Source organism: Planktotalea sp., assembly GCF_018607995.1.
In the GTDB taxonomy this organism is placed as follows: Bacteria; Pseudomonadota; Alphaproteobacteria; order Rhodobacterales; family Rhodobacteraceae; genus Planktotalea.
In genome coordinates this window covers 56,681-410,512 of record NZ_JABBAL010000023.1, presented here as the reverse complement: position 1 = coordinate 410,512, position 353,832 = coordinate 56,681, and the positions used below count along the sequence as shown (strand labels likewise).

Below are 353,832 nucleotides of genomic sequence, written 5' to 3'. Positions count from 1 at the left end.
TGCTTCCTTCCGGATCTGACCAGGTTGGCGAGGCACTCGCCCGCGCCAACCTCTCCCGTTTCATATACGATTGCCCTGCGCGCATTGCAAGACTTGAACCTGCCACCGCATCGGACATAGCGTGCGCCAAAGTTTTGAGGAGTGCAGGCATGAAATTAGCAGAAACAGTGACATTTGGCGGCTCTGGTCTGGAGCGCGTCGCGCAGTTTCGTGGTGATACCCCCGAGATGGCGGCATATTTGAGCGATCCAACGTCGGAGGCGATTGTGTTCTGGCGCGGCAAGCCTCTGATTCGGCGTGGAGATTGGGACGCCCTCGCACGCATCCCGATGAGCGATGCTGTGTTCGAAGGGCGCGCATCAGATGCGATTTTTCTAGGAATTGACGAGGGGCATGCCGTCTTTGCGCATGATCTGTCGGATTGGAGCCCTGAGGGCGTTGATGAAACGGCGATGAACATGTTTCTTGACCCGACCGAACAGCAGCACCCTGATTTGCCTGAAACAGATGTCTTCGCGGAATTGCGCAGTAATATGACACGGCTGACGGCGCGTGATGCGGAACTTGCCGCTTCTGCACGCGCTGTCTTTTCTTGGCATTCGAGTCACAGGTTTTGTTCCAAATGCGGTGCTGAGAGCCAGATGAGCATGTCAGGTTGGCAACGTGATTGCGGCACATGTGGGACTAAGCATTTCCCGCGCACTGATCCTGTGGTGATCATGCTGATCACGCGAGGTAATTCGGTGCTGATGGGGCGTTCGCCTGGTTGGCCCGAGGGGATGTATTCGCTGCTGGCGGGATTTGTGGAGCCGGGCGAAACGCTGGAAGCTGCAGTACGGCGGGAAGTCTTTGAGGAGGCGGGGATCAAGGTTGGGCAGGTCGATTATCTTGCCAGCCAACCATGGCCATTTCCCAACTCGCTGATGTTTGGCTGTCATGGCGAGGCGCTGAATGATGAGATCACCATTGATCCCGTTGAGATCGACGATGCGATCTGGGTAAGCCGAGAAGAGATGATGCTGACTTTTGCGGGTGAGAACCCCAAAATGCTGCCCGCGCGCAAAGGGGCAATCGCGCATTTCATTCTTGAGCATTGGCTGAGCGATAGACTTAAATAACTTTCTTAGGTTACAGATTCCCAAAAATAGTAGAAACTCAAAGCGGTCAGGCTCATGAAGTTTTCAACAAAAGAAGATATCGAAGCGCCGATTGTGGATGTTTTCGCATGGTTTTAGGACTTTGATCAGTTTGAGCGATCTGCTTTGCGGCGCGGCGCAGAGGTGCGCAGAACTAATTCGCTGAAACGTCACGGGACAGGCATGGCCTGGCCCCCCGTATTCAATTTTCGCGGCAAAAACCGTAAGATCGAAGCGGATTTGATCGACTATGAACCCTGTGACGGCTAAGAGGTTGAGTTGCAAAGCAACGACGTGACCGCCTATGCGACGCAGGAGTTGATGCCGTTATCCAAGAGCCGTACGCGAGCGTCCTTCGCGATTGAGCTGCAACCCGAAAGCCTATCTTGCCTTACGATAGTGCAAGCTATGCGGCTTGGAAAATCACGTTTGGAAAAGCGTTTCGCAAGCGAGCGGTTGATTTCGCGCTTATGATTGAACGCCAGTATAAATCTAAGAACAGCACTTAATCTGTGGCACACGCACGTTCTGGCGCACGCGGATAGGTACCTAGGATCGTGATCTCGCTGGTGAAATAGCTGAGCTCGTCTAGCGCTCGTTTGACGTTTTCATCCTCTGGATGGCCTTCAATGTCAGCGTAAAATTGCGTCGCTGTGAAGTGCCCATCCACCATGTAGCTTTCCAGCTTGGTCATATTGACCCCATTGGTCGCAAAACCACCCATCGCCTTGTAAAGTGCCGCGGGCAGGTTGCGCACGCGAAAGATAAAGCTGGTCAACATGCCCGTATCGCCGCGCTTAGAAAGATCACAGTCGCGCGACATTACTAAAAAGCGGGTGGTGTTATGCCCGTGATCTTCGATGTTCTTGGCAAGCACGTTTAGGCCGTAAATCTGCGCTGCGAATTCGCTCGCAAGTACGCCGCTGTTCATATCACTGTTTTTGACCAGTTCTGCCGCGGCACCCGCGCTATCGACGGCAGATTCGGGGTGAATGTTGTGTTTGTTCAAAAATGCGGCCGCTTGTGGGAGCAAAACCGTGTGTGCGCGAACTTTTTTGATGTTTGAAAGCGCAGTACCCGGCATCGCCATGAGACTGATGCGTACGCGCGTGAAGGCCTCGCCTACGATGTGCAAATCGGAACTGGGCAACAAACGATGACTGTCGGCCACACGTCCATAGGTCGAGTTTTCAACTGGAAGCATCGCAAATTCAGCGTCTTTGGAGTTTACGGCGTTGATCACATCCTCGAACGTGCGGCAGGGCAGCGGTTCCATATTAGGGTAATTCTGTGCGCAAGCTTCGTGGGAATAGGCCCCAAGTTCGCCTTGAAATGCGATCTTTTTGGTCATGGGTGCGTATCCTCTTAAATTGTGTCTAAAAAACTGTCCAACTCGGGCGTTTCGCCGCGGGTTCTACACCTTGCCTTAGTCTCATGAAAGCCATAGATGTCCGCGCAACGATATCCAATAGGACAAGACACATGTTTGACACCATGACATTAACCAAAATCCTTGGCGCTGGTTGCGGTGCATTGCTGTTGTTCCTGATGGGCAGCTGGGCCGCAGAAGAACTGTATCACATGGGTGGTGGTCACGGCGAGGGCGAGCACCTAGCAGGATATGTGATTGAAGTTGAAAGCGCTGACGAAGTTGAAGAAGTCGAAGAGGTCAACATCGTTGAACTGATCGCTGCTGCAGACATCGGCAAGGGCGAGAAAGTCTTTGGCAAGTGCAAAGCTTGCCACAAGCTGGAAGACGGCGCAAACGGCACCGGTCCGCACCTATTCAACACTGTGAACCGTGACAAAGGATCCATTGAAGGGTTCGGCTACTCCACGACGCTCGCCCAAATGGAAGGCAACTGGGGTTACGAAGAGCTGAACGCGTTCCTGACCAACCCAAAAGGCTACGTTAATGGCACCAAGATGAGCTTTTCCGGCCTGAAAAAAGACTCGGATCGCGCGAACTTGATTGCCTACCTTGAGACCATCAAATAGCGTAGATTGCTACTTTGAATATCCTAAAAGCCGTCCAGCCAACCGCTTGGGCGGCTTTTTCTTTGGGGTTGCTTGATTTTGCGCCAGCGCACACTCTCTTCACAACCAGTCCATTCATTCAACGCTTGAATGTGATGGGTGCAGCGCTTTAGCTATGTTAGATAGAAAATAAGCGTAAACGCGACAGTTATTGGGAGACAACGATGGCAGGTAAATTTCCAAAAAGCGAAATCACCTTGAAGCGCCGCGATCTGATGCTTGGCATGGCCGCTGGCGGTGCTGGTGTAGCGATGGGCTTGCCGCAAGTGGCATTGGCGCAAAGCGGATCTGAAGAGATCATCAGAAGTCATGGATATTCCTTTTTCGGAGATTTGCAGTATCCACAGAATTTCACCCATTTCGATTATGTGAACCCTGACGCGCCGAAGGGTGGAGAAATTTCCCTCTCCACGCGCGGCACGTTTGACGGCATGAACCGCTATGCGAGCAAGGGCCGCCCCGGCCAGTATTCGGGTTTGATCTCGGAAGCGATGTTCAGCCGCGCGCCTTTTGATACTGCGGTTCCGGCAGATTCTATAACAGATGCGTATTGTCACCTTGCCGAAGCGGTAGAGTATCCTGCGACCAAAGAATGGTGCGTCTTTCACCTGCGTCCGGAAGCGAAATTCTCCGATGGGCGCCAGTTGACCGCACATGATGCTGCGTTCACGCACAATTTGTTCCTAGAGCAGGGCATTCGCAGCTACGCGCGTTCTGTTAAGCAACGCATTTCGGGTGTTGAAGTGATCGATGATCAAACGCTGAAATACACATTTGTTGACGGTATTTCACGCCGCTCCCTGATAAGCCAAGTTGGTGGATCACCTGTGTTTTCCAAAGACTGGTATGAAGAGACTGGCGAGCGTCTTGATGAGCCGTCTTTGCTCACGCAGCTTGGCTCTGGCCCTTATGTGGTTGAAGATTTCGAGATCAACCGTTTCATCATTTACAAGCGCAACCCGGATTATTGGGGCTGGCACTTGCCCGTGAACATCGGGCGTCATAATTTTGATCGCGTGCGTGTAGAATATTTCGGCGATCAGACCGCCGAATTTGAGGCTTTCAAGGCTGGCGAGTACACGTTCCGTCAAGAAACAAGCACTAAACAGTGGGCGACGGGATATGATTTCCCGGGCGTCGAAAAGGGTTATATCAAGCGCGAGCAGTTGCCGAACGGCAATCCGCCAACGCCCTCTGGCTTCGTGTTCAACATGCTGCGCGAACCGTTCACGGACCTGCGTGTGCGCGAAGCGTTGAGTCTTGCGTATAATTTTGAATGGGTCTCTTCGTCTTTGCAGTTTGGCCTGACGAAACAGCGCAATTCCTTTGTTGAGAATTCGGCGCTAGAGGCCAAAGGCGTGCCCGAAGGGTTGGAGCGTACATTCCTAGAAAGCCTTGGTGATCTTGTGCCAGATGAGGTGATGAACGGCGAAGCTGTGATGGCGCATACCTCCAACGGTGATACAGTTTCTGATCGGCGCAATCAGCGTAAGGCGCTGAAATTGCTGAAAGACGCGGGCTGGTTTGTTAATGATGATGGCAAGTTCGTTGATGCCGATGGAAAGTTGATTGAATTCAAAATTATGCTGTCCTCCAGTACGGGTGACACCGTTGAAGCGATCATAACGACCTACGTCCAGACCCTGAATAAATGGGGCATCAGCGCGGATATGGAGAAGATTGATTCTGCGCAATATGCGTCGCGCTATTACGACAAAGACTGGGACATGATGTACTTCCGCAACCAGCCTTTCTTGGCGGCAGGAACGGGCCTCAAGCAGGCGTATGGCTCAGAAACGGCTGTGGTGTCTTCCTATAATCCACAGTCACTGCAAAGCCCGTTGGTGGATGCGATCATTGATGGCTCGCTTGAAACCACATCGCGGGAAGAAGAAGAGGCAGCGTTGCGCGCGCTCGATCGAGTGTTGCGGTATTTGCGCATTCAAATCCATTCTGGTTATGTGGGTAAGCATTGGGTTGCGTCCTATGACATGTATGAGCACCCAGAAAATCTGCCGCCCCTTGCGCTGGGTGTGCTCGATTTTTGGTGGTATAACAAAGAGAAGCATGAAGCGCTGAAAGCTTCTGGCGCTTTGAGGTAAATCGCTTTGGGCGCTTATATTTTTCGACGGCTATTGCTGATCATACCGACGTTGTTCGGGATTATGATTGTCAATTTCACGCTAGTTCAGTTCGTTCCCGGTGGTCCTGTTGAACAGGTCCTCGCCCAAATGCAGGGTGGGGGTGACGTGTTTGAGGGCTTTTCCGGCGGGGGCAATGATGTTGCGGAAGAAACCTTCGGATCTGACAGTGACTATGTCGGTGCGCGTGGGCTGCCTAAAGAATTTATTGAAGAGTTAGAGAAAGAATTCGGTTTTGATAAGCCGCCGCTCGAGCGGTTTTTGAACATGCTCTGGAATTACATGCGGCTTGATTTCGGCGAGAGTTATTTCCGTTCTATCAGCGTTGTGGATTTGGTGCTCGAAAAGATGCCTGTTTCGATCACGCTGGGGCTGTGGTCGACGATTATTGCGTATCTGGTCTCGATTCCGTTGGGCATTCGCAAGGCGGTTCATGACGGCACGAGCTTTGACACATGGACCTCTGCGATGATCATCGTGGCCTATGCAATCCCTGGATTTTTGTTCGCCATTCTGCTGCTCGTGTTATTTGCGGGTGGTTCTTACTGGCAGATTTTCCCGCTAAGGGGACTGACCTCTGAAGGGTTTGGGAACCTTAGTCCAATTGGCAAAGTGCTCGATTATCTTTGGCACATCGCTTTGCCGGTGCTCGCTTCTACCATTTCTGCCTTTGCGACGTTGACCTTACTGACCAAGAACAGCTTTCTCGATGAGATCAAAAAGCACTATGTGATGACCGCGCGCGCGAAAGGGCTGAGCGAAAGCCGCGTGCTCTATGGGCATGTGTTTCGCAATGCTATGCTGATTGTGATCGCGGGTTTTCCGGCTGTTTTTATCTCTGTGTTCTTTAGTGGATCACTGATTATCGAGACGATTTTCTCGCTCGATGGCTTGGGTCGACTTGGCTTTGAGGCGGCGGTTGCGCGGGATTATCCAGTGATTTTTGGCACGCTGTTTATCTTCGGCCTCATCGGTTTGATTGTTAGTATCTTGAGCGATTTGATGTATGTGCTTGTCGATCCTCGCATCGACTTTGAAAAGCGGGAGGGCTGATCGCATGGCTCTGTCCCCGCTCAATCAACGCCGATGGCGTAACTTCAAAAACAACCGGCGCGCGCTGTGGTCATTGATCATCTTCTCGGTGTTATTTGGGCTAAGCCTGTTTGCGGAATTCATCGCCAACGACAAACCCATCGCGGTCAGCTATCGCGGCGAGTTGAGCATGCCCGTGTTCAATTTTTACCCCGAAACAGCCTTTGGTGGAGATTTCGAAACCGAAGCGGTTTACCGCGATATTGAAGTGCAATGTTTGATCAAATCAGGCGGTTTGGAAAAGTGCTGGGACGATCCCGAGTGGGTGGTAGACGCCATTGAGGCAGGCACGTTAGAGGGCGTAGATTTCTCCAAAGGGTGGATGCTTTGGCCCATGATTCCGTATGCTTACGACACAACAGTTGATCGTCCTGGTGCTGCGCCGCTCGCACCCAACGGCGAAAATTTACTGGGTACGGATGACACGAAGCGTGACGTGCTTGCGCGTGTGATCTACGGGTTCCGATTGTCGATCTTGTTCACATTGATTGTCACTTCACTGGCCAGCGTGATCGGCATTGCGGCGGGTGCGTTGCAGGGCTACTTCGGGGGTTGGGTTGACTTGATTTTCCAACGCGTCATCGAGATTTGGAGCGCGGTCCCCTCGCTTTACATTATCATTATCATGTTTGCGATTTTGGGACGTAGTTTTTGGCTTCTCGTATTCCTTATGGTTCTTTTCGGATGGATGGCATTGGTTGGAGTAGTACGCGCTGAGTTTTTGCGTGCTCGAAACCTAGAATATGTACGCGCGGCGAAAGCCTTGGGCGTCAGCAACACAGTGATCATGTTCCGCCATATGTTGCCAAACGCGATGGTCGCAACCGTCACCATGTTGCCCTTTATCGTAACCGGCACGATTAGCGCGTTAGCAGGCCTCGATTTTCTTGGGTTCGGATTACCTTCCTCGTCGCCTTCACTGGGGGAGATGACATTGCAGGCCAAGCAGAATTTGCAAGCGCCCTGGCTCGCCTTCACCGCGTTTACTGTGTTTGCCGTAATGCTGTCGCTTCTCGTCTTCATCTTTGAGGGCGTGCGCGATGCGTTTGATCCAAGAAAGACCTTCTCATGAGCGCCCTTTTGACGGTCAAAGACCTCACAGTTGCCTTTCGCCAAGATGGTCAACTAAGCGAGGCCGTGCGTGGCGTCAGCTTCACTGTGGATCGTGGTGAAACCGTTGCGTTGGTTGGTGAAAGCGGGTCGGGAAAATCCGTCACAGCGCTGAGTTCTGTGTCGTTGTTGGGCTCAAGCGCGGTGACAGGCGGGTCGATCACCTATGAGGGCCAAGAGATGGTAGGCGCTGACGAAGCCCTGTTGCGCAAAGTGCGCGGCAACGACATTAGTTTTATTTTTCAGGAGCCGATGACCTCTCTTAACCCATTGCATACATTGGAAAAACAACTTGGTGAGTCGCTGGCTTTGCACCAAGGCGTGGTTGGAGACGCGGCGCGTGGCCGGATCTTATCGCTACTGGATGAGGTCGGAATTCGCAATCCTGAGAGCCGTTTGAATTCTTATCCGCATCAATTGTCTGGTGGGCAAAGACAGCGCGTTATGATCGCGATGGCTTTGGCGAATGATCCCGATCTATTAATTGCGGATGAGCCGACGACAGCGCTTGACGTGACGATCCAAGCGCAGATCCTAGAGCTTCTGGCAGGCCTGAAAAAGCACAAAAACATGGGTTTGCTGTTCATCACTCACGATCTTGGAATTGTACGCAGCATTGCTGATAAAGTTTGCGTTATGAAGGCGGGTGAGATCGTCGAGGCGGGTCCAACGGATGAGGTATTTAACAATCCTAAACACGAATACACCAAGATTTTACTGAATGCGCATTCGGTAGGTACCCCTAATCCTGTCCCGGCTGGCGCTAAGGAAATTGCCAACACTAAAAATTTAAAAATCTGGTTTCCTATTCAACAAGGTCTGTTGAAGAAGGCTGTTGGCCACGTCAAAGCCGTGAACGATGCGACACTGTCTGTGCGCGCGGGTGAAACCCTTGGTATTGTTGGGGAAAGTGGATCTGGTAAGACGACGTTGGCGCTTGCGATGATGCGTTTGATTGCCTCTGAGGGTAGTTTGAATTTTGCGGGCGAAGACACACGCGCATGGTCTACTCGTCAGTTGAGAGCTGCGCGCAAGGACATGCAGATCGTCTTTCAGGATCCTTTTGGATCTTTGTCACCGCGCATGACCGCAGAGCAGATCATCGCCGAAGGGCTTGGCGTGCACGGAACAGATGGCGCAAAAACGCCCCGTGATATGGTGGCGGACATCATGAGCGAAGTGGGGCTAGATCCAAAGACTATGGACCGCTATCCACATGAGTTCTCCGGTGGCCAACGTCAAAGGATCGCGATTGCACGTGCGATGATACTGCGACCCAAATTGGTAGTTTTGGACGAACCGACCAGTGCGTTGGACATGACGGTGCAGGTGCAGATCGTGGAATTGCTGCGCGGTTTGCAGCAAAAATACGGACTGGCCTATCTGTTCATCAGCCATGATTTGAACGTTGTGCGGGCGATGTCGCATAAGGTTTTGGTAATGAAACAAGGCGATGTCGTCGAGATAGGCGAGAGTGAAGCGCTGTTTAATGCGCCGCAACATGAATATACGCAGGCGCTTCTAAGTGCGGCGCTGGATCATCGCGCGAGCACGTAGAAACGCCCAAAGCTGGATGCCGTGGGTGGTCAATTAGCGGCGTTTTGTTAACTTTTGACAGCAATAGGCTGGCCCGACACGGCAGGTACCTTGGCTGCAATTCTTGGCAATTTGCGGCGCCAGAGAGACAATCGGATCAATCATTGTGCGGCTAATTTGCGGGGGTTTTCGGAGTACAATAATGCGGTTCGCACCAGTGTGCAAGCATGTCCCAACGCGGTTTGGGATAGCGGTCTTGGTAGGAGGCGCGGATAAAGCTGTCTGCGAGTATGTTCAACATTTTCTTCTCCCTCATTCATTTCATGCTCTGAATATTTGTTGAAACGAGGAAAAATGCGAGTCATGAAGAATTTCAATATGTAAGCTGAGGTTTCATATTAATTGGCTAGATATCCCGTCCTTATCTGTGCTTCGCGCGTTTCATGCCTATGCGGAAAGTGTGGGTCGATGCCGCGCGCGGGCGCTACCCTCAGCGTGTCTCATGCGGCGATTAGCTAGCAGACCAGAAATCTCGAGAGCTTTCTCAACGTGCCTCTATTGGATCGCACCGCGAGGCAACCGCTGTTGACGGAGGAAGGCCTTGCGCTTGCCAAAGTGTTAAGCTCCAGTTTTGAAGTGATCAGCGCACAAAAGATGCAGAGCGCCCTTTGGTTGTTTCCACTACGCCGAGTTTCGTGGCGAACTGGTTGGTGCCAAGACTTGCGGAGTTTCACGCGAAACATCCCGAGTTGAATGTGGTGATTGATCTAAACTCGGACATGAGCGCGTTGGGACCGACTGGCGCGGACCTTGCAATCCGGTTTGGACAAGGGGAATGGGATGGGCTGGACGTGCAGCTGTTCGTTCAAACACTGCGCTTTGCGGTCGCATCGCCAGCGTTCATTTGTGACGATTGCCCAACATCCCCGGCAGGTCTTGCGCGGTTCCGGATCTTGCAGGAAGTCGGAACCTCTGAAAGTTTGCTGTGGCTGGCCAAGCAAGGTGTGTGCGATGCGGGGCAGAGCGGGGTGACGGTTTTGCTGGGCAATTTGACCCTGAACGCTGAGCGTATGGGGCAGGGGATTGCCGTAACCGCAGGTGTTTGGGTGAGAACTGATATCAAAAACGGGCGCTTGGTCAAATTGTTTGAAGATGAGGAAGACTTTGGCTACTATTGTGACGCGCGCTGGCGTGCACCGCGCGTCGCCAAAGACGTTTCTAAAGTGGTTTAGATTGCAGCTCTAAGAGCTGGGCCCGATCATAGAGCACTGCACATTGCGTGCGGCAAGTCTGCGACAGGCCAGATCAGCACGTTCACGAGAAAGGCCAATGAAATTAGCATCATAGCCAGTTTTGCGTTCCGTCACAGAGCGACGAGCACCGTCAAGTGCGTTCATCTCGGCGAGGGCGGTTTTCAGCAAAACGCGCTCTGCTTTGTAACGGTTGGGATAGAGGCCGATGTTGATGCCCCAATGCTGCCCACCTGACGTCGAAACGCGCGTGACGACTTGCTGCTTGGGTTTCACACTCGGCTCTGGTTTGGGTTGCGTGAGAGAAGCGAGAAGCAATGCTTTTGGTCGTGCTGTGGGCTTTGGCGAACTTAAAACAGCCGCTGTCGAGGCGCGCGTGACTTGCCCGTTTGAGGCGCTGTTGACTTGGGCTTCCCCCAAGGCCTGACGCACATCATCCTTCAAAGACACAAGGACCGACGCAGTTTCTGGACGCAAGGACCGTGCTTTGGGTCGCAGGCTTTTCTTAACAGCGCGCACAACGCGGATGGTTTTCGCAGTCGCGCGCGAACCGCCATAGGCGGGTTTCGCGGGCTTTCGCAACGCCACGCGAGAGGGCGCACGCTTGAAACCCATGTCGAGCAATTCAGCCACCCGCGCATTGCGTGTCGCGGTGGATCTGCCGCCGAAAACAGTCGCGATAATCCGTTCCTGACCGCGCTCTGCGGAGGCTACAAGATTGAAACCAGCGGCGCGCGTGTACCCAGTCTTAATTCCGTCTGCGCCCTTGTAATTGCTTAGCAAGCGCCGGTTGGTGTTAGGAACAGTTTTCACGCCCGCATCTGTCGATTTGCGCGAAAATAAATTGTAGTAGTCAGGGTAGTCATAAAGCAGATGGCGCCCCAGCTTGGACATGTCGCGCGCTGTTGAGAGGTGGCCCTTTTCTGTCAGACCATGAGCATTTTTGAAGGTGGTCTTGGACATGCCAAGAGATTTTGCAGTGCGGGTCATACGCCGCGCGAAGGCTGCTTCAGAACCCTCAAGGATTTCGCCAATGGCCGTCGCTGCATCGTTTGCAGATTTCACTGCCGCTGCGCGAATGAGGTAGCGAAATTTGATCTTTTGGCCGGAACGCAGTCCAAGTTTAGAGGGTTGCTCCGCCGCAGCATTGGCAGAAATTTTCACTGTAGTGTCGAGAGTAATCTCTCCATTTTCAATGGCTTGGAAGGCGACATAGAGCGTCATCATCTTGGTTAGCGATGCTGGATGCAAGCGCGTATCAGCGTTGCGCGCATGCAGAACCTCGCCAGAGCGCGCGTCCATAACATAAGCCGCATAAGGGGCCGCAGATACGCTTAGCGGAAGCGCAACCACCAACCAAAGAAGTGAGATGACCAATAGCCCTAAACGGGCCGGCGATGTGTGCCGTACCTTCACGATTTCTGCCTTTTTCTGCCTCAACGCCGCCGATTTTTTGGCTGGCCTGTTTTTTAGATTCCTGCATAACACATAAGTTTCGATTAATAAAGTATTCAAAACAATGGAATTTATCGATTTTCTTCTTCTTGAAATAGCAACATATAGCGGTTGAACGCCAAGCAACCCCAAGACAAGCGATTGTGTCAAGAAAGTGTTCTTGCGCTGCTTTTTCCCTCGCTCTTCGCTTTTCGCTTAGAAGAATTTGAACGATTCAGCTCTTTGCTTATGTGCTCCGCTCTTTTCTATTCGGGTATTGGGGTTATATAGAGATGGAATATCCGAGAATCCGAGAACAGCCGCACCGATGACGTTTCAGCCCATTAAAGCTTCTGGCAATTTTAACGATGACACTGATGAAAGTGTCATCGTAGAGATGCGTCCGAAGACGCGTAAACCTCCGCTATACAAGATACTGTTATTGAACGATGATTACACTCCGATGGAGTTTGTCGTCCTCATTCTAGAACGCTTCTTTGGCCTCAATCACGCGCAATCTTTTGAGATTATGCTGACTGTCCATAAAAAGGGTGTCGCGGTTGTAGGTGTGTTCAGCCATGAAATTGCGGAGACCAAGGTTGGCCAAGTGATGGATTTCGCACGGCGTCACCAACATCCTTTGCAATGCACGATGGAAAAAGAATAGCATTGTTATGAAGCATGCGCGTCTGGATCTTGCGCGTCGCGCTGAGCTTTTGCCGGCGATTGACGGTACGATTGCAGTGTTTGGGCCTATTTCACTTGAGCGCTTGAGTGGGCTCAACAAGGGCGATCTGCGTTGTGTCAGTGACATGTTTACTGTGAACAAAGCGCTTAAATCGGCGGATATTTCGGTCACACGCGCGATAGATGAAACATGTGCACATGCCTTGGTTTTGCTCCCGCGCTCCAAATCAGAGATCTGGCAATTGATCAGTGCTGCGATCGCGGCCGCACCGGAGGGTTGGATCATCGTGGATGGTCAGAAAACTGACGGCATAGAAAGCGTTGCAAAACAGATTACCCGCTTAGTGTCGGGGGTTGAGAGTTATTCTAAAGGTCACGGAAAGACGCTTTGGTTCAAAAGTGGTAACGCACAAGATTTTCTGCAACCCGTTGTCACAGAAGAGAAAAATAAGGGCGGATATTTGACATCGCCAGGTGTGTTTTCCGCAGATGATATCGATACCGCTTCCGAAATGTTGATGAAACATATCCCGACGGGCCTGTCCGGGGATGTCGCCGATCTCGGTGCAGGGTGGGGCTATCTTTCTGATCGGGCTCTGTCTGAACATCCGTCAATTGAGACCTTACATTTAGTTGAGGACAATGCCGCAGCTTTGGAATGCGCGCGCGCAAACGTTGAAGATCCGCGCGCTGAATTTCATTGGGCGGATGCTTTGAATTGGCGTCCAAGCAAGCTTTTGGATGCGATAATCATGAACCCGCCGTTTCACACCTCCCGCATCGCAGAGCCACAGATTGGTATCAGCTTTGTCCGTGCCGCGGCACGCTTATTGCGCCCTGGGGGCAAGCTGTTTTTGGTGGCCAACGCGCATTTGCCATATGAACCAACGATAGAGCAAAGTTTTGACAAATATGATTTGCTCGCGCGAACAAATCGTTTCAAAGTCGTCTGCGCGACGCGCGGGCGCGCTAAGCTTGGATAATACCGAAAAATTAACCATTTGCGCGGAGAGTGACGATGTCTTTTTCAATTGATGGAAAAACCGCAATTGTGACGGGTGCTGCCAACGGGATTGGTCTTGCAATCGCGCGTCATTTTGCTGACCAAGGTGCAAATGTCATGTTTGCGGATATGGATGACAGCCGCCTGGTTAGTGAATTAGGCGATCAAAGTGAAGACGGCAATATCCGCTATTTTTCTGGTGATCTGCGCGAAAAACTGACTGTCGCAAACTTGCTATCTGCGACGATTGACGCGTTTGATTCAGTGGATGTTCTGGTGAATGGGTCACGTCAGATCTTACAAACTGATCCACTTGATGCTGATGATGATTCGATGAACGTGCTGCTACAGCAAAATTTAATGACCAGTTTTCGCCTGTCCCAATTGGTTGCACGACGGATGATAAAACAATTCGAGGGTCGCGAAGAGGGATCGGCCGGATCAATCATTAACCTTTCTTGCATCGCCGCACGCCGCGCACGTCCAGAACTCTTGGCTTATTCGGTTTCAACTGCAGCGCTCGACCAATTAACACGGTCGATGGCGGTGGGACTGGCCGACTCCCGAATTCGGGTGAACGCCGTCGCTTTCGGATCTGTGATGAGCGCCAGTTTAAAAGAGACCCTGCGCGACTCCCAAGAATATCGCGAGACAATCGAAGACAACACACCGCTTGGTCGAATTGCTGCGCCCCATGAATTGGCGGAAGCGGTGCAATATTTGGCTTCGGATGGCTCAGGATTTATGACTGGCCAAATCTTAACGCTTGATGGTGGTCGTACATTGCTTGACCCGGTGCACGCTCCGGCACATTAATAGAAAAACGAGTGAGTTACCGAGGAGAGCACGACATGACATCTGAAATGCAAGCTGAAAAAGCGCAGGCAGCTCAGTGGTTTAAGACTTTGCGCGACGACATCGTCTCGGCTTTTCAATCCTTGGAAGACAGCCATTCAGTCGGCCTTATGAATGATAAACCAGCGGGCGCGTTTGAGGTGACTAAAACCACACGGCACTCAGATGATGGGACAGACGCAGGCGGCGGCGAAATGAGCGTGATGCGCGGTGGTCGGGTTTTTGAGAAGGTGGGCGTTAATATATCCACGGTTTTCGGAACTCTTGCCCCACGCGCGCAGGCGGCGATGGCCGCACGAAAAGGGATAGCGGGGATGGCGGAAGACCCAAGGTTTTGGGCGTCCGGGATTTCCCTTGTTGCTCACATGCAGAACCCGCACTGCCCTGCTGTCCATATGAACACGCGCATGTTTTGGACGCCACATGCATGGTGGTTCGGAGGTGGATCAGATCTTAACCCTTGTCTTGAGTATGAAGAAGATACGGCGCATTTTCATAACACTCAAAAGGTTTTTCTCGATCCACACGGGATTGAGCATTATCCCGCATTGAAAGCTTGGGCTGATGAATATTTCTTCATCCCCCATCGCGGTCGAGCGCGTGGTGTAGGTGGGATTTTCATGGATGATCGTTGCACGGGTAATTGGGACGCCGACTTTAAACTGACGCAAGATATTGGCCGTGCATTTTTGCCCGCCTACCAACCTTTGATCGAGAAACGGCGCGTTGATGATTGGAGTGAGGCTGATAAGGACGCGCAATTGGTGCATCGTGGACTCTATGCAGAGTACAATCTTGTTTACGATCGCGGTACGAAATTCGGACTTGAGACTGGTCATGATGCCAATGCAGTGTTGATGAGCCTGCCACCTTTGGCCAAGTGGGTTTAAGCATTCCGCTGAATTTTGCGTTGCACTAGTAATAGCTTTGAACGAGCTCGCTTGCGATCAGGATCCAGCCATCTGCGACAACAAAAAATACCAGTTTGAAGGGTAGTGATACGATCGCGGGCGGCACCAGCATCATGCCCATCGACATCAAAATGGCGGCAACGATTAATTCGATGATTAAGAATAATAAGAACAACAAAAAGCTAACCTGAAATGCATGTGCGATCTCGGAGAGCATTAAGCTTGGAACCAATCTTGCCATTGGTGACACGATCCTAGTGCCCACTGGCGCGCGTATCCCAGTGGATGGCGTGTTAATCAGCACTTCGGCTTTGATTGAAGGCGCCTTTCTACCTGGTGAATCCGCTGCGGTAGAGATACTTGAGGACGCGCTTTTTCTGGCGGGTGAAATCAATGTGGCTTCCCCGTTGCCCATGTGCGCTAGTGCAGTTGGCGACAATACCATCCTGCGCCGCATGGCAAGAATGGTTGAAACCGCAGAGAACAGCCTCAACAGTTACACGGCGTTGGCTGACAAAGAGGCGCAGATCTATGCCCCTACCGTGCATTTATTGGCGCTCCTGGCCTTCGTAGGCTGGGTCGCGGCAGATGGCGGCATTCGCCACGCTTTGAACGTCGCAATTGTGGTGCTGATCATCACATGCGCTTGCGCGCTTGGTCTTGCGGTGCCCGCGGTTTCGACGGCGGCAATCAGTCGATTGTTCAGCATGGGCTACCTCGTGAAACACGCAACCGCGTTAGAGTGTTTGGCCGACGTCAGCTGCGTTGTCTTTGACAAGACAGGCACGTTGAGTCAGCCCTCGGTGACTTTGCCAGAGGGTATCACACCTAAAGAAAAAGCCGTTGCTAAGGCGTTAGCGCAGGCTTCTAACCATCCGCTGTCGCACGCTTTGGTTGACGCATTAAGTGGTGTGCGTGCGATACCGATCTGCGAGATTACTGAAGTTGTGGGACGTAGTGTCATCAGCAAGTGGAAAGGCATGACTGTGCGCCTTGGCCGTGGGGCTTGGCTCGGTACTGACATTGATGACCTGGGTCTTCAGTTCGGCGATGCGCAGCCTCTCCAGACCCAAGCGAGCAAAACCCCGCGAACAGGAGTGTGTTCTGTGGTGCGAGGCCTCGCGCAGCCTTTTGAGATTGTTACGAGAGACGCGATTGCGCCTGCGACGCGCTTTGCCAATTACCTAGGCTTGCCCTCAACTGCAAATGTGCGCCCAGTAGAAAAGCTACGTTAACTTGAGCAGCTACGCGAAAAGTCAGAACGCGTTTTGATGGTTGGGGATGGTTTGAATGATACTGCCACACTTGCGGCGGCGCATGCTTCTATTGCGCCGGCTTCTGCTCTTGATGCGTCACGTTCTGCGTCCTATATTGTGATCTTGAAAGATAGCTTTGAAGAGCTGCCTTTGCTGATGAGAATCGCAGGCCTTGCGCGCAGCCTGTCCCAGCAAAACTTTGCAACCGCCACGATCTATAATGGAATTTTAATTCGGATTGCGCTTGCGGGGTATGCGACGCCACTGGCCGCGGCTTTGGCAATGTTGATCTCTTCCATCACAGTTTTTTTGAATTCCCAACGCATTAGGTTGGTCCAATGAACGGTCTTGTTATTATCATTCCTGTCTCGCTTATCCTTGGTGGTGTTGGCCTTGCCGCCTTCATATGGACGGTGCGCAGCAATGAATATGACGATGAACAGGGCAATGCCGCGCGCATTTTATTGGACGACTGAAATTAGCAGGTTGAAAAGTTTGCGCGAAAACTTCGCTCAACAGTTGTCAACTTCACTATACACCCATAAAGATATCGCATGGCTATTACTCTTCCTTCTCCGACTTCACCGCTGAAAATCGGCACGCGTGGTTCTCCTTTGGCATTGGCACAAGCCTATGAAACTCGTCGTCGTTTGTCGATCGCATTCGATCTTCCTGAAGAGGCGTTCGTGATCAAAGTGATCAAAACGACGGGGGACAAGATCCTTGATCGTCCTTTGAAAGAGATTGGTGGCAAGGGCCTTTTCACCCGCGAGATTGAAGATGATATGCTCAGCGGCGCGATTGATATTGCGGTGCACTCGATGAAAGATATGCCTGTTTTACAGCCTGAGGGACTGGTGCTTGATACCTATTTGCCGCGTGAAGATGTGCGCGATGCTTTCGTCTCTGCTGGTCATGAACGTTTGGCTGCTCTGCCTTCTGGTGCGGTTGTCGGAACCTCGTCTTTGCGTCGTCGCGCGCAACTGTTGAACTATCGCCCTGATCTGAATGTGGTGGAATTTCGCGGCAATGTGCAGACCCGTTTGAAAAAGCTAGAAGACAAGGTTGCGGATTGCACATTCCTTGCAATGGCGGGACTGCGCCGCTTGGGCATGGCCCATGTTGTGAAAAGCGCAATTGAAACCGACGAAATGCTGCCCGCCGTTGCGCAAGGCGCAATCGGGATTGAGCGTCGTATCAACGACACAAACGCGGCCGATATGTTGGCTGCGATCCACGACACCCAAACGGGGCAGCGACTTGCGGTAGAGCGCGCGTTCCTCGCGGCGTTGGACGGATCTTGTGAGACGCCAATTGCGGGTCTTGCAGAACTCGACGGCAGCAATATGCGTTTCCGTGGTCAAGTTCTTCGTCCTGATGGATCTGAAAGCATCGGTGATGATGTCAGTGGCACCATTGAAGATGGCGTTGCCATGGGCGAAGCAATGGCTGCAAAATTGCTGACTGAAGCGGGCGAAGGCTTTTTTGAGTGGCGCAGCTAAGCCGATCTACTTGGGCAAAACCTTACCCGGGTTCATGATGTTATTCGGATCGAGTGCTGCTTTGATCGCTTTCATCGCGGCAATCGACACAGGATCTTTGCGCCGCGCCATGGAGCGCAATTTACTCACGCCAATCCCGTGCTCCGCAGAAAAACTTCCACCAAGCTTGAGGGTTTCATCCTCCACTGCTTCAGTGATCGCGTCGTGTACTTCGGGATCCTGACTTTTGCCCCACACGGAATAATGGACGTTGCCATCGCCCAAGTGGGACACGATCATTGCTTTTGCACCCGCATCGAGTGTCGGCAAACGTTTCTCCATCGCCTCGCAAAATGCTGAGACCTTTTCTAGGGGCACTGCAATGTCGTGGTTGATCAAGGGTCTATGGACCAGGACCACTTCTGCTGCCGCTTCGCGTCTTTCCCACATTGCGCGTCTTTGCGCCTCGTTTTGCGCGACTGTTGCATCGAGAATTGCACCATCCTCAAACAAGTTGGCAAGGATCTCTTCAAGTTCTGCAACCAAGGGGATTTGGCCAGATGCGTCGGGGTTGGACTTGGCGGCAATGGTCGTTCCAACCTCGACCATTATGTTCACGTCATAGGGGGTGTCAAACGGTTCACGCGCACTTTCCGTGATTTCTAGGTGACGTTCAACATAGGCGCGCGGCATATATTCAAACGCTTCGACACAGCCACCTGTGGCATCTTGCAATTGATTAAGCAGTTGCAGTCCTTCGCCAATAGCCGGGACCGCAACCATGGCGGTTGCGTAGGCTTTGGGCTTTGGCGACAGTTTCAAAACAGCTTTCGTGATGATTCCAAGCGTGCCTTCCGCCCCAATAACCAAGTGTTTGAGGTTATAGCCCGAATTGTCTTTTCGCAGCTCTGACATCAGATCAGCGATTTCGCCATTGGGCAACACCACCTCGACGCCAAGCACAAGATCACGCGTGTTGCCGTAGCGTACAACGTTGGAGCCACCTGCATTCGTCGCCATACAGCCACCGATCAGACAGCTTCCACGCGCGCCAAAGGTCAGCGGAAAGACCAGATCTTCTGCATCTGCAGCACTATGAATATCGGCCAGAATGACGCCTGCATCGACGATCGCTATCCGTGCGTCTTTGCGGATGTCGTGAATGCGGTTCATGCGCTCCATCGAGATCATGATGTGACCCTGACCCGATGCGCCGCCTGCTAGGCCCGTGTTGCCGCTGACTGGAACGATTGGTGTTTTGGTCGCGTTGCCAAGCTTGACCACCTCGGCCACTTCTTGGGTGGTAGCTGGACGCACAACGGCGATGGGATCAGATTTGTATTGGCCCATCCAATCCTGCCCCCAGCGCGCGATATCGTCCCCCGTAAGAACGTGATTTTTTCCAACAATGGCGCTGAGTTGCTCGATCATGTTGTGTGCTCTCCTTGGGTCAATACGGTTCTATTGTGCGTTCAGTTTTGAGTTACGGCGTCAGTGCTGTCAACGCCGCACGTAGAGCTGTTTCATCCCTTAAAGCCAATCGCACAGGAAGCGTAATGACCTGTTGGCGAAAGGTGGGCGGCAAACGCACAGCGTCTTTTTCAGTGGTAACAAGTTGCGCGTCGTTCAGCAGCGCATCATGTTCCAAGCGTTTCATCAGTGCAGGTGTCAGCGTTTGATGATCGCTCAAGGCTTCCGCTTTGATGATCTTAGCGCCTAGCCCTTTCAGGGTTGCGAAGAACTTCTCGGGATGACCGATCCCCGCAAATGCGATGCAGGGCATGCCCTCAAACTCTATTCCGGTTTGAAGCGGCTCAAGATGCCCGCGAAGTCTTGGCATATCTAGTGGGTTTGCGAGATCAAAGCTTGCTTGCGCGCGCTTCGACCCGATGGAGAGCAGGAGATCAGCGCGTTTCAATCCCGCTGAGACAGGTTCACGCAAGGGCCCTGCGGGCAAGCACCGCGCGTTTCCAAAGCCCTTTTCAGCATCGACCACAACAATTGATAGCGCCTTTTTCACTGACGGATTCTGGAACCCATCATCCATCAAGACATGGCTGGCGCCCGCGTCATATGCGGCTTTAATGCCTGCGCTGCGATCTTTTGCGACCCAAGTTGGCGCGAAGGCAGAGAGCAATAAAGGCTCGTCACCGACGTCACTTGCATCGTTACTGGTCTGCACCAAGTGTGGCCCAACATGTTTGCCGCCGTATCCCCGCGAGACGATGTGCGGAATTGCTCCCATCGATAAAAGCATCTGAGCCAGCGCAATCGTTGTGGGTGTTTTGCCCGTGCCGCCTGCATTCAAATTGCCGATGCAAATGACTGGAATTGGGGCGATGCAGCTTGGGGAAGTGTTGACGCGGCGTGCGGTTAACCACGCATAAAGCGTTCCCAGTGGTGCCAAGACCTTGGCGCGCCAATCAGGGCTGTCTGATGGTGTGAACCAAAAATCAGGTGCTTTCATTACATGCTTTCCAGAGTGTCGAGATGCATTTGAATGTCCTCAATCACAGCGTCCGTTGCCTCGGCACCATCGGAAATTGTGACCCATGCGGCGTGCGCCATCAGCGCAGATTGATCTGCGGCTAGTAGGTTTTCGACAGCTTGCGTCAAACCTTGCACATCTTTGATGATACGTGCGGCTCCGCTCGCAGCAAGGCGTGAATAGCTGTCGGTGTGTCGCCCAATGTTTGGCCCGTAAATGATCGCGGAACCGAGGCTTGCCGGGATATATGGATCGCACCCTTTGTAGTTTGATTTTAAAGAACTGCCTAAGAAAGTGAGCGGTGCGACTCGATACCAAAGCCCCATTTCCTCGGGCTCTTCCACAAGGATCACTTGTGTGCTTTCGTCGATTGGATCGCCGTCTTCCCAATGACACACGCGCCAGCCTTGTGATTTTAGCACTGAGCGGGCTTCGATACTAACTGGGAAAGACGCCGCGACAAGAACAAGGGCAAGACGGTGGTTAACCTTTACCAACGCGCGATGTGCTTTCAGGACGTCCTTGAGCTCATCTTCTTGGATATGCGCAGCAAGCCAAACTGGCCGACCATTCAGGTCTATCGACACGTCGTCAAAAACGCTTTCATTGACGGTTGGTGGCATCACCGCGACCTGTAGGACCCCTTGAATTTCGACCTTTTGTCGCGCACCATCCATTTTACGCAACGCGCGATATGCGGCTTTGTCACTGGCACCGAGAGTATCAAAAGCCGCAAGAGTTTCTCGCGAAAGCGACGGCAGCCATCGCCAAATGGCTTGGTCCAACAAGTCTTCTTGTGCCGACACAAGTTTCATACTCAAGCTGTTTGCCTTGGCTTGAGCGATCAAAGCAGGGCGTAGTTCGCCGCCAAACCAAAGGCAAAGCGAAGGGGTCCAGTGCTCCAGAAAGCGTTTCGCGGTTTCGCTCGTGTCTACAGGCAAGGCAAAGCAATAAGTGCCTTTGCCGTTCACGAAACGTGGCGCTTTGTCGATGTAGGTGGTTAATAAGGTGCAAGGGCCACGAATTTGGCGCAGCCGTTCCACGAGATGTATCAGCGCTCGCGCAGATGTGTCGTCATGAACAACACCCCAGATCAAAGGGCCCTCTGGCCTTTCGGGGTAGGGATCTGTTTGGGGCAGGGTTGTGGTTCGCACCAGCGCTTTGTAGGCCGTCAGGCTGAGCGAACTCATCAAAATTCTACCTTAATTCTTCTGTCGCGGAGGATTCTGTGCACTCATTACGCAAGCGGTGCAGATGCGCGATGTAGTAGCGCATATGGGCGCTATCTACCGTGCGCTGGGCTTCCCCTTTCCACGCGTTGTAAGCGGCATCGTAGCCTGGAAAAATCCCGACAATGTGCAAGTCGTCCACATCTTTAAAGACGTTTTTCGTCGGATCGACGAGTTCGCCACCAAACACCAGATGAAGTCGTTTTTCCATGGCCCAGTCCATATTCTATTGGGCTTAGGGTATCTATAGTTGTGCTGGCGTCAAGTCTCGGCCAACTCGGAGAGAATTGCGCTGTGCATCGCCTTGCCAGAAGCGACAACTCCGTTTAGGCGCGGATCTGTCCCATTGAAAGCAAGCGGGGCACCTGTTTTATCGGTTATCCTTCCACCTGCTTCCGACACGATCAAAGCGCCAGCCGCGATGTCCCATTCCCAACTGGGACGTAGCGTCAGCATCCCATCGAACCGACCTTGCGCGACAAGCGACAACCGATAGGCAAGCGAGGGACGATGATGGCGGGTAAATGCAGGGGGTGTATCCGCTTTCCAGTGCTTTGCATCAAGGCTTGGTTTCGTCGCGAGGATCTGCGATCCGCTGAAATCAGCTTGAGTGGACGTTGCAAGCGTTGTGCCATTCATCTGCGCGCCGCTTCCAAGTTCAGCCGTAAATATCATATCGCGCATCGGAAGGAGTACGACGGCAGCGGTAACTTTACCGCGCCGCGCGATGGCGAGCGAATGCGCCCAAGTATTTGATCCAACAATGAAACTGCGTGTGCCATCAATGGGATCAATAATAAATACATGTTCGCTGCTTTGGCGCTCTGTGGAATCCGCGGATTCTTCGCTTAGCCATCCATAGTCAGGGCGCGCTTTGCGCAAATCTCTTTCAAGCTGTTCGTTCACAGCCAGATCAGCTTCGGTTACAGGACCAGCGTCATCCGCTTTGTCCCACCTCTTAAGATCTTTTTGAAAGAAGCTTTTCGCAATCTCGCCAGAGGCTTTCGCCGCATCGATCAACAGCGTTAGATCAGTTCCCCGCAAGGGTCATCCCCTCAACCAACAACGATGGCACAACGCGAGACAAATGCGTGCGAGCATCATTGGCCGGCGTCATGCGCAGCAACATATCGCGTAGATTGCCCGCGATTGTGCATTCGTTAACGGGGTGGCTAATCTCTCCGTTCTCAATCCAAAAACCGGCTGCGCCGCGTGAATAATCACCCGTTGTCGCGTTGATGGTGGAGCCGATCATCGACGTCACAAGCAACCCAGTGCCCATGTCGCGCAAGAGCGCATCTCGGCTTTGCGCGCCTTGGGTCAGTTCAATATTCCAGTTGCTCGGCGTGGGCGGCGCAGACGTGCCGCGGGCCGCATTCGCGGTTGAGGCCATTCCAAGTTTTCGCGCATTGGCCTGATCTAGCGTCCAGCCTGTAAGCATACCATTCTCAACGATAGCCCGTTTTTGGGTTGCGAGACCTTCCGCATCAAACAAGCGTGATCCGGGGATACGCGTGCGGTGCGGATCTTCGATGACGCTTAGGTGCTCTGGCAATACCTGCGTATCAAGCGCGTCACGCAACCATGATGATCCACGCGCAATCGAGGCACCATTGATGGCAGCCAAAAAATGCCCGATCAAGGTTGAAGAAATGCGCTCATCAAAGAGAACCGGAAAGCTGCCTGTTGGCGGTTTTGTTGCACCAATGCGGGCGAGAGCACGTTCAGCAGCATTTGTGCCTATCTCAGTGGCAGCGCGCAAATCAGCCTGAAAAATGCGACTGTCGCCGTCATAATCACGCTCCATTTCAGCACCTGTTCCTGCAATCGCGACGCAAGAGGTGGCGCGATCTGTACGCTGATAACCACCCGTAAATCCGTTCGTGGCACTGATGTGGATTTCACGGGAGCTGTACCCGCCGCTCGCTGATTGAACTTGACTGATGCCGGTATGCTCAAGCGCTGCGGTCTCTGCGCGCTTCGCATCGTTCTGCAAATCCGCTGGATCAGGCTCTGGTGTGGGGTCGAACAATTCCAACCCGTCTGCATCACGTACGTCTGATAATGACGCTGGATCAGCCAAGCCTGCATATGGATCTTCCGGAGCTTCTTTTGCCATCGCGATGGCGCGCTCACACATCGCATCTATGGTGCTTTGCGATGTGTCAGACGAGGACACGCAGGCTTGTCTTTGACCAACAAACACGCGCAATCCAATGTCGACCCCTTCGGATCGTTCCGCCTGTTCCAAAACGCCATTGCGTACGTCAATTGACAGCGCGGTCCCTTTAACGGCCACGGCGTCTGCGTCGTTTGCGCCCGCTTTTTTTGCGCTAAGCAAAAGGGCGTGTGTGAGTTCTTCTAAATTTTGGGACATCGAGCCTCCGAAACCTGCTTGCACAGGAGGTAGCCCGCGCAGCCCTCTCTTACAAGGTTACACAAGAAAGGCCGCGTTGTGAAACGCGGCCTTTCTTGTTAGAATCTGACCTAATCTATTGGATGCGCTGGCCATTCGCGAGGATGTGACCCTCTTCATTGATCTCGATCTTCGTCGTGAGAGAGTCTTCGCCCTCACCAGGGCGCGTAAACAGACCCATCATCATGCGCGCTCCCATGGCTTGCTCTTGCGGCAAAAGGCCCATTTGAACCAGCTTGTTCATCAACTCATTTCCGCCGACGAGAGCGACATCAACGCCGCCTGTGGGCTTAGGAAATCCGTCAAAGCTTTCTAGATCGTTGTAATCAAGGGTGAAATCACCCGTACCTGACAGCTTTGCGCCCGCCGCGGAAACAAGCAAATTGCGCAGGGTGATCGCGGTTAATTCAGCAGGCATCGCGTCACCCGTTTCGACGGCTGCCATCTGCTCTGGATCAAAGAAATCGAACAGCATCTTCGCCTTGCCCACGAGATCCAAAGAAATTATCACGGGATCGCGCGGCAGAACATTGCCCGCATCCAGCATGGACCAAAGGTCATCAGAGGTCACAAAATCAGCGAGCGTGAGACCAAAAGCAAAATCACTTGGCGTGTCGGTTTTTGCAACTGGGATCAGCAAGTTGAACGCAATTTCACCAAGACCTGCAACGACGGGCAGCGGGATTTCAGCACTATTCAAATTGAAGTTCACGCCTATGCTTGATCCGGTATATTCAAGGAGATCCTTGTTCATCTTCACGGCAATCGTCGCGGTTTTAGCGCCGCTCGACCCGTTCATCGTGTAGCCAACATCGGTGAATGAAAACGTTGTCTGAGAGCCCGTGTAGCTGATGTCACCATCCACTGCGAAGCCGTCAGCCAGTGCGTTTGCGACGTTCTTCGGGTCCATGCTCGCAGGTAAAAAGGAGTCGATCGAAAAGCTAAATGACGCCATTTCACCGTTGAAATTCACGCCGTCATCGCTGCTTGGATCTTTGAAGGTAACCGCGTACGTCGTCGCGCCAAGCGCCATGTTTTGCGCGATTTTACGCAAGGCTCCTGGTACCATCACGGATTGGCCACTTAGGTTTTGTGAAGTGAATGACACGTTCAACGCGCCCTCTGGCATTGTTTCACCTTCAACAGCCAGCTCATTTAGGACGATGCCTATCTGGTCTGCCGTGTAGTCGTAGATCACTTTGCTTGGATCACCGCTGGCGCGCATGTTCATGTTTCGCATGGTGTAATCGAGCGAGCCTTTGACCGCCTCGCCCTCGGGACCCGCCGCCTCGAAGAACACAGGCATCACTTCAGGAAAGACGAGGTTAACCGTTCCATCACCATTCTCGACAAAATCGACTTTGCCTAAATTCATTGCAAACTCGCCCTGACCCTCTGGCATGGGCACAGACATTTTCAAACCGTTGATCGATAGGGTATTGCCGGACATCGTTTCTTGTCCTTCAACTGCGTAGCCAAAGCCGGCCATGTAGGACTGCCAATCGGTCCATATGTCCTTGGCGCTAACATCTGCAGAGGCGGAGGTCGCAAAAAAAACAAGCGAAGTGGTGCTGAAAATAGCAGAGCGAAGCGTCATAATTTTAGTCCTTAAAGGCATAATTTGCCTTGCAGATTTGACCGAGCTTGGGGCAACGTCAAGACGGAGCGCTGTTTGCTGAGTTATACGGCGATAATCCCCCGAATGGTAAGGACAGGCTTATGTCAAAGATTTCAGGAAAAACTGCGATAATTACCGGTGCGAGCCGTGGGATTGGCGAAGCGACGGCGCGTTTGTTTGCCGATCAAGGGGTCAATGTTGTGCTTTTGGCGCGCAGCGGGTCGCAGATTGAAGTGATTGCAAAAGACATCGGCAGTGCGGCGCTCGCGGTCCTTTGTGATGTGAGCAATTATGCGGAAATGGAGGCGGCCGTTGCCCAAGCCCATGCACATTTTGGCAGCGTTGACATTTTGATTAACAATGCAGGTGTGATCGAGCCGATTTCACGCCTCTCTGACGTGGACCCGATTGCGTGGGCACGTGCTATAGACATCAACCTTACGGGAGTTTTCAATGGGATGCGGGCGGTCTTGCCGCATATGCAGAGGGCTAAGGCGGGGACAATTTTGACGGTCAGCTCTGGCGCGGCGCAAAATCCGATTGAAGGATGGTCGCACTATTGTAGCTCTAAAGCGGGTGCCGCAATGTTGACGGGCTGCGCGCATATTGAAAACGCGGAGTTTGGCGTTCGCTGCATGGGTCTTTCGCCGGGTACAGTCGCCACGCAAATGCAACGCGACATTAAGAAATCTGGGATCAATCCTGTCAGTAAGTTGGACTGGGAGATCCACATTCCCGCAGATTGGCCCGCGCGCACGCTCTTTTGGATGTGCGGTGCGGATGCGGATGATTGGCTAGGTCAGGAAATTTCGCTGCGCAACGCAGATATTCGGACGCGGGTTGGTCTAGAATGATCGATCTTTCAAAAGCCAATGGACTTTGGACTGTCACGATCAATCGACCGGATAAAGCCAATTCATTGACCTCGGATATGCTGCAGGAACTTACAAAAATCGCATCCTCTGCACAGGACGCACGTGCGCTCGTCTTGACTGGCACGGGTCGTGTGTTCAGCGCGGGCGCTGATCTGGAGGAAGCCAAGGCAGGTTTGGCGCTATCCCCAGTTTGGGAAGAACTGTCTGCCGCAATTGTTGCGCTGCCGTGCCTAACGATTGCTGCGCTGAATGGAACTCTCGCGGGCGGCGCGATGGGCATGGCATTGGCCTGCGATCTGCGTTTGGCCGTGCCGAGCGCGAAGTTTTTCTATCCCGTAATGAAGCTTGGCTTTTTGCCGCAGCCTTCGGATCCTGCGCGTTTGCGTGCGCTGGTCGGACCTGCGCGTACAAAACTGATCCTCATGGGTGGTCAAAAAATCACCGCAGAGGCTGCGTTACAATTCGGTCTGATTGATCAAGTATGTGAACCAGATGCGCTTCTTGAAACGGCGCGGGGCATCGCTACGGATTGCATCGCAGCAGATCCCGAGCTGGTGGCGCAGATCAAAAACATGTGCAGTTTCTAGTGGTCGCTTGTGTGATGCGCGTCAGTTGCCTTGTCGCGCGATATCGGTAACAAGAACACCGTTCACAACATCGCCTAGAACCGAAACCGCGGCTTGCTTTAAAGCCTTGCGCATACGGATCAGACTTTCCGTGGTTGCAAAAGCCACGTCAAAGCCGCCAAGGCTTGCGTGATCAAACAGCGCTTGCAGAAACGTATCGCGAAGTTTTGATGTGGGAGCGCTAAAGTTGACAGCTCATGCTTCCGATCAATGTGTCGAAAGCTTATTCTAGCTCTTATTTTCGACACACATTGAACACTTTCGTCAACGTTTCGTCTTGGTTGAACGCCAGAAAACTATTGAAGCAACACCTCATTTTTGGTGCTTTTATAATTACGTTTGCCCTATTTAGTCAGGTATCTCGCCGATATTTTTGCCTTTAAGGTGAGCGTTGTGAGTTGAACCATCCACTTTTCCCCGCCTCAACTGTCATTGATTCGGAAACAATTGAGAGGTTGCGCAAGATTGTTTTGTTCATCTGCGTCTTTGGGAATTATTTGGCCTGCCAATCCAAGAATATTGCCACATTTAAGGTCCATGCGGTTCGAGACGGACTCTTTTGTGAATTTGAAGTGCCAAATCAACTTTGATGGCTCTTCAGAGCCTGCAAAAAATTTGAAAAAAACCTTCATTTGACGCTAGGGAAGCCATAAAATTCCTCCCGAAACTCAAAGGATGTCGTCCTAATAGCGAATCAGTTGGCCCCGTTTGGGCGCTGCATTTAGCATCATTCGAAAATACGTTTCGCTTTTTAAGTGAGCCACATTCCCAAAACAGCTCTTGGCATTTCTCATGTCAAAGCGCGTCTTCGAAGGCTTATGACGAGCCCAAGGGTCAAAACGACAAGTGCGATGATGCTCCCTATCGTCAGGCCCTCGCCCAAGATCAACAGTCCCAAAAGTGCGCCGCCACCTGGAACTGCAGCCAAAATAAAGGCTGTATTGCCATTTCCGATCGTGCGCGACGCGTGGGCGACAAACAGCAGGCCAATAAGATTGGGCACAAAACCTTGGTAAATCGCTTGCAACAAAAACGGTGCCATTGGCGCAGTCCCTATACTTGAGGGAAGCCAAAGCGCCCAAATAGGCATATAAAGCGCCGCATTCACGATTGTGCCGCAAAATATAATTTGCATCGCACCCAACTGCCAACGCTCTGCTAAGATCATGTAGAGCGAGAAAAACAAAGCGCCGATAAGGAAGAAGAGATCACCGATCCAAACATCAGCACCGCTGTCGCTATTTGCATTCCACGCCAAAATAATTGTGGACACGAGAATGAGCAGCCCGCCGAACACCTGCTTTTTGCTTGGGAAGAGGCGCATAAGGGCGATGCTCAACAAAACGCTGAAGATGGGCAGCACGCCATTCATAAAGATGCCCCCATGCGCGGCAGGCGCATAGATGAATCCAGCAAAGACAAACAGGATGTAGACCGGCCCTAGCACAAATGAGAGCACAGCAATCTGAATCAACCGAAGTCCGCGCCAGGGTTTGTAATAAAGACAAAGCGGTCCCGCGATTAGCGTGGCTAAACCATAACGCAGCGCGGCAAGATCATAGATCGTCAAACCACTGTCATTAGCAAGCCTGCTTACAATCAGCCAAAACGACCACACCAGCACAATGCACCAGGCCGCAGCATAGCCCGTTACGTGAGGAGAAAAACGGATGCGCATATCGGTTCGGATCTAGCTTTTGCTGGGAAGTTAATGGTGCCGCAGGGGAGAATTGAACTCCCGACCTCGTCATTACCAATGACGCGCTCTACCACTGAGCTACAACGGCGCCGTGTGGGCGGCTGATTAGACCCAATTTTGCACTCGTGCAAGCGTAATCTGGACGCTGTCAACTGCCTAGGTTACAGAAGGCAGATGAACGATCGGAATGACCCCAAAAAGCAAAGCACCAAGCCGAATTCCCGCGAGGATCGGCTCAAAGCGGCGTTGAAAGCGAATTTAGGGCGGCGTAAAGCGCAAGCAAAAACGCGCACGAAAGCACAGATAGAGCAAACGTCCAAGGGCGATACATAAAGAGTAGGCAGGCACATGGATTCAATTCTGGTCAAAGCTAATGGCGCATTGAACGGGCAAATCCCGATTGCGGGTGCGAAGAATACCGTTCTCAAACTCATGTGCGCTGTTCTTTTGACGGAAGAACCTTTGACGCTCACGAATGTCCCACGCCTTGCGGATATTGGAACGCTGAGCGACGTTCTTGAATCGCTCGGTTGCGAGATTGCGCAACTTTCCAATGGTCGTGTGCTGGCGCTGAATGCGACTGAACTCACCTCTCATAAAGCTGACTATGATCTGGTGCGCAAACTGCGTGCATCGTTCAACGTACTTGGCCCCATGCTGGCTCGTGCGGGCGAGGCGATTGTGTCCATGCCCGGTGGCTGCGCGATTGGCGCGCGCGCGGTGGATATGCATCTTGATGCATTGGAGCGTTTGGGCGCGAACATTGAACTGAAGGACGGCTATGTCCACGCGACTGCGCCAAATGGCTTGAAAGGTGCAGAAATTCCGCTGCGCTTCGCGTCTGTTGGTGCGACTGAAAACGCGATGATGGCTGCGTGTCTGGCCAAAGGCACGACCGTGATCAAAAACGCTGCGCGAGAGCCTGACACGAAAGCGCTCGCCGATTGCTTGATTGCAATGGGCGCACAGATCGAGGGCGCAGGCACCGACATGATCACCATTCAAGGCGTCGAAAAACTGTACGGCGTAACCCAAGCTGTCATTCCAGATCGCATCGAAATGGGCACGTTTATGATCGCTCCGATGATCGCGGGCGGTTCTGTCGAGTTGCTGGGTGGTCGTATGGATTTAATCCCGTCTTTCGCAGAAAAGATGGAAGATGCAGGCGCAATTCTGGAAGAAACCAAGCACGGTTTGAAGGTCACCAATCCTGGCAATGGCATTAAGTCAGTTAATGTCATAACCGAACCTTTCCCGGGATTTCCAACCGACCTTCAGGCGCAATTCATGGCAATGATGTGCTTTGCGGATGGTGTTAGCGTACTTAACGAAACCATTTTTGAGAACCGCTTTATGCACGCGCCCGAACTGCTGCGCATGGGAGCTAATGTGGAAGTGCAGGGCGGCACAGCGACTGTCACGGGGGTTGAGAAGATGAACGGTGCTCAAGTGATGGCGACAGACCTTCGTGCCTCGGTCTCCTTGATCCTTGCTGGACTTCGCGCGGAAGGCGAAACACAGGTAAACCGCGTCTACCACCTTGATCGCGGTTATGAACGCATCGAGCAAAAGCTCAGCGCTGTTGGCGCAACCATCGAACGGGTTCAAGGATCATGAGCGAAGACGCACGCTTTGAAGACGGTGGTGAAGCGCCGCTTAATATCGGTGCCCTTGATGGCGATGACCTCAAGGTGATTTCCGCGTTGATACAGGATGGCGTTTTTCCGGCTAATGAAATGCACTTTGCCCGCAAGGACCGCCGTTTCGCGATTCTACTCAACCGATTCCGTTGGGAAGAGGGTAGCAAAAGTACGCCCGAACGGGTGCAATCAGTTCTCAACGTGTCTGAGGTGAACAACGTGTCCAGCCAAGGAATTGATCGCAACAATGCAGATATGATCCTGTCGGTTTTGAGTGTGGAGTTTGAAGAAACCAAAGCACCCTCTGGCAATGTGACGCTGACGCTTGCAGGTGACGGTGCTATCCGACTGGACGTCGAAGCGCTTGATGTGGCATTGAAGGATGTCACGCGCCCCTATGTGGCACCTTCGAAAAAAGCGCCCACCCACGATTGATTAAAGCGACGGAAATTTGCGCGCCTTTCATATCATCTCGTATAAGATAAAATGGGATTTGATACGATGCACCGCCTTTTGATACCTCTGACCTTCCTATCGCTTCTCCTTTCCGGCGCGATCTTTGGTTTTTCTACGCTTGAATCTGCTCTACGATGTGGGGGTTAAACATACTTGATGCTAATTCTGCCATCGCGGCGATGAATGCGATGAATATATCTGTGCGCAATGGCGTTTTCATGCATGTGTTCTTCGGCATGCCTGTGGTTTTACTCATCACCGCGCTGGTTGCGTTTCTCTTAAAACAACGCAAAGTCGCAGCACTGTCGGGTTTTGCTGGTTTCATCTATATCGCTGGCGCATTTATTCCGACCGTAAATATCAACGTCCCAATGAACATCGCGCTGGAAGTCTATTCAGAACCGCTCCCATCGAAGAGGCAGATGCGATCTGGGCCGAATATTCGCCACGCTGGCAGTTTTGGAACACATTCCGCACAATTGTCGCTGTGGTTTCGTTTCTGCTCGTTGGTCTTGCGCTCACCACACTGCCGCGCCGCAGCTAAGCACCCTTGAGGCTCCCCATGTCGCGCGCTAAGTCAAGGCGCAGACATGAGGGATGCCAATGCCGCAATTTCTAAGTACAACTGACGCCGACTTTGAAACCCGCTTCACGGCGGTTCTAAACGCGAAACGTGAAGATAGCCCTGATGTGGATGCGATTGTTGCAGACATAATTGCAGACGTGCGCACACGCGGTGATGCGGCTTTGATTGATCTCACTTCCAAGTTTGATCACATGGATTTGACCCCAAATACGCTCGCCTTCTCGCTAGATGAAATCGAAGCCGCCTGCGCGTCAGTTTCCGATGCAGAACGTGCTGCACTCGAACTCGCGGCAGCGCGCATTCGTGCATATCACGAACGTCAAATGCCCGAGGATGCGAGCTGGACAGATGAGGCAGGTGCCACGCTTGGCTGGCGCTGGACGCCTGTTTCTGCGGCGGGTCTTTATGTGCCGGGGGGCCTCGCCTCTTACCCATCCTCGGTGTTGATGAACGCGATCCCTGCTAAGGTTGCAGGTGTAGAACGCCTCGCCATCGTTGTACCCACGCCAGGTGGCGTCGCGAACCCTGCGGTTCTGCTGGCCGCGCGTATCGCGGGTGTTGATGAAATTTACCGTATTGGTGGAGCGCAAGCGATTGCAGCACTCGCCTATGGAACCGACACGATCAAACCCGTCGATAAAATCACAGGGCCTGGCAACGCTTTTGTCGCGGCGGCCAAGCGTCGTGTGTTTGGCAAAGTAGGTATTGATATGATCGCGGGTCCCTCTGAAATCCTCGTGATTGCGGACAAAGACAACGATCCCGACTGGATCGCGCTTGATCTGCTTAGCCAAGCAGAACACGACGAAAGTGCGCAATCGCTGTTGATCACGGACGATGCTGGTTTTGGTCAAGCAGTGGCGCGGGCGGTTGAGGAACGTCTTGAAACGCTTGAACGTCACGCCATCGCTGGGGCGTCATGGCGGCAATATGGCGCTGTAATCACTGTGAAAAAACTTGATGAAGCCGCAGAATTGTCCAATCGCATCGCACCAGAACATCTGGAACTCTGCGTGGCAGACCCTGACGCACTCAGCGTCAAATGTGTGCACGCAGGCGCAATCTTTCTTGGCCAATGGACGCCCGAAGCGATTGGCGACTACATCGGCGGCCCGAACCATGTTCTTCCAACTGCACGCTCTGCGCGGTTCTCGTCGGGACTGTCTGTTATGGACTTTGTAAAGCGCACGACGCTTGCGCGCATGTCGTCCGAATCCTTGCGCGCGATCGGCCCAGCTGCTGAAATCCTCGCAACATCTGAAAGCCTAGAGGCACATGGACTATCCGTGACTGCCCGTTTGCAAAAATTGAATGAGTAACAGTCCAATGTCCTGCATTACCAGTATCGAAATTGACGACCGCAATCTGCCCGCGCCCACACATGAGATCGAGCAAGAGCGCAAGGTCGCGGTCTTTGACCTACTTGAGGATAACACCTTCACGCTGCCTGCACACGATGATCGCGACACGCCAGCGGGGCCCTATGATCTAACGCTCGCGATCCGCGAAAAGCGGCTGGTGTTTGATATTAAGACTGAAGCAAAAGAACCCGCAGCGGAGTTCCATCTCTCCCTGGGTCCATTTCGCCAAGTAGTCAAAGATTACTTCCAAATTTGCGAGAGCTATTTCTCCGCGGTGAAAAACCTGCCTCCCAGCCAAATCGAAGCCATCGACATGGCACGGCGCGGGATTCACATGGAGGGCAGCCGCATTTTGCAAGAACGCCTAGAGGGTAAGGCAGAGATCGACATCGACACAGCCCGCCGACTGTTCACCCTCATCTGCGTTTTGCATTTTGGGGGATAGAGTGCTCAAACAGCTTCCCCAATCGGTGCTTTTTTGCTGTGATCACAACGCTGTACGCTCGCCGATGGCGGAAGGGATCATGAAGAAATTATACGGGCACGAGACCTATGTGCAATCTGTTGGCGTTTATAATGATTTGGAAATCGACGGATTTTCAATCGCTGTTTGCGCAGAAATGGGCGTCGAATTACAACGACATCGCTCACGTTCTTTCGATGAGATGGAGCAGTTTGGCGATGATCTCAGCTCTTTCGATTTGATCGTTGCGCTCTCACCCGCCAGCCAACGTCGCGCATTGGAATTGACCCGTATTTTTCATCTTGAGGTCGAATATTGGCCGACCATGGACCCGACTGGATTAGGTAAAACGCGTGAGGCTAAGTTGGATGCCTACCGCCAGTCGCGTGAACAGATAATTCAACAACTCAAAGGGAAATGGGGCGCGCCGAACTAGTCCGTTTCCGCCAAGGCAATCATCAAACGCACCAACGTTGCCATAGGTGTCGTGCCAGCGCTGTCGTCATCATCTGGCAGTTCTTGCAGGACAATTAGCGACGCATAGCAAATGCGCGGTAGGTCCGGGTTAGCCATGTCCATCGCGCTAAATATGTCTTGCAAATAAGCTAGTCTCGTTTTGTCCACGCGGGCCAAAGCGGCGGCAACATTCTTATCAGCATGCGCCCATGCTTGGATCGCAGGCTCCGTACCGACACCGCCATAGTCTTCCTGCGGGGTCGTCGCTAGTTGCAAAAGCGCGCGTAGTTTTGCGGCAGGCGTTGGGATCGGATCAAGGGCCGCTATGATATCTTGGGTCGCTTTTTCTTCCCAATGGCTCAGCATCTGTTCTTGAAACGCTGGCACGTATTTGAAGTGCCAATAGAAGGATCCCTTGGTGGTCCCTAAGTCCCGCGCGAGGGGTTCTGCTTTCAACGCTTGTGGGCCTTTCGTCGTCAAAGCGCGAAATCCGGCGGCGATCCAATCGGTCTGTGACAATCTGCTCATACCGTTACATACGCTAGCTTATTGACAGGTTTAAGCGCGCTTTAGATACGCTTGCGTATGGAAAATCAAAAGCCGAACATAGCAATTTGGAGTGCAGCCGGTTTTATGGGCCTTACGACAGTGGTTCACCTGTTTGCCGGGCCGCCTGAAATTATGAGTCCAATTCTTCAGGCGAATTTGCGTCCTGTTATCAGAGCGATAGCGATGGTGGTCTGGCATGTGGCCAAGCTCTTGCTGGCGCTCATGACATTTGGCATCGCCTATTTCACAAAATTCCGAAACGCGGGGCTATCGCTCTTTATCATTTTGATTCAACTCAGTTTTGCAGGACTTTTTCTGTGGTACAACATCACGCTGTTCAGCGTGCTATTCGCGCTGCCCCAATGGACTGTCTTTCTGATCGTCCCTGTATTGATGGATTATGCACAGCTTAAAGACGCGTAACAACAGCTAAGCACCGCGCACCCAAAAACGCGCACAATTGGGTTGTGGCCAAGATCAGCCTCCATGCGCCGCTCCCCGGCGGAGGCACCCGCGCTGGGGCGAACTTCGACGATTTTCTTGAGTTGTCCCATCGCGCCCATGTCGATGTTGTAGGTGATAGAGCGATCAGTGACGTGCGCCACCGTTTGGCTGCCTTTGGCGTCTTTACCATCAAAATGAAAACCGGAACCGACGCCGCTTGAGGGGCCAAAGAGCGTGATTTTAAGGTTCTCGTAAGACGCCTTATAGGGTTTAATCTATTGATATCCTTCGTTAGACGCGAACAACGCGATCACGTCACTTGGGCTCGCATCAACCTGTGCAGAGCGCGTAACGGTCACTTCACGTGGCAAAAGTTGTATGGCCAGTAAGGTCACTGCAATCACGCCCGCACCGATTGCGGCTGTTGTTAGAATATTCATTTTTAGTCTCCTCATGTATGCAAAGCAAAAGCGCTTTCATGAGGATGACGAATAAAGATCGGCCCAATCGACAGTCAGTGAATTTCGAAAAATTTTTTCGAAAAAAGAAAAACCCTCATCACGAAGATGTCGAGGGCTGTTCAAACTATAGGTGCTCAGCGCGTGCTACCCGAGAAGACGACGCGCGATAACCTGAGCTTGAATTTCGGCAGCACCCTCAAAAATATTTAGGATCCGCGCGTCACATAGAATGCGCGAGATCTTGTATTCCAGCGCAAAACCATTGCCGCCATGGATCTGCAATGCATTGTCTGCTGCCGTCCAAGCAACACGCGCACCCAGCAATTTCGCCATGCCAGCCTCAAGATCGCAACGACGACCTTCATCCTTTTCGCGTGCAGAAAAATAGGTGAGCTGACGCGCTACCATGATTTCCACCGCCATCATCGCCAGTTTGCTAGACACACGTGGAAAATTGATCAGACTTTTACCAAATTGCCTACGATCCTCCGCATATTGCATCCCAATATCGAGCGCGGATTGCGCTACACCAATCGCACGCGCCGCTGTTTGAATGCGTGCGCTCTCAAAGGTTTCCATAAGCTGTTTGAAACCTTTGCCCTCTTCACCGCCAAGCAGGTTCTCAACCTTCACGTGGAAACCATCAAACGCGAGTTCATATTCTTTCATACCGCGATAGCCGAGCACTTCGATTTCTCCGCCGGTCATGCCTTCCGTCGGGAATGGGTTCTCTTCGGTGCCGGGCTTTTTTTCGGCCAAGAACATCGACAGGCCTTTGTAATTGTCCGTTTCAGGGTCTGTGCGTGCGAGTAACGTCATGATCTGCGTGCGCGTCGCATGGGTGATCCACGTCTTGTTGCCCGTGATTTTATAGTCGCCGTTGTCATCCTTCACGGCGCGCGTGCGCAGGGCACCAAGGTCAGAGCCTGTGTTCGGTTCCGTAAACACAGCCGTTGGCAAAGTATCGGCAGAGGCCAGTTGCGGAAGCCATTTCTGTTTTTGCTCTTCTGTGCCGCCTGCGATTATCAACTCCGCTGCGATCTCAGAACGCGTACCGAGCGAACCGACACCGATATATCCGCGCGACAATTCCTCCGAGACAACGCACATAGACGCTTTCGATAGCCCGAACCCTCCGTATTCCTCTGGAATGGTCAGACCAAATACGCCCATCTCCGCCAATTCGTCGATGACCTCCATCGGGATCAATTCATCCTTGAGGTGCCATTCGTGCGCGTGCGGCTCTATCTTTTCGACAGAGTAACGACGGAACTGATCGCGGATCATTTCCAGCTCTTCATCGAGCCCGGAGGTGCCATACATCGTGGCACCCTTTTGCTCTTGCATCAGTCCAACCAAACGCGTGCGCGCGGCTTGTGTGTTGCCGCCTTGCGTCAAAGTCCTCACCGAGGCGTCCATCATAGCACGCACATCTTCCTGCTCAAGGCCGAGATCTTGCAATCGCAGAATCTCTCCCTGATTCATCGGAATGCCGCCATAGATCTGCCAGAGGTACTCACCAAAAGTGATCTGAAGCAGCAGTTGCTCCAGCTCGTTGAAGCCACCTTCCGCCTGTTGACGCTCGGCCCAGCCTTGCATCTGACGTAGACTTTCTACATAGGTCGCGAGCCACGCTAAACCATGACTAGCCGTTTGATTTTCTTCAATAAGTCTTCCAGAAATACGATCATTTTCTGACACCGTTGCGCGCAGTTTCTTGCGTGCGATGTCAAAGATCGCCTCAACAGGGTCAAGCGCTGCTTTGGTTAATTGCAAAAGATTGGGCAAAATTACGGTGGCTGTCAAAGTCATGTCTTGTCCATCACGCGGCATCGGGCATCTCCTGAAAAGCGGTTACCCCGGAATAATCCTTTCGCAATTGCAGCGCAACTTAAATGCGCACGAAGATCGATAATTGTTTTTATATTACGCATTGATCCTCTTGCGCCGCGCGCTACGCCAGGGCTCGCGGTGGCATGCTTGCCCTGATATGTCACTTCTATGGACGCTATTCTTTCGATTCTAACGCTGCCTTTGTTTATCATGACGCTTTTCATCGCCTTTTTCGCAGGTGTGATCAAAGGCATTGTTGGCTTTGCGATGCCGACCATTTTGCTCTCTGGCATCAGCACCTTCACCGCGCCCGATCTCGCGCTTGCAGCACTGTTGCTGCCGACGCTCGTGACCAACGCGATGCAGATCTTTCGCTATGGTATTCGCGATGTATGGCAAACGATCAAACGCTTCAAAGTGTTCCTTGGCGTTGGTGCATTTATGATGTTTGGCGCGGCGCAATTGGTGCCTTTGCTGCCCGCACGCACGCTTTTGTTGATCATCGGTATTGCGATCACGGGTTTCGCAATTTGGCAGTTGTCTGGTCGCGCGCCTAAACCGGGCGCGTACGGCCAAAGCAAAGGCCTCGACGTGGGGATCGGTGCGTTTGCGGGCCTGATTGGTGGCGTGTCTGGGATGTGGGGGCCGCCGACTGTCGCGTATCTGACGATGATTGGCACTGAAAAAAAACAGCAAATGTTAGCCCAAGGCGTGATCTACGGTCTTGGTGCGGTGCTGCTGGTTATTGGTCATACGAAGTCGGGCATTTTGAACAGTGCGACTTTGCCGCTGTCGATGTCGCTTTTGCCAACAGCGATCCTTGGGATGTGGCTTGGCGGTAGAATTTCCGATCAATTCGATCAGGCGATGTTTCGAAAAATGACCTTGCTGATCTTGATCATCGGTGGATTAAACCTGCTGCGGCGTGGCATGTTTGGTTAGTCCTAACGTCCGCCCGAGAAGACTTGCAGCAACTGATGTGGCGCGATGCGCGCAAGACGTTGCGCGGGCCAAGCGGCTGCAATGATCGCTGCTAGTAAAGCAATGGCCGAGAGTACGAGATAGGATTTCGGGAACAGGAACATCGGTAATTGCCACCCGAAGGCCGCAACATTGACCACTGCCAGTAACACCCAAGATAGCGCAAGCCCCAAGGGCACGGCCAAGCAAGTGACAACCGCCGCCAACACGACGGAGCGGATCAATTCCAACCGCCCGAGCTGCGCGCGGGTTACCCCCAACGCCCAAATTGGTGCGAGCTGTGGCAGGCGCATCTGGGCAAGCGTCAGAAGGCTCATCATTATGGAAAATCCTGCGACGCTGAGCGTCAGAATGTTCAGCGCGCCGGTTACTGTAAACGTCTGCTCGAATATTCCGAGCGAGAGCGCTTTGATACGCGCTTGATTGACCATCGCGTCAGCAGGAAGACCTAGATCTTCGCGCAAAATCTTTGAGACGCGCACAATGTTTTCAGGCGCGATACGCAATCCAAAGCGCACGGGTTCGATGTTAGGATAGAGTATTGCGAACGCCTCCATACCAATGATCATCTGCGGCGCAGGGTTGCCGTAATCGGAATACACGCCAACGATCGTCTGGTTCTGTGCTCCCTCAACGCGATCTCTGACGGCCAGTTCGGACCGCAACGCAAACTGTTCGTTGATCAGCGCGGTGTCCGGCTCTTGCAATCTGTCCCAAACGTTATCAGCGGCTTCGAGCAGCGGCCAGTGATCGCGGTACGTGCTGTGATCCGTCACGCCATAAACCTCGGCATGTTGTCCGCCAAGCTCGATCTTCGCACTCACTATAGGCAGAAAAGTGGTCACTTCATCGGCAAGCAAGCGACGCATATCGCTGGCCTGCTCAGCACGGTCCAAAGTTACATAGAGCTCGGACACGAGCCGTTGATCAAGCCATCCGGTAAAGGTCAAACGAAAGCTCGACACCATCGTGTTGACCCCAACATTTGTAGCAATGGCGAGCAAAAGCGCCATAAGCGCCATTGACAAACCCGGCACTTGACTGCGTGAGTCTGCCCAAAACCACTGGGGCAGGGCTCGTTTTGTGGCACGCTCGAGCAAGGCCAAGCAGCGATCCAATATCAGCGGCAGCAAGAATGCGGCCCCTATCAGCAAACATCCCAAAAGCACAAATCCCTGCACGAGGCTCGAGGCACGTGTGGTTAGAACAGCGGCACCCCCCAGCAAGATGCATCCCAATAAACCCAAATAGATCATGACTTTCCGCGAGGCCTGCGCCCATGCCTGCGGTGTGCCCGCCTCCATCAAGGGCAAGCGCGCGAGGCGCAAGAATGTACCGATGCTGGCGATCAACGTCCCCCCGATGGCCATGCTAAGCCCCGACATCCACCACGATGCGCGGATCTGTAATGTGCCAGCGACCTCCGCGCCGTAAAGCCCGCGCAGGGTGGCTGCAACGTCCGGCAAAAGAGTGGCGGCGATGAGGTAGCCTAGCATGATCCCAAAGACACCCGCGAGTGTGGCGAAGATCAACAGTTCTGCGGCGAGGAGCGTGATGAGGAGGCGCAGCGACACACCCAATGCGCGAAGCGTGCGAAACATGGTGCGGCGTTGCTCGAAGGCGAGGCCGATAGCGCCGTAGACGATGAACAGTCCGACCGCAAATGACAAAAGGCCAAATGCGGTAAGGTTCATGTGGAAGCTGTCAGTCAACCTTGCGATATCATCGTTGCCGGAAGGTGCGTTCACATATTGTAAATGCGGTGTGACGTCTTCCAGTATGCCTGGGTCTTGCGCGTTGTTTCCCAGCACAATCAGCCGATCCAATGTGTCGCCACCTTCTGCAAGCATTGCGACGGAACCGATGTCCGCAATGGCGGTGCCTGCGGCAAGATTGGGTGCAATCTTGAATCCCCAGCCAAGCGCCTCGATCACTTTGGTACTGTCTTCAGACACCAACGCGAACCCCGATTGTGAGAAGAATTGATCCATCGGCAAGGTTTGTATGTCAAAAAATCCAGGCAGGTTCGGCGTAGTGAGTGGCTCTACACCAAGCAGTCGCACCGTCTCACCATCCAATTCCAGCCTGTGTTCGATCTGTGGTGTCACCAGCCAGCCTAATCGGCGCAAAGCGACATAATCCGCGACACTCATATTCTCATCCGCGCGGGCGACGATCTGGTCAGACTGGCCCTGTGCGACTTGTGCCGCTGCAGCGCCGTAACTTGCACGGGCTTCCGAATTGATTGCCTGAACACCGGACCAAAGCGCTGTGGCCAAGGCCAATCCCATAAGCAACGTAAACAGTTGCAAGGGCGCGTGCCGCCAATGAGACAATAGCGCACGCAGGGCTGTGCCCGCTTGCGTCACGCGATTTTGCCACTTCGCAGGGTCAATTGTCGATCCAGCGCGCTTGCATGGGTGGCTGAATGGGTGACCATCAATAGGGCCGTGTTCGTCTCGCGGGTTATCTCGAGCAACAGCGTCAAAACTGTTTGCGCGGTTTCTTCATCAAGGTTTCCCGTAGGTTCATCCGCCAAAATTAACGCAGGCTTCGCCGCGAGGGCACGCGCAATAGCGATGCGTTGTTGTTGGCCGCCTGACAGGGCTTCGGGATATTTCTCCAAATGCGCGCTCAACCCCATGCGAGTGGCAAGTTTTGCGCACCAATCTGCATCATAACGCCCTGAGAGATGCGCTTGAAACGAGATATTAGCATCTATTCGAAGGCTTGGGATCAGGTTGAACTGTTGGAAAATAATCCCGACAAGCTGTCGCCGTAACTCTGCACGCTTCGTGTCGCTGGGGTTTGACATGATCTGATTGTTGACCGCAATCTCACCGTGATCCGGGACGTCTAGGCCTGCGATTAGATGCAAGAGCGTGCTTTTGCCCGAGCCGGATTCCCCCATTAGTGCAAGGCTTTGGCCAGCTTCCAGCGCTAAACACACCCCGCGTAGTACATCCGTCTGCAGATCAGCGGTCCCATATCCCTTATGGATGTCTTGCGCGTTGAGGATCATGCGTGCTCTCCGAGTGATTTGTGGTACTAAATAGCGGCCAGGAGGTGCTTTCAAGCAAAGCTCTGCCACTTGGGCAGGCTTTCGTTTACGAAGCTTAAGAATTTCTCTAGAAATGCCGCTAAATATTTTGCTGTTTCTAGGCGTGGATTGACGGTTGAAGAAGTTTATTACTCTTGTAACAGCGTGTAGTCTTTTGACGGCCTGTGGCGGCCCGCTCGCGAAAGTGGATAAACTCTCGTCGGTCGAGCTTGCAGACGACACACAAAGCGTCGCGGCCTTGCCTGATCCCACTGAGAGCACAACGCAAGGCGGGCTGTTTTCCGGCCTGTTCAACCGTGATCCAAAGCCTGAACCTGCGACCCTATCAGAGACCGACGCAGCGGTAAGCGCTGCGTTTGGTGTAGATACGACGGCAAGCGTAGCACTAAAAACCACGACAGTTGTCGCTTTTGCCGAACCAAAACTACGTGGGCTGTTCGGGTTTTTACGCGCGAAAGAAGAAAATCAACCGGCTGTCGATGTGGCCACATTGGCAGCGCCAGAAAGAGCGACCGCCCAAATCCTCGACGACAACGTGGAAACGGCGCTTGCTGCAGCGCCTGAAAATCAAGCAGTAATCACCGAGGCCGTGCCAGAGGCTGTCGAAAAACCACGTCGTGGATTGTTCGGCCTTTTGGCAGGCGCGCGTGCCAGCGACAAAGCAGCTCCTGCGGAGCCGGTCGTGCAAACCGCGTCTCTTGGCGCGGTTATCGCGCCTAGATCGGCAGATCCGCTTTCGACCCCGCTTCGCAAAAATAACCGCAAGCACAAAGGCCCTAACTCTGAGATCGTGGCTTTTGGAACGCGGCTCCCCTCGGGTGCTGTGGCACGTGTGTGTGACCTGCTCGGTGGACGCCTTGGTAAACAGGTTGAAAAATTTCCCGCGCGTGGTCGCGGCTATAAGCTGATAGACAATAATCCCGGCTCCAGCGCGCCGCGCCCCTTCTATGTGACCGGGTTTGATGATAATTGTGCACGTACTTTCACGGCTCCTTTGGCTCTGTTTGGCAGTCCCACGATGCACGAACAATTGCGCTATGGTCTGCTAAGCAAAGCGCAACCCTACAGTCTGACAGACCAGGCGTATGAGGGGATCAAACGCTCCGTATGTGGTGTTGGTAAAAACAAAGCCTGTGGTGCAAAGATCAACAAGGTGAAAAAAACACTTTGTTCATTTCGACTTATGACCGCATTGGCAGCAACGCGAGCTGGTCGAATATCTTGCTCCACGACGGTTGGGTCGTTGCAGCAGATCGCAAAAGTTAAAATAAAGACCTAGGGCCCTGACCCTAGTAATGCGGAGGCCGTTCGTCACCGAGCACAATGCCGCCGCCACCCTGACTGTCACGCTCCCCTTCACGCTGCATCAGCATTTGAACGCGGTGCATCAACACTGCGATCTCGCGTTCTTGACGCGCAATCACATCGGACAACTCATCGGTTGTTTTCAACAACTCGGCTGCCTTTTCTTCAAGGGCTTGGATACGGATCTCACTCATAGGGTGCGGCTAACACGGCGCAGCGCGCTGCGCAATTCGCGCGTACCTGTTGCCCCCTGTGACCTTGGAAGGTAAAGGGCAGACATCTAGCCAGTGAGAAAGAGACCCATGGCCAAAGTGAAAAAAGCCCCCCGTCCCAAGGCGCAAGCGCCGAAAGGATTTCGCGACTACTTCGGCGCGGAAGTGACCGAGCGCGCAGAGATGCTGCAAAAGATCGCGGGTGTGTATCATCGCTATGGGTTTGATGCTTTGGAAAGTTCCGCTGTCGAGACGGTCGAGGCGTTGGGCAAGTTCCTGCCCGACGTAGATCGCCCGAATGAAGGAGTGTTCGCGTGGCAAGAGTATGAGACAGCAGATTGGCTCGCCTTGCGCTACGATCTGACCGCCCCTTTGGCGCGTGTTTATGCGCAGAACCGCAATGAATTGCCGACGCCCTATCGCCGCTATGCGATGGGTCCTGTGTGGCGCAATGAAAAGCCGGGTCCGGGGCGGTATCGTCAGTTTTATCAATGCGATGCGGACACGGTCGGGGCTGGCTCTGTTGCGGCGGATGCCGAAATCTGCGCGATGCTAAGCGACACGTTGGAAGTCGTCGGGATCGAGCGTGGCGACTACATTGTGCGCGTCAACAACCGCAAGGTTTTGAACGGCGTCATGGAAGTCTGCGGCATTGCGGGTGATGATAAAGCGGACGAACGCGGCATTGTCTTACGCGCGATTGATAAGCTCGATCGCCTCGGCGAAAACGGCGTGCGCGCGCTGCTGGGCGAGGGTCGCAAAGACGAAAGTGGCGATTACACCAAAGGTGCTGGGCTTAGCGATGCGCAAGCTGACATCGTCATGGGCTTCATGTCCGCCAAACGCGATAGCGGCGCAGCTACAGCGGCACGTCTCAGCGAATTGGTTGCCGGCTCCAAAGTTGGCGAAGAGGGTGTTAACGAATTGCTAACAATCGCAGAGTTGTTGGAGGCACAGGGTTACGGCCCTGACCGGATCGAGATTGATCCGTCAGTCGTGCGTGGCCTTGGCTACTACACTGGCCCCGTGTTTGAAGCCGAACTCACTTTCGAAATTCAGGACGAAAAAGGGCGTCCGCGCAACTTCGGTTCTGTTGCAGGTGGCGGTCGCTATGATGATCTGGTGAAGCGTTTCACCGGCCAGAAAGTCCCCGCAACGGGCGTGTCCATCGGCGTTGATCGCTTGCTCGCCGCCCTTCGCATGAAGGGTCACGTTGAGAGTCACGCGGTGGGTCCTGTGGTGGTCACTGTCATGGATAAGGCGCGTATGGCGGATTATCAACGCATGGTGTCCGAGCTGCGAAAGGTTGGTATCCGCGCCGAAGTGTACCTTGGTAATCCCAAGAATTTCGGCAACCAACTCAAGTACGCGGATAAACGCAATTCGCCCATCGCGATCATTGAGGGTGGTGATGAGAAAGAAAAGGGCGTCATTCAAATCAAAGATCTGATCCTTGGGGCCAAGATTGCCGAAAGCGCGACGCTGGAAGAATGGAAAGATCGCCCCGGTCAATACGAAGTGCCGCGCGGCGATTTGGTTGCGAAGGTGCGCGAAATTCTGGAAAGCCAAGAATAATGACTCGCGTTAGTACTCTTGCGACGCAGTTACGCGCGCATTTCGAACAGCTTGGCGCTTTACCTGTTGAGACCTCGATCTTGCAGCCAGCGGGTACGTTGCTTGACCTCTACGGCGAGGATATTCGCGGGCGGGCCTACATCACATCCGACGCGCTCCGCGGGGAGCAAATGTTGCGACCTGATTTCACGGTTCCTGTCGTGCAGATGCATATGGAAGCGGGGGCAGATCCCGCGCGCTACACATATGCGGGCACCGTGTTTCGTCGCCAAGACGATGATGAGAGCCGCCCGAACGAATACACGCAAGTCGGCTATGAGGTGTTTGACCGCGCAGAACCGATTTCTGCCGATGCCGAAGTATTTGCATTGATCGCGCAGGCTTTGAGCGCGGCCCCAGTGAAGGCTGCTACGGGTGACATAGGGATTTTAGTCGCCGCTGTGTCAGCGCTTGAAACATCTGAAGCACGCAAGGGAGCTTTGCTGCGTCACATCTGGCGGCCACAGAAGTTTCGCTCATTGCTCGAACAGTATTCGACACCAAGTGTTGCGCGCGAAGCTTTGGCTTTGGAAAATCCGTTTGAAAATGCGGGTCCAGAGATTGGTTTGCGTCGTACATCTGATGTGCAGGACCGATTGGATGAGCTTCGCGTAGACGCGCAAATTACTCCGATCCCCAAGGCTGTTGTAGACTTGTTGGATGCGCTTTTGAACGTCCGCGCGATGCTTCCTTTGGCGGTGCCGCAATTGAGGGGTCTCGCGGTTGAGATGCCAGCGATTGGACCTGCGGTTGAACGTTTGAGGTCGCGAATGATCGCGTTGAAGACACGCGGAGTTGATGTCGAGAAAATCGAGTTCGCGACGAGCTATGGTCGTAGCTTGATGGAATATTACGACGGCTTTGTCTTTGGCTTTTACGCAGAAACACGAACAGATCTACCGCCTATCGCGACCGGTGGACGCTATGATGCGCTGACCAAGCAACTGGGCCAAGGCGCTGAAATTCCAGCGGTGGGCGGCGTCATTCGTCCTGATCTACTTTTGGACTTGGTGGGCGCAGCATGACGATCAAGCTTGGGGTGCCGTCCAAAGGCCGTTTGATGGAAAAAACGTTTGAGTGGTTTGGCGAACGCGGTGTTGAATTGTCGCGCACAGGATCGGATCGCGAATATGCGGGTGCCGTGCGCGGAGTAGACGGTGTCGAATTGGTGCTGCTGTCCGCGGGTGAAATCCCTCGTGAACTGGCGGCAGGGCGCATTCTTTTGGGAGTGACGGGCACGGATTTGATCCGCGAAAAGCTCAGCAATTGGGAGCAAAGGGTCGAAGAGCTAGCGCTTTTGGGCTTCGGTCATGCGGATCTGATCATCGCTGTGCCAGACTTTTGGGTTGATGTACGTACGCTGGATGATCTTGACGCTGCCGCTGCGAAGTTTCGCGCGACAAACAACTTTAGATTGAGAATTGCTACGAAATATCACCGTTTGATCCGTGAGTATTTGCGCCAAAATGGAGTTGCGGATTACCAATTGGTGGATAGTCAGGGCGCGACTGAAGGAACTGTGAAGAACGAAACGGCAGAGGCGGTGGCGGATATTACATCCACAGGCGAAACTTTGCGTGCGAACCATTTGAGGTTGCTTGACGACGGCCCTGCTTTACGTTCTCAAGCGACATTGTTCAAAGCTCTAAATGTTAACCTCAGTGACGCTGAGCGTAAGAACTTGGCGGAATTGTTAACCACCTTAAAGCTCACCTGACCCCAATTTCGGCAAGTGCTGCACTAAGTTCGGCGGGCATTGGCTCTTCGTGCATGCGGTCTTCTGGAAGATCCGCGGGAGCATCTTCAGGCTTGAGATACCGCCAGCCTTGAAAGGGGCGCTTAAGCGCATGTTGCGTGCGAATGAGGCCGGGTTTCATAACAATTGCGCAGCGACGAATGCCATCGTCGCTGATCACTTCATCAAACCGCAAAATTTGTTGGCGTGCTTGGATTACACCCTTGATTACCCAATAGATCGAACCACCTCGCATGATTTCAAGCGCGCGCTTGGGCCACATGCGGGTGACGTGACGGTTCAAACCGTCATTCGCAGCCGCGCGCATTTGCTGCCACGCGTCCAATCTTTCAACTGATTCTGTGCCGACGCTCAGTTTAATAAGGTTAATATGCTTGTTCACAGAAAATTCCCACCTTTGACGCAACATATGGTATGTGAACTATGAGCGACATCAAGGCGTAGTATTTGCATGATGTGCCGAAAAGTTCATTGCCGCCTATTGAACACATCCTTAATAGGCTATCTTACACCTCTGCACATCAAAGGAATCGTCACATGAACCGTTTTGCCGCGCCTATCGCTGAACAGATTTGGGATATGAAGTATCGCTTCAAGGAAGCGGACGGCACGCCGATAGACGCAACGGTTGAGGATTCCTGGGGTCGCATCGCCAAAGACCTCGCGAAAGTGGAAAAAGACCCGGAGCACTGGGAAGAGCAATTTTATGCGGCTTTGGAGGATTTCAAATATCTTCCAGCGGGGCGCATCACCGCCGGTGCAGGCACTGCGCGCAATGTGACCTTGTTCAACTGCTTCGTAATGGGCACGATTCCCGATTCCATGGGTGGTATTTTCGAGATGCTGAAAGAGGCCGCTTTGACGATGCAGCAGGGCGGCGGCATTGGCTACGATTTCTCTACGATCCGTCCCAAGGGCGCAGATGTTAAGGGTGTGGCCGCAGATGCCTCTGGTCCGTTAAGCTTTATGGATGTGTGGGATGCGATGTGTCGCACGATCATGAGTGCTGGTTCGCGTCGTGGTGCGATGATGGCGACAATGCGGTGCGATCACCCTGATATCGAAGATTTCATCACAGCGAAATCCGACGCCGCGCGTTTGCGTATGTTCAATGTGTCTGTGCTAATCACTGATCCCTTCATGGAAGCGGTGAAGGCGGATGCAGAGTGGGAATTGAAGTTCGACGGTGAAGTTTACCGAACGGTCCGCGCACTAGAGTTGTGGAACAAGATCATGCAGGGCACCTATGATTATGCCGAGCCCGGCGTAATTTTCATCGACCGTATCAACAAAGCCAACAACCTGGGCTATTGTGAAACGATTGCGGCGACGAACCCGTGCGGGGAGCAACCTTTGCCACCTTATGGTGCGTGTTTGCTCGGCTCGATTAACCTTGCGCGCCTCGTGCCTAACCCGTTTGAAGCGGACGCTGCTTTGGATGTGTCTGCGTTGAACGAGCTGGTCGCGACGGCTGTGCGTATGATGGACAATGTGGTTGATGCGTCCAAATTCCCGCTGGATGCGCAGGCGCGTGAAGCTGCTGCGAAACGCCGAATTGGTCTGGGTGTCACCGGTTTGGCGGATGCACTTTTGATGGTCGGACAACGCTATGGTTCCGAGGAAGCGGCGCGTCAAACGGATCAATGGTTGCACGCAATTGCGCGCGCCGCATATCTGGCGTCGGTCGATTTGGCGAAAGAAAAAGGCGCGTTCCCCTTGTTTGACGCTGAGGCTTATTTGGCCAGTGGAGCGATGCAGGACATGGATGAGGACGTGCGCGACGCGATCCGCGAGCATGGTATTCGCAATGCTTTGCTGACCTCGATTGCGCCGACGGGGACGATCAGCCTTTATGCTGGCAACGTGTCGTCGGGTATCGAGCCTGTGTTTGCATACGCCTACACGCGCAAGGTTTTGCAGAAAGACGGCTCGCGTACAGAAGAGGAAGTCGTTGATTACGCTGTGCAAATGTGGCGCGACAAGTTTGGTGATAAGGAACTGCCAGACTACTTTGTGAATGCGCAAACACTTGCGCCTTTGGATCACGTGCGCATGCAAGCGGCGGCGCAGAAATGGGTCGATAGCTCCATCTCCAAGACAATTAACTGCCCTGAAGACATTGCATTCGACGATTTCAAAGAGGTCTACATGGAAGCGTGGGATAGTGGCTGTAAGGGCTGCACAACCTATCGCCCGAACGATGTGACTGGGTCCGTTTTGAGCGTCTCTGAAGACAACAAAGACGCGCCAGAAGTCATTGCCAACACGGACGCGGAACCCATGCGCCCGCACGGCGATGTGGTCTATATGTCCGAACCTTTGGATCGTCCGCAATCATTGGAAGGCGCGACGTACAAGTTAAAATGGCCTGACAGTGAGCATGCGATTTACTTGACTGTTAACGATGTGATCGAAGGCGGTCGTCGCCGTCCGTTTGAGGTGTTCATCAACTCCAAGAACATGGAGCATTTTGCTTGGACAGTTGCGCTCACGCGGATGATGTCGGCGGTGTTCCGCCGTGGCGGCGACGTGTCGTTTGTTGTGGAAGAGTTGAAAGCGGTCTTTGATCCGCGCGGTGGTGCGTGGGTTGGTGGCAAGTATATTCCATCCATCCTTGCGGCACTTGGCGGTGTCTTGGAACAGCATTTGATCCAGATCGGTTTCCTCGAGGGGGAGGGCATGGGCCTTAAGAGCGATCCGAAAGCTGAGGTCGTTAGCATGCCGCAGAACCGCGGCAAGGCCTGCCCGAGCTGCGGTCAATTTGATCTGCGCATGGTCGAGGGATGCATGACTTGCGGCAGCTGTGGCCACAGCAAGTGCGGCTAAGCCAATGACACTGGGTGCGATCGCAAGCGCTTGCTTTAAGATCGCCACAAAACAATCGGCGTGTGCCGAGTGCAGATGAGATTGTCGCGCTCTAACAGCAAGTTTGGTAGAACAGGGCGCGCATAACTACGCGCCCTGTTCTGTTATTGCGCGGCGATGAGGCCCATGCTTTCAAGCTTCAAAAGAACCTGATGCGCGCAATTGTCTACTTCAACGTTTTCAGTTTCAACGCTGAGTTCAGGGTTTGCAGGCACATCATAAGGGTCTGAAATACCTGTAAACTCTTTGATCTTGCCTTCGCGTGCGAGCTTATAAAGACCTTTGCGATCCCGTTTTTCGCATTCCTCAATCGACGTTGCTACGTGGATTTCGACGAAGGCACCAAAGTCCTCCACATCCTCACGCACAGCACGACGGGTCGTCGCATATGGCGCGATGGGCGCGCAGATGGCGATGCCGCCATTCTTGGTGATTTCAGAGGCCACATAGCCGATGCGGCGGATGTTCAGATCGCGGTGTTCTTTGCTAAAGCCCAGTTCGGAACTGAGATTCTTACGCACGATGTCACCATCCAAAAGCGTCACAGGTCGGCCACCCATTTCCATCAGTTTCACCATCAAAGCATTCGCAATTGTGGATTTGCCGGAGCCGGAGAAGCCGGTGAAGAAGACGGTAAAACCTCGCTTGGAACGCGGTGGTTTCGTGCGGCGCAATTCTTTGACGACCTCAGGGAAAGAGAACCACTCTGGAATCTCGAGGCCCTCGGACAAGCGGCGACGAAGTTCCGTGCCGGAGATGTTGAGGATTGTGACCTTGTCCTTGTCTTTGATCTCGTCAATAGCTTCGTATTGCGCGCGCTCTGCGATCCAAACCATGTGTTTGAAATCAACCATTTTGCAGCCAATTTCGGATTGGTTGGCGCGGTAGAGGTCTTGGGCGTCGTAGGGCCCGTAGAAATCTTCGCCTGCGGAGTTTTTGCCGGGGCCAGCGTGGTCGCGGCCCACGATAAAGTGCGTGCAGCCGTGATTTGCGCGGATCAGACCATGCCAAACTGCTTCACGCGGACCAGCCATACGCATAGCGAGGTTCAGCAAAGACATTGAGGTTGTGGAGCTTGGGTATTTATCAAGAACCGCCTCGTAGCAACGCACGCGGGTGAAGTGATCCACATCGCCCGGCTTGGTCATGCCAACAACAGGGTGGATCAACAGGTTTGCTTGCGCTTCTTTCGCCGCGCGGAAGGTGAGTTCCTGATGCGCGCGATGCAGTGGATTACGCGTTTGGAAGGCAACAACCTTGCGCCAACCCATTTTACGGAAGTACGCACGCAACTCGTTTGGTGTGTCACGGCGACCGCGGAAATCGTAGTGAACCGGCTGTTGAATGCCTGTGACGGGGCCGCCTAAATAGATTTTACCTGCTTGATTATTAAGGTAATTCACCGCCGGATGGGCGTCATCGTCGGCACCGAAAACCTTAATCGCCTCGTTAGATTTATTCGGCTCCCAACGGTCTGTAACTGTCATCGTGCCTAGAATAACGCCTTCTTGATCACGAAGTGCGATGTCTTGGCCAAGCTCGATGGTCTGTGCGAAATCCTCAGACACGTCCAAAGTGATTGGCATTGGCCAAAGCGCGCCATCTGCGAGGCGCATGTTTTCGAGGACACCGTCATAGTCTGCCTCGGACATGAAGCCTTTGAGCGGGTTGAAGCCGCCGTTCATCAACAGTTCCAGATCGCAAATCTGACGCGGGGACATATCATGCGAGGTAAGGTCTGCGGCTTCGACCTTCAGCTTTTGCGCTGACTCGTAGCTGACATAAAGTTCGGAGATTGGAGCAAGATTATTTTGCATCAGTTTGGTCCTGTGTTTGAAAGGTTCTAGTCCGCTTGTGGCACCTGTTAGTTCGGCGTGAAGTGCGTCGTATTCTGCGAATTTGCGGGTAAGGAATTGATCGGTAAGGCGCACCTTTTCGGCCGCGCCACGAAACGTTACTTCGTAAGAGACGCGCTGGCGTTTGTCGGTGCTGTTGCGCTCACCAATCTTGATGAAGCCTTTGTCAGCCGTAGCACGCAAAAGCGTGTTGAGCCGACCTAGGGAGATGCCAAGCGCACTGGCAATCACGCGCTGCGATGCGTCTGGCGTCAAATCAAGCTGACGCAAGAAGCGGAAGAGTTGATCCTCTTCTTGAGGCTGCGATTTGATTTCAGTAGCGTACATGGTTGTCTTCTAAATGTTTGTTCATTTTTGAACAATCTTTAAATCTGACATTTCAAACTTTCGCTCAAGTGTTCATAATATGGCGTGTTTGAACGTGACCAATGCACAACGAAAAACACGCCTCCGGTTGAGAGGCGCGTTGCAATATTTCAAAATTTCAGATGTTTAACCGTCGTTTTCAGCTAGCCAGCGCTCTGCTTCCAAGGCGGCCATACAGCCCATGCCAGCGGAGGTTACGGCTTGTCGATACTTGTGATCCGTCAAATCACCTGCCGCGAACACACCTGGGATTGAGGTTGCCGTGCTGTCGGGTTGGGTCACAACGTAGCCGCCCATGTGGGTGTCGAGCACGTCTTTGACCAATTCGTTCGCGGGTGCGTGGCCGATGGCGATGAACACGCCTTTGCAGGGCAGATCGGTGATTTCGCCTGTTTTCGTGTGCTTCACTTTCACGCCTTCTACGCCGAGCGGAGCATCGGTACCGTAGACTTCTTCGATTTCATGGAACCAGAGCGTTTCGATCTTCGGGTTCTTCAATAAACGATCTTCAAGAATTTTTTCGGAACGCAATTCATCACGGCGATGTACTAGCGTCACTTTGGAGGCGAAGTTGGTTAAGAACAGCGCCTCTTCAACGGCCGTGTTCCCGCCACCTACGACGACGATTTCCATGCCGCGATAGAAGAAGCCGTCACATGTTGCGCAAGCGGACACGCCGAACCCTTTGAATTTCTCCTCAGACGGAAGGCCAAGCCATTTCGCGCGCGCACCTGTCGTGAGGATCACAGCATCGCATGTATAAAGCGTGCCGCTGTCGCTATTAGCTTTGAACGGGCGTTCAGACAGATCGAGATCAGAGATGATGTCACTGACGATTTCACAGCCCATTGCTTTGGCGTGGGCTTCCATACGGACCATCAAATCAGGGCCTTGGACCTCTGTATCGCCGGGCCAGTTTTCAACTTCCGTGGTTGTTGTTAGCTGTCCACCGGGCTCGATCCCTTGCACGAGTAAAGGGTTCAACATCGCGCGACTCGCGTAAACGCCTGCGGTATAGCCAGCAGGGCCAGACCCAATGATAAGTACTTTAGAATGACGGGTTTCGGCCATGTGATCGGTGTCCTATCCTGAATTTCGCACTCCCTATACCGTGGAATCGGGGCCGCTAAAAGCGCCAAGCGCTCCAATCACGGATTTGCGAGCATGCGGACCAGTTATTACGGTTCAGATAATTTTGTTGCGCAAACGCGAAATATTATTGCGTATCTGTGGGCGGCTAGAGTATATTGGCAAAGTTATTTTAGGGGACACTGATGGCTGGTACGCGACTTGATCCGATTGATCGCAAAATTCTTGCGGAATTGCAGACTGATGGTCGCATGACCAATGTTGAATTGGCGAAACGCGTTGGAATCTCCGCTCCGCCTTGTTTGCGTCGTGTGCGCACGCTTGAAGAAGCGGGCTATATCAAAGGCTATCACGCGGAGGTTGATGCGCGCGAACTTGGGTTTGAGGTACAAGTCTTCGCGATGGTCGGGCTGCAAAGCCAAGCCGAGGCCGATTTAAGCGCGTTTGAAGAGCAGTGCCGCAGTTGGCCGCTTGTGCGGGAATGTCATATGCTCAACGGCGAAGTGGATTTCGTGCTGAAATGCGTCGCACCCGATCTGAGCTCTTTCCAGAGCTTTCTCACATCGCAATTGCTGACCACCGAAAACGTGGGCAGCGTGAAAACGTCGCTCGTCATTCGCGGTGCAAAAGACGAGCCCGGGGTTCCGTTTGATGTGCTTGAAGAGCGCTTAAGCAAGTCAGAATGATCTAATTGCGCGTCAGACTTTCGAGCGTGTCTTTTGACATGCGCGGGTAAGCCAACGCGCCGAAATCTTCGAATCTAGCAATGTCTGGAAAGAGCGACAGAAAGAGCGAGCGCATGTTGTCGCCTAGCAAGTCCTCGACACCTTTGCCGGGATGATATGTCGCAACCGCGCGTCCATTAGCATAGACCGCCGCGTGTTTTGCGGTGCGAATATGGAACAAGCGCACAGGGCTTGGGGGTGAGAGCAAGAAGGCGGAGAAACCGTCTTCCAGATCGCGTACAGGTGTCAAAACAGCGCCGACCCCTATCTTTTCTTTCAGCGCAGGTGAGCTTTGCAGCAAACGCGCGTTCTGACCCAAAAGTAGATCACCAAGCGCGCCGGATTAAGAATAGCCATCCGCAACCAAGCGAATAAGGCCTTTGAGAGAGGAGGTTGGAAGGGCTTGGGCTGGCACAAAACTAGTGGAGCCGATCCAAGTGACAGGCATCGGATCGCCATCGACCGTATCCACTAGATCGCCGGGATAAAGGTCTTCGATGGCAACAGGCCCCATTGGTGTGGAGATCAAGGCCCCACGTGCAAAGGCCGAACAAGTTGCTTCAAACAGACCAGTAGCGGGCGCAAGGTAATGAGAGGTGCGCGCGTTGCCACAAGGACGGGGCGTTGCGATCTCAAATTTGCGCATGAGAGGCTGGGTGCGCTGAGACCGCTCTTGGGAAGGAGCAATCAGATCCGTTTTGACCGGAAGGGAATATGTGTTTTCGGACCGCAAAGCGGGAGAGAGCTGGTTAGCCATGAAAATACCAATCGAGGTATGTCACAACCGCGTCGGCCCCCACCGACAACGACGACCGGACAAGTCGTTAAATCTGAATTTTGGATGTCATGCCCTGAGAGCGTCTGTCAAGACTTGGGTTAATTTTGTCATTTTTCTACACCAATCTTACTTGTTACGCGCTGACTGTTTCGCCAGAAAAAGGCAAAGCTGCCACAATGTTGCCCAGAAGCGGGCTCGTTACACACCAACAGGGCCGAATCACAGCGCTGTTATCGGCCTCAAAGGGATACCTTGGAATTTAGGTTAGGCTGATTTGCGATCCGTTTTCTCACCTGCGCGCTTAGCAATGAACGCTGCACGACGTGCACCGCGCTCAAAAGGGAGTGCCGGGATGTCAGATTTTGTTGTTTTCACAACCGATGCAATAAAGCGTGCCTTGGGTTTCATATCGAATACTGCCTGATACTTGTTTTTGTTTACGTCTCAGGAACAGTGATGCCGCCCGATTGGGGCGGCAAAGTGGCGGGCTTTGGGTCGATTTGGGTTAATAGCGGGGAAACCCCATGATTGTTCACAAACGGATACAGGAGATCAGGCGCCCGTAGTCTGCTTCTTTATGATGCGTCGTGCGACGGTACGAGTAAAAGCGCGCTGCATCTTGGTATGTGCAGTGTCCGATCCATTCCGCAGAGCCAACACCCGCTTCGCGCAGCATGTGCAGGCCAAAGCTGGGAAGGTCGAATTGCATGCGATCCTCTTGGCCATTTGCAAAGAAGCGCGAAAAACTGTGATCTTGCGCGATGAAGTCTTCAAAGAACTCTGGACCGACTTCATAAGCGGCTTGTGAAATGCAGGGCCCGATTGCGGCTGAGATGTTGTCGCGTTTGGCCCCGAGCTTTTCCATAGCGGCGACCGTGTTGGAGAGAACCCCTCCAAGCGCGCCTTTCCAACCTGCATGTGCTGCGCCGATGATGCTGGCCACTGGGTCCAAAAATAGTACCGGTTGACAATCCGCGGTGAGGATACCCAGTGCGATGCCTTTTTGATTGGTTACCATCGCATCGGCTTTCGGGCGCTCGGTCGTTGGCGCGTCAATGACGGCGACATCGGCGCTGTGATATTGGTGCACGCCCACAAGTGCGAGCGGCTGTACCCCCATTGTTTCGGCGACACGAGCACGATTGCTGACAACAGCCTGCTCATCATCATTGGAGCCGACACCGCAATTCAAACCCTCATAGATCCCGCTTGATACACCACCTTTGCGTGTGAAAAATCCATGCTGCACATGGCTAAGAATGTCAGCTTTGAGGTTCTCAATAGTCATACTTCATATCCTGCGGGTGGATGTGTGCCTTTTGGAAAGAACGCGAGGGCTTTGAATATCGTTCCCATTTCATCGGGATGGGTCAAGCGGCGATGCGCGGCGATGTGGTGCTCCAAGGCTGTGCCGCCTAAGGATTTCGCCAAGGCTTGCGCACGATCTGTGATGCCAAGACGTTCCAGAAAGACGCCTTGCGGTGTTAGGCGGGAATGCGTGCAAGGCATATCGGTGATCAACACTTCAAAGTCGACATGGGAGGTCAGATCGCTTTGCCCAGGTTTGTGCAAGGCGGGTACTTTTTCATGAGCGTGGACCGCTTGCAAAGTGTCCCCAAGCGAGCGCCAATCGCCGTAGTCGAAGACCAGCGCTGTGCCACCATTTGTCTCTATCCGCTCCGCGAGGGCTCGCATGATTAGCGGGGCTTGAGCGCAGAGTTCAACGAGATCGCCGTCTTTCGTATCGTTCAAGCGATGATCCAAAGCGGTGAGCGGGGCAGGCGCGCTTAGCCCAAAGGCGAGCGCGTCATTGTCAAGGCCAATTTGGCGTTCGCGCCATCCCTCACCGTCGCGGACCATCTGGCGAATTGGGAGTGCGTCGAAGAACTCATTCGCAATTGCGTATAGCGGAAGATCGCTGGGGAGCTGGTCAACATGGTCGTGCCAGATTGAGGTATGCGCTGACAAAGTTGCTGCCTGAACCTCGCGTAGTTTTGGGGAGGCCTCAATAAGATGTATCTCGCAGGCTTGCTCGAAACTGGGCACTGCCTTGGCCGTGCGCAATATATCGGCCATCAAGGTGCCGCGCCCGGGTCCGAGTTCTGCCAAAGCGATTCGTGCGGGTTGGCCCTGATCCATCCAGACTTGAGCAAGCGTGAGGCCGATCAATTCGCCAAACATCTGGCTGATCTCCGGCGCTGTGATGAAATCACCGCCTGTGCCAAAAGGATCGCGCGTGCTGTAATAGCCGTGCTCGGGATGGAGCAAGCATGTGCTCATATACTCCGCCACGCTCATCGGTCCTTGCGTGGCGATTTGGCTCTTAAGTATCTGCTCTAGTGGGGTCATGCTTTGCGGGCGCGTAGAATAAACCAGATCCCGATCAGGATCATTGGGATCGACAAGAGTTGGCCCATGGTAAAGCCGTAGCCGCCCGTTTGCAGCACAAGGCCCAGCGGGTTTTCAAGGGTGATGAATTGTGCATCCGGTTGGCGCACGAATTCAACAAGGAAACGCCCAATGCCGTAGCCCGCAAAAAAGGTGCCCATGATGATGCCCGGTTTCTTTAGCGCATCGCGCCGCCAGACGAGCCAAAGGATGAAGGTACCTAACAGAAGGCCCTCTAGGATAGCTTCGTAAAGTTGTGAAGGATGGCGTGCGCAGATGTCGATGACAGGACCACAGGCTTGGGCGGCGCGATCTGGGAAGATAACGCCCCAAGGTAGATCTGTTGGTCTGCCCCAAAGCTCTGAATTGATGAAATTAGACACGCGGCCAAGGAAAAGCGCCGGGGTGACGGCCAGTGCCATCATGTCTGCTGTGTGTAATTTGGAAATGCCTGTGCGCGCGCAGAAATACAGACCCGCAGCGATCACACCCAGTAGACCGCCGTGGAAAGACATGCCACCTTGCCAGATCATCAACCCTTCGAGCGGATGAGCGAGATAATAAGCGGGCTGATAGAATACCACATAGCCAACACGGCCACCCACTATGACGCCTAGAATGACTGAGGTCAGCAAGTCTTCGACCTGCGCAGGCGTCAAGGGAGATGTGTTGTCGGGCCAAAGCCTTGCGGCTTTGACGGCCATCAGAGCCAAGCGCCAGCCGATGAGAATACCAATAATATAGGCCATCGCGTACCAACGCAGCGCAAAATCAAAGCCGAACAGCTCGATCGAAAAGATCTCTGGTGAGATCGGCGGAAACTGGATCGCTGCGCGCATGGTGTTTGCCTCTTGCGTGGATGCGCCGAGTTGACGCCTTGTGGCCTGCTGCTTTCAAGCCCATATAAAGGTCAAATGGCGCGATGGAGGCAAATATGCAAACTCGAAACAAAGTTCTGGACGATATTTCGCAACTTATGACCAACGCAATGGGCGTGGCGCAGGGTGCAAAGACCGAAGCAGAGACCGCGATGAAATCCTTGATGGATCGCTGGTTGGCGGATCGTGATTTTGTGACACGCGAAGAATTTGATGCGGTGCGTGCGATGGCGCAAAAGGCACGCGAAGAGAACGATGCGCTTAAGGCGCGCTTGGATGCAATGGACGCTGCCTCTAAGTAGGCGTTTCTAGCACTACAGCTCATGAACGACCTGCTGCATTTTGTGGCGGGTCTTTTTTTGTCCACAGCTTATTGAGGTTATCCCCAAGTTATAGCTTTACAGGTTGATGCAACACCCTCACGATATGTGGTAGGAACAGACCAAGCTTTCACAAGATGCATTGGTGCAGACCAGATTTAGGGGCGTAGCATGGCTAATCTCGAACACAATATCGAAGACGACATTCACCCGATTGATCTGGTGGAGCATCTTGCAGAGCATCACGCATGGGAATTTGACCGCATTCACGATGATCAAATCGCGATGTCGGTGGAAGGTCAGTGGCGAAACTATTCGATCACGCTGGCGTGGTCCGCCTATGATGAAACCCTACGTATGATCTGCACGTTTGAGATGGAGCCACCCAAAGCAATGCTGCCGAAGCTTTATGAAGCGTTGAACGCGATCAATGATCGCTGCTGGGCGGGGGCTTATACATATTGGGAAGATCAGCAGTTGATGGTCTACCGCTATGGTTTGGTTTTGGCAGGCGGTCAGGTGGCGGGACCGGATCAGATTGACACGATGATCAGCGCGGCGGTGACTAGTGCGGAACGTTATTATCCAGCGTTGCAATTGGTTGTGTGGGGGGATCGCAGCGTGAAAGACGCGCTCGAAGTCGCCATTGCGGAGGCCTACGGGCGCGCGTAACACTTTCCCCTAAAGGTAGTTTCGGGGGATCACATGACACTAGAGACAGTAAACGCACGCGGCATGGTTTTGCTGGGTTGTGGCAAAATGGGCTCCGCCATGTTGGCGGGATGGCTGGCGCGTGGTGTGCCTGCAGGATCGGTTTGGGTGCAAGATCCGTATCCGTCAGAGTGGCTGATTGGCACGGGTGTCCATATTAATGAGGGGTTTCCCGAAGCTCCGGCCGTTGTGCTGATCGCTGTCAAGCCGCAGATGATGGGCGAAGCCTTGCCCGCGTTGGCAGCCTTGCCGAATGCAGGGGTCGTGTTCTTGTCCGTCGCGGCGGGGGTTTCGATTGCAGCTTATGAAGCAGCGCTGGGCAATGATGCGAGCATAGTGCGCGCCATGCCCAACACACCTGCAGCCGTGGCCAAGGGGATCACGGCAATCATCGGCAATGGCAATTCATCCAGTGCGGATTTGGATTTGGCTGAAGCTTTGTTAAGCGCTGTGGGACAAGTTGTGCGCCTTGAAAGCGAGTCTCAAATGGATGCAGTCACAGGTGTCTCCGGCTCTGGCCCGGCCTATGTGTTTTACATGATCGACGCGCTGGCAGCAGCGGGAGTGGCGCAAGGATTGCCCGCAGATTTGTCGATGCAACTGGCGAAAGCGACGGTTGCGGGTGCAGGGGTGTTGGCGCAAGTCGCCGATGAAGCCCCAGAGCAACTGCGCATCAACGTGACCTCGCCTAATGGTACGACGCAAGCAGGGCTAGAGGTGTTGATGGGGTCTCAAGCGTTGATGCCTTTGATCGCGGCGACCGTGAAAGCGGCGACCGATCGCTCGAAGGAATTGGGTAATGGCTGAGATAAGTTTCGACGATTTCATGCAGGTCGATATTCGCGTGGGCCGCGTTATCCATGCAGAACCTTACCCCGAAGCGCGCAAACCGGCAATCAAGATGCAGGTGGATTTCGGGGGTGATTTGGGTGTGAAGAAAAGTTCGGCTCAGGTGACGACACATTATAGCCCAGAGGGCTTGATCGGACGACAGGTTATGGCTGTGGTGAATTTTCCACCGCGTCAGATTGGTAAGTTTATGAGCGAAGTCTTGGTGCTTGGCGTGCCGGACGCCAACGGTGAAGTGGTGCTAATTGCACCGGATCATGATGTGCCGATGGGAGTGAGATTGTTTTGATGAAATTGTTGATCACGCGGCCTTTGCCCGCACCGGCTGTCGATGCTGCGCGAAAGGTTTTTGATGTGGACTTGCGCGACAACACAGCTGTAATGAATGCAGATGAGTTGCGTGCTTCCTTGCGGGACTACGATGTCGTTTTGCCGACCTTGGGTGACATGTATTCGGCTGATATTTTTGCGGATGTACCTGAAGCACGGGCCAAAATGTTGGCGAATTTCGGTGTGGGCTTCAATCATATCGATACGGATGCGGCGCGCTCCGCTGGGATCGAGGTGACCAATACGCCGGGTGCCGTAACGGATGCGACCGCTGATATTGCGATGACTTTGATGCTGATGAGCGCACGGCGTGCGGGCGAAGGCGAACGCACGGTGCGCGCAAATGCTTGGGAAGGATGGCACCCGACCCAAATGCTTGGGCTGCATTTGAGCGGCAAACATGTGGGTATAGTTGGGATGGGGCGCATTGGCCAAGCTATCGCGCGGCGCTGTCATTTCGGTTTTGGGATGACGGTGAGCTACTTCAATCGGTCGCGCAAAGTGATGGATTTCGCGGCGACACAGGTGGAAACACTTGTTGCATTGGCTGCGCAGGTCGATGTTCTTGTGGTGGCCGTGCCGGGTGGCTCGACTGCTCATTTGATTAATGCGGAGATCTTGAATGCGATGCAATCGCATGCGCATTTGATCAACATCGCGCGTGGGGAAGTGGTGGAAGAGGTCGCTTTGATCGCAGCTTTGCAGGCAGGCGACATTGCGGGTGCAGGGCTGGACGTGTACGAATTTGAACCCGAAGTTCCGGATGCTTTGAAAGCTATGGAAAACGTCACACTACTGCCGCATCTTGGAACCGCGACACTAGAAGTACGCACAAGTATGGGGCTGATGGCGGTGGAGAACGCGGTGGCTTTTGCAAAAGGCGAGGCGCTGCCAAATCCGGTCTAGCTGCCCGTCGCTTCGCGCCAATGACGGCGGCAAAGGGAGACGTAGACCTCATTGCCGCCAATCTGCACTTGCTCACCTTCGGTCAAGGCGCGGCCTGTGTCGTCTTGACGAATAACCATCGTCGCCTTCTTTCCGCAGTGACAAATCGTACGTACTTCGCGCATCTCATCGCTGAGCGCGAGCAGGGCTGCGGAACCTGGGAAGAGTTTCCCCCTGAAATCAACGCGCAATCCGTAGCACATGATAGGGACCTTTAGATCATCGACAGCACGGGTGAGCTGCCACACGTGATCTTCGGTCAAAAATTGTGCTTCATCGACAAAGATGCAGGCGCAGGGGCTGTCGTTCAGGCGTGCTTCGATCTTGGCAAACAGATCATCTTCTACATCAAATGTATCCGCTTCTTTACCGATGCCGATTCGGCTCGCGATTCGGCCATCCCCTGCACGATTGTCGAAACGCGCGGTGAGCAAATACACTTTCATCGCATTTTCGATGTAATTGTGCGCGGCCTGAAGCAGCACAGTAGATTTGCCCGCGTTCATCGTTGAATAGTGGAAATACAGTTTTGCCATGTTCAGGATTTTGGCGATGAATTTGCGCGCTGGCAAGGTGAAGATGAAGATGAACGCGCCAAAAAAAAGGGCGTAACAATCAAAAAATCTGATCGTTACGCCCGATACTCTTACCCGAGCTAGAGATGCACCATGGCAGAAAGAGTGCTAAAACGCCTTCCCTAGCGAAACGCCCCTACACAAGGGTTATTAGCTACTCACACGATCCGAAGATTTTCGGAATGGTTTACAAATCTCACATTACCGCGAAAGGATTAACGGGAATGTTTTTGGGAACTTCCCCGTAAATGCACTTGGGGACTTTGAGGGTAGACGTATGGCCGGTGTAGGCAGTTATCTTAAGAAGCATACCGAAGCGTTAGTGAAGGACGTGGGTATCGAACCTGCGTGCGAATTGACAGGTAAGTCCAAGGCGACGTTCGGGCGTTATTATTCCGATAATGAAGAGCATTCGGATAGCTTTATGCCAGTAGATGCACTCGCGGCTTTGGAAGAAGCGGCCTTTTATCCGCATATCACAGCGGCTTTGGCGGAGCTTAAAGGGATTTCCTTATCCTTTGATGAACGCCGCAAGAATTCAGATGACAAAGGTGGCGTCAATCAGGACGTTACTGCCCTGAGCCAACGTTTTGCGATGCTGATGGCGGAGTACAATATCTCCATCGAAGACGGGGTGATAACGATGAATGAAGCGAAGCGCTTGTTGAAAGAGACGGTCGCGATCCAGCAGGTCCTTATCGATATGAAGCTGCATCTTGAGGATGAGCACATTTAACGCGTCTTTAAGAATTGAATAAGGAAAAGCCCCGACGCGATGTTCGGGGCTTTTTTTGTTGTCGGTCAGTAAACGTCTTAGACGAAGAACTGTGCACCGTTCGCGGAGATCGTGGAGCCGTTGATGAAACCCGAGCCGTCGGACGCTAGGAAAGCGACGCAACGCGCAATTTCTTCTGGCTCACCAAGGCGGCCTGCAGGGATCTGGCTGATGATGCTGTCGCGGACTTTCTCAGGAACGGCCATAACCATTTCTGTTGCGATATAGCCCGGGCAGATTGCGTTGGCTGTGATGCCTGCGCGCGCGCCTTCTTGTGCAAGGGATTTCACGATGCCCAAGTCGCCAGCCTTCGTTGCCGCATAGTTAACTTGTGCGAACTGACCTTTTTGACCGTTGATCGAGGAAATCACAATGACGCGGCCAAACTTGTTCTCACGCATGGAAGGCCAGATTGGGTGAACCGTGTTGAACACACCTGTTAGGTTGGTGTCGATGACTTGGTTCCACATCTCTGGAGTCATTTTGTGGAAAGGGGCGTCTTTTGTGATGCCCGCGTTTGCCACAACAACTTCGATCGCGCCTAGGTCTGCTGTTACCTGAGCAATGCCCGCGGCACTTTCTTCATAGCTGGCGACGTTCCACTTATAGGTTTTGATGCCTGTTTCAGCGGTGAAAGCTGCTGCGGCTTCATCGTTTCCGGCGTATGTGGCTGCGACCGTAAAACCATCAGCCTGTAGTTTTTTCGAAATGGCCGCGCCGATGCCGCGTGATCCGCCTGTGACGAGTGCAACTCTTCCCATGATGTAGTCTCCAATTCATATTTGCGTCGGTAATCTTGTTACCCAACGACATTCAGTTTTAGCAATAATGTTTCGTGAAGAAATGTGGGTTGGAGGTGAAGGGCACTGCGTTGCGCCCTTCACCTCCAAATTTATAAGCGCTCGAGGCACATAGCGACGCCCATGCCGCCACCGATGCAAAGCGTTGCGAGACCTTTCTTCGCGTCCCGGCGCTTCATTTCGAATAGGAGCGTGTTGAGAATACGCGCTCCGGATGCGCCGATTGGGTGACCAATCGCGATTGCACCGCCGTTGACGTTAACGACTTCGGGGTTCCAGCCCATGTCTTTGTTCACTGCACATGCCTGCGCTGCAAACGCTTCGTTCGCTTCGACAAGGTCGAGTTCCTCGGCCTTCCAGCCAGCTTTTTCCAGCGCTTTGCGGGACGCGTGGATCGGGCCAACGCCCATGATGGATGGGTCTAAACCCGCAGTCGCGTAAGATGCGATGCGTGCGAGTGGCTCGATGCCGCGCTTATCTGCTTCCTCAGCCGTCATCAAAAGTGCGCCAGCTGCGCCATCGTTCAAGCCGGATGCGTTTGCTGCAGTGACAGAGCCATCTTTGATAAACGCAGGCCGCATCTTCGCCATGGCCTCAAGGTTTGCGCCGTGACGGATGTATTCGTCTTGATCGACGATGATGTCGCCCTTGCGCGTCTTAACCACGAAAGGAACGATTTCGTCAGCGAACTTGCCCGCATTCTGAGCCGCTTCTGCTTTGTTTTGGGACGCGACAGCGAATGCATCCTGCATGTCGCGGCTGATCTGCCATTGCTCAGCAACGTTTTCAGCGGTTTGACCCATGTGATAACCGTTGAAGGCATCCCAAAGACCGTCGCGAATCATGCTATCGATGTACTTCATATCACCCATTTTGTGACCCGCGCGCAGATGCGCAACATGGGGGCTAAGGGACATGTTCTCTTGACCGCCTGCAGCGACAATAGACGCATCTCCAAGTTGAATGTGTTGTGCGGCGAGTGCAATGGCACGAAGGCCGGAGCCGCAAACCTGGTTAATGGACCAAGCGGAAGATTCGATTGGTAGACCCGCGTTCACATGTGCTTGACGCGCAGGGTTTTGACCCTGACCGGCTGTCAGGACTTGGCCGAGGATTGTCTCAGATACGTCAGCGGCATCGATGCCCGCGCGCTCGACAAGGCCTTTCAGCATTGTGGCACCAAGATCATGTGCAGGCGTGTTAGCGAAAGATCCCGTAAAGCTGCCAACGGCAGTACGGGCGGCGGATGCGATTACGATATTTGTCATTTGATCCCTTTGTGCTCAGACGTGGTGAGGCCAGCTTAGCATAAATTGCGCGCAACCCCATGTGGAGATGGTGCGCGATTCTGCTCAGGTCAGCATTCCGTTAGGTCAATAGCGTGAGCGGGCATTATCTGTAAACGGACAGGGTGTCTCAGTCAAAGATATCGGGACTGGGTTGCATGGGGTGCATGGCTCGCGCGAGATCAGGCTCTGGCTTGCAAGCCGTTGTTCGTTTCGCCCCAAGGGGGGCGCACTGTGGGTGCACCGAAGTAATACCCTTGCAAGCAGTCGATCCCGTTCTGGGCCAGAAATTCCGCGTCCTGCACGTTCTCGACAAATTCTGCGACAGTGAACATGTCAAAATGCTGAGCAACCGAGACAAGCGCCTGCACAAGCACTTGGTTGTCTGGATCATTCGAAATGCCACGGATAAACTGGCCATCAATCTTGATCATATCAAAGTAGAAGTCGCGCAAATACCTGAACGAGGTGTAGCCAGCCCCAAAGTCATTAAGCGCAAAGCAAACGCCGCGTTCTTGCAGTTCTGCCATGAAGGAGATCACCAGCTCCGGTACAAGCATGGCGGATGTTTCGGTTATCTCCATGATCAAGCGTTCGTCCAATGTGGGGTCCGTGCGCAAATTACGTTCTAGCACCTTTTTCCAGCGCCCGTAGCCGATGGAGCGAGCAGACATGTTAACAGACAGGCGAAGCGTTGGATTTTTGCTCAGCGCGCGCATACCCTTTTCAAGGGCAAGGCAATCGATGATGCGTCCCATTTCGGTTTCTTCAATAACGTTAATAAATTCGCGCGCAGGGATGATACGTCCAGTTTCATCCAGCACGCGAATGAGGCCGTCGTAAAACGCTACACCACCCGTTGAAGCCATGACAGGCTGATAAGCCAGCATAACCTGCTTATGGTCCAATGCAGTACGCACCATATCCAAAGCCGAGCGATCACGCTGGCTCACCGCCGCTGAAAGCGGATCGCCATTGCTCTGAGGATCAATCCTGTTGCGTTTGCGCTCAGACGCCATGGCCGCTCTCCTTGGGTTCGACGACTGATAGGCTCGAATCTCTTACCAGTAGTTTAACATTCCTATTTTGTTCCAAGTTTATTAGAACATTAGATGAATCAAGATTGAGGGTATGGTGATGAGCGAAATTTGCGGCTGGGCGGATTCAGAAGAAATTTACATTCATTACCATGACACAGATTGGGGTGTGCCTGAATATGACAGCCGCGCGCTTTGGGAGAAGCTAATCTTGGATGGGTTTCAAGCGGGTCTTAGTTGGATAACGATCCTCAAGAAGCGCGAGAATTTTCGCGAAGCGTTCGCAGGTTTCGATCCTAATATTGTAGCAGGTTGGGGCGACGCAGATATCGAGCGTTTACTGCAAAATCCTGGGATTATCCGCCATCACGGCAAGATAGCGGCCACCATCACCAACGCGCGCGTGTGGCAAAGCATCGAGCAAGAGCAAGGCTTTGATCGCTATCTTTGGGACTATGTTGGGGGCAGTCCGATTCAGAATGAATGGACCACCTTGGCAGAGGTGCCCGCCTTTACCAATCTCTCTACGCAGGTGTCTAAAGACCTTAAGAAACGCGGGTTCAAGTTCTGTGGCCCTACAATCGTTTATGCCTTCATGCAGGCGGTTGGCATGATCAATGACCATCTTGTGACGTGTCCACGGCACGCGGCCTGTAAAAAGCTGGTGCGCTAGCCCTCAGGGCTGTTGACTCGTCCATACCCCCTCTATATGCGCGCCGTTATTGGTGTTGGTGGCCCTCGTAAGGGGATGCCTGTCGGGACCGTTCTGCTTTTACTTCACGTGCAGGATTGTTCAAAGGACAGCACCTTTCAAAATTGAAACTTGAAAGGATCCAGATTGTGACTAAGCGTACATCTGCCAAATATAAAATTGACCGCCGTATGGGCGAAAACATCTGGGGTCGTCCGAAGTCCCCAGTGAATCGTCGTGAATATGGCCCCGGCCAGCACGGTCAGCGTCGTAAAGCCAAAGTATCCGACTTTGGTCTTCAGCTGCGTGCAAAGCAGAAATTGAAAGGCTACTACGGCGATTTGACCGAGAAGCAGTTCAAGAAAATCTTTAAAGAAGCGGATCGTGTTAAAGGCGATACGGGCGAGAACCTGGTTGGCTTGCTGGAGCGCCGTCTCGACGCGGTTGTGTACCGTGCGAAGTTCGTTCCAACAATTTTCGCTGCACGCCAGTTCGTGAACCACGGCCACGTCCGTGTGAACGGCAAGAAAGTGAACATCGCATCCTACCGCGTCAAAGAAGGCGACGTTGTAGAGGTTCGCGATCGTTCCAAGCAGATGGCTGCGATCCTTGAAGCGGTTCAGCTTCCAGAGCGTGACGTGCCTGACTACATGGAAGTTGATCACTCCAAGCTAACGGCGACATTCACACGCACACCAGGTTTGTCCGATGTACCTTATCCGGTGCTGATGGAACCAAATCTCGTCATCGAATATTACGCACAGAACTAAGGTTCTTCGCGATAGAATTAGGGAGGCCCGCACATGTTGCGGGCCTTTTGCGTTTGGGGGGGTATTTTGGATGCGGCTTTGCATATGTGCTGCCGCAATCATTGTCAGAGCCTCTTTTTGATGACCGCTAAGCGGAGGAAGTCCCCGTTGAGCAGGTACCATTGCTGGGCATTTCTTATTCAATGAGCAAGCCAATCTTGAAAATATTAGAGGGACCTTCTCCAACCCAAGACGGCACATCTCAGGCTGCCACGGCAGGGCTGAGCTCAGTCTTTTCCGCTGCAAGTAACGCGGCAGATTTATTCCCACACGGCATCGAAGGTCTTCTTCAAATACTGCATTTCCGCAACCAAATAGCTAAGGCTGTAAGCCGACGAAGTCATTGGTTTGGTGGCAGAATGTTTAACAAATTTTCAGGCGAGAACTCTGATTACATTCCAATATCAGGAACTCATCTTCGGCAAACTCTTTCCATTGTAAATATCGACACACCGAATTTTATTTTTGCTTCTGGTAAGTATCTACTGCGTCTGGATATCTCGGAAGAAGTTGCCAACGTTCTTTCGGAAAAGCGCGGCTTGTGACAATGCCAACTCAGCAACAACATATCGGTCGGTTTGGGCTCGAGGCGGACGTACGTGCGCAGATCTGCTCTGTAAAGAATTGCTGTGTCTGGCGATCTTAGCAATTGAGGCGAGCACAGCCACCTTTCATGCTAGCCTTCCCGTCCCTGCAAAGATAAAACGCCCATAAGGAGACCGCTTATGAGCAAGATCAAACCCCGCGCAGGCATTATGGACATGCCGCTCTATCAGGGCGGCGCTGCGCATGTGGAGGGGGTGAGCAATGTGGTTAAGCTGTCCTCTAATGAGAACCCGTTTGGACCGTCCCCTACGGCTGTGAAAGCCTATGAGGCGGGTGCACGCTCTTTGCATCGATATCCGTCTGCGGATCATGCCGAATTGCGCAATGCGATTGCCGAGGTCCATGATCTGGATGCAGAGCGGATCATTTGTGGTGCCGGTTCTGACGAGATCATAGCGTTTCTGTGCCAGTGTTATTGTGGCAAAGGTGACGAGGTCATCCACACAGAACACGGCTTTGCGATGTACGCGATTTCTGCGCGTGCTGCGGGTGGAAAGCCTGTTGAAGTGAAAGAACAAAGTCGCATCACGGATGTGGATGCGATCCTTGCGGCTTGCACGAAAAAGACGAAGCTCGTGTTTATCGCCAATCCCAACAATCCCACAGGCACTATGATTGCTCTTTCCGAGATCGAGCGTTTGGCCGCGGGTATCCCCGAACAAGCGATCCTCGTTCTGGATGGGGCTTATGCGGAATATGTTGAGGGTTATGATGGTGGCGCGGCCTTGGTTGAGGCACGTGAAAATGTTGTGATGACGCGGACGTTCTCTAAGATTTACGGCCTTGGTGCACTGCGTGTCGGCTGGGGTTATGCTCCGAAAGCGATCATTGATGTGCTGAACCGCGTGCGTGGGCCGTTTAATGTGAATGATGCAGCTTTGCGCGCGGCTTTGGCCGCCGTGCAAGATCAAGTCTATGTGACGCAATGCCGTGAAGCGAATGCGAAATGGCGCGACTGGCTGGCACATGCGTTGGCCGCACATGGGGTCCCGTCTGATGTGAGCCTAGCGAACTTCATACTCGCGCGATTTGGCAGTGAGGAAGAAGCGGAAACCTGTGACACATACTTGCAAAGTCAGGGTCTGATTGTGCGTCGTGTTAAGGGCTATAAACTGCCAAATGCATTGCGCATAACGGTTGGGGATGAAGCCTCGTGTCGCCAAGTGGCTCATGCGGTGGGGCAGTTTAAAGGCGGTGCTCGATGAGCCAGCTATATGAGCGTGTCGCGTTGATAGGGCTTGGCTTGATTGCGTCTTCTTTGTTTTGGGCGATGAGACGTGATGGTTTGGCAGGCGAAGTCGTGGGCTACGCGCGCTCAAGCGAGACGCGGGAGACGGCGCGTGAGATAGGTCTGTGCGATCGTATTTATGACACCGCCGTAGAGGCTGTTGAGGGTGCCGATCTTGTTATTTTGTGCGTGCCTGTAGGGGCAATGGATAGTGTGGCGCGTGAGATTGCGCCAGCTTTGAAGCAGGGTGCGACTGTCACGGACGTTGGGTCGGTGAAGCGTGCTATCGTCGATGCCGTCGCGCCACATATTCCCGAAGGCGTTCATTTTGTCCCTTCGCATCCGCTTGCAGGGACGGAGCATTCTGGCCCGCGTTCTGGCTTCGCGGAGCTTTTTGAAGATCGTTGGTTTCTAATTGTTCCTGTTGAGGGAAACAACGCAAACGCCGTTGATCGTATTGAGACGCTTTGGCAAGCGATGGGATCTAAGACCGCGCGTATGGATGCGGATCATCATGATCTGGTATTGGCCGTGACCTCCCATGCGCCACATTTGATCGCTTACACAATGGTCGGGGTTGCGGATGACCTCAGCCGCGTGACGGATAGCGAAGTCATCAACTATTCGGCGGCGGGTTTTCGCGACTTTACCCGCATCGCAGCGTCCGACCCTACCATGTGGCGCGATGTGTTCTTAAACAACAAAGACGCCACGTTGGAAATTTTGGGGCGCTTCACGGAAGAGCTCTTTGCATTGCAACGCGCAATCCGCACGGAGGATGGTGATATGTTGCATGACTATTTCACCCGCACGCGCGCGATCCGGCGCGGTATTGTTGAGGCCGGGCAAGATACAGATGCCCCGAATTTTGGACGATCGAAGTCATGAAGCGATCGATTGCTGTGCTGTTTGTCGGGTGTTTGGCTCTGCCTGCGGCCGCGATTGCACCCGATGCAACGATGCGTCCTTTGGCGCGGGGTGAAGTGGCCGCCCCGGTTTTGACGCGGCCTAAATTGCGCCCTTCTGTCAAAGCATTGGAGTCTTTGAAAGCAGCGCTCCCGCATCGGCCCAAGTTACGGCCAGTGTCCGAGCAGGAAGAGGCGATGGGGCGTGACGTGCAGATTAATCTGGCCTCTGCGGCGGTGAGTTTGCCGAATTCTTTGTATCCCGTGACGCGGCCCAAGGGTTTGGCAGAAAAGGTTATGGGAGAGCGCCGCAAAGCCAAGCGCGCCCGCGCGAAGGGGGCCGTGTGTGGTGATCCTGCCATTCAAGGGGATGTGGTTGGTGCTGTGCCTGGCCGTATTCGTGGTTGTGGCGTGAAAAATGCAGTGAAGGTGCGATCCGTGTCGGGTGTGGTTTTGAGCCAATCCTCGATCATGGATTGCGGGACTGCAAAGGCCTTGAAAAAGTGGGTTGAAAAGGGTGTTAAGCGTGCGCTGGGCAATCGTGGTGGCGGTGTGAAGTCCTTGCGGGTCGCCGCGCATTACGCGTGCCGCACGCGCAACAACAAAAAGAGTGCGAAGATTTCAGAGCACGGTAAGGGCCGCGCGATTGATGTGTCCGGGATCAAGCTAAAGAATGATGAAGTGATTACCGTGCTGAAGGGATGGCGCTCTACGAAGAATGGGCCAGCTTTGAAGCGGATGCACAAGGCGGCTTGTGGCCCGTTTGGCACGGTTTTGGGACCGAATGCGGATCGCTACCATCAGGATCATTTCCATTTTGACACGGCGCGTCATCGCTCTGGAAGTTATTGTCGATAAGTCTTGTTTCGAATTGGCTTTGCCAATCCGAAAGGCAGGAGGACTAGTAACCCAGCCCCCCCCCAAGATATTTTGGAAATAGGAAGAGCAGAGTGTTAGTCGCGAAGCTCTTCGGGTTGAACGCCCCACAGGGATTGTTTCGGGGCCCAGCCTTTGTAGCCGGATGATGACAAGCGGCACCATTCGGGGCCACATTTGCCAAGGCGCGCAATGACACCGAGTTCTAGGCGCGCCACCACAGGTGTAGCCGGATCTGCGCGTTGATAAAGCGCGAGCATATCTCGTTCGATTAGCACATAACGTGTGCCCGAGAGTAGGGAATAGTGCACCCAGCCGCCCACACCATCACGGTCTCGCACACGGCGCCAATGACCGTGTTCCGCGGTGATTTCGAGGGGCATATCGCGACGTTTAAACACCCAATCAATGCGATGGGTCAGTGAGGGCCCACGGCGTACGTTGCCTTCGCTCGCCTTGAGGGAGACGAAGCGCGGCAGGGGCAGATTGGTCACTGCACCGCGCTCTGACGCGCTGGCAGTCGTGGCGACGAGGGCAAGTAGGCCAGCCCGCAAAAGCGTTGCAATTGGTTTCATTTCTGAGCCCGTGTTTTCACTGCGTAATATTATTGCGTCTAAGTTCTTGTGGCGACCGACGCTTTTAGGCACTCTGCACCTCTACGGATCGCTTGAAAAGACGCAAGGAGTGCAAGATGCCATCAGAACGCTTGAGTGTTGTCGTGACGCGACGCCTACCCGATGCAGTGGAAACGCGGATCAAAGAGCTGTTTGATGTGACATTACGCGATGATGACACGCCAATGACGCGCGCTGAATTGGCGGATGCGATGAAAATCGCCGATATTCTGGTGCCGACAGTAACGGACGAAATCGATGCGGGTTTGCTGGCGCAGGCTGGGCCGCGTTTGAAGTTGATCGCGAACTATGGTGCCGGGGTTGATCACATTGATGTTGCGACTGCGCGCCAAAGAGGTGTGCTCGTATCCAACACGCCGGGCGTTTTGACGGATGATACGGCTGACATGACGATGGCGCTTTTGCTGGCGGTGACGCGGCGTATCCCAGAGGGGCTCAACGTGATGCAATCCGGTGCGTGGGAAGGCTGGGCCCCAACTGCATTGCTCGGTGGTCGCGTCGGTGGACGTCGCCTAGGGATCTTAGGCATGGGTCGTATCGGGCAAGCGGTGGCTCAGCGTGCGCGTGCGTTCGGGATGCAAATTCATTATCATAATCGTCGCCGTTTGCGCGCTGAGGTCGAAGACAGCTTGGAGGCGACCTATTGGGAGAGCCTTGATCAGATGGTCGCGCGTATGGACGTGATTTCTGTGAATTGCCCTCATACTCCTACGACTTTCCATTTGCTCAATGCGCGTCGCCTTAAGTTGATGAAGCCAAGCGCGGTTTTGGTGAACACCTCGCGCGGTGAAGTGATTGACGAAAACGCGATGACGCGGATGGTGAAAGCGGGCGAAATTGCGGGCGCGGGTCTTGATGTCTATGAGCATGGATCGGAAGTGAACCCGCATTTGCAAGGCTTGCCGAACGTTGTTCTGTTGCCGCATATGGGATCGGCCACGCAGGAAGGTCGCTTGGAAATGGGCGAGAAAGTTATCATTAATATTAAGACATTTGCGGATGGGCATCGCCCGCCGGATCAGGTTGTGCCGGGCATGTTGTAAAGCGAATTAGGGGAGATGAGAGTATGCGCCAAAGGTTGATATCAACGGGATTGGCGCTGCTCGCGCCTTTTGTTTTGCACGCTCAGGAGGCCGCAGATGCAGTGCAGCCAGAGACCACGATTTCGCTTAATGCCAAGTTGGCAGGAACGCCTGTCGAGGCACAGGATTGGATGATTGTTGCGGCCAATCCTTTGGCATCGCAAGCGGGGGCCAGAGTGCTCGCTCGCGGCGGCACAGCGGCGGATGCGATGATCGCGGTGCAGGCCGTTTTAGGCTTGGTAGAGCCGCAAAGTTCGGGTCTTGGCGGCGGTGCTTTTTTGGTTTGGTATGATCGGGAAAGCGATGCAGTGACCACGTTAGATGGTCGCGAAACAGCTCCTTCTGAAGCGACGCCACGTTTGTTTCAGGACGACACAGGTGCGCCCTTGAAGTTCTGGGATGCCGTTGTTGGCGGCCGTTCTGTCGGGGTGCCTGGCACGCCTGCGTTGATGGAACGCGCGCATCAAAAGTGGGGCAATCAGAAATGGGATACGCTGTTTGAAGATGGCATCGCTTTGGCTGCTGGAGGCTTCAAAGTGTCGGAGCGTTTGGCAGGGATGATTGCGCGCGATTCAGATCGCTTGGTGCGCTTTGGGGGTGCAGCTGCCTATTTCTATCCTTTGGGCGAACCTTTGAAAGAGGGCAAAGTTCTGCGCAATCCCGATTATGCAGAGACGCTGCGGGATCTAGCGCAGAACCGGACTGTGAATTTTTACAATGGTGATATTGCCCGCGATATTGTGCGCACTGTGCGCAACACCAGCGGCAATCCCGGTGTTTTGAACTTGGCCGATATGCGCGGCTATGTGGTGAAAGAGCGTGCTTCTGTTTGCGTCACGTACCGCGCGCATGAGGTCTGCGGAATGGGGCCGCCGTCGTCTGGGGCTTTGACGGTTGGGCAAATCTTGGGAATGCTGGATGGGTATGACTTAAGTGCCCTTGGCGCAGAAAACCCGCAAAGCTGGCGCTTGATCGGGGATGCGTCGCGGCTCGCTTTTGCGGATCGTGGGCGCTACATGGCGGATAGTGATTTCGTGCCTGTGCCGGTCAAAGGGTTGGTTGATCCCGAGTATTTAAGCCTGCGCGCCGAGGCGCTTGATGGTGGCCCTGCGCTTGGCTCTGTTAGTGCGGGAATGCCCGCATTTGATCATGCGATGATGTGGGCCGATGACCAGAGTATTGAGCTGCCCTCGACTTCGCATATCTCGATTGTCGATAGCTATGGCAATGCGCTGAGCATGACCACGACTATTGAGAACGCGTTTGGGTCGCGCCTTATGGTAGGTGGATTTTTGTTGAACAATGAGCTGACGGATTTCTCCTTTCGCACCCATAAGGATGGCGTTCTGATCGCCAATGCTGTCGCGCCGGGCAAACGGCCACGCTCTTCTATGGCACCGACGATTGTCTTGAAAGACGGCAAGCCTGTGCTGGTCGTGGGAAGTCCGGGTGGTAGCAGGATCATTGGCTATGTTGCAAAGATGATTATCGCGCATCTCGATTGGGGCATGGATGTGCAAGCGGCTGTTTCACTGGGTCATGCTGTGAACCGATTTGGTACATATGATCTGGAAGCCGGTAGCGCGATGGAGGCGATGGGGCCAGAACTGGAAGCGCTTGGCTATGAGATTAAAGTGCGTGATCTGAATTCTGGTTTGCATGCGATTTCGATTGGCGAAAGCTTGTTAGGTGGGGCTGATCCGCGCCGAGAAGGCGTCGCTTTGGGTGAGTAGAGCGCAGGAAAATTTGAGTTTATCAGTAAGATGAAGCCGGGTAATTCGCTTCGAAATTGACGTGTGACCTTGTTGCGAGCCATTCGCAATACTATGTCGATGATATGAACAGACGAACTTTTACAGCTTCGATCGCTGCTTTGTTTGCGGCACCCGCAATGCCTGCTGCTGGGTCGCTTGCGCCTGTGAGTGCTGCGCCAACCGCTGCCTCGCACTATGCCAATGCCAAGCTTTTGGCGCGGGCGCATAACCGTTGTTCGCCTGCGATGTTGCAACGATTGTTGCGTGTGGACAGTGCCATTGCGACGGAATTGAACGGTATGTTGCTTAAGCGTGGGGTCATATCCACGGTCGGTGCGCAGGGTGTCTCAATGGCAACCGCACCGCTCAATAGGTATTGCATTACGAATGAAGCGATGCGCGCGTCGAATTTTGCGCAAAAGGTCAAAGAGACGAAAGCGAAGTTGGATCGTATTTCCGAAACGTTAAATGCTCCTGAGCAAGAGGGTGCGTCAGAGGTAAGGTCTGAACCTGAAACATCGCGTGCCTCTACGCATCAAAGGTGATTGATGTTGAGACGTTAAGCCATTTGAAGGCCCCGCGCTGAGCAAAATGTTGCCGCACTCCCAATATAGCCCTTAGGGGAATTTTGAGCGGAGCATGGATATGCCGAATTATTTCTTGATCGGATTTTTGGACTTTTGGCTTGTGTGGGTCTTGGCCTTGATGCGCAATTGCAAGCGAGCCGTGCGGATAAGCCGGTGCTTGAGTTCGGTATGAGTGGCTATATAAATTCGATCAGCGCGCGCATTACCCAAGCTAAAGCCGAAAAGACGGCTGCGGTGAATGAAAAATTCGTGTCTCGGCATGGAAAAAACCCACAAGAAATTTCTTGCCTGAAGCGCCCGAAGGCTGGCAACGTCGCGGCTTTGATGAAGGCGACAACACCTCGATTGTGCCCAATTTTAATAGGTCCTTAAGGGGTGGTGATTGGAGCGAAACCGACAATTACCTCGCCAAAGCACGCAAAGATACGAGTGGGGTTAGTGCGAGTCCGACGCCCAAAGGCGTTAGAAACATGATGAAGGGCCAAAGTGCGGACGAATTTATAGAAGATGTTGCGACCCGCTCTTGGCTGTATGAGCGAGGCGAAGAGACGGTTTTCATCGAGATGCGTCTGAAACTAGCTTCAAATCAGAAGTCCATGGCAGGTCTTGCGAAGGCTGAAATGAACTCTGTGGTTTCTAAAATGAACCAGCCTGCAAAGTTATTTGGCTATTCGGTCATAAGCGGCGTTGGCTTTGTTGAATTGCGTGGGCAGAGCAACATGGTTGTGAGCACGGACCTTGCGACGCACTATCGGATCATTCGTGCCAAAATCGGCCTTGATGAGGAAGTGCAACTGCGCGTCCATGCGAATGCGTCACAGGCGTCTACCTGCGAAATTTTGCATGCGATTGATTTTGAAAGCATGAACAATCTGCTCTCCATGCCGATGCCGTATATCCGAAACGGACATCAAATCCCGATCAATGTCACAGAGCAAGACGTCGTGAATGCGATGTCGATGCTTTATGCCGAGGCGCGCGTTTTGTTGACCTTGCAGCGCGGCTTTGCGATTCGCGATATGTTTGTGTCGAGAGCGCCGAAAATTCAAATTGGCGAGAAAAATGGCCAACCTGTTTTTGCGCCGATCGGGTCGGGCAACACTGAAGATCTTAGAACAGTGATCCAAGAAAGCTATCGCAACTCGATGCTGCTTGTCGCCAATGGTGGCAGTTACGAAAGCGGTAAATCAAGTTTGACCTATAATATTCAAGATGCGCCATAGGTCATTTTGGCCAAACCGACTGCTGAACAAGTGCGCGAGTTGGGCACCATGTCCTTAGCGTTGCAGCAGGAAGTGGAAGAGGCGCGCGCGTCGCTTGGGATCACCGGTTTGCCGTCTTTGTCGAACGCATCTACCGGGCGTGAGCGGAGTAAACCGCAAGCTGCAAAGCAAGAGGAGCCGAAGATCCGTGTGAACCGTTTAAGCGGGGGGGCCAAATCAAACCGCCGTAAAAGCAACGGTTGCGGTGGTGTTTCGTTTTGCAGGGTCGATAACTGACGCTTATCTCACCAAAAGTCGTAAACTTGCAGTTTTAAGTCGGCTGGACATCGCGCAACGTGCGCGTATTTGGCACAACTCCTGCAATTACCGTTCTTTTGGAGTCGCGGCACATGAAAACAAATGTCAAAGCTTTGGTTGTCGGCGGGGGTGCCGTCGGAACTTCGATTGCCTATCACTTGGCCAAAGCGGGCTGGGACGATGTCATGCTCTTGGAGCGTGACGAATTAACATCTGGTTCCACGTGGCATGCTGCTGGCTTGTTACCCTTGTTCAATATGAGCTTCGCAACAACGCATATTCATCAGTATTCGGTCGATTTCTATAAAGAGCTTGAGGCCGAAACAGGGCTGAACGCCGGTTTCGCTGTCGTTGGTAACTTGCGCATGGCGCAGACCAAAGAGCGTATGGACGAGTATATGGTCTATGCCTCAACCGCTGAAACTTGTGGTGTGCCGTATGAATTTCTGACACCTGACGAGATCAAAGCGCGTTGGCCTTTGATCAACACAGAGACGCTTGAGGGCGCGCTTTATCATGCGACGGACGGCTACATTAACCCTGCCGATGTGACGATGGCGATGGCCAAGGGCGCGCGTCAACGCGGGGTTGAGATTGTTCGTCGTTTGCAATCGGACAGCTTTGAATGGACGGGCACGCATTGGAATGTGAACTGTTCCAAGATGATCGAAAAGGGGGGCAACCTGATTGCCTCTGACGAGCAAGTTGTGATTACGGCGGAACATGTTGTGACCGCCTCTGGCAACCACGCGCAGCGCACGGCAAAAATGCTGGGGATCAAGATCCCTGCGATTCCCGTTGAGCACCAGTTTATCGTGACGGACGTTGATCCTTCGCTTCAGGCTTGGCGCGCGGGAGGGAACCCAGAGCATCCTGTTATCCGCGATGCGGACGCGCAGAGCTATGTGCGTGAAGAACGCGGCGGTTGGATTCTTGGCGTCTATGAGAAGAACGCTCCGGCGGTGTTTGAACACGGTGTGCCGGATAGTTTCCGCGCGGACCTCTTCCCGCTCGACCTGGATCGGATCGAAGATCAATACATGTCAATGATTCACCGTATGCCGTCTTGCGAGGAGAGCGGTCTCAAGGATGATTTCAACGGTCCAATTTGCTACACGCCTGATGGCAATCCATTGGTCGGACCAGCGCCGGGCTTGCGCAATATGTGGCTGGCTGAGGGCTTTTCCTTTGGCATCACGGCGGCGGGTGGCACCGGCTATTACCTCGCGCAGATGATGGTCGAGGGGGAGGCAAAGATCGACATGGCCTCGCTCGATCCCAAGCGCTACGGCGATTGGATGACCACGGAATTCGCAGCGCGCAAGAACGAAGAATGCTACGATCACGTCTATGTATTGCACCACCCTGACGAAGAGCGCCCTGCGTGTCGTCCGCTACGTACAGCACCTGCATATGATCGCCAAAAGGCACGCGGCGCACAGTTCGGGTTTGTGAATGGGTGGGAGCGTCCAAACTACTATGGGCCTTTGGATGCACCTGATAATTTTGACCATGATGGGCGTTCTTTCCGTCGTGGCGCGTGGTGGGATCATGCGGTTGAGGAAGCCAAAGCAATCCGTGAAGGCGTTGGTCTAATTGATGCAACCGCGTTCACCAAACACGTGGTTAAAGGACCGGGTGCGACGGCGTTTCTTGATTGGTTCACATGTAACAAGCTGCCAAAGATTGGTCGCATTAACCTGACCTATGCGCTGACTGCGGCGGGAACGACGCGCACGGAATATACGATCGTGCGCAATGGTGAAGACAACTATTATCTCGTCTCTGCGGGTGCGTGGACCGCGTATGATGCTGATTTCTTGCGCAAATCTGCTGAAGATAAGGCGCGCGAATTTGGCTATATTGAGATCCAAGATGTGACCACGCAATGGGGCGTCTTCGCGATTGCAGGGCCGAAGTCGCGTGATGTGCTGAATGCTGTGATCAAGGACGCTGACCCTGCGACTGCGCTTAGCAACAAGCGATTCCCATGGCTGTCTGCGCGTCAGATCGAGCTTGGCATGTGCCCCGTGAATGCGATCCGTGTTGCTTACACAGGCGAGCTGGGCTGGGAGTTGCATCATCCGATGGAAATGCAGAACTACCTATTCGATCTGCTTGAAAAAGCGGGTGAACCGCATGGGATGAAGCTGGTTGGCGCGCGTGCGCAAAACTGGTTGCGTCAGGAGAAATCCTATCGCGCGTTTGGCAATGAGCTTGGCCGAGATGCGACACCTGCGGAAGCAGATTTGCCGCGTTTTATTGATCTGAGCAAAGAGTTCAACGGCAAAGTAGAAATGGAAGCGCTTGGTGTGCGGTCCAAATGTGTGACGCTGTTGATTGATGGACCGAGCGATGCGGATCCATGGGGCCGAGAGGCGCTGTATGATGTGGACACCAAGGTCGGACGTTTGACCTCTGGCGGATATTCTGTGGCGTTCACCAAGTCTATCGGCATGGGCTATGTATCACCTGAACTGGCTGTGGTTGGTCAAAAGTTGAAGGTCAAAATGCTGAACCAGCTTTGGGATGCAGAGATCGTTGAGGACAGCCCATATGATCCGAAAAACACAACGATCCGCGTCGACGGGTAACGCCGACTTGAAATTTCTAAAAGTTTGAAAGGGTGGCTTAGGCCGCCCTTTTTTCATGCGACACTTTAGCAATTGCCACCGCGCTGTGATTTCGTAAACATTCTATATCGTTAGGGAGCGAGATGTCCCTAAGAAACCTTCACAGGCTCAACGCGAAAATTCTTAGAATTTTCATTCTGCTGCACTTTGCCAATCATTCAGTTCTACTACTGGGGCGCGAAAGCCACCTCGCTTTGATGGAGACGCTTCGCCAATTTTACAGGCTTGGTTTTGTTGAATATCCGTTGGTTGCGTTGTTTGCAGCGCAGATCATTTTGGGCGTTTCCCTAATCCTGAAACGCGGCAAGCCAAAGGGGTCTTGGGCTTGGGCGCAGGTGATTTCAGGCGGCTACATCGTTTTGTTCCTGCTTCAGCATCTTGGTGCGATTGTCATGGCGCGGATCAGCTATAACTTTGAAACAACGACCTATTTCGCGGCAGGTGTGGTCAGCGGTTTACCTTATGGCTTGTACTTTTTCCGTACTATCTGCTCGGAATTGTTGCAGTTTTTACCCATATCGTCACAGCTGCACGGTTTGCAATTTGGCCCGCCCCCGCACACGTTTTGCACAAAGCACTGCCCCTCATTGGTGTAGTCTTTGGTCTGTCGGTCGTAACTGCGCTTTGATATGGCGTCACGGATGAGTTGCCGAAGCCCTACCAAGAGTATCTTGCTAAATCGTTCGGCGATTAACGCACGGCGTGGGCTTTGCGCCATTGTTTCCACTGCGCTTCCGAGCCGTTGAAGCAATCGAGGTCGACTTCTTTTTCGATCCCGTCAAGAACTCCAGTCGCTGTGTATTGCCAGAACTGCCAACCTTTGACGCCGTAGCGCTTTTCCACGTGCTGAGCGGTGGAGCGGAGCCAGAGGTCGCGCTTCAAGCGTGCAACATCGTTGCGTTCCCAGAAATCAGGAGCGGTGTAAACGACGACGCGGGTTTGGTAATGACGCTCGACAATTTTGATAAACCGATTGGCTACGCGACGGACCTCGGCCGCAGGCGGGCGCAACGTGCAGGTTGGTGAAAATGGGTTCCATTCCAGATCCAGCACAGGTGGCATGCCACCACGCAGGCGCGGGACGTTTTTGATGAAATTCTTGGCCTGCGTGTCAGGATCGGTGCAGAAGTAGTAGAAATGATAGGCCCCAACAGGCACGCGCGCACGTTTGGCCGCGCGCCAGTTCCGTTTGAATTCGGGATCAAGTAAATCACCGCCCTCGGTCGCCTTTAGCCACGCGAATTTGATGCCTTGGCGACGTATCTGTTTCCAATTCATCTCGCCCTGAAAGCGCGCAGCGTCGATGCCGTGGACGGGAAACGTTGACGGACCGCCACGACCGAAATTAACGGGATCGCGATCTTTGAATTTGGAGCGTGCGAGCAATAAGGATGGCGCGAAGAGCATCGGCAAGCTCGCCAAACCCGCGAGCGTGGCGCGGCGGGTCAAAGTCATAAGGTTACTCCGGTTTACTAAATACGAGGCTCAAATTATTTGCGGGCATTTCAAGAATTTGTGCGGCGTCAAGTCCGGCTGTTTGCGCCCAGTCGATCACATCGAAATCACCTTTATACCCAATCTCAGCGTCTGTGTTGATCAAGCTTTCATGAAAACGCTCATCGCCCTCGGACGTCAACTCACCCCCGCGCATGAACGGCCCATAGAGCAAGAACACGCCGCCCGGCGCGAGCGCTTTGGCGACTTCGTTTATCACGGTGCGCGCTTCGACTTCGCTGATGAGGTGCAGCAAATTGACGAGCACGATCACATCAAGGGGGCCAGTGGACGTGCTCCACCCTGCTTGGGTTGCGTCCAAGCGCACGGGGAGTGTCAGGTTATCCAACTGTGCTTCGCTCACGTAGATCCCGATGGATGCAAGGCGCGCGTTGTCGATGTCCGTGGGCACCCAAGTGAGGGCAGGACAGGCTTTGGCGAAAGCCACGCAGTGTTGGCCTGTGCCGCTGGCCAGTTCGACCGCGTGGCCTTGTTTGGGGGCGACATCACGTAGGACTTGGCTGATCAAATCCATGTTGTTGCTCGCAGAAGGCGCGACCAAGCGGCCATCCTGCATTTGCTCTGCGATACTGGCGGTCGGGGGGAGGTGTCGAGTCATGCGTACACTTTCAAACGGCTCTATCTTGGCGCGAGAGTGGCATGCATGCGTGCTCATGAAAAGGGGGATCAGGACTGGTTGACAGGCATGCGCAGGGTTGTGATGGCGCGACCCAAGAAATGGCTGGAGGCGAGGCAATTGATTGCGACGAAGCCTGTGAGGAACACAGCTGTTTGGGTAAGGGCGGGCATCGTGGCGCCGAGAAACCTGTTCACAAACCCTGTGGCAAAGACGATCATCATCGCGGTTATGGTGGCCCATTCGCCTTTGACTTGTGCAAACTGCTCGTAGCGCGCCACGATCCAGCCGTGTTGGAGTCGCATGCCAATTGCGATCCCTGAGGCATATGTCACGGCAGCGAAAGTCCAGAGCCATATTGGCGGCGCAAGCGAGGTGATATTGCGCAGGGTTAGAAGGCCCAACAGTGGCAGCGAATAGATCAACAAGATTGGCACGCTGCGGTTCTTGCTGGCGCGCAGGCCGACGATGAAGAGCACTATGAACAGTGGGAGGACCCAGATTGGGACGTTTGAAATAAATGTTGCCATCGTGATGTTCCTTCTGCGTTGTGATAGTCGAAATTTAAGCGAGCATTTAAGCAGCGTTCAATCCAAGCTTCGTATGATGCGGATGCAATGCGTCGCGTGCGAGTGTCCGCATCTTGCGAAGCGCGAGATGCTGGGCGGCTTGGCAGTTTTAGTCCAAGTGCATATGTTCGTGGCAATGAGTGACGCGCACAAAGATATCATCGGGCTTTATCATCGCCACGCGAATGCCTGGATCCAGCGGCGCAGCACGCAATTGTTCGAGCAAAGTTGGCTTGATCGTTTCTTAAGCGTAGCAGTGAAAGATGCGACGCTCCTTGACGTTGGTTGCGGCGCAGGCGCACCGTTTGCGCAGTATTTATCGTAGAAGTGTTCCGAGCTGACGGCGGTAGATGCTTCACCTGAATTGATCGAGATTGCGCGTTTGAATGTTCCTGAAGCGGCATTTCATGTGGACGATATGCGTCTGCTTGATTTGGATGAGACGTTTGATGGGATTGTGGCGTGGAACAGTGCGTTTCATCTCACGGCTCAGGATCAACGCAAGATATTTGCGATTTATCGCAAGCACGCACGACCAAGAGCCGCGCTGATGTTTACCTCTGGGGTAAGTTGTGGCGAAGCCTTAGGTGAATTTGAGGGTGAGGCGCTTTATCATGCCAGCCTAGATCCAGATGAATATCGGGCTTTGCTCGCGGAGAATGGATTTAAAGTGATTGAGCATGTCATTGAGGATCCAACATGTAGCGGGCATACGGTTTGGCTCGCGCAATTTGCGCCTTAGAAACGAAAAGGCCCCACTCATTTCTGAGTGAGGCCTCGATACCTTAACCAATAAAAATCAGTTCGGAATGTCGCCTGTGATGCCTTCAACGTAGAAGGACATGCCAGCCAATGTGCCGTCATCTGCTGTTTCACCTTCAGCCAACCATGCAGAACCGTCCTGCTTGTTAATCGGGCCTGTGAACGCGTGGTAGCTACCATCGCCCAAAGCTGCGACCATTGCCAGTGCTTCTGCTTTCACATCTGCAGGAACTGCGTCGGAGATTTCACCGATAGCAACCATGCCAGCGCCGATACCATCCCATGTAGATGTGCTTGCCCATGTGCCGTCCATGACCGCTTGAGTACGTGCGATGTAGTAGGGTGCCCAATCGTCGATGATGGAGGAGACGCGCGGGAATGGTCCGAACTCTGCCATGTCTGACGCCTGACCGAATGTAACGACGTTGCCAGCGGCTTCCGCGGCGGCCTGAGGAGCGGTGGAATCTGTGTGCTGCAAGATTACGTCTGCGCCTTGCTCGATCAGCGCTTGGGCTGCGTCTGCTTCTTTTGCAGGATCAAACCACGTGTAGGCCCAAACGATAGAGAACTCTACGTCAGGGTTCACGCGCTTGGCGTGGATATACGCGGAGTTGATGCCGCGAATAACTTCTGGGATCGGGAAGGACGCAATGTAGCCAACTTTGTTGGTTTTCGTCATCTTGCCTGCGATGTGGCCCTGAACTGCGCGGCCTTCATAGAAACGTGCAGAGTAAACAGACACGTTGTCGGCTTGCTTGTAGCCTGTCGCGTGCTCGAATTTCACGTCTGGGAATTTCTTCGCTACGTTGATCGTAGGGTCCATGTACCCGAACGAGGTCGTGAAGATCAGATCCGCGCCAGAGAGCGCCATTTGTGACATCACGCGTTCTGCGTCTGCACCTTCAGGAACGCTTTCCTGAAAGACTGTTTCGACCTTATCGCCGAATTCCGCTTCAACTGCGAGACGGCCTTTGTTGTGCTCATATGTCCAGCCGCCGTCGCCAACTGGGCCAACGAAAACAAAGCCAACTTTGGTTTTTGCGTGACCGTCTGCGAAAGCAGATCCTGTCATTGCCAATGCTACAGCTGTCGCCGTCGCGAGAAGTGTTCTGCGGTTCATAGAATGCATCCCCCTGTGGATGTTGTGTTCTGCCGCTCTTAACGAGAGGCGTGGAAAATTTTGCCCAATGCGGCAGGAGCACCATGATTCCCGCGCGCAGAGATTATTACAAGCACAGCGATAGTTATCAGATAGGGCGACATCGACAAGACCTCGATGGGAACCTTGGCCCCCGCAGCTTGTAGATTCAGCTGTAAAACAGTGACTCCGCCGAAAAGATAGGCACCTATCAGGATGCGCCAAGGCTTCCAGCTGGCGAACACCACGATGGCTAACGCAATCCAACCTGCACCCGCGGTCATCCCTTCAGTCCATTGCGGCACGCGCACAAGGCTGATGTAGGCCCCTGCAAGTCCCGCGCATGCGCCGCCAAACAGGATCGCCATAATCCGTATGCGCACGACTTTATACCCAAGCGCATGCGCCGCGTCGTGGCTTTCACCAACAGCGCGCAGGATCAGTCCCGCACGGGTGAATTTCAAAACGGCCCATGTCAGGGCGACTAGAACAACAGACAGGTAGACCATCGGATCGTGCGAAAACAGCATCGGGCCAACGATTGGAAGATCGGAAAGAAAAGGAAGCTCCATCTTTTGCAAGGTTGGCGATTTGATGCCCTCGTAAGGCTTGCCGATAAGGGAGCTTAGACCAAGCCCAACAAGCGTAAGACCCAGGCCCGTCGCAACTTGGTTTGAGAGCAGATATTGCGTGAGAATGCCAAAAGCGAGCGACAGCAAAGCCCCGCAAAACGCTGCGAACATAAAGCCCAGAACGGGCGAGCCTGTGTTGACACCAATCGCAAATCCACAGATCGCACCTGTGATCATCATGCCCTCAACGCCAAGGTTCAGAACGCCTGACTTTTCGACAACAAGTTCGCCAAGCGCGGCCAGTAGAATGGGCGTCGCTGAGACCATAAGCGACGCGACCAACAAGACGGGGTTGATGGAGGAAAGATCCATTAGAAACTCACGTGCAAAAGGTGGATGAACAACGCAGTAAAGCCAGCACTGAGCAGCATAACAAGCACATGTTTTGTGGACGGGCGATGTAATCTGTCGGTGATTTTCTTAATCCAAGCGAACCGCGTCAGGCCAAACGAAACAACACTAACGGCAAGCAAAACAACAACGATATGAGCACCAACAAACACTGCAGTAGCCCAGCTGAAGGCGTTCGCTTCACCTGTCAAAAAGCCGTGTAGCATCATCAACATCATTGCACCCATAAAGGTGCCCATCAGCAGTTGCATCTTAAGATTATGAATCATGCGACGTGTCCTTGGCCAATTCTTACGCGGAAATTGATGAACACATCTGTGGCCAACAAGAAGAACAACAGCATGCCTTGGAACAGTTGGATCGCCGCCGATGGAATACCAAGCATGAGCGATGCGAGTTCACCGCCGATGTAGGTAAGCGCCATGAGTAAACCTGCGAAGAGGATGCCAATGGGGTGCAAGCGACCCAAGAACGCGACGATGATCGCAGTGAAACCATAGCCCGAATTGAAGTCGATGGTGATTTGACCCGCAGGGCCAGACACCTCGAACATGCCCGCCATGCCGGCAAGCGCCCCCGCAAGGCCAAGGCAAAGAAATACGATGTGCGTCGTGTTAACCCCCGCAAAACGCGCCGCGCGTGGGGCCTCCCCAGTCAGGCGTATTTGAAAGCCGAACATGTGGCGAGATAGCAAAACGTAAGCAAAGATAACCGCTATAAAAGCGCTCAAGACACCCCAATGCATGCCCGTACCTTGGAAAATTTCAAGGTTCGCGGCTGCTGGGTATTGCTGCAAATTGCGACTGCCCGGGAAGCCCATGCCATCAGGGTTCTTCAACAAACCTGAAGACACAGAGGCCAGCAGGTTCTCTGCAACATAGACCAACATCAAGGACACAAGGATCTCATTGGTGCCAAAGCGGACCTTAAGGACCGCTGGGATCATCGCCCAGGCCCAACCCCCAAGCGCACCTGTGAGAATCATCAACGGGAAGATCAAAAAGCTTTCCGACGGGTAGAACGCCAATCCCATGCCCGCGCCACAAATGGCACCCATGATGTATTGCCCTTCCGCACCAATGTTCCAAATGCCCGCCTTGAAGCCGAGGGACAGCCCAATCGCGATCAAGATCAAAGGGCCTGCTTTCACCAGCAGTTGCGGACGTGAATAGGCGGCGAACTGTTCGCTGAACAAAGGATCCCAAAAGATAGTGCGGATCGCTTCAAAAGGATCGCTGCCAAGGGCTGCAAACATGATGCCACCGACAATCATCGTCATAATGACGGCAAGGAAAGGGGTGGCAAAGGTCCAGAACTGGCTTGGCTGCGCGCGTTTCTCGAGGCGGATCATGCGGTGCCCTCGACGCCGGAATGCACACCGCCCATCATCAATCCGATCTCTTCAACGCTTAGGCCCTGCACAGGGCGAATGGCGGACAAGCGGCCTTCATTCAAGGCGACGAAGTGATTTGATATTTCCATGAGTTCGTCCAAATCCTGAGAGATCACGATGAGTGCGGCCCCCTTTGCAGCAAGATCCATCAGTGATTGACGGATGGCTGCAGCTGCGGCGGCGTCAACGCCCCAAGTGGGCTGGTTCACGATAAGTACGTCAGGGTCTTGTAAGACCTCTCGTCCGATTACGAACTTCTGCAAGTTCCCTCCAGACAAGGAGCGCGCGGCGTTGGCAGGCCCGGGTGTGCGCACGTCGAAGGCCTCGATCACCTCTTGCGCGTAGTCTTTTGCTTTGCCCCAATTCAAAAAGCCAGAGCGCATCATATCCTTGCGCACTGCCGCTGAGAGCAATGCATTTTCAGTAAGGCTCATATCAGGCACGGCCGCGTGCCCCAGACGTTCTTCTGGCGCAGCCAACACACCCAAGGCACGCCTTTGTTGAGGGCCAAGTTTGCTAATGTCGCGCCCACGCAGGCCAACGGCATCCTTGCTCGACACTTCACCTGACAACGCCCCAAGTAATTCGTCCTGACCGTTGCCAGCCACGCCACCGATTCCGAGGATCTCGCCTGCGCGGACCTCAAAATTTACGTCCTTCAGTGCGGTCCCAAACTCGCTTGGCGCGGGCAGCGACAGGTTTTGCACGTTCAGCAAAACGTCTCCAAAGTTGCCAGCAACACGTTCGGGCACATGCAGCGTCTCGCCAACCATCATCTCCGCGAGCTCTTTCGCGCTGGTGTCAGCGGGCGTGCAGGTCGCAACCTTCTTACCCAAACGCAAGATTGTGGCTGTGTCACAGAGGCTGCGAATTTCCTCAAGCTTGTGCGAGATATAGAGGATCGCCGTGCCTTCGGATTTCAGCTGACGCAGGGTCTTGAACAGGATTTCCACCTCTTGCGGCGTCAGCACCGAGGTAGGTTCATCCATGATCAGTAATTTCGGATTTTGCAAAAGGCAGCGAATGATTTCAACACGTTGCCGCTCTCCCGCCGAGAGATCACCGACTCGCATGTAGGGGTCCAGCGGCAAGCCATATTGATGGGAGACCTCTTTGATCTTCGCCGCTAAGTCACGCTGTCTGGGGGCGTTTTCCATTCCCAGTGCGATGTTCTCTGCTACATTGAGCGCCTCAAACAGAGAGAAATGTTGAAAGACCATCGCAACGCCGGACTGACGCGCAGCACTCGGCGCAGGGGGCGCAAAAGGCGCGTCATTCAATGCCATGCTGCCCGTATCTGGTTTCACTAAGCCATAGATCATCTTGACCAGCGTCGACTTGCCAGCCCCGTTTTCACCCAGCAATGCATGCACTTCACCCGCAAAAATATCAAAAGAGACATCGCTATTGGCGACAACGCCGGGATAGGCTTTGGTCAAACCTGTGAGACGTAGCAAAGGTTGTGTCACGCGAAGCTCCTTTGTGTTTGGGCGAGCGTATTTGAGACCCTCAATAAAGAGGCTGTGACCCCAACCGCAATAGCCTGCGGGTGTTTGCCAAGTGCTGGGTCGCCAATCGGGCAAGTTATGCGTGAAATTTGCGCATCTGTGTGGCCGAGCGTGTTCAAACGTTTGCGAAACCGCGCCCATTTGCTTTTGGACCCGATCAACCCTGCAAAAGCAAAGTCGTGGCCCAGAAGTTGGTGACAGAGTTCAAGATCAAGCGCATGCGAATAGGTGAGGATGACATGTTCTGCATCTGGGGGTGCGTGCGTGACAAGCTGTGCGGGGGAATGGGTTGGGATGTGTATGACAGTGTCGGAGATGGTGTCGGGGAAGCGAGCCGTGTTTGTATCGACCCAAGTGATCGCGAAGTCTGGCATCGGCGACAGCGTGTGCACCAAAGCGCGCCCCACGTGACCAGCGCCCCAAATCCAAAGCTTGCGATGTGCGCGATGCTCAGGTTCAATGAACCATCCTTGGCAAAGTTGTGAATCGGGTGATTGCCTAGCATTGCTTGCTTCAGTCAGTATTTTCTGCACGCGGAGCGGTGGGGTTGTAGATCCATCGACGGCGCGGGCAACTATGCCATCCGTACTCTCGGGGAGGATTGAGGCATCGAAAACCTCCGTCACAATTTGAACCGCACCACCGCAACATTGGCCCATTTCAGGACCAAGCGCATGCTGGGACAGTTTTGTGCCTTCAACTTGCAACGCCCTTTTCGCCAGCTCAAATTCCAGAACTCCGCCACCAATGGTTCCGCTTTGCCCGCCTTGCCACACAAGCATGGCAGCGCCGACTTCACGCGGGGACGACCCTTTCACATCCGCGATCACGACACGGGCTACGCGCCCATGTTTCGCAACAGCGTCACGCAAGGTGTTGAGGTTAAACCCCATGGCGCACCTGCTCGATGGTCTTCAAAATTCGCTCTGGCGTTGCGGGCGCATCCAGGGAAGGATAACCTGTTCCACAGGCCCCAATCGCATCGGAAATTGCCATGAGCGCGGAAATGCCATGCATGAACGGCGGTTCACCCACAGCTTTGGAACGGTAAATCGTCGCTTCAGGGTTACGGCCACTCCAAAGCGAGACATTGAAAATATCCGGCCGATCCGAACAAGCAGGGATCTTGTAGGTAGAAGGCGCATGAGTGCGCAAACGGCCTGTGTCGTCCCAGATTAGCTCTTCCATGGTCAGCCAACCCGCGCCTTGGACATAGCCGCCCTCAACCTGCCCGATGTCGAGAGCAGGGTTCAAGGACGCGCCTGCATCATGCAATATGTCAGTGCGCAAAATACGGTTTTCCCCCGTGAGCGTGTCAATCACGACCTCGCTGACTGAGGTACCATAGGCGAAGTAAAAAAACGGCCTCCCGTCGCCTTTGATACGATCCCACGCGACCTTGGGCGTTTTGTAAAAGCCTGTGGCAGATAGGGGAATCCGGTTTTGATAGGCAAGGGCTGCAACTTCGGCAAAGCTGTAATCGTGATCAGTCACATGAACTCGACTATTTTCAAACGTGATGCTATCGATATCAACCCCATGATGCTCTGCCAGAAACGCGCTCAAACGGGCGCGGATCTTGTCGCACGCATCTTTCACGGCCATTCCGTTTAGGTCAGACCCAGATGAGGCAGCCGTCGCTGATGTGTTGGGCACTTTGCCTGTGTCCGTCGCAGTGATTTTGACGTCACTTACGTCAATCCCGAAGCGCGTTGCTGCGACTTGCGCAATTTTCTGGAATAGACCTTGGCCCATCTCTGTGCCGCCGTGGTTCATATGAACGGAGCCGTCAGAATAGACATGCACCAACGCACCAGCTTGATTAAGGTGGGTCAGAGTAAATGAAATCCCAAACTTCACAGGTGTCAGCGCGATCCCTTTCTTCAAGATCGGGTTGGCTGCGTTCCACTTTGCAATCTCCGCGCGCCGCGCTTCATAATCCGATGACAGCGCCAAAGCATCGGTCATCTCGTGCAAGATGAAATCCTCCACCTCCATCCCATAAGGCGTGGTTTGGGGCTTCATCTTGCCTTTTAGACTTCCACCGGAGGCTCCCGCACTTTCAGGCAGCATATCCGCATAATAATTCATGCGCCGCACGACCAAAGGATCTTTCCCAAGCGCATGGGCCACATGATCCAAAACCCGCTCGATCCCAAGCATGCCTTGGGGACCACCAAACCCACGATAGGCGGTTGCGCTTTGCGTGTTGGTTTTTAAGCGATGGCTCTCAATGCGCGCGTTGTCCAGCAGATAGGCATTGTCCGAATGCAACATTGCACGATCTGCGACTGGCAGTGACAGATCCTGTGCCCAGCCACAGCGTGTGTACTGCATAAAATCCACGCCTGAAATCCGGCCCTCATCGTCAAATCCGACCTCATAAGAAATGCGAAAATCATGGCGTTTTCCGGTGATCGCCATATCGTCGTCGCGATCATAGCGCATCTTGCAAGGCCGACCCGTTGCACGCGCTGCGATCGCACATGCGACGGCCAAGGCGTTGCCCTGACTTTCCTTACCGCCAAATCCTCCGCCCATGCGGCGCACTTCAACGCGCACCGCATTCATTGGCGTGCCCAAAGCCTCTGCCACTTTATGTTGGATTTCAGTGGGGTGCTGGGTCGAGCTGTGCACAAGCATATCGCCACCCTCTTGCGGCAGGGCAAGCGCGGCTTGGCTTTCGAGGTAGAAATGCTCTTGGCCGCCCATATCGATGACACCGCTGACTTTGTTTGGAGCCGATGCGATTGCGCCTGCGGCATCCCCCTTTTGATAAATGCGAGGGCCTTGTTCAAAACGGCTATTAGCTTTCAAAGCGTCATTAATCGTCAGGAGTGCGGGTTTTTCAGCATAAGTCATCTTGCCCAAACGCGCAGCCTTGCGGGCGAGTAGGTGAGACGTGGCAACGACTAAAAAAATTGGCTGCCCGACGTAGTGCACAGTGCCTTTGGCAAGCAAAGGTTCGTCATGCGCGGACGGGCTAACATCATTGTCAAAAGGCAACTCATCAGCGGTGAGGACGGCGATGACACCGGCGGCGTGTCGCACTTCGGAAAGATCAACGCCTGTGATCTCACCATGTGCAATCTCGCTTTGCCCGAAGGCCAGAGATAGGGTTCCCGAGGGCGTTGGGATGTCGTCCACGTAGCGCGCGGCACCTGTGACATGCAGTTTTGCGGCGTCATGGGGCAGGGGTTTTGCAACGCTCATGCTGTGACCTCCAGAACCGAGGTCTCAACACCAGACAACTCAGAAAAGTAGCGCCGTAACATGTTTTGTGCGCTTTGCATTCGGTAGCCGGCGGAGGCGCGCATGTCGGACAAAGGGGTGAAATCATCAGCCATCGCGGCGACGGCTTGGTCAATGTGCTTTTGATCCCAAGGTTGCCCGACCAGCGCCTTTTCGGCCTTTGCAGCCCTCATCGGAATTCCTGCCATACCGCCAAATGCGATGCGTGCAGAGATGACTTTGTCATCCACAACCTTAACGTTGAAACACCCGCAGACCGCGGAAATATCCTGATCAAAGCGTTTTGAGAGCTTGTAACAACGCAGCGCAACAGCGGATTTGGGGATCGTCACCGCCTCGACAAACTCACCGGCTACGCGGTCCTGTTTGCCGTAGCTTAGAAAAAAATTCTCGATCGCGAGGTCGCGTTGTGTATCGCCTTTACGCAGGTGAAGCGTCGCCCCAAGCGCGATCAACGCTGGCGGATTATCCCCAATGGGAGAGCCGTTGGCGATATTGCCGCCAATGGTCGCCGCTTGGCGCACCTGCTCAGAACCGTAGCGCCGGATCAGCTCCGCATAGGAGGGATGATAGATCGATAGGGTCTCATAGAGCCACGCCATCGTGACACCCGCACCAATGCGAATAGTGTCACCCGACAGATCAAACCGTTGCAAATCAACGCAACGGTTCAGAAAGATCGGCATTTCCAGATCGCGCAGTTGCTTGGTTACCCAAAGCCCGACGTCCGTAGCGCCTGCGATAAGGGTGGTGTTTGGGTTTGCCTCGTATAGCTCTGCGAGTAAGTCGACAGTTTCAGGCGCACTGACCAGAGAGGACGTGTCGCCTTGCAAGCCCTCATCATCAACAGACAACCAATCAGGTGCGTCTTGATCTTGGGCCGCTTCAGCCGCGCGTATGATTGGGGCGTACCCCGTGCATCGGCATAGATTGCCCGCAAGAATAACATCGTGATCCGTGCGACCCGCAGTATGTGCGGCGACCATAGAACTGATGAACCCCGGCGTGCAAAAGCCGCATTGAGAGCCGTGGTTCTCAACCATCGCATCTTGAACAGGATGAAGCGTTCCATCGGGGCCAGCAAACCCTTCGACCGTGCGCACCGCTTTGCCGTGCAACTGTGGCAGAAACAGGATGCACGCATTGAGAGCTTTTGCGCCAGACCTATCCGTGACCATCACGCTACATGCGCCGCAATCGCCCTCATTACAGCCCTCTTTGGTTCCCGTCAGGCTGCGCGTTTCGCGCAGCCAATCAAGCAGAGTTACCGTCGGATTTGCCTCGGGTAGCTCCACCGTCTCTCCGTTTAGAAGAAACTTGATGCTCATGATATGTGCCCGCCGCGGTACCCTGCCCAAAGATGTGCACTGCTTCGATGCGGCGTAGAAACGATGCGGGCGATTAATCTTATCTTTGGCACGATTGAGCAAACTGGCAAGAGTTTTTTTTGTGTTTGGTGCTTTAGCGATTTTCTTGGCCGCGCAGCCCGCGTAAAGTATGGCATGACAAAAGCTCCTCGATTCATTCACCTGCGCGCTCATACGGAATACTCGCTGCTTGAGGGGGCTTTACGGCTGAAAAAACTACCCGATTTGTGCAAATCCATGGACATGCCAGCGGTGGCTGTCACGGACACTAACAACTTATTTGCAGCGCTCGAATTTTCGGTCGGCGCGTCAGGCGCAGGGGTGCAACCCATCATTGGTTGCCAAGTCGATATCACCTATCTCGTTGCGCAACCGGGAGAACGTGCTAAGGCTCCTGCGCCGCTCGTACTGTTGGCGCAGAATGAGGTTGGTTACGAGAACCTGATGAAGCTCAACAGTTGTCTCTACATCGGCAATGACGGGCAATTGCCACAGGTGAGCCTTGATGATCTAGATACGTTGAATGCGGGTCTTATCTGTCTCAGTGGTGGTCCTGAGGGGGCGATTGGCAAGCTGTTACAAGGCGGTCAGCGCCCTGCGGCAGAGGCGCTGATGGATCGTTTGCATGGCGCATTTGGGGATCGCTTGTATGTTGAGCTTCAACGCCATCCCGAAAACGGTGGCCTCCCTGAAGCAGAGCGTTTGACAGAGCGCGGATTTGTCGAAATGGCATATGCCAAGAGCTTGCCCTTGGTCGCGACCAACGACGTGTATTTCCCGAAGTCTTCGATGTATGAGGCCCATGATGCGCTGATTTGCATCGCGGATGGGGCCTATGTGGATCAACAAGATCCGCGTCGTAAGCTGACTGCACAACATTATTTCAAATCCCAAGAGGAAATGTTCACCCTATTTGCGGACCTACCTGAGGCGATTGAAAACACCATCGAAATCGCCAAACGCTGCGCGTTTCAGGCCTATCGCCGTGATCCAATCTTGCCTAAATTTGCGGATGACGAGGTCGCTGAGTTACGTCGCATTGCCAACGAGGGCTTGCAAAAGCGCCTCGCGGTGATCCCGCATTCGGTCACAGTGGAAGAGTATCAAGAACGGCTCGATTTCGAACTGGATATTATCGAGGGTATGGGTTTCCCGGGCTACTTTCTGATCGTTGCCGACTTTATCCAATGGGCCAAGGACAATGGCATTCCCGTCGGTCCTGGTCGTGGTTCCGGTGCGGGGTCGCTCGTGGCTTATGCGCTAACAGTGACTGACCTTGATCCTTTGCGGTATTCGCTGCTGTTCGAGCGGTTCTTGAACCCTGAACGTGTCTCCATGCCGGATTTTGATATCGACTTCTGCATGGATCGCCGTGAGGAGGTGATCCACTACGTTCAAGAGAAATATGGCCGTGATAAAGTAGGGCAGATCATCACCTTTGGTGCTTTGCTCTCGAAAGCTGCTGTGCGCGATATTGGCCGTGTTTTGCAGATGCCTTATGGGCAGGTGGATCGCCTGAGCAAGATGATCCCCGTTGAGGGTGTGAAACCTGTTTCCATCGAAAAAGCCTTGGCCGATGAGCCTCGCTTGCGCGAAGAGGCGCGCAATGAAGAGGTGGTGAAACGCTTGCTGGATTATGGGCAGCAAGTGGAAGGTCTGCTTAGAAACGCCTCGACCCACGCGGCGGGTGTTGTGATTGGCGACCGTCCTTTGGACGCGCTCGTGCCGCTCTATCAAGACCCACGCTCTGACATGCCTGCGACACAGTTCAATATGAAATGGGTCGAGCAGGCCGGCCTAGTTAAATTCGACTTTCTTGGTTTGAAAACCCTGACGGTTATTCAAAACGCGATGGAGCAGGTTACAGCAGGAGGACGTCAGCTCCATATCGCAGCGGATGGCACGGAATTGTATACGCCAGCGGCTGGCACGGTTGATGATATCAACGCGATCCCTCTGGATGATGAAAAGAGCTATAAACTCTACGCATCTGCTAAAACGGTGGCGGTGTTTCAGGTGGAAAGCTCGGGGATGATGGACGCCCTCAAGCGGATGAAGCCGACCTGTATTGAGGACATTGTTGCCCTTGTTGCTTTGTATCGTCCGGGCCCGATGGAGAATATCCCCACCTATTGCGAGGTGAAGAACGGGCTTAAAGAACGCGAGTCTGTGCATCCCTTGATTGACCACATCCTTGAGGAAACCCAAGGCATTATTGTTTACCAAGAACAGGTGATGCAGATCGCGCAGGTCATGGCGGGTTATTCACTTGGTGGCGCTGATTTGCTGCGCCGTGCGATGGGTAAAAAGATCGCCGAAGAGATGGCAAAGGAACGTCCCAAATTCGAGAAAGGCGCGAAAGAAAACGGCGTGCCAGCCAAGAAAGCGTCGGAAGTCTTCGACCTTTTGGAAAAGTTCGCCAACTATGGTTTCAACAAGAGCCACGCGGCGGCCTATGCTGTGGTCAGCTATCAAACGGCTTGGCTGAAAGCTAACCACCCGGTTGAATTTATGGCCGGCGTGATGAACTGCGATATCCATCTTACGGACAAGCTCGCGGTCTATTTTGAAGAGGTCAAAAAGGGCCTTGATCTGCCATGGGTGCCGCCTTGTGTGAACCGTTCCGATGCGACGTTTAAGGTCGCGCAGGGCGAGTTGGTCTATGCGCTGGGCGCGTTGAAAAACGTGGGTGTTGAGGCGATGAAGCTGGTCGTTGAGGGTCGTGGTGATAAGCCGTTCAGCACGATTTATGATCTTGCGCGGCGGGTCGATTTAAAGCGCGTGGGCAAACGTCCCTTGGAAATGCTTGCGCGCTCGGGCGCGTTCGATCAGCTTGATCCGAACCGTCGGCGTGTGTTTGATAGTCTTGATGGCTTGGTAAATTATTCGCAGGCGATTTTTGAGCAGAAGAACTCCAATCAGGTGTCATTGTTTGGTGAGGCGGGGGCAGATTTGCCTGAACCGCGCCTGAGCCCTGTGTCGGATTGGATGCCTGCGGAGCGGTTGAACGAAGAGTTTCGCGCAGTTGGTTTTTATATGTCGGGCCATCCGCTAGACGACTATATGGCTCCCTTAAAGCGTAAGGGTGTGATGACGTTGGACGAGGTCACAGCTAAGGCTGAAAACGGGGCATTGGTTGCGAAACTTGCGGGTGTTGTGGCGGGTCGCCAAGAGCGTAAATCGGCGCGTGGCAATCGTTTTGCCTTTGCGCAACTGAGCGACACGAGCGGAGCCTATGAGGTGACTTTGTTCTCCGACACGTTGGATAAATGCCGTGAGTTTTTGGAGACAGGGGCGAAGGTTGTTGTGACGGTTGAAGCGAATATGGAGAGCGATCAGTTAAAGCTTCTTGGTCGATCCGTTGCGCCGATTGACGTGGTAGTTGCAGATGCTGGCCAGACCAGCTTGCGAATTTTCGTCGAAAATTTAGGTGCCGTCGAGAACATTGCATCTGTGTTGACCCGTGCGCAGGAAACAGTGAAGCAAGGCGCGCGTGGACCTGTTCTGTTATGTTTGCTCGATAGCGGATTGCCGGGCGAGGTCGAGGTCGATTTGGGGCGCGAATTTCCAGTGAATCCGCAGATTAAAGGCGCACTCAAGAGCCTTGATGGGGTCATGCAGGTTGAAGAGGTTTGATGCGCGATTTTTCTAGAAAAATCAGATGCCTCCGGCGGGGATATTCTTAGACATGGGAAGATTAATGTGGCGCGCGGTTTAGCGCGGTTTCGGCCAGCTCGGGCAGGCCAGTTTTCTGGTAAACGTCGGCGAGCATCCGATTGAGTGGCACGCCGTCGGGGTCAAAAGTGCGCCGCATTTCAAGGACTTGTTGCGCTTGCGCGAGACGGTCTGTTTGCATCAACGCATCAAGATGGACTTGTTCGAATAAATCGCGCTGTGCGTGGCTGCCGCCGATTTCAGCCATACGTGGTAAGGAAAAGCCCAGCTGTTTTACCGTTGTTTCAAAATCCCCGCGCGTGTAGGCGAGCAGCCCTTCGCACGCAGGTAGCGCCACGTTTTGCCAAACCTCTTGGTCAAAACCCGGCGCGCTCGCCTTTTGTTTGATCGCGCTGATTAACGTATCAGCCATCGGGTTGTCCGAGCGTCCAAGCGCGTAGAGGTATTGCATGGTGAGGAAAGGTAGTGTTGTATCCGCGCCGCGTTGCGCGATGTGATCCGCCACATCTGCCCAGCGATCGCCTACGTCTATGCCTGCAAGCTCCATCCGCGCGAGCAAGGATGCCGCGCCGATTTGATCTTGGGCGAAGTTCTTCTCCAACCCCCACACATGGATGTCATAGGCAGCAAGCACGTCGTCGTGCTGACCCATGGAGATGTAAAACAGCGCTAGATGCCACCAATTGTGGCTGTACATAAAGCTGTTGAGACCCTCCCAACGCGGAGCCATCTCCTCCATGAATTTAGCGCCTTCAACCACGCGCCCTTCGCTTAGCATCACATGGGCAATCGCGTGATGTGCCCATGCATCTTTTGGCTCAATCTCTATAGCGTGGCGCGCGCTGGCTTCGGCTTGAGCGAGTTGATGACACTGCTCATACCCAAATGCGATCATACCATGGACGTAGGGTTCATGCGCCGCATCAGGCAGAGCTTTGAGGCAAGTGCGCAGCATGGCAGGGGCGTCGCCTGCATTGAAGTGCAAGTATTGGGCAAGTTTGATGATCACCAGATCGCGTGGGTACTGATCGCTATGAGCTTCGCACATCTGCATGGTTTCAGGCACATCACCCGACGCCCATGTCGCGGCGATCATCAGGGTGGAGCGTTCGCGCGGGTTTGAGGTTTGCGCCGCTTTAGCGCGTGCGATGTAGGGTGCGGCCTTATCAGCGGCGACGGGTGCTTCAAGGAACATCCAAAGCATTCCCGCATATGCGTTGGCAAGCGCATTGTTCTTGGCATTATCCGCAGTTTCGAGGATGTTTGCGGCCTTGGGTTGATAGGCCAAGAAGCCATGCACGAAGTCATCGAGGCCTTGCACGGTGTCAGGATCACACGCGGACATTTCGTTTCTGAAGCGATCAGTGTGCATATGTGTGCTCCTTCAAAAAGGGCGCAAGGTGCGCCAGAACCGCAGCGGATGCATCCCAATGGATGGAATGACCTGCTTGCGCGATTGTCTCGACGCGAACTTGGCGGATTTCTGAAAGCAGGTCTAGGGCTTCGTCATGGGGCACGATCAGATCGTTTTGAGCGAGAAGCGCGAGGGTCGGTGCGGTGGTGCGCCTTGTCAGATCAAGCGGTCTGTAGCGTTTCAGTGTGTCAATTTGATGCTGCATCGCGTTCAGGCTCTGCGCATGTGGGTAGGCAAGGCTGGCGACAACTGCGCCCTCAACTTGCTCGGGGGTGTCGAAAAAACTGTGATGGAACAGCCAAGGAAACAGGCTGCGCAGCCACAGACCTTCGGGACCATGTGCGCGAATATCGCAAAAGCTTTGGAACAGATGCCAAGAGCGGGGCAAGTTCATGGGAGCACTGCATAATAGAGTGAGCGATTGGATGCGGTCCGGTGCGAGAACCGCAAGCTCTACCGCGATGTAGCCGCCCATCGAATGGCCGATGATATGCGCGCGGGCTAGGTTCAGATGGTCCATTAGCGCAAGAATATCTGTAGCGTTTTGTTCGGGTGAGGTGGGTGCGGTGGATGGCACGGTGCGACCCGTTGTGCGATTGTCGGGGCGAATAACAGTGTAGTTTTCAGCGAGTGGTGCGATCAAAGGACCCCAGCTTGCGCTATCACTGAGCATGCCTGCGATCAGAATGATCGGCAGGCCGGAACCTTCGATTTCATAGTGCAGCGTGATGTCGGATAGCTTTAGGTTCGGCATACTTCAGCTCGCATTTTTTTCGCGCCATGTGGGCAGCAGATTGCCTTTCGCAGGCGTCGCCTCATAAATTGCACGGGCGATTGCGCGGGCAACGCAGAGCGAAGCGGCGTGGCCTATCATTGCAATGTCAAGATCGGGTGCGCTTAGCTCCTTTGCACTCGTCGTTGTGCTGAAGATCAGATCACCGTCCATGGGTGTGTGTGCTGGCATGCAGGCCCGCCCGATCCCGTCGTGGGCGGCGATGGCCATGCGTTTGCACTGCGCTTTGCTGAGCTTTGCGTCCGTCGCAACGATACCGATGGTTGTGTTTGCGTGGCGCATCATTGCGGTGATCTTGTCGGATTTCATATCGCGCCCAAGGCCGGATCGTGGATCGGGGCCAAGGCCACCGAACTCGCCTTCAATCTCAAAAGGGGCGGCCCAAAAGTGGCGACCACCGGGTGTTGTGACTGCGCCAATGGGATTGGCAATCATCAGCGCACCGACTGTAATGCCATTGTCGAGGACCAGCGACGCAGACCCTGCGCCCCCCATCAAAGACGCACTCATCGCGCCGAGGCCTGCACCAACGGAACCGAGAGTGAAATCAGCTTTTGAGCTCTCAAGCGCTGCTTCACCAAGCTTAGGGTAGGGGCTTTGTTGCCAATCTTTGTTGCCACCATTGATCAGATCGAAAATGATCGCAGCAGGTACGATTGGCACACGCGCCGTGTGTACGGGAAAGCCACGACCCTGACGGCGCAGTCCTTGAACCACGCCGCTGGCCGCATCAAGGCCAAACGCGGAGCCACCCGACAGCACGAATGCATTCACACCCGGCGCGGATTTGTCGGGATCAAGCAGATCCGTTTCGCGACTGCCCGGTGCACCGCCCATCACGTGTACGGAGGACGTGAGTGGGCTATCGGCGGTCAAAATCGTGGTGCCGGATTTGAGGTTTGGGTCCTGTGCGTGGCCGACTTTGAGACCTTGCACATCCGTTATCAAATTTAGGGGGCCTGGTTGCATAGCGCGGGTGCCTTCGGCGAGAGTTTAAGGGGCAAGATGAAGAGGTGCCTAAATACAGCGGCCACCGTCAACTTCCATGCAAACGCCGGTGATCATGCTGGCCTCGTCAGAGCAGAGATAGCATGCGGCATTGCCCATGTCTTCGGGGGTGGAAAAGCGGCCAATTGGGATGGTCGCGAGGAATTGCGCGCGCCGTTCTGGTGTGTCTTCGCCCATGAAAGAGGCCAGCAGGGGGGTTTCGCCGGCCACGGGGTTCAATGCATTGACCCTTATACCGAAGGGGGCAAGTTCAACGGCCATGGTTTTTGTGGCGGTGTTCATCCAGCCTTTGGATGCATTGTACCAGTTTAGATTGGGGCGCGGGCTGACTCCTGCGGTGGAGGCAACGTTCAAGATCGCACCGGATTTTCGGGTCTTCATATGTGTATTGAACGCGTGCGCGATGAGATAGACAGATTTGCAGTTCACAGCGAAGACGCGGTCGAAATCCGGCTCGGAAATCGTCTCCATCGGGGCAGGCAAATGGGTGACGCCTGCGTTATTCACGATGATATCCACGTGGCCCATTTCTTTCATTGCAAGGTCTGCCATCGCTTGCACGCTGGCCCCGTCAGCGACATCGACCGTACAAGGCACGCCGTCGATTTCCATGGCAATCGTTTGCGCAGCCCCTGCGTTGATATCAGCAACGAGAACTTTTGCACCTTCGGCTGCAAATTTGCGCGCGATGCCAGCGCCAAAGCCAGAGCCTGCACCTGTCACGATGGCGGTTTTATTGAGTAGACGCATGGTAATCTCCTTTTTTGGGACGTTCGCGCCACATCACGTAGAGCGCGGCGAGTGCGCCTAAAACACCGCCGAAATAACTGGCCTCATGCATGACTGCTGCGCGTAAGAAGCCTTCTGGATCGGAGAACGCATCGACGTTTGGCAGGTAACCTACGAGGTTATTGATGTCAGCGATATGGTCAAACGCGAGGCCGATGAAGGCGCCGATGGCAGCGATGGAAGTGGCAATCCAGATCGATTTGAGACCAGCATAGAAATAACGCCGCCGACCTGCTTGCGTGAACAAGCCAAGTGTGAACGCCGGCAGGCCCATGAGTAGACCCATCCACCAAGTCGCCAGCGCACCAACAACGCCCGCCCCTATGCGATTTTGCAAAACCGGATCAATCGCAAATTGTGCAAATTTGACGTCGTAAAAATAGCTCGCCCCAATCCCAAAGCTGATTTTATTGTGCAAAATACCAAAGATTGCAGCGGCGAACATGGCGCAAAAACACAGGAATATGAAGACCGCGAGCCTAGCCATGTTTGGCGGCCACCGTCTTGAGGGTTGAGAAGCCGTAGAGGGCTTCGAAGCCTTTTTCCCGGCCATGGCCGGATTTTCCGACACCACCGAAAGGAAGTTCGACACCACCACCCGCACCATAATTGTTGATGAAGACTTGGCCAGATTTCAACGCTTTGGCAAGGCGCATTTGGCACGCGCCATTCTCTGTCCAGACGCTTGCCACAAGGCCAAAGTCCGTGCCGTTGGCGATTGCGACGGCCTCTTCTTCATCTTTGAAAGGGATGACAATTTGGACGGGGCCGAAGATTTCTTTTTGTGCGAGAGGATGGTTGGCATCGCTGCATAAAAGCAGATGTGGCGCGACATACGCGCCTTGTTTCGGGGCATCCTCAGCGATCTGGCCAGTAGCTGCGATTTGCAGATCTTGGCCCCACGCCAGAAACCCTGTGACGATCTCTTTTTGGCGCGCGGATATCAATGGCCCAAGATTGAGATCATCCATTGCAGGACCTACGGTGAGGGCAGTGTAACGCTCTGACATTGCTGCGACGACTTCCGCGTAACGGCTTTCCTGCACAAGGATGCGCGAAGAAGCAGAGCAGGTTTGACCTGCGTTCTGGATGCCCGCGTTGACAAGAAAAGGCAGCGCGTCGTCTAGATTTGCGTCCTCAAACACCAATTGCGGGGATTTGCCACCAAGTTCCAGCGTGACGGGGACAACATTCGTGCCTGCGGCTTGCTGAACAAGTGCACCTGTCGCGACGGAGCCGGTGAACGAAATGTGCTGCACATCTTTATGTGATGAGAGCGCTGCACCCGCTTCTGCGCCAAGACCTGGGACAACGTTTAAAGCGCCATCTGGTAGACCAGCAGTGCACGCAATTTCGGCGAACATCAATGCGGTGAGGCAGGCTTCCTCCGCGGGTTTCAGCACGGCGGCGTTGCCCATGGCTAGCGCAGCGCCAACAGATCTGCCGATGATCTGCATCGGGTAGTTCCAAGGCACGATGTGGCCCGTCACCCCATGTGGCTCTCGCAACGTGTAGACGGTGTAGCCATCGAGATAAGGGATCGTTTCACCGTGGATCTTGTCCGCCGCGCTACCATAGAATTCCATGTAGCGCGCAAGCGCAATGGCGTCCGCGCGCGCTTGAGTTAGGGGTTTGCCAACATCGCGCGCCTCAAGTTCGGCCAGAAGATCAACGTGTTCCAGAACCAGCTGGCCGATGCGCGTCAAGATTCGCCCCCGCTCCAGCGCTGTTTTGTTGCCCCATTCGCCGTTCAAGGCGTTCTGAGCCGCCTCTATAGCCGTATTAATATCGCGGCTTTGGCCGCGCGCGATCTGGGTCAGTTCGCTGCCGTCTGAGGGGTCAATCAGCGCGAGCGTTTGACCATCGAGCGGTGCTTGCCATTTGCCATTGATCAAGCAATGCGCTGGGTTGAAGGGCAGATCAGGAAGAGACATCGGCAAGCGCTTTCACATCAGGAAGGGTCGGGGCGGCTTTGATAAGGCTCGCAGTATAGGGGTGACGTGGGTTGGTGAAAACTTGTTCGGTTTCACCATCCTCAACAATCTCGCCGTCTTTCATCACCAACACGCGATCAGTAATCGTACGCACGACAGAGAGGTCGTGACTGATGAACAGATAACTGAGATCATGGGTCCGTGTCAGTTCAGCGATGAGATCAAGGATTTGTGCGCGGATCGACACGTCTAGTGCGCTGACAGCTTCATCGAAAATGATCAGTTCGGGGTTAATGATCAAAGCGCGCGCGATTGCGATGCGTTGGCGCTGTCCGCCCGAGAATGCGTGGATGTATTTGTTTGCATCAGTAGGGTGCAAACCAACGGCGGTCAGCAATTGCGAAATGCGGTTCTCGCGCTCTTGCCCGCGGGGTGGATTGGGCAGCAAATGAAAGGGTTCCGTGATGATGCGCGCGACTTTATGGCGTGGGTTGAAGCTGCCGTAGGGATCTTGGAACACCACCTGCAGGCCAGAGCGCAACGCCGCTGGCATGTCGGGGGCAACCTTTTGATTTAACGCCGTTATGCTGCCCCCTTGAAGTGGCTCAAGCCCAAGGATCGCGCGGGTCAAGGTGGACTTACCGCACCCGCTTTCTCCAACGAGGCCTATGCGTTCACCTTTGCGCAAAGTGAAGCTAACCGCGTTGACTGCGCGTGTGTAGGTGCGTGGAGCGAATAATTCCGTGCGGGGTTTCGGGTAATCGCGGATCGCGTCTTTAACAATCAAAAGCGCATCTTTCGGCGTGTTTTCGGGCAGTGCCACCTGATGGGCGGAAGCCGCGAATAGCGCCTTGGTATAGTCGTGCTGCATATTGGCAAACAACGCCTTGGTCGCACCTGTTTCTACCACCTCACCGTAGCGCATCACAACGATGCGTTCGGCCATGGCGGACACAACAGCGAGGTCATGGGTGATCATCAAAAGCCCCATGCCAAAGTCCTGCACAAGATCTTTCAGCAGGTCGAGGATTTGTGCTTGGGTCGTCACATCAAGCGCGGTCGTTGGTTCATCGGCGATCAACAAGCGCGGGCGTAAAGCGATGGCCATCGCGATCACAACGCGCTGACGTTGCCCGCCAGAGAGCTGATGTGGAAAACGCGCCAGGCTGTATTTTTCAGGGGGTAAGCCGACGCGCGCAAGGGTTTCCTCTGCACGCTGGCGCGCCTGTTCGTGGGAGCTGTCTGTATGGAGCAGGATGGTTTCCATGACCTGATCGCCAATGCTCATCAACGGGTTCAGTGCTGTCATGGGTTCTTGAAAAACCATACCGATATCATTGCCGCGCAGCGCACACATGTCGCCGTCGGGTGCATTCAGCAGCTCTTTGCCATCAAGTTTGATCGAACCTGTTGTCTGAGTTCCCCGTGGCAAAAGTTGCATTACTGAAAACGCGGTAAGCGATTTACCAGAGCCGCTTTCACCCGTGATCGCCACGATCGCCCCTTGGGCGACGCCGAGACTGACATCCTTTAGGATGGGTGCTCCATGAATGGATAAAGAGAGGTCTTTGATCGTGAGTAAGCTCATGTGCGCTCCACTCTGATGCGTGGATCCAGCAGGTCGCGTAGGCCATCGCCCATAAGGTTAAGGCCAAGGACAGTGAGAATTATTGCCCCGCCGGGAATGAGCGCGAGATGTGGTGCAAAGCTGACCATTGTTTGCGCATCGGCCAGCATACGTCCCCAGCTTGGCAGCGGTGGTTGCGCGCCAAGGCCGACGTAGGAAAGACCCGCTTCTGCGAGGATGCCGAGGGAGAACTGGATCGTGCCCTGAACGATCAACAGGTTGGTGACGTTGGGCAGGATATGTTCCATCGAAATACGCGCGTTGCCCTTGCCAGAAGCACGCGCGGCCATGATGAACTCGCGCTGCCATAGGGGGAGTGCTGCGCTGCGAGTGAGCCGCGCGAACACGGGGATATTAAAGATGCCAATCGCGATGATGGCATTGATCGCGCCGGGGCCGAATACAGCAGTGATTAGGATCGCGATAACGAGGGAGGGGAACGCAAAAACCAAATCATTACCGCGCATGATGACCTCATCAAGTAGGCTTCCCTGACGCGCGGCGGCGGCGAGGCCAAGCGGCACGCCAACGCCCATTCCGATGCCAACGGCAACCAACGCCACCGCAATCGAGGTGCGTGCGCCGACCATGATCATCGAGAAAATATCGCGGCCAAAATGATCGGTACCAAGCCAGTTGGTGCCGTTTGGGGTTTGCAATTTCGAGGGGATATTCATCTCAGTCACATCAAACGGCGTCCAGATGAAGCTGATGAGCGCGGCGGCGATAAAAAGCGTGCTCAGCGCTGCGCCAATGACAAGATTGCGCGAGGTTTTCATGTGCGCGACCTCAAGCGCGGATCGACCCATGCATATGCGAGATCAACGATGAAGTTCACCAAAATGACCGCGAATACCAAAAGCATCACGACGCTTTCCACCACGATCAGATCGCGTTGGGAAATGGATTGAAAGACCAACCGTCCAAGACCGGGAAGATAAAAAACCTGCTCAATAATGATCGAGCCTGCAAGCAGGAAAGAAAACTGTAAACCAATGATTGTGAGCACAGGAATAAGCGCGTTGCGCAGCGCATGTCGCCAAAGCGCTTGTTGGGGTGTGAGGCCTTTGGCGCGGGCGGTGCGGATGAAATCCTCGTTGAGGATATCAAGCAAGGAGGAACGCATCACGCGCGCAAGGATCGCCGCTTGGGGGAGCGCGAGGGCGATTGCGGGAAGCGTCAAGGCTTTGAGGCCAGTGAACAGGCCGTCCTCCCAACCTGGAAAACCACCTGCGGAGAACCAACGCAGGTTGATCGCGAAAACCAGAACCAACATCATCGCGAACCAGAAATTCGGGATCGCGACGCCAAGCTGTGTGGCCCCCATGATGCTGACATCGCCAAGACCACCACGTCGCGAGGCTGCATAGATGCCCGCTGGAAAAGCGATCAAGGTGGAGAGCGCGAGCGCGTATATCGCCAACGGCAGCGATACCCAAAGCCGATCTTGCACCATATCCGCAACGGGCGTTCGATAGGTATAGGACGTGCCAAAATCGCCCTGAAGCATCCCGAAAGTCCACGACAGATAGCGCTCCAGCTTGCTTTGGTTCAGGCCAAGTTCCTCGCGCAGTGCATTCAGCGTGTCTTCTTGTGCATTGATGCCAAGCATAAAGGACGCAGGATCACCCGGCGCGACCTCAATCACCAGAAAAATGACGAGGCTGGCGATGACCAAGCTGATCGCAAGCGACAGCAAGCGTTTGAGAGAGTAGCGCAGCATTTTTCTACGCTAGGCGAGAGGGGACGAAGGGTCCAGAGGGCTTGTCGTGGCGCGACGGTGTTGTATGTGGTGGGACATGTTGCATCGCCCGCTTTTTATCGGCTCAGAAATCTATCGTGGTTCGTCCTATGGCCCTGCGCATCCCTTGCGCGTGCCGCGTGTGTCGACGGTGATGGACCTTGCCCGCGCGTTGAATTGGCTGCCTGATGCGCAATATGTGACCTCTCCGCGCGCCAAGCCAAGGGCGCTGTGGTCGTTTCATACCCCTGAATATATCTCTGCCCTTGCACGGGCAGAGCGGCGTGGCGCTGTCAGCGATCCGGAGCGTGCGCAGTTCCAGCTTGGCACGCATGCTAACCCCGTGTTTGGCGAAATGTTTCGCCGCCCTGCGACGGGTGCAGGTGGTGTGATCTTGGCAGGCGAATTGCTAAAAGATGGTGGCATCGTTCATGTACCGGGTGGGGGCACGCATCATGGCATGCCAGATCGCGCTAACGGGTTTTGCTATTTGAATGACCCCGTGCTGGCAATCAAATCGCTGCAACACCATGGCGCGACGCGCGTCCTTTACCTTGATATCGATGCGCATCATCCGGATGGGGTCGAGGTCGGATTTCGCGGCGATCCTGATGTGCGAATGATCTCTGTACACGAGGAAAAGCGTTGGCCGTTCACGGGCGATTTTATGGACAGTGCGGGGGGTAGCGCGTTCAACCTGCCCGCCCCGCGCGGGCTGAACGACACCGAGATGCGCGTGATCCTAGAGGAATTGATCCTGCCTTTGATCACGGATTTCGAACCTGATGCTATTGTTCTGCAATGCGGCTCTGATGCGCTGGATGAGGATCCGCTTTCGCGGCTTTCGCTGTCCAATAATGCGCATGCCGCTGTCGTGCGCGCTGCTATGGAGATGACATCGACGTTGATGGTGCTGGGTGGTGGTGGCTATAACCCTTGGAGCGTGGGTCGCTGTTGGACGCGGATTTGGGGCGTGCTGAACGGGTTTGATGCACCTGAAATTCTGGACGCAGAAGCCGAGAATTTCCTGAGAGATCTGCGGTTCGAGGGGAACTCGCGTGGCCGTAATCCGCCGGAGACTTGGTTCAAGACGCTTGCCGATACACCACGAGAAGGCGATGTGCGCGATGAAGTACGCACGCGCATTGGAATACTGCGCGCGCGTATTTAGAACGACGTCGAATTTTCTGGAAAATTCGGACTACCGCTTAATCCGACCAGCTGACCCCTGTAAGGTCGGTCGCTTGTGTGGGTGCGTTCTCCCAAAGGCCTTGAACCTTCGCATCCGCGACTGTCGGGAAGGCCAATTGGAACAAATACCCGTTCACATAGTCCTGTGAAATCGTCGTTTGCGCCTGTGCGATCATATCCGTGCGCATCGACGGATCCGCTGTCGCATTCAACTTTTTCATCAGCGCCTGAAACTCCGGATTGTCGTACTGGAAGTAGTAATCAGGACGCGCATAGATGCCGATGTCGAAAGGTTCCGTGTGGCTGACAATCGTAAGGCCAAAATCCTTGCCGCGAAACACAGTTTCAAGCCATTGCGCCCATTCGACGTTGATAATCTCGGCTTTGATACCGACTTCCGCCAGCTGCGCGGCAATGATCTCACCGCCACGACGGGCGTATGAGGGGGGTGGCAAGTGCAAGGTTGTCTCAAATCCGTCAGCCATGCCTGCTTCGGCCAACAACGCTTTTGCCTTTGCTGGGTCGTGTGTGGAACTTGCAGTCAGATCTACATAGTCAGGATTGTGCGGCGCGAAATGCGTACCAATCGGGGTACCGTAACCAAACATCGCGCCATCAATGATCGCTTGACGATCAATCGCGTGGGCCACAGCTTGGCGGACTTTCACGTTGTCAAAAGGCGGCATCTTATTGTTGGTGGAGAGGATCGTTTCACCCTCGGAACTGCCCACGAGCACTTGGAAACGTGGGTCTGCTTCGAACTGCGGCAGATTCTCTGGCGCGGGAAAGCCCGCGAATACATCGACGTCTTGCGCCATTACAGCTGCGAAGGCGGCAGTCGGATCGGAGATAAACTTGAACGTCGCCGCTTCTAGCGCGGGGGCGTCGCCCCAATAGGCATTATTGCGCGCAAGTTCGATCTTGTCGCCCTGCACCCAGTTCACAAATTTGAACGCGCCTGTGCCGATTGGCATTTGCTTGATGTTCTCGATGCTCTCAGGTGCGACGATCACCGCATCCCCCCAAGCGAGGTTAAACAGCATGGAACCGTTGGCTTCTGCCAACGTCAGTTTCACAGTCATCGGGTCCATCACGATTACGTCTGTGATGCCCGCATAGAGCGCCTTTTGTGCGTTTGTGCTGTCCTCAGCACGCGCACGGTCAAGTGAGAATTTCACATCCTCCGCATCCATTGCGGAGCCGTCATGGAAGGTTGCGCCGTCGCGCAACTTGAATGTGTAGCTTAGGCCGTCGTCCGAGATCTCCCAGCTTTCGGCAAGACCCGCAACGACAGATCCGTCTGCCATAAACCGCGTCAGGCCTTCAAAGACGTTGGAATAGAGCACGCTGTCAATCGCGCCAGCTGCAGCAGATGTTGGGTCCAGATGCGGCGGCTCAAGTTGCAAGGCAACCGTGATATCAGATTTCGCGAAAGCGGCGCCAGCCAACAAAGCAGCGGCGCTTGCGCTTAGCAAAAGGGTGCGGAAATTGGTCATATTCTGTCTCCCGAAGATTGATTAGCGACGACGTTAGCCATTTCAATTGGAGCTGGCTAGGGAGGATTGCGGAGAATTCGGGGCTTGCAAGCGCTGCTTTGACTTCGTACTGCGCTGCTTTTGGATCATGCAGGGTGTTGATATGGGGCAGCAAGATGCAGTTTTAGCCATCGACTTTGGTACGTCTAACTCGGCCGTTGGGGTGTTTGAGAACGGCAAAATCCGGCTCATCGAGCTTGAGAGCGGCGAGCAAACGCTGCCCACTGCGCTGTTCTTTGATTTTGAAGAAAAGCAAATCGCTTTTGGGTCCGCGGCGGAACAGGCCCTGTTCGAAGGTGCTTGGGGGCGCTATGTGCGCGCGCTCAAATCACTGCTTGGCACGCCGCTTATCCGTGAAAGCAGCACGTTTCTAGGCAAACGGATGATTTACATCGACATCGTCGCACGTTTTTTGTCCGAGATGAAGCACCGCACAGAGGCGCAGACAGGGAAAAGCTACACGCGCGCTCTCTCTGGTCGGCCCGTTAAGTTTCACGGCGATTTCAAACGTGACGCCCAAGCGCTTGCGGACCTGACTGAATGCTACCAGATCGCCGGCTTCCGAGACGTCCATTTCATGAATGAACCGGAGGCTGCGGCGCGCGCGCAGGCCGATGTTTTGCAGCCCAATGATCTTGGTCTTGTCATAGATATTGGCGGCGGTACGTCGGATTTCACGCTGTTTCGCAGTAAAGGGAATGGTGCGATTGAGATTGTCCAAAGCGAGGGTCTGCGCCTTGGCGGCACAGATTTCGATCGCCTGCTCAGCTTTGATCATGTGATGCCTTTGATGGGACGTGGCAGCCGAATTCGCCATGCGTTTGGCAAGGAAACGCATCTTGCACCGAATGGCATCTTTGCGGATCTCGCGACGTGGCAGAAAATTCCGTTCCTTTACGCGCCTGATACGCGCCGTGCGGCAGAGGATCTGCTGCAATATGCGATGGAACCAGTCAAACTCAAACGCCTTGCGCGCGTGTTGGAGGATGAGCGCGGCCACGATCTTGCCTTCGCCATTGAAGCGGCAAAGATAAGGTTGAACACGAAACCACTCGCAAGCGTAGACATTAACCTTGATCCTTTGGAAAAGGGGCTGAGCGCGCCGCTTTATGCGCTCGCGCTTGCCCACTCGCTTCGTGCGTCAGCCGAGCAAATCGCGCAGACAGCACTACATTGCATCGCCCAAACAGATCATGCGCCCGATAACGTCACGCATCTTATTTTCGTGGGCGGATCCAGCTTAATGCAAGCGGTACAAACTGCAACCGCCAACGCATTTCCAAACGCAAAAATCCATCACGGTGCGGCGCTCACGGGCATCATCGAAGGTCTCACACTCGCCACGCAAGACCTATGATCAAACCTCACCATTCAAAAGTTGCGCTAGTGTATGCGCCATGACCTTTGCGCTCTCGACCATATCTTCAACCCCGACATATTCGTCAGGTTTATGCGCCAGTTCCAGAATGCCGGGACCATATGCGATGCAGTTCTTTAGCTTCCCAATCCGGTCAATGTGCTTTTGATCATAGGTTCCGGGCGACGCGACATAGCGCACTTTCTTGCCCATCACTGCCTCAATCGCGCGGGCAACGGTTTGCACAACTGGCGCTTCTTTATCGGTCATGGAGGGGGCGACATGGTTCAATTCGCGCATCGCATATTCAAAATTGGGCCGCGTCACGCGCAAGTCTTCTAGAAGGTTTTTCACCTCACCGCTGACACCATCATAGTTTTCCTCCGCCAAATAGCGACGATCAATGACGATGCGGCAGCTGTCAGGAACGCAGTGCGAAGGGAGAGCAGTGCTATCTTCTGCCTGCTCATTCTGCCCGCCATGGATCGAGTTAATGTTCATTGTCGACTGGCGTGCACCCTCTGGGATCACCGGCATTTCTGTGTGGCGCGCGGCCATCGCGGGATAAAGCGTATCTTCGAATTTATCGAGCACCGCCCCCATGTGGCGAACCGCGCAGTCCCCTAAGAACGGCATGCAACCATGGGCGATTTCACCGAATGTTTCGATCTCAGCCCACCAACCACCGCGATGACCAAGGCAGATTGAATCTACGCCGAGAGGTTCAGGAATAATCACATGCTGCACGCGGTTCGGATCGTAAAACCCCTTTTCTGCTAGATAAGCAACGCCGCCATAGCCGCCTGATTCCTCATCCGCGGTCCCGCTGATTTCTATCGCGCCCGCGTAGTCGGGGCATTCCTCTACGAAGGCTTCCGCTGCGATAATCGAGGCGGCGAGACCGCCTTTCATGTCGCAGGCTCCCCGCCCATAGATTTTGCCGTCGCTCAATTCCCCTCCAAACGGATCAAAGGTCCAGCCTGCGCCGACCTCCACCACGTCGATATGAGAGTTGAAATGGACACATTCACCCGGGCGTTTGCCTTCACGGCGGCACACAACGTTCCAGCGTGGATATTTCGTGCAATCGCCGGGCGCACCCTCTGCGCGCACCATTGCCATTGTGAACCCACTTCGCGCCAAGCGCTCGCCCAAGAATGTGCAGATCTCGCGGTAGTTTTCACCGGGGGGATTGAGCGTTGGAATGCGGATCAAGTCCTGCGTGAGCGCGATCAGATCGTCGCGTTTGTCTTCAATGCGTTTGGCCAGCCGCGTCTGTAAATCGCTCATGTCGCTCTCCTGTTTGCGGTTCAAAGTGACGTGGCGAACGCCCTCTTGCAAGACCTACGCGCGCATGTCACCAAGGCGATGTTCTCAGGGCAGGGTGAAAGTCCCTACCGGCGGTGATAGCCCGCGAGCGCTAGTGAGCCTAAGGCGGATCATTGGGACAGCAGATTTGGTGGAATTCCAGAGCCGACGGTGAAAGTCCGGATGAAAGAGAGCGGTTTGCATGTCCTTCGGGGCAGGTAGGCTAAAGCGATGCTCTGGGACTTTTGTGACGTCTAAAACAAAGGTTCCAAAATGACGAAACTACTTAAAATTGCGTTTATCAAAGCGCGTTGGCACAGCGAGATCGTGGATCAAGCTCTTGTTGGCTTCGAGGCGGATATGGACAGCGTTGATGCGACTGTTCAGATCACACCCTTCGATGTGCCGGGGGCGTTTGAAATGCCGCTTTTAGCGAAAAAACTGGGGGCATCAGGGGAATTTGATGCCGTTGTTTGTGCGGCTCTGGTCGTTGATGGCGGGATCTATCGCCATGATTTTGTGGCTGCTGCCGTGGTAAATGGACTGATGGAGGCGCAGATGAGCACGGGTGCGCCAACTTTCTCAGTCTCTCTCACGCCGCATCATTTTCAGCCAAGCGCAGAGCACATCGGCTTTTATACCGATCACTTTGTCAAAAAAGGCGCAGAGGCTGCACAAGCGGTGCGCGTAACGTTAGAGCACTACGCTTAACGAAGACGAAACAGCGGGGCGGGTCCAATAGGGATCGGCCCCAGTTTCATCTGGCCTTGATCCAGCGTCAAAGGCAGATCAAGCGTGTTGCGATTGCCAGACAGGCCTGACAGCAATGATAATCCTTGCTCAAACGGTCGCACCAGTTGCGTCGGGATTGCGCCTGTCGCGGCACTTACCGCCAAGATATCGCGCCAGTTCTGCGCCTTTATCGTGATTTGACCCGTCGCACGCCCTGTGGTGTCCACATCAAACGCACCTGCGAGACGTAGTTCTAGCTGGCCCCACTTCGCCTCGATCAATTTCACAGTAATGCGCTTGGGTTGCGGACGCGCGCTTTGCAAAGCGTTCAAATCCCAGGGCGCATCAAAGGCGGCGGTGACATCGACGCGTGCGAACTCAAGCGTTTTGGGCAGTATACCCGCCTCAAGACGTATCCCCCTTGGCTCAGGCAATAAAACGTCCTTCAGGTTCACCCCGAAATGATAGGCGTTTTGCGCGGCAGGAATCAATTCTATCGCCATCGAGGCCTTTGCAGTCCCGAAGGTTTCACCGTTGTCCATTTGAAGCGTCACAGCATCAGTCGTGTAATTTGCCTTTTCCAAAGCAAGCGATGTGTTTTTCTTCACAATCAAAGAGGCACGCATGTCGTCGCTTGTGATCTCCGCCTTGCCGAATGGGCTGCTGACGCTTTGTTCCTTTGGCCAGACGGCGATCAGGTGCTCCGGCTTATAGCTGAGCGCAAAAATTTGCAGAAAAGGCGCGAAATAAGCGACGCCCGTATCAGGATCAGCCAAAGAAATCCCAGTTAAGGTCGTGTCAAAGCGACTTGGGAAACCACGTGTTTCGATGCTCTCGACGTCCGCTACCCAGCCCTCTGTGCGGCGGTCTTCGAACCAGCGCTCAAAGCCTGCAGTGGCTCCGTTCGACCCGACAAACCAATAGCCCGCATAAAGCGCAGCAGCGGCGATAATCACAAATAGCAGTCGTTTCATGGCTTTTCCTTAAGGCTTGGCTCGTATCTAAGGCAGGCATCAGAAAAGGACCAGTACGATGACGATGTGGGTGTTTGGCTACGGCTCTCTTTTGTGGGATCCGGGCTTTGGGGTGGACGCGCAGCATGTAGGCGTTATGCACGGTTATGCGCGCAGTTTTTGTATGCGCTCGATCCATCATCGCGGCACGTCTGAACATCCAGGGCTAGTGCTCGCGCTGGATGAAATGAAAGACGCGCACTGTAAAGGCGTTGCTTTGCGCGTGAAAGCGGGCGCAGAGGTGGAAACGCTGGCATATTTGCGTGAACGCGAGTTGATCTCGTCGGCCTATCTAGAGAAAACTCTCGATGTGTATCTTAACACAGGTGAGGTGATCGAGGCGGTGACATACGTGATCGATCCAGACCATGTGCAATACTGTCATCTCGATTTGGAAGAGCAAGCGCAGGTAATTGCGCGCGCCGTCGGGGACCGCGGACCGAACACGGACTATCTGCACAATACTGCGGGTCATCTTGTGGAATTGGGCATCGAAGACACGGATCTGAACTGGCTCTCAGAGCGCGTAAAAGCGCTGTGCTCATAACTCTTGGCTTAAGGGTTCAATCTGAGTAGAATGTTTTCCAATAAGAAACGTGTCAGGAGCAGTCCCCTTGGACAAGCCAGACCGCGAGGTGCGCGCGCAGTTTTCTCAGCCTATTCGACAGATCCTGTCGATGCTGATTGTTATAGGTCTTGTCGGGGCTGGTGCATTTGTCGCGCTGCCGCGCGTGCTGCCTGTATTTTTAGCCAATCCATGGTTGAACGGATTCATCCTGTTTGTGTTCTTCATCGGTGTCATGGCCTGTTTTTATCAGGTTGGACAATTGATCAATTCTGTCCGCTGGTTAGAAGCGTTTGCCTCAGAGAACCGCGAAGATCCGAGCATTAAAGCGCCGCAATTGTTGGCTCCTCTCGCGACTTTGTTGCGCTCGCGCGGGGCGCGAATGCAGATCTCTTCCAGCTCGACGCGCTCAATCTTGGATTCAGTCGCGACGCGGGTTGATGAAGCCCGCGAAATTACGCGATATCTTGTTAATTTGCTGATTTTCTTAGGACTTCTTGGAACGTTTTATGGCCTTGCGACCACCGTTCCTGCCATTGTTGATACTATCCGCAACCTGAGCGCAGCGGAAGGCGAGACGGGCGCAGACGTGTTCAAACGCCTGCAATCAGGGCTTGAGGCGCAAATGGGTGGCATGGGTGTTGCGTTTGGTTCGTCGCTTTTGGGACTGGCGGGATCGCTTGTTGTTGGCCTGTTGGAATTATTCGCTGGGCACGGTCAAAACCGTTTTTACCGTGAACTCGAAGAGTGGCTCTCAAGTATCACGCGCCTCGGATTTTCGACAGGCGACGGCGAAGGCAGCGTTGAAAATTCTGTGATGGGTGCGGTTGTCGATCACATGGCCGAGCAGATGGAAGCGCTGCAGTTCATGTTCACGCAAAGCGACGTGAGCCGCTCCATGGTGGACGACAAACTTGGTGCGTTAACCGATGCGATTTCAAGCATGACCGAACGAATGGAAGCCACGGGCACGGCCACAGATGCGCTCATTCGTGTTGCCGAAGGACAGGAGCAGTTGATCGCTAAACTTGATGGTGGCGTGCTTGGCGGTGGCGAGGGGATCGATGCGGAAAGCCGGATGCGATTGCGCTCGATGGATGTGCAACTGTTGAAAATCCTCGAAGAAATGTCAGCGGGTCGTGCTGAAACCATGGCAGAACTGCGCAGCGATATCGGCGCTTTGGGGCGTTTATTGACGCAACCGCGCAAAGCGCCAGCCGGGGCGGCGAAAGCACGTGCAACGCGCATGCGTGATGGCGGCTAATGGCACTCTCGCGGCGAACAGGTCAGAGGTTCCAAGGCTCTATCTGGCCCGGTTTTGTCGACGCGATGACCGGCCTTTTACTGGTTTTGATGTTCGTGCTCACCATGTTCATGGTGATGCAATTCGTGCTGCGCGAGACGATCACGGGCCAAGAAAGCGAGTTGGACGATCTTGGCCAAGAAATCGCAGCCCTCGCGCAAGCGCTTGGTTTGGAACGTGATCGCAGCGAGCGTTTGGAAAACGACCTTGGCACTTTGAACGCCACCCTTGATGACGCAACAACGCGGGCCGAAGCGCAATCCGCGTTGATCGCATCTTTGCAGCAAGAGCGCGCAGATCAAGATAGCGCGCTATCGGCGGCGCAGGCCCAAATAACCAGTTTTGAAGCGCAAGTCGCATCGCTTTTGTCGCAACGTAATGACGCTTTGGGCAGTGTTGCGGCTTTGGAGCAGGCGCAAGCAGAGTTGTTGAGCGAGAAAGAAGCGCTTGATCTTGCTCTCGCAACTGCGCGCTCTGAGATTGATGAACAGGTTGAAGCGGCGCGTTTGGCGGCTGCGCAACGCGAGGCTATGGATGCGTTGATTGCGGATTTACGTGCTCAGGGCGAAGACAAAGACGCGGTGATCGGCGCGCGCGCCTTAGAACTGGCAGAGTTGCAAGAGGCCTTGAGCGCAGAGGAAGAAGCACGTTTGCTTGAGGCGGAAGCCGCAAAGGCTCTGCGCGCGCGACTTGAAACTGCGGATGCCGAATTGATGGCGATGACCCTTACGCTTGAAGCGGAACGCAAAGCTGCGGAAGACACACTGACGCTATTGGCGGCTGCGCGCTCTGCGAGCGAAGACTTGACGGCGCAATTGGCGGCGGCTGTCAGTTCCGGTCAGGATACGGATGCGGCGAAGGCAGCGGTCGAGAAAGAGCTGACGCAAGTCCTCGCACAGCTTGCATTGGCGCGCTCTGATTTGGACGCTGCGCGCAAAAAACAGGAATTGACAGAGGCAATCAAACTCACCGCTGAGGAAGAAGCGGCGGAACGGATTGCCTCGCTCAGGGCTGCACAGGCCGTGGCGGAAGCGCTGCTGACTGAAACGAACGCGAAACTTGAGACTGTGACCGCCACGAGTACGCAGACCAATTCCGCCTTAACAAGTGCAGAAGGGCAATTGGCCGAAACGCGCGCGCAACTGAGCCAAACCACACACCAGCTGAGCAAGGCAGAGGCCGAACTGGCGGAGATCGTATCGGTGCAGGAAAAATCAGCAGAAATCATCGCGGCGCTGACCTCGGAACTGGCGCGCACACGTGATGATCTTGCGCTGGCAGAAGCGAATTTGATCGTAGCAATGGACGATAGTGAGATAGAGCAAACGTTGGCCGCCGCTTTAGCTGCGCGCACCGCTGTAGAGCTTGAGCGCGAAGAGGTTCAGCGCCAGTTGGCGGCAGCATTGGCGGCGAAACTTGAAGCGGAACAACAAGCTGAAACGCGTCTGGATGATGCAACGCAGCAGGCGGTTTTGCTGGCGGCGGCGCGCGATGAATTAGCGCAAGAACAAGAACGAACCTCGCAAGCGCAACTGCAAACAGAGGCGCTAAACCAACAAGTCGCAGCGCTCCGCGCGCAATTGGGCAGCCTGCAAGCCATTCTGGATGAAGCTAAAATTCAAGACGATGCGTCCCAAGTCCAGCTTCAAAACCTCGGGTCCGAGCTAAATGCAGCACTCGCGCGGGTCGCTGCAGAGGAACGCAAAAGGCGGGAGTTGGAAGAGGCCGAGCGCAAAAGGCTGGAGGTTGAAGCGCTGGCTTTGCAGGAACAAACCAAAGATTTGGAGCGCTATCGTTCAGAGTTCTTTGGTCGTTTGAGGGACGTTCTTGGCCGCCAAGATGGTGTTCGTATTGAGGGCGATCGTTTCGTTTTCTCATCCGAGGTTTTGTTCCCGCCTGGACGTGCTGCGTTATCGCCTGAAGGGCGCGGTGAAGTAGCTAAAGTTGCCTCGATTTTGGGTGCGGTCGCCGATGACATTCCCGACGGCATCGATTGGATCATTCGTGTGGACGGTCACACAGACAATGTCCCCCTGTCCGGTCTGGGTGAGTTTGCAGACAATTGGGAGCTTAGCCAAGCGCGGGCTTTGTCGGTCGTGAAATATATGGTGAATTTCCTAGGCATCCCGCCGACACGTTTAGCGGCGAACGGGTTTGGTCAGTTTCAACCTGTGAACCTTGAAGGTAGCGATGAAGCGCGCGCACAGAACCGTCGTATCGAGTTGAAATTTACCGAAAAATAGTGGCAGTTAGTACGCGAAGTGACATGCGCAAAGCGATTGGCGATGATTTTCCTTTGCGTGTGAGTATGATCTGTCCTCTATATTCTCCGAGCGGCCAACCTTCTTGAGGTGCGCGTTTACCAAAGGCACGGCGCGTACTTTTCTTCGGTTGTTTCAGCAAGATGCGATGGTGAAACGCCTCGCCAAGAGGACCTGTTGCGCTAAAGTCCAGAATATCGCCGTGCTGGCTAAAGCCGGCTTCGACATAAACGACGAGAGGTTGATCTGGCTTTGAATTTGTCAACCGTGCAGCACCTGAAACGGTGTCTTGAAACTTTGGCACTGCGTTAGAAAAGCCGGCTAAGCGCAGAATTGTGGCGTGATACTCTGGCGGGTTAAGCCAGAGCGTCGGGCCTGGTTCCGTCGCGCATTGATCGTTCGTTTCAGCTCGGAACGGGTCGAGTTGCGTGCCGTTTTTTTAATACCGAAATGTACATGGGGATGGGCCGTGCGGCCGGATAGCCCTACTTTTCCAATGGGTTGGCCGCGTTCCACGGTATCACCTATTGAGACGTTGATTGAGCCACGTTTCAAATGGCAATAGGTGGTCTGGTAACCGTCTGCATGCGCCAGAATAACGGCATTTCCGCACGCATTTTGGGAGGTCACACCTCTTTGCAAACGATCATCGGGCATGCTGTCGCGGAGCCGGAAAACGCGACCGGGCGCAGCGGCCAAAACGTCTACGCCCTGCTCGACAGAGGCAAAATCAATCAGCGCAAAATCGGTTCCTGTGTGACCATCACGTGTGTTCAGGCCGCATCTATGGTCTTGGGATGTCTTCTCAAAAGGATTGGTGTCCACGTAGTCTTCGATGAAGCAATCCGCGCCCAACGTGCAGTCAATCGGTTGCGAAAACCGCAACCCCGGGCCGCAAGTGGGGATGCGGCGCAGGCAATGAGTGCGAAGGTCCGAAGCATTACTCAGCAGTAAGCAGCGGTGGTTTTTTACCAGACAAGCGCGGTTTGTCAGGGCCTTCGGTCTTAAGCGAGATTTTCCCGTCTTTGACACCAACCTTGACGACGCCGCCTTTGGCGAGCTTACCAAACAGCAGTTCTTCTGCGAGCGGCTTTTTGATATGCTCTTGGATCACACGGCCCAACGGACGCGCACCCATCTTACTGTCGTAGCCTTTATCCGCTATCCACTCAGTTGCTGCTTTGGACAGTTCGAAGGTCACATTACGGTCCATCAGTTGCGCTTCAAGTTGGAGCACGAACTTTTCGACCACTTGCATGATAACCTTTTTCGGCAATGCACCGAAGCTGATGATCGCATCAAGACGGTTGCGGAACTCTGGCGTGAATGTGCGCTCGACCGCGGCGGTGTCTTCACCCTCGCGTGCGGAACGGCCAAAGCCCAAAGCTTCCTTCGCTTGCTCGGCGGCACCAGCATTCGATGTCATGATCAACACCACATTGCGGAAATCAACCGCGCGGCCATTGTGATCCGTGAGTTTACCGTGATCCATTACTTGCAACAGAATGTTGAACACATCGGGATGAGCTTTTTCGATCTCGTCCAGCAAAAGAACGCAGTGGGGATGTTGATCCACGCCATCTGTCAAAAGGCCACCTTGATCGAACCCGACATAGCCGGGAGGGGCACCGATGAGACGCGAAACTGCATGTTTTTCCATGTACTCGGACATATCAAAGCGTAACATCTCAACACCAAGCGTATCCGCAAGCTGCTTGGCCACTTCGGTTTTACCCACGCCAGTTGGACCAGCGAAGAGGTAGTTACCGATGGGCTTTTCAGGCTCACGAAGGCCCGCACGCGCGAGTTTGATTGCAGAGCTGAGTGCTTCGATCGCATTATCCTGACCGAAGACGACGCGCTTAAGGCTCGCCTCCAAGTCCTTAAGCACCTCTGCATCGCTCTTGGAAACGCTTTTCGGTGGGATGCGGGCGATCTTGGCGACGACGGCTTCGATCTCCTTAGCACCCAGCGTTTTGCGACGTTTGCTCTCCACAACCAAACGTTGTGCGGCACCTGCTTCGTCGATCACATCGATGGCTTTGTCAGGCAGCTTGCGGTCATTGATATAGCGCGCGGCCAGTTCAACGGCGGTCTTGATCGCATCGGCGGTGTATTTGACGGAGTGATGATCCTCAAAATAAGGTTTCAGGCCTTTGAGGATTTTGATTGAATCTTCGACAGAAGGTTCATTCACGTCGATCTTTTGGAACCGACGGCTGAGCGCGCGGTCTTTCTCAAAGTGCTGACGGAACTCCTTATACGTGGTCGACCCCATGGTACGCAGTTTACCGCCCTGAAGCGCGGGCTTCAAAAGGTTGGACGCATCCATTGCACCGCCAGACGTTGCACCAGCGCCGATCACCGTGTGAATCTCGTCAATAAACAAGACGCTGTCGGGGTGTTCTTCAATCTCGGACACAACCGCTTTGAGACGTTCCTCAAAATCACCGCGATAGCGTGTGCCCGCCAGCAATGCGCCCATGTCGAGCGAGAAGATCGTCGTTTGCGATAGGACTTCAGGTGTTTCGCCTTGCACAATCTTACGTGCGAGACCCTCAGCAATTGCCGTTTTGCCAACGCCCGGATCACCCACCAAAAGCGGGTTGTTCTTGCGACGACGGCATAGAACCTGAATGCAACGCTCCACTTCGCTGTCGCGACCGATCAGCGGATCAACATCGCCTTTTGCGGCCTTTACATTAAGGTCCACACAGTATTTCGAGAGAGCACTTTCTTTTTTCTCTTCGCCCTCCATCGCTGCGGCAGCACCGTCTTCATCCATCTCTCCAGATCCGGTCACAGGGCGAGAATCGCCAAACGCAGGGTCTTTGGCAACGCCGTGGGCGATGTAGTTCACCGCATCATAGCGCGTCATGTCTTGTTCTTGCAGGAAATAGGCGGCGTTGCTTTCGCGTTCCGCAAACATCGCTACCAAAACATTTGCACCTGTCACTTCAGAGCGGCCAGAGCTTTGCACATGGATTGCGGCGCGTTGGATTACGCGCTGGAAGGCTGCTGTTGGAACTGCCTCTGACCCTTCGATGTCAGTGATCAGATTGCTGAGATCATCGTCGATGAAACCTACTAATGTTTGGCGCAGCTCTTCTGTGTCGACGGAGCAGGCTTTCATCACGCGCTTTGCATCGGGTTCATCGACAAGCGCGAGCAACAGATGCTCTAGTGTCGCGAATTCATGGCGGCGCGCATTTGCAAGCGCCAGCGCAGCATGGATTGCCTGCTCAAGGGTTGTCGAAAATGATGGCACGGGCGTGCTCCTTTTCTTGGACCCTGCTCGGGGATGCCGAAGCTCTGGGCCATCTGTCTTGAAGTTTGGTCGATATCTGACCAGCTTCAAGCGAATTCTGACTTTTCTCGATCAACTTTGATGTGACTGGCACGTATTAAGGATGATTGAGACGAATAGTCTTGATTTAGGGCCGGCTTAAAATTTGTCACGGCGTTTTCGAATTTCGGTGAAGACATCCACCGGTGCGGCGTTTGGCATACCTAGATGCACTGCGATTTCGGGAACGTGGGCGCGCAGGAATGGATTTGTCGCGCGTTCACGTTTGAGGGATGAGGGCACAGTCGGCGATCCTGCCGCACGCGCCAATTTCGTGGCTTCACGTCTAGAGATAAGCGCCGCGTTCTCGGGTTCAATAGTCAGGGCAAATCTAGCATTGGTCGATGTGTACTCGTGACCAGAATAAAGAATGGTGTCGTCCGGCAGCGCATTAAGCTTTGCTAGGCTCTCAAACATCTGAGCGGGCGTGCCCTCAAACAAGCGGCCACAACCGAGGGTCATCAAGCTATCAGCGGTAAACACGGCATCAAGATCGGGCATGTGAAATGCGATATGGCCAAGCGTGTGACCGGAAACGTCGATGATATGAGTCTGCGTGCCTAGGACATCGATGATGTCACCTTCGTTCACAGCCTTTGACAACTTTGGTAGGCGATGTTCATCGGCTGTTGCGCCGATAACACTCAAGCGTTCGCGCCCTGTGAGACCATCAAGCCCCTCCACATGATCCCAATGATGATGGGTCAGTAGCACAGTGCTCAATTCCCAGCCCTTGGTTTTAAGCATATCATTGATTGGCGCAGCCTCTGGGACATCGACAATTGCCGCTTCGCCTGTGTCTAGATTTCCGATCAGAAATGCATAGTTGTCCTCAAGGCAGGGGATCGTCACGATTTCATAAGGCATGGCAAATTGGCTCCGGCTCACTATGATGCAAGTTAAGCTTGGCTGATCGAGAGAGGGGCTGCAATGCATCTTGATGTGCAGGACCTACGAAATTTCTATTATCGCTCCGCTTTGGGGCGTGCGGCGCAACGCGCTGTGCGCGATCGCGTGGTCAAACTTTGGCCGGAAGCGAAAGGGCAAACCGTTGCGGGCTTTGGCTTTGCTGTGCCTTTGTTGCGACCCTACCTCAAGGATGCGCGCCGTGTACTGGCCTTGATGCCTGGACCTCAGGGGGTGATCCAGTGGCCTGCGGGTCTGCCTAATGTGTCTGTGCTGTGTGAAGAAATGCTGTGGCCGATTGAAACGGGACGTGTGGATCGTCTGATTGTGATGCACGGGTTGGAGACCTCGGAGAATCCGACTGCTGTTTTAAATGAATGTTGGCGCGTTTTAGGGCCTGGGGGGCATGCGTTGTTTATCGTGCCTAACCGTGCGGGATTGTGGTCGAGAAGTGATGCGACGCCATTTGGTTTCGGGCGGCCTTACACGATCACCCAACTTGAAGCGCAACTGAAACGTCACGGATTTCTGCCTGAGCGCCACGCGGCAGCGCTTTATCAACCACCAAGCGCTAAGCGCGCGTGGATGAAGTCCGGTAGGGTGTTGGAACGGATGGGTGGCAAAATCCCAGCAATATTCCCATCGGGCGTATTGATGGTTGAGGCATCCAAGCGTGTGCATGCGCCACTTGGATTAGGGACGCGGCTACGTGTGCCAAGTCCGATGGACGTGTTGAGCCCTAAGCCCGCGCCAGAAACGGCGGTAGGATTGCGCAGCGAGCGTTGATGAGCGTTAAGCTCTCTGAAGGAATCATGTAAAGTCACGGGATCCTTCAATTTTTGTCAGTGATTTGCCTGCGCATCTCGTCGCACTTGCGTCGAAGCCCTAAAAACAAGGGATTATGCGTTCACGCAATTATATCAAGATATGTTGCGATGCGGCAAACCCTCTGCTACATCGGCCCAGAATTTCACGCACCAACGGGAGTTGGAGCTCCATCGCTCTCGACCTGATCCTTCAATTTCAGGAAAAAGAGCCAGAATATCGAAAGGGTGGACGTGTCCGAAACAGCTTCGATTTCTTCAGGTATCGCTGCGCGCTATGCTTCGGCAGTTTTCGATCTTGCCAAAGACGGCAGGGCCATCGCAAAACTCGAAACTAATGTAGACGATTTAGCAGCGGCGCTCGATGCCAGCGCTGAGATGCGCGATCTGATTTCTTCGCCGGTGTATTCCCGCGATGTTCAGGGCGAGGCGATCAATGCGATCTCCAAAAAAATGAAGTTGCAGCCAATCATGGCAAACACGCTGAGCCTTATGGCCTCCAAGCGTCGTTTGTTCGTTTTGCCGCAACTTGTGTCCCAACTGCGTGATCTGATCGCACAGGACAAAGGCGAAGTGACGGCGGAAGTTACCTCCGCAACTGCAATGACCAAGGCGCAGTCAGATAAACTGGCGAAAACGCTGAAGGCCAATGTAGGCAAAGACGTTATTATCAAAGCGACCGTTGATGAATCCCTCATCGGCGGTCTTGTCGTTAAAGTTGGCTCGAAGATGATCGACACGTCGATCCGCTCCAAGCTCAATTCCCTCCAGAATGCAATGAAAGAGGTCGGATAAATGGGTATCCAAGCTGCAGAAATTTCTGCGATCCTTAAGGACCAGATTAAGAACTTCGGCAAAGACGCTGAAGTGGCCGAGGTTGGCCGCGTATTGTCCGTCGGTGACGGTATTGCGCGTGTTCACGGTCTGGACAATGTTCAGGCCGGTGAAATGGTCGAATTCCCTGGCGGTATTCAGGGCATGGCCTTGAACCTCGAAGCGGACAACGTTGGTGTTGTTATCTTCGGTTCTGACCGTGACATTAAAGAGGGTGACACTGTCAAGCGCACCAACTCTATCGTTGACGTTCCAGTCGGTGACGAGCTGCTTGGTCGCGTTGTTGATGGTCTTGGTAACCCGCTTGACGGCAAAGGCCCGATCAAAACAACCAAGCGTGTTGTTGCGGAAGTCAAAGCGCCGGGCATTATCCCACGTAAATCCGTTCACGAGCCGATGGCAACTGGCCTGAAGTCCGTTGACGCGATGATCCCAATTGGTCGTGGCCAGCGAGAGCTGATCATTGGTGACCGTCAGACAGGCAAAACTGCCGTTGCTCTGGACGCGATCCTGAACCAAAAATCCTACAACGAAGCTGCTGGCGACAACGAGAACAAGAAATTGTACTGCGTCTACGTTGCGATCGGCCAAAAGCGTTCCACAGTGGCGCAGTTGGTTAAGAAGCTCGAAGAGAGCGGCGCGATGGAATATTCCATCGTTGTTGCAGCAACCGCGTCCGAGCCTGCACCTTTGCAGTTCCTCGCACCTTATGCTGCGACATCCATGGCGGAGCACTTCCGCGACAATGGTCGTCACGCTTTGATCATCTATGATGACCTTTCCAAGCAAGCGGTTGCGTATCGTCAAATGTCCTTGCTTCTTCGCCGCCCACCAGGCCGTGAAGCGTATCCAGGCGACGTTTTCTATCTTCACTCCCGTTTGCTTGAGCGTTCCGCGAAGCTGAACGAAGACAACGGTTCGGGTTCTTTGACGGCTCTGCCGATCATTGAAACACAGGGCGGTGACGTTTCTGCGTTTATTCCGACAAACGTGATTTCGATTACAGACGGTCAGATCTTCTTGGAAACAGAATTGTTCTTCCAAGGTATCCGCCCAGCTGTGAACACAGGTCTGTCTGTTTCTCGTGTTGGCTCTTCCGCGCAGACAAAGGCGATGTCCTCTGTTGCTGGTCCGGTTAAGCTTTCCCTTGCTCAGTATCGCGAAATGGCGGCGTTTGCTCAGTTCGGTTCTGATCTCGACGCGGCGACGCAGCAGTTGCTGAACCGTGGTGCGCGTTTGACCGAGTTGATGAAGCAGCCACAGTATTCACCACTTACAAACGCTGAAATCGTTTGCGTGATTTATGCTGGTACGAACGGCTTCCTCGACAAGATCGAAGTGTCTGACGTTGGTCGTTATGAGGCGGGCATGCTCGCACATATGCGTTCCAAGCACGCAGCGATTTTGGACGAAATCACCAACAAAGATCAGAAGATCAAAGGTGAGATTGCCGACAAACTTAGCGCAGCACTTACCGAATTCGCTTCTGATTTTGCGTAAGGGGATCAATTAGATGGCAAATCTTAAAGATCTCAAAAATCGGATCGAGAGTGTGAAAAACACACGCAAGATCACGAAAGCCATGCAAATGGTTGCCGCGGCGAAACTTCGCCGCGCGCAGGAAGCTGCCGAGCAGTCACGCCCATACACAGAGCGTTTTAATGCTGTGATGGCAGGGCTGGCAGCCTCTGTTGGTGGATCTGACTCTGCGCCTAAACTGCTTAGCGGGAGCGGCAAAGATGATGTGCATCTGTTGGTCATCATGACGTCCGAGCGTGGCCTTTGCGGTGGTTTTAATACCAACATCGCCAAGAAAGCCCGTGCGCACGCAGATAGCCTTCTCGCGAACGGTAAGACGGTCAAGATTTTGACTGTCGGCAAGAAAGGCCGCGAGAGCCTCAAGCGTGACTTTGGTCAGTACTATGTAGGCCACGTCGATCTGTCTGACGTAAAACGCCTTGGTTATTCAAACGCACAAGACATCGCATCCGATGTTCTGACGCGTTTCGATGCCGAAGAGTTTGATGTTGCGACGCTCTTCTACGCGAAGTTCCAGAACGTCGTCACTCAAATCCCGACAGCGCAGCAGATTATTCCTGCCGCGTTCGAAGCGGAAGAGGGTGCCGAAGCAGCAACGCTTTATGACTATGAACCAAGCGAAGAGGCCATCTTGGCTGACTTGCTGCCGCGCGGTGTCGCCACAGCGATTTTCTCAGCTCTGCTGGAAAACGCGGCGTCCGAGCAAGGTTCACGTATGTCTGCGATGGACAACGCAACACGCAACGCGGGTGACATGATCGACAAGCTGACGATCCAGTACAACCGTTCCCGTCAGGCCGTCATCACCAACGAGCTGATTGAAATCATTTCGGGCGCGGAAGCGCTCTAAAATATCGGAGTTTACGACATGGCAAATGCAGTCGGAAAAATTACTCAGGTCATCGGCGCCGTCGTTGACGTGCAGTTCGAAGACAATCTACCAGAGATTTTAAACGCTCTGGAAACACAAAACCAAGGCAAAACACTTGTTCTCGAGGTTGCTCAGCACCTCGGCGAGAACACAGTGCGCACCATTGCGATGGACGGCTCTGAAGGTCTGGTTCGTGGTCAAGAAGTGACCAACACTGGCAACCAGATTTCTGTTCCCGTTGGTACGGCTACACTTGGCCGTATCATGAACGTCACAGGCGACCCGGTTGACGAGCAGGGCCCAGTCGACGCCGAAGCACGCCGCCCAATTCACGGCGATGCGCCAACGTTTGAGCAGCAGTCCACAGCAACAGAAATCCTCGTCACAGGCATCAAGGTTATCGACCTTCTCGCGCCTTACACGAAGGGCGGTAAAATTGGTCTCTTCGGTGGTGCGGGTGTTGGTAAAACAGTTCTCATCATGGAACTCATCAACAACATTGCGAAGGTGCACTCCGGTGTTTCCGTGTTCGCGGGTGTTGGCGAGCGTACACGTGAAGGCAACGACCTTTACCACGAGATGATCGAATCCGGCGTTATCGTTCCTGATAACTTGCCTGACTCCAAGATTGCTCTGGTTTACGGTCAGATGAACGAGCCTCCCGGTGCGCGTATGCGTGTTGCTTTGACTGGTTTGACACTGGCCGAGCAGTTCCGCGATGACACAGGTACAGACGTTCTGTTCTTCGTTGATAACATCTTCCGCTTTACACAAGCCGGTTCGGAGGTTTCCGCCCTTCTTGGTCGTATTCCTTCCGCTGTTGGCTATCAGCCAACATTGGCGACCGACATGGGCGCGATGCAGGAACGTATTTCTTCCACTAAGAACGGTTCCATTACATCGGTTCAAGCGGTTTACGTCCCAGCGGACGACCTTACTGACCCGGCTCCAGCGACATCCTTTGCGCACCTCGATGCGACAACGGTTCTGGATCGTTCGATCTCTGAGAAAGGCATCTATCCGGCTGTTGACCCACTTGGTTCCACATCCCGTTTGCTTGATCCACTGATCATCGGTGACGAGCACTACAAGGTTGCGACAGACGTTCAGCAGGTTCTTCAGCGCTACAAATCGCTTCAGGACATCATTGCCATTCTCGGCATGGACGAACTGTCTGAAGAGGACAAACTGGCTGTTGCGCGTGCGCGAAAGCTTGAGCGTTTCTTGTCCCAGCCGTTCGACGTTGCGAAGGTCTTTACAGGTTCTGACGGTGTTCAGGTCCCAATGGAAGACACAATCGCGTCGTTCAAAGCGGTTGTCGCAGGCGAGTACGATCACCTTCCAGAGGGCGCCTTCTACATGGTTGGCGGCATCGACGAAGTGATCGCCAAAGCCGAGAAAATGGCCGCAGACGCAGCTTAATCGTTGATTTGGTCGTTGCTGGGCTCGCTCAGCACCACCTACAAAGGAGACGAACATGGCGGATACATTGCAATTCGATCTGGTTTCCCCAGAGCGCAGCCTCGCATCCATGCAGGTGAGCGAAGTGCAAATTCCAGGCTCTGACGGTGACATGACAGCTATGGCTGATCACGCACCAACGATCACAACACTACGCCCCGGTGTTTTGAAAGTGAGCGGCCCAGCGGGTGACGCAGAGTATGTGGTAACCGGCGGTTTCGCAGAGATCGGTGATGGCGGTATTTCCGTTCTGGCCGAGCGTGCGATTGCGAAAGTAGACATGGATCAAGCGACGCTTAAAGGCATGCTGGACGCAGCGACAGATGCGTTTGCGAAAGCGCAAGATGCAAAGAGTGAAGGCGTAGATGATGCAGCCAAAGCTCTAGCAGATGTTGTTGCAATTGGTGACGCGCTTGGTATCAGCGTTAACTAAATAATCGCTGATTTTAGAATTTGGGCCCTTCCGTCATTTCGGGAGGGCTTTCTTATTGCCTAAGCGTTCGAGGCTTGCCAAATTACTGGCATCATTCGATGTTACCAATTATTAGAATAAATCCGTTCATTTACGTGAAAGCCACACGAAACGCATTCGTAGTCATCTCTTTGGAATAGACCAAGGCGAACACATCATGTTCTCTGATTACGAGAATGATGGTAAGATGTGGTCGGGTAGCGACACGCGACAGCGCAAGAAAACCATAGTGTTTTCAGAACCATTCGAAGCGGCATCTTCTGTGCATGTGCTGATGTCGCTGATGGATTTGGACAAAGACACTAATATGCGATCGGACGTGTTGGCCAAGAATATCTCTACCACTGGCTTCGAACTGATTTTTCGCACACGGGGCGATACTCGCGTTGCGCGCGTGCGTTTGTCATGGATCGCGATGGGTGGATTGCGCGATGACGAAGAATGGGATGTTGAGTAACGCGTGCGCCCTTAGTCTAACTTGAGATTTTCGATGCTGGTCAATTCAGGTTCTCCATCACGCGCGCCACTGCCTGCGGCGATCCTCAGACGGTTATCATAGACACAGCAATTAGTGCCATGACACGCGGGATTGTGCGACGGGCCTACTGACCATTTGCCAAAAATGGCATCAAAGATCTGCATCCCTACGAACGCCTCGCTTCGCCGCCGACATAGTGAATTTTTGTCGAAAACCCTCGTACCACGCAGCAGCAGTCGGGATTGGCAGGGGTTCTTTGTGGACCATCCAGTGCCCTGTCTTAAAGTCATAGACATCAACATCTGCGAGCGCTGCAAAGAACAGTGCTTTGTAATCCGTCCATTATGTCGACCGGTTTCACGCCTGCCAAAGAAGTAAAGCTTGTCAGCAACAATCGCAGACGGCGCATGGTCGTGTTTGTTTGGCGCATCTGGTAGGATCTACCATTCTCTTGTTTCTGGGTTCAAGCGATCAAACCAAGCCTGTGTGCCCTAGTGATGCCCGTCCACGACACCAACGGAAAAGTAAATCCAGCCATCACTATGCATCACACAGCCAGACGCACCATGACGCGCGCCTTTGGGATGCTTGGCACCTCTGACCATGTGTCCGTTGCTGGTTTGCAGATGTAGACATAGTCTAACGGCGTCTCACGCGGTAACACGCCTGTCATGGTACCGAGCAACCAAAGCTCGTCCCTGGCGCGCACGGGCTGGAAGTGATGGATCTCCATTGGGAGAGGGTAGGCATGACTCCACGTGTTCGTCGCAGGATCAAAGATGTCTACGGCCTAGATGCGTAGCCCGCCGAATAAATAGAATTTGCGATCAAACTCCGCAAAACCGTTTTCGTGGCGGCAATGAGGGCTACCGGTGCAGCTATGTATTTCCCAAGTTTGCATCGCACAGCCCTTTGAGCGTTCTAAACTGAATAGAGCCCTTCGTAGATTGGGCCAAGCGTGTCCACGTCGAACAAGGATGATACGGACGTGCCGTTCCAGATATTCAGCGTCGCTTGGGCAAACATTGGCGCCGTCGGAACGATCCGAATATTTGGTGCGCCAAGCACAGGCTCGGTCGCTTCAATCGTGTCGGTGATCACCAAGGACTTCATCACGGAGTTTGTGACACGTTCGACCGCAGGACCGCTTAGGACGCCGTGCGTGATATAGGAATGCACTTCCTTCGCACCATTCTCTAGCAACACTTCCGCTGCTTTGCACAACGTGCCAGCAGTGTCGCAAATGTCGTCGACGATGATGCAAGTTTTGCCTTCCACATTACCGATGATTGTCATCTCAGCGATTTCGCCGGGCTTTTCACGGCGCTTGTCGACAATAGACAAAGGCGCGTTGATCCGCTTGGCCAATTCACGTGCGCGTGCCACGCCGCCCACATCGGGTGACACGATCATCACGTCATCCATCTGATCCTTGAAATGCGTCATGATATCGAGTGCGAAGATCGGAGAGGCGTAGAGGTTATCGACGGGAATATCGAAGAAGCCTTGAATTTGAGCCGCATGCAGATCCATTGTGAGGATACGCTCGACACCCGCCTCGACTAGCATATTGGCCACTAGCTTTGCAGTGATGGGTGTGCGCGCTTTCGTGCGGCGATCCTGACGGGCGTAGCCGAAGTATGGAATTACGGCCGTGATTCGCTGAGCAGATGAGCGACGCAGCGCGTCCGACATGATCAGCAATTCCATCAGATTGTCGTTGGCAGGGTTGGAGGTCGGTTGAATGATGAAGACATCCTCTCCGCGCACGTTGTCATACATTTCAACGAAGATTTCACCGTCGTTAAAGCGTTCAACACGCGCATCGACAAGGTCGACACTCATCCCGCGGTGCATCGACATGCGGCGGGCGATCGCGGTTGCGAGCGGCTTGTTTGCATTACCAGAAATGAGCTTGGGATCGGTGAGATTGGGCATTAATTTGGTCCTTGGCAGCCAGCTCGCGGTTAGGGTCAGCAGAGGAGAATCGCGAGGTTGAATACGACTTAACACGAGGATACCGTTCGGCAAAGCAGTCAGCCCTTGGAGAGACCTCAGATGCCACATATCGACTACTATTTTTCGACGCTTTCGCCCTATGCCTATCTTGCTGGCACCCGTCTTGAAGAGATTGCTGCGAAACATGGCAAGAGCGTGAATTATAAACCGCTCGACCTGCCGGCGCTTTTCATGCGCACGGGTGGGCAATTGCCGAAAGATCGTCATCCGAACAAGATAAGCTACCGTGCGCAGGAATTGCCACGCCAAGCAAAGAAGGCGATGTTGCCTTTGAACATGGAGCCTGCTCATTGGCCGATGAACGCCGCACCGTCGTGCTATGCGATTATTGCTGCCAGCAAAGAGGGCGGCGGTGATATGGGCAAGTTGATGCAGGCCTTTGGACGTTCAATCTGGGTGGATGACAAAGATGTGTCGCAAGACGAGGTTGTGCGCGCGTGTTTGGTTGAAGCGGGATTTGATGCGTCAATCGCTGATAAGGACATGCTAAGTTCTGCGGAAACCTACGCCGCGAACTTGGAAGATGCGATGAACGCGGGCGCTTTCGGCGCGCCATTTTATGTCACCGACGATGATCAACGGTTCTGGGGGCAGGATCGTTTGGACGATCTGGACGCCTACCTGTCTGGCGATCTCTAAACCGTGGTTAAGCGTGTTCTTGCAGGACATCCCAGCAACCTAAGCAGTTATGGCTTTGGCCCGCGGAAGGGTCTTTTGCTGCATTGCTCGCTTGGTCATGGCGGTGCGTACACAAAGATGGGTGCAGCCCTTGGTGGTACACTGAGCCTGACCGGGTTTGATCAGCCGGGCCATGGGCGCGCGGCAGATTGGGGCTATGACGGTGATCTGCAAGATCGCGTGACTGATATGGCTTTGGATCTTTTAAGCGAACCGATGGATGTGATCGGGCATAGCTTTGGTGGGACCGTCGCGCTGCGTTTGGTGGTGGAGCGGCCTGAAATGGTGCGCAGTTTAGCTCTTATAGAACCAGTCATGATGGCAGTTGCCAAGCGAGACAACCCGATGGCCATGGAGCGTTTAATGGGCGTGATGAGCGGGTTTTATCGAGCTTTAGCGGATGGCGAGCACGCTAAGGCGGCGCAGATGTTCACGAAACTTTATGGCGATGGGCGCCCGTGGGAGAGCCTGCCAGAAGAAGGCCAAAACGCAATTATCAAGCGTATTCCTTTGATCGGTGCAGGTTCGCGCGCAGTGAACGAAGACCCATATGATTTGCTTGGCACGCACAAGCTCGAGGCGATCAAAGCACCCACGCTGATCATTGATGGTGGCCAGGGGGAGGCGGCGATGAACAGTGTGTGCGATGGCTTGGCGCGTAGAATTCCTAATGCGACGCGCGTGTGCATCCCGGGTGGTGGTCACATGGTTCCCTTAACAAAACCAGAGGCCGTGGCGCGTGAAGTTTTACAGATGATTAGCCAACAGCAAGGGCGATGAATTGATCAATCTGCGGTTCAGAAATCGACCAATCACAGACGAAACGGCACAAAAGTTGCTCGTTCGGGTCATCTCCCTCTAAGTCACCATCCATGAGATAATAGACAGCCCCACCATCGTGCAAACGTCTGTGCGTCGCGCGAGGCATTTTCGCGAACACCATGTTTGCCTCGGGCTCTACAAGGAATTCAGTTCCTGCCAGATCGCGCAATCCAGTCGTGAGACGCGTCATATTCGCATTGGCTTTGCGTGCACTCATGAGCCAAAGATCGTCAGTGAGATAAGCTTCCATCTGGGCTGCGAGATAGCGAACCTTTGAGAAAAGATGCGCCCCGCGTTTGCGGCGCAGCTCAAATTCCCAAGAGGTCTTGGGATCAAAGAACACAACCGCCTCAACACCCATCAATCCATTTTTGGTTCCGCCAAAGCTGACAGCATCAATGCCAAGTTTCCACGTCATCTCTGCCGCTGAACAGCCCAAAGTGGCCAAAGCATTGGCGAAACGTGCCCCATCAAGATGCACAGGCAGGTCAAACTCCTTGGCAACGGAAACCAGCTCTTTCAGCTCATCAAGCGTGTGAACAGATCCTTTTTCAGCCACTTGCGTGATCGACACTGCCCCGCGTTGCGGGCCATGAACACCGCGTGTTCCTTCATTGGCGATTGCTTGACGCAAGTCGTCGGGCGACATTTTGTCGACATCACAGCGCACTACCGTCAGTTTTGCGCCGCCGGAAAAGAACTCTGGTGCTGCGCATTCATCTTCATGGATATGCGCAACGCTTGAACAAAAGACAGTCTCAAATGGTTGGCACATGCAGGCCAGAGCCAAGGAATTCGCTGCTGTGCCCGTGGATACCAAATGCACCATCGCATCCGGTGCCTCGAAAATACCGCGCAGTTGTTCACGCACACGACCCATGCCATCATCCGCGCCATACGGCATTGCGTAGCCTTGGTTTGCCGCGGCAAGCGCAGCTAAAACTTCGGGATGCACGGGGCCTGCGTTATCAGAGGCGAAAAACATTAGAGTGGCTCCTCGATGACATGTTCTTCCCAATCATCTTCATCAATTTCAAATTCCGGGACTGTTTTATCTTTAACCGAGACCCCAGCCGCGTGCACGCTATTCGCGTGGCCGCTAATCAGGGGATGCCAATCTTTAAGTGGGCGACCCTCATGGACAAGGCGATACGCGCAGGTCTGCGGCATCCAATAAAGATGCTCGGGAATATTGCTGGCCGTCAGCACGATACATTCAGGAATGAACTGATGGCGAATGTCATATTGCGCGCAAAGACAGGTGCTATCATCCAGTAAGCGACAAGCGATGTTGGTTAGAACAACCTCGCCACTGTCCTCATCCTCTAGCTTGTTGAGGCAGCATTTCCCGCAGCCATCACAGAGCGCTTCCCATTCATCTTGGGACATCTGCGCCATGGTTTTGCGTTCCCAAAAGCGTTTGGACAGCCCTTTGGCTGCGATCAGATCATCGCTCATAAAGCGGTCAAAATCGCGCGGGATTTGGCGCTATCCGCATCCATTTGCGTGATCAAAGCATCCAAGCCATCAAACTTCTCTTCAGGGCGCAAATAGTCGACCAAGGCCACAGACAGGGTGGCACCGTAAAGATCGCCCGTGAAGTCGAACAGAAACGTCTCAAGGTTCGGGCGATTGATGCCAAACATTGGCCTCACCCCCATAGAAGCAACGCCATGATATTTGCCCACATGCGGGCCATCTTGAACCTCGACCAGAACGGCATAAACGCCAAAGCGGGGCGGATGCAGACCTTCAATGGACATGTTGGCTGTGGGATAGCCTAACTCGCGGCCGCGTTGTTCACCACCGATGACTATGCCCTCGATCCTGTGCCAATGGCCCAGCATGTCCGCCGCGTCGCGGGGTTTGCCTTTTGCCAAAGCCTGACGAATGCTGGTGGAAGACACTTGGCCTTGCGTGCCTTCAATTAACCCTGCGATTGTGACGCCAAAACCGAGTTTCTCGCCAAATCCCTGTAAGTCCGCCGCCTTGCCCGCGCGATTCTTGCCGAAACAAAAATCAGCCCCGACCACGACGTGTCGCAGACCCAAACCCTCATGAATGACGCGAGTGGCGAAATCCTCTGGGGACAAAGCCGCAAGGGCCGCATTGAAGTTCAGCTGATATAGGCGTTCCACTCCGATTTTGGCCAATTCAGTTGCTTTTGCAGGCGGCGACATCAATCGGAACGGATCTGCGTTTGGGGCAAAATATTGTCGCGGATGCGGATCAAAGGTCAGTACGCCACAAGGGGCACCAGCTTTTTCACCAGCTTTGCGTGCGATATCAATCACTGCGCGGTGGCCGAGGTGCACGCCGTCAAAATTGCCAATCGCAGCGCTCGCGCCACGATCTTGGTCATTCACATATGTATAGTCACGGATAATTCGCATAACTGTTGGCGTAGCCCGCCTTTTGGGGCGTTGCAAGCTGCGATGCGGATCAGTCGAACTTGCGGCTTGGCGCGAGAACAGTCGCCTCGCCGATTAGCACTTTTTTGCCATCGACCATGCAGCGACAATTCAGCTTAACACGGCGTTTTGCATGCTCGATGTCGATCACTTCGACTTCTGCGTGCACCATATCGCCGGGGCGGACAGGTGCGAGGAACTTGAGGCTTTGGCCCATATAGACGGTGCCATGGCCAGGCAGTTGTTCACCGATCACAGCAGAGATCAGACCAGCCGTCAGCATGCCATGCGCGATGCGACCCTCGAATATTGTGTCGTTGGCATACTCATCATCGAGATGCACGGGATTGCGATCTGTTGAGACTTCCGCAAACAGCTCAATATCGCGATCCGTGACGACCTTTCGCAGATGGCGGACCATGCCCATTTCAATGTCTTCAATGCAGATCGTTCCGCGGGGCAAGTTGTCCAACATAAGACCCTCCAAAGGCTTGCAAAGTAATAAATAGACCCAAATACGGGTCTTCTTGAAACTTTATTACTTTGCAAATGCAGCATCTGGCAAGTGGAAAGTGTTATCGAAGATAACCAATCGCGAACGTTGGGGCCGACATTTGCTCAGAAAGATAGCTTTCAAGCACAGATGCGTTTGGATCAGTGCCTGTTTGCGTTTCTTCGCGCGCCAAACCGCCGGTTATGAACAGAGAATCGATATCTTCGCCTATTGCCCCAGCGATATCGGTTAGAACTCCATCACCAATCGCAAGAATACGGTCATCCGCAATCGGTTTCTCCAGTGCACTGAGGCGACGACGTGCAAGGTCATAGATTGGTGGATGCGGCTTGCCAAAATATAGACTCTCGCCACCCATTTCAGTGTAAAGCGCGGCAAGCGCTCCGGCACACCATTCACGTGTCTCACCACGATCCACAACGATATCGGGGTTCGCGCAGAGCAATTTCAGGCCATATTGCTTTGCCAAAAGAAAGTCGGGCCGCATCACATCCAGATCGGCCATCGGATCAAAAGGTCCTGCACAGACGATGCCTTCGGCTTCATCGAGCGGGACTTGCGTGATATCGACAGGGTTTTCCAGAATGTCCAAAGGTCGGAAAAAATCCTGATCGCGCCGCTCGCCGATGAAATAAACTTTTTTGCCAACTGCACCGCGATACATCGCAGATCGCGCAGAATCGCCAGATGTAGCGATCGTGTCCCAGGCATCCTCAGGTACACCAAAATGCACCAATTGTTTTTCAACGCCGACACGCGGTCGCGGGGAATTGGTGACAAGCACAACTTTACCACCGCTCTGACGGTATGCTTGTAAGGCTTGGACAGCGTCAGGCAACGCTTTGATACCATCATGCACACAGCCCCACAGGTCCACGAAAAGCGCGTCATATTGATGGGAAATTTCGGCAAGATTGGAAACGATGCGGGTCATTGTGCGGGCCTCAAAAACAAGTTCACTGTCTTGCTACAGGACTGCACGCAAAACAGCACCCCGTCTTTGGCCCAAAAATACCTCCGCTGGAGGCAAACCAAAAAATAAAGTGCGCGCCCCTCGAGGCGCACTTAATAAGATCAGACTTTGAGCTTTGGGATGATTTGCTTTTTACGGCTTACAACGCCTGCGAGAACGACTGTGTCGGATGTTGTGTCCGCGTCAAAGGATTTTGTCGCAACGGTTTTCACCAGATCGTTTGGCACCAACAGCGTGCTTTGTTCGTTCAGGATATCGACCACGAACAAGAGAACTTGATCTACGCCGTCTTCCGACGCAACGGTTGTCATTGTCGCCATCAAGCTGTCTTTGCGATCCAAAACTGTTGCGGGCGATGTGGTTTCAAGCACGGAGACACGGAATTTGGTGCCGTCCACTTCGTATTCTTTCGAATCCATGCGCAAAAGCTCTGCATCGGAAAAACTCGACACATCCGACTTGGCGGCGAACATTTCAGCGGCGTATGACGCAATATCAATGCCGAGATCGGCGGCGAGTTTTTCGGCAACCGCTTTGTCATGTGCTGTCGTGGTCGGGCTACGGAATTCCAAAGTGTCGGATAGGATGCACGTCAGTGCCGCCCCTTTGATGGCTTCTGGCATCTTGGCGGCATCGTCACCCATCAAGTTGTGCATGATCGTCGCTGTGCAGGCCAAAGGTTTGATCGTGATGTCGATAGGGCCTTTGGTTTTCAATCCCCCCACCAAAGCGTGGTGATCGATGATCGCTTGCACGTCCGCATCGTTGATTGAGGCGGGCAATTCCGCAGGGTTGTTCGTGTCGACAACAACGCAAGGCGCGCCGGCTTCAACGTCTGCGATGATCGCTGGTTTTTGCAGGTCCCAACGCTCTAGCATGAAAGCGGCTTCGGTGTTCGGCTCGCCCAGAAGCTTCGCCTCGGCGGGCATGCCCTTGATCTCGGACATATACCAGGCCCAAATGAGGGGAGATCCTGTACTATCCGTGTCTGGGGATTTGTGGCCGAAAACCTGTACTTTCATGTCGCTATTCCTGCATCATCTGTATGTTTGCGCGTCTTATAGCAGGCGCTATTTCTTTGTCACCCGTGCCAAATTGGCTCAGATCGTTTGACCATACTCGCCAACTAGCGGCTCTGTTCGAATCACCGCATCAAGATCGGTAAAGATCGCGCGCATTTCTTAATCGCTTTCGGTGCTCTCACAGACGACGACTAAATTCGGGGTGTTCGAGCTCGCGCGCACCAAGCCCAAAGACCTGTTGTCCAAGATCACGCGCGCGCCGTTGACGGTAACGATTTGTTTGATTGCGCGTCCCGCAAGGGGTTCGGCCGCGTTGTGTTTGGCGCACAACTTCGCAACGATGCGATCAAGCACGGCATATTTCTCTTCATCCGCGCAATATGGCGACATCGTCGGAGTTGCATATTTAACTGGCAGTACCTTGCGCAGGTCGGACATCGTCATGTCGGGATTGCGGTCCATCAATTTGCAAATCTCGACCGCTACGCGCATGCCGCAATCGTATCCGCGTCCGACTGGTTATGCCAAAAAGTAGTACCCCGATTTCTCAAAACCCACGAGCGTACCCAGTTTTTTAAAACCGCGTTTCATATGGCTGTGGCCGCTTTTCTGATAATCCGCCGTTAAGCCGTTTGCCTGCAAAACAGGATCCGCCGCACAAAGCCCTGTGGATTTCACATCTGCCACGAAGATGGCATTAGGGTGAATCTTACTCAGATCGCGGGCCACGATGACGCCGACCTTTTGCGGGTCATTTTGAAATCCCCAACGAGGTCATCAAGATAAGCCTTGCGCACGCCGTCTACGAATTCATATCCGCCACTTTTGGCGGGCTGCCACTTACTATTGAGGACGAGATTGCGTAGCTCGCTCATCTCGCCTGGGCCGTGTGTCAAAGGACGCTCGAACCCCATTTTAACGCCGATCCATCCGTTCGGATTGTGGCTGGCCGTGATCATTGCAACCGCAGGCGCGTTCAGATGAAGCTGCGCGAAATAGGCCATTGGTGAAACCGCAGGACCAATGTCTTTTACGTGTATGCCAGCCTGCATCAAGCCGAGGATCAGCGTGTTTTTCATTGACAAGGAATGTTAGCGGTAGTCATTGCCAACAGCGATCACAGGCTCGATCCCGCATCGCTGCATTTGCGTGCCAAGCCCTAACCCAAGTGCCGTGATCCCCGGCAAATTAATATCGTCTGGATATTTCCAACGGGCATCATATTCGCGAAAGCCAGTTGGCTTGATCATCGCATCGCGTAAGAATTCCCATGTGTTTGGGGTGACGCTTGGAGCAAGCTTGCGCATGATACGCTTCTCTTAAATCTCTGCGGGATTGGCTTTCGCAACTGCGTCCAGCTTCATCAATGTGTTCAAAATTTTTGGCATCTGGTCCAAATAAATCATGTTAGGCCCATCACAGGGGGCATTATCAGGGTCCTGATGCGTTTCCATAAACACCGCTGCAACGCCGACAGCGACTGCCGCGCGCGCCATCACAGGCGCGAATTCACGCTGTCCACCAGATGATTTTCCGCGACCACCGGGTTGCTGCACGGAATGGGTCGCATCCATCACCACCGGATAGCCAGTTTGTGCCATTTGGGGCAGGCCGCGCATGTCTGCCACCAAGGTGTTGTACCCAAAAGACGTGCCTCGTTCTGTTAGCATGATGCGTTTGTTACCTGTGCTTTCGAGCTTAGCAACGATGTTGGGCATTTCCCAAGGGGCCAGAAACTGGCCCTTTTTGACGTTGATCACAGCGCCTGTATTACCCGCGGCCAAAAGCATGTCGGTTTGACGGCAAAGGAACGCAGGGATTTGCAACACGTCAACCGCATCCGCGGCAAGGGGGCATTGTACTTCATTATGAACGTCCGTTAAAATCGGCACGCCCATCGTCTTGCGGAGATCACTTAGAACTTTCAGGCCTTGATCTATCCCCAACCCACGTTCACCCGAAAGGGAGGTGCGGTTGGCTTTGTCATAAGACGCTTTGAATATATATTGCGCACCGACCGCATCGCAGGCTTCTTTCATTTTGCCTGCAATCATTTGCGCGTGATCTGCGCTTTCCAATTGGCATGGGCCCGCGATGATCGTCAGGGGCGCAGTGTTGCCGACGGACAAGCCGCCGATATCGAGAGTTTTCATATTAGGATGATACCTGTTCGCGAAGGATCGACGCTGTAAGCGAGATCATAAGGTAGATGCCGGCAAAAACGAGAAACGCCAAAATAGTGTTCTCGAACTTGCGCGGATATGATGGGTCTTGGCTTGGCAACGGCTCCATACTTTGGGTGAGGTAGCGCGCTTGCGATGCGGCTTTGCGGCGGGTCTGCTCCAATTGCTCCAATTGCTCCAATTGCTCCAAGACAGAGGCCAGAAGCATATCGCGTGTCGCCATTTCCGCCTGTGCTAGCTGGATCTGAGCCGCTAATTTAGCTAATGGATTTTTACCCTGCGACGCATTTGTCATCTGATCGTTCAAGCGATCCAACAGCGCGTGGAAACGACTCAAATCGCCTTGTGCACCCACAATTTTGGCCCGGTTTGAGCGGTTATTGTCGAGCAATGCGGCGAGTTGCAGCGCAAAGGTGAACCGTGCGCGCATACCTGATGAATAGATACCTAGCGGTTGATCAAAGTACTCACCCAACCCACACAGCCAGCGACAGAACGCTTCGACATAGTCGGGATCAAGCCCATAAAGCCGCGCGATATAGCGCGAATTTTCCATGGCTGTGTGTTTGGTGATCACACCACCCATAAAGCCAAGCGGGAAAGAGATCTTACAGTCACGCCGAATTTCGCCTTTATCGGGCTTTTCCAGGCCGGCCAGCATGTTCACGAGGGTCGTTTTCCCTGTGCCGTTAGGCGCAAGATTGCCGATGGGGCGGCCAAGCTCCACGCGAAACAATATGCGATCAAGGATCACCTTGCGCTGCGTTCCCGCCCAAAAGGACTTGCTGACGTTCTCGAACTCTAACATTTTCCTATCCGGCCTGCCGTACCACTACTTCATATAGGGTGTCTTAAGCATTCTTTATGTGCCGATATTGTCGACGGTATGTCACATCATGTATAATTGTTTCAATGCTTGAGGGTAATTGGGAGCGATTTGTAAGGGAATTTAGCCAAATTTTTCCGAGTTGGACGGATATTGGTGCGCATAGGGTGGTGAAACTGCGGTCATAGGGCTTGTTGTGACGGCGTGTCCCTCTAAATTGCGCACCGATGAAATTGCTTCTTCAAGATATCGCAAAATGTCAGTTATGCGCGGATAGCTTTGCGAAAACTGCGACCCATCATGCCCCGCGCCCTGTGCTTTGGGTTTCTGCGAATGGCGTAAAACCGCGCATTTTGATTGCGGGCCAAGCGCCGGGTGCGCGTGTTCATGAAAGCGGTCGCCCCTTTACGGATCCCTCTGGAGATCGGTTGCGTGACTGGCTTGGGCTGGATGAAGCCACGTTTTATGATCGAAGCAAGCTTGCTATCGCCCCCATGGCCTTCTGTTTCCCGGGCTACAACGCAAAAGGCTGCGAACTCCCGCCCCCTGCGATTTGCGCGAAATCTTGGCGCGGCCCTTTGATGGATGCTCTTGGGCCAGTGCCACTGACGCTGTTGATCGGGGGCTATGCGATGAAATGGCACTTGGGCGGTGCGCCCAAAGTCACGCAAACAGTCATGGAGTGGCAAAGCCACGCGCCGTCGGTTTTTCCCTTGCCGCATCCTTCATGGCGCAATACCGCATGGCTGAAGAAAAATCCGTGGTTTGAAGTGGACTTACTGCCCGTGCTGCGTGCACGCGTTCGAGAGGTGTTAAGATGAGCGAAGAAACAAGCTTGGACATCGCACATGCTGCGATGGAGGACGCACCCAATGACGACGCCGCGCGTCTAAGGTTTTATGAGCGGTTGGCGGACAATGAGTTGTTTCTTTTGCTTACCAAAGAAGCTGACGGTGATCAGATCAATCCAGAGATTTTTGATCTTGGTGATGCCAGTTTCGTTCTCGTGTTTGATCGCATCGAACGTCTTGCACAATTCGTCGGTAAGCCTGCACCCTATGCGGCACTTTCTGGCCGGATTGTCGCGCGAATACTCGCTGGGCAGGGGATTGGCCTTGGGATCAATCTGGAAGTCGCATCATCGCAAATGTTGATCCCGCCAGAAGCGGTGAGTTGGCTTTGTGATACGTTGGATCATCGTCCTGATGAGGTGGAAGAAATGCCGCAAGAGTTTTATGCGCCCAAGGGTTTACCCGAAGAACTCCTCACTGCGCTCGACGCTAAATTAGCGAGTGCTGCGGGTCTCGCAAGCAACGCTTATCTCGTCGCTGTCCACTATGAAGGTGGGCGTCAGGGGCATTTGTTAGGCTTAGTCGGTGCGCTTGAGGGTGCGGAAACTGCGCTCGCGACTGCGGCTGGCGAGGCTTTGACGTTCTCAGGAATTGAAGCAGGCAGCATTGATGTTGGCTTCTTTAAGACCAGCGACCCGATGGCGGCTGCGATGGCTAAGGTTGGCCTGCGATTTGAGTTACCAAAGGCCGAGGTGCGCGAACAGGTTGTGCGCGCCGCGCCAGGCTCTGATCCCAACAAACCGCCGAAGCTTCACTAATACCCGACGCTGCGATCCACGAGGTGCAAGAACGGCTCGCCCGCTTCGCCGCGCCGCACATTTTCTGCGACGCATTGGCTGGCGGTCCATGTGCGCGTCTCAGACGCGATATGTGGTGTGACGGTCACGTTTGGATGGGTCCAATATGAGTGATCCTGTGGTAAAGGCTCGATGCGAAACACATCCAGAGTGGCGTGCCCCACTTGGCCCGTGTCCAGCGCTGCAAGCAGAGCATCATCGTCAATCAAAGGTCCGCGGCCGGGATTAATGATGGTAGCACCTTTGGCCAACCAGCCAAGGCTTTCACCGTTCATAACATTTTCGGTGGCGGGGGTGTCCGGCAGTAACAGAACCACTATTTCCACGCCGTTTAGCGCGGTTTTCAAGCCTGCATTACCGCTGTAACAGGCTACGCCTTCAATGTCTTTTTGCTTGCGACTCCAACCGCTTACGGGAAACCCGATCTGCGTCAGCATCTGCGCGCAAGCCGTGCCCAAAGCCCCTAGACCCAAGATCGTAACGGACCGTTGCTCGGCCAAAGGTGGCGCGCCCCCGGGCCAATTGCGATCAGGATTGAAGATATGCGCATCCATGCCAAGGTGGTGGCGCATTACGTGTCCTGTCACCCACTCGATCATGCCTTGGGTTAGCCCATGGTCCACCATCCGAGCGAGCGGCGCTTTCAAGGTTTTATTTGGGGCGACGGTTTCGACACCGGCCCATAGGTTTAAGACCACCTTCAGTTTAGGAAAAACTGAAAAATCCTGCACGCTCGAATTAGGGGCGTAGACGATATACTCGACATCTTCATTTAGCAGATCTGTGCCGAGGTTAGCATCAACACCCGCCTCTTTAAGTGCTCTGGTCAAAGGCGCTTGATATTCAGTCCAGCGCTCTTCCTTCGCGGCGAATAAAACCTGCGTCACCATCAACGTGGCCTATGTACATGCGCGCTTTGGACAAGGCCAAAACCGATTAATAAAATCAACATTGCAGAGCCTCCATAGCTCACCAAAGGAAGGGGGACGCCAACTACTGGGGCGAGTCCCATGACCATTGACATATTCACTGCAAAGAACAGGAAGAATGTGGCCGCGATACCCAACGTGACAAGCGCTGCAAAGCGGTTCTTGTTGTTGATCGCGGAGACCACGCAAAACAGAATGATTAGCAAATACAACAGCAAGAGGGAGAAGGCCCCGATAAAGCCGAACTCTTCAGCGAGGGTCGTGAAAATGAAGTCTGTGTGCTTTTCAGGCAAGAAGTTTAGCCGCGATTGCGTGCCTTGCATAAAGCCACGTCCCGTCCAGCCACCCGATCCCAATGCAATCTTACTTTGGGTGATATGATACCCCGCGCCCAAGGGGTCGCTGGCGGGGTTCAAGAAGGTGTCGATACGGCGGAACTGATAGTCCTTCAACAACTGCCAATCCTCGCCTCGACTTTGAAAGACTGCTGCGACAAGCCCGATCCCGCTGGTGACGACAGCCGCAAAATAAGCCCAATGCACGCCTGCTATAAACATCAGTAAGCCCCCGCCAGAAATCAGCAATAGAGCGGTGCCAAGGTCGGGTTGGCGCAAAACCAACATGGTTGGCAACAAGATGATCAGCACCGGAATGGCGACCCATTGTGGTTTCGATGTGCGCGCAAGCGGCAGCCAGTCGTAATAGGCAGCGAGCAGCATCACCAAAGCGATCTTCATCAACTCGGAGGGCTGCAAGCGCATGAATCCAAGGTTAATCCAGCGTTGCGCGCCCATTCCGACAGCTCCGAAAAATTCAACGTAGAGCAACAAGATGATCGACACGCCATAAGCGACGCCCGCGATATTGCGCCAGAACCAAATGGGCACCATCGCGACGATCAGCATTAAGGTAAAACCCAGCAAGAAACGTTTGATTTGCGGTTCCGCCCAAGGGCTAAACGATCCACCTGCAACCGAATAGAGCATCAAAAACCCGATGCCTGCGACAGTGGTGACGAGAACGATCAATGCCCAGTTCAGATGCCAGAACTTGGAAAATCCGGTTGGTACGGATTTGACCGTATATTCAAGATAACTCATGCGCGGCCATTTCCGTCACTGGCACTTTCGCTGATCAAATCACGCAATCGTTTCTGCTGTGCCCGCACACGCCCGCGATCTTTGTTTGGATAGGCAGCCAAAGGAGGATCTTCACCGTAGAGGGCTTGCAAGGTGACATCACGTGCGATGGGTGCCGCTGCGGTCGATCCGCCACCACCGTGTTCGACGACAACGGCCACAGCAATCTCTGGATTATCGAAAGGCGCGAAGTTCACAAACAATCCGTGATCGCGACGCTCCCAAGGGAGATCGGCGTTGTGCGTCACGCCACGCGCGCGCTCTGCGGCGGAAATGTTGCGCACTTGGCTAGTTCCGGTTTTTCCCGCCATTCGAAACGTATCTTCTATGATGCGACTGCCATAAGCCGTACCGCGACGGTTGTTAGACACTTCATACATTGCCTTACGGATCTTGCGCAGATTGTTTTTGTTGATATCTAGCTTTGCGCCCAAGCCGCTGGGCTGCGAAACGCCATCAACTGTTTTTATCAAACGTGGCTTTATATCGCGACCCGTCGCAAGACGCGCTGTCATTACAGCCAGTTGCAAAGGCGAAGACAGAACAAAGCCCTGCCCGATAGAGGCGTTGACTGTGTCGCCGATAACCCATTCTTTGCCGCGCGCACGCATCTTCCAATCTTTTGTCGGCGCAAGGCCAGAGGCGACGGCTGACATGGGTATATCGTGTTTTTCACCGAGTCCAAGCTTGCGCGCCATCGCGGAAATATTTTCGATGCCAACTTTAAGGGCAAGGTCGTAGTAATAGACATCACAGCTTTCGCGCAAAGACAGCTCGAGATTCATGTGACCATGGCCTGCGCGTTTCCAACAGTGGAATTTGCGATCACTTATTTCCAAATGGCCGGGACAATGCACGGTGTCTCCCGCGGTGATCAAGCCTGCTTCCAACGCGGCAAGCGCTGTCACCATTTTGAAAGTGGATCCCGGGGGATAGGCATCTTGCACCGTTTTAGAGGCAAGAGGGCGATGATCATTGTCGCGCAGGAACGCATAGTCTGCAACGGATATACCGCGGACGAATTTGTTGGGATCATAGGTCGGGGAAGAGGCTATCGACAAAAGATCACCGCGCTTAAGATCCATAACGACAACGGATGCGCTTTCCTCGCCAAGGCGTGCTCGCACATAGTCTTGCAGCTTGTGATCGACAGTCAATTGTACGTTTGCACCGGATTGGCCTTCACGACGATCAAGTTCACGCATGACGCGACCGATAGAATTCACTTCGACGCGCTTTGCGCCCGCTTTGCCCCGCAGCAGGTCTTCGTATTTTGCTTCTACGCCGACTTTGCCGATCTGAAATCTCGGAATACGCAAGAGCTGATCAGGATCTTCAATGCGCTCTAAATCACGTTGACTAACAGGGCCGACATATCCTGCGACATGCGCAAATGCTGATCCAAGTGGGTAGCGACGTGACAGGCCAACCTCAGGCGTGACACCTGGCAAAGCGGGGGCGTTTGCGGCGACGCGCGACAGTTCTTCCCACGAAATGCGATCTGCGATTGTTACAGGTAAGAACGGCGCACTGCGGTTCATTTCTGTCAATGCGCGGTTCAACTCATCATCGTCTAGCTCGACCAATGTCGAGAGCCGCCCGATCACAGTATTCACGTCGCCTGCATCTTCGCGCACCATAGTGATGCGATAGCTCGGTTCGTTTTCGGCAATCACAGCGCCATTTCGATCAAACAATTGGCCGCGCGCAGGGGGAATCAATCGAATGTTGATTCTGTTTTCATCCGCCAAAAGGCGAAATTCATCCGCTTGCTCGACTTGCATATAGCGCATACGCGCACCCAAAATTCCGACAAAACCCATTTGCGCGGTAGCGACGATCAAGCCACGGCGTGTGACTTTCGCGGCGCTTTGCGTCGTTTCAGTGGCTGAACGTCTCATAACCTATGTCCCAATGCATCGACTTCGCCGGGGGCTGGTCTGCGCACATTGAATAGGAAATGCGAAATCATCACGACGAGTGGATATAAGGCTATGGTCATTACGAGCTGAATCAAGACCAAACTCAGCGAGGGCGCTGGAATAAAGAAGATTGCGAGGAAGAGCCGCTCCGCAAAGATGATGGTGATCATCACGCCTGCGACGCTCATCCATTCAACGAGATAGGGCATATCGCGGTTTGCAACTGATCTTGCGCGCAGGGTTTCTGCACCAACAACGATGAGACCCGCGAGCAGTCCGGGGGGGCGTTGAAACAGAAAATCAGCCAGCAGAATGATGAAGCCGACAGAAACGGCGGGTACATACTCCGGTCGCCGCATCGCCCATGCGAAGGTGAAGGCCATCAAAAAGTCAGGTGCGAACCATCGCGAGGGGCTGGTCGCTAAGGGCAAAAGATGCAGAAAGATGATGAAGAAGGAGAGGCCTATGTAGAGGCTTCGCATCACCCAAACACGGGCAGGGCGCTGTTCAGCCATCGCTTGCCTCGCTCGTTTGCTCAGGGGCGGGTGTTTCGGGATTTGAAGGAAGAGCCTCTGGCCGGATTAGCCTGCCGGTGTCTTCAATCCGCTCCGCGCCGTAATTGCGTAGGACCCGCAAGAATTCCAACCGTTCATAGTCCGCAGACAGGCGTACGCGTAAACGTCCACCGGGATCTTTTGCGACTTGGCCAATCAGCAAACCTGCGGGAAAAACACCACCATCACCAGAGGATACGACACGATCCCCTGGGCGAACCAGATCAGGGTTTTCCAAGAAATCAACGGGTGGAGAACGCGTATTATCACCTACAACAATCGTGTTTTGACCCGAAGGTTGAATGACTGCTGGAATGCGGCTTGTGGTGTCTGTGAGCAAAATTACCCGCGAAGCGCGTTCACCAACACCTGAGATCCGTCCGACAAGGCCAAGCCCATCCATCGTCGCCCAACCATCAAGCACGCCATCGCGACGACCTACATTTAGTAAAACGGATTGGCGAAAGGGTGATCCGCTATCGGCAACAACCACGCCCGTCACATGGGTCAGGCGCGGATCAAGTCGGACCGAGTTCAAATCAAGTAGGCGCGCATTCTCTTGTTCAAGCTGAAGCGCGGCCTCTTTCCAGCTTTTCATTTGCTGGAGCTCACGGCGCAATTCTTGGTTCTGTCGATAGATCCGCTGGTAGCTTTGAAAGTCCCGCACAAGATTGATGGTGCCCGTGACAGGTACCATGGCCCAGTCAAAATTAGGAACAACCCGGTCAATCACGGCAAGGCGAAAGCGCTCGACACGCGGGCTGTCGATACGCCAGACCATGAAGATGGCAAAGAGGCACAAGAACACGACTCCCAAAAGCAATCGCTTGAGGGGGGCGGTGAAATCTTCACTTTGTGCGCGGTCTTTGGCCAAGGCGTTCTCCGCTGAACGGGCTTAAGCGCCCTTGCGTTTCACGATGCCGAAATTAGCTGTCGTAATCAATCGCGTGGCGTAGCTGTTTTTCGTATTCCAGCGCTTTACCCGTTCCAAGCGCCACACAGTTCAGGCTTTCATCCGCGATAGATATGGCAAGTCCTGTTTGTTCGCGCAGGGCGAGATCGAGATCACCCAGCAAGGCACCACCACCGGTGAGCATCACGCCACGATCAACAATGTCCGCGGCCAAGTCGGGGGGCGTGGCTTCAAGCGCAGTCATCACTGCTTCGCAAATTTGCTGAACAGGTTCTGCAAGTGCTTCTGCGATCTGCGCTTGAGAAATTTCTGTTTCTTTAGGCACACCATTGAGCAAATCGCGTCCGCGAATTTGCATCGACGCGCCACGTCCGTCATCTGGCATGCGTGCTGTACCGATCGAGGTCTTGATGCGTTCAGCCGTGCTTTCACCGACAAGCAAGTTCTGTTGGCGGCGCAAATAGCTGATGATCGCCTCGTCCATACGGTCCCCACCCACACGTACAGAACGAGCATAAACAATGTCGCCAAGGGACAGAACCGCGACCTCGGTTGTACCACCACCGATATCAACAACCATGTTACCCGTCGGATCCGTGATCGGCATGCCAGCGCCAATCGCGGCTGCAATTGGTTCTGCGATTAGACCCGCGCGACGAGAACCAGCGGAAAGAACCGACTGACGAATAGCACGTTTTTCAACGGGTGTTGCGCCATGTGGCACACAGACGATGATTTTCGGTTTTGAAAACGTAGAGCGTTTGTGAACCTTGCGAATGAAATGTTTAATCATTTCTTCGGCTGTATCAAAATCCGCAATCACACCTTCGCGCATCGGGCGAATTGCCTCGATAGAACCAGGTGTTCGGCCAAGCATAAGTTTCGCATCTTCTCCCACGGCGAGGACTTTTTTGACACCATCTTTGATGTGATAGGCAACCACGGAAGGCTCTGACAGAACAACGCCTTTGCCTTTGACGTAGACCAGCGTGTTCGCTGTACCTAAGTCAATCGCCATGTCTGACGTGAAGAGGCCAGAAAGTTTGTCCCAAAATGCCATGTGCTGTGGTCCTGCTCAGAATAGAAATAGGTTCCGCGACTCTCTCGAGGCCAAGATGATGTTCTTATAGGCGTTTTTACGCGAGGGAAAAGGGGGGGTGGGGGATGCATAGGCGCGAAACCGCCCCAGTCTCGTGAAGGCGGTTTCGTTAGGCCCAAGCCTTTGTTTTCGCTTTTATACCAAACTCAGGAAACATCCTTATAACTGACACCTTTGGTGTCATAGCCGACGTCTGTCTGTTCGCGGCGCATCAAAAGACGGTTCAATGCGCTGATATAGGCTTTTGCAGAGGCCACGACTGTATCCGTGTCAGCGGATTGTCCTGTCACCGTGCGACCCTCTTCTTCCAAACGCACCGACACTGTAGCTTGCGCGTCTGTACCTTCTGTCACTGCGTGCACTTGGTAGAGTTGCAAACGCGCCTCATGGGCGAACAAGGCTTTAACAGCATTGAACGTCGCATCTACGGGGCCGTCGCCTGTTGCGGTTGTGGATTTTTCGACGCCATCCACCAACATGCGCATCACCGCTTCCTGCGGGCCATCCGTGCCACAGACGACGCACAAGGAGGTCAATTTTAAACGCTCGCTTTCTGGATCGGACGCGGTGTTCATTAAAGCGACCAGATCGTCGTCAAAGATTTCTTTCTTGCGATCCGCCAGTTCTTTGAAGCGTACAAAGACGTCTTTCAACTGGTTGTCGCCCAGCTCGAACCCTAAATTTTCCAGTTTAGAACGCAAAGCGGCACGGCCGGAATGCTTGCCCATGACAATGTTGGTTTCGGTCAAGCCAACGTCCTCAGGGCGCATGATTTCAAAGGTTTCCGAGTTTTTCAGCATGCCATCTTGGTGGATACCACTTTCATGGGCAAAGGCATTCTTGCCAACAATCGCTTTGTTGAATTGAACTGCGAAGCCGGACACTGCCGCGACGCGGCGTGAGATGTTCATGATCTTTGTGGTGTCGATCCCCGTGCGGTAAGGCATGATATCGCCGCGCACTTTCAGAGCCATGACGACTTCTTCCAGCGCCGTGTTGCCCGCGCGTTCGCCTAATCCGTTAATCGTGCATTCGATCTGACGCGCACCGCCTTCGACGGCCGCCAAAGAGTTCGCTGTCGCCATGCCAAGGTCGTTATGACAATGGGTCGCGAAGATGATCTCATCTGCACCGGGGACATTGTTGACCAACATGCGGATCAAATCCGCGCTCTCGGTTGGGGCTGTATAGCCCACAGTGTCAGGGATGTTGATGGTCGTCGCACCCGCCTTGATCGCGATTTCAACGACGCGGCAGAGGTAATCCTCCTCTGTGCGGGTCGCATCCATTGGCGACCATTGCACATTGTCACACAGATTGCGCGCGTGGCTTACGGTGTCGTGGATGCGCACGGCCATTTCGTCCATGGTAAGGTTTGGAATGGCACGGTGCAGCTCGGATGTGCCGATAAACGTGTGTATACGGGGTTTTTTAGCATGTTTCACCGCCTCCCAGCAGCGATCAATATCGCCGAAGTTGGCGCGGGCTAATCCACAGATCACAGAATCGCGGGCGTTCTTGGCAATCTCGGATACGGCGCGAAAATCACCCTCGGACGCGATTGGAAAACCCGCCTCGATGATATCAACGCCCATATCGTCGAGCAGACCCGCGATCTCCAGCTTTTCTTCGTGGCTCATCGTCGCGCCGGGGCTTTGTTCGCCGTCGCGCAATGTAGTGTCGAAGATTACGACGCGATCTTTATCAGTATTGCTCATGGTTTGTCTCATTTTCATACGCCTTGCATCTGCAAGGGCCTAATAACCGGAAATTCTATGTAAAGTGGCGCTGACTGTCCTCCTCTGAGCGCTCGCGCCGACCGGCACGCTCAGAGGCAGCTAAGAAGCAGTAGGCCAAGCAGAGACTCAGCGCGGGGGCGCTGTGCGTCGATCTGGATATGGCCATTCATGTTCATAAAGATCGTTATACCGCGAATTTGGTTAAGGAAAACCCCCTTTTGGATTGACGAGTTGTTTGTGCGGCTTAGCTGAACGGCATGAAATGGAAAAACGCATTGATCATCGGAGCGTCAGGCGGCATAGGCGCGGCTTTGTCGGAGGCTCTAGGCGCGCGCAGAACGCATGTGTCGGGCCTGTCGCGAAGTGTGGACGGGTTTGATATTACCGACGAGGCATCGGTGGCGCGTATTTTGGGAAATTTGGAACAAACCTTTGATCTGATTATCGTTGCGAGTGGTGCATTAGAGATTAAAGGTGCCGTGCCCGAGAAATCCTTGAAGCATATAAGTGCACAAGCCATGGCCGATCAGTTCGCAGTGAACGCGATTGGCCCAGCGCTGGTTTTGCGACATGCATCGCGTTTGATGGATCGTGCCCAACCCGCGCAGTTCGCTGTGCTGTCGGCGCGGGTTGGTTCCATCGGGGACAATCGCTTGGGGGGATGGTATGCCTACCGCGCCGCCAAAGCCGCGGTGAACCAAATTGTGCACACCGCTGCGATTGAGCTGGCGCGCACGCACAAGCAGCTCGCTTGCGTCGCGTTACATCCCGGCACGGTTCAAACGCCGTTCACGGAGAAGTACGTAGCACGTCATGCGACGGTTCCGGCATCTCAGGCAGCAGAAAATCTGTTGTCTGTATTGGCGAGTTTAGATGCCACTCAAACTGGCAAGTTCTTTGACTGGTCTGGTGCAGAGGTGTCGTGGTGAGGTTGGTTCTTATACTCGGGGATCAGCTTAGTCTTGATCTTGCATCTTTGCGCGCTGCCGACAAAGAGCACGATATCATTGTCATGGCAGAGGTCGCGTCTGAGGCGACATATGTACGCCATCATCCCAAGAAAATTGCTTTTATTTTCAGCTCGATGCGCAAGTTTGCGGCCGCGTTGAAAACCGATGGCTGGAAGGTTTTATACAGCCAGTTGGACGACACACAAAACGCGGGTAGCATTCCGGCGGAACTTTTACGCCGCGCACAAGAGAGCGGTGCGAAAGAGGTGATCGCAACGCGGCCCGGCGAATGGCGTTTGATTGAGGCGTTAGAAGGCACGCCCTTGCAGGTGTACTTGCTTGAGGATGATCGCTTTCTTGCAACACACGCCGAATTTGAGGCATGGGCCGAGGGGCGCAAAGCCCTTCGGATGGAATATTTCTATCGTGATATGCGTCGCAAGACGGGCCTATTGATGGAAGATGGCAAACCTGCCCAAGGCCAATGGAATTTTGATCACGACAACCGTAAAGCTGCACCTAAGGATGTAAGTTATTCTGGTCCTCTCTCGTTTGAGCCTGATGCGATCACCAAAGATGTGCTTGATCTTGTTGCGGCCAGTTTTGGCGACCACTTTGGCACGCTTGAGAACTTCAATTTTGCGACCACGCGCGCAGAAGCGCTACAGGCTTTAGAGCATTTCATCACCCATGCTTTGCTGCGCTTCGGCGATTTTCAGGACGCGATGTTGAGCGAGAACAAGTTTCTCTATCATGCGGTCATTTCGCCTTACTTGAATGCCGGTTTGCTGGGTCCCTTGGAAATCTGTCAAGCGGCTGAAAAGGCCCATAAAGATGGACACGCGCCGATCAATGCGGTGGAGGGGTTCATCCGTCAGATCATCGGTTGGCGTGAATATGTGCGCGGAATCTATTTCCTTGAAGGGCCGGACTATACGCGCCGCAATGCGCTGGGTCATCACCGCGATCTTCCCACACTATATTGGGGGGCGGAGACGAAGATGCATTGCCTCTCCAAGTCAGTGGCTCAAACCCGAGACGAGGCTTACGCTCATCACATTCAACGCCTCATGGTGACGGGGAACTTCGCGTTGCTTTCGGGGATCAATCCCGAACAGGTCCATGAGTGGTATCTGGAAGTCTATGCAGATGCGTTCGAGTGGGTGGAAGCGCCCAACACCATCGGGATGAGCCAGTTCGCAGATGGGGGTATCATCGCCTCCAAACCCTATGTTTCAAGCGGAGCCTATATTAATCGAATGTCGGACTATTGCAAGTCCTGCCACTATGCGGTGAAGGACAAAACGGGCGAAACGGCCTGTCCGTTCAACGTGCTTTATTGGGATTTTCTGATCCGACACGAAGATCGGTTTTTGAACAATCCGCGCATGGGAAATATGTACCGCACATGGAACCGCATGGATGAGACCCACCGCGCAACAGTCCTTCAGGATGCCGCAATTTTTCTAGAAAAATTGGACGCTGGAGAGGCGGTCTAATTCCCTTCTGCCATGGGCTCTACCAATTGGCCGTTGGCCCATTTTCCTGATAAAATCGTGCCGTCCACATAGCGTATTTTGCCTGTGCCTTGGCGTTTTCCATCTAGGAACAAACCTTCATAAACATCGCCCGTCGCGTAACGCGCAACGCCGCGCCCGGTCATGGTGCCAAGCACCCAAGCCCCTTCATAAGAAAATCCGTCTGCCATGCGGAACGTACCATGGCCATTGCGCTGGCCGTCTTTGAATTGACCCCCGTAAATGGATCCATCTGTATATGTGGCAGTGCCATTGCCTGTGATTTGGTTGTTCACCCAAGTGCCTGCATAGCTATACCCATCAGGCCGCGTGAGCGTGCCTTGCCCGTCATGGCGGGCATCTTTGAACTGGCCCTCATAGATCGTGCCGTTGGCGTAAACAGCGCGGCCCGTGCCTTCGATCACATTGGCGACCCATTGGCCATTGTAACCTGAACCGTTAGGGTAGGTGATCTGCCCTTTGCCCTGTGCCAATCCGTTTAGCATTTGGCCCTCATAGACGGACCCGTCAGGGTAGTTCACGCGACCCGCGCCCTCGATCAGACCTTTGCGCCATTCGCCAGAAAAGATGTAACCATCTGTCGCGGTGAACGTGCCAATTCCATGGCGGAGATCTTCCAGAAATTCGCCCTCATAGATATCGCTATTTTGATAGGTGACTTTGCCTTTGCCTTCGCGCCGTCCTGCAACCAATTCACCCTCGTAGAGATCTCCGTTGGGTTGAATGACTTTGCCGAGCCCGCTGAGCTGTCCGCCGCGCCATGGACCATCAAGGATCATCCCGTCGCTTAGCGTAAAAATACCGAGACCTTCGCGTTTGCCGTCCTGGACCTGTCCTTGGTACTCAGACCCGTCAGGGTAAGAGATTGTTGCCGCCCCTTCTTTGACGCCATTCACCCAATCGCCCTTATAGGTATAGCCATCCGCGCGCCGCAGATTGCCTTTGCCATGCTGCTTGCCACCTCTGAAGTTGCCTTCGTAGCGACTGCCATCGGCACTAATCGACACGCCTGTGCCTTGGGGTACACCGTTTTGCCAGCCCCCTTCATAGGTGCTACCATCGCTATAAGTGATGCGCCCGATGCCTTCGGGCTTACCCTTGGCGAACGCTCCTTCGTAAACCACCCCATCTGGAAATTGCGCACGGCCTTCGCCTAAAATTTCACCTGAGATCCATTCGCCGTAATACTCATAGCCATTGGGCAAACGATACGTACCCAACCCATGCTGTAGTCCGTCCTTGAACGTCCCTTCATAGAACCCGCCATCATCATATTGCTTGGTTTGCACACCAGTCGTTTGAGCGCCGACGGACAGCGGTGACAGCGCCATTGCAAATGACGTCATAAGAGCAAGGGATGTGATGCGCATGACAGGCGTCCAGTCCAATAAATCTATCAATTGGCGCGAGTCTAGTTCAGCGCTTGTGCAAAGCCAATGGATTTTCCGACATGTGTCGTGTGCCTCTTTCCCTTACGCGCGGCTAGGGATACATCTGCGTTAACACGTCTTGCTGGAGCACTTGATATGACCGCTGCCACGTCTTCTAATCGTTTTCGCATCACCCTTGGCCAATTGAACCCGACCATGGGTGATATAGCAGGCAACGCCGCCAAAGCACGCACAGCTTGGGAAGCGGGCCGCGATGCAGGCGCTGATTTGGTGGCACTGCCCGAGATGTTTATCCTTGGCTACAACAGTCAAGACTTGGTGATGAAACCAGCGGTTCAAGCCGCATGTTTGGCTGCGATTGAGGCGCTTGCTGTGGAATGCGCTGATGGACCCGCCTTGGCAATCGGTGGCCCTGCGGAAGAGGATGGCAAGCTGTTCAACGCCTATTTCATCTGCCGTGGTGGCAAGATTTCCAGCAAGTCGCTGAAGCATAATCTCCCCAATGAAGACGTCTTTGACGAGGTGCGCATCTTTGACAGTGGCCCGCTTGGTGGCCCTTATTCTGTGGGAAACACACGCATTGGTAGCCCAATTTGTGAAGATGCGTGGCACGAAGAGGTTGCCGAAACGCTCGAAGAAACGGGCGCAGAGTTTCTGTTGGTGCCCAATGGTTCCCCCTATTATCGCGGTAAATTTGATGTGCGGATAAACCAGATGGTCAGCCGTGTTGTGGAGACTGGATTACCTCTAATCTACCTAAACATGGTCGGTGGTCAGGATGATCAGGTCTTTGATGGTGGATCGTTCGCGCTCAACCCCGGTGGCAAACTGGCGATGCAAATGCCTGTTTTTGAAAAACAAATCACCCAAGTTGATCTCACGCGTACAGATGAGGGCTGGCGCGTTGATGGCGGCGAAAAGGCAATTATCCCTGGTCAATTCGAACAAGATTACCGCGTCTGCGTGACGGCGCTGCGCGATTATATGGGCAAGACGGGTTTCAAGAAAGTGCTGCTGGGCATGTCTGGCGGAATTGATAGTGCGCTGGTTGCAACCATCGCCGTAGATGCGCTGGGCGGAGAAAACGTGCGCTGTGTGATGTTGCCTTCTGAATATACCTCTCAAGGCTCGCTCGATGATGCGAAGGATTGTGCTGAACGGATCGGTGCAGAGTATAATTTCGTACCCATCAGCGAGGGGCATGATGCGATAACCACCACACTCGCGCCTTTGTTTGAAGGGTTAGACGCGGATGTTACCGAAGAAAATATTCAGTCCCGTCTGCGCGGTCTCTTGTTGATGGCAATGAGCAATAAGTTCGGTTCGATGCTTTTGACGACAGGCAACAAATCTGAGGTCGCGGTCGGTTATGCAACGATCTATGGCGACATGTCGGGCGGTTATAACCCAATTAAAGACATGTACAAAGTGCGCGTTTTCGAAGTTTGCCGCTGGCGCAATGAAAACCACTTTGAGTGGATGATGGGCCCCAAGGGCGAGGTTATCCCGCCCTCGATCATCGACAAACCCCCGTCTGCAGAACTGCGTCCCGATCAAAAAGACAGTGATAGCTTACCGGATTATCCCGTACTTGATGGTATTTTGGAAATGCTGGTGGATGATGATGCGTCCGTCGCGCAATGCGTCGCCGCTGGATATGATCGCGCGGTGGTCAAAAAGATTGAACACCTGCTCTATATTTCCGAATATAAACGCTTCCAATCCGCCCCTGGCACGCGCCTGTCACGACGTGCATTCTGGTTGGATCGCCGCTATCCGATTGTTAATCGGTGGCGGGATAATTCTTAACGACACCTGATAGGAACGAAATATGTCAGCTTACGACCCTGAAAAGGAAGGCGCGAAAATGTCTTTCTCGAAAGACATGAGCTACATCGATTACCTATCGCTTGATCCCATTCTCGGATCGCAGAAGATGCGATCGAATGCACATGATGAGATGTTGTTTATTATCCAACATCAAACTTCAGAGCTTTGGATGCGGCTAACCTTACACGAACTTTCGACAGCGCGGGACAAGCTAATGCAGGGCGATTACCCGCCTGTTTTCAAAATGCTCACCCGCGTTGCGCGGATATTCGAGCAACTCAACAATGCGTGGGATGTGCTGCGCACGATGACGCCGAGTGAATACACAGAATTTCGTGAAGACCTTGGCGCGTCGTCTGGGTTTCAATCGCATCAGTACCGCTTGATCGAGTTTATTCTTGGGAATCGCAACCGAGCGATGATGAAAGTCCACGAGCACCGAGGTGAACTGCATCATATGTTGGGGCAAGAGTTGACGAAAAAATCGCTCTACCATGTAGCGCTTGATTGTTTAGGCCAAGAGCTTGGAGCAACGTTCCCAAAAGACGTCTATCGGTTAGATCAACCCCACCAAGCAAATGCACAAGTCATGGATGCTTGGACCCAAGTTTACCGTGACCCGAGTGCATATTGGACGCTCTACGAATTAGCAGAGAAGCTTGTCGATCTTGAAGACTACTTCCGCCGATGGCGATTTAATCACGTCACAACAGTAGAACGGATAATCGGTTTTAAACGCGGAACAGGCGGGACATCGGGCGTAAAATATCTGCGCAAAATGCTTGAGGTAGAATTGTTCCCTGAACTTTGGAACATGCGTGGGCAACTATAGTTACCCACGCGCGTCATTGCGTTTGACCGTTTAGCTCGCGGATTTCGCCAAAACCGCATCAATGTCCGCGGCAGAATGGCGGTTTGGCAATTGCTCGTTGTCTGCACCCCACGCCACATTCACAATACGCCCACGGATCACCGCGGGACGCTCTGCAATTTGCTTGGTCCATCGTTGCACGTGGGTGTAGCTCTCCACATCCAAGAACTCGCCCGCCTCATAGGCCTTGCCTTGCGCCAAGCGACCATACCACGGCCAGATCGCCATATCGGCGATGGAATATTCACCACCTGCGAAATATTCATTGTCTGCCAAGTGGCGATCCAGAACATCCATCTGGCGTTTCACTTCCATCGCGAAACGGTTGATTGGGTATTCCATTTTGTAGGGCGCATAGTGGTAGAAGTGGCCAAAGCCGCCCCCAAGATAGGGCGCGCTGCCCATTTGCCAGAACAGCCAGTTAAAGCATTCCGCGCGCGCGTGTTCGGGGATGAAAGCGCCAAACTTCTCGGCGAGATACATCATGATCGACGCGCTCTCGAAAAGGCGCACGGGCGTGTCACCGGAATAATCCATCAGAGCCGGAATTTTAGAATTTGGGTTCATATCTACAAAGCCAGATCCGAATTGATCGCCATCGCCGATCTTGATCATCCACGCATCATATTCAGCGCCTGCGTGCCCTGCGGCGAGTAATTCTTCAAGCAAAACAGTAACTTTCACACCGTTGGGTGTGCCCATGGAATGCAGCTGCAGCGGATGCTCCCCGTGCGGCAAGTCTTTGTCGTGTGTCGCACCCGCGATAGGGCGGTTGATTGAGGCGAATGTGCCACCGCTTTCCTGCTCCCACGACCAAACCTTCGGGGGCGTAAATTCGTCTTGTGTGCTCATGGATTAGCTTTCTGTGTTGGTGAAGAGGTCTTTATAGTCTTCACGTAGGGCATTCTTTTGCACTTTCCCCATCGTGTTGCGGGGGAGTGAGTCACGGATAATGATCTTGCGGGGATGTTTAAAGCGGGCGAGCTCAGCCGCGCACGCGATTGTGATCTGATCAATGTCAGGACCAGCGTCGTCAGGCACGACCATAGCGACAGGGCTTTCGCCGAAATCAGGGTGTGGCACGCCAATCACGGCGCTTTCTTTTACACCGGGCTGGTCATCGATTACCATCTCGATTTCCTTGGGATAGATGTTATAGCCGCCGGAAATGATTAAATCCTTCCCGCGCCCCACAATCTGAACATAGCCGTCGGCATCGATTTGTCCCAAATCGCCTGTGATGAAGAACCCATCCTCGCGCAATTCCTCGCGTGTTTTTTCAGGCATTTTCCAGTAGCCCTTGAAAACGTTTGGTCCACGCACCTCGATCACTCCAATTTCACCTTGAGGTAGGGTCGCGCCGCTTTCGGGATCGCAGATTTTTACCTCAACACCGGGCAGGGGAAAGCCGACTGTCCCCGCCTTGCGGACGCCCTGATAGGGGTTGGAGCTGTTCATGTTGGTCTCAGTCATACCATAGCGTTCGAGAATGCGTTGACCTGTAAGCGATTCAAATTGTGCGTGTGTTTCGGACAACATTGGCGCAGATCCAGAAATAAACAGCCGCATATGTGCGGCCGCCTCGCGGGTGAAGCTGTCATGATCTAGTAGGCGTGTGTAGAATGTCGGGACGCCCATCATGCTGGTCGCGTGGGGCATATGTTTGAGGATCGTATCGGGGTTGAAACTGGGCATGAAGACCATCGCGCCGCCGCACAAAAGCATTACATTGCTCGCCACGAACAGCCCGTGCGTGTGAAAAATCGGCAGTGCGTGCAATAGGACGTCATCGCGCGTAAACGCCCAATAGTCTTTGAGGACCTCGGCGTTCGACAGCAGGTTGTCCTGAGTCAGCATCGCCCCCTTGGAGCGTCCCGTTGTACCGGATGTGTAGAGAAAAGCCGCCAGATTATCACCGCTGCGCGCGGTGATGCTCGTCGTCTCAGGCTGTGAGGTCGCAGCCTCGATAAGCGACCCGCCTCCCGAGCCATCAAGGGTCAAGGCCTGTGCCCCTGTTCGTTCTGCGATTGGTGCGATGCTACCCTCTTTGGACGGGTCGCAAATAACTAACTTCGCGCCCGAGTTTTCGATGAAATAATCCAGTTCGCCCGCGGTGTAGCCCGTGTTTAAAGGGAGGAATATTATCCCCTTTTGCACGCAGGCAGCATAAACGGCCAAAGCCTCTGGGGATTTGTGAACCTGCAACGCAAGGCGATCACCAGCCGATAAACCCAATTCCACCAAGGCACCGCCGATTTGCGCCGCTTTGCGCAAAAACGCGTTGTGGGTCAGAGTGATGCCGTCTTCGAGGTGCAAAAACGGAGTGTTTTTGCCTAGATGAGGGGCGAAAAGCGCATCGAAAAGTGGATTGGTCATAAAGCCTCTTTGGCAGCCTTGCGGATTAGATCGTGCTCAAACTGCCCTTTCACACCAATGCATACAATCCCCAAAGGCGCATTCGGCGGGCTATCTGTGATGTCCCAGCGGTTTCCTACTATGTGCAAGGCTTTGCGCGGGCCATCAGGGATGGGATCAAAGAACCCTTTCGCGCGTGTGATGTGCAACTTTGGATCGGTTAACGCCTTCGCAAGGGGCTAGCCATCAAGCGGATTGGCAAAGAGCAAGGCGATACTGTCGAAAAGCCCATCTGCATGGCCTATTTGTTGGCTTTGGATCGGCGTTGCGCCAAGGCCCAGCGCGATACCAAGCGGTACTTTGCTATGCTCTGATACGATAGTCTTGGTGCGCGGCGCAGTGTTGGACAGCCAGCTTTCGAGGGCGGACAAAGTTGGGACATCCACCAAATCTGCTTTGTTGATCACAGCCAAATCCGCATTGGCCACTTGCCGCAAGATCGTGTCACCAATGTAGTCGTCTAATGCCGCTGTGCGGATCGTTTCCGCATCAACCAACACGACGGTTCCATCCGACGCATACCCTTCAAGTAAAGTCACAGATGCAGCACTTGCTGAGGGGATCGCCACGCCGGAGCATTCGATCACCACCTGATCAGGGCGTACGGACAGTTTGCCAAGCTCGATCAGTGCCGAAAGAACAGCACACGCAGCCCCCTGCGATGGAAATCAAATCATCACCCTTCGCTTCGATCAGATCTTCATCAATCGGGAGCGCGCCAAATTCATTGACCATGACCGCCAGTTTGCGACCCTGTGCGGTGCGCAACAGGTGGTTCACTAGGGTGGTTTTACCCGCAACCAGATAGCCGCCGATGATTGTGACGGGAAGCGGTTCAGACATCTGCTGTGGCAAAGACGCGTCCGCCTTGCACTGTGCCTCAAATTTCGATGTCTTTGAGTTGCTTTGGATTTGCTACGCGTGGATCGCTTTCAAGAACTGCGAAATCTGCGCGTTTGCCCACTTCGATAGAGCCGACAAGCCCGTCCAGATGAAGACTATGTGCGGCCCCCATGGTGATCGCCCACAGCGCCTTATAAACGGTGATTTTTCATGCTTTCCCTGTACACGGTCAGAGCGCGTGAGACGGTTCACCGCACACCACGCTGTGAAGAATGGGCTGAGCGGCGTGATCGGCGCGTCCAAATGCATGGCCAGCGGAATGCCGGAATCCAACGCGGTACGCGCGGCGTTCATGCGAAGTGCGCGATCGGGGCTAACGGTAAGAGTGTAGTGCTCATCCCCCCAATAAAATTGGTGGTTGGCGAAAAGATTGACGCTCATCCCGAGGGCGGCCATGCGGGTAAATTGCGCGCGATCCGCCAATTAGCAATGTTGCAAAACGAAGCGGTGATCGTTTGAGGGGTGCTCCCTCAGTGCGAGTTCCAGCTTTTCAATAGCGAGCTGCGTCGCTTGATCGCCGTTGGTATGCGTGTGGATTTGCAGACCTTCCTCAAGCGCCAATTCGTAGAGCTCAAGCATCTGTTCGGGTGTTACATACCAAAGTCCGTTGGGTGTTCCATTGTGATACCCGGGCCAGCGCAGGCGTGCATAATAACCTTGGATAGATCCATCTGCGACTACCTTGATACGACCCAATGACAGAGGGTCGGTCGAGAGTTTTTTCAAACGTGCGACTTCGGGAACTAGTTCTTTCGGCGACAAGCCAAGGAAAAATCGCAAGGGCACCACACAGGCGGGAACGTTTGGCTCACCCGTCACACGCAGCATCATATCGACAGAGTTGGGATCCAGTTTCGTGGCGAGGTCTGTGACGGTGGTAACGCCCGTGCGCACGCAGAGCCGCGCAAAATCGCGCAAGCCGCGTTCGTCTACATCCGCGATAGATCCCCTCATCCCAACATGTACACTGACAGGGGCCATCGCATCAGGGCCTTTTAGCTCACCCGTTGGCAAACCATCAGCGCCGAGGAGGATACCAGGATGATTGACGCCTTTCTTTAAAAGACTTGCAAGCTCTAGCGCTTTGGAATTCGCGTATAGAATATGCACCGAGGCGTTCAACACACCAATACGTCGGGTCGCGCTAACGGTATCAAGCTGCGCGCGCGTAACGGGTTTGTTTTCCAGATAGATCGGATCAAGCTGCCAGCCCGTTAGTGGCGAATCTGGATCGTCCATTTTGGCATCAGCTGCCTTCAAGGCCTCTAGAACCGCATCAATGCTTGTGTTGCCACGATGGGTCGTGCCGCTTGGGTCCATTCGATCGAAATATCCGCAATACACATAGCGCCATAGCGTGCCCTCCATCGTGTGTGCGTGGCCCTCGACCAGACCGGGGAACAGCACCTTATCAGCGACTGTTCGTCCAAATCATAGGGCCCCAAGTGGCGACCTCCTCCAATGACCCCACGGCCAAAATTCTGCCGTCGCGCACAGCGACGTGCGAGGCGTCTGGCTTTTGCGGGTTCATCGTGATGATGTTTTTGGCAGATTAAACGGTGGTTTTCATGAGCAATCCTCGGGCCGTGCAATTGGGTTAGAGCAGCGTGAGCACGATTGGTTTATGTGCAAACAGATTCTGGCGAATTTGCTCTTTGTTATAGTGATCTCTCTTGTGAAAACCGTGAATGGGTTGGGGTTATGAAACGCTACCGAGTTTTTTTTAAGGGCTTTGAATGTTGGGGGTATAGGCAAACTACCGATGGAAGAACTTCGACGTATCTGCGCAGATTGTGGGTTCGAAAACGTCACAACCTACATTGCCCGCGGCAACATTGCGTTGAGCCGTGCGCTAGATCTGAGAGCTATTGCTCGCAAATTGTCCGCTGCTTTGGAGATTTATGTGGGTAAGCCAGTTGGCGTGTTTGTTCGAAGTCACACTGAGTTAAGTGAAATCGCTTTGGCTACCCCGTTCGTGGAGATCGCTGGCAATAAGGTTACTGCTGTTTTTGTTGACGACGACCCACAAGCATCGATTGACGTCGGCATAAAAGGGCAAACAGATGAAGCTATATTTCCGGGCGCAGGCGTGATCTATGTTCATTACCCGAACGGAATGAGCACTTCAAAACTCAAGCTGATTGGCGCAGCTCAAGGCACCGCGCGCAATATGAACTCCACCTCAAAAATGGTTGCACTTACCGCTTTTGCTTTTCGCTGATCCACAAATTTATAACGCCTTCAACTACAGCGGTGCCATCTCGCCGACGTGCAATGACTTTGATCGGCAAATTACCGGGCACCCAATCGGTGGGGTTGCTGAGGGCTTCGCAGATCAAATCCGTGTCGGCCTTCGCAGGATAGGTCAGCTCCATCCCCTTGGGGATCCAGCGCAAATGGCGTGGGATCGTAGCTTCCGCCAGAAAACCCATCGCCATTTCCAGGCCGTTTGCCACAGCAATTACATGCACGGTGTTGATATGATTTTGAATGGAATAGCGCTTTTTCAAAGCTATCTCGCAATGCCCTGCTTCCAGTTTTTGCACCAAAGGTCGGATCGTGCGGAAATAGGGAGCTTTGCGCGCGGCATAGATGGAGAAAATCTGGCGACCAAAGGGAAGACGCAACAGTTTGTCATAGCTGCGAAGAATGTAGGGTTTGCTCATTTAGGGTTCTCCGAGGTAGACTTGTTTACTTGATAGGGCATGTGCATCAGCCCTGCACCCGTGACGCCACGAAAGGATCGCGAAATGGCGCAGAACAAAACCAAGCAATAGTGGTCGATCCCATTGATTTCATCGACACGGTCGAGCACCCAACCAGCAAAGCAGGTGCCCATGTTTTGCTCGACCTTTTCAAGCATGCTACGAGGTTTGAGTCGAAAATGTGAGGGCCGAGCATCATCGGTTTTGGCCGCTATCACTACAAATATGAAAAGGGTCGCGAAGACGATTTTCTCGCAACAAGATTTTCCCAGCGAAAGTCCAATCTGTCGATCTACATCATACCCGGCTATCAGGCCTACGGCGCGACCATGAAGCGGCTTGGTAAGCACAAACTTGGTAAGTCTTGTCTTTATGTGAACAAGCTTGCGGATATCGATTTGAACGTTCTTGAAGAATTGATCACTGCAGGTTTGAAAGACCTTAATAAGATTTGGACAATGCATCCAGAATAGGCAAATCTGGACATCGGGGTCTGCCTATGACAAAGCGGCCCCAACAGGAGTTCAGCACATGACCACCACTCGTTTCGCGCCTTCGCCTACAGGCTACATCCACGTCGGCAACCTGCGCACAGCCTTGTTCAACTTCATGATCGCAGCCAAATCCGCCGGCACGTTTATTTTGCGTATTGATGACACGGATCCTGTGCGCTCTGAAGAGAAATATGTGGACGCGATCAAGCAAGACCTCGAATGGTTGGGCCTGACGTGGGACAAGGTTGAGCGTCAGTCGGATCGTTTGGATCGCTATGCAGAAACCGCTGACAAGCTGCGTGAAATGGGCCGTTTTTACGAAGCTTTCGAGACCCCCACAGAGCTGGACCTTAAGCGTAAAAAGCAGCTCAATATGGGAAAACCACCGGTCTATGATCGCTCCGCTTTGGGGTTGTCTGATGCGGAAAAAGACGCACTGCGGGCAGAGCGCGGAAGCGGTGTGTGGCGCTACAAGCTTGATCAGGAACGGATTGGGTGGACCGATGGTATCCTTGGTTATACTTCCATCGACGCGGCGTCGGTGTCTGATCCCGTGCTTATTCGCGGTGACGGTCAGGTGCTTTACACGCTCGCCTCCATCGTCGATGACACGGATATGGGCGTCACGAATGTTGTGCGCGGTTCCGATCATGTGACCAACACGGCGACGCAAATCCAGATGATTAAGGCGATTGGTAGCACGGTTCCCGACTTCGCACATCACTCGCTTTTGACGGGTCCACAGGGCGAGAGCCTGTCCAAACGGCTGGGCACATTGGCCCTGCGCGATCTGCGCGAAGCGGGCGTTCAGCCCATGGCGCTCTTGTCGTTACTGGCACGCCTTGGATCGTCACAGCCTGTTGATTTGCGTACGTCTTTGGACGAGCTGATCGAAGGGTTTGACATTTCGCAATTCGGCTCTGTGCCAACGAAATTTGATGTAGATGATCTCTACCCGTTGACGGCGCGTTATAACCACACGCTGCCACTAGCGGCGGTTGCTGATCGTATCGCAGCGCTCGGTGTGCCTGCGGATCAAGCGGGGCAGTTCTGGGATGTTGCACGCGAGAACGTCACGGTGCTTAGCGATCTGTCCGAATGGTCGGACTTGGCACAAAACGGTGCTGATCCGATTATCGAGGCAGGCGACGAAGACTTCATAGCTAAGGCCATGACAATGCTGCCCGACGGTCCCTACACGGAGGCGACGTGGGGTGAATGGACCTCCGCCGTTAAAGAGGCGACGGGGCGTAAGGGAAAAAGCCTGTTCATGCCGCTTCGCAAAGCGGTCACAGGGCGCGAACGCGGACCGGATATGGCGTCGCTAATGCCGCTTTTGCAAGTCATAAAAGCCAAAAGATAAACACATATCAGAGCAAGCTAAATTTTTCACAGGCTCGCTCTTCAAACATGTATAGGTCATGTCTCTTACCGCATCGGTGGGCCTTATGGCGATCTTTCTTGTCGACTTTGTGGATATGATTTTTATCTCCATGCTAGGCAAGGCTGAATTGGCAGCGGCGGTTGGATACGCGGGTGTAATCTTGTTTTTTGCCAGGTCTTTTGGGATTGGCCAAGCGGTTGGCGGCATTGTGTTCGGCTTGTTGTCGGCGTGGCTCGCATGGCGTGTGATGAGCAAGGTTGAGAGCGGGGCAGTCGAAGTCAACAAAGCCGCCCCTTTCGCGCGTGAAGCTCGTCAAATGCAGCATGGGTCTTGGAAGCGCTAAGCGCGTGTGATCGTGCAGTCTAACGCTGACAACGCGTCATCTACGAACTCGGTTTCAAACGTATTTAACGTTTGATGCCGCGGATAACGCGGCGCGCTGCGGTCATTCAGGATCGGTGCTTCCCAGCCGTGGGTTGTCGCAAAGAAAAGCGCGGCACCGGCTTCGCCAAATTCGTTCAGATAGCCCTGCACGACAACGTCGAGATAGCTGAGCAATATAGGATGCGTTTGACTGGCAGCACTATGTTTGCCTTCTGGAATCTCATAGATCACGGTGTTTGATAGCCCGTCCAACGCGACGCGGTCATAAGCGAATTCACGTGCATCCAAGGCGGGCCAATCCGCTTCGGGCACGTCTGCGCTTAATCCATCAATTTCTGAAAGGGGGCTGCGAATGGCGGTGAGAAACGCTACCTCGCGCAACCGTGTGTGCCGCCACGCACGTGCCCAGCCTTTGATCCGTTCTTGTCGAATATTCGGATAATCTTGTGTCGCGCGATTGACCAGACTGCCGTAGCCAAAGAAGCGGGGCGCGGTCATTCTTGAGCTCGCAAAATCTGTGCAGGGCGTACGGTCAAAGGCCGCCACGCAAATGCGAGACCTGAGAGAAGCGACGCCAGAATGCCGCCCAAAATGATTGCCAAAGCGTTGCTCCAAATAATCTCATAGCTGGTTTCCATGATGAACGTGCTTACGGCCCATCCACCTAAAATGCCAGCACCGAGCGCGACAAGGCCAGCGCAGCCCCCCAAGATCGCCGCGCGCAGGGCAAAACTGCTGAGGATTTTATGCCGCGATGCGCCTAAAGTGCGCAGAACTGCGGCCTCGAATGTGCGCGCTTGTTCGCCTGCCGCAGAGGCTCCGATCAGTACAAGAAAACCCGTGAGAAGCGTCGCCGCTGCCCCGTAGCTGACCGCTGTCGCAAGCCCGGCAAGCACACTGGACACCCGCTCAATTGCATCCCCGACGCGGATCGCGGTGATGTTGGGAAACTCCGTGCTAAGGTCGCGCAAGATCTGTGCTTCGCTTTCAGGCGAGGCGTAAACGGTTGAGATAAAGCTGTGCGGCGCACCCGAAAGTGCAGCGGGATTCATCGACATGATAAAGCCTATGCCAGCGGTAGAAAAATCAACCTCGCGAAAGCTTGAAATGGTTGCTTCGATATCGCGTCCTAGGATGTTGATTGTCAGCGTATCGCCCAGCTTTAATCCCATCTCTTCGGCTTCCTCAGCAGCGAAACTGACCAAAGGTAACCCCGTGTAATCGTTTTCCCACCACTCCCCATCCAAAAGGCGTGTGTTGTCAGGGAGTTCGGTCGAGTAGGTAACCCCTCGATCACCCTCTAGCACCCAATGATCTCCCGCAGTCTCGTGCGCGGGCGTGCCGTTAATCTGTGTGATAATCCCGCGCAGCATTGGGGCGCTGTCGATCCGACTGACTGATGGATTGCGGTGTAGCCGCTCAAGGTATCCGGGCATTTGATCCTTTTGGATATCCACAAAGAAATAGGACGGGGCAACACTTGGTAAATCGCGCGAGATTGCACCCCTTAGGTTACCGTCAATCTGCCCAACAGCTGCCAATACTGATAAGCCGAGGCCTAGGGACAATACTACTGATACTGCTTCTTCGCGTGGTCCTGATATTGCGCTTAGGGCCCACCGCAAACTTGGCCGACCCCTTGCAAATCGTGTGGCGCGCTTTGCGATGTTCCGGATCAACAGGGCCGCGAGCATGAGGACGACAAGCGCGCCAAAGATCCCGCCTGCGGTCCAAAGCGTCAGGAATGTTGTGCCCGAAAACCAACTCGCTAAAGCGAGAAGAACCGCAACAAGACTGAGTGTTGCAATGATATAGCGAAGCGCAGGTAAGCGCGCGCCCCCTTGGCCGGCATCGCGAAACAAGGTGGCTGCGCGGATGTTTTCCGCGCGTGATAAGGGCCAAGTCGTAAAGATGAGCGCGGTTAGAACGCCATATGCAGCCGCTTCAAGCAAGGGTTTAGGATATAGCGCGAAGGCTGCGGGAATGGGCAGGCGTTCTGTGATCAGGGGCGCAAGCGCGAGCGGCGCGAATGCCCCGAAGAGCAAGCCAATCGCGATACCAAGCAAGCTAAGCGCGCCGATCTGGATGAAGTAGGTTTGAAAAATCACTGCGCGTTCTGCACCAAGCGCGCGCAGCGTTGCGATGACAGATGTTTTGCCTTTGAGATAACTGTTGACGGCGGAGGACACCCCAACGCCACCCACCGCAAGCCCGGACAGGCTGACAAGCACTAGAAACGCCCCTAAACGATCCACAAATTGCGCCACACCCGGCGCGCCGTTGCGCGCATCTCGCCATCGCAGACCGCTTTGTGAAAACTCTGCTTCCGCCTTTGCACTCAGGCCATCTAGGTCTGCCCCGTCGCGCAGTTTCAAGCGATATTTGCTAGAAAACAGCGTGCCTGCGTCTAGCAATCCTGACATCGCCAATGCCTCACGTCGCACAATGATGCGTGGGCCAAGGGCAAAGCCACCACCAGCACTATCGGGTTCTTCGGTGAGGACCGCGGTTAGCCGAAATTCCTGCGTGCCCAGTTTAAATATGTCGCCGATTTCTAACCCCAAGCGGTCAACCAAGACGCGCTCAATGACCGCGCCGGGGAGGACGCTTTGTTCAGCTAGTGCGTTCGCGATTGGCATGGGCGGGTGTAGGCCGACCTCGCCCATCAAGGGGTAGCTGTCATCGACGGCCTTCACTTGGGTTAGACCGCGTTCGTCTCCAACCACCGCCATTGAGCGGAAGTCGGCGATTTCTGACACGCGTTCTGCGTTATCATCCATCCATGCGCGCTCTTCCTCCGTTGCAAAACGATAGGTCAGTTCCAGTTCCGCATCGCCGCCCAAAAGTGCTGCCCCTTCGCGGACAAGTCCTGCTTCGATTGAGGCGCGCACAGTGCCCACTGCGGCAATAGCTGCGACTCCAAGGGCGAGGCACGCAATGAAAATGCGAAAGCCCTTCAATCCACCTCGTAGTTCTCGGCGTGCGAATGTATAAGCGAGCGCGAGGTTCATGCGGTTCCCTCCTCAATGCGGCCATCGCGCAATCTCACAACTGTGTCGCAACGCGCCGCGAGCGCGTTGGAGTGGGTCACCAAAACAAGCGTCGCGCCGTCGCGCGCTTGCAATTCAAACAGCAAATCCATGATCGAGGTGCCATTGCTTTCATCCAGGTTTCCAGTCGGCTCGTCCGCCAGCAAAATCTGTGGTCGCACAACCATCGCACGGGCCAGAGCGACACGTTGTTGTTCGCCCCCTGATATCTGACACGGGTAGTGGGAGATGCGGTGGCTTAAGCCCACTGTCGCCAGCTCTGCCTCGGCCTTGGCAAATGCGTCCTTGTCGCCCGTAAGTTCCAGCGGAGTTGCGACGTTTTCCAAAGCGGTCATCGTGGGGATCAAATGGAAGGATTGAAACACGACACCCATGGAGGCGCGTCTAAAGCGGGCTAAGCCATCCTCATTCATCGCCGTTAAATCTTGCCCCAATGCGTGGATGCTGCCTGCGCTTGAGCGCTCCAATCCCCCCATGAGCATAAGCAGTGATGACTTGCCTGAACCCGAAGGACCAACCAACGCCAATGACTGCCCTTTTTGCGCATCAAGCGTGATGCCATGTAAAATATCAACCCGACCGGCATTGCCATCAAGCGAAAGAGTTGCATCTTTTAGAGAGATAACAGCGGTCATTTTGTTGGCCTGATATGAGGAGTGGTCCTTTGGGATATGGGTTTTTCACAGCGCTCAACAAGACGATCGGGCCAATTTCGCTGATATTTGTCCTGTTGTTTGGGCAAGTCACACCCGTATCTGCGCAGCCCACCACGATTGTTGCTTTTGGTGATAGCCTAACCCAAGGGTATGGTCTGCGCGCGCCCGACGGGTTTGTGCCGCAGCTTGGAAATTGGCTGGAAGACAACAGTCGTCAAAGAGGCGAGGTACGTTTGATCAATGCGGGCGTGTCCGGTGATACGACGGCTGGCGGTGCCGCGCGGATTGAATGGACGCTGACTGATGATGTTGATGGCATGATCCTTGCGCTCGGGGGGAATGACCTGCTGCGCGGAATTGATCCTGCAAGCAGTCGCGCAAACCTTGAGAGTATTTTGCAAGTGGCGGCACTGCGTGACCTGCCTGTGCTGTTGATAGGGCTCGTTGCGACCAACAACAATGGCCCTGACTATAAGGCGGCGTTTGATCAAATGTATCCAGATCTCGCTGCGACATATGACACACTTTATTTGCAGGATTTCTTTATAGGCCTCTTGCAAGCTGATGGCACGGTTGATCGCCCAGCGGTGCGAGCGCGTATGCAATTGGACGGTATTCATCCCAACAAAGAAGGCGTGCGCGATATTGTGGCGGCCCTCGGCCCCAGCGTTCTTGATCTGATTGATCAGGCGCGCTCAAGGGGTCAGTAGCTTGATGAAAAGCTGATCTAGATAGGCGCTTGCCCCGTCTTGGCGTCGCTCATCCTCGGGCAATAAAACTTCGGTTTGTGCCGCGAAATCAGCGTAGTGCTGGGTGGTGGCCCAGATTGAGAAAAGCAGATGACCGGGATCGCAACGCGCGATTTTTCCTGCGTCCATCCAATTGGAAATAACGCGGGATTGTTCGTCAAAGAGCGGCTTGAGATCCGCCGAAAGATGCGGCCTCATGCGCGGTGCGCCTTGCAAGATCTCATTTGCAAATAAACGGCTTTCGCGCGGCAATTCCAGCGCCATATCAAGCTTGCGGTGCACATACCCAAGTAACTCTTTGATCGGATCGCCGCTCGGGTTCATCTCCTTCAAAGGATCGAGCCAAGTCTTCATGAGTTGGTTTAGCAACGTGACGTGAATGTCTTCCTTACCGCCAAAATAATACAGAATGTTTGGCTTGCTTAGCCCCGCTTGCTTGGCAATCTGATCCAGTGTCGCACCGCGATAGCCATGGCGCGAAAACACCTCAAGTGCGGCGTCTAGAATAAGGATGCGATTGCGCTGTTGAATGCGGCTCGGGGCTTTGGTGCTCGAAGTTGCGGTGTGGGTCACAGGTGTCAAAATCCTACCGGTCCAATGCCCAGAAAAAAGGCGTTCCTAAAGTGTGATCCAATTGCGCAGAGCAAAGGGACAAGTCAATCCTTGACTCATTCCGTTCTCATTGCAATCGTGTCTTTACCAAATGGTAAAAAAGTGACCGATCGACCAGATCGGCAAACTCTATAGGGGATATGTCATGGCCGCACCGGGTGAGAATCTGAAAATCGATGCGGATCGTTTGTGGGATAGCTTGACGGAGATGGCCAAGATCGGTCCTGGTGTGGCCGGCGGCAACAATCGCCAAACGCTAACTGATGAAGATGCTGAAGGGCGCGCCTTGTTTCAAAGTTGGTGCGAAGATGTGGGTTGCACTATGGGCCTTGATAGCATGGGCAATATGTTTGCTGAACTCGCCGGTGCGGACCCAGAGGCTTTGCCGGTTTACGTAGGTTCGCACCTTGATACGCAGCCAACGGGTGGCAAGTACGATGGCGTTTTGGGCGTGCTTGGTGGCTTGGAAATTCTGCGCACAATGAAGGATCTTGGGATCAAGACCAAACATCCGATTGTTGTGACCAACTGGACCAATGAAGAGGGTACGCGCTACGCCCCTGCGATGCTCGCCTCTGGAGTATTCGCCGGTGTGCATACGGAAGACTGGGCGAATGAGCGGTTGGATGCGGATGGGCTGAGTTTTGGCTCAGAGCTGGAGCGCATCGGTTGGAAAGGTGACGAACCCGTGGGTGCGCGCAAAGACAAAATGCATGCGTTTTTCGAGTTGCATATCGAACAAGGCCCTATCCTAGAGGCGGAGGGCAAGGATATTGGCGTCGTCACGCATGGCCAAGGGCTAAGTTGGACGCAGGTGACCGTAACGGGCAAAGACTCTCACACAGGATCCACGCCAATGCCGATGCGCAAGAATGCAGGACTTGGCATGGCGCGCATTTTGGAAAAAGTGGATCAGATCGCTTGGTCGCATAAACCCCATGCGGTTGGTGCAGCTGGGCATATTGATGTGTATCCCAATTCGCGCAATGTGATCCCCGGTAAGGTGGTGTTCACCGTTGATTTCCGTTCCCCCGACTTAGCAGTGATAGAAGACATGGAAGCGCGCTTGCGCGTCGATGCGCACGCAATTTGTGATGAGATGGACTTAAGCGTTGAATTCGAAAAGGTTGGTGGCTTTGATCCTGTGACCTTTGATGAGAATTGCGTTTCAGCAGTGCGCTCTGCGGCCGAACGGCTTGGCTATTCGCACATGAACCTGATTTCAGGGGCAGGACATGATGCGTGCTGGATCAACAAATGTGCTCCGACTGCGATGGTGATGTGTCCCTGCGTTGATGGGCTTTCGCACAATGAAGCCGAATTGATTTCCAAAGATTGGGCGAGTGCGGGAACAGATGTGTTGATGCATGCAGTTTTGGAAACAGCGCAGATTGTAGAGTGAGAAGGGGGTCAGTCCCCATCGCACAAGCGCGATTCTCACGAAGTTTAGTGGCAAGATGAAGACGATAAGGAAGGCGATTTGAGATGAACACGAAAGTTATCAAAGGTGGCATGGTCTGTACGGCGGATCGCACGTGGAAAGCGGATGTGTTGATCGAAGGTGAGGTCATCAAGCAGATTGGTGAGGACCTGAAGGGAGATGAATATATAGATGCGGAGGGGGCTTATGTAATCCCAGGTGGCATTGATCCACATACGCATCTTGAGATGCCTTTCATGGGAACCACTGCCGCTGAGACATTTGAAACAGGGACTTGGGCCGCTGCGACGGGCGGCACGACGATGATCGTTGATTTTTGCTTACCGGGTGAAGATGGAGATCTGAAAAACGCGATCAATGAATGGCACCGTAAGTCCGCACCGCAGATTTGCTCGGATGTTGGCTATCACATGGCAATCACCGGTTGGGACGAGGGTGTGTTCAACGGCATGAAAGATGCAGTTGATATGGGTGTGAACAGCTTCAAGCATTTCATGGCTTATAAAGGGGCATTGATGATTGAGGACGATGAGATGTTTGCGTCCTTCAAGCGCTGTCGCGAGTTAGGCGCTTTGCCGATGGTACATGCGGAAAATGGCGATCTGGTTGCCGAGATGCAGCAGAAATACTTTGACGAGGGCATAACAGGGCCAGAGGGGCACGCCTATTCGCGCCCCCCTGAGTTTGAAGGCGAAGCTGCGAACCGTGCGATTACGATTGCTGATTGTGCTGGTACGCCACTCTACATCGTACACGTTTCCTGTGAGCAAGCCCATGAAGCGATCCGCCGTGCGCGTCAAAAAGGGATGCGCGTTTATGGCGAGCCATTGATACAATTTCTGACATTGGACGAAAGCGTCTACTTCTCTGAGGATTGGGACCATGCCGCGCGGCGTGTTATGTCGCCGCCGTTCCGCAATAAGGAGCATCAAGATAGCCTTTGGGCGGGTCTTCAGTCCGGATCGTTGCAAGTGGTCGCGACGGATCATGCAGCCTTTACCACTGAACAGAAACGCGCTGGCCGCGATGATTTTCGCATTATCCCTAATGGCTCAAATGGTTTGGAGGAACGCTTGGCGGTGCTTTGGACCGAAGGCGTTGAGACAGGCCGCCTGACACCGAACGAGTTTGTGGCTGCCACCTCGACCAATGTGGCGAAGATCCTCAATATCTATCCTAAAAAGGGCGCGATAGTTGAGGGCGCGGATGCGGACATCGTTGTGTGGGATCCGAAAATTTCCAAGACGATTAGCCCTGCAAATCACCATTCCATTCTCGATTACAACGTCTTTGAAGGGTTCGAGGTGAAGGCCCAAGCGCGCTATACGCTGAACCGAGGTGAGGTCATTTGGGCTTGGGGACAAAATTCGCAGCCAAATCCGGGACGTGGTCGTTTCATTCCGCGCCCTGCTTTCGCGGCACCCAATGTTGCGCTGAGCAAATGGAAAGAGTTGAATTCCCCCAAGATGATCAAACGCGATCCTATGAATATTCCGGCGGGAATTTAAAAGCAAGGTCAAGCACTTGAGTAACAACAAAATCATCAGCGCTAAAGACCTTAGCCTGACCTTTCAAACCAATGACGGCCCTGTGCATGCGCTCAAGGACGTGTCGCTCGATATTGAGAAAGGTGATTTTGTCAGCTTCATCGGCCCGTCGGGATGTGGCAAAACCACGTTCCTGCGGGTGATGGCGGACTTGGAACAGCCCACCGCTGGCAGCATCACAATGAACGGCGTGCGCCCTGAAGAGGCGCGGCGCGCACGCGCATATGGCTATGTATTTCAAGCAGCAGGGCTGTATCCGTGGCGCACGATTGGCGGGAATATTCGCTTGCCGCTCGAAATTATGGGGTACGATAAAGCCGACCAAGTGGAGCGCGTGAAGCGTGTTCTGGAGCTGGTCGAACTCGATGGATTTGAGAAGAAATTCCCATGGCAGCTTTCTGGTGGCATGCAACAGCGCGCTTCTATTGCGCGCGCACTGGCGTTTGACGCGGATATCCTGTTGATGGACGAACCGTTTGGTGCGCTTGATGAAATTGTGCGCGATCATCTGAACGAGCAACTCTTGCAACTGTGGGATCGAACCGAAAAAACCATCGCTTTCGTGACCCACTCCATCCCTGAAGCCGTCTATCTCAGCACCAAGATTGTCGTCATGTCTCCGAGACCGGGGCGTATCGCGGATGTGATCGAAAGCACGCTTCCCAGGGAACGCCCTCTTGAAATTCGCGACAGCCCTGAGTTTATTGAAATCGCACACCGTGTACGTGAAGGCTTACGCGCAGGACACAGCGATGAGTGATCTTGCGATCAGACACGCGACGCGCGAAGACACACCTACGCTTGGTGCAATTGTCTATGCATGGGAACAACGCACGCAGTGGATGCACAGCGCAAACGATGCTGTGGAAATTGGCCGCTTCATCGAGACGGCTTTTGATGAACGCATAATTCTCGTCGCAGGTGATCCTGTGAGTGGCTATCTCGCCTTTGATCCAAAGCGGCAACGCATCGGCGGGCTTTACGCAAATGCCCCGGGCCACGGGATTGGCAAGGCGTTGATGAACAAGATCAAAGAGGGTCGCGACTACTTATGGCTTAACACCCATGAGCCTAATCTCGCGGCGCAGAAGTTCTACAAACGCGAAGGGTTTGTTGAAGTCTCGAACGAGGGTGCGGAGCCATCTAACAACGTGCCTGAACTGCGCATGGAGTGGCGCAGATGAGGACGCTTTTGCCAGTGCTCACGGTTGTGGCGGCGATCATTGTGCTTTGGTACGGGGCAGCGGTTTGGCTCAACACGCCTTGGGCCTACGATAAAGCGCAGCGCGCAGGGGTAGAGTTGAGCACCAGCGAGTTGATTGCCGATACATGGTCGCAGAAGAAACCCAAGCTTCCTGCACCCCATCAGGTTACGCGTGAGATTTGGAAAACCACTGTAGAGAAGAAAATCACCTCCAAACGCTCCTTGATTTACCATTCTTGGGTCACACTAAGCGCGACACTTCTGGGTTTTGCGCTGGGCACTGTACTTGGGATCGCGCTGGCCGTCGGCATCGTGTTCAACCGCACAATGGATATGAGCGTGATGCCTTGGGTCATCACGTCACAGACTATTCCCATTCTCGCGATTGCGCCGATGATTATCGTTGTTTTGAACGCGGTTGGTATCTCTGGTCTGCTGCCGAAAGCGATCATTTCGATGTATTTGTCTTTCTTTCCAGTGGTCGTTGGCATGGTCAAAGGGCTGCGCGCGCCCGATCATATGCAGCTCGATCAAATGCGTACATGGAACGCTTCTGGTGCGCAAACATTCTGGCGTTTGCGCCTACCGTCTTCGATGCCATATCTCTTTACGTCGCTTAAGATCGCGATGGCCGCAGCGATCGTTGGTGCGATCGTTGGTGAGCTTCCGACAGGCGCTGTTGCAGGTCTTGGCGCGCGTCTGCTGGCGGGCAGTTACTATGGTCAAACCATCCAGATCTGGAGCGCTTTGCTCGTTGCAGCTGCCCTTGCCGCCAGCCTTGTGGCCATCATTGGTCTTATCCAGCGCATCGTGTTGAACCGCATGGGGATGGCGCAATGAGTTGGCTGATCGCAGGTGCGCTCATTTGGGCATTGGGTTGGTACATCAACGTGCGTCTCGCCGCTTTGCCGAAATCGCGCACAACGTCGCTCTTGGTGCCGATCATTTTTGGGGTGACTTTGCTCATCATATGGGAATGCGTTGTGCGAGGTTTGCAGATCCAGCAAGTCTTATTACCCGCACCCTCCGTGATCGCTGCTCGCTTTGCGGCCTCGACCTCAATCCTGTGGCAGGACTGGGTGCAAACCGTATTAAAGGGGATGATGAGCGGTTACATCATTGGCTGTTTGGCCGCGTTCGCGACAGCATTGGCGGTAGATCGCTTCGACTTCCTCAAGCGTGGATTGCTCCCTGTTGGCAACTTTGCCGCAGCTCTTCCGATTATCGGCATGGCGCCAATCCTCGTGATGTGGTTCGGCTTTGACTGGCACTCCAAAGCGGCTGTTGTTGTCGTGATGATTTTCTTCCCAATCCTGGTGAATACGGTGCAAGGTTTGGCCGCGAGTGATGCAATGCAACGCGATCTGATGCGGACCTATGCGGCGAGTTATTGGAAAACCCTGTTTAAACTGCGCATACCGATGGCCTTGCCCTTCATCTTTAATGGCCTCAAGATCGCAACCACGCTGGCGCTGATCGGAGCAATCGTTGCGGAATTCTTTGGCTCGCCTATTCGTGGCATGGGCTTTCGCATTTCCACCAGTGTTGGGCAATTGGCACTCGATCTGGTCTGGGCAGAGATCGTCGTCGCAGCCATCACAGGCTCAGTTCTTTACGGAGCCGTTGCCCTGCTCGAACGCAAATGGACGTTTTGGCACCCGTCACAAAGAAATTAAAAATAATAAACCAACCAGCAAGGAGAGAGAGATGACACAATTTACCAAATGGATCAGCGCCGCTGCACTGGGTGCAATGGCAAGCATGGCGCAAGCCGCTGATGACTTGACGCTGCAGCTCAAGTGGGTCACGCAAGCGCAGTTCGGCGGATATTACGTCGCGCTTGATAAAGGCTTCTACGAAGAGGAAGGCCTCAACGTCACCATTAAGCCAGGCGGCCCAGATATCGCGCCAACGCAAGTTCTTGCAGGCGGTGGTGCGGACGTCACCGTGGAGTGGATGCCAGCGGCCCTCGCGGCGCGTGAAAAGGGCCTGCCGATGGTCAACATCGCACAGCCGTTTAAGTCCTCTGGCATGATGCTGACGTGCCGCAAAGATGCGGGCATCACCAGTACGGATGATTTCGCAGGCAAAACGCTTGGCGTTTGGTTCTTCGGGAACGAATTTCCTTTCCTCAGCTGGATGAGCAAACTTGGCCTCGGCACCGAGGGCGGAGATGCTGGCGTGACTGTGCTCAAGCAGGGTTTCAATGTGGATCCGTTGCTACAAAAGCAAGCTGCTTGTGTGTCGACAATGACCTACAACGAATATTGGCAGGTTATTGATGCTGGTTTAACGCCAGACGATTTGATGGTGTTCAAGTACGAAGATCAGGGCGTTGCGACGCTTGAGGATGGTCTTTACGTCCTTGAAGATGCGCTCGCAGATCCCGCGATGGAAGACAAGCTCGTGCGCTTTGTGCGCGCGTCGATGAAGGGTTGGAAGTACGCAGAAGCGAACCCGGATGAGGCAGCAGATATCGTACTTGAGAACGATGCATCTGGCGCACAAACCGAAGAGCACCAGCAGCGCATGATGCGCGAAATTGCCAAGCTGACGTCAGGTTCTAACGGTGCCTTGGTTGAAGCCGATTATGAGCGCACAGTGCAAAGCTTGCTTTCTGGTGGGTCCGATCCAGTGATCACTAAAGCTCCTGAGGGCGCATGGACACATGCGATCACAGACAAAGCGCTGAACTAAAATCTATCGCCAGAAATTAGAGAAGGCCGCTCGAAAGGGCGGCCTTTTTTATTTTCGTATTCAGTGGGTTAGTTTAGATCAAAGTCGCAATAATCGCGCGAAGCTGCTCGATCCCGTCGCCTTTTTCTGAGGATGTGATAACCATCTCTGGGAAGGCGGCTGGGTGTTTAGCCAATTCTCCACGCACTTGGTTCAAGACCTTTTCGCGGTCCACCAGTTTTACTTTATCAGCTTTTGTCAAAACGCATTGGAAGGTGACGGCGCTGCTGTCCAACAGGGTCATGATCTCGTGATCCACTGCCTTCACACCGTGACGCGCATCGATCAAAACAAACGCGCGGCGCAGGGTTTGGCGACCTGAAAGATACTGCTTGAGCAGACGTTGCCATTTCTCAACCACCGGCAAAGGTGCGTTCGCGTAGCCATAGCCGGGCAGGTCAACGAGGTAGTGGCTCTCCCCTGCGGTGAAGAAGTTAATCTCCTGCGTGCGGCCAGGCGTATTGGAGGCGCGCGCGAGGGCCTTGTGGCCTGTCAGCGCGTTGATCAGAGTTGACTTACCGACGTTGGAACGGCCTGCAAAGCAGACCTCCATCCGGTCCGCATCTGGCAAGCCAGACATGGCAACAACGCCTTTGACGAATTCGGTTTGGCCGGCGAACAGCAAGCGACCCTTTTCATGCGAAAAGTCATCAGGATCTTCGGCGATTGGAAATGGAAGTTGGCTCATATCAATTCTGCCTTGCTGCCGATGAGGATTTCGCCACCTTGGATAACTTCTGCGCGTACCGAAAAGTCGCGGTGTCCAAAGCTGTCTAGCGCAGACACTACGTCAGCGTCGGGCAAGCCCGTTTCAGGGTTGGTGTTGGTCGCAGGACAGCGATCCGTGCGTTCGGTGGGACGCAGAATGGCGTCGCCAATCTTGACGTCACGCCCCATCCATTTGAATTCTTGCCACTCTGGCAGATCATCAAGCCAGATGTTCCCGCGCCAACGCAGTGGGGAAATCTCCATGCCTAACTGACGCTCTACCGCGCGGTGTGACGCAATATTGCACAGGGTAACGGATGGAAAATCGCTATCTGTCATACCCCGATTGGGCACTTTAACGAAGTGCTTCGATTGCGCGCGATTACTTGGCATGATGGGGCGCACCCAATTCAGGAAAGGTGCTGGATCGCTATCAGGATTAAACGTGATGTCACCAAGATTAGGGTGGTCTAACGTCACCAAGCCGCTGTCATCGTCCAAACGCGCGCGCATGGCCATCAATTTTGGAACTTTGCTCACGCGATTGAAGTTGGCGCAAGGCACCCACTCTGAACCATCTGCTTTTGATTGCTCATGAGCGACGGCCCAAACACGATCGCCAGGCATGGTTTGCCCGGCGATTAACGTTGTTGATGTGACTTCTTCACGACCATGACTTTTGATCGGATGACGCCAAAGGGAGGTGACGGTGCCCATCACTCTTCCTTGGGTTTGCGTTTAAAGCCGGCCCTGATGTTGCCAAACACATCCGGTTTCACCCCTTGGCTGCGCATAATCAAATACTGCTGCGTGAAGGTGATCGTGTTGTTGGCAATCCAGTAGACCACAAGTCCGCTCGCGAAGGTGCCCAGCATGAACATGAAGACCCAAGGCATCCAAGCGAAGATCATCGCTTGCGTTGGATCTGTGGGCGCTGGGTTCAGCTTTTGCTGCATCCACATGGAAATACCCAAAAGGATGGGCAAGATACCAAGCGAGAAGATTGCAAGGATGGAGCCTGCTTCTGGTGGCGTAAAGCTAAGCAAGCCAAATAGGTTCAAGATCGAAGAGGGGTCCGGCGCGGAGAGGTCTTTGATCCAACCGATCCAAGGCGCGTGTCGCAACTCAAGCGTGACGAAAATCACCTTGTAGAGCGAGAAGAAAATCGGGATCTGCACCAGGATCGGCAAACAGCCAGAGGCCGGATTGACCTTTTCCTTCTTGTACATCGCCATCATGTCTTGCTGGAGCTTCTGCTTGTCGTCGCCCGAGTTCTCTTTGATCTTTTCCATCTGTGGCTGAAGTGCTTTCATCTTCGCCATAGACACGTTGGATTTGTACGCGAGAGGGAACAGGATCAATTTGATCAAGAATGTCAGACCAATAATCGCCCAACCCATGTTGCCGATCATTGCGTTTAGATAATGGAGAACCGCGAAAATCGGCTTGGTCAGGAAGAAGAACCAACCCCAATCAATGCTGTCGATGAAGCCTTCAACGCCGGACTTTTCATAGTCGCGAATGGTCGCCCACTCTTTTGCACCGGCGAAAAGCTGCGTTGTCGCACTTGCTGTCGCACCGGGCGCAAGCTTTTGCGTCGGAAGCACGGCTTCGGTCTGGTAGATATCGCGGCGGTCGTCATATTTTGCTGTCGATTTGAACGCGCCGGGAGCTGGGATAAGCGTGGTCATCCAATATTGGTCTGTGAAACCGACCCAGCCCTGCTCGGCCACTTGGGTGACTTCTGCGCGCGCGCCCTCATTGGGGTTAATGTCGAAATCTGGCATGTCGGAATAGTCGATTTCCGTCAGCTCTCCATCAGACATCGCGACAACGCCTTCGTGCAGGATGAAGAAATTCTTAAGGTTCTGCGGTTCGCCATGACGCGCGAGAATGCCGTAGGGCGCAAGGCTCACCGTGCCAGCTCCTGTGTTTTCAACGCTTTGAGTAACGGAGAACATAAAGTTCTCATCGATAGAGATGGTGCGGGTGAATTGTAAATCGTTGCCATTGTCCCATGTCAGGGTCACGGGCGCGTCGACGCTCAGGTCGCTACTGCTCTGTGCGCTCCAAACCGTGTTGGGGCCGGGCACTTGTTCAAAGGCCAAACCTGCGCCGGGTGCCCAACCATAAAGCGCATAGTAGGGGCTATTCTCGCCTACGGGTGTCAAAAGGTCCACGATTGGCGCGTCATCGTCGAGCGAGACACGGTAATCCTTCAACGCGAGTTGATCGATGCGACCGCCGAGTAACGAGATCGAGCCTTTCAGGCGTCCTGTCTCGATGGCAATGCGCGGCACATCTTGCGTAGGCTCTTCGGCTTGAGCGGCAGCGGTGTTTACGCCTGCATCCGCGTCATCACCTGAAACGGTTGGTAGAACGGCGTCGCCTTCGGCACTGATCACAGCGTTGGGATCTGCTGGTGTCGGCTCTGGTGGTGGGAACAGGACGAACCACACTAGAATTACGATGAAACTCAGCGCTGTCGCGAGTATCAGGTTTTTGTTTTGATCATCCATGAAACAGGGCCGCCTCGAGTAAACCGCGTTAAGACTGCGTTCAACGATGTGTGCCGCCAAAGGTCAAGTGGATTCGCCTGATATCCTGTGTATCTGCGGCGTTCGACCGTGCCAAATTTTCCCTTTAGCTGGTTTTACGCCCAATTTGCGGTGTGCTGACGTGTTTGGATTGAAAGTTCACGATCCAGTCTTATTTCTGCCGGAACGGCATAGGTTTCGCGATGCCAAAGCCCTGCGCACAGCGACACCTGAGTTGCGCGAGACTGGATTGCTCGCCCAAAGTTTCAACTCCTTCAGCAAGGCAAGTCAGATCCAAGCGTTCTGCCATCATCAAAATCGTTGCCACCATCTTTTGCTATTCCGCATCAAAATTTGCTTTTGCCATGAAAGAACGATCAATTTTCAAGCGGTGCACGGGCAAACGGCGCAGCGTGGAGATGGAGGAATGGCCAGTGCCAAATCATCTAGGTCGATCTGGCAGCCAAGCTCTGACAATCGCGTGACATTGCGTAAAATCATATCGTCAGCTTCGCCCGCAATGACACTTTCAAGAACCTCTATGCACAGGCGATTAGGTTCGATCCCGAAGTGATCCAAGTACCAAGCTATTTTTTCAAAATACCGAGGGTTAGAGAGATCACTCTCGGAAAAGTTGACGCCAATGTTGTCGATGTTCAGGCCGCGCTCGTCCCATTTCTTGAGGCTGAGTAGACTTTGCGTAAGAATGCTGTCAGTCAATCGCTCCATCTGGCCCGCGTTTTCCAAAGCGGGCAGAATCGTTGCGGGAGAAAACGAATTTCCCGCATTGTCACGCCAGCGTGCCAAAGCCTCAAACCCGCCGATATGGCCAGTGTCTGTTGAGATTTGTGGCTGGAACCAAGCAAATAGATTTGTTTCGATGTCGCCGTTTAGATCGGCCAAGTTGGGGGATGCTTTTTGTGGCGGTTTGCGCCTTGTCGTAGAACCAAATGCGCGTACTGAATCTGGTCCGTTCAAAACTGCCTCTGCAAGTGCGCTGTGGCTTTGCGGCAATAAAGTATGGGCACTTTTGAAGGGCTTTTGCGCAAGCGTAAAGCCGGTGCAGCTGGTCAAATACAAGCGATCATCTTCAAAAAAAATGGGTCGTCCAAAACCGCCTGAAAACGGTCCGTCTGTTTGATCGCCACTTCAAGCGTCAGGTTTTTGCCCGGCGTACTCGCGATCGTCCAATGCAAAGGGCCGCTTTGAAATACGACGTCCTTGCTGCGCAGGCATTTCGCATAGCGAAGTTGCAAGCGATTTTGAACTTCGTGAAGCTGCGAGGAGCCAAGTCGGCGCGCGATATCATTAGCTTCATCAATCTCGATACCGAACAACGCAAAATGTTCATCCGATTTCGCGGAAAAGAGCATGTCATTAATACATATCTCAAGCTGTTCCTTCGCAGCTGCAAGCCCGTCTGACTGATCTGTTTCTGCTTGTTGCGCGTGTGTTTTGGATCCGCTGTAGAACGTAAAGAAGATCGGTGCAGTCAGCGCAAATATGATCAAACCCGTTTCTCCAAGCGCCCAAAAAACAAGGAGACAAATTGTCGGCAAGGCTGCGAAGTAAAACGAACGGCGTAGCGTGTTTGGCAATCGTTTTGAAACGGGAAGTGTCAGATCTGAAACTGGTATGTGTCGTCCTAGTGTGAGAAGCGGTCTCGCGAAGTATGAGATCGTCATCGCAAGTCTGGCGCGACATTTCGTTAACACGTGCAGCGATTCAATTTTGCATTTTCGACAGTTTCTAACGAGATCTGTTAAACCTGTGTGCAGGCAGGGGTGTTCATTACAGTTTTGTGCAAATTCGCAGGGTCTCCTTGCATTGACACCCCCATGAAATCCGCTCAAGGCTGGACGTGAAGCAACTCATTTCGAAAGGCGCAAGCCCATGTCTATTCCACAAACTGGCGGTGGTCCGATTGAACGTCATGAGCAGTTGGCTGAACATCTCGCCGAAGGCTGTCGGCCCAAATCAGAGTGGCGCATTGGCACGGAGCATGAGAAATTTGGCTATCTGACGGACACTCTTGCACCACTTCCATTTGAAGGTGAACGCTCTATCGTTGCGGTTCTAGAAGGTCTTCGCGATCGCCATGGCTGGGCCGAGGTGCGCGAAGGTGGGCATTTGATTGGGCTTGAGAAAGACGGCGCGAATGTCTCTCTGGAACCGGGCGGCGCGTTGGAACTGTCAGGTGCGCCTTTGGAAACGATTCACGAGACATGCGATGAGGTAAACCAGCACCTGCGCGAAGTGCGCGAGATTTCTGACGAGATTGGTGTTGGCTTCATCGGTCTTGGTGCGGCCCCTGAGTGGAGCCATGAAGAGATGCCGTTGATGCCCAAAGGGCGTTACAAGTTGATGAACAATTACATGGAAGAAGTCGGCACCATGGGAACCGCTATGATGCGCCGCACATGTACTGTTCAGGTGAACCTCGACTTCGGGTCAGAGGCCGACATGGTTCAAAAGATGCGCGTGGCTTTGGCGTTACAGCCTGTCGCGACCGCGCTTTTCGCCAATTCGCCGTTTTTTGAGGGCAAGATCAACAATCACAAAAGCTGGCGTGGCAATATCTGGCGCAATCTTGATGAAGCGCGTACGGGCATGTTGCCTTTTGTCTTTGACGAAGGGTTCGGGTTCGAGGCTTGGGTACAATATGTGCTCGATGTGCCGATGTATTTTGTCTACCGCGATGGTAAATATATCAATGCTTTGGGCATGTCGTTTCGTGATTTCATGAGGGGCGAATTGCCCGCGCTACCCGGTGAAACGCCTTCCATGAGCGATTGGGCGGATCACCTCACCACAGTCTTTCCAGAAGCACGTGTAAAGAAATTCATTGAAATGCGCGGCGCGGATGGTGGGCCTTGGCGCCGTCTTTGTGCGTTGCCTGCGTTCTGGGTGGGGTTGACCTATGATCAAACATCGCTCGATGCCGCGTGGGATTTGGTAAAAGGTTGGGATGCAGAAACGCGTGATGCTTTGCGTGTCGCAGCGTCCGTGGATGGTTTGCAAGCGAAGGTGAACGGCATCAGTATGCACGAGCTTGCGCGCGAAGTTGTTGCGATCTCTGAGGCTGGATTAAAAGCGCGCGCACGTCCGGGCGCGGGTGGCATGGTGCCCAATGAGACGCATTTCTTACATGCTTTGCACGAAAGCTTGGAAAGCGTGCAGGTGCCTGCGGATGAGCTTTTGGAAAAGTATCACGGGGAATGGGGGGGCGATCTGAGCAAGATTTATGCGGATTATAGCTACTGACCATATTGAGCGTATAGCGCACGCGCTTGTTTGAGCGCTTTCGCCTCTGGCGAGAGTTTAAGGGCAAGATGAATGTCGGGGTCGCTTTGCATAAAGCCAATAGCTGATCCCCATCCCAAGCGCGATTGCGACGAGCGCGTGTTGCGCTTCTGGTGACAGGATCGCGAGAAGAAAGCCAGTGGCGAGGGGGCCACAGGCGGCTCCAAGATCGCGCCATGCTTGCATACGTGCGAGCGGGCCGATGACATCGTTTGCTTCGCTTGTGGATTGCGCGATCACAGCTGGGCCGAGGGACGCGAGAGCCCCGCGAAATATGAGCATGATCAGCGCGCCAAGCACGGTCCAGCCGATGGCTACAAAGATAAATCCAAGCATTGTAAGGCTTGCGGTACCTATGAAAACCTTGCTCGCCCCGAGCTTGTCGGCGATCCAGCCAAATATAGGGGCTGCAACGGCTTCACCAAAGTGGCGCATGGCAAGGAGCGCGCTGCCGCTCATCACCGCGTTGGCAACAGAGGTTTCGCGCGCGAAAATGAGGGTGATTGTAATGGCGAAGACTCCATCAACACCGTAGCCTTGCAAGAAAAACAGAATGTCGATGGGCTTGGGTCGTGGGAGCGCGCTTGAGGATTTGGGTTTTGGTTTGGTTGTCGCGTCATGCGGGAGTCTAAGTGCGAGGGGCAGCGCAAGCGCGGTCACAATTGCGATCAGCATAAAAGCCATGTTTGGGCCTACCCGTCCCACAAGCCATGCGCCAGCCAGTAGCGCGAGCATTGGGCCAGAGCGTTGGATCGCCTGGCTGATCCCGATGCGCGTGCCTGCGCTTTTTCGACTGGTGACGGCGTAAGACAGTGTCGCGAGGATCAGAATGCCGTAGGTCAGACCCCATAGAATGCGCGCAAACAGAATGACCGCGGGCCCTTGCCCGCAACCATAGATCGCTGTGGAGAAGGTTGCCGTGATCGCAGCGATTATGCACATTTTACGCGGACCCAGTAAGGCTGTGACCTGTGCAATAGCACCATAGGCAAACACTCGTACAAAGCGATTGGCAGACAGCATCACGCCAACCCAAGGCAGTGTTAGGCCAAAATCAGCCGCGTAAACCGGCAAAACCGCATAGAGCAACGCATCCCCAAGCAAGGCCAATGACATAATCGCAGACGACGCAATGATGTTGGACCAATTGCTGTCTTTATAGGGTGCCAACTGGCTTATGCGCCAATCTTGGGCTCAGTGCCCGCGCGCAAGCGTGTAATGTTGGATCTGTGGCGCCAGAAGATTAGGGCCGTAAGGATAACGCCCATCACAAAGCCTTCGGAGTAACCAAGAAGTGTCATCCAGAATGTTGATGAGCCAGCCGCTGCAAGCGCTGCGAGAGAAGAAATGCGTTTCAAGGCGGCGAAAGCCGCCCATGTCGCGCAGCACGCTGCGCCAACTGGCAAGCTGAGTGCGAGCAAGAGACCAAGGAAGGTTGCAACTCCTTTGCCGCCTTTGAATTTAAGCCAGATCGGATAGCAATGTCCGATGAGTGCCATCGAGCCTGCGACTTGCGCTGCGTCTTCCCCTGCCATTGCGCGGGCAATAAGCGCGGCAATGGCACCTTTCGCCCCGTCAAGAACGAGCGTTGCGAAGGCTGCTGGCTTTGATCCTGTGCGCAGAACATTGGTTGCGCCAATGTTGCCAGACCCGATATCACGCAAATCTCCCAGGCCCATGAGGCGCGAAATTAAAACGCCGAAAGGAACAGAGCCAAAGAGATAGCCAAGGACGGCCCAGATAAGCAGCGCGAGCACGCTTGTTTCGATGATTGGCATTTAGTCTCTCTCAAAAACTGGGCGCCCCGCCACGTAGGTTGCATGGACCTTACCCTGCATACGCGCGCCGTCAAACGGGGTGTTCTTGGATTTACTGTGCAGCTTGAAGCGATCCATGATGAAGGGCGCGTCTGGATCAAAAAGAACCAGATCAGCGGGTGCGCCAACCGCGAGACGGCCAGCATCGAGGCCAAGACGTTTCGCAGGGGCTAGACTCAGTGCGCGCCAGAGTGTCGGTAGATCCATATAATCGTTGTGGATCAAACGCATGGCAGCAGGCAAAAGCGTTTCCATCGCGACTGCGCCAGAGGCAGCTTCTTCGAAAGGTAGACGCTTGCTTTCCTCATCTTGCGGCGTGTGCATTGAGGAGATGAGATCGATGGTGCCATTTGCCAGCGCGTCAATTACGGCGAGGCGGTCGCTTTCCGATCTGAGCGGCGGCTTGACCTTAAAGAAGGTCCGATAATCCGCGACATCAAGCTCGTTCAATGTGAGGTGATGGATGGACACGCCCGCGGTGATGTCGAGGCCATTGGCCTTTGCGCGCTCTAATGCAGGCAGCGCACGCGCGGTGGTGATTTGATCCGCATGATAACGCACCCCTGTCATTTCGATCAGCGCGATATCGCGATCCAGCCCCATGCGTTCGGCCATTGCAGACACCGCAGGCAGACCGCGCAGGGAGGCGAATTTGCCGGATGTGACGGCAGCGCCCTTGCTGAGATTGGGTTCTTGAATGTGCGCGATGACCAAGGCACCAAGGCTGCGTGCATATGTAAGCGCGCGGCTGTAGGCCTTGGTGTCGCTGATCACATGATCGCAATCGGTAAAAGCGACCGCGCCTGCGTCCTGCAAAAAGCCGATCTCGGTCATTTCACGCCCCTCACGCCCTTTGGTGAGTGCCGCCATGACAAGGACGTTAACGGGCGCCGCTTCATTCGCGCGGCGGCGCACAAATTCGAGCACTTCGGGACTATCAATTGCTGGTGCCGTGTCAGGCCGCGTTACCATTGTCGTCACACCACCCGCCGCCGCCGCAAGGCCCGCGCTGCGGTAGCTTTCCTTATGACGTTCGCCCGGTTCGCAAACCTTCACGCCAATGTCGATGATCCCAGGCGCAAGGCACTTGCCTGCGCAATCTATTACCTCAGCGTCCGCGGTCGGCTCTGCAATTTTGCCGTCAACGACACCAAGGTCGCCAATATCATCTGTGCCTGTCTCAGGATTGATCAGGCGAGCGTTGGTGAACCGAATGTTCATGTTAGATCTTTCCGAATTTGGCGCATGAATTTGTGAACATGACGTCCGTCTTCAATACGTTTGAACCCGTTGTTTGTGCCTTGGAAAAAGACGCTACCAGGCGGGCCGACTTTGAGCGTGATCGTCATATCCGCATCTATATCACGGTCGATCAATAACTTGCCCTTGCTCGGATGGTCTGTCGCAATGGAAGTGCGTTTTTTGGTCAGCGTATAGTGGGTCTTAGAGCGCAGATAGGCGTCCCAGAAGATGTGGCCAAAAGCATTGTAACAGCCAATAAAGAAGAACGGCAGACCAAAGAGCGGGAAAATTTTTGGAAGGAAGCCACCAAAGCCTGTGCGTCCAAAATCACTTGTGATATTCATCGCCATTGTCATCCAGAAGATCGAAAATCCGATGAAGAAAAGGCCCATGAGGGTGCCCATGATATCTATGTTTTGAAAGGACAGACCAGCATCTGGCCGCCCTTGCCACAGGATCGTTTCACCGTCGTCTAATATGCCGTCCCAACCGTCGGTTTGCGCGCTCATCTCAGGCGATCCACACGAAAAGTGTGACGAATAATGCCAACAAGATCAGCACGATGGATGCGACGCGGCCGGACATTCTTGGGTCTTTGGGGTCTTCCATGAACAGGCCTCTCTTATGGCGTGATGCGGATGAACATTGAAATCGTGGTCAGCACGATGATGGCGAATGCGGCCAAAACCCAGAGCAAAACGCGATTATTGGTCGGGCCTTGCTTTGGCACTGGGCTGGATATTGTCCCGCTTGCGGATGATGTGGTGATCGGGGGCGCGGTTGTGTCGAGCGGCGTCTCGCCAAAGCTCGCTATCCAGCGCAGGGGTGCTTGCGGTGCCAGTGTCGTGGCTATTCCGCCGAATGCGGCCGAGCGCACAAGCGCGACATCTCCTTTGAGCGCGCTGATCTGTGCGCGCATGGCTTCGATCTCATCGGGCTCGATCCCCATGCCAAGGGTGAGATAACCCTCCAAACCCAGCTCGTCCAAGTCACTGATCGTGATGATATCCGCCTGCTCGGGATCAAGGATTTCAACACCCAGTGCCTGTGTGAGATTGCTGTGATCAAAACTTTGCACAGTTTCAATTGCGAAAAGACGCACGATCCCATGCTCAGTTGCTGTGATGTCCATGGTCAGGCTCATGCCATGACACCTTTTGGCGTCGCACGCAGATTACGCGCCAGTAAATCCATTGCGGCCATGCGCACAGCAACACCCATTTCGACCTGCTCCTGAATGACGGAGCGGTTGATATCGTCTGCGATGTCCCCGTCAATCTCAACGCCTCGGTTCATCGGGCCAGGGTGCATTACGATCGCGTCGGGTTTCGCGTAGCTCAGCTTTTCCGCATCAAGCCCGTAGCGGTGGTAATATTCACGCTCAGACGGGATAAAGCCACCGTCCATGCGTTCCTTTTGCAGACGCAGCATCATCACGACGTCGACATCTTTCAGACCTTCGCGCATGTCCTCGAACACTTCACAGCCGAACTCGCTGATCTCACTGGGCATCAAGGTTGGCGGGCCAATCAAACGCACACGGTTTTCCATCTTGCCAAGCAGCATAATGTTGGACCGCGCGACACGTGAATGGGCTATATCGCCGCAAATCGCGATGGACAGACGGTGAAGGCGGCCTTTCGCTCGGCGGATTGTCAACGCATCGAGCAAGGCTTGGGTCGGATGTTCGTGTCGCCCATCACCCGCATTAAGAACTGCACAGTTCACTTTTTGCGCCAATAGATCCACTGCGCCCGAATGGGGGTGACGCACGACTAGCAAATCGGGATGCATCGCGTTCAAAGTCATCGCCGTATCAATCAGCGTCTCGCCCTTTTTGATCGAACTCGCCTGCATCGACATGTTCATCACATCCGCGCCAAGGCGCTTGCCAGCCAGCTCGAAACTCGCCTGTGTGCGGGTGGAGTTTTCAAAGAACATATTAACCTGCGTAAGGCCTGCGAGTGCATCGGAATGTTTGTGCTTGGCGCGACCTAGATCAACGTATTGATCGGCAAGATCAAGAAGGGCAGTGATCTCGGACGGGTGCAAATGCTCGATCCCGAGTAGGTGAGCTTGAGTGAAAGTCATGCGCAGCCCTCGTTTGGTTTCGAGGCGTTATAGGCGCGCTGTCACGTGCGGGCAAGATGGGGCGTTCCCTATCTGGCGCTAGCCGCATAGATTGGCTGTATGGAATCGATGCAGATCACGCAATTGGATAATCACACGGCGAAGGCTCTGCTGGAATGGCAGGTCGAATTCGGCGTGGATGAGACGATGTCCGAAACCCCTGTGAACCGGTTCGAAGTGAAGCCAGAGCCGAAGAAAACCGTGCCTGCCGCCGCCCCGCCTAAGATCGAGGCTGGGATTGCGCCGGTCGCCGACAAGGTCGACGGCGCAGCCCTGGCGCGCGATGTAGCGATGGCGGCGCAGGATATCGGTGCTTTGAAGACAGCGCTTGAACGCTTTGAGGCTTGCGAACTGAAACGCGGCTCGCGCAATATGGTCTTTGCAGACGGCACGTTTGGTGCGCGCGTGATGGTGATTGGCGAAGCGCCGAATCGCGATGAAGATCGCTCTGGCTTGCCCTTCACGGGTGACACGGGTGTTTTGCTCGATAATATGTTGAAAGCAATTGATCTTAGCCGTGCAGAAACTGTCTATCTTACCAACGTCTTGCCGTGGCGACTGCCGCGTGGCGGCGATGTGAGCGAGGCTGATCTTGCCATGATGATGCCGTTTCTAGAGCGTCATGTTGCTTTGGCGAAACCCGATATTTTGGTCTTGATGGGCAATGTCGCCTGCCAGGCGGTGCTTGGGAAACGCGGCATCACCCGTCTTCGCGGACAATGGGGTGAGGCGATGGGCCTACCCGTCATGCCGATGTACCACCCTGAGTTTCTACTTAATAATCCCACCAAAAAGCGCGAAGCTTGGGCGGATCTGCTCGCATTGAAAGCAAAACTAGGGGCGACCGAATGAGCAAGATAGACGACACTCGCACTTTCATCCCTGTACGCATCGCTGTGCTAACAGTGTCAGACACGCGGGCACTGGCAGAGGATCGTTCTGGTGATGTCTTGGTTGGACGTCTTGAAACCGCGGGCCATATCCTAGCAGATCGCAAAATTATTCGTGATGAACGCGTGGAGATCGCGGAGCAATTGCGTGCGTGGTGCTCCGATAATGCGATTGACGTAGTGATCTCCACAGGTGGGACCGGTCTGACGGGTCGCGATGTCTCAGTTGAAGCGCACCGTGATGTGTATGAGAAAGAGATTGATGCGTTTGGCACGGTATTCACGCACGTGAGCATGAAGAAAATCGGAACATCTGCCGTGCAAAGCCGCGCGACGGGTGGCGTGGCGCTAGGCACATACCTCTTCGCACTCCCCGGAAGTCCCGGCGCGTGCAAGGATGCTTGGGATGAAATTCTGGCGTTTCAACTCGATTATCGCCACAAGCCCTGCAACTTTGTGGAAATAATGCCACGCTTGGACGAACATTTGCGACGGAAATAAGCGCGCGCGCCGTATCACGTTAAACGTGACTGGATTTGCCATCGCATTTTCGGTCATTACGTTAATTCTATGACTGGCTAGAAAGTTGGCACTATGAGATTTTTACGACAGAGCCTCGCAGGGCTATTCTTGGTTGCGATGACCGCTGGATTGCTCGTCTACGCAGGCTCGCTCGTCTATGGTGCAGTGCAAGCGCGGATGAGCGAAGAGCAGCGCCCCAACCGCTCACGCGAACGGATTTTTTCGGTCACTGTGTTGCCCGCCGAAATCCAAAGCGTGGCCCCCATTTTGACGGCCTTTGGCCAGATCGAAAGTGCTCGTACCTTGGATCTGCGGGCTGGCGCATCCGGTACGGTTTTGGAGCTTTCAGAGGATTTCACCGAAGGCGGCAACGTCGAAGCGGGTGAGCGTTTGCTGCTCATTGACCCCGCAGAAGCGCAAAGTGCTTTGGATCGTGCTGCCAGTGATCTAAGCGATGCCGAGTTGGAAGCCCGTGAAGCTGCGCGCGCGATTGGGTTGGCCCAAGATGAGCTGGACGCAGCCCGTGAACAAGTCGCACTGCGTGAGAAAGCTTTTGCGCGTCAAGAAGATCTCGCAAAACGTGGCGTCGGAACGGCTGCAACCGTTGAATCCGCCGAGCTTGCCGCGTCATCCGCGCGTCAATCGGTGTTGGCACGCCGACAAGCCTTGGCGCAAGCAGAGGCGCGTGTAGAGCAAGCGACAACGCGCATTGCGCGCGCAAAACTTGCCAAAGCCGATGCGCTGCGTCGGTTGGAAGACACCGCAATTTCCGCGGAATTTGATGGAGCTTTGACCGAAGTAACCGCCTCCCGCGGGAGTTTGGTAAGTGCGAATGAACGCCTTGCCCGTTTGATTGATCCCAATGCGTTGGAAGTGTCGTTCAGGCTCTCCACCGCGCAATATGCGCGGCTTTTGGACGAGCAAGGTGCGCTAAGCGACGCCCCGGTGTCAGTAGTTTTGGATGTCTTTGGCGCAGACTTGATCGCCACAGGGACGCTAAGCCGTGACAGCGCTTCGGTGGGTGAAGGGCAATCTGGCCGCTTGGTCTTTGCCACGCTCGACAAAGCGCCTGGGTTCAAACCGGGAGACTTCGTGCGCGTTGAAGTGACAGAGCCTGAAATCGGTGGTGTGATCCGCTTGCCCGCCACTGCGCTGGGCGCGGATGGCAATGTGCTGTTGATCGGGGCCGAGGATCGTTTGGAAGCGATGGCCGCGACGCTTGTGCGCCGTCAGGGCGACGATGTGTTGGTACGTGCGCGTGGCTTGCGCGGTCGCAATGTTGTCAGTGCGCGCACGCCGCTGTTAGGGGCGGGAATCAAAGTGAAGCCCCTCACTGTAGAGGGTGCCGCGAAGATCGAAGAACCTGAAATGCTGGAGCTCAGCGAAGAACGTCGCGCCAAGATCCGGGCTTTTGTGGAAGCCAACAAGCGTATTCCAGACGAAGCGAAAGCGCGCATTCTAAGCCAACTTGATAAGCCCAAGGTCCCTGCGCAAATGGTGCAGCGGATCGAAGGCCGGATGGGGGGGTAAGCGATGGTGCGTCCTCTCTCCAGTGGTGCAGGTGGTGTGCTGAGCTATTTCGTGCGCCACAAAACGTTGGCCAATCTTTTGCTGGTTGTCATGCTCGTTGCGGGCTTGGTTGCGATGCCAAAAATGCGCGCGCAGTTCTTTCCTGATGTGGTCGTCGACAAGGTCTCTGTGTCTGTCGCATGGGACGGCGCAGGTGCAGAGGATGTGGATGCGGCTATCGTTCAGGTGATGGAACCTGCGCTCTTGTCGGTGGAAGGTGTCGAAAGCTCAAGTGCAAGCAGCCGCGAAGGAGGTGCCTCGATTTCTTTGGAGTTTGAGCCGAATTGGGACATGGCGCGCGCAGCAGATGATGTGCAATCTGCGGTGGATCAAGTGACAGCCTTGCCGGATGAAGCCGAGGATCCCGTCGTACGGCGCGGTCAATGGCGCGATCGTGTAACGGACATTGTGATCACCGGGCCTGTGGGTGTCGAACAACTTGCTCTGTTTGCAGATGAACTAAGCATTCGCCTATTCGGTGAGGGTGTGACACGCGCCACTATTCGCGGGGTTGCAGCGGGGCAAACAATTGTCGAGGTGCCGTCGAGCAATCTGATCTCCTACGATGTCGCTATGGCCGATATCGCCGCCGCGATTGCGTCCGAGGTCGATGCCGATCCCGCAGGCGATGTATCTGGCGGCTCTGCACGTGTGCGCACTGGCGTTGAGAAACGCACGCCTGAGCAAATTGCACAGATCGTTTTGCGCTCTAATGATGATGGTTCCAAACTGCGCATCGGCGATGTCGCGCGTCTGAGCCAAGAGGGTGTGGACCGCGAGGTCGGGTTCTTTGTTGGCGACGATCCTGCGATGAGCATCCGCGTGGACCGCTCTGACAAAGGCGATGCGATTGCGATCCAAAGACAGGTCGAAGACGTGGCCGCCACCATGCAGGCAACCTTGCCCGAAGGAGTCACAATCGAGCTGATCCGCACGCGCGCGGAATATATCAGCGGTCGTTTGAACATTCTGCTGGATAACGCAATCACGGGCCTCGCGCTGGTGGTGTTGCTGCTGTTCCTGTTCCTCAATGCACGCACCGCATTCTGGGTGGCTGCGGGTATTCCTGTGGCTTTGTTTGCAGCGATTGCGATCATGTATTTGGGCGGTTTGACGATCAATATGATCTCGCTTTTCGCGTTGATTATCACGCTTGGGATCGTGGTGGATGATGCAATTGTCGTGGGTGAACACGCGGATTACCGTGCGCGCGAATTGAACGAACCGCCAGTCGTCGCCGCCGAGAACGCAGCGCGGCGCATGGCGATGCCAGTGTTCTCGGCGACGCTTACGACTGTGATTGCGTTCTTTGGATTGGTTGCAGTTGGCGGACGGTTTGGCGATTTGATCGCGGATATCCCCTTCACGGTTATCGCCGTTTTGATCGCCTCGTTGGCAGAGTGTTTCCTGATCCTGCCCAACCACATGAGTCATGCCTTGGCGCACAGCGTCAAAACCCATTGGTACGATATGCCAAGCCGCGTGGTGAACAAAGGTTTCGAGTGGGTTCGCGATACGATTTTCCGGCCGCTAATCGCAGGCGTAATCTGGGCGCGCTATGTGGTGTTTGCAGGTATGATTGTTGTTCTTGCCAGCCAAGTGTCCCTGGTCATTGCGGGCGATGTGCAGTGGCGGTTCTTTAACGCGCCAGAGCGGTCTTCGGTCACGGGTAACTTCTCCATGGTCGAGGGCGCAAACCGCGAAGACACGCTTGCGATGATGCGCGAGATGCAGCGCGCGACCAATGATCTTGCGGCGGAGTATGAGAAAGAGCACGGCACAAATCCGCTCGATTATGTGATGGCCACGATTGGCGGGTCGTCGGGACGCGGTTTGGCGGGATCGGATACCAAGGACAACGATTTGTTGGGTGGCATTTCGATTGAATTGATTGATGCAGACTTACGACCCTATTCCAGCTTCGCCTTTGTTGCGGACTTGCAAGATGCAGTGCGCCGCCATCCGTTGACGGAAAATATTTCGTTTCGTTCATGGCGTTCTGGTCCGGGTGGATCTGGCCTCGATGTCGAGTTCTTCGGTGCGGATGCGGAGACTTTGAAAGCCGCCAGCGAAGCGCTTCAGTCCGAATTGGCGCGTTTTCCAGAGGTCTCTGCGGTCGAGGACAATCTCGCCTATGACAAGGAAGAGCTGATCCTTGAATTGACTGCACAAGGCCAAGCACTGGGCTTTACAATTGATCAACTGGGTCGTGTCTTGCGGCACCGCTTGAACGGGATCGAAGCGGCGAGCTTCCCAGACGGACCGCGCAGTGCCACGATCCGCGTTGAACTTCCAAGCGATGAATTGCGCGCGGATTTTCTTGATAGCACTTTGCTGCGCAGTAAGTCGGGCAGCTACGTGCCCTTGGCGGATATTGTCAGTGTCACGCAACGGACTGGATTTTCCACAGTGCGGCGCGAAAATGGTGTGCGTTTGATCTCGGTGACGGGCGAAATTTCAGAAGATAATCCAGCCCGTGCGAGCGAGATAGAGGATGCGTTGGAAGAGCAAATCTTGCTGCGTATCGCATCAGAGCAGCAGGTGGAATGGCGCTTGTCTGGTCAATCAGAGCAAGAAAGCGCCTTCCTCAGTGATGCGATGACAGGGCTGATCTTGTCGTTGACTGGGATTTATCTGGTGTTGGCTTGGGTCTTTTCCAGCTGGACGCGCCCTGTTGTGGTGATGGCAGTGATCCCCTTTGGCTTGGTCGGCACGATCTATGGGCACGCGGTTTGGGATATACCTTTGTCGATGTTCTCTATTGTTGGGATGCTGGGCATGACAGGCATTATCATCAACGATTCCATTGTCTTGGTGACGACGATTGACGAATACGCCAAGGATCGCGGTTTGATCCCGTCGATTATTGACGGAGTTGCGAACCGTTTGCGCCCTGTGATGCTGACGACCTTGACGACTGTGCTGGGCTTGCTGCCGTTGCTCTTTGAGCGCTCTAGCCAAGCGCAATTCCTGAAGCCAACGGTTGTGACTTTGGTCTATGGCTTGGGCTTTGGCATGCTTTTGGTCTTGCTGGTCGTGCCGTCCTTGATAGCGATGCAGTATGATGTGCGCCGACGGGTGGATGCGTATAAACGCGGGCTTGGTTTTCGTGCGTCAGGACCGCGCGCGGCGTTGCTGGCGTTGTCCGGGCTCGTCGCTGGTTGGCTCGTGGCGACGTTGGGATATGCGGCCGTTAACGGCGCGCTCTTGCCGTTCATCACACAACTCGTCCCGCGTCTCGGCGAAATGTCAGCGATGCCAGCGGCGTTGTTGATCTTCGTCGTGGGACTTAGCGTGATGGTGGCTTCGGCTTTCGCGTTTTCCCTGCTGGCGCTCACACTCATGCGGCGCGGCCAGAGAGAAGCGGCTTAACCTCCCGTGCATCCCGCAATTTCAACGGCTTTGTTTTCACCCAAGACGGTGATGCGAATGCCGCTACGGTTCAGCATAAAAGGCGCGCCCTCAACATGTTGTATGTCTGTGGTCGCGCTTAGCGTATTGCCAGAGCGGTGCATCTGCGGTTCCGCGATCCACAAAAGCGGGTTTGCGGCTTCGATGACCATGGCTTCGTGGCGGCCCACCTTTGGCAAGCTCAACGTTGTTGTCAGTGAGATACCGTCTGCTGTTGGCGTAATCTGGCAGCGCACGTTCTTGGCACCCGCTTCTTTGCCCGTATAAGCGCGCTCCGCGAGGGACGCCACAATCCGGCCATCGCGTTTTTTATCTGCAGCAGGCAGCACCGCAGAAATACGCAGGGTTTGCGGCACGCAGATATCTTTGCACACACCGATATCAATCTTGGCATTTACCGTGATGTCACCACCCTTGGACTTGGGCATGATTTGCAGCGGTAGAATGACCTGATCATGATACACGATCGAGCGGAGGCCGTTCTGTTCGTAGACCTCAGGACGCGGCCAAATAACCTGCGCAGCTTTGAAATTGCGCGAACCTGCCATGTCGAACGTCGGCGGTATGCCCGCATCGCCGGGTGCGCGCCAGTAGGTGTGCCAGTCGTTTTCCAGCTTTAGTCGAATGCCAGCCATGTGGCTGCCATCGGCTTGACGCCACCCTGTGATCAAGCTCGCATCAATGATGTCATCGAAATTTTGCGCGACTGCGTTTGACCCAAGAGTCATAGCGACAAGGGCAGAAAGAAGTGTGGTTTTTAGCAACATACAAACTGCGTGCACTTTGGCGCGTACAATGTCACGTCACTAATTTGCGAGAAATATTGCTGATCGGACAAGTAGCCCTTGCGTTGACCTGTCACCGCTATCATCTATTTCTCCAATAGCTAGAGATAATGAAAAGTATGATTTCCCCCGATCCTCCGATCGAACTTGTTGGCAAGTGTTTGATATCAATGCCGGATATTCCAGATCCGCGTTTTCAAAGCAGCGTGATTTTTATCTGTGCCCATTCGGCGGAAGGGGCCATGGGGCTCATTGTGAACAAGCGTGTTCAAGACGTCGAATTGGGCGACCTCATGGATCAACTTTCTATTCCGAAAGGCGACACCAGTCCCGATCTGCCAATCTACTTTGGTGGTCCGGTCGAGCATGGGCGCGGATTTGTTCTGCATGGCGCAGATTACAAATCAGAACTGTCGACAATGAAAACGGGGTTGCAGTTCGCGATGACAGCGACAATCGACATATTGGAAGACATCGGTGCGCATAAAGGTCCAGAGCGCGCTTTGATTGCGCTTGGTTATGCTGGTTGGGGGCCAGGTCAACTAGAGCAGGAGATCGCGGCCAATGGGTGGCTGTTGGCCGATGTGGGACCGGATATCATCTTTGACACACCAGATTCGCAAAAATGGTCCGCATCGCTTGGTGCGATCGGGATTGATCCTGCGATCCTGTCTTCCAGCGGCGGGAGTGCCTAAGCTTATGCGCTGGCTGTGACGATGTTCACATGGCCCATCTTGCGACCCGCGTTCACCTCAGCCTTGCCATACAAATGTAGCGCTGTTTCCGCTTGCGTTGCCAGCGTTGGAACGCGGTCCATATCGTCGCCGATCAGGTTCTCCATGACCACATCAGAGTGGCGCTGACCGTTGCCGAGGGGCCAGCCAGCAATCGCGCGGATATGTTGCTCGAATTGATCCACAGTGCAGCCATTCTGGGTCCAATGGCCGGAATTATGCACGCGCGGCGCGATTTCATTTACCACAAGCCCTGCCTGTGTCACGAAAAGCTCGACGCCCATCACCCCCACATAGTCCAGTTCATTTAGTATACGACCCGCCAGCAAAACCGCATCCATGCGCAGCGCCGATTTGACGTTCGCGGGCACGGTGGTTTTACGCAGAATGCCGCCCTCATGGACGTTTTCACCCGGATCATAGCAGGCCACTTCGCCGGATGGGCTACGCGCAGCGATCACTGAGATTTCGCAACTAAAATCGATGAACCCTTCCAGCACAGAAGGCGCACCAGCCATGTCAGTCAGCGCTTGATCTGCATCGGCTGCTGACTTGAGACGAGCTTGCCCTTTGCCATCGTAGCCAAACTGTCGTGTCTTCAAAATGGATGGCACACCAACTTGCTCGATTGCGGCTTGCATGCTGGTTGCGTCTTCAACTGCTGCATAGGGCGCGACGTTCAGGCCGAGACCGTTGAGAAAATCTTTCTCAGTGATGCGATCCTGTGAGATGCGCAGTGCTTCGCGGCCCGGATGGATTGGTGCAAGCGCGCCTAGTAAATCAAGCGCGGACGTCGGCACATTTTCGAACTCATATGTGATGATATCGACGGCCTCGCCGAAAGCGCGCAATGCGGTTTCATCGCCGTAGGCTGCGGTGGTCACATGATCAGCAACCTGGCCCGCTGGCGGGTTTGTGCCAGGTTCGAAAATATGCGTGCGAAAGCCCAAGCGCGCAGCCGCAACAGACAGCATACGGCCCAATTGACCGCCACCCAAAATACCAATGATTGAGCCTTGCGGAAGGGGGTTAGTCATCAACTGGTTCCTCTGGAATGGAGTTTGACAAAGCTTCGCGCCACGCATCCAAACGCTGAGCGAGATCAGCATCAGACGTCGCGAGAATACCAGCCGCCATAAGGCCTGCATTCGCTGCGCCCGCACCACCAATCGCCATAGTCGCCACAGGAAATCCGCGCGGCATTTGCAGGATGGAATAAAGGCTATCGACGCCTGAAAGTGCCTTGGTCTGCACGGGCACACCCACAACAGGCACACGGGTTTTCGACGCCATCATACCGGGCAAATGTGCGGCACCGCCAGCCCCTGCGATGATCACTTTCAAGCCACGAGAGGCCGCGGTTTTGCCGTAGTCCCATAAACGATCGGGGGTGCGATGCGCGGAGACGATTTTGGTTTCGTATGGAACCTTCAAAGCGTCCAGCATATCGGCGGCTTCTTTCATGGTGGGCCAATCGGACTGGCTGCCCATGATGATTCCTACTTCGATCTTAGCCATGCTGTGACACCTTGAAATGGACGCGGTAAATATGAGCGGATATCTATAGCCTTATGCTGTATTAGCGCAATGCGATTAGGCGATAATGTCAGGTGTCAATCGATCTTCAATCTGCGCGATTTTGTCTTTCAAACGCAGCTTGTTACGTTTGAGACGTTGCAGTGTTAATGGATCCGCAGTTCCCTTTTCCGCAAGCGCATGAATAGCCTCGTCCAAATCACGATGCTCACGGCGCATAACTTCCAACTCTACGCGCAGCACATCGTTGGTTTTCATCGAAATATCATTGGGCGGGGTCATATGTGAAAAATCCGTGAAAGGTCTTATTGTCAGAGTAGTCAGTATAGCGTTGCTGCACAGGCGCGCATAGCCCTTGCACTGAGCTTTGATGCTTCCCATATTCGTCTTATCGCCGGTTGCCAGAACGGGACCGCTGCAGATCGACAGTCGCTTTACTTTAAGGACAGACCGATGACGAAAATGACACTGGGATCTTACCCGCACATGCTGGGGTTCGAGCAATTGGAACGGCTTGTCGAACGCACAGCCAAATCCGGAAACGAAGGCTATCCCCCTTATAATATCGAACAAAATACAGATACCTCTTACCGCATAACGCTCGCCGTGGCCGGCTTTGCGGAGGATGATCTGTCTATTACCGTTGAGGATCGCCAATTGGTCATCCGTGGACGGCAAACCGACGATATCGAGGGCCGTATGTTCCTGCACCGTGGAATCGCCGCGCGGCAGTTTCAACGTAGTTTCGTGCTGGCGGACGGGGTCGAGGTGGGTGAAGCCTTGATGGAAAACGGTCTGCTGCACGTCGATTTGACTCGTGCGCGACCAGACACAGTTGTTCAAACAATAAGCATTAAGAAAGGGTAGAGCATGACAGAGAATTTTGATTTTGCGAAAAACAGCGAAGAGCGGATTGTTTATGTGCGCTCGATTGATGTGACGGACCTGCCGGAAGAAATGCAAAAGCAGACGGATGGCACAGAGCAGCTTTATGCGGTGCATTCTGAGGACGGTGCGCGTTTGGCGATTGTTGCAGATCGCAACCTTGCCTTTGTGCTGGCGCGCCAGAATGACTATGCGCCTTACGCGGTGCACTGATGGCTGACTTTGCTGTCCATTGGGTCGATGCGTTCACGGATCGCCCCTTTGGCGGCAATGGATGCGCCGTCGTTCACCACGCGGCGCGTCTTGACGATGAAACCTGTTTGACCTTCGTGCGCGAAACGTCGTTGGTGGAATGCACTTTTCTTGGCCCCTCTAATGTCGCCGATGTGCGTGTGCGCTATTTTCTCGCCACTCGTGAAATTCCATTTGCAGGTCATCCAACAGTAGCCTCAGTCGTTGCGGCCCACGCGGCGGGAACGATTGGCACGGGTGATGTGACGCTGGAAACTTTAGCCGGCATCATCCCCGTTCACTTAAGCGAGGATGGTAAGCGCGTCACGATGCGCCAGATCGCGCCTGTGTTCGGGCCTGTTGTCGATATTGAATTGGCCGCAGCTGCGATAGGATTACGTGTGGAGGATATCATCGCTCCGCCCCAAGTGGTCTCCACGGGCTTACCCTTTGTTGTTACGCTGCTCCGCGATCGGGTCGCGCTTTGTTGTGCGGCACTGAATGCCTCTGCAATTGAGGCCATGAACAACACTTTGGAAGAGTTCGGCGCTGATGTAATGGAGCCATTTCTAAGCACGCTTGGCGGTTTTACAAAGCAAGGCGATACGTTTTCGCGACTGCTCTTGTTGCCACCAAGTCCTGCGGAAGATCCGTTCACAGGGTCTGCGACAGGTGCCTTGGCGAGTTACCTTTGGACGCACGGTTTGATAGAAACGCCTGAATTCGTAGCAGAACAAGGCCATGCAATGGGTCGTCCTGGACGTGCAGATGTGCGGTTAATCGGGCCGCGCGATGCGATTGAAGGTGTTGAGGTTGCAGGTGCGGGGCATATTTTGATGAGCGGCATGCTGCATTTGTGATCATGGCTGGGGGTTAGCCCCGTGACCCACGGGATATTTATAGAAATAGGAAGCGCAAAGCAGGTTTTATGGCTGGTACTCTAAAAAGGCTTTCAGGGAGGCTTCGAATGCTCGAGGTTGTTCGGCGTGAAGCCAGTGGCCCGCGTCCTGTATTTTGGCAAATTTTGCATTGGAAAAATGGGTTTTGATCTTAGCGCGATGCTCAGGCAGAACGTAGTTTGAATTTGCGCCTGATAGGAACAAGGTAAGGCTGTTGTATGTGCCTGAGACTTCGGGGAAGCCAAGGATCTTTGGCATGTCTTGCTCCAGCGTATCAAGGTTGTAGTTCCAACGTTTTTCTTTCACATCAAGCGATTGGGTGAAAAACGATTGTAGCGTTTTATCCTCTACGTGCGCTGCCAGTTGCTCCACCGCATCCGCGCGGCGGGTGACTTTGGACAGATCAACTGCGCGCATGGCGTCGATGAATTGTTGTTGCGAATGGGTGTAGGTGACGGGCGCTATATCGGCGACCAAGAGCCGCGCGACTTGGGCTGGTTCGCTCAAGGCCAGCACCATCGAAGCCTTGCCTCCCATGGAGTGTCCGACCAAATCGACCGTGCCCCCGTGTGTTGCAATCACTTCGCTCAGATCGCTCGCCATATCTTCATAGCTGTGGCTGCCTGCGTGAAAACTGTTGCCATGATTGCGCATGTCCGGCGCAATGACGCGCCGCTTTTCGGACATGCGTTTGGCAATGACATTCCAATTGCGTGCCGATCCGAACAACCCGTGAACGATCATCAGCGGGGGCTTTGTCGTGTCGGTACCATGTGTGAGGATATTTAGCATGGGCCAAGGCGTAGCGTGAAATTCGCACATGTTCCAGTCGGCATTGCTTGAGGCGACATTAGGCTTGGCGTACTCTCTGCGCGTACGTGAAAGTGAGTCGATGCAAAACGATCTAGATCTCAATGCGATAGAGCAGAAAGTGCTGAACTTGCTGCGTGTGAAGCTGGGTGTCAAAGCCCGCGATCTGCCACGCGGGATGAAGCGTGCGGGACGTCGCCTACCGCGTGATGCGCATCGTGCAGCGCAAGTGATCAGCACCGCGAAAGTGCAACTAGGCCACCCAAAGCTTGCGCGTATAGTGGACCTGCATGCAGTCGCGACTGCGGAAACTGTGCTGCACACGCATCTCGAAAAGATAGACCCCAAAGAACGTCGCAAACATGCCATTCTGTCGATGCTTGGCGCGCAAGCGCTAAACATCTTGGGGGTCTTCGCGCTGGTTATCGCCCTTCTGGCGTGGCGCGGGTTTTTGTGATCGGGGTTGGGATCAATGCATCGCGCATTACAACTGTGACGGTGACAAAACTCACATAAAGTAACAGATACCATGACCCGAGTTTTGCGAGGCTGACAATCGCGATCCCGTTCGCGCCTGCGTAAATCCAGGTGCCTGTGCCCGTGCCTACGTTCTCAGCGACCCAAAGGAAGAAACTGGTAAGCAGTGTGGCTAAGGGCAGTGGCATCCAATAGTCTGCGTCCGCAATTCGAAACCAAACACGTGTGCGGATGAATAGGATCAACGTAGCTGCGAACAACAGATAGCGTGCGTCCCAAATGTAGTGATGGGTGAAGAAATTCAGATAGATCAACGTGCCAAGAGTGAAGGTCATCCAAAGCGGCGGGTAGGGCGCGAACTTCATATCAAAGATGCGAATGACACGCGCTATGAAAGAGCCGACTGCCGCATACATAAACCCCGAAAACAGCGGCACGCCCCAAAGTTTGAGTAATGCGGGTTCGGGATAGGCCCAGCTTCCTGCGTTAACCTTGAAGATTTCCATCGCCGTACCCGTGAGGTGAAACAGCAAGATCACGCGCGCTTCAGCAAGGGTTTCGAGCTTGAAAATCAAGAAAAGCGCCTGGAGCGTGATCGCGTAGATCACCAACGCATCGTAGCGCTGAACGGCCCAGGCATTGTTCCAGATCAGGTCTGATATGATGAGACCAGAAAGCATGAGCGCACCAAATAGACAGGCCCATGCTTGTTTTAGGGTGAACATCACCAGCTCAGCGATCGCCCTCGGCAGGCGATTGCGCATTGCATCGCCTAGGCGACGTTCCATGTGGCGGGTAGATTGCTTTTTACTCATCCCGCTTTAGTGGCACAGGGGCAGGGTTGTAGACAATCGCGGGGCGTGATGTTTGGCAAACAAAAAGGGGCACGCCAAGCGACGCACCCCTCTATTTTGCTGCTACTTATCCTGAGAACTTAGAGGTTCGGATACATCGGGAAGCGTGCGCACATGGCCTCCACTTCGCCCCTTACTTTCGCTTCCACCGCTGCATTGCCATCCGCGCCGTTCGCGGCGATGCCGTCCACGACTTCGATGATCCAATCCGCGATCTGGCGGAACTCTGCTTCACCGAACCCGCGTGTTGTACCAGCAGGCGAGCCAAGGCGAATACCGGACGTCACGGTCGGCTTTTCAGGGTCAAACGGCACGCCATTTTTGTTGCATGTGATGTGCGCGCGGCCCAACGCCTTGTCGACGATGTTGCCTGTCACGCCTTTCGGGCGCAGATCAACCAGAACAACATGCGTGTCAGTGCCATGTGTGACTGTGTCCAAACCACCCTTGATCAATTGATCGCTCAATGTTTGTGCGTTCAAGATGACTTGCTTGATGTAGTCTTTGAACTCAGGGCGCAGAGCCTCGCCAAACGCTACTGCTTTTGCAGCAATCACATGCATCAAGGGACCACCTTGAATACCGGGGAAAATTGCAGAGTTGAATTTTTTCGCCAGCGCTTCGTCATTTGTGACGATCATTCCACCGCGTGGACCGCGCAGGGTTTTATGCGTTGTCGTCGTTGCAACGTGCGCATGGGGGAAGGGCGATGGATGCTCGCCAGCGGCGACGAGGCCCGCGAAATGCGCCATGTCCACATGCAGATATGCATCAACCATATCCGCAATTTCACGCATACGCTTGAAATCAATCTGACGAGGGATCGCGGAACCACCTGCGATGATCATTTTTGGCTGATGCTCTTTCGCGAGCGCTTCCACCTGATCGTAATCCAGAAGGTTGTCTTCTTTGCGCACACCGTACTGAACGGCGTTGAACCACTTACCTGACTGGTTCGGCGCGGCACCATGTGTGAGGTGACCTCCTGCGTCCAAAGACATGCCTAGGATCGTGTCACCGGGCTGCAAAAGCGCTTGGAACACACCCTGGTTTGCTTGCGATCCAGAGTTTGGTTGCACATTCGCAAATCCGCAGCCAAACAGCTCTTTCGCGCGCTCGATCGCGAGATTTTCGGCGACGTCTACATGCTGACACCCACCATAATAACGACGGCCCGGATAGCCTTCCGCGTATTTGTTGGTCATCACAGAGCCTTGCGCTTCCATGACGGCAGCCGAGACGATGTTCTCAGACGCGATCAGCTCGATCTCGTCGCGCTGACGGCCAAGTTCAGAGGTGATGGATCCAAAAATCTCAGGATCGCGATCAGAGAGGCTTTGCGTGAAAAACTGGGTGTTTGAGTTGGTCATTTTGGACTCCGAGAACTAAAATTCAAGCGTTGAGCTAGCCGTATAGGAAATAAATTCAAGCTCAAGCGGTATAAACGACGCATGCCTCTAATTCTACGCCATGGCTGGTGGTTCGCAGTGACATGTGTTTCTCTCGGACCGATCATCGCAGGGTAGGACGCTCAATGACACTGAAGATTGCCTTTTTGGCGGGCGAAACAGCAACGGCGCAATCAGCCCGTGGCGCACTTGTCACGCGCTATGGCAATGTGGATCAAGCGCAAGCCGATGTGATCGTTGCGCTTGGCGGTGATGGCTTCATGCTCTCGGTTTTGCATGCGACACAAGATTTGCCCGCGCCTGTCTATGGGATGAACCGTGGCACCATCGGCTTTTTGATGAATGAATACAGTGAAAGCGATCTACAAGAACGCTTGTCCGACGCGGAAGAAGAGGTGATCAACCCGTTGTCAATGATCGCTGAAGACCGCGCTGGCGAAACCCACCGCCAGTTGGCGATCAACGAAGTGTCGTTGCTGCGCGCGGGCCCACAAGCGGCAAAGCTGCGCATATACATTGATGATCGCCTCAGAATGCAAGAGCTGGTGTGCGACGGCGCACTGTTGGCGACGCCTGCGGGTTCGACTGCCTATAATTATTCTGCGCATGGCCCGATCTTGCCGATTGGTGCAGATGTTCTGGCGCTGACCGCAATGGCGGCGTTCCGTCCGCGCCGCTGGCGGGGTGCATTGGTGCCAAAAGCTGCAAAAGTACGTTTCGAAGTGATTGAGCCAGACAAAAGACCCGTGATGGCGGATGCGGACGGACGCTCTGTTAAGAACGTGATTAGGGTTGATATCCAATCTGAACCCAGCATCGCGCACCGAATTCTTTTTGATCCGGGCCATGGGCTTGAGGAAAGGCTCATCCGCGAGCAATTTGTTTAACGCTTTATCTTGCGCATTAAACTCAAACCTCCAACCCTTTAGGCTTGGAGCACCGCGAGGGCTTTAGCCCTCGCAAAACCGGTTGCCGCTTTAAGGTGACGTCACTTGGCGTAACCGATCGATTGCAGCGCAGCCTTAATTTCAGTCAAAATTGCAGGGTCATCAATCGTCGCTGGCGCTTTGAATGCTTCGCTATCGGCGATCTTGACCATTGTGCCGCGCAAGATCTTACCCGACCGCGTTTTCGGCAAACGATCCACGACTACTGCCAATTTGAAAGCCGCAACAGGGCCGATTTTCTCACGCACGAGTTTTACGCATTCTGCGACAACCTCCGCATTTTCGCGTCCCGCACCTGTGTTCAAGCACAAAAATCCAACAGGCATTTGCCCTTTCAACTGATCCGTTACGCCAATGACGGCGCATTCGGCCACATCAGGATGCGCGGCGAGCACTTCTTCCATGCCGCCCGTAGACAGGCGATGTCCGGCTATGTTGATCACATCATCCGTGCGCGCCATGATGTAGAGATAGCCGTCTTCATCAATCATCCCCGCATCTCCCGTCTCATAAAATCCGGGGAATTGCGTGAGGTAGCTTTTGCGATAACGCTCTTCAGCGTTCCAAAGCGTCGGTAACGTGCCGGGGGGCAGTGGTAATTTCACCGCGATCGCACCAAGCTCTCCGGCTTTCATCGGATGTCCGCCTTCGTCCAGCACCTGCACATCATAACCGGGCATCGGCACGGATGGGCTGCCAAGCTTAACGGGCATATGCTCGATCCCCATTGGATTCGCGGCAATTGCATAGCCAGTTTCTGTCTGCCACCAGTGATCGATCACAGGAACGTTCAATTTTTTTTGTGCCCATTCAATCGTATCAGGATCGGCACGCTCGCCTGCAAGATAGACAACATTCAAGCAGCTTAGATCGTATTTCTTAACAAACTCGCCTTTTGGGTCTTCGCGTTTCACAGCCCGAAATGCCGTCGGCGCGGTGAAGAAGCTTTTGACATTATGCTCTGAAATCACGCGCCAGAATGTGCCCGCGTCTGGCGTGCCGACGGGCTTGCCTTCAAACACAATTGTGGTGTTGCCGTGGATAAGCGGCGCGTAGCATATGTAGGAATGTCCGACGACCCAACCCACATCAGAGGCGGCCCAGAACACATCGCCTGAATCGACATTGTAGACATTCTTCATCGTCCAATTGAGCGCTACCAAATGGCCGGCTGTGTGACGCACAACGCCTTTAGGCGCGCCCGTGGTGCCGGAGGTGTAGAGGATGTAAGCGGGGTGATTGCCCTCCACCGCGAGGCACTCTGCAGGGGTCACGCCCTCTTGAAACCCATGCCAATCGACGTCGCGCGGGCCTAGGTCGACAACTTCTTGTTCGCGTTGCAGGACAACGCTGAGTTCTGGCTTGTGGTCTGCCAACTCGATCGCGCCATCAAGAAGGGGTTTGTATTTGACGACTCGCCCCGGTTCTAATCCGCAAGACGCGGCAATGATCGCCTTTGGGGTCGCGTCATCAATGCGCACTGCAAGTTCGTTCGCGGCAAATCCGCCAAACACTACAGAATGGATGGCCCCGATCCGTGCACAAGCGAGCATCGCCTCAAGCGCTTCTGGCACCATCGGCATGTAGATGATAACGCGATCACCCTTTTCGACGCCTTTGGCACGCAACGCTCCCGCAAGAGAAGCGACGCGGTTTTGTAACTCGCGGTAGGTGATCTTGGAGATTGATCCAGTGATCGGACTATCGTGAATAATCGCTACTTGATCTCCGCGACCGTTTTCGACGTGACGATCAACAGCGTTGTAGCATGTGTTGACCTTGGCATCCGCAAACCATTCGCACAGTCCTTCGCCTTTATCCGTCAGCGCTTTTACTGGGGCTTCGTCCCAGTCAATGGCTTTTGCAGCGTCCAGCCAAAAGGCTTCGGGATCATTTTGCCAGCTTGCGTAGACGTCTTTATAGGCCATTTCGGATGCTCCTTCACTTACGTTGCAAAAGAGTTAGGCCGCGCATGGGGGGCTGGGCAAGTCTCAAGGGGTACAGCAGGACCGATTTACGCGGTTTATTTGCAATATTTGCGATCCTGCGCTTGCAGATTTTTGCAAAGTTGTGTGGTTTAGCGATATCAGGCGCTTTTCCAAGTTTTTTTGCAAATTTGCAAACCCTTTGTGCAAACCTTAGCCGTAGTTCGACACAGGCGTCCCAGCGACGGCACCCATGTTCAACAACCCTCGTGCGGTTACACCCGGCGTTACGATATGCGCGCGATTTCCCATGCCCATCAACAGTGGTCCGACCTCCAAAGCGGCGGCTTTCATTTTCAGCACATTGCGGGTCGCGGAGGCCGCGTCACCTGTGCCAAAAATCAAAATGTTTGCAACACCGTTCAGACGTCCATTCGGCAAAAGCTTGTCGCGCAACTCGGGATCAAGGGCGGCATCAACCTTCATTTCCCCCTCGTACATAAAATCCGTGTTTGTCGCGTCGAGCAGAGCCATGGCTTCGCGGATGCGTTTGCCCGGACCTTCTGCTTGCGTGCCGAATTGCGATTGCGAACAGAATGCGACCTTCGGCGTCAATCCAAAGCGGCGTGCGTGTCGCGCAGCGCCAATCGCCATCTGTGCGATTTGCTCCGGTGTAGGCTGAGTCCAAACATGGGTGTCGGCCACGAACAAAGGCCCATCTTCAAGAACCATCAGCGACAAGGCACCATGCGGCGTATGTGTCTGATCCCCCAGAATTTGTTTCACATAGTTGAGATGCCATCGATATTCGCCAAAGGTTCCGCAGATCAAGCTATCCGCCTCTTCGCGGTGGACCATGACGGCTGCAATCGCGGTTGTATTCGTGCGCATCACCGCACGCGCAATATCAGGCGAGACACCTTGGCGCGACATGATCGAATGATACGTGCCCCAATAATCACGGTAACGTGGATCATTTTCCGGGTTCACGATTTTAAAGTCCCGATCAGGTCGGATCGTCAGACCAGCGCGTTCGCAACGCGCGGCAATCACATCAGGGCGACCAATGAGAATCGGGGTTTCTGTGGTCTCTTCCAAGATTGCTTGGGACGCGCGCAAAACACGTTCATCTTCGCCTTCCGCGAACACAATACGGCGGCTTTCTTTGGTGGCGGCTTCAAACACGGGCCGCATCAAAAGCGCAGACTTAAAGACAGATTCGTTGAGCGTGTCGCGATACGCGTCCAGATCATCCACAGGTTTCGTGGCGACACCCGTTTCCATCGCGGCCTGTGCCACAGCGGAGGACACCACGGCAGACAGGCGTGGATCGAATGGTTTTGGGATCAGATAATCGACGCCGAATGTCAGCTGTTCGCCTTGATAGGCAGCAGCCGCTTCGGCGCTGGTGGTCGCGCGCGCGAGCTCTGCGATCCCCGCGATGCAGGCCAGCTGCATTTCGTCATTGATCTCTGTCGCACCCACATCGAGGGCACCGCGGAAGATGAACGGGAAACACAGCACATTGTTGACTTGGTTTGGAAAATCGCTGCGCCCAGTCGCAATTATTGCATCCGGTGCCACCCCTCGCGCTACGATTGGTTGGATTTCGGGGTTTGGATTGGCCAGCGCGAAGATGATCGGCTTCTTGGTCATTTTTGAAACCATCTCAGGCTTCAGAACATTCGGGCCAGAAAGACCAAGAAACATGTCTGCGTCGTCAATCACATCATCCAATGTACGTAGATCGCTTTTCTGCGCAAAGGCCGCTTTCTGCGGATTCATATCCTCTGTGCGGCCCTCGTAAACCAGACCATGAATATCGCAGAGCCATACGTTTTCGCGCTTCACACCCAACTTTAGCAGCATGTTGAGGCAGGCAATCCCCGCCGCGCCGCCACCTGTCGACACGATCTTGATATCTTCAAAGTTCTTGCCCGAAACATGCAAAGCATTGGTCGCAGCCGCCCCCACAACGATGGCGGTGCCGTGTTGGTCGTCATGGAAAACAGGGATGTTCATCCGTTCGCGGCAAATTTGTTCAACGATAAAGCAATCTGGCGCTTTGATGTCTTCAAGGTTGATCGCTCCGAAAGTTGGCTCCAAAGCGCAGACGATATCAGCCAGCTTTTCAGGGTCTTTTTCGTCCACTTCGATGTCAAAACAATCAATGCCTGCGAACTGCTTGAACAGAACGGCCTTGCCTTCCATTACGGGTTTTGAGGCGAGTGCACCGATATTGCCAAGACCCAAAACCGCTGTGCCATTGGTGATAACAGCAACCAAATTACCGCGTGCGGTGTAGCGCGATGCGTCCGAGGGCGTTTTGCTGATCTCGATGCAGGCCTCTGCGACGCCGGGAGAATAAGCGCGCGCAAGGTCGCGTCCGTTGGCCAAAGGCTTGGTCGCGCGGATTTCTAGTTTTCCGGGTTTTGGGAACTCATGATAATCAAGTGCCGCCTTGCGAACCGCTTCTTTTGCTTGTTCCGCTTCTTTTTCGAGATCGGCTTTGCTGTCAGTCATGTTGGTCCCTTATGACGTCGTCCATGGATTAGTTTGATGTTAAACTACTCGGTTCAGGCCGGAAACACTGTGAGAGTTTGATACAGTCTTCTTGATATCTTGCAAATAGGCGGATGCGTTGACACTCTGGTCTCTGCGGGGAGCAAGAGACTCGCGAATGAGGGACTGACATGAGCGACATCAAAGCTGAAATTTGTGCACCAACGCAAGATATTCGTGCGGACATCGGATTTTTCACCAAAACGCTCGGTTTCAAGATGGACATGATTTATCCTGCAGATGACCCACAGGTTGCTGTGTTTTCCGGGCATGGCGTGTCGCTGCGTTTGGATCAGGAAAGCACGCGTGCGCCTGTCCATCTTCGCTTGCGCTGTGATGATCCTGAGGCGTTAGGCGGGATCGGTGAACAGATCGCTCCTGGTGGAACGCAGGTTGAAATCTGTGCGATGCATGAACCCTTGGTGTCGCCACAGACCTTACATTCCTTTGTGGTGCGGCGCTTGGCGGATCAGGCTCCTTGGGTCGTCGGGCGCGCGGGCATGCATTACCGTGATTTGATACCGGATCGTTTGGGCGGCTCGATCATTGCCAGTCATATTCGCATTCCCGATGGTGGCCCTGTACCGGACATGGTTCACTACCACACAGTGGGGTTTCAGTTAATTTTCTGTTACCGTGGCTGGGTTGATTTGGTCTATGAGGATCAGGGTGAACCTTTCCGCCTGCACGCAGGTAATTGCGTGATCCAGCCGCCTGAAATCCGTCATCGTGTTCTGTTTGCCTCTGATAATATCGAGGTGATCGAAATCGGTGTCCCTGCGGAGCATGTCACAACCATTGATCATGAGATGGAACTGCCAAATGGCGTCGTGAACCCCGAGCGTGAATTCCAAGGTCAGAAATTCGTGCATCACAAAGCGGAAGAGGCGGCGTGGCAAGACTTCCGCCTCAAAGGCTTCAAAAGCCGCGATACGTTGATCGCAAAAAACACACTCGATGTGGCAGGCGTGCATGTGGTACGCCCGAATGGTGACGTGGCGGAATGGGCCGCACATGACAGCGATATTCATTTCACATTTGTGATGGATGGCACCATGACGCTAGAGGGCGAGGATCGTGATCCACATCGCCTTGAAGCGGGGGATGCGTTTGTGACACCGCCTTCGATGCTGACGCGATATTCGGACGTATCAAGTGATTTGGAATTGCTGGAAGTCTCCTTGCCGGGCGCTTTCAGAACATGGGTGGGAGAGCCTGAATGACACTCAAAGATGCAGCGCGCGGCGTGCGTGAAAACGCCCATGCACCTTATTCGAACTTCAAAGTTGGGGCTGCGATACGCACTGCGTCGGGCACCGTTTATCAAGGCTGCAACGTCGAAAACGTGGCTTACCCTGAAGGCACATGTGCAGAGGCTGGGGCGATTGCGGCCATGTGTGCGGCGGGCGAACGTGAGATTGTCGAAGTCTACGTGATTGCAGAATGCCCCGCACCCGTTCCCCCCTGTGGTGGATGCCGCCAAAAGATCGCGGAATTTGCGGCTGGGGATGTCGTTGTGACCTTGGCTACGACTGACGGTATCGAGAAAAGTATGACCGTTGCAGACCTTTTGCCTGGTGCGTTTGATGCCAGCTTCATGGACACTTCCTAAGTGGATGCGCGCGCGATCATTGCGGCGCTCAGGCGTGGCGAGACGGTAGATGCGGATGCGTTGAAATGGTTCGCCAAGGGCCTCGCGGATCAATCCGTAAGCGATGCGCAAGCAGGGGCCTTTGCGATGGCCGTCTGTCTGCAAGGGCTGGGCCATGCCGGGCGCACAGCGCTGACCTTGGCCATGCAAAAAAGCGGTAGAACACTGTCGTGGGACGTTGATGGACCCGTCTTGGACAAACATTCAACAGGGGGTGTGGGTGATTGCGTATCATTGGTCCTTGCCCCCGCCTTAGCAGCCTGTGGTGCCTATGTGCCGATGATTTCGGGACGTGGCTTGGGACACACGGGTGGCACGCTTGATAAGATGGAAAGCATCCCGGGCCTGTCCACTTCCGTCGATGAAACGCAATTCAAACGCATCATAGATCAGGCTGGCTGCGCCATCGTCAGCGCGAGCGCGGACATTGCACCGGCTGACAAACGGCTCTACGCTGTCCGTGATGTGACGGCGACGGTTGAGAGCTTGGATTTGATCACCGCCTCGATCCTGTCAAAGAAACTGGCGGCGGGCTTGGATGGCTTGGTGCTTGATGTGAAGGTCGGTTCAGGCGCGTTCATGAAACGCTTGGATGAGGCGCGCGCACTTGCAACAGCTTTGGTGGAAACATCAAATTCAGCAGGATGTCCGACGACTGCGCTTATAACTGACATGAACGCGCCGCTTGCGACGTCTTTGGGTAATGCTTTGGAAGTCGCTGAAGTGATGAAAGTCCTCCACGGCAAAGAGCGCGGTGCTTTGTATGAATTGACTCTCGCGTTAGGTGCACAATTGCTGTTCAGCGGCGGTGTGTTCGACAGCGAAGATGCCGCGCGTGAAAAGCTGAGCAACGTCATTGTAAGCGGTGCCGCTGCAGAACGGTTTGGCAAGATGATCGTGGCGATGGGTGGGCCGTTGGGCTTTGTGGATAACCCTGAGCGCTATCTGCCCGAAGCCCCTGTTATTCGTGAAATCACTGCAACCCAAACGGGCTTTGTGAGCGCAATAAATGGTGAAGCCTTGGGTCTGGCAGTGGTTGATCTTGGAGGTGGTCGGCAGGTGGAAAGTGATCTGGTCGATCCGGCCGTTGGTCTGTCTGATGTCGCTACGCTCGGTGCTAAAATCGAAAAGGGCCAGCCTTTGGCGCGGGTCCATGCTGCGCGCGAGGGGCAAGCAGATCGTGCCGCGTCGGCCGTGCGTCAGGCGGTTGCTTTGTCCGACACGCCACCTGTGAAACAGACCTTGGTGCATGAGGTGATTTCGTAATGGCGCGCGCGTTTTTGATAGTGCTCGACAGCGTTGGCTGCGGCGGCGCGCCGGATGCGGGTTTATTTTTCAATGGCGATCTGCCAGACACGGGAGCCAACACGCTTGGCCATATCATCGCGCAACGTGGCTTGAATGTCCCGAACATGGACGCGTTAGGCCTCGGGGCCGCGGTGCGGTTATCTACTGGGATTAAGACGCCGGGCTTGAATGCAGAGCCATCCGGAAAATGGGGTGTCGCGCGTGAGATTTCGCGCGGCAAAGACACACCATCGGGGCATTGGGAATTGGCCGGACTGCCTGTACCGTGGGAGTGGACGTATTTCCCCGAAGCAACCCCCGCGTTTCCAAATTCGATAACCCAAGCGCTGTGCAAAGCGGCTGGCACGGATGGAATTCTCTGCAATGCCCATTCCAATGGGATCAAAGTGATTGATGACTTCGGCGAAGAGCATCTGCGCACGGGTCAGCCGATTTGCTACACCTCTGCCGATAGCGTTCTTCAGATCGCTGCGCATGAAGAGGTTTTTGGCCGCGAACGGCTCTTGCAGATGTGTGCGGATGTGGCCCCTTTGCTGCATGAGTTGCGCGTCGGACGTGTCATCGCACGACCCTTCGTGGGTACCTGCCACGCGGATTTTAAACGCACCAAACATCGCCGTGATTTTGCGATTGCCCCGCCTGAAGCTGTTTTGACCAACTGGGTGCAAGATACCGGTAGCAAAGTGCATGGTGTTGGAAAGATCGGCGATATCTTCACGATGAGCGGGATAAGCACCTCCGTAAAAGGGCGCGATCCTGAATTGATGACGGCGCTTGATAATCTGGTGGAAACTGCCGGGCAGGGCGATTTTGTCTTCGCCAATCTTGTCGAGTTCGACACGGACTACGGCCATCGCCGCGACGTTGAAGGCTACGGCGCTGCGCTTGAGCGGTTTGATCAATGGCTCGGACATTTCTTACCGTGTTTGGGGGAAGGCGATTTGCTGATTCTGACCGCAGATCACGGTAATGATCCCAGCTGGCCCGGCACTGATCACACGCGCGAACAAGTGCCGGTCCTTGTGCATGGCGCGGGAGTAGGCGAGATAGGTTCCTGCGGTTTCACTGATGTTGCGGCGAGTATCGCTGCGCATCTTGGTGCTAGATCAAACGGCACCGGAAGGAGTTTTCTATGAGCGAGATCAGCGAAGAGCTGACGGCGATCCTCGATCTGCCCAAGGTCGAATTACATACGCATTACGAGGGTGCCGCACCGGCCGCGTTCATTCGGGGCTTGGCGAAAGAGAAGAACGTCGATCTGTCAAAAATTTTCACCGCAGATGGATCATACGCCTTCGAGGGCTTCGTCCCGTTCCTGCGCATCTATGAGACTGCGACGACCGTTTTGCAGACGCCAGAGAATTTCAAACGCCTCGGTCTCGCGATTCTAGAAGAGGCGGCGAGCAATGGCGTGATCTACATGGAAAGTTTTGTCAGCCCCGATTTTTGCGGTGGCGGCGATGTGACCGCTTGGCGCGAATATCTGGCGGCGATGATTGAGGCCGCGAACGAAGCGGAGCGCGATTTTGGCATCACGTCACGCGGGATTGTTACCTGCATTCGCCATGAAGGACCTGAACAGGCCAAGACCGCAGCGCTATGTGCCGCTGAAACTGTGGGTGATTTTATCACAGGTTTCGGGATGGGCGGTGATGAAAATATGGGAGCGCAACGCGATTTCAAATACAGCTTTGATATGGCGCGCGAGGCGGGCTTGCGCCTTACCACACACGCGGGTGAGTGGCGCGGTCCGCAAGAAGTGCGCGATGCTGTGGATGATTTAGGGGTTGAACGCGTTGGCCATGGCGTGCGCGCGGTTGAAGATCCAGCGTTGGTCGATGAACTTGCCGAGAAGGGCATCGTACTAGAGATTTGCCCCGGTTCTAACGTCGCACTCGGGGCCTATCCTGATTGGAAAAGCCATCCGATTGACGTGCTGCGCCGCGCGGGTGTGCCTGTGACGGTCTCAACGGACGATCCGCCGTTCTTTCACACGACCATGCGCGATGAATACCTGAACCTTGCCAATACATTTGGTTGGGACGCTAAAGTCTTTACCGACATAGCCAAAGCATCAGCAAAGGCGGCGTTCTGCGATGACGCGACCCGTACGAATATCCTTAAGAAATTGGAGGTATAAGCCATGTCAGAGCATCTTACGATCGTTGATCACCCCCTCGTGCAGCACAAATTGACGCTTATGCGTGAGAAGGGCACGTCAACAGCGGTCTTCCGTCAATTGTTGCGTGAAATCAGTCAGTTACTTGCCTATGAGGTGACGCGCGGCCTGCCGATGACTACAAAAAAAATCGAAACGCCAATGACGGAAATGGATGCGCCAACTCTGGATGGCAAAAAGCTCGCGCTAATCTCGATCTTGCGGGCAGGTAACGGTTTACTGGACGGTGTGTTGGAACTGATCCCGTCTGCGCGGGTTGGGTTTGTGGGGCTCTACCGCGATGAAGAGACGCTGCAACCCGTGCAATACTACTTCAAAGCACCCGACGCCCTTGAGGACCGTTTGGTCATCGCGGTTGATCCGATGTTGGCGACGGGCAACTCGTCTGTGGCGGCGATTGATCTACTTAAGAAGGCGGGTGCGAAGAACATTCGCTTCCTGTGTTTGCTTGCTGCACCTGAAGGCGTTGCAACTATGAAGGCAGCTCACCCCGACGTTCCTATCGTTACAGCTGCATTGGATGAAAAGCTGAACGAGGTTGGCTACATCATGCCCGGACTAGGGGATGCGGGAGATCGCATGTTTGGTACTAAATAGAGGCAGTTACCCGCTTTCGTGATCATCTGCTCGCTAGACTCTTAGTCTAATTTGAGTCGCCTTACCACAACATCTGTGGGGGTCGAAAATCAACATTAAGCGATTCTTATCAGTATCTGTGTTTGCGGTAACTTGTGTATTTCCTTTAGTAGTGTGAGCGCTCAATCGCTTGCGCGTGAAAAAGGCTCGGCGGAGCTGCCACCAGCCTCCGTCACGGCGAACCAATATGTGGACAGCAAAGGTTGTTTTTATATTCGCGCCGATGTTGATGGGAATACTAATTGGGTGCCGCGCGCTTCGCGCTCCCGCAAGGTTGTGTGCGGTTTGTCCCTCAGGTGCAGGAGCCACGGCCGTTGCCGCAGCACCTGCTGTGCGCCAAGTGCAAGAGCCTGTTCAGATCGGGGTCACTGAGGCTGAAACTGAACTTTACAGCCACGCGATCAGCCCTCACAAATTTCTTGAAGCCGAACCCAAGCTGAATCAGGTAGAACAGGCTCCTGAGTGGCACCCGAAAGCGGATCGCCTTCGATCAGTGGTAACGTCAATTCTCCCGTTATATCAACGGCATAGCCATAGGGACTGGACGGAATTGCCAGTGTTTCAAAACGTGCCAAGAGGGCAGGTGTCGGAAGTGGTGCGCGTTCTTCTGTCAAAAGCTGTTTGGCATGAACCTCAATCGTACTTTCGGGCATGCGGCTTGTGGTCAGTAAACGCAACGTTGCCACCAATCCAGCACTTTCCAGCAAATGGCGCAACGGATCTCTGGTCTCGCGGCGCACTTGCTCAGCAATGATATAGCCTGCAAGAACGTCGGGGCTTTCATAGTCCTCCACCATCGTACGGCTCAGTAAGATCGCCCCGCCTGGAATGTGGATCGCCTCGTTCACTCCTGCACGCATCACTGCAAGGTAGGTCGGTTCTTCACCCAACGTCATGCGCCGCGTCAGCGCGACCAAAGCGGGATTGGCGCTTGGGCTACTGCAGGGCGTTCCAGTTGCACGTTGCATTTGGGTCAACAGCGCGTTGCCGATCTCTACACGTTTCACGTCAGGAACCACTTTAATCGCCTGATCTACCAGTGCGTTCGGGAGAAAAAAGACCGCAGTGCCTACACCTGCGGCGAGCAGAGCAAGCGTGAGAAACCCGCGAAGACGGCCCTTTTTGGGGCGTGCACGCTCAACCGCTTTGCGCAGTTTTTCGATGGCGCGGATCATTTCGTCTTCGTCAGTCGGGATCTCTAGGGTTTCTGTGGTGTCGCCCTCAGGATGAAACAGAGCGGGCCGTTTTCCGGGGTTGGAGCGCGCAATCGCGGCAAGCGACCAATGCGCTAAGGCTTGATCGCGCGTATCTTTGATTGTGAGGGTCGCATCGCCAAGGCTGACGATAACATCGATCCGCTGCTGATCAGGGGCCGCGCGCCATAGGCCCGCGGCTTCTAGCCGGTCATATTTGGTCAATGCTGTCATGTTGGGCGGGTCTGCTCTGCCTCATTTGTGGCACAAGGTAACATGTCCGGATACAGGCGGGCAACGCTTGGTGCTAAATTGGTGAAAGCCGCCGGTTTATCCCACCTTTCGCGCGCAGACTAGCACCCGTTTCCAATTCAATCTTGCTGTCTTCTGCCTCAGAAAACTGAAAATTTTGGATGATCCTAGCCACCAATGTCACGGCTTCTGCCATTACAAATGCTTGCCCCAAACAAACCTGCGCACCGCCGCCAAGCGGGAAATAGCGGAAGCGGTTTTGCTTTGCGAACACATCAGGACCTTGCGATAGAATGGAGACGACAGTGAAGAGGGTGCCAAGGTCCGAATTTCTCCATCCCAAACCGGAACTGGCGTAGTGCACCTTGGGTGGGTTTGTAAGTGAAACGCGGCGCTGTAGTTTGACACCACATGCGCGTTTCAATCACTTCTTAGCCTCGCCCATGTGTGCGCTTAGCATTTCATTTGATGGCGCGTGGCGGTTGATGGCAGGTCCGCAGGATCTGAGCGCGCCTCAGCAAGCCGCACTGATGCCTGATCTTATCTTTAGCGGACCGCAAGACCACCCTACGACAAGTTGGAACGACGCGGATATCCACGCAATGATCGTAGCGTTCTACCCCGATGCGATTGCGACGTTGCTGGGCGTGGAGATAGGTCAATTGCGTGACAAAAGCGTGCCTTTAAAGGCTTTGCCACAAAGCGTTCTGCGCGATGTTTTTGAACAGTTGAAAGGGGCAAAGGATGCTGTGACTGCATTCGCGGATTTGCAAACACGCATAGCGCCGCTCTGGCACTCAGCACGTCCTGATCAACATCCCTTTGGTCGGATGATCACCGATTGGAGCCGCGCTTTGATGGTGAACGCAGCATTTTCGCAGACGGGGCGGAGCGTGCGGCAAATGCAACGACGCGTGAAGACTTTGGCAGGCCAACCACTGAAACGGCTTCAGCGATTTTCCAAGGCAGAGCAAGCCTTTGCGTTAGCGTTAACCGAGCGCGATGCGGATATGGCAGGGATCGCCACGGACGCGGGCTATTCTGATCAATCCCATATGGGACGGCATGTGCGCGCACAAACAGGATTCACGCCCGCAGAATTGATGCGCAGGTTTGAAAGCGACGAAGCGTTCTGGAGCTATCGTTTGATGGGCTAACGTTACAAGCTGCTCAAAGTTTTGCGCAGTTCGAACTTTTGAATTTTGCCCGTCGAGGTTTTCGGTAGCTCCTGAAAAATCACGGCTTTGGGCGTTTTAAAACCCGCAAGTGTTTCGCGCGCGTAGGCGATCAGCTCTGCTTCGCTCACCTCTGCACCGGGCAGCAATTCGACGAAAGCGCAGGGCACTTCACCCCATTTGTCGTCGGGCTTGGCTACGACTGCGCAAAGCGACACGGCGGGGTGCGCCATCAAAGTGCCCTCTACCTCAACGGAGGAAATGTTTTCGCCTCCCGAAATAATGATGTCCTTCGCGCGATCTGCGATCTGGATATGCGTGTCAGGGTGTTGCACTGCGAGGTCGCCGGAATGGAAATAACCACCTGCAAAGGCCTCGTCCGTGGCGCTTGGATTTTTCAGATAGCCTTTCATCACTGAATTGCCTCGAATCATGATCTCACCTTGATGCGCGCCGTCCATCGCGACTTGGCTCATGTCAGGGTCGAGCACGGTGATGTCGTCCATCATCGGCATCGCCACCCCTTGACGTGCTTTGATGGCAGAGCGCGAGGATTGATCGAGCGCATCCCATGTCTCGCCATCCCAAAGGCACTCGGTGACGTGACCATAAGTTTCCGTCAATCCGTAGACTTGGGTGATATGAAAGCCCATGGTTTCAATCGCCGCTAGGGTCGCAGGGGCGGGTGGCGCACCTGCGGTGAAGACTTCCACAGTGTGATCAAACTTGCGACGCTCTTCTGGTGCGGAATTCACCAATGTGTTCAACACGATAGGTGCGCCGCCAAAATGCGTCACACCTTCGTCGGCGATCGCATTATACACGGCCTTTGCAGTGACATCACGACAGCACACAATCGTGCCGCCAAGCATCGGCATCATCCATGTGTGGTTCCAGCCATTGCAGTGAAACAGTGGCACGATGGTCAAATAGACGGGCGCGAGGGTTAATTGCCAGCTGACAACCGTGCCCATGGTCATCAGATACGCGCCGCGATGATGGTATACGACACCCTTAGGACGACCCGTGGTGCCGGATGTATAATTGAGCGCGAGGCTCTCCCATTCATCGGCAGGCATGATCCATTCGAACGCGGCATCGCCGCTCTTAAGCAGCGCGTCATAAGTCTGATAACGCCCCGAGGCAGGATAGCCCGCAGCGGCGTCAGGCACCTCAATGATCAAAGGTCCATCACTCTCCATCTCCACGATGGCGGCTTCGACGCTTGGCAGGAATTGCGTATCAACCAAGGCGACCTTGGCTTCGCCATGATCAAAAATATAGGCGATGGTGCCTTTGTCGAGACGTGTGTTGATGGTGTTCAAGACCGCGCCACATGCGGGAATGCCAAAATGCGCTTCGGCCTGCGCGGGGATGTTGGGAAGCAGGGTCGCGACAACGTCGCCAGATGTTACGCCAAGCTGTGCAAGACCAGAGGCCAGCCGCGTGCAGCGGTCATGATATTGCGCATAGCTTGCGCGAAAATCATTATAGACCAATGCGGTCTTTTTCGGGAAAACCTTCGCAGCACGGCGCAAATGGGACAGGGGTGTCAGGGCGCGATAATTTGCATCACGCTTGTCTAATCCGGTTTCATCCTTCATCCATCCCATGAGCGTCTGATCCTTCTAAGGTGAATTGCGCAATTTTTCGCAAACTGACAGCACTTTTGAAAGATGGAAAGAGTAATGACGCATCAGCCCAAGCAAGCTGCCGGTTTCATGGTCATCTCTATGCTCGTGATTGGGTTGATCGACAACTATATCGCGGTGATAGCGCGCGATGTCAGCTTGTGGCAGTTCCAATTTATTCGAACGTGCATGGGTTTGCCATTGTTGATGCTGGTTGCCTATTTCGGCTTTGGCACGTTGCGACCCATACGGCTTTGGGCTGTGCTGCTGCGAAACGGGTTTGTAGCACTCGGGATGGTGTTCTACTTTGGCTCGCTCGCGTTCATGCCCATCGCGCAAGCGTTAGCGGGGCTGTTCACCGCGCCTATATTCGTCCTTCTGATCTCCATATTCGTGTTCGGTGAAAAGGTCGGCGCTTTGCGCATCTTTGCGGTGCTATTTGGATTTGCGGGCATCATCGTGGTGCTCGGTCCTAGCGAAACTGGCCTGTCGTGGCTGAATTTCGTGCCACTGTTTGGCGGTCTGTTCTACGCAATGGGATCTGTGGCGACCCGTAAGATTTGTGCAGATGAAAGCACGATTGTGATGCTCGCTGGTATCTTTGGCATCCAAGGCGTGTTCGGGATTTTTATGCTGTGTATACTCGCGATTTTCGCGCCTGAGGTGCCAGCAGGAAGCGATGGGTTTTTGTTGCGTGGCTTCGTGTGGCCAGAGACGCTCACATGGTGGCTTATTGTGGTTCAAGCGGTTGGATCGTTGATTGGTGTCGGTTTCCTGATCCGGGCATATCAAAGTGCTGAACCAAGCTTCGTCGCCGTATTCGAGTATTCGATCTTCATATTCGGCCCGCTCTTCGCTTATCTTTTGTTCGGCCAAACGATCACCCTGAACCAATTGATAGGCATCATGATGATCGCAGGGGCAGGCAGCTTAATCGCGTTGCGCTCTCAGAACTAAGCAGGCAATCTTGCCCCCATGATTATCTCGAAATCCAGAGGCTACGTTTTCGTGCACATCCCCAAAACAGAGGGCGCTGCTTTGACGCTGGCGCTTGAAGAGCGTGCTGCGTGAGATGACATTATCATCGGCGACACACCTAAAGCACAAAGGCGCAAGAAGCGGCTCGAGGATCTGGAACCGGCGGGCCGACTTTGGAAACATTCAACGCTTGCGGACATCGATGGCATTGTCAGCACGGATGAGCTGGCGGATATGTTTTACACCACGCTCGTACGGAATCCTTGGGATCGTGTGGTCAGCTATTATCATTGGCTGCGCGCGCAAGGATTTGAACATCCGGCTGTGGGATTGGCAAAGCTGCTCGACTTCAACGGGTTTATGCGGGACCGGACGACTGTGGGTGCGTTTCGTGATTGGCCCTACGGGCATATATGGCGGATGCGAAAGGTGTGGAGCGATTCTTAGCCTTCATACGCATCGAACATCTGGAAGAAGATTTGCAGCCCTTTGTGCAGCACTTGGGTCTTGGATTAAGCATTCCGATTGCAAACATGTCAGAACAGAACCGCGATTACCGAAAATATTATGATGATTTGCTGGCGGAATTCGTCGGTGCACTGTGCGCAGAAGACATTCGGCGCTTTGGATACCACTTCTAGCGCGTAAATTGCGTCCATTGCAGCTCATTGTGGGATTATTTGGAAATTCACAGTCAAAACTGGTCTTGCGGATGCAAGGTGTGATGGTTGAAAGCGACGCCTCCAAAAACTATCGTGGAGATCCGTTTGCGGTCCTGATGCCGCGCTCAATGAAGGCTTATGGTTTTGTAGACTGCGTCGAGTAAAGCCAGCCTTTTGAAGCCATCGTTGTTGAGTTTGAGGATGACAAAGTTGTTTACGGGCACTCCGGGCTCCATTTTCAAACCCCTGCGACGGGTGATCTGTTTGTGGAAACCGGTCCTGCCCTTAAGTACAAAGTGTTACACACCGAAGAAACGTTTGAAGTCCTTGAGTACCTCAACGCAGCGCACCAGCAGCAATACGCGCTTAACTTCAATCCCCAAAAGGTAAAAGGAGCACGCATTTTGCGAACACGTTGTCATCTTGAGTGATCGTTGGCTCTAGGCGCGGCTCAGCGCGCGATGATCTGAATCACTTCATGGGGGTTTAGGGACAAATTGATGACCGGAGACCAATAAACGAAATTGGTCAACTGAGCGCGCGTGTTATATTCATTCAAAAAATACGCCTCACCATCAATCTGCACCGATAGCGCGTCAATGTGCCCCTCGCGGGGATCCCAGATTTGGCCGTCAGACGTTGCACGGTCATAACCAATTTGGACGCCCTCCGCCGAGTTGAAACCGGGGATGATTTCTCTGAGGTCCACCATAAAATTCTCTTGGGCGGTCGAGTTGCTGCCAAAGTAGAGCGAAACTCGCCATTGCTCTCTTAGGCTGCAATCTCCATGCCGTTCTCGACGCTTTCAATATCGAGCTTGATAAGCTCCTTGCACGGCAGAGCTTCGGACATAAGATCGAAAATCGCACCGCGTACTGTTTCAACTACTTGGCCTTGCGCGTCAGTTTTAACAACGCCGTCATCGGCAGAACCACCCAGATCGTTTGTCGTATTGTGGATAATCGGCCAGACTTGGTCACTGTCGACCCCCAGCTCGACCATGTTTTCCACCATTTCCACATGGATCGCCATACTGCGCAACCCATTACAAGTACAGTTGTCCGTTTTCAGGTTCCATTCGGTAATGTGAAAATCCAGGTCCTGGCTGAGGTGACTTTGCCAGACATCGAAGTCCACATCCAAGCACCCGATTTCGCTAGAATTGTTCTCGAAAGGGATCGGGGATTTGTTCCAGTAGTAACGCTCGACAACCCCGTCAATTTCCGCAAGTGTCGAAGGGCTGAACTGGTCAATGAATGTGTAATTGGCCGCTGTTAGACGATCAATGAAACCAGCGCTGCTGCGTGAAGAGGCGAATTCGGACTCATTATAGTTCGATGCCATTTGAACGATGATATCGGCCTCTTCGACATCTGCGGTTTCTATACCGCGAGCGAGCGCTTGCACCGCTATGTTGGCGCGCTGGCCGTATTCGGTCTCGCCCATAAAGCTCCAATATTCGTTTCCGACCTCGAAAGCTGAAATTTTGTCGCCATATTCGTACATGACCATTTCCGCCCAAGTGTCTAGATCGTGACCATAACTTGACAGGGGAGTTGTGGTCGTGATCGTAAGAATGACATCGGTATCAATGCGATCCATGAAAGACGTTAGTTCAGGGCGCAGATCACCCTCTGTTGTCAACTGGGTTATATCAAGGGCATCTAAACCGTCCACATCCCCGGGGCCCAGCTCTGCTTGGCCTGCTGGAAAGCGGATATTGTTGATTTCAAAAGCTTCCATCGCACTATTGAAAGTGTCGGTTGGTATGCCTGCATCAGTGTGCACCGAACAAATCATTCTGCACGATTAGGCCGGTCCGTACGATTTCATTATGCCCATCGGCTTCGATGGGTCTGATAGTAGCGTCAGCTTCATCAGCCTGAGGGGTTTCAATGTCTTCGTTTTAAATGCAATGTCGTAGGAACCCGAAGAGCCGATCATCAACATAAGCAAAGGTAATAATAGAAGAATTGCAATACCCATTGGAATGGTCCCGCGTCTAAGTCTTCTGAATACCTCTAATGTGGGTTGATGGGCCTGATGCTACAAGTTTTTAAAGTGCAGACCTGATATTAAAAATATGCATATTTTTGAATTTGATAGCTGAATACTGTCTAATTTCAGTGAAAATCGACCAAATCAGCCTGTGTCAGCACCAGTGCTTTCCAGGAAAACTACCTCTGAAAAGCAAATAGGGCGCACCGAAATCCGCCCTATTGTTTTGGATTTAAGTCAATCAGGCCGCTGTGGCTTTTTCGTCACCAAAGCGTCCGTAGAAGCTTTGGTTCTTCGCCGCCATTTCACGCAGCAAATCGGGGCATTTGAAACGCTGGCCAAACATTTCTTCCAGCTCGTCACAGCGCTCGGCTGCATAGGCAGACCCCAGCATATCGAGCCATGACAGCGGACCTCCGGACCAAGGCGCAAAGCCCCAACCCAAGATCGCGCCAACGTCGCCTTCGCGAATGTCCATCAACACGCCTTCTTCTAAAGCGCGCACAGCTTCCAAACACTGTGAGAACATCAAACGGTGCTGCACGTCGATCAGGCTTGGTTGCTCGTCCGACACAGGGAATTTATCACGTAGACCGCCCCAAATTCCGACGCGCTTTCCTTTTTCATCATATTCGTAATAGCCTGCGTTCGCCTTGCGGCCCATGCGGCCCTGATCGAAGAGATAGAACAACACGTCATCCGCTGCGCCTGCGTCATAGGCGTTGCCAAGCGCTTCTCTCGTGGCTTTGGCGATCTTCACACCAAGGTCAATCGAGGTCTCGTCGTTAAGCTGCAAAGGACCCACGGGGAACCCAAGCTGACGCGCGGCATTGTCGACCAACGCGGGCTCCACGCCCTCGCCAACCATGCGCACACCCTCGTTGATGTAGGGAATGATGCAGCGGTTCGCGTAGAAGAAACGCGCGTCGTTCACAACGATCGGTGTCTTGCGGATTTGGCGTACATAGTCGAGCGCTTTGGCCACCGCGCGATCGCCGGTTTCGGTGCCTTTGATGATCTCCACCAGCAACATTTTCTCCACGGGTGAAAAGAAGTGTATGCCAATGAACTGCTCAGGACGTTTGGACGCTTTCGCTAAGTCGCTGATCGGCAGGGTCGAGGTGTTGGAGGCAAAGATGCACTCCTCTGGGATCACGGCTTCGACTTTGGCTGTGATCTCGGCCTTGACCTTTGGGTCTTCAAAAACCGCTTCGATGATCAGGTCCACTCCTTTGAGTGCGTCCAAATCAGAGGTGGCTGTGATGCGGCCTAAAAGCGCCTCTTTCTTCTCGGGAGTCGCTTTTTTGCGCGCGATGCCCTTGTCCATGTAGCTCGCGGAGTAGGCTTTGCCTTTGTCAGCAGCGTCTTGGTTTTGGTCGATCAACACGACTTCTATGCCCGCTTGCGCAGAGACCAACGCGATGCCAGCCCCCATCATGCCTGCACCGAGAACACCGATCTTTTTGACGCGTTGGTCCGGCACATCTGCAGGGCGTACCGCCCCTTTGTCGAGCGCTTCTTTGTTCAGGAACAACGACCGGATCATTGCAGAAGACGACGGGTTCATCAGTATATTGGTGAACCAACGCGCCTCGATTTTAAGGGCGGTTTCGAAAGGCACAAGTGCGCCCTCATAGACTGCGGATAGCAAAGCTTTAGCTGCGGGAAACGCGCCTTGGGTCTTGCCGTTGACCATCGCAGAGGCCCCGACGAAGGTCATGAAGCCCGCAGGATGGTAGGGTGCGCCACCGGGCACTTTGTAGCCCTTCGCGTCCCATGGTTTCAAAAGGTCCGCGTCTTTGGCAGAGAGAACCCAAGCGCGCGCGTCGGCCATCGGATCAGCGCTGACTTCGTCGATCATGCCTGCAGATTTTGCTTTCGCAGGGGTAAGCAGCTTACCCTCTAGCAGGAACGGTGATGCGGCCATGGCACCCATTTTGCGCACGAAACGTGTCGTGCCACCCGCGCCGGGAAAGATGCCAACCATGATTTCTGGCAGGCCAACCTTCGCTTTAGGATTATCCGCGCAAAAGATGCGGTGCGTAGCAAGCGGCAGCTCAAGTCCGATACCAACAGCCGTCCCCGGCAGGACCGACGCAACAGGCTTCCCACCCTTGTTGGTTTTTGGATCCATGCCCGCGCGCTCGATCTTGCGCAGCAGCGTGTGGATGCTCATGATGCCTTCAAACAGACCTGCGGCAGGATTTTCACCTGCGTCCATTTTCATCTTAGCGAGCACATTCAAATCCATACCACCCGCAAAGCTGTCCGCTTTGCCAGAGGTAATGATGATGCCTTTCACCGCCTCGTCGGCGAGCGCGTCGTCAAAATGCGCCTCCAAGTCAATGAAACCCTGCTGGTTCATCACGTTCATGGATTTGCCAACGGCGTCCCACGTGATTGTTGCGATGCCGTCGGCATCTTTGATCATTGTAAAGTCGGTCATAGTTTATCTCCTGTTTGGAGGCGATTTGTTCAGGAAGAGATCATTTAGATCAGCGATCGTCATTCCAACTTCCAAATTCGCACAGTTGTCTTGTGTTGCTTTGCTTGCTCTAGGGCTGTGTCAGTCCTGCATTCGGCTCTTTATCGCATGTGTTGTTTGCAGCCCGTCCGAGACTTTCGGCGTCAGATACGGAAACTGCTGGTTACTGAGGTTGTTCGTGATCTCTACCAAGTACCAGCGACCACTTTGTTTTAGCATGCGCATGCGTGAATCGACGGCTTCTACAATTTGAATCCCTTCCTTCAACAGATAGCAGGTATGATACCCTTCGATCTGGTCGTCACTGATCCGTTGCGCACTTTTGCCGACACGCTTGATGTGATCAACGCTGTGTTTTTCAGCGAGCTCTGTCATCATCGCGAAGAACTTGTGAGTATCGTCATGCGTATTAACGATTGTATCGAGATCATCGAGGTGAACAGTATAGGGCAGCGCGTGAAGCCCACACCAAGCATCCAAGTCGCCCGCCATGTCGCATTCGCTGATGCTGTCGATGAAATCTTGGTAGATGTGAAGAGCTTCACTCTCTTTCATCCGTTGTTCCACTGCGTCCTTTTCCATCTGAACAATCGCCGGCGAGCGAGGACAAAATAAGTCTTCGTCATCGGCCCCCGCTATCGGATCGATCTTTGGGTCATTGGACGAACACATCTTTAAACACGCTCAATAATCGTTGCAGCGCCCATGCCGGATGCGATGCAAAGCGTGGCCAGGCCAACACCTTTGCCTGTGCGCTCTAGCTCGTCCAAAAGCGTGCCGATGATTATGGCACCCGTCGCACCCAGCGGGTGACCCATCGCGATGGAACCGCCGTTCACGTTGACCTTGTCGTGATCCACGTTGAACGCCTGCATGAAGCGCATGACGACGGATGCGAAGGCTTCGTTCACTTCGAACAAATCAATGTCTGAAATCGACATGCCGTTGTCGGCAAGGATCTTTTCCGTCACTGGAACAGGGCCAGTCAGCATAATGGTCGGATCTGTGCCGATCTTCGCTGTCGCGCGGATCTTTGCCCGAGGCTTCAGACCATGTTTTTCACCAAACTCTTTGTTGCCAATCAAAACGGCAGCTGCGCCATCCACGATACCAGAAGAATTACCTGCATGGTGAATGTGGTTGATCCGTTCAAGATGAGGGTATTTCATCAGCGCGATTTTGTCGAAACCGGGCATGACTTCACCCATGGCTTGGAACGCAGGGTTCAGCGAACCAAGGCTTTGCATATCCGTTTGAGGACGCATGTATTCGTCATGATCTAGGATCGGGATACCGTTCTGATCGTTGATGCCGATCACGGATTTGGCGAAACGGCCTTCGTCCCAAGCCACTTTTGCACGGCGTTGGGATTCAACAGCCAATGCGTCAGCCTCGTCACGGCTGAAGCCGTATTCCGTTGCGATAATATCCGCAGAGATACCCTGCGGGACGAAATACTGATCCATCGCAATACTTGGATCAACGGCAATCGCGGCACCGTCAGAGCCCATCGCAACGCGACCCATCATTTCAACGCCGCCTGCGATATAGGCATCACCCGCGCCACCTTTGACTTGGTTCGCGGCCAGGTTCACCGCTTCCATGCCAGACGCGCAAAAGCGATTGATCGCAAGGCCCGGGATACGTTCATCCAGATCAGAGGCGAGCACAGCAGAGCGTGCAAGACAGCCTCCTTGCTCCATCACTTGCGTGACGTTGCCCCATATCACGTCCTCAACAGCGTGACCCTCAAGGTTGTTGCGTTTTTTAACAGCATTCAGCGTTTGCGCAGACAGACGTAGGCTTGTCATTTCATGGAGTGATCCGTCTTTGCGCCCTTTACCACGCGGTGTGCGCAGCGTGTCATAGATGTAAGCTTCGGTCATAATATTGCTCTCCTTAAGCGCGATCAGCTGGGCTGCCGGGCATCAAATCATAGGGATGTTTCCAACCTGGCGTCTGCTCAATCCGTGTGAGCCAAGCATCGATATGAGGCCAGTCCGCGCGGGTGAAACCGAACGGCTCTGGATAAAATAGGTAACCGCAACAAGAGATGTCGGCGACTGTGATGGATGGGCCAACGATCCAGTCTTTATCTGCAAGGTGATCGTTTAGAACGGCGTATGCAGCTTTCAGGCGGCCTTGATTGAAGGCGATAACCTCTTTGGGGCGCTTGTCCTCTGATAGGAAGTTCATCAAGAACCGCGTAGGTCCTGCGACGGAACTGAGCTTGTGATTGTCCCACAAGACCCAACGCAACACTTCTCGTCGCGTTTCAGGGCTGTCGCCCGTCAGCTTTTGGCTTAGGTGGACAATGTAGTCTTGGATCGCGCCCGATTGGGTGATCGTGTAGTCGTGATCCGTATCGATCAATGCAGGCACCTCACCCATCGCATTGACGTTGGATTTGAAGGCGTCGGAACGTGCTTCACCCCCGAAGAAATCTACATAAACCGCCTCCCAAGGGAGGCCTGACAATTCCAAAGTAAGCGCGGCCTTGTAAGCGTTGCCACTTTCGCCGAAGCAATAGAGTTTCAATGTCATAGGGTTGGTCCTTTTTGTGAGGGCGAGCCGGGGGTTTCACATCCCCAGACCCCCGTGAAGTTTATTTCGAAAGATGAAGCGGGCTGTTTACTGGCGATTAAGGTTAACGCGTTAGTCAATGTAGCGCAGGGCAGACTGAAGAGTTGAGCCTTGTGAAAGGTGAAACCCATCGCCCTGCGCAGGTGCCGCCTAGCGAGACTGCGAGGCGGGTGATGTATCATAGTTTCATCTTTCAAAATAAACTTCCCCCGGAGGGCAGCTTTCATCCTGCGTTGCGATTATTTGAATGAGCGACTTATAAGCTCTTTCATGATTTCATTTGTGCCGCCATAGATCCGCTGGACCCGCGCATCCGTCCACATCTCCGCGACCGCATATTCTTGCATGAAGCCGTACCCACCGTGCAGTTGCAAGCATTCGTCAAGCACTTCGCCTTGCGTGTCTGTGAGCCAGTACTTTGCCATTGCCGCTTTCTCGACGGTTAGTTCGCCCTTGAGATGCTCGGAAATGCACTCATCCAAGAATGCGCGCGCAACGGTTGTTTTGGTCTGGCATTCGGCCAGTTTGAATCGCGTGTTCTGGAATTGCATGATCGGTCCGCCAAAGGCTTGGCGCTCTTTGCAATATTCAATCGTGCGCGCGACCGCACCTTCCATGGCACCCACCGCGCCACAGCCGATGATCAGGCGCTCCTGCGGAAGTTGCTGCATCATTTGATAAAAGCCTAGGTTTTCTTCGCCGCCCAAAATGTTCTCAGCAGGGATATCAACATTGTCAAAGAAAAGTTCTGACGTATCCGCCGCATGGGCACCGACCTTGTCAAGGTTTCGGCCACGTGTGAACCCTTCCGCGCCCTCTGTCTCAAGGATTACCAGTGATGTGCCCTTGGAGCCCTCGGCCGGATTGGTCTTCGCGGCCACAAGGATCAAGTTCGCGTGTTGGCCGTTGGTGATGAAGGTCTTTTGACCATTCAATTTGTAGGAATTGCCCTCCTTGATAGCGCGTGTCTTGATCGCCTGCACGTCAGAGCCGCCAGAGGGTTCCGTCATCGCCAGCGCGCCGACGAGTTCGCCGGAAATCATCTTCGGAAGCAGACGTTTTTTTTGATCTTCTGTACCGCAGGCCAAAATGTAGTGCGCGACAATGCCCGAATGAATGCCGTGCCCCCAGCTTGCTAAATTGGCGCGCGAGCCTTCCATCAAGATCACCGCCTCGTGGCCGAAATCACCACCGACGCCGCCGTATTCCTCAGGGATGGATGGACACAAAAGGCCAAGTTCGCCCGCTTCTCGCCAGGTTTCGATATCCATCTGACCTTGTTTGCGCCATTTTTCGTACTTGGGCATCCACTCGGTCGTGATGAAGCTCTCGGTCATCTCTGCGAGCATTTTGTGCTCGTTTGTCATCCATGTGCTCATGATATTCTCCCGTTTATCGTTTGCGCGCGTCTAACTCAGCGTTAAAAATCCGCAATCGATGCGGCAGGCTTTCGTCGTGCGTGACGCTTTCAAAGTTCTCAAACAGAAAAGACAGCGCTTCACCTTCATCCTGCGCCGCGTCGCTCACAAATCGTTTCAGACGGCGATAACCATCTTCGGTCATCGAGACTGGGAAATGTCGAGTAAGGCGAAACCGTTTCGGCAAAGTGCGTCCTTTGGTGAACCTGTGTGGTTTCCCACGCAGGGCTGTTTAGAATTGAGTGGCGTCCAGAGCCATAACCGTGTCCGCACCACTTTGGATGCGTGTCAAATGAAGGGCAGTGGCTGGCAATTGACGTGCCATATAATAACGACCCGTTGTGAGCTTCGTCTCGTGGAACGCCGCGTCCGAAGCACCGTTTGCTAACGCCGCGCGGGAGGCTTTGCCCATACGCGCCCACATCAGACCCAAACACACTTGGCCAAACATATGCATGAAATCGTTGGACCCCGCCAAAGCGTGGTTCGGGTTCTTCATACCGTTTTGCATGAAATACATACCAGCCGCCTGAAGGTCCTTGGAGGCCGCTTTCAAAGGTTCAATGAACTCTGCGTCATAGGTGTCATCTTCGCCTGCGTTCTCTCTGCAGAACGTTTTCACTAGATCAAAAAATGCCATCACGTGTTTGCCGCCGTCTTGCGCTAGCTTACGACCAACAAGGTCCAAAGCCTGAACCCCGTTCGCACCCTCATAGATCATCGCAATGCGTGCGTCGCGCGTATATTGCGACATGCCCCACTCTTCAATGTAGCCGTGACCGCCGTAGACCTGCTGGGCCTTTACGGTCATGTCGTAACCTTGATCGGTTAGGAAACCTTTGATCACAGGGGTCAGCAACGATACCAAACCGTCCGCGTCTTTGTTGCCAGAGCGATGCGCATCGTCGATCATCGTCGCGCCCCACAACAGGAATGCACGCGCACCTTCGGTAAAGCTTTTCTGATCCATTAAAGACCGGCGAATATCGGGATGCACGATCAGTGGATCGGCGGGGCCGCCCGGGTTTTGGGTCCCAGTCACAGCGCGTCCTTGCAAACGGTCTGTCGCATAATCTACCGCGTTTTGGTACGCGGCGTCTGCTTGCGCAAGACCCTGCATGCCCACGCCAAGACGCGCTTCGTTCATCATGGTGAACATGGCGCGCATGCCTTTGTGCTCATCGCCCAAAAGGTAACCCGTCGCTTCGTCATAGTTCATCACGCATGTGGAATTGCCGTGAATGCCCATTTTTTCTTCGATAGAGCCAACAGCAACACCGTTGCGCGCACCCAAAGAGCCATCATCTTTCACGTTGAACTTTGGCACGATGAAGAGCGACACGCCTTTGATACCCTCTGGTCCGCCTTCGATCTTGGCGAGAACCAAGTGGATGATGTTTTCGGCCATGTCATGCTCACCGGATGAGATGAAAATCTTCTGGCCGGAAATCTTGTAAGACCCATCGTCTTGTGGCGCGGCTTTCGTGCGCATCAAACCAAGGTCGGTGCCGCAATGTGGCTCCGTAAGGTTCATAGTGCCAGTCCATTCGCACGACACCATGTTGGGCAAGTATTTGTCTTTCTGTTCGTCCGTGCCGTGCGCGAGAATGGCGGAGGCCGCGCCGTGGGTAAGGCCCTGATACATCGTGAACGCTTGGTTGGACGCGGAGAACAATTCGCCCACAGCCGTGCCCATCAAGGCTGGCATGTTTTGGCCGCCGTATTGCTCTGGCATGTCCAGACCGGTCCAGCCACCTTCTTTTACTTGATCGAACGCTGCTTTAAAACCTGTCGGCGTGCGCACGACGCCGTTTTCTAACGTGCAGCCCTCTTTGTCGCCCACCGCATTCAAGGGTTGCAGCAAGTCCGTGCAAATCTTGCCCGCTTCTTCAAGAACGGCACCTGTGAAATCGGCCTCCAGCTCGTCATAACCCGGAATGCTGGTCTCTGTGGCTTTCAATACATCATGAATGATGAACTGAAGATCTTTTGTTGGGGCTGTATAACGGGGCATGGGCCACTCCCTATTCGGTCAAAGTCGATGGTTCAGTAGTTGGTCGGGTGTAGGCGGCCGAATTATTCGGCCGCTTTACGTGTTTGGTTCATGGAGCCGACGATCTTCTCGCCCCACTTGATCTGCTCGCGCAGGTCATCAATTGCGCTTTCGAGTTCGTCGCGTTGTGCCTCAAGATCGGACAAACGATCATGAGCGATCTCGAGCGTGCGGTTCATTTGTGTCTGTTGTTGATCGCCGACATGATAGAGGTCGAGCAGCTGGCGGATCTCTTCCAAGCTGAAGCCAAAACGCTTGCCACGCAGAATCAGCTTAAGCCGGGCGCGGTCGCGCTTGGTGAACAAGCGTTTCTGCCCGTCACGTTCTGGAAAGAGTAGCTCTTTCGCTTCGTAAAATCGCAATGTGCGTGGCGTCACGTCAAACGCGTCACACATTTCTCGGATCGTCATTTGTGATTCAGACGGTTGCATAATGTCTCACTCATCTTAGTCTCAGTTTGAGTACACCTGATGTCTTGGATGTTCGTTACATCGAAACCTCAGGTTTACGTAGGTAGTACGTTACGTCAAATATAAGTTTACGTAACTTACACCTAGGTAATGCTGCAACTGCAAAAATACGGGGAAGACTTGGCAAATCGCGCCACAAAGCAAGCTCAATTGGCCGTAAAGGTGTGAAGTTGGGCGCTTAAGCGATCTTTTCGACGGTCTCTTCTCGCAGAGTGCGTAGTTCTTTAATCGCGTCGCTTAGTTGCTCGGCCTGCTCTTCAAGTTCCACCAATTGATGATCCGCCATCTCTACAAAGGCGCTCATCTGCACTTTAGTGCCTTCATTTTCATAGATTTTCAGCCACTGGCGAATTTCTTCCAATTTTATGCCAAACTTGCGACCCCGCATGATCAGCGTCATGCGCGCACATTCGCGGGTGCTATAGAATCGAGAACGACCATCGCGTTCTGGCTGCAAAAGCTCGATATACTCGTAATAGCGTAAAGTACGTGGCGTCACATCAAAGCGAGCGCACATCTCTTTAAAGGTTAACCTTATCTCAGCCATATCGTCGCTCTCCTAGGCGGTAGATTAGATGCGGCTGTGTGGAAGGGCAACCGCTGCCCTTGCCCCTGTGCAAAAATGGCGCTCATAAAGGGGGTAGGCAATCAAGGAGCCGAACCATGTCAGAGCGCAAAGCGCAGATTGCTAAACAATTCATTCAGGCGATTCCCCATGCTACGGCTTTGGGGATGGAATTGACGCAGATCGGCGACGGCAAGGCTGAGATTTGCATGCCCTATGATCCGCAGCTTGTGGGCGACCCGAAGACAGGCGTTATTCATGGTGGCGCAGTGTCTGCGTTGATGGACACCTGTTGTGGCGCTGCGGTGATGAGCCATCCTGAAAGCCCTGCCGCAACGGCAACCATTGATCTGCGCATTGATTACATGCGCCCTGCGACACCTAATCAAAGCATACGTGCGCAAGCCGAATGCCATCACATCACGCGCTCTGTCGCCTTTGTGCGTGCGGTCGCGCTCGATGATGACAGTGACAATCCGGTTGCGATGGCAACTGGCACCTTCACCGTGGAGGGACGCTAGAGTGGCACGTAAACCCCCAGAACCGATGCAGTATGTAAAACAACGCCGTGACGCCGCACTGCGCGCGTTGGTTGGCGGTGTGCCTTATATCCAATTCCTCGGGATCAGTTTTGATCGGCGCGGCGATGAGCTGACTGCGCTTTTGCCGTTTGATCAAAAACTTATCGGCAATCCCTTTTTGCCTGCAATCCACGGCGGTGTCACAGCCGCCTTCCTAGAGGTCAGCGCGATTATCGAACTGAGCTGGTCGCTCTTGTGGGAAGACATTGAAAGTGGTGCGATCAGTCTCGAGGATTTGCAGGCGGGCACCTTGCCGCGTTTGCCTAAAACGATTGATTTCACGGTGGACTACATGCGCTCTGGCCTGCCGCGCGATGCCTATGCGCGCGCACGGGTTACGCGGTCTGGTCGCCGCTACGCGTCTGTTCAGGTCGAAGCGTGGCAGGATAACCATGACCGTCCTTTTGCACACGGGGCTGCACATTTCTTGATGCCGCGCCGCGAAGGCAGGTGAGCGATCCACTCTCCTTAACGCATCGCCGTGTTCTAGCGGTTGCCTTGCCTGTCGTGCTCTCAAACGCGACGGTTCCCATTTTGGGCGCGGTGGACACGGGCGTTGTCGGGCAAATGGGCGAGGCCGCACCCATTGGGGCCGTTGGCATTGGTGCGATTGCACTGACCGCAATCTATTGGATCTTCGGATTTCTGCGTATGGGCATCGCAGGCCTCACGGCACAGGCCGAAGGGGCAGGGCGCAAAGGCGAAGTCTCGGCGCTTTTGTCGCGTGCGATGATTATCGCGCTGGCCGCAGGCTTTGTGATCGTGGCGCTGCAAATGCCGTTCATTTGGTTAGCGCTCCAAACCGCCCCCGCCAGCGCAGAGGTAGAGACCCTCGCGCAAACCTACATGGGCATCCGCATTTACGGCGCGCCTGCCGCAATCGGTATTTATGGCCTGACGGGCTGGATGATTGGCCTCGAGCGCACGCGATCTGTTTTGATCGTGCAGCTTTGGATGAACGGGTTGAACATTGCGCTGGATCTGTGGTTCGTGCTCGGCCTTGGCTGGGGCGTCGAAGGCGTCGCCATTGCCACATTGATCGCAGAGTGGAGCGGGCTTTTTCTCGGTCTTTGGCTCTGTCGTGATGCGCTAAAGACCCCTGCGTGGAGGGACTGGCCACGAGTTTTTGATCGTGTGCAAATGATCCAATTCGCCCGCGTGAACCGCGATATCCTCCTGCGTTCTGTGGTGTTGCAAGGCATCTTCCTAAGCTTTGTGTTCCTTGGTGCTCGTTTCGGCGATGTCACTTTGGCGGCGAACCACGTGTTGTTGCAGTTTCTGGAAATCACCGCCTATTCGATGGACGGTTTTGCTATAGCGGCGGAAACGTTGGTCGGCCAATCCATGGGGGCGCGCAGTGTTGCAGGTGTGCGCCGCGCCGCGCTGATGACAAGCTTTTGGGGCATGATCACTGTCATATGCACGGCCGCCGGTTTCGTGCTCTTTGGTCCTGCAATCATTGATCTGATGACCACAGCGCCGAATGTGCGCGCGGAGGCACGCATCTATCTACCCTATATGATCGCCGCACCCTTGGTGGGCTGCGCTGCATGGATGCTCGATGGTATTTTCATCGGGGCCACGCGCAGTGGCGACATGCGTAATATGATGGCGCTCTCTGCTGTGATCTACATCGTGGCCCTTTTGGTACTGATGCCGCTGGTCGGCAATCACGGGCTATGGCTCGCGCTGCTCATTTCCTTTATCGCGCGCGGCATCACCTTGGGTTGGAAATACCCCGCCTTGGAGCGCGTAGCGGCTTAAAGCAATGTCAGAACATCTTCCGGCGGTCTGCCAATAACCGCTTCGCCACCCTTCACCGCGATAGGGCGTTCGATCAGGATCGGATGGGCCAACATCGCGGTGCGCAGATCTGCATCTTGGCTGTCCTTGCTCAAACCTGTCTCTTTGAACGCCTTTTCGCCCCTGCGCATCATGTCGATGGCTTTGAGCCCCAAGGCTGTTTGTAGGGCCTCGATCTCTGTAAGATCAGGGGCGTCTTTGAGATAAAGGCGCAGCGCAATCTCTACGCCCGTCTTCTCTAGCAGCGCCAAAGCCTGCCGTGATTTGCTGCAGCGTGGATTGTGCCACAGGGTGATCATAGCCAGTCGGCTCTCTTGCTGCCAACAGCATCCGCGACATTATCATGGCCATCTGCTTGCAATAATTTTTCAAGCCCGTGCACGATGTCCGCCGCCAAACCCAAGCCACCATAAACAAGTGCGGTATATAGCTGCACCGCAGAGGCACCCGCGCAAATTTTGGCATATGCTTGCTCCGAAGTGCTGACGCCACCAACGCCGATCAAAGGGAGTTTGCCGTCAGTCTGTACGGAGAGTTTGGCGAGAACCCGCGTTGATTTTTCAAACAGGGGTGCGCCGGAGAGGCCTCCCATTTCGCCCTTGTGTTGGCTGTGCAAACCGTCGCGATCAAGCGTCGTGTTGGTGGTGATCACACCCTGCACACCCGTCGACAGCGCAACTTGGGCAATCTCTGCGATCTCGCCGTCGGTCAAATCCGGTGCGATCTTTAGGAAGACGGGGATGGGTGTCGCAATCGCAGCGCGGGCGTCCATCACGCCAGATAAAAGCGCACTGAGCGCTGCCGCCCCTTGCAAGTCACGCAGCTTTTCGGTGTTGGGTGAGCTGACATTCACGGTCGCAAAGTCCACGTGCGCGCCGCAATGGGCAAGCACCTTAGCAAAGTCCGCCGCACGGTCATCGCTGTCTTTGTTCGCGCCCAAGTTCAAGCCCAGCACCATGTCACGCGGGCGTTTTGCCAGACGCGCACCGATGCGTTCCATCCCTTGATTGTTAAACCCGAAGCGATTGATCGCGGCCTTGTCCTCGGTCAAACGAAACAGGCGCGGCTTGGCATTTCCGTCCTGCGGACGCGGTGTTGCGGCCCCCACCTCGATAAAGCCGAAACCGGATGTACTGAGACCTTTCAAGCTTTCGGCGTTTTTATCAAAGCCAGCGGCCAACCCGATGGGATTTGGCAGCGCAAGCCCCGCAAGATTACAGGCCAGACGGGGCGAGGTGATCGCACCAGGGGCCGTCGCCAAGCCATATTGCAACGCTTTCAAAGCCAAGCCATGTGCGACTTCTGGATCAATCTTGCGCAGCGCTTTCAGACCGATCTGTTCCGCAAGCCGCAACATTTATTCCAGCCCTGCTGGAAAATGATGCGTGCCATCAACCAAAGGCAAAGGCTGTGCCCATTCAACATCTTCTATGCGCAACTCGCGGTACAAATGCGGAAACTCTGTCCCCCCCCGCGAGACTTCCCATTTAAGCGCGGCGCCCATCGTCTCCGCATCACAGCCAAGCAGGAATAAACCATCCACACCCGAGAAATGCTTGTCTGCGGTTTCCTGCGCCTGTTTGGCTGTCGAGAAATGCACATAGCCATCCGAGATGTCGATTGGAGCACCTTTGGTGGATTTGTCTTGGCGAAGCTGCGCCCACTCATCGGCGCGAAAGATTTTGTATATTTTCATGGGGGCCGTGATGATCCAAGCCGGCGATAGCGTCAAGGCCAGTCACGGCCCACTTGCCTGTGCAAAGCTGCTTCAAAATCACCGGTTTCAATAGCGTCGATCTATGATCGTGCGCAAACCTACATCGCCAATCTCAGCGTGCAAGGCCGCCACCAATGTCTTGGCTGCGCCATAGGTCTCTTGCCAATCCCGTGTTTGATGCAAACGACCCCACGCTCGAAAACTCTTCGCTTGTTTGATCCAAGTCGCCTGTCGTGGCGCGAAAGATTGCACACGTGAATCGCGAGCCAAATGCGTGGCCAGTCCTTCGTTAAACCAAGCTGGAATACGCTGGTGAAAAACATCTTGGACACCCATTCGGCTGTGAAGATGGATATGGGCAAACTCATGGGTAAGGATCATTTCGTTCAAGCCTTTCGGACCGAGAAAAACGAGATGCCGCCCAAGGGTAAGACCACGCAGCTTCAGATCGAACCTGTTTGCGCACTCTTGCGATGTACATATGATGATCCGAGGGGCCTTTGCTCCACCAAAAAACCCCTGAGCGCGTGCTTGCGCGGTGTCAAGGAGCGCTTCAAATTCAGCGTGTCTTTCGGGGGCGTCGGTATAAATCCCGTTCTCGATTAAGAAGAGGCCGAAAAATTCGGGGGTCAGCGCGCGGTGGTGTCCCGGTAGGGCAGCATAGGCCCACGTTACAGCGAAGGTTAGGACAACAAAGACAATGCGAATCCATCTGAACATCTATTGGAGCTAGGCGCATAAATTTCTTGTTTCAAGCTTTGCGCCACGTCGGCCTTTGACAGAATGCCAGCGACAGGCCAACATTCGACTCAGGGTTCAAGATAAAAGGAAATTCAAACATGCTCACACGTTTATTGGCAGGGGCGGCCAGCCTCGCACTAACAGCAGGTATTGCCTCCGCTGATTATTCACTGACGATTTTACACACAAACGATTTCCATGCGCGCTTTGAGCCGATTAGCAAATATGACAGCGGATGCGGCGCGGAAGACAACGCAGAAGGCAAGTGTTTTGGCGGCTCCGCGCGATTGGTGACTGCCGTTGCAGAGGCCCGCGCACGCACAAACAATTCGATCCTCGTGGATGGCGGTGATCAGTTCCAAGGCACGCTGTTTTACACCTATTACAAGGGTAAACTCGCGGCTGAGATGATGAACAAGCTTGGCTATGACGCGATGACGGTGGGCAACCATGAATTTGACGATGGCCCCGAAGTTCTGCGCGGCTTCATGGATGCGGTCGATTTCCCTGTCCTGATGTCCAACGCGGATGTGAGCGGGGAAGAACTGCTCGCAGGCAAGCTCGCCAAGTCCACAGTGATTGAACGCGGTGGTCAAAAGCTGGGCCTGATCGGCCTGACACCTCAGGACACAGACGAATTGGCAAGCCCCGGTCCCAACATCATTTTCACAGAACCTGTGAATGCGGTTCAAGGCGAGGTTGATAAGCTGACAGACATGGGTGTGAACAAGATCATCGTTCTGTCGCACTCTGGCTATGTGGTCGATCAGGCTGTTGCTGCTGGGACGACTGGCGTTGATGTGATCGTCGGCGGTCACTCTAACACCTTGCTCTCCAATACGAACGAGCGCGCGGAAGGAGCCTATCCGACTGTAGTCGGCGCAACGGCGATTGTGCAGGCCTATGCCTATGGCAAATTTCTGGGCGAGCTGTACGTCACCTTCAATGATGCGGGCGAGATCACCGAAGCTGTGGGTGAGCCAATAATCGTTGACGGCGCAATCAATGAAGATGTGGCGACAAAAGCACGGATCGCCGAAGCGGCAGCCCCATTGGAAGAGATCCGCAACAAAGTAGTCGCTAATGCGGCGGATGCAATTGAAGGGGATCGCGCGATTTGCCGTGTGCAGGAATGTGCGATGGGCAACCTTGTCGCGGATGCAATGCTGGATCGGGTGAAAGACCAAGGCGTTGAAATCGCGATTGCGAACTCTGGTGGGATCCGTGCCTCCATCGACGCGGGCGAGGTGACGATGGGTGAAGTCCTGACTGTCCTGCCATTCCAAAATACTCTCTCCACCTTCCGTATTTCCGGTGCAACCTTTGTGGCTGCGCTTGAAAACGGGGTGAGCCAAGTGGAGGAAGTCAAAGGTCGTTTCCCGCAAGTTGCAGGTGTTAGCTTCACGTTCGATGCCAGTGCAGAGGTTGGCAGCCGCATCTCAAACGTCATGGTAGGTGGTGCTGCGGTTGATCTCGCCAAGATGTATGGCGCGGTGTCCAACAATTATGTGCGCAATGGCGGCGACGGCTATAAGATGTTCCGCGACGCTGAGAATGCATACGACTACGGCCCTGACCTTGCGGATGTGACGGCTGAATATCTTGCGGCGCAAGGCCCCTACACACCCTACACGGATGGGCGCATCTCAATGAAGTAAACTGAATAGGGCGCGGTGATCAAAACCCGCGCCCTATTCCCTTTGCGTTTCGTTGGTCTTCAAAATACCTCGGGGGAAGGCCGCAGGCTTGGGTGCAGCGCCCCCATCTAGCGCTTCCACTTTTCGAGCGCTGCGCGCATACGAACTCCGTAACGCCGCGCTGTTTCCAAATCACCACCCGACAAAATCTCATCCCCTTCGCGCGGAACACTGGCCGTGACGCCTACCCAAGAGCCGTCGGTGTTGATCCCCTCATTCTCAGCCACAACTGGTGCGCCAGTTTCGGCATTGCCGATCCAGATTATCCCCATTTGCGCTGCGAAAATAAACATGCTGGTCAAAACATTCAGCTTATCACCTGCCGGATGCATTGCCGTGGAAAACCCACCCGCAAGTTTGTCACGCCATTGGCCCGTGTCCCAGCGCGTGGCGGCTTCTTCGATGAACTGCACAAAAGGAGTGGGCAGACCACCCATGTAAGTCGGCGCGCCCATAATGACCGCGCCAGCACTATCCAGTGCGCGCCAATCTGCGTCGCTAAGCGCGGTCACATCAAATAGGCGTGCGGCGCTCCCTTTGGCGATGGCCTCTGCCAATGCGCGCGTGTGTCCGTCCACCGAAAAATAGACAATACAAATACTCATGAAATCCCTCCCCACATAATTTGAGAACCATATTCTTATGTGAAGAAGATGGAATTGAATTTTCTTAGAAAATTCGTGTCGCGTTTCATTTCGATTGCCCTACACTCAAGCGCATGTGTGGACGCCTTGCAGTAACTCTTCCTAATGACGCGATGGCGCAACTCTTTGCGGCGCAGCCTGCAAATGATCTTCCCGAGGTGCCAAATTATAACGTCTGCCCGACAACCCAATTGCACACGATCCAAAGCGAGGGTGGCACGCGTCGCCTCTCTTCGATGCGATGGGGGTTTATCCCGCGCTGGTATGAAAAACCGAATGGCGGCCCACTTTTGATCAACGCGCGTGCGGAAACGATTGCAGAAAAACCCGCGTTTAGAACAGCGGCGCGCGAACGGCGCTGCCTTATCCCCGCGAGCGGATTTTATGAGTGGACCAAAGACAGCGAAGGTGGGCGTGACCCTTGGTTTATTCACGCACACGACAAAGCTCCGCTCGCCTTTGCAGGAATTTGGCAAGATTGGCAGCATGGCGAAGAAACGCTGCGAACTTGCGCTGTCGTGACCTGTGCCGCGAACACTTCCATGAGCGCGATTCACCACCGCATGCCCGTCATCCTTGCGCAACAGGACTGGGCGCTGTGGCTCGGCGAGCAAGGCAAAGGCGCAGCGCTGCTGATGCAGGCCGCGCCGGAAAATCATTTACAATTCTATCGCGTCGATCGCGGCGTCAATTCTAACCGCGCAAGTGGCGCGCATTTAATTGACGCTGTAAGCGCTTAGTTAGACGATTCTGGTCCGTCGGTGCCGTCAAAAGCGTCATTGTCGTCTCCGTTGACATCACCCAAAGGTGCGAGGTCGAAGGAGAAGGTCCCTGCGATTTCCGCATCAGAGACCAAACCGAACGAAAGCGCGGTCTCCGCGGAGATTGACAAAACGTAGTCCATGCTCGTCGCCAAGGACCCTGTGGTCCAGTTTGCATCGCTTGCGATGACTTCGATAGAGTAGTTTTTATTATTGGTAAACGTCACAGTATCGCCTGGGGCGAGATACGTGATTTCCGGGTAGAACGCACCTTCTTCAACGAGAATGCTATAGTCATTTGCGCTTGCGACCTGCGCAAAGCTCAAGCTGAGCGCGGCCATTGAAAAAAAGATAGGCTTGAACATCATATCACTCCTTTTGCGCTGTCAGAAACGCAAGTTGTTTGGAGCAGGGATAGGAGTGCTAGAAGGCAAAAATGAGGCAAAAGTGCGCAAGTTTTAAGCATCAATCTTGTGGTAGACTCGAGTGATACCCCAACGTTTTGCGCAGAGCATCACCAAATACAGTGAAACGCAGAGTTTAGTGACTTTCCTCACATGTGCGCCTTGACCCTTTGTGAGGGCTGACTTATGTCCAATCCAGCGCGCGGGCGTTGTGTAATGGTTAAGACCTCAGTTTTCCAAACTGAAGATGAGGGTTCGATTCCCTCCGCCCGCTCCATCCTTCCACTCCAGAATGAATAGCGCGCCCATGTGCCGCGCTTGACCCAAGTGCTTAGGTGCCTTTAATGCGACTGATCAGCGTTTTAAGGATTACTCATGGCCTCCGACACCACGGCACCTGCCAACCAAATTGCTCCCAATCTGACGGAAGCAGAACGCGCGAAATCGAAAGAACTGTCTACCCTGCGCCGCCTCTGGCCGTTCCTGGCACCCTACAAACCACTGGTGATTTTCGCGTCTTTGGCGCTGACTCTAACGGCCTTTGTGTCGCTTCTAATGCCTTTGGCTGTGCGCCGCGTCATCGACAATTTTGAATCAGCGGATGGCGGCCTGCTCGATCAGTATTTCGCGTCAGCATTGGCGATCACCGCCTTGCTCGCGCTGGGCACGGCGCTGCGCTACGCATTAGTCACGCGCTTGGGCGAGCGGGTGGTTGCAGATATTCGCAAGGCCGTGTTCGACCGCGTCATTGCCATGAGCCCCGAGTTTTACGAAAAGATCATGACAGGCGAAGTCCTGAGCCGAATTACCACAGATACAACGCTGATCCTTTCGGTGATCGGATCATCGATCTCTGTCGCTTTGCGCAATATGTTGATTTTCATTGGTGGCTTGATCTTGATGCTCTTCACCTCTGCCAAACTCACGGGTCTTGTGCTTTTGCTAGTGCCTGCTGTCATCGTGCCGATCTTGCTCATGGGGCGTCGTTTGCGCGTGCTGAGCCGCGAAAACCAGGACTGGATCGCGGCCTCCTCAGGCAATGCTTCGGAAACGCTAGGCTCTGTGCAAACCGTGCAAGCCTTCACGCACGAGGCCCAAAGCCAACATATGTTTGCAGATTTTACCGAGAAAAGTTTCGATGCTGCGCGCCGCCGCATCACGGTGCGTGCCTACTTGACGGCAATCGTGATCTTCTTGGTTTTCTCTGGCGTCGTCGGTGTCTTGTGGATCGGCGCGCGGGACGTGCGCGCAGATCTGATGAGCACGGGTGCGCTTGTTCAATTCGTGATCTACGCTGTGATGGTGGCGGGGGCCGTTGCCGCCCTTTCGGAAATTTGGAGCGAATTGCAACGCGCTGCAGGTGCGACGGAGCGTTTGGTCGAATTGCTCGATGCTGAAGACACCGTCAATGATCCCGAACAGCCTGTGGAATTGGCTACACCCGTAAAGGGCGAAATCGCGTTTGAAACCGTGTCATTCCGCTATCCTACCCGTCCAGACACGCCCGCACTTGAAGAGGTGAGCTTGGATATTGCATCGGGTGAAACGATCGCATTTGTCGGACCTTCGGGGGCGGGAAAAACCACGATTATTCAGATGATCCAACGCTTCTATGATCCGCAATCGGGGGTAATCCGGCTCGACGGCGTACCTCTGACAGCGATGGATCGCGACAGGTTTCGCCAGCATATTTCACTAGTACCGCAGGACCCCGTCATTTTCGCCGCCTCTGCCCGCGAGAACATTCGTTTCGGGCGACCAGACGCGAGCGATGCTGATGTGGAAGAAGCGGCCAAGGCTGCTGCTGCGCATGACTTTATTTCCGCGCTACCGGATGGTTATGACAGCTATGTGGGTGAACGCGGTGTGATGTTGTCGGGCGGTCAAAAGCAACGCATCGCAATTGCGCGCGCGATTTTGCGTGACGCGCCTGTATTGCTTTTGGATGAGGCGACCAGTGCGCTTGACGCGGAAAGCGAACGCGCGGTGCAATTGGCTGTGGATGAATTGTCCCAAGGGCGCACCACTTTGATCGTCGCGCACCGCCTTTCGACTGTGAAGAAGGCTGATCGCATCGTCGTGCTTGAAGCTGGGCGCGTCGTCGCGACCGGAACCCATGACGCATTGGTCGCGCAGGACGGTCTTTACGCGCGCCTCGCGCGGCTTCAGTTCACGGCAGGGTTTGAAGACGCCTGAATTCCCCTCGCGTCCAAGTGTGGCTCGCGTCAAAGTCGCGTCTGACTTATCAAGGATGGATATCAGATGGGTTTGTGGAGTTTTGCGAAAGACGCAGGCAAGAAGCTGAAGGACTCGACCTTCAAGTGGACGGAGACAAAGTACGCTTTGCAGGCGTTGGTGCGGTCAGCCCGTCCATTCGTGAGAAGATCATTCTTGCGGTTGGTAACGTGACAGGCATTGACGCAGTTGAAACGGATGAAGACGACGGTCTAACACCTGTGTTCTACACCGTTGAAAAAGGCGACAAGCTTTGGGCATTTGCTGAAAACGCGATGGGCAACGGATTAAAATACACAGAGATCTACGAGGCGAATAAACCAATGCTCAGCCACCCTGACAAAATCTATCCAGATCAGGTTCTGCGTATCCGGCAGGAAGGCGTAGAAGCGTAGGCTTACACGATCTGAAACAGTTTGAAGGGGAGCAGTTTGGCGGCTCCCTTTTTCGTGAGATGGCCGGTAAGTCATAGGTTTGGCGCAAAACTACCCTTGGGAATGCTTGCCTTTAGGGTGCCCTTTGCTCATCTTAGCGCAAACGTGTGTACATGCGCGCGAGAGTGTTATGGTTCAGGGGAGGAGCAACCATGGGATTTGCATCCATTGCAGACAAGATAGCCTTAGAAGCGGAAATGCCGTGGTCAGAGCGCGACGTGCCCACGACGCTTTACGGATTACTCAGCCGCACGGCGACGAAATTTCCGAACCACTCGGCTGTCAGCTATCAGTTGTTTTCAGGCCCAACCGATAAGGCAGAAACGTTAAGCTGGTCCGAGCTGCACGACAAAACCGTGCAAACGGCGAACCTGTTTCGCAAACTCGGTGTTGGCGAGAAGGATGTCGTGGCCTACATCCTCCCGAACGCGAATGAGACAACTTTGGCCTTGCTTGGCGGGATGGTCGCGGGAATCGTAAACCCAATCAATCCGCTTTTGGAAGCAGATCAAATCGCAGCAATACTGCGCGAGACGGGCGCGAAAGTCGTGGTAACTTTGAAGGCGTTCCCGAAAACGGATGTCGCGCAAAAGACCGCTGAAGCGGTGCGCCATGCACCAAACGTGAAGACCGTGCTTGAGGTGGATCTCAACCGCTACCTCACGCCACCCAAAAGCTGGATCGTGCCTTTGGTGCGTCCGAAAAACCCTGTCGCACACCATGCCAAAGTGCTGAATTTCGTCCGCGAAGTTGCACAACAGAACACGACACTGGACTTTGCAGATAGCAAAGCCGATCGCGTCGCCGCTTATTTCCACACAGGTGGCACGACGGGCATGCCCAAGGTCGCGCAGCATACCTATAACGGGATGATCTATAATGGCTGGCTGGGTCACGAGTTGCTGTTTACAGAAGACGACAACGTGATTTGTCCGCTGCCTTTGTTCCATGTTTTCGCGGTGCACGTGATTTTGATGGCGGCTATTTCAAGTGGTGCGCATGTGGTTTTCCCAACCCCGCAAGGCTATCGTGGCGACGGCGTGTTCGACAACTTCTGGAAACTTGTTGAGCGTTGGAAAATTAGTTTCATCATTACCGTGCCGACCGCGATCTCTGCGCTGATGCAGCGTCCGATTGATGCCGATGTAAGCTCTGTGAAAACTGCGTTCTCCGGCTCCGCGCCGCTACCTTTGGAGTTATTCAAGCGATTTGAGGAAGCCACGGGCGTGCAGATCGTCGAAGGCTATGGCCTGACGGAAGCAACCTGTCTGGTCTCAATCAACCCGCCTGAGGGGGAAAAGAAGGTTGGGTCTATCGGGATGACCTTCCCCTATTGCGATGTGAAAATCCTCAAAGATACACCAGATGGGCCGCTTGAATGTGCGGTGGACGAAGTGGGCGAGATTTGCATTTCCAATCCGGGTGTCTCTGTCGGTGCGACCTATACTGAAGAAGACAAGAACCGGGATTTGTTTCATGGTGAATATTTGCGCACAGGCGACTTAGGTCGCTTTGATTCCGATAATTATTTGTGGATCACAGGCCGTGCGAAAGATTTGATCATTCGCGGCGGTCACAACATTGATCCTGCGGAAATTGAAGAGGCCTTGCTGGGCCACAAAGCCGTCGCTTTCGCGGGGGCGATTGGTCAGCCAGATGCGCATGCGGGTGAAGTGCCTTGCGCGTTCGTTGAGTTGGTCGCAGGTGCAAGCGTTACAGAGGCGGAGCTGATGGAGTTTTGCAAAACCAACGTGCACGAACGTGCAGCGCAGCCCAAACATATGACCATTCTGGAAGAATTGCCAAAGACGGCTGTGGGCAAAGTGTTCAAGCCGGATCTGCGCAAATCCGCGATTACGCGTGTGTATAACGGCGCGCTTGAGAAAGCAGGTGTTGAGGCGCGTGTCGTCTCCGTTGTGGATGACAAGAAACGCGGATTGGTCGCGCAATTGTCTGCGTCTTCAGATGAGGACAGCGCGATTACCGACGTGCTCGGCTCTTTCATTCGCCCTTGGGAGCGCGTTGCGGGCTAGCGCAAATTTTCTAGAAAATTAGAATTCCGGCCCTAAGGGGCCGGGAGCTTGTTTGGAAAGATCAAGATCAGCCTTAGTCTTTGGGGGCAGGTGCGCCGCCTTCAAAGTTGTTGCCATTCGCGTAGTCACACGGCTCTTCCTGCATTTGCAAATGTAGCCCATCGCCTGTGTAGGGATGCGCGCGGGCAAGCTCTTCGTCGACGCTGATGCCCAGACCGGGCGTTGTCGGTGGGGTGATGAACCCGTCCTCGACTTTGAGTGTGCTTTTGATCAGCGCGTCGTGAAACGGCGTTTCAATCGTTTCTGCCATCAAGATGTTCGGGATGGAGGCCGCGAGGTGGATGTTCGCGGCCCATTCCACAGGTCCAGCATAAAGATGCGGCGCCATTTGCGCGTTGAAGACTTCAGCGATAGCTGCGGTCTTTTTCATCTCCCATATACCGCCAGCCCGACCCAAAGCGGGTTGCAAGATTTCAGCAGCGCCTGCGCGCAGGACTGTCGCGAATTCCGACTTAGTCGTCATCCGCTCACCGGTCGCCACAGGGATGCGCACATTACGCGCGACGCGGGCCATGTCCTCGATGTGATCGGGGGGGGTGGGTTCTTCGAACCAAAGGGGTGAGTAGGGTTCCAGCGCTTGGCCAAGGCGGATTGCGCCGGCGGTGTTGAACTGGCCGTGCGTGCCAAAGAGCAGATCGGCCTTGTCGCCCACAGCCTCACGGATGGCTTTGCAGAAGGCGACGGATTGACTGATGTCGCTCATCGCAGGCATGTGGCCGCCGCGCATCGTGTAGGGGCCGGCGGGGTCGAATTTGACCGCCGTGTAGCCACGCGCGACGGCATCAGCGGCGGATTCTGCGGCCATTTCGGGGGAGGTCCAGAAGGCGGCCATGTCGTGGTGCGGTAGAGGGTAGAGGTAGGTGTAGGCGCGGATGCGCTCGTTCATTTGCCCGCCAAGCAACGCGTAGACAGGACGCTCGCGCGCTTTACCGAGGATGTCCCAGCAGGCAATCTCCAGTCCCGAAAACGCACCCATGACCGTCAGGTCAGGGCGTTGCGTGAAGCCGGAGGAATAGGCGCGACGGAACATCAGCTCGATGTTTTCAGGGTTCTCGCCTTGCATGTGCCGCTTGAACACGTCCTCGATCACGGGGCGCATCGCATCTGGCCCGATGGAGGAGGCATAGCATTCACCCCAGCCGGTTATCCCCGTGTCTGTCGTGACTTTGACGAGGATCCAGTAGCGCCCACCCCAACCCGGGGCAGGGGGGGCGGTAACGATGATATCGAGGTCTTGCAGCTTCATTTGAACATGATCACATTGCGTTTGGCAGAGCCTGATTTCGTGTCCTCAATCGCTTCGTTGATCTGATCAAGCGACCAACGGCCAGAGATCAGCTCGTCCAGCTTCAAACGTCCTTGGCTATACATATCGACCATCCACGGGATGTCGCGTTGAATTACTGCGTCGCCCATTTTGGAGCCGATCATCGACTGACCGACGGCGGCGAAATTCGCTGCCTCATATTCGGATTTGGCACCTGTCGCCGGCATGCCGACCATGACCACCTTGCCGCCATAGGCGAGGTAGCGTGCGGCGTCTGTGTAGGCCGCCGCAACACCAACAGTTACGATCACCGCATCCGCACCGCGCCCGATGGCCGCCTTCGCGTCGCGCCATGGTTTGTCACCGGTAGCCAGCACGCCGTCGGTCGCACCGAACTCCTTTGCGATCGTAAGCTTTTCTTCGCTCATATCGACAGCCACGATGCGGCGCGCACCCGCGATCCGTGCGCCTTGAATGGCGTTCAAACCAACACCGCCCGCGCCAATCACCACAACATCCTGACCCGCTGTCAGCTTGGCTGCGTTGACCACTGCACCCACACCTGTGATTACGCCGCAGGCCAGCAGGGCGGCCGCATCTTTCGGAATATCTTCAGCGATTTTGACGACTTGGCGCTGATCGACAACGACCTTTTCCGCAAACGCGCCGCAGGCCATCGCCTGATGCAACTTGCCGCCATCTGCGGTCTTCAAAGGCCCGAGATCGCCGTCATAAGGTGTCTCGCACAAAGTCGGTGCACCGCCCGCGCAACACACGCAATTGCCACAGGCGCGGATAAGGGTGACAACCACGCTATCGCCCTCAGCCAATCCGCGCACGCCACCGCCAACGCTGGTGATCTTACCCGCCGCTTCATGTCCATAGACCGCAGGCAGGGAGCCGCCCCAAGCGCCGCCCGCATAGGAAATGTCGGAATGGCAGATCGCGCAGGCTTCGAGCGTGACTTCAATCTCACCCATTTCAGGCGCGCGTAACTGCACGTCCTCAACGGACAATGGGGTGCCAAATTCATGGCATACGGCGGCTTTTATTGTGGGCATTGTGTTCTCCTAAACTTGCGCTCAGGTTTGACCAAGCACAGCCAACAGACAAGCCCGTTTCCGACATTTAGTGGATTTTATGAGGTGGCAGGCGCACGTTTGCGCAGTTGAAAGATCAGCACTGCGACCATCATCAAGGTCCCTGCAATAATGAAGGGCGCACCGGGCAGATAGATCGGTGTCTCCGGATCTGTGAAATAGGCAAAACTACGGGTCATCACGAGGGGGGCCATGATCGCCGCAAGGGAATTGACGGAGGTGAGTACGCCTTGGAACTCGCCCTGAGCATCGTCGCTGACGCGGCGCGACATAATCCCTTGCAAAGCGGGCATTCCAACTGCGCCAAGGGCGGTCAGGGGGATCAGCAGCAAGAGCGACGTGCCCGATGTAATCGCAGCGAAGATGAAGAGGGTCGTTGCCTCTAGCGCGAGGCCGATGACCACAGTTTTGCGATGCCCAAAACGGCGGATTGAGGGTTGCACAAGCACGCCTTGCACGAAAGCAAAGCACAGGCCGAAAATCGCGAGTGACACGCCGATCATGCTTGGCGACCAATCAAAACGCTCCACGCCGTAGAAAGCCCAGACGGAGGGGTAAACGACCGTGCCGATTTGATAGAAGAAATAGACCAGCAACAAAGGGCCGAGGCCCGGAAAGCTGGTGATGGATTTGAAAGCCCCAAACGGATTTGCGCGTGTCCAGCTGAAGGCGCGTCGGGTCGCGTCCGTCACGCTTTCGCGCAATACAAACCATCCCAGTGCAGCATTCGATAGCGCTAGCGCTCCCGCGGCCCAGAACGGCGCGCGTGTGCCGAATTCGGCTAATAGACCGCCAACAACGGGGCCAAGCACAAAACCGATCCCGAACCCCGCGCCAATGAGGCCAAAGTTCGCAGCCTTCTCATCTGGTTTGGACACATCTGCCATATAGGCTGCGGCTGTAGCGTGGGTGGCAGAGGATATTCCGCCAAGGATGCGCCCGATGAAGAGCACCCAAATGCTGGTTGTTAGTGCGGACATCGCATATACTAGGGCCATGATTACCAGCGACACCACGAGGATCGGTTTGCGCCCGTATTGATCGCTAAGCGAGCCGATGACAGGGCCGAACAGGAACTGCATCACCGCGAATGTCGTGGCGAGGATACCGCCCCAAATAGCCGCCTCGCTCAGATTGCCTCCGTCCACTTCGCGCAAAAGATCGGGCATCACGGGCATGATCAACCCGATGCCCATCGCATCGATTGCAACAGTCGCAACAATGAAAAAGATGGGTAGACGTGATGACATTCAGGTGTTCGCTTTGATGCTCGACGATGTCAGCGTAAAGGGCGCGGGCGCAGAACGCCATCGCAATGTGTCGCGCATTGAGTGAGGTTACGCGCAACAGGTTTTGCAGAAGGGCCATGTGATCTGTCGGAGCAGGCTTTAGGCCTCGGGGAAACTGCGGCTCGCGGCGAAGAGGCCGATGGATATCGTATTTTCGTGCGCGTTTTCTGAAAGCTATGGCACCTCACCAGGGAACTATCGCAAGACCGGTTCGCATATGGAATTGCTCAACGCCGCACGCTTGGCGAACGCAGGCGCATTCCCGATGCAATTGCGTGACCTGTCTTTAAGTCACGCGCTAGGTGCACACCGCACAGGCAGCTATATGGGCATTGATCAAGCCTTTGGCACGCTGATGGCCACGCTGGGTGAGGCGGGCAAAATGGGCGAGTTGATTGGTGCCTATGGTGTGTTCTTCGATGATCCAGATGCGTTGTCAGAAAATGAATTGCGCTCTACCGCTGTCGGGCTTTTCGGGCAGGCTGAAGCGCCGATCGGTTCGCTGAAGCAACTTGAGATCGAAGGTGGGACCTACGCTGTGCTCAGCCACAAGGGCCCATATTCAGAGATGCGAGCCGCTTATGATTGGTTGTTTGGCGTGTGGTTGCCCGAAAGCGGATATGAGCTAGGAGATGCGCTGATCCTTGAGGCCTATTTGAACGATCCATCGCAAACTGCACCTGCTGAATTGCTCTCTGAAATTCGTTTGCCGATTGAGGTGGTCTAATGGAAACGCTGGCTCTTCCCGATATGCCGCAAGATGTGAAAGCGGTTTTCGCAACCTATCCTGTTGCGGCACAAGCCAAGTTCGACGTCCTGCGCGAGATCATTTTTGAAGAGGCCGTGCGCCTTGAAATTGGTGCGTTGCATGAGACGTTGAAATGGGGCGAGCCTTCGTATCTAACATCCCAGAGCAAAGCGGGCAGCACGATACGAATGGCGTGGAAGCAGAAAATTCCAAACCAATGCACGCTTTTCTTCAACTGCAATACAGATTTGGTGGAACGGATGCGCGAGGCCTTCCCGAGTGAATTTCACTACTCAGGCAATAGGGCTGTGTCGCTTGATCTCGCCACCGATGTGCCAGAGTTACTGACACGCGCAGTAGTGGCGATGGCATCGACCTATCATTGGGATCGCGCTGGGTGGTAGGTAGTTTTAAAATACAAAAATGCCCTACTGCTTGGTGCGGCAGGGCATTTTTTTTGCGTTTTGAAAAGGAATTTAGACCGCCGCTTTAAGCGCTTCGCTCAGATCAGTTTTCTCCCAAGAGAAACCACCATCAGCATCAGGCTCACGACCGAAGTGACCATAGGCTGCCGTGCGCTCATAGATTGGACGGTTCATTTGCAGATGCTCACGAATACCGCGTGGGGTCAGGTCCATGCACTGTTCAATCGCTTTTTCTATTGCGGTCTCGTGAACTTGGCCTGTCCCGAATGTGTCGCAATAGATCGACAACGGCTTGGACACACCAATCGCATAGGATAGCTGGATTGTGCAGCGTTTAGCCATGCCAGCCGCAACAACGTTCTTCGCGAGGTAGCGCGCGGCATAAGCGGCGGAGCGGTCAACCTTGGTAGGGTCTTTGCCGGAGAACGCGCCGCCACCATGAGGAGCCGCGCCGCCGTAGGTGTCGACAATAATCTTGCGGCCAGTGAGGCCAGCGTCGCCGTCAGGGCCACCGATTACAAATTTCCCTGTTGGGTTTACGTGCCACTCTGTTAGATCCGTGATCCAACCATTAGGCAGAACCTCAAGAATGTAGGGTTCAACAACTGTGCGTACATCATCGGATGTCATATCCTCATCAAGGTGCTGAGTGGACAAAACGATAGAGGATACCCCAACGGGCTTGCCGTCTTTGTAGTTTACAGACAGTTGGCTCTTCGCGTCAGGCCCAAGAGTTGGTTCGGTGCCGTTCTTGCGCACCTCTGCAAGACGACGCAGGATCGCGTGGGAGTACTGGATTGGCGCGGGCATAAGCGCGTCTGTTTCGCTCGTTGCATAGCCGAACATGATACCTTGATCGCCAGCGCCTTCATCTTTATTCGCACTTGAGTCAACACCTTGCGCGATGTGTGCAGATTGCTCATGCAAAAGGTTGGTAATTTCGACCGTTGCATGGTGAAACTTGTCTTGCTCGTAGCCCACATCTTTGATGCAAGCGCGCGCGATATCTTCGATCTTGCCCATGTATTCTTTGAGCTTGGATTGATCGGCCAACCCCACTTCACCACCTATGACGACGCGGTTGGTCGTGGCGAAAGTTTCTGCAGCAACGCGTGCTTCGGGCTCCTCTGTAAGGAACGCGTCGAGAACGGCGTCGGAAATTCGATCGCAAATTTTATCAGGATGACCTTCAGAGACGGACTCCGAGGTGAAGGTGTAGTTTTGACGTGTCATGGATAATGCTCCAGTAGATTTATCCGCCACGTCAGGAAGCCGTTGTGGCAGTCTTTAGTATCCCTTAGATCTGCTTGATCCGTGCGTCAACGTTTCGGCGATCGGTAAGGCAAAATTGTGACACAAAAGAGAGCGAGTAGGATCAAGAGCGCAGGTATGTCTGCGAAACGTGCATAAAGGGTTGGGGTAAAGCGCGGTGGCAGCGCCGCGTCCAAATATCCGCTTTTGCCAAGCGCCAAACTGCTTAGGATCTGCCCATTGGCATCGATTGAAGCGGTGATTCCCGTATTGGCACTGCGCAGCAGTGGCAGACCTTGCTCAATCGCGCGAAATTGCGCTTGCGCGAGATGTTGGTAAGGCCCCGACCACGTGCCGAACCACGCATCATTGGTGACATGCAATAAGAACCGCGGTCGCCCGTCAGCACTGGTCATTTGATGTGGGAAAACAGCCTCGTAGCAAATCAGGGCCAAGGCCTTGCCGATGGGCCCGAGATCTATCAGCGCAGGGCCTGCACCGGGGGTGAAGCCGCTATAGGTTTCCGCCAAAACACCCATGCCAAACTTGCTAAAAACCGCTTCTAAGGGAAGATATTCTCCGAAAGGCACAAGATGATGTTTGTCATAGATCTGGCTAATCCGGCCCGCTTCATCGAGCAAAGCGAGGCTGTTATAGGCGCGCAGGCCTTCGTATCTTTGAGCGCCGATTAGAACGGGTACGCCTGCTGCGGCGTCTGTAATCAGTTCCAAGGCTTGGTCGGCATCATTGAGCCAGGTTGGCAGTGACGTCTCCGGCCAAACGACTAAATCGGGGCGTGGGGCGGCTGCGGTGGCGAGTGTGAGGCGGCGAAAGAAAATGGGTGCATAGTCAGGGTCCCATTTTTGATGTTGTGGCGCATTGGGTTGGGTGAGCCGGATGATTGGCGCATCATCGGTCTGTGGCGGCGTGTCGCCAAGGCGCATCAACCCCAAGCCTGCTAAACCAAGCAAGCCCGCAAGTCCCAGCGCGCCGCCAAGGCGTAGCCCGACGAAAACGGGTAAAGCCGCGAGCGCCAAAGTGAGCGCACCAAGTCCGTGAGGGCCAAGCCATGCTGCAATCTGCGCGATGGGCGTGTCGACCCAAGCGTAGGCACTCAATCCCCATGGAAACCCCGAGAACAATACGCTGTGCGCATATTCTGCAAGGGGCCAAAGGGCCAATATGGTGACAGGTTTGCCGAGCTTGGCGGCCCCCCAGAAAGGCACAGCCCAAAACAAGGCAAGTCCGCTGGCCATGAGAAACAAAGCAAACGGGGCCATCCACGCGGTTGCAGCGAAATCCACTAGGAAGGGTTCGACGATCCAGATCAGCGAGGTTGCAAAATAGCTTGCGCCAATGCTCCACCCTGTCCAAAGCGCGCGGCGGGGGGAGGCGCTGGCGCGTAGCAACCAGACCGAGAGGGCGAAACCGAACAAAACGCCGGGCCAGATACCAAGCGGTGCTTGCGCACTCGTAAAGCTGAGGCCCGCAAGAACACAAAGTGCAAAATGCTTGCGGTGCGGACTCATGATTTATTCGGCTGGAGGCGGTGCAAGGCGCACGCGCAGACGCTTGATGCGGCGCGGGTCAGCGTCGATCACTTCGAATTCATATCCCGCAGGGTGACGCACGACTTCGCCGCGTGCGGGCACATGACCTGCGAGCATGAAGACCAAACCGCCAAGGGTTTCTATCTCTTCTGCGTCGATCTCATCATCTTCAGTGAGGTGAATGCCGATAGCATCTTCGAATTCATCCAAGGGCGCTTTGGCTTGCGCCAGATATTGACCTGACTTTTCTAACGTCCACAGCTCAGCCTCTTCAGTGTCGTGTTCGTCTTCGATTTCGCCGATGACCTGTTCGATGAGGTCCTCAATCGTCACCAAACCATCAACGCCGCCATATTCATCAATCACCAGTGCCATATGCCGACGCTCTGTCTGCATTTTGGTCAGCAAAATTCCGATGGGCATAGATGGCGGAACATAAAGCAGGGGCCGCAACATAGCTTGCATGTCGAAGGTTGTATCTTTGCTGTTAAAGCCGTGCAGCAGCGCGAAATCTTTCAAATGAGCAAATCCTAGCGGGGTGTCGAGCGTGCCATTGTAAACCGGCAAACGGGTCAAGCCGCTGTCTTTGAAAACCTCAAGCAATTCTTCTTTGGTCGCGCTAAGCAGAACACAGGTGATGTCGCCTTTCGGAATAGCGACGTCTTCGATCCGCATACGGCGCAGATTGATCATGCCATGCGGTTGCGCGCGCGGGGTGTTTGGGATTGCTCCGAGCTCTGGTTCGCCTCCGTCTTGCGATGGGCTAAGCGCAGAGATCACGCGTGAAAAAAAGCCTGTCTCGTTTGGAGCGGTGTCTTGTGTGTGCTCGTCGTCACTTTGATGCGCGCTTTGCGCTGCGATAGAGGAGCCGTCTTTGTCGCCCATGGCGCGCTGTAATCCTTTTGTGATAGCGGCGCTCTATGCGCCGAATGTTGTTAATATGGGGTACCTATACCCAGCGTGCCAAGTATCAACACCTCTGTTTGTTCCATCAAAGTGGCATCAAGGTCACGTATATGGTCATACCCGAGCAAATGAAGCACGCCGTGGATGATTAAGTGGGTGGCGTGGTCAGTGAGCGCCTTGTTCGCGACCTGAGCTTCGCGCGCGCAGGTGTCATAGCTGATGGCGATATCACCGAGCTCTGCATCCATTGGGAGGACAGGTTTTTCTGGGCGTGCACCGTTGATATCGCTAGCGCGTTCATCAGAAGGCCAAGATAGTACGTTGGTGGGCGTCGGTTTGTCCCTGAACTCGGTATTTAACTTGGCGATGCGTGTATCATCGCAGGCGAGAATGGCGATTTCGAACACCGTGGGATCGAGGTTGAGTTGGGTGAGCGTTTGACGCGCAGCTGTTTCAGCGAGCGTTGCGAGATCCACGGTTTGCCAACGGCTGTCTTTGATGATGGTGTCTGTCAACATTTTGAATGAACAGGTTGAGGGCCAGCCCCCGGACGCAGGTCAAGCTGAGTGCCAGCCCCCAGATCCCCGAAGTTTATTTGGAAAGATGAAAACATTCAGGTTTTCTTGCGTGCGAGCATGGCTTCATGATCCGCCTCGTAGGCTTCGATGATCGCAGCGACGAGCGGGTGGCGCACCACGTCTTTGGAAGTGAAATAGTTGAAGCTGATGGACGGGATCTTGTTGAGCAAACGTTCCGCGTCCGAGAGACCAGAGGGTACGCCGCGCGGCAGGTCGATTTGGGTGCGATCGCCTGTGATCACCATGCGAGAGCCTTCGCCAAGACGCGTGAGGAACATTTTCATCTGCATTGTTGTCGCGTTTTGTGCTTCATCAAGAACTACGAAAGCGTTGGAGAGCGTTCGGCCACGCATGAAAGCAAGCGGCGCGATTTCAATGCGTTTGTCTTCTAGCAGCTTGGTCAGTTGTTTCGCGGGCAAGAAGTCATTGAGTGCATCGTAGAGCGGCTGCATGTATGGATCGACCTTGTCTTTCATGTCCCCCGGCAAGTAGCCCAGCTTTTCACCGGCTTCTACGGCAGGACGCGACAGGATGATTTTGTCCACATGGCCGCCAATGAACATTGCCACGCCAACAGCCACCGCCAGATAGGTTTTGCCTGTGCCTGCAGGGCCGATGCCAAAGGCAAGCTCATTGTCAAACAGCGATGTGATGTAGGCCTTCTGCGCATCGGTACGCGCTTGAATGGTTTTCTTGCGGGTTTTAATTTCGATGTGATCGCTTTGAAACAGTTCCGCTTGAAACTCGACGTCATCGGTTTTGCGCCGTGGGGCCAGGCCCATGCGCAGCTCAGCTGTGATGTCAGCGGCCTCTACAGATTTGCCATCCTCCAAACGCGCATAAAGCGTGCCGAGCACCTCGATAGCTGCTGCGCGTGCGTCGGCTTCGCCCATGACAACCAAGCGATTGCCACGGCGGATGATTTCAACATCAGTGCCCGTTTCAATCTGGGCGAGGTTCTTATCGTATTCACCACACAGATCAATCAGCAGGCGATTATCGGGAAATTCCACCATTGCTTCGGCAGATGTTGGTAGATCCGGAGATAGTTCGGGTGCGGTCACGCAGCGCTCCTTAGGTTTGGCTGGGGTATATATAGTGCGGGGCAGGACGTAAAAAAGCCGCAGGTGAAATGTCCGTGGTTTGTTTGTGTTTCAAAGATGCCGTTCTGGATCAGAGCACGTCCCCGATAATGCTTGTCGCGCCGCCTTTGAAGTTACCAGTTGCAACGTTTGCAGAGGCCGCGCCAGAGCAAACCGGCTTGCCGTATTTGTCGAGACGTGCAGAGAGGTAGCCCTCAACACCATAGTCGATGATCCAGTAGTCGCATCCGTTTGGATCAACCCAGATACCAGCAATTAACTGGCTTAGATCTCTAGTGTCGGTTCCAAGGTCAATGCCTTTGTCAGCTCCTGTTCGGCCTTCGCAGGCGGCAAAAGCAGTGACAGCAGTAATCGCGAGGGTGATTTTTACGAGTTTCTTTGTCATCTCCTCAGCGCACGCAGATGATTTCAACACAACGGTTCTTGGACATGCCGAAGCGAGATTTGTTGCTCGCGATTGGCAAGCGCTCACCGTAGCCGCGCACATCTGGAACAGGAACACCAGCGCTACGTGCTCTACTGTCGCGGTGCGATTGTAAGAGAGATGCATATTATAGTCGTCTGAGGCGTGGCTGTCCGTATGACCTGCAATGATGTAGGCCGACGCTTTTGAGCTAGGGAAAAAATTCATCAAATGCTGCTGGCCAGAGCAGCTAATGTGTTGGCTGTCGGTTGAGAAGAACTGATCAGGGTTCATCGCGCCACAGACGTTACCAAAGCGGCAGACCGGGATACCTTGGCGGTTGGTGTGCGGCGTCATGTAGCCTTCATCACCATCACCCAGCGCTCGTACCCATCGGCATCAACCCAAATGTTTGGAATGTAGCGCTCGCCCAGAACCGTGCGTGTATTGCCCGTCGCAGCTCCCTGAATAGCAGTCGCAACGCCCTGAGCGTTGCCATATTGTTGTGTACCATACTGCTGAGCAGACGCCGCCGTTGTGAATGCGATGGCACTCACGCTTAGAGTAGCAGCACTTTTTGCAACGATACGAAGTGCTTTGGAAAGCATTTTAACCACAACCATCGTCCTTAATTCCCCCAGAGTGTAGCCATATACGCGGTGTACTTGCTCTGCATCCCACTATATATTTACAGCTTACCAAGTAATGGCCTCGTGTGAAGCTTAATGTGCCGACAAAAGGGTATCTTAGCGCGCCAATTTACCCTTCCGAAGGGTAAATTCGGCTGACGTGTACCTGAAGGTGGGAGTTGCACAGGGGTTCGCTGGATTCTTTGATCTGAATGCAGGTCAGCGATTCGAATGTTGTCGTGTTTTTTAGGGAACTGTGGGGCTCAGGTGCGAGAAAAGCCAAACCGGCTCAAAGGGTTGGCGTGCCCGGAGTTGGGTTAGATCATCGCCCCAGCGAGTGAATTTCGGACTGCTTCAGTGATGCGTGCTTGGACCAAGTCGCCGGGGGCCGCGTCGCAGTCGTTGATATGCACTGCATGCAGATACTCTGACTTGCCGACCATTTGGCCCGGGTCGCGACCTTGCTTTTCGACCAAGATAGTCACATCGCGGCCTACCATACTGTTCTGGATTTCGACCTGCTGCTGCGTGACCAAAGCTTGCAATCGTTGCAAGCGTTCAGCGGCGACCGCGTCTTCTACTTGTAAGCGCTCAGCTGCGGGTGTGCCCGGACGGGTCGAATATTTGAACGAGTACGCATAGCCGTAGCGCACCTCGTTGATCAGATCGAGCGTCGCTTGGAAGTCTTCTTCGGTTTCTTCGGGAAAGCCCACGATGAAATCACCCGACATAAGAATGTCAGGACGCGCAGTGCGGATCCGCTCGATAAGACGCAGATAGCTGTCCGCCGTGTGTGAGCGGTTCATGCGCTTTAAAATGCGGTCAGAGCCGGATTGCACAGGCAAGTGCAGATAAGGCATCAGCTTGTCGCAATGCGCGTGTGCGTCGATCAGGTCATCTTTCATGTCGTTGGGGTGCGACGTGGTAAAGCGGATGCGCGTAAGACCATCGACTTTGTCGAGTTCCCAAATAAGCTGTGCGAGGCCCCATTCATTTCCGTCAGGGCCAGTCCCGTGATAGGCGTTCACGTTCTGCCCGAGCAAGGTGATCTCGCGCACGCCACGCTCTACGAGGTTCTTTGCTTCTTCGACGATGCGCTGCACTGGACGGCTGGTTTCGGTACCACGGGTATAAGGCACGACGCAGAAGGCGCAGAACTTGTCACAGCCCTCCTGAACCGTCAGGAAAGCCGCTGGCGCACGAAGAGCTTTAGGGCGATTTTTGAGGGCTTCGAATTTGTCTTCAATCGGGAAATCTGTATCCAACGCCTTTTCGCCGCGACGGGTTTTGACTTCCATCTCTGCAAGGCGGTGATAGCTTTGCGGGCCAACAACTAGATCGACGGCGGGTTGGCGACGCATGATTTCTGCACCCTCCGCCTGCGCAACACAGCCTGCGACACCGATTTTGAGATCGGGTTTGGCGGTCTTAAGCGATTTCATCCGGCCGAGTTCTGAATATATTTTTTCTGCGGCCTTCTCGCGGATGTGACATGTGTTGAGCAAAATCATGTCCGCATCATCGGGGGTTTGGGTCTCTGTGTAGCCTGAGGCCCCCAAGGCTTCGCTCATGCGTTCGGAATCGTAGACATTCATCTGGCAGCCGTAGGTTTTGATAAAGAGTTTCTTAGTCTCTGCCATGGTAAAACGCCTTTAGAATGAGGGGCGCGCGGTGCGCGGGTCTCGCGCGTGTTACATCAAAACGCTGGGCGCTTGCAATGCATGCACAAATGGCCGATTCTAGCTGGATTGGTAGAAGATAGGGAATTTGGTGTGTCGCGGTATTCGTCGCTCAAAAGTTCATCTCTGGTGCAAAAGAGGTCTTTGTTAAAGGGCCCGTTGCGTTGATCTTTATCTAAGACGATGTCGAAATTGGCACGACTGTGCGACACCACATTGATTGTGGCTTCAAACATGTGATTGCTATGATGCCAGATGCTTTTGATTTGCCGACTGATTTGGTCGATATCGTGCATCGGGTTTCATATGATTTAACCCGTGATGGGACGTTGGAAGAGGCTGTGAATCAGGTTGTCGCGGCTGCACCTGATATTTGGCTCTACTACTGCTATAACGCTGAGTATCTCTTTTACCCGTTTTGTGAGACCCGCAGCGTTGGAGAAATGATCGGCTTTAACGCAGAAGAGCGCCGTGCGAGCGTAATGACCTATGTCGTCGATCTTTATGCGGATGATTTGGAAACCTTTCCCAATGCGGTCTCGCTTGAGCATGCGCATATGGATCGATCCGGCTATTATGCTTTGGCACGTATGAAGCCGGGTACGACATGGCCTGAGGAACGACAGCTCGACTTTTTTGGCGGATTGCGTTGGCGCTATGAAGAGCATGTGACAGAGGCCAGCCGCAAGATAGACCGTGTGTCTTTGTTTAGATCTCAAAAGGGATTGCAACTGCCGTGCGAACCACACGTTTAATGTGCCAGAATACAATACACATGCTTGTGAGTGGCATCACAACCTGTCTGCGGCGATCATGTCGTTTCGCACTGCCAAGGCGTTGAAACGCAACCCAGGTTCATCGTTTGATATTCAAACTTTCAAGTGGCACAATTCTGCGCCGTTTGAGTGGCATTCCCGCCAACTGCTGGATTTGGGTTTGATGGAACTGGGACAGTGGTTTTAGGGGCGCGAATTCTCGACGAAAATTCGAAAGAGGGGGCTAGCCCCCGCCCGCCGCGCGGGCTCCCCCAAAGTTAATTTCGAAAGGTGAAGCTTTACAGGTTGTCTTGTTGTGGCATCCCCAAGACGTGAAAGCCACCATCAACGCGGACGATTTCACCTGTCGTGCAAGCACCTACATCGGAAGCGAGGAAGACAGCAGCACCGCCGACCGCGTCTAGTGTCGCATTGCTGCGCAAAGGTGCGTTTTGATCCGTGTGCTTGTAGGTCTTGCGTGCGCCGCCAATGGCCGCACCTGCAAGGGTTTTCATTGGGCCAGGGCTGATCGCGTTAACGCGGATACCCTCAGGGCCGAGATCGTTGGCGAGGTAACGTACAGTGGATTCTAGCGCCGCTTTCGCCACGCCCATGACATTGTAGTTCGGGGTAACGCGGGTTGAGCCCATATAAGTGAGCGTCAGGATCGTGCCGCCATTGTCGACCATCATTGGGTGCGCGCGGCGTGCAACTTCGATTAAGGAATATGCGGAGATATCCATCGAGTTTTTGAAGTTTTCACGTGATGTGTTGAGGATGCGGCCCGTGAGTTCGTTCTTGTCCGAATAAGCAATCGCGTGGACCACGAAGTCGATGCTGTCCCAGCGTTTGCCAAGTTGTTCAAACGCGTTGTCGAGCGAGGCATCATCGGTGACGTCTACATCGACCATGAAGTCGGAACCAACGGAGGCCGCCAGCGGCTCTAGGCGTTTGCCGAATGCTTCTCCTTGATAGGTAAACGCCAGTTTGGCGCCCGCCTCTGCCATCGCTTTGGCAATGCCCCACGCAATCGAGCGTTCGTTGGCAACGCCCATGATAAGGCCTCGTTTGCCGTGCATAGAGCCTGTCATATCAGATCACCCGTGAAATTTGCTAAGCAGCATAGAGCCGTTGGTGCCGCCAAATCCGAAGGAATTGGTCATCACCGTATCAAGTCCTGCGTTGTCAACGCGGGTGGTTGCGATTTCAGCAGCGTTTAACGCAGGATCAAGCGTTTCCACATTGATCGACGGGATGATGAAATCGTTTTGTAGGGCGAGGAGGCAGTAGATTGCCTCTTGCGCGCCTGTTGCGCCTTGCGAGTGACCTGTCATCGATTTGGTTGAGCTGACCGGAGGTGTTGTGCCTTCGCCAAAGACCCGACGCACTGCTTCGATCTCGCCCACATCGCCAATTGGCGTGGATGTGCCATGCGCGTTGATGTAGCTGACGCTGCGATCGCTCTGAAGTGTTTTCAAAGCCCCGCGCATCGCGCGTTCGCCGCCTTCACCAGACGGCGCAACCATGTCAGCGCCATCGGACGTCGCGGAAAAGCCTGTGACCTCTGCGTAAATTTTTGCGCCGCGTGCCTGTGCGCTTTCTAAGCTCTCCAGCACAACCATGCCGCCACCGCCACCAATCACAAACCCATCGCGGTTCGCATCAAAGGCGCGGGACGCTTTCTCAGGCGTGTCATTATATTTCGAGGACATCGCGCCCATCGCGTCGAAGAGACAAGACAAAGTCCAATCAAGCTCTTCACCGCCGCCCGCAAACATCGTGTCTTGTAAGCCCAGTGCAACCTGCTGCGCCGCCATGCCGATGCAGTGCAAAGATGTTGAGCACGCAGAGGTGATCGAGAAATTCATGCCCTTGATCTGGTACGCTGTCGCGAGGTTCGCGCTGACTGTCGAAGACATCGTCTTGGGTACGGCAAAAGGACCAATGCGTTTCGTCGCACCGGATTTCAACACAACCTGATGCGCGGCGAGCATGGCAGAGGTCGATGGACCACCAGAGCCTGCTATCAAGCCTGTCATTGGATTGATGATCTCTTTCTCAGTAAGTCCCGCATCAGCAATCGCCTGACCCATTGCGATATGGGCATAGGCAGACCCTGGCCCCATGAACCGCAATGTGCGCTTGTCCACGTGATCCTTGATATCAAGATCGATCGCGCCCGCGATTTGGCTGCGAAAGCCGTGCTCTTTCATGTCTTCATTGGCAGTGATGCCAGAGCGGCCTTCTTTCAGAGAGGTTAGAACCTCATCTGCGTTGTTGCCGATGCTGGATACGATTCCCAAACCTGTGACGACGACACGGCGCATGGCGCACTCCCTTTTTAATCTCTTGCTTCTATGTAGGGCAGAGCAGGGCGCAGGTGCAAGGGGGAGAGCACGCGCGAAAGTGACGGTGCGTCGCAGTGGTATCTGCAATCTTGTCGGGGTCAATTTGGCCAGTTACGCAAATGTTATTGAGTTTTGCGCATGTAAGGACAGGCTGATGGCACCCCAGATCAATCCCGCTGATTTCACCAATCTCACGTTGGAAGCGCACGAAAATGACGTTTGGGTTGTCACCTTGAACCGTCCTTCAAAACGCAATGCGCTTGATAGTGCGACGATTGAAGAAATGGTGGATTTCTTTTCCTTGGCACCGCTTGCGGGTGTGCGTGCAATTGTGCTGGCAGGGGCCGGCGATCATTTTTGCGCGGGTCTGGATTTAGTTGAACACCACGATGCGGATCGCAGCCCTGCGGAGTTCATGCACCTGTGCCTGCGCTGGCATGAGGCGTTCAACAAGATGGAATATGGCGGCGTCCCGATTATTGCGGCTCTGCACGGTGCTGTTGTTGGTGGCGGTTTGGAATTAGCGAGTTCCGCGCACGTGCGCGTGATGGATGAAACGACCTATTTTGCTTTGCCAGAGGGTCAGCGCGGTTTGTTCACAGGAGGTGGTGCGACGATCCGCGTGACGGATCTGGTCGGCAAAGCTCGGATGATCGACATGATGCTGATGGGGCGTGTGTACTCTGGGGCTGAGGCTGAAGAGGTCGGTTTGGTGCAGTACCGTGTTGATGGATCGAGCTTTGACAAGGCAATGGAACTGGCCAATCGCGCGGCAGAGAACTTGCCTTTGTCCAACTTCGCGATCTGTTCTGCGGTGAGCCACATGCAAAATATGTCCGCGATGGATGCGGCCTACGCAGAGGCGGTGGTTGCGGGCGTTGTGAACACGCAACCGGATGCGCGGGCGCGTTTGGCTGCGTTTGCGGATAAGAGTGGGGCGCGGATAAGGAAGGACTAGAACGGGGTTTTCAATTGCCATTTCACGATCAGAGTGATTTGGCTGCCCCTCAGTATCCAGCTTTTAAAGGTGTCTCATGGCGCGCAAATCGACCCTGCACCCTCGTAGTCAACATATCGGCGGATACGATTTCGCGCGTTTGTTAGAGCATGTGCCAGAGCTTGAGGTGTTCACGATCCGCAACCCAACGGGCTTGACGACGATAGATTTCCAAAACCCCGAAGCGGTGCGCATGCTCAATCGCGCGTTGCTCAAAGCCTATTACAATGTCGAGTTTTGGGACATTCCTGCCAATTACCTGTGTCCCCCGATTCCGGGACGCGCTGACTACATCCATCATCTCGCGGATTTGCTCGCGCGCGATAATGGTCAAAAAATCCCGTCCGGGCGCAAGATCAAAGCATTGGACATCGGCACAGGTGCCAGCTTGGTCTACCCGCTTATCGGTCAAAGCGCGTATGGCTGGGATTTTACGGGCGTGGATATCGATGCAGGGGCGCTCGCATCAGCGCAGAAAATTAACGATCTGAATGAGTTAGGAATTGATTTGCGACATCAAAGTGCATCCAAAAAAATTTTCAAAGGGGTGATCACGCCTGACGATATGTTCCATGTTACGCTATGCAATCCACCGTTTCACGCCTCGAAAGAGCAGGCGATGAAAGGCACCCAGAGGAAGTGGAAGAACCTTGGGAAAGGAGTGTCGGACACGCTCAATTTTGGTGGGCAACACGCAGAGCTTTGGTGCCCAGGGGGCGAGATAAAATTCATCGCGCGGATGATCGAGGAAAGTCGTGCGTTTGCGGATCAGTGTTTTTGGTTCACGTCATTGGTATCCAAAAAGGACAGCCTTGCGCCGCTTCGGCGGATCTTGGAAAGGGCGAAGGTTGAGTATGATGTTATCGATATGGCGCAGGGTCAGAAAGTTAGTCGGTTTGTGGCGTGGTCTTATGTTCGAAAAAAAGCAGCGAGCGGCGGTTTTTTAAAGCGTTACTAATTAGGTATAAGACCTATGACGGAAACCTGAAAATGAGCTGACGCGAGCGGAAATTTTTGCAAATTTTTGTGCAGGTTTACGGTCGTGAAAGGCTCCCCGTTATGCTTTCTAAGTCTTGGCCGATAAATAGCTCTGTTGCCCAAGTTTCGATAAGCTTCGGTGCCTCTGCCTGACAGGCCAGCATGCATTTTGAGTTTGGATTGACGTCATTGTCATCCTGACCAAAAACAAAGCCGCTTCGCTTGTCACTTGACAAAAAATAGTACCCAGCATTGTCCTAAAAGTCATTGAACAGAGCATTTCCAAAAAGGCTCTTGTTCAGATTGATGCTGGGAATGTTAATCTTTCCTAAGAAACCTTTTGATAGGTTGAAGTCTTAAAGGTCATTTTCGTGCCAGTCATGGTCTTTCAGATCTGCTGTGGCCTTCTGGTAGACCTGAACATGCTCAACACAGACCTTTTGAAAGACGTTATAGATCACATCTGGGCTGAGTATTGGCAACCAAAATAAAGATGCAAATAATGAAAAAATTGTCCTTTTAAGACATGCCTAGAGATGGTTCTTCTTGACGGAAGATTTCCCCATCAACTCTCGCTCAAAGCCACCTTCATCCCCGTCACTTCGTAAATCACTTCACCATCTGCCTCGACGATCCCATCGGCCACACCCATGGTCAAACGACGCGTCTGAATCGCCTTAGTGAAATCAATCTTATAGGTCAGCAGTTTACGATCAGGACGCACCATGCCTTTGAGCTTCACTTCACCCACACCAAGCGCATAGCCGCGTCCTTGCCAGCCGCGCCAGCCCAGATTGAAGCCTGTGAGCTGCCACAAACCATCCAGACCCAAACAGCCAGGCATGATCGGATTGCCGGGGAAGTGGCAATCGAAAAACCACAGGTCAGGCGTGATATCGAACTCTGCCACGATGTGACCCTTACCATGCGCGCCAACATCGCCGGAGCAATCGGTGATGCGGTCCATCATCAACATGGGCGGGGCAGGAAGCTGGGCATTGCCCTCGCCAAACAGCTCGCCGCGGGCGCATTTGAGAAGATCGTCTTTGTCAAAGCTGCTAGGGAAATCGGACATGTTGGCTCCAGTATTAAGCATGTTTTCCTATTCCTATCATCCGCGCCCGAGCACGTGCAAGGGAACCAAAGTGCACAGTTGCGCAGGAGGCGATTGAAAATGGCGCGCCAAATAGCATATAGAGTGGGGAGCTATCAGTAGGACGCCCCATGACAAATGTTTTGAGCCAGCCAGAAAACCGCGCTGCCGAGTGGCTTGCGGATGGCGGATTGCGTCCGACTCGCCAGCGTTTGGCCTTGGCCGATCTGTTAGTGGGGGACGGCAAAAATCGCCACGTCACAGCAGAAAGCCTGTTTGCGGCAGCGCATGGGCGCGGTGAGAGCGTGTCGCTTGCGACAGTTTACAACACATTGCGCGCGTTCTGCGATGTGGGACTGGTGCAGGAAGTCACGGTTGATGGCTCCAAAAGCTACTTTGACACCAACATACACGATCATCCGCATTTCTACTGGGAAGATGATGGGCGTTTGACCGATGCTGTTGCCGAAGATCTGGTGATTGCGGCTTTGCCTGATGCTCCAGAGGGCATGGAGATCGCTAAAGTCGATGTGGTGATACGTTTACGTAAGACCGCCCGTTAAATGCGCGCGATTGGCTATTCTGAGTTTGGTATTGCGGACGAGGTATTGGCTTTGCATGTTATTGCGATGCCGGAACCTGCGGCTGGCGAAGTGCGCGTCAAGCTTGCGTTTTCTGGGGTAAATCCGTCCGATGCCAAAGCACGCAGCGGCACGCGCCCGGGTGTTTTGAAACCTCCGTTTGATCTGGTTGTGCCTCATTCTGATGGCGCAGGCGTGATTGATGCAGTGGGTGCGGGTGTTGATCCTGCGCGTATTGGCGCGCGCGTATGGATTTGGAATGGTCAATGGCAACGCGCCTTTGGCACAGCGGCAGAAGCGATCTGCGTTCCGTCTGAACAGGCGGTCGCACTACCTGAAGGTGCCTCGCTAGAAGCGGGCGCGACCTTGGGCATTCCGGGGTTAACTGCGGCACATACGGTCTTTGGTGGTGGCGATATCGCCGGTCAAACCTTGCTCATCTCCGGTGGTGCTGGCGCGGTCGGTCATAACGCGTTGCAGCTTGCCAAATGGGGCGGGGCGCGGGTGATCGCGACTGCGTCTCCAAGCGCGTTTGAGCGGGTCACAGATGTTGGTGCCGACCATGTGCTCGACTACCGCGCACCGGATTTGGCGGCACAAATAATGTCGCTGACGCATGGCAAAGGCGTCGATCGCGCGGTTGAGGTAGAGTTCGGAGCAAACGCGCCCTTGCTTGCCGAGGTCGTTTGCGCAAATGGCACGATTGCGGCTTATGGCTCCCAACTGGATATGGCCCCGACTTTGCCGTTTGGCCCGTTCCTGTTCAAAGCGATCACGATTGATATCGTTCTGGTTTATATCCTCGATTCCGCCCCCCGTGTGGCTGCGATTGAAAAACTGCACGCGGCGTTGTCAAAAGGTGCGCTGACTCCCGCGATCCACGAGATCATGCCACTGGAAGATGCGGCCCTTGCGCATGAACGTGTCATGACCGCAGGGCGAAGCGGCGCGGTTTTGCTGAAAATCTAGGTTGCCGCCCCTTGCCCCGCTGAGGCGCGCGCGCCATGGTGTCGCGAAACGAGGGAGCAAGATATGACCATCAAGATCTGTGTATTCGATGCCTATGGCACTCTGTTCGATGTGGGCGCGGCTGCGCGCATTGCAGCGGGCGAAGAAGGCCGCGAAGCATTGGCTGCAAAAGCGGGTGAGCTTGCGGAGTTCTGGCGCCAAAAGCAGTTGCAATATACTTGGCTGCGCGCGGTCTCGGGCAATCACACAGATTTCTGGAGCGTCACGCAAGACGGGCTGGATTGGGCTTTGGAAAAGACTGGTCTGGACGGTGATCTGGAACTGCGCGAACGCTTGCTCGCGCTTTATTGGGAATTGCGGGCCTATAAGGAAGTGCCAATGATGTTGGCGCAGCTCAAGGCGGCGGGTCTGCAAACGGCGATCTTGTCCAACGGTGCACCTGATATGCTTGACGGGGCCGTTGGCTCTGCGGGGATCGAAACCTATCTCGACGCGGTTCTGTCGGTCGAAAATGTGAGCGTTTTCAAGCCAGACGCGCAGGTTTATCAAATGGTGCTGGATCGATTTGAGTGTACGAAAGACGAGGTGCTCTTCGTGTCCTCAAACGGGTGGGACGCTGCCGCGGCAAGCGGGTTCGGCTTCCAAACAGTCTGGGTCAACCGCGTGGGCGAACCTATGGATCGCCTTTTCGCAGAGCCGCAGCATGTCTTGAGCGATCTCACCAATATTCCACAACTCGCTGGTTCCTGATGCCTCGTTTTAATACGTCTGATGGCCTGTCCTTGTTCTATGAGATCGAAGGGTTCGGCTTGCCTTTGCTTTGCCTGTCGGGCCTCACGCGTGACCGTCGCGACTTTGAATATGTGCTGCCACATCTTGAAGGTTGCCAAGTTATCCGGCTGGATTATCGCGGGCGCGGCAAGTCGGATTGGGCGACAGATTTCACAACCTACAACATCATGCGCGAGGCGCAGGATGCGATGGAGTTACTCGATCATCTTGGGCTGTACAAGGCGGCGATCCTTGGGACCTCACGCGGTGGTCTCATCGCAATGGTACTTGCGGCGACGCTGAAGACGCGGCTTATCGGGGTGGCGTTGAATGATATTGGGCCGGAGCTTGATCCCAACGGAATTGACGTGATCATGGGGTATCTTGGCATCAAGCCAAAGGCCAACACGCTGGAAGACGCGGCAAGCGCGCGTGCGCATGTCATGCGCGACATGTTCCCAAACGTGTCTATGACGCGTTGGATGGAAGAGGTTGGTAAGTTCTTCGTGCAAACGCCGGATGGCTTAGATCTTAGCTATGATCCTAAACTGCGCGACGCTGTGGAGGCGACGAGCCATGCGGCCGTGCCAGATCTTTGGCCCTGGTATGAGGCGCTGAGTGATCTGCCACTTGCGATCCTGCGTGGGGCCAATTCGGACCTGCTGACGCAAGCCTGCTATGAGGACATGCTCAAACGTATACCAAAGGCGACGGGGGCGGTGATCGCGGATCGCGCGCATGTGCCGTTTCTTGATGAGCCAGAGGCAGTGGCCCTGTTGCAAGCGTGGATCGCAAAAATGCGATGAACATAGACATGATCAGGGCTGCTTTTGTGCGCGGGCAAGGGGTTGTGCGCCGCACGCCACTGTTGTCCTCGTCATTTCTGGACGAGATCGCTGGTCGGCGCGTGCTCCTCAAAGCTGAATGTTTGCAGCACACTGGCAGCTTTAAATTTCGGGGCGGTTGGTCTGCTTTGTCGGCGATGGTGCCAGAGCAACGCGCCAAGGGCGTCATCGCGTTTTCCAGTGGCAATCACGCGCAGGGTGTGGCGTTGGCTGCAAAAATGCATGGGACCAGCTCCGTGATTATCATGCCCGCTGATGCGCCGCGTGTGAAGATTGATAACACGCGCGCTCTGGGCGCAGAGGTGGTGCTTTATGATCGCGCTACAGAGGATCGCGATGTCATTGGTGTGACCCTTTCGTTGGAACGAGGATTGACCTTGGTGAAGCCCTTTGATGATCCGCTCGTCATTGCGGGGCAGGGCACTTGCGGGTTGGAAATTTCTGAACAAGTGGCGGAAGAAGGCATCACAGAGGGCGAAGTAATCACCTGTTGCGGTGGTGGCGGTCTAACCTCTGGTATCGCCATGGCGCTTGAAGCTGATGCGCCAGATTTCAAAGTGCGTCCTGCAGAGCCGGAAGGCTTTGACGATGTGGCGCGATCGTTGAGCGCGGGCGTAATCCAGCGCAACGATGCGATGACAGGCTCGATCTGCGATGCGATTATCACGCCGCAACCGGGCAATTTGACCTTTCCGATCATGCACCGTCTCTGCGGGGCGGGGATTGTTGTCAGCGAAGAGGATTGCCTTCGCGCGATGGCACTTGCCTATGAGCGTTTGCGGGTTGTGATTGAACCGGGCGGCGCTGTGGCTTTGGCCAGTGCGCTGTTTCACGGCGATCACCTAATCTCAGATACCGTAATCGTAACCGCCTCGGGTGGGAATGTGGACAAGGCCGTGTTCGAACGCGCTTTGGCAACTTTGGAGTAAGTGCAAATGACACGTGCAACCGTCGTCAATTTCAACGTCAAAAACCTGATTGGTTCTTAACAGGAATATTACGCCTTCCAAAGCTACACGATAGAAGAACACGCTTGGCAAGTTTGTCCGTCCAGAGGGTGCGGAGTTTGCACCAGAGTCTGATCTCGCAAACTATGATGCTGTTGGCCGCGCGCTGGGCGCGGCGCTCCGGCGTATGGCAGAAGCATGGGTGCTGCGCTGCGAAATTATTGTTGAGCTCAAGGCAGCGCATCCAGTGATCGTCATGGTTGATTTCAACGATAGTGAACACGCGATGAGCAGCGAGATTATTGCGGCTGAAAAGCCGTTCAAGAGCTATTCTTGGCTGCTGCGCCACAATGTTAAGGCCTCAAATGATCGTTATTCCAAAGATGAAAATGAGACGATTTAAGAGGCGATAAGTGCCGTGCGCCTCCACTCTGTTAAAAAGCTTTTTGTGAAAAAGTCGCTGCGTGATATGGTATACACATCGGCCTTTGGTGACGTTTACGAGAGCATTGATCAAATCTGTCTCTCGCGCCATTTCGTGCCGGACGCGGGCGGAACCTTGGCCGAGATGGAGTATTTTAGCGTGCTTAACGATCATTTGACTGATGGCAGTCACGAGGATGCGCCGTACAATAAACTAGCGTCTGATCATGGTCAGATCATGGTGCATCTTGCGTTTGCTGATCGGTCTGGAGGGCATCGGTGAATATTTTCGACACGGGTGATACGCTTTTGCATTGGCGCGAGGATGGTGATCCGAATGGCGCGCCCGTGGTCTTTTCAAACTCACTTGGAACGGATTTGCGGCTCTGGGATCCGGTGTTGGAGAGACTGCCAAAAGACGGGCTGCGCTACATTCGGTATGACACGCGCGGTCATGGCTTGTCCGCCTGTCCCGACGGGCCATTTGGCATGGGGGCGCTGATCACTGATACGGAAAGGTTGATGGATCATGTTGGCGCGAATGACGCGGTCTTTATCGGGCTGTCTATGGGTGGCATGATTGCACAGGGTCTTGCGGTCAAACGGCTGGACCTGGTCCGAGGTATCGTTTTGTCCAACACGGGTGCAAAGATCGGCAACGCTGACATGTGGAACGGACGTATCGACGCGGTGAATGGTGGCGGCATTGAAGCGCTGGCGGATGCGACGATGGATCGCTGGTTTTCCAAAGCTTTCCACGCCTTGCCAGAGCTACAGTTGTGGCGCAACATGTTAACGCGCCAGCCTGCGACCGGGTTCAACGCCTGCATGGCCGCGATTTCGGGGACGGATATGATGACGCCAACCTCTGGTTTGCGCTTGCCTGCTTTGGGGATTGCAGGGTCTGAAGATGGCTCCACTCCGCCGGACATGGTGCGCGAGTTGATGGGGCTGATCCCCGGTGCGGGGTTTGAATTGATCCGTAAGGCTGGTCATTTGCCCTGCGTCGAGCAACCCAATCTCTACGCGCAGCACCTTATTCGGTTTATGGATAGCATCGGTCACGGCACGCATGGCTGAATTTCTATTGATCCATGGGTCGTGCCACGGGGCGTGGTGCTGGCGCGATGTTTTGCCTGAATTGATTGGGCTTGGCCACACCGCCCGCGCGCTTGATCTGCCGTCGCATGGCGACGACAAAACCCCGATTGCCGAGGTGACGTTGGATTTGTATCGCGATGCCATTCTCGACGCGATTGACACGCCCGTAGTGCTTGCAGGCCATTCTATGGCGGGCTTTCCTATCGCGGCAGCAGCGGAAAAAGCCCCACGAAAAATCGTGCGATTGATCCATCTGTGTTCCTATGCGCCTGTGTCGGGAATGTCCCTAATCGACATGCGCAAAGAGTCACCGCGCCAGCCTTTGCTCGATGCCATCGAGAAAAGCGCAGATGGGCTAAGCTGGGCACCGATCCCTGAGAAAGCACGTAAGACGTTTTATCATGATTGTCCTGACGAAGCGGTTGCCTACGCCAAGGCGCGGATTGTGCCGCAAGCGATTTTGCCACAAGCCACTGCTTTAGAGCTTGGCGAAAACTATGCGCGCACAGCGAAGTCCTACATACGATGCGCCAATGATCAAACGATACCGCCTGAATATCAAAGCGACATGGCAGCCAGATTTGCCCCCGAGGATCGATACGAGATGCAAACCTCTCATTCGCCCTTCTTTGCGGATCCAAAAGGTTTGGCGCAAATGCTCGACAAGATCGCACGCGCGGGCTAACAGGCGCGCCATGACTGATAGAAAACATCCTTCCGGCGCGCCTTGGCGCAATTTTTACGGCCGCTTCAAAGGTCACAACTTGCGAGATAGCCAGCAGGCTTATCTTGAAGAGGATTTGGCGAAGCTGTCACCCGGTGCGGTTGGATGGGAAGAAAATCCCAATCGTGTCAATCTTGACCTTGAGGGGTTGTTTGGAGACAAGCCTTTGTGGCTGGAAATCGGCTTTGGCGGTGGGGAACATTTGATCCATCAAGCCGTGCAAAATCCTGATGTTGGGCTGATCGGTGCGGAACCCTATATCAACGGTGTTGCGATGTTGCTAGGCAAAATTCGCGAGGCTGATGCGCCCAACCTGCGGGTTCATGCAGGTGATGTGCGGAATTTATTTGATGTTTTGCCTGATGTCTGCGTGTCCAAAGTGTTCCTGAATTACCCCGACCCTTGGCCAAAGAAACGTCATCATCGCAGACGTTTTGTGACGCAAGAACATCTACAAGCCCTCGCCAAAGTAATGGTGATTGGTGCTGAATTGCGCGTCGCTACGGATATTGAGGATTATGTGCGCCAAACCTTAGAAGAGGTGCCGCGCGCAGGGTTTGAATGGACCGCTGAAAGTGCCGCGGATTGGAAAGAGCCGTGGAGCGATTGGGTATCCACGCGTTACGAGCAAAAAGCGCTTCGCGAAGGTCGCACGCCGCATTATCTGACTTTTGTTCGCGAGACTTGATAGTAGCGCGTGGCGTCTGCGTCGGATTATGAGTTTATTTGGCAAGATGAAGACGCGGCTCATGGACGGGCGAATGTGCTTGGGGTATCACGCGGGCTGAACCTGACCTCTAACGAAAGTCTTGCGCATGTCGTCTCATGGCACTCCTGTTCCGATGTCCTCTTCTAAGTGCGGACCGCTGATTGGCTGTGCGGATGTGCCTGGGGATAAATCGATCTCCCACCGCGCACTTATTTTGGGTGCGATGGCGGTGGGTGAGACGCGAATCACGGGTCTTCTTGAGGGTGAAGACGTGCTCGACACAGGCCGCGCGATGCGTGCGTTCGGGGCAGAGGTCACCGATCATGGCGGCGGCGAATGGTCCGTGCACGGCGTCGGTGTTGGCGGTTTTGCTGAGCCGGAAAGCGTGATCGATTGCGGCAACTCCGGCACAGGTGTGCGTTTGATTATGGGCGCGATGGCGACAACTGATATCACTGCGACTTTCACGGGGGACGCGAGTTTGAACAGCCGTCCGATGGCGCGGGTCACCGATCCTTTGGCGCTGTTTGGCGCTCGGGCTGTTGGCCGTGACGGGGGGCGTTTACCCATGACGATTGTTGGTGCGAAGGAGCTTGTTCCCGTGCACTACACGACGCCTGTCCCATCAGCGCAGGTTAAGTCTGCGGTGCTGTTGGCAGGGCTTAATGCTCCGGGCCAAACCGTGGTCATCGAGAAAGAAGCGACCCGCGATCACACCGAACGCATGTTGCAAGGGTTTGGCGCGGAATTGAAGGTTGAAGACACGGACGAGGGTCACGTGATCACTTTGACTGGCCAGCCAGAGTTGGTGCCGCAAGTGATCACGGTGCCGCGCGATCCCAGCTCTGCCGCGTTTCCTGTGTGTGCGGCTTTGATCACAAAAGGCTCTGACGTTCTGGTGCCCAACATTGGCCTGAACCCCACGCGCGCTGGACTATTTGAGACTCTGCGCGAAATGGGCGCTGATCTATCTTACGAGAACGAGCGGATCGAGGGTGGCGAGCCGATGGCGGATCTGCGCGCGCGCTATTCGCCTGACATGAAAGGCATCGAAGTGCCGGCGGCGCGGGCCGCCTCGATGATTGATGAATATCCCGTGCTGTCTGTTGTCGCCGCCAATGCGAGTGGTCCGACCGTTATGCGCGGTGTCAAAGAGTTGCGTGTGAAAGAAAGCGATCGCATTGAAGCGATGGCAGTTGGCTTGCGTGCGAACGGTGTTGAAGTCGAGGACGGTTCTGATTGGTGGATCGTGCAGGGGCGCGGCATGGGCAATGTGCAAGGCGGCGCGGAATGTGCGAGTCATCTGGATCACCGCATTGCTATGTCCTTTCTGGTGCTCGGCATGAGCGCGATCAAACCTGTTCGCGTTGATGATGCTGGCCCTATCGCCACGTCCTTCCCAATTTTTGAGCCGCTAATGGCAAAACTTGGGGCAAAGATTACACGGCGTAACGCATGAAGAACCCGCTAGCATTGCTGAGGGATTTAGGTGCCGAAGTGCTGTTGCTGTTCTTGTTGATGGTCGCGATCTTGCAATTGAAAATTGCGCCGTATGTAGCATTTCTTCCGCAGGCCACGTTTGGGTCATATCCTGATAGTGTGCTCGTTGAAGTGGGCGATGTGTTGCGGAAAAAGGGGCTGGATCGTCTTTATAAAACGGTCCTGCCGTCAATTGATTTCCTGTTCATCACGCTCTTCGGCCTTTGGGTCATGCTGGTGCATATGATGCGCAGCGCCGTTGGCTGGCGGTTCTGGGGAGTTGCGATTGCAGCACTCTTTATGGCGCTTGATCTTTATGGCGCTTGATTTTGGCGAGGACATGATGCTTGCCATCCGCATGGGGCTTGCGATCAAGGAAAATTTGGATCTTGCGACGCTCACTGCTGAGGTGAGCGAGGTGCCTTGGGTCACGCTTGCAAAATACGCGATTTTCGCGCTTTGTCTTTTCTCAGCATTTATAGCATCGAGGAAACGCGGATGACGGGTTTTACCATTGCCATTGACGGACCTGCGGCGGCAGGCAAGGGAACGTTGTCCAAGGCGGTTGCGGCTCATTCTGGCTTCGCGCATCTTGATACGGGTCTGTTGTACCGCGCGGTTGCTGCCAAAACGCTGCTTGGGGTGGAGCCGATTGAGGCTGTCCAAGGACTGATAGCACAAGATCTGGATGACACTGATTTGCGCACCCCTGAAGTTGCACAGGCCGCAAGCAAAGTCGCGGTGATCCCAGAAGTGCGTGCTGCTTTGGTTGATTTTCAACGTGCGTTCGCAGCGCGTGCGGGTGGTGCTGTTCTAGACGGGCGTGACATTGGTACGGTGATTTGCCCGGACGCTGCGGTGAAATTGTTTGTCACAGCTTCTGCCGAGGTGCGCGCGGAGCGCCGCTATCTAGAGCTTTCTGCGAAGGGCGATCCAAGCACTCCCGGGCAGGTTCTGGCAGATGTTCGGGCGCGCGACAAGCGGGACATGAACCGTGCAGAGGCCCCTTTGAAGCCTGCCTCAGACGCGGTTTTGATTGATACATCTGAGCTGAGCATTGAGGCGGCCGTCGCAAGAGCAATTTCCGCCATTGAGGCGCGCAAAGCTTAGATGAGCGACGCACGGTCGCCTAAGATGTAACAGATCACATCCCAATAATCGAAGATCATTGAGGTGATGGCAATGGCGTAGACTATGCGCAATGTCCAGACTGTGATCTGAGGAATCTCCGCCTTGCGAGAGAGCGTGAACAGATGAATCGCCAGTGGCGTCCACAAGATTACATGAGGTAGGCCAAGCAAGCGGACCATGCCGAGATTGTAATACATGGTGAATATGCTGAACGAGGCGATGCCACTTGCGAGCAAGGTCAGCACTGCGGAGATGCGGATTTACTTCCAAATGAAAAAGGCGAAAGGTAGGATAAATGCGCCGAGCAGGAGGACATTGAGCCAGAGTTGCACCCATGTGGGCAGCTGCAATGTTGCGTCTTGGAATGTCATCTGGCGGACCTCTCTTGTGTGCCATCTTGCAGCGCGTGTTTACACCAAATCAGCCCATGACACTCCAAATTCCTTGAGCGTTGCTTTGGCATCGTCCTCGCTTAGCGCAACTTCAACCAAGGTTTTGGTGCGGTCCGACAAGAGGCCGCGCCGTCCGTACATATTTTCGCCATGCCCCGTTAAATAGAGCGCGGCTTTAAAAGGAATCGCGGACAAAGGGCGTTCATAGAGCGTGCAATAGGCGGCGATTTGCGTGTGTGAACGGTGTTGCGATAAGAACTTCTTGTAGTTCTTATGTGTGCGAAAATCGACATAGACAGCTGCGCAAGATCCGCAAAACGCGTTGAAGTTATCAAGCGCCACGACCCTTTGTTCAGCAAGTGCGATGAAGTGGCCAGTGTCGATTAAATAGCCGCGTCCGTTGTTGTCCGTCAGCACATGCGCTACAAACATGGGGTGCAATATATCGTCCGCATCGAACTGCATGTAATAGCCGTCGCGTTTGAGATCATCCGCAATGTGGCTGATCAATGCGCGCCGCTTATCACCCTTGTCGTAGAACTTATCGCTGATGTTGGTCTCTATGAAATGGACCCGGTCGTCATCGGGTAGCGCCGGGCGATCCTGGCCGCAGATGTAGACGGTCCAGTTGGGATCACTTTGCGCCATGAACGAGGACAGCGTAGTAGCGAGATTGGCTTGTACGCGGTCCCAATCTTCACTGCGCCTGCGCGACACCAAAGGCATCGCAAAGATCACCAAGGGCGAGTCAGAGGGCGCGGGCGTGCCGACGCGACGGTTAAACGCGCGGGCTTTCATTTGCATTTGAAGATCGGTTTTCCCGAAACGGATATTGTCGAGGGATTTGAGGGTCTTTGAAAGCACGCGCCGTTTCCGTCAGTCAAGTGAATTGTCGTTGTGGGTACTCTGGTATGTGCTTGCTGTGCAAATGGTATTGTGCGCACCGCACTTGCCTTGGGTGTCGGGCGCACCAGCTAAGGAGAAACAAAGAGGCTTATATATGCGAGTTTGGATATGCACGATGATGCTTTGCGCGAGCGCTGCACTGGCGGAGCCTGCGACAATGATTGAGCGTTTTGACGCAGGAGCGGGGGAGCGGTGGCGCTATATTGGCGACAATGTGATGGGCGGGGTATCGTCCGGGCAAGCGCAGATTGGGGCGGACGGCCTGCATCTTACGGGGCAGGTGAGCACTGACAACAATGGTGGTTTCATTCAAGTGCGGCGTGAGTTTGAGGACGGGCTGAACGCGGATGTTTGGGCCTTGGTGCTCAAGGTGCGCGGGAATGGCGAGCGCTACACGGTGTTCCTACGCACTCGCCAAGCGCGTTTGCCGTGGCATAACTACAAAGCGTCTTTTGTGGCTGGGTCTGCATGGTCCGAGGTGCGTTTGGAGCTTTCTGCGTTTGAACGCTCGACTTCTGTTCTGCCTGCGATTGTGTCGCCTGAGGATGTGAAGAGCATCGGATTGGCGGCCTACGGTGCTGATTATGAAGCGGATTTGTGGGTTGGGCGTGTTGGGGTTGAATAAACCCTAAGCACGCCATTCGGCGGCTGGAGCAAGTTCCCTGCCGCTTTGGTCTTTGATGTGATTCTAAAAATGGCGGCCGCCATGAAGCGGATCGTTGGAAGGTCTCGGGGTGTTTCATCCGCTTGCTCGCTCCGGGGGCTGTTGACCCCGTCGTCTTGCGCAAGATCGAATGCGCTCGCTGTTAAGCGCGTCTGTGATCCTGATTTCAGTGGTTAACCTAGGAGGAGAATGCTTTTTATTTCCTAAAGAGTGGTTAGCTGAGCGCGCGGTGACTAGCGCAAGGCCAGACCCTGGGAGGTTTTTGGTGGTCTGTGTTTTATGCGCTTAGGTTGTTGTGTGCGGAAGGGTGGTTCTATTTGTGACGTTAGAAACGCCTGCCCGTGGCCCTGCGGGTCCAAGTTGCAATGCGCAAATTGTTTCCGAAACAATTTCAGATGTCCGAGCGTTCCCACCGTAAATGAAATGTTTGCAAGGAAACAAATGATAGGTCGCTGCTGGGTCTGTCAAATGCCGAACAGCATCCGTTCTATGGTCAATTATTACCTTTGGGCGACATGCACGAAGCCCAAAGTCAAATGGGCTAGTTATTAGGTTTGGATACTCGCTGTTTTTCTTTGAAGGGTGTGAAACAATGTTGGTTTCAAGAATCTTACAACCAGAAAGCTGGTCGACAATAGCATCAATGCGCTTTCTAGTTTGCTAGTTTTTCCGTTTTCTCGCTGCACTGAATATTCTTGATTTAAAGTGATTAAGCACGACAGCCAAAACCCAACCTGAATAGCACATTCATGTTTCGGGCTATCGCCAGGCCGCGCGACTGGGCTGGCAATTTTTTGGATGGAGGCGATCAGTTTTGATTTCGTTAGGATTTGGCGGCGATAAAGTGCGAAGAACACCCGTTCCAAAACACCACAAGCCTTGCCCCACATGCGATTCCTCTCTATACGCGCGAGCGTCGGAGCGGTGAATCACTTTACCTGCGCCACGAGTTGAGTAGGGTCGGGACCTCCGGCCCTCTTTCTCGTTTGCAAACTCGCCTCGACCAAAGCAACCCAAAGACCGGCGGAGACAACCGCACGGCCAGTATAACACGTTAAAAGGATATGAAACGCCACATGGCTAATCTAATGGACGAGTTTGAAGCACTCTTAACCGAAAGCTTCGAAATGGACACACCCGATGAAGGGACAGTTGTCAAAGGTAAGATCATCGCAATCGAAGCGGGCCAAGCCATTATCGACGTAGGCTACAAGATGGAAGGCCGCGTCGACATCAAAGAATTCGCAAACCCTGGTGAAGCTCCTGAAATCGCTGTTGGCGACGAAGTTGAAGTGTTCCTGCGCTCCGCAGAGAACTCCCGCGGCGAAGCGGTTATCTCTCGTGAGATGGCGCGCCGTGAGGAAGCTTGGGATCGTCTGGAAAAAGCATACGCAGACGAAGAGCGCGTTGAAGGCGCAATCTTTGGTCGCGTTAAAGGCGGCTTTACGGTTGATCTTGGCGGCGCGGTTGCGTTCTTGCCAGGTTCTCAGGTTGACGTGCGCCCTGTGCGTGACGCGGGCCCATTGATGGGTCTCAAGCAGCCGTTCCAGATTTTGAAAATGGACCGTCGTCGTGGCAACATCGTTGTATCGCGTCGTGCAATCCTTGAAGAGTCCCGCGCAGAGCAGCGTGCAGAAGTCATCGGCAACCTCACAGAAGGTCAAGCAGTTGACGGCGTTGTTAAGAACATCACCGAGTACGGCGCATTTGTCGATCTTGGCGGCGTAGACGGCCTGCTTCACGTGACAGACATGGCATGGCGCCGTGTGAACCACCCCTCCGAGATTTTGACAATCGGCGAGACGGTCAAGGTTCAGGTCATCAAGATCAACAAAGAGACGCACCGCATCTCCTTGGGCATGAAGCAGTTGCAAGAAGATCCATGGGATTTGGTTGCTGGCAAGTACCCACTCGAGTCCACGCACACAGGTCGTGTCACCAACATCACTGATTACGGCGCATTCGTTGAGCTAGAGGCAGGTGTTGAAGGTCTCGTACACGTGTCTGAAATGTCCTGGACAAAAAAGAACGTACACCCGGGCAAGATCGTGTCTACGTCTCAGGAAGTCGAGGTCATGGTTCTGGAAATCGACGGCACAAAACGTCGAGTTTCCTTGGGTCTCAAGCAGACACAGCGCAACCCATGGGAAGTCTTTGCAGAGCAGTTCCCTGAGGGCACTGAGGTTGAAGGCGAAGTCAAGAACATCACCGAGTTCGGTTTGTTCATTGGCCTCGAGGGCGACATCGACGGCATGGTTCACCTCTCCGACCTATCTTGGGACGAGCGCGGCGAAGAAGCCATTCAGAGCTACCACAAGAACGACATCGTTCAGGCGGTTGTTTCTGAAGTCGACGTTGAGAAAGAGCGTATCTCGCTCTCCGTTAAAGCGCTTGGCGGCGACAAGTTCGCTGAAGCGGTTGGCGGCGTAAAGCGCGGTTCCATCGTGACTGTCACAGTGACAGCCATCGAAGAGGGCGGTGTTGAGGTTGAGTATGAAGGCATGAAATCCTTCATCCGTCGTTCTGACCTCTCCCGTGACCGTGCAGAGCAGCGCCCAGAGCGTTTCTCTGTCGGTGACAAGGTTGACGTGCGCATCACAAACGTGGACGCGAAGACACGCCGCTTGGGTGTCTCCGTGAAAGCGCGTGAGATCGCAGAAGAGAAGGAAGCAGTTGAGCAGTATGGCTCCTCTGACTCCGGCGCGTCCTTGGGTGATATCCTTGGTGCAGCTCTGAAATCTGACGACTAAGCTTTGAAGCTACAGAAATTGAGAAGGCCCCGCGGGAGTGATCCTGCGGGGCCTTTTTTTGTTTTGGGGGATGTTGGTTTTGAGCCCGAACGCTGAATTCGTTTTTTGTGCTGTGTGTTTTCGCAGCATAAAAGGACGCTGCGAAAGCTCGAAAGGTAGCGCTGCGTGGCGGTTGGTATAGTGGTCATTCCTCTATGTTGGGGCGAAAAATCGAACGTCAATTTACAGGTGGCGGACAAATCGGCTTTTGCATCACTAACATCGATGGTGCAGAATTTTTGTATGTGCTGAGATAAGCGTTCAGCATACCAGCGGATTTCACGACATCGGCGATGCGCGGAGCACAAAATCGATCAGCTTCAAAACGGCGTTCTATTGAGCGAAGAGATGCAAGCCAACTCTAGCTTTTCTTGCCTTTGGGTGAGTGGTGAAGTCCGCCGATCTCGCTTATCTGTGCAACGATGTTTGCCACACCTTTTCGGGCCCGCAAATTGGCGAACACAAAGGGCCGCGCCGCGCGCATGCGTTTTGCGTCGCGCTCCATAACGTCCAAAGAAGCGCCCACATAGGGGGCGAGGTCCGTTTTGTTTATAATCAGGACATCCGATTTCGTAATGGCTGGCCCACCTTTGCGTGGAATTTCTTCGCCCGCTGCAACATCAATCACATAAAGCGTCATATCCGCGAGTTCAGGACTAAACGTAGCAGACAGGTTGTCACCCCCGCTCTCGATCAGAACAACCTCGACGTCTGGATGGCGCTCCTGCATTTCTGCTACCGCCGCTAAATTAATCGACGCATCCTCGCGGATCGCCGTATGCGGACAGCCGCCGGTTTCCACGCCAATGATCCGATCGAGTGGCAAGACCTGCTGGCGCATCAGCTCTTCGGCGTCCTCTTGAGTATAGATGTCGTTGGTGATCACCCCGACGGAAAAGTGATCGCGCAAAGCTTCGCACAATGCCGCTGTCAGGGTGGTTTTCCCGGCACCAACCGGGCCGCCGATACCAATGCGCAAGGGGCCGTTCAATTTGGTCATGTGCGGAATATCCTCGCATATTGCGTTTCGTGTTTCATTGCTGCGACATCGGCCAGAAAGGTGGTTGAGGTCAGATCATCCAAATCACATGGCAGCGCTGCATCAACAAGGTCAATGCAGCGCGGCGTTAGATCGCGGATCAGCGCCTGCCCTGCGGTTTGCCCCAAAGGAACCAGCCGCATGGAGACAGCAGCAAGATTGCTCAGGAAGCTCTGCAGATACATCTGGGCTGTCAACTCCAAGGGGAGCGCTGCGCGCTGCGCGGCCCAGCCAACGGCGACGGGATAGCATAGGCCGCCCAGAGGGATCCCAGAAAGGTCAGACACCACTTTGCAAAACGCTGCGCCTTGCAGGTCGGTCTCCCTAAGGCGCTCTTTGGAGGCCGCCAAGGCGCGAGCAATAGCGTCCACCTCTTGCAGCGCCGCCTTATCCGGCGCGCGGTAACTTGCGGCCAGCAACAGCGTGTCATTCCAGCCCGCGCCATGGGCCAAAATTTGAGCGATCCAGCCCTGAGTCGAGACGGGATCGTGCACATCGCCGCTCTCGATCGCCCATTCCAGCCCATGCGAATAAGCAAAAGCTCCGACGGGAAAGCCGGGCGAGAACCACTGCGTGAGGGTCAGGGTTTCAGTGGCTGTGGCCATGGGTCCGCCCGTGCCCATAAGCTCCGCCTTCGGGGGTGAAGGGGGCTGTGACCGCGTTGACGGTTGCACCCAGCTTGTGCAGCATGTCCTGCATCACATGATTGCGCCGGATCCGCAGCATGCCGTCCTCAATCTGGCAGGGCGTATGCCGGTTGCCAATGTGCCAAGCCAGCCGTGTTAGATCACCGCCCGTGACTTCAAACAGATCTTCTTGTGCAGCACGCACCTCAATCAGCGCGCCGGTGTCTAGTTCCAGCGCATCCCCGTGGTTCAGCGAGGTCGCCTTGCTCAGATCCACCAAAACCTGACTTCCTTTGGCTGTGGCCAGCACTTTACGGCGCAAAAATCGATCATCATAGGTGAGGGCTACGTAATCGCTCGCTTCGCTCCAGTGTCCATTGTAGCGGATGATCTGGCAGCTTGCCATTGTGTCGGTTGTCATCGCGTGACCCTCTTCAAAACAGAAAATAGCGCTGCGCCATGGGCAGCTCGCTTGCAGGTTCGCAGGTTAGCAGCTCGCCATCTGCACGCACTTCATAGGTTTCAGGATGCACTTCGATATCAGGCGTAGCTGTGTTCTTCTTAAGGTGAGATTTGCCAATATTGCGCGTGTTGCGCACAGCCAGTGTTTCCTTAGCCAACCCAAGCCGCGCACCGATGCCTGCGTTCTGTGCTGCGGCACTGACAAAGGTCACCGCAGAGTTTTCGACCGAGCGGCCGTAGGCTCCGAACATAGGCCGCGAATAGACGGGTTGCGGCGTCGGAATAGAGGCGTTGGGATCCCCCATTTGCGCCATCACAATTGTACCGCCAAGCAAAACCATCTCAGGTTTCACTCCAAAGAATGCAGGATCCCAGAGCACCAAATCTGCGCGCTTGCCTTCTTCGATACTGCCGATTTCATGTGCGATACCATGCGCAATCGCAGGGTTGATCGTGTATTTTGCAATATAGCGACACACACGGAAATTGTCGTTGTCGCCTGTCTCCTCCGCCAAGCTGCCACGCTGTTTCTTCATCTTATCTGCCGTTTGCCACGTACGGATCAACACTTCGCCAACACGTCCCATTGCCTGACTGTCAGAGGCGATAATCGAAAAAGCCCCCATGTCATGCAAGATATCTTCCGCTGCAATTGTTTCACGCCGGATGCGGCTTTCGGCAAAGGCGACGTCTTCGGGAATGGATTTGTCGAGGTGGTGGCACACCATAAGCATATCAAGATGCTCTTCCAGGGTGTTCACAGTGAAAGGGCGTGTTGGGTTTGTCGATGACGGTAGAACATGCTCTTCCCCACAGATCTTGATGATGTCAGGTGCGTGACCACCGCCAGCGCCTTCGGTGTGGAACGCATGGATCGTGCGCCCTTTCATCGCAGCGACTGTGTTCTCTACAAAGCCACTCTCGTTCAGCGTATCTGTGTGGATCATCACTTGAACATCCAAGGCATCCGCCACGGACAGGCAGCAATCGATTGCGCCTGGAGTTGTGCCCCAATCTTCGTGCAGTTTGAGCGCGCACGCACCGCCCAAAACTTGTTCCTCCAAGGCCGCAGGCAGCGAGGCGTTGCCCTTACCCGCAAAGGCGAGGTTCATCGGAAAGGCATCCGCCGCTTGCAGCATCCGACCTATATGCCAAGGACCGGGGGTACATGTTGTTGCCAGCGTGCCGTGTGCAGGACCTGTGCCGCCGCCAAGCATTGTAGTCAGGCCAGAATGCAACGCATCCTCAATCTGTTGCGGGCAAATGAAATGAATGTGCGAGTCAAACCCGCCCGCGGTAAGGATACGTCCTTCACCCGCAATCGCTTCTGTACCAGGGCCGACTATAATATCGACACCAGGCTGCGTATCGGGATTGCCAGCTTTGCCAATTTTATGGATGCGCCCATCCCGCAGGCCCACGTCAGCTTTGTAGATCCCCGAATGATCGACGATCAGAGCATTCGTGATGACCGTATCCACTGCACCATCCGCACGCGTGATTTGAGATTGGCCCATGCCGTCGCGAATGACTTTGCCACCACCAAATTTCACCTCTTCGCCGTAAAGCAAGGCGTTGCCACCCGTTCTTCTGCTGCTCGCAGCGCCTGCACGTTCGGCGATAAGATCGCGTTCAACCTCGATGATCAAATCGGTGTCGGCTAGGCGCAATCTGTCACCGACAGTCGGGCCAAACATTGCAGCATAATCTGCACGAGAAATGGATGCTGGCATCAGAGCGCTCCCATAATTTCTTGGTTAAATCCGTATATGCGGCGCGCGCCGCTGACAGGGATCAAGTTCACTTCGCGGCGCTGACCAGGCTCAAAGCGCACAGCGGTGCCAGCTGCAATATCAAGGCGCATGCCGCGCGCAGCCTCGCGATCAAACTCAAGGGCCGCGTTGGACTCAGCGAAATGGTAATGGCTACCCACTTGCACAGGACGATCGCCCGTATTGGCAACTATCAGTACGGTGACGGTTTGGCCTTGGTTCAGTTCGATCATGTCAGACGCAGGAAACAGCTCACCGGGGATCATGGGCGCACACTTAGGTTTGTCAGAGAAGTCTTTGAAAGGCGTTTCATCTGAAAGCTCCTTTAGCGAATGGGATTGTGAACGGTGACAAGCTTGGTGCCATCGGGAAAGGTTGCTTCGACCTGCACGTCGTAGATCATTTCAGCGATGCCGGGCATGCAGTCATTCGCGGTGATCACTTCCGCCCCCGCTTGCATCAGATCTGCAACCGAACAACCGTCGCGCGCGCCTTCCACCACCGCGTCCGTGATTAAAGCGATTGCTTCTGGGTGGTTCAGCTTCACGCCACGCTCAAGACGTTTGCGCGCAACTATCGCGGCCATCGCGATCAAAAGTTTGTCTTTTTCTCGGGGAGTTAGGTTCATATTAGATCATCCAGCATCGGGGAATTTCAGAGGTGTTCAATAAGCGCAGCACAGGAATGAGGGCTTTGCGCAGCGCATAACTATCAGGGGCGAGTAAGCGTAGAACCAGCATGTCTTTAGCGAGTAAACTGGCCCCTGCGGTATCGGGGAGCAACGCGCGCGCAGCGTCCAGATGGGTTTCTGCAAACGGGTCAACAAGCACCACACTTGCCATCGCGCCAGCTCCTCCGGCGACATTGCTGAGCGCAAGTTGCGCAGAGACATTCCCCGCAAGGTGCACGGCATCGATATAGGCGTGCTGCCCATCGCGCAGGATCTCAATGCGGTCGCGAAACTGGCAATTGTTGAGGTGCTCGCCCATCGCGGCACGGCCAAACACCAAGGGTTCAACCATCAAAAGTCGCGCAGTGCCATGCATGTTGATACGCAGGCGACGATGCAAAGCCGATCCTTCAAACAGAATGGTTTCCTGCGGCATCCAATTTAGCCGCGCTCCGTTTTCGACATGCAACGTATTACACACCTGCGCCTGCTGATCCGGCTGCGCCTTATAGGCGCGCTCGCAGGCTTGTGTGGTGAGAGTGAGCGTGCTGTTTTGTCCAGCTGTCGCGCTCACGCGCAGCTTGTCGCCGCCTGTTAAACCACCGGAAGTGTTCAAAATAACAGCATTCAACGCCGCATCGGGCTTGCGCGGAAACAGACATCTCGCCGAGCCCGCTTGATACAAGCGATCCAACACAGAGCGCGCGCCGCTATTTTTAATCACAAGCGTGATCTTGCCGCGCGCACGAGGTTGCCGCGCATAAGCTTCCTGAGAGGCTATGGTATGAAACTTTGTGATGCGGGACCTCTTGGGCTTTAAGAACGCATTCAACATCGATCGCTTCACCCCATTAGGGCCAGAAAAATCGCATAATTCGGCTTAGCTGTGCGCATCAGTGTTCAATTTTTGAGCAGTTAGCGCGAATGCCGTCTATTTTTTGTGCAAACACTCGGGTGCGAGACGGAAACCGCGCCGCAAGGTTTGCCATTCTAGCTGCGGTGCAGAATCAATAAGTCCATCTGCTAATTGACGACATCGTCGACAATTGGGGGTGTGTGACGACCGCGCGAATTGGACCTCGAAACGGCCGCCACACTTTTTGCAACATAAGCTGCGGGTGCAGCTAACGGAAGTCGGCGCTTTTGTGCAAGGCTTGTCAGTGCACCCGTGAGGAGAACTTCATGAACTTTCTAAAGACAACGCTCGCTAGCTCTGCTGTTTTCGCTGCTCTCACGAGCGCGGCCCTGGCGGCAGATGACACGATCAAGGTCGGTGTTTTGCACTCACTTTCTGGAACAATGGCTATTTCCGAAACGACGCTCAAAGACACGATGTTGATGCTGATTGATCAACAAAACGCCAAAGGCGGCTTGCTTGGCAAGCAACTCGAAGCCGTTGTTGTCGATCCTGCGTCCGACTGGCCGTTGTTCGCAGAAAAAGCGCGTGAGCTGTTGAGCGTTCATGAAGTCGACGTGATCTTTGGCAACTGGACATCTGTGTCGCGCAAATCCGTTCTGCCTGTCATCGAAGAGCTGAACGGCCTTTTGTTCTACCCTGTTCAGTATGAAGGCGAAGAAAGCTCCAAGAACGTCTTTTACACAGGCGCGGCCCCAAACCAGCAGGCGATCCCTGCAACAGATTATTTCCTGGAGGAACTGGGGGTTGAGAAATTCGCTCTGCTCGGCACAGACTATGTCTACCCCAGAACCACCAACAACATTCTTGAAAGCTACCTGCAGCAGAAAGATATCGCGAAAGACGACATCTTTGTGAACTACACGCCGTTCGGTCATTCCGATTGGTCCAAGATTGTCGCGGATGTCGTTGCGCTTGGCGCGGATGGTAAGAAAGTTGGTGTGATCTCAACAATTAACGGCGACGCGAACATCGGTTTTTATAAAGAGCTGGCAGCGGCAGGCATCTCTGCTGACGATATTCCAGTGGTGGCCTTCTCTGTCGGTGAAGAAGAGCTTGCGGGTCTTGATACATCCAACCTCGTCGGTCACCTCGCGGCTTGGAACTACTTCCAATCTGCAGATGCAGACGTGAACGCAGAATTCGTTGAAACGTGGAAAGCCACAATGGGTGAAGAGCGTGTGACTAACGATCCGATGGAGGCGCACTACATTGGTTTCAACATGTGGGTGAACGCCGCAACTGAAGCCAGCTCAACCGAAGTAGATGCAGTGCGCGCGGCAATGTACGGGCAGGAATTCCCGAACTTGACAGGCGGTACGGCTGTAATGTTGCCAAATCACCACCTCGCCAAGCCAGTCTTGATCGGTGAAATCCAGGACGACGGTCAGTTCGACATTATCTCTCAGACCTCCGAAGTTGCTGGCGATGCTTGGACGGATTTCTTGCCTGAATCAGCAGTTCTCAAGTCCGATTGGAAAGAGCTGGGCTGCGGTATGTACAACACCGAAACAAGCACATGCGTTCAGACGCTGTCCAACTACTAAGATCTGAAATCTGATTGGTGAGGGCGGCGTGTTCGTCCTTACCACCCCCTGCTTTTTACGCGGAATCCATCGACATGATTAGACTTTTCCTTGCGGGACTCGCATTCGTGCTGTCCTGTATGATTGCCAGCGCCCAAACCGCGACACTCCAGCCCGTGTTGCAAGAGCATGGCGCGCTGATCGCCAAAAGCTCGCGCAAGACGATTGCCCCTGCGATTGACGCGATCGCCACCAGTGGCGTGCCGCAAGCACAGGTATTTCTGGAGCAATGGGCGGGTAAGAACATCTGGATGCGTAAATCAGATGGTGTATTCTTTATTGGTGAAAAGGTGGGTGCGAAGACATATGCGCTGACGGACATTGATGGCGATGCAGGCTTTGACGGAGTCTCCAAGTCGGACCTCAAACAGCTCAAACCCAACAGCGGTGTGCGCGCGATGATCCAGACTGCGTTGGTACAATTCCAACTCAGCGATCCTGACCCATTAAAACGCCAAGACGCGCTCACCTCGATTGCGCGTGATCCTGAAGCGGGGCTGCTCGCGCCTTTGCGTGCCTCGATCGAGGGCGAAACGGATGACATCTTATTAACGCAAAAACAGCGCCTCGAACGTTTGTTGAGCATTGGTTACGATCCTGACACCGCTGAGCGCGTCGCGGCCATTAAGGATATGTCTGGCGATCTGGGCGTCGATGTGCGTGCTGCGGTGAACCCTTTGTTGAGAACCACTCGCGAAGTCACAGGCACAGAACTTCCACAAGATCGCAACATTGCGAGTATCCTGACACCTGGATCGGAGTCTTTGACGGAAACGGCAGCCTATGAACTACTCGTCGCCAAAGACCTCGCCCCGCCGTTGACAACACCCGACACCCTGCGCGCGGCCTTGGCCGCTAACATCGATCAAGGGCGCGTGGGTGGTATTCCCGTCGCTCAACTAGATTCCGATGAGAAACGCGGGGCGGCCTATGCCGCGCTCGCCCAAGCGGGCCTTGTATCCCCCTTGGTGACAGAGGCCGACATCAAAACGGCCCTTTCAAAGCACATCTTCTTCGACGCCTATAACGAGCCGTCATCAGACGTCACCGACACCGCAAAAGAGGCGTTGAAAACCATTGAAGCTAAGGTCGCAGCCAACCAAGTTCTCGATCTCACGCTTGATGCTCTCTCGCTCGCCTCGATCTACTTCCTTGCGGCGATTGGTTTGGCGATCACATTCGGTGTGATGGGCGTCATCAACATGGCGCATGGCGAATTCATCATGATGGGGGCCTACACAGGTTACGTCGTTCAACAGATCATTCTCGATAACACAGTCTCGATCATCGTGGCCATCCCGCTTGCCTTCGCGGTCACTTTCGCCGCGGGCGTCGCGATGGAGCGCTTGGTGATCCGTTGGCTCTATTCCCGCCCTTTGGAGACGCTGCTAGCCACCTTCGGCATCTCGATTGCACTGCAGCAGTTGGCTAAGAATATTTTTGGCACACAAGCGCGCCCACTCACTGCCCCTGGTTGGCTTGATGGCGCATGGGTCATCAATGACGTGGTGTCTATCAGCTACATCCGTATCGCGATCTTTGTGCTCGCTTTCGTGTTCCTCGCCATCTTCCTGTTCATCATGAAGCGCACGCGCTTGGGTTTAGAGACCCGCGCGGTTACGCAAAACCCGCGCATGGCTGCCTCGATGGGGATCAACCCAGGGCGCGTGAACATGCTCACCTTCGGGCTTGGCTCTGGGATTGCGGGCGTTGCTGGCGTTGCGATTGGACTGTTCGCGAAAGTCACGTCTGAGCTTGGCAACGACTACATTGTGCAAAGTTTCATGACCGTAGTCGTCGGCGGTGTCGGCAACATTTGGGGCACGCTTGCAGGGGCTGCGATGATCGGCTTTCTGCAAAAGGGGATTGAGTGGTTCAACCCGTCCAACACCTTGGCGGCGCAAACCTTCATGATCGTTTTCATTATTATTTTCATCCAATTCCGGCCAAGGGGCATCATCGCCCTCAAGGGCCGTGCGGCAGGGGATTGATCACATGCAACGCTCATTTATCGCTCGCAACCCGTCGGTCTTGCTCTTCCTCGCATTGCTTGCCTTGTTCACTTTAGTGGTCACGGTTCTGTCTGAAGGGTTTGGCGTTGGGGTGATTTCCACCAGCTTCGTTAAGACTTTGGGCAAAACGCTTTGTCTGTGCCTTGTCGCAGTCGCGATGGATTTGGTCTGGGGCTTCACGGGAATCCTCAGTCTTGGGCACTTCGCCTTTTTCGGGATTGGTGGATACATGATCGGCATGTGGCTGATGTATGAACGCACGCGCCTGATCGTGGTGCAATCGCTCTCGCAGGCAGAAATCCCGCCGACGCCAACCGAAGTCGTAGATGCCATCGGCAACCAGATTTTCGGGGTGGTCGGCTCCAGTGAGTTCCCTTGGATCTGGGGTTTCGCGGATAGCTTGTTCTTGCAATTGATCCTCGTGGTTCTTGTGCCCGGCCTTTTGGCTTTGGTCTTCGGTTGGCTCGCGTTTCGCAGCCGCGTTGCAGGGGTGTACTTGTCGATCCTCACACAAGCGATGACGCTGGCCTTAGCGCTTTACCTGTTTCAAAACGACAGCGGCTTGAGGGGCAACAACGGACTTTCAGGATTGCAAAACCTGCCAAATGTCAGCGCACCACAATCTGTGGTCTCACTCTGGTTCTTTTGGGGTTCTGCTTTTGCGCTAGCGATAGGTTATCTACTCGCGGCTTGGCTTGTGAGTGGCAAGTTTGGCTCCGTTATTCGCGGCATTCGCGATAATGAAGCGCGCGTGCGTTTCCTTGGCTATTCGGTCGAGATCTATAAACTGATGATCTTCACGCTGACGGCAATGATTGCTGGCATCGCAGGTGCGCTGTATTATCCGCAAGCGGGTATCATCAACCCCGCCGAGATTGCGCCTATCGCCTCGATCTACCTCGCGGTTTGGGTCGCGATTGGTGGGCGTGGCAGGCTTTATGGCGCCGTGATCGGTGCGGCCTTCGTCAGCCTATTGTCCACGTGGTTCACAGGCGGTCAGGCCCCCGATATCCAGCTTGGGTTCTACACGATAAAATGGGTCGACTGGTGGCTTGTTCTGCTTGGTTTGTCCTTCGTAGGCGTCACGCTGTTCGCGCCCAAAGGCATGGGCGGATTGGTGGATCTGTGGACAGCGCGCCGCACACCCAATCGTCACGGTGCAGATCTTGGCCCAGATGCAGGATCCTTGCGCGAGGCTGAGGCAAAACAATGAGCACACTTTTGGAAGTTTCCGGCGTGTCAGTCTCCTTCGACGGATTTCGTGCAATCAACAACCTCAGCTTTCGCATCGGTGTCGCTGAGATGCGTGCTGTGATAGGGCCGAACGGCGCAGGCAAAACCACATTTATGGACGTCGTGACAGGCAAGACCCGACCTGATGAAGGCCATGTACTTTGGGGCGAAAAATCGCAATCTCTGTTGAAGATGAGCGAAGCGAAGATCGCTCAGGCTGGTGTTGGGCGTAAGTTTCAGAAACCAACTGTTTTTGAGGACCAAACGGTCGAAGAAAACCTACTCATGGCACTCAAAAAACCGCGCGGTTGGTTTGCTGTGCTGGCCTATCGTCCGTCAGAGCACGATCTTGAGCACGTCGTAGAATTGGCGAAAGAGATTGGTCTAAGCAATGCATTGACGCGCAAATCTGGCGAGTTGAGCCACGGTCAAAAGCAATGGTTGGAAATTGGTATGTTGCTTGCGCAAGAGCCACGCCTGCTGTTGGTCGATGAACCTGCCGCAGGCATGACGCCAGCGGAACGAGAACAAACCACGGCCATTCTCGTTGAAGCTGCCAAAACGCGCGCGGTGGTCGTAGTCGAACACGACATGGAATTTGTGCGCCGCTTGAATTGCAAAGTGACAGTCCTGCACGAGGGCGCAGTGCTCGCCGAAGGCAGTTTAGATCATGTAACATCAAACCAAGACGTCATTGACGTATATCTGGGGCGCTAAGATGCTGAAACTAAAAGATGTCACGCTTCATTACGGGCATTCCCAAATCCTTCACGGAATTTCGATGCAGGCGGCGCAGGGCGAAGTCACTTGCGTGATGGGGACCAATGGCGTGGGAAAAACCAGCTTGCTCAAGGCGATTTCTGGCGCCCATCCGCGATCTGGCGGTACGATGTCGCTGGACGGCGAAAATCTCGAAAAATTACCTTCGCATTTGCTCGCGCGAAATGGCATTGGTTATGTACCGCAAGGGCGCGAGATTTTTCCATTGATGACTGTACGTGAGAATTTGGAAACTGGGTTCGCCTGTTTGCCCAGCTCTGAGCACCAAATTCCAGCCCATATTTATGAGCTGTTTCCCGTGTTGAAGCAGATGGGAACCCGAAGGGGTGGCGATCTTTCAGGCGGGCAACAACAGCAACTCGCCATCGCGCGCGCGCTGATTGCAAAACCCAAACTGCTGCTTCTTGATGAACCGACAGAGGGCATCCAACCAAACATAATCCAACAAATCGGCGAAGTGATCAGCCATCTGCGCGATCAAGGCGATATGGCGATTGTATTGGTCGAACAGTATTTCGAATTTGCTTATAAACTGGCCAATCAATTCGTGGCGCTTCGCCGGGGTGAGGTTGTCCTAAGCGGATCACCCGATGAAATTACGCGGCAAGATCTATTGAGCGTCGTCTCGGTGTAGCAAAGCCATTATGAACGGCCATACATTTTGGAAAGGTTCGAGGAAAGCTGAGTGATCAATTGGCTCCAGCACGACGTAAATAATAACTTTACGTTACATAACTAAGTGAATGTCTAATTCTGTAACACAGGCTGAATCGCAAGAGTAACCCTGCCGTGTAGCGCAAACGGATGCTGTGTTAACAAAACTCCCGACAAGCAATGGTGACGATGTCCGCGTCTTGTTGGTTTGATCTCTTCGCAATAAAAGGGCGTTTTCGGTTAGGTGTTTGAAACAAATTTGAATGGTTGCTTTGGTGAAAGCTGCTGCATTGCAAAAGCGATACTGCTGCAAGTTCGAACAAATGCCATTATCAGCTCCTTTTTACGATCATCGCCATTATCGAAAAGATCAAAAAATGTTGTTTGCAGAGGTTGATGCATCGCGCGGCGAATGTCGGATTCGAGCCCTTACCTGCAATCAGCCACAGCTCTCTGAAGCGGCTTCGCCAGCGTCAGACCGGTTTCATTCGTCGATTTGCAACCACAGCTTTCGTAGAATTTCTTGGCCGTTTTGGTGCTTTCCAATACGCATTCTCGACTGCCCATTTCGACAGCCACACTCTCTAAAAATTCGAGTAACGCTTTGCTTACGCCAGAGAACCGAGCATCAGGTCGAACGTAATTCAGCAAGACTTCTCCATAGTGATCTACCATTCCGACCCTAACAATTTCACTGGCTTTTATACCTACAAGCACGGTCGCATCGCCGCGCATGAGCCATTCCCCCACGTCGCTTCTGTCTTGTTGGACAACCAATCCGCAATTTTTCGAGCATCACTTTCATGCGTCTGCGACGCACAATTCGGAGATTGATCGACGCACCACATTGATTGCTTCAGCTCCATCGGCATCACATCCCTTTCGAATAATGATTTTCATCCATTCATCCTTTAGCCTGGCTTGGTGATGATAGAGAAAAGCCGTTGCGCGACAATGGTAACTTCGTCTGCAGTATGTGAATTTGCTGACCTCATGATTGTGTCATTGCAGCGAAAGTCCGGTTCCACGCGCCGCACCACAGCATCGCCGAGAGTGCGCGAAGGTCTGGTATGGACCGTAATTGGCATTACAAACTGGGTATTTCAGCGAGGATGCCGCATTCGATTTAATGGCAACTATGAGCCGAGAGTGCGAGCTGCCGCACTCAGCTTCAATGTCCAGAAATCACGGTAGGAAGCTGAGCGGCATGTTTTCGTCACTTGCGGATCGCGTTGGATGATATTCCAAGATTACCATCTTATCGTGAGAACAATGGAAGAACGACCATTTGAACTGCAGAAAGGAGAAGAAGATTGCTTCGAGGCCATAACGGTGATTATTTTTCAAATAGTGCAAAACCCGCTTTGCCCACAATATGTGAGTCCTGCTGCTATCGAAAATTGAAACTAAGACGCAGTCGGATTTCAGCTGCGAACAAAGAAACAAAATGTTCCCGAAAAAGTGGTGTGTCTTACTACTTATATAGTTTCCAGACTTGGGGTAAGATTTTCGACGGATAGAAATTGCACATGAAATAGAACCAGCCTGGGTTTTTGGCTTTAGATCTCGTAACGGAGGTACATCGCAACAGTCCTTTCAATAGGGCAACCCAACATAGTTCTCTGCCATTGCCTGCTGCGCGGCTTTGTTTGAGCGCAAAAACTCTAACTCAGCGATTTGCATTTTTTGGTCGAATTTTGATTGGTCGGGATAGCTATGCATCAAAGACGAGAACCACCAGCTGAAGCGTTCAGCTTTCCAGACCCGTGAAAGAGCCTTGGCTGAATAGGTGTCGATACCCTCACTACTTTGATTTTCGTAATAGTCGCGCAATCCATTGTAGAGGTAGTGAACATCGGAGGCAGCTGTGTTTAGCCCTTTGGCACCTGTCGGTGGCACGATATGGGCTGCATCGCCACAAAGAAACAAGCGGCCCCAGCGCATAGGCTCCGTCACAAAAGATCTAAGTGGCGCAATAGTTTTTTCGATGCTGGGTCCTGTGACAAGTTTGTTCGCCTGATCTGCTGGAATGCGGCGTTTTAGCTCGTGCCAGAACGCGTCGTCGCTCCAGTTCTCGGGCTTATCATTCAGCGAACATTGTATGTAATAGCGGCTCAGGTTCTCGTTACGCATTGAGCAAAGTGCAAATCCGCGGGGTGAATTGGCGTAGATCAGTTCGTGATTGACGGGCGGGGTTTCTGACAGAATACCAAGCCATCCAAAAGGATAGACTTTCTCATATTCGCGCCGCACCTCTATGGGAATGGTTTGGCGGCTAACCCCGTGAAAGCCATCGCAGCCAGCAACAAACTCACAGTCGATATGATTAGCTTTCCCATCAACAACGTAAGTGACATGCGGTTTGTCGGTATCTGCATTTTGGATCACCACATCTTCAGCATTAAAAACGATCGGAGCACTGCTTTGTTCAAGCGCGCTGTATAAATCACGGGTCACTTCGGTTTGTCCGTAGACCATAACGGGCTTACCCGCATGTTCGGTAAAGTTGATGCGAAACATCTCATCACCGTAAGAAATTAATGTTCCATCGTGAATGATGCCCTCGGCATGCAAGCGATCGGCGCAACCCGCTTGTTCCATCAGGCTCACAAGCCCTTGTTCAAGAACGCCAGCTCGTATGCGTCCTAATACATAGGCTTTTGTTTTGCGTTCGAGCACAACACTTTCGATCCCGCGTGTTTGTAAGAGCCGCGCCAGCAAAAGCCCGGACGGTCCGCCCCCGATAATTGCGACTTGAGTTTTCATGGATGTCTTTCTGATTTGTTTAGTGTTTTTAGCATGCTTAAGGATCGCAAGCGTTCTATTAGGTTATGGCCCTATTGAGTAGCCCCGTTTGAGTGGTCCAATTTGAAAGCTAGTGCATGCTTGGCCTTTGGTCCATCGGGATGATAGCCTCTGGTGCGGGCGGTTGATCACGAAGGCGAAGTGTTGGAAATCTATGTAATCAAACGCCGAGATTGCAAAGCTGCATTGAAATTCCTCAGTAAAACAAGAAACTATATGGTCGACTATATGTCATCGTGACTTATCCACTGCAATTTTATGGCGCTGCGATGAAGGTCATCGGCAATGCTGAACGATAAGAAACGGGTCGTTGGAAGAATAACAGAGCCGAGAATTCACACTTGCCTTTTCGTCGGCGAGAACGGGCAATGCTGCGCTTCCGCCGAACGCGAACTTTGCAGGAACTCGTTGCCGTTCATTCTTCAGTTTACAACCACTTCAACCAAGAACGCCACTTCTACAGTTGAGAAAATTTCAAATTCAAACGCGCCCTGGCTCTCGCCGAATGGCGTCAACTCTGTGCGGTATGAAGGCTGATTTCATTGCGCTTGCGGAGGCTGTGGCGCATTGTTTCTAACAACATCTTCACGCTGGAAGCGCGAAAGGAGAGCAAGCGATGGAATTGGTGCTTTGACGCTTCGTCAATTGGTGCTTTGACGCTTCGTCAAATTGCCCTTAACACTTGATTTTTCTATATTTTCTTTCCATAGACGAGTATCGCACCTAATTCTCGTGCCTTGGAAGGTAGCTAAATGTTGAAATCCTTTAGGACGCTGAATCACTTCTTATACATCTGGATTCTCGGAGCCAGTCTTGTATTTTTTAGTGTCCAATTGGCCAGCGCGCAGACTATCACGCTTTCACAAGCATATAAACGTATGCTCTCATTTGATCTCGAATTCGAGATTTTGGATCTTGAAGATGACGTCGCAGAGGAACTTATTCGCCAAGCGAAAGGCGAGCGGTATCCGCGCGTGAATTTGTCGGTGAGTTACGTGAAGACCCGTCAAGAGATTAAGAGCTCTGACAACACTACTTTTAGTTCGGGCGTTAGTACCTTCCCGACGACCACTGTTTCTTTCTCGGTTGTGCAGCCGATCTTTGATTTGCCGCGTTGGCGATCAATGGGATTGGCGCAATCGGAAGCCGAGCTGGCGAAGGCACGCGCTGAAGTCGTTCGCAACCGCATGGCCGCGCGAATGTCGTCGGCATTTGCTGGCGTAGCGCGAGCGCAGTTGCGTGTAGAGCGCGCGAAAGCATTTGTGCGGGCACGTTCACAATTGGAAAGCGCGCTAAGCTCGCAGGTTGATGCGGGTCGTGAAGAGATCGATGTCTTGTTCCGCGCGCAGGGAAATACCTTTGGCGCTAAGTCTGATCTTGCTGATGCAGAGTTAGGCAAGACAGAAGCGTTGTTCGAGCTGTATCGTTTTACCGGTCCAGGGTTTGAAAACGTCGCGTTTCGCGATCGCGGATTGTCCTCTGTCAACATGAACCGTTTGAAGCGCACTTTCTCGCGCGGCACTGCCAAAAGCATGTCGCCAGAAGTGCAGGCGGCAAAAGCGGGTGTGATCGTCGCGGAAAAGCAGCAGTTGCGTCAGAAGGGTAACTTCTACCCGACTGCGAGTCTCTCGATCGATGTGACCAGTGAGGAAACGGATGGATCGCTGTTTGGCGGTGGCTCGGATGTTTTGACTTCTGAGTTGGGCGTGAATGTAACGCAGTCCATCTATGAAGGTGGTGTGCGTCGCTCAAGAGTGCGCGAAGCGGATTTGCGTATTCAGATCGCTCAAGCACGTGTGAAGCAAGCAACAGATCTCGCGGGTCAGCGCTACACCGGATTGATGTCGTCGATGAAAAAAGCGCAATCGCAAGTGAGCGCGGTGTCGCGTCAATTACGTAAGGCGGATCAAGCGTTAGTTGCAACGCAAGATCGTGAGCAAGCCGGACGAGTAGGTGCAGCACAAACGATGGAAGCGCGTTTAAGGCGCGATACCCTAAGAACAGATGTGAAACTCGCAAGGCTTCGCGTCGTGCGTTTGCAATTTGAATTATACGCCTTGTTCGGGTCGCTCGATATCGATGCGATCTCCGGACAATTAGACAGTTAAAGAAATACTGGGAACACAATGACGAAACAACTCTTGATCTACGAAAATGTTACGCCACTTAACCGTGTCGATCACCGCGACATGTCGGTGCGCCAGACAAACAATTTCAAGTTCGCCGCAGAGACGAACTCTGTCCCTCTGGTTGATTTGGAATTCGTCAAAGCAGGCAGCGAGATGCCAATTGTTTTTGCCGAGACAGAAACCGGTGTCGTGTGTTTGGCATTGTTGGGTACAGAGCAAGATAAAAACGCATTTATCGATGCTGACAACAATTGGACAGGGAATTATGTACCGGCCTTTTTTCGTCGTTACCCCTTCGTTTTTGCGGTGCAAGATGATGGCGAGCAACTAACGTTGTGCATTGATGAATCCTATGACGGCATCAATAAAGACGGTATTGGCGAACGCTTGTTTGACGCGGAAGGCACAGAGACCAACTACATCAAGACGGTTTTGCAGTTCGCTGAGGAGTATCAAGCGACGTTCAATCGCACGCAGGCGTTTTGTGATCGTTTGGTTGAGAACGATCTGCTCGAAGAAGCCCGCATTGATTACACTTTGAATGACGGTAAAACGGGCGGCGTTACAGGCTTCAAGCGTGTGTCGGTTGAAAAATTCCGTGAGTTATCTGATGAGAAAGTTGTTGAGCTATTCCGCTCTGGCGATCTCGATCTCATTCAGATGCATATGATGTCTATGGCACAGGTTGAAGCGCTGGTCGGAAGAACGGCGAAGAAAATGGCCGAAGCAGATGCGACTGCAGAGTTTGAATCCGAGCCTAAGAAAAAATTGAATTAATTTTAAGCAGCCCGCGCTGCTGCGGGCTGCTCACTCCTCGGCCAGATTTTTGAGTTTGGTCAAATTAGCAGGGTTTTGATAGTGAGCAAGCATTTCTCGCGCAAAGACAGACTCAACTTGGGACGGCCGGTTGCGCCTGATCGCGAGGCTGCTTTGTTCATTGCTCCACCCAAACCGGCACAAACGCCGGACCCTAAATGGCCAGAGCGTCTTTGGCGTTGGATTGACCGTCGCGTCACCGGTGAAGGCCGTGCCTTGCCAAAACGCCAGCCGGGGATAGATGTCCTCGAGCCACGGCTTTTGCTTTCCGCTGATCCGTTGACAGCCGCCTTTGCGGTCACTGCAGATGCGGCTCTGCGTATTTCAGACGTTGAATACACGACCGACGAAGAGAACAAGAAGAAGGCCAAGGAACTGCGCGTTCAGTTGGTTCAAGGCATTGATCCATCAGGGACCAATGTTTTGGCCGAACGCCGTATTCGTGTGATCGATGATACGAAACGTGTTGTGACCGTGGACGGAAGCTTCAACCTTCAGTCCTTCATCGACGACATCAACATTAATATGGCGAGCGGTACTGCGTCTAACAAGAACACACTCGTTATAGATCAGTCGGTGATGAGCCTTGCCGAGGGACTTGAGATCAATGTCACGGGTGCGGCGCATTCGGAAATCGTTGGTCCTGAAGCCTCTGCGGGTTTGGTTTGGTCGCTTGACACAATCAATGCTTCGGGCGCGACGGGCGAATTGTCGATCATGGCACCGGCAGGCGATCAGTCAGATCCAGATGCAAATGACACCACACTTGATAACCGCGTTGTGGTTAACAACCGTCTAGGTGGCACGCGTGATCACTTCCTGACATTCTCGGGGGTTGATGATTTTGAGATGAGAGCGGACCGCGACATTGTCACGGATCGTTTTGGAACCAACGGGTCTAAATCCGAATGGAAGATGACTTGGGATGATGATGGTACAAAACTAGAGAGATTTAGCAGCGCAAATAACGCAGGCAGTCTTGCTGGTTCGCGTGCGACAGATCTGACAATCACCGGTGCAGAAGGCTTTAAATCTATGGCACCGAGCCATTTGAATTTGTCGGCCCAAACGGGTGGTCTTTCGTCCGGTGGTGTCTTGGGTGGCGGCGCGACGATTAACGCTGACGCGGGCGAGCTTCGTTTGTTCAAAGGAGATGATTTTCTGCGCCGTGATCCTCTGATTATGGATGTGCGCGGGATCACTGAATATACGGGTACACAGTACGATGATGTCGCCCGTGCCGCGCGTGGTGTGAGCATGGCGCTTCTAGGTGGAGATGACAAACTTACGGGCAACGATGATTTGCTTGATTGGAACGTCACGCAGCGTAGCACTTCTGGCGATCCCGAAGCGTCTTTAACACTAAGTTTCAACAGGTTGCAGGGTGATGGATCGGGTACCTGGGTCACTGCTGGCGCGTCTGGTGATTACACTGGAATTGATGAGATCAAAGGCAGTGATGCGGCGGACCGTTTGCATCTGAATTATGGTCGCAATGTGACGGTAAAAGTGTTTGGTGAAACCACAAGCTTGACGCCCGGTGTAACGCTTGGCAGCCGGACGCTTGAGATCACATCTAGTCCCAGCGCTGGCAATGCGTTGATTGCTAAGAGTTTTGAAGAAATATACGCTGAAACTGCGGGTATTGTAGCGCAATCCAACACGCTTGATTATTCGTCGCAGTCTGCGGACATTACAATTGACGCGTCAAAGGGCGAGGCCACGGGTCTGTCGCGCATTTCCGGTTTTACCGCATTTTTGACTGGTACGGGCGCCGACCAAGTTGTTGCGGACGGCGCGACGACATTGATCAACACGGGAACGGGCGATGACACGATTACGCTCGCGGTGGTGAATACAGCATCATCGCTTGATGTGATTGCTGGAACTGGCGCTGACAAATTGGTTGGCGAAGAGGCGGGCCGCTCCGCGAGTGATCTTCCGGTTGGCACATATTTTCGAGTTAACACGCTGGATGGAAATGGTGCTGTCGGTGTCGCAACGACGCAATTAAACGATGGTACTGGTGTTGGTGGAAGCGTGAGTTTCTCTGGCATTGCATCGATCAAAGGTTCTGGCACTACAGATGATCGCGACACACTAGATGTGCGCACCACGGCCGCTGCGAGTTGGTATGTGTCGGATGTCTTTCAAGGTACAGTCGTCAGTGGTGGCGGTACGCTGACATATGACGGCATTTATGTGGGTCGCGCGATCAATTCGAGCAATTTGACGCTGAGCTATGCAGGCGACGGCAGCGCGATCGAAGAATATGTGAAATATGTCACCACCGATCTGGGTTACACCGGCCTAAGCAAGAACGTCACGGGTCTTTACAGTTTTGAAGGTTCGGTCACAACGCTGATTGGGACACAGTATTATGATACGCTTATCGGCGATGCATCGACTGTTTCGGTGCAGGGTTTGGGCGGTGACGACCAATTGGGGATGCGCGGTGTTGCCGGGCGGACTATTGATGGTGGTGGTGGCACAGATACCCTATATTTTGATAGGGTTACGCAGGACGCGACTGTATTGAATAGTTCGCTTGTTCATGGTGCTGAAACTGCGTCTTTGGTAAGCATCGAAGGCGCTATTATCATGGCGCAGGACACGTTTGCATCGGCAGTCGCGATTACTGCCGCTGGCTATTCGGCGGGGTCCGTTATTCTGCGCGGTGGTGCTGGCGATGACACGCTAACCGGTTCCACGCGTTTGGATGATACATTCGTCTCGAGCGGAGGCTCTGACATAATCATCAGCGGCAACGTTGCGCCGCCCCCAGTTGACGGAGTGGTACAACCTGTCCCGGCTGGAGACATGTATGTCGGCTTTGATATCGCAGGCGATCGCACACTTTCTGGATCACAAGCAAGCGCGACAATTCTTAAATCAACCGGTGTTTTTGATACGCTAAGCAATATCCAAAACATCGAGCTACGCGGTGACGCGGGTGTGAACGTCTTCAACGCAAGCGCAATTACAAACATTGATGTGAAGCTCGTTGGCGGCGCGGGTGACGACCAATTGCTCGGCGGGGACGGCGATGACATTATTAGTGGTGGTCTTGGCTTTGATGTTTTTGATGGTAACGGCGGCACCGACACGCTTCTTGAATCCGGCTTTAACCAATATGAATTGGGTGCAGGGACGCTGCATCACGGGCGTAGCCTGTTGTTGGATGAGAATGAAGCCTATCCTGATACGAATCATAAGGTTGATCTAACTCTTGCGGGTGGAGCGAGTGCGGATGACAGTTTCCGTTTGATTTTGACGCAGACTGGCATGCCATCGCTCACTTCCTCCAAGATTAGCTTTGCTGCGACTGATGAAGAATTGGCCAGCTACATTGGCGGATTCCGTCAATTCTCTGGTGAGGTCTTTGATATTACCACAGTGCGTGATGGAAATGGCTTGGTTCAATCGATTTCGATTGAGTTCAAGATGTCCAAGGGCGGGCGTGATCTGGGCGTTGGCTTAAACGCGGTCTCTGATCTGTCCGGCACGTTAAGCAATCAAACGGGCGTTATCACGGTCGGTACGCGCGGTGGTGCTGCGGAAATCGTGAGCGAATTTGAAAAGGTAGACCTGACAATCGACAGTATCACAGCGGGTTGGGCGGATGTGTCAGCCTACCTTGGTGATGTAACACTAAAGGGTTCAAACCAAAGCGACATCTTTCTCGTTGGTGCGAACCACCGCGTTGATTTGGGTGCGGGCGATGATTTCCTGACCGTCACTGGTGCGGGTGTGTTTGATAATACGAGCACCTATTTGCAAGGCGGTACGGGTTATGACCGTTTGACTGCAACGGGTGCATCTTTGACGCTTGCGGATGCGAGTTTGGCCTTTGCAACTGGCACCGCGCAGCAAGTGAGCCACGGCGCGTTTGAGGATTTCCAACTTCTAGGCACCTCTGGAAACGATACCATTAATGCTAGCGGTTTGACAGGTGGCGAGCTGTCATTGGCGACGCGGATTGAAACATTGAATGGCGGTGCGGGTCTGCCTTTGGGCACCAAAGCCTCGTTGAAAGTGACCCATGGTGACGGCTCTGTTGAATATATCACGCTCTCACCCAATGCGCAGACAATTGCCGACCTGATCTCGTTTGATGACGATGGCACGGGCGATGGAGACTCCGACGGTGACGACGGCATGAGCGGGTTTAATCCGGGCAATACCGGGTCGCTCGGCCTGACCGCGCAGATCGTAAACGGTGCGTTAGAGCTGACATCGACGCGCACGGCGGGTGGTCAGAATTTGATCATCGAAGGTGTGATGGTCAACAATTCCGAAGACACGTCTTATGGTTCGACGTCCACAGAATTCTATCTGAATGAATTGATGTTGAACGCGCTTGGCCTTAAGGGTGTGACCTCAAACGGTGCGAGCATTACGCTGGGCCTTGGCGGCAATCAAAGCGTTTACATCAGTACATTTGCAGGTGTGGATGACGTTGTTGGTTCATCCGGCGATGATCTGATTGTGCTTGGTGGGGGCGGCGTAGATACTGTGAATGGTGGCGCGGGCCGCGACCATGTGATCGGTTCTGTTGCGGGCCTTGCGGGAGCCATGGTGGTGTCAACGACCGCTGGTGAGCATACGGTCACTTTGAACGCCGCAGGTGTTGATGCTGCGACTATGTTCACAGCGACAAATACTGACGTCGTAGAATTACGCGGCGATAGCAGTGCCAACAACGTAAATGCGTCCAATTTTACGGGTGATTTTGTCTACCGCAGCGGTGGCGGTGCTGATCAGATTGTTGCGGGTCTGGGCGTGGATCAGATTATCATCGATAGCGTCGCTGGTTTGGATGCCGGAGCGGTTAGCATTACCGGCACAACCAGCGCTGACAAGGTTTATCAACTTGTTGATGGTGAACTGAACGAAGCTATGGTTGACGCGATTAGCATCACGGGCGGCGCAGAGCTATCGGTTGGTGCGGACATTGTAGCCGCTGAAAAAATCACCCAAACGCGTGTGGATGATAGTAAAACAGTGTCGGTTGATATCACCTCTGACATTTCGTTTTCAGGAGCGGTGAGTTTCCGTGCTGAATGGTTGGGCATCTTCGCGACGGTTACGTCCGCGAGTAAGATTAAAATCACAGATTCCAGCTATAAGCTTGCACGCGGCGCGAGCCTTATCACGACTGACGACATCTTGATTAAGATTGATGTGGAGGATCGCAGCTGGACGTCCGGTTTTTATAACATTCAAAATTTGAATGTAGACATCAATATTGGCGGCACGGGCCCAGCTGGTGACGAAGCACTAATGCAGGCGCGTAACATCGACATGGATATTCGGGTTGGTAAATTGCCGGTCATTGTGCCGTTTGGTTCGATCCCCATGATCACCGATGTGGTCGAATCTCTTGCTCTCGTCGCCGCAACCTCGCGGGTTGTGGCGCGTGTAAATGTTGTCGCAACCATGGACAGCCGGATTGTCGCAACGGGCACTGGTGTTCATGGCAATGTTAATATTTCAGTGGTCACTGAAACTGTTGTCGCCGCTGTACCAATTGCGATACTTTTGGGTGTTGCTGTTGCAATAACCGATATCGAGCAGAACGTCGTTATCGAATCAAAACTTCAGGTTGCGGGTGATTTCGGTGCGACTTCGATGGTCGATGCGTCGAGCACAACACACATCGCCAATACCGGCCTTGGACCTGCTGCGGTATCAATCGGTGTTAACCAAGTGCATATCACGAATGATTTGTTGGTTACGCCGCAGGTGGACAGCACAGTGGGTGGCGATTTGCGCGCTACCGGGCATACGATTGAACGTATTTACAGTAATATTTCTTCGACGGTTCCCGCCAAGAAACGTGGCGCAATAGCGCTTGCTATAGAGGAAGGTGAAAACACGACAACATCGCGTGTTGCTTCTGCCGGTTTGAATGTGAGCGGCAATCTTATTGTTGAAGCGAGTTCACACAAATTGGGTGTCAACGTTAAGCGTTTGTATGCTTTACCGGTCGAATCTGTTGGTTTGAACGCGACAGCTGGTGTTGGCGCCGCTTTGGGCAATGTCGTTGATAAGGTCAAAGCTAATCTTTTTCCTTTCGGATCAGTTGGGAGCGCGGCCATTGTCAAAAAGTACAAGAGCAACCAAGCCCAAGGTAAAAAAGGTGGTTTAACCAACTGGATTGGTGAAAAAATTGTGAAAACGCCCGTGACGCCCAGTTTCCAGATCTCGGGCGCTATCGCTATTATGCATGATACCGATACAGTTCACGCGAACCTTGGTTTTGCTGATGGAATGACCAATTCTGAGCTTACTGTTGCGGGTCGTACAACGGTCGCGTCCACCGCCGCCGCGCGCCCCAAGCAGGCAGCACAAGCGATTGTGCAAAATGAAGGTGCTGCGGTTGAGCAAAATGAAGATGGCGCAACCGAGACCGAGACTGAGACTGAGGCCGGTTCGGCTCAGCCATTGGCCCCATACGGTGCGAGCATCGCGATCAACATTGGCGTCTATAACATCACAGCCTTTGCAAAAATTGAAGGCACGGTTACGCTGAATGCAGGCGATTTGGTTTCTGTGCGTGCGCGTGCGAGCAATAAGATTGATGTAGGCGGCTTGCCCGTTGTCAATTTGATCGAACCTTTCGTTGATGCGTTTTCCTCTGCAACACACAACAAAACTGATGGCCTGATTAGGGTTTTGGAAATTGGTGATACGGTTGATGCGAATGGCAATCGTTACCGCTCAAAAGCGCAGCGCAATGACGTTGATTTGGGTGCCGTGAGCGAAGATTATACGGACAGCGTTTTGTGGGAAGAAGTCACCTTCTCAGGCGAAAAGACGAAATATTATGCAACCGTATCGGAATATCTGGATGACAATTTCGGTTTCAAAGTGAATGGTTTTGATCTCTGGACGCAAAGTTATGCACGTGGTTCGACTGTCGGAATTGCCCTTGCTTATGGTCACGCTGAACTGAATTATCGATCCGATGCCAGCATCGCTGATGGGGCCACAGTTACGGTGAGACCTGTTACGGTGGGAACTGCGGCGACATCTGCACAATCGGTTGAAGTTCTCGCAGACACTAAAAACGACGTTTTGAACATTGCGGGTAATTTTGTGTTGCCGGGTCTTGGGTTTGGAAGAGCTGTAGCGGATGATAGGAATGGCAAGTGGACTGCCTTTGGTTCTCAATACAAAACCCTTCAGAAAAACATTAAGGGCACGAAATTGGCCAATATTCCCGGGCAAGAAAATGGGGAAGTGGGCAAAGCTGTTGGTGCGAGTGCTGGTGTCACATTCGCCCAATCTATTGCCCATGCCACAGTCGGGCGAGCTACGATAAACGCCTATGATTTAGAGATTAAATCAGATGCAAATTCTTTTTTGATGGGTTTGGTTGCAGGCGGTGGCAAAGGGTCTGACGCATCGATGACAGGCACGTGGAACCATGTATCGCTAACGAGCGAAGCGAGCAGCAAACTTGATAGCGGTGCCAGCCTGACTTTAGGGAACGACCTGGATCTCACAGCGCTTGATACTGTGCATATCTTCAATTTTGCTGGTGCTCTCCCGTCCTCCGAGAACGTAGCGGTCGGCCTCACTGGAAATACGGTCTACTTGACGCGCACAGCCGAAGCTTTGGTTGAAACTGCTAGCGCCTCAAGCGGAACAGAGTTTGATATCACGGGCGCAATGCAAGTTGATGCAAGGTCCAGCGGTGGAACGGTGCTGTTGGCCGCAGCGGTGTCCAGAGTAACGCAAGCCGCGCCAGTCACAGCGCCGGGCGCGGGTGGATCATCCTCCGCAAGCGCGGGCAGCGGTGCAGCGTCACCAAGTGGTGTGAGCCAAAATAGTCCCGCAAGCACAAGTGGTTATGCAGTGTCCGGATCCGCATCAGTGTTAAATGATATGGTCACAGTAACGGCCCGTGTATCTGATGTGCCAATGTTGAGAGCCGGTTCTTTGTCGGTGACGGCGGAAGATGAAGCCCTACGTATTCTTGTGTCAGGCTCTGGCGCAATTGATTCCTCTGCCAGCGGCGGTACCGGCATTGCGGGCGCGGTCACAGTGATTGACAGCACTAAGACAATCAAAGCCCTGGTCGAGACAATCATGTCGCCGATGACCATCGATCTAACGGGTTCTGCGACGATCAGTGGCGCATTGGCCATTTTGGCGCGCGACACGAGCGGATCATACAGTTTCGCGGCGGGTTTAGCGACATCCAAGGGTAGCAAGGGCATTGCGGTTTCAGGCTCCGTGGTTGTTGTTGTTGATGAAACAACCGTTGAAGCAGCGCTGAGAGGCGTGGACGGCACGACCAAGATTACCTTCGCCAAAGCTTCTGATTTGACGGTCCAAGCGATCAATGACGCATCGCGTTTGCAACTTGCTGGCGCTGTTTCTTATGGTGGCAAAGGCGGTGTTGGCATTGGTGTTGCTGTCGCGTCTTTGACCGCCATCACTGAAACGAACCTGGCCAATCTGGTTCAGACTGACGGCATTGGTGAACTCACCGCGACTGCAACGAATTCCTTGCGGGTTGATACGATTGCAGCTGGCATTGCCGCGCAAAATTCAGCGAAGCCCGGTGGTGCAGCTGGTGCGGGCATGGCCGCGATCAACGTCGTTGAAACGTCTACGGTCACTGAATTGGTAAACGTCGCTTTGGATAATGCGTCCAATCAAGGGATCATTTTAGGAGCGTTTGACACATCTTACTTCGGTGTGGGTGCTGGTGGACTTGCGATTGCGTCTGGTAAAGTGGCTGTTGGTATCGGAATTGCGATTAACACTGTTTCAAAAGCTACCAACAGTCGCGGTCAAACCCGCGGCACTGCGCTAATGATCAGTGGATCTGATCTGCGTTCGAGCACTGGTAACATAGGCTTCGCAAGCGTCACCGATCAGACCTTCGTTGCCGTTGCCATCGGTGCTGCTGCGTCGCGCAATTTAAGCCTTGCGGGCAGCGCTGCAGTGAACAAATCCACGCTTAGCACTGTGTTGTCTGTCGATGATGCATCCAATATCCACGTGAGTGGTGAAGTGACGATCGCGGCGGATGATCGTTCCGATTATTCCGCTGTGGCAGGTGCGTTGGCGATTGCGGTGCCGACCGAGGGCTTCAAAAGTGGTGCTGGAGGTGCTTCGGTTGCGATCAACTTGATTGACACGCCGGTTACAGTCGATTTTGATGGCGGGGTGACCGCGTCGGACACAACATCGATCACTGCAAATGCCGATCAAACGGTTGTCACATTGGCAATCGGTGGCGCTGGCGCTGGTGGGTTCTCGCTTGGGGGATCTGTCGCCGTGACAGAGCTGGGCGGCAATGTAGGCATCAACGTTAACCCAAGCTCTGCAAAAAACTGGTCGGTTACATCGTTGAATGCCGCAAGCAGCGATAGTTCTTCGATCACATCGATTGCTGGTGCGCTTGGCATCGGCGTTGGTTTTGGTGGCGTCGGCGTCGCTCTCGGCCTTGTCACGCAAACGCGCTCCGTAACGACGCATCTTAACGGCAGCCTCACAATCGTGGCGAGCGGCCATGTCAGCGTCAGCGCTGGTACACAGCCACCCGTTTCAGAGATCAGTAATCCATACCGGGATCAGGCCTTTGCAGGTCTACCCAATGATGCTTTTGATTCCATAGATGCATCCGGTGAATCCGTCGTTGATAAGGGCACTGAAAAGTCGGCACAGATGGTCAATATCGGAGCGGCAATTGCAGGGTCAAAGCTTGCGGCAATTGGATTTAACCTAGCAAAAACAACGATCACGCGCACAATTGATGCATCTGTGGATTCCACGGTGGCGGTCACGTTGACGTCTAATTCTACAGCTACGATTGAAGAAGCAGGCATGACTGCCGGTCTTGATGTGTCGGCGACCGACAATAGTTCGATCGTTACGGTGTCCGTTGGTGTCGCGGGTGCTGGGATAAGCGCTAGCGCGGTTGCGATTGCGGTTGGCGGATCAGTCGCGCTTTCCGAGATCGACAGTTCTGTCATTGCGCAGATCAAAGACGGATCAACGATCAATTTGCACAACCAGAGTGACCTAAATGTACGCGCAACGAACACCACAAAAATTATAGCCATTGGTCTAGGTGCTAGCGCGGCTGTCGGCGGTGCTTCTGGCGCGGGTGCGGTTGGATTTGCGGCGGGTGTGAACAAGATTACCGCGCAAACCGGTGCGATCATGGCGGGTAATGTCATCGCAAATGGTGACGACACAGGCGTGAACAACATTTTCGTCACCGCAGATAATAGCGCCAACATAGTGTCTGTTTCTGTAGCCGCCGCTGTTGCTGCAACGAGTGGCACGATTGGATTTTCTGGAGGTGGTGCCGGGTCTGGCAACTACATTAGCGGCGGAACCTACGCGCTGGTTCAAAACGCTGTTGTGACTGGCGGCGATGCAATGACGGTTCAGTCTGAATCATCCGCCACTATCAACACCGTTGTTGTAGGTGTCGCAGTTGCCGTTGCGCTAAGTGATAAGGGCGCGGCCTTCTCTGTGGGTGTGGCCATTGCGGTTAACGAAACAACGGGCATGAGTGGCCTGCCAAGTGGTGTCCCTGCGGGTAGCGGATTTGCTGTCGTTTCGCGGGTTATCGACAGCGATGTCACTTTGAATGGTGCTTTGAGAGTAACGGCGCTTTCGACGCAGCGTATTCGTGCGGATGTTATTGCACTTTCCGTGGCTGTCGCTGGCACAGGCGGATTTGGTTTGTCAGCGGCGGGCGCGGGTTCGTCTGCTACGAACAACGGATCATCCAATGTTCTGGCCGAGATCAAAGGCAGCTCAACAGCGCATAGAACCCATGCAAATGGTATTACTGTCAAAGCAGTGAACTTGTCTGATCTATACGCAGGCGTTGGCAGCGCGGGCGTTGCGGTGTCGATAGCCGGATCGACGGCGGTCGCATTGTCGGTCACTGTTGCACTTGCTCGCAACACTATTAACGCACAGACAGATGCGCGCATCACTGGATTTAGTGGCGCTGGCATGTTTAGCGCGATGGCGGGTGAGCTGAAGGTTCAAGCGTTGACGTCTGAATCTGGTAGTAAGCTGAACATCAGATCGATTTCCGTTGCAGCCTCTTTATCTATCGCTGGTGGCTCTTCGTTGGGCTTCGCGATTGCAGGCGCTGGCGCAGATGCGCGCAATGTAATCACTGGTGATACGATTGCAGAAATTAGCAATATGAACGCTGGCACTGCTGGATCACTGACGCTTACTGCACTGAACGAGACCAATATTGATGCGACGGTTGCAGCGGTTGCTGTTGCGGGTGCTGCGGGCAATGGTGCGGGCGCTGCGTCGATTGGTGGCGTTTATGTGTCTAACCGGATTGGCGCAGAGGATAACAAATTTACCACCCGTGCGTCGATGACGAATGCGAAATTCACGATCACCGGGGCTGCGGTTATCTCTGCCACGAACTCCGCACGTATCATTGCGGCGGGTGGCGCGGGATCGGCAGCAGTTGCGGCATCGCTTACTTTGTCTGTCGCACTTTCTGGTGCGGGCGCGGGTGTTTATAACGAGGTCTATTCAGAGACCATTGCGGAACTTACGCGCACATCTGCAATGACTGATCGCTCGACCCTGTTGCAGGTTGGGAGCCTGTCGGTCACCACTTCTGAAACGTCTTATGTCAGCGCGCATGCAGTTGGCGCGGCGGTTGCAGCGGCGGTTGGTCTTTACACGGGTGTTGCGATTTCTATCGGCGTCGCGATAGCTGAAAACTATGTTGACGCGATTGCCAAGGCGCAGATTTCCGATGATCTAGCAGCGGCTGTTAATTCGCCGATGGTTATTGCAGGCAGCACGAATGCGGGTTCGATCACTGTACAATCCACGAGCACAACAACTGCGAAAGCTACCGCGACGGCAGCCTCTGTCGCACTTTCTGGCGGAATTCTCGGCGGCTATGCACTGTCCGGCGCGGGCGCTACAAGTGAAAATTTGATCTATGTCGATACCAAAGCGATCGGCACAAATGCGCGCTTGAAGACGGTGGGCATAGTTGATTCAGATCTAAGAAACGGCACGATCAAATTTGAAGCGGTGAGCAACACCACATCAGAATCTAAGGTCGTTGCGGCCGCCGTCGCTGCTTCCGCTGGCCTTGTTGCGGGCGCAGGTTCGATTGGTGTGAGCCTTGCCTCCAGTAAAATCGGTCGGGATAGTGCTTTGAATGAAGCGAACCGAGATGCGAATGAAGCGAACGGAAATGCGGATCTGCCCATCCGTGAGCATGCAACACGGGTTATTGTGTCGGGCAGCCATTTTGATGCTGTTAGTGATATTGTTCTGACCTCCAATGCGACCGAGTCTCAAAAAGTGTCCGTCACTGCGGCCTCTGTTGCGATTGCGATTGGCATGGGCACTGCTGGTGCGGCTGCGGGCCTTGACGTGATTATTGAAAATCATTCTCTTGTTGAGGCAATTTCGAACAACACTTCAATGAAAGCTGCGGGTTCAATCACGGTTGAATCGGATTCCAACACCGAAATCACCGACTTTGGAGACAACACCATGGTTGGAACTGCTACTGCGGTAAGTGGCACTGCGGTTGCGATCAGTGTGAGTCTTCTGACAGTAAAGGTCGCTAACACATCCCACGCAGATATCCTGTCAGACGAGGACAATGCCGTAAGTGTAGAAGCGGGTGGTGACATTCTTGTTGATGCAAAATCACTGACTGAACTGACCGATTTGAACGGGGTGGGCGTGACCCTTGCAGGTGGCTCATATGCGGCTGCGGGTGGTGGTCTTGATATCACCTTGCTGGCTGGCAATGATGTGCGCGCACAGATTGATCTTGGCAATCGCGCGCGGACTGTGAAAGCGGCTGGTTCTATCACGGTGAACGCCTTTGAAGATGTCGACATGTCTTCCAATATTGCGAACGTTTCCATCGCTGCGGCCCCCATTGGTCTTGCTGTTGGTGCGGCCACAATGCTGAGCCGTCATACATCGCGTGTTGAATCCCGGATTGGTCAAGCGACTGTGTCAGGTGAGAGCGTTTTGGTGAATGCATACGGTGATCTCGATATCACACGAACTCAAGGCACAGGCATCACTGTCGGTGCGATTGCAGTTGTTGTGAACGTCTCCAACGCGGAAGCGCGCGGTTTGGTAAAAGCAGAAGTCAACGATGCAGTTGTCACGGCGTCGGATGCTGTGGAAGTGAAAGCGCGCTACGATGCGCTTGTGCGCGCTGCGACCTTTGGGGTCTCAGCGGGCCTTGGCGCGGTTGGTGCGATGAACGCGTCAACGCAAGCGGGTTTGGGTCAGGATGGCGATGCGCACGTGAATATTTCGGGCGCATCCGAGTTGAAAGGGGATCGCGTCAACGTCTCCGCTGAAGTGAACTCTGATCTCTTCACGGCGACAACAGTTGGTGGTGGCGGTGGTTTTGCCGGTGTTGGTGCTGTGAGTAGAGTGGACGACGATACGACATCGCTTATCTCGGTTGGTGCAGGCACAAAAGTATTGGCGACTTCGGTGAACATTGGCGCAAGCGCGGATCGTTCTACGGATGGTACTGCGGATGCGTATGCTTATGCGGTTGCCTCGGGCGCAGGTGCGGCGCTGTATGTGAATGCGTTGGGCGATGCGCGAGTAGAGTTTGCGAAGTCCACAGATGCGGAAAAGACGACCATTGTTGGCCGCTCTATTCAAATCGACAGCTACAACCAGACCTACAAAGAGCACATCATCTCAAGCACGCCGTCATCCTCCTCATCGTTTGGCTTGGCGCTTGCGGATCGCAACGTGTCCAGTGGTTCTGCATCCTTTTTTGGTTTGTCGATCCTCGGTAGTGTGACACAACTGGGCAACAATTCTAACAAGTCAAATTCACTGGTTGATATCGGCGATGCGCGGGTCTCTGGCGTGGGTTCATTTGTGAACCCGAGTATCGTTAACATTCGAGCGCTTTCTAATCACTCTGCGGCGGATTCTGTAGAAGTGAATGCTATTGGTGGTTTGGCTGGACTGGCTGTAGCCACGTCCGAAGTTGATATCGATGCCGATACTCGAGTGAAGATGAGTGGCGCAATAGTCGACAACCAAAACGGCAATGTTTTTGTTGAGACACGCGCAAATATTCGCAATACGTCTGATACGGCTGCGTTCCAGACAGGCTATTTGTCTGCGAACCTGGGTGTGGATTCCAAATCGCTGACGGATTCCAACACGCAGGTAGATGTTGAAAATTCCACGATTACGGGCGCAAAAGTCGAAGTGAACGCGGGCAAGGCCAACTTTACGGTTAACTCATTGGTGTCACGTGCAGATGCGAACGGTAGTTTGGTCTCTGCGGGCGTGTCAATCGGTGTCGCCTTGATCGAGAACTCACCGCGCCTGACGTCTTCCGTTAATGTGTCGGGCAATTCACAGCTGCTGTCCGCGGGCAATCTATATGTCTCTGCGGAAAGCGGTTTGAAGCAGTATTCCAGCGATGGTTTGGTCGTCGCGGTCGCCGTGCCGCCTTATGGCTACAGCGTCAGTAATTCCGGTAGTGCAAGCGAATCTGCGACCGTAAACATTGACCCATCAGCGCAATTGCGTGCGGGTGTGAATTACCGGACCGTTTACGAAGTCGCTTACGCCGCTGATTTCCTGGTCGGTCCATGGGCAGAGGCCTTGGATGGTCTTGCCGCTGGTCAGAGTGAACGCGATATGACGACGGCTGAAAAAGCGCGTTATAATTTGAATGCGTCACAGGATTACAAGATCGGTTTCTGGGACACAAACTCCCTCGCGGTGGACATGTATAACCGTGATATCGTGCGGGTTGATGCGGCGAACGAAGACACCATCGCGGGTGGCCAAGCCGGTCATCACTATCAGTTTGTGGGTAACCCATCGAATGTCGCTATGTCGATCAACCTGACGACAACGAACTACGATGACACGTCGCTTTGGCGTCATATTGGAACGAGCGTAAATCAAGTAACGCAGGATCCGTTTGTTTTTGGTTCAAACGATGCTGCGTTCATTCGCAGTGCCTTGGTGGACCAGATCGTTGTGGTGCGCCCGACCGGTATCAAATCGCCAGAAATCAGTGTTGGCCAGGTTTCATCGCTGTTGTCTTCGCAGTACGAACAAGTACGATCCCTGATCGCAGCGCAGGACACGAACCCTGAAATGTTGGTGCGATATTATGCGCAGCTTGACCAGATCGCACGTCAAATGACCGATCTGGGTCTAACGCCACCGGATCGCACCAATCCAACAGGCGGTGTTTTGCAAGATACGCTTGAAACACTATTCATCGAGATGCCCGATATCGTTGCGGCACCTGGGTCGATCTACATCAACTCACCTGGTCGCGCGCCCGCGAACTTCAACTCGCTGACACTTGGGGCCAACCCCACGATGAAAGCGCATACGGATGTCACCATCGACATCAAGTCTGATCTGTTTATTCAGATGCGCTTGGGCGATGTGATTATCAATTCATCCAAAGTTGCGCGGATCAGTGAAGCAACAGGCGATTACCGTGAATTCTATCCGGGCAACATTTATGTCAACGATGTTGTTGTAGGGACGGAAAGCACAAACAGTGATCCTGCTCAGATCGATATTCTGATCGATGTGCGCCAGCGCTCGCATTATCAGTATCTCAACAACATTCAGGCTTATTTTGATACGCTTAATGCGAGCATTTCTGATCCTGCGTTGCATCGCAGTGTCCCAAATTTGAAGCCTGATCTTTATGTTCTGGGTTCCATCATCAATGACCTAGGTGCCGTAAACCTATCTAACGTAAGCGCTGCGATCCGTGTTAGTGGTCAAATTTTAGCCAGACAGGTCAATATTGCCTCTGGCGGTGATTTTACGGTCTCGACGGATTGGTATCACGCGGGTGCAAACCCACGCACATATGATGGCTTGTCCAACTTCGTGTCGGGTGTTGAAGGCGGTAGTAGTGAGCCGGGCACGACAACGCAGAAGTATCTGCAAAACACAAATTCGAATGATGCTGCTGCGCTTGCCACCCTGAACGCGTCTCGTTTCGATACTACAAGATCTGCGGTTATCGCGAATGGCATCGTGTCGATCATTGCGACCTACGTGAACGTGAACGGCTTGATCCAAAGTGGGCAGCTTGAGGCATCAGTGTCGATTGCGTCTACGTTCAATCCGCCTAATTACACCACATCGCTTATCAGTAGCTCTAAAACCGGCATTGCTGGAATTACATTCGGCAGCGTGAACGGCACGCAATTGCCTGTGCGCGGACGTTGGGATAACACAGAGAAAGCCATCATCCTAGATGAAATGGATTTCTCGGGGGGCCGGATTGAGATCACCGGCAAGGTCTTTTCAACAGGCGCGGGACGTCTGCATGTGGCTTCTGGCTACGCCAATGTGTCGATCCGCAACCATTCTAATTACAAGCTGATCGTCAATGGCATCGATGCCAGCCGTGAGCGGATTGGTGTGATCCAGATCACCGACACGCAAAATCGCCCGAACGGCGGAATTGCGCACCGTGTGAAATATGAACAAAACGGCAATCAAACGGATGTCACGGTCTCTAAGGCAGATCTGATTGTTGCGGGCGACCCAAGCTCCGGTCTAAGGTTTAATGTCGTGAGCGAGCACACGGTAAACAGTCTGACCAGCAGCTACACGCCGCAGCAAAATCTGTTTTACACATACACCGAAGGTAAATCGTCGATCGTTCAGATTATCGATACTAAATATGTGAAATCATTCAATATTTTCTTCAATTTTCCTGCTGGCGCTGGTAGCGATTACAGCTACAATGAAGAAAGTTTAAGCGAGGCACCCATCCTCGAGGGTGAAGATGTCATCACCCAGACTGACCTGAGCGCTTTGGGCGGTTCCCAGCCAGGCAATTGGGCGGAGACAGAAGTTTATGCGCGTTTCCGTAATGTTTTGGATACGCAAATTGAATTGCAGTCAACGAACCTTGTCCGCAACGTCGCAACAGGTGCATATTTTGAATATACGGATACTTCGGCTGATCTGAAGGTTCTTTTGGCTGATCTGTTCGATTCTGGAAACAACCTTAAATCCGAGTATTCTTCGCAGTTTGCGACGCCATCGACACAGCCAACCTTTACTGAAAACAACCGTGATCTTGGCCAGTACTTGTCCGATTACAAAAACCGCAGCGAAACCTTCCGTCAGTGGACCACTGGTGGAGGCTACATGAAGAAAAAGACGGTTTGGCGCGAAACGACGACTGTGGAAGGGCGTAAGCGTTACTGGGATGTTGGTCTGCGTGCGGATTACCCTGTCGAGGTTAAGTTCCTGCGCAATACAAATGAGCCAACGATCACAATTGAGAGTAAAGGCGCATTGCATTTGGCTGGGGATATTCGCTCGTCTAACACGGGTAGGGTCTTTATCAACTCTGCTGTGAACGGTCTTAACGGAGGCAATGTGACGTCCGGCGAGAAGGTGACCGTTATCGGTGAATTGCAAGCGATGAACCTGCGCGGTGATGTAGACCTGAACCTGGTCAACAACGTCGGCACCTCGGGTGTTGTGGCGCGTGTGATTGATATCACAACGCCTGGCGACATCCGCGTTGGGGTCGGGTCTAGCACTAACAATGATGGCAGAGTGATTGTCAGAAACGCAGTATCCACGAGTGGTGGCAACGTCTATATTAGCGCTGCGCAGGGCATCACACTTGAAAATAGCAACTCACTGATAAAGGGTGATCGCGTAGAGCTTCAATCAAGTATGGGCAGCGTCGGTAACGCGGACCAAGCGATCCGCATTGATACCAACCATAATAATGTGAATGGTGGTTTCTCTGGCGCGGCGCAATCTGATCTTTATGTTACTGAAATTTCTGGTGATTTACATCTGGTGAAGCCAACTGAGATCAAGACTAATTTCGTACGTACATCTGATGCTGGTCCGATTTCTGTCGGTACGATCACAGGCGAAACGGTTCTTTCGACCATTTCCGGTTCGATTTATGACTACAACTTCGAAGATGATACTGCTCTGACCAATGCCCGCATGAGCGCGTATTTAGCGAAGATGGGTTTGAATGACGGCACGCGCACAATTGTGGGTGCGCAGCTCGATAATAAAATTCGCGCGGAATACGATCTGACGTTGGAATACTGGGACCTAATTCGTCTTCCAACTGCCGAGAGTGGTGTGTACGATAAGGGTCCAAGCAATTCGGATCTAACAACGCTGGCTGGTTTCCAACAACAGGTTGCAGCACGTGTCGCCACAGGCACTGCGCAAAACGTAGCCGAAGCAGAGACCACAGCGCGGTTCGGAGCGGTTCACGCTCAGAACTTTGATCGCCCGCTTACTGATACAATTCTCTATCAGCAATATTACGCGGTCATTTACAACTCTGACGAAACGGTCACATTGTCTGCAATGTCGACTTTCATAGCGGAAGTGGAACGTCAGGTTCGCAACGATCTTGCCGGACGTATGGAAGTACAGTTTGGTATGATCCATGAAGAGCTTGCCCGTCGCGATGTGGGGGATACAAGTGCGGTTCGCACGTATATCCAAACGGTGCATAACGTTTTCAGCGATCCAACAGAACGTCCCGAATTGTCAACTGCTAATGAAGAAAGCTTTGGCAAATTGCATGATGTCATGTGGAACTTCGATCACACGGCCTTGGTGAACTACATCGATGTGGTGCGTGCTGGTGAGCAGTCTGCATTGGCCAATGCTGATCAACGTCCTTTGGCGCTGATGGAAGCGCAAAAAGCATTGATGGCTTCGATTGCAGACAGTGATTTTGATCCACTGCTGGCCAATATTGACACGGATGCAAGCACGGCTGGCATTCAGGCGTATAATGGCGCGGCCAAAAAGGCGGCGATCGAAGCGGACCTGACCTATAAGTTCGAAGTGCTTCACGAAGCAAACAAAGATCGCGCGATGGAAAGCAGCTACGTCACTTCCTTGTTCCTTGAGGGACAGGCACGGATCGATGCGATTGATGCCCAAATGGCCAAGCAAAGCAACGTGAATGCGGCGCTTAGCTCTGGCGTGGCGAAAGAGTTGTATCCGTTGATCGATCTGACCATCGTTGCGGGCGGCGCGGGTCCTGCGGGTGAAAACGCGAATATCATCGCGCCAGTTGTGAAACTTTACGCGAATGGAACGGGCAGCGAGCAGGGTAAAGTCGGAACGTTGACTGCGCCTGTTGATCTTGATTTCACGCTTGAGTTGGATTCGACCAAGCCTGGCCTGACGGCTACTCAGCAGCAAACAATTCTAGAGCAGCAAAACCTGCGTCGTGCGCTGCAAACGCAAGATATCGTTGATATCGTTTATCAAATTTACAAGCGCACAGGAGGCGGCGACGCGATTATGACCGCGCAGCCTGACACTGAAAGCTTGAAGGCCGACGCAAACTGGAGCGCGATCAACACGAAATTCGTTGAGCGATCTTCCGGTGCTTCAGTGAATGTCGCAACGGGCGAAGCTCTTGTGGTTTGGGGTGTTTGGCCTGTCGCTGGGCAATCCGAGCCTGTTTATAGCTACCGCGTATTCGAGCGCATCGGCGCGACGGCAAATATCGTGACTAACACTGTGAACTGGGACATTCTTCCAGCATTGCAGTGGTCCGAAATCGAAGACAGCGACACCAAATCCTTCGCAAATGTGCCAACAGGTGCATCGCTCACGGTGGCACAAGGCGATACTATGATTGACCTTTGGTCCGTGCTTCGCGTCTCCGCCCAGCCATTTGCAGATGTAAATCTGCGTGCTGTCGATGCCACTGCGGGTCTCACGCTTGATCTAAGGTCTGACGGCTTGGCTGGTGTTGGCCATGACGGCGCGACTTTGAATGTTGTACGCGCTGAGGCGGGTGGCTTCCTTCGCGTGGTCACAACCGGCGATCTCCATGATGTGTCTTCAAACGCAACCGCGGCGGTGGCGCGTGATTACATCAGCTTGATCGCAGATGGTGATATCGGAACAACGTCCCAGCACTTCGGTGTGAATGTTTCTGAGGGTTCTGTTTTGTTGCTGCAAAGTGGTGGCAACTCTTACGTTGCGCAAAGAGGCGGCTCTTTGATTGTCGAAAAGGCGCTGACGGGCGGTAGCTTTACCTTGACCACGCCAAGCAGCTTGCAAATTGGCGAGATCGAAGTGCTCGGCACCTTCTCCCTCAGTGCGGGAGGATCTATCACCGATCGTTCCCCTGACGATGCGGATCCATTTGTTGATATTAAAGCGGCGTCTTTGGTGTTGGATGTTACGGGTAGCCTTGGTGTTGCGGGCAACAACATTGAAATCGACGTTACGGGCGGTGTGTCCGGTACAGTCGCGACGAATGCGTATTTGCAAGACTTTGATCTGTTCCGGGTCGATAGCGATCTGACAATCGGTGGCATTGCAAATTTTGACGTGCAAAACACGTTAACCACTGACGCAGATGCGACGCTGAATGCGGGCACGCTGACGCTTAATTCGCGAGCGGGTAACATCGGTACATCGACGCAATCGTTTGACGTTAATATCACTGGCGTGTCCGGCAGCGTGACGGGCACCGCGATTTCTGACATTTGGATGTCATCAGACACGAATGTTCCGGTGACGCTGTTGCGCGCTGTGAACATTATTGCGACGAATTTTAAAGCCGCATTGTTGAATGCGCGCAGCGATAGCAATGCCAACATCGACACCAGAGACGCCCAGCTTTTGGCCGCGTCCATCGGTCTGTCCTCAAAAGCCTTGCGCACGAAGGTCGAGAATATTTCCTTTAAGACCACTGCGGGCACATGGTTGACCGAGCAAGACGATCTGACGATGTCGAACGTGCGCTACAACGGCTACGCGGCCGAAGCGACAGGTCCGGTTGTGCTGACTTCAATCGGTGATCTTTCACTTACCGAGACGGTTCGGGTGACGGGTCAATCTGAAGTCACTGCGCAAAACATCACTGTGACGGGCGGCGATTGGGGCTCCCTTGGTGGCGACACCACGTTTAGAGCGATTGACGCTCTCACCTTTGACGGCAATTCCGGTGGTACTACAAGCCAAGGCAATGTGCTGCTATATGCGGGTGACCAAATTGTCTTTGGCGCGGGCACGACAACCCAATCTGACCAAACGCTTACAATTGGCGTGGATTTGGTTGGTCAAACGTCAGAAGCCGTGGATGCGGCGGGCGGTATCGTGACCTTGAACGGGTCTTGGAATGCCAGCGACATCAATCTGATAACAGGTGCCGATAAGGACACAGTGACCCTGACGCCAGAGCGCATTGATGGAAACGTCCATGTCATGCTTGGCGCGGATGAAGATAACTTCACGATCAATGAGCTGAACACGCGCAACGCCGCGCATAGCTTCTTGATTGATGGTCAAGGTGCTGCGGACGAATATGTGGTGAACCGCAATCAATCTGCTGCCAACTATGTGCTGACCTTCCAAGACACAGGCGCGCGTGATGATGGCGCGGACTTCCTCACGATCAATGGTCGTGGCGCAGGGGTCCTGGCGTCCGCTGATCCTGCTACGCAATCAGCCCCCTTGACGAGCGATAAAGACGTGGTTCTTGTGCGCAAATCCTTCATCGCTTTGATGAATGAAACAGCGCCGGGCACATTCGCGCAGGGTTATGAGCGGATCAATTACGGTTCTGACATGAATGGTCGTGTGCGCGTCAACGGTTTTGCGGGCGAAGATGCGTTCTATTCAGACGACACGTCCACGATGATCACGCTTGATGGTGGTCTGCACAATGACACGTTCCAGATCGGACAATTGTTCGGCTCTGCGCGTGTTGCACCAAATGTTGCGGCGGGGGATGAGATCGAAACCAACGAAACCACACAGGGTTTCTTGTCGGTCGGTAACTCTATGCCGATGCTGGTGTATGGCGGTCTGGGCGAAGATGTCTTTAACGTCTTCTCAAACAAGGCGCTGACCAAGCTCTTTGGCGAAGACGGCAACGATATGTTTGTTGTGCGAGCGTTCGTTCTGAAATCTGACAAAACCAAAACGGCAGGTGCGGGCGATACCGAGCTGTTTGGTGGCGCGGGTGATGACAGTATTCTTTATAACCTCAACGCGCCTTTGAAGATCGATGGTGGCGCAGGTGTCGATAAGATCATCGTCTTGGGCACAGAAGAAAACGACAGCTTCTTGCTGACGGATCAGGGCATCTACGGTTCGGGTCTGAACATTAGTTTTGAGGGCCTTGAATTGGCTGAAGTTGATGCTTTGGAGGGCGACGATACCTTCTACGTTCTTTCCACATCTCCGAAGATTGCGACGACGATTATTGGTGGTATGGGCAGCGATACCATCAACATTGGTGGCGATGTAACAACCGATATCGTGTCTTTGGAAGTCGAGGGCACATCGTCCTTCGTGAACCATTCAGTTCTGTCTGAAGACCCGGCGTTTAACGAGATTTTCGTAAGTGGCGTCAACTTGAACCTTGCGGACGCATCGCGTGGTTTGGTCGAAATTCGCGATACGGGTCTGACGCTTCTCGAAGGGGGCGCAGAAGCCTTCTACGAAGTGCGTTTGACGTCAAGCATTACGACGGCGGCATATCTTACAGCGTCTGCGGCGCGTTCTTCTACGCAAGATCGCCAGACACGCACTGAAGGCTCACGCAAAGCGGAAAGCTTGCTGATCTCGAAGACCTCCGGTGGCGCGCAAGCCTCTGCGCAGGTGCTTAGCTTTACGGCGGCAGATTTCGCGGCGGGTGCAACGACCAGCGTGTGGAAGCGTGTTTATGTTCAGGCACCAGACGATGATGCATTCGAGGGTTTGCGCACAGTCGTGCTAAGCCATTCACTGCTTTCTGATGCGGCTGCGGTTCAAAATGTGCTGGTTGGCAATATCGAAATCGCGGTTCAGGACGACGACAAAGCGGATGTTCTGGTGGCTGGCAATATCACTCAGTTGGAAGTTGTCGAAGGCGGCAGCGCTGTTACGGTTGATCTGGTTCTTTCGCGTGAACCAGTAGCGGGCGAAATTGTGACTGTGACGCCATCGTTGTCGAAAGATGGTGATTTCACTTACAACCAAGCGAGCTTCACGTTTGATGCGAGCAATTGGAATGTGCCGCAGCAGCTTATCCTTACGGCCTTCGACGATACGTTGGACGAGAACCGTGAACGTGAGACTATAAAGTTGAGCGTGACGTCCAACCAAGCGGGCAGCGAGTTCTCTAGTGCAATTCCTGTTGAGATCGATATCGCGGTTGTGGATAATGACAAAGGTTCTGTGATTGTTACCGAAACCAACGGTGACACAATCGTTAGCGAAGGTGCTAGCGACACCTATGAATTGGTCCTGTCCAAAGCACCGACCCATGATGTGACGGTGTCGGTTCTGACTGATGGTCAAACCACCGCGAGCAGCACAGATCTGCGTTGGAACGCCGACGATAAGACGATTACGTTCAATGCGGTGAACTGGAACACAAAAGCTGTGGTTGAGCTGACATTGGCAGCAATCGTGCAGACCGGTCAGCCAACGATTAACCCGGGCCTTCAGCCGCAAGTCGTTTCGGCAATTCGCGGACCGCTTTATGTTTATGGTGGCACTGGCCCCGGTGCGAATCGAACAGTTAACCAAGGTGTTTCTCTACCAACAGAAACAGATGTGGCATTGTCTTTCATCGCTAATCCTGTGGACGAAACCCTCAAGACGGACCGTTTGTTCTTCTACAATGCGGGCTCGTCCGCGGTGCAATCGGGCGTTTTGACCGAAACCAGCATCACCGGTTTTGACATGGCTCCAACGCCCTTGATTTTAAATGTTGGCACACCTGCGGCGCCGCAATTTAGCACGTTTGATGCCGGCATAACCTATGAAGGTCTTGAAATCGTCGAACTGATGCTTGGTCAAAATGATGATACACTCGACATTCATTCAACGGCGTCTGGCGCAATTACGGTTGTGCATGGCGGCGGCGGTTCAGACACGCTTCGTGTGACTGGCGCGGCTGGCACTGCGGATGCGGGCGGCGAAGATCGTGCGTTGATCTTGCTTGGTGACACCACGCAAGACGGTCAGCGTTATGATTTCCGTTCAACCAATACACCCAACGGCAATGCGCGCGTCTTCGCGGCAAACAAACACGGCAATGATGTTATTGATGCGACTGGCGCAAAGCAGGGAGTCATCATTTACGGTGGACGTGGTAATGACTCGATCACGGGCTCGGTTGGCGATGATAATTTACTTGGTGGTTCTGGCGATGATACGATCCATGCGCTTGGCGGACGTGACCATATTTACGGCGATAACGGTCTTCGCATTGATCTCTCTGTACGCAATTCGCTTCAGCCACAATTGGTGACAATTGTGCGCTCGCAAGTGCTTGGGGCGGAGTATTATGATACACAGACTGGCGACCCGCTTGCGGCCGCTGGCAACGATGTGATCACTGCAACGGGCGACAATATAATTCTTTCCGACTTTGGCGTTATCCAGCAATTGGCTGGCACCAACCGAGCGTTCAACACAGGCGCCGTTGTGCAGGTCCGGTCTGATCGCGTTGATGAAGGCGATAACGACAATATCACCACAGGTCTTGGCAAAGACTGGATCATTGCGGGCATTGGTCGCGATGAAGTGCGCGCAAGCGGTGGCAACAATGCCATCTTCGGCGATCACGGTGTGCTCGACATCTTCGCGGCGACATATCCTTTGAAAGCAGACACAGCGCTTACGCTGCCAAACCTTGGTGGCGACGATACAATTGTCAGCGGCGACGGCGATGATTGGGTCCTTGGCGGCGGGGGCAGTGATCAGATCACTGATGGCACCGGCAAAGCGACGATCATTGGCGATCTTGGAACGATCACCGCAAATGCGATGCACCATCTTGTTTCGGTTGCGACAAAAGATACGGGCATTGGCGGGGCAGATGCGATTACTAAAACCGATGGCGACGCGATTGTTCTTGCTGGTGCCGGCGATGACACAGTGACGACTGGCGCGGGCAATAGCGTATTGCTGGGTGATTTCGGCTCTGTTGTGACCGATGGTGCGGGCATCATTCGTTCCATCACCAGCGCGGATACCTCGCTTGGCGGCGATGATACGATCAGCGCAGGCGCAGGCGGCGCGTCGGTCTTTGGTGGATTTGGATCAGACAACATCACAACTGGAGACGGCGATGATGCAATCCTTGGTGATGTGGGCACGTTGACCTTCGTTGACGGCATTCGCTCCAAACTGGTCGGTACAATTGAAACACCAAGCTACGGGGCAGGGGATACGATCTTGACCAATGGTGGTGAAGATTGGGTCATCGGCGGAGCCGCGGCAGATACGATCACCAACATCTCTGGTGCATCTGCGGCACTTGGAGATGCGGGCGTCATTACGGCGGATGCGGCAGGGCGATACATCAATGTCGTCTCAACGCAACCGGATGATGGCGGCAATGACATCATTACAGGTGGTAGCGATAGCGACTTTATCTTTGGTGGCGCCGGGTCCGATCTTCTGGATGGCGGTCGCTCTAACGATATGATCGCGGCTGATGGTGGCTTGATGAGCCGCGATACAGACAAGCTCGGGCGTGAACGTCACACCTTTGAAACCATCGATTTCTTCTCTGGCGATGCTGACACATTAATCGGTGGTCACGGACAAGATGTAATGTTCGGTGGTCACGGTGGGGACAAGTTCCAGCTGAACCTCGCTGATGATATCGTTGCGGGTGAATATGCGCGTGTGCGGATTGTTGACTTTGCAAGCGGTAGGAACCTTGTGACCAGCTTCCTTTCAATGGCACCGCGTGGTACTGACCTTCTGGTTCAAACGATGCTTGGCCTAGAAAACCAGACACGCGTGCCGGTTCGTGCAAAGACGCTGCCTGCGATGGATGTGGTCGATAATGGGTTAAAAGTGACCGAACTTAGCCTACGCCCTGATGATCGCGCTGATTTATTTTTGGTGACGGACGGTGCGCTTCTTGGTGCGAATGTTCAAATTGGTACGAAGGTTCAGATCGACGCTGATCCGGGCAGTATTCCTGGCCTTGCTGGGTTCTCATATCTGGCAACGCCAAATCTGTTGTCAGATGAATTGCCTAGCTTACTTGAGGACAAAACCCTGCCAGAAACAGACGCAGTGCCGGCACCGGAAGCAACGACGCTATTTAACCTTCAACAAAACGAGCAAGGTGATCCAGAGGCAGTCGAAGTTGCTGCACTTGAGCAGGCAGCTGTGTCAGAAAAATCGGGCGCGTGGAAGTTCCTTGGATGGGCGTTGTCAAAGTATGATGCCTGATATTGGTATGGTGTTCTGATTAATGGCCGAAACAGGTGAATACGCCGTTCTCAAGCGGAGCGTTGCGCAGCATTTTGCGGGTATTGAGGGCGTTCTAGCTTCGCGCACTTTGGTGCGTAGCGGCAAAAATCAATGGGTCTCTGTTGCGGGCAAGGGTGAGATTGACCCAGACGTCGCCATGTCGGTGCTTCAGAATTTCGACGCTGATGGCGGCGGCTCGGTCCAACCGGTTAAAGAAGGTCCAGCGACGTGGCTTGCCAGCTATTTCACCGGCGGCGCAGGTGTTGATCTGTGCCTGTTGTTTTCACTCTCTGATCTACCGCCAGATAAGTTGGAAACTCTGCTCGCCAGTCTGGAAGCAAAAGCAGGTTGGCTTTTGGTCGCAGCACTGAAGGATCATTCAAGCAAACGCGACAGCATCGCGTTAAGTGTTGATATTGGCTCGAAACTATTGATCGACGCGGCGCGTGCAAGGTCGCGCGCTGCCCTTGCGGATCAATGGATCGCGCGGTTAGAAAAGGCGCTGAAACCGGATGTGATGGCAGTGACCTGGGTACGTGCGGATGTTCCCAAACTGGCAGGTGTCAGCGGTGGAAGTTTGGTGGATCGTCAAAGCGTATCACGCGCAGCTTTGGAAAAACTTGCGGAACAGGCAATCGACGGGCGCTCTGTTCAGCTTTATCGTCAGGGCGAAGTTATCCCGCCACAGGTCGCGGAAGCGATGGCTTCGCTTAATGCGAAAAGTGCGATGATTTTGCCGATCTATCTTGGCGACAATTGTCAGGCCGTCGTGCCGGTTTTCTGGTCTGATACGATTAGCGAAATGCCCAATCTGGACGCCGCTGACATCATTGCGCAGGTTTTGGGCGAAGCGCTTTCCATCTTCAGACGCGCGCGTCCGTCAATTTTTCGCAGGCTGAGCAATTGGGCGGCAGGATTGTTTCGCGCTATTTTCGGAAAACGTGCGGCGCGTCTCAAACTTATTTTTCTGGCCATCGCCGTTCTGACTGCGATTGCGGCGTTTGTGCCAACCCCTTCGCGCCCCGCGTTTGAAGCGTTGATCGAGGCGCGTGATCGCTCCATTGTTTCTGCGCCATTTGACGGATTTCTTGTAGAGGCGCCGCTTGAACTGGGGGATCGCGCAGATATTGGCGATACTTTGGTTGCGCTGGAAGACACGGATTTCAAACTGGAGTTTGCGCGCGCAGAGGCGGAAGTGAACCGAATCAGTTCTGAAATGCAAACTGCACGCGCACGTCGCGAAACTGCGCAGGTACGCGTGTTGGAAGCGCAAATGCAGCAGACCATCGTGCAGCGCGATTTGCTCTCTCATCAACTTGATCAAACGCGTATCACAGCGCAAACAAAACAGATAGTGGTTGGCGGTGATGCGTGGCGCCGCATTGGTGCGCGTGTGCGTTTGGGCGATCCTTTGATCGAACTTGCGCGTCCCGGAAGTATTGCTGTGCGCGCCTTTATCGATGAAACTTGGGTGCTTGATATCCCAGGCGATGCGACGGCCTCTGTTCTTTTGGCGGCCTTTCCAGATCAGCCCATCCCTGTGCAATTGGAGCGCATTACCACCGAAGCGCAAATGCGCGATGGCACTAATGCGTTTTCCACATGGTTCGCCTTTGAAGCCCCGCCAGAGCTGGGTGTTCTTGTCGGCATGCGAGGGATTGTGCGCGTTGACGTTGGGCCGTCAAATTACCTGCGCGAATATACACGCGGGCCGGTTTTGTGGGCGAAATCGCTGATCTGGCGTTGGCAGTAGTCTCGTGTCTGGTGGTTTACGGCATCCTGATTGGTATCTTATCTCGGATCAAAAGTTTCGCCAAAGAGGCGCGTTGAAGCTTAGTTATCAAACTTTTCGCGGTGAGAATTTCGTTGTCATTTCCGACACGCTAACGGGTCAATATCTACGCCTCTCGCAACGCGCTGAAGTCATGTGGAACAAGCTTGACGGCAAGCGCAATATTCAAGCAGTCTTCGACGAACTCAGTGATAGTCCCGGCACAGCGACCACACAGCACGAAGTTGTCGACTGGATCATGCAGCTTGTTGGGAGCGGTGTACTGCTTTCGGATCACGACCTTGATCCCAAAAGCTTGTCCGAACGCGGCCAGAAAAAGCGTGACAAAAATCTCGAAATGCGCGCGGCTAGTCCTTTGTCGATCAAGATTGAAATGTTTGATCCCAACTGGCTTATCCAGAAAACGTTTCCGTTGTTTGCGTGGCTTTTCACGGCCTTTGGCGGATTTGTAATTGTAGGAATTTTGGTGACGGGATTGGCCTTGGCCGTGTTGAACGCTGAAATGTTAGCGCAGTCCTCCGACGGCGCGTTGCTGTCGCAATCGGGATTGATCGCGCTTGCGCTCGCTTATCCAGTGATGAAAATCCTGCATGAATTGGCGCATGGCTATGCGGTGCATCGATTTGGCGGAGAAGTCCGCGAATTTGGCGTCATGTTGCTGATCTTCTTTCCCGTGCCTTATGTTGAAGCCTCAGAGGCTAGCGCCTTTCCAGACAAGCGCGCGCGCATGTTGGTCGGCGCGGCGGGCATTCTGGCAGAGCTTGTCATCGCAGCCATTTCGATGATTTTATGGCTGCAAATCGAACCGGGTTTTGAACGCGCGGTCTTGTTTAACTTCATGTTGATCGGGTCAATCTCGACACTGTTTTTTAATGGCAATCCCTTATTGAAATTCGACGCCTATTTTGTGCTTGCGGATTGGCTCGAAATGCCAAACCTTGCGGCGCGGGCAGGGGCCTATATGTCGGATGTTTTCCTATCCGTCGTGCTGCGTTTGCGCCGTGAAGTGTTTCCCGGACCAGGCGAAGCATCCATTTTAGGTATCTACGGGGTCTTGTCGCTGATTTACCGGCTGATCCTAACTATGGGTATTGCCCTGATTGTGTCACGCTTGTTCTATGCAATAGGCATACTTCTGGCGATTTGGGCCGTCGTGATGAGCATTGTCTGGCCGCTTGTCAAACTCGCAAAAAAAGGGAGCAAAATGGCACGCGCACAAAATCGGAGTTTTCGCTATTGGCGACGCTTGGTGGGGCTTTGCGTCACGGTTGTCGGGCTATTTGCCTTTGTTCCGCTTCCTTTCATGGCACTGGGCGAGGGGCAAATCACGGTCGTGCGCGCCGCAGAGATTCGCGCGGGGACGTCGGGACATATCACCGAAATCGCGCAATTGGTTGGCGCGGAGGGCAGCGCGCAAACCGTGCGTACAGGCAATATGTTGATGCAATTGGAAAACCCGACGCAATCCACACGCGCGGCGTCTTTAAAGCTTGATATGCACGCGCGAACAGATGCTTTGGGGCGTGGTGGGCTTAGCGTCACGCAGCGTCAGGAACAGGAACGCAATCTCGTTTTGACGCAAAAAGCGCTTGATGATGTGACCCTTTTAGAAGACGCACGAAACCTGACGTCGCCTGCGGATGGTCAATTGTCTTGGGCCGGTGGCGTGCCCCCGGTTGTTGGCAGTTTCGTGTTTCGCGGTGATCTATTGGGCGACGTCATTGCGCGCGATACTTTGGAAGTTCAGCTAGCCTTCCCTGCTGCGTTTGCGGGTATAATTCCTTTGGGCATACCGCAAATTGATATGCGATTACCCAACGGCGATACCCTGACCCAAATTGCAACGCGCACGCAAATCATTGCGCCTGGTCAACAAGCACCGCCCGCCTTATTTGCAACGAATGGTGGCACAATTCCGCAGCTTCCCAATGCGCCGGACCTTGCCCTGGACGCTGCCTATCTGGTTTGGATCGCGCCTGATCTTGATCTAAGTCCGTTCGCAAGAATGCGGGTGAAGGCGCGTATTGAATTGCCGCGTGCCACAGCGTTTGAGCAAGCACGTTTTCAATTCCGACGCCTGTTCTTGCGGGCAAACCGTGTCTGAGCTGAGGCCCTTTGCAAGGTCGCGACGCAAACCGGTTTTGCGCATTGTGAAGCCGCTTCATAAATATGCGCTGATGTTTCACGAACGGCTTGGCTGGCGCATTCTACGTAAACCGGCGCGAACGCGAAAGGTCGCGAAGGCGATCGAAAAGCACTGGCTTGAGCTACGTACCTTGAGCGATACGCAGCTTGAACGTCACTTGGAAGACAATCAAACGCGCGCGCAAGACCTATTGGTGCCTGCAGAAGGCGGCATGGCCTTCGCGCAAGTGCTAGAGGTGATCCGCCGCGAAACGGGGTTAAATCTTCGCGACAATCAAATCGCTTGCGCGTTGGCGTTGCTGCGCGGTGAATGTGTGGAATTGCGCACGGGCGAGGGAAAAACACTCGCCGCTGCCTTGGCCGCCTTGATCGCCGCACGTGCGGGAGTTTCGACCCACGTGATCACTGTAAATGACTATCTTGCCAGCCGCGATCACAAATTGATGGTGCCGCTCGCTGCGCGGTTGAATCTGTCGAATGCGGTTATGACCTCCGATACTACGGATGAAGAAAAGCAAGCGTCCTACGACGTGGATATCCTGTATTCCACAAACAAGATTTACGTTTTTGACCACCTGCGTGACAAGCGTGAGAGGCGTCAAAGTGGGGAGGCTATTCCACGCCAAATGGGGCAGGCCTTCGCAATTGTCGATGAAGCCGATAGCGTTTTGATAGATGATGCGACAACGCCGATGATCTTGTCTGAACCGGGCGACAAAGTATCTGATATTGATGTCGAACTGTTCTACAGTTTGGTGGACTTCGCACGCAATAGTCTTGAGGACAAAGAGCGCTTGCTTGACGGGCAGGGCAGTTGGCGGCTGACCGATCAGGGCTTGGGAGCGTTGGAGAGATTTGCACCAACTTTGGCGCATCCTTTAGCGCGTAGCGACGATATTGTGGGCCTCACTGAGCAAGCTTTGTCCGCCGTTTACGGGTTTCGCGAAGGGGAATCTTTTGTGGTGCGCGATGGAGAAGTCGTCTTGATCGATCAATCCACCGGGCGGTTGATGCCAGATCGACGGTGGTCGTACGGGCTACATCAAATGGTTGAAATCGCTACAAATTTAGAACCCACACCAGAAGCGCAAACCGTCGCGCAAATCACCCAGCAAACGTATTTTCGCCAGTATCGCATTCTGGCTGGTCTCACAGGGACCGCACGCGAATGTCGTCCTGAACTTTGGGCGATCTATCAGATCCTTGTGCGTCCGATTTCGTCGCATGCGCCCACAAAATTGCGTGGGCAGGGGCTTCAAGTGTTTAGCCTTGCCTTTCAGAAATGGGCCTATGTGTTGGAGCAGGCGCAAAAAGTGGCGCAAGATCGATCAGTTTTGGTGGGGGTTAATGATGTGGCTGAAGCCCAAGCGCTTGCTGATGTTTTTGCGCAAAGTGGTTGCGACGTAGCGGTACTTGATGCGCTTTCGGAAGAGCAAGAAGCGGAACTGGTAGGCAAGGCCGGGGAACGCGGCGCCATTACGATTGCAACCCATTTGGCGGGGCGCGGAACGGATATTTTGTTGGCCGATGAAACACGCGCGGCGGGCGGTTTGCATGTGATGATTTGCAGCATCATGGCATCTGGACGCCTTGAGCGACAACTGTATGGGCGCGCGGGTCGCCAAGGTGATCCCGGCAGTTATGAAACGGTCATCAGTCTTGAAGATCGTGGGCTGGTTGATGGTGCGCAATCGTCTTGGCGCAGGATGATGACCCTATGGTTAAACCTGCGTTTGCTCCCCAGATGGGCCTTGTCGCAAATCCAAACCAATCGCGATAGACGCGCGCGTAGCATCCGACGTAAAAGCCTGCTGCGCGAACAAGAGCTTGCCAAACACATTGGCTATCGCTGATAGTTTTCACGCACACGCCAGAGCATTGCGCTTGAGGGCCAAAAACCGAGTAGGACCAGTCTATGAAAAGTCTCCCTTTGCTTATGGCACTCGCATTATTCCCGACGTTGGCGCTGACCCAACCCAACATTGTGTCGCAGGAACCCTTGACCTGCTTACTAAACCCCAACCGCGTTTCCGAGATCGGCAGCGACCGTGTGAGCATCGTTCGTAACGTCCCCGTGGAGCGCGCTCAGTTTGTGCGCAAAGGCGATGTGCTGGTGCAGCTTGATGATGCGTTCCTTCAGTCAGATCGCGGTGTCGCAGAGATTACGCATAATTCGCTTGTCCAGCGTTTGGAGCGGGCCAGCAAGCTTATACGCGGCAACCTGATTTCGCTTGACGAGATCGAAGAAATTCGCACTGAACTTGCCGTAGCTGGCGCAAAATTATCAAGGACTGATTTGGAAATCGCACGCGCGCAGGTCACCGCGCCTTTTGACGGTTTTGTTGCGGACATTCAGGTGTCTGAGGGCGAATTGATCGGGTCTGAATCGTTGCTGACCTTGGTCGAATTGACTCGTCTCAAAACTGAACTGGTCTATCTTGCCGAATCCTATGGCGAGGTTTCCAAAGGTGACACGCTCAAGATCATCATTGATCAAACTGGAACGGAAGCGATGGCGACCGTCACATCGATTGACCCGTTCTTTGATGCGTCGTCCAATACATTTTCTGTCTTCGCTGTTGTCGAGAATGACGACCTTACGCTGCCCGCGGGCGCAAACTGTCGGGTCATTCAGTGAGCTGGTATGCAGCTAGAGCTCGAGAAACTCGATAATATCGTCGGCTTCTGCTTCAAAATAGAACGAAATGAAGTCGCCTTTGACGGGGTCTTCGCCCGCCGCGATATGCAGCATCGGGGCTCTGGTACAAAACGCTAGCATATCCGGTGAGTGGCCTTTAAAACTGCTCAATGCTTGCGCGACAAGCGCCGGTTCAGGCTCGGCTTTGCGAACGGTCAACAGCCAACTGTCTCGACCAGAATTATCGATGCGTGTCCACACGCCGTTCTCATCATTTAGCGCGCTCATCGCCGTTTCTAAATCGGTGATATTCATTGAAAATTTGGCGCAGGCTTTTTCGATTTCGGGCCAGTACACCGTTCTTGCAAGCAGCGGTTCGCATCGGTATGTGTCTTGGCGCAATGATCCATCTGGAAGGGACTTCACCCCTAGATAGAGCGCAAACGGGTCGAGATTTTCGGACAGTACACGTTCAATCTGTTGATCCCAAAACTGTGCATAAAGCCGCACAGACTTGAGCGATTTTGACAGACCCAAACCAATAGCGTCACAGCCCTGCAACAGACTACGCCACTTCGAAATTACGCCGTTTGACATGCCCAGAAGCTGCGCTGCGCGCTCTAGCCCCTTTACAGACCGCGGGTTCATATCAAAAAACATCAAACAGCGTTCTTCAACGGGATGTTCCTGCGTTATCGACCAAGATTGATCAAACCCGTCCGCTTGAGTGATCAAAGCGCGAAGCTCTCTACGAAGGAGGTCGTCCATTGTGGTGAAACTTTCTATAAAAACAGGCAGCGAGTCGACCTTTTGGCAACAAGTCAAAATCAACTGGGAGCTAGATAGCATAACCTAGATGATTCATTTGATTTTTTAGTGTGTGCAGGCCAGTGATGACACATCCCCGAGCAAGTAAGGAAAATCAATGATGAAATTTCTTTTTACTTCGCTTGGTACCGCTTTTCTGGCCGCTTCCACCGTTCTTTTTGCGCAGGAAGAAATCGAGGGCAACGATGTCGTGCTCGATGATCGTCCAATTGCACAGGTTGGGGCACGTTTGGCTTATAATTCCCAGCGTGGCCCGATCCTTGGGCTGAGCTATGCCTCGCGCAAATTTTTCGGGAGAGACGCGTTTTTCCGTTTCTCTGCTGATATCAGCGAGCATGACAAATTGTTCGGGATTAACTTTCGAAACGACGAGATTTTCGGTCGGTCGCCCAAATTTGGCTTGCGCCTTTATCATAACGAAACCCGCGCCACGTCCAGCTTTGGTTTTGATACCGCGCGCATCGGAATTGAACCGCGCCTTACTTGGGCTTTGGGTGGAAACACGTCGCTGACAGGGCGCGTCTTGTTCTCGCGCGATCGTGTGAGCAATGTCGATGCCACCAATTCCGCGCTGATCATGGCCGATATAGGCACGCGCATGAGAACCTCTATCGGTGCGCGCCTGAATTACGGTTTGCCCGGTGAAGGCAAAGGGCAGGCCTATATAAGCGCCGATGTCGCCAAAACCAGCCGCGATACCAACTACTTCAAATTGCTTGCTGGCGTTTCCAAGCAGCGCGAATTGAACAACGGCTCAATAATTGTCAGCGGAAAATTAAGCGGTGGCATGTTACAAATGGCAGGTGACGCGTCTTCATCCATCGGGGATCGCTTCTTTCTGGGGCAAGGCTCTATTCGAGGGTTCGGATTTGGTGGCTTTGGTCCGCGCGATCTAAACACAGCGAACAATTCCCCGCTGGGCGGCAATAGTTTCGTCGCTTTGCGCACCGATATTCAGATGCCTTATCTGTTTGGCGAAGAAGCCACGGCTGTTCCGGGCGTCTTCATGGATTTGGGCAGTATTTGGGACCTGAATTCCGTCGTAGGTGGGCCAAATGGCACGCAAATTGTGGATGACAGTCTTAATCTTCGGGCAAGTTTTGGTATCAGCATCCAGCTAAACACCGCCGTTGGCCCGATTTCCGTCAGCTTGGCACATGCCGCTAAGAAAGAACGCAATGACCAGACGCAGATTTTGATGCTGTCGTATAATCGTTCGTTCTAAACGAGTGGGTTCGATATTAATTCAAACCTAAAGATTACATGACCATTATCGTGGGCAAAATTTCTTTTGGATTTAGCTGGGAGGTTGGTGGGGTGTTGTCAGAGGAAGCTGACTTGAGCGGGGCAGGGTGCTGATCTGGCATTGTGAATGATAAACCGCAGTGCTTTTTGATACTTTTAAATCAGTCCAGTGATCACCCGTCTGGCCGTGAGGATGTATATTCGATCTGCATTGTCGCTTCGAAACGTTGAGGATTCGTGTTCCACGAACGCGGGATTGATTTCAGCCATGAAACGATCCGGTTCTGATAGAACCGTTTCGGCCCTCTGTTCGCCGCTGAGATCCGAAAGAAACTGATTCAGCACCTGCGCGCTCATTCTAATTGGCAATGGTATTTGGACGAGATTTTTGTTAAGATCAACGGAGAAGCGCACTTCTTGTGGCGGGCGGTTGATCACGAAGGCGAAGTGTTGGAAATCTATGTAATCAAACGCCGAGATTGCAAAGCTGCATTGAAATTCCTCAGTAAAACAAGAAACTATATGGTCGACTATATGTCATCGTGACTTATCCACTGCAATTTTATGGCGCTGCGATGAAGGTCATCGGCAATGCTGAACGATAAGAAACGGGTCGTTGGAAGAATAACAGAGCCGAGAATTCACACTTGCCTTTTCGTCGGCGAGAACGGGCAATGCTGCGCTTCCGCCGAACGCGAACTTTGCAGGAACTCGTTGCCGTTCATTCTTCAGTTTACAACCACTTCAACCAAGAACGCCACTTCTACAGTTGAGAAAATTTCAAATTCAAACGCGCCCTGGCTCTCGCCGAATGGCGTCAACTCTGTGCGGTATGAAGGCTGATTTCATTGCGCTTGCGGAGGCTGTGGCGCATTGTTTCTAACAACATCTTCATTCGGCCTTTTTTGCGCAGGAGCACCACAAACCCTTTTTTCCAAAGCCTTTGCCGCGCTGAATATGGCCCGCAGCCGTCGTGCTTTGGCAACGTTGGATGCGCATTTTCTCGCAGATATTGGCGTTAAGGCTACACGAGCCTAGGAAGAAGCATAGTTATCCACTTGGAATGTCCCGTCTTTTTAGCGTATGCAAGAGCTCGCGGAATTTGCATCAGAAAAGTCAAAATCAACAACGGGTTTTCGCAAATTTGCATGCGAAAACCCTTGAAATATGCCTCCTCAAACCCGATATTAGTGCAAGACCGCTATAACGGCGGATCATTTAATCAATGGAGAGTTATTCATGGCTGAATATGGTACAATTCGCAGCGGCGTAGGATCGGCAGCCGCGGATATCGATGTGGGCTTGCGCGCGCATATGAACAAGGTCTACGGCACAATGTCCGTTGGCATGTTCATCACATTTTTGGCGGCTTGGGCGATTGCAGGCCTCGCAGTCACCAATGATCCGTCACAAGCGGTCGCACAAATTGGTGCTGACAAGTATCTGACGTCGCTCGGTTCTGCCCTCTATCTCTCCCCGCTTAAATGGGTTGTGATGTTCGCCCCCCTAGCCTTCGTTTTTGGAATGAGTGCTGCAATCAACCGTATGTCCGCCGCAACGGCGCAGACAGTATTCTACATCTTCGCAGCCGTCATGGGCGTGTCTATAAGCTCGATCTTCTTGGTCTTTACAGGCTACTCGATCATGCAGATTTTTCTAATCACATCCATTGCCTTCGCAGGCCTGTCCCTTTGGGGCTACACCACGAAAAAGGATATCTCCGGCTGGGGTAGCTTCTTGATCATGGGTGTGATCGGCCTGATCGTGGCGTCCATCGTCAACATCTGGCTCGCCTCCCCTGCGATCATGTTCGCGATCTCTGCGATCGGTGTTTTGATCTTTGCTGGCCTCACAGCCTACGACACACAGAACATCAAAAACACATACCTCGCGCACGCGCACCACGGCGACAGCGAGTGGTTGGGTAAGTCCGCAATTATGGGCGCACTCAGCCTTTATCTGAACTTCATCAACATGTTTATGATGTTACTTCAGCTCTTCGGCAACCGCGAGTAATCACGCGTCACATCGCTAAATCATTAGCAAGCCGGTCCTTCAAGGGGCCGGCTTTTCGCTGCCGGTCCTCGGGCTTGTATCATAATCTTTGATCCAATTAGCAAAAATCACCCTTCAGGAATTCCAGACTTGCCAAGTTGACGCTTCGCAAACACCCTAAATGCATCGCGTTTGGTATTTCTCAAATGTTTGCTCGAAAGGGCATCGAATGAAAATATTATTAACAGGAACGCGCGCGCTGCCTATTAGGGTGAGCGGCATCCCTAACTCAGCACATCCAAGTTCTTTCACGCCGCGTTGTACAAGTCCAATTTCAACAACATCCAATATGTTCTGACCATGGGTGGCAATGCGTTCTACAAAAAATGCCGTCTGCAAAATGTGACTCGCTAGACACCTGTCCCTGAAATCGAAGGGCAAACTGCGCCGTAATCGCGGTTATTATGCGTTCCGCTTTCAGTCCTCGAAAATACCCGTTGGTCGATCATCCAAGCTGACAAGATTCTTTTTTTCCCAGAACGCTGTCACCTTTTATGGGCCCATGTCATCATACCAAGGCCCTAAATCGATCTATCCCCGAGAGCGCACCAAAGACGTCTCAGGCACACTACTGCCACGAGAGGTCGCAACCAGATCGATATCAAGCACTAAAATGTTGCCCGCCCCTGCGAAATCCGGAAACAGCGCGTAATGCTCGTCCAATTCCGCATCGCGTGGATGGATGACCTTGGCTACCCCATAGGTGCGCAGGATAAGAGGGTCGACCTTAAAAGCGTTAAACATCAACGTCATACGCGGGTCTTGACGCAAATTCGCCGCGGTTTCATTTCCGTTGCCTGTCAAGCTCAGCCAGACAATCTTCTGATCTGAAATAACACGCAGGTAAACCATCCCTTTAGAGCAAGCATTAACGCGCCCGTCGGGCCCTGCAGTAGCGACGAAGAACATCACCTGCTTTTCAATGAATGCACGGAACGATGTGTTGAGCTTGCCTGTCTTTATCCCCATTAGATCGCGCGCCTTTTGCGCACACAGTCATCAATCACTTGGTAAGAGAGGCTCTTATTAATCCCTGAAAAATCGCCCTTCCCAAACATGCTGGCCGATATCGCGTGTAACGTGGAACTCGCCGCCGTTGCCATTGCCATGCCTAGAGAAATCCGCGGGGCACCCGCACTCGGGAACTCCTCCATAGAGAGATTTGTGACGGGGCTGATGCCCACATTCACAGGGACAGACACGTTGTTACAGACCTGTTAAACGTTCTTTAGGCTGTTCAAATACGTGACATAAACGCAATCCGCGCCTGTCGCCTCAAACGCCTGAATACGCTTGATTGATTCCTCAAGATCATAAAATCTATGCATGAACCCATCCGCGGGCGCAACGAGAACGACGTCATCGGTCAACGATTTGGCCCGTGCGCGCGCCGCTTTGATCCGCTCAACCGCCAACTCGAACAGGTAAGACTAGGTGTTGGGCAGCGACATGTCTTCAACAGAAATCCCGGCCAAGCCAATCTCAGTGGCAAGCGTTACAGTTTCTTCCACCACATGGGGCGCGTCGCCAAAGCCGTTCTCGAAATCACCGGATACGGGCAAGGACGTAGCAGACACGATATCTTGTGCATGGGCCAGGGCCTCATCCCTCGTAAGGTTTCCCAGATTAGACCGCCCTAATGAAAAAGCATGCGCGCCAAGCCCAGCAAACAATCGCGCAGTTACAATGTCCCAAGCGTTGGCCAAATTGAACGGGTTGCCCCGTGCGTGAAGATCTTGAAACGACTGTGGCATAGGGGGCTGTTCTTGACATGATTGAGATAACGTCATGATTGTATAGCACGGAGCTGCTGACATGTATCTGTCAGCAGGCTTAGAAATAGCGCGCGACACTCTTTACCAAAGAGACACAGGATTATGGGCAGCTCCGTTCGGATGTTTGCAATTATTCAACTGCTGCGCACTGCGCGCGCCCTGCACCGCGCAAAGCATTGCCAACAGTTTGGAGGTGACCAACGCACCGTCTATCTCGACATCGCTGTGCTTCAGGCCCCGCGCGTCCTGATTGAGGGCGCAGTGGGCGTTGGATACGTTATGCGCGCTGGCTTTGATCTACCGCCGATTAATTTTGACGTTGAAGAAGCGGAGGCGATTACTGTTGATCTCGCCATGATCATGCTCACTGGTGATAAAGGCCTCAAGCGTGCGGCCCAGAAGCTGGCCGATGCCACCCCGCTCAGCAACATGCTGTTTGCTTCAAGCTGGGGCACGCCGGAACCACCCAGCATCGATCTGTCCGATGTGCGCAAAGCCATTCGCGAAGAGCAGAAAATTAATATAACCTATAAGAATGCAGAAGAAGTTGAGAGCGCACGCACGATCTTGCCCGTCGCAATTGCCTATCATTAAGACACGATCGTTCTTGCGGAATAGTATTAATTTAATAATTATTTCATATACTTAAGATCATATCGCATATGTACTTATCACCTTTTGCCCGAACAGTTCACAGGTGAAGAGGATCGATTACGTCAGGACTGGATCAGGGGCTTTTCCGAATGACTCTAAACGCGATAAGCTGCCCCCAACACGAAAAAACCGCCCCCGAAGGAGCGGCGTTCTAGAGCGTCGAAACCAAAATCAAGCTTACTTGATTTTGCCTTCCTTATACTCAACATGCTTGCGCACAACTGGGTCGTACTTACGAATCACCATTTTCTCAGTCATTGTACGTGCATTTTTCTTTGTGACATAGAAGTGGCCTGTACCCGCGGTCGAGTTCAGGCGGATCTTGATCGTGGTTGGCTTCGCCATGGGTCATCTCCTGCTTCGAACACCATTTGGCATTCGGAAATCCTTTGATTATCGCCTTCTACAACGCAGCACGCCCGAGTCAACAGGCATTTGGGCGCGTTACAAATGAATCGGGCCTATTCTCCAACAAATCGTGCTGCCAGTCGAGACGGAGGAGGTCCAGTGAGTAATATCACCATCGGTTTGCTGTCGTTTCCTGCGCTGCTGTTCCTGATTTTCTTGTGGGTTCCTATCGGATTGGCAATGTTTTTGGCGGGTCTTGTGGGCCTCACAATCGTGTCTGGTGACACGACATTGGCGTTTGCGCGGCTCAAGTCTGAAACCTTCACGACCTTCTTGAGCTACTCGCTCTCAATCATTCCGATGTTCTTGTTGATGGGCGCTTTTACGGCCCTTGGTGGGATGAGCCAAGCGTTGTTCAAAGCCGCTGAAAGTTTCCTTGGGCATCGAAAGGGCGGTGTTGTGATGGCAGCAGTCGGGGCTTGCGCGGGCTCCGGGGCGATCTGTGGGTCTTCACTAGCCACAGCCGCCACGATGAATAGAGTCGCTTTGACCGAGCTGCGCAGATATGGCTATTCGGGTGGCTTCTCGACAGCCACCCTTGTGGGGAAGGGTACGCTTGGCATTCTGATCCCGTCCTCAATCGTATTGGTAATCTATGCGATCCTGACAGAGCAAAACATTGCCAAATTTTTCCTTGCGGCATTTATTCCCGATCTTTTGGCCCATCATGTAGGAGCTTGATTTCAACCTTGTCAGCATGGTTGATCTGCAATCCGCGCGTTTGGATGGGATGATTGCAGGCGGAAGGGAAATCCCTGCGGTGTTGCTAAGTGAGGCGCAAGCGATGCCAGCCAATGGCCAAGAGTTGAGCCGGGAAATGACCAGCGAGATCAAGCTGCGGGGTGTTTCTGAGGGTGCCCTCAATCGTGTCAACATTGAGCGGACTGCGATATGGTTCGGCATTCTTGTGTTGATCGTTGTTGAAGTCGGCCTTATTACGCCACCTGTCGGCATGAACCTGTTCGTGATCAAGGCGATGGATCGCAAGAAGACCGATGGTCGACACTTATTAAGCGGTTTTGTATTTTGTGTGCTCTGCTTCGGTGCGTGTGGTCTTGCTGGTCTTCTTCCCGATCATCGCACTGATATTTCTGCCCATATAGACGAAACATGAAAGAGGAGCTTTAGCGATGGATATTGAAGGACAGGTTGCCCTCGTCTCAGGTGGTGCCAGTGGGCTTGGTGAAGCAACGGCACGCCATCTGGCTTCGCTTGGTGCGGATGTTGCTATCTTGGATCGCGACGGCGAACGCGCAGCGCAGATCGCGGCGGAAATCGGCGGGTATTCGCAACAGTGCGACATTACCGAAGAAGAGGCTGTTGCTGCAGGTGTCACATCTGCGATGGCGCATTTTGGCCAAGCGCCGCGTATCGTGGTGAACTGCGCTGGCATCGGTATCGCTGGGCGGATTGTTGGACGCGAAGGCAAGGTCTCGACACCGCTTTTTCGACAAGTGATCGAGGTCAATCTATTTGGCACTTACAACGTGATGACCTATGCAGCGCAAGCGATGATGGATCTGCCATCGCTTGAGACTGGCGAGCGTGGCGTGATCATCAACACAGCATCTGCCGCCTACGAGGACGGGCAGATCGGTCAATCCGCCTATGCTGCTTCGAAGGGGGCAATCGCTTCGATGGCTTTGCCTGCGGCGCGTGAGTTTGCTAAGATAGGCGTGCGTGTCATGACGATTGCGCCAGGGCTTTTTCACACGCCGATGATGGAAGGGCTGCCGCCTGAAACGGTCGAGGGCATTGTTGCGAACATTCCTTTCCCGCACCGGTTAGGCCAACCCGAGGAATATGCGAATCTTGTGGCTGATATCGCGCGCAATGCTTACCTGAATGGTACGGTGATCCGCTTGGACGGTGCTGTGCGCTTACCGCCGAAATAAGAAAAGTGAGACCGACGATTATGGAACACCGTCCTGCTAATACCTTTGAGCATTCTGTGCGCATTGGATGGGGTGACTGCGATCCCGCCAAGATTGCATATACGGGGCGTTTGCCTTGGTTCGCATTAGAGGCGATCAATGCGTGGTGGGAAGATAAATTTGACGGTGACGGTTGGTTCCAGATGGAGTTTGATCGCAATGTGAACACGCCTTTTGTGCGCCTTGAGATGGATTTTGTCTCGCCTGTTACGCCACGCCATCGGTTGATTTGTCATGTTTGGCCGGTGAAGTTGGGAGAGACGTCCATCGCGTTTCGCGTTGATGGGGATCAGGATGGCAAGCTGTGTTTCTCAACCCGCACGGTGAGCGTCTTTATCCAAGCGGACGAATTTCGAAAAATGCCACCACCTGGTGATATGCGCCGCATTATTGAAGAGTATATTTCTTAAGTAGCGTGAAAGAGGAAGGTTGCGCTACGTGTCAAGCGAGCTAAGCTGGGCACCGTGTTCAGAACTCCGTTGAAAACGTGTTGAGACTATGACCATCCGCTTGCTTCGCACTTTGATCGCTGTCGCAGATGCGCGCAACATTCTCAGCGATCTTAGCGTTTTCGCGTTTAAACAAGCAATCTCCGTTCATATCAGCGGCGACGATAAACGGCCCTATATTGTGGCACTTCAAGACCTACATGGCTTGTGCGATGCCAAGCTCTTCATTCCAATGCACCGCTTCCACGCTTTCAACGCAGCGCCCGAGCAAAGCGCCAGTGCCGTAGCCAACAGTTGAGAGTTAGATCGCACCATTTGGCACTAAGTAGTCCTCATAGTCTTTCGAGGTCATACCGACCTTGCCAACAATCAGCTTCGCGCCGGTCTTCGCCATCCATTCCGGCAACCATTTGGCAATTCTAAACGAGGCCATTGCAGTGACCGCACCCATGTCAAAAGTCCCATCCTCATTGATCCGCTCGCCGGGGGAGCAATGGAAATTTGCGGCTGATTGGGGCAGCAATTCCATCGGCATGTTGACCTTGTCCTCAAGCGCACGCGTTTAGACGCCTTCGCGAGCAGTGTACAATAGCCCGCCGAGGTAGACAATATCGCCGAGACGCAGCTTATTGATCGCCTCTTGCGTTGGTGTGGTGGAGAGACGGACTTCGCAAATGCTCATTCTGCGGCCTCTTGCATAGGATCCAAATCGACGGTTTCGCGGCGCTGGTACGGTCTGAACCAATTAGGATCTGTGCGGTGCTCTACCCGTCCATCGGCATGAATGCGCGCAACGGCGCGGCGTGAACTAAGGCAGAACGTGTGCACTGACATGGGCATCCCGCCCGTGTGGCAATAGCCAACCTCGATGTTGCAATCGATCACCATGTTATTGCCGACAAACCCCATAGCGCCCATGCCGATAGAGTTGCCGAGCTCTTTGAACTCCGCCTCCATTTTGGCGATTTCCGGGTCGGCATTTTGCGATCCAACAATACGCAAAGTGGACGCGCGTTTGCCAAGGTTCATGCAGATATCCTTCGAGCCGCCCAGTCCAATCCCGATGATTGCAGGTTGACACGCAAGGCCGCGTTTACCGAATGCCAACGCGGCAGGCCAAACGATAGCTGAGCGTTGGATCAACGTTTTGTTGGACCCAGGAGACCACGTCTAGAACGGTTTGATTGTCATATGCGGGCACTTCAAAAACGCTTTGCGCGTCTTTGTTACTTTCAATGATGACCTTTAAGGAATTGGACGTCATGCGCGCTGCGAGCTCTCTGAATGAAATTTGGCTGCCCGTGGTATATTATAAAGAATAGCTTTAATAATAGGTGATTTATCTTATGTCATTGTAGGTTTTACTTTCTAGTATTCAATTCTTCTTCCCGAAACGGATATAGCAAATCCGTAGCCTCCTTTCATGCGTATCAGGCTTGGCTTAATTAGGGCTAATGCAAACGGCCTTTTTCTGATTTAATGCAAATTGCAAAAAGCCGCTTGCAAAACACTTGCGCTTATAAGGCGCGACGAGAGGGAACAGTTTGTCGGTTGAAAAGATAGATACGTTGATCGTGGGCGCGGGGCAGGCGGGCATCGCGCTTTGCGAACATTTGGGCGCTCAAGGTGTACCGCATTTGGTTCTTGAGAAAAGCCGGATCGCAGAAGCGTGGCGCACTTCGCGCTGGGATGCTTTGGTCACCAACGGCCCTGTGTGGCACGATCGCTTTCCCAACCTTAAGTTCAAAGGCGATGCACCTGATGCGTTCGTTGGCAAAGGGCGCGTCGCAAAATATATCGAGGACTATGCGGACATGGTGAATGCCCCTGTGCGTACGGGTGTCGAAGTCTTCACTGCCACGCCTTTCAAAGACCGCGCAGGGTTTCAGGTTGAAACCTCGGACGGGACCATTGAAGCCACGCGCATCGTCTCGGCAACGGGGGCGTTCCAGCATCCGATTATTCCGCCAATTGTCCCTGAGCAGGCAGGTTTGTCGCAAATCCACTCGGCAGCGTATCGCAATCCTGAGCAACTGGCAGAGGGTGCAGTTCTGGTCGTTGGGGCTGGGTCATCAGGTGCGCAGATCGCGGACGAATTGAACCGTGCAGGGCGTAAAGTGTTCTTGTCTGTTGGCCCACATGATCGTCCACCTCGGCGCTATCGTGGGCGGGACTTTGTGTGGTGGCTTGGGGTCTTGGGACTTTGGGACTTGGCCGCGCAAAAACTGGAAACGGAACATGTCACCATCTCTGTTAGTGGCGCTTATGGCGGTCACACAATGGATTTCCGCCGCCTTGCAAGCGAAGGCGTTTCGCTGCTTGGGTTGAGCACACACTACGAAAACGGAGTTCTGAATTTCGCCGATGATCTGCGCAAAAATGTTGATGCGGGGGATGCGAATTATTTTGGTATGCTCGACGCGGCCGATGCTTATGCGACGAAGATGGGCCTCGATCTGTCCGATGACCCGCAAGCGCGTGAGCGCTGGCCAAATCCGCAAAGCCTGACCTCGCCAACGCGTCATTTGGATTTTGTGGAGGAAGGCATCACAACCGTCATTTGGGCGACTGGCTACAAGCAAGATTTTAGTTGGATCAAGGCCGATGCGTTTGATGAAGAAGGCGCGCCAATCCATCAGCGGGGTGTCTCCAAAGAGTCGGGCCTCTACTTCCTTGGACTGCCTTGGCAATCGCGACGCGGCTCCACCTTTTTGTGGGGCGTCTGGCATGACGCGAAATTTGTTGCGGACCAGATTGCTATTCAACGCGCATATGCCAACTATGATGGTGAGGCCGTGATTGTGCCGCCCGTTGATCACTAACGTAAGACTAAAAAAAGGTCCTCCATGGCGCACACACGCATTCGTAAGTTCAATACCTCCGACACCTATCCAGAGCAAAATCTGGACAATGACCTGTGCCAAGCGGTCGTCACACAAGGCGGTAAGACTGTCTGGCTTCGTGGCCAATGCCCGCAAAATCTTGACGATGCGGTGAATATCACGAGCCATGACCCTATTGAGCAAACTCATAAGGTTATGCAAAACATCCGCCAGTTGATTGAAGAAGCGGGTGGTTCCATGGAGCATTTGGTCAAAGTTGTGGTCTACATCACGGATGTACGTCATCGCGAAGATGTTTACCGCACGATGGGCGAATATATCAAAGGAGTGCACCCAGTCTCGACGGGGTTGGTGGTGCAAGCGCTGGCGCGGCCCGAATGGTTGGTTGAAATTGATGGCACGGCGGTGATCCCAGAATGACTTTTTCATTGGTCGCGCGCTGCGCCGAAACCGGCATGTTTGGTCTGGCGATTTCATCCTCTTCACCGGCGGTTGCGGCGCGTTGTGCTTATGCGCGCGCTGGGGTTGGTGCGGTTGCGTCGCAGAATGTTACAGATCCGACGCTTGGACCGCTCGCACTGGATCTGATGCAGGGTGGGATGAGCGCACATGAGGCCATTTCTGGCGTGAGAGACTTAGGCCAATTCATCGAATATCGCCAAGTTTTGGCGGTGGATAAACAGGGTGCGACCGCTATTCATTCTGGTCCGAATTCCCTTGGGATCTGGACGCAAGCGCAGGGTGCAGATGTTGCTTCTGGTGGGAATCTGCTGGCAAACAAGGGAGTGCCGCAGGCGGTTGTTGACGGGTTTCAGTCAAGTCGCGGCCATATCGGGGATCGGTTGATCGCGGCCATGCGCGCGGGCCTGTCCGCAGGGGGCGAAGCGGGGCCATTGCATTCTGCGGGCATGATGATCGTGGATAAGGTCGCATGGCCCATCGCGGATTTGCGCTGTGATTGGACGGATGACTGTCCCGTCGAAAATATCGCCACCGCTTGGGAGATCTACAAGCCTCAGTTGGAGGCATATGTGCAACGCGCACTTGATCCGCGAGAGGCACCGTCGTACGGGGTGCCGGGAGACGAGTAGCTAGGGGATCCGCCCGCACGGAATTTGGGGTGGGTTGACCATTGCTTTGCGACGGAGAAAATATGCCGGATATTTCGCGAGTTTTGGAGATTTTGGACCAGCTGATCGGTTTTCCAACAGTCAGCCTTGAGAGCAATCTGGCTCTGATAGACTTTGTCGCGGATCTGCTCAAAAACTCGGGCTTTGAAATCACGCGCATTTATTCCTCCGATCGTCTGAAAGCAGGTTTGTTCGCCTCGATTGGCCCTAAGATTGACGGTGGCATCTGTTTATCCGCGCACACCGATGTGGTGCCGGTTGATGGCCAAATCTGGACACAGGATCCTTTCGCGTTGAGCATAGAAAAAGATCGTGTTTACGGGCGCGGCACAACGGATATGAAGGGGTCTCTTGCCTGTGCTTTGACCCTCGCGGAGCGAGCGAAAGATCAACCTTTGAAAGCACCGTTAAGCTTGTCGATTTCCTATGATGAAGAGATCGGCTGCGTCGGTATTCAAGAGATGATGCCAGAGCTAAAGCTCCTCATCGGCGCACCGCGCCTTGTCATAGTGGGCGAGCCAACGGGTATGCAGGTAGCGATTGGGCACAAAGGCAAGACAGCGCTTGATGTGACATGTTTTGGCGAGGCGGGTCACAGCGCGCTTTCCCCAGATTTCATCAATGGGATCCACGTTGCGGCGGAGTTCGTTAGCCAGATACGCCACCTGCAAACGATGCTTGCACAAGGGCCGATGGATGACGCCTACAGAATCCCTTATTCGACGGTTCACATTGGCCAAATCGAGGGTGGGCGCGCGTTGAATATCGTGCCTGCAGAGTGCGTGCTGAAGATGGAGTTCCGTCATCTGAGTGAAGCGCCAGCAAGTCAACTGTTGTCGGAGATTGAGGGCATCGCGAAACGTGTCAGCACATCATTTCCGAACGCCAAGCCAATCATTGTGAAGCAGATCAACGCATACCCGGGCCTGAACATGGATCCCGCGAATAGCGCGGTCACCTTGGCCTGTGAATTGGCGGATGGCGCGTCTGTTACCAAGGTGCCTTTTGGGACTGAAGCAGGCTTTTTCGCGGAGCTGGGATTGAACACTGTCGTCATTGGGCCGGGTGATATGGCATTGGATGGGCATAAGCCGGACGAAGGCATATCCAAGTCGGAATTGATCGCGTGTTGTGCGATGATGGACAACATTTTGAACACGCTGACCACAGATGGTTAATCGAGCAGCGCCGCGTCTTGCTGGGCCAACCAAAGCTGGAAGTCGCGGATCGTGCCTTCGAAATCATCGCCTGCCAAAGGACCCGATTGCGCATGTTGAGAGCGTAAAGCGATTTGCATTTTTTCCAGTTTTTCGCGGTCTTCCGTGTTAACCTCTTCCCAGAGCTGAATGCGCTCTTGAATGGTGGCTGCGTCCAGATCGTCGCCATAAACCGACATCGTCCATTTGACGCGGATCTTTTCCGCAGCAATCGGGAAGATCGACAAGGACACCAACAGACTTGCCGCCTGACTGGCCACTTGCGTGGGAAAGCGCGCGAACAAGGTGGATCGGTGGCGCTCTGCGTCGCTGAGACCTGCGGCACCCTTGCCTCGCCGTGCGGCGGTTTCCGGATAATTCGCCATGTAGGATGTAAATCCCGGTCCTGATGCAGATTTCTTGGCCAAGCCTGTTGGTGTGTAGTCGTGCAGAGTGTGAGGGTGCACAACAGAGAGGTGATAGCCCTCTATAAAATTCTCAACGAGGCACTTCCAGTTGGTATGCCAGACCTCTTCTGCCACATGGACCAGCCTGAATGTGTCGGATTGATAGGGCTCTAACAATGCATCCAAGGTTTCGGATTCGTCTGAAAATGGTGCAGCTTCAGCATCAAGACTGCAATAAATAAAGCCGTTCCAAAGTTGGATTTTGTAGCTGTGCAACTGGCAAGAACTGGCATCAAAGCCCCTGTTTTCCATACGATTGGCGCGCAGCAAAGCACCGTCGCGGCCATACATCCATGCATGATACGAACAGACAAACCGCTTAACGTTGCCGCGTCCTTCGGCCAGTGGCATGCCGCGATGACGGCACACATTGGCGAGCACACGAACGACGCCGTCATCGCCACGCACAATGATCAGTGGTTCTTCGAGCAGTTGAACGGTGAAGAAATCGCCCGCCTCGGGCACTTCGTCCTGGCGGCCCAAACAGTGCCAACCTTTTTGGAGCACCGTTTTCTTTTCCCAATCGAAACGTTCGGCGGAAGTGTAAAAAATACCAGGTAGACCCATCGGACTGTCAGCAGGCAAGGCTGCAAGAGATTGCAAAATCGGCCTGAGATCAGTCATTGTACCCTCCTGCGGCTAGCCTATGTGTTGATCCACTTTCGCCATTAAATACTGTGCGAAATCGTAGTTTGGGCGTTCGAGATGGGACAGGTGACCGGGTTTTGCCAAGCCTGACGACAGACCGTTGAAGACCTTCTCTGTACAACCGCGATCCTCAATATTTACATCATCCAAGAGCGCCTTGAGGTCAGTGAAATTCTGTGACGCATCTGCATCCTCGCTATAGTCATCCGACATGCCGCCACCAAAGCGGATGTGCACTTGACCAGGACCTTTGGGATGCAGGCCAAGATACCAGAAATAGCCAGGGGTCAGTGTGATCAGCAGCGACGGGTAGATAGCCAGTAGGAAGGTCGTGCGCCGTTCGTCGCCCTTGAGGCGCGTGTTGGTGTCATGCGCCATTGCGATCCTCAGCGTCTCGTCTTTGAGGATTGTGTGATAGTTGAACGCCGCGAGGCCGGGGGGGCAGACCATGTCTTCAAGCTTGGAAAGCCCGCCAATTGTGCCCGCGTGACAAACAGGCAAATGATAGCTTTCCATGAAATTTTCAGCGAGCACTTTCCAGTTGGTGTCCCACACATGCTCTTCATAAAAGACCTCTGTGTAGTTAGTCATGTCGTAGCCCGCGATCATCTCTTCGACTTCGCCCAATTGCTCCGCGACGGCGGGGGCGTCTTCGTTCAGTGTGATAAACACCCAGCCGAGCCATTCTTCGCAGCGTACTTTAGGAAGCTTGTATTGATCTTTGCAAAACCCCTCGTTCAAGCTCATCGCTGGTGCGCCGCGTAAGGAGCCATCCAAATTATAGGTCCACGCATGATAAGGGCAGACGATAGAGCGCGCGTTGCCACGCCCTTGCAACAGCGTGGACATGCGGTGCAGGCATACATTCGATAGGCCACGCAAAATGCCTTGGCCATCGCGCATCACCAAAACGGGCTGACCCGCAAGTTCGCAAGTGGTATAGTCCCCCGCATTCGCAAGGCCATCGGCGCGGCCAACACAGAACCAATCCTTGGCGAAGATGCGTTCTAGTTCGAGGTCTGCGAACTCTTTTGTTGTGTAAACCTCGGGCGGCATCGCGCGCGCGCTTTCAAACGGCTGCGCTGTGTTCTCGCGCAAGGCATCAACCGGATTTATACTTTTGTTCGCCATGGCTTGTCTTTTCTCGGGGGGTGGTTTTGAAGTTCATTGAAGCAAAGTTTTGTCTCGTGTGACCGCCAGAAAGCGACAGTGGGTCGCGAAGAGGTCGGGAATTGAACATTTTGTGGGGCGAGCTTTGGGAGTGCTGAAAGCAATGCGCACATTGATCATAGGCGGTGGGGTGTCCGGCCTTGCCCTAGCGGAAGCGTTAGAAGCGCAGGGGCACGATTACTTGTTAGTCGAGGCGCGTGACCGATTCGGCGGACGTATCCAGACGCAGCAATTTGAGGGTGCGAATTTTGATATGGGCCCTGCATGGTTCTGGCCGGGACAACCGCGTATCGCCGCACAGGTGAAACGGTTTGGGCTGGCCGTGTTTGAGCAATACAGCACAGGTTTGCAAACGGTTGAGGATGGGCAAGGACGTGTGCAGCAGGTGCGTGGTTTCGCATCAATGCAAGGTTCATTGCGGCTTGAGGGTGGATTAAGCGTCTTGACGAGACGGTTGGCTGATACACTTCCTGGCGCGCGCAAACGTTTAAATGCGAAGGTCGAAGGGCTTTGCTGCGAGGAAGGTCAGGTCGTAGCGCATCTGGTTGGTGACGAAACCCTTGAAGCTGATCAGGTTATTTTGGCGATGCCACCGCGTGTTGCCGCAAACCTGAAATTTGAGCCTGCACTGACAGACACAACAATCGCGGCGATGCGTGGCGTTTCGACATGGATGGCAGGGCAGGCCAAGGCCATGGCGATCTACGACACGCCATTTTGGCGACATGCGGGTCTGTCTGGTGATGCGTCTAGCCGCTTTGGCCCGATGGTGGAAATCCATGATGCTTCACCATCGCAAGGCGGGCCTTATGCATTGTTTGGCTTCCTTAGTGTGCCTCCTGAGTACCGCCAAGATGAGCAAACACTGCGCTATCATATTCAGGCGCAACTCGTGCGGTTGTACGGGGATGAGGCGGCAAAGCCAGCGATGCTCACCTTCAAGGATTGGGCATTTGATCCTTTGACTGCGACCAAGGCCGATCACGCGCCGCTTTATGCGCATCCCCAGTATGGCTTGCCAGCTGCAATGGATGGCATGTGGGAGGGCAGGTTGCATTTTGCGGGAACGGAAGTCGCGCCAGAATTTGGCGGCTTCATTGAGGGGGCATTGGAAGCGGCTGAGGCAGTTTTACGCAAGCTTTAAGGTTCTGGCAAAAGTCGAACCGGCAAAATCGTTTTTCACACAGACGCTTGAGTGAGAGGTTGCCTATTTTTCTTTGAAGAAGAGGATAGAGCATGCAAGACACTGGCCCCGCGTTTGAACGTTTTGAGCTCACGACCTTTCTGAATGAGAGCGAACGCGCGCGGATCGGGCTTTTGGTCCTGCAATCAGATCAAACGATGGAACAGGAGATGCGTCAAATGACCGACGGTCTCGGCGTATCTTTGTATCATGCGCGCTTGCCCAACGACACGGTGGTGACGCCGGACACGTTGGCCAAAATGGAAGCAGTGTTGCCCATCGCAGCCGCCTTGCTTCCCGAGTATCTGGGCCTGCACGCGCTCGGCTACGGTTGCACCTCTGGTGTGACAATCATCGGCGAAGATCGTGTTACCTATATAATTAGGCAAAGCCATCCCGCGGTGACCTCCTGCAATCCGCTCAGTGCCGCCAAAGCCGCATTGAAAACGCTGGGGATCACCCGTCTCGGCCTTTTAATACCCTACAGGCCAGAAGTCACAGAAGCTTTGCAATGGCGTTTCGAAGAGGTGGGGATTGCCGTAACTGTGGCCGGCTCTTTCGATTATAAAAGCGACATCATAGTTGCGTAGATTGACCCTGCATCCATTTTGAGCGCCGTCGTTAGACTCGGCCAATCAGAAGACTGCGATGGGGTCTTCATTTCCTGCACCAGCCTGCGCGCTGTGGGCATTGTCGAAAAGGCGGAACGCCAGCATGGCAAGCCCATAACAAGCAGCAATCAAGCGCTCGCGTGGCATCTGTTGCTGCTGGCCGGGATTGACGACAAACTTGACGGGTTCGGCCAGCTCTTTCAAACATAACACATCGAACTCTATTATAAGCGACCTTACATCCATGCAGATCAATGAAAATTCTCTCATCGAAGATCTCAGCGCGATGGTCCGTACACCGAGCGTGAACCCTTTCGGCACCGCAGATCCAAAGCACCCCGCCGAAGAGGCGATGGCGCAGCTCTTGGAAAGCCGTATGCGTGCACTAGGTCTGGAGGTCGAGAGTGCAGACGTAGCGGACGGGCGGCGCAATGTCTGGGGACGCTTAAAAGGGCGCGGGTCTGGTCCGACCATCATGCTTGCAGGTCATTTGGATACGGTTGGCGTCGGTGGCTACGATGCGCCGTTTGATCCAGTGATCAAAGATGGCTGCATCTACGGGCGCGGATCTTGCGATATGAAGGCGGGCTTGGCTGCGTATCTAGAGGTCATGCGCTTGCTTATCGCGCGAAGCGAAAAGCTGGATGGGGATGTGATCCTAGCGGGTGTTGTTGATGAAGAGGATCGGATGATCGGCTCGCATCATTTCGGCACGCATGGTCCGCATGTTGACTATGCGATTGTGGCAGAACCAAGCAATCTGGCGATCAGCACAACGCATCGTGGGCAAATGTGCATGATCTTGCGGACCTTCGGCAAATCTACCCATTCCAGCGTGCCTGAGAACGGGATCAATGCGATCTATCACATGGGCGCAGTGATAGAGACGTTGCAAAGCTACGCTACAAGTCTGTCACAACGAGAGCCGGATCCCCTGTGTGGTGCGCCGAGCTTTAGTATCGGCGCGATCAAAGGCGGGGAAGGACCGTCCTTGGTGCCCGATTTTTGCCAGATCGAAATTGATCGTCGTACGATCCCCGGAGAAACCTTTGAAATTGTTGCGGCAGAACTGCACGGCGTTCTCGCACCGCTTGTGCATGGAATCCCCGATTTCAAATACGAGCTTCTCGCGCCCAGCCTAAATTGCCCGCCGCTGAAGACAGAAATGACATCGCCTGTCGTCACCGCGCTGGCAAAAGCGCATGAAACCGTTACAGGTGAGGCCGCTGACTTCATGACCTTTCCTGGCTCTACAGATGCGCCGAATTTTTGCTGCGCGACGGTGATCTGCGGGGCGGGAGATCTGGCGCAATGCCACTCGCTTGATGAATATGTCTCGATCGCGCAAATCAAAGCGGCGGTCAGCCTCTATTTGGAAACCATATTACAGTTGCAAACACAGACCATAGCGGAGTGAGAGACTGATGGATTGGCGCACGAAACTTCTAAATCCCACACCTCGTGCGAGGCGCGATTATGCGTCATTGGTGACGCCAGTGTATCGTGGCTCAACCGTCGTGTTCGAGGATCAATTGAGCGTGAAAGACAGCTGGGATCAGGCCGAGAACGGCTATTCCTACGGGCTTTATGGAACACCGACTGCACTGGAACTCGCTGCGCGTCTTAGCGATATTGAGGGTGCGCATCGCACGTTGATTGTACCGGGTGGGCAAGCGGCGATTGCTTTGGTTTATTTCGCCTATTGCACTGCCGGCAGCCACGCGCTGGTGCCGCATTCTGCCTACGGTCCCAACAAGGAAATGGCCGCAGGCATCTTGCGTGGTTTGGGCATCGAAGTGGAAGCCTATGACCCGTTGATTGGCGAGGGTATCACAACACTTATTCGCGACAACACGGCGTTGATTTGGTGCGAAAGCCCCGGTTCTGTCACGATGGAAATTCAGGATGTTCCAGCAATTGCCGACGCGGCGCATGCGCGCGGCGTCGGCGTTGCGTTGGACAACACATATGCTGCGGGGGTGATGTTTGATGCTTTCGCACATGGCGTTGATGTCAGTATGCAGGCGCTCACAAAATACGTTGGTGGTCATAGCGATTTGCTGCTTGGTTCCGTCTCTGCACGCGATGGCGCGGCTTTCGAAAAACTCGGACCCGTTTATCGCCAGTTGGGCCTTGCCGTATCACCAGATGATTGCAGCCTCGCCTTGCGCGGTTTGCAAACTTTGCCTGTGCGTCTTGCGCAGCTTGAGGCATCGACTTTGCAAGTGGCACACAATCTTGCTGATCGTTCAGAGATCGAAGCGGTGTTCCATCCTGCCTTTCCCACTTGCCCCGGTCATGCGACTTGGCAAAGGGATTTTAGCGGCTCAACCAGTGTGTTCTCCATCCTCTTCAAAGGCAGTGTAACGCCTGGGCAAGTTGAAAACTTCTTAGAAGCGCTGGAGCTATTTCATATCGGCCTAAGTTGGGGTGGCGTCCATAGTTTGGCTGTTGTCTATCCGCGACTTGAACGGCCTGGAAAAGACTTCTCGGGCCGTTTGGTGCGGCTCAATATCGGCTTGGAGCAGCCGGATGATTTGATTGCTGATTTAGAGCGAGCATTCGCCACGATTGGCTAGAAATTTTAAGGATAGATGTGATGCAGGTTGGACTGATCGGGTGCGGGAATATGGGGGGTGGTATGGCCTCCCAAATCATTGGTGCAGGGCACGGGCTGACTTGCTTTGATCCAAACTCTGAGAATAGCGCGAAGGTCGCGGCAATGGGCGCACAGCTTGCCGCTTCTGCGCGTGAATTGGCGGCGCATTGCGACGTGATCATCCTGTCCTTGCCCAAAGCCGCGATTGTCGAAGTGGTGATGGAGGATATGCTGCCGAGCTTGCAGGAGGGCACGATCATACTGGATACATCGACCTCCGAACCTGCCACGTCACAAGCCATGTCTGCGAAAGGCACGGCAGGTGGTTTTGCCTTTATCGACGGCCCTGTCAGCGGTGGTCCCGCTGCGGCAAATGCGGGCAGCATTACGATGCTTTTGGGCGGTGACGGTGATGCTATTGAAACGTTGCGCCCTCTTCTGGATATCCTCACCGTGAAGACGGTGATCGTTGGTGGTTCCGGCGCGGGGCATGCGGCGAAGATCGCGAATAACATGCTCTGCGCGGCCAATCTTGTGTTGGTGGGTGAGGCGGTTCGCTTGGGGCAAGCGGCGGGTGTGAACCCGCAAGATTTGCTTGAGGGGATCAACGCTGGCTCAGGGCGCAGTGGCGTGAGCGAGGTTAATTTCGAGAAATGGATCCTGAACGATACGTTTAATTCAGGCTTTACGATGGGTTTGATGCGCAAGGATGTTGGTCTTGCATTGGACCTTGCTAAAGGGTCTGGCATTGATCTCAGTGGCTTTGCGCAGATCGCTGATATTTGGCTTAACAAGTCTGGTGATATTGAGGATGAGGATGATTTCAATGCGATTGTGAAACGTGATCCAAAGGGAGCTTGATATGTCAGAACGTAAACAGAAATTAGTGGCTGCGTTGGCAGAGCTTGGGCTTGGGGAACAGCCACAAAGCCTGATCAACGGTGTGCTGTGTGACGGGGCTGGTGTGGATATTCAGCTTGTGGATCCGTTCACGGAAGAGGTTTTGCTAAGCTATTTTGATGCGGATGCAGCCCTTGCAAATGCAGCATGCGACGCAGCGCAAGACGCGCAGAAAACATGGGTGAGAGAGTTCTCAGCCGCCGCGCGTGGGCAAGTTATGCAAGACATCTCGCGAGCTGTTTTGGCACATGCCGAGCCTCTCGCCACCATTGAGGCTATCGTTGCTGGCAAGCCAATCCGCGACTGTCGCATCGAAGTGGCTAAAGTCGCGGAAATGTTCGCCTATTATGCGGGTTGGGCGGACAAATTGCATGGTGAAGTCATCCCCGTGCCGTCGGGCCATTTGAATTACACCCAACGCGAACCCCTTGGCGTGGTGTTTCAGATCACCCCATGGAACGCGCCGATCTTCACAGCGGGCTGGCAGATTGCACCCGCGATTGCGACGGGCAATGGCGTTGTTATCAAACCAAGTGAGCTGACGCCGATCACAACCGTCGCACTTGTAAAGATTGCGGAAAGCGGGGGTCTGCCAGCGGGCCTCGTAAACGTCCTCTGTGGTTTGGGTCCAACCACTGGGCAGGCCGCCATAGCGCATGCCGCAGTGCGCAAGATGGTGTTTGTCGGCTCTCCCGAAACAGGACGACAGGTTGCAATCGCCGCGGCGTCGGCCTTGAAGCCGGCGGTTCTGGAATTGGGTGGAAAGTCCGCAAATATTGTGTTCGAGGATGCGAATCTTGAGCACGCGTGCCTTGGCGCGCAAGCGGCGATTTTTTCGGGCGCGGGACAAAGCTGTGTTGCGGGCTCGCGATTGCTCTTGCATCGCTCTATCCACGAGAGGCTGATCGATATGCTCTCAAGTGGCATGAACAAGATTCAATTGGGCGACCCTTTGGATGATGCAACCGAGGTTGGTCCGATCAGCAACGCACGCCAGTTTGAGCATGTGCGTCAAATGCTGATTGAAGCCAACGATGAGGGTGCTGATGTGCTCAGCAGGAACGCCGCAGATGGACAAGGCTATTTCGTGCCACCAACGATTTTGAAGGGCCTGGCTAATACAGCCAATGCTGCGCAGAAAGAGATTTTCGGGCCCGTCGTCACAGCGATCCCATTTGATGATGAAGCAGAAGCAATCGCATTGGCGAATGCCACAGACTTCGGATTAGCGGGTGCCGTGTGGACTGCAGATGTGAGTCGCGCGCACCGTGTGGCCGAGGCCGTACGTGCGGGCACATTCTGGATCAATAGCTACAAGGCAATTCACGTGTCCTCGCCTTTTGGTGGCTCGCTTAGTTCTGGTTTCGGGCGTTCAAGCGGCACCGATGCTTTGATGGAATATACCTCTGCGAAAAGTGTATGGCTTGATAGCGCACCCACCCCGCGCATTGCGTTCGGGTATGTGTCCTAGGGGGATTTTTGTTGGACTTGATTGAAGATGTGAAAGATGCACTAGGGGCGTCAAGGCAGGGCGCGGCGGTCCTGAATTTTGGTGCTTTTGACACGTTTCCAGAATTGGCGGGCAGGCTCTTCGCGCAGATCAGTGGCAATGCGGCAGTGGGGTCGACGGTCCAATCTGTGTACGCCGCTGATGGGACTTTGGTTGAAACAACCACATACGACATTGCCGAAACCGCACGCCGCAATTTCGAACCGGGCGGCGCTGCTGCAACGCTGCTTTTTGCGCGCGGCGCACATGCGGTTATGGCACATCGCGTCGCGCATAAGATATGGGCTGATGGCGACACCACGCTTGCCCTTGCGATCAAAGCCAGTTGCGCGCGGGTGCTCTCCACTGACATCCATCCCGCAGCACAGATTGGCGCGGGATTTTGGTTGGATCATGGCTTGGGCTTTGTAGCGGGTGAAACGTCGGTGATTGAGGAGAATGTTTCGATCTGGCACAACGTCACGCTTGGCAGCACGCTGAACACAGGCGGTGCGCGGCGCCATCCGCACATTGGTTCAGGCGTTGTGATCGGGGCAGGTGCGACGATTTTGGGCGAGGTCACGATTGGCGCAAACGCCAATATTTCAGCAGGTGCAATTGTGCTTGAAGATGTCCCCAAAGGTATGCGTGCGTTGGCAACCAAAGCCACGGTGCGCGGGACAGCACGTTTGAGTTTTTTGAACACTTAAGGATCAAACAAATGAACGCATCTTTTGGAATTGATCACCCGCTTGTGGCAACCCACGACATCGACGCCCTGCGCGCGCGCTTGATCGGGATGGGGTTCAATATGACCTCTATTGGCAAACATCCTTGGGGTACGAGCACCAGCCTTGCGATGTTTGAAGGCTGTCTACTCGAGATTATGGGCGTTTACGATGACACGCTTTTGGACGAGTTGCCTGCGGGTGATTTTCGCTTCGGGCGGCACATTTATGAGCATTTACAGCAGCGTGAGGGCGTGGCGTTGTCTGCACTTCACAGCACAGATTCTGTCGCGGATGCAAAACGCGCGCGAGATGTGGGCTTGCATGTCGCGGGGCATTTGGAATTTGGTCGTGACGTGACCTTGCCGGATGGAACAGAGGAGCGCACGAAAACCACGCTTGCGTTGATGCCCAACGCGCAATTCCCGCGCTTGTCGTTTTTTTTGTGCCAACAACATCGCCCCGATCTAATTTACGTACCTGATTGGTTGGAACACCCGAATACGGTAAATGGCATTTGCGGTGTTACGATTGTTGCGGATGGAATGCATCACGCTGATCTTAAGCGGCAGTTTACATGGCTTTATGGTGAAGGCACTGCGCTGGGCGACCGTTTGGAGTTTCAAACGGCAAACGGTGTTCTTCGGGTGTTGAGTAAGGCGGATTTCGAACGTGATATCGGGTCGCTCACGAAAAATATTCAGGCGGAAGAGCAACCAAGTATCGCCGCCATGGATTTTTCGTTGGGCGATCTAACGGCCTTGGAAACCTATCTTTATCAGCTGGGGGTTGAATATAAACCTATTGAAAATGGCTTGGCGTTGAACAACGCGACACAAACGGCCAATACTCTGTTTCGATTTTTTCAAACTCTTTAGACTGTTCCGTCGTCACAATTGGTGCAACCCTTTTGAAGAATACAAAGAAAGGATCCCGCCATGCGCGCAGCTGTTGTTCGTGAGTTTAACGAAGACCTCTCGATTGGAAGCGTTGAAGACCCAAGCTGTCCTGACAATGGCGTTGTCCTTGAAGTCGCGGTATGTGGCGTATGCCGGTCTGATTTTCATGGCTGGGTTGGAAGGCATCCCAAAGTCACACATGGCTCAATTCTTGGGCACGAATATTGCGGAACCGTTGTCGAGGCCGGCGCGCAGGCCAAACACAAGATCGGCGACCGCTTGATTGCGCCGTTTATATTGTGTGCGGCGATTGTTCTGCCTGTCATACGGGCGCGTCCAACACCTGCGAAAGCGCCATTTTGCCGGGTTTTGGCGTGCCGGGCGCTTATGCGGAACTGGTGGCTGTGCCGTTTGATCACAACCTTGTTCACTTGCCAGACAGCATGTCACCCGCTTTGGCCGCAGGTTTGGGATGTTGTGTCACAACGGCTTGGCACGCGTTGACAGATCGCGCCAATGTACGCGCAGGCGAATGGGTAGCAATCCATGGCATAGGCGGGATTGGCTTGTCTGCTTTGCTCTAGGCGAAGATGCTTGGCGCGCAGGTTGTTGTGGCGGATATCGTCGAGGGAAAGCTTAACCACGCCAAATCTCTGGGTGCGGATGCGTCGGTGAATGCTGCGAAGGAAGACGTCGCAGAGGTCATTCGCGAGATTACGGGCGGCGGCGCGCAGGTCTCTGTTGAAGCGCTTGGGATCGCGCAAACTACCAACGCCTCAGTAGAATGTCTTGCCACGCTTGGGCGTCATGTTGATGTGGGTATGCCTGGGGGTGACGGTGTGATGGAGACCAATATCCGCGCGATCTACTCCAAACAACTCGCGTTTTTTGGCGCGCGTGGGATGTCGTCTTGGAAATACCCGTCCTTGCTTGCGATGATTGAACGGGGGGGGATGTTGATCTGACCCCGATGTTGGATCGCGAGGTCAGTCTATCAAGCGCAAGCGCCGAGTTGCGCGCAATGAAAGGCGCGACACCTCCGGGCACGGCTGTGATTACAGATTTCTCACGTTAGTGCAGCGTGACGCGCTTAGTTGAAGTGCCGCACAAGCGGCGCAGCGGCACGAAAGATATCGATCAACGTGTAGATCACATTGTCATCCAGCAGATCTTCATCGGCAATCGCGGTTTGACAACGCCAGCCCACCATTTTCAAAAAGGGCGCGGCAGGATCGCTGTTATCATAGCCTTCTGGAACAACATTCAGCTCTTTATCGGTCAGCAAACCCGCTGGGAACATGGCCTTAAAATCTTCATCCTCGAGCGCGTCTTTCAGCCCTTCTGGATCGTCACTCAGCCGCGCGCGCATGCGGGTCAATCCTTCTTTCGAGGGCTGAAACAGCCCAGCCCCTGCATAGCAATTCCCTGGCGCGATATGCAGGTAATAGCCAAAGTCTTCCTCAGGATGGCCCGCGTTGGCGAAAATATCGATTTCAGTGCGGTAAAGCCCCGGCCCACTACGCTGGCGCGCATCTTGAAAAAACTTGGTGTAGCTTTGCTTTGGTTTACTTTTCGTATCGGCAACCAGCGTGTCAAAGCGATCTGAATAGTCGTGCAAGGTCTGCGAGACGCCTGCAAAATTGCGCATCGCATTATCGCGCTCTTCGCGGTGTTCATCCACCCATGCTTTGCGATTGTTAAGCGCAAGGTCCTTGAGGAAGGTGAATGTTTCCGGTTCGATCATGGCAGGCCTCCAGCATGATATGTGCAAAGCGGTGTCATCCGCTCACACACAGTGGATACGCTACCTAGAAGGATTTCTCAATTCGATCCAACGTCGCCATCGCGCCCAACACATCAGCCACTGCACCATTCGGTGTGTGCCCTTCTTTGATAGCAGAGATGAATTCACGGTCGATCAATTCGA

Annotated in this window: 322 protein-coding genes, 2 tRNA genes, 17 pseudogenes and 2 riboswitches (1 of these 343 running past the window's edge); of the genes and pseudogenes, 173 read left to right on the top strand and 168 right to left on the bottom strand. The window is 53.9% G+C overall.

The window, feature by feature from the left end; translation table 11 throughout:
- Positions 1 to 149: 149 nt before the first annotated feature.
- Entirely contained in the window at positions 150 to 1,118 is a 969-nt protein-coding gene (nudC, locus tag QZ280_RS10535; protein ID WP_293443725.1) for an NAD(+) diphosphatase, read from the top strand.
- 297 nt (positions 1,119 to 1,415) lie between these two features.
- Complete coding sequence (locus tag QZ280_RS10530) at positions 1,416 to 1,610, top strand: hypothetical protein (RefSeq protein ID WP_293443722.1); 195 nt, start codon at positions 1,416 to 1,418, stop codon at positions 1,608 to 1,610.
- Positions 1,611 to 1,641: 31 nt separating this feature from the next.
- On the opposite strand, the gene QZ280_RS10525 is transcribed toward QZ280_RS10530, so the two are convergent.
- Positions 1,642 to 2,487 (bottom strand): prephenate dehydratase, encoded by an 846-nt coding sequence (locus tag QZ280_RS10525; protein ID WP_293443719.1) that lies wholly within the window; start codon positions 2,485 to 2,487, stop codon positions 1,642 to 1,644.
- Positions 2,488 to 2,618: 131 nt separating this feature from the next.
- Between QZ280_RS10525 and QZ280_RS10520 the strand changes: the two genes are divergently transcribed.
- The 5 genes from QZ280_RS10520 (at position 2,619) to QZ280_RS10500 (ending at position 9,073) form a co-directional block, all read left to right on the top strand.
- Positions 2,619 to 3,134, top strand: a complete 516-nt coding sequence (locus QZ280_RS10520) for a cytochrome c family protein (RefSeq protein WP_293443716.1) — start codon at positions 2,619 to 2,621, stop codon at positions 3,132 to 3,134.
- A 203-nt stretch (positions 3,135 to 3,337) separates the two neighbouring features.
- Entirely contained in the window at positions 3,338 to 5,275 is a 1,938-nt protein-coding gene (locus QZ280_RS10515) for an extracellular solute-binding protein (protein WP_293443714.1), read from the top strand.
- Between the two features lie 6 nt (positions 5,276 to 5,281).
- Complete coding sequence (locus tag QZ280_RS10510) at positions 5,282 to 6,367, top strand: microcin C ABC transporter permease YejB (RefSeq protein WP_293443711.1); 1,086 nt, start codon at positions 5,282 to 5,284, stop codon at positions 6,365 to 6,367.
- A 4-nt stretch (positions 6,368 to 6,371) separates the two neighbouring features.
- Positions 6,372 to 7,478, top strand: coding sequence for an ABC transporter permease (locus QZ280_RS10505; protein WP_293443708.1), 1,107 nt, complete (start codon positions 6,372 to 6,374; stop codon positions 7,476 to 7,478).
- Positions 7,475 to 9,073, top strand: a complete 1,599-nt coding sequence (locus QZ280_RS10500) for an ABC transporter ATP-binding protein (protein WP_293443705.1) — start codon at positions 7,475 to 7,477, stop codon at positions 9,071 to 9,073. Before QZ280_RS10505 ends, QZ280_RS10500 begins: the two co-directional genes overlap by 4 nt.
- Before the next feature lie 151 nt (positions 9,074 to 9,224).
- On the opposite strand, the gene QZ280_RS10495 is transcribed toward QZ280_RS10500, so the two are convergent.
- Positions 9,225 to 9,353, bottom strand: coding sequence for a hypothetical protein (locus QZ280_RS10495; RefSeq protein WP_293443702.1), 129 nt, complete (start codon positions 9,351 to 9,353; stop codon positions 9,225 to 9,227).
- Positions 9,354 to 9,720: 367 nt separating this feature from the next.
- Here QZ280_RS10495 and QZ280_RS10490 point away from each other — a divergent pair, with 367 nt between their 5' ends.
- Positions 9,721 to 10,284, top strand: a complete 564-nt coding sequence (locus QZ280_RS10490) for a LysR substrate-binding domain-containing protein (protein WP_293443700.1) — start codon at positions 9,721 to 9,723, stop codon at positions 10,282 to 10,284.
- A 9-nt stretch (positions 10,285 to 10,293) separates the two neighbouring features.
- Here QZ280_RS10490 and QZ280_RS10485 read toward each other — a convergent pair whose 3' ends face one another.
- Positions 10,294 to 11,718, bottom strand: coding sequence for a D-alanyl-D-alanine carboxypeptidase family protein (locus QZ280_RS10485; protein WP_293443697.1), 1,425 nt, complete (start codon positions 11,716 to 11,718; stop codon positions 10,294 to 10,296).
- A 346-nt stretch (positions 11,719 to 12,064) separates the two neighbouring features.
- Between QZ280_RS10485 and clpS the strand changes: the two genes are divergently transcribed.
- Genes clpS through hemF form a run of 4 tightly spaced genes read left to right on the top strand, consistent with a single transcriptional unit; the run spans position 12,065 to position 15,171 of the window.
- Positions 12,065 to 12,403, top strand: coding sequence for an ATP-dependent Clp protease adapter ClpS (gene clpS / locus QZ280_RS10480; protein ID WP_293443694.1), 339 nt, complete (start codon positions 12,065 to 12,067; stop codon positions 12,401 to 12,403).
- Between the two features lie 7 nt (positions 12,404 to 12,410).
- A complete protein-coding gene (locus tag QZ280_RS10475) occupies positions 12,411 to 13,406 on the top strand; it encodes a class I SAM-dependent methyltransferase (RefSeq protein WP_293443691.1) in 996 nt (331 codons plus the stop codon).
- 35 nt (positions 13,407 to 13,441) lie between these two features.
- Positions 13,442 to 14,242: an SDR family oxidoreductase gene (locus tag QZ280_RS10470; protein ID WP_293443688.1), complete on the top strand. Its 801-nt coding sequence runs from the start codon at positions 13,442 to 13,444 to the stop codon at positions 14,240 to 14,242.
- Between the two features lie 35 nt (positions 14,243 to 14,277).
- Positions 14,278 to 15,171 carry an oxygen-dependent coproporphyrinogen oxidase gene (gene hemF, locus QZ280_RS10465; RefSeq protein ID WP_293443685.1) on the top strand — a complete coding sequence of 298 codons (894 nt, stop codon included), beginning with the start codon at positions 14,278 to 14,280 and terminating at the stop codon, positions 15,169 to 15,171.
- A gap of 25 nt (positions 15,172 to 15,196) precedes the next feature.
- Here hemF and QZ280_RS10460 read toward each other — a convergent pair.
- A pseudogene (locus QZ280_RS10460) lies at positions 15,197 to 15,439 on the bottom strand (flagellar biosynthetic protein FliP); the annotation flags it as partial.
- 10 nt (positions 15,440 to 15,449) lie between these two features.
- Between QZ280_RS10460 and QZ280_RS10455 the strand changes: the two are divergent.
- From QZ280_RS10455 to hemC, 4 genes are all read left to right on the top strand, one after another.
- Positions 15,450 to 16,427 (top strand): HAD-IC family P-type ATPase, encoded by a 978-nt coding sequence (locus tag QZ280_RS10455; protein ID WP_293443682.1) that lies wholly within the window; start codon positions 15,450 to 15,452, stop codon positions 16,425 to 16,427.
- A gap of 51 nt (positions 16,428 to 16,478) precedes the next feature.
- Positions 16,479 to 16,790, top strand: coding sequence for a hypothetical protein (locus QZ280_RS10450; protein ID WP_293443680.1), 312 nt, complete (start codon positions 16,479 to 16,481; stop codon positions 16,788 to 16,790).
- The gene (gene ccoS, locus QZ280_RS10445) at positions 16,787 to 16,924 is read left to right on the top strand and encodes a cbb3-type cytochrome oxidase assembly protein CcoS (protein WP_293443677.1); all 138 of its coding nucleotides are present in this window, start codon (positions 16,787 to 16,789) and stop codon (positions 16,922 to 16,924) included. Before QZ280_RS10450 ends, ccoS begins: the two co-directional genes overlap by 4 nt.
- Before the next feature lie 78 nt (positions 16,925 to 17,002).
- Positions 17,003 to 17,950, top strand: a complete 948-nt coding sequence (gene hemC, locus QZ280_RS10440) for a hydroxymethylbilane synthase (RefSeq protein ID WP_293443674.1) — start codon at positions 17,003 to 17,005, stop codon at positions 17,948 to 17,950.
- Between the two features lie 6 nt (positions 17,951 to 17,956).
- Here the strand turns inward: hemC and QZ280_RS10435 are convergent, their stop codons facing one another.
- The 7 genes from QZ280_RS10435 to QZ280_RS10405 all read right to left on the bottom strand — a co-directional run bounded on the left by QZ280_RS10435 (position 17,957) and on the right by QZ280_RS10405 (position 25,659).
- Entirely contained in the window at positions 17,957 to 19,360 is a 1,404-nt protein-coding gene (locus QZ280_RS10435; RefSeq protein ID WP_293443671.1) for an FAD-binding oxidoreductase, read from the bottom strand.
- 52 nt (positions 19,361 to 19,412) lie between these two features.
- Positions 19,413 to 20,396 (bottom strand): tetraacyldisaccharide 4'-kinase, encoded by a 984-nt coding sequence (lpxK, locus tag QZ280_RS10430; RefSeq protein WP_293443668.1) that lies wholly within the window; start codon positions 20,394 to 20,396, stop codon positions 19,413 to 19,415.
- Complete coding sequence (locus QZ280_RS10425) at positions 20,396 to 21,607, bottom strand: glycosyltransferase N-terminal domain-containing protein (protein ID WP_293443665.1); 1,212 nt, start codon at positions 21,605 to 21,607, stop codon at positions 20,396 to 20,398. Before QZ280_RS10425 ends, lpxK begins: the two co-directional genes overlap by 1 nt.
- 7 nt (positions 21,608 to 21,614) lie before the next feature.
- Positions 21,615 to 21,857: a DUF4170 domain-containing protein gene (locus QZ280_RS10420; protein WP_293443662.1), complete on the bottom strand. Its 243-nt coding sequence runs from the start codon at positions 21,855 to 21,857 to the stop codon at positions 21,615 to 21,617.
- Between the two features lie 50 nt (positions 21,858 to 21,907).
- Positions 21,908 to 22,690, bottom strand: coding sequence for a 3'(2'),5'-bisphosphate nucleotidase CysQ (locus QZ280_RS10415; protein ID WP_293443659.1), 783 nt, complete (start codon positions 22,688 to 22,690; stop codon positions 21,908 to 21,910).
- Positions 22,677 to 24,023, bottom strand: coding sequence for a TldD/PmbA family protein (locus QZ280_RS10410; protein WP_293443656.1), 1,347 nt, complete (start codon positions 24,021 to 24,023; stop codon positions 22,677 to 22,679). The genes QZ280_RS10415 and QZ280_RS10410 overlap by 14 nt, the downstream gene beginning before the upstream one ends.
- Positions 24,024 to 24,138: 115 nt before the next feature.
- Positions 24,139 to 25,659 carry a DUF2125 domain-containing protein gene (locus QZ280_RS10405; protein WP_293443653.1) on the bottom strand — a complete coding sequence of 507 codons (1,521 nt, stop codon included), beginning with the start codon at positions 25,657 to 25,659 and terminating at the stop codon, positions 24,139 to 24,141.
- A gap of 122 nt (positions 25,660 to 25,781) precedes the next feature.
- Between QZ280_RS10405 and QZ280_RS10400 the strand changes: the two genes are divergently transcribed.
- Positions 25,782 to 26,534 carry an SDR family oxidoreductase gene (locus QZ280_RS10400; RefSeq protein WP_293443650.1) on the top strand — a complete coding sequence of 251 codons (753 nt, stop codon included), beginning with the start codon at positions 25,782 to 25,784 and terminating at the stop codon, positions 26,532 to 26,534.
- Positions 26,531 to 27,142 (top strand): enoyl-CoA hydratase/isomerase family protein, encoded by a 612-nt coding sequence (locus QZ280_RS10395; protein ID WP_293443647.1) that lies wholly within the window; start codon positions 26,531 to 26,533, stop codon positions 27,140 to 27,142. Before QZ280_RS10400 ends, QZ280_RS10395 begins: the two co-directional genes overlap by 4 nt.
- 21 nt (positions 27,143 to 27,163) lie before the next feature.
- Here the strand turns inward: QZ280_RS10395 and QZ280_RS10390 are convergent, their stop codons facing one another.
- From QZ280_RS10390 to QZ280_RS10380, 3 genes are all read right to left on the bottom strand, one after another.
- On the bottom strand, positions 27,164 to 27,289 hold the full coding sequence (locus tag QZ280_RS10390; RefSeq protein ID WP_293443644.1) for a hypothetical protein: 126 nt from the start codon (positions 27,287 to 27,289) through the stop codon (positions 27,164 to 27,166).
- A 682-nt stretch (positions 27,290 to 27,971) separates the two neighbouring features.
- Complete coding sequence (locus QZ280_RS10385) at positions 27,972 to 28,859, bottom strand: DMT family transporter (RefSeq protein ID WP_293443641.1); 888 nt, start codon at positions 28,857 to 28,859, stop codon at positions 27,972 to 27,974.
- Positions 28,860 to 28,893: 34 nt separating this feature from the next.
- A tRNA-Thr gene (locus QZ280_RS10380) sits at positions 28,894 to 28,968 on the bottom strand.
- Between the two features lie 86 nt (positions 28,969 to 29,054).
- Here QZ280_RS10380 and QZ280_RS10375 point away from each other — a divergent pair.
- The 7 genes from QZ280_RS10375 to QZ280_RS10345 all read left to right on the top strand — a co-directional run bounded on the left by QZ280_RS10375 (position 29,055) and on the right by QZ280_RS10345 (position 33,822).
- Positions 29,055 to 29,213: a hypothetical protein gene (locus QZ280_RS10375; protein ID WP_293443638.1), complete on the top strand. Its 159-nt coding sequence runs from the start codon at positions 29,055 to 29,057 to the stop codon at positions 29,211 to 29,213.
- Positions 29,214 to 29,228: 15 nt separating this feature from the next.
- Entirely contained in the window at positions 29,229 to 30,497 is a 1,269-nt protein-coding gene (gene murA, locus QZ280_RS10370) for a UDP-N-acetylglucosamine 1-carboxyvinyltransferase (protein WP_293443636.1), read from the top strand.
- A complete protein-coding gene (locus QZ280_RS10365) occupies positions 30,494 to 30,955 on the top strand; it encodes a DUF2948 family protein (protein WP_293443634.1) in 462 nt (153 codons plus the stop codon). Before murA ends, QZ280_RS10365 begins: the two co-directional genes overlap by 4 nt.
- A 209-nt stretch (positions 30,956 to 31,164) precedes the next feature.
- On the top strand, positions 31,165 to 31,530 hold the full coding sequence (locus tag QZ280_RS10360; RefSeq protein WP_293443632.1) for a hypothetical protein: 366 nt from the start codon (positions 31,165 to 31,167) through the stop codon (positions 31,528 to 31,530).
- Between the two features lie 49 nt (positions 31,531 to 31,579).
- Positions 31,580 to 32,881, top strand: coding sequence for a histidinol dehydrogenase (hisD, locus tag QZ280_RS10355; RefSeq protein WP_293443630.1), 1,302 nt, complete (start codon positions 31,580 to 31,582; stop codon positions 32,879 to 32,881).
- Positions 32,882 to 32,888: 7 nt separating this feature from the next.
- Positions 32,889 to 33,368: a UPF0262 family protein gene (locus QZ280_RS10350; protein WP_293443764.1), complete on the top strand. Its 480-nt coding sequence runs from the start codon at positions 32,889 to 32,891 to the stop codon at positions 33,366 to 33,368.
- Between the two features lies 1 nt (position 33,369).
- Positions 33,370 to 33,822: a low molecular weight phosphatase family protein gene (locus QZ280_RS10345; protein WP_293443628.1), complete on the top strand. Its 453-nt coding sequence runs from the start codon at positions 33,370 to 33,372 to the stop codon at positions 33,820 to 33,822.
- Here QZ280_RS10345 and QZ280_RS10340 read toward each other — a convergent pair.
- A complete protein-coding gene (locus QZ280_RS10340; protein WP_293443626.1) occupies positions 33,819 to 34,370 on the bottom strand; it encodes a TetR/AcrR family transcriptional regulator in 552 nt (183 codons plus the stop codon). The genes QZ280_RS10345 and QZ280_RS10340 overlap by 4 nt on opposite strands.
- 57 nt (positions 34,371 to 34,427) lie before the next feature.
- Here QZ280_RS10340 and QZ280_RS10335 point away from each other — a divergent pair, with 57 nt between their 5' ends.
- Positions 34,428 to 34,814, top strand: a complete 387-nt coding sequence (locus tag QZ280_RS10335; protein WP_293443624.1) for a hypothetical protein — start codon at positions 34,428 to 34,430, stop codon at positions 34,812 to 34,814.
- Here the strand turns inward: QZ280_RS10335 and QZ280_RS10330 are convergent.
- The 3 genes from QZ280_RS10330 to QZ280_RS10320 form a co-directional block, all read right to left on the bottom strand.
- The gene (locus tag QZ280_RS10330; protein ID WP_293443622.1) at positions 34,790 to 34,996 is read right to left on the bottom strand and encodes a hypothetical protein; all 207 of its coding nucleotides are present in this window, start codon (positions 34,994 to 34,996) and stop codon (positions 34,790 to 34,792) included. The two genes, QZ280_RS10335 and QZ280_RS10330, sit on opposite strands and share 25 nt — an antisense overlap.
- Before the next feature lie 114 nt (positions 34,997 to 35,110).
- Positions 35,111 to 35,275: a hypothetical protein gene (locus tag QZ280_RS10325; RefSeq protein WP_293443619.1), complete on the bottom strand. Its 165-nt coding sequence runs from the start codon at positions 35,273 to 35,275 to the stop codon at positions 35,111 to 35,113.
- Between the two features lie 165 nt (positions 35,276 to 35,440).
- The gene (locus tag QZ280_RS10320; RefSeq protein ID WP_293443616.1) at positions 35,441 to 37,129 is read right to left on the bottom strand and encodes an acyl-CoA dehydrogenase family protein; all 1,689 of its coding nucleotides are present in this window, start codon (positions 37,127 to 37,129) and stop codon (positions 35,441 to 35,443) included.
- A 168-nt stretch (positions 37,130 to 37,297) separates the two neighbouring features.
- Between QZ280_RS10320 and QZ280_RS10315 the strand changes: the two genes are divergently transcribed.
- Positions 37,298 to 38,071: a sulfite exporter TauE/SafE family protein gene (locus QZ280_RS10315; RefSeq protein ID WP_293443613.1), complete on the top strand. Its 774-nt coding sequence runs from the start codon at positions 37,298 to 37,300 to the stop codon at positions 38,069 to 38,071.
- 2 nt (positions 38,072 to 38,073) lie between these two features.
- Here the strand turns inward: QZ280_RS10315 and QZ280_RS10310 are convergent, their stop codons facing one another.
- Together QZ280_RS10310 and QZ280_RS10305 are read right to left on the bottom strand one after the other, a co-directional pair.
- Complete coding sequence (locus QZ280_RS10310; RefSeq protein ID WP_293443610.1) at positions 38,074 to 40,479, bottom strand: FtsX-like permease family protein; 2,406 nt, start codon at positions 40,477 to 40,479, stop codon at positions 38,074 to 38,076.
- Entirely contained in the window at positions 40,476 to 41,132 is a 657-nt protein-coding gene (locus tag QZ280_RS10305; protein ID WP_293443607.1) for an ABC transporter ATP-binding protein, read from the bottom strand. The genes QZ280_RS10310 and QZ280_RS10305 overlap by 4 nt, the downstream gene beginning before the upstream one ends.
- 154 nt (positions 41,133 to 41,286) lie before the next feature.
- Between QZ280_RS10305 and QZ280_RS10300 the strand changes: the two genes are divergently transcribed.
- On the top strand, positions 41,287 to 42,450 hold the full coding sequence (locus QZ280_RS10300) for a hypothetical protein (protein WP_293443605.1): 1,164 nt from the start codon (positions 41,287 to 41,289) through the stop codon (positions 42,448 to 42,450).
- Between the two features lie 10 nt (positions 42,451 to 42,460).
- Here QZ280_RS10300 and QZ280_RS10295 read toward each other — a convergent pair whose 3' ends face one another.
- Positions 42,461 to 42,670 carry a SlyX family protein gene (locus tag QZ280_RS10295; RefSeq protein ID WP_293443602.1) on the bottom strand — a complete coding sequence of 70 codons (210 nt, stop codon included), beginning with the start codon at positions 42,668 to 42,670 and terminating at the stop codon, positions 42,461 to 42,463.
- Between the two features lie 108 nt (positions 42,671 to 42,778).
- Between QZ280_RS10295 and hisS the strand changes: the two genes are divergently transcribed.
- Genes hisS through hisG form a run of 3 tightly spaced genes read left to right on the top strand, consistent with a single transcriptional unit; the run spans position 42,779 to position 46,019 of the window.
- Complete coding sequence (gene hisS / locus QZ280_RS10290) at positions 42,779 to 44,263, top strand: histidine--tRNA ligase (RefSeq protein ID WP_293443600.1); 1,485 nt, start codon at positions 42,779 to 42,781, stop codon at positions 44,261 to 44,263.
- Positions 44,263 to 45,327: an ATP phosphoribosyltransferase regulatory subunit gene (locus tag QZ280_RS10285; protein ID WP_293443598.1), complete on the top strand. Its 1,065-nt coding sequence runs from the start codon at positions 44,263 to 44,265 to the stop codon at positions 45,325 to 45,327. The genes hisS and QZ280_RS10285 overlap by 1 nt, the downstream gene beginning before the upstream one ends.
- Complete coding sequence (hisG, locus tag QZ280_RS10280) at positions 45,324 to 46,019, top strand: ATP phosphoribosyltransferase (protein WP_293443595.1); 696 nt, start codon at positions 45,324 to 45,326, stop codon at positions 46,017 to 46,019. Before QZ280_RS10285 ends, hisG begins: the two co-directional genes overlap by 4 nt.
- Here the strand turns inward: hisG and QZ280_RS10275 are convergent.
- Complete coding sequence (locus QZ280_RS10275; RefSeq protein ID WP_293443593.1) at positions 46,012 to 46,440, bottom strand: DUF1489 domain-containing protein; 429 nt, start codon at positions 46,438 to 46,440, stop codon at positions 46,012 to 46,014. The genes hisG and QZ280_RS10275 overlap by 8 nt on opposite strands.
- Before the next feature lie 155 nt (positions 46,441 to 46,595).
- Between QZ280_RS10275 and QZ280_RS10270 the strand changes: the two genes are divergently transcribed.
- Positions 46,596 to 48,884 carry an adenosylcobalamin-dependent ribonucleoside-diphosphate reductase gene (locus QZ280_RS10270; RefSeq protein WP_293443590.1) on the top strand — a complete coding sequence of 763 codons (2,289 nt, stop codon included), beginning with the start codon at positions 46,596 to 46,598 and terminating at the stop codon, positions 48,882 to 48,884.
- Between the two features lie 143 nt (positions 48,885 to 49,027).
- Here the strand turns inward: QZ280_RS10270 and QZ280_RS10265 are convergent, their stop codons facing one another.
- On the bottom strand, positions 49,028 to 51,106 hold the full coding sequence (locus QZ280_RS10265; protein ID WP_293443587.1) for a bifunctional sulfate adenylyltransferase/adenylylsulfate kinase: 2,079 nt from the start codon (positions 51,104 to 51,106) through the stop codon (positions 49,028 to 49,030).
- 165 nt (positions 51,107 to 51,271) lie between these two features.
- Positions 51,272 to 52,216 (bottom strand): thioredoxin-disulfide reductase, encoded by a 945-nt coding sequence (gene trxB / locus QZ280_RS10260; RefSeq protein ID WP_293443584.1) that lies wholly within the window; start codon positions 52,214 to 52,216, stop codon positions 51,272 to 51,274.
- 203 nt (positions 52,217 to 52,419) lie between these two features.
- Between trxB and QZ280_RS10255 the strand changes: the two genes are divergently transcribed.
- Positions 52,420 to 52,920 (top strand): Lrp/AsnC family transcriptional regulator, encoded by a 501-nt coding sequence (locus tag QZ280_RS10255; protein WP_293443581.1) that lies wholly within the window; start codon positions 52,420 to 52,422, stop codon positions 52,918 to 52,920.
- Position 52,921: 1 nt separating this feature from the next.
- On the opposite strand, the pseudogene QZ280_RS16355 reads toward QZ280_RS10255, so the two are convergent.
- From QZ280_RS16355 to lgt, 5 genes and pseudogenes are all read right to left on the bottom strand, one after another.
- Positions 52,922 to 53,605, bottom strand: a pseudogene (locus QZ280_RS16355) (Hint domain-containing protein).
- Positions 53,606 to 54,001: 396 nt separating this feature from the next.
- Positions 54,002 to 54,145, bottom strand: coding sequence for a hypothetical protein (locus QZ280_RS10240; protein ID WP_293443573.1), 144 nt, complete (start codon positions 54,143 to 54,145; stop codon positions 54,002 to 54,004).
- Positions 54,146 to 54,269: 124 nt separating this feature from the next.
- Positions 54,270 to 55,025 (bottom strand): peptidoglycan editing factor PgeF, encoded by a 756-nt coding sequence (pgeF, locus tag QZ280_RS10235; protein ID WP_293443570.1) that lies wholly within the window; start codon positions 55,023 to 55,025, stop codon positions 54,270 to 54,272.
- A complete protein-coding gene (locus tag QZ280_RS10230; RefSeq protein ID WP_293443567.1) occupies positions 55,022 to 56,086 on the bottom strand; it encodes an SAM-dependent methyltransferase in 1,065 nt (354 codons plus the stop codon). The genes pgeF and QZ280_RS10230 overlap by 4 nt, the downstream gene beginning before the upstream one ends.
- Positions 56,083 to 56,964, bottom strand: coding sequence for a prolipoprotein diacylglyceryl transferase (gene lgt / locus QZ280_RS10225; RefSeq protein WP_293443564.1), 882 nt, complete (start codon positions 56,962 to 56,964; stop codon positions 56,083 to 56,085). The genes QZ280_RS10230 and lgt overlap by 4 nt, the downstream gene beginning before the upstream one ends.
- A gap of 95 nt (positions 56,965 to 57,059) precedes the next feature.
- Between lgt and QZ280_RS10220 the strand changes: the two genes are divergently transcribed.
- The 5 genes from QZ280_RS10220 to QZ280_RS10200 all read left to right on the top strand — a co-directional run bounded on the left by QZ280_RS10220 (position 57,060) and on the right by QZ280_RS10200 (position 60,119).
- Positions 57,060 to 57,305, top strand: a complete 246-nt coding sequence (locus tag QZ280_RS10220; protein WP_293443561.1) for an accessory factor UbiK family protein — start codon at positions 57,060 to 57,062, stop codon at positions 57,303 to 57,305.
- A 189-nt stretch (positions 57,306 to 57,494) separates the two neighbouring features.
- Positions 57,495 to 57,995 carry a YbjN domain-containing protein gene (locus QZ280_RS10215; protein ID WP_293443558.1) on the top strand — a complete coding sequence of 167 codons (501 nt, stop codon included), beginning with the start codon at positions 57,495 to 57,497 and terminating at the stop codon, positions 57,993 to 57,995.
- A gap of 33 nt (positions 57,996 to 58,028) precedes the next feature.
- Positions 58,029 to 58,841: a pyrroline-5-carboxylate reductase gene (gene proC, locus QZ280_RS10210; protein WP_293443555.1), complete on the top strand. Its 813-nt coding sequence runs from the start codon at positions 58,029 to 58,031 to the stop codon at positions 58,839 to 58,841.
- Positions 58,834 to 59,172 carry a tRNA-binding protein gene (locus tag QZ280_RS10205; protein ID WP_293443552.1) on the top strand — a complete coding sequence of 113 codons (339 nt, stop codon included), beginning with the start codon at positions 58,834 to 58,836 and terminating at the stop codon, positions 59,170 to 59,172. The genes proC and QZ280_RS10205 overlap by 8 nt, the downstream gene beginning before the upstream one ends.
- The gene (locus tag QZ280_RS10200; RefSeq protein WP_293443549.1) at positions 59,172 to 60,119 is read left to right on the top strand and encodes a D-glycerate dehydrogenase; all 948 of its coding nucleotides are present in this window, start codon (positions 59,172 to 59,174) and stop codon (positions 60,117 to 60,119) included. The genes QZ280_RS10205 and QZ280_RS10200 overlap by 1 nt, the downstream gene beginning before the upstream one ends.
- Here the strand turns inward: QZ280_RS10200 and QZ280_RS10195 are convergent.
- Entirely contained in the window at positions 60,116 to 60,694 is a 579-nt protein-coding gene (locus QZ280_RS10195) for a thymidine kinase (RefSeq protein WP_293443546.1), read from the bottom strand. The two genes, QZ280_RS10200 and QZ280_RS10195, sit on opposite strands and share 4 nt — an antisense overlap.
- 316 nt (positions 60,695 to 61,010) lie before the next feature.
- Between QZ280_RS10195 and QZ280_RS10190 the strand changes: the two genes are divergently transcribed.
- Positions 61,011 to 61,469, top strand: coding sequence for a hypothetical protein (locus QZ280_RS10190; protein WP_293443543.1), 459 nt, complete (start codon positions 61,011 to 61,013; stop codon positions 61,467 to 61,469).
- Positions 61,470 to 61,546: 77 nt separating this feature from the next.
- Here the strand turns inward: QZ280_RS10190 and phbB are convergent, their stop codons facing one another.
- The 3 genes from phbB to QZ280_RS10175 form a co-directional block, all read right to left on the bottom strand.
- Complete coding sequence (gene phbB / locus QZ280_RS10185; protein ID WP_293443540.1) at positions 61,547 to 62,269, bottom strand: acetoacetyl-CoA reductase; 723 nt, start codon at positions 62,267 to 62,269, stop codon at positions 61,547 to 61,549.
- 131 nt (positions 62,270 to 62,400) lie between these two features.
- Positions 62,401 to 63,576 (bottom strand): acetyl-CoA C-acetyltransferase, encoded by a 1,176-nt coding sequence (locus QZ280_RS10180; RefSeq protein WP_293443537.1) that lies wholly within the window; start codon positions 63,574 to 63,576, stop codon positions 62,401 to 62,403.
- Between the two features lie 200 nt (positions 63,577 to 63,776).
- Positions 63,777 to 64,613, bottom strand: coding sequence for an EAL domain-containing protein (locus QZ280_RS10175; RefSeq protein ID WP_293443534.1), 837 nt, complete (start codon positions 64,611 to 64,613; stop codon positions 63,777 to 63,779).
- A 112-nt stretch (positions 64,614 to 64,725) separates the two neighbouring features.
- Here QZ280_RS10175 and QZ280_RS10170 point away from each other — a divergent pair, with 112 nt between their 5' ends.
- The 6 genes from QZ280_RS10170 (at position 64,726) to QZ280_RS10145 (ending at position 69,728) form a co-directional block, all read left to right on the top strand.
- The gene (locus QZ280_RS10170; RefSeq protein ID WP_293443532.1) at positions 64,726 to 65,304 is read left to right on the top strand and encodes a DNA-3-methyladenine glycosylase I; all 579 of its coding nucleotides are present in this window, start codon (positions 64,726 to 64,728) and stop codon (positions 65,302 to 65,304) included.
- Positions 65,305 to 65,471: 167 nt separating this feature from the next.
- The gene (gene rpsD / locus QZ280_RS10165) at positions 65,472 to 66,092 is read left to right on the top strand and encodes a 30S ribosomal protein S4 (RefSeq protein ID WP_293443529.1); all 621 of its coding nucleotides are present in this window, start codon (positions 65,472 to 65,474) and stop codon (positions 66,090 to 66,092) included.
- Positions 66,093 to 66,274: 182 nt separating this feature from the next.
- A complete protein-coding gene (locus QZ280_RS10160) occupies positions 66,275 to 66,676 on the top strand; it encodes a hypothetical protein (protein WP_293443526.1) in 402 nt (133 codons plus the stop codon).
- Between the two features lie 180 nt (positions 66,677 to 66,856).
- Positions 66,857 to 67,942, top strand: coding sequence for a histidinol-phosphate transaminase (gene hisC, locus QZ280_RS10155; RefSeq protein WP_293443523.1), 1,086 nt, complete (start codon positions 66,857 to 66,859; stop codon positions 67,940 to 67,942).
- Positions 67,939 to 68,853 (top strand): prephenate/arogenate dehydrogenase family protein, encoded by a 915-nt coding sequence (locus QZ280_RS10150; RefSeq protein WP_293443520.1) that lies wholly within the window; start codon positions 67,939 to 67,941, stop codon positions 68,851 to 68,853. The genes hisC and QZ280_RS10150 overlap by 4 nt, the downstream gene beginning before the upstream one ends.
- On the top strand, positions 68,850 to 69,728 hold the full coding sequence (locus QZ280_RS10145) for an extensin family protein (RefSeq protein WP_293443517.1): 879 nt from the start codon (positions 68,850 to 68,852) through the stop codon (positions 69,726 to 69,728). Before QZ280_RS10150 ends, QZ280_RS10145 begins: the two co-directional genes overlap by 4 nt.
- 95 nt (positions 69,729 to 69,823) lie before the next feature.
- On the opposite strand, the gene QZ280_RS10140 is transcribed toward QZ280_RS10145, so the two are convergent.
- A complete protein-coding gene (locus QZ280_RS10140; protein ID WP_293443514.1) occupies positions 69,824 to 70,321 on the bottom strand; it encodes an SH3 domain-containing protein in 498 nt (165 codons plus the stop codon).
- 116 nt (positions 70,322 to 70,437) lie between these two features.
- Here QZ280_RS10140 and QZ280_RS10135 point away from each other — a divergent pair, with 116 nt between their 5' ends.
- The 7 genes from QZ280_RS10135 to QZ280_RS10105 all read left to right on the top strand — a co-directional run bounded on the left by QZ280_RS10135 (position 70,438) and on the right by QZ280_RS10105 (position 78,553).
- A complete protein-coding gene (locus QZ280_RS10135) occupies positions 70,438 to 71,424 on the top strand; it encodes a D-glycerate dehydrogenase (protein ID WP_293443511.1) in 987 nt (328 codons plus the stop codon).
- 23 nt (positions 71,425 to 71,447) lie between these two features.
- Entirely contained in the window at positions 71,448 to 73,196 is a 1,749-nt protein-coding gene (ggt, locus tag QZ280_RS10130; protein ID WP_293443508.1) for a gamma-glutamyltransferase, read from the top strand.
- 104 nt (positions 73,197 to 73,300) lie between these two features.
- Positions 73,301 to 73,762 carry a hypothetical protein gene (locus QZ280_RS10125; RefSeq protein WP_293443505.1) on the top strand — a complete coding sequence of 154 codons (462 nt, stop codon included), beginning with the start codon at positions 73,301 to 73,303 and terminating at the stop codon, positions 73,760 to 73,762.
- Between the two features lie 326 nt (positions 73,763 to 74,088).
- A complete protein-coding gene (locus QZ280_RS10120; protein ID WP_293443502.1) occupies positions 74,089 to 75,027 on the top strand; it encodes a hypothetical protein in 939 nt (312 codons plus the stop codon).
- A gap of 6 nt (positions 75,028 to 75,033) precedes the next feature.
- Positions 75,034 to 75,303 (top strand): hypothetical protein, encoded by a 270-nt coding sequence (locus QZ280_RS10115; protein ID WP_293443499.1) that lies wholly within the window; start codon positions 75,034 to 75,036, stop codon positions 75,301 to 75,303.
- Between the two features lie 113 nt (positions 75,304 to 75,416).
- Complete coding sequence (locus QZ280_RS10110) at positions 75,417 to 77,918, top strand: FAD-dependent oxidoreductase (RefSeq protein ID WP_293443496.1); 2,502 nt, start codon at positions 75,417 to 75,419, stop codon at positions 77,916 to 77,918.
- Positions 77,919 to 78,040: 122 nt separating this feature from the next.
- Positions 78,041 to 78,553: a hypothetical protein gene (locus QZ280_RS10105; protein WP_293443493.1), complete on the top strand. Its 513-nt coding sequence runs from the start codon at positions 78,041 to 78,043 to the stop codon at positions 78,551 to 78,553.
- Positions 78,554 to 78,647: 94 nt separating this feature from the next.
- Here the strand turns inward: QZ280_RS10105 and QZ280_RS10100 are convergent, their stop codons facing one another.
- From QZ280_RS10100 to QZ280_RS10090, 3 genes are all read right to left on the bottom strand, one after another.
- Positions 78,648 to 79,412, bottom strand: a complete 765-nt coding sequence (locus tag QZ280_RS10100; protein WP_293443490.1) for a GH25 family lysozyme — start codon at positions 79,410 to 79,412, stop codon at positions 78,648 to 78,650.
- Between the two features lie 4 nt (positions 79,413 to 79,416).
- Complete coding sequence (locus QZ280_RS10095; protein WP_293443488.1) at positions 79,417 to 80,070, bottom strand: DUF938 domain-containing protein; 654 nt, start codon at positions 80,068 to 80,070, stop codon at positions 79,417 to 79,419.
- A 68-nt stretch (positions 80,071 to 80,138) separates the two neighbouring features.
- Complete coding sequence (locus QZ280_RS10090) at positions 80,139 to 80,618, bottom strand: hypothetical protein (protein ID WP_293443485.1); 480 nt, start codon at positions 80,616 to 80,618, stop codon at positions 80,139 to 80,141.
- Between the two features lie 175 nt (positions 80,619 to 80,793).
- Here QZ280_RS10090 and QZ280_RS10085 point away from each other — a divergent pair, with 175 nt between their 5' ends.
- Positions 80,794 to 80,982, top strand: coding sequence for a hypothetical protein (locus QZ280_RS10085; protein ID WP_293443482.1), 189 nt, complete (start codon positions 80,794 to 80,796; stop codon positions 80,980 to 80,982).
- 12 nt (positions 80,983 to 80,994) lie between these two features.
- Positions 80,995 to 81,399 (top strand): class I SAM-dependent methyltransferase, encoded by a 405-nt coding sequence (locus QZ280_RS10080; protein ID WP_293443761.1) that lies wholly within the window; start codon positions 80,995 to 80,997, stop codon positions 81,397 to 81,399.
- Between the two features lie 57 nt (positions 81,400 to 81,456).
- Here the strand turns inward: QZ280_RS10080 and QZ280_RS10075 are convergent, their stop codons facing one another.
- The 8 genes from QZ280_RS10075 to xdhA are packed head-to-tail and all read right to left on the bottom strand — an operon-like array spanning position 81,457 to position 91,021.
- Positions 81,457 to 82,539, bottom strand: coding sequence for a BMP family ABC transporter substrate-binding protein (locus tag QZ280_RS10075; RefSeq protein WP_293443479.1), 1,083 nt, complete (start codon positions 82,537 to 82,539; stop codon positions 81,457 to 81,459).
- Positions 82,540 to 82,577: 38 nt separating this feature from the next.
- Positions 82,578 to 83,501, bottom strand: a complete 924-nt coding sequence (locus tag QZ280_RS10070) for an ABC transporter permease (protein WP_293443476.1) — start codon at positions 83,499 to 83,501, stop codon at positions 82,578 to 82,580.
- The gene (locus QZ280_RS10065) at positions 83,501 to 83,809 is read right to left on the bottom strand and encodes a hypothetical protein (protein WP_293443472.1); all 309 of its coding nucleotides are present in this window, start codon (positions 83,807 to 83,809) and stop codon (positions 83,501 to 83,503) included. Before QZ280_RS10065 ends, QZ280_RS10070 begins: the two co-directional genes overlap by 1 nt.
- Positions 83,806 to 84,891, bottom strand: coding sequence for an ABC transporter permease (locus QZ280_RS10060; protein WP_293443469.1), 1,086 nt, complete (start codon positions 84,889 to 84,891; stop codon positions 83,806 to 83,808). The genes QZ280_RS10065 and QZ280_RS10060 overlap by 4 nt, the downstream gene beginning before the upstream one ends.
- Positions 84,888 to 86,402 (bottom strand): ABC transporter ATP-binding protein, encoded by a 1,515-nt coding sequence (locus QZ280_RS10055; protein WP_293443466.1) that lies wholly within the window; start codon positions 86,400 to 86,402, stop codon positions 84,888 to 84,890. Before QZ280_RS10055 ends, QZ280_RS10060 begins: the two co-directional genes overlap by 4 nt.
- A complete protein-coding gene (xdhC, locus tag QZ280_RS10050; RefSeq protein ID WP_293443464.1) occupies positions 86,399 to 87,334 on the bottom strand; it encodes a xanthine dehydrogenase accessory protein XdhC in 936 nt (311 codons plus the stop codon). The genes QZ280_RS10055 and xdhC overlap by 4 nt, the downstream gene beginning before the upstream one ends.
- Positions 87,324 to 89,654, bottom strand: coding sequence for a xanthine dehydrogenase molybdopterin binding subunit (gene xdhB / locus QZ280_RS10045; RefSeq protein ID WP_293443461.1), 2,331 nt, complete (start codon positions 89,652 to 89,654; stop codon positions 87,324 to 87,326). Before xdhB ends, xdhC begins: the two co-directional genes overlap by 11 nt.
- Positions 89,651 to 91,021, bottom strand: coding sequence for a xanthine dehydrogenase small subunit (gene xdhA, locus QZ280_RS10040; protein ID WP_293443459.1), 1,371 nt, complete (start codon positions 91,019 to 91,021; stop codon positions 89,651 to 89,653). Before xdhA ends, xdhB begins: the two co-directional genes overlap by 4 nt.
- 174 nt (positions 91,022 to 91,195) lie before the next feature.
- Here xdhA and dnaE point away from each other — a divergent pair, with 174 nt between their 5' ends.
- Positions 91,196 to 94,696 carry a DNA polymerase III subunit alpha gene (gene dnaE, locus QZ280_RS10035; RefSeq protein WP_293443456.1) on the top strand — a complete coding sequence of 1,167 codons (3,501 nt, stop codon included), beginning with the start codon at positions 91,196 to 91,198 and terminating at the stop codon, positions 94,694 to 94,696.
- Positions 94,697 to 94,757: 61 nt separating this feature from the next.
- On the opposite strand, the gene QZ280_RS10030 is transcribed toward dnaE, so the two are convergent.
- From QZ280_RS10030 to QZ280_RS09990, 9 genes are read right to left on the bottom strand one after another with little or no spacing between them, the layout of a single operon-like run.
- Positions 94,758 to 96,107, bottom strand: a complete 1,350-nt coding sequence (locus tag QZ280_RS10030) for a tetratricopeptide repeat protein (RefSeq protein WP_293443453.1) — start codon at positions 96,105 to 96,107, stop codon at positions 94,758 to 94,760.
- Positions 96,097 to 96,903, bottom strand: a complete 807-nt coding sequence (locus QZ280_RS10025; protein ID WP_293443450.1) for an alpha/beta fold hydrolase — start codon at positions 96,901 to 96,903, stop codon at positions 96,097 to 96,099. Before QZ280_RS10025 ends, QZ280_RS10030 begins: the two co-directional genes overlap by 11 nt.
- A gap of 3 nt (positions 96,904 to 96,906) precedes the next feature.
- Positions 96,907 to 97,911, bottom strand: a complete 1,005-nt coding sequence (locus tag QZ280_RS10020; RefSeq protein WP_293443447.1) for a P1 family peptidase — start codon at positions 97,909 to 97,911, stop codon at positions 96,907 to 96,909.
- 48 nt (positions 97,912 to 97,959) lie between these two features.
- Positions 97,960 to 98,700, bottom strand: coding sequence for an SDR family oxidoreductase (locus QZ280_RS10015; protein ID WP_293443444.1), 741 nt, complete (start codon positions 98,698 to 98,700; stop codon positions 97,960 to 97,962).
- Positions 98,684 to 99,226, bottom strand: coding sequence for a hypothetical protein (locus QZ280_RS10010; protein WP_293443441.1), 543 nt, complete (start codon positions 99,224 to 99,226; stop codon positions 98,684 to 98,686). Before QZ280_RS10010 ends, QZ280_RS10015 begins: the two co-directional genes overlap by 17 nt.
- Positions 99,219 to 100,673 carry an aldehyde dehydrogenase family protein gene (locus QZ280_RS10005; protein ID WP_293443438.1) on the bottom strand — a complete coding sequence of 485 codons (1,455 nt, stop codon included), beginning with the start codon at positions 100,671 to 100,673 and terminating at the stop codon, positions 99,219 to 99,221. Before QZ280_RS10005 ends, QZ280_RS10010 begins: the two co-directional genes overlap by 8 nt.
- Complete coding sequence (locus tag QZ280_RS10000; protein ID WP_293443435.1) at positions 100,660 to 102,261, bottom strand: dipeptide ABC transporter ATP-binding protein; 1,602 nt, start codon at positions 102,259 to 102,261, stop codon at positions 100,660 to 100,662. The genes QZ280_RS10005 and QZ280_RS10000 overlap by 14 nt, the downstream gene beginning before the upstream one ends.
- Complete coding sequence (locus QZ280_RS09995; protein ID WP_293443433.1) at positions 102,258 to 103,079, bottom strand: ABC transporter permease; 822 nt, start codon at positions 103,077 to 103,079, stop codon at positions 102,258 to 102,260. The genes QZ280_RS10000 and QZ280_RS09995 overlap by 4 nt, the downstream gene beginning before the upstream one ends.
- Entirely contained in the window at positions 103,076 to 104,023 is a 948-nt protein-coding gene (locus QZ280_RS09990; protein ID WP_293443430.1) for an ABC transporter permease, read from the bottom strand. Before QZ280_RS09990 ends, QZ280_RS09995 begins: the two co-directional genes overlap by 4 nt.
- A gap of 76 nt (positions 104,024 to 104,099) precedes the next feature.
- Here QZ280_RS09990 and QZ280_RS09985 point away from each other — a divergent pair, with 76 nt between their 5' ends.
- Entirely contained in the window at positions 104,100 to 105,212 is a 1,113-nt protein-coding gene (locus QZ280_RS09985; protein WP_293443427.1) for an acetoin utilization protein AcuC, read from the top strand.
- A gap of 37 nt (positions 105,213 to 105,249) precedes the next feature.
- On the opposite strand, the gene QZ280_RS09980 is transcribed toward QZ280_RS09985, so the two are convergent.
- Positions 105,250 to 106,728 carry an ABC transporter substrate-binding protein gene (locus tag QZ280_RS09980; RefSeq protein ID WP_293443424.1) on the bottom strand — a complete coding sequence of 493 codons (1,479 nt, stop codon included), beginning with the start codon at positions 106,726 to 106,728 and terminating at the stop codon, positions 105,250 to 105,252.
- Positions 106,729 to 106,870: 142 nt separating this feature from the next.
- Here QZ280_RS09980 and QZ280_RS09975 point away from each other — a divergent pair, with 142 nt between their 5' ends.
- Positions 106,871 to 108,124 (top strand): Hsp70 family protein, encoded by a 1,254-nt coding sequence (locus tag QZ280_RS09975; RefSeq protein WP_293443421.1) that lies wholly within the window; start codon positions 106,871 to 106,873, stop codon positions 108,122 to 108,124.
- Here the strand turns inward: QZ280_RS09975 and QZ280_RS09970 are convergent, their stop codons facing one another.
- Positions 108,125 to 109,414 (bottom strand): acetylornithine deacetylase/succinyl-diaminopimelate desuccinylase family protein, encoded by a 1,290-nt coding sequence (locus QZ280_RS09970; protein ID WP_293443418.1) that lies wholly within the window; start codon positions 109,412 to 109,414, stop codon positions 108,125 to 108,127.
- Positions 109,415 to 109,490: 76 nt separating this feature from the next.
- Positions 109,491 to 109,631, top strand: a riboswitch (FMN riboswitch).
- A 74-nt stretch (positions 109,632 to 109,705) separates the two neighbouring features.
- Between QZ280_RS09970 and QZ280_RS09965 the strand changes: the two genes are divergently transcribed.
- Positions 109,706 to 110,143, top strand: a complete 438-nt coding sequence (locus QZ280_RS09965; RefSeq protein ID WP_293443416.1) for a 6,7-dimethyl-8-ribityllumazine synthase — start codon at positions 109,706 to 109,708, stop codon at positions 110,141 to 110,143.
- On the opposite strand, the gene QZ280_RS09960 is transcribed toward QZ280_RS09965, so the two are convergent.
- A complete protein-coding gene (locus QZ280_RS09960) occupies positions 110,140 to 111,138 on the bottom strand; it encodes a DUF2125 domain-containing protein (protein ID WP_293443413.1) in 999 nt (332 codons plus the stop codon). The genes QZ280_RS09965 and QZ280_RS09960 overlap by 4 nt on opposite strands.
- A 58-nt stretch (positions 111,139 to 111,196) precedes the next feature.
- Between QZ280_RS09960 and QZ280_RS09955 the strand changes: the two genes are divergently transcribed.
- The 3 genes from QZ280_RS09955 to QZ280_RS09945 all read left to right on the top strand — a co-directional run bounded on the left by QZ280_RS09955 (position 111,197) and on the right by QZ280_RS09945 (position 115,288).
- Complete coding sequence (locus QZ280_RS09955; RefSeq protein WP_293443410.1) at positions 111,197 to 111,724, top strand: gamma-glutamylcyclotransferase; 528 nt, start codon at positions 111,197 to 111,199, stop codon at positions 111,722 to 111,724.
- Between the two features lie 67 nt (positions 111,725 to 111,791).
- Entirely contained in the window at positions 111,792 to 113,006 is a 1,215-nt protein-coding gene (locus tag QZ280_RS09950; protein ID WP_293443407.1) for a biopolymer transporter ExbB, read from the top strand.
- On the top strand, positions 113,006 to 115,288 hold the full coding sequence (locus QZ280_RS09945; protein WP_293443404.1) for a peptidoglycan -binding protein: 2,283 nt from the start codon (positions 113,006 to 113,008) through the stop codon (positions 115,286 to 115,288). Before QZ280_RS09950 ends, QZ280_RS09945 begins: the two co-directional genes overlap by 1 nt.
- Before the next feature lie 339 nt (positions 115,289 to 115,627).
- On the opposite strand, the gene QZ280_RS09940 is transcribed toward QZ280_RS09945, so the two are convergent.
- The 3 genes from QZ280_RS09940 to gloB all read right to left on the bottom strand — a co-directional run bounded on the left by QZ280_RS09940 (position 115,628) and on the right by gloB (position 119,519).
- A complete protein-coding gene (locus QZ280_RS09940; RefSeq protein ID WP_293443401.1) occupies positions 115,628 to 116,191 on the bottom strand; it encodes a M23 family metallopeptidase in 564 nt (187 codons plus the stop codon).
- A 55-nt stretch (positions 116,192 to 116,246) separates the two neighbouring features.
- Positions 116,247 to 118,574 (bottom strand): ATP-dependent Clp protease ATP-binding subunit ClpA, encoded by a 2,328-nt coding sequence (clpA, locus tag QZ280_RS09935; RefSeq protein ID WP_293443398.1) that lies wholly within the window; start codon positions 118,572 to 118,574, stop codon positions 116,247 to 116,249.
- A gap of 177 nt (positions 118,575 to 118,751) precedes the next feature.
- Positions 118,752 to 119,519, bottom strand: a complete 768-nt coding sequence (gene gloB / locus QZ280_RS09930; protein WP_293443394.1) for a hydroxyacylglutathione hydrolase — start codon at positions 119,517 to 119,519, stop codon at positions 118,752 to 118,754.
- Positions 119,520 to 119,582: 63 nt separating this feature from the next.
- Here gloB and QZ280_RS09925 point away from each other — a divergent pair, with 63 nt between their 5' ends.
- The 7 genes from QZ280_RS09925 to QZ280_RS09895 all read left to right on the top strand — a co-directional run bounded on the left by QZ280_RS09925 (position 119,583) and on the right by QZ280_RS09895 (position 126,016).
- Entirely contained in the window at positions 119,583 to 120,344 is a 762-nt protein-coding gene (locus QZ280_RS09925; protein WP_293443391.1) for a methyltransferase domain-containing protein, read from the top strand.
- 266 nt (positions 120,345 to 120,610) lie between these two features.
- Positions 120,611 to 121,177, top strand: a complete 567-nt coding sequence (locus QZ280_RS09920; protein ID WP_293443388.1) for a F0F1 ATP synthase subunit delta — start codon at positions 120,611 to 120,613, stop codon at positions 121,175 to 121,177.
- Complete coding sequence (atpA, locus tag QZ280_RS09915; RefSeq protein WP_293443385.1) at positions 121,178 to 122,716, top strand: F0F1 ATP synthase subunit alpha; 1,539 nt, start codon at positions 121,178 to 121,180, stop codon at positions 122,714 to 122,716.
- A gap of 13 nt (positions 122,717 to 122,729) precedes the next feature.
- Positions 122,730 to 123,605, top strand: a complete 876-nt coding sequence (locus tag QZ280_RS09910) for a F0F1 ATP synthase subunit gamma (RefSeq protein ID WP_293443382.1) — start codon at positions 122,730 to 122,732, stop codon at positions 123,603 to 123,605.
- An 18-nt stretch (positions 123,606 to 123,623) separates the two neighbouring features.
- Positions 123,624 to 125,048 (top strand): F0F1 ATP synthase subunit beta, encoded by a 1,425-nt coding sequence (gene atpD / locus QZ280_RS09905; RefSeq protein WP_293443379.1) that lies wholly within the window; start codon positions 123,624 to 123,626, stop codon positions 125,046 to 125,048.
- A gap of 55 nt (positions 125,049 to 125,103) precedes the next feature.
- Entirely contained in the window at positions 125,104 to 125,520 is a 417-nt protein-coding gene (locus tag QZ280_RS09900) for a F0F1 ATP synthase subunit epsilon (protein ID WP_293443376.1), read from the top strand.
- Between the two features lie 196 nt (positions 125,521 to 125,716).
- Positions 125,717 to 126,016 (top strand): H-type lectin domain-containing protein, encoded by a 300-nt coding sequence (locus QZ280_RS09895; RefSeq protein WP_293443373.1) that lies wholly within the window; start codon positions 125,717 to 125,719, stop codon positions 126,014 to 126,016.
- Between the two features lie 942 nt (positions 126,017 to 126,958).
- Here QZ280_RS09895 and QZ280_RS09890 read toward each other — a convergent pair.
- Entirely contained in the window at positions 126,959 to 127,975 is a 1,017-nt protein-coding gene (locus QZ280_RS09890; RefSeq protein WP_293443370.1) for a ribose-phosphate pyrophosphokinase, read from the bottom strand.
- 120 nt (positions 127,976 to 128,095) lie between these two features.
- On the opposite strand from QZ280_RS09890, the gene QZ280_RS09885 reads away from it, so the two are divergent.
- Together QZ280_RS09885 and QZ280_RS09880 are read left to right on the top strand one after the other, a co-directional pair.
- Positions 128,096 to 128,695 carry a 2-hydroxychromene-2-carboxylate isomerase gene (locus QZ280_RS09885; protein ID WP_293443367.1) on the top strand — a complete coding sequence of 200 codons (600 nt, stop codon included), beginning with the start codon at positions 128,096 to 128,098 and terminating at the stop codon, positions 128,693 to 128,695.
- A 3-nt stretch (positions 128,696 to 128,698) separates the two neighbouring features.
- The gene (locus tag QZ280_RS09880) at positions 128,699 to 129,514 is read left to right on the top strand and encodes an alpha/beta hydrolase (protein ID WP_293443364.1); all 816 of its coding nucleotides are present in this window, start codon (positions 128,699 to 128,701) and stop codon (positions 129,512 to 129,514) included.
- Here the strand turns inward: QZ280_RS09880 and QZ280_RS09875 are convergent.
- The 10 genes and pseudogenes from QZ280_RS09875 to QZ280_RS16345 form a co-directional block, all read right to left on the bottom strand.
- Complete coding sequence (locus QZ280_RS09875) at positions 129,492 to 130,541, bottom strand: beta-eliminating lyase-related protein (RefSeq protein WP_293443361.1); 1,050 nt, start codon at positions 130,539 to 130,541, stop codon at positions 129,492 to 129,494. The genes QZ280_RS09880 and QZ280_RS09875 overlap by 23 nt on opposite strands.
- Positions 130,541 to 131,014, bottom strand: coding sequence for a YcgN family cysteine cluster protein (locus QZ280_RS09870; RefSeq protein ID WP_293443358.1), 474 nt, complete (start codon positions 131,012 to 131,014; stop codon positions 130,541 to 130,543). Before QZ280_RS09870 ends, QZ280_RS09875 begins: the two co-directional genes overlap by 1 nt.
- On the bottom strand, positions 131,011 to 131,949 hold the full coding sequence (locus QZ280_RS09865; protein ID WP_293443355.1) for a bifunctional riboflavin kinase/FAD synthetase: 939 nt from the start codon (positions 131,947 to 131,949) through the stop codon (positions 131,011 to 131,013). Before QZ280_RS09865 ends, QZ280_RS09870 begins: the two co-directional genes overlap by 4 nt.
- A 49-nt stretch (positions 131,950 to 131,998) precedes the next feature.
- Positions 131,999 to 132,442: a MaoC family dehydratase gene (locus QZ280_RS09860; RefSeq protein ID WP_293443352.1), complete on the bottom strand. Its 444-nt coding sequence runs from the start codon at positions 132,440 to 132,442 to the stop codon at positions 131,999 to 132,001.
- Between the two features lie 100 nt (positions 132,443 to 132,542).
- Complete coding sequence (locus QZ280_RS09855) at positions 132,543 to 133,415, bottom strand: TIGR01459 family HAD-type hydrolase (RefSeq protein ID WP_293443349.1); 873 nt, start codon at positions 133,413 to 133,415, stop codon at positions 132,543 to 132,545.
- Positions 133,416 to 133,555: 140 nt separating this feature from the next.
- Positions 133,556 to 134,476 (bottom strand): manganese-dependent inorganic pyrophosphatase, encoded by a 921-nt coding sequence (locus QZ280_RS09850; RefSeq protein WP_293443346.1) that lies wholly within the window; start codon positions 134,474 to 134,476, stop codon positions 133,556 to 133,558.
- A 78-nt stretch (positions 134,477 to 134,554) separates the two neighbouring features.
- Positions 134,555 to 135,783 (bottom strand): annotated as a pseudogene (locus QZ280_RS09845) (phosphomannomutase/phosphoglucomutase).
- A 12-nt stretch (positions 135,784 to 135,795) separates the two neighbouring features.
- Positions 135,796 to 136,629 (bottom strand): 3-deoxy-8-phosphooctulonate synthase, encoded by an 834-nt coding sequence (kdsA, locus tag QZ280_RS09840; protein ID WP_293443343.1) that lies wholly within the window; start codon positions 136,627 to 136,629, stop codon positions 135,796 to 135,798.
- A gap of 1 nt (position 136,630) precedes the next feature.
- Positions 136,631 to 137,065, bottom strand: a pseudogene (locus tag QZ280_RS16350) (capsule biosynthesis protein); the annotation flags it as partial.
- Positions 137,054 to 137,467 (bottom strand): annotated as a pseudogene (locus QZ280_RS16345) (ATP-binding cassette domain-containing protein); the annotation flags it as partial. The pseudogenes QZ280_RS16350 and QZ280_RS16345, both read right to left, overlap by 12 nt.
- Positions 137,468 to 137,712: 245 nt before the next feature.
- Between QZ280_RS16345 and QZ280_RS09830 the strand changes: the two are divergent.
- Together QZ280_RS09830 and QZ280_RS09825 are read left to right on the top strand one after the other, a co-directional pair.
- Positions 137,713 to 138,306: a uracil-DNA glycosylase family protein gene (locus tag QZ280_RS09830; protein ID WP_293443337.1), complete on the top strand. Its 594-nt coding sequence runs from the start codon at positions 137,713 to 137,715 to the stop codon at positions 138,304 to 138,306.
- Positions 138,303 to 139,094 (top strand): SseB family protein, encoded by a 792-nt coding sequence (locus QZ280_RS09825; protein WP_293443334.1) that lies wholly within the window; start codon positions 138,303 to 138,305, stop codon positions 139,092 to 139,094. Before QZ280_RS09830 ends, QZ280_RS09825 begins: the two co-directional genes overlap by 4 nt.
- Here the strand turns inward: QZ280_RS09825 and QZ280_RS09820 are convergent.
- The 7 genes from QZ280_RS09820 to QZ280_RS09790 form a co-directional block, all read right to left on the bottom strand.
- Positions 139,091 to 140,023: a glyoxylate/hydroxypyruvate reductase A gene (locus tag QZ280_RS09820; RefSeq protein ID WP_293443331.1), complete on the bottom strand. Its 933-nt coding sequence runs from the start codon at positions 140,021 to 140,023 to the stop codon at positions 139,091 to 139,093. The two genes, QZ280_RS09825 and QZ280_RS09820, sit on opposite strands and share 4 nt — an antisense overlap.
- The gene (rodA, locus tag QZ280_RS09815) at positions 140,023 to 141,162 is read right to left on the bottom strand and encodes a rod shape-determining protein RodA (protein ID WP_293443328.1); all 1,140 of its coding nucleotides are present in this window, start codon (positions 141,160 to 141,162) and stop codon (positions 140,023 to 140,025) included. The genes QZ280_RS09820 and rodA overlap by 1 nt, the downstream gene beginning before the upstream one ends.
- Entirely contained in the window at positions 141,159 to 143,102 is a 1,944-nt protein-coding gene (gene mrdA, locus QZ280_RS09810) for a penicillin-binding protein 2 (protein WP_293443325.1), read from the bottom strand. The genes rodA and mrdA overlap by 4 nt, the downstream gene beginning before the upstream one ends.
- Positions 143,099 to 143,638, bottom strand: a complete 540-nt coding sequence (locus QZ280_RS09805) for a rod shape-determining protein MreD (protein ID WP_293443322.1) — start codon at positions 143,636 to 143,638, stop codon at positions 143,099 to 143,101. Before QZ280_RS09805 ends, mrdA begins: the two co-directional genes overlap by 4 nt.
- A complete protein-coding gene (gene mreC, locus QZ280_RS09800; protein ID WP_293443319.1) occupies positions 143,631 to 144,551 on the bottom strand; it encodes a rod shape-determining protein MreC in 921 nt (306 codons plus the stop codon). Before mreC ends, QZ280_RS09805 begins: the two co-directional genes overlap by 8 nt.
- 52 nt (positions 144,552 to 144,603) lie before the next feature.
- Complete coding sequence (locus QZ280_RS09795; protein ID WP_293443316.1) at positions 144,604 to 145,650, bottom strand: rod shape-determining protein; 1,047 nt, start codon at positions 145,648 to 145,650, stop codon at positions 144,604 to 144,606.
- Positions 145,651 to 145,835: 185 nt separating this feature from the next.
- On the bottom strand, positions 145,836 to 147,407 hold the full coding sequence (locus tag QZ280_RS09790; protein ID WP_293443313.1) for a 2-isopropylmalate synthase: 1,572 nt from the start codon (positions 147,405 to 147,407) through the stop codon (positions 145,836 to 145,838).
- A gap of 278 nt (positions 147,408 to 147,685) precedes the next feature.
- Between QZ280_RS09790 and QZ280_RS09785 the strand changes: the two genes are divergently transcribed.
- Both QZ280_RS09785 and QZ280_RS09780 read left to right on the top strand, forming a co-directional pair.
- Positions 147,686 to 148,357 (top strand): SDR family NAD(P)-dependent oxidoreductase, encoded by a 672-nt coding sequence (locus QZ280_RS09785; RefSeq protein ID WP_293443310.1) that lies wholly within the window; start codon positions 147,686 to 147,688, stop codon positions 148,355 to 148,357.
- The gene (locus tag QZ280_RS09780; protein WP_293443307.1) at positions 148,351 to 149,877 is read left to right on the top strand and encodes a cryptochrome/photolyase family protein; all 1,527 of its coding nucleotides are present in this window, start codon (positions 148,351 to 148,353) and stop codon (positions 149,875 to 149,877) included. Before QZ280_RS09785 ends, QZ280_RS09780 begins: the two co-directional genes overlap by 7 nt.
- Here the strand turns inward: QZ280_RS09780 and QZ280_RS09775 are convergent.
- A complete protein-coding gene (locus QZ280_RS09775) occupies positions 149,874 to 151,286 on the bottom strand; it encodes a 2-isopropylmalate synthase (protein WP_293443304.1) in 1,413 nt (470 codons plus the stop codon). The genes QZ280_RS09780 and QZ280_RS09775 overlap by 4 nt on opposite strands.
- 156 nt (positions 151,287 to 151,442) lie before the next feature.
- Here QZ280_RS09775 and QZ280_RS09770 point away from each other — a divergent pair, with 156 nt between their 5' ends.
- Both QZ280_RS09770 and QZ280_RS09765 read left to right on the top strand, forming a co-directional pair.
- Positions 151,443 to 153,116 (top strand): NAD+ synthase, encoded by a 1,674-nt coding sequence (locus tag QZ280_RS09770; RefSeq protein ID WP_293443301.1) that lies wholly within the window; start codon positions 151,443 to 151,445, stop codon positions 153,114 to 153,116.
- A gap of 22 nt (positions 153,117 to 153,138) precedes the next feature.
- Positions 153,139 to 153,969: a tryptophan 2,3-dioxygenase family protein gene (locus tag QZ280_RS09765; RefSeq protein ID WP_293443298.1), complete on the top strand. Its 831-nt coding sequence runs from the start codon at positions 153,139 to 153,141 to the stop codon at positions 153,967 to 153,969.
- Positions 153,970 to 153,999: 30 nt separating this feature from the next.
- On the opposite strand, the gene yghU is transcribed toward QZ280_RS09765, so the two are convergent.
- From yghU to QZ280_RS09740, 5 genes and pseudogenes are all read right to left on the bottom strand, one after another.
- On the bottom strand, positions 154,000 to 154,860 hold the full coding sequence (gene yghU / locus QZ280_RS09760) for a glutathione-dependent disulfide-bond oxidoreductase (protein ID WP_293443253.1): 861 nt from the start codon (positions 154,858 to 154,860) through the stop codon (positions 154,000 to 154,002).
- Positions 154,861 to 154,863: 3 nt separating this feature from the next.
- Positions 154,864 to 156,384: a malonyl-CoA synthase gene (locus QZ280_RS09755; protein WP_293443250.1), complete on the bottom strand. Its 1,521-nt coding sequence runs from the start codon at positions 156,382 to 156,384 to the stop codon at positions 154,864 to 154,866.
- Entirely contained in the window at positions 156,381 to 156,572 is a 192-nt protein-coding gene (locus tag QZ280_RS09750; protein ID WP_293443247.1) for a hypothetical protein, read from the bottom strand. The genes QZ280_RS09755 and QZ280_RS09750 overlap by 4 nt, the downstream gene beginning before the upstream one ends.
- 30 nt (positions 156,573 to 156,602) lie before the next feature.
- Positions 156,603 to 157,266: pseudogene (locus QZ280_RS09745) on the bottom strand (GTP-binding protein).
- Positions 157,267 to 157,303: 37 nt separating this feature from the next.
- Positions 157,304 to 158,694 (bottom strand): annotated as a pseudogene (locus QZ280_RS09740) (amidohydrolase).
- A 364-nt stretch (positions 158,695 to 159,058) separates the two neighbouring features.
- On the opposite strand from QZ280_RS09740, the gene QZ280_RS09735 reads away from it, so the two are divergent.
- Positions 159,059 to 159,547 carry a DUF1697 domain-containing protein gene (locus QZ280_RS09735; RefSeq protein ID WP_293443244.1) on the top strand — a complete coding sequence of 163 codons (489 nt, stop codon included), beginning with the start codon at positions 159,059 to 159,061 and terminating at the stop codon, positions 159,545 to 159,547.
- On the opposite strand, the gene QZ280_RS09730 is transcribed toward QZ280_RS09735, so the two are convergent.
- Positions 159,525 to 159,992, bottom strand: a complete 468-nt coding sequence (locus tag QZ280_RS09730; protein ID WP_293443242.1) for a hotdog fold domain-containing protein — start codon at positions 159,990 to 159,992, stop codon at positions 159,525 to 159,527. The two genes, QZ280_RS09735 and QZ280_RS09730, sit on opposite strands and share 23 nt — an antisense overlap.
- Positions 159,989 to 160,189: a hypothetical protein gene (locus QZ280_RS09725; protein WP_293443239.1), complete on the bottom strand. Its 201-nt coding sequence runs from the start codon at positions 160,187 to 160,189 to the stop codon at positions 159,989 to 159,991. Before QZ280_RS09725 ends, QZ280_RS09730 begins: the two co-directional genes overlap by 4 nt.
- A 36-nt stretch (positions 160,190 to 160,225) precedes the next feature.
- On the opposite strand from QZ280_RS09725, the gene QZ280_RS09720 reads away from it, so the two are divergent.
- The 3 genes and pseudogenes from QZ280_RS09720 to QZ280_RS09710 form a co-directional block, all read left to right on the top strand.
- A complete protein-coding gene (locus tag QZ280_RS09720) occupies positions 160,226 to 160,504 on the top strand; it encodes a DUF1801 domain-containing protein (RefSeq protein WP_365734547.1) in 279 nt (92 codons plus the stop codon).
- A gap of 58 nt (positions 160,505 to 160,562) precedes the next feature.
- Complete coding sequence (gltX, locus tag QZ280_RS09715; RefSeq protein WP_293443237.1) at positions 160,563 to 161,888, top strand: glutamate--tRNA ligase; 1,326 nt, start codon at positions 160,563 to 160,565, stop codon at positions 161,886 to 161,888.
- 58 nt (positions 161,889 to 161,946) lie between these two features.
- A pseudogene (locus QZ280_RS09710) lies at positions 161,947 to 162,108 on the top strand (MATE family efflux transporter); the annotation flags it as partial.
- Between the two features lie 140 nt (positions 162,109 to 162,248).
- On the opposite strand, the gene QZ280_RS09705 reads toward QZ280_RS09710, so the two are convergent.
- The 3 genes from QZ280_RS09705 to QZ280_RS09695 are packed head-to-tail and all read right to left on the bottom strand — an operon-like array spanning position 162,249 to position 165,978.
- Positions 162,249 to 162,791, bottom strand: a complete 543-nt coding sequence (locus QZ280_RS09705) for a gamma-glutamylcyclotransferase family protein (RefSeq protein ID WP_293443234.1) — start codon at positions 162,789 to 162,791, stop codon at positions 162,249 to 162,251.
- Positions 162,788 to 165,304 carry an FtsX-like permease family protein gene (locus QZ280_RS09700; RefSeq protein ID WP_293443231.1) on the bottom strand — a complete coding sequence of 839 codons (2,517 nt, stop codon included), beginning with the start codon at positions 165,302 to 165,304 and terminating at the stop codon, positions 162,788 to 162,790. The genes QZ280_RS09705 and QZ280_RS09700 overlap by 4 nt, the downstream gene beginning before the upstream one ends.
- Positions 165,301 to 165,978, bottom strand: coding sequence for an ATP-binding cassette domain-containing protein (locus QZ280_RS09695; RefSeq protein WP_293443228.1), 678 nt, complete (start codon positions 165,976 to 165,978; stop codon positions 165,301 to 165,303). The genes QZ280_RS09700 and QZ280_RS09695 overlap by 4 nt, the downstream gene beginning before the upstream one ends.
- Before the next feature lie 95 nt (positions 165,979 to 166,073).
- On the opposite strand from QZ280_RS09695, the gene QZ280_RS09690 reads away from it, so the two are divergent.
- Positions 166,074 to 166,709 carry an arylesterase gene (locus QZ280_RS09690; RefSeq protein WP_293443755.1) on the top strand — a complete coding sequence of 212 codons (636 nt, stop codon included), beginning with the start codon at positions 166,074 to 166,076 and terminating at the stop codon, positions 166,707 to 166,709.
- Here QZ280_RS09690 and QZ280_RS09685 read toward each other — a convergent pair.
- Positions 166,695 to 167,321 carry a TetR family transcriptional regulator C-terminal domain-containing protein gene (locus QZ280_RS09685; protein WP_293443225.1) on the bottom strand — a complete coding sequence of 209 codons (627 nt, stop codon included), beginning with the start codon at positions 167,319 to 167,321 and terminating at the stop codon, positions 166,695 to 166,697. The two genes, QZ280_RS09690 and QZ280_RS09685, sit on opposite strands and share 15 nt — an antisense overlap.
- Before the next feature lie 184 nt (positions 167,322 to 167,505).
- Here QZ280_RS09685 and QZ280_RS09680 point away from each other — a divergent pair, with 184 nt between their 5' ends.
- The 7 genes from QZ280_RS09680 (at position 167,506) to QZ280_RS09650 (ending at position 174,249) form a co-directional block, all read left to right on the top strand.
- Entirely contained in the window at positions 167,506 to 168,762 is a 1,257-nt protein-coding gene (locus QZ280_RS09680; protein WP_293443222.1) for a Zn-dependent hydrolase, read from the top strand.
- Positions 168,763 to 168,845: 83 nt separating this feature from the next.
- The gene (hydA, locus tag QZ280_RS09675) at positions 168,846 to 170,309 is read left to right on the top strand and encodes a dihydropyrimidinase (RefSeq protein WP_293443219.1); all 1,464 of its coding nucleotides are present in this window, start codon (positions 168,846 to 168,848) and stop codon (positions 170,307 to 170,309) included.
- A gap of 16 nt (positions 170,310 to 170,325) precedes the next feature.
- Positions 170,326 to 171,108, top strand: a complete 783-nt coding sequence (locus tag QZ280_RS09670) for an ABC transporter ATP-binding protein (RefSeq protein WP_293443216.1) — start codon at positions 170,326 to 170,328, stop codon at positions 171,106 to 171,108.
- Positions 171,101 to 171,532 carry a GNAT family N-acetyltransferase gene (locus QZ280_RS09665; protein WP_293443213.1) on the top strand — a complete coding sequence of 144 codons (432 nt, stop codon included), beginning with the start codon at positions 171,101 to 171,103 and terminating at the stop codon, positions 171,530 to 171,532. Before QZ280_RS09670 ends, QZ280_RS09665 begins: the two co-directional genes overlap by 8 nt.
- The gene (locus tag QZ280_RS09660) at positions 171,529 to 172,392 is read left to right on the top strand and encodes an ABC transporter permease (RefSeq protein ID WP_293443210.1); all 864 of its coding nucleotides are present in this window, start codon (positions 171,529 to 171,531) and stop codon (positions 172,390 to 172,392) included. The genes QZ280_RS09665 and QZ280_RS09660 overlap by 4 nt, the downstream gene beginning before the upstream one ends.
- Positions 172,389 to 173,228: an ABC transporter permease gene (locus QZ280_RS09655; protein ID WP_293443207.1), complete on the top strand. Its 840-nt coding sequence runs from the start codon at positions 172,389 to 172,391 to the stop codon at positions 173,226 to 173,228. The genes QZ280_RS09660 and QZ280_RS09655 overlap by 4 nt, the downstream gene beginning before the upstream one ends.
- Before the next feature lie 31 nt (positions 173,229 to 173,259).
- Positions 173,260 to 174,249, top strand: a complete 990-nt coding sequence (locus tag QZ280_RS09650) for an ABC transporter substrate-binding protein (protein ID WP_293443204.1) — start codon at positions 173,260 to 173,262, stop codon at positions 174,247 to 174,249.
- A 73-nt stretch (positions 174,250 to 174,322) separates the two neighbouring features.
- Here QZ280_RS09650 and yihA read toward each other — a convergent pair whose 3' ends face one another.
- The 6 genes from yihA to QZ280_RS09625 form a co-directional block, all read right to left on the bottom strand.
- Complete coding sequence (gene yihA / locus QZ280_RS09645) at positions 174,323 to 174,976, bottom strand: ribosome biogenesis GTP-binding protein YihA/YsxC (RefSeq protein ID WP_293443201.1); 654 nt, start codon at positions 174,974 to 174,976, stop codon at positions 174,323 to 174,325.
- The gene (locus tag QZ280_RS09640; RefSeq protein ID WP_293443198.1) at positions 174,973 to 175,713 is read right to left on the bottom strand and encodes an MOSC N-terminal beta barrel domain-containing protein; all 741 of its coding nucleotides are present in this window, start codon (positions 175,711 to 175,713) and stop codon (positions 174,973 to 174,975) included. Before QZ280_RS09640 ends, yihA begins: the two co-directional genes overlap by 4 nt.
- Complete coding sequence (gene yidC, locus QZ280_RS09635) at positions 175,713 to 177,515, bottom strand: membrane protein insertase YidC (protein ID WP_293443195.1); 1,803 nt, start codon at positions 177,513 to 177,515, stop codon at positions 175,713 to 175,715. Before yidC ends, QZ280_RS09640 begins: the two co-directional genes overlap by 1 nt.
- 190 nt (positions 177,516 to 177,705) lie before the next feature.
- Complete coding sequence (locus QZ280_RS16340; protein WP_365734493.1) at positions 177,706 to 177,864, bottom strand: EAL domain-containing protein; 159 nt, start codon at positions 177,862 to 177,864, stop codon at positions 177,706 to 177,708.
- A 53-nt stretch (positions 177,865 to 177,917) separates the two neighbouring features.
- A complete protein-coding gene (locus QZ280_RS09630) occupies positions 177,918 to 178,436 on the bottom strand; it encodes an EAL domain-containing protein (RefSeq protein ID WP_293443192.1) in 519 nt (172 codons plus the stop codon).
- A gap of 167 nt (positions 178,437 to 178,603) precedes the next feature.
- Positions 178,604 to 179,044 carry a hypothetical protein gene (locus tag QZ280_RS09625; RefSeq protein ID WP_293443189.1) on the bottom strand — a complete coding sequence of 147 codons (441 nt, stop codon included), beginning with the start codon at positions 179,042 to 179,044 and terminating at the stop codon, positions 178,604 to 178,606.
- A gap of 382 nt (positions 179,045 to 179,426) precedes the next feature.
- Between QZ280_RS09625 and QZ280_RS09620 the strand changes: the two genes are divergently transcribed.
- Complete coding sequence (locus QZ280_RS09620) at positions 179,427 to 180,797, top strand: glutamate--cysteine ligase (RefSeq protein WP_293443186.1); 1,371 nt, start codon at positions 179,427 to 179,429, stop codon at positions 180,795 to 180,797.
- 57 nt (positions 180,798 to 180,854) lie between these two features.
- Here QZ280_RS09620 and QZ280_RS09615 read toward each other — a convergent pair whose 3' ends face one another.
- The 6 genes from QZ280_RS09615 to QZ280_RS09590 all read right to left on the bottom strand — a co-directional run bounded on the left by QZ280_RS09615 (position 180,855) and on the right by QZ280_RS09590 (position 185,986).
- Positions 180,855 to 182,006 carry an MFS transporter gene (locus QZ280_RS09615; RefSeq protein WP_293443183.1) on the bottom strand — a complete coding sequence of 384 codons (1,152 nt, stop codon included), beginning with the start codon at positions 182,004 to 182,006 and terminating at the stop codon, positions 180,855 to 180,857.
- 5 nt (positions 182,007 to 182,011) lie between these two features.
- Positions 182,012 to 182,614, bottom strand: a complete 603-nt coding sequence (gene plsY / locus QZ280_RS09610) for a glycerol-3-phosphate 1-O-acyltransferase PlsY (RefSeq protein ID WP_293443181.1) — start codon at positions 182,612 to 182,614, stop codon at positions 182,012 to 182,014.
- Positions 182,615 to 183,874: a dihydroorotase gene (gene pyrC / locus QZ280_RS09605; RefSeq protein WP_293443178.1), complete on the bottom strand. Its 1,260-nt coding sequence runs from the start codon at positions 183,872 to 183,874 to the stop codon at positions 182,615 to 182,617.
- Complete coding sequence (locus QZ280_RS09600) at positions 183,871 to 184,404, bottom strand: aspartate carbamoyltransferase catalytic subunit (protein WP_293443175.1); 534 nt, start codon at positions 184,402 to 184,404, stop codon at positions 183,871 to 183,873. Before QZ280_RS09600 ends, pyrC begins: the two co-directional genes overlap by 4 nt.
- A 113-nt stretch (positions 184,405 to 184,517) precedes the next feature.
- Positions 184,518 to 185,039 carry a hypothetical protein gene (locus tag QZ280_RS09595; RefSeq protein ID WP_293443172.1) on the bottom strand — a complete coding sequence of 174 codons (522 nt, stop codon included), beginning with the start codon at positions 185,037 to 185,039 and terminating at the stop codon, positions 184,518 to 184,520.
- A complete protein-coding gene (locus tag QZ280_RS09590) occupies positions 185,036 to 185,986 on the bottom strand; it encodes an aspartate carbamoyltransferase catalytic subunit (protein WP_293443170.1) in 951 nt (316 codons plus the stop codon). The genes QZ280_RS09595 and QZ280_RS09590 overlap by 4 nt, the downstream gene beginning before the upstream one ends.
- 99 nt (positions 185,987 to 186,085) lie before the next feature.
- Here QZ280_RS09590 and QZ280_RS09585 point away from each other — a divergent pair, with 99 nt between their 5' ends.
- The 4 genes from QZ280_RS09585 to QZ280_RS09570 all read left to right on the top strand — a co-directional run bounded on the left by QZ280_RS09585 (position 186,086) and on the right by QZ280_RS09570 (position 192,378).
- Positions 186,086 to 186,877: a uracil-DNA glycosylase gene (locus QZ280_RS09585; protein WP_293443167.1), complete on the top strand. Its 792-nt coding sequence runs from the start codon at positions 186,086 to 186,088 to the stop codon at positions 186,875 to 186,877.
- Positions 186,874 to 187,416 (top strand): molybdenum cofactor biosynthesis protein B, encoded by a 543-nt coding sequence (moaB, locus tag QZ280_RS09580; protein WP_293443164.1) that lies wholly within the window; start codon positions 186,874 to 186,876, stop codon positions 187,414 to 187,416. Before QZ280_RS09585 ends, moaB begins: the two co-directional genes overlap by 4 nt.
- A 93-nt stretch (positions 187,417 to 187,509) precedes the next feature.
- Positions 187,510 to 188,967 carry an HlyD family efflux transporter periplasmic adaptor subunit gene (locus QZ280_RS09575; RefSeq protein WP_293443162.1) on the top strand — a complete coding sequence of 486 codons (1,458 nt, stop codon included), beginning with the start codon at positions 187,510 to 187,512 and terminating at the stop codon, positions 188,965 to 188,967.
- A 3-nt stretch (positions 188,968 to 188,970) separates the two neighbouring features.
- Entirely contained in the window at positions 188,971 to 192,378 is a 3,408-nt protein-coding gene (locus QZ280_RS09570; RefSeq protein WP_293443159.1) for an efflux RND transporter permease subunit, read from the top strand.
- Here the strand turns inward: QZ280_RS09570 and QZ280_RS09565 are convergent.
- Positions 192,375 to 193,184: a protein-disulfide reductase DsbD domain-containing protein gene (locus QZ280_RS09565; protein ID WP_293443156.1), complete on the bottom strand. Its 810-nt coding sequence runs from the start codon at positions 193,182 to 193,184 to the stop codon at positions 192,375 to 192,377. The genes QZ280_RS09570 and QZ280_RS09565 overlap by 4 nt on opposite strands.
- A gap of 137 nt (positions 193,185 to 193,321) precedes the next feature.
- Between QZ280_RS09565 and QZ280_RS09560 the strand changes: the two genes are divergently transcribed.
- On the top strand, positions 193,322 to 193,897 hold the full coding sequence (locus QZ280_RS09560) for a YqgE/AlgH family protein (RefSeq protein ID WP_293443752.1): 576 nt from the start codon (positions 193,322 to 193,324) through the stop codon (positions 193,895 to 193,897).
- Between the two features lie 2 nt (positions 193,898 to 193,899).
- Here QZ280_RS09560 and QZ280_RS09555 read toward each other — a convergent pair whose 3' ends face one another.
- From QZ280_RS09555 to QZ280_RS09545, 3 genes are all read right to left on the bottom strand, one after another.
- The gene (locus QZ280_RS09555) at positions 193,900 to 194,973 is read right to left on the bottom strand and encodes a 5-(carboxyamino)imidazole ribonucleotide synthase (protein ID WP_293443154.1); all 1,074 of its coding nucleotides are present in this window, start codon (positions 194,971 to 194,973) and stop codon (positions 193,900 to 193,902) included.
- Positions 194,966 to 195,454: a 5-(carboxyamino)imidazole ribonucleotide mutase gene (purE, locus tag QZ280_RS09550; protein ID WP_293443151.1), complete on the bottom strand. Its 489-nt coding sequence runs from the start codon at positions 195,452 to 195,454 to the stop codon at positions 194,966 to 194,968. The genes QZ280_RS09555 and purE overlap by 8 nt, the downstream gene beginning before the upstream one ends.
- A 75-nt stretch (positions 195,455 to 195,529) precedes the next feature.
- Positions 195,530 to 195,754 (bottom strand): DUF465 domain-containing protein, encoded by a 225-nt coding sequence (locus tag QZ280_RS09545; RefSeq protein ID WP_040778810.1) that lies wholly within the window; start codon positions 195,752 to 195,754, stop codon positions 195,530 to 195,532.
- A gap of 171 nt (positions 195,755 to 195,925) precedes the next feature.
- On the opposite strand from QZ280_RS09545, the gene QZ280_RS09540 reads away from it, so the two are divergent.
- From QZ280_RS09540 to QZ280_RS09530, 3 genes are read left to right on the top strand one after another with little or no spacing between them, the layout of a single operon-like run.
- Complete coding sequence (locus QZ280_RS09540) at positions 195,926 to 196,339, top strand: Hsp20 family protein (protein ID WP_293443144.1); 414 nt, start codon at positions 195,926 to 195,928, stop codon at positions 196,337 to 196,339.
- A 3-nt stretch (positions 196,340 to 196,342) separates the two neighbouring features.
- Complete coding sequence (locus tag QZ280_RS09535) at positions 196,343 to 196,570, top strand: DUF1150 family protein (protein WP_293443141.1); 228 nt, start codon at positions 196,343 to 196,345, stop codon at positions 196,568 to 196,570.
- Positions 196,570 to 197,448: a PhzF family phenazine biosynthesis protein gene (locus QZ280_RS09530; protein ID WP_293443138.1), complete on the top strand. Its 879-nt coding sequence runs from the start codon at positions 196,570 to 196,572 to the stop codon at positions 197,446 to 197,448. Before QZ280_RS09535 ends, QZ280_RS09530 begins: the two co-directional genes overlap by 1 nt.
- Positions 197,449 to 197,514: 66 nt before the next feature.
- Here the strand turns inward: QZ280_RS09530 and QZ280_RS09525 are convergent, their stop codons facing one another.
- A complete protein-coding gene (locus QZ280_RS09525; RefSeq protein ID WP_293443135.1) occupies positions 197,515 to 198,279 on the bottom strand; it encodes an alpha/beta fold hydrolase in 765 nt (254 codons plus the stop codon).
- Between the two features lie 28 nt (positions 198,280 to 198,307).
- Here QZ280_RS09525 and QZ280_RS09520 point away from each other — a divergent pair, with 28 nt between their 5' ends.
- Positions 198,308 to 198,754 (top strand): hypothetical protein, encoded by a 447-nt coding sequence (locus tag QZ280_RS09520; RefSeq protein WP_293443133.1) that lies wholly within the window; start codon positions 198,308 to 198,310, stop codon positions 198,752 to 198,754.
- On the opposite strand, the gene QZ280_RS09515 is transcribed toward QZ280_RS09520, so the two are convergent.
- Together QZ280_RS09515 and glyA are read right to left on the bottom strand one after the other, a co-directional pair.
- Positions 198,720 to 199,589, bottom strand: coding sequence for a DUF817 domain-containing protein (locus QZ280_RS09515; protein WP_293443130.1), 870 nt, complete (start codon positions 199,587 to 199,589; stop codon positions 198,720 to 198,722). The genes QZ280_RS09520 and QZ280_RS09515 overlap by 35 nt on opposite strands.
- Positions 199,590 to 199,708: 119 nt before the next feature.
- Entirely contained in the window at positions 199,709 to 200,998 is a 1,290-nt protein-coding gene (gene glyA, locus QZ280_RS09510) for a serine hydroxymethyltransferase (RefSeq protein ID WP_293443129.1), read from the bottom strand.
- Between the two features lie 107 nt (positions 200,999 to 201,105).
- Here glyA and QZ280_RS09505 point away from each other — a divergent pair, with 107 nt between their 5' ends.
- A complete protein-coding gene (locus QZ280_RS09505) occupies positions 201,106 to 201,924 on the top strand; it encodes an NAD kinase (protein WP_365734483.1) in 819 nt (272 codons plus the stop codon).
- A gap of 101 nt (positions 201,925 to 202,025) precedes the next feature.
- On the opposite strand, the gene prpE is transcribed toward QZ280_RS09505, so the two are convergent.
- On the bottom strand, positions 202,026 to 203,912 hold the full coding sequence (gene prpE, locus QZ280_RS09500; protein WP_293443124.1) for a propionate-CoA ligase PrpE: 1,887 nt from the start codon (positions 203,910 to 203,912) through the stop codon (positions 202,026 to 202,028).
- Positions 203,913 to 204,122: 210 nt separating this feature from the next.
- Complete coding sequence (locus QZ280_RS09495) at positions 204,123 to 206,432, bottom strand: NADP-dependent malic enzyme (RefSeq protein ID WP_293443122.1); 2,310 nt, start codon at positions 206,430 to 206,432, stop codon at positions 204,123 to 204,125.
- A 170-nt stretch (positions 206,433 to 206,602) separates the two neighbouring features.
- On the opposite strand from QZ280_RS09495, the gene QZ280_RS09490 reads away from it, so the two are divergent.
- From QZ280_RS09490 to upp, 6 genes are read left to right on the top strand one after another with little or no spacing between them, the layout of a single operon-like run.
- Entirely contained in the window at positions 206,603 to 207,694 is a 1,092-nt protein-coding gene (locus QZ280_RS09490; RefSeq protein WP_293443120.1) for a cupin domain-containing protein, read from the top strand.
- Positions 207,691 to 208,083, top strand: coding sequence for a cytidine deaminase (locus QZ280_RS09485; protein WP_293443118.1), 393 nt, complete (start codon positions 207,691 to 207,693; stop codon positions 208,081 to 208,083). The genes QZ280_RS09490 and QZ280_RS09485 overlap by 4 nt, the downstream gene beginning before the upstream one ends.
- Positions 208,084 to 209,388, top strand: coding sequence for a thymidine phosphorylase (locus QZ280_RS09480; protein WP_293443116.1), 1,305 nt, complete (start codon positions 208,084 to 208,086; stop codon positions 209,386 to 209,388). It begins immediately after the preceding gene.
- The gene (locus QZ280_RS09475; RefSeq protein WP_293443114.1) at positions 209,388 to 210,566 is read left to right on the top strand and encodes a phosphopentomutase; all 1,179 of its coding nucleotides are present in this window, start codon (positions 209,388 to 209,390) and stop codon (positions 210,564 to 210,566) included. The genes QZ280_RS09480 and QZ280_RS09475 overlap by 1 nt, the downstream gene beginning before the upstream one ends.
- Positions 210,563 to 211,570 (top strand): adenosine deaminase, encoded by a 1,008-nt coding sequence (locus QZ280_RS09470; RefSeq protein WP_293443112.1) that lies wholly within the window; start codon positions 210,563 to 210,565, stop codon positions 211,568 to 211,570. Before QZ280_RS09475 ends, QZ280_RS09470 begins: the two co-directional genes overlap by 4 nt.
- Positions 211,571 to 211,573: 3 nt before the next feature.
- The gene (gene upp / locus QZ280_RS09465; RefSeq protein WP_293443110.1) at positions 211,574 to 212,206 is read left to right on the top strand and encodes a uracil phosphoribosyltransferase; all 633 of its coding nucleotides are present in this window, start codon (positions 211,574 to 211,576) and stop codon (positions 212,204 to 212,206) included.
- A 440-nt stretch (positions 212,207 to 212,646) separates the two neighbouring features.
- Here upp and QZ280_RS09460 read toward each other — a convergent pair whose 3' ends face one another.
- Together QZ280_RS09460 and QZ280_RS09455 are read right to left on the bottom strand one after the other, a co-directional pair.
- Entirely contained in the window at positions 212,647 to 213,672 is a 1,026-nt protein-coding gene (locus QZ280_RS09460) for a hypothetical protein (RefSeq protein ID WP_293443108.1), read from the bottom strand.
- A gap of 73 nt (positions 213,673 to 213,745) precedes the next feature.
- A complete protein-coding gene (locus tag QZ280_RS09455; protein ID WP_293443106.1) occupies positions 213,746 to 214,114 on the bottom strand; it encodes a cytochrome P450 in 369 nt (122 codons plus the stop codon).
- 19 nt (positions 214,115 to 214,133) lie between these two features.
- Here QZ280_RS09455 and QZ280_RS09450 point away from each other — a divergent pair, with 19 nt between their 5' ends.
- The gene (locus tag QZ280_RS09450; protein WP_293443104.1) at positions 214,134 to 214,847 is read left to right on the top strand and encodes a helix-turn-helix domain-containing protein; all 714 of its coding nucleotides are present in this window, start codon (positions 214,134 to 214,136) and stop codon (positions 214,845 to 214,847) included.
- Positions 214,848 to 214,849: 2 nt separating this feature from the next.
- Here QZ280_RS09450 and QZ280_RS09445 read toward each other — a convergent pair whose 3' ends face one another.
- A complete protein-coding gene (locus QZ280_RS09445; protein ID WP_293443102.1) occupies positions 214,850 to 216,478 on the bottom strand; it encodes an AMP-binding protein in 1,629 nt (542 codons plus the stop codon).
- Between the two features lie 75 nt (positions 216,479 to 216,553).
- On the opposite strand from QZ280_RS09445, the gene QZ280_RS09440 reads away from it, so the two are divergent.
- Complete coding sequence (locus tag QZ280_RS09440; protein ID WP_293443099.1) at positions 216,554 to 217,453, top strand: DMT family transporter; 900 nt, start codon at positions 216,554 to 216,556, stop codon at positions 217,451 to 217,453.
- Positions 217,454 to 217,869: 416 nt separating this feature from the next.
- The gene (locus QZ280_RS16335) at positions 217,870 to 218,115 is read left to right on the top strand and encodes a hypothetical protein (protein ID WP_365734477.1); all 246 of its coding nucleotides are present in this window, start codon (positions 217,870 to 217,872) and stop codon (positions 218,113 to 218,115) included.
- Positions 218,116 to 218,587: 472 nt separating this feature from the next.
- Here QZ280_RS16335 and QZ280_RS09430 read toward each other — a convergent pair whose 3' ends face one another.
- The 11 genes from QZ280_RS09430 to QZ280_RS09380 all read right to left on the bottom strand — a co-directional run bounded on the left by QZ280_RS09430 (position 218,588) and on the right by QZ280_RS09380 (position 229,690).
- Positions 218,588 to 218,848: a hypothetical protein gene (locus QZ280_RS09430; RefSeq protein ID WP_293443097.1), complete on the bottom strand. Its 261-nt coding sequence runs from the start codon at positions 218,846 to 218,848 to the stop codon at positions 218,588 to 218,590.
- A 59-nt stretch (positions 218,849 to 218,907) separates the two neighbouring features.
- Positions 218,908 to 219,924: a hypothetical protein gene (locus QZ280_RS09425; RefSeq protein WP_293443095.1), complete on the bottom strand. Its 1,017-nt coding sequence runs from the start codon at positions 219,922 to 219,924 to the stop codon at positions 218,908 to 218,910.
- Between the two features lie 451 nt (positions 219,925 to 220,375).
- A complete protein-coding gene (locus QZ280_RS09420) occupies positions 220,376 to 222,580 on the bottom strand; it encodes a 3-hydroxyacyl-CoA dehydrogenase NAD-binding domain-containing protein (protein WP_293443092.1) in 2,205 nt (734 codons plus the stop codon).
- Positions 222,581 to 222,700: 120 nt separating this feature from the next.
- Positions 222,701 to 223,201, bottom strand: a complete 501-nt coding sequence (locus tag QZ280_RS09415; RefSeq protein WP_293443089.1) for a hypothetical protein — start codon at positions 223,199 to 223,201, stop codon at positions 222,701 to 222,703.
- A gap of 92 nt (positions 223,202 to 223,293) precedes the next feature.
- Positions 223,294 to 224,505: an acetyl-CoA C-acetyltransferase gene (locus QZ280_RS09410; RefSeq protein WP_293443086.1), complete on the bottom strand. Its 1,212-nt coding sequence runs from the start codon at positions 224,503 to 224,505 to the stop codon at positions 223,294 to 223,296.
- Between the two features lie 13 nt (positions 224,506 to 224,518).
- A complete protein-coding gene (locus QZ280_RS09405) occupies positions 224,519 to 225,163 on the bottom strand; it encodes a glutathione S-transferase family protein (protein WP_293443084.1) in 645 nt (214 codons plus the stop codon).
- A gap of 278 nt (positions 225,164 to 225,441) precedes the next feature.
- Entirely contained in the window at positions 225,442 to 226,581 is a 1,140-nt protein-coding gene (locus tag QZ280_RS09400; RefSeq protein ID WP_293443081.1) for an acyl-CoA dehydrogenase family protein, read from the bottom strand.
- Between the two features lie 13 nt (positions 226,582 to 226,594).
- Positions 226,595 to 226,807 carry a hypothetical protein gene (locus QZ280_RS09395; RefSeq protein ID WP_293443078.1) on the bottom strand — a complete coding sequence of 71 codons (213 nt, stop codon included), beginning with the start codon at positions 226,805 to 226,807 and terminating at the stop codon, positions 226,595 to 226,597.
- A gap of 45 nt (positions 226,808 to 226,852) precedes the next feature.
- Positions 226,853 to 228,634 (bottom strand): acyl-CoA dehydrogenase C-terminal domain-containing protein, encoded by a 1,782-nt coding sequence (locus tag QZ280_RS09390; RefSeq protein WP_293443076.1) that lies wholly within the window; start codon positions 228,632 to 228,634, stop codon positions 226,853 to 226,855.
- A gap of 62 nt (positions 228,635 to 228,696) precedes the next feature.
- Complete coding sequence (locus tag QZ280_RS09385) at positions 228,697 to 229,104, bottom strand: MerR family DNA-binding transcriptional regulator (protein ID WP_293443074.1); 408 nt, start codon at positions 229,102 to 229,104, stop codon at positions 228,697 to 228,699.
- 217 nt (positions 229,105 to 229,321) lie between these two features.
- Positions 229,322 to 229,690 carry a MerR family DNA-binding transcriptional regulator gene (locus QZ280_RS09380; RefSeq protein ID WP_293443072.1) on the bottom strand — a complete coding sequence of 123 codons (369 nt, stop codon included), beginning with the start codon at positions 229,688 to 229,690 and terminating at the stop codon, positions 229,322 to 229,324.
- Positions 229,691 to 229,806: 116 nt separating this feature from the next.
- Between QZ280_RS09380 and QZ280_RS09375 the strand changes: the two genes are divergently transcribed.
- Genes QZ280_RS09375 through QZ280_RS09365 form a run of 3 tightly spaced genes read left to right on the top strand, consistent with a single transcriptional unit; the run spans position 229,807 to position 232,053 of the window.
- Positions 229,807 to 230,229, top strand: coding sequence for a PaaI family thioesterase (locus QZ280_RS09375; RefSeq protein ID WP_293443070.1), 423 nt, complete (start codon positions 229,807 to 229,809; stop codon positions 230,227 to 230,229).
- 1 nt (position 230,230) lies between these two features.
- Positions 230,231 to 230,743 (top strand): PaaI family thioesterase, encoded by a 513-nt coding sequence (locus tag QZ280_RS09370; RefSeq protein ID WP_293443068.1) that lies wholly within the window; start codon positions 230,231 to 230,233, stop codon positions 230,741 to 230,743.
- The gene (locus QZ280_RS09365; RefSeq protein WP_293443065.1) at positions 230,740 to 232,053 is read left to right on the top strand and encodes an MATE family efflux transporter; all 1,314 of its coding nucleotides are present in this window, start codon (positions 230,740 to 230,742) and stop codon (positions 232,051 to 232,053) included. Before QZ280_RS09370 ends, QZ280_RS09365 begins: the two co-directional genes overlap by 4 nt.
- Here QZ280_RS09365 and arsC read toward each other — a convergent pair.
- The 4 genes from arsC to QZ280_RS09345 all read right to left on the bottom strand — a co-directional run bounded on the left by arsC (position 232,050) and on the right by QZ280_RS09345 (position 234,529).
- Entirely contained in the window at positions 232,050 to 232,391 is a 342-nt protein-coding gene (gene arsC / locus QZ280_RS09360; protein WP_293443062.1) for an arsenate reductase (glutaredoxin), read from the bottom strand. The genes QZ280_RS09365 and arsC overlap by 4 nt on opposite strands.
- Positions 232,388 to 233,446 carry a quinone-dependent dihydroorotate dehydrogenase gene (locus QZ280_RS09355; RefSeq protein WP_293443749.1) on the bottom strand — a complete coding sequence of 353 codons (1,059 nt, stop codon included), beginning with the start codon at positions 233,444 to 233,446 and terminating at the stop codon, positions 232,388 to 232,390. Before QZ280_RS09355 ends, arsC begins: the two co-directional genes overlap by 4 nt.
- Positions 233,447 to 233,449: 3 nt before the next feature.
- Positions 233,450 to 233,788, bottom strand: a complete 339-nt coding sequence (locus QZ280_RS09350) for a DUF952 domain-containing protein (protein WP_293443060.1) — start codon at positions 233,786 to 233,788, stop codon at positions 233,450 to 233,452.
- A gap of 87 nt (positions 233,789 to 233,875) precedes the next feature.
- Positions 233,876 to 234,529 (bottom strand): hypothetical protein, encoded by a 654-nt coding sequence (locus tag QZ280_RS09345; RefSeq protein WP_293443057.1) that lies wholly within the window; start codon positions 234,527 to 234,529, stop codon positions 233,876 to 233,878.
- A 119-nt stretch (positions 234,530 to 234,648) separates the two neighbouring features.
- Here QZ280_RS09345 and QZ280_RS09340 point away from each other — a divergent pair, with 119 nt between their 5' ends.
- Positions 234,649 to 236,208 (top strand): bifunctional metallophosphatase/5'-nucleotidase, encoded by a 1,560-nt coding sequence (locus QZ280_RS09340; RefSeq protein WP_293443054.1) that lies wholly within the window; start codon positions 234,649 to 234,651, stop codon positions 236,206 to 236,208.
- Between the two features lie 107 nt (positions 236,209 to 236,315).
- On the opposite strand, the gene QZ280_RS09335 is transcribed toward QZ280_RS09340, so the two are convergent.
- The gene (locus tag QZ280_RS09335; protein ID WP_293443051.1) at positions 236,316 to 236,852 is read right to left on the bottom strand and encodes a flavodoxin domain-containing protein; all 537 of its coding nucleotides are present in this window, start codon (positions 236,850 to 236,852) and stop codon (positions 236,316 to 236,318) included.
- A 113-nt stretch (positions 236,853 to 236,965) separates the two neighbouring features.
- Here QZ280_RS09335 and QZ280_RS09330 point away from each other — a divergent pair, with 113 nt between their 5' ends.
- A complete protein-coding gene (locus QZ280_RS09330) occupies positions 236,966 to 237,631 on the top strand; it encodes an SOS response-associated peptidase (RefSeq protein ID WP_293443049.1) in 666 nt (221 codons plus the stop codon).
- Here QZ280_RS09330 and QZ280_RS09325 read toward each other — a convergent pair.
- Positions 237,628 to 238,017, bottom strand: a complete 390-nt coding sequence (locus tag QZ280_RS09325; RefSeq protein ID WP_293443046.1) for a hypothetical protein — start codon at positions 238,015 to 238,017, stop codon at positions 237,628 to 237,630. The two genes, QZ280_RS09330 and QZ280_RS09325, sit on opposite strands and share 4 nt — an antisense overlap.
- Positions 238,018 to 238,258: 241 nt before the next feature.
- Between QZ280_RS09325 and QZ280_RS09320 the strand changes: the two genes are divergently transcribed.
- The 4 genes from QZ280_RS09320 (at position 238,259) to QZ280_RS09305 (ending at position 242,758) form a co-directional block, all read left to right on the top strand.
- Positions 238,259 to 238,333 (top strand) — tRNA-Gly (locus tag QZ280_RS09320).
- Between the two features lie 98 nt (positions 238,334 to 238,431).
- Positions 238,432 to 240,252 (top strand): ABC transporter transmembrane domain-containing protein, encoded by a 1,821-nt coding sequence (locus QZ280_RS09315; protein ID WP_293443042.1) that lies wholly within the window; start codon positions 238,432 to 238,434, stop codon positions 240,250 to 240,252.
- A gap of 125 nt (positions 240,253 to 240,377) precedes the next feature.
- Positions 240,378 to 240,686, top strand: coding sequence for a LysM peptidoglycan-binding domain-containing protein (locus tag QZ280_RS09310; protein ID WP_293443039.1), 309 nt, complete (start codon positions 240,378 to 240,380; stop codon positions 240,684 to 240,686).
- A gap of 191 nt (positions 240,687 to 240,877) precedes the next feature.
- Complete coding sequence (locus QZ280_RS09305) at positions 240,878 to 242,758, top strand: acyl-CoA synthetase (RefSeq protein ID WP_293443036.1); 1,881 nt, start codon at positions 240,878 to 240,880, stop codon at positions 242,756 to 242,758.
- A gap of 73 nt (positions 242,759 to 242,831) precedes the next feature.
- On the opposite strand, the gene QZ280_RS09300 is transcribed toward QZ280_RS09305, so the two are convergent.
- From QZ280_RS09300 to QZ280_RS09290, 3 genes are all read right to left on the bottom strand, one after another.
- Positions 242,832 to 244,064, bottom strand: coding sequence for a mandelate racemase/muconate lactonizing enzyme family protein (locus tag QZ280_RS09300; RefSeq protein WP_293443033.1), 1,233 nt, complete (start codon positions 244,062 to 244,064; stop codon positions 242,832 to 242,834).
- On the bottom strand, positions 244,061 to 245,146 hold the full coding sequence (locus QZ280_RS09295; protein ID WP_293443031.1) for a zinc-binding dehydrogenase: 1,086 nt from the start codon (positions 245,144 to 245,146) through the stop codon (positions 244,061 to 244,063). Before QZ280_RS09295 ends, QZ280_RS09300 begins: the two co-directional genes overlap by 4 nt.
- A 77-nt stretch (positions 245,147 to 245,223) precedes the next feature.
- On the bottom strand, positions 245,224 to 246,435 hold the full coding sequence (locus tag QZ280_RS09290) for a TCR/Tet family MFS transporter (RefSeq protein ID WP_293443028.1): 1,212 nt from the start codon (positions 246,433 to 246,435) through the stop codon (positions 245,224 to 245,226).
- A gap of 178 nt (positions 246,436 to 246,613) precedes the next feature.
- Here QZ280_RS09290 and QZ280_RS09285 point away from each other — a divergent pair, with 178 nt between their 5' ends.
- Together QZ280_RS09285 and QZ280_RS09280 are read left to right on the top strand one after the other, a co-directional pair.
- Complete coding sequence (locus tag QZ280_RS09285) at positions 246,614 to 247,201, top strand: GyrI-like domain-containing protein (RefSeq protein WP_293443026.1); 588 nt, start codon at positions 246,614 to 246,616, stop codon at positions 247,199 to 247,201.
- Positions 247,201 to 247,626 carry a DUF1801 domain-containing protein gene (locus QZ280_RS09280; protein ID WP_293443023.1) on the top strand — a complete coding sequence of 142 codons (426 nt, stop codon included), beginning with the start codon at positions 247,201 to 247,203 and terminating at the stop codon, positions 247,624 to 247,626. Before QZ280_RS09285 ends, QZ280_RS09280 begins: the two co-directional genes overlap by 1 nt.
- 72 nt (positions 247,627 to 247,698) lie before the next feature.
- Here the strand turns inward: QZ280_RS09280 and metK are convergent, their stop codons facing one another.
- From metK to miaB, 8 genes and pseudogenes are all read right to left on the bottom strand, one after another.
- Entirely contained in the window at positions 247,699 to 248,880 is a 1,182-nt protein-coding gene (gene metK / locus QZ280_RS09275) for a methionine adenosyltransferase (RefSeq protein WP_293443020.1), read from the bottom strand.
- A gap of 6 nt (positions 248,881 to 248,886) precedes the next feature.
- Positions 248,887 to 248,934: riboswitch (SAM-SAH riboswitch) on the bottom strand.
- A gap of 32 nt (positions 248,935 to 248,966) precedes the next feature.
- Complete coding sequence (gene lnt / locus QZ280_RS09270; RefSeq protein WP_293443017.1) at positions 248,967 to 250,427, bottom strand: apolipoprotein N-acyltransferase; 1,461 nt, start codon at positions 250,425 to 250,427, stop codon at positions 248,967 to 248,969.
- A gap of 3 nt (positions 250,428 to 250,430) precedes the next feature.
- Positions 250,431 to 251,333 carry a hemolysin family protein gene (locus QZ280_RS09265; RefSeq protein WP_293443014.1) on the bottom strand — a complete coding sequence of 301 codons (903 nt, stop codon included), beginning with the start codon at positions 251,331 to 251,333 and terminating at the stop codon, positions 250,431 to 250,433.
- Positions 251,334 to 251,383: 50 nt separating this feature from the next.
- A complete protein-coding gene (ybeY, locus tag QZ280_RS09260; protein ID WP_293443011.1) occupies positions 251,384 to 251,872 on the bottom strand; it encodes an rRNA maturation RNase YbeY in 489 nt (162 codons plus the stop codon).
- 95 nt (positions 251,873 to 251,967) lie between these two features.
- Positions 251,968 to 252,948: a PhoH family protein gene (locus tag QZ280_RS09255; protein ID WP_293443746.1), complete on the bottom strand. Its 981-nt coding sequence runs from the start codon at positions 252,946 to 252,948 to the stop codon at positions 251,968 to 251,970.
- Between the two features lie 157 nt (positions 252,949 to 253,105).
- Positions 253,106 to 253,420: a hypothetical protein gene (locus QZ280_RS09250; RefSeq protein ID WP_293443008.1), complete on the bottom strand. Its 315-nt coding sequence runs from the start codon at positions 253,418 to 253,420 to the stop codon at positions 253,106 to 253,108.
- Positions 253,421 to 253,424: 4 nt separating this feature from the next.
- A pseudogene (locus tag QZ280_RS09245) lies at positions 253,425 to 254,046 on the bottom strand (OmpA family protein).
- A gap of 338 nt (positions 254,047 to 254,384) precedes the next feature.
- The gene (gene miaB, locus QZ280_RS09240) at positions 254,385 to 255,707 is read right to left on the bottom strand and encodes a tRNA (N6-isopentenyl adenosine(37)-C2)-methylthiotransferase MiaB (protein WP_293443005.1); all 1,323 of its coding nucleotides are present in this window, start codon (positions 255,705 to 255,707) and stop codon (positions 254,385 to 254,387) included.
- A 161-nt stretch (positions 255,708 to 255,868) separates the two neighbouring features.
- Here miaB and QZ280_RS09235 point away from each other — a divergent pair.
- A pseudogene (locus QZ280_RS09235) lies at positions 255,869 to 256,709 on the top strand (hypothetical protein).
- A gap of 91 nt (positions 256,710 to 256,800) precedes the next feature.
- On the opposite strand, the gene QZ280_RS09230 reads toward QZ280_RS09235, so the two are convergent.
- Together QZ280_RS09230 and QZ280_RS09225 are read right to left on the bottom strand one after the other, a co-directional pair.
- Complete coding sequence (locus tag QZ280_RS09230; protein WP_293443003.1) at positions 256,801 to 257,592, bottom strand: enoyl-ACP reductase; 792 nt, start codon at positions 257,590 to 257,592, stop codon at positions 256,801 to 256,803.
- Between the two features lie 6 nt (positions 257,593 to 257,598).
- A complete protein-coding gene (locus QZ280_RS09225; RefSeq protein ID WP_293443000.1) occupies positions 257,599 to 258,828 on the bottom strand; it encodes a beta-ketoacyl synthase N-terminal-like domain-containing protein in 1,230 nt (409 codons plus the stop codon).
- Between the two features lie 175 nt (positions 258,829 to 259,003).
- Between QZ280_RS09225 and QZ280_RS09220 the strand changes: the two genes are divergently transcribed.
- Both QZ280_RS09220 and rlmF read left to right on the top strand, forming a co-directional pair.
- Positions 259,004 to 259,807 carry a crotonase/enoyl-CoA hydratase family protein gene (locus QZ280_RS09220; protein ID WP_293442998.1) on the top strand — a complete coding sequence of 268 codons (804 nt, stop codon included), beginning with the start codon at positions 259,004 to 259,006 and terminating at the stop codon, positions 259,805 to 259,807.
- A gap of 76 nt (positions 259,808 to 259,883) precedes the next feature.
- A complete protein-coding gene (gene rlmF, locus QZ280_RS09215) occupies positions 259,884 to 260,804 on the top strand; it encodes a 23S rRNA (adenine(1618)-N(6))-methyltransferase RlmF (RefSeq protein WP_293442995.1) in 921 nt (306 codons plus the stop codon).
- A 585-nt stretch (positions 260,805 to 261,389) separates the two neighbouring features.
- Here rlmF and fabA read toward each other — a convergent pair.
- Positions 261,390 to 261,899 (bottom strand): bifunctional 3-hydroxydecanoyl-ACP dehydratase/trans-2-decenoyl-ACP isomerase, encoded by a 510-nt coding sequence (gene fabA, locus QZ280_RS09210; RefSeq protein WP_293443743.1) that lies wholly within the window; start codon positions 261,897 to 261,899, stop codon positions 261,390 to 261,392.
- A 149-nt stretch (positions 261,900 to 262,048) separates the two neighbouring features.
- Between fabA and irrA the strand changes: the two genes are divergently transcribed.
- From irrA to QZ280_RS09145, 13 genes and pseudogenes are all read left to right on the top strand, one after another.
- Positions 262,049 to 262,480 (top strand): iron response transcriptional regulator IrrA, encoded by a 432-nt coding sequence (gene irrA, locus QZ280_RS09205; protein WP_293442992.1) that lies wholly within the window; start codon positions 262,049 to 262,051, stop codon positions 262,478 to 262,480.
- Positions 262,481 to 263,467 (top strand): NADPH:quinone reductase, encoded by a 987-nt coding sequence (locus QZ280_RS09200; protein ID WP_293442989.1) that lies wholly within the window; start codon positions 262,481 to 262,483, stop codon positions 263,465 to 263,467. It abuts the gene before it with no gap.
- A gap of 63 nt (positions 263,468 to 263,530) precedes the next feature.
- Positions 263,531 to 264,217, top strand: coding sequence for a haloacid dehalogenase type II (locus QZ280_RS09195; RefSeq protein ID WP_293442986.1), 687 nt, complete (start codon positions 263,531 to 263,533; stop codon positions 264,215 to 264,217).
- Positions 264,217 to 265,044, top strand: a complete 828-nt coding sequence (locus tag QZ280_RS09190) for an alpha/beta hydrolase (RefSeq protein ID WP_293442983.1) — start codon at positions 264,217 to 264,219, stop codon at positions 265,042 to 265,044. The genes QZ280_RS09195 and QZ280_RS09190 overlap by 1 nt, the downstream gene beginning before the upstream one ends.
- The gene (locus QZ280_RS09185) at positions 265,041 to 266,012 is read left to right on the top strand and encodes a threonine/serine dehydratase (RefSeq protein WP_293442980.1); all 972 of its coding nucleotides are present in this window, start codon (positions 265,041 to 265,043) and stop codon (positions 266,010 to 266,012) included. The genes QZ280_RS09190 and QZ280_RS09185 overlap by 4 nt, the downstream gene beginning before the upstream one ends.
- A 94-nt stretch (positions 266,013 to 266,106) precedes the next feature.
- Positions 266,107 to 266,736 (top strand): annotated as a pseudogene (locus QZ280_RS09180) (alpha-1,4 polygalactosaminidase); the annotation flags it as partial.
- A complete protein-coding gene (gene pcaD / locus QZ280_RS09175) occupies positions 266,733 to 267,533 on the top strand; it encodes a 3-oxoadipate enol-lactonase (protein WP_293442977.1) in 801 nt (266 codons plus the stop codon). The pseudogene QZ280_RS09180 and the gene pcaD, both read left to right, overlap by 4 nt.
- Positions 267,526 to 268,239, top strand: a complete 714-nt coding sequence (locus tag QZ280_RS09170) for an alpha/beta fold hydrolase (RefSeq protein ID WP_293442975.1) — start codon at positions 267,526 to 267,528, stop codon at positions 268,237 to 268,239. The genes pcaD and QZ280_RS09170 overlap by 8 nt, the downstream gene beginning before the upstream one ends.
- Positions 268,240 to 268,249: 10 nt before the next feature.
- Positions 268,250 to 268,966 carry a tRNA (guanosine(46)-N7)-methyltransferase TrmB gene (trmB, locus tag QZ280_RS09165; RefSeq protein ID WP_293442972.1) on the top strand — a complete coding sequence of 239 codons (717 nt, stop codon included), beginning with the start codon at positions 268,250 to 268,252 and terminating at the stop codon, positions 268,964 to 268,966.
- A 127-nt stretch (positions 268,967 to 269,093) separates the two neighbouring features.
- A complete protein-coding gene (gene aroA / locus QZ280_RS09160; RefSeq protein WP_293442969.1) occupies positions 269,094 to 270,446 on the top strand; it encodes a 3-phosphoshikimate 1-carboxyvinyltransferase in 1,353 nt (450 codons plus the stop codon).
- Positions 270,443 to 270,793, top strand: coding sequence for a hypothetical protein (locus QZ280_RS09155; RefSeq protein WP_293442966.1), 351 nt, complete (start codon positions 270,443 to 270,445; stop codon positions 270,791 to 270,793). Before aroA ends, QZ280_RS09155 begins: the two co-directional genes overlap by 4 nt.
- The gene (locus tag QZ280_RS09150) at positions 270,783 to 270,968 is read left to right on the top strand and encodes a hypothetical protein (RefSeq protein WP_293442964.1); all 186 of its coding nucleotides are present in this window, start codon (positions 270,783 to 270,785) and stop codon (positions 270,966 to 270,968) included. The genes QZ280_RS09155 and QZ280_RS09150 overlap by 11 nt, the downstream gene beginning before the upstream one ends.
- Complete coding sequence (locus QZ280_RS09145; protein ID WP_293442961.1) at positions 270,965 to 271,576, top strand: d(CMP) kinase; 612 nt, start codon at positions 270,965 to 270,967, stop codon at positions 271,574 to 271,576. The genes QZ280_RS09150 and QZ280_RS09145 overlap by 4 nt, the downstream gene beginning before the upstream one ends.
- Here the strand turns inward: QZ280_RS09145 and QZ280_RS09140 are convergent.
- Both QZ280_RS09140 and QZ280_RS09135 read right to left on the bottom strand, forming a co-directional pair.
- Positions 271,573 to 271,794 carry a hypothetical protein gene (locus QZ280_RS09140; protein WP_293442958.1) on the bottom strand — a complete coding sequence of 74 codons (222 nt, stop codon included), beginning with the start codon at positions 271,792 to 271,794 and terminating at the stop codon, positions 271,573 to 271,575. The genes QZ280_RS09145 and QZ280_RS09140 overlap by 4 nt on opposite strands.
- Positions 271,795 to 272,007: 213 nt before the next feature.
- On the bottom strand, positions 272,008 to 272,853 hold the full coding sequence (locus QZ280_RS09135) for a glycosyltransferase family 2 protein (RefSeq protein WP_293442955.1): 846 nt from the start codon (positions 272,851 to 272,853) through the stop codon (positions 272,008 to 272,010).
- Positions 272,854 to 272,989: 136 nt separating this feature from the next.
- On the opposite strand from QZ280_RS09135, the gene QZ280_RS09130 reads away from it, so the two are divergent.
- Positions 272,990 to 273,520 (top strand): CIA30 family protein, encoded by a 531-nt coding sequence (locus QZ280_RS09130; RefSeq protein WP_293442953.1) that lies wholly within the window; start codon positions 272,990 to 272,992, stop codon positions 273,518 to 273,520.
- Positions 273,521 to 274,107: 587 nt separating this feature from the next.
- Here QZ280_RS09130 and QZ280_RS09125 read toward each other — a convergent pair.
- Positions 274,108 to 274,449 carry a hypothetical protein gene (locus QZ280_RS09125; protein WP_293442950.1) on the bottom strand — a complete coding sequence of 114 codons (342 nt, stop codon included), beginning with the start codon at positions 274,447 to 274,449 and terminating at the stop codon, positions 274,108 to 274,110.
- Between the two features lie 186 nt (positions 274,450 to 274,635).
- On the opposite strand from QZ280_RS09125, the gene rpsA reads away from it, so the two are divergent.
- A complete protein-coding gene (rpsA, locus tag QZ280_RS09120) occupies positions 274,636 to 276,309 on the top strand; it encodes a 30S ribosomal protein S1 (protein ID WP_293442947.1) in 1,674 nt (557 codons plus the stop codon).
- Positions 276,310 to 276,709: 400 nt separating this feature from the next.
- Here the strand turns inward: rpsA and ureG are convergent, their stop codons facing one another.
- From ureG to QZ280_RS09085, 7 genes are read right to left on the bottom strand one after another with little or no spacing between them, the layout of a single operon-like run.
- The gene (gene ureG, locus QZ280_RS09115) at positions 276,710 to 277,348 is read right to left on the bottom strand and encodes an urease accessory protein UreG (RefSeq protein ID WP_293442944.1); all 639 of its coding nucleotides are present in this window, start codon (positions 277,346 to 277,348) and stop codon (positions 276,710 to 276,712) included.
- Entirely contained in the window at positions 277,345 to 277,992 is a 648-nt protein-coding gene (locus QZ280_RS09110) for an urease accessory UreF family protein (RefSeq protein WP_293442941.1), read from the bottom strand. Before QZ280_RS09110 ends, ureG begins: the two co-directional genes overlap by 4 nt.
- Complete coding sequence (locus QZ280_RS09105) at positions 277,976 to 278,434, bottom strand: urease accessory protein UreE (protein WP_293442938.1); 459 nt, start codon at positions 278,432 to 278,434, stop codon at positions 277,976 to 277,978. Before QZ280_RS09105 ends, QZ280_RS09110 begins: the two co-directional genes overlap by 17 nt.
- A gap of 13 nt (positions 278,435 to 278,447) precedes the next feature.
- A complete protein-coding gene (gene ureC / locus QZ280_RS09100; protein WP_293442935.1) occupies positions 278,448 to 280,208 on the bottom strand; it encodes an urease subunit alpha in 1,761 nt (586 codons plus the stop codon).
- On the bottom strand, positions 280,208 to 280,513 hold the full coding sequence (locus QZ280_RS09095) for an urease subunit beta (RefSeq protein ID WP_293442932.1): 306 nt from the start codon (positions 280,511 to 280,513) through the stop codon (positions 280,208 to 280,210). Before QZ280_RS09095 ends, ureC begins: the two co-directional genes overlap by 1 nt.
- Before the next feature lie 59 nt (positions 280,514 to 280,572).
- A complete protein-coding gene (locus QZ280_RS09090; protein WP_293442929.1) occupies positions 280,573 to 280,875 on the bottom strand; it encodes an urease subunit gamma in 303 nt (100 codons plus the stop codon).
- A 1-nt stretch (position 280,876) separates the two neighbouring features.
- Entirely contained in the window at positions 280,877 to 281,641 is a 765-nt protein-coding gene (locus tag QZ280_RS09085) for an urease accessory protein UreD (RefSeq protein WP_293442926.1), read from the bottom strand.
- A 458-nt stretch (positions 281,642 to 282,099) separates the two neighbouring features.
- Between QZ280_RS09085 and urtA the strand changes: the two genes are divergently transcribed.
- The 5 genes from urtA to urtE all read left to right on the top strand — a co-directional run bounded on the left by urtA (position 282,100) and on the right by urtE (position 288,078).
- Positions 282,100 to 283,380, top strand: a complete 1,281-nt coding sequence (gene urtA, locus QZ280_RS09080; protein WP_293442923.1) for an urea ABC transporter substrate-binding protein — start codon at positions 282,100 to 282,102, stop codon at positions 283,378 to 283,380.
- Between the two features lie 74 nt (positions 283,381 to 283,454).
- Positions 283,455 to 285,410, top strand: coding sequence for an urea ABC transporter permease subunit UrtB (gene urtB, locus QZ280_RS09075; RefSeq protein WP_293442920.1), 1,956 nt, complete (start codon positions 283,455 to 283,457; stop codon positions 285,408 to 285,410).
- A gap of 4 nt (positions 285,411 to 285,414) precedes the next feature.
- Entirely contained in the window at positions 285,415 to 286,644 is a 1,230-nt protein-coding gene (gene urtC, locus QZ280_RS09070; protein ID WP_293442917.1) for an urea ABC transporter permease subunit UrtC, read from the top strand.
- Positions 286,641 to 287,381: an urea ABC transporter ATP-binding protein UrtD gene (urtD, locus tag QZ280_RS09065; RefSeq protein ID WP_293442914.1), complete on the top strand. Its 741-nt coding sequence runs from the start codon at positions 286,641 to 286,643 to the stop codon at positions 287,379 to 287,381. Before urtC ends, urtD begins: the two co-directional genes overlap by 4 nt.
- 1 nt (position 287,382) lies before the next feature.
- On the top strand, positions 287,383 to 288,078 hold the full coding sequence (gene urtE, locus QZ280_RS09060) for an urea ABC transporter ATP-binding subunit UrtE (protein ID WP_293442911.1): 696 nt from the start codon (positions 287,383 to 287,385) through the stop codon (positions 288,076 to 288,078).
- Between the two features lie 449 nt (positions 288,079 to 288,527).
- On the opposite strand, the gene QZ280_RS09055 is transcribed toward urtE, so the two are convergent.
- Together QZ280_RS09055 and pobA are read right to left on the bottom strand one after the other, a co-directional pair.
- Positions 288,528 to 288,833 (bottom strand): GNAT family N-acetyltransferase, encoded by a 306-nt coding sequence (locus QZ280_RS09055; protein WP_293442908.1) that lies wholly within the window; start codon positions 288,831 to 288,833, stop codon positions 288,528 to 288,530.
- 861 nt (positions 288,834 to 289,694) lie between these two features.
- A complete protein-coding gene (gene pobA, locus QZ280_RS09050) occupies positions 289,695 to 290,864 on the bottom strand; it encodes a 4-hydroxybenzoate 3-monooxygenase (RefSeq protein ID WP_293442906.1) in 1,170 nt (389 codons plus the stop codon).
- Positions 290,865 to 291,014: 150 nt separating this feature from the next.
- On the opposite strand from pobA, the pseudogene QZ280_RS09045 reads away from it, so the two are divergent.
- The 8 genes and pseudogenes from QZ280_RS09045 to QZ280_RS09010 form a co-directional block, all read left to right on the top strand.
- Positions 291,015 to 291,367 (top strand): annotated as a pseudogene (locus QZ280_RS09045) (DDE-type integrase/transposase/recombinase); the annotation flags it as partial.
- Positions 291,368 to 291,655: 288 nt separating this feature from the next.
- Positions 291,656 to 293,011: a TolC family protein gene (locus QZ280_RS09040; protein WP_293442903.1), complete on the top strand. Its 1,356-nt coding sequence runs from the start codon at positions 291,656 to 291,658 to the stop codon at positions 293,009 to 293,011.
- An 18-nt stretch (positions 293,012 to 293,029) separates the two neighbouring features.
- The gene (locus QZ280_RS09035) at positions 293,030 to 293,809 is read left to right on the top strand and encodes a SapC family protein (protein WP_293442900.1); all 780 of its coding nucleotides are present in this window, start codon (positions 293,030 to 293,032) and stop codon (positions 293,807 to 293,809) included.
- 81 nt (positions 293,810 to 293,890) lie between these two features.
- A complete protein-coding gene (locus tag QZ280_RS09030) occupies positions 293,891 to 320,098 on the top strand; it encodes an LEPR-XLL domain-containing protein (RefSeq protein ID WP_293442897.1) in 26,208 nt (8,735 codons plus the stop codon).
- Positions 320,099 to 320,120: 22 nt separating this feature from the next.
- On the top strand, positions 320,121 to 321,872 hold the full coding sequence (locus QZ280_RS09025) for an efflux RND transporter periplasmic adaptor subunit (protein WP_293442894.1): 1,752 nt from the start codon (positions 320,121 to 320,123) through the stop codon (positions 321,870 to 321,872).
- A 4-nt stretch (positions 321,873 to 321,876) separates the two neighbouring features.
- A complete protein-coding gene (locus QZ280_RS09020; protein ID WP_293442891.1) occupies positions 321,877 to 324,015 on the top strand; it encodes a peptidase M50 in 2,139 nt (712 codons plus the stop codon).
- Between the two features lie 46 nt (positions 324,016 to 324,061).
- On the top strand, positions 324,062 to 325,909 hold the full coding sequence (locus QZ280_RS09015; RefSeq protein WP_293442889.1) for a DEAD/DEAH box helicase: 1,848 nt from the start codon (positions 324,062 to 324,064) through the stop codon (positions 325,907 to 325,909).
- 62 nt (positions 325,910 to 325,971) lie between these two features.
- Positions 325,972 to 326,694, top strand: coding sequence for an efflux RND transporter periplasmic adaptor subunit (locus QZ280_RS09010; RefSeq protein WP_293442887.1), 723 nt, complete (start codon positions 325,972 to 325,974; stop codon positions 326,692 to 326,694).
- A 12-nt stretch (positions 326,695 to 326,706) separates the two neighbouring features.
- Here QZ280_RS09010 and QZ280_RS09005 read toward each other — a convergent pair whose 3' ends face one another.
- Positions 326,707 to 327,462, bottom strand: coding sequence for a hypothetical protein (locus QZ280_RS09005; RefSeq protein WP_293442884.1), 756 nt, complete (start codon positions 327,460 to 327,462; stop codon positions 326,707 to 326,709).
- A 157-nt stretch (positions 327,463 to 327,619) separates the two neighbouring features.
- On the opposite strand from QZ280_RS09005, the gene QZ280_RS09000 reads away from it, so the two are divergent.
- The 3 genes and pseudogenes from QZ280_RS09000 to QZ280_RS08985 all read left to right on the top strand — a co-directional run bounded on the left by QZ280_RS09000 (position 327,620) and on the right by QZ280_RS08985 (position 330,783).
- The gene (locus tag QZ280_RS09000; RefSeq protein ID WP_293442882.1) at positions 327,620 to 328,747 is read left to right on the top strand and encodes a BamA/TamA family outer membrane protein; all 1,128 of its coding nucleotides are present in this window, start codon (positions 327,620 to 327,622) and stop codon (positions 328,745 to 328,747) included.
- A 180-nt stretch (positions 328,748 to 328,927) separates the two neighbouring features.
- Positions 328,928 to 329,537: pseudogene (locus QZ280_RS08995) on the top strand (IS6 family transposase); the annotation flags it as partial.
- Positions 329,538 to 330,006: 469 nt separating this feature from the next.
- Complete coding sequence (locus QZ280_RS08985) at positions 330,007 to 330,783, top strand: Bax inhibitor-1/YccA family protein (protein ID WP_293442879.1); 777 nt, start codon at positions 330,007 to 330,009, stop codon at positions 330,781 to 330,783.
- Positions 330,784 to 331,353: 570 nt separating this feature from the next.
- On the opposite strand, the gene QZ280_RS08980 is transcribed toward QZ280_RS08985, so the two are convergent.
- A complete protein-coding gene (locus QZ280_RS08980) occupies positions 331,354 to 331,791 on the bottom strand; it encodes a pyridoxamine 5'-phosphate oxidase family protein (RefSeq protein WP_293442876.1) in 438 nt (145 codons plus the stop codon).
- A gap of 248 nt (positions 331,792 to 332,039) precedes the next feature.
- A pseudogene (locus QZ280_RS08975) lies at positions 332,040 to 332,576 on the bottom strand (isocitrate lyase/phosphoenolpyruvate mutase family protein).
- Positions 332,577 to 332,699: 123 nt separating this feature from the next.
- On the opposite strand from QZ280_RS08975, the gene QZ280_RS08970 reads away from it, so the two are divergent.
- On the top strand, positions 332,700 to 333,191 hold the full coding sequence (locus tag QZ280_RS08970) for a transcriptional regulator (RefSeq protein WP_293442873.1): 492 nt from the start codon (positions 332,700 to 332,702) through the stop codon (positions 333,189 to 333,191).
- 237 nt (positions 333,192 to 333,428) lie between these two features.
- Here the strand turns inward: QZ280_RS08970 and rpmG are convergent, their stop codons facing one another.
- On the bottom strand, positions 333,429 to 333,596 hold the full coding sequence (rpmG, locus tag QZ280_RS08965) for a 50S ribosomal protein L33 (protein WP_008206879.1): 168 nt from the start codon (positions 333,594 to 333,596) through the stop codon (positions 333,429 to 333,431).
- Between the two features lie 162 nt (positions 333,597 to 333,758).
- On the opposite strand from rpmG, the pseudogene QZ280_RS08960 reads away from it, so the two are divergent.
- The 4 genes and pseudogenes from QZ280_RS08960 to QZ280_RS08945 all read left to right on the top strand — a co-directional run bounded on the left by QZ280_RS08960 (position 333,759) and on the right by QZ280_RS08945 (position 336,340).
- Positions 333,759 to 334,762 (top strand): annotated as a pseudogene (locus tag QZ280_RS08960) (TRAP transporter large permease subunit).
- Between the two features lie 27 nt (positions 334,763 to 334,789).
- Positions 334,790 to 335,554, top strand: a complete 765-nt coding sequence (locus QZ280_RS08955; protein ID WP_293442854.1) for an SDR family NAD(P)-dependent oxidoreductase — start codon at positions 334,790 to 334,792, stop codon at positions 335,552 to 335,554.
- 20 nt (positions 335,555 to 335,574) lie between these two features.
- Positions 335,575 to 336,003 carry a thioesterase family protein gene (locus QZ280_RS08950; protein ID WP_293442851.1) on the top strand — a complete coding sequence of 143 codons (429 nt, stop codon included), beginning with the start codon at positions 335,575 to 335,577 and terminating at the stop codon, positions 336,001 to 336,003.
- An 88-nt stretch (positions 336,004 to 336,091) separates the two neighbouring features.
- A complete protein-coding gene (locus QZ280_RS08945) occupies positions 336,092 to 336,340 on the top strand; it encodes a hypothetical protein (protein WP_293442848.1) in 249 nt (82 codons plus the stop codon).
- Between the two features lie 3 nt (positions 336,341 to 336,343).
- Here QZ280_RS08945 and QZ280_RS08940 read toward each other — a convergent pair whose 3' ends face one another.
- From QZ280_RS08940 to QZ280_RS08930, 3 genes and pseudogenes are all read right to left on the bottom strand, one after another.
- Positions 336,344 to 336,577 carry a hypothetical protein gene (locus tag QZ280_RS08940; protein ID WP_293442846.1) on the bottom strand — a complete coding sequence of 78 codons (234 nt, stop codon included), beginning with the start codon at positions 336,575 to 336,577 and terminating at the stop codon, positions 336,344 to 336,346.
- A 143-nt stretch (positions 336,578 to 336,720) separates the two neighbouring features.
- Positions 336,721 to 337,155 (bottom strand): annotated as a pseudogene (locus QZ280_RS08935) (fumarate hydratase); the annotation flags it as partial.
- Positions 337,136 to 337,306: a 2Fe-2S iron-sulfur cluster-binding protein gene (locus QZ280_RS08930; RefSeq protein ID WP_293442840.1), complete on the bottom strand. Its 171-nt coding sequence runs from the start codon at positions 337,304 to 337,306 to the stop codon at positions 337,136 to 337,138. The gene QZ280_RS08930 and the pseudogene QZ280_RS08935, both read right to left, overlap by 20 nt.
- A 280-nt stretch (positions 337,307 to 337,586) precedes the next feature.
- On the opposite strand from QZ280_RS08930, the gene QZ280_RS08925 reads away from it, so the two are divergent.
- The 4 genes from QZ280_RS08925 (at position 337,587) to argE (ending at position 341,193) form a co-directional block, all read left to right on the top strand.
- Positions 337,587 to 338,864 (top strand): NAD(P)/FAD-dependent oxidoreductase, encoded by a 1,278-nt coding sequence (locus tag QZ280_RS08925; protein ID WP_293442837.1) that lies wholly within the window; start codon positions 337,587 to 337,589, stop codon positions 338,862 to 338,864.
- A gap of 24 nt (positions 338,865 to 338,888) precedes the next feature.
- Complete coding sequence (locus QZ280_RS08920) at positions 338,889 to 339,305, top strand: RidA family protein (RefSeq protein ID WP_293442834.1); 417 nt, start codon at positions 338,889 to 338,891, stop codon at positions 339,303 to 339,305.
- On the top strand, positions 339,302 to 339,976 hold the full coding sequence (locus QZ280_RS08915) for a DUF1028 domain-containing protein (protein WP_293442831.1): 675 nt from the start codon (positions 339,302 to 339,304) through the stop codon (positions 339,974 to 339,976). Before QZ280_RS08920 ends, QZ280_RS08915 begins: the two co-directional genes overlap by 4 nt.
- Positions 339,977 to 340,038: 62 nt before the next feature.
- Positions 340,039 to 341,193 (top strand): acetylornithine deacetylase, encoded by a 1,155-nt coding sequence (gene argE / locus QZ280_RS08910; protein ID WP_293442828.1) that lies wholly within the window; start codon positions 340,039 to 340,041, stop codon positions 341,191 to 341,193.
- Here the strand turns inward: argE and QZ280_RS08905 are convergent.
- Together QZ280_RS08905 and QZ280_RS08900 are read right to left on the bottom strand one after the other, a co-directional pair.
- On the bottom strand, positions 341,190 to 342,302 hold the full coding sequence (locus QZ280_RS08905) for an aromatic ring-hydroxylating dioxygenase subunit alpha (protein WP_293442825.1): 1,113 nt from the start codon (positions 342,300 to 342,302) through the stop codon (positions 341,190 to 341,192). The genes argE and QZ280_RS08905 overlap by 4 nt on opposite strands.
- A gap of 15 nt (positions 342,303 to 342,317) precedes the next feature.
- Positions 342,318 to 343,457: an SRPBCC family protein gene (locus QZ280_RS08900; RefSeq protein WP_293442822.1), complete on the bottom strand. Its 1,140-nt coding sequence runs from the start codon at positions 343,455 to 343,457 to the stop codon at positions 342,318 to 342,320.
- Positions 343,458 to 343,599: 142 nt separating this feature from the next.
- Between QZ280_RS08900 and QZ280_RS08895 the strand changes: the two genes are divergently transcribed.
- The 11 genes and pseudogenes from QZ280_RS08895 (at position 343,600) to QZ280_RS16325 (ending at position 352,870) form a co-directional block, all read left to right on the top strand.
- Positions 343,600 to 344,640 (top strand): NAD(P)/FAD-dependent oxidoreductase, encoded by a 1,041-nt coding sequence (locus QZ280_RS08895; RefSeq protein WP_293442819.1) that lies wholly within the window; start codon positions 343,600 to 343,602, stop codon positions 344,638 to 344,640.
- A 92-nt stretch (positions 344,641 to 344,732) separates the two neighbouring features.
- Positions 344,733 to 345,269, top strand: coding sequence for a hypothetical protein (locus QZ280_RS08890; protein ID WP_293442816.1), 537 nt, complete (start codon positions 344,733 to 344,735; stop codon positions 345,267 to 345,269).
- A 93-nt stretch (positions 345,270 to 345,362) separates the two neighbouring features.
- Positions 345,363 to 345,500, top strand: a complete 138-nt coding sequence (locus tag QZ280_RS08885; protein ID WP_293443737.1) for a hypothetical protein — start codon at positions 345,363 to 345,365, stop codon at positions 345,498 to 345,500.
- A 34-nt stretch (positions 345,501 to 345,534) separates the two neighbouring features.
- Positions 345,535 to 346,707, top strand: coding sequence for a M20 family metallopeptidase (locus QZ280_RS08880; protein ID WP_293442813.1), 1,173 nt, complete (start codon positions 345,535 to 345,537; stop codon positions 346,705 to 346,707).
- Between the two features lie 7 nt (positions 346,708 to 346,714).
- Positions 346,715 to 347,869 carry a cystathionine beta-lyase gene (locus QZ280_RS08875; RefSeq protein WP_293442810.1) on the top strand — a complete coding sequence of 385 codons (1,155 nt, stop codon included), beginning with the start codon at positions 346,715 to 346,717 and terminating at the stop codon, positions 347,867 to 347,869.
- 20 nt (positions 347,870 to 347,889) lie between these two features.
- On the top strand, positions 347,890 to 348,750 hold the full coding sequence (locus tag QZ280_RS08870) for an NAD(P)-dependent oxidoreductase (RefSeq protein ID WP_293442807.1): 861 nt from the start codon (positions 347,890 to 347,892) through the stop codon (positions 348,748 to 348,750).
- A 1-nt stretch (position 348,751) separates the two neighbouring features.
- Positions 348,752 to 350,260 (top strand): aldehyde dehydrogenase family protein, encoded by a 1,509-nt coding sequence (locus tag QZ280_RS08865; RefSeq protein ID WP_293442804.1) that lies wholly within the window; start codon positions 348,752 to 348,754, stop codon positions 350,258 to 350,260.
- Positions 350,261 to 350,271: 11 nt separating this feature from the next.
- Complete coding sequence (locus QZ280_RS08860) at positions 350,272 to 350,988, top strand: serine O-acetyltransferase (RefSeq protein WP_293442801.1); 717 nt, start codon at positions 350,272 to 350,274, stop codon at positions 350,986 to 350,988.
- Between the two features lie 11 nt (positions 350,989 to 350,999).
- Positions 351,000 to 351,884 carry a VOC family protein gene (locus tag QZ280_RS08855; protein WP_293442798.1) on the top strand — a complete coding sequence of 295 codons (885 nt, stop codon included), beginning with the start codon at positions 351,000 to 351,002 and terminating at the stop codon, positions 351,882 to 351,884.
- A gap of 60 nt (positions 351,885 to 351,944) precedes the next feature.
- Positions 351,945 to 352,489: pseudogene (locus tag QZ280_RS16330) on the top strand (alcohol dehydrogenase catalytic domain-containing protein).
- Between the two features lie 6 nt (positions 352,490 to 352,495).
- Positions 352,496 to 352,870 (top strand): zinc-binding dehydrogenase, encoded by a 375-nt coding sequence (locus tag QZ280_RS16325; RefSeq protein ID WP_365734443.1) that lies wholly within the window; start codon positions 352,496 to 352,498, stop codon positions 352,868 to 352,870.
- Between the two features lie 125 nt (positions 352,871 to 352,995).
- Here QZ280_RS16325 and QZ280_RS08845 read toward each other — a convergent pair whose 3' ends face one another.
- Together QZ280_RS08845 and QZ280_RS08840 are read right to left on the bottom strand one after the other, a co-directional pair.
- Complete coding sequence (locus QZ280_RS08845) at positions 352,996 to 353,649, bottom strand: DUF2461 domain-containing protein (protein ID WP_293442795.1); 654 nt, start codon at positions 353,647 to 353,649, stop codon at positions 352,996 to 352,998.
- A 64-nt stretch (positions 353,650 to 353,713) separates the two neighbouring features.
- A protein-coding gene (locus QZ280_RS08840) for a Gfo/Idh/MocA family oxidoreductase (RefSeq protein ID WP_293442792.1) crosses the window boundary here: on the bottom strand, positions 353,714 to 353,832 show its final stretch. Its footprint extends 823 nt past the window's final position; only the last 119 of its 942 coding nucleotides appear in the window; its start codon lies beyond the right edge, outside the window; it ends in the stop codon at positions 353,714 to 353,716.

What these genes read in the sequence shown, in the direction of transcription:
- hemF (WP_293443685.1), top strand. Translation starts at nt 14,278, where the DNA reads ATGACATCTGAAATGCAAGCTGAAAAAGCGCAGGCAGCTCAGTGGTTT.
- QZ280_RS08980 (WP_293442876.1), bottom strand. Translation starts at nt 331,791, where the DNA reads ATGGGGATAAAGACAGGCAAGCTCAACACATCGTTCCGTGCATTCATT.
- QZ280_RS10385 (WP_293443641.1), bottom strand. Translation starts at nt 28,859, where the DNA reads ATGCGCATCCGTTTTTCTCCTCACGTAACGGGCTATGCTGCGGCCTGG.
- QZ280_RS09340 (WP_293443054.1), top strand. Translation starts at nt 234,649, where the DNA reads ATGCTCACACGTTTATTGGCAGGGGCGGCCAGCCTCGCACTAACAGCA.
- hisS (WP_293443600.1), top strand. Translation starts at nt 42,779, where the DNA reads ATGGCCAAAGTGAAAAAAGCCCCCCGTCCCAAGGCGCAAGCGCCGAAA.
- QZ280_RS16340 (WP_365734493.1), bottom strand. Translation starts at nt 177,864, where the DNA reads ATGGTGGCAACGATTTTGATGATGGCAGAACGCTTGGATCTGACTTGC.
- QZ280_RS10095 (WP_293443488.1), bottom strand. Translation starts at nt 80,070, where the DNA reads ATGACTCGACACCTCCCCCCGACCGCCAGTATCGCAGAGCAAATGCAG.
- QZ280_RS09265 (WP_293443014.1), bottom strand. Translation starts at nt 251,333, where the DNA reads ATGGGCGACAAAGACGGCTCCTCTATCGCAGCGCAAAGCGCGCATCAA.
- QZ280_RS09155 (WP_293442966.1), top strand. Translation starts at nt 270,443, where the DNA reads ATGAAGAACCCGCTAGCATTGCTGAGGGATTTAGGTGCCGAAGTGCTG.
- yghU (WP_293443253.1), bottom strand. Translation starts at nt 154,860, where the DNA reads ATGAGCACACAAGACGAATTTACGCCCCCGAAGGTTTGGTCGTGGGAG.
- QZ280_RS09200 (WP_293442989.1), top strand. Translation starts at nt 262,481, where the DNA reads ATGCGCGCGATTGGCTATTCTGAGTTTGGTATTGCGGACGAGGTATTG.
- QZ280_RS09490 (WP_293443120.1), top strand. Translation starts at nt 206,603, where the DNA reads ATGAGCGACATCAAAGCTGAAATTTGTGCACCAACGCAAGATATTCGT.
- QZ280_RS10005 (WP_293443438.1), bottom strand. Translation starts at nt 100,673, where the DNA reads ATGTCTCTTCCTGATCTGCCCTTCAACCCAGCGCATTGCTTGATCAAT.
- QZ280_RS09945 (WP_293443404.1), top strand. Translation starts at nt 113,006, where the DNA reads ATGGCACTCTCGCGGCGAACAGGTCAGAGGTTCCAAGGCTCTATCTGG.
- QZ280_RS08985 (WP_293442879.1), top strand. Translation starts at nt 330,007, where the DNA reads ATGGCTGAATATGGTACAATTCGCAGCGGCGTAGGATCGGCAGCCGCG.
- QZ280_RS09225 (WP_293443000.1), bottom strand. Translation starts at nt 258,828, where the DNA reads ATGCGCCGTGTCGTCGTCACAGGTTTGGGAATCGTATCCAGCATCGGC.
- purE (WP_293443151.1), bottom strand. Translation starts at nt 195,454, where the DNA reads ATGGCTAAGATCGAAGTAGGAATCATCATGGGCAGCCAGTCCGATTGG.
- QZ280_RS09450 (WP_293443104.1), top strand. Translation starts at nt 214,134, where the DNA reads ATGTGTGCGCTTAGCATTTCATTTGATGGCGCGTGGCGGTTGATGGCA.
- QZ280_RS09620 (WP_293443186.1), top strand. Translation starts at nt 179,427, where the DNA reads ATGTCTATTCCACAAACTGGCGGTGGTCCGATTGAACGTCATGAGCAG.
- QZ280_RS09305 (WP_293443036.1), top strand. Translation starts at nt 240,878, where the DNA reads ATGGGATTTGCATCCATTGCAGACAAGATAGCCTTAGAAGCGGAAATG.
- QZ280_RS10170 (WP_293443532.1), top strand. Translation starts at nt 64,726, where the DNA reads ATGGTGATGAGCGAAATTTGCGGCTGGGCGGATTCAGAAGAAATTTAC.
- QZ280_RS09730 (WP_293443242.1), bottom strand. Translation starts at nt 159,992, where the DNA reads ATGAGCAAACCCTACATTCTTCGCAGCTATGACAAACTGTTGCGTCTT.
- QZ280_RS09865 (WP_293443355.1), bottom strand. Translation starts at nt 131,949, where the DNA reads ATGCGAATTATCCGTGACTATACATATGTGAATGACCAAGATCGTGGC.
- QZ280_RS09860 (WP_293443352.1), bottom strand. Translation starts at nt 132,442, where the DNA reads ATGTTGGACAACTTGCCCCGCGGAACGATCTGCATTGAAGACATTGAA.
- QZ280_RS10365 (WP_293443634.1), top strand. Translation starts at nt 30,494, where the DNA reads ATGAGCGAAGACGCACGCTTTGAAGACGGTGGTGAAGCGCCGCTTAAT.
- QZ280_RS10435 (WP_293443671.1), bottom strand. Translation starts at nt 19,360, where the DNA reads ATGATCGAGCAACTCAGCGCCATTGTTGGAAAAAATCACGTTCTTACG.
- QZ280_RS09040 (WP_293442903.1), top strand. Translation starts at nt 291,656, where the DNA reads ATGTTGAAATCCTTTAGGACGCTGAATCACTTCTTATACATCTGGATT.
- xdhB (WP_293443461.1), bottom strand. Translation starts at nt 89,654, where the DNA reads ATGAGCGTTGCAAAACCCCTGCCCCATGACGCCGCAAAACTGCATGTC.
- QZ280_RS09105 (WP_293442938.1), bottom strand. Translation starts at nt 278,434, where the DNA reads ATGACAACCGACACAATGGCAAGCTGCCAGATCATCCGCTACAATGGA.
- QZ280_RS09655 (WP_293443207.1), top strand. Translation starts at nt 172,389, where the DNA reads ATGAGTTGGCTGATCGCAGGTGCGCTCATTTGGGCATTGGGTTGGTAC.
- rpsA (WP_293442947.1), top strand. Translation starts at nt 274,636, where the DNA reads ATGGCTAATCTAATGGACGAGTTTGAAGCACTCTTAACCGAAAGCTTC.
- rpmG (WP_008206879.1), bottom strand. Translation starts at nt 333,596, where the DNA reads ATGGCGAAGCCAACCACGATCAAGATCCGCCTGAACTCGACCGCGGGT.
- QZ280_RS10400 (WP_293443650.1), top strand. Translation starts at nt 25,782, where the DNA reads ATGTCAAAGATTTCAGGAAAAACTGCGATAATTACCGGTGCGAGCCGT.
- QZ280_RS08945 (WP_293442848.1), top strand. Translation starts at nt 336,092, where the DNA reads ATGACCATCCGCTTGCTTCGCACTTTGATCGCTGTCGCAGATGCGCGC.
- QZ280_RS09985 (WP_293443427.1), top strand. Translation starts at nt 104,100, where the DNA reads ATGTTGCATCGCCCGCTTTTTATCGGCTCAGAAATCTATCGTGGTTCG.
- phbB (WP_293443540.1), bottom strand. Translation starts at nt 62,269, where the DNA reads ATGGGAAGAGTTGCACTCGTCACAGGCGGATCACGCGGCATCGGCGCG.
- QZ280_RS10150 (WP_293443520.1), top strand. Translation starts at nt 67,939, where the DNA reads ATGAGCCAGCTATATGAGCGTGTCGCGTTGATAGGGCTTGGCTTGATT.
- QZ280_RS09000 (WP_293442882.1), top strand. Translation starts at nt 327,620, where the DNA reads ATGATGAAATTTCTTTTTACTTCGCTTGGTACCGCTTTTCTGGCCGCT.
- QZ280_RS10085 (WP_293443482.1), top strand. Translation starts at nt 80,794, where the DNA reads ATGAGTGACGCGCACAAAGATATCATCGGGCTTTATCATCGCCACGCG.
- QZ280_RS09400 (WP_293443081.1), bottom strand. Translation starts at nt 226,581, where the DNA reads ATGAGCACATGGATGACAAACGAGCACAAAATGCTCGCAGAGATGACC.
- prpE (WP_293443124.1), bottom strand. Translation starts at nt 203,912, where the DNA reads ATGGCCTATAAAGACGTCTACGCAAGCTGGCAAAATGATCCCGAAGCC.
- QZ280_RS08950 (WP_293442851.1), top strand. Translation starts at nt 335,575, where the DNA reads ATGGAACACCGTCCTGCTAATACCTTTGAGCATTCTGTGCGCATTGGA.
- QZ280_RS08875 (WP_293442810.1), top strand. Translation starts at nt 346,715, where the DNA reads ATGGATTGGCGCACGAAACTTCTAAATCCCACACCTCGTGCGAGGCGC.
- QZ280_RS10025 (WP_293443450.1), bottom strand. Translation starts at nt 96,903, where the DNA reads ATGCCGAACCTAAAGCTATCCGACATCACGCTGCACTATGAAATCGAA.
- QZ280_RS08970 (WP_293442873.1), top strand. Translation starts at nt 332,700, where the DNA reads ATGGGCAGCTCCGTTCGGATGTTTGCAATTATTCAACTGCTGCGCACT.
- QZ280_RS09255 (WP_293443746.1), bottom strand. Translation starts at nt 252,948, where the DNA reads ATGGTGGAATTTCCCGATAATCGCCTGCTGATTGATCTGTGTGGTGAA.
- lgt (WP_293443564.1), bottom strand. Translation starts at nt 56,964, where the DNA reads ATGCGCGCAGCGATCCAGTTTCCGCCGATCTCACCAGAGATCTTTTCG.
- QZ280_RS09995 (WP_293443433.1), bottom strand. Translation starts at nt 103,079, where the DNA reads ATGAAAACCTCGCGCAATCTTGTCATTGGCGCAGCGCTGAGCACGCTT.
- QZ280_RS09475 (WP_293443114.1), top strand. Translation starts at nt 209,388, where the DNA reads ATGGCGCGCGCGTTTTTGATAGTGCTCGACAGCGTTGGCTGCGGCGGC.
- QZ280_RS09130 (WP_293442953.1), top strand. Translation starts at nt 272,990, where the DNA reads ATGCGAGTTTGGATATGCACGATGATGCTTTGCGCGAGCGCTGCACTG.
- yihA (WP_293443201.1), bottom strand. Translation starts at nt 174,976, where the DNA reads ATGAGCCAACTTCCATTTCCAATCGCCGAAGATCCTGATGACTTTTCG.
- QZ280_RS09430 (WP_293443097.1), bottom strand. Translation starts at nt 218,848, where the DNA reads ATGGTGGACCTCAGAGAAATCATCCCCGGTTTCAACTCGGCGGAGGGC.
- xdhC (WP_293443464.1), bottom strand. Translation starts at nt 87,334, where the DNA reads ATGGGGTTTAACCTCAACACCTTGCGTGACGCTGTTGCGAAACATGGG.
- QZ280_RS10240 (WP_293443573.1), bottom strand. Translation starts at nt 54,145, where the DNA reads ATGAAACCCAAGGCACGCTTTATTGCATCGGTTGTGAAAACAACAAAA.
- QZ280_RS09375 (WP_293443070.1), top strand. Translation starts at nt 229,807, where the DNA reads ATGTCAGAGCGCAAAGCGCAGATTGCTAAACAATTCATTCAGGCGATT.
- QZ280_RS08870 (WP_293442807.1), top strand. Translation starts at nt 347,890, where the DNA reads ATGCAGGTTGGACTGATCGGGTGCGGGAATATGGGGGGTGGTATGGCC.
- QZ280_RS10110 (WP_293443496.1), top strand. Translation starts at nt 75,417, where the DNA reads ATGAAAACAAATGTCAAAGCTTTGGTTGTCGGCGGGGGTGCCGTCGGA.
- QZ280_RS09595 (WP_293443172.1), bottom strand. Translation starts at nt 185,039, where the DNA reads ATGAGCCTGACCATGGACATCACAGCAACTGAGCATGGGATCGTGCGT.
- QZ280_RS10315 (WP_293443613.1), top strand. Translation starts at nt 37,298, where the DNA reads ATGGACGCTATTCTTTCGATTCTAACGCTGCCTTTGTTTATCATGACG.
- hisG (WP_293443595.1), top strand. Translation starts at nt 45,324, where the DNA reads ATGACGATCAAGCTTGGGGTGCCGTCCAAAGGCCGTTTGATGGAAAAA.
- lnt (WP_293443017.1), bottom strand. Translation starts at nt 250,427, where the DNA reads ATGAGTCCGCACCGCAAGCATTTTGCACTTTGTGTTCTTGCGGGCCTC.
- QZ280_RS09640 (WP_293443198.1), bottom strand. Translation starts at nt 175,713, where the DNA reads ATGGGCACCGTCACCTCCCTTTGGCGTCATCCGATCAAAAGTCATGGT.
- QZ280_RS09515 (WP_293443130.1), bottom strand. Translation starts at nt 199,589, where the DNA reads ATGAGTAAAAAGCAATCTACCCGCCACATGGAACGTCGCCTAGGCGAT.
- QZ280_RS09665 (WP_293443213.1), top strand. Translation starts at nt 171,101, where the DNA reads ATGAGTGATCTTGCGATCAGACACGCGACGCGCGAAGACACACCTACG.
- murA (WP_293443636.1), top strand. Translation starts at nt 29,229, where the DNA reads ATGGATTCAATTCTGGTCAAAGCTAATGGCGCATTGAACGGGCAAATC.
- QZ280_RS09705 (WP_293443234.1), bottom strand. Translation starts at nt 162,791, where the DNA reads ATGACCGCGCCCCGCTTCTTTGGCTACGGCAGTCTGGTCAATCGCGCG.
- arsC (WP_293443062.1), bottom strand. Translation starts at nt 232,391, where the DNA reads ATGATCACCCTGTGGCACAATCCACGCTGCAGCAAATCACGGCAGGCT.
- QZ280_RS10475 (WP_293443691.1), top strand. Translation starts at nt 12,411, where the DNA reads ATGAAGCATGCGCGTCTGGATCTTGCGCGTCGCGCTGAGCTTTTGCCG.
- QZ280_RS08940 (WP_293442846.1), bottom strand. Translation starts at nt 336,577, where the DNA reads ATGCCGATGGAATTGCTGCCCCAATCAGCCGCAAATTTCCATTGCTCC.
- hydA (WP_293443219.1), top strand. Translation starts at nt 168,846, where the DNA reads ATGAACACGAAAGTTATCAAAGGTGGCATGGTCTGTACGGCGGATCGC.
- QZ280_RS09805 (WP_293443322.1), bottom strand. Translation starts at nt 143,638, where the DNA reads ATGGCTGAACAGCGCCCTGCCCGTGTTTGGGTGATGCGAAGCCTCTAC.
- QZ280_RS08955 (WP_293442854.1), top strand. Translation starts at nt 334,790, where the DNA reads ATGGATATTGAAGGACAGGTTGCCCTCGTCTCAGGTGGTGCCAGTGGG.
- QZ280_RS10405 (WP_293443653.1), bottom strand. Translation starts at nt 25,659, where the DNA reads ATGACGCTTCGCTCTGCTATTTTCAGCACCACTTCGCTTGTTTTTTTT.
- QZ280_RS09345 (WP_293443057.1), bottom strand. Translation starts at nt 234,529, where the DNA reads ATGTTCAGATGGATTCGCATTGTCTTTGTTGTCCTAACCTTCGCTGTA.
- QZ280_RS10395 (WP_293443647.1), top strand. Translation starts at nt 26,531, where the DNA reads ATGATCGATCTTTCAAAAGCCAATGGACTTTGGACTGTCACGATCAAT.
- QZ280_RS10125 (WP_293443505.1), top strand. Translation starts at nt 73,301, where the DNA reads ATGAACAGACGAACTTTTACAGCTTCGATCGCTGCTTTGTTTGCGGCA.
- QZ280_RS09910 (WP_293443382.1), top strand. Translation starts at nt 122,730, where the DNA reads ATGGCAAATCTTAAAGATCTCAAAAATCGGATCGAGAGTGTGAAAAAC.
- QZ280_RS10180 (WP_293443537.1), bottom strand. Translation starts at nt 63,576, where the DNA reads ATGACAAATATCGTAATCGCATCCGCCGCCCGTACTGCCGTTGGCAGC.
- QZ280_RS09185 (WP_293442980.1), top strand. Translation starts at nt 265,041, where the DNA reads ATGAACATAGACATGATCAGGGCTGCTTTTGTGCGCGGGCAAGGGGTT.
- moaB (WP_293443164.1), top strand. Translation starts at nt 186,874, where the DNA reads ATGAGCAAGATAGACGACACTCGCACTTTCATCCCTGTACGCATCGCT.
- QZ280_RS10410 (WP_293443656.1), bottom strand. Translation starts at nt 24,023, where the DNA reads ATGTCCCAAAATTTAGAAGAACTCACACACGCCCTTTTGCTTAGCGCA.
- dnaE (WP_293443456.1), top strand. Translation starts at nt 91,196, where the DNA reads ATGACAAAAGCTCCTCGATTCATTCACCTGCGCGCTCATACGGAATAC.
- QZ280_RS09585 (WP_293443167.1), top strand. Translation starts at nt 186,086, where the DNA reads ATGGAATCGATGCAGATCACGCAATTGGATAATCACACGGCGAAGGCT.
- QZ280_RS09025 (WP_293442894.1), top strand. Translation starts at nt 320,121, where the DNA reads ATGGCCGAAACAGGTGAATACGCCGTTCTCAAGCGGAGCGTTGCGCAG.
- pgeF (WP_293443570.1), bottom strand. Translation starts at nt 55,025, where the DNA reads ATGACTATTGAGAACCTCAAAGCTGACATTCTTAGCCATGTGCAGCAT.
- QZ280_RS10205 (WP_293443552.1), top strand. Translation starts at nt 58,834, where the DNA reads ATGGCTGAGATAAGTTTCGACGATTTCATGCAGGTCGATATTCGCGTG.
- plsY (WP_293443181.1), bottom strand. Translation starts at nt 182,614, where the DNA reads ATGCCAATCATCGAAACAAGCGTGCTCGCGCTGCTTATCTGGGCCGTC.
- QZ280_RS10190 (WP_293443543.1), top strand. Translation starts at nt 61,011, where the DNA reads ATGGCCGGTGTAGGCAGTTATCTTAAGAAGCATACCGAAGCGTTAGTG.
- QZ280_RS10265 (WP_293443587.1), bottom strand. Translation starts at nt 51,106, where the DNA reads ATGTACGCTACTGAAATCAAATCGCAGCCTCAAGAAGAGGATCAACTC.
- QZ280_RS09990 (WP_293443430.1), bottom strand. Translation starts at nt 104,023, where the DNA reads ATGCTGCGCTACTCTCTCAAACGCTTGCTGTCGCTTGCGATCAGCTTG.
- QZ280_RS10070 (WP_293443476.1), bottom strand. Translation starts at nt 83,501, where the DNA reads ATGGATCTTTCCTCCATCAACCCCGTCTTGTTGGTCGCGTCGCTTATG.
- QZ280_RS09855 (WP_293443349.1), bottom strand. Translation starts at nt 133,415, where the DNA reads ATGACCCGCATCGTTTCCAATCTTGCCGAAATTTCCCATCAATATGAC.
- fabA (WP_293443743.1), bottom strand. Translation starts at nt 261,899, where the DNA reads ATGTCCGATTTCCCTAGCAGCTTTGACAAAGACGATCTTCTCAAATGC.
- QZ280_RS09535 (WP_293443141.1), top strand. Translation starts at nt 196,343, where the DNA reads ATGACAGAGAATTTTGATTTTGCGAAAAACAGCGAAGAGCGGATTGTT.
- QZ280_RS09315 (WP_293443042.1), top strand. Translation starts at nt 238,432, where the DNA reads ATGGCCTCCGACACCACGGCACCTGCCAACCAAATTGCTCCCAATCTG.
- QZ280_RS09590 (WP_293443170.1), bottom strand. Translation starts at nt 185,986, where the DNA reads ATGACTTTCACTCAAGCTCACCTACTCGGGATCGAGCATTTGCACCCG.
- QZ280_RS09390 (WP_293443076.1), bottom strand. Translation starts at nt 228,634, where the DNA reads ATGCCCCGTTATACAGCCCCAACAAAAGATCTTCAGTTCATCATTCAT.
- QZ280_RS10325 (WP_293443619.1), bottom strand. Translation starts at nt 35,275, where the DNA reads ATGAATATTCTAACAACAGCCGCAATCGGTGCGGGCGTGATTGCAGTG.
- QZ280_RS09955 (WP_293443410.1), top strand. Translation starts at nt 111,197, where the DNA reads ATGACGATGTGGGTGTTTGGCTACGGCTCTCTTTTGTGGGATCCGGGC.
- QZ280_RS09010 (WP_293442887.1), top strand. Translation starts at nt 325,972, where the DNA reads ATGAAAAGTCTCCCTTTGCTTATGGCACTCGCATTATTCCCGACGTTG.
- QZ280_RS10105 (WP_293443493.1), top strand. Translation starts at nt 78,041, where the DNA reads ATGTCCCTAAGAAACCTTCACAGGCTCAACGCGAAAATTCTTAGAATT.
- QZ280_RS10060 (WP_293443469.1), bottom strand. Translation starts at nt 84,891, where the DNA reads ATGATCCGCCTCGAGAAACGCGCGCAGCCAAGCCAGTTCTGGACCTTT.
- hisD (WP_293443630.1), top strand. Translation starts at nt 31,580, where the DNA reads ATGCCGCAATTTCTAAGTACAACTGACGCCGACTTTGAAACCCGCTTC.
- QZ280_RS09820 (WP_293443331.1), bottom strand. Translation starts at nt 140,023, where the DNA reads ATGGTGACGCAGGTTTTATTCGCCGCGAAGGAAGAGCGCTGGACTGAA.
- QZ280_RS09830 (WP_293443337.1), top strand. Translation starts at nt 137,713, where the DNA reads ATGAAATTGCTTCTTCAAGATATCGCAAAATGTCAGTTATGCGCGGAT.
- QZ280_RS09870 (WP_293443358.1), bottom strand. Translation starts at nt 131,014, where the DNA reads ATGAGCGATGATCTGATCGCAGCCAAAGGGCTGTCCAAACGCTTTTGG.
- QZ280_RS09575 (WP_293443162.1), top strand. Translation starts at nt 187,510, where the DNA reads ATGAGATTTTTACGACAGAGCCTCGCAGGGCTATTCTTGGTTGCGATG.
- QZ280_RS09530 (WP_293443138.1), top strand. Translation starts at nt 196,570, where the DNA reads ATGGCTGACTTTGCTGTCCATTGGGTCGATGCGTTCACGGATCGCCCC.
- pobA (WP_293442906.1), bottom strand. Translation starts at nt 290,864, where the DNA reads ATGAAAACTCAAGTCGCAATTATCGGGGGCGGACCGTCCGGGCTTTTG.
- aroA (WP_293442969.1), top strand. Translation starts at nt 269,094, where the DNA reads ATGTCGTCTCATGGCACTCCTGTTCCGATGTCCTCTTCTAAGTGCGGA.
- QZ280_RS10100 (WP_293443490.1), bottom strand. Translation starts at nt 79,412, where the DNA reads ATGACTTTGACCCGCCGCGCCACGCTCGCGGGTTTGGCGAGCTTGCCG.
- QZ280_RS09545 (WP_040778810.1), bottom strand. Translation starts at nt 195,754, where the DNA reads ATGACCCCGCCCAATGATATTTCGATGAAAACCAACGATGTGCTGCGC.
- QZ280_RS09410 (WP_293443086.1), bottom strand. Translation starts at nt 224,505, where the DNA reads ATGACCGAAGCTTACATCTATGACACGCTGCGCACACCGCGTGGTAAA.
- nudC (WP_293443725.1), top strand. Translation starts at nt 150, where the DNA reads ATGAAATTAGCAGAAACAGTGACATTTGGCGGCTCTGGTCTGGAGCGC.
- QZ280_RS10020 (WP_293443447.1), bottom strand. Translation starts at nt 97,911, where the DNA reads ATGCAACCAGGCCCCCTAAATTTGATAACGGATGTGCAAGGTCTCAAA.
- QZ280_RS09680 (WP_293443222.1), top strand. Translation starts at nt 167,506, where the DNA reads ATGGCCGCACCGGGTGAGAATCTGAAAATCGATGCGGATCGTTTGTGG.
- QZ280_RS10285 (WP_293443598.1), top strand. Translation starts at nt 44,263, where the DNA reads ATGACTCGCGTTAGTACTCTTGCGACGCAGTTACGCGCGCATTTCGAA.
- QZ280_RS08900 (WP_293442822.1), bottom strand. Translation starts at nt 343,457, where the DNA reads ATGGCGAACAAAAGTATAAATCCGGTTGATGCCTTGCGCGAGAACACA.
- QZ280_RS09280 (WP_293443023.1), top strand. Translation starts at nt 247,201, where the DNA reads ATGGAAACGCTGGCTCTTCCCGATATGCCGCAAGATGTGAAAGCGGTT.
- QZ280_RS09330 (WP_293443049.1), top strand. Translation starts at nt 236,966, where the DNA reads ATGTGTGGACGCCTTGCAGTAACTCTTCCTAATGACGCGATGGCGCAA.
- QZ280_RS09385 (WP_293443074.1), bottom strand. Translation starts at nt 229,104, where the DNA reads ATGCAACCGTCTGAATCACAAATGACGATCCGAGAAATGTGTGACGCG.
- QZ280_RS10015 (WP_293443444.1), bottom strand. Translation starts at nt 98,700, where the DNA reads ATGCGTCTACTCAATAAAACCGCCATCGTGACAGGTGCAGGCTCTGGC.
- QZ280_RS09055 (WP_293442908.1), bottom strand. Translation starts at nt 288,833, where the DNA reads ATGCGCGGCGATGCGACCGTGCTTGTAGGTATAAAAGCCAGTGAAATT.
- QZ280_RS10470 (WP_293443688.1), top strand. Translation starts at nt 13,442, where the DNA reads ATGTCTTTTTCAATTGATGGAAAAACCGCAATTGTGACGGGTGCTGCC.
- QZ280_RS10175 (WP_293443534.1), bottom strand. Translation starts at nt 64,613, where the DNA reads ATGGCGTCTGAGCGCAAACGCAACAGGATTGATCCTCAGAGCAATGGC.
- QZ280_RS10320 (WP_293443616.1), bottom strand. Translation starts at nt 37,129, where the DNA reads ATGCCGCGTGATGGACAAGACATGACTTTGACAGCCACCGTAATTTTG.
- QZ280_RS10520 (WP_293443716.1), top strand. Translation starts at nt 2,619, where the DNA reads ATGTTTGACACCATGACATTAACCAAAATCCTTGGCGCTGGTTGCGGT.
- pyrC (WP_293443178.1), bottom strand. Translation starts at nt 183,874, where the DNA reads ATGAACATTCGGTTCACCAACGCTCGCCTGATCAATCCTGAGACAGGC.
- QZ280_RS10375 (WP_293443638.1), top strand. Translation starts at nt 29,055, where the DNA reads ATGAACGATCGGAATGACCCCAAAAAGCAAAGCACCAAGCCGAATTCC.
- QZ280_RS09230 (WP_293443003.1), bottom strand. Translation starts at nt 257,592, where the DNA reads ATGACAGGCTCTATGCACGGCAAACGAGGCCTTATCATGGGCGTTGCC.
- QZ280_RS08880 (WP_293442813.1), top strand. Translation starts at nt 345,535, where the DNA reads ATGCAGATCAATGAAAATTCTCTCATCGAAGATCTCAGCGCGATGGTC.
- gltX (WP_293443237.1), top strand. Translation starts at nt 160,563, where the DNA reads ATGACCACCACTCGTTTCGCGCCTTCGCCTACAGGCTACATCCACGTC.
- rodA (WP_293443328.1), bottom strand. Translation starts at nt 141,162, where the DNA reads ATGAGTTATCTTGAATATACGGTCAAATCCGTACCAACCGGATTTTCC.
- gloB (WP_293443394.1), bottom strand. Translation starts at nt 119,519, where the DNA reads ATGCCTTATGAAATCGTGACGATCCCCTGCCTTGAGGACAACTATGCA.
- yidC (WP_293443195.1), bottom strand. Translation starts at nt 177,515, where the DNA reads ATGGATGATCAAAACAAAAACCTGATACTCGCGACAGCGCTGAGTTTC.
- QZ280_RS09290 (WP_293443028.1), bottom strand. Translation starts at nt 246,435, where the DNA reads ATGTCATCACGTCTACCCATCTTTTTCATTGTTGCGACTGTTGCAATC.
- QZ280_RS09325 (WP_293443046.1), bottom strand. Translation starts at nt 238,017, where the DNA reads ATGTTCAAGCCTATCTTTTTTTCAATGGCCGCGCTCAGCTTGAGCTTT.
- miaB (WP_293443005.1), bottom strand. Translation starts at nt 255,707, where the DNA reads ATGGCAGAGACTAAGAAACTCTTTATCAAAACCTACGGCTGCCAGATG.
- urtC (WP_293442917.1), top strand. Translation starts at nt 285,415, where the DNA reads ATGCAACGCTCATTTATCGCTCGCAACCCGTCGGTCTTGCTCTTCCTC.
- ggt (WP_293443508.1), top strand. Translation starts at nt 71,448, where the DNA reads ATGCGCCAAAGGTTGATATCAACGGGATTGGCGCTGCTCGCGCCTTTT.
- QZ280_RS09090 (WP_293442929.1), bottom strand. Translation starts at nt 280,875, where the DNA reads ATGAACCTAACTCCCCGAGAAAAAGACAAACTTTTGATCGCGATGGCC.
- QZ280_RS09555 (WP_293443154.1), bottom strand. Translation starts at nt 194,973, where the DNA reads ATGACTAACCCCCTTCCGCAAGGCTCAATCATTGGTATTTTGGGTGGC.
- QZ280_RS10270 (WP_293443590.1), top strand. Translation starts at nt 46,596, where the DNA reads ATGAACCGTTTTGCCGCGCCTATCGCTGAACAGATTTGGGATATGAAG.
- proC (WP_293443555.1), top strand. Translation starts at nt 58,029, where the DNA reads ATGACACTAGAGACAGTAAACGCACGCGGCATGGTTTTGCTGGGTTGT.
- QZ280_RS09875 (WP_293443361.1), bottom strand. Translation starts at nt 130,541, where the DNA reads ATGTTTTTCGCCTCTGATAACGCAGGCCCCGTGCATCCCGAAGTTTTA.
- QZ280_RS09725 (WP_293443239.1), bottom strand. Translation starts at nt 160,189, where the DNA reads ATGCTTGAAAAGGTCGAGCAAAACATGGGCACCTGCTTTGCTGGTTGG.
- QZ280_RS10075 (WP_293443479.1), bottom strand. Translation starts at nt 82,539, where the DNA reads ATGAACCGCAGAACACTTCTCGCGACGGCGACAGCTGTAGCATTGGCA.
- QZ280_RS10215 (WP_293443558.1), top strand. Translation starts at nt 57,495, where the DNA reads ATGGCTAATCTCGAACACAATATCGAAGACGACATTCACCCGATTGAT.
- QZ280_RS09825 (WP_293443334.1), top strand. Translation starts at nt 138,303, where the DNA reads ATGAGCGAAGAAACAAGCTTGGACATCGCACATGCTGCGATGGAGGAC.
- QZ280_RS10295 (WP_293443602.1), bottom strand. Translation starts at nt 42,670, where the DNA reads ATGAGTGAGATCCGTATCCAAGCCCTTGAAGAAAAGGCAGCCGAGTTG.
- QZ280_RS09250 (WP_293443008.1), bottom strand. Translation starts at nt 253,420, where the DNA reads ATGACAAAGAAACTCGTAAAAATCACCCTCGCGATTACTGCTGTCACT.
- glyA (WP_293443129.1), bottom strand. Translation starts at nt 200,998, where the DNA reads ATGACCAACTCAAACACCCAGTTTTTCACGCAAAGCCTCTCTGATCGC.
- QZ280_RS09405 (WP_293443084.1), bottom strand. Translation starts at nt 225,163, where the DNA reads ATGACATTGAAACTCTATTGCTTCGGCGAAAGTGGCAACGCTTACAAG.
- QZ280_RS09570 (WP_293443159.1), top strand. Translation starts at nt 188,971, where the DNA reads ATGGTGCGTCCTCTCTCCAGTGGTGCAGGTGGTGTGCTGAGCTATTTC.
- QZ280_RS09380 (WP_293443072.1), bottom strand. Translation starts at nt 229,690, where the DNA reads ATGGCTGAGATAAGGTTAACCTTTAAAGAGATGTGCGCTCGCTTTGAT.
- irrA (WP_293442992.1), top strand. Translation starts at nt 262,049, where the DNA reads ATGACAAATGTTTTGAGCCAGCCAGAAAACCGCGCTGCCGAGTGGCTT.
- urtD (WP_293442914.1), top strand. Translation starts at nt 286,641, where the DNA reads ATGAGCACACTTTTGGAAGTTTCCGGCGTGTCAGTCTCCTTCGACGGA.
- QZ280_RS10340 (WP_293443626.1), bottom strand. Translation starts at nt 34,370, where the DNA reads ATGAGCAGATTGTCACAGACCGATTGGATCGCCGCCGGATTTCGCGCT.
- QZ280_RS09795 (WP_293443316.1), bottom strand. Translation starts at nt 145,650, where the DNA reads ATGGCATTTTGGGACAAACTTTCTGGCCTCTTCACGTCAGACATGGCG.
- QZ280_RS09560 (WP_293443752.1), top strand. Translation starts at nt 193,322, where the DNA reads ATGATTTCCCCCGATCCTCCGATCGAACTTGTTGGCAAGTGTTTGATA.
- QZ280_RS09970 (WP_293443418.1), bottom strand. Translation starts at nt 109,414, where the DNA reads ATGAGCGATTTACAGACGCGGCTGGCCAAACGCATTGAAGACAAACGC.
- QZ280_RS09520 (WP_293443133.1), top strand. Translation starts at nt 198,308, where the DNA reads ATGTTCCAGTCGGCATTGCTTGAGGCGACATTAGGCTTGGCGTACTCT.
- QZ280_RS09295 (WP_293443031.1), bottom strand. Translation starts at nt 245,146, where the DNA reads ATGCCCACAATAAAAGCCGCCGTATGCCATGAATTTGGCACCCCATTG.
- QZ280_RS09125 (WP_293442950.1), bottom strand. Translation starts at nt 274,449, where the DNA reads ATGTGGGGCAAGGCTTGTGGTGTTTTGGAACGGGTGTTCTTCGCACTT.
- QZ280_RS10135 (WP_293443511.1), top strand. Translation starts at nt 70,438, where the DNA reads ATGCCATCAGAACGCTTGAGTGTTGTCGTGACGCGACGCCTACCCGAT.
- QZ280_RS09440 (WP_293443099.1), top strand. Translation starts at nt 216,554, where the DNA reads ATGACGCATCAGCCCAAGCAAGCTGCCGGTTTCATGGTCATCTCTATG.
- QZ280_RS09420 (WP_293443092.1), bottom strand. Translation starts at nt 222,580, where the DNA reads ATGACCGACTTTACAATGATCAAAGATGCCGACGGCATCGCAACAATC.
- QZ280_RS10010 (WP_293443441.1), bottom strand. Translation starts at nt 99,226, where the DNA reads ATGGCTAGGCTCGCGGTCTTCATATTCCTGTGTTTTTGCGCCATGTTC.
- QZ280_RS08915 (WP_293442831.1), top strand. Translation starts at nt 339,302, where the DNA reads ATGACTTTTTCATTGGTCGCGCGCTGCGCCGAAACCGGCATGTTTGGT.
- QZ280_RS10220 (WP_293443561.1), top strand. Translation starts at nt 57,060, where the DNA reads ATGCAAACTCGAAACAAAGTTCTGGACGATATTTCGCAACTTATGACC.
- ureG (WP_293442944.1), bottom strand. Translation starts at nt 277,348, where the DNA reads ATGACCAAATTGAACGGCCCCTTGCGCATTGGTATCGGCGGCCCGGTT.
- QZ280_RS09790 (WP_293443313.1), bottom strand. Translation starts at nt 147,407, where the DNA reads ATGAGCAATACTGATAAAGATCGCGTCGTAATCTTCGACACTACATTG.
- QZ280_RS09965 (WP_293443416.1), top strand. Translation starts at nt 109,706, where the DNA reads ATGACGAAACTACTTAAAATTGCGTTTATCAAAGCGCGTTGGCACAGC.
- QZ280_RS09470 (WP_293443112.1), top strand. Translation starts at nt 210,563, where the DNA reads ATGAGCGAGATCAGCGAAGAGCTGACGGCGATCCTCGATCTGCCCAAG.
- urtE (WP_293442911.1), top strand. Translation starts at nt 287,383, where the DNA reads ATGCTGAAACTAAAAGATGTCACGCTTCATTACGGGCATTCCCAAATC.
- xdhA (WP_293443459.1), bottom strand. Translation starts at nt 91,021, where the DNA reads ATGAGCATCAAGTTTCTTCTAAACGGAGAGACGGTGGAGCTACCCGAG.
- QZ280_RS09350 (WP_293443060.1), bottom strand. Translation starts at nt 233,788, where the DNA reads ATGAAAATATACAAAATCTTTCGCGCCGATGAGTGGGCGCAGCTTCGC.
- QZ280_RS10425 (WP_293443665.1), bottom strand. Translation starts at nt 21,607, where the DNA reads ATGAGTTCGCTCAGCCTGACGGCCTACAAAGCGCTGGTGCGAACCACA.
- QZ280_RS16325 (WP_365734443.1), top strand. Translation starts at nt 352,496, where the DNA reads ATGCTTGGCGCGCAGGTTGTTGTGGCGGATATCGTCGAGGGAAAGCTT.
- QZ280_RS10000 (WP_293443435.1), bottom strand. Translation starts at nt 102,261, where the DNA reads ATGAGCTTACTCACGATCAAAGACCTCTCTTTATCCATTCATGGAGCA.
- QZ280_RS09975 (WP_293443421.1), top strand. Translation starts at nt 106,871, where the DNA reads ATGGGGCAGCAAGATGCAGTTTTAGCCATCGACTTTGGTACGTCTAAC.
- QZ280_RS09980 (WP_293443424.1), bottom strand. Translation starts at nt 106,728, where the DNA reads ATGACCAATTTCCGCACCCTTTTGCTAAGCGCAAGCGCCGCTGCTTTG.
- QZ280_RS10090 (WP_293443485.1), bottom strand. Translation starts at nt 80,618, where the DNA reads ATGGCAACATTTATTTCAAACGTCCCAATCTGGGTCCTCCCACTGTTC.
- QZ280_RS08890 (WP_293442816.1), top strand. Translation starts at nt 344,733, where the DNA reads ATGCAAGACACTGGCCCCGCGTTTGAACGTTTTGAGCTCACGACCTTT.
- QZ280_RS08845 (WP_293442795.1), bottom strand. Translation starts at nt 353,649, where the DNA reads ATGATCGAACCGGAAACATTCACCTTCCTCAAGGACCTTGCGCTTAAC.
- QZ280_RS09565 (WP_293443156.1), bottom strand. Translation starts at nt 193,184, where the DNA reads ATGTTGCTAAAAACCACACTTCTTTCTGCCCTTGTCGCTATGACTCTT.
- QZ280_RS09895 (WP_293443373.1), top strand. Translation starts at nt 125,717, where the DNA reads ATGTTCTCTGATTACGAGAATGATGGTAAGATGTGGTCGGGTAGCGAC.
- QZ280_RS10160 (WP_293443526.1), top strand. Translation starts at nt 66,275, where the DNA reads ATGAGCAAGCCAATCTTGAAAATATTAGAGGGACCTTCTCCAACCCAA.
- QZ280_RS10525 (WP_293443719.1), bottom strand. Translation starts at nt 2,487, where the DNA reads ATGACCAAAAAGATCGCATTTCAAGGCGAACTTGGGGCCTATTCCCAC.
- QZ280_RS09300 (WP_293443033.1), bottom strand. Translation starts at nt 244,064, where the DNA reads ATGAAGCTGCAAGACCTCGATATCATCGTTACCGCCCCCCCTGCCCCG.
- QZ280_RS09145 (WP_293442961.1), top strand. Translation starts at nt 270,965, where the DNA reads ATGACGGGTTTTACCATTGCCATTGACGGACCTGCGGCGGCAGGCAAG.
- upp (WP_293443110.1), top strand. Translation starts at nt 211,574, where the DNA reads ATGTCAGAGCATCTTACGATCGTTGATCACCCCCTCGTGCAGCACAAA.
- QZ280_RS10335 (WP_293443624.1), top strand. Translation starts at nt 34,428, where the DNA reads ATGGAAAATCAAAAGCCGAACATAGCAATTTGGAGTGCAGCCGGTTTT.
- ureC (WP_293442935.1), bottom strand. Translation starts at nt 280,208, where the DNA reads ATGCCAGCATCCATTTCTCGTGCAGATTATGCTGCAATGTTTGGCCCG.
- QZ280_RS09770 (WP_293443301.1), top strand. Translation starts at nt 151,443, where the DNA reads ATGACCGCTGCCACGTCTTCTAATCGTTTTCGCATCACCCTTGGCCAA.
- QZ280_RS09195 (WP_293442986.1), top strand. Translation starts at nt 263,531, where the DNA reads ATGACCATCAAGATCTGTGTATTCGATGCCTATGGCACTCTGTTCGAT.
- QZ280_RS09150 (WP_293442964.1), top strand. Translation starts at nt 270,783, where the DNA reads ATGGCGCTTGATTTTGGCGAGGACATGATGCTTGCCATCCGCATGGGG.
- QZ280_RS09005 (WP_293442884.1), bottom strand. Translation starts at nt 327,462, where the DNA reads ATGGACGACCTCCTTCGTAGAGAGCTTCGCGCTTTGATCACTCAAGCG.
- QZ280_RS09220 (WP_293442998.1), top strand. Translation starts at nt 259,004, where the DNA reads ATGGCACCCCAGATCAATCCCGCTGATTTCACCAATCTCACGTTGGAA.
- lpxK (WP_293443668.1), bottom strand. Translation starts at nt 20,396, where the DNA reads ATGAAAGCACCTGATTTTTGGTTCACACCATCAGACAGCCCTGATTGG.
- urtA (WP_293442923.1), top strand. Translation starts at nt 282,100, where the DNA reads ATGAACTTTCTAAAGACAACGCTCGCTAGCTCTGCTGTTTTCGCTGCT.
- QZ280_RS09885 (WP_293443367.1), top strand. Translation starts at nt 128,096, where the DNA reads ATGCCACATATCGACTACTATTTTTCGACGCTTTCGCCCTATGCCTAT.
- argE (WP_293442828.1), top strand. Translation starts at nt 340,039, where the DNA reads ATGCCGGATATTTCGCGAGTTTTGGAGATTTTGGACCAGCTGATCGGT.
- QZ280_RS09900 (WP_293443376.1), top strand. Translation starts at nt 125,104, where the DNA reads ATGGCGGATACATTGCAATTCGATCTGGTTTCCCCAGAGCGCAGCCTC.
- QZ280_RS08905 (WP_293442825.1), bottom strand. Translation starts at nt 342,302, where the DNA reads ATGACTGATCTCAGGCCGATTTTGCAATCTCTTGCAGCCTTGCCTGCT.
- QZ280_RS10420 (WP_293443662.1), bottom strand. Translation starts at nt 21,857, where the DNA reads ATGGAAAAACGACTTCATCTGGTGTTTGGTGGCGAACTCGTCGATCCG.
- QZ280_RS09600 (WP_293443175.1), bottom strand. Translation starts at nt 184,404, where the DNA reads ATGAGCGCGCAAACCGACGGTTGGGACGGCATATTAGACGACGGTGAA.
- QZ280_RS09035 (WP_293442900.1), top strand. Translation starts at nt 293,030, where the DNA reads ATGACGAAACAACTCTTGATCTACGAAAATGTTACGCCACTTAACCGT.
- kdsA (WP_293443343.1), bottom strand. Translation starts at nt 136,629, where the DNA reads ATGAAAACTCTCGATATCGGCGGCTTGTCCGTCGGCAACACTGCGCCC.
- ccoS (WP_293443677.1), top strand. Translation starts at nt 16,787, where the DNA reads ATGAACGGTCTTGTTATTATCATTCCTGTCTCGCTTATCCTTGGTGGT.
- rlmF (WP_293442995.1), top strand. Translation starts at nt 259,884, where the DNA reads ATGGCGCGCAAATCGACCCTGCACCCTCGTAGTCAACATATCGGCGGA.
- QZ280_RS10195 (WP_293443546.1), bottom strand. Translation starts at nt 60,694, where the DNA reads ATGGCAAAACTGTATTTCCACTATTCAACGATGAACGCGGGCAAATCT.
- QZ280_RS08865 (WP_293442804.1), top strand. Translation starts at nt 348,752, where the DNA reads ATGTCAGAACGTAAACAGAAATTAGTGGCTGCGTTGGCAGAGCTTGGG.
- QZ280_RS08920 (WP_293442834.1), top strand. Translation starts at nt 338,889, where the DNA reads ATGGCGCACACACGCATTCGTAAGTTCAATACCTCCGACACCTATCCA.
- QZ280_RS10065 (WP_293443472.1), bottom strand. Translation starts at nt 83,809, where the DNA reads ATGATTCATAATCTTAAGATGCAACTGCTGATGGGCACCTTTATGGGT.
- QZ280_RS09700 (WP_293443231.1), bottom strand. Translation starts at nt 165,304, where the DNA reads ATGAACCTCGCGCTCGCTTATACATTCGCACGCCGAGAACTACGAGGT.
- QZ280_RS09960 (WP_293443413.1), bottom strand. Translation starts at nt 111,138, where the DNA reads ATGAAACGACTGCTATTTGTGATTATCGCCGCTGCTGCGCTTTATGCG.
- QZ280_RS10230 (WP_293443567.1), bottom strand. Translation starts at nt 56,086, where the DNA reads ATGACCCCACTAGAGCAGATACTTAAGAGCCAAATCGCCACGCAAGGA.
- QZ280_RS10030 (WP_293443453.1), bottom strand. Translation starts at nt 96,107, where the DNA reads ATGCACACTGATCGCTTCAGAAACGAAATGTCCGCGTGTGATCCTGAC.
- QZ280_RS09890 (WP_293443370.1), bottom strand. Translation starts at nt 127,975, where the DNA reads ATGCCCAATCTCACCGATCCCAAGCTCATTTCTGGTAATGCAAACAAG.
- QZ280_RS10500 (WP_293443705.1), top strand. Translation starts at nt 7,475, where the DNA reads ATGAGCGCCCTTTTGACGGTCAAAGACCTCACAGTTGCCTTTCGCCAA.
- QZ280_RS09445 (WP_293443102.1), bottom strand. Translation starts at nt 216,478, where the DNA reads ATGGGATGGATGAAGGATGAAACCGGATTAGACAAGCGTGATGCAAAT.
- hisC (WP_293443523.1), top strand. Translation starts at nt 66,857, where the DNA reads ATGAGCAAGATCAAACCCCGCGCAGGCATTATGGACATGCCGCTCTAT.
- QZ280_RS09095 (WP_293442932.1), bottom strand. Translation starts at nt 280,513, where the DNA reads ATGATCCCCGGTGAGCTGTTTCCTGCGTCTGACATGATCGAACTGAAC.
- QZ280_RS09660 (WP_293443210.1), top strand. Translation starts at nt 171,529, where the DNA reads ATGAGGACGCTTTTGCCAGTGCTCACGGTTGTGGCGGCGATCATTGTG.
- trmB (WP_293442972.1), top strand. Translation starts at nt 268,250, where the DNA reads ATGACTGATAGAAAACATCCTTCCGGCGCGCCTTGGCGCAATTTTTAC.
- clpS (WP_293443694.1), top strand. Translation starts at nt 12,065, where the DNA reads ATGACGTTTCAGCCCATTAAAGCTTCTGGCAATTTTAACGATGACACT.
- QZ280_RS09540 (WP_293443144.1), top strand. Translation starts at nt 195,926, where the DNA reads ATGACGAAAATGACACTGGGATCTTACCCGCACATGCTGGGGTTCGAG.
- QZ280_RS10505 (WP_293443708.1), top strand. Translation starts at nt 6,372, where the DNA reads ATGGCTCTGTCCCCGCTCAATCAACGCCGATGGCGTAACTTCAAAAAC.
- QZ280_RS09755 (WP_293443250.1), bottom strand. Translation starts at nt 156,384, where the DNA reads ATGACCAATCCACTTTTCGATGCGCTTTTCGCCCCTCATCTAGGCAAA.
- QZ280_RS08895 (WP_293442819.1), top strand. Translation starts at nt 343,600, where the DNA reads ATGCGCACATTGATCATAGGCGGTGGGGTGTCCGGCCTTGCCCTAGCG.
- QZ280_RS09765 (WP_293443298.1), top strand. Translation starts at nt 153,139, where the DNA reads ATGTCAGCTTACGACCCTGAAAAGGAAGGCGCGAAAATGTCTTTCTCG.
- QZ280_RS10360 (WP_293443632.1), top strand. Translation starts at nt 31,165, where the DNA reads ATGAATATATCTGTGCGCAATGGCGTTTTCATGCATGTGTTCTTCGGC.
- QZ280_RS10200 (WP_293443549.1), top strand. Translation starts at nt 59,172, where the DNA reads ATGAAATTGTTGATCACGCGGCCTTTGCCCGCACCGGCTGTCGATGCT.
- QZ280_RS10140 (WP_293443514.1), bottom strand. Translation starts at nt 70,321, where the DNA reads ATGAAACCAATTGCAACGCTTTTGCGGGCTGGCCTACTTGCCCTCGTC.
- QZ280_RS09495 (WP_293443122.1), bottom strand. Translation starts at nt 206,432, where the DNA reads ATGACTGACAGCAAAGCCGATCTCGAAAAAGAAGCGGAACAAGCAAAA.
- QZ280_RS10145 (WP_293443517.1), top strand. Translation starts at nt 68,850, where the DNA reads ATGAAGCGATCGATTGCTGTGCTGTTTGTCGGGTGTTTGGCTCTGCCT.
- QZ280_RS09285 (WP_293443026.1), top strand. Translation starts at nt 246,614, where the DNA reads ATGGATATCGTATTTTCGTGCGCGTTTTCTGAAAGCTATGGCACCTCA.
- mrdA (WP_293443325.1), bottom strand. Translation starts at nt 143,102, where the DNA reads ATGAGACGTTCAGCCACTGAAACGACGCAAAGCGCCGCGAAAGTCACA.
- QZ280_RS09485 (WP_293443118.1), top strand. Translation starts at nt 207,691, where the DNA reads ATGACACTCAAAGATGCAGCGCGCGGCGTGCGTGAAAACGCCCATGCA.
- hemC (WP_293443674.1), top strand. Translation starts at nt 17,003, where the DNA reads ATGGCTATTACTCTTCCTTCTCCGACTTCACCGCTGAAAATCGGCACG.
- QZ280_RS09190 (WP_293442983.1), top strand. Translation starts at nt 264,217, where the DNA reads ATGCCTCGTTTTAATACGTCTGATGGCCTGTCCTTGTTCTATGAGATC.
- QZ280_RS09775 (WP_293443304.1), bottom strand. Translation starts at nt 151,286, where the DNA reads ATGCGCATCACATCCCTTGCTCTTATGACGTCATTTGCAATGGCGCTG.
- QZ280_RS09650 (WP_293443204.1), top strand. Translation starts at nt 173,260, where the DNA reads ATGACACAATTTACCAAATGGATCAGCGCCGCTGCACTGGGTGCAATG.
- QZ280_RS09525 (WP_293443135.1), bottom strand. Translation starts at nt 198,279, where the DNA reads ATGCTAAATATCCTCACACATGGTACCGACACGACAAAGCCCCCGCTG.
- QZ280_RS10495 (WP_293443702.1), bottom strand. Translation starts at nt 9,353, where the DNA reads ATGTTGAACATACTCGCAGACAGCTTTATCCGCGCCTCCTACCAAGAC.
- atpD (WP_293443379.1), top strand. Translation starts at nt 123,624, where the DNA reads ATGGCAAATGCAGTCGGAAAAATTACTCAGGTCATCGGCGCCGTCGTT.
- QZ280_RS10255 (WP_293443581.1), top strand. Translation starts at nt 52,420, where the DNA reads ATGGCTGGTACGCGACTTGATCCGATTGATCGCAAAATTCTTGCGGAA.
- QZ280_RS10350 (WP_293443764.1), top strand. Translation starts at nt 32,889, where the DNA reads ATGTCCTGCATTACCAGTATCGAAATTGACGACCGCAATCTGCCCGCG.
- QZ280_RS09335 (WP_293443051.1), bottom strand. Translation starts at nt 236,852, where the DNA reads ATGAGTATTTGTATTGTCTATTTTTCGGTGGACGGACACACGCGCGCA.
- QZ280_RS10515 (WP_293443714.1), top strand. Translation starts at nt 3,338, where the DNA reads ATGGCAGGTAAATTTCCAAAAAGCGAAATCACCTTGAAGCGCCGCGAT.
- QZ280_RS09460 (WP_293443108.1), bottom strand. Translation starts at nt 213,672, where the DNA reads ATGACAGCATTGACCAAATATGACCGGCTAGAAGCCGCGGGCCTATGG.
- trxB (WP_293443584.1), bottom strand. Translation starts at nt 52,216, where the DNA reads ATGGCCGAAACCCGTCATTCTAAAGTACTTATCATTGGGTCTGGCCCT.
- urtB (WP_293442920.1), top strand. Translation starts at nt 283,455, where the DNA reads ATGATTAGACTTTTCCTTGCGGGACTCGCATTCGTGCTGTCCTGTATG.
- QZ280_RS09140 (WP_293442958.1), bottom strand. Translation starts at nt 271,794, where the DNA reads ATGTATTACAATCTCGGCATGGTCCGCTTGCTTGGCCTACCTCATGTA.
- atpA (WP_293443385.1), top strand. Translation starts at nt 121,178, where the DNA reads ATGGGTATCCAAGCTGCAGAAATTTCTGCGATCCTTAAGGACCAGATT.
- QZ280_RS09785 (WP_293443310.1), top strand. Translation starts at nt 147,686, where the DNA reads ATGAAATGGAAAAACGCATTGATCATCGGAGCGTCAGGCGGCATAGGC.
- QZ280_RS09850 (WP_293443346.1), bottom strand. Translation starts at nt 134,476, where the DNA reads ATGAAAGTACAGGTTTTCGGCCACAAATCCCCAGACACGGATAGTACA.
- metK (WP_293443020.1), bottom strand. Translation starts at nt 248,880, where the DNA reads ATGACACGTCAAAACTACACCTTCACCTCGGAGTCCGTCTCTGAAGGT.
- ybeY (WP_293443011.1), bottom strand. Translation starts at nt 251,872, where the DNA reads ATGTTGACAGACACCATCATCAAAGACAGCCGTTGGCAAACCGTGGAT.
- QZ280_RS09925 (WP_293443391.1), top strand. Translation starts at nt 119,583, where the DNA reads ATGCATCTTGATGTGCAGGACCTACGAAATTTCTATTATCGCTCCGCT.
- QZ280_RS08930 (WP_293442840.1), bottom strand. Translation starts at nt 337,306, where the DNA reads ATGACGTCCAATTCCTTAAAGGTCATCATTGAAAGTAACAAAGACGCG.
- QZ280_RS09110 (WP_293442941.1), bottom strand. Translation starts at nt 277,992, where the DNA reads ATGGCCACAGCCACTGAAACCCTGACCCTCACGCAGTGGTTCTCGCCC.
- QZ280_RS10305 (WP_293443607.1), bottom strand. Translation starts at nt 41,132, where the DNA reads ATGATCCTCAACGCGCAAGACATCCATAAGGGATATGGGACCGCTGAT.
- QZ280_RS09695 (WP_293443228.1), bottom strand. Translation starts at nt 165,978, where the DNA reads ATGACCGCTGTTATCTCTCTAAAAGATGCAACTCTTTCGCTTGATGGC.
- QZ280_RS09415 (WP_293443089.1), bottom strand. Translation starts at nt 223,201, where the DNA reads ATGGAAAAGGACGCAGTGGAACAACGGATGAAAGAGAGTGAAGCTCTT.
- QZ280_RS08855 (WP_293442798.1), top strand. Translation starts at nt 351,000, where the DNA reads ATGAACGCATCTTTTGGAATTGATCACCCGCTTGTGGCAACCCACGAC.
- QZ280_RS09170 (WP_293442975.1), top strand. Translation starts at nt 267,526, where the DNA reads ATGGCTGAATTTCTATTGATCCATGGGTCGTGCCACGGGGCGTGGTGC.